Here is a 461,373-nt window from a genome sequence, read left to right as displayed (position 1 = left end):
GCGTCGGGTTGCCGGGTGGTGGCTGGGCGGGGTCCGGGACGCGGGGCGGCTGGTCGGGCGCCGGTGCCGGACCGGTTCGGGGGCCGGCGTGTTCGGTGCTCGCCCGGCCCCGGGAACGCCCGGGGTCCCGCCGGAGGGCGCGACCGGCGGTGCCGGCCGAGGGGGTGCGCCCCTCGCCGGTGGTACGGCGGCCGAGCGCGGCGCAGGTGGCTACCCCCCTATGGGTGCTGTCGGCGGTGCGGGCGGCGGATCCGGGACCGAGCACCGCAACCGCTACATCGTGCCCACCGACGAGGTGTTCGCCATCGATCTCGACGTGACCGACGGCGTCCTGGCCCCGGACGACGACGAGCGGCGCTGACCCGTGCCCGGCCGCCGGAATCCGCGCCGAGATGCACGGCAGCGGGCTCCGGGGATCGACGAACCCCTCTCAGCTGCATCTCGGCGCGGGTTCCGGCGTGCGGCGGGCTCCGGGACCCGGTCGGGCGCGGCGGATGACCGAGTAATCACCGATCGGGAAGGATTCCGGCCGGACATGGCCGGAATCCTTCCCGATCCGTGATCACGGCATCGGTGACGTGCCGGGTCCGGAGTCGGAGCGGTGATGCCGGGCCGGGGAGCGGGGCCGGTGAGCCGTCCCACGCGTCCGGACGGGCGGCAGCACACGCCGGTACCCGGCCCGTAGGGTTGAACGGTGCTGTCCGCCGTGCCGCGACCGGTCACCGCCCGGGTCCCCGCGAAGATCAACCTGCACCTCGCCGTGGGCGGGGTGCGGCCGGACGGCTTCCACGACCTCGTCACCGTGTTCCACGCGGTGAGCCTGTTCGACGAGGTCTCGGTCGCACCCGCCGACGCGCCCGCGCTGGAGGTGCACGGCGACGGCGTCGCCGAGGTCCCCCTCGACGCGACGAACCTGGCCTGGCGGGCCGTCGAGCTGCTCGCCCGGCGCGCCGACCGCGAGCCCGACGTGCGGGTCGTCCTGCGCAAGGGCATCCCCGTCGCCGGGGGCATGGCCGGTGGGTCCGCGGACGCGGCCGGGGCGCTGGTCGCGCTGTCCGCGCTGTGGCGGATGGAGCTGGGCCGCGACGAGCTGTCCGAGCTCGCCGCCGAACTCGGCTCGGACGTGACGTTCGCGCTGCACGGCGGCACCGCGCTCGGCACCGGCCGCGGCGAGCAGATCGTCCCCGTGCTGGCCCGGCACCGGCTGCACTGGGTGGTCGCGCTGGCCCGCGGCGGGCTGTCCACGCCGAAGGTGTTCGGCGAGCTCGACCGGCTCCGCGGCGACGGCCCGATCACCGAGCGCCCGGTCGAGCCGGTCCTCGAAGCCCTGTCGTCGGGTGACCCCCGCCGGCTCGCCCTGAACCTGGGCAACGACCTGCAGGTCGCCGCCGTCTCGATGGCGCCGGACCTGCGCCGCACGCTGCGCGCCGGCGTCAACGCCGGTGCGCTCGCCGGGCTGGTCTCCGGCTCCGGCCCGACCTGCGCCTTCCTCTGCGCCGACGCCGACGCCGCCGTGGAGGTCGCCACCGAGCTGGCCGGGATGGGTGTGTGCCGCACCGTCCGCGTCGCGCACGGGCCCGTCGCCGGGGCCCGGGTCGTCGACGACAGCGAACCCCCGCCCGAGCGTGGCGGTCCGTCGTCCTCCGGGGCGTGGCCCCCGGCGCGCGCCTGACCGCCCGGAGGAGATCGATGCCCGAGAACCTGCTCAACCTCGAGAACGTCACCGCGCACGTCCCCGGTGACGCGTCGCGCGTACTGCTCGACGCCGTCTCGCTCGGCGTGGAGCGCGGCGACCGGATCGGTGTCGTCGGCCTGAACGGCGGCGGCAAGACCACCCTGCTCGACGTCATCACCGGCGAACGTCCCGTCGAGGGCGGCCGGGTCAGCCGGGTCGGCGGGCTGCGGCTGGCGCACCTGGTGCAGCACGACCGCTTCCCGGCCGGGTCGACGGTGCGCGACATCGTGCTCGCCGGGTACGGCGCCGACCACGAGTGGGCGGCCGACCCGCAGGTGCGGGATGTCCTGGACGGGCTGGGGATCACCGACACCGAGCGGCCGACCGACGGGCTCTCCGGCGGCGAGAAGCGCCGGGTCGCGCTGGCCGCGGCGCTCGTCGGCGACCTCGATCTCGTCGTCCTCGACGAGCCGACCAACCATCTCGACGTCGAGGGCATCGGCTGGCTCGCCCGGCACCTGACCGACCGGCGGATCGCGCTCGTCGTCGTCACGCACGACCGGTGGTTCCTCGACAACGTCTGCACCCGCACCTGGGAGGTGGCAGGCGGACGCGTCGAGTCCTACCAGGGTGGCTACGCGGACTGGGTCTACGCCCGCGCCGAGCGCTCCCGCCAGGCCGACGCCGCCGAGCAGCGCCGCCGCAACCTCGCCCGCAAGGAACTGGCCTGGCTGCGGCGCGGCCCGCCCGCCCGGACGTCGAAGCCGCGCTACCGGATCGAGGCCGCCGAGGCGCTGATCGCCGACGTGCCGGCGCCGCGGGACACCGTGGAGCTCATGCAGTTCGCCACCAACCGGCTCGGGCGCACCGTGCTGGAGCTGGAGGACGCCCGCGTCGAGATCGCCGGGCGCGCGCTGCTGGACCGGGTGACCTGGCGGCTCGGGCCGGGCGACCGGGTCGGGATCGTCGGGATCAACGGCTCCGGCAAGACGACGCTGCTGCGCGCCCTGTCCGGCGAGCGCGAGCTCGACTCCGGCCGGCGGGTGCAGGGCAGCACCGTGAAGCTCGCGCAGCTGAGCCAGGAACTCGTCGACCTGCCCGCCGAGATGCGGGTGCTGGAGACGACCGAGGCCGTCGCGAAGTACGTGCGGTTCGGCAAGCAGGAGATGACGGCGTCCCAGGTTCTGGAGCGGCTCGGGTTCCCCGCGTCGCGGCAGTGGACGCCGGTCGGGCGGCTGTCCGGCGGCGAGCGCCGGCGGCTGCAGCTCACCCGGCTGCTCATGGCCGAGCCGAACGTGTTGCTGCTCGACGAGCCGACGAACGACCTCGACGTCGACACCCTCACCGGGCTGGAGGACCTGCTCGACGGCTGGCCGGGCACGCTGATCGTGGTCAGCCACGACCGGTACCTCACCGAGCGGGTCTGCGACCAGGTCGTCGCGTTGTTCGGCGACGGGCGGATCACCCACCTCCCCGGCGGGATCGGCGAGTACCTGACCCGGCGGGCCGCCGCCGGGGAGTCCCCCGCGCCCACGCCCGCCGCACCCGTCGCCGCCCCCGCGGCGAAGGTCGACGCCGCCGCCCAGCGCACCGCCCGCAAGGAGGCGCAGCGCCTCGAACGGCGGGTCGACCAGCTCACCAAGCGCGAGGAGAAGCTGCACGCGCAGCTGGCCGAGGCCGCGACCGACCCGCCCCGGCTGGCCGAGCTGGACCGGGCGCTGAAGGAGGTCGTCGCCGAACGGGAGTCGGCCGAGATCGAGTGGTTCGCCGCGGCGGAGCGGGCGGAGGGATGACGCCGTCTCCTACTTCGGTAGGAGAGGTCCGCCGCGGATATCGGTAGTTCGACCGATACCGGGGGCCCCGGACCGCGGCTACCGTGGGTATCACGTCACGGCGGGCTGGGGAGCAACGCCGGGACGACTGGGGGGTCGGGCCGGTCCCGTCGCCGTTCGTCGGGGGGCGGCGGCGGGACCCGCTCGCCGACCCCCGCGCGGTGGCCGCGCCCCGCGCCGACTCCCGTTCCGATCGGGCCCCATGGGTCCGTGCCGGCGCCGTGCCAGCGCCGTGCCAGGGCCGTGCGTGCCCCGGCGGCCAGGCTGGCCGCATGAACACTCCCGCGATCGAGGTCGACGACCTGGTCCGCACCTTCGGCGACGTCCGCGCCGTCGACGGCATCTCCTTCACCGCCCGCCCGGGCCAGGTCCTCGGCCTGCTCGGGCCGAACGGCTCCGGCAAGACGACGACCGTCCGGATGCTCGCGACTCTGCTCGCACCGACCGGCGGCCGGGCCGCCGTGCTCGGGCACGACGTCGTCTCCGACGCCCCCGCGGTCCGCCGCCGGATCGGCCTGACCGGCCAGTACGCCGCCGTCGACGACGCGCTCACCGGCCGGGACAACCTCGTCCTCATCGGACGCCTGCTCGACCTCCCCGCCCGCGTCGCCCGCGCCACGGCCGCCGACCTGATCGACCGCTTCGGACTCGCGGAGGCCGCGGGCCGCCGTGTCCGCACCTACTCCGGCGGCATGCGCCGGCGCCTCGACCTGGCCGCCAGCCTCGTCGGTGACCCCGAGGTGCTGTTCCTCGACGAGCCGACCACCGGCCTGGACCCGCGGCACCGCAACGAGGTGTGGGACACCGTCCGCCGGCTCGCCGCGGACGGGGTGACGGTCCTGCTCACCACCCAGTACCTGGAGGAGGCCGACCAGCTCGCGCACGACCTCGTCGTCCTCGACCGGGGCCGGGTCATCGCCGAGGGCACGGCGGCCGGGCTCAAGGCCCGGATCGGCGGCCGGCTGCTGCATGTACGGCCCGCCCTTCCGGCCGACGCTCCCCGGGTCGCCGCCGTCGTCGCGGCCGAGACCGGATCGGAGCCGTCGACGGCACCGTCCGGCGAGGTCAGCGCGTCCGCGGCGGACCCGCGGGCGCTGCGCCGCACCGAGGACCGGCTGACCGCCGACGGCGTCGCCATCGCCGAGATCGGCCTGCGGCTGCCCAGCCTCGACGACGTCTTCCTCACCCTCACCGGCCACGCCGTGGCCGCCGCCCCCACCGGAGGGACCTCGTGACCACCACCGCCACGCCCCCGTCCACCCGGACCGCTCCACCCGACCGCGAGACCCCGTTGCTGCCGCCGGTGCTGCGCCACAGTGCCGCGCTCGCCCGCCGCGGCATCGTCAAGACCGTCCACTCGCCGGAGGCGCTGCTCGACGTGACGCTGCAGCCGGTCATCTTCCTGCTGCTGTTCGTCTACGTCTTCGGTGGTGCGATCTCCGGCAACAGCGCCGAGTACCTGCAGTTCGCACTGCCCGGCGTGCTGTTGCAGACGGTCGTGTTCGCCTCCGCGGGCACCGGCGTCGGGCTGGCCGAGGACCTGAAGACCGGGATCTTCGACCGGTTCCGCAGCCTGCCGATCCCGCGGTCGGCCCCGCTGGTCGGTGCGATCGGCGCCGACCTCGTCCGCTACGTCGCGTCCGGGCTCATCATGCTCGGCTTCGGGTTCGTCCTCGGCTACCGGACGCCGGTCGGACCGCTCGCGATCGCCGGGGCGTTCGCCCTGGTCGTGGCGTTCGCGTTCGCGATGTGCTGGATCTTCACCACGCTCGGGGTGCTGGTCCGCGAGCCCCGGTCGGTGCAGGGCATCGGCGCCATGATCATGCTGCCGCTGACCTTCGCCTCCTCGGTCTTCGTACCGGTCGAGACGATGCCCGGCTGGCTGCAGACCTTCGTCGAGATCAACCCGGTGTCCCGGTGTGCCGACGCGGTGCGGGCGCTGCTCGGCGGGACCCCGGCCGGGGGTGCGGTCACCGCGTCCCTGCTGACCTCGGCCGTCGTCGTCGCGGTGTTCGCACCGATCGCGGTGGCGATCTACCGGCGCCGCACCTGAGCGGTCACCCCAGCCGGTCGACCACCTGCGCGAACTCGTCGAGGGCCCGCAGCGACTCGCTCTCCCCGGCGGTGGGCAGCAGGAACGTCACCCGCTCCACCCCGGCGTCGGCGTAACCGGAGATCGAGGCGGCGTCCGCGGGCGCGGCGAACAGCGTGGTCGGCACGTCCGGCCTGCCGCGGTCGGCGAGCTCGGCGCGGACCCGGCTGATCTCCTCGGGCGGGGTGCCACCGCGCGGCAGCCAGCCGTCGGCGTGACCGGCGAGCCGGTCCAGCGCCGCCCGGCTCTCCCCGCCGACGTAGATCGGCGGGTGCGGGGACCGGGCCGGCTTCGGCCAGCAGAAGGAGCGCTCCAGGTGCACGTGCTCGCCGTGGAACTCGGCCTCGTCCTCGGTCCACAGCAGCTTCAGGGCCTGCAGCTGCTCGTTCATCAGGCGGCCCCGGGTCGTCGGGTCGGCGCCGTGGTTGCGCATCTCCTCGCGGTTCCAGCCGGCGCCGACGCCCAGCATCAGCCGGCCGCCGGAGATCAGGTCGAGGCTGGCCGTCTGGGTGGCCGTGTGGATCACGTCTCGCTGCGGCATGAGGATGATCCCGGTGCCGAGCAGCAGGTCCGTCGTCACCTCGGCCATCGCCGCGAGCGTGACGAACGGGTCGAGCGTGCGGTAGTACTGCCGGGGCAGGTCGCCACCGCCGGGGTACGGCGACTCCCGGCTGGTCGGGATGTGCGAGTGCTCGGCCAGCCACACCGAGTCGAACCCGCGCTCCTCCAGGGCCCGCCCGAGCGGAGCGGGCCGGATGCCCTCGTCGGTCACGAACGTTGCGATGCCGAACTTCATACCGGCGGATACCCCACCCGGTACCCGGGCACTCCTACCGGCTGCGCGCCGCGGTGGCCGGGCGCGGGCGGGGTGCGACGTCGCGGGGGACCGCGCGCCCACGGGCCAGCGCGGCGTCGGTCCGCTCCGGGCCGAGCGCGGCGCGGACACCGTCGCGGGTGGCGACGACCTCGGGATCGCCGAGGTGCAGCGTGCCGCGCCGGTCGATCGCGATCCCGAGCAGCTCACCGGCCCGGTCCGGGTCGCCCTCGGCCAGCGCCCAGCGTGCCGCGGTCTCCGCGACCTGGCCGAGCACCGGCCCGTCCTCGCTGGCGAGGGCGGCGTCGGCGGCGTGATCGAGCAGCGGGCGGGCCCGCTGTGGCCGTCCGAGGTCCAGCTCGACGGCGGCGGCCATCATGTGCAGCACCGCGTCGCGCTGCAGCAGCCCGGGGCCGGGCGGCACCGGTTCCCACACCGTGTCCAGCAGTTCCAGGGCCCGGTGCGGGTTCCCGAGCCGGCGTTCGACGTCCGCGTGCCCCCAATCGAACCAGCCGGGCGTCTCCGGCTGCGGGCGGTCGCCGAGGTCGACGAGTGCCTGCCGCATCTGCTGCCGGGCCGTCGCCGCGTCCCCGTCGCGGGCCGTGACGTGGGCGAGCTGCATCCGGTACTGCGGCAGGTCGTCGAGGTTGCCCAGCTCGCTGGTCAGTGCGATCGCCTCCCGGTAGGCGGCGGCCGCGGCCGCCCGGTCCCCGGCGAAGTCCTCCAGCTCGCCGAGGGAGAGCACGACCACGCCGAGACCGAAGCGGTCGCCCACCTCGCCGAACAGCCGGTGCGCGATCCGCAGGTGGGTGCGCTGGACGTCCAGATCGCCCCGGTTCTCCGCCCCGAGCGCGACGATCTCGGCCGCCGCGGCCCGCAGCCACGGATCGCCGTCCCCGGCGGCCAGCGTGAGCAGATCGGACTCGTCGCCGTCGGTGAACGCCCGCGACACCGGCCCGGCGAGCGCGACGACCGGGTGCAGCGGCCGGGGCAGGTCGCCGATGGCGTCGAGCACGGCGTCGATGTCGGCCCGCACGGTCCCGGTGTCGCCGTGCCCGGCCAGCAGGAGCGCGTGCATCGTCCGGTTCAGCGCACCCGCCGGTCCGGTCCCGGCGGCCGGCAGCGCGGCGACCGTCGCGGACCGGTGCAGCAGCGTCGGCTGCTCGCCCCGGATCAGCCAGCCCCAGCTCAGCGCGGCCAGCAGCCGGTGTGCCCGGTCCGCACGACCGGCGTCGACGGCCCGGTCCAGCGCCCGCACCGCCTCCCCCTCGACGGACCGCACGACGCCGAGCCAGTCCAGCTGGGCACCGGTCCGCAACCGCGGCTCGCCCGGCTCCAGCACGCCGAGCACCCAGTCCCCGTGTGCCCCGGCGATCCACTGCTCCTCCGCGGACTCGGCGAGCCGGGCCAGCGAGTACTCGCGGACCGTCTCCAGCATCCGGTAGCGCGTCGGTGCCCCGTCCGTGCCCGCCACGGCCACGACCAGCGACTTCTCCACCAGCGCGGCGAGCAGGTCCCACGGGTCGCCGCCGGGGTCGGACGCACCGCACACCGCCCGGACCGCGGCGGCGTCGACGGCCCCGGCGAAGATCCCGAACCGGCGGGCGAGCGTGCGTTCGGGATCCTCGAGCAGGTCCCAGCTCCAGTCGACGACCGCGCGCAGCGTCCGGTGCCGGGGCAGCGCGGTGCGGGCGCCGCCCACCAGCAGCCGGAACCGGTCGTCGAGCCGCGCGAGGATCTCCCCGGTGCTCAGCGTGCGGACCCGCGCGGCCGCCAGCTCGATCGGCAGTGGCTGGCCGTCGAGCCGGCGGCAGAGCGCGGCGACGGTCCGGCCGTCACCCGGATCGAACCCGGGGACGACGGCGGCGGCGCGGTCGGTGAACAGCCGGGCGGCCTGCTCGTCGTCCAGAGCGCCGAGCGGGAGCAGGTGCTCGCCCGGGACACCCAGCGGCTCCCGGCTGGTCGCGAGCACCCGCAGCCCTCCGACGGCGGTGAGCAGGTCGTGCACGAGCTCCGCGACCCCGGCGACGAGGTGCTCGCAGTTGTCCAGGACGAGCAGCAGCTCGCGCCCGGCCAGCGTCGCCCGCAGCCGGGCCAGGGTGTCGGACCCGCCCCGGTCGGCGACGGCCAGGTCCGGCCCGCCGACCGCGTGCAGGACGGCCGCCGCGACCTGGTCGGTACCGGTGAGCGGGGCCAGCTCGGCGACGGCCGCCGCGCCGTCGGACCGGCGCAGCACCTCCTCGACGATCCGGGTCTTCCCGGTGCCGCCGGGGCCGGTCACGGTGACCAGACGGGCGGCACCGAGCAGCGCCTGCAACCGCGCGAGATCGTCCGCACGGCCGACGAACGAGGTCAGGGCCGGGCTGCGGTGCCGTGCCGCCGGACCGTCGCCGCGCCGTGGCCCGGCGTCCTCCGGGGTGTCCTGGGGCGCACCGGTCACCGCGGGTGCCGTGGGCCGGGTGTCAGGGGCGTCGTGCAGCAGCTCGGCGCGGGCGTGGCGGAGCTCGGGCCCCGGGTCGACGCCCAGCTCCGTGGCGAGCGCCGTGCGGGTCCGGTCCAGGACGTCGAGCGCGTCCGCCCGGCGGCCGGTCGCGTGCAGGCTGCGGGCCAGCGCGACGGCCGCGGACTCCCGCAGCGGGTGGTCGTCGAGGACGGCGGTCAGTGTGTCCAGCCCGGCACCGGGGGCCCCGTCGGCGAGCCCCCGCCCGGCCAGCTCCTCGGCCGCCGTCGCGCGGGCGTCGGCGAGCCGCACGGCGACCGGCCCGGCGAACGGCAGCTCACGCAGGTCCGCGAGCGGTGCCCCGGCCCACAGGGCCAGTGCCCCGGCCAGCAGTTCCCGGGCCCGCCGGGGATCCGCTTCGCCCGCGGCCCCGGCCCGCAGCTCGGCGAACCGCAGCGCGTCCACCCGGTCCGGGGCGACAGCGAGCCGGTAACCGCCCGCGGCACCGACGACCCGGTCCGGGCCCAGCACCCGCCGGAGCCGGGTGACCAGGGACTGCAGCGCGTTCGGGGTGGCGGGCGGGGTCTCGCCCCAGAGCGCGTCGACCAGGGTCGCGGTGTCGACCACCCGCCCGGCGTCGAGTGCCAGGCGGGCCAGCAGCCCGCGCAGCCGCAGCCCGGCGACGCGCAGCTCGGCGCCGTCCGTGCCCAGCACGGACACCGTGCCGAGCAGCCGGATCCACATCGGGCGTCATTCTGCACCGCTCCGGTGCCGGGGTGGGTGCCATTCCCGGGCGCGCACCCGCCCCTCCGGCGTCAGCCCTGCGCGGAGAGCCGCTGCAGGAACAGCGCCTCGGCCAGCACGCCCCGGCCGAACATCTGCAGGTGCAGGCTCTCGTCGATCCCGTGCCAGCGGCTCGCCGGGTCGCCGACGCCGGTGACCAGCACCGTCGCCCCCGGGAAGGTGCGGGCGAACTCCGCGATGAACGGGATCGAGCCGCCGATGCCGGTCTCCACCGCGGTGTTGCCGTAGGCGGTGGCGAAGGCGGCGCGCGCGTGGTCGTAGACCGCACCCGTCGCCGAGAGGCTGAACGGCTCGGCGACGCCGGACTCGGGGGTCACCGTCACGTGCGCGCCCCACGGGACGTTCGCCGTCAGGTGGTCGGCCAGTGCCTGCTGGGCCCGCAGCGCGTCCTCTCCCGGGGCGAGCCGCATGCTCACCATCGCCCTGGCCCGGGGGAGCAGCACGTTGGAGGACTCGGCGACGGCCGGGGCGTCGATGCCGAGCACGGCGACCGCCGGGGCCAGGTTGACCCGGTCTCCGACGCTGCCGGTGCCGAGCAGCTCGACGCCGTCGAGCAGGCCGACGTCGCTGCGGTAGGTCGCCTCGTCCGGGTCGGGGGCGTCGGAGCTGCTGCGGGCCAGGCCGGGAACGGCGACCTCACCCTTGTCGTCGTGCAGCGTCGCGAGCGTGCGGCAGAGCGCGGTGAGCGCGTCGCCGACCGGCCCGCCGTACACCCCGGAGTGCACCGGGCGCTCCAGCATCGACACCTCGACCACCACCGCGACGAGCCCGCGCAGGCTCGTGGTCAGGGCGGGCACGTCGACCGCCGGGTTCGCCGCGTCGGCGATCACGATCACGTCCGCGGAGAGCTTCGCGTGGTGCTCGGCCAGCAGGGCGCTCAGGGTCGGGGAGCCGGACTCCTCCTCGCCCTCGATGAACAGGGTCACGCCGACCGGGGGCGTCCCGCCGTAGGCGCGCAGGACCGCGAGATGGGTCATCACGCCGGCCTTGTCGTCGGCGGCGCCGCGGCCGTAGAGCCGCCCTTCCCGCTCGGTCGGCTCGAACGGCGGGCTGGTCCACTCGTCGTCACCACCGGTGGGCTGGACGTCGTGGTGGGCGTAGAGCATCACGGTCGGCATGCCCTCCGGGGCGGGCCAGTGTGCGACGACCGCGGGTGCGCCGCCGTCGGCGGCGACGATCTCCACCGTCGCCGCCCCGGCGTCCCGGGCCAGTGCCGCGACCGCGTCCGCGCTGCGCCGGGTGTCCTCGGCGTGCGCCGGATCGGCCCAGATGCTCGGGATCCGGACCAGCGCCTCCAGGTCGGAGCGGGCCCCCGGCAGCACGTCCTCGACGGCGGCGGAGAGTGCGGCGGACGGGATGGGCTGCTGCTCGGCCATGGGCCCGGATGCTACGCGTGGGTCACCTACCGGGCCGCCGGTCACCGATCGTGGCGGCGGCGGTGGGTGGTTCGTCGCTACTGTCGGCACCATGTCCCGATTCCTGGCGACGTTGCTGGAGTCCGCGACGGGTCCCGACGGGGACGCCCGCGGTATGACGACGGGTGAGCCGCGGGAACCGGCGCGGCAGTCCTGGGCGCAGGTGCACCGCACGGCGACGGCGAACGCGGACGCGCTGCGCCGGCCCGGCGAGGGGGAACCGGGGCTGCCGTTCGGCGGCGCCGTCGGGATCCTGGCCGGTGAGCCGGCGTCCATCGCCCCGGCCGCCCAGGCGGTGTGGCTGTGCGGCGGCAGCGTGACGATGCTGCACCAGCCGACACCGCGCACCGACCTCGCGGTGTGGGCGGCGGACACGGTGACGACGCTGCGGATGATCGGCGCCTCGATGGTGCTGCTGGGCCCGCCGTTCGACGCGCTCGCCCCGGTGCTGGCCGAGCAGGGTGTCCCGTTCCGGACGCTGGACTCGCTGACCGGCGACCCGATGGCGTTCACCCCCGCGGCCGACGTCGCCGACGAGGACGACACCGCGTTGCTGCAGCTCACCAGCGGTTCGACGGCGGCGCCCAAGGCCGTGCGGATCACCCACGCGAACCTGCACGCGAACATCGGCTCGATGGTGGCCGCGTCCGAACTGGACGTCCGCCGGGACCGGATGGTCTCGTGGCTGCCGCTGTTCCACGACATGGGGATGGTCGGGTTCCTGACCGTGCCGATGACGGTCGGGCTGGACCTGGTGACCGTCACCCCCGCGGACTTCCTGTGCCGGCCGCGGCTGTGGGCCGAGCTGATCTCCCGCTACGGCGGCACCGTCACCGCGGCCCCGAACTTCGCCTACGCGGTGCTGGCCCGCCAGCTCGGCCGGGTCGACGACGGCGAGCTGGACCTGTCGCCCCTGCGGATCGCGCTGAACGGTGCCGAGCCGGTCGACCCGGCTGCGGTCGAGGCGTTCACCGCCGCCGGGGCCCGGTTCGGCCTGCGCCCGGAGTCGGTGCTGTGCGCCTACGGGATGGCCGAGACCGCCCTCGGGGTCGCGTTCGCACCCGTCCACACCGGACTGAAGGTGGACCGGGTGGACGCCGAGTCGCTGGAGGCGCACCGGCGCGCGGAACCCGCCGGGTCCGGTCCGGCGCGTGGCTTCCCCGAGCTGGGGCCGCCGCTGCCGGGCATCGAGGTACGGGTCGTCGGCCCCGACGGCGCGGGCCGGGGGACGCGTGAGGTCGGGGTGCTGCAGCTGCGCGGTGAGGCGGTCACCCCCGGCTACCTGACCGTCGACGGCCCGCTGGCGACCCGGGACGCCGACGGCTGGTTCGACACCGGTGACGAGGGCTACCTGACCGACGACGGCGCGGTCGTCGTCTGCGGGCGGGTGAAGGACGTCATCATCATGGGCGGCCGCAACATCTATCCCACCGACATCGAGCGGGCCGCCGGCGAGGCGGACGGGGTGCGGGCGGGCAACGTCGTCGCGGTCCGGATGCCGGCCGGTGACGGGCGGCGCCGGGAGTCCTTCGCCGTCGTGCTGGAGGCGAAGGGCGTCGACGACGAGACGGCCGCGAAGAGCCTGCGCGACGACGTGATCCACCGGGTGTTCACCGCCGTCGGGGTCCGCCCCGCCGAGGTCGTGGTCCTGGGCCCCGGCACCCTGCCGAAGACCCCCTCCGGCAAGCTCCGCCGCGCCGCGACCGCCGACCTCCTGACGCCCACTCCCTGACCGCCCCGCCCCTGACCCACTCATGGAGCTTCAGCCTCGTCAGACGAGGCCGAAGCTCCATGAGTGCGAATCGGGGAGAGTGCGAATCGGGGAGGGGCGAGCGAGCCCGGGGAGGGGTGCGCGTGCGGGGGGTCAGCCCGAGAGGGGTGGAAGCGGTTCTGGGTCGGTTCCAGGCCCTCGGCGAGGAGGGACTCGGCGGCGTCGGCGGCCAGGTCCAGACCGAGGTCCAGCTCCTTGTTCTCGACGCCGGAGAACCGCTTCAGCACGTAGTCGGCCGGGTCCTGACGCCCGGGGGGCCGCCCGATCCCGAAGCGCACCCGCAGGTAGTCCTTCGTCCCGAGTGCCTTGCTGATCGAGCGCAGGCCGTTGTGCCCGCCCTCGCCGCCGCCCCGCTTGAGCCGGACGACGCCGAAGTCGAGATCCAGCTCGTCGTGGACCACGATCACCTCGGTCGGCGGGATCGAGAAGTACGCCACGAGCCCGGCGACCGGGCCGCCCGAGAGGTTCATGTAACTGCGCGGGACGGCCACGGTGACCGGCCGCCCGGCGAGCCGGCCCGACGCGACGTCGGAGTTCGACCGCTTGTGCGCGGAGAACCGGCCGGCGCCGGCCCGCGCCGCCAGCAGGGCGGCGACGCGGGTGCCGACGTTGTGCCGGGTCCCCTCGTACTCCGGGCCCGGATTCCCGAGCCCGACGACGAGCGCGGGCCCCGGCACGGGGCTCACTTCTCGGAGTCGCCCTCGGCAGCCTCGTCCGAGGCACCCTCGGCGGACTCCTCGGACGCCTCGGCCTGCTCCTCGTCCGACGGGTCCTCGACGACGCCGGCACCCTCGGTGTCGACCTCGGCCTCGAGGTCCTCCTCGGTCGGGGCCGGGACGACCTGCACGACCAGGTACTCCTCGTCGGTGCGCAGCTCGACGCCCCCCGGGAGCTTCAGGTCCTTGGCGTAGACCTGGGTGCCGATCGCGGCGTCCTCGACGGACACCTCGATGCTCTCCGGGATGTTCAGCGCGTCGGCCTCGACCAGGACGGTGTTCATGTCCTGGGTGACCAGCGAGCCCGGGGCGGCGTCGCCGGAGACGACGACGTTCAGCTCGACCTCGACCTTCTCGCCACGCTTGATGACGAGCAGGTCGACGTGCTCGACGTAGGGCCGCAGCGGGTGCACGACCACGGTCTTGGTGAGCGCGAGCTGCGGCGCGCTGCCGGCGACGTCCAGCTCCAGCACGGCGTTGCGGCCCTGCTCACGGACGACGGCCGCGAACTCCAGCGACGGCAGCGACAGGTGCACCGGGTCGGTGCCGTGGCCGTAGAGGACGGCGGGGATCTTGCCGGCGCGACGGGTGCGGCGGGCGGCGCCCTTGCCGAACTCGGTCCGGGTCTCGGCGGGGATGCGGGTCTGGGCCACGGAACTGCTCCTCGAAACTTCTGCGGTGGAAAGGCGCGCGGCGAGGAGCCGATGGGGATCGGCACACGTCGATCACGGCGGGTCAGCCAGCACCCGCCCTCGCCGCGGAGATGCCGGAAGTCTACGCGACTGCTCGCACTACACCCTCGGGGGCCCGCCCGCAACGACGAACGGCGCCCCACCCGTCTGTGGTGGGGCGCCGTCGGCGGAGTACGGGGACTCAGGCGTTGCCGTCGAACAGGCTGGTGACCGAGCCGTCCTCGAAGACCTGGTGGATCGCCTCGGCGAGCAGCGGTGCGATCGGCAGCACGGTCATGCTGTCGAACCGCTTCTCGTCCGGGATCGGCAGCGAGTCGGTGAAGATCACCTCGGAGGCGCCGCAGTTCGCCAGGCGCTCGGTGGCCGGGCCGGACAGCACGCCGTGGGTGGCGGCCACGATCACGTCCGAGGCGCCCTCCTTGAGCAGCACCTCGACCGCCTTCGCGACGGTGCCACCGGTGTCGATCATGTCGTCGATGACCACGCAGCAGCGGCCCTCGATCTCACCGACCACCCGGTTCGCGACGGCCTCGTTGGGCTTGAGCGGGTCGCGGGTCTTGTGGATGAAGGCCAGCGGGGTGCCGCCCAGGGTCTCGGCCCAGCGCTCGGCCAGGCGCACGCGGCCCGAGTCGGGGGAGACGACCGCGAAGTTCCCGTCCGGCCGGGTGTCCTTGATGTGCTGGGCCAGCACCGGCAGCGCGAAGAGGTGGTCGACCGGGCCGTCGAAGAAGCCCTGGATCTGCGAGGTGTGCAGGTCCAGGGTCAGGATCCGGTCGGCACCGGCGGTCTTGAACATGTCCGCCACGAGGCGGGCGGAGATGGGCTCGCGGCCGCGGTGCTTCTTGTCCTGGCGGGCGTAGCCCCAGAACGGCATGACCGCGGTGATCCGCTTGGCCGAGCCGCGCTTGAGCGCGTCCACCATGATCAGCTGCTCCATGATCGCGTCGTTGATCGGCGCGGAGTGCGCCTGGATCACGAACGCGTCGCTCCCGCGGACCGACTCCTCGAACCGGACGAAGATCTCCCCGTTGGCGAAGGAGTACGCCGACTGCGGGGTGACGGTGACGTCGAGCTCCTTGGCCACGTGCTCGGCCAGCTCCGGGTGCGCCCTCCCCGAGAAGAGCATCATGTTCTTCTTCGGCGTGCCTGCGATCGCGCTCACCGTGCGGTGCCTCCTCGGCTGAGGTCTCTGTTGTCCCCGGCGTCGTGCCGGGGGTCGTTCTCACCGGACGTGCCGGTCGCCGGCGGGCCGGAGCCCGCCCGCTCGGCCGCCTCGGCGGCCGGGGTGCCCGGTCGCTTGCGCGGCACCCAGTCCTCGATGGTGCGCTGTGGCCCACCCGACACCGCCAGCGCCCCCGGCGGGACGTCGGAACGGAGCACCGTCCCGGCGCCGGTGTAGGCCCCGTCCCCGACCGTGACCGGGGCGATGAACATGGTGTCCGACCCGGTCTTCACGTGGGACCCGATGACGGTGCGCTGCTTGCGCACGCCGTCGTAGTTCACGAAGACCGAGGACGCGCCGATGTTGCTCATCTCGCCGATCGTCGCGTCACCGACGTAGGTCAGGTGCGGCACCTTGGTACCGGCCCCGATGTCGGAGTTCTTCACCTCGACGAAGGTGCCGATCTTGCCGCCGGCCCCGAGCCGGGCCTGCGGGCGCAGGTAGGCGAACGGCCCGACCGAGGCGCCGTCGCCGATCGCCGAGTCCGAGCCGTGCGTACGGACGACCGTCGCGCCGGCGCCGACCGTGCAGGACGTCAGCGTGGTGTCCGGACCGATCTCGGCGCCCTCGGCGACGGCACAGGTCCCGTGCAGCTGGGTGCCGGGGTGCAGCACGACGTCGGTCCCCAGCCGCACCTGCACGTCCACCCAGGTCGTCGCGGGGTCGACGACGGTCACGCCGTCGACCATCCACCGGCGCAGCACCCGGCGGTTCAGCTCGGCGCGCAGCTCGGCCAGCTGCACCCGGTCGTTCACCCCGCGCAGCAGCCACTCGTCGGCGCAGCGGACGGCGTGCACCGTGCGGCCGCCGGTGACCGCGGCCCCGACCAGGTCGGTCAGGTAGAGCTCCTGCTGGGAGTTGTCCGTGGCGAGGCCGGCGATCCCGGAGCGGAGGAAGGCCGCGTCGAAGGCGTAGACGCCCGAGTTGATCTCGGTGATCGCCCGCTGCTCGGCGGTCGCGTCGGCGTGCTCGACGATCGCGGTGACCGCTCCGCCGGAGCGCACGATCCGGCCGTAGCCGGTGGGATCGGCGACGTCGCAGGTCAGCAGCGTCACCGCGGCCTCGGTGCGCTCGTGCTCGCCGACCAGGTCCAGCAGCGTGGCGGTGTCGAGCAGCGGCACGTCGCCGTAGGTGACGAGCACGGTGCCGGTCAGGTCGGCCGGCAGCGCGGACAGTCCGCAGCGCACGGCGTCACCGGTGCCGAGGCGTTCCTCCTGGACCGCGGTCGCGACGGTACGGCCGAGCTCGTCGGCGAACCCGGCGACCGCGGCGGATACCCGCTCGCGCTGGTGACCCACGACGACGACCAGCCGGTCGGTCCCGGTCCCCGCCGTGGCGTGCACCGCGTGCCCGAGCATCGGGCGTCCGCCCAGCGCGTGCAGCACCTTCGGCGTCGCCGAGCGCATCCGGGACCCGGCACCGGCGGCGAGGACGATGCCCGCGGCGACCGCCGTCCGACCGGGGTCCGGTCGTCGGTCGGCGGCACCCTGGTGGGGCTCGGGCATGTTCGGTTCCTCCTGGTGGGGTTCACCGCCGTCCGGGCGGCCCGTGCGCTCCGTGTTCGGCCCGGCGCGCACCCGGCCCGCCCTGCCGGTACGGCATCGTACGGGGGCCGGTCGCGGGCGCCGCCGCCCACCGCGTACGCCGCGGTGCCGCCCGTCCGGGTGGATCTTGGCGAAGATCAAACTTTCGAGTGGTAACCGGCGCGGGGAGGTTTCGTTCACCCCCCAGCGCGGTCGGTTCCGTGATCGCGTCCGGAGCGATGCGGGAGTGCGATGACGCGCGAGATCGGGGGCCGCCGGCGGCGGTCCCGTGCGGTGACGGTCCTGACCACGGTGCTGGTCCTGCTGTGCGGCGCGCTGGTCGCCGCCCTGGCCGGGACGGCGTCGGCCCAGCCGCCGGACGACCGCGACGGCGGCCGGGACCGGGAGTCCTCCGAGTCCTCCGAGCGGCGCGACGACGCCGAGGGCTCCGGTGCGCGCGCCGAGGGCCGTACCGAGGGGACCCCGTGCAGCCGTGAGGCCCGGGCCTGCGTCGACCGGGCCGGCCGGAAGGCGTGGCTGATCCGCGACGGCGTCATCGAGGCCGGGCCGGTTCCCGCGGCCCCCGGTGGCCCGGGGCAGGCGACCCCGCTCGGTGACTTCTCGGTCCAGTGGAAGCACCAGGACCACCGCAGCGCCGAGTTCAACAACGCGCCGATGCCGTTCGCGGTGTTCTTCGCCCCCGGCGGCATCGCCTTCCACGAGGGCAACGTGAACTCGCCGTCGGCCGGGTGCGTCCGGCTGGACCGGGCGAACGCCGAGCGCTGGTTCGGTGCGCTGCAGGTCGGGGACCGGGTCGAGGTGCGCGAGTAGCCGATCACTCCGCTCGCCGTTGCCCGGGGCCGTTTCGGCGTGGGGTACCGGGGGGAAGGGAGTGCACGAGGACCGGTAGATGTTGACCGGTCGCGATCCGACGACGTCCGACCCCCTGGAGGAACCATGCCCACTCGTAGCGCCCGCACCGCCTGGAACGGCGGCCTGGAGCAGGGGACCGGTCAGGTGGAGCTGTCCAGCTCCGGCGCCGGCACCTTCGAGGTCAGCTTTCCGAAGCGCGCCGCGGACGACGCGGGCGGCACCACCAGCCCGGAGGAGCTCATCGCGGCGGCGCACTCGGCCTGCTTCGCGATGCAGCTCTCGGCGAACGTCGCCGAGGCGGGTGGCACCCCGGAGTCCCTCGAGGTGTCCGCGGACGTGTCGCTCGGCCCGGACAAGGAGAACGGCGGCTTCAAGCTGACCGGGATCACCCTGAAGGTCCGCGGCGAGGTCTCCGGTCTGGACGCCGACGGGTTCTCCCGGGCTGCGCAGGCCGCCAAGGAGGGCTGCCCCGTCTCGAAGGCGCTGACCGGGGTCGAGATCACCCTGGACGCCGCGCTGGAGAGCTGAGCCCCGGCCGGTCCGGGCCCGGTGCACCGCACCGGGCCCGGCGGCCTCGGCCGGAAGGACGAACGGCCGCCCCGGGAATCGACCGGCGGGCCGAGGCGCCCGGGCCCTCGCGCGCCGCATCATCGTCGGCGTGACCGAACCCTCGCCGACCGCGCTCACCCGCCCCGTCCCCCGCGGTTCCGCCCGCATCGACGCGCTCGACGCCCTGCGCGGGTTCGCGTTGATCGGGATCCTGCTGGTCAACATCCCGCCGCTGGCCGACATGCCGCCCACGGTGGGGGACTGGCAGGGCAGCACCCAGCAGTGGCTCGACGTGCTCGTCCAGCAGCGGTTCTTCCCGCTGTTCTCCTTCCTGTTCGGGCTGAGCACCGCACTGTTCCTGGACCGGGCCGCCGCCCGGACGGACCGGCCGCGGCTGGTGCTGCTGCGGCGGCTGCTCGCGCTCGCCGTGATCGGCCTGGCGCACCAGATGCTGCACCCGGGGGAGGCGTTGCTGCCCTACGCGATCGTCGGGCTCGTGGTGCTGCTGCCGGCGACCTGGCTGCCGCGCCCGGTGATCGCACTCGGCGGAGTGGCGGCGACCGCGCTGGCAGTCACGCTGTTCAGCGGCGGGACCCTGCTCATCCCGGGGCTGTTCCTGCTCGGGCTGGCCGCGGCGCGCTACGGCCTGCCCGCCCAGCTCGCCCGCCCGGCCCGGTGGCGGTGGGCGGCGGTCCTCGTGGTCGCCGTGCTCGTGGCCGTGCCACTGGTCGGGCTGCAGATGGACGACATCGTCAACAGCGGGTTCAACCAGGTCTCGGCCGTGGCCGGGCTGGCGCTCGCGCTCGCCTACGCCGCGGCTCTCGTGCTGCTGCTCGCCGGCCCGGCCGGGCCCGCGCTGTCCGCCGTGCTCGCCCCGCTCGGTCGGCTGTCGCTGACGAACTACCTGTCCGCGACCCTGCTGGTGCTGGCGGCGGTCCCGCTGCTGGGGCTGTCGGGGAGCGACCGCTACGGGACGGCGATCGCGCTGGCCGCGGTGGTCGTGGCGGTGCAGATCGTCGTCAGCCGGTGGTGGCTCGGCCGGTTCCGCTACGGGCCCGCGGAGTGGGTGTGGCGCACGGTGACCTGGTGGGGACCGGCGCCGATGCGGCGGGAACGGTGGCAGCCCGGCGCCGGTACCGGGTGAGCCGGTCGATCGGCGCTCTCAGGGCGGCGGACCTGCCGAAACGTCTGTCGAACTTCAGTTCGACGTGTTACGGTCGTCGTGGACCCGCGAGGGGTCTGCCGGGGATCGCCAGCGGTGCTGCCACCGCTCTCCTTCAGTGGATCGGCCCCCGGAGGCCCCTCGCGGGTTCACTATCGCGTGCATCCTGCGCAGGGGAACCATGCGTTCCGGCGCACCAGGCTGCTGTCGGGCATCGACATCAGTCCGAGCGGGATGACGCAGTCGCCGCTGTTGCGGATCTGGTGCCAGACGCGGAGCAGGTAGGCGGGCTCGGTGTATCCGAACTGCCCCGAGGGCCACACGGCGGCCTTCAGGAACCCTCCGTACAGGTCGGCCGCCTGGCTCTCCAGGTAACGGTCCGCGGAGACCCAGCGCATGCCCTGTTCGAGATGGTCGGGAACCCGGCCGTCGCCGGCCGCCTCCGTCGTGATGTAGCCGGCGGTCGTGCGGTGATCGTGACGGCGGACGTGGCCGAAGCGGGTCCACACCCGCGCGCGGCCGCCCTTCCAGTTCCGGGCGGCCCAGAGCGTCGACTCGTAGGTCTTGTAGGCGACGTAGTTGTAGAAGCGTTCCGGGTGGCCGCGGTAGCTGCCGAGGTGGAGTTCGCTCTTGATTGCGTAGACGTAGCAGATTCGGAGGCCGGGGACGTCCCCCAGGACCTCGGCCGCGCGCTTGCGACGGTCGTGGTTCTTGGCGTCGGTCTTCCAGGACATGACCCGCGTGCCGGGGACTCCGAAGTCGTGCCGGAGCTGGTTGACCGCCAGGCGCAGGGCTGCGGCGGAACCGTCGTCGACCAGGACCGCGGCCATCCCGAAGACCGGGCTGGAGGTGGGTCCCGATCCGCGGTCGCCCGTCTCGTCGATGTAGGTGTAGACGTCGGAGATGGCCATCGTGAGTGGCGACGCTACCCAATGACGCCCCGACTTAGCGATGCCGGATCGGAAAGAAGTGCCGGGGCCGACGGGCCCACGGTGGCGGCCCGGCCCCGCGCCGTCCCTGCTCCACCGCCAGGATTCGAACCTGGACCATCAGAACCAAAATCTGAGGTGCTGCCGTTACACCACGGTGGATCGTGGGACCCATCGTGGCACGTCCGGCCCACCCGGACGCGGTCCGCCTCCCCGGCCGGCCGTCGTGCGACGGGGCGTCCCGGGGGCACACGCCCACCATCGGGCGATGTGACCCCGGGCGCGGTGCCCGCGCGTCGCATTGACAGACTGCCTTTCGTGCTGAATCCCGGGGTCGCCTGCCGGCTGTGCGGCGCAACGGACCTGCGCAGTTTCTGCGACCTGGGTGCCACACCGCCGTGCGAGCTGTTCCTGACCGCGGAGACGGCCGAGCAGCCGGAGACGAGCTACCCGCTGCACGTCCGGGTGTGCAACTCCTGCCTGCTCGCCCAGCTGCCCCCGGAGATCTCGCCGGAGGAGACGTTCGCCGAGTACGCCTACTTCTCCTCGTTCAGCTCGTCCTGGGTGGAGCACGCCCGCCGGTTCGTGGACTCCGCCGCCGTGCGGGCCGGGCTCGGCCCGGACTCGTTCGTCGTGGAGGTCGCCTCCAACGACGGCTACCTCCTGCAGCACGTGGTGGCCCGGGACGTCCGCTGCCTGGGCGTGGAGCCGAGCGTCAACGTGGGCGAGGCGGCGCGGGAGAAGGGCGTCCCGACGCTCACCGCGTTCCTCACCCCGGAGACCGGTGCCGCGGTCCGCGCCGAGCACGGCCCGGCGGACCTGGTGTGCGGCAACAACGTGTTCGCCCACATCCCGGACGTCGTCGGGTTCGCCAGGGGGCTGCGCGCCATGGTGGCCGACGACGGCTGGGTCTCGATCGAGGTCCAGCACCTGCTCACGCTCGTCGAACGCCGTCAGTTCGACACGATCTACCACGAGCACTTCCAGTACTACACGCTGCTGACCGGGCAGCGGGCGCTCGCGGCCGGTGGGCTGACCGTCGTCGACGTCGAACCGCTCGACACCCACGGCGGCTCGATCCGGATGTGGGCGCGCCCGAGCGAGACCGCGGGGGAGCCGTCGGACGCGGTGCGCGAGGTGCTCGCCACCGAGGAGGCCGCCGGCCTGCACACCCCGGAGGGGCACGACGGGTTCGCCGAGGCCGTCTCCACGATCCGCGACGACCTCGTCTCGTTCCTGATCGACGCGCGCCGCGCCGGGAAGCTGGTCGTCGGGTACGGCGCCCCGGGCAAGGGCAACACCCTGCTGAACCACTGCGGGATCCGGCCCGACCTGCTCGCCTACACGGTGGACCGGAACCCGTACAAGCACGGCCGGTTCACCCCGGGCGCCCGAATCCCGATTCACACACCGGACCGGATCGCCCAGGATCGTCCGGACTACGTGGTGGTCCTGCCCTGGAACCTGCGTGGCGAACTGACCGAGCAGCTGTCCTACGTGCACGGGTGGGGCGGCCGCCTGGTCTTCCCGATCCCGTCGCTCGAGGTGGTGTGACGCCGTGAAGGTCGTCCTGTTCTGCGGGGGTTACGGCATGCGGATGCGCGACGGCGCCTCCGACCTCCCGAAGCCGATGCACCCGGTGGGTCCGCGCCCGCTGATCTGGCACGTCATGCGCTACTACGCCCACTTCGGGTACACGGACTTCGTCCTGTGCCTCGGCTACGGCGCGCACCACATCAAGAACTACTTCCTCGACTACGACGAGACCGAGTCCAACGACTTCGTCCTGCACCGGGGCGAGGTCGTGCTGCTGGGCAGCGACGTCCAGGACTGGAACATCACGTTCGTCCACACCGGCCTGGACTCGCCGATCGGGGAACGGCTGCGCCGGGTGCGGGCCCTGCTGGCCGACGACGAGATGTTCCACGCGAACTACGCCGACGTCCTCACCGACGCCCCGCTGGACGCGATGGTCGAGCGGTTCGCCGGGACCGACGCCGTCGGGCAGCTGATGGCGGTCCCGCCGCAGTCGGCGTTCCACTGCGTCGACGTGACCGAGGACGGCCGGCTCGCCTCGATCACCACGCTGCAGGAGATGCCGCTGTGGGAGAACGGCGGCTACCTGATGTTCCGGCCGGAGGTCTTCGACCACCTGGGCCCAGGCTGCGACCTGATCGGCGACGTCTGCACCCCGCTGGCCGCGGCCGGCCGGATGTCGGCCTACCGGCACCGCGGGTTCTGGCAGCCGGCCGACACGGTGAAGGAGCGCAACGCGCTGGAGGCCGCCTACCAGGGCGGCTCCCGGCCGTGGATGCTGTGGGAGACCCACGAGACCGACCGCGACCCGCTGCAGGCGGCGATCGCGGAGCTGCACCACGACAGCCGCCGGAGCGACTGAACAACCGGCCGGGCGGCAGCCGTCGCCACGGCCAGAGTCCAGGGGGACCGAGAACGTGCTGAACCTGCTGCCCGAGCGGCTGGACCGGGTCCTGCTGCTGGGCGCGCACTGCGACGACATCCCGATCGGCGCCGGTGGCACCCTGCTGGAGCTGTGCCGCGCCTACCCGGGGGTGACGGTGACCGCGCTGGTCCTCACCGGTGCCGGGTCGCTGCGCGAGGAGGAGGAGCGGTCCGCGCTCGCCGCGTTCACCCCGGGGGCGAACCTGGAGGTCGTGGTGCTCGACCTGCCCGACGGGCGGGTCCCCCTGCACTGGGAGCGCGCCAAGATGGCGCTGGAGGACCTGCGTGCCCGGGGCGAGCCGGACCTGGTGATCGGCCCGTCGCCGCACGACGCGCACCAGGACCACCGGACGCTCGCGCGGATGGTGCCGACCGTGTTCCGGGACCACCTGATCCTCGGCTACGAGATCCTCAAGTGGGAGGGCGACCTGGCCCAGCCGTCGGCGTACCTCCCGCTGTCCGAGCCGGTGCTGGCGGAGAAGATCACCAAGCTGCACGAGCACTACGGCTCCCAGCGCGACCGCGCCTGGTTCGACGACGAGACGTTCCGCGGCATCGCCCGGGTGCGCGGCGTGCAGTGCCACGCCCGGTACGCCGAGGCGTTCCACGTCCAGAAGCTGACCCTGTCCGTCGCGCCGATCGCCGGCTCCGAGCCGGCGCCCGGTTTCGGCGACCGGTGACGCCGGGCGGCCACCGGCGCGGGACCATCGCACACCTGTCGAACCGTTCTACCGAAAGGACCACCATGCGGGTACTGCTCACCGGACATCAGGGCTACCTGGGCACGGTGATGGCACCGATCCTCGCCACCGCCGGCCACGACGTCACCGGCCTGGACTCGGGGCTGTTCGCCTCCTGCGTGCTGGGCGGGCTGGACACCCCCGACGTGGACGGGCTGAGCACCGACCTGCGGGACGTGACCGTCGAGCAGCTGCAGGGCTTCGACGCGGTGGTCCACATGGCGGCGCTGTCCAACGACCCGCTCGGCTCGCTGGCGCCGGAGATCACCTACGACATCAACCACCACGCGTCGACCCGGCTGGCCCGGCTGGCGAAGGAGGCCGGCGTCGGCCGGTTCGTCTACGCCTCGACCTGCTCGGTGTACGGCGCCCAGTCCGGCGACGACCTCGTCGACGAGGACGCCCCGCTCAAGCCGGTCACCCCGTACGCGATCTCCAAGGTCCGGGTCGAAGACGATCTGGCCGACCTGGCGTCCAGCGACTTCGTGCCGGTCTCGATGCGCAACGCGACCGCGTTCGGCTTCTCGCCGCGGCTGCGTGCCGACATCGTGCTGAACAACCTGGTCGGACGCGCGGTCCTCACGAACGAGGTGACCGTGCTGTCCGACGGCACGCCGTGGCGCCCGCTGGCGCACGCCGACGACATCGCCGGTGCCGTGGTCGCCGCGCTCGCCGCGCCGGCGGACGTCGTCCGGGCCCGTGCGTACAACGTCGGGACCGAGAAGAACAACCGGACTGTCGCCGAGATCGCCCAGGCCGTGATCGAGGCCGTCCCCGGCTCGACCCTGAACATCACCGGGGAGGCCGGCAACGACCCGCGTTCCTACCGGGTCGACTTCGCCAGGGCCCGCAAGGAGCTGGGCTTCGAGGCCGGCTGGACGATCCCGGCCGGTGCCGAGCAGCTCGCGACCGAGTACACCGCCCGCGGGCTGACCCAGGACGCGTTCGACAACTCCTTCACCCGGCTCGCCGTGCTCAACGCCCGGCAGAAGGCCGGGGAGCTGGACGGGTCGATGCACGTCATCGGCTGAGTCCGGACGAGTACGGGCCGCCCGCCGGATCGGTGGGCGGCCCGCCGGGCCTCAGCCGCGCGTCCAGAGCTCGATCTTGCTGCCCTTCGTGCGGCACTCGGCTTCGCGCCCGTCGAGCTGCGCGTTGGCGGCGTCCTTCGCGCAGCCGAGGCTGCCGTCGCGGTCGTTCGAGTACGACTTCACGTACGTCCACGCCGCTGCGGCGGTGACCTCGGCCGGGGCCGAGGCGAACGCGGTGCCGGTGGCGCCCACCGTCAGGGCGCCGAACCCGAGCACGACGGCGACGGCGGCGGTGCGGATCGCGTTCCTGTGACGCACGGTCATCTGTACCTCCGGAGATGGGGATGGGATCCGACGCTAACCGGGCGTGCCGGACCGGATCGATCATGACGTTCCGGGTGGCCGGTGACCGTGCCCGCCCGGGCGGACCCGGCGTCCGGGGCTTGCCCCGACCGGCCCGACGTGCGCGGTTCGGCATCCGGCCGGTTCCGCGCTACCGTCGCGGGACCGGCCGTGTCCGTCTCACCAGGGGGAACCATGTGTCGCAACATCCGGACGCTGCACAACTTCGAGCCGCCGGCCACCCCGGACGAGGTGGACGCCGCGGCGTTGCAGTACGTCCGCAAGATCTCCGGATCGGCGAAGCCGTCGCAGGCCAACGCCGAGGCGTTCGACCGGGCGGTGGCCGCCGTCGCCGCCGCGACCCGGGAGCTCCTCGCCGACCTGACCACGACCGCCCCACCGAAGGACCGCGAAATCGAGGCGGCGAAGGCCCGCGCCAGGGCCGAACTCCGCTACGCCCGCTGATCCGCCCCACCGGCCCCGGGCTCGTCCGGTGGGCGTGACGTTCGGGCGGTCCGGGCAGCCGCAGCGAACCACTCGCCGGGTATCAACCCGGTACCTCCAGGTCGATGACGATGCCGGTCTCGTGGCGGCCGGCTCCCGGTTGCACGGCTGCCCACCGAGGTTCCGGTGACCGGTCCGCCGGGCGCAGCGGGGTGTGGGCGACCCACTCCGAGCGGGCCGGTTCCGGCGTGACGGGAACCGGGTTCGGCGTGGCGAACCAGCGCGGGCTCCGGTCCACCTCCTCGGTCCGGAAGGTCCCCGGGACCCGGACCAGGCGCCCGTCCTCCGGGACGAACTCCTCGGACAGCACCCGGACCCGCCGGACCGGACCGGTCAGCGGGGCGAGGTCGGGCGGGACGACGTGCGCGGCACCGGACAGGTAACCGTGCAGACGGCGCAGCCCCGGTTCCGGGCGCCCGTCCCCGCCGCCACCCCAGGCCGCGGTGATCCCGTCCCGGGACAGCCGGGGCTCCGGGTCGTGCGCCAGCACCGACCACTCGTGCTCGGTGGCGAGGCGATGGTCCACGGACGGGACGAACAGCACCCGCCAGCTGCTCCGCTCACCCACCACCGGTGGCGGGGCACAGCACTCGATCTCCCAGGAGTCGACGACGATCTCCACCAGCTGATCAGCCACGTGACGAGCCCACGCACTCGACGAACCGGGGCGCGACGGCCCCGGGCGCGGGCACCCGGAACGGTACCGCGGCCATGTGCACGGTTCCGCCCTCCGAAGGGCGGAACCGTGCACGTCGATCCCGCTCAGGCGCCGGGGGCGGCCAGGGCGTCGATCTCCACCAGCATCTCGGGGTGGGGCAGGCCGACGAAGACGGTGGTGCGGGCCGGGAGGTTGCCGTCCGGGACGTGCCGGGACACGAACTCGCCGTAGGCCTCGTTCATCCCGGCGAACAGCGACTGGTCGGTGAGGTAGACGCGGAACATCAGGACGTCGGAGACCGACGCCCCGCCGGCCTCCAGAATCGCGCGGATGTTCTCCAGGGTGCGCAGCGTCTGGTTCTTCACGTCGTCGGGGGTGACGAACGTCGACGTCGCGGGGTCCATCGGGCCCTGGCCGGAGACCTGCAGCAGGCCGCCCTTGCGGATCGCCTGGCTGAAGGTGTGCGCCGGGGCGGGCGCGTCCGGGGTCGACACGACGGTGGTGCTCATGCTCGGTGATCCTCTCGGGTGGGTCGCCAGCCGTGGTCCCGCGAGATCTCCGCGGTGACGGCCAGCAGTGACGGGACCAGCTCGATCAGCTGGTCGTAGGTGGCGACGATGGTCGGTACGGACACCGACACCGCGGCCACCACGTTTCCGGCCGGCCCGCGGACCGGCGCCCCGATGCAGTTGATCGAGGGCTCGTTCTCCTCGCGGTCCCGGGCCCAGCCCTGCTCCCGGACCCGGGCGAGCTCGGTGAGGTAGGCGCCGGGATCGGTGATCGTGTTCGGGGTGCGCGCGGTGCGGTCACCGGCGTCGAGGATCCGGCGGACCTCGGCGGTGGCACGGTCGGCGAGCAGCACCTTCCCGGCGGCCGTCGAGTGCACCGGGCCGCGCAGCCCGATCCGGGACGCCATCCGGACGTGGTCGTGCGAGTCCAGCTTGTCGATGTAGACGATCTCGCCGCCGTCCAGTTCGGACAGGTGGACGGTGTGTCCGTGCTCCCGGTTGAACGCGAGCAGGTGCGGTGCGGCGATCGTCCGGACCTCGCGCTGGTCGAGGCCCCGCGAGGACAGCTCGAACAACCGCGAGCCGAGGTGGTAGCGGTACTGCGCGTCGCGGTGCACGAAGTGCTCGTCGGCCAGGGTGCGCAGCAGCCGCAGCACCGTCGTCTTGTGCACGTCGAGCCGGGTGGCCAGGTCGTCCAGCGACGCCGGGCCCTCGCCGAGCGTGGTGAGGATCCGCAGCGCCTTGCCGAGGCTGGCGCTCACCTGCCGACGCCCGCGGCCCCGACACGCAGCGCGGCCCACACGTCGTCGTCGAGATCCAGGAGGTGCTCGGGCAGCGGCGGCGCCGAGTCCCCCGCGACGACGAGCACGGCCGCGGCGCCCAGGTGCCCCCGGCGCAGGCAGCGGTCGACGTCCTCACCGCGGACCAGGCCGGTGAGCAGCCCGGCTGCGAACGCGTCGCCCGCCCCGACCGGCTCGACCACGTCGACGCCCAGGGCCGGGCGGGCGGTCGTCGTCCCGTCCGTGTGCACGGCGACGGCCCGGACGGCACCGTCCTTGATCACCAGCAGCTCCGGGTCCGGGAGCAGCGCACGGAGTGCGGCGGGATCGGCGGTGCCGAACACCCGGACGGCCTCGTCGGACCCGACCAGCACGACGTCGGCCCGCCCGGCGAGCCGGGCCACCAGCGCGGGGTCGCCGTCCGGCCACATCTGCTCGCGCCAGTTCACGTCGAACGACACCCGGTAGGTCCGGGGTCGTTGCAGCACGGCGGCCAGCGCAGCGGGGGACACCGCAGCGGTGATGCCGCCGACGTGCAGCCAGGACGCCACGGCGAGCCGGTCCCGCACGACGGGACGCCCCGGCAGGTCCGGCCCGGCGGCGGTCGCGGCGGAACCGGAGCGCCGGTAGTGCATCCGGGTCACCGGGCCGTCGGGTCCCGGCCCGGTGGACTTCGCGTAGCGGCCGGTCGGGCGCACCGGGTCGATCTCGATCCCGCCGGTGTCCACCCCGGCCGCGGTGAGGGTGCGGATCACCAGCTCCCCGTGCGGGTCGGCGCCGAGCCGGCCGATCCAGGCCACCGGGACGCCGGCGGCCGCGAGATCGAGGGCCACGTTCACCTCGGCCCCGGCCGCGCTCGCCGGCGCCTGCGGGTCGTCGAGGACGGCGGGGTCGGTCACCAGGGCGAGCGCCTCGCCGAAGCACACCACGCCACCCGGTCGACCTGCGGTTTCCACTGCGCGAACCTCATTCCACCGTTGACCGGGACGTCGGGCCGATGCTAGAACGACGCAACCAAAATACGCAACCAGCGCTGCGAGGTACGCAACGCTGCAGGTGGGAGGGCTCTCGATGGGCAGTGTGACGGACACCGGGCTCCGGCTGGAACCGCTCGGCGCCGAACGGCCCGGGCCGTTCGCGAAGTCCGTCCCGCCGCTGCCCGGCACCGTCGCCGAGTGGCTGGCGACCTCGCCCCGGCTCTCGGACCTGAGCACGCCGGTGCTGACCCTCGACTCCGCTGCGCTGCACGCGAACGCGGACCGGATGGCGGCGTGGTGCGACGACCGCGGCGTCGGCCTGGCCCCGCACGGCAAGACGACGATGGCCCCCGTCCTCTGGGACCTGCAGCTGCGCACCGGATCGCGCGGCATCACCGTCGCGACGCCGTGGCAGGCGCGGGTGGCGATCGGGTTCGGCGTCCGGTGGATCATGCTGGCGAACGCGCTCGTCGACCCGCCCGCGGTGCGTGCGGTGGCCGCCGCCCGGGACGCCGACCCGGACCTGGAGCTGCTGAGCTGGGCCGACTCGGTGGAGACCGTCGAGGCGATGACGGCCGCCGCCGGGTCCCCGCAGCGGCCGCTGACCGTCGTCGTCGAGCTGGGGGCGCCGGGTGGGCGGACCGGGGCCCGCTCGGTCGCCGAGGCGGAGCGGGTGGCCGCCGCCGTCGTCGCGAGCCCGGCGCTGGCGCTCGGCGGGGTCGGCGGGTACGAGGGCGCGCTCGCCCACGACCCCGCACCCGGGTCGCTGGAGACGGTGCGGGCCTACCTCGACGACCTGGCCGCGCTGCACCGCAGGCTGGCGCCGTCCTACGAGACCGCCCGGGGCGTCGTGACCGCCGGGGGCAGCGCCTACTTCGACCAGGTCGCGGACGCGCTGGCGGCGCTGGCCGACGACCGCACCGAGGTGCTGCTGCGCTCGGGCGCCTACCTGGTGCACGACGACGGCTTCTACCGCGGCATCTCCCCGCTGGCCAGGGAGGCCGGGCCACCGTTCCGGTCGGCGATGCACGTCTGGGCGCGGGCGGTCTCGAACCCGGAGCCCGGCCTGGTGCTGCTCGACGCGGGCAAGCGCGACGTCCCGTTCGACGAGGGACTGCCCGAACCGCAGCTGCTCGCGGACGACCTCGGCCGCCCGGCCCGGCCGCTGGACGGGACGGTGACCGCCGTCAACGACCAGCACGCGTTCCTGCGGACCGACGAGCCGGTACGGGTCGGGCAGGTGGTCCGCCTCGGCCTGTCGCACCCGTGCACGGCGTTCGACAAGTGGCGCTGGATACCGCTGCTGTCCGCTACGGACGACCCCGCCGGGGCCGACCCGCGGATCACCGACCTGGTCAGGACGTACTTCTGATGCGCATCCTGCTGCGCGGCGGCACCGTCGTCGACGGGACCGGCGGACCGCGCCACGAGGCCGACGTGCTGGTCGCCGACGGCCGGATCACCACCGTCGGGGACGGCCTGGGCGACACCACCGTCGGCGAGGCGGCCGACGCCCGTCCGGACCGGGTGATCGACGCGGCCGGGATGGTCGTCGCACCCGGGTTCGTCGACATGCACGCCCACTCCGACCTGCGGCTGCTCACCGAGCCCGCACACCTGGCGAAGGTGTCCCAGGGCGTGACGACCGAGGTGATCGGCCAGGACGGGCTGTCCTACGCCCCGGTGGACGACGACGTCCTCGCCGTCCTGCGTCGCAAGATCGCCGGCTGGAACGGCGACCCCGGCTAGGACTTCTTCACCTGGCGCGACGTCGCCGGGTACCTCGACCGTCTCGACGCCGGCATCGCGGGCAACGCCGCCTACCTGATCCCGCACGGCACGGTGCGCGCGCTGGTGTGCGGCTGGGACGACCGGCCCGCGACCGCCGACGAGATCGCCCGCATGTGCGACGTCGTCCGCACCGGGATGACCCAGGGCGCGGTCGGGCTCTCGGCCGGGCTCACCTACACCCCGGGCATGTACGCCGAGACCCGTGAGCTGGCCGAGCTGTGCCGGACGGTCGGGGAGCTGGGCGGGTTCTTCTCCCCGCACCACCGCAGCTACGGCGCGGGCGCGCTGGACGCCTACGCCGAGATGATCGACCTCGCCGACCGGACCGGCTGCGCGCTGCACCTCGCGCACGCGACGCTCAACTTCGGGCCGAACCGGGGCCGGGCCGGCGAGCTGATCGCGATGCTGGACGCGGCCGTCGCCCGCGGGACCGACATCTCCCTCGACACCTACCCGTACCTGCCCGGGGCGACGACGCTCTCGGCGATCCTGCCGAGCTGGGCGCAGTCCGGCGGGCACGAGACGACGCTGGACCGGCTGCGCGACCCCGCCGCCCTGGCCCGGATCCGCGAGGATCTGGAGGTGCACGGCTCGGACGGCTGCCACGGCGTCGTCGCGGAGTGGGACACCATCGAGATCAGCGGGGTCACGAACCCGGAGCTGGCCGGGTACGTCGGCCGGACGATCGCGGACATCGCGGGGGCCGGGGACCCGTTCGCGGTGTGCGTGGACATCCTGCTGCGCGACGACCTGGGGACCGGCATCCTGCAGCACGTCGGGCACGAGGAGAACGTGCGGGCGATCATGCGCCACCCGCGGCACACCGGCGGGAGCGACGGCCTGCTCGTCGGGGCGAAACCGCACCCGCGGGCGTGGGGCACCTTTCCGCGCTACCTCGGCCACTACTGCCGCGAGCTGGGGCTGTTCTCACTGGAGGAGTGCGTCGCGCACCTCACCGGCCGGGCCGCGGCGCGGTTGCGGCTGCCCGACCGCGGGCTCGTCCGGGCCGGGTACGCCGCGGACCTCGTGGTGTTCGACCCGGACACGGTGGCTGACACCGCCACCTTCGCCGACCCGGCGCAGCAACCGGCCGGGATCCCGTACGTGCTGGTGAACGGGGTCCCGGCGATCGACGAGGGCGTGCGGACCGACGCGCTCGCCGGGCGGGCCCTGCGCCGCCGCGCGGACGGGAGCACGGCGTGACCCGCCGCCCGTCCCGACCCACCCCGATGGTTCCGTCCCGACCAGGAGACCCCCGATGACGGCCTTCCTCGACTGGCTGCAGAACGACACGTCCGGCCTGCTCACGCTGGCCGCGCTGAGCGTGGTCCTGCTGCTGTTCCTGATCATGAAACTGCGGCTGGAGCCGTTCATCGCGCTGATCGTGTCCGGGGTGCTGGTCGCGCTGATCGCCGGCGTCTCGATCACCGACCTGGTCGGGACGCCGATCAAGGCCTCGGAGTCGCTGCTGGAGACCGGGTTCGCCGGCATCCTCGGGCACATCGCGCCGATCATCGGGCTGGGCACCGTGCTCGGGGCGATCATGGAGCGTTCCGGCGGTGCGGACGCACTGACCGAACGGCTGCTGCGGCTGTTCGGGCCGAAGGGCGCCCCGCTGGCGATGGGCGTCACCGGCCTGGTGCTGGGCATCCCGGTCTTCTTCGACATCGGGATCTTCGTGCTGGCGCCACTGGTCTACGTGGCGGCCCGGCGCGGCGGGCGCTCCCTGGTGCTCTACGCGATGCCGATGCTCGCCGGGCTGTCGATGACGCACGCGTTCCTGCCGCCGCACCCCGGCCCGGTCACCGCGGGCGGTCTGCTCGGCGTCGGCATGGGCTGGATCATCGCGATGGGCCTGCTCTGCGGCATCCCGGCCTGGCTGGTCAGCGGCGTGTGGTGGGGTTCCTACATCGGCCGCCGGGTGCTGGTCGACGTGCCGAGCGACGCCCCGGGTGCCCAGGGCCCGGACGTCGCGGTCAGCGGCGGCACCGAGCCCGACGGCGACGGCGCCACCCGCACCGTGGAGCGGCCCGCGACCGCGGTCGCACCGCCGCCGTCGGTCGCCCTGATCTCGCTGATCATCGCCGTGCCGATGCTGCTGATCCTCGGCGCCACCGCCGGCTCGGTCGTGCTGGCGGAGGGCACCGCGCTGCGCGACGTGCTGGTCTTCCTGGGCACCCCGACGATCGCGCTGACGATCAGCGTGCTGCTCGCGACCTACCTGCTGGGCGTCCGGCGCGGGACGTCGATGGCCGAGCTGGGCCGGATCTCCGGTGAGTCGCTGCGCCCGGTCGGGATGATCCTGCTGGTGGTCGGGGCCGGTGCGTTCTTCGGGAAGGTGCTGCAGGAGACCGGGGTCGGCGACGCGCTGGCCGGCTCGATGACGGCGATCGGCCTGCCGCTGATCGTCTCGGCGTACCTGATCAGCGCGGCGCTGCGGATCGCGCAGGGCTCGGCGACCGTCGCCATCGTGACCACGGCGGGCATCATCGGCCCGACGGTCGCCGCGGGCGGGTACTCCCAGCCGCAGATCGCGCTGATCGTCGTCGCGGTGTCGGCCGGGTCGATCATCGCCAGCCACGTGAACGACGGCGGGTTCTGGATCGTCGCGAAGTACTTCAACATGTCGGTGAAGCAGACCCTCGCCACCTGGACGGTGCTGGAGACGATCCTCTCGGTCGTCGGGTTCGCCGCGGCCGGGCTGGTGTGGCTGGTGGTGTGACGGCCGATCCGCGCCCGGCAGGTCCTGCGGATCGGTCCGGGGTGCGCGCGACCTGGACGGGGCCGCCGCACCCCGGCGCCCCTGCCGCGCACCCACCCGGCGTGCCGCGCCCCACGCGGAGGGTGCGGCACGCCGGTGCGGGGTGCCGGATCAGCGCGAGGGTGCGCGGCCGGACGGGATCGGGACCGGCGCGAGGGCGAGTGGCAGGAGGCGGCGGACGAACGCGGGCGGCGGGTCGCGCCCGGCGGATCAGGTGGTGAAGGTGAACTCGCCGTCGGCGGCGCCGGCGAGGAAGGCGGTCCACTCGCCGTCGTCGAAGTGCAGCTCGGTGCCGTCGGTGAGCGATCGGACGACGGTGCCGGTGCCGTTCCCGGTGATGGCGGCGACGCCGTTCGTGCCGGGGGTGTTGCCGTCGGCGGCGTCCTGGACGAAGGTCGCCCACGCGGGGTGCGGGAAGGCGATGGTCCCCGCGTCCGGATGCTTGCTGTGCCGGGCGAGCACCCCGTCGGCGGCCGGGGCGACCTCCACGCAGTTGCCGGTCGCGGTGCTGTAGCTGCTCGTGCGCCAGGAGGTCATTGCAGGTCCTTGATCACGTCGTGGATGAGACCCAGGGACTCGCGCGGGTTCAGCGCCTGGTTCTGCACCGACCCTAATGCGTGCAGGTAGCTGCGGACCACTCCGCTGCGTTCGTGCACGGTCCGGGACGTCACCCCGTCGACGTACACCGCTTCGGGATCCGCTTCGTCCGGCCACTGGATGATCACGAACGCATCGCCGAGTGCGGCGTGCGCGTCCGCGGTGAACGGGACGATCTGCACGGTGACGTCGTGCTCGGTGACCACCCGGGTGAGGTGACGGAGCTGCTCGCCCAGCACCGCCGCGCCGCCCACCTGCTGGCGGATGGCGGCCTCGCCGATGATCGCGGTGAGCCGTACCCCGTCGAGGATGCGCCTCTGGCGGCGGACCCGGAGTTCGAGGAAGCGGTCGATGTCGGCGACCCGGATGTGCGGCGAACCTGCTGTGATGACCCGCTCGGCGTACGCCGGGGTCTGGAGCAGGCCCGGGATGACCTCGCCCTCGTAGGTCCGGATCCAGGACGCGTCGGCCTCCAGCTCGATGAGCATCTGCACCGGTTCCGACAGGATGTCGCCGTAGTCCTGCCACCAGCCGGGCTCGTCCGCCTTGCGGCGCAACGTGTCCAGCGCGGCGACGGCGTCGGCCGGGATGTCCAGCACCTCGGCGGCCTTCGCGAGCACCGCGGCCGAGACCCGCGCCTTGCCGGACTCGATCTTCGACCAGGTGGCCTGGTGGATGCCGAGCCGGGTCGCCAGCTCGGTGCCGGACAGGTCGCGCCGGCGGCGGTAGGAGCCCAGTTTCCCGCCGAGGCGACGACTCCGCACGGTCGGTTGCATCTGTGGCTCCTCCTGCCTGCACCGTGCCGGACGTTCGCGACACCGTGACGATCTCACCCGTACGAACCACTGTTGGTTACAGCAACATGTCAGGCATTATGCCTAACATGGTGTCGGGTGACCGGCGCACGGTAGCCCTCGTAGCGGTCGTCCACCGTCGGACCCGCACGCTGATCGGCACGATCGGAGACGACGCATGACGACCGCAGCATCGACCGGTGACCATCGACCGGACGCCGGGGAGGGGGCCGAGCCGCTGCGGCCGCCGTTGTGCGGGGAGGCGGAGTTCGCCGCGCTCGTCGAGGGGATGGTCGCCGACGAGGCGCCCCGCCTGTTCGCGATCGTGCAGGAGTACCGGCGGCGCGTCGACGCACGGATCGCCGCCTGGGGTATCGCGTTCGCCGACCACGCCGAGGTCGTGGCGCAGGGGGTGCAGTGCCGGGTGGGTGCACCGGAGGACGCGGTGCGGCTGTTCACCCCCGACCACCGCATCGGGGCCCGCGTGGTGTGGTGCAACCCGGATGCGGCCACACCACGGACCGGCCGGGACGATGCCGGCTGACCGGTCGAGACCACCGCGGGATGCAGCGCGCGTCGTGTGCGGGACGCCCCGCGGAGCCCCTCCGTTCCCCGAGCGTCCGTGCCGAGATGCGCGTGAGCGGGCCCCGGGCGACGTCCCCGGCCCGCTGCACGGCATCTCGGCACGGCGAGCCGCGGGGCCGTCCGACGAGACGTCGCCGAAGCCCTGACACCGCACCCCGGCCCGCTTTCCGCGCCCGCGCCCGGCGTGGCGCCCCCCGCGCGACGGGTCCGGCACGCCGGGAGGAGGCGCACGGACCGGCCAGGGGTGCGACAGCGACCCGGGCGAGGCTGCGGTCCTTCCATCCGGGGCCGGGCTGCGGCGTCGGTGCCCGGCCACGACGAGCGGTAGGGGCCGGACCCGGCCCGGGCGTCGGTGCCGGGGCCCAGGCGTATCGTCGGGGACCGGTTCCGGACCCAGGCTCCGCCGCGTCCCGGGCCGAGGTCCGTCCTGCGTTCCGCGCATCGAAGTCCCACCCGAGGAGCCAGCGCCGTCGTGGCCATCCTGTCCGGTCTGCTCACCTCAGCCCTGTCCGACGCCGGCCTGCGGGCCGCCGTCGACGCGGCCCGCTCCGCCGACACCCGCACCACCGAGATCCCGGCGGTCGCCGTCGAGGGCCCGGCCGCGCTGCGCCCGCTGCTCACCGCCGGGCTCGCCGGGGACGGGTGCGTGCTCGCGGTCACGGCCACCGACCGGGAGGCCGAGGACCTCGCCGCCGCGGTCTCGGACCTGCTCGGGCACGGCACGGCGCTGGACGCGGCGGCGGACACCGTGCACGACAGCGCGGGCGCTCCGGTCGTCGTCCTGCCGTCGTGGGAGACGCTGCCGCACGAGAAGCTCTCGCCGCGCCCGGACACGGTCGCCCGCCGGCTGACGATCTTCCACCGGCTGGCCGACGCCGCGACCGCACCGCGGGTGGTCGTCACCGCCGCCCGGTCGCTGATCCAGCCGGTCGCCCCCGGGCTCGGCGCGCTCGCCCCGGTCACCCTGGCCCCCGGCGAGGAGCACGACTTCGAGGCGCTGCTCGTGCGCCTGGTCGAGCTGGCCTACACCCGGGCCGAGATGGTCACCACCCGCGGCGAGTTCGCCGTGCGCGGCGGCATCCTCGACGTCTTCCCGCCGACGGCCGAACACCCGGTGCGGGTCGAGTTCTGGGGCGACGAGGTCTCCGAGCTGCGCGCCTTCTCCGTGGCCGACCAGCGCTCGGTCGGTGACGTGGCGCGGGTCGTCGTGCCGGCCTGCCGGGAGCTGCTGCTCACCACGCCGGTGCGGGAGCGCGCCGCGGCGCTGGCCGCCGAGCAGCCGGAGAACTCCGGGCTGAACCGCAACCCGCTGCGCGAGCTGCTGGAGAAGCTGTCCGAGGGCATCCCCGGCGAGGGGATGGAGTCGCTGATCCCGGCGCTCGTGGCCGGTGAGATGCAGGTGCTCCCGGACCTGCTCCCCGCGGGCGCGCGGGTGCTGCTCGCCGACCCGGAGCGGATCCGCACCCGGTGCGCCGACCTGGTCCGGACCGGGCAGGAGTTCCTGGAGGCGTCCTGGCTGGCCACCGGTGCCGGCGGCGAGGCCCCGATCGACGTGTCCGGGTCGGCCTACCGGGACCTGACCGTCACGCTGGAGACCGCCACCGCGTCCGGGCGACCGGTGGTCTCGCTGTCGCCGCTGCTGTCGGGCTCCGACGCCGCGATCGTCCCCGCCGTGCACGAGATCGAGCCCTACCGCGGGGACACCGACCGGGCGATCACCGACCTGCGCGCGCACGTCGCCACCGGGGGAGCCGCGCTGCTCGTGCTCGCCGGCCACGGCACCGCGGACCGCTCGATCGAGCAGCTGCGCGAGGCCGAGGTCCCGGCGACGAAGGTCGACCAGTTGACCGACGTCCCGGAGAAGGGCCTGGTCACGGTGGCCTGCGGGCGCCTGCTGAACGGGTTCACCGCCCCCGAGGTGGGCCTGGTCCTGCTGTCGGAGGCCGACCTCACCGGCAGCCGTGCCGGGCTGGACGCGGCGCCGCGCAAGACCACCCCGCGCCGGCGCAACGCCGTCGATCTCGCGGTGCTGCAGCCCGGCGACCACGTCGTCCACAACCAGCACGGCATCGGGCGCTTCGTGGAGATGAAGGAGCGCACCGTCCAGGGCGCGACCCGCGAGTACCTGGTGCTGGAGTACGCCAGCCCCAAGCGCGGGCAGCCGGCCGACCGGCTGTTCGTCCCGACCGACGCGCTCGACGAGATCAGCCGCTACGTCGGTGGCGAGACCCCGGCCGTCAACAAGCTCGGTGGCGGGGACTGGGCGAAGACCAAGGGCCGGGCCCGCAAGGCGGTCAAGGACATCGCCGCCGGGCTGGTCCAGCTCTACGCCGCCCGGCAGGCGTCACCGGGGCACGCGTTCGGCGCCGACACCCCGTGGCAGCGCGAGCTGGAGGACGCCTTCCCCTACACCGAGACGCCCGACCAGCTCTCGGCGATCGACGAGGTCAAGAAGGACATGGAGCGGCCGGTCCCGATGGACCGGGTGATCTCCGGCGACGTCGGCTTCGGCAAGACCGAGATCGCCGTGCGGGCCGCGTTCAAGGCCGTCCAGGACGGCAAGCAGGTCGCCGTGCTCGTGCCGACGACGCTGCTGGCGACCCAGCACCTCAACACCTTCGCCGAGCGGATGCGGGCGTTCCCGGTCACCGTCCGCGGGCTCTCCCGGTTCACCGACCCGGCCGAGGCCAAGGAGACGATCGGAAAGCTGGCCGAGGGCACCGTCGACGTCGTGGTCGGCACGCACCGGCTGCTGCAGGGCGGGGTGCGCTGGAAGGACCTCGGCCTGGTCGTCGTCGACGAGGAGCAGCGCTTCGGCGTCGAGCACAAGGAGCACATCACGGCGCTGCGGGCGCACGTCGACGTGCTGACCCTGTCCGCGACGCCGATCCCGCGGACCCTGGAGATGAGCCTGGCCGGCATCCGGGAGATGTCGGCGATCACGACCCCGCCGGAGGACCGGCACCCGACCCTGACCTACGTCGGCGCCTACGACGACAAGCAGGTCGCCGCCGCCGTCCGGCGCGAGCTGCTGCGCGACGGCCAGGTGTTCTACGTGCACAACCGGGTCTCCTCGATCGACCGGGCGGCGAAGAACATCCAGGACCTCGTGCCCGAGGCCCGGATCGCCGTCGCACACGGCCAGATGAACGAGGAGCTGCTGGAGCGCACCGTCAACGCGTTCTGGCACCGCGAGTTCGACGTGCTCGTGTGCACCACGATCGTCGAGAACGGCCTGGACATCTCCAACGCCAACACACTGATCGTGGAACGGTCCGACACCCTCGGGCTGTCCCAGCTGCACCAGCTGCGCGGCCGGGTCGGCCGGGGCCGGGAGCGCGGCTACGCCTACTTCCTGTTCCCGCCGGAGCACCCGCTCACCGAGACCGCGCACGACCGGCTCGCCACCATCGCCCAGCACTCCGAGCTCGGCTCGGGTGCCGCCGTCGCGATGAAGGACCTGGAGATCCGCGGTGCGGGCAACATCCTCGGGGCCGAGCAGTCGGGGCACATCGCCGGCGTCGGGTTCGACCTCTACATCCGGCTGGTCGGCGAGGCGGTCGCGGCGTTCCGCACGCAGGCCGGCGGCGGGGGCTCCGGCGAGCCCGAGGAGCTGGTGGAGGTGCGGGTCGATCTGCCGGTCGACGCGCACGTGCCGCACGACTACATCGACGGCGAGCGGCTGCGCCTCGAGGTCTACCGCAAGATCGCCGAGTCCCCGGACGACGCGGCGCTCTCGGCGATCGTCGAGGAGCTGACCGACCGCTACGGCGAGCCGCCCACCCCGGTGCGCAACCTGCTGGAGGTCGCCCGGTTCCGGCAGATGTGCCGGCGTCTCGGCGTGCGTGAGGTCGCCTCGGCGGGGACCCAGCTGCGGATCGGCCCGGTGCAGCTGCCCGACTCGGCGCAGCTGCGGCTGCGGCGGCTCTACCCGAAGGCCCAGTACAAGGCGGCGGCGCAGGTGCTGACCGTGCCGAAGCCGGTGCAGGGCGGGCGGATCGGCGGGCAGCCGGTGCGCGACGTCGAGCTGCTCGGCTGGTGCGCGGAACTGCTGGTGCAGATCGTGCCGACGTCGGTCCCGGTGCACAGCTCGGGCTGAGCCGGGCCGGGGAGATCGGCCTCACACCACGTGAGAAGGTGGGTCCGTGCGGACTCGCAGGATCATGATGGCGCTGCTGGTGACCGGAATGCTGGTCACGGGATGTGGGGCCGGCCCGAGCCGGGTGGACTCGGCGGCCGTCGTCGGGGACACCTCGATCCCGCTCTCGACGGCCCAGTCGGCGATCACCTCGGTGCTCGCCCGGCCCGGTCTGCTCGACGGGCTGAAGGCCCAGGGCGCGTCGGAGCCCGCCATCGGCCGGGCGGTCGTCTCCCAGCTCGTGATCCGGGACCTGCTGGCCGACGCGGGCGCGGCCCGCGGCGTCGCCGTCTCCGAGCAGCAGGTGACCGAGCAGGTCGAGCGCGCGGGTGGCGAGGAGGCCGTCGCGGCCGGCTCGCTGGCCGTCGGCGGACCGCGCGAGTCGGCGCGCGACGATCTGGCGCTCGCCGCGTTCGCCCGCACCGAGATCGACCGGCTGTCGGTCACGGCCGACGTCGCGATCGCCCAGAGCCGCGAGGAGGCCGTCGGGCTGGCGCAGGAGATCGCCGCAGGTGGCGCCCGTGCCGAGGCGGCGCTCGCCGGCTCCGGGACGACCCAGCGGGGCCTGGTGATCCGGCCGGTGGAGACCCCGCAGGCGGCGCTGACCCCGCTGATCGGCATCCCGGCCGGCTGGGTCGCGGCGTTCGGTGCCGGGTCCGGGCAGGGCTGGCTGGTGGTCCGGGTGACCGACCGGACGCTGGGGCCACCGGCCCCGCCGGAGGCGCTCGCGCAGCTGGACCAGCGCACGCTCGCCGGGGCCGGCGTCCGGATGCTGACCCCGACCGCGCTGGACACCCCGGTGGAGCTGAACCCGCGCTACGGCGTGTGGGACCCGATCCGGATGAGCGCCGTCGAGTCGGCCGAGGAGGCGTCGGTCGTCCTGCGGGTCGCCGCGTCGCCCGCCGCGCCGTGACGGCGACCGTCGTCGTCTGCCCGCGCCGCGGTGCCGCCCTCCCGGCCGCCGCGCTGGGGGTCCTGCGGTCCGCGGAGCGGGTGCTCGGCGTCCCCGGGCTCGACGCCGGTGCGGCGGCCGGGGCCGGGGACTGGGACGGCACCGGACCGGCCGACCTGCCCGACGGGACCGTCCTGCTCGTCCCGGCCGGGCACCGGCTGGCCGGAGCCCCCGGCGCGGTACCGCCGCCGGTGGGCCACGGCACCCTCGACGCGATCGCCGTGATGGACCGGCTCCGCTCGCCGGGCGGCTGCCCGTGGGACGCCGAACAGACCCACGAGTCGCTGCTGCGCTACCTCGTCGAGGAGTGCTACGAGCTGTACCAGGCGGTCGAGGACGGTGACCGCACCGAGCTCCGCGAGGAGCTGGGCGACGTGCTGCTGCAGGTGCTGTTCCACGCCAGGGTCGCGACCGAGCACCCGGACACCCCGTTCGGGATCGACGAGGTCGCCACCGGGCTGGTGGACAAGCTGGTCGGACGGCACCCGCACGTGTTCGCCGCCGGGGAGCACGTCGCCACCGCCGCGGACCAGGACCGCCGCTGGGACGAGCTCAAGCGGGCCGAGAAGCAGCGCGGCTCCAGCCTCGACGGGGTCGCCGCGGCCCAGCCGGCCGTGGCACTGGCGGCCAAGCTGACGTCCCGGACGGCGCGTGCCGGACTGCCCGCCGACCTGCTGCCGGACGGCGAGGACACCGGCGAGCGCCTGTTCCGGCTGGCCGCGGCCGGCCAGCTCGCCGGTGCCGATCCCGAGGCCGCGCTGCGTACCGCGGCCCGGGCGTTCGACGACCGCGTCCGGACCGCCGAGAAGGCGGCCGTGGCCGACGGCCGGGACCCGCACGCGCTCACCGCGCAGGACTGGCGCCGGTACTGGCCGTCGGCCTGACCGGCGTCACTCGGTACCGTGGGCGGGGTGCGTACCCGCTCCGTGCTCGCGATCGTGGTGGGAGCGCTGTCCCTGGCGCTCGTGGCCGTCGTCGTGGTCGTGGTGGTCGCCGGGCAGGTCCTCGACCGGCCTGCGGAGCGCAGCATCCCGGTCGACCGGGACGCCCCGCCGCCACCCGTCGCGCCGCTGGAGCCCGGCACCGATCCCGCCGCGTGGGCCCGGTCGACCGCGGAGCGGGCCGAGATCCCCGAGCGCACCCTGAGCGCCTACGCGAACGCCGAGCTCCGCCAGCGGGACCGCACGCCGGAGTGCGGGCTGAGCTGGTCGACGCTGGCCGGGATCGGGCGGGTCGAGTCCGGGCACGCCCGGTTCGACGGCGCCGCCCCGGACGCGGACGGCCGGGTGACCCCGCCGATCATCGGCATCCCGCTGGACGGCACCAACGGGACCCGCCGCATCCCGGACACCGACGGCGGCCGGCTCGACGGCGACCCGGACCTCGACCGGGCCGTCGGCCCGATGCAGTTCCTGCCCGGCGCCTGGGAGCGCTACGGCGCCGACGGCGACGGCGACGGCACGGCCGACCCGCACCAGATCGACGACGCCGCGCTCGCCGCCGCCGGCCTGCTGTGCCGCCGCGACGGCGACCTCACCGACGGCGCGGACTGGTGGGACGCGGTGCTCGGCTACAACACCTCGTCCGCGTACGCCAGGGACGTGTGGAGCGCCGCCGCCCGGTACGCCCAGCGCACCGGTATCGCCGTGACCGGCTGAGCGGCCCGGCACAGCGGCCCGGCGCAGCGTCAGGGGCGGTCCCCGGTCAGCGCGATCCGGGCCCGCACCTCGCCGAGCGCCTCCTGGTACTCCGGCCGCGGGTCCATCGCGACGGCCATCTTCAGCTGCGTCTCGGCCTCGGTCAGCCGCCCCTGGCGCTGCAGGGTCTTGCCCAGCGCGAACCGGGCGTAGTGGTCGGCGGGCTCGATCTCGATCACCCGGGTGAACGCGGTCTCGGCCTTCCGCAGCTGCGCCGAGTCGAGGTAGGCCCGGCCGGCGAGCAGGTGCACCGACGCGTCGGCCGACTCGGCCGGATCGCCGGACCCCAGGGCGGTCCGCAGCGCGTCCAGCGCCTCCAGCGGGCGGCGCCGGGAGAGCAGTTCGTCGGCACGCCGGAACGCGGCGACCGGGTCCGGGGAGTTCGCGCGAGGACTGCTCATGGTCACCCCCACGTTAGGTGTGATCCAGGCGCAACGCGAGGCTTGACACGTCGGAGGGGTGACGGGCGTATCCCCCGCACGGTGGGTGGCGGTGACTACGCTGACCCCCCGGAGGAAGCCCCCCACGAGAACAGGAGACACGGTGGCGGTCATCGAGCAGGTCGGGGCACGCGAGATCCTCGATTCGCGGGGAAACCCGACGGTGGAGGTCGAGGTCGCGCTGGACGACGGGACGCTGGCGCGCGCCGCGGTCCCGTCCGGCGCCTCGACCGGTGAGCACGAGGCCGTCGAGCTGCGCGACGGGGACCCGAAGCGCTACGGCGGCAAGGGCGTGGAGAAGGCCGTGGCGGCGGTCCTCGACGAGATCGGGCCGGAGCTCGTCGGCGTCGAGGCGGTGGACCAGCGACTGGTCGACCAGCGCCTCGTCGACCTCGACGGCACCCCCGGCAAGTCGAAGTTCGGCGCGAACGCGCTGCTCGGCGTCTCGCTGGCGGTGGCCAAGGCCGGCGCCGAGTCGTCCGGGCTGGAGCTGTTCCGCTACGTCGGCGGCTCCAACGCGCACGTGCTGCCGGTGCCGATGATGAACATCCTCAACGGGGGTGCGCACGCCGACACGTCCGTCGACGTGCAGGAGTTCATGATCGCGCCGATCGGTGCGGAGACCTTCCGGGAGGCCCTGCGCTGGGGCACCGAGGTCTACCACGCGCTGAAGTCGGAGCTGAAGGACAAGGGCCTCTCGACCGGCCTGGGCGACGAGGGCGGCTTCGCCCCCGACGTCAAGGGCGGCACCCGCGGCGCGCTGGACCTCATCGCCGCCGCCGTGCAGCGGGCCGGGTACACCCTGGGCACCGACGTCGTACTGGCGCTCGACGTCGCGGCGACCGAGTTCCACAGCGACGGCAAGTACGCCTTCGAGGGCAAGCAGCTGGGCGCCGACCAGCTCGCCGAGGTCTGGCGCGAGCTCGTCGGTTCCTACCCGCTGGTCTCCATCGAGGACCCGCTGGACGAGAACGACTGGGACGGCTGGGTCGGCCTGACCGAGGCGATCGGGGACAAGGTCCAGCTCGTCGGGGACGACCTGTTCGTCACCAACCCGGAGCGTCTCGAGGACGGCATCGCCCGCGGCGCCGCGAACGCGCTGCTGGTCAAGGTGAACCAGATCGGCACGCTGTCGGAGACCCTCGATGCGGTGACGATGGCGCACAACGCGGGGTACCGCTGCATGATGAGCCACCGTTCCGGGGAGACCGAGGACGTCACCATCGCGGACCTCGCCGTCGCGACCGGCTGCGGCCAGATCAAGACGGGTGCGCCGGCGCGGTCCGAGCGGGTGGCGAAGTACAACCAGCTGCTGCGCATCGAGGAGCTCCTCGGCGACGCCGCCCGTTACAACGGCGAGCTCGCGTTCCCGCGGTACGAGGTTCCGGGTCAGGGCTGAGCCCCGCCCACGGATCCGGGTGCCGGGTCGGGGGACTCCTCGGCGCGGCACCCGGACCGACGCCCGATCGGGCGGCATGCTGTCCGGTGACGGACACGCAGCGGCACCACGGGCGGCACGACCGCCGGTGCCGGGACGGGGAGGGGAGCGCAATGGGTGACTCGCGAGCCCGGAACCGTGACGGGCGGGTGCGCGCGTCCGCGGGTGCCCGCGGGCGGTCGGCGACGTCGCGCACCCCGTCGTCGTCCTCGCCGTCGCGGTCCGGCGGCTCCCGGGCCCGGGGGCTCGCCGCCGGGTCCCGGCCGGCCGGGCCGCAGGCGGCCCCGCCGCGGCTGACCCGGGCCCGTTCCAAGGCGGGCGAGGTCGTCGCCCGGACGACCGGGCTGCTCGGCCTGTCCTCGACCAAGCGGGCGGCGATCCTCGCGATCGTCTTCTGCGCGCTGGCGCTGACGGTCGCGGTCCCCCTGCACAACTTCGTCTCCCAGCGCCAGGAGCTGGCCGCGGTCTCCGAGCAGCAGCAGGTGCTGGAGGCCGACGTCGCCCGGATGTCCGCGGACCGGACCCGGCTCTCGGACCCGGCCGAGGTGCAGGCCCAGGCCAGGACCCGGCTCGGGATGGTGGCGCCCGGCGAGATCCCCTACGTGGTGCAGTTTCCGCAAGCGCCCGCCCCGGAGGTCCAGGACGGCCAGGCGGTGCCCGGCGTGCCGTGGTTCCACACCCTGTGGGACGACGTCTCGGGCGAACAGCGACGATGACCGTTGTGAACGCCCCGCAGCGCCACCGTGCCCCCGGCCTGGAGTCCGTGCCCCCGGCCCCGGCCGATCTCGACGCCGTCGCCCACCAGCTCGGGCGCGCCCCGCGCGGGATCCTCGCCGTCGGGTACCGGTGCCCGTCCGGGCACCCGGCCGTGGTGCGGACCGCGCCGCGGCTGCCGGACGGCACCCCGTTCCCGACGCTGTACTACCTCACCTGCCCGCGGCTGGCGTCCCGGATCGGGACCCTGGAGGCCGACGGCCGGATGAAGGAGATGCAGGACCGGCTGGCCGTCGATGCCGATCTCGCCGCGGCGTACCGCCGTGCGCACGAGAGCTACCTCGCCGAGCGGGACGCGATCGAGCCGCTGTCCACCCACCCGGACGTCACCGCGGGGGGCATGCCGGACCGGGTGAAGTGCCTGCACGTCCACGTGGCGCACGCGCTCGCCGCGGGGTCCGGGGTGAACCCGTTCGGCGACGAGGCGCTCGTCGAGCTCGGGGCCTGGTGGGAGCCGGCCGGGGAGTGCTCGGCGCCGTAGCCCGGGCTCAGCGCCCGGGCGTGACCCGGTCGAGGACCTCCCCGGTCCCGGCGCCGGGCCGGGCGCCCGCGGTGCGCAGCGGACCGTCACCGCCGAGCCGGGTGGACAGGAAGACCTCGGCCACGGCGCCGGGGAAGTGCCGCACCAGCAGTGAGCCCTGCAGCGCCAGCGCGGCCAGCTCGGCGAGCCGGCGGGCCCGGCGTTCCTGCGGCGCTCCCAGCTCGGCGCGCAGCGCGGCCACGACGGCGTCGAGCCGCGGATCCCGCCCGGCGGCGAGATCGACCTCGGTGAGCAGGGCGTCGACGGCCTGCGGCGCGCGGGCGACGGCGCGCAGCGCGTCGAGGGCGGTGACGTTGCCCGAGCCCTCCCAGATCGAGTTGAGCGGCGCCTCCCGGTAGAGCCGCGGCAGGTCCGACTCCTCGACGTAGCCGTTGCCGCCCAGGCACTCCAGCGCCTCGGCGACCACCGCCGGGGTCCGCTTGCACACCAGGTACTTGGCCACCGGGAGGGCGAGGCGCAGCAACGCGGTCTCGCCGCGGTCCACGGCCCCGGCCAGGCGCAGGGCGAGCACCGTCGCGGCCTCGGTCTCGGCGGCCAGCTCGGCGACGACCTCGCGCATCAGCGGCGCGTCGGCGAGCCGGGCCCCGAACGCGGACCGGTGCGCGACGTGGTGCGCCGCCTCGACGACCGCGGCCCGCTGGGTGCCCGCCGCGCCCAGCACGCAGTCCAGCCGGGTCATGGAGACCATCTCGATGATCGTCGCGACGCCGCGGCCCTCGTCGCCGACCCGCAGGCCGACGGCTCCGGAGTACTCGATCTCGGCCGAGGCGTTCGACCGGTTGCCGAGCTTGTCCTTGAGCCGCTGCAGCCGGACGGCGTTGCGGGTGCCGTCGGGCAGGACGCGCGGGACCACCAGGCAGGTCAGGCCGTCGGGGGCCTGGGCGAGGGTGAGGAACAGGTCGTTCGTCGGGGCGCTGGTGAACCACTTGTGCCCGGTGAGCCGGTAGCTGCCGTCGGCCTGCACGACGGCGGCGGTCCGCCCGGAGCGGACGTCGGACCCGCCCTGCTTCTCGGTCATCGACATGCCCGCGAGCAGGCCGTCCTTGGTCGCGGGATCGGCGAGCCCCGGCCGGTACCGGCGCGCGGTCAGGCCGGGGAGGTAGGCGTCGGCCAGCTCGGGGGAGTGCCGCAGGGCGGGTACCGCCGCGTAGGTCATCGAGATCGGGCAGAGGTGTCCCTGCTCGATCTGGGAGTGCAGGTGGAACCCCGCGGCCCGGGTGACGTGCGCGCCGGTGCCGGGGGCCGCGGACCACGGCGCGCCGGCGAGCCCGTGTTCGACGCTCACCCGCATCAGCTCGTGCCAGGACGGGTGGAACGCGACCTCGTCGATCCGGTGCCCGGTGCGGTCGTGGGTGCGCAGCTCCGGCCCGCAGGCGTTCGCGGTGCGGGCGTGCTCCCGGTGCGCGGCGGTCCCGATCTCCGCGGCGAGCGACTCGAGCGCCGCCCGGTCGCCGCCCTCCCGCACCATCGCCTCGACGAGACCCGGGTCGGCGCCGAGCAGATCGCCGTCGGCCCGCGGTGGCACCTGGTTGGTGACCTCGTGGGTACCCAGGTCGGCCAGCGGGGCCGGGGCCCGGCGGGGGTGCGTCGTCGTCACTACCCGAGGGTAACTTCACCGGACGGCCGGGCTCCAGGGTTCCGCGTACGGTGAGCCCGACCGTTCGTCAACGCTGGGAGTGCCCATGTCGCGGGTGGCCGCCATCGACTGCGGGACCAACTCGGTCCGCCTGCTCGTCGCCGACGTCACCGAGTCCTTCGACGGTCGCAAGGACCTGCGGGACCTGCACCGCGAGATGCGGATCGTGCGACTCGGCAAGGGCGTCGACGCGACCGGCCGGCTCGATCCCGAGGCGCTGGAACGGACCAGGGCCGCGCTCGTCGACTACGCCGTGGCGGCCCGCCGCAAGGGCGCCGAGCGGGTCCGGATGGTGGCGACCTCGGCGACCCGGGACGCGTCGAACCGCGAGGACTTCTTCGCGATGGTGCGCGACACCCTCGGCGTCGAGGCCGAGATCATCACCGGTGACGAGGAGGCCGGGCTGTCCTTCGTCGGCGCGGTGGGCGACCTCGAACCCGACGACGGCCCGTTCGTCGTGACCGACGTCGGCGGCGGCTCCACCGAGGTCGTCGTCGGGGAGCTGCGCGACGGGGTCGCGCAGGTGACCGCGTCGCGGTCGGTCGACATGGGGTCGGTGCGGCTGACCGAGCGGTGCCTGCCGTCGGACCCGCCGTCGGAGGCCGAGATCGCCGACGCCCGCTCGGTGGCCGCCGGGGTGCTCGCCGACGCGTTCTCGTCGGTGCCCCTGGAGTCGGCGCGGACCTGGGTCGGCGTCGCCGGGACGATCACCTCGCTGTCCGCGATCGCCCAGGAGCTGCCCGCCTACGACCGCGAGCAGGTGCACGGCTCCACGCTGACCCGCGACGGTCTGCACCGGGTCGCGGACCTGCTGATCCACTCGTCGCACGCGGAGCGGGCCGGGCACGGTTCGCTGCACCCGGGCCGGGTGGACGTCATCGGCGCCGGTGCGCTGGTCGTGCAGGCGCTGGCCGACGAGCTGCACGCGCGTGCCGGGATCGACCGGGTCGTCGTCTCCGAGCAGGACATCCTGGACGGCATCGCGCGCTCGATCGCATGAGCCTGGCGCTGCTGGACCGGGAGATCGCGGAGTGCCGCGCCTGCCCGCGGCTGGTGCAGTGGCGGGAGCGGGTCGCCGTCGAGAAGCGGGCCGCGTTCCGCGACGAGACCTACTGGGGGCGCCCGGTGCCCGGTTTCGGCCCGCCGGACGCCCGGATGCTGATCGTCGGGCTGGCCCCCGCCGCGCACGGCGCCAACCGGACCGGCCGGATGTTCACCGGCGACCGCAGCGGTGACGTGCTCTACGCGGCACTGCACGCCGTCGGGCTCGCGTCGCAGCCGACGGCCACCCGGCCGGGCGACGGGCTCGAGCTCTACGGCGTCCGGATCACCGCGCCGGTGCACTGCGCGCCACCTGAGAACAAGCCGACCCCGGCCGAGCGCGACACCTGCCGCGGCTGGCTGGAACGCGAACTGGACCTGCTCGCCCCGACGGTCCGGTCGGTCATGGTGCTCGGCGGGTTCGGCTGGCAGGCGTTGCTGCCGGTGCTGGCCGGGGCGGGCTGGACGGTGCCGCGCCCGCGCCCGCGGTTCGGCCACGGGGCGTCGATCACCCTCCACCCGGACCGCACCGACCGGGAGCCGCTGGCGGTGCACGGCTGCTACCACGTGAGCCAGCAGAACACCTTCACCGGACGCCTGACCCCGGCGATGCTGGAACGGGTGCTGGCCGACACCGCACGGGCGGCCGGGCTGTCCCCTGCCGGACCGCCGATCAGCCCGTCGTGAAGCGGTGCACCCGCATGGAGTCCTGCATGGCGGGCAGGTGCCCGGCCGTGGCCAGCAACGGCCGCAGCCACAACCGGGGTTCGCGCAGCGCGACCTCGTCGAAGATCGAGACGTCGTCGCGCTCGCGCAGCCCGGGGTGGCGGTGGGCGAAGTCCGCCGGGTTCCACGACCACGCGAACTCCGTCCCGGCGGCCCGCAGGGCGGGGGTCCACCGCGACGCCGTCGCCGTCCACGGTGCGACGGCGTCGAACGCCAGCTCGGCCCGCCGGGTCCGCTGCACCACCCGGTCGACGAGATCGTGCACGCCGTCGGGCGGCAGGTAGGGGAACAGGCCCTCGGCGACGACCAGCGTCGGCCGGCCGGGGTCGACGGCGTCCCACCAGTCGTCGTCGGTCACCGACGCCGGGACCTGCACGACGTGCTCGGGGAACGCGTAGAGCCGGCGCCGGACGTCCATCACCCCGGACTGGTCGACGTCGATCCAGCGGGTCGAGGACGGCACGTCCACCCGCAGCGGGCGGCTGTCCAGCCCGCAGCCCAGGTGCAGCACCTGCCCGTGCGACTCGGTGGCCAGGAACTCGGTGGTCCAGCGGTCCAGGACGGCGGCCCGGCAGGCGATCGTCGAGACGTCCCCGGTGAACTGCCACAGCCCGTGCACGTCGTGGTCGATACGGGCATAGACGTTCTCGGCGTAGGGATCGCCGAGGATCGGCCTGCGGGATCGGGCGTCGATCTTTCGCATGTACAGCGTCATCAGCATGGTGGCCGCGGCACCGCGCAGGTCCACTCGTTCGATACCCGTCATGTGCGGCCTCCCGTCCTACTACGCTGAGCGAACGCCCCCGTAGCCCAAAGGCAGAGGCAAACCCCTTAAAAGGGTTACCGGTGTGGGTTCGAATCCCACCGGGGGCACCCGACACTACCCGTGTGAACAGCGGCTTCGCCTGTCGGCGCCGGGCTCCGTGGCCGTTGCGGGTAGTTGCGGCGCAGGTCATCCACGGATCGCCTCGACCGCACTCAGTACCGCCAGTACGGCGAGGATCGCGGCGGTCGCACGCGTCACCCAGTGCACCGGGACGAGTCGTCGTAGCCGGGCGCCGCCGTAGACCGCGAGCGCCGACACCGCCCACAACGCCAGTAGCGATCCGATTCCCACCGCGAGGGGCGCGGCATACCGCGCGGAAAGGGTCGCGATCACCCATTGGGTCGGATCGGCGAACTCGGAGAGGACCGTGGCCCCGAAACCGGTCAGTACGACTCCCCATCGGGTACGAGGTGTGTTTCCCGACGCCGTGTCGTCGGCACCGTCGGCGTCCTCTCCGCCCTCGCGGAGCACGACGACCGCGGCGATCACGAACACGACCGCGAGAACGGCGGCCAGCGGCCGCTGGGGCAGCAGCGCGACCAGGCTCCCGGCGGCGACCGCGACGACGACGTGCACGGCCATCCCGGCACAGACCCCGAGCAGCACCCAGCGCGGCGCGAACCTGGCCCCCAGCACGAGGGTCGCCAGGGCGCTGGTGTCCACGAGCTCGGCGAGGAAGACGAGCCCGAACGCGATCGCGGCGACGGTCACACCGCCCGCTCTACGCGCCCCGCGTCGTCACCACAACCGGAGACGGGCGAGGGCCAGTGAGTACGCGCGCAGCTCGAGCGGTCACCGGCAGGAGGCGACGGTGCCGTGCCCGCCGGTGTGGGACGCGTGGCTCACCACGTGGTCCGCTCAGGTGCGTACCGGCTCGATCCTTTCCAGGACCGGGCCCATGGTGTCGTGCAGCCGCTCGATCTCGTAGCGATCCTGGAGGTTCAACCAGAACAGGTCGGACGTGCCGAACAGGCGCGACAACCGGAGTGCCGTGTCGGCGCTGATCGCGCGCGTGCCACGGACGATCTGGCTGATCCGCATGGGGTCGACGCCGATCGCGGCCGCCACGGCGTTCTGGGAGAGCCCGTACGGCCTCATGTACTCCTCGACCAGGATCTCGCCGGGCGAGATCGGCTCCATCTCCGGCACGGACGACCTCCTACTCGTAGTGCTTCGTGAGCTCGACGTCCTCCGGGCCACCCGCAGTCCAGCGAAAGCAGATCCGGTACTGCTCGTTGACCCGGATGCTGTGCTGCCCCGCGCGATCGCCCTTCAGGAGTTCGAGGCGGTTCCCGGGCGGGCTGTCCGCATCGTCGAGTGTGGCAGCCGCGTCGAGAATCGCCAGCTTGCGGAGTGCCGTACGGGCGACGTCCGGGTGCAACCGGCGTACGTGCTCGCGCCGCCAGATCTGCTCGGTCGCCTTGTCCGCGAAACTCCGCAACACGGAACGAAGGATAGCGTAGCGCGCTATAGCGGCCAACGCTATAGCTGGTCCGGCGGTGCGGTCGGTACGTCGACCCGGGCGCTCCGTCTCCGTCAGCTCGGCTCGGAGTCCTCCGGCCCGTAGTCCCGCAGCACCTGCGCCACCCGCACCCGGTACTCGGAGTACCAGACGTCCCGCCCCCGGCGCTGTGCGACGAGATGGGCCGCGACCTGCTTCCACGCCCGCGCGGCGGCCTCGTCGCGCCAGTACGACACGGTGATCCCGACGTCCTCCCGGGCGGCCTCGACGCCCAGGAACCCGGGTTGCCGCGCGGCCAGGTCCAGCATCCGCGCCGACATCACGGCGTAGCCGTCGTCGCCGTCGGTCCGGACCGAACTGAAGATGACGGCCACGTAGGGCGGTGCCGGCGTCGACGCCAGCAGGGAGGGTGCCTCGCTCACCCCGGCAGGCTCGCACCCCGTGGGACGGCCGTGCGACGGGTTTGCGGCCGGGCGCCCTACTCGTCCCACTCGATGCCGACGGCGTCCAGACGCGGCCGGTCGAAGCCCCACAGGAACTCCAGGGTCTCCGCACCGGTGTCGTTGTGGATGCGGTGCGGGGTGGTGGCCGGGATCCAGAGTGCGGACCCGGGCTCACCCCGGATGACATCGTCACCGATGGTGAACTCGGCCGAGCCGCGGATGATGTAGTACCACTCGTCGGCGTGCGGGTGGTGGTGCAGCAGGTGGATCTCGCCCGGCCCGAGCCAGGCCAGGCCGACCATCAGCCGCTCGGAACCGACCAGCTGTTCCGAGATCAGCTCGACCAGGCGGCCGCGGTCCCGCGGATCCCCGCCGGCGGCCATCCAGGTCGCGTCGCCCGCGTCGCCCTGGTCGACGACGGGCTGGTCCTGGGCCCGGATGTGGAACCTGCTCCGGCTGGGGTCGTGGCGGGTCATCGACGTCTCCGATCCGTGCGGTCCGGTGTGGGCCCGGAGTCTCGGGGCCGGGGCCGCCGCCGTCCATCGAGGATTTTCGGACGTGACCGTGCGACGCCGGTACACGGTCCGGGCCGGCCGATGAGTCCGGCGCGATGGTCCGGTCGGTACTGCGGGGCCGACGGGGCTCCCGGACCAGGACAGGGGAGTGCGACGGCGATGAAGGTGGTTCTGCAGGAGTTCCTGTCGGCCGACGGTGTGTCGCAGGGACCCGGTGCACCGGACGAGGACACCAGCGACGGGTTCACCGCGGGCGGCTGGCTGGTGCCGCACCTGGATGCCGAGTTCGAGCGGATCACGACCGGCTGGCTGGCGGGGGCCGACGCGTTCCTGTTCGGCCGGCGCACCTACGAGAACTTCGCCCGGGACTGGCCGGGCATGACCGGCCACCCGAACGCGGCGATCCTCAACGGCCTGCCGAAGTACGTCGCATCGCAGAGCCTGACGCGGGCGGACTGGGGGCCGGTCACGATCCTCTCCGGGGACGTGCCGGCCCGGGTGGCCGATCTGCGTCGTGCACCCGGCCGGGAGCTGCAGATCCACGGCAGTTCCCGGCTCGGCCGGTCCCTGCTGGCGGCCGGGGTGGTGGACGAGCTGCGGCTCGCGGTGGCGCCGGTGGTCGTGGGCAGCGGGCGGCGGCTCTTCCCGGAGGACGGTGCTCCGGCCGGTCTGCGTCTGCGGCACAGCTCGGCGACACCGGCCGGAGTCGTGGTGCAGGTCTACGAGCTGACGGCGCCCGCGCGGTCCCGGACGTACTCCGAGGCGGACTGGGGAAGCGGCTCGCCCTGACCCCGCCCGTCCGGCGATACTCCGCCGGTGGACGGATCCGGGCGGGAGATCGAGCGTCGGCTGCGCGAGGACCGGGTCGTGTGGTTGTCGACCGTCCGTCCGGACGGGCGGCCGCACGTCACGCCGGTGTGGTTCGTGTTCGACGACGACGTCTGGTGGATCGGGTGCGCCCGGCACTCGGTGAAGGCACGCAACGTGGGTGCCTGCCCGCAGGTGGCGCTGGCGCTGGAGGGCGGCGACGCGCCGGTCGTCGCCGAGGGCCGGGCCGTCCTGTGGACCACCGGGTTCCCGGCCGCCGTCGTCGGCGCGTTCGCCCGCAAGTACGGCGGGTGGGACGTGGCGACCGACGACGGGACGGGCCCGCGCGTGCTCGTCGAGGTGCCCACCGAGCGGTGGCTGCTCCGCGGGGTCGCAGGCTAGGGCGTGTCTCCCAGATAGGCGGAGCGGGGTGCGCGATGCTTGATCGGTGCCGCGTACCGCTGTCCTGACTGATGTCCAGTGGGCCCGTCTGGCGCCGCTGTTGCCCTCCTCCGAGGGTCGTCGCGGGTGCCCGTTCCGCGATGACCGCCGGGTGATCGAGGGGATCATCTACCGGTATCGGTGCGGGCTTCCCTGGCGCGACGTCCCAGCCGAGTTCGGGCCGTGGCAGACGTTGTGGAAGCGGCACCGCCGCTACAGCGGCGACGGCACCTGGGACCACATCCTGGCTGCTCTTCTGGTCGAGGCCGACGCCGCCGAGGTGCTCGGGTGGGCGGTCAGCGTGGACTCCACGATCATCCGTGCCCACCAGCACGCCGCGACCCTCAAGCGCGACACAGGGGGCCGGATCGAACTACACGAATCTGCTCGCCGAACCAGCAGATCACGCGCTGGGACGGTCCCGCGGAGGGCTGTCGACGAAGATCCACCAGCTCGTTGACGGGCACGGCCGCCCGCTGGTGGTCCTCCTCGGCCCCGGCCAGGGCGGCGACTCGCCAATGTTTCCGCACCTGATGGCGCGCCTGAGCATCGCCCGACCGGGCCCGGGACGACCCCGGACCCGGCCTGAACGCGTGCGCGCGGACAAGGCCTACTCCTCACGCGCGATCCGCCGGCACCTGCGCGAGCGCCGGATCATCGCTGTCATTCCGGAGCCCTCTGACCAGCAGGGACACCGCAAACGACGGGGCTCACGCGGTGGCCGACCGCCCGCATTCGATCCGGTCGACTACCGAAACCGCAACGTCGTCGAGTGCGGGTTCTGCCACGTCAAGCAGTGGCGCGGGCTGGCCACCCGTTACGACAAGCTCGCCCTGACCTTCCGCGGCGGCGCCGTCCTGAAGGCGATCGTCACCTGGCTCCGCGCATTGGGAGACACACCCTAGCGCGAAACGCCTGTCGCGCCGCGGTCCGGCGTGTGACGATCCGGGCGTGACCGCGACCGACGCCCTGCAGCATGCCCTGCACACCGCCTGGTCGGCGGACACCTGCCATCCGGACGACCGGGCGTCCTGGTCGGCCGACCGAGCCGCCCGCGGCCAGTGCGGCACCACCGCGCTCGTTGTGCAGGACTACCTGGGCGGCGAGGTCGTCGTCGGGAAGGTCGTCCGGGACGGCGGAGTGCTCTGCGACCACTGGTGGAACCGGGTCGAGGGGACCGAGCTGGACCTGACCGCCTCCGGCATCCGTCCGGACGAGACGGTCGTGGACGCGACCGTCGTGCGGCGCGACCACCCGGCCGTCGCCGGTTTCGCCGACCAGTACGGCGCGCTGCGGGCCCGGGTCGAGGATCTCCTCGGGTCGCCGGTGCAGCTCCGCCCGGCGACCGCGGCCGACCGGCCCGGTCTCGTCCGGATCTGGCGCCGCGCGGTCGAGGCCACCCACGCGTTCCTGACCCCGGGCGAGGTCGACCGGATCGAGGCGCAGGTGCGCGCCGACGTGCTGCCGGCGCTGGCGGTCACCGTCGCCGTCCGGGACCACACGCCGGTCGGCTGGATCGGCGTGGACGGCGATCGGGTCGAGGCGTTGTTCGTCGATCCCGGTGCGCACCGCGGCGGCGTCGGGACGGCCCTGCTGGACTCCGTCGTGTCCGTGCGGCCGGTGGTGCTGCTCGACGTGAACGAGCAGAATCCCGGTGCGCTCGCGTTCTACCTGGCACGCGGGTTCGTGCGCACCGGCCGGTCGGAGCGCGACGCCGAGGGCCGCCCCTTCCCGGTGATCCACCTCCGGCGCGGCTGAGCCGCGGTTCAGGGGCGGTGCGCGGCGACCATCCGGGCGCCCGCCTCGTCACCGTCGGCCCGCAGCCCGGCGACGACGCCGTCGATGTCGGCCGCCGGCCGGTTCTGGCTCAGCTTGAACTTCGCCTCGATCCGCTCGATCCGGAACTCGACGCCGACGATCGCCCGCAGCTGTCCCCGCACGAACCGCTCCGGGGCGTCGTCCACCGTCCACGGCTCGTCCCGCCCGGACTCGTGCAGGTCGGTCAGCCGGCGGACGACGTCGGCCAGCCAGTCGCCGTCGTCGTGCACCGTGACCGTGCCGTGCAGGTGCGCGGTGACGTAGTTCCAGGTCGGGACGACGCGGCCGTGCTCGGCCTTCGACGCGTACCAGGACGGGCTGACGTAGGAGTCCGGCCCGCGCACGATGACCAGCCCCGGTCGGCCGTCGGCCCGCCGCCAGTGCTCGTTGGTGCGGGCGAAGTGCCCGAGCAGCGTGCCGGTGCCCGGGTCGTGGACGAACGGCAACAGCGTCGCGTCCAGGCCGTCCGGGCCGTGGGTGACGAGATCGGCGGCGCCCGGACGGGCGAGCAGCTGCTGCACGGCCGCGTCGTCGGGGGCGAAGGCGGACGGTACGTACACGGTGGTCTCCGGGCTCGGTGATCGGTCGGGTCCAGCCTCCGCCGCCGGGTGGCCGTGCGCGACGGCCACATCCGGACGATTCGGGAAGGCCACTGTGCGACGATCCGCCCTGGCCGACCCCGCACAGATGAGTTCCGGCGGCCACCGCGGTCGGCCGAGGGGCGGCGCACACCGGCGCCGCGGGGAGGACACGCATGGGACGCCTGCGCTACACCGTGATCATGTCGCTCGACGGCTACCTGACCGACGCCGACGGCCGCTACGACTGGGCGATGCCCGACGACGAGGTCGTCGCCCACGTCACCGCCCGGGAGAGCTCGGCCGACACGCACCTCTACGGGCGCCGGATGTACACCGAGATGCGCGGCTGGGAGGACGTCACCGACGGGCGTCCCGGTCCCGACCTGGACTTCGCCCGCGGCTGGCGGGCCGCGGACAAGATCGTGTACTCCACGTCGCTGCCCGGGGTGACCACCGCGCGCACGCGGCTGGAGCGCACGTTCGACCCGGTCGCGGTCCGCGCCCTCGTCGACGCCCTCCCGGGCGACGCGTCGATCTCCGGCCCGACCCTGGCCGCGGAGGCCCTGCGGCAGGGGATCGTCGACGACATCGAGCTCTACGTCGTGCCGGTGCTCGTCGGAGGCGGGCTGCGGGCCCTGCCGTACGGGGCGCGGTACGGGCTGGAGCCGGTCGAGCAGCACCGGTTCGGCAACGGGTTCGTGCTGCTGCACTACCGGCGCACGGGCTGAGGGGCCCGGGCGGCGTCAGGCCCGGCCGTAGACCGACACGTGCAGCTCGCTGCGAGCGGTGAACGGCTCGCCCGACCAGCCGCCGTGCCGCTCGCGCAGCTCCAGCCCGGCGAGCCGGGCCATCAGGTCCAGCTCGCTCGGCCACACGTACCGCAGTGCGAGCGGGTCCCGGGAGATCCCGTGGTCGCCGATCCGGACGTGCGTCTTGTCCACCCGCTGGGTCACCCGGTCGTAGCGGCCGACGTCGAGGTGCACCTGCTCCCCGGACAGCCCCGCGACGTGGGTGTACTGGTCGACCCCGGAACGCTGCTCCAGCCGGTACATCGGGTCCGGGCAGACCAGCTCGACGACGAGCACGCCGTCGCCGGTCAGGTGCCGGGCGGCGTTCTCGACGCAGCGGACCTGGCCGTCCTGGGTCACCAGGTTCATCAGGGAGTTGAACGCGACGAACACCAGCGGGTACCGGTCCGGCAGGGTCACCTCCGCCATGTCCCCGGCGGTGATCCCGATCTCCTCGCCACCGGGCCGGGCGCGCAGCTGCTCGATCATCGCCGCCGACTGCTCGACGCCGTCGACCCGCAGTCCGCGGCGGGCCAGCGGGAGGGCGAGCCGGCCGGTGCCGATCGCGAACTCCAGTACCGGCCCGTCGCCCGCGAGACCGGCGAGCCGGGCGACCGCCGCGTCCTCGTCGCCGCGCGGCACGTCGTCGTACCGGGCGGCGACGTCCGGGCCGAAGCTGCGCCACGGGTCGAAGTCCATCGGGGTGAAGGTCACCCGGGTGATGGTGTCCGGCCCCCGGACGTCCGTCCAGCGGTTTTCCGTCCGTGTCAATGCGATCGCATTGACACGGACCGGGGGCACTGTTTCAATGCGAGTGCATTGAAACGGAAGGGGTCATGATGAAGGCAGCGCAGAACGTCGTCGGGTTCGTCGGGGTGGTGCTGGGGCTGATCCCGCTGCTGCAGTACGTGTTCTTCGGCGGCAACGGGCTGTGGAGCTTCGTCGTGGGCGACGACCCGGCGCTGCCCTGGATCCATCCGCTGGCGGTGCTGGTGGCCGCCGTGGTCGGAGTGGTCGTCCTGGACCGGATGGAGCGGGCGCACCGCTGAGTCCGGTGCCGGTCCGGGTCACCCGGCCGCCCCGCCGGCGAACGGCGTCGCCCGCCAGGCGTCGACCGCCGGGGCGAGGTACCCCGCGAGCTCCGGTAGCTGGGGGACCAGCAGCAGCGTCGCGAGCGCGCGCAACCGGCCGACGGCGTCGGTGAACGCGAGCACGCCGGGATCCAGCGGGCGCATCCCGCGCTGCCGCGCGGCGTCGTCGTACGCCCGGCCGAACACCGGGCCGAGGGTGGCCATGTCCCACTCGACCGGGCCCAGGGTGACGAGCTCGAAGTCGGCGTACCGGTCGCCGTCGACACCGGCGAAGACGTTCGCGGCCGGTGCGTCGCCGTGCACCGGCTGCAGCGCGGCGCCTGGGAACCGCGTCTCGAAGGCCGCCTGGGAGCGCACCCACGGCCCCAGCGCCGTCCACTCCCGGCGGGCACGGTCGAGGTCGGCCGCCGGGAGCAGGTCCGGGCGGTCGCCGAGCCCGGCCAGTGCCCGGTCGACCCACCACGGCTCGGCCGAGGACAGGAACGTCAGCGGGCCCGGGTAGTCGCGCAGCGCGGCGTGCAGCCGGGGGATCGACGCCGCGTTGGCCACGTAGTCCGGCTCGTGCCCGGCGACCTCCTCGGCGTAGCGCCAGAAGGTCATCGACAGGCCGTCGCGCTGCACGGGTACCCGCGGGACGAGATCGCTCGGTTCGAGCACCGGCGTGCCGTGTCCGGCGAGCCACTGCGCCACGTCCAGCTCCGAGTGCTGCCGGGCCGCCAGCGCGTCGAGATCGACCGGGGACGGCAGCACCGTGGGCACCCGGACGACCACCGGCGCCGGATCGAGCCGGACGACCACCGAGAACAGGTCGTGCAGCACCTTCGCGCCGGTCACGGCGAGCCCGAGCTCGCGGGCGGCACCGACCGCCGCGTCGACCGCGGCCGCCCGGCGCCGGGCCCGGTCGGAGGGGGAGACGGACCCGGTCACCGGGACACCGTCCCGTGGCCGCTCGCCCCGGCGGCGCGGAGCAGGCGCAGCTGCCCCAGCTCGGCCACGTTCTTCATCAGCTCGGCGTGGGCCCAGGCGACGAGAGCCGCGACGGTCCGTCCCTCGGGCCAGGGGAAGCCGACCGGCTCGTCCCGGCGTGGTCCGGCCGCGCCGTCGAGCGCGTCCGACCAGGCGGCGGCGAGCGCGCGCAGCGCGGCACCCACGCCGTCGGCGGTGCGCGGGCAGACGACGTCGTCGCGCTCCCGGCGCGGCACACCGGTCAGCTCGTCGAGCGCGGTGCCCCACCACCACAGCAGGTGCCAGGCGATCCAGGCGACGGTCGGCGCCGGGACCGGGTCGGGCTCGGCGAGGTCGGTGGACAGGTCCGGCCGCAGCAGGCCGTCCGGGCCCTCGTGCACCGTCCAGTGCAGCGGGGCCGGTACCCACGTCAGGTCGTCGTCGGTCAGCCGGTCGAGGTGGTACTCGGCGAGCGACCAGGTCAGGTCGAACTGCTCGCGGACGGGATCGGTCACGGCCGATGATCCTGCGGTGCGGGCGCGCTGCGCGCCAGCGGGTTCAGCCGCCGGGGCGCCGGGCCCGGTCCGCGAGCATCGTCTCGGTGGCGGCGCGCACCTCGGGCTCGGGGATCTCCTCGGTCCCCGCCGTCGTGACCGTGACGATCGTCGGGAACAGCCCGCGGACCAGGTCGGGACCGGCGGTGGCGGTGTCGTCGTCCGCGGCGTCCCACAGGGCGTTCACCGCGAGCGAGACCGCACCGGCCCGGTCGACGTCGGGCCGGTGCCGCTTCTTCAGCGACGCCTCGGCGAAGGACGAGCCGGAGCCGATGCCGGTGTAACCGGACCGGTTGCGCGCGACGCTGCCCGAGGGGTCGAACGTGACGATCCGGGCCGGATCGGGGTCCGCGGGGTCGTAGCCGACGAACAGCGGCAGTGCGACGAAGCCCTGCATCGCCGCGGGCAGGTTCTCCCGGACGACGGTCGACAGCCGCCGGATCTTGCCGTCCTGGCTGATCGGGGCGCCCTCGACCTTCTCGTACTGCTCGACCTCGACGGCGAACAGCTGCAGCATGAGCAACGCGTGCCCGACCGACCCGGCGAACCCGGCGGCCGAGGTGCCGTCGATCGCCATGACCTTCACGAGGTCCTTCTGCGCGATGAGGTTGCCCGAGGTCGCCCGCCGGTCACCGGCGAGCAGCACGCCGTCGGCCCAGGTGAACGCGATGATGGTGGTGCCGTGCGGGGTGTGCAGCCCGGCACCGAGATCCGCCGGGACCCGCTGGCCGGGATCGCGCGGCAGGCTCGCGGGCAGTGCGCCGGGGGCGTGCAGCCGGAGCTGTTCCAGGAACGACGGACCGGTCATGGGCTCCTTCTCCTACGGTGGGCGGGGTCGATCCTTCCCTCCCCGGCGCCGCCGGTCCAGCCGGGTCCGGTGCACACTCCACGGCGTGGACGCGCGCGAACGGGCGAGGACCTTCGGCACCCGGTTCGGGATGTCGGTGCCGGTGCTGGAGGCGCCGATGGCGGGCGCGTGCCCGCCGGAACTGGCCGCCGCCGTCGCCGGGGCCGGTGGCATGGGCGCGGCCGGGGTCGTGAACGACTCCCCGGAGCGGATCGCGGAGTGGGTGCGTCGCTACCGCGAGCTGGCCGGACCGGCGCCGCTGCAGCTGAACCTGTGGGTCCCGGACCCGCCGGACGGGCGGTCCACGGACCCGGCCGAGGAGTTCCTGGCCGGTTTCGGCGGGACACCGGCGCCGCCGCCCGGCCCCGGCCCGGACGTCGCGGAGCAGTTCGCCGCGGTCCTCGCGGCCCGGCCGACCGCGGTGTCGACGATCATGGGCCTGCTGACCCCGGATGAGGTGGCGGCCGTGCACGACGCGGGCGTCGCCTGGTTCGCCACCGCGTCCACCCGGACCGACGCGCTCGCGGCCGAGGCGGCCGGGGCGGATGTCGTCGTCGCACAGGCCATGGAGGCCGGCGGACACCGCGGCACCGTCGACCCGGCGGCGGCCGAGCACACCGCGGTCGGGCTGTTCGCGCTGCTGCCGTGGATCGCCGATGCCGTGTCCGTGCCGGTCGTGGCCGCCGGAGCCGTCGCCGACGGCCGGGCACTCGCCGCCGCGCTGACCCTCGGCGCGAGCGCGGTGCAGGTCGGGACGGCGCTGCTGCGCACCCCCGAGGCCGGGATCGACGCCGGCTGGTCGGCGGCCCTCGACGGCCTCGCCCCCGAGGACACCGTCACCACCCGGGCGTACTCCGGCCGGCTCGCCCGCGGCGTCCCGACCGACTTCGTGCGGGCCTGGGCCCGGCCGGGGGCGCCGTCCCCGGCGCCCTACCCGCAGCAGCGGATGCTCGTCGGCCGGTACCGGGCCGGCGAACCCGGTGGCGTCGACCGGGTGAACCACTGGGCCGGGCAGGCGGCCGCCCGCGCGGGGACCGGGCCGGCCGGGGAGATCGTGGACCGGATGTGGCGGACGGCCGACCGGTTGCTGCCCGGCTGAGCGGTCAGTCCGTCCCGCCGACCATGTCGTCGAACTCGCCCTTCTTGGCGCCGTCGACGAACGCCGAGATCTCCGCCGGGGTGTAGACGAGCACCGGCCCCTCGGGGTCGGCCGAGTTGCGGACGGCGACCTGGCCGTCGTCCAGCACGGCGAACTCCACGCTCTCGCCGTCCGCGTGCGCCCCGGCGGGACGCCGCCAGGTGACGGGGCCGAGATCGGCGGCGCGGGTGCCGTTGGGGTGGCTCACGGGACCTCCAGGTGGGTCGGGGTGATCGGCCGGGACCGGTCCGGCGATCACTGTCTGATTGCGGAGTGTCACAGAACGAGTGTGCGTTCGCACTTGCATCCGCAATGGGCATCCCCGACCATGGAGGTGCCTACCGCGAAGGAGTCCCGAAGATGCGCCGGTCGACGCACCGATACGGGTCCGGACGGTCGTCCTCGTGACCGCCGGACAGAGTGCCGATGCGGACGTTCCCGACGTGTTCACCTTGACGTCGGTTCTCGACAATCGTGCACACAAAGTGATCGATTCGGAACTCTGCGCACCCCATGCGTGCGATATCGGGCGATACGAGGCACTCTGCGGTCACCTGGTGTCGCCGGCACCCCTGGTGGAGGAGGATGGCGCGCCCTGCGCGCGGTGCGCCGAGCTCGATCCCACCGCGACCGTCGAGCAACCCCGCCGGTCCCGCCGCCGCGGCTGGGGTCTGCGCCGGATGCTCACCGCCTGACCTGCGGTGATACCGCGCCGGTGATCGACCGGCCGGCCACACGTGACTCCGCGGCGACGGGCTCGTTGGACCGTGGAGGCAGGTTCCGGCACCCCCGGCCGGACACCTCGTCACGAGGAGGTTGACCCGTGTTGACACCGGGCTCCGGAGTCGTCCTGTTGCTCGTCGTGCTGCTGGCGGCCGGTGTGCTGCTCAGTCCCCCCGGCCGTCGGATGGTCGGTGCCGTCGGCCGTTCGGTGTGGCGCTGGCCCGGCCTGATCCGGTCCGAACTGCGTGGTGACGCCCCGCTCGACGCCGCGACCCCGGACGGCGGCGAGACACCCCAGGACCGGCACGACACGACGCCGGAGATCCCCGTGGTGCGCGACGAGCCGTTGCCGCAGACCCGTGGCCTGCCGCAGCTCGGACGCCCCACCCGCTGATCCCCGCACTCGTCGGGGGCGGTGGCTGTCGCGGTCCGCGCGGCAGGCGGTAAATTTTCTTTTACCGAGGGGGAACCCTCGGCGGGCTCCCCGCGTTGCACGGATGCGAGGGCTCGCCGAAGGCGGCCCCGCACGCGTCCGTCGAGGAGGATCCAGGTGCGCTCCACGAGCAACCCGGCGTTCCGCAACCTGCCCACCCAGCAGGGCGGCTACGCCACGTTCGACCGCTCCGGCGGCGGCATGATGGGCGGTGGAGCCGCGTTCGCCGGTGCCCAGTCGTCATCCGTCGACCCGAGCATGGCGACCCAGGAGACGGGTCGCCCGATCACGATCGACGACATCGTCCAGAAGACCGCGATCAGCGCCGGTCTGGCGCTGCTGACCGGCACCCTGACCATGCTGTCGGGTCTGGCGATCCTGGCGCTCCCGGCGTTCCTCGTCGGGCTCGTCGTGTCGCTGATCGTCATCTTCAAGCAGAAGCCCAGTGCGCCGCTGACGCTGACGTACTCCGGTGCGATGGGTGTCGCGCTCGGCGGCGTCTCCTCGATGTTCCCGGGGATCGCGCTGCAGGCCGTCATGGGCACCGCCGGGGTGTTCTTCGGCATGCTGGTCATCTACAAGACCGGCGCCGTGAAGGTCACGCCGAGGTTCACCAAGTGGATCATGGGCGCGATGATCGGTGTCGTCGTCCTGATGCTGGGCAACCTGGTCGCGAGCTTCTTCACCGACGGCGGGTTCGGCCTGCGCGACGGTGGCCCGTGGGCCATCCTGTTCAGCCTCGTCGTGATCGGTGTGGCGGCGTTCAGCCTGCTGCTCGACTTCGACGCGGCGGACAACGCGGTGCGCTCGGGCGTGCCGGCGAAGTACTCCTGGTACATCGCCTTCGGCCTGATGACCACGATCGTCTGGCTCTACATCGAGATCTTCCGCCTGCTGAGCTACTTCCAGGGCGACTGAGGTCGCAGCCGACGACCCGACCGACCGGTCGGGACGTGGGCCGGAAACGCCCCCTCCGGCCCGGCACGCCGCGGACACCGCTCCGGTGTCCGCGGCGTGCTCGTGTCCGGGGCCGTATTGCGCTGTCCGCCGACCGCGGGCGGGCGTAGGTTCGTCGGGTGCCCGGGAACGACCCGGTGCTCACCGGGGTCATCGTCTTCCTGGCGATCGCGTTGGGTCCCGCGGTACTGGTGTGGCTGGTGGGGCGGCTACCGGGCGTCGTGCGCCGGGCGCGCCGGGGCCGCGGCAGGGCGGCGCCCCCGGCCCCGGTCGGGCCGCCGCTCGAACGGCTCGTCGCCGACCTGCGCCGGCTGGAGCGGATGCGGCGCGACCCGCGGCCGACCACCTGGGTCCAGCGCGTCGCGCTGCTCGCCGCCTACGACGAGGTCCTGCTGGCGACCTGCCGTGCGGTCGGCGTCGAGGACCCGCCGCTGCGGGCCTTCGTGGCGGACGGCGGGGTCGCCGGTGCGCTCGACCGGGGACGGGCCCTCGCCCGGATCCGGACCGAGGCCGCACTGGAGGCGACCGGGGTCCGGATCGACCCGCCGGGCCCGGCCGTCGCGTGAGCCACGGCCCGGGCCCGGGAGGGGTCAGGACAGGCGCTCGAGCACCATCGCCATACCCTGCCCGCCGCCGACGCACATAGTCTCCAGCCCGTACCGGCCGCCGGTGCTGCGCAGGCCGTTGAGCAGGGTCGTCGTGATCCGGGCACCGGTCATGCCGAACGGGTGCCCCAGCGCGATCGCGCCGCCGTGCACGTTCAGCTTCGCCTCGTCGATGCCCAGGTCACGAGCGCTCGGGAGGACCTGCGCCGCGAACGCCTCGTTGATCTCGACCAGGTCGATGTCGTCCATCGTCAGCCCGGCCCGGTCCAGCGCCTGGATCGAGGCGGCCACCGGGCCGTAGCCCATGATCTCCGGGGAGAGCCCGGTGACACCGGTGGAGACGACCCGCGCCAGCGGGGTGATGCCCAGCTGCTCGGCCTTCATGTCCGACATGACCACCAGCGCGGCCGCACCGTCGTTGAGCGGGCAGGCGTTGCCCGCGGTGATCCGGCCGTCCGGGCGGAAGACCGGCTTGAGCTCGGCGAGCTTGTCGTAGGTGGTGCCGGCGCGCGGGCCGTCGTCGGTGCGGACGACCGTGCCGTCCGGCAGCGTGACCGGGGTGATCTCGCGCTCGAAGAAGCCGTCCGCGATGGCCTTCTCCGCCCGGTTCTGCGACTGCGCCGCGAACCGGTCCATCTCCTCCCGGGACACGTCCTTGGCCCGGGCCAGGTTCTCCGCGGTCTGGCCCATCGCGATGTAGGCGTCCGGCAGCAGGTCCTGCTCGCGCGGGTCGGTCCAGGACCCGGCGCCGGACTCGGCGGTCGCCCTGGTCCGGGCCTCGGCGTCGGCGAACAGTGGGTTGTGCGTGTCCGGCCAGGAGTCCGAGGTGCCGCGGGAGAACCGGGACACCGTCTCGACCCCGGCCGAGACGAACACGTCACCCTCCCCGGCCCGGATCGCGTGCAGCGCCATCCGGGTGGTCTGCAGCGACGACGAGCAGTACCGGGTGATCGTCGTGCCGGGGAGCGCGTCGTAGCCGAGCTGCACGGCGACGATCCGGGCCATGTTGTTGCCCTGCTCACCGCCGGGCAGGCCGCAGCCGAGCATCAGGTCGTCGATCTCGCCCGGGTCCAGGGCGGGGACCTGGTCGAGCGCGGCACGCACCATCTGCACGGTCAGGTCGTCCGGGCGCATCCCGGCCAGGGAACCCTTGTTCGCACGGCCGATCGGGGACCGGGCCGCGGCGACGATCACGGCTTCGGGCATCGACGTCCTCCTCCATCGCAGGGTGTGTCCGATTCCGAGGGTACTCAGCGGTAACCCGGCGGAGTGCGGGACGTGACGAAACTGTCGGAGGCGGCGGGCATGCTGCGCACATGACGTCGTGGGGAGAGTTCCGGGCCGCCGAGCCCGAGTTCGCGGGTCTGGCCGAGCGGATCCTGGGCCGCGGGGTGGCTCTGGTGATCGCGACCCTGCGGGCGGACGGGTCGCCGCGCGTCTCCGGCCTCGAGATCGTGCTCGACGGCGGCGAGCTCGCCTTCGGCTCGATGCCGGGCTCGCGCAAGGGGGCCGACCTGCGCCGCGATCCCCGGTTCGCGCTGCACGCCGCGCCGGCCGACCAGTCCGGCGGGGCCATGGGGGACGGCGACCTGAAGGTGTCCGGGCGCGCGGTCTGGACCGGCCCGCTGGCCGGCTCGATCCCCGGTGACGGGTTCCAGGCCGAGCTCGGCGAGGTCGTGTGGACGGGGGTGAACGAGGCCCGCAACCGCCTCGTCGTCCGGTGGTGGTCACCCGGGTCGGGGCTGCGGTCGGTCGAGCGGGAGTGAACGGTGCGAGGATGCGGGCATGCGCTACGTCGAACACGTCGTCGACCTGGTCGGGAACACACCGCTCGTCCGGCTGGGGGCGACGGCGGAGGGCATCGCCCCGCCGGTCCTCGCCAAGGTCGAGTACCTGAACCCCGGCGGCTCGGTGAAGGACCGGATCGCCCTGCGGATGGTGGAGGCCGCCGAGGCCTCCGGTGAGCTGCGTCCCGGCGGCACGATCGTCGAGCCGACGTCGGGCAACACCGGGGTCGGGCTGGCGATGGTCGCGCAGCGCAGGGGCTACCGGTGCGTGTTCGTCTGCCCGGACAAGGTCGGCGAGGACAAGCGCAACGTGCTCAAGGCCTACGGGGCCGAGGTCGTCGTCTGCCCGACGGCGGTGGCCCCCGACCACCCGGACTCCTACTACCGCACCTCCGACCGCCTGGTCTCCGAGATCGACGGCGCCTGGAAGCCGAACCAGTACGCCAACCCGGCGAACCCCGAGTCGCACTACCACTCGACCGGACCGGAGATCTGGGAGCAGACCGACGGGAAGATCACGCACTTCGTCGCGGGCATCGGCACCGGCGGCACCATCTCGGGCATCGGGCGCTACCTCAAGGAGGTCTCCGGCGGCGCCGTGCGGATCATCGGCGCGGACCCGGAGGGCTCGGTCTACTCCGGCGGCACCGGGCGTCCGTACCTGGTCGAGGGTGTCGGCGAGGACTTCTGGCCGACCACCTACGACCGCAGCGTCTGCGACGAGATCGTCGCCGTGTCCGACGGTGACTCGTTCCACATGACGCGGCGCCTCGCCCGGGAGGAGGCGCTGCTCGTCGGCGGCTCCTGCGGGATGGCGGCCGTGGCGGCGCTGCGGGTGGCCGCGACGCTGCCGGCGGACGCGGTGGTCGTCGTGCTGCTCCCGGACGGCGGTCGTGGCTACCTGGGCAAGGTGTTCAACGACAGCTGGATGGCGAGCTACGGCTTCCTGCCGCCGTCGCAGGGCGCCACCATCGGTGACGTGCTGCGCCGCAAGGACGGGTCGATGCCCGCTCTGGTGCACGCCCACCCGAACGAGACGGTCGCTGACGCGGCGCTCTACCTGCGCGAGTTCGGTGTGTCCCAGATGCCCGTGGTGAACGCCGAGCCGCCGGTGATGGCGGCCGAGGTGGCCGGCTCGGTCGTCGAGCGGGACCTGCTCGACGCGCTGTTCACCGGCCGGGCCGAGCTGGCCGACCGGCTGGAGGACCACATGTCACCGCCGCTGCCGACACTCGGGGCGGGGGAGTCGCTGCAGGATGCGATGGAGGCGTTCGCCAAGGCGGACGCGGCGCTGGTGCTCGAGGACGGCAAGCCGGCGGGCGTCGTCACCCGGTCCGACGTCATCGCCTTCCTCGGCAACGGGTGACCCGGAGCGCGGGAGTAGCCTCCGCGGGCATGCAGGGCTTCTCCACGCGCGCCATCCACGCCGGTCAGGAACCGGACCCGACAACGGGCGCCGTCACGACCTCCATCCACACGAGCTCGACCTACGCCCAGGACGGCGTCGGCGGGACCCGCGGCGGGTACGAGTACTCGCGCAGCGCCAACCCGACCCGGACCGTGTGGGAGGAATGCCTGGCCGCGCTGGAGGGCGGACGGCACGCCCGCGCGTTCGGCTCCGGCATGGGGGCGACGGACACCCTCCTGCGGATCCTGCTGCGGCCGGGGGACCACCTGGTCATCCCGCACGACGCCTACGGCGGCACCTTCCGCCTGGTGGACAAGGTGCTCTCCGGGTTCGGCGTCGAGCACACCCCGGTCGACCTGGGTGACCTCGACGCGACCCGGGCCGCGATCCGCCCGACGACGAAGGTGATCTGGTCGGAGACCCCGACCAACCCGCTGCTCGGCATCGCCGACATCGCGGGCCTGGCCGGAGTCGCCAGGGAGGCCGATGCCCGGCTGGTCGTGGACAACACGTTCGCCTCGCCGTACCTGCAGACTCCGCTGGCGCTGGGCGCCGACGTCGTCGTGCACTCGACGACGAAGTACGTCGGCGGGCACTCCGACGTCGTCGGCGGCGCCCTGGTCACCGACGACGACGAGCTCGCCGAGCGCATCTCGTTCACCCAGAACTCGGTCGGCTCGGTGCCCGGCCCGTTCGACGCCTGGCTGACGCTGCGCGGGGCGAAGACGCTGGCCGTGCGCATGGAGCGGCACTGCGACAACGCCGAGCGGGTCGTGGAGATGCTGCAGGCCCACCCGGCGGTGTCGCAGGTGCTCTACCCGGGCCTGCCCGAGCACCCCGGCCACGAGGCCGCCGCGAAGCAGATGCGCCGGTTCGGCGGGATGGTGTCCTTCCTCGCCGCCGGGGGCCGCGACGCCGCGCTGCGGATCTGCGCCGGGACGAGGCTGTTCACCCTCGCCGAGTCCCTCGGCGGGGTCGAGTCGCTGATCGAGCACCCGGGCCAGATGACGCACGCGTCCACCGCGGGTTCCATGCTGGAGGTCCCGGACAACCTGGTGCGCCTGTCCGTCGGCATCGAGGACGCCGAGGACCTCCTCGACGACCTGCGCACCGCCCTGGACACCGCCCGCTGACGCCCTCCCGCCGCACCACCTGCACCCGCCCCACGTTGCACTCATGGAGCTTCGGCCCGGTCACACGAGGCCGAAGCTCCATGAGTGCAACCGGGCGGGGGAGGGGCGGGGCCTAGGGTGTGTCTCCCAATGCGCGGAGCCAGGTGACGATTGCCTTCAGGACGGCGCCGCCGCGGAAGGTCAGGGCGAGCTTGTCGTAACGGGTGGCCAGCCCGCGCCACTGCTTGACGTGGCAGAACCCGCGCTCGACGACGTTGCGGTTTCGGTAGTCGACCGGATCGAATGCGGGCGGTCGGCCACCGCGTGAGCCCCGTCGTTTGCGGTGTCCCTGCTGGTCAGAGGGCTCCGGAATGACAGCGATGATCCGGCGCTCGCGCAGGTGCCGGCGGATCGCGCGTGAGGAGTAGGCCTTGTCCGCGCGCACGCGTTCAGGCCGGGTCCGGGGTCGTCCCGGGCCCGGTCGGGCGATGCTCAGGTGCGCCATCAGGTGCGGAAACATTGGCGAGTCGCCGCCCTGGCCGGGGCCGAGGAGGACCACCAGCGGGCGGCCGTGCCCGTCAACGAGCTGGTGGATCTTCGTCGACAGCCCTCCGCGGGACCGTCCCAGCGCGTGATCTGCTGGTTCGGCGAGCAGATTCGTGTAGTTCGATCCGGCCCCCTGTGTCGCGCTTGAGGGTCGCGGCGTGCTGGTGGGCACGGATGATCGTGGAGTCCACGCTGACCGCCCACCCGAGCACCTCGGCGGCGTCGGCCTCGACCAGAAGAGCAGCCAGGATGTGGTCCCAGGTGCCGTCGCCGCTGTAGCGGCGGTGCCGCTTCCACAACGTCTGCCACGGCCCGAACTCGGCTGGGACGTCGCGCCAGGGAAGCCCGCACCGATACCGGTAGATGATCCCCTCGATCACCCGGCGGTCATCGCGGAACGGGCGCCCGCGACGACCCTCGGAGGAGGGCAACAGCGGCGCCAGACGGGCCCACTGGGCATCAGTCAGGACAGCGGTACGCGGCACCGATCAAGCATCGCGCACCCCGGTCCGCCTATCTGGGAGACACGCCCTAGCTGCGGGACTGGTCCTGGTCGGGGACCGCGGGGGGCGGGAGGACCAGGTCGTCCGGGTCGACGCACCCGCCGACCAGTGACCAGGTGCCGTCGGTGCGGTGCTCGTAGTGCCCCGGGTCGTCGCAGCCGGCGTCGCGCACGGTCGCCACGGCCAGCGCAGTGAGGCCTGCGGCGAGCAGCAGGGGCGCGGTGGTGCGCAGCCGGGTCATGAGCGTGTCCCTCCCGACACCGGACGCGCAGCGACGGGGAAATCACGCCCGGTGAGACACCAACGAGGTTACCGGCGCAGGTGCGAGACTGCCCGCATGGTCGCCCCACCGGACGCCGCCGTCATCCCGCCGGTCACCGCCGCCGACGTGTACTCCGCCCGCGAGCTCCTGACCGGGGTGGTGCGCACCACCCCGGTCGTCGGGGCCAGGGCACTGTCCGCGCTCGCGGGTACCGATGTCCGCCTGAAGTGCGAGAACCTGCAGCGGACCGGCTCGTTCAAGATCCGCGGCGCCTACACCCGGATCGCCCGGCTGAGTGCCGGTGAGCGCGCCGCGGGCGTGATCGCCGCCTCTGCGGGCAATCATGCCCAGGGGGTCGCGCTCGCGGCCCGGTTGCTCGGGGTGCGAGCGACGGTCTTCATGCCGGAGCGTGCCGCGCTGCCCAAGGTCGACGCGACCCGCGGTTACGGGGCCGAGGTCGTCCTGGCCGGGGAGACGGTCGACGAGGCCGTCGGCCACGCGGTCGCGGCGGCGGAGCGGTCGGGTGCGGTGTTCGTGCACCCCTTCGACCACCCGGACATCATCGCGGGGCAGGGGACGGTCGGCTGCGAGATCCTCGAACAGGCACCCGAGGCCGGGACGGTGCTCGTCTCCGCGGGCGGCGGCGGACTGCTGGGCGGGATCGCCGCGGTGCTGCGAGAGCACCGGCCGGACACCCGGATCGTGGGGGTCCAGGCGGCGGGCGCGGCGGCGTGGCCGTCGTCGCTGGCGGCCGGGCGCCCGCTGCCGCTCGGTGGCATGCGGACGATGGCCGACGGCATCGCGGTGGGCCGCCCGGGGGACGTGACCTATCCGCAGGTGGCCGGCCTGATCGACGATCTCGTCACGGTCGGGGAGGACGCGCTGTCCGGCGCGCTGGTGCACTGCCTGGAACGGGCGAAGCTGGTCGTGGAACCGGCCGGGGCCGCTCCGGTCGCCGCGCTGATGGAGACGCCCGACCGCTTCCCGGGCCCGGTGGTCGCCGTGCTGTCCGGTGGCAACGTCGACCCGCTGGTGATGCTGCAGGTCATCCGGCACGGTCTGGTCGGCTCGTCGCGCTACCTGACCCTGCACGTGCAGATCCCGGACCGGCCCGGTGCGCTCGCGGAACTCCTGGCCCGGGTCGGGACGCTCGGCGGGAACGTGACCGACGTCGCGCACTCCCGGATCGGCGGCGCGCTCCCGGTGGGGGAGGTCGACGTCGAGCTGAGCCTGGAGACGCGCGGCCCGGAGCACCGGGACACGATCGTCGCGGCGCTGCGGGAGGCCGGGCACGCGGTGACCGCGCCGTCCTGACCCGCCACACGCGAGGGCGGACCCGGCCGATCGGCCGGGCCCGCCCTGGAACGTGTGGAGTCAGCTGGTGAAGGCCTCGATCTCGACGAGGCTGACCTTCATGCTCCCGCCGTCGGGCAGCTGGTACTCGCGGGTGTCGCCGGGCTTCGCGCCCAGCAGCGCCGCGCCCAGCGGGGAGTTCGGGGAGATCACCTGCAGGTCGCCGTGGCTGCCCTCCTCGCGGGAGCCGAGCAGCACCTTCTCGGTGTCGTCGTCGTCGTACTTGATGGTGAGGACGGTGCCCGGGGTCGCCTCGTCGGCGCTGCTCGGGGCGGTGCCGACCTGGGCGGTCCGCAGCAGCTCCTGGAGCTGGCGGATGCGGGCCTCCTGCTGGCCCTGCTCCTCACGGGCGGCGTGGTAGCCGCCGTTCTCCTTGAGGTCACCCTCCTCGCGCCGAGCGTTGATCTCGGCGGCGATGACGGGCCGGTTCTCGATCAACCCGTCCAGCTCGGACTTCAGCCGGTCGTAGGCGTCCTGGGTCAGCCAGGTGGCCTGGGTGTCCGTCACCGTCATCAACTCCTCCAGGAAAACAGGGCGTGGTGCCGCCGGACGCTCACGTCAGGCGGGGCACACGGGGGTGGCACTGGTCCAACGGCACGCCCCGAGTAAGGAAAAACACGACCCGCGGGCGGGCCGTGTGGAAATCAGCTTAGCACGGTGTGCACCGCTCGTCGCAGCCGTTCGATGAACGGACGACGGTGTGCCGGAGTTCCCGAGTGCGGCGTTTTCGCGGGTGAAAGGGCCTGCGGCAGGGTGTCGGAAGAGTAACGGAAGAACGCCGGAACCGTCCGTCGTGCTCCGGCGGGGCGTCGCGGGCGGGCGGGAACAGCGGGGCCCGCGACGGTGTTGGACCCCGCGTTGCAACCCGCTCGGAACGATTCCTGTCGGTGTCCTCTGCCAGGATCGTTCCCAGCACGATCTCGCCGCCCGCGCGCCCGGTGCGTGGGCCCCGAGCCCGGTGACCGTGGAGGAACACGACCCGATGAGCCACACCGAATCCGTACTCACTCCGGAAGAGCGTCCGCGGCTGATGACGGTGCACGCACACCCGGACGACGAGTCGTCCAAGGGCGCGGCCACCACGGCGCGGTACGCGGACGAGGGGCACGACGTCATGGTCGTGACCTGCACCGGCGGGGAGCGCGGCAGCATCCTCAACCCGGCCATGGACCGGCCGGACGTGCTGGAGAACATGACCGCCGTCCGCAACGCGGAGATGGCGCGTGCCGCGGAGATCCTCGGTGTGCAGCACGTGTGGCTCGGCTACGTCGACTCGGGGCTGCCCGAGGGGGACCCGAAGCCCCCGCTGCCCGAGGGCTGTTTCGCCACCGGCGACGTGGAGGAGCAGACCGAGGCGCTCGTCCGCGTGATCCGCTCGTTCCGTCCGCACGTCATCGTCACCTACGACGAGAACGGCGGGTACCCGCACCCCGACCACATCCGCACGCACGTGATCTCGATGGCGGCCTGGGAGGCCGCCGGGGACCCGGCCCGGTTCCCGGGTGCGGGGGCGCCGTGGCAGCCGTCGAAGCTGTACTACGGCCACGGCTTCTCGAAGGAGCGCCTGGAGGCCTTCCACCAGGCCATCCTCGAGACGGGTGAGGAGTCGCCGTACAGCGAGTGGCTGGCGAACTGGACGTCCGACCGGCCCGACCCGGGCACCCGGGTCACCACCAAGGTCCCCTGCGCGGACTGGTTCGGCCGCCGGGACGACGCGCTGCGCGCGCACGCCACGCAGATCGACCCGACCAGCCGGTTCTTCTTCACCCCGCTCGAGGTCCAGGCCCGGGTGTGGCCCACCGAGGACTACGAGCTGGTGCACTCCCTCGTCGAGACGACGACACCGGAGGACGACCTGTTCGCGGGGCTCGCCTTCGACCGCGGCGAGCGGGCCGACGCACAGCGGAAGGCCGGCTGATCCGGCGGTAACCTGTACCCGGGCCGTCCGGCGGCCCGGGTGTGCGGTCACGAGTTCGGAGGCGTTCGGCGGTGCTGATCTACCAGGCGACGGCGGTCGTGCAACAGGTGGCCACGGGTCTCCTGGTCCCGGCACAGGACCGCCCGCCGCCCGGGCAGCTCCCCGAGTGGGGCAACGCGGCTCCGGTGGGGCTCGCGATCGTCCTGGTGCTGCTGCTCGCCACCGTGCTGCTCGTCCGGAACATGAGCAAGCGGATCACCCGGCTCCCGGAGTCGTTCGAGGACTCCGGGCCGGCCGCCGCCGGTCCGGGTACCGGCGCGCCGGACGCCGCTGTGCCGGGCTCCGAGATGTCCGGAACCACGGTGCCGGAGTCCACGGTGCCGGGTTCCAGCGTGCCGGGTTCGTCAGTGCCGGGTTCCTCGGTGCCGGAGTCCACGGCGCCCGGTGCCGGCGCTGCCGGCACCGCTCCGGGCTCCGTGGCTGCGGACTCCGCGGCCCCCCGGACCGCTGCCCCGGGCGATGGCGCGGGTACGGGGAGCGGTTCCGCGCGCTCCTGACCTCTGCCCTCGGGTGACGGCACGCGTACCCGAGCCGACTCGGCGTTTCTGACGGCTGCCCGTCCGGTCGTCTCCCGCCGCGGGAGTCACGCACGTCTGCCTGTCCGTCCGTCCGGCGTCGCGGCGGGCGTCGTCCCGCCGGGCCGTGCCGTTCCGGGCGTGCTCGTGCCGGGTCGCCTCGGCCTGCGCCGGTCCGGGCCGTGCCCGTCACCCGGCGACCGGCAGCGCGGCGTGCCCGTCGGCCCGCTCCGCCCGACCGGCCTATGGCGAGTTCGTTGATTACGCTGTAATCATGTAATCAACCGACTCGGAGGTGCGTGATGATGATCGGACGAGGACGTGGCCGGGGTGGGCAGCAGGCCGACCCGCCCCCGGCGGACGACGCCGCGGCATGGTTCTCCGGCCGGCTGCCCGACGCCTGGTTCACCGGGGCGCCCGAGGTGACCGTCGACCGGGACGAGATCGTCGTCGTCGGGGAGCTCCCGCCGCTGGAGGAGACCCACGACGACACCGACGCCGGCCGGGCCGACGCGGCCGCGGCGGAGGCGGGGCGGATCTCCCGGTACCGGGAGGACACCCGCGAGCAGCGGATGGAGATCGCGCGGCAGGCCGAGGCGCGGTACGGCCGGAAGGTGGCGTGGGGTGTGCGCCTCGGTGGCACCCGGGAGATGTTCACGACGCTCTCGGTCCCGGTCATGACGCGGCTGCGCCAGCCCGAGCGTGCCGTGCTCGACACCCTGGTCGACGCCGGTGTCGCCCGTTCCCGGTCGGATGCACTGGCCTGGTCGGTGCGGCTGGTCGGCCGGCACGCCGACGACTGGCTGAGCGAACTCCGGTCCGCCCTCACCCGGGTCGAGGACCTGCGCTCCCAGGGCCCGGGCTGAGGCGCCGTCGTTCAGCGCAGCAGGACCAGCCAGATGGCGACGTGGTGGCAGGCCCAGGCGAGCACGGTCGCCGCGTGGAAGAACTCGTGGTAGCCGAACGTCGCAGGCCACGGGTCCGGACGGCGCAGCGCGTAGACGACGGCCCCCGCGGTGTAGAGCGCCCCACCGGCCAGCAGCAGGACGAGCGCCGCGACGCCACCGCCGTCGAGCAGGCCCGGCAGGACGAACACGGCCACCCAGCCCAGCGCGATGTAGATCGGGACGCCCACCCAGGCCGGCGCCGTCGGCCACGCCAGCTTCAGGGCGACGCCGGCGAGCGCACCGGCCCAGACCACGGTCAGCACCCAGGTCGCGGTCCCGGCCGGCAGTGCGAGCACCGAGACCGGGGTGTAGGTGCCCGCGATGAACAGGAAGATCATCGAGTGGTCGAGGCGCTTCATCAGGCGCCGGTGGGCCGGATCGGCCCAGGTGCGCCGGTGGTAGAGGGCGCTGACGCCGAACAGGCCGAAGGTGGTGGCGGTGTAGACGGCGGTCGCCGCGGCGGCGGGTGCGCCGACCAGGGCGGCGGCGAGGACGATCAGCGTCACGCAGGCGAACACGGAGCCGACCAGGCTCCAGAGGTGCAGCCATCCGCGCATCCGGGGCTTGACCGGCGCGGGATCGATGACGCTCGCCGTGGACATGACACGACGTTACGTCGTCCCGGGACCCGGGTGCGCGGAGGCGGACGAAGACCACAGGCACCGACCCGTTCGGTGCGGAACGTTCTCGGGCGGGGCACTAGGCTCCGTACGTGGCCGTTCGAGACCTGCTCTACACGGTGTACGAGCGCAGGATCCTGCGCCAGCTCGCCGGAGCGGAGAGTCCGAAGCACGTCGCCCTGATCCTCGACGGGAACCGTCGCTGGGCCCGGGAGGCCGGACTCGACGACCCGGCCGAGGGGCACCGTGCCGGTGGCGCGAAGATCGCCGAGATGCTCGGCTGGTGCTCCGAGGCCGGGGTCCAGGTGGTGACGGTGTTCCTGCTGTCCACCGACAACCTCGACACCCGCTCGCCGGACGAGCTCCGCGACCTGCTGGAGATCATCGGTGGTGTCGTTGACGACCTGTCCGGCCCGGAGTGCCCGTGGCGGCTGCGGGTGGTCGGTGCCATGGAGCTGCTGCCCAAGACGCTGGCGGACCGGCTGACGGCGGCCGTCGCACGTACCAGCGGCCGGGGCGGTCTGCAGCTGAACGTCGCCGTCGGCTACGGCGGGCGGCAGGAGATCGCGGACGCGGTCCGCAAGATGTTGCTGACCCAGGCCGAGGCCGGCCGGTCGATCGAGGAGATCGCCGAGACCCTCGACGTCGACCACATCGCCGCGCACCTCTACACGTCCGGCCAGCCGGACCCGGACCTCGTCATCCGGACGAGCGGGGAGCAGCGACTGTCGGGGTTCCTGCTCTGGCAGTCGGCGCACTCGGAGTTCTGGTTCTGCGAGGCCTACTGGCCGAAGTTCCGGCGCGTCGACTTTCTGCGAGCACTGCGCGATTTCGGCGCACGGCACCGACGTTACGGCGGCTGATCTGATTTCGACCGTAACCTTCGGGGCGCTCGCTCGTTAACGGCGTTTCCGAAGGTATCCGGAACAACGAAGAGGGCCCCGGGGGAGATCCCCCGGGGCCCTCTCGGTGTGCGCGAGGCGCAGGACTTACTTGTGGTCCTTGGCCTTCTGGCCGTCGGCGTCCTGCGACAGGTCGTCGCCGTTGTCCGAGGCGTTGGTGCAGTCAACGCTGTTGTCCGAGCCCGACTTGTGCGTGGCCTCGGTGTCCTCGGAGAACAGACCCAGGGCGCCACCGAGCAGGCTGTTGCCGTTGGCCGCCGGGCCACCGACGCAGGTCTGCGGCGAGACGTTGAGGTTGTTGCCCGAGATGTTCAGCAGGCCGTTGGCCGACTTGTCGGCGACGTTCTCGCCGTTGTGGCCCTTCTGCACGTCGTTGTAGCTGCCCGACGTCTTGTCGAGGTCGTACGAGGTCTTCGTCTCGTTGTAGCTGTTCTCCGCCTTCTCACCGGCGAACGCCAGCGGGCTCAGCGCGACGAGCGACGCGGCGCCAGCCGCAACCACGATTCCAGCCTTCTTCAGCACAGTCTGTCTCCTGTTGAGTCAGAGAGCTTGCACGGATCAGCCGCGCCACCCTCAGTACCTGTCGACGCTCGAACCGGGGAGCCCGCGTCGACTGAGCGTCAATCTAACGGAGGCCTACAGCCCCCGACAATCTGACCCTCCGTATTTTTTCTGCGGCCGCACCGATCCATTCGTGTACCTGCGGGAACGTCCCCGGAACGGGGGGCGACGCGAGGTGGCGTCCGGGCGTGTCGCCGTTGCGGGGCACGGCGCAACGCGGCTCGGTCGATCGGCGGTGGAGTGCCCGCCGCCCGGCTCCGGCCGGTGGGTGCGGTCCGCGCCGGAACCGGCGGCGCTCCCGGGCGCCGACGTGGTGGCCAGGGCCCGGATCCAGGGCGTCTGTCGAGCGATATCTGTTGGGGCACAACATCATTCGTCGCAACCAGGGCGATCGGCGGCGGCCCGCGGGGCACGGCCGGGGGCACCGGATCGACGCCCGTCCCGCCAGCCGCCGGTCCGGGTGCGGACCGCGCCGGTGCCGGACGGCGCACGGTCAACGACGGCTGCCCGACCGATGCCGCGTCCGGGCGGGCAGAGGTGTTGCCCTTCGCGACCGATGTTCGCTCGCCGCACGGATCTGCGGGGTCCGCACGTGTCCTGGACGGGTGCGGCTGCCGGTACGTGGTGCGGGCGCCACTGCTCGGTGCGGGAGGTGGTGCTCGGTGGGCGCCGCCACGGCCCACGGGATCCTCCGGTGCAGCCCGATCGGTGTCCCGCACCGTCCTCCGGCGCGCGGTGGCGCCGTTCCGGGACCGGTCCGACGGCGCTCGGACCGTCCGCGGTCCGCCCCCCGGCGCGCCCGGCTGGACGGCGGCACGGGTCGCGAGTGCGGCACGGGTCGCGAGTGCGGCACACCGGGCGGAGGTGCGCCGACCGGCCAGGGGCGCGCGGAGTCGTCGCGGGCCGCCACCGTGCGCCCCGGTGACCCGTCCCGCCGCACTTCGGCACGGATTCCCGCACACCCATCCCACGTGCGGCGTCCCGGCGGGCGAGACCGCCCGCGCTCACGAGACCGCTTCGCGCTCACCCGATTCCGTGAGCGTCTCCGTGATGCGTGAGCGTCCACGGGCCACGGGCCACGGGGCACGGGGCGAGTCGGTGCTGGTTCGCCGCTGCTGTCGCACTGCCGGGCGTGGGCGTGCCCCGCTGCGACGTGTCGCGCCCGGCGCGCCGGCGAGACACCGGGCTGGTGTGCGTCGTGGGTCCGGCAGCGGATGCGCGGGCGCGGCGCCTCGGGCGGGACTCGTCGCTCCGGTGCACGGACGGCTTCGCGGGGTCGGCCCGTAACTCCGGATCGGGCCCGGCCCGGCAGGGCGCCGGACGAGCCGGGACCGGTGCGCACGTCCCGGTGCCGTGGCCCGCTCGCGGTACGGGAACCCCACCGGACCGATCGGGCGCGGGCGCCGCCCGGAAGGGCGACCTCTCCGGAAGATGACTACGCTCAGTGCTCAAAATGGTGATACGGCGGCGGGCCGGACGATGCGGCGGAACTCGAACGGGTCCGAACGTCTCGAATCGGCTCCCGCCGCACACGATGCGTGGGCGACCGCAAACGCAAAAATGCCCCGGAGCGTGAGCTCCGGGGCATTTTCGGCGTTCAGGCGATGATCAGCCGATCGAGTCGCCGGCGCCGGCCTCCTGGCCGCAGGCGTCGGACTGGTCGGTGACCGAGTCGCCGGACTTGGCCTTGGCGTCGCCCAGGATGCCCAGGGCACCGGTGACACCGTTGAGGGCGGACGCGTCCTCGACCGGAACCTGCACACCCAGGACGTTGACCGGGATGTTGTTGTTGCAGGCCTGGACCGGCACGTTGACGTTGTTGCCGTTCAGGCCGGCGATGAGGCCCTTGGCGTCCTTGTCGATGGCGTTCTCGGCGCCGTGGTGGTGCCCACCCTTGTGGCCGTGGTCGTCACCCTTCTCGCCGGCGAAAGCGAGCGGGCTGACGGCAAGCAGGGACGCAGCCGACGCCGCAACCACGATTCCAGCCTTCTTCAGCACAGTTTTCTCCAGTTTAGTCTTTGAGCCCGTCGAGCGGGTCTCACGCCTGTCGACACGCTGACAAGTGGGGGAGCCCGTGTCGACTGAGGAAGAATCTATCGGTCCGAATCCACTCCCACAAATCCACCAACCCGATCGGGGGATCCTATTACTTTAGGTTCGGATACTCCCTCGATCGGTGAATTCCGGGAGCCGGGGACCCTGGTCGTACCCGGCGGTAGTGGTGACCGAGAGTGGTCGCCTACCTCCGAACGGACGCGTACCCGACGGCAGTGCACGTCGTTCCGGCCCGGCCCGCCTACGCTCCGGCCATGACCTCCGGACGGTTGCTGGCGGCGACGGCGGAGCTCGCCGTGCGGCTGGACCGGCTCCGTCCCGGGCTGCTCGACGGCCCCGTCCCGGACCGGGCGCTCGCCCGGCGGGTCGGGGCGGAACCCCTGGCGGACCCGCAGGACCTCGTCGCGGTGGCGACCCGGCTGGGCCGGGAGACGACCGGGTCCGGGCTCCCGCCGGCCCGGCGGCGCTACCTCGCCGCGCTGCAGGGCGCCCTGCTCCGGCAGGCCCGGACACTGGCCGGCGACCGGCCCGGCTACCTGGACGAGGTCCGGGAGACGTTCGGCGTCGTCCCGCGGCGGACCGGCACCGACGGGTACGCCGCCGTCCACGACCGGCTCCGCGAGCTGCTGCCCGGCCGCGGACCGCTGGCGGCGCGGATGCGCGCCTACCGGGAGGCCGACGTCGTCGCGCCCGACCGGCTCGGCCCGGCGGTGACGGCGGTGACGGCCGAGCTGCGCCGGCGGACCCGGGAGGTGATCGGACTGCCCCGCGACGAACACCTGGACGTGGAGATCGTCGGGGACCGTCCGTGGACGGCCTTCACCCGCTACCGGGGCGGGTTCCGCAGCCGGGTCGCCGTCTCCACCGCGGCCCGGGTCCGCGGTGGTGCGCTGCTGCCGCTCCTCGCGCACGAGACCTATCCGGGACACCACACCCAGTACTGCCGGGCCGAGGCGGCGGCGGACCGGGTGCCGGAACTGGGGCTGCGGCTCGTGCACAGTCCGCAGGGGGTGATCGCCGAGGGCGCGGCCGAGGCCGCGGTGTCGGTCGTCCCCGGTCCGGGCTGGGGGGCCGTGGCGCAGGAGGTGCTGGCCGGCGCGGGGGTCCGGATCGACGGGGAGCCGGCCGAGCGGATCGAGCGCGAACTGGACCTGCTCGGCCGGGTGCGTCAGGACGCCGCGCTGCTGCGCCACGTCGACGGTGCCGGTCCGGACGAGGTCGTCGCGTACCTGGGCCGGTGGTTGCTCGTGGGGGAGCACCGGGCGCGCCGGATGCTGGCGTTCCTCGACCATCCGCAGTGGCGCGGGTACCCGGTGACCTACGCCGAGGGTGCGCCACTGGTGCGCGACTGGCTGGCCGGTTATCCGCGCGGAGCGGTGACCGGGCTCGGCGTGCTGCTGGACGCGCCCGTGCTGCCCGCGGACCTCGTCACCGAGGGTGCCGGTGCGGAGCGCGGTCACGGGGATCCGGACCCGTCTCCGAGCGCGGAACTGCTCCGTTCGCCGTACTGACGTTCCGACGAATGGCGCGCAGCCGTTGGTGAACGCCGACCGCTCGCAACGGCGGACGGTAGCGACAGCACGATGAACGGCAGGTTACGACTCTTCCATCGGTGTTCTTCTCGACCGCTCACCGGAGAGTTGCTATTGACCGCACGAGGGTGACCACTAGTAGCGTTCGGTCTCGACGGGCCGTACCCGATGCGGCTCGTCCGGGAGGCCCTGAACGTGGTGTCGAACGCACCCGAGAGGGCCGGCACCCGGCCCTTGCGGGCGTGCCGGCCGGAGGACCGCCACGGTCCTCCGATGTCGTCGCGTCCCGCATCAGGACCGGCCGGCCCGACGCAGAGCAGGTGCGGTGCCGCGCCTGCGAGGGAGCACCCGTGACCGATCGTCGTCCCGCCCTCACCGACCCGTCCTCCTCCACGGGGACCGTCGGGGACGCTCCGGCAGGTACCACCCGCTGCTACGTGCTCGACACGTCCGTCCTGCTGTCCGACCCGTGGTCGTTGCTCCGCTTCGACGAGCACCAGGTCGTACTGCCGCTGGTCGTGATCTCCGAGCTGGAGGCGAAGCGTCACCACCCCGAACTCGGCTGGTTCGCCCGGACCGCGTTGCGTCAGCTCGACGAGATGCGGGTGCGCCACGGCAGGCTCGACGCCCCGATCCCGGTCGGGGAGAAGGGCGGGACCCTGCACGTCGAGCTGAACCACTCCGATCCGACGGTCCTCCCGGCCGGGTTCCGCACGGATTCCAACGACTCGCGGATCCTCGCGTGCGCGCTGAACCTGAAGGCCGATCCGGCGGCGCCGGACGAGGTCACGCTGGTCACCAAGGACATGCCGCTGCGGGTCAAGGCGGCCGCGGTCGGCCTGGACGCCGACGAGTACCACGGCCAGGACGTGCTGTTCTCCGGCTGGACGGGGATGACGGACCTGGAGGTCGCGCCGCAGGACGTCGACGCGCTGTTCCGCGACGGCGTCATCGACCACGACGCGGCGCGGGACCTGCCCTGCAACACCGGGTTGCGGCTGACCGGGGCGTCGAACGCGCTGGGCCGGGTGACCGCGGACAAGCGGATCAAGCTGGTCCGCGGCGACCGGGAGGTCTTCGGCCTGCACGGACGCTCGGCCGAGCAGCGGATCGCGCTCGACCTGCTGGGTGACAACGAGGTCGGGATCGTCTCGCTCGGCGGCCGGGCCGGCACCGGCAAGTCCGCGCTGGCGTTGTGCGCCGGGCTGGAGGCGGTGCTGGAACGCCGCCAGCACCGCAAGATCGTGGTGTTCCGGCCGCTCTACGCCGTCGGCGGGCAGGACCTCGGGTACCTGCCGGGCAGCGAGAGCGAGAAGATGCAGCCCTGGGCGCAGGCGGTCTTCGACACCCTGGGCGCCCTGGTCAGCCAGGACGTCATCGACGAGGTGATCGCCCGGGGCATGCTGGAGGTCCTGCCGCTGACCCACATTCGGGGCCGGTCGCTGCACGACACGTTCGTCATCGTCGACGAGGCGCAGTCACTGGAGCGCAACGTGCTGCTGACGGTGCTGTCCCGGCTGGGGACGGCGTCGCGCATCGTCCTGACCCACGACGTCGCGCAGCGCGACAACCTGCGGGTCGGGCGGCACGACGGCGTCAACGCGGTGATCGAGAAGCTGAAGGGGCACCCGTTGTTCGCGCACGTCACGCTGACCCGCAGCGAGCGGTCGCCGATCGCGGCCCTGGTCACCGAGATGCTGGAGGGCCCCTCCGCGTAGCCCGGGCTCGCCGGTGGCCCCGCACACCGCGGGGCCACCGGTGGGCGCTCAGCCGCCGTGCGGGGTGCCCTCGGTGAAGCCGGCCGTCGTCTGCACCCCGACCAGCGCGCGTTCGTGCAGCTCGGTGAGGGTGCGGGCGCCGGTGTAGGTGGCGGCAGACCGGACCCCGGAGCAGATCTCGTCGAGCAGGTCCTCGACCCCGGGACGCTCCGGGTCCAGGCGCTGCTTCGACGAGGAGATGCCCTCCTCGAACAGGGACTTGCGGGCCCGGTCGAAGGCGTTGTCGCCACGGGTCCGGGCGCCCACCGCGCGCTTGGACGCCATGCCGAACGACTCCTTGTAGGCGCGGCCCTGCTCGTCACGCAGCAGGTCGCCCGGCGACTCGTAGGTCCCGGCCAGCCAGGATCCGATCATCACCGAGGCCGCACCGGCCGCGGAGGGCGAGCGCGACGTCCCGGGGGTGGCGGACGCCGCCGTCCGCCCAGACCACGGCACCGCGTTCGTGCGCCGCGGCCGCGCACTCGGCGACCGCGGAGAACTGCGGGCGCCCGACGCCGGTCATCATCCGGGTCGTGCACATCGCGCCGGGCCCGACGCCGACCTTGACGATGTCGGCCCCCGCGTCCACCAGGTCCGCGACGCCGTCCGCCGTCACCACGTTGCCGGCGGCGATCGGCACGGCCGACCCGGACTCGGTCACCACCCGGCGGACCGCGGCGAGCGCGTCGAGCATCTTCTCCTGGTGCCCGTGTGCGGTGTCGACCACGAGGACGTCGACCCCGGCGTCGAGCAGGGCCTTCGCCTTCACCGCGACGTCACCGTTGATGCCGATCGCGGCGGCGGTGCGCAGGCGCCCGGCGGCGTCGAGCGCGGGGGAGTAGATCCCGGCCCGGATCGCGCCGAGCGGGGTGAGCAGGCCGGTCAACCGCCCGTGGGAGTCCAGGCCGAGTGCGACCCGGGCGCGGTGGGAGTCGAGCTGCTCGAACACCTCGCGCGGCGTGGTGTCCACCGGCAGCGTCAGCGGATCGGGATCGAGGACGTCGGAGAGCCGGGTGAACCGGTCCACCCCGGCGCAGCCGGCCTCGCTCACCGTGCCGACCGGGCGGCCGCCGTCGTCGACGACCACGACGGCGTCGTGCGCCCGCTTCGGCAGCAGGTTCAGCGCGTCCGCGACCGCGTCGGAGCCGGTGAGAACCAGCGGGGTGTCCCACACCGGGTGCCGGGACTTGAGCCAGGACACGATCCCGGCGACGGCGTCGGTGGCGACGTCCTGCGGCAGGACGGTCAGCCCGCCACGGCGGGCCAGCGTCTCGGCCATCCGGCGACCCGCGACGGCCGTCATGTTCGCCGCCACCACGGGGACCGTGGCACCGGTGCGGTCCGGGGTGGTGAGGTCGACGTCGAACCGGGAGGCGACCGGGGACCGGCGCGGGACGAGGAAGACGTCGTCGTAGGTGAGGTCGTGGTCCGGCGAGCGGTCGTCGAGGAAGCGCACGATGACGGGACTGTACCCGCTCGGGGCGTGATCGTGCTGCCGCCCAGGTCAGGGCAGCAGCGCGCGCACCGCGTCGAGGGTGTCGGCCTCCTCCGGCGTCTTGTCCGGGCGGTAGCGGAGCACCCGTGCGAAGCGCAGCGCGACCCCGCCCGGGTACCGGCTGCTGCGCTGCGCGCCGTCCACCGCGATCTCGACGACCAGCTCCGGGCGCAGGTGCACGACCCCCGGCTCCTCGGGACGCTCCGGATCGGCGTGCTGCGGGAAGGTCGCGGTCTGCCAGGCCAGCAGCTCGTCGGTCATGCCCTTGAACGTCTTGCCGATCATCACCGGGGCCCCGCCCTCGGGGTCGCGGGCACCGAGATGGATGTTGGACAGCGACCCGGTCCGCCGGCCGTACCCCCACTCGGCACCGAGGACCACGAGATCGAGGGTGTGCACCGGCTTCACCTTCTGCCAGGCCTTCCCGCGCCGACCCGCCGCGTACGGCGCGGCGAGATCCTTGACGACGACGCCCTCGTGGCCGATCCCGAGCGCCGTGTCGAGCACCGCTGCCGCCTCGGTCGCCGACGGCCGCCGCGCACCGGGCATCCGGACCGACGCGTGCCGGCCGGCGGCGAGCAGACCGGCGAGCACGTCGAGCCGGGTGGCGAGCGGCTCGTCGACGAGGTCGCGCCCGTCGAGGTGGAGCAGGTCGAAGAAGAACGGGCTGAGCAGCACCCCCGGGTCCTCGGTGTCGGAGCCGAAGCGGCTCATCGTGTCCTGGAACGGCCGGGGGCGGCCGTCGTCGTCGAGGGCGAGGGTCTCCCCGTCCAGCACCGCGGTCTCGCACGGCAGGTCCCGCGCCAGCTCGACCAGCTCCGGGACGCCGTCGGTGATCTCGCGCAGCGTGCGGGTCCACACCCGCACCTCGTCGCCCCGGCGGTGCACCTGGATCCGGGCGCCGTCGAGCTTGTGCTCGACCACGACGCCGGGGCCGAGCGCGGCGAGCGCCGCGTCGAGCGAGTCGCCGGGGGAGGCCAGCATCGGGCGCACCGGGCGCCCGACCTCCAGCCCGACACCGGCGAGCGCTTCCGCGCCGCCGCCGAGCGCGGTCGCCGCCGTCTCGGGCAGGCGCCCGGAGAGCATGAAGGCCCGGCGGACCGCGGCCTGGCCGGCCCCGGACGCGACGGCCACGGCGTCGACCATCAGGCCCTCCAGCGCCCCCTGCCGCAGCTCGCCGGTGAGCAGCCGGTGCAGGAACCGCTGCTCGTCGGCGGTGGCGGCGCCGTACAGCTCGGTGAGCAGGTCCCGCCGCCGCCCGGCCGAGCCCGCCCCGGCGGTGCCGGCCAGCTCGTCGAGCAGGGAGTCGACCCGGGCCACGTCGAGCCCCGGCTCCGCGGCGGCCGGTGCCCGCACCGCCGAGAGCGTCCGCCAGCCGGTGCCGATCCGGCCCTGCCGCGGCACCCCGGACAGCCAGGCGACCACCGGCACGACTTCGGCCGGCGCCGCGGCGCGCAGCAGCTCCGCCAGCGCGGTGGTCTTCTCCCCGCGGGCGCGGGTCGCACCCACCGCGGCGGAGGTGGCGACGACGTCGTGGAACAGCACGACGTCATGAAAGCAGCGGACCCCGACATCCCGCGCGCCGGCGAACCCTTGACGGTCGCGGCGTCGCACCGTTCACTGTCCACGACAGCGGAAGAAGCATTCCGTGATGCGAAATGAGGTCAGGAGCGCCGTGCCGAACTACTACCGCCCCGCCGGTGGCCTGCCGCCGCAGACGCAGCTGCTCACCGACCGCGCGATGTTCCGGACCGCGTACGCCGTCATCCCCCGCGGGACCAACTCCGACATCGTGACCAGCTCGCTCCCGTTCTGGGAGTCCACCCGGCTGTGGGTGCTGGCCCGGCCGCTGTCCGGGTTCGCCGAGACCTTCGCCCAGTACATGGTCGAGATCGCGCCGGGCGGCGGGAGCGACCGCCCGGAGAGCGATCCGCAGGCCCAGGCCGTGCTGTTCGTGACGGCGGGGACGCTGACCCTGCGCATCACCGGCGCCGAGCACCGGCTCACCGCCGGCGGCTACGCCTACCTGCCCCCGGGGCAGGAGTGGACGGTGCGCAACCCGGACGACACCGAGCCGGTGCACTTCCACTGGATCCGCAAGCGCTACGCCCGGATCGACGGCGTCGACGTGCCGGACGCGTTCGTCTCCAGCGACGCCGAGGTCGAGCCGGTCGCGATGCCGGGCACCGAGGGCCGCTGGAGCACCACCCGGTTCGTCGACCCGGCCGACCTGCGGCACGACATGCACGTCAACATCGTGACCTTCGAGCCCGGCGCCGCCATCCCGTTCGCCGAGACCCACGTGATGGAGCACGGGCTCTACATCCTGGAGGGCAAGGCGGTCTACCGGCTGAACGAGGACTGGGTCGAGGTGCAGGAGGGCGACTTCCTCTGGCTGCGCGCCTTCTGCCCGCAGGCCTGCTATGCGGGTGGCCCCGGCCGATTCCGGTACCTGCTCTACAAGGACGTCAACCGGCACGTGCCGCTGAGTCCGCCGCTGTAGCCGGCCGGTCCGCGGCCGGGCGCCGCGGACTGCCGGGCAGGATCGCCTGGCGCCACAGCTCGGCGACCGCCACCACCCCGCGGCAGGTCCCGTCCGGCGCGACGACGACGAGGTCGTCGTACCCGCGGGCGGGGTCGCCGGAGAGGCTCAGCTCCAGCGCCCGGGACAGCGGGGTCCGCTCGTCGACCGTGCGCGGCGGGTCGGCCAGCGACCGCACGGGCTTGTCCGCCCAGAGCGCGTGGCCGAACTTGCCGGTCAGGGCGAGCAGGAACCGGCTGCGGTCGAGGTAGCCGATCGGCCGGTGCATCCCGTCGAGCAGCACGATGCCCGCGGAGTCGGGCTGCTCGCGCAGGGCCTCCCTGGCGGTCTCCCCGGTCACGTCCGCCCCGACCGTCACGGCGGGGGTGGACAGCCCGCGCACCGGCGGACCGGCCGGGGCCCGCGGCGCCGGGGGCCCGGTGGGCGCCGGCGCCGCCGGGGCCGGGCCGCCACGCGGCGCGACCGGTGTCGCGCGCAGCAGGGACACCAGCTCGGGCATGGTGGCCGGGTCGGGTTCGGGCAGCGGACGGGCGCCGCCGAGCAGCGGGCCCTGGGCGAAGACGGCGCCGCACGCGTACAGCCCGGTGAGCCGGCCCGGATCGCGCACGCCGGTGACGGCGACCGGCACGCCCACCGAGCGCGCGACCTCCAGCACCGCGCGCACCGCGGCCCCGGTCCCGGTGTCGAGCAGCCCGTCGGCCAGGTCCGGTTCGAGCTTCACCACGTCCGGCCGGACGGCGGCCAGCACCTCGGGACCGAACCCGCGGGCGGCACCGTCCAGCCCGATCCGGAAGCCCCACCGGCGCAGCTCCGCCAGTGCGGGGACCAGGTGCTCGGGCGACACCGCCGCGGCGATCGGCGGACCGACCTCCAGCAGCGGCGCCACCGCGCCGCTGCCGTCGAGCAGGGACCGCAGCCGGTCCCTGGCGTACACCACGGTGTCCGCGGCGACGTCGACCTGGATCGGTACGACGCCGCCGCCGGACCGGGCGGAGACGACGGCGGACAGCGCCGTCCCCGCGTCCAGCTCGGCGATCTGGCGGAGGCCCCACCCACGGTCGCGTGCCTGCACCGCGACCGCCTCGTGCGCGTGCCGCGGCACGACCTCGACCCCGGCGAAGCGACCGCTGCGCAGGTCGTGCACCGGTTCGTAGGCGAAACGCTGGTCGGGCATGCGACGGGTCCATCCGGGGGCGCGATCGGAGAGTTGATCACACCGTGTCACATGAAGGGGGCCGTCCGGGTACCTGCAGGTGAACAGCGGATGGACTGACCGGCCGCGCCCGGACGGTGACCGACCGCTACGAGCGCTTCTCGCCGCGGGTCATCGCCAGCACGTCCAGCGCCCGGTCCAGCTGCTCCTCGGTGAGCGTCCCGTTCGCGACGTGCCCGCGCTCGATCACGACCTCGCGGATCGTCCGCCGCTCCTTCAGCGCCTGCTTCGCGATCGAGGCCGCCTCCTCGTACCCGATCGCCGAGTTCAGCGGGGTGACGATCGAGGGCGAGGACTCGGCGTACTCGCGGGTGCGCTCCAGGTCGGCCTCCATGCCGTCGACGACCTTGTCCGCCAGCAACCGGGAGGTGTTCGCGAGCAGCCGCGCGGACTCCAGCACGTTGCGCGCCATCACCGGCATCATCACGTTCAGCTCCAGGTTGCCCTGGCTGCCGGAGAACCCGACGCATGCGTCGTTGCCCATGACCTGCGCGCAGACCATCATCGTGGCCTCGCAGATCACCGGGTTGACCTTGCCCGGCATGATCGAGCTGCCCGGCTGCAGGTCCGGCAGGTGGATCTCGGCGAGCCCGGTGCGCGGGCCGGAGGACAGCCAGCGCAGGTCGTTCGCGATCTTGTAGAGGCTCACCGCGACGGTGCGGAGCGCGCCGGAGGCCTCGACCAGGCCGTCCCGGGAGCCCTGCGCCTCGATGTGGTCGGTCGCCTCGGCCAGCTGCTCGAGCCCGGTGGCCTCGCGCAGCTTCGCGACGACGGCGCCGCCGAACCCGTCCGGCGCGTTCAGCCCGGTCCCGACGGCCGTCCCGCCGATCGGCAGCACGGCCAGCCGGGGCAGCGCGTCCCGCACCCGGTCCGCGCCGTAGCCGGCCTGGCTGGCCCAGCCGCCGGCCTCCTGGCCCAGGGTGATCGGCACCGCGTCCATCAGGTGGGTGCGGCCGGCCTTCACGACCTCCGACCACTCCGCGGCGCGCCGCCGCAGTGCGGCCTCCAGGTGCTCCAGCGCCGGGACGACCTCGGTGGCCAGTGCCTCGGTGGCGGCCAGGTGGATGGTGGTCGGGAAGACGTCGTTCGACGACTGCGACGCGTTGACGTGGTCGTTCGGGTGGACCTCCACCCCGGCCGCCGCGGCCAGCGAGGCGATGACCTCGTTGGCGTTCATGTTCGAGGAGGTGCCCGAACCGGTCTGGAAGACGTCGACCGGGAAGTGCTCGTCGTGCGCACCGGCGGCCACCTCGTCGGCGGCGGCCGCGACGGCGGCGGCCCGGTCGGCGTCCAGCACGCCCAGCTCGCCGTTCACCCGGGCGGCGGCCGCCTTGACCAGGCCGAGCGCGCGGATCTGGGCGCGCTCCAGGCCCCGGCCGGAGATCGGGAAGTTCTCCACGGCCCGCTGGGTCTGGGCGCGCCACAGCGCGTCGGCGGGGACCCGGACCTCACCCATGGTGTCGTGCTCGATGCGGTAGTCGGCGCTCATACGCGCAGGTCTACTCCACCCCGGCGCCCCGTGCTGCGTTAGGTGAGGCTCACCTCATCACGGCAGCGGGGGAGCCTCGCCCTCGACACCGTCGAAGTCGACCGAGGAGAACTCGCGGAGCTTGGTGAGCCGGTGGTAGCCGTCGATCAGCCGGACGGTGCCGGACTTCGAGCGCATCACGATGGACTGGGTCGTGGCGCCGCCGCCGCGGTAGTGCACGCCGCGCAGCAGCGAGCCGTCGGTGATGCCGGTGGCGCAGAAGAACACGTTCTCGCCGCGGACCAGCTCCGCGGTGGTGAGGACGGTGTCGAGGTCGTGGCCGGCGTCGATCGCGCCGGCCCGCTCCTCGTCGTCCTTCGGCCAGAGCCGGCCCTGGATCTCGCCGCCCATGCACTTGAGCGCGGCCGCGGTGATGATCCCCTCCGGGGTGCCGCCGACGCCGTAGAGCATGTCGACGCCGGAGCTGGGACGGGCGGCGGCGATCGCGCCGGCCACGTCGCCGTCGGAGATGAAGGAGATGCGGGCTCCGGCCTCCCGGATCTCGGCCACGATCTGGTCGTGCCGGGGGCGGTCGAGCACGCAGACCGTGACGTCCGCGACGTCGATCTCCTTGGCCCGCGCCACCCGGCGGACGTTCTCCGCGACCGGGGCCGTGATGTCGATGGCGTCCGCGGCCTCCGGGCCGACCGCGATCTTCTCCATGTAGAAGACGGCCGACGGGTCGAACATGGCGCCCCGCTCGGCGACCGCGAGCACCGCCAGCGCGTTCGGCATGCCCTTGCTCATCAGCGTGGTGCCGTCGATTGGGTCGACGGCGACGTCGCAGAACGGGCCCTCGCCGTTCCCGACCTCCTCACCGTTGAACAGCATCGGCGCCTCGTCCTTCTCGCCCTCGCCGATGACGACCACGCCGCGCATCGACACCGACGAGATCAGCTGGCGCATGGCGTCGACGGCCGCCCCGTCGCCGCCGTTCTTGTCGCCCTTGCCGACCCAGCGGCCGGCCGCCATCGCGGCGGCCTCGGTGACCCGGACCAGCTCCATCGCCAGGTTGCGGTCGGGAGCCTCACGGCGACGGCTGGGCGACTGGGTGGGGTGGGTCACGGACGACTCCAATTCACGGGGCGTACAGCGGGGCCGGTCCGATCCTCGCACGTGAGAGCGTCGAAGAGGTGTGACGAGCGACCGACGCCATGCCTGGGGGACCATGTGCGGGTGAGCGCGCCATCGGATCCCGGCCCCGCCAAGGGCGACCCGTCTCCCCGTCCCGCACCCCGGGTGGGGCCGCGGGCGCTGCGCAAGCCGGAGCGCGGCGAGACGTCGGTCCGGGACCTGATCGGCGCCGTCCTCATCCTCATCCCGGTCGCCCTGCTCCTGTTCACCGTCGGCGGCTCGTGCTCGTTCGCGCCGACCGGCCCGGTCGAGGACCCGCAGTCCGGGCCGACGGTCGACGCCGGGGCCCGGCTCACCGAGTTCGCCCGCGGCTCCGCGTTCGCCCTGCGGGTGCCCGAGCCGGGTTTCCGGGCGAACTCCACGGACCGCGGCCCGGTCGAGGGTGGCGGCACCGCCGTCCGGATCGGGTACGTGACCCCGGGGGCGGACTACCTGAGCCTGGTCCAGACCGACGCGACGGCCGAGGCGATCCTGGCGACCGAGTCCGGCTCGGGCGGGCGCGGCGAGGGCCCGCCGCTGCGCCGGGGCACGATCGACGCCGGTGGTCTGACCTGGGAGGTCTACGAGTCCGACGGCGGCGAGCCGTTCCGGATCGCGACCCTGCCCGGTGCGCCGCAGGTGCGGGCGATGGTGACCGGGTCCGCCCCGGAGCAGGACTTCCGCACCCTGGCCGACGCGCTGGCCACGGCCCGGGTCGTGCCCGCCGGCGGCTGAGCGCGTAGCCGCTGACCCCGCGGTCAGTCGTCGCCGGACTCCGATCCGGCCTCGGCGAGCCGGTCCTCGATCCGGGTACGCGCACCGGCCAGCTGGTCGTCGCACCGGCGGGCCAGTGCCTCGCCCCGCTCCCACAGCGCGACCGACTCGTCCAGCCCGAGGCCCCCGACCTCCAGCGCCCGGACCACCTCCACGAGCTCGTCGCGGGCCCGTTCGTAGTCCAGGGTCTCGACGGCGGGTCGTTCGGTCATCCGGTCTCCTCCGCGGTGGGCGTGGTCGGGCCGCGATCGGGTGCGGCGGGCCCGGTGTCGTGGGTGCCGTCGGCGTCGTCGGTGGCTCCCGCGGCTCCCGTGCCGTCGGTGGCGGTGACCGTCGCGGCGACGGCCCCGTCGGCGACCCGGATCCGCAGCGTGGTGCCGGTCGGGGCGTCGGCCGCGGACCGCAGCAGCGGCGGGACGTCGTCACCGGTCCCGGAGAGCTGCACGATCGCGTACCCGCGGGCCAGCGTCGCGGTCGGTCCCAGCGCGGTGAGCCGGGCCGTCAGGTGCTCCAGCTCGGAGGTCGACCGGTCCAGCCGGCGCAGCACCGCCCGGTGCGCCGCCGACCGGGCGTCGGCGACCTCCCGTTCCCGGGCGGCGACGAGCAGCAGCGGATCCGCCAGCACCGGCCGGTGCCGCAGGTCCGACAGCCGGCGCTGCTCCCGGTCGACCCAGCCGTGCAGGGCGCGCCGGGCCCGGTCGCGCAGCCCGGCGATGCGCGCCGTCTCCTCGGCGAGGTCGGGCACCAGGCTGCGCCCGGCCGCGGTCGGGGTGGAGCAGCGGACGTCGGCGACGTGGTCGACCAGCGGGGTGTCGGGCTCGTGGCCGATCGCGGACACGACCGGGGTCCGGCACGCGGCCACCGCCCGGCACAGCGTCTCGTCGGAGAACGGGAGCAGGTCCTCCACGCTGCCGCCGCCGCGGGCGAGGACGACGACCTGCACGTCGGGGTCGCGGTCCAGGGCCCGCAGGGCACCGACGACCTGCTCGACGGCCTGCGTGCCCTGCACCGCGACGTTCTCGATCCGGAACCGGACGGCCGGCCAGCGGGCGGTGGCGTTCGTGACGACGTCGTGCTCGGCGGCCGAGTCCCGGCCGGTGACGAGGCCGATCGTGTGCGGGAGCAGCGGCGGCCGCCGTTTCAGGGCGGGATCGAAGAGCCCCTCGGCGGCGAGCAGGCGAGGCAGACGCTCGATCCGGGCCAGCAGCTCCCCGAGGCCGACGGCGCGGATCCGGTCCACGCGCAGGCTCAGGGTGCCCCGGCCCAGGTAGAACGACGGCTTGCCGTGCACGATCACCCGGCTGCCCTCGGTCACCGCGTCGCCGGCGTCGCGGACCAGCGCGGACGGGGCGGTGAGCTGCAGCGACACGTCGGCGGCCGGATCGCGCAGGGTGAGGAACGCGGTCCCGGACCGGGCGTTGACCTGCGCCAGCTGGCCCTCGACCCACACCGTCCCGAGGCGTTCGACCCACTCGCCGATCTTGCGGGCAACGGTCCGCACCGGCCACGGGCTCTCCGCCGTGTTGGCCCGGCCCGCGGCGCCGTCGGGGGCGGCCGGGGTGCTCACTTCTCCCGGGACAGCGTCGCGATCCGGTTCGTCAGCATCGTCACGTACGGCGGCCGGTTCTCGTGCGAGGTCTCCCAGGCAAGCAGATCGGACAGGTCGTCGATCCCGAGCGTGCGCAGCTTCCCGCGGAGCTGGGGGATGCTCAGCCCCGGGTACTCCGGGACGGCGTGCGGGCCGCCCGGCGCCGCCGGGCCACGGTCCGGTGCCGCCGGCGCCGGGCGGGCGGACCGGTCGATCGGGATCCCGGAGCGCGCCGGTCGCAGCGGCGACACGGCGCCGTTGCGCGATGCGGGGGCGGCGACCGGTTCCGGGTCGGGCAGCGCGGGCTCGGTGAGATCGTCGTCGAACGTCGCCCAGCTCGGCACGTCGTCCCCGGGTCGGAGCGCGCCGAGGGCCCGGTCGCCCTTGATGGCCAGCTCGGTGACCGTCTGCTGCAGGCGCATCGACACCTGCAGGGCCTGGCTGACCGCGGTCACCGGCAGCTCGACGGCGTGCCGGGGCAGTTCGCGGGCCTGCTCCACGGCCGTCACGACGAGGCCGGCGGCGATCCGCACGGGGAACGGCAGTGGCGACATGCAGCCCAGTGTCCCGCAGCCCGGTCCACGTGTCGCGGGGAGGACGATCTGCCCGTGTGGGGCAGCGCGTCGTCCCGGTCGGGCCGGTCACGTACGGCTGCCCGTGCCCGGTGTGGTCCGTAGGCTGGGGGCATGTCCGCTTCTGCGAAGCAGGTCCTGCTCGCCAAGCCGCGCGGTTACTGCGCGGGCGTCGACCGCGCCGTCGAGGCGGTGGAGCAGGCGCTCGACCAGTACGGCGCCCCCGTCTACGTCCGCAAGGAGATCGTGCACAACAAGCACGTCGTGGAGACGCTGCGCGACCGCGGTGCGATCTTCGTCGAGGAGGCCTCCGAGGTCCCCGAGGGTGCGCACGTGGTGTTCTCCGCGCACGGTGTCTCGCCCGCGGTGCGCGCGGAGGCGAAGGGGCGCGACCTGAAGACGATCGACGCGACCTGCCCCCTGGTGACCAAGGTGCACCAGGAGGCCAAGCGGTTCGCCCGCGAGGACTACGACATCCTGCTCGTCGGCCACGCCGGGCACGAGGAGGTCGAGGGCACCTCGGGCGAGGCGCCCGAGCACATCCAGCTCGTCGAGTCCGCCGCCGACGTCGACAAGGTCACGGTCCGGGACCCGGAACGGGTCGTGTGGCTGTCCCAGACCACGCTGAGCGTGGACGAGACGATGGAGACCGTGCGCGCGCTGCGGGAGAAGTTCCCCAAGCTGCAGAACCCGCCGTCGGACGACATCTGCTACGCCACCCAGAACCGCCAGGTCGCGGTGAAGACGATGGCCCCGCGCTGCGACCTGGTCCTCGTCGTCGGGTCGCGCAACTCGTCGAACTCGGTGCGCCTCGTCGAGGTCGCGCTCGGCGCGGGTGCCGGTGCCTCGTACCTGATCGACTACGCCAAGGAGATCGACGAGTCCTGGCTCGACGGCGTGCAGACGGTCGGCGTCACCAGCGGTGCGTCCGTGCCCGAGGTGCTGGTGCGCGGCGTCGTCGACCATCTCGCGGAGCGCGGCTTCGGCTCCGTCGAGGAGGTCGACACGGCGGAGGAGACGCTGGTGTTCTCGCTGCCCCGGGAGCTGCGCCCGCCGCGCCAGCCGGCCACCCGCTGACCCGGGCCACCACGCACGAGCGCCCCCGGACCGATCGGTCCGGGGGCGCTGTCGTGAGCGTCGGGATCAGGCCGGGGGCGCGTTCCGGGCCTCGGTGACCTGCTTGGCCGAGACGACCTGGACCTGGTCGCCGATCTGCAGGTAGTTGAACCACGCCATGGCGTTGTCCTTGGTCAGCCGGACGCAACCGGCAGACGGGGTGTCGGTGCGCCCCTCGTGGAAGGCGATCCCGCCGTCCTGGAAGAAGACCGACCAGGGCATCGGGGCGGGCTCACCGTTGGTGGCGGTGTACTCGTTGCTGCGGTGCAGCTCCTCCTTGCGGTACACCCGCAGGGAGTGGCCGATCGGGGTCTCCTTGCCGGGACCACCGGTCGCGACCGGGACCGGGCCGTTGACGATCTTGCCGGCGTCGAACAGCCAGGTCTGCTTGGAGTCGAGGTCGACGCAGGCCCGGGCGGTCACGGTGCACGGGGTGCCCGGGACCAGCGCCTGCTCCTGGAAGGACTGCGCGGCCGGGGTCGGGGTCGCGGCGAGAGCCGTTCCGACGCCGAGCAGGGCGACCGCCGCGGTCACGAGTGCGACGAGGACCGCGGGCCGCGGGGAACGGGTCGTGCGGGTGGTGGACATCGATCTCCAGTCGTGCGGCAGGCGTCGGGGAGCGTCGAGAACGCATCCGCCCTCGGTTCCTAGGACGCGCGGGTGGGACCGGGGTTGCCTTGATTCTGCGATGCGATCGCCCGTTCGGAGTGACCGGGGTACTCCGGACCGCTCACCAGGCACGACGCCGCCCGCCTCGGCGGGGCCGTACCGGGTGCGGACCCGGTTCCGCGCCGCTCACGGGGAACGGCGCCGCGACCGCGACGACGGATCCCGCGGCGACGACCCGGCGCGCCCGCCGCGGGGCTCGGCGGGACCCCGCACCCCCGGCGGCAGCCCGCCGGAACGGCTCGCCCCACCGGAACGCTCGGAGCCGTCCCCGGCACGCCCGGACCGGCTCCGGCCGGGAGCATCCGGACCCCGGGCACCGCGCCGCGGCTCCGGACCGCCGGTGCGCGCCCCGGAGGCTCCGGTGCGCCCTCCGGCCGGCTCCGGGCCACGCCCGCGGGACGACTCCGTGCCGGTGGGACGCGCGGTGGATCCCCGGCTGCCCCGGCGCGGGCCGTCCGGCTCGTGGCCGCCGGGATCACGGCCCAGCCGGACCCGGAGCCGCCCCATGGCGTCCCCGGGGCCGAGACGCTGGCGCCACAACCGCAGCGCGGCGACGAGCAGCACGGCGCCCGTGGTCACGGCCATCGCCGGGAAGGCGTTGATGAGCGGTGCCCCCGCCATGAGGACGCTCTGCGCCGTGCCCCCGCCGGACGGTGCCCCGACGAGCAGCGCCAGCAGCGGCACCACCACGGCGAGCAGCAGTGGCGGCTGCACGGCCGGCAGGAAGATTCCGCGCCGCCGCACCCAGCACACCGCGACCAGGCACCCGACCAGGTAGCCGATCTCGAAGATCACGCCGACGGTGCCGATCCGGAGCAGGTCGACGGCGACCCCCAGCGCGGTGGTGCCGACGGCGAGACCGATCGCGGCCACCGGGGGGATGCCCAGCACCGGCCGGATCACCGACCGCTCGCGGACCGGCCAGCCGCCCCGCGCGGGACGGGTGGGCTTCGCGGAGGACCCGCCGCCGGGCCGCCGGGCCGAGCTCGTGCGGGTCGTCACCCGGTCAGCCTAACTCCTCGCGCCGGGCCGATCCGGGCCCGTCGACCGGCGTGCGGCCGCCGTCGCCGGGCGGGACGTCAGCCGCGACCGGCGACGGTGCCCACTCGTGCTCGCCCCGCCCGCCGTCGGTCCGGACCGCCCACGACCGTGGCGACCGGTCCGCCTGCTCGCCACCGCGCCCGAGGTCCTCCAGCGACACCAGCGCCTCGCCGGCCGAGGCCACCAGCTCCGGCGCGGACACCCCGCGCGGGGTCCGGTCGACCGTGGACAGTGCGTCGAGCTCGGTGTCGGTGACCTGCAGCTCGGTGAACTTGCGGGCGGTCACGAGCACCCGCGCCTCCAGTGAGGACACCGTGCGGTTGTAGCTCTCGACCACCGAGTCCAGGCTGCGCCCGAGCCGGGCGACGTGGGTGCCCATGGTCGCGAGCCTGCCGTGCAGCTCCCGGCCGAGCCGGTGCACCTGCGCGGCGTTGCGGGCCAGTGCCTCCTGCCGCCAGCCGTAGGCGACCGTGCGCAGCAGCGCGACCAGCGTGGTGGGGGTGGCCAGCACGACGTTGCGGCCGAACGCGTGCTCCAGCAGGCCCGGATCGGCCTTCAGTGCCGCCTCCAGGAACGGATCGCCGGGGACGAACAGCACGACGAACTCCGGTGTCGGCTCGAACGCCTCCCAGTACGCCTTCGCCGACAGCTGGTCGACGTGCGCCCGCAGCTGCCGGGCGTGCGCCTCCAGCTTCGTGGCGTGCACGTCCGGATCGGTGGTCTCGACCGCCTCCAGGTAGGCCGCAAACGGGACCTTGGCGTCGACCACGACCTGCTTGCCCCCGGCGAGGCGCACCAGCATGTCCGGCCGGACCCCGCCCTCCTCACCCTCCGCGGACACCTGGGTGGAGAAGTCGCAGTGCTCCACCATCCCGGCCATCTCCGCGACCCGCTGCAGCTGCATCTCGCCCCAGCGGCCGCGGACCTGCGGCGCGCGCAGTGCGTTGACCAGCGCCTTCGTCTCGGAGCCCAGCTTCTCGGAGTTCGCGGCCATCGCCCGCACCTGCTCACGCAACCCGGCGTAGGCCGACTCGCGCTCCTTCTCCACCGTGCGCAGCTGGCCCTCCATCCGGCCCAGTGCCGTCGCCAGCGGGTCGAGCAGCTGCTCGACGGCCCTGGCCCGGGCCGTCTCGTCGCCCTGGGCCTTCGCCGACAGCTCGGCGGTCGCCTCCTTCAACCGGCGCTCGGCCAGCGCGACGAACGCCTCGTTGTTGCGGGCCAGCGCGTCCTGCGAGAGCGCGGCGAAGGAGTCCCGCAGCCCGGACTCGGCCGCCGTGCGTGCCTCCCGCTCCGCGTTCAGCGCCGCAGCGGCCCCCGCGGCGTCGGACTCGGCGCGCCGGGCCCTGGCCGTGGCGTCCTCCAGGGACTCGTGGAGCTCCTCGATCCGTTCCAGCAGGCCGGTGCGCTCGGCGCGCAGGCCCGCGGCATCGGCCCGGCCGGTCGCGGCCGTGTTGGCGGCGGACCTGGCCGCCTCCGCGGACTCGGCCCGGAACCGGGCGACGGCGATCAGCCAGGTGACGGCGGCGGCGATCACGGCACCGAGCAGGGTCCCGGCGAGCAGGCTGAGGGCATCCACGTCACGCAGCGTGCACCCCACCCCTGACAGAACCGGTGAATCGGCAGGTCGTGGGCGTGTTCGCCGGACGATGTTTGCCGGGCGACGTCGTCGGGGACGGTCGGCGGGCCCACGGGGTTGCCCCGGCGAGTCGAAGGACACGCCGGGCGAACCGTTTCGTGGTACGCCCGTCTCATCTCGTGACAGCGCGTTCCGGGAATCCCGGAGCCGCCATCGCGAGGATCGAGAGAGGTACACATCGTGAACACCCGACTCGCCCGCACCATGGGCCGCCTCACCGCGACCACCGCCGCGGCCGTCGCCGCCACCGCGGCCGTCCTGATCCCGGCCGGCGTGGCGCACGCCGACCCGGTGGACGACGGGGCGCCGAGCGCCTGCAACCCGGTGCACGTGAACGCCGTCGTGGAGCCGGCACCGGCCAGCTCCGGGCACCGGCACTACTCCGTCGTGCTCAGCGCGGCGCCCGGGACCGCCGACTGCACCGTCCAGGGATCGCCGTCGGACCTGGTGTTCAGCCTGAACGGCGCACCCCGGGCGATCGACGTGCAGCCCTACGGCGACCAGACCCGCCCGGTCGTGTTCGGCCCGGCGCACCCCGTGCGGTTCGACGTCCAGGTCCCGACGTCGGCCGGCCCGGCCCAGGCGAACGAGACCGCGTTCGCCCTGCACTCACCGCTGGGTGAGAGCTCCGGTGACTACGTCGCGCACGGCCCGATCGAGGTCGACGCCGGCACCCGGGTCGGGCCGTTCACCGAGCGGTGACCCGCTGCGCCGTCACGGCGCACCGAACCGCCGCGCCGACCGCGGCGCGGCGCGGGCCCCGTCCGGGAGCCCGCACCACATCCGGCCACGACCGGGGCGGGGGGACACCGCCCGGGCACGGCCGGCCGGACAGTCGTCCGGACCATCGAGGGGAATCACGCATGCGCACGATCACCCGTACCGTCGTCACGCTCGCCGCGGCCGCCACGGTGGCCCTCGCGCCGCTCGGCGTCGCGAACGCGGCCACCCCGGCCGGCCCGCCGCCGGCACCGACCGCGTGCGCGCCGGAGAACGTCCGCACGACCGTCACCCCGGGTGTCTCGCCCGGGGAGTACACCAGCTACACGTTCCGGATGACCGCGGCGCCCGGCACCGCGCCGTGCGCGCTGAACGGCTGGCCGCACCCGGTCACGGCCTCGCACCAGGGCGTTCCGGTCGAGGTGCCCTACGCCGGTCCGGCCGACGGCTCCGCGAGCCCGGTCGAGTTCGGGCCCGGCTCGCCGGTCGCGTTCGACGTCCGGGTCGAGCAGTCCGCCGAGCCGCTGGTCGCGGCGGACACGGTCGAGTTCACCGCGTCCAGCACGCTCGAGCAGATCCCCGGCCGTTTCGTGGCGACCGGTGACTTCGCCGTCGGCGAGAACATGTCGGTGACCGCGGTCTACGCGTCGCGGTGACACCCGCCTGACCGCCCACCCGACGGTGGCGCGCCGTGCGACGGGCACGGTGCGCCACCGTCGGCGTGTCCGGGCCGTTCAGGACAGCCGCAGGTCGGCCGACTCGTGGTCGAGCAGCCAGCGCTTGACCGGCAGGCCCCAGCGGAAGCCACCGAGCGAGCCGTCGGTGCGCAGCACCCGGTGGCACGGGACGAACAGGGCCGCGGCGTTGTGCGCGCACGCCCCGGCCGCGGCCCGCACGGCCGCCGGACGGCCGGTCTTCTCCGCGTAGCCGGTGTAGGTGACCGGGGCGCCGGCCGGGACGGTGCGGAGCACGTCCCAGGCGTGCTCGCGGTACTCCCCGGACCGCTGCCGGACCCGCACCGCGTCGATCGCGGACAGGTCGCCGGCGTGGTAGCGGTCGATCGCCTCGCCGACCGGGCCGAGATCGCCGTCCACCACCTCGGTGGGGGCCAGCGACTCGTGGATCAGCGGCAGCAGGTCCTCGGCCGAGGCGGTCCAGCCGGAGGCGAGTACGTACCCCTCGGCGTCGACGACGGCGGTGAACGGTCCGGCAGGGGTGTCCCTGGTGCCCCGGACGGCGGTGGCGGTGCCCATGTGTTCCTCCCGGTGACGGGTGCGGCGGGCGTCGCGGCCCGCCAGAGACGGGTGGCGACGTAGGACCGCCACGGGGCCCAGGCCCGGCCGCGCCCCGCGAGGGCGTCCGGGGTGTCGGGCAGGCCGAGCGCCGCGGTCCCGCGGCGGACGGCGAGATCGGACTCCAGCAGTTCGTCGGGGTCGCCGAGGACCCGCATGGCCAGGTAGCCGGCGCTCCACGGCCCGATCCCGGGCAGCGCCTGCAGCTCCGAGCGCAGTGCGCCGGGATCGCGCCCCGGGTCCAGCACGACCGCGCCGGACGCGAGCGCGGCGCACAGCGCGCGCAGCGACTCCGCCCGCCGGGCCGGACCGGGCGGGTGCACCCCGGCGAGCACGTCCGCGGTGGGGAAGAGCAGGTCGGGGGCGTCCTCCCGGTCGCCGCGCAGCGCCGGGGGCAGCACGGTCCCGTGCTCGGCGGCCAGCCGGGACGCCGCCGTGCGGGCCGCGGCCACCGAGACCTGCTGGCCGAGCACCGTGCGGACGGCGGTCTCCACCGGATCGGCCGACCCGGCCAGCCGGACCCCGGGCGTCGCCGCGACGAGCGGGGCGAGGACCGGGTCGGCGGCCAGCGCGGCGTCGACGGCCTGCGGGTCGGCGTCGAGGTCGAGCAGCCGGCGCAGCCGGGACACCGCCGGTCCGACGTCGCGCGGATCGGTCGTGCGCAGCGTCGCCAGCACCGCCCCCGGCCGCGCCGTCAGGTCCAGGACGACCGACGCCGGCCCGTGCGGCAGCAGCAGCGTGCGCCGGTAGGTCCCGCCGTCGACGAGCTCCACCCGGTCGATCGCGCGGGCCGCGAGATGGTCCAGCAGCCCCCGCGGGTCGAACGGCGTCCGGTACGGCAGCCGCAGGGTGATCGCGCCGGGGGTGCCGGGGGAGTACCCGCGCCGGCGGGTCGCCTCGGTGCGCAGCCGCGACGGCGGCACCCCGTACACCGACCGGACCGTGTCGTTGAACTGCCGCACGCTGCCGAACCCGGCGGCGAACGCGACGTCGGCGAGCCCCAGCGGCGTCGTCTCCACCAGGACGCGTGCGGTGCGCGCGCTGGGCCCTGGCGAGGGCCAGCGGACCGGCGCCGAGCTCGGCGGTGAGGATCCGGCCCAGCTGACGCGGTGAGTAGCCCAGCCGGGCGGCGAGGCCCGGAACACCCTCCCGCTCGACGACGCCGTCGGAGATCAGCCGCATCGCGCGCCCGGCCGCGTCGGCCCGCAGGTTCCACTCCGGGGACCCGGGGACGGCGTCGGGCAGGCAGCGCCGGCAGGCGCGGTAGCCGGCCGACTGGGCGGCCGCCGCGGTGCGCAGGAACTCGACGTTGCGGGCCCGGGGCGGGGGCACCGGGCAGGACGGCCGGCAGTAGATGCCGGTGGTGCGCACCGCCGTGACGAACTGGCCGTCGAACCGCGCGTCCTTGGCGGCGACGGCGCGGTAGCAGGTGTCGTGGTCGAGTAGCACGACACCGACTCTGCCACCGCCCGCGACCGCTGACTCGCGGGAATCGGTCGCGGGTCTCGGCGGTCGCGTGCGTCAGCCGTTGCTGCAGGCGTCCCCGGAGATCCAGCCGTTCTCGCAGGCGAAGTCGATCTGCTCCTGGCGCTCCTCCGGGCTGTCCGGGGCGCCGCGCGGCGGCATGCCGCCCTCGCCGTCGGGGTCGTTGTCGGAGTCGTCGTCCGGGGCCGGGGCGGGGGCCGGCGGCTCGACGGGCGCCGGGGCCGGCGCCTCGACCGGCGCCTCGTCCACCGCTTCCGGGGCGGTGCCGCCGGAGGAGCCGGTGCCGGCGGACCCGGACGACCCCGTGGCACCGGATCCCGCCGCGCCGCCCGGCTCCGGGTCGACGCTCGCGACGGGTGCCGGGGCCGGGAGCGGTGGCGGCGGGACCGCGGCGGGCGGCGGCGTGGAGGTGGCCGGTGCGGGGACCAGCGCGGGTGCCTGCTCGCCGGTGGCCGTCAGCGACACGGCGGAGACCGTCCCGGCGGTCGCGAGCACGGCCACCCCCACGGTCAGCACGGCGTGCATTCCCGGCAGGCGCATGAATCCCCCTCGTTCTCGACGGCCGCGGTTGTCACCCCACCGGGGGCGTCGGGCCCCCGGAGGACGATGTTCCGGCCGATCCGGCGAACGGTGGGTCACGGCCAGGTATGCGGCGCAGTGTCCCGTACGCCTCTCGGCCCAACGACGGCGACGTTCCGTAGTTATTCGCACTAGAGTGTCGCCAATGTGACGGGGTGGCGTACGGGATCATGGACGGCGCCGGAACGAACGAGGAGGCGATCATCGCGACGGATGCCGTCGAGACCGGTCCCGGTGGGCGCCGGGCCGGCCGGGCGACCCGGGTGCGCACCAGGATCGTCGGCTGGGTCCTGCTGCTCGTGCTCGCGTCGCTGAGCGTGGTCACGATCGTGACCTGGGTGCTGCTGATCAACGAGACGGACCGCCGGATCGACGAGGCGCTGGGCTCGGAGACCGCGGAGTTCGCCCGGGTGAGCGTGAGCGGGATCAACCCGACGACGGGGCGGCCGTACGGCTCGGTCGACGAGATCCTGCGGTCGGTGATCGCGGCGAACGTCGCGCGGCCCAACGAGAAGTTCATCGGCTACCTCAACGGCGAGTTCCGCTGGGAGACCCGCCGGACGAGCCCGCGGGTACTGCTGCGCGAGGATCCGGAGTTCCAGGCGCTGGTCGCCGACGTCCGGCGTCCGACGACCGGGTCCTACCTCAGTGACGCCGGTGAGGTCCGCTGGTCGGCGCTGCCGGTCGGGATGGCGGGTGACCCGGACACCGGCGTCATCATGATCGGCTACTTCACCGAGCAGGAGCACGAGTTCGCGCACGAGGCCCTGCGGCTGATGATGCTGGTGGGGCTCGGCACGGCGTTGCTCAGCGCGGTCGGGGCGTGGCTGGTCGCGGGCCGGATCCTGCGTCCGCTGCGCGACGTCGCGACCATCGCCCGGACGATCACCGGAACCGACATGTCCCGGCGGGTCCCGCACCGGGCCCCGGCCCGGGACGAGATCGCCGAGCTGGCCGGGACGCTGAACGCGATGCTCGACCGCGTGCAGTCGGGCGTGCAGGCCCAGCGCCGGTTCGTCGACGACGCCGGGCACGAGCTGCGGACCCCGATCACGATCGTGCGCGGGCATCTCGGCGTCGTCGACCCGGCGGACCCCGAGGACGTCACCGACACCGTCGCCCTGGTCGACGACGAGCTGGAACGGATGAACCGGCTGGTCTCGGAGATGCTCGCGCTGACCCGCGCCGAGCAGCCGTCACTGCTGCGCCCGGAGACGGTCGACGTCGCCGGGCTGACCAGGGACCTGTTCGACAAGCTGACCGGCCTCGGCGACCGGGACTGGCAGCTGCAGGCGGTCGCCGACGTCCGGGTCCGGATGGACCCGCACCGCATCACCCAGGCCGTCGTCGCGCTGGCGGACAACGCGACCCGCTTCACCGGCACCGGCGACCGGATCGCGCTCGGCTCGGCCGCGGTGGCCGGCCGGTTGCGGATCTGGGTCTCCGACGACGGGCCCGGCGTCGCACCGGAGGACCGGCACCGGGTGTTCCGCCGCTTCGCCAGGGGTGCGAACGCCCCCCGGTCCGACGGCGCGGGGCTGGGCCTGTCGATCGTCGAGGCCATCGCGACCACGCACGGCGGCCGGGTGCTGCTCGACAGCACGCCCGGCCGGGGCGCGACGTTCACCCTGGAACTGCCGAGGAGCGAGACGTGACCGACCGGATCCTGGTCGCCGAGGACGAACCGCGGATCGCCTCGTTCGTCAAGAAGGGGCTGAGCGGTGCCGGGTTCCACGTGACCGTCGTCCCGGACGGGCCAGGGGTCCGCGACCACGCGCTGACCGGCGGCTTCGACCTGCTCGTGCTCGACATCGGGCTGCCCGGCATGGACGGGTTCGACGTGCTCCGCAGGCTCCGTGCCTCCGGCAGCACCATCCCGGTGATCATCCTGACCGCGCGGGACAGCGTGCACGACACGGTCGCCGGGCTGACCGGCGGCGCCGACGACTACATGGCCAAGCCGTTCCAGTTCGAGGAGCTGCTCGCCAGGGTCCGGCTCCGGCTGGACCGCGCGCGCCCGTCGCCGTCGCCGGAGCTGCTGGCCCACCGGGGTCTCGAACTCGATCCCCGCACCCGGCACGTGACCCTCGACGGGCGCACCGTGGAGCTGTCGGCGCGGGAGTTCGCGCTGGCCGAGACGTTCCTGCGGCACCCGGGGCAGGTGCTGTCCCGGGAGCAGCTGCTGCGGCTGGTCTGGGGGCCGGACGCGGGGTCGTCGTCGAACGTCGTCGACGTCTACGTCCGGTACCTGCGCCGCAAGCTCGGGCCGGACCGGATCGCCACCGTCCGCGGGGCGGGCTACCGGCTCGAACCCGGCTGACCGGCGGCGACTACCGTGGTCGCCCGTGTCCCTCACCCTCGGCATCGTCGGGCTGCCCAACGTCGGCAAGTCGACCCTGTTCAACGCGCTGACCCGCAACGACGTGCTCGCGGCGAACTACCCGTTCGCGACGATCGAGCCGAACGTCGGCGTCGTGCCGCTGCCGGACCCCCGGCTGGACAAGCTGGCGGAGATCTTCTCCTCGGACAAGATCCTGCCGGCGACGGTGTCGTTCGTCGACATCGCCGGCATCGTCAAGGGCGCGTCCGAGGGCGCCGGCCTGGGCAACAAGTTCCTCGCCAACATCCGCGAGTCGGACGCGATCTGCCAGGTCGTGCGGGTGTTCGACGACCCGGACGTCATCCACGTCGACGGCCGGATCGACGCCGGGGGCGACATCGAGACGATCGCCACCGAGCTGGTGCTGGCCGACCTGCAGACGCTGGAGAAGGCGCTCCCGCGGCTGGAGAAGGAGGCCCGCACCCAGAAGGACCGGCGCCCGGTGCTCGACGCCGCCCAGGCCGCGATGGGGATCCTCAACGACGGCCGGACCCTGTTCCAGGCCGGTGCGGACACCACCCTGCTGCGCGAGCTGACCCTGCTCACGACCAAGCCGTTCCTCTACGTGTTCAACGCCGACGAGGGAGTCCTGGGTGACGACGCCCGCCGCAAGGAGCTGACCAACCTGGTCGCCCCGGCGCAGGCCGTGTTCCTGGACGCGAAGGTCGAGAGCGAACTGCTGGAGCTGGACGACGAGTCCGCCGCGGAGCTGCTGGAGTCGATCGGCCAGGACGAGCCGGGCCTGTCCCAGCTCGCCCGCGCCGGGTTCACCACCCTCGGCCTGCAGACCTACCTCACCGCGGGCCCGAAGGAGTCCCGGGCCTGGACGATCCCGCAGGGCGCGAGCGCGCCGCAGGCGGCCGGGGTCATCCACACCGACTTCGAGCGGGGCTTCATCAAGGCCGAGATCGTGTCCTACGATGACCTCGTCGCCGCCGGGACGATGAACGCGGCCAAGGCGGCCGGGAAGGTGCGGATGGAGGGAAAGGACTACGTCATGCAGGACGGGGACGTGGTCGAGTTCCGCTTCAACGTCTGATCGGTCCCGTTCCCCTGCCCGGCGCGTTACGGCTCCGGGGCACTCGTCACCGGTTCGTCAGCAGCGCGGCGTGGGCCGCTCCGCGTGGTCATCCGGCGAACGCCTGTCGGTGACCGCAGCTCGCCCGGGCCGGGGTGGTCGTACCAGGTGGTCGGATCCGGCCCTCGTACCCAGTCTTGATGAGCGGGCGGGCACGGATGAAACCGAACGCACATCGGACGCGAGACGGAGGGTGTGACCACCGCATCGCGCCACCTCCAGTCGAGCCGCCCCCTACGTGGCCTCTCCTCCGACGTTCTCCCCGGCCGCTGCACCGACCGCCGGGTGTGGTGCTGAGATGGGGAAGCGAGCCAACATCGCTCGGACCCGCTACGCCGCGGAGGCTTCGGAGCGGGAGCTGAGGAGACAGACCGAACTCGCGGAGCGGCTGGAGCGGACTCGGCGGCAGGGTCTCTCGGCGCAGGAGCGGGAGGCCGAGGACGCGGCGATGGCCGAGGCACAGGCGGTGAAGGCGGCTCAGGCCCAGCAGAGTGCCGTGACGATGTGGAAGCTGTTCGCGGCGATCCTCGGCACGGTCATCGCCGGGTCGATCGCCGGAGCCTGGGGGGTCCTGATCCTCTGGGCGCTGATGGTCGTCGGCCGGCTCCTGCGGAAGCGCCAGACGGAACGTGTCGCGGCCCAGCAGAGGGCCGAGGAACAGGCGGCCGAGGCGGCGAGGCTGCAGGACGAGGAAGCCAGGCGTGCTCAGCTGCAGCATCACGTCACGATGTTGTGCCGGGCCGACCCGACGTTCGTCGGCCTGATCGACGAGTGGAACCGGATTCCTCCGACTCGCGCCGCCGACAAGGCTCGCAACGAGTCGGCTCAGGCCGAGCGCCTCGTCATCATCGACCAGTTCGCGCAGCAGTTCGCCGAGTACGAGCGCACAGGCCGGCCGGTCCCCGATCATGGTACGACCATGCGTGAGCTCGTCGAGGCCGAGCGGGCATGGGACGCGCAGGGACGGCACCGCCCGCGGTAGGTGCGGATGGTCCCCGGGCAGGCCGACATGGTCGACGAGTCGACGGGCGTAGCGTCGACCCCCGGCTCGCAATGCCTGCATCATGGGTGATGCAGCTATGATGCCGGTGTGCGTACCACCGTCGACCTGCCCCCGGCCGTGCACCGGCAGGCCAAGGAGATCGCGCAGCGCCGTGGTCTGTCGCTCTCGGCCGTGGTCGCGGAGCTCGCAGCGCGGGGTCTGATCCAGCTCGGTGAACCGGCGACGATCGGTGTCGACGAGCGATCGGGCTTCCCCGTGGTCAGCGTGGGGCGCCGGGTCTCGGCGAAGGACGTTGCGACAGTGCTGGACGAGGAGTGACGACCTACCTCCTCGACGCGAACGTGCTGATCGCGCTCACCGTCGCCGAACACGAACACCATGACCGTGCCTCGTCGTGGGCGTCGGGGATCGAGCGCTTCGCGGTGTGCCCTGTGGTCGAGGGTGCACTGGTCCGATTCCTGGTCCGGACCGGTGAACCCCCGTCGGTCGCGACGGCCGTGCTGCGGGCGGTCCGTGCGCTCCCGGGGTGCGAGTTCTGGCCCGACTCGCTGTCCTACGTCGACGCCGGCCTCGACCACGTCCGTGGGCACCGGCAGGTGACCGACGCCTACCTCGCGAGTCTGGCGGGTAGCCGCCCCGGCTCGCTGCTGGCCACGCTCGACGAAGGACTGGCGCGGGAGGTGCCCGAGCTGACCGTGCTCGTGCCGTGCTCCCGGCCCGTGCCACCACAGCGGAGCTGACGTCGTCCGGCGGCTTTCCCCCGGGGGGCGGAACTCAGCCACCGAACTCCACGTCCTGCGCGAGCGCGACCCGGCCGGAGTAGTTGACCGTCGACGTCATCCGCCGCATGTAGCCCTTCCACGCGTCGGACCCGCACTCCCGGCCGCCGCCGGTCTCCTTCTCCCCACCGAAGGCCCCGCCGATCTCGGCGCCGGAGGTCCCCGCGTTCACGTTGACGATGCCGCAGTCGGCCCCCTCGGCGGACAGGAACCGCTCCGCCTCGGCCTGGTCGCGGGTGAAGATCCCCGAGGACAGCCCCTGGGGTACGTCGTTGTGCAGCGCGATCGCCTCGTCGAGATCGCGGTAGCGGAGCACGGTGAGCAGCGGTCCGAAGGTCTCCTCGCGGACGACCGCGGTCTGGGCCGGCATGGTCACGAGCGCCGGCTCCAGGTAGTGCGCGTCGGGGGCGGCGTCCTGCAGCCGCCGGGTCCCGCCGCTCACGAGCGTGCCGCCGTCGGCCAGGCTCCGCGCGATCGCGTCGTGCACCCGCTCCTCGCTCGTCCCGTCGATCAGCGGCCCGACCAGGGTGCCCTGGGCGAACGGGTCCCCGATCGGCAGCTGGGCGAAGCGTGCGGCGATGCCGTCGACGACCGCGTCGGCCACGTCCTCGTGCACGATCAGCCGGCGCAGCGTCGTGCACCGCTGGCCCGCGGTGCCGGCCGCGGCGAAGGTCGCGGCCTCGACCGCCAGGTCGAGATCGGCGGACGGGGTGACGACCGCCGCGTTGTTACCGCCCAGCTCGAGGATCGTGCGCCCGAAACGGGCCGCGACCCGCGGGGCGACGAGCCGCCCCATCGCGGTCGACCCGGTGGCGCTGACCAGGGGGATGCGCACGTCGTCCACCAGCGCTCGGCCGGTCTCCGCACCGCCGAGGACGACCTGGACCAGACCCGCCGGCGCACCGACGTCGTCCGCGGCGCGCGCGAGCAGGGCACAGGACGCGAGTGCGGTCAGCGGGGTGCGCTCGGACGGCTTCCAGACGACCGGGTCGCCGCAGACGAGGGCGAGCGCGGTGTTCCACGCCCACACCGCGACCGGGAAGTTGAACGCGGTGATCACGGCGACCGGGCCGAGCGGCTGCCAGGTCTCGCTGAGCCGGTGCCCGGGTCGCTCGGACGCCATCGTGCGGCCGTGCAGCTGCCGGGAGAGGCCGACGGCGAGGTCACAGACGTCGATCATCTCCTGGACCTCGCCGTCGGACTCCGACGGGATCTTCCCGGCCTCCAGGGTCACCAGCGCACCGAGATCGGCACGATGGGTGTTCAGCAGTTCACCGAGCCGCTTGACGAGCCGGCCGCGAACCGGCGCGGGCGTCGCGCGCCAGGTCGCGAACACCTCGGCCGCGTGGGTGACGGCCGGGCCGGGTGCGGGCAGCCGGGTGGCGTCGACCGTCGCGATCGCGCCGCCGGTGATCGGGGTGCGCACGGCGTGCCCGCCCCCCGGCGTCGTCCGCAGTGCCGCATCCACTCCGCAGGCGTCCAGCGCGGCTGCGGCCCGGGCGGCCAGATCGTCGGTCGTGGTGATGGTCGGGCTACTCATGTCGTCTCCTCCGACGTCGTGGTGGACGGTGCGGCTCCGCGACCGGCCCGGTAGCCGAGGACGTCCCCGGCGACGACCAGGGCGGTGAGCAGGAAGATCTCGGCGACCACCATCCAGAACAGCAGGGCGGCGTCCGGCGCCCACCGCCACATGACGGGCAGGCCGATGCCCACCAGCGCGGGCAGGCCGGCCAGCCCGGCGACCAGCACTCCGCCACCGAGCACGGTGCTCGTGCCGATGCGGACGCACGTCCCGGGCAGGCCGCGCGCCCGCGGCCCGCCGGCGAGCCTCAGCACCGCCAGCGTCACGGCGGCGACGAGTCCGAACACCAGCGTCAGCAGGGCCCCGAGCACGAGGTACCCGGTCGAGCGGCTGCCGGCCGGGAACCATCCGGGATCCGGCCGGTCGAGCACGTCGGCGAGGAGCCCGCGCCCGGCCTGGGCCAGTACGTCCGCCTCCAGCTCGCCGTAGCGGTTGACCAGGGCGACGACGGCGCTGCCGGTTCCCGGGACGAGCCCGAGGAACGTGTAGTAGCCCGGTACCGCACCGGAGTGCCACCAGACCACCTGGTCGCCGAACTCCTCCCGGTACAACCCCGGGCCGTACTCCTTGCCCTGGTCGGTGCGCACGGTGGCCGGGGCCCGTGCGGTGAGCTCGGTCAACAGCCCCCTGGCGTGGCCGCCGAGGTCGGAGATCGAGCCGGCCAGGTAGCCGTAGCCGAGCCCGGCACCGTCGAGGCGGAGCGCGATGGGCCGGGCGTCGCCGAAGAAGGGCACGAACCCGGGCGGAACGCGCCGATCGAACTCGCCCGGACCGGTGATCGCCGACCCGGCGTCCGCGGGGTCCAGCACCTCGCTGCGGAGGGTCTCCGCGTAGGGCCGCTCGGTGACGGTCTCGACGACCGCCTGCAGCACGAGGTAGTTGAAGCTCGCGTACTGGAAGGGGCCCGGTGCGGTGGCGTCGCCGGGCCGTTCCAGCGATCCGACGACCTCGGTCGCCGGTGCCGTCCGGCCCCACTCGTCGGTGCGGCTGACGTCGTGCGGCAGCCCGCTGGTGTGATGGACGAGATCGGTCACCGTCACCGGCTGTCCGCCCAGCAGCCCCGCCGAGCCGGGCACCAGTTCCTGCACGGTCGTGTCCCAGGCCAGCGCGCCGCGCCGGACGAGGTCCCCGGTGACCGCGGCGGCCGTCGACTTGGAGACCGAACCCCACACGAACGGCGTGTCGGCGGTGACGGCGGCGCCCCGGCCGTCGACGCCGGTGACCGCGGTCTGCGTCGTCCCGCCCGGGCCGATCACGCTGATCGCCGCACCCGGTGCGTCCACCGTGCGTGCCAGGTCGTCGACGGTCGCCTGCAGCCCCTCGGGGGGTTGCGCGCCGGCGACCGCTCCGATCGCGCCGATCCCGGCGGTCAGCACGACCGCGAGCAGCGCGGCGAGTGCCCGGCGGGCCGCCGTGCCCGCCGGGCGGTGCCGGACCCGGTGCCACGTCCCGCGACGGCCACGGCTCATCGCAGGACGCGCTCGCTCCCGGCCTGCGGGTCCTCGGCCCGCAGCCGGGGCCAGCCCCGTTCGCCGAGCAGCCGCAGGCCCGCGGGGAGCAACACCCCGCGGACCAGCGTGGCGTCCAGCGCGATCGCGACGGCGAGGCCCACTCCCAGCTGCTTCATCTCCGGCGTCGGCAGCAACGTGAACAACGCGAAGATGACCACCATGACCGCCGCCGCCGCGCTCACCGGCGGTGCGGAACGGACGACGCCGTGCCGGATCGCGTCGGCGATCCCGGCTCCGTCGACGAGTGCCTCCCGCACCCGGGTCAGGATGAACACGTGGTAGTCCATGGAGAGTCCGAACAGGATCGCCAGGATCATCACCGGTAGCAGCGTCACCACCGGACCGACGAACGCCTCGCCGAACAGCGGGCTGCCCCAGCCGAACTGGAACAGCAGGACGAGGACGCCGTAGGAGGCGAGCACCGACAGCAGGTTGAGCACCACCGACAGGACGGCGAGCGGTGCGCTGGCGAAGGCCACGAACATCAGCAGGAACGACACCACCACGACGATCCCCAGGACCACCCACAGATCCCCCGACATGGCCGCGGAGATGTCGGCGCTCACGGCGGTCTCGCCGGCGACCAGGACCCGGTCCCCGCCCGGGACGGCCGGAACGATCCGGTCCCGCAGCTCGGTCAGGCTGCCGACGGCCTCGTCGGAGTCGATCGAGGGTGCCTCGGTGCCGATCTCGACCCGGGCGACCGAGCCGTCCGCCGAGATCTCCACGTCCCTGACCTGGTCGTCGAAACCGGGGGACCGGGCGGCGTCGGCGGCGATGCGCTGCAGGGCCGCGACGCCGGCGCCCTGGTCCCCGTCCAGCGCGACGACCGCGGTGTGGCTGACGCCGTACAGGGGGTAGTCGGCGGCGATCCGGTCCAGCGTGATCAGCGTGTCGAACGTCCGGGGCATGCTGTCGGTCCCCGGCAGCTGCATCCGCATGACCGAGACCGGGGCGGCCAGCGCGCCGAGCACGACGAGACCGACGAGGAACGCCGGCAGCGGGCGCTGCACGACGGTCCGCGTCGACCGGGCCCAGAACCCGTCGTGCCCCGCGCCCGGCCGCTTGCCGAACAGCTGCTTCACGATCCGCTTCCCGCCGATCCGCAGCAGCGCGGGCAGCAGCGTGACCGACGCGAGCAGCGCGGCGACGACCACGAGGATGATGCCGAGGGCCAGCGAGTGGAAGATCGGCGACTCGGTCAGGAACACCGCCGCGACCGAGACGGCCGTGACCACACCGGCGACCACCACCGACCGCACGGTCGCCGACACGGCGGTCAGCGAGGCCGCCTCCACGTCGCCGGTGCGGTCGAACTCCTCACGGGTCCGGCGCACGAAGAACAGCGAGTAGTCCACCCCCAGCGCGAGTCCCATCAGCAGGATCACGCTGGGCTGGTTGGCCTCGGCCGCGACCGCGTACGACGTCGGCCCGCTCCACAGGAACGCCAGGATGACGACCATGAGGCCGGTCATCAGCGGGACCGCGGCCGCCACGACCCCGGCGAACACGATGAACAGCACGACCGCGGTGATCGGCAGGCTGAGGATCTCCAGGAGCAGCAGCCGCTCACCGTAGGAGGTGGTCACGTCGGCCTGCACGGAGATCGGGCCGGTCGCCGAGATCCCGGTCCCGGGGTTCGCCGCGGCGACCTCGGCCATGACCGCCTGCATCCCCTGCACCCGCTCGGCGGGGGAGGCCTGCTGCTCGGTCAGCAACACCTGCACGACCCGGGAACCGCCGGACTCCGCGGTCAACGTCTCCTCGACGCGCTCGACCGACGGCGCTCCGCCGAGCGCACCGGCCAGGCTCTGCGCGACCTGGGCCGACCGTTCACCCGAGCCTGCGTCGACCAGCACGCTCTCGGTCCGGGACCCGGCGAAGTCGGTCGTGGTCTCGATCTGCTCGGCCGCGCCGGACTCCCGGACGAATCCCTGTGCGGGATCCATCCCGTTGACCCCGCCGACGAGATACACCGTCGCCGAGAGCACCAGCGCCACCAGCCACGCCGCGATCACGGTGAGGCGATGTCGATAGCTCCACCGGGCGACGGCTGCCATGGCGTCCAGGACAGCGGTCATGTCGTTCCTCCAGTCCTGTTCGCGCCCGTCACCGACGGGCTCGTGCCGTCGAGGCGTTGGTCCACCCACTCCGAGAGCCGACGGACGGTCAGCCGGTCCATGACCTCGTGCAGCGCCGGCCGGACGCCGAACTCCCGGGAGATGCCGTTGATGAGCCGGGCGGCCAGCAGGGAGTGGCCGCCCAGCGCGAAGAAGTGATGGTCGATGCCGATGTCGTCCAGGCCGAGCAGGCGGCGCCAGAGCCCGTGCATCCGGGTCTCGGTCCCGGTCCGGGGGGCCACCGTCTCCGCCCCGTCGGTCGCGAAGTCCGAGGTCCTGGGGGCCGGTAGCCGTGCCGTGTCGAGCTTCTCGCCCTCCGAGACCGGGACCTCGGTGAGCTGGACGAGGGCAGCCGGTACGGCGTGCCGGGGCAGCCGCCCGTACAGCTCGACCCACACGGCACTCCGGTCCACGGGCTCGTCGCCACGGGTCGCGAAGTAGGCGATCAGCACATCGGAATCGGTACCGGACAGCGCCGCATGGCACCACCGGACCCGCCGGTCGGCGAGCACCGCGCGTTCGACCTCGCCCAGCTCCAGCCGGTACCCGCGCAGCTGCACCTGGCTGTCGGTCCGTCCGAGACAGGTCAGCCGGCCCCGGTCGTCGACCTCGACGAGGTCGCCGGTGCGGTAGGACCGCCGCCCGTCGCCGTCCGGGTCCGGGACGAACGCCGCCGCGGTCGCGCGGGCGTCGCCGAGATAGCCGTGCGCGAGCTGGTCGCCACCGACGTACAGCTCACCGGTCCCGGAGATCTCGACGGTGACCCCGGGCAGCGCCGGGCCGATGGACACGTCGGGGCGCCGCAGGTCCGCCTCGTCCAGCGGGCCGCCGGTGCAGGAGACCGTCGCCTCGGTGGGCCCGTACCAGTTGTCCAGCCGGCATCCGGCCAGCGACGGCGCGGCCATGGCGTCGGCGAGCCGCCGGCCGTCGGCGGCCTCACCGCCGACGAGGAGGCGCCTCAGGTGCAGCCCGCCGCCGACCGACGCGTCGTGCGCGGCGAGCTGGTACGCGGCGGACGGGGTCGTCGACAGGACCGTGGCCCGTGACCCGCGCAGCCGGTCGTGCAGCCGTGCGGGGTCCGCGGCGACGTCCTCCGGGATCAGCACCGAGCTCGCCCCGGCCAGCAGCGCGGCGTAGATCTCCCACACCGACAGGTCGAACGCCGCCGACGACCGGGCGGCCACCACGTCCCGCGGGGCGAGGTCGATCACGGCGGGTGCGGCGTCGAGGAAGGCCGCCACGGCCCGGTGACCGACCACGACGAACTTCGGGGTGCCCGAGGTGCCCGACGTCGCCAGCACGTAGGCGGGATCCAGCTCGTGCCGCGGCCCGCCGGCCGCGGGGGCGGCTCCGTCGAGCGCGGTGACCACGGGGACGTCCACACCCTCGGCGACCGCCTGTCCGGCCCGGCCCGCCGTCGCGGCCGGCGGGTCCACCCGCCAGGCGACCGCCGCCGCGGGACGCAGGACGTCGAGCATCCGGCGCTCGACCGGGTCCGGTGTGTTGAACGGGATCACCGCGTAGGCGCCGCCCGTGCGCAGGACCCCGAGCAGCACCGGCAGCAGCCACCCGTCGCGCCTGCCCTTCACCGCGACGGTGGTGCCGCGACCCACCCCGCAGGCTCGCAGCCGTTCGGCGACGGTCCCGCTCCGGTGCGTCAGCGTCGCCACGTCGAGGTCACCGTCGGCACAGTGCTGCACCGTGCGGTCGCCGAAGCGCGCGGCGAGCCCCTCCAGCAGCATCCCGTCGAGCGTGCGTGGCGCGTGGGCCCGTTCCCGGACGGGCACGGGGTGCACCGTCACGGCCGGCCCCCGGTGGCCCGCAGGGCGCTGTCCACCACGTCGAACGAGCGGGTCAGCTCCTCCTCGGTCACGAGCAGCGACGGCCGCCAGCGCAGCGAGCGGGTACCGCACGGCAGCAGCACGCAGCTCCCCTCGTCCAGCGCCCACGCCGCGACAGCGTCCCGCAGGGCGGGTGTGGCGACCGACACCGCCCCCCACAGGCCGCGGGACCGCGGGGCGGACAGGAGCCGGCCGGATCCCGCCACCAGCCGGTCCAGGCCCGCGCGCAGCACCGGGCCGGTGCGGTCCGCCCGTTCGACGAGCCCGTCGCGCTCGATCTCGCCGAAGAGCAACGAGAACCGCACCATGTCGACGAGGGATCCACCCCAGGTCGAGCTGATCCGGCTCGGCGTGACGAACGCGTTCGTCCGCAGCTCGCAGACCCGGCGTCCGCCCATCACCCCGCACACCTGCAGCCGCTTGCCGAACGCCACGAGGTCCGGTTGCAGGCCCAGCGCCTCGTGCGCCCACCGGCGCCCGACCAGCCCGCCGCCGGTCTGCACCTCGTCGGCGACCGTGAGCACCTCGTGCCGCACGCAGAGCGCCTCGACGGCACGCAGGAACCGGCCGCTGAGGTGCCGGTCCCCGCCCTCGCCCTGGATGGGTTCGTAGACGAAGCAGGCGATGCGGTGGCCGTCGGCGGCGAGGATCCGCGTCACCTCCTCCACGGCCGCGACCTCCTCGGCGGTCAGCTCGTCGCCGTCCGGGTCCGGGCCGCCGTCCTCCCCGCGGGCCGGCGCCGCCACCCGCGGCCAGTCGAAGACGGGATAGCCGCGGGTCTTGGCCGGATCCGTGTTCGTCAGCGACAGGGTGTAGCCGCTGCGGCCGTGGAACGCCCGACGCAGGTGCAGCACGGTCAGTTCGGCGGGATCGGTGACGTCGGCGACCTGCCCCTTCCAGTCGAAGGCCACCTTGAGCGCGTTCTCCACGGCCAGCGCGCCACCGTCGATCGCGAACAGGTGGGTCATCGCGTCCGGCATCATCACCCGCCGGAAGTCGGTGACGAACGTGTCGAGCACCGAGGTGGCGAAGTCCGGGTTGGACGGTTTCGTCCGTGCCGCCGCCCCGAGCGCGCGGTCGGCGGCCGGAGTGCGGACCGCGGCCGGGTTGTGGCCGATCGGGGCGGAGGAGAAGAACATGCCCATGTCGAGGACCGGGCCGCCCCGGACGTCGTCCCAGAGGTGCGAGCCCGAGGAACGCTCCAGGTCGACGAGCAGCGGGAGGAAGTCGCCGACGAGCCCGTTACGGACCCGGTCGATCGTCCCGGCGGGCCGCGGGCCCGAGTTCACGGCGGTCATGCCACCCCCAGCGCGCGGCGCAGGGAGAGCGGCCGGATGTCGGTCCAGACCTCGCCGATGTGGTCCAGGCAGTGGTCGCGGTCCCCGACGACGCCGATCTCGGTCCAGCCCTGCGGCGCCGGCCGGTCGGCCGGCCAGATCGAGTACTGCTCCTCCTCGTTGCGGACCACCGTCCACGACTCCGTCCCGGAACCGTTCTCCTGCTGTGCTGACATGCGTCCTGCCCCCTTGAACTCGGTCGATGTCGCGGCCCGCCGGTGCGGGCCGGCTCAGAGGTGCGCCGGCTCCGATGCCGGCACCCCCCGGGTCTCGGCTCCCCGCTCGAACTTCAGGACCTGGTCGCAGTGGGCGAAGTAGCGGTCGTCGTGGGTCACGACGATCACGATCCGCCGGTCGTCCCGGATCTGCGGGAGGATCTGCTCGTAGAACCTCCGGCGGGTGTGCGGGTCCTGCTCGGCGGCCCACTCGTCGAGGATCACGACGTCCCGGGGATCGGCGAGTGCCTCGACCAGGGCGAGTCGCTTGCGCTGCCCGGTGGACAGGTCGCCGCAGACCAGGCGGTCACCCTCCACCCGGACGATGTCGTCGAGGCCGAGCTCGCGCAGCCAGTGGTCCGCCCGTTCGAGCACGTCGGGTGCGGTGCTGCGCAGGCGCCGGAACACGTAGGAGTCGGCGAAACAGGCGCTCACCTGCTCCCGGAACGCCGCCGTCCCCGCCTCGTCCAGCGCCCGCCCGTCGACGGTCACCGTCCCCTCGTCGGGCCGGTAGAGGCCGGCGAGTATCCGGCCGAGCGTGCTCTTGCCGCTGCCGTTGCCCCCGACCAGGAAGCTCACGGTCCCGCGGCGGAACGTCGCCGTCACCGGTCCGAGGGTGAACGGCTCCCCGGTGTCGGGACCGGTGGAACCGCGGTAGGTGAAGACGACTCCGTCGACCCCGAGCTCACGGTCGATCGCGGGCGCCGGTCCCGGCTCCGGGCCCGCGCCGGTGGCACCGTCCGCCTCCCCGGCGCCGGTGTCCCGCAGCTCGGACACGCTCTCGATCCGGCGCAGCGCGACGACCGCCCGGTTGAGCTGCGGAGCGATGTTCAGCACCGTCACCAGCGGCGTGTTCAGGTAGAGCACCGCCAGCGCGACCCCGAACCGTTCCTGCTGGGCGATCCCGAGGACGTCCCCGCCGAACGCGACCGCGCCGACGCACGCGAGGAACAGCATCTGTCCCCAGTAGCCGGTCACCAGGCTCACCGTGGACCCGACCACGACGTGCCGGGCGTAGCGCCGCGACTGCGACCGCAGGTCGGTGTCCACCACCGCCCGGCGCAGCTGGCCGGACAGCTTCAGATCCTTGAACCCGTAGGTCAGGGCCTGGTAGGAGTCGTGCAGCTCGTCCTGGGCGTCGCGGGCCGCGGCCATGTGCCGGCCGGCGATCCGGTTGGTCCACGCGTAGGCGCCGCCACCGAGCAGGATCACGACCGCCAACACCCCGAGCGCGGCGAGCGAGAGCGTGCCGACGTAGACCAGTGCGCAGAGCACGATCACCGCGTTGACCAGCAACAGCGGGAGTGCCTGCACCGCCTGCCCGACGGCGGCGAGGTCGTCGGTCAGTACCGCCAGGACACGGGGCAGCCGGAACTCCTCGAACCGGCGCAGCGGCGCGCGCAACAGGTCCTCGACGAGGCGGGTGCGGAGCCGGTCGACCGAGCCCTGCGCGACCCGCACGAGCATGTTCGACGCGACCGCACCGGCGACGAGGACGGCGACGGCGGCCGCGGCGAAGAGCGCCACGTCGGCGAGGCCGGTCGGGCCGCCGACCGACGAGCTGATGGTCGCGATCATCGCGATCGTCGCGACGCCGGTGACGATCCCGCCACCGACCGCGAGCACGGCGAGACCGCGCCCGCCGCGCAGCAGGACACGAACGAGCTGGCTCATCGGTCGTCCTCTTCTCGTCCGGTGCCACCGGTCGTGCCGGCGGCCCACCGCAGTGCGGTCGCGTAGGCCTCCGCGAGCCGGTCCCGGCGGGCCTCGCTCACCCGGGCCTCGTCCACCACGAGCATGAGCGCCAGGCGGTGTTCGGGCGGGTGCACGGAGAACGTCGTCATCAACGCGAAGTCGGTGTCCTCCTGGGAGAAGTGCGCAGCGCCGGTGTCGAACCGGTGGGTGCGCTCGACACCGCGGAGGCGGTGGAAGCGGACGAAGTTGAAGCCGAAGTCGAACAGCGGCCCCCGCCCCGCCAGCCGGGTGATGTCGACGTTCGGGAGCCGCCGGTGCGGTGCCATGGCGGCCTCGATGCGGGCGCAGGCCCTGGCCTGCTCACCCGGGTCCGGATGGACCGGGAAGCGCAGCGGGACCATGTTCAGGAACATGCCGCGGACGTCGGTCCCGCCGGCCCGCTCCAGCCTGCCGTTGGCGGTGACCCCGGTGAGCACCTCGTCGGGGGGCGCGCCGGGGGCCCGAGGACGTCCCCGATCGCCCGGACCGCCACGGCCATCGCGAGGTGGCGCAGCGACACGCCCTCGGCGCGCGCCCGGTCGACCAGCCGGTCGGCGTCGTCGTCCGGGAGCGGGACCCGGATCCGGCGGACCCGCCTGCCGTCGGCGACCGTGTCGGCGACCGACCACGGGCGCACCCCGCGCAGGTGCTCGGTCCACGCCGCCGCCGCGGTGTCGTCGGTCCGGGCCCTGCGCTCGAGTGCGACGAAGTCGGCGAAGCGCACCCCCGGGTCCGGCGGCGCCGGGGCGTCGTAACCGGTGTCCCGCCGGACGAGCGCGTTGTGCCGGCTCACGATCTCGTCGAGGGTGGAGGTCCAGCTCCACCCGTCGAGGATGACATGGCTGTCGCTGATCACCAGGTGGTCCTCGCCCGGAGCCACCGGGACGAGCGTGATCCGGAACAGCGGGGCCCGTGCGAGGTCGAACGGGGTCGCCCGCTCCCGCGCGACGACGTCGTCGATGACCCGGCCGGCCGCGCCGTCCGGGGCCGGGACGACCGTGAACGGTGTCGGGACCTCTCGGTACACCAGCTGCAGCGGCTCGTCGTGGCGGACCTCGTCGATCGCCGTGCGCAGCACCTCGTGCCGCCGGACGGTGTCGGCGAGCGCGACGCGGAACGCGTCCGGGTCCAGCCCGCCGTGCAGCCGGATGCCGACGGTGTTGTGGTACACGCCGACGTCCGGGTCGAGCCGGATGTGGAAGAGCATGCCCTCCTGCGCCGCCGAGAGCGGGTACGCGTCGGAGACGTCGAACGGGAGCCCGTCGCGGACGTCGTCGGGAACCAGTGCGAAGCGCTCGATCGCGGGACCGCCGTCGTCGCCGGGGGCACCGAGCCGGGCGGCGGCGCACAGCGCGCGCACCGACGGGGCCTCGAGCACGTCGCCGACGGCGATCTCCAGGCCCGCCGAGCGCAGCTCACCCACCAGGTGCACGGCCGAGATCGAGTCGCCGCCGTTGGCGAGGAACGAGGCGTCGAGGTCCGACGGCCGCCCGCCCAGTGCCGCACCGACCGCGGCCAGTACCCGGGTCGACGTCCCGTCGTCGTCGGCCGGGGGCCCCGCGTCGGCGGTGGCGAGGCCGGCCGCGCCGGTGTCCTGCCACCGGACCGCGGCGAGCAGCCGGCCCGCGTCCCGGTCCAGCTTGCCGTTGACCGTCATCGGGAACGAGTCCAGCCCGTGGAAGCGGTCGGGGACCTCGTAGGCGGCGAGCCGGGAGACGGCGTGCGCCCGCAGCTCGGCCGCCGCCGTCGCGGGATCCGGCCCCGGGACGACGTCGAGGAAGGCGTGCAGGAGGTTCTCGTGCGCGACGACGCAGGCACGGAGCACCCGGGGGTGCTCGGCGAGCACCGCCTCGACACCGGCCGTCTCGATGCGGTGCCCCCGTACCTTGACCTGCCCGTCGAGCCGGCCCTCGCAGAGCAGGCCGCGCCCCGGGCCCAGCCACCGTCCGGCGTCGCCACTGAGGTACATCCGGGCCCCGGGGGCGGCGCCCGGGAACGGGTCGGGGACGAACCGGGCCGCGGTGAGCGCGCCCCGCCCGGTGTAGCCCAGCGCCACGCCGGTGCCGCGCACCGCGATCTCGCCGGTGACCCCGCGCGGGAGTGCCCGGCCGCGCGGATCGACGACGACCACGTCGAGGTGCTCCAGCGGACCACCGACCTGGACGGAGGCGTCGTGGAGATCGGCCGTGGACACGTCGACCCTGGTGGTGTGCACGGTCGTCTCGGTGGCGCCCAGCATGTTGACCACCTGAACCCGGGAGCCCAGGAGGTCCCACAGGCGCCGGACGTAGTCCGGCGCCACGCTCTCCCCGCCCAGCACCACCCGGTGCACGGACTCCGGGACGGCGGCACCGTCGTCGAGCGCGGTGAGCAGGCTCCCCAGCGCGGTGTTCGTCAGCGACAGCACGCCGACGCGGTCGGCGGTGAGCCGCTCGGCCAGCAGCCGGGGGTCCCGCACCACGGTGTCGTCGTAGAGCACCACCCGGGCACCCCGGGCCAGCGCGATCCAGACCTCCCACACGCTGAAGTCGAAGGCGAACGCGTGCACCGCGGAGACGACGTCGTCGGGCCCGAGGAGATCGGTCGTGGAGCCGAGCAGGGCCAGGAGGTCGGCGTGGGTGACCGGTACCCCCTTCGGACTGCCGGTCGTGCCCGAGGTGAAGATCGTGTAGGCGGGCAGGCGCCGGTCGGTGACGACGTCGGTGACCGGCGCGTGGCCGGGCCCGGCCGTCCCGAGGGGGATCGTCGTGATCCCGGGGAGCGGGACGTCGGACACGCCCAGCTCGGCGCCGGACTGCTCGGCCACGCTCGCCGACCGTGCGGCGCTCCGCGTCATGTCCACCGGTACGTAGGCGGCCCCGACCGCCATGATCGCGGCCGCCCACACCACGAACTCGCGGCTGCGCACACAGGCGATCAGCACGCTGTCCCCGGGGTGCACTCCGTGTTCCCGCAGTACCGCGGCCGCTCCGGAGACCCCGGCGGCCAGCTGCTCCCAGGTCAGCTCGCCGTCGGGGGCCGTGAGCGCCGTGCGCTTCGGGGTGCGGCCGGCGTGCTGCAGGATCTCGGCGACGACGGAACCGGTCTCCGCCGGCACCGTGGCGGGGGCACCGACGACGCCGATCGGCACGGCCCCGACCGGCCGGCCGGGCTCGCTGCGCAACCCGTGCAGCACGGCGGCGATCGTGTCCCGCAGCCCGGTGTGGGTGTCGGCGGTCCAGCCGGCCAGCGCGCTCTCGACGAGCACGTCGCCGTCGGCGGTGTTCACGCTGACGGTCAGCGCGCCCTTGACCGCTCCGGAGTGGACCCGCACCGGGCGCGCGGTCCCGCCCGCGAGCGGCATCTCCGCGTGCACGACGCTCTGCACGTTGACGAGCACGTTCATCGGGAGCCGGGTGCCGGGCCGGCCGATCCGGACGGCGCCGGCCACCGCGCGCAGGTCGGTCGCAGCGTGCTCGACCATGCCGGTGAGGTCCCGGTGCACGGCGTCGAGCAGCTCCGACAGCGGACGGCCGTCGTCGACCTCGACGAACAGCGGCAGCGTGTTGATCATCGGCTGCGGGTTCTCGAAGTCCTCCAGCTCCACCCGGTTCGCGAGCGGTACCGCGAGGCACTGCGCGGAGCGGCCGGTGATCCGGGCCAGGGCCACCGCGACCGCCGTCAGCCAGCGGGCGGCCGACCGGGTGCTCCCGGTGAGCCGGGGGTCCGGCACGTCCTCGACGACGCCCCCGGTGACCACGGCATGGGCCGGGTCGGGCGTGGGGTCCCACGCCGGCCACCCGGCGCGTTCCCGGAGCAGCCGGTCCCACCAGGCGTCCGCGGCCGGGCGCACCGGCGGCACGGGGCCGTGCCCGGCCGTGTGAGCCGGGTGGGTGCCGGGGCGTTCGGCCTCCGCGCGCAGGCCGGCGACGAACACCGACATCGCGGCGCCGTCCATGACCACGTGGTGGAAGACGATCGCCACCCGGTCCGGGCCCCCGGCCGTGTGGATGACGGCGACCCTGGTGAGCGGATCGGCGGCGGCGAACGGACGGGCCAGGAAGGCGGTCGCCGCGGCGTCCGGGTCGTCGGCGTCGATGTCCTCGATCACCGGTCCCGCCGTCCCGGGCACGAGCCTGAACCCGTCGCCCTCGGCCTCGACGACCCCGGTCAGCCTCGGGTCCGCGGTGACGACCGCCCGGACGGCGTCGCGCACCCGCGCGGTGTCCGCCCCGCCGACAAGGTCGAACACGCACGGTACGGAGTACGCCGCGTCGCCCGCGGCGAGGTGCGCCCGCCAGATCCTGTCCTCGTAGACGGTCAGCGAGGCGGGTTCGGGTGCCGGATCCGCATGCTGGGCCGGTGCCCCCGCCGTGAGCAGCCTGCCGAGGTCCGCCGCCGTCATCGGGCGGGCTCCTCGAGCAGGGCCGCGGCCTCGTCCAGCCGGGTACGACCGACCCGTTCCTCCAGCACCCGCTGGTGCTCGGCGATCCGGTCGGTCCCGGCGAAGTCGTCGAAGGAGACCTCGGCCCGCAGGATACGGCGGTACAGGGCCACGAGCCGGAGTTGCTTCATCGAGTCGACGCCGAGATCGGTCGCCGAGGAGGAGGCGTCGATCCGCTCGGTGCCGAAGACCGAGGACCAGATGACCTCGAGCACCCGGTGCGGCGCGGCCGGGACCGTCGTGCCGGCCGGCTCCCCGGCGCCCGGCGCCGGGACGGCCGCGGCGGGGTGCCGGGCGCACAGCGCGGCGAGATCGGCCTTCCCCGTCGAGGTGGCCGGGATCCGGTCCACGGGTTCCGCGCGCACCCCCCGCAGCTCGCGCCGCCACGCCCGGCGGATGTGGTCCTCGGCGGCCTCGTGGGTCGAACCCGGCGCCGGTTCGACGAACACCCGCAGCGCCCCGTCGGCCAGTCCGACCGCGGCCGCCCGGACCCCGGGCAGCGCGGCGAGGTCGGCACGCAGGCTCTCCGTGTCGATCCGGATGCCGTTGACCTTGACCTGCGCGTCGTCCCGGCCCAGGTACACCAGACCGGCGGAGGTGAACCGCACCCGGTCCCCCGTCTCGTACATCCGGGCCCCCGTGCTCGAACCGGGATCGGGGCGGAACGCGGCCGCGGTACGGCGCGGGTCGGAGTGGTACCCGCGGGCCACACACGCCCCGGCGACGTAGAGCCGGCCGACCCGGCCGGGCCCCACCGGAGCGAGCCGGGCGTCGAGCACGTGCACGTCGGTGCCCCGGATCGGCGATCCGACGGGTGTCCGGTCGCCGTCGGCACCTACGTCCGGTGCCCAGGTCGCGTTCGACGTGCACTCGGCGGGCCCGTACAGGTTCGCGATGCGGACCCGCGGCCACACCCGGCGCGTCCGTTCCACCAGCGCCGGATCCAGTGCCTCGCCGCCGAGCAGCAGGGCACCACCGGCGCCGACCGGGCGGTCGCCGTGCACGTCCAGGTACTGCGACCACACGGTCGGCACGGTGTTCACCACCGGTTCCGCCGGACCGCCGGGTGCCAGCGCCGCCTCGATCCCGGCGAGGACGTCGGTGGTGCCGGTGAAGGCGACGGTCCCGCCGCCGGCGAGCTGCCCGACGATCTGTTTGATCACGGCGTCGAACTCCGGGCTGCTCAGCACCGGCATGGTCACTCCGGGCCCGCAGATCCCCTCGGTGACCAGGAATCCGCAGTACGCGGCGAGCTGGTCGCGCTGCACGACGACGGCCTTGGGCCGGCCCGTGGTCCCGGAGGTGAACATGACGTAGGCGGCCACGGCGGAGACCGACGACACCGGCGCCGCGACCGCGGGTCCGGGATCGTCGGGCGACGGCTCGGGCGCCGAGCGGGTGGCACCCACCCAGGCCGCGACGTCGTCCTGGTGCTCGTCGCGGTCGTCGGCCCGCAGCAGGAAGGCGCGGCCCGAAGCCAGCACCCCGACCAGCGCGACCACCGTGCGCAGGTCGCGGCGGTAGGGCACGACGACGACGTCGGCGGCCCCGGCGGCGTCCAGCCGCGCGGCGTAGCGCCGGGAGCGCTCCGCGAGTTCGCCGTACCCCAGCTCGGTGTCCCCGGCGCGGACCGCGATCCGGCCGGGGTCGTGCCGGGCGTGGTGCAGCACCCGTTCGACGACGTCGATCGGCGTCACCGGGCCGCCCTCGATCCGGGCGGCGCCCGCGGGAACCGGACCGGGACCGCCGTCGAGCGTGGCGACGACCGCCTCGGCGATCCCGCCGGCCACCACCGGGTCCAGCAGCCGGCCGGCGTACCGGCCGTGCACCGTCACCCGGTCGGTGCCGACGCGGCACACGAGCCGACCGGCTCCCGGGCCGTCGTCGTCGATCCGGAGCACGGTGCCCCCGGTCGCGCCGGGCTCCCGCACGGGGCCGGGCGGGGGAACGGTGCCGTCCACCAGGAACCCGGCCAGGGCCGTGCGGAAGGCCGTGCGCGACCACTCGTCGTCCGCCGGGCCGGTGGCGGCGGGCCGCGGCACGGTCACGTCACCGCCGGCCCCGTCGTCCGCCGCGGTGCGTGTCCACGCCCCGGCGAGTCCGTCGGCGAACAGGCTGCTCGTCCCGTCCATGTCTCCCCTCACCGCCCGGCCCCGTGCGGGCCCGGCCATCCGTCGGTGCCGAACATGCAGACCCGGACCTCCCGGTCGCCGGTGAACGGCTCCCGGCCGTGGGCGTAGCGGCGGTTGTCGACGAGGAGCAGGTCCCCGGCCTCCCACGGGACGGTGGTGGTGGCGCCGCGGACGGCCGTCCGCACCGCGCCGACGTCCTCGGCGGTGAACGGGTCACCGGCACCGTCCAGGGTGTCCTTGGGGATGGCGTCCGGGCCGACGACCAGTTCGAGGTCCTCCCGGACCTCGTCGGGCAGCGTGCGGGCGTTGAACGCGACGAGCTGGTTGAACCAGACCTCGCGACCCCCGTGCGCGAGGTAGGCCGGGAGGTCGACGGTGGTCGCCACCAGATCGTCGTCGGCCCGGCTCACCGTCTCACCGCGCCGGGCACAGGCGCTGCGGAGCCCGTCGAGGTCGTCGACCCCGTAGGCGGTCCGCCAGTCGGTCCCGAGCACCGGATGGAAGGTGCGCCGGTACCGGACCCCGTGCCGGTGCAGCCGCTCGGCGAGCCGGGCCGGGATCCGGTCGGCGATCGCCGCGGTACCGGCGATCGGGGTGCCACCCCCGGTGCGCGGGGCCACGAGGCAGCTGAACGCCAGGTAGCGGGGCCAGGTGGGGGAGTAGGCGAGCTCGGAGTGGAGATCGATCGGATGGGTGGCCGGGAAGTCGGTGGAGGAGTACACGCGGCGTTCGAGCCGGGTCCGCGGAGTGGCCCCGCCGTGGTACTCCAGGGTGTCGAGCCCGGTGATCGCGGTGCCGATCGTGTCGAGTTCGCTCGCGAAGGCGCCGAGCCCGCGCAGGCGGAGCACCCCGGTCGCCGTCAGCTGCTCCCGCAGGTCCCCGGCGTTGCGCTCGATCCAGTCACGCGGGTGCCCGCCGGCCGGCAGCGTCCGTACCCGGGCTGCGGCCGGGTCGTGCCCGGCGGAGGTGGTCGTGTCGGTCGTGTCGGTCATCGCGATGTCCCGGTGGTCGGTGTGGGTGCACTGGCACGCCACAGGTCGGCGGCGATCGGGTCCCGGCGCCCCAGGCCGGTGAGGATCTCCGTGCAGCGGTCGAGGACAGCTCGCGCGGCCGTCGGGTCGGCCCGCGTCGTGTCGCAGTTGAGGGTGATCTCGATCCCGGAGGCGGGTCCGCCGTCGACGACGGACAGGGTCAGGGCCAGTCCGGTGCGTTCGCGGGACCAGCGGAGATCGAGCGGGTGCCCGAGGAACGTGGCCGCCGAACTCGCGCCCCGGGCGTCGTCGACGATCACCGCGGTCTCGTAGGGCGGACCCGCGGCGCCGGTCGCGCCGGTCCCGAGGACGGCCCGGAGGGCGGCGTGCACCTCGGTGAGCAGAGCGGAGAGCTCGGTCGCCGGGCGGACGTCGACGTCGACCGTGCGGTCCTCGATGTACATCCCCACGGCGTCGTCGTGGCCCGGCGGGCGCTGTTGCGCGATCGAGCCGAACCGCACCCGGTGCGGCCGGTCCGGGTCGCCGTCCGGTTCCGCCAGTACCAGGGCCCACGCCGTGTGCACGAGGGTGGACAGCGTCACCCCGTTGCCGGCCGCGGTCCGCCGGAGCGCGGTGGCCGCGTCCCGGCCGAGCAGCACGGTCAGGTCGACGTTGCCGTCGGCCGCCCCCTGCGACGGACCCGGCAGCCGGGCCGGGAGCACCGTCGCCGGTGCGCGCCGGTCCCGGGCCGCAGCGGCCGGACCCGGTTCCGCCGCCCGGACCACCATGTGCTCGACGGCGCGCAGGTCGACCGGGCTGCTGACGGTGCCGGGATCGCGGTAGGCGGCGTCGATCCGGTCCAGCAGCAACCGCATCGACCAGCCGTCGGCAGCCAGGTGGTGGACGGTGAGGACGAGCGCCGGATCGGCACCGCCGACGACGACCGCCCGCAGGAGTCCGGGCCCCGCAGCGACGGCGGCCACCTCCTCGGCCGCGAACCCGGTGAGCCCGTCCGGCCCGGCGTGTTCGGTGCGTACCGCCCGGCCGGGTGCCCGTGGGGTCACGACGACCGGCTCGTTGAGCCCGTGCCACACCACCGAGCCGCGCAGCAGCGGATCCCGTGCCACCGCGGCATCGACCGCGGACCGCAACCGTTCGGGATCGGTGCCCGTGGGCAGACCGAGCGCGATCTGCTCGATGTAGGCCGCGTTGCGGCCGTCGGCCTGCGACCGCAGGTACATCCCCTCCTGCACCCCGGTCAGTGGCGCCACGGCCTCGATCTCCCCGAACTCCGCCACCAGGTCCTGCAGGTCGTTGCCGCCCAGGTCGACCGGGACGTGGCCGGCCCGCACCGGCACCGTCCCCGATCGCGTGGCGTCCTCCAGGCAGCGCACGGCGGACGCCGCGATCCGCTCGGCGAGCTCCGGCACGCCGGCCTCCACCAGGAGCACGAACTCGTCGTCGTCGAACCAGGCGTCGATCTGCACCGCGACCGGGCGGGGGAGGCCGGGGCTCCGGAGTCCCTCGGAGAGGTGGGGCCGGGCGGTGGCGTCGGCCCGGGAACCGAGCCTGCCGACGTAGTTCACCCCGATGTCCGGCCGCGTTCCCGGTGCCGGGTCCGTGCCGGTGAGATGGCGCAACACCGCGACCGTCTGCCCGTCCCGGTCGAGGTAGGCCCGCCGTCCGCGGATCTCCGAGATCTGCACGGCCGGCGTGGCCCGGTGCACCGGCACCGGGACCAGCCCGGTCAGCCAGCCGACGGTCCGGGTCAGGTCGATACCGTCGGCGTGCAGGGCGCGACCGTGCGTCTCGATCTCCAGCACCGTCACGGCCGCGCCGGTCACCTCGGACCAGGCGGTCGCGGCCGCGGCCTGGAGGAGCTCCTCGGTCCCGGCGGTCAGGGCCGTGCACCCGTGGCGCACCGTCCCGGCGGGCACCGCGCGCCGGACGGTGACGGCCTCCCCCTCGGTCCCCGGCGCGATCACGGGCCGGTCGTCGCCGGCCCGGAACCCGCGGTAGGCGGCCCGGGCCCGTCGTGCCTCCTCACCGTCGCCGACCCTGGCCTGCAGCCAGGTCAGCCATTCGTGCACGCTGGTGTGCTCGGCCGGGAGCCGGAAGTCCGGCTCGCCCGTCCTGGCGAGTGCCTCGCGCAGGTCCGCGGCGACGATCTGGAGGGACACGACGTCGGTGACGAAGTGGTGCCCGACGACGAGGACGATCGTCCGGGAGCGGTCCGGTACCCGGACGACACCGAAGCCGATCGGGGTACCGGAGGTCATGGCGACCCGGGCCGTCAGGGTGTCGAAGACCCGGTCCAGGGCCTGCTCGACGTCCGGCTCGGTCGTGTCGGAGCAGGTGACGACCGGATCCGCCGGGCCGATCCGTAGTTCGGGCGCCGCCCCGGCCTGTTCCAGCCGAGCCCGCAGCATCGGGTGCACCCGGACCAGTTCGTGGGCCGCCCGCTGCACGTCCGCCTCGTGCAGGAGCTCGTCGAACTCGATGCGGACCGCCATGTTCCACGTGGGGGCCGGGCCGGAGGTGATCCGCTCGCGGAACCAGTGCACCGCGGGCGGCAGCAGGTCGCTGCGGTCCGGCTGGCGGCCGGTCGCCGCCGTCGCGGGATCCGGTACGGCGGTGGCGATCAGGTCCTCCGCGGTCCCGTCCGCGAGGGCGACCGCTGCGTCCAGCAGGACGCCGTCGCGGCGGGCGACGGCGCACAGCTCCAGCGCCCGCAGCGAGTCCCCGCCCGCGGAGAGGAAGCCGATGCCGGGCGACGCCGGACCCAGGACGCTGCGCAGCGCCGCGTGCACGATGCCGGCGACCCCGGACCCGTCCGCCGCGGACGCCCCGTCCGTCGTCCCCTCGCCGGGGCCGTCGGTCGTGCCCGAGATGCGCCGCCGCAGCGACTCGTCGTCGACCTTGCCCGACCTGGTCGACGGCAGCTCGTCGGTGACGTGCACCCGCGACGGGAGCAGCGCGGCCGGCAGGATCCCGGCCATCGTCGCGCGGACCCCGGCCTCGGTCGGTGCGGTGGTGGCGCCGGGATCGGGGACGACCACGCAGTCGAGCCTGCTCGCCGCGTCCTCCGACGGCGGGGGGACCAGCACGGCCCGCGCGTCCCGGACCCCGGGTGCCGCGGCCGCCGCCGCCTCGATCTCGACCGGGTCGACCCGGTACCCGCGGACCTTGACCTGCCGGTCGCGGCGCCCGACGAAGCGGATCGTCCCGTCCTCGGCCATCACCCCGAGGTCCCCGGAGTGGTACACGCGGTCCCCGGGTGCCGCGTCGTCGCCGGCGCCGGGATCGGGCCGGAAGGCGTCGGCGGTCGCTGCCGGATCACCGAGGTAACCGTCGGCGAGCAACCCGGCGAGGTGGATCTCGCCGACGACACCCCGCTCGACCGGCCGGCCCTGCGCGCCCACCACCAGCGCGCCACGCGGACCGGTGGGGGATCCCACCGGGACCGGCTCGTCGGTGGTGGTCCCACCGGCCGGGTGCGCCAGTGCGGTGACGACCGCCTCGGTCGGGCCGTAGGCGTTCCAGAACACCGGCTCACCCACGACGTTGCGGCCCGGCAGGACGTCCCCGCCGACGATCACCGCCCGGACCGATGCCGGTAGCTCGACGCCGGAGGCGACGAATCGGGACCAGTAGCCGGTGGGGGGTTGAACACGGTGACCCCCTCGGCGTGCAGCAGGCGTGCGAGCTCCGCCGGTTCCAGGGCCGACGCCGGCCGGATCACCGTCGTCGCCCCGACCAGGAGACCGCCGAAGAGCTGCTCGAGCGACGCGTCGAACCCGAGGGAACCGAAGACGAGAACGGTGTCCCCGGCGTGGTAGCCGAAGCGCCGGCAGACGGCGGACAGGTGGGCGTGGAAGGCCGCCTCGGACACCGCGATGCACTTCGGTGTGCCGGTCGTCCCCGAGGTGAAGATCAGGTAGGCGGTTCCGTCGCGGACGGCGCGTGCCCGCCCGCCTACGTCGGTGGCGGGCTCCTCCGGCCCGGCGCCGGGAACCCCCGCGATCCGGGGGTGTCCGCCGGGGTGCTCGACCGACCAGTTCGCGCCGCACCGGTCGAGCACCGTCGCCACCCGGTCCGCGGGAAGGTCCTCGTCGAGGACGGTCCAGACGGCCCCTGCGGACCGCACGGCGAGGAGCAACGGAGCCAGCGGGACGTCCCGGGCGGCCCGCACGGCGACGACGTCCCCCGGCCGGACCCCCGCCGAGCGCAGCGCCCCGGCCAGCTCGGCGCGGCGCTGCTCCAGCTCGCGGTAGGTCAGCCGCACCGCAGGCCCGACGACCGCGAGCGCGTCCGGACGGGTGCTCGCGTGTGCGGTGACGGCCTCGACGAGCCCGAGCCGTGGTGTACCGGTGCCGGGCGGGCCACCGGTACCGCGCACCTCCGAGACCGGATGGCCGGTGTCCACCCGCAGGACGTCGCCTACGACGTCCGCGGCCGGCAGGACCGCGAGCACCGCGGACAGCCGGTCCGCCAGCCGGCGGGCCAGCTCCGCCGGGACGCGGTCCGGGTCGACGTGCAGCAGGCAGTGCGTCCGCGGCCAGGTGCGGAGCTGGACCACGACGGGGAACTCCGTGCGCTCCACGAGATCGACCGCGGTCACCGAGACGGCCTCGCCGAAGGACAGGATCGCGGGATCGAGCGGGTAGTTCTCGACGACGACGACCGACTCGGGTGCCCAGGACGGGACGGCCGGGGCGTCCAGCGCTCCCGCCACGCTCCCGGCGACCCGGCGGGCCACCGCGGAGACGGGTTCCCCCTCGCTCCAGGACGTCCGGATCGGGTCGATGCGTACGAACATCCCCACGACCCGGTCCGCGCCGGGCGCGGTCACGTCCCGGCCGCTGCCGACCATGCCGTGCTCCACCTCGTCGGTGCCGAACGCACCGCCGAGGGTGAGCGCCCATGCGGTGTTGAGCGTCGCGGCCGCGGTGACCCGGAGGGCACCCGCGGCGGTGCCGAGACCGTCGGGGAGCGCCACCTCGACGGTGCGGACCGTGCCCCCGGGATCCGGACGGGGAACGCCGTCGAGCAGCGGCAGGAGCGGAGCGGACCCGCCGCCGTCGGGCGCCGCGGGCGCGGGGGTGGTGGGTTCGTGCTGCTGCGGCGACGGCAGCGGTTCCCCCCGGTACGCGGCGGCGAGCGCCTCGATGACGACCGGCAGCGACCACCCGTCCGCGACCGCGTGGTGGTGGGTCCAGACGCAGCGGACACCGGTGCCGCCGCGGGCGAGCGTGACGCGCGACAGCGGCGCGGTCTCGGAGCGGAACCCCAGGGTCCGGTCGGCGTCGCCCCACGTGTCCCAGGCCGGGCCGGTGAGATCCCGTTCGATCACCTCGATGGCGACCGCGTCGGCGTCGGCCGGGTGCAGCACGTCGTGGGGGGCGGGCCCGGGAACCGACGTGAGGATCGGGAACGCCGCGAACGTCGCGCGGAACGCGTCGCGCAGGCGTGCGACGTCGACGTCGCCGGCGAGGTCGAGCACGAACTGCTCGACGTACACACCGGATCCGGGCTCGCCGAAGGTCGTCATCAGCATGGCGCGTTGGGCCGGCGCGGCCGGGATCCCGGCCGGGGACCGGTCCGCGGCGGGCGCCCCGGGCTCCGGGGCGCTCTCCTCCTCCGCGTCGCCGGCGAGGTCGAGCAGGCTCTGGTCACCCAGTACGGCACCGGGGGTCAACCGGACGCCCCTGCGGTGCAGGTAGCCGACCACCCGCATGGCGGCGATCGAGTCGCCGCCGAGGTCGAGGAAGCTGCGCTCCGGGTCCACGTCGGCGGGTTCGGTCCCGAGGCCGTGGGCGACGGCGGCGACCACGGCGTCGGTCACCGATCCGATCGCCGGGACGGGGACCGGGGCCTCCGCCGGATCCCCCGCCGGGTCCTCGGGCCCGCTCCGATCGCCGGGCTCCGCGCGGTTCCCGGCGACCGGAGTGCTGCCGGCCCGGTGCGCGGCGAGGAGGGCCTCCACCGCCGGACGGTCGATCTTCCCGGTGACCGTCTGCGGCAGCGCCTCGACGAACTCGACGGTCCGCGGTACCAGGTAGGGCGGCAGGACGTGGCCGAGCTCCGTCCGCAGCTCAGCGGCGCCGATCTCGGCGGGCGCGCCGGCTGCGGGGCGCCGCTCGACCACCACGGCCAGCTCGTGGCGTCCGCCCGGCGCGGGGACCGCGAGCGCGACGCACCGGCCCGTGTGCCGGGCACGGACGGCCTCCTCCACCTCGGTCAGCTCCACGCGGTGCCCGGCGATCTTGACCTGCTGGTCGGTGCGGCCACGGAAGACGATCTCGCCGTCCGGCGCGAGCACCGCCAGGTCACCCGTCAGGTACATACGGCCGCCGTGCGCCGACCCGGGGTCGGGCCGGAACGCCGCAGCCGTCGCGCGCGGGTCACCGAGGTAACCGGCGGCGAGGGTGCCGGACAGCACCAGCTGGCCGACCGTTCCGGGCGGGACCGGTGCGCCCACGCCGTCCGCGGTGTCGAGGACGTCCGCCGTGATCCCGTCGACCGCCCGCCCGAGGGGCACGGGTGCGTCGACGTCCCCGTCGCCGCCCGGTGCGTGCCGGGGCTCGTGGAGCCCGCCGAGCCGGGCGGCGGTCGCCCACACGACCGCTTCGGACGGGCCGTACTCGTTGGTGAGCCGGGCCCACGGCAGGTTCTCCCGGTGCCGCCTGCGCAGCTCGCGGTGGCACTCCTCGCCGGCGACGACCACCTCGCGCAGCGAGCCCAGCTCGGCGCTCTCGTCGGTGAGCAGCGCCTCGTACAGGGACGGGATCGCCAGCAGGTGGGTGATCCGGCGCCGGTGGACGGCCGCGGCCAGCTCGGCCGTCGACGACGTCGTCGTCATGTCGGCCAGTACCAGCTCACCACCCGTGGCGAGGGTCCAGAACAGACCCGCGTAGGCACTGTCGAAGGAGAGTGACGACAGGTGCAGGAACCGGGTCACCGGCGCGCCGTAGTACGCGTCGCGGGCGCCGGTCGACCGGGCGAGCGCCGGTCTGCCGACCAGGACGCGCTTGGGCCGGCCGGTCGAGCCGGAGGTGAAGACGGCGTAGGCGCTCAGTAGCGCACCGGCCCCCCGGACATGCGGCTCGTCGGTGGCGTCCTCCTCGCCGGCGTCCGTCCCGGGGTGGGTCAGGACCGTCCCGGCGAAGTCGGCGGGTACCTCCGGCGGGTCGCAGGCGTCGCCGTCGACGACGACCCTGGACAGGCCGTGCAGCATGTGTGCGCGCCGCGGCGCCGGGTACGCGGGGTCGATCACTACGAACGGGTTCCCGGAGCGCAGGACCCCCAGGATCGCCGCGACGGCCGCGGGTCCCTTCGGCATCATGATCCCGACCAGTTCGCCGGTCGCGGCTCCGACGGTCCGGGCGACCCGTCCCGCCTCCCGCCACAGGTCCCCGTACCCGACCGGGTCGCCGGTGCCGATGGTGGAGACGGCGGGCCGGTCCGGGTGGCTGGCGACCGCGGTGGCGATCCGGTCCAGCACGTCGTCGGGGGTGGCCGGGCGGGTTCGGGCGGGGTGTCTCCAGCCGGAGCCCGCGGCGTCGGGCCGCACGAGTTCCACCGGTGCGTCCGGGGTGTGCCCGGCGCGCCGGACGACGGCCCGCAGCTCGTCGCGGAACGCGACGGCCACCTTCCGGGCGGCGTCCCCGAAGCCGTCGCCGAAGTGGACGGCACAGACGTACCGGCCGTGGACCAGACCGGCCTGCAGCCGCAGCGGGAACTGCCCCCGCTGGGACGGCAGCGGGTAGGCGAGGCCGTCGTAACCGCTCATGTCGAGCACGTACCGGTCGCCCAGGATGAACGCGGTGCCGAAGCCGAGATGGGACGGCTCGTAGAGGAAGGTCGTGCGGGTGACCGCCCCCGGGACCTCGGCGAACCGGGCGATCTCGCTCATCGGCAGGGTCCCGTGGCGCAGCGCCCCCGTCATGCCGTCCCGTACCGATGTCAGGTCGGTGTCGAAGTCACCGCCCACCCGGGCCCGGACCGCGGCGAGCTGGGTGAAGCTGCCGAGCGTGTACGTGTGCTGCTTGCGCCGGCGCAGGACCGGGAGCGCCACGGCGATGTCGGTCGTGGCACCGGGGTCCGCCGACGCCGTACGCAGTGCCCGCAGGTACGCCGTCAGCATGAGGGCGGACGAGGGCACCTGCCGCTGCTCGGCGTACTCACGGATGGCCTGCGCCGAGTCGGGTTCCGCCTCGATGCGGATCGAGGTGTCGGGGACGACGTCCGGTTCCGTCACGGGCACCCGGGTGCGCGACGTCCGCAGCCCCGAGAGCGGATCGCGGGCGAAACCGGCGAGATGGTCGCGCCAGTAGGTGCGATCGCGGCCGGCCGCCGGGGAGGCGAGGTAGCGGATCTCCCGTTCGACGTGATCGTCGAAGTCCGCGCTCGGCGGCAGTTCCGATCCCGACGTCCCGTACTCGAACCCGCGCAGGCACGCGTAGAACTCGTTGATCGCCATCCGGGCGCTGACGACGTCGACCAGCAGGTGGTGCGCCGACATCACCCCGATGACCCGGGTCCCGTCCCGCCGGGCGATCGCGTGCACCAGTGGACCGCCGAACAGATCGAACGGCCGCAGGACCCGGCGGGCGAGTTCGTCGCGGACGTCGGTGCGGGTGACGTCGGCGGTCGCCGCGACGTCCACCGACATCAGCCCGGGAACCGGTTCGATGGCGTACCCGGAGTCCGAGGGCACCACCCTCGAGGTCAGGACGGGGTGGCGGTCCAGTGCCCGGACCCACGCCGCACGCACATCGTCGGCGGAGGCGCGGCTGTGCACCAGGATCGAGGCGATCACGTTGTTGCCGGCGGTCGCCGGGGCCCCGATCTGTTCGAAGAGCATCGCCGACTGGGTCGCGGTGAGGCGCTTCATCGGGAGCGTCACCCCCGGTCCGTGTCGGTCCGTTCTGCGGTGTCACGTGGGCGGCCGGGGTCCGCGGGGCTGGGGCCGGGCTCGTGCCGGCGCCGGTCGGGGGACATCCGTCGGCGGTTCGAGAGCAGCACGGTCAGCACCGTGACGACCACGACCACGAGAACGGCGATGAAGGCCATCCAACCGATGGCAATCCATACGTAAGCCATGTCCATGACGAATGCCCCTCTTTGCGACCGTCATCATCGCCCGCGCAGTGGAGCGCAGACGGAAAATTCCATGCTTCAGCCTCGGTTCGTGACCGGGATGTCGTATCCCGGGACGCGAACCGAATTTGCTCCTGCAAACGACGCGATCTCTGCGCAGCGTGGAACCGTGCTATGGACCGGCGTTCCGGAAGCATTCCGGTGCGCCGGTCGCCGACCGTCCCACGAGTCGGTGACCGAGCCGCGACACCGACGTCGATCTTGCGAGTGCGCCAACCCATGCCCAGGTCGGCAGCAGACGCTGAGATCCCATGCCCGAGATCGATCGTGCGTCGGAGATCTGGCCCGGCACCGCGTACTCCGCAGTACCCGGTCACCCGGGAGCGGTGCCCCCGCCAGGGTTCAGAACAGCGAAGTGTGCAGACAGAGCGGTGTTCCGGTGTCCTGGCTCTCCATGGCCTCCCCCGTTCCGGTGACGTTCGCGATAATTCCTATCAGCCTGCTAAAACGGACGCAAGCTGTGACGGATATCGTTGACATCGCTAACGGTGCACGATGGCGGACCCCTTCCGGGCGGCGTCCTGAGCCGTCGGACCTGCGGTAACCGGCGGGCAGGAGAATATGATCTTGCCGTCTCGAAGTGATCTAGTAGATCGAGTCCACGATTACGGAGAGAGACGAAAAATGCTGTTCGCCTTCTGTTCTCGCACGGTTCGGCGATCGTTGAACTACCGAGAGTGACAGATCCGCTCCGTCCCCGGCGGTCGGGTCTACGTCCGGACGATGTGGACCGGCGGCGCGGTCGAGGCGCGCGCGTGCAGCACCGGCGGCGGGTCCGACAGCTCGATGCGCGTCCCCTCCCCGGGCGGGTCCAGCAGCGTGCGCACCGCCAGGGTCCCCACCTCCTGCAGCGGCAGGCTCACCGTCGTGAGCGACGGCACCAGGTGCTCGCTGAGCCAGGTGTCGTGCACCGCCGCGACGGAGACGTCGCCGGGGACCGACAGCCCGTGCGCCGCGGCCGCTCCCAGCATTCCGATCCCGATCAGCGAGTTCCCGGCGACGAGGGCCGTCGGCCGGTCCGGGCCGGGGTGCCGCGCGACCAGCTCGGCCAGTCCGCTGCGGCCGCCCTCGGCCGTCCACTCCGTGTGCACGCGGTCCTCGGCGCGCAGCGTGCGACCGGCACCGGTCAGCGCCGCCTCGACGCCCTCCACACGCGACCTGCTGGTCAACGAGTTCTCCGGACCGGAGACCAGCCCGATCCGCCGGTGGCCGAGCCCGATCAGGTGCTCGGTGAGCAGCCGGGTCGCGGCCCGCTCGTCCGGGAAGACCTGCACCACGGAGCTGCCCTCGGCCGCGGGCGCGTTGACGACCACGGTCGGCAGCGCCCCGGCGATGTCGGCGATCCGCCGGTCGAACTCGCCGTGCCCGCCCTGCACGACGAGCCCGTCCACCCGTCGCCCGCTGACCAGGATGGTGAACGCGGCCTCGTCGTCGAGCAGCTCGTCGACGTCGCCCAGCACCAGGAAGTAGTTGTGCCGCGACGCCTCCGCCCGCGCGCCGCGCATCAGGTCCAGGTAGATCGGGCTGGACAGGTCGTGCACGACGAGCCCGATCAGCCCGGTCCGGTTCACCCGCAGGCTCTGCGCCGCCACGTTGGGGACGTAGCCGAGCCGCTTCGCCGTCTCCAGGATCCGGGACCTGGTCTCCGGCGCGGCCCGGACCGCGGGGTCCCCGTTGAGCACCCGCGAGACCAGGGGGCGCGAGACGCCTGCGGCCGCGGCGACGTCGGCGAGCCGGACCGGCCCGGACGGTGCGGTCGGACGGCTGTCGCGCGGTGCCCGGCTCATACGATCGACTATGCCCGGCGGCGGCCGCCGCGCCGACCGCCGCCTCGGGTGAATCAGGACTCGATGCGTTGGCGCCCAGCGGTCTCCGCGCCGGTGGGCCGGGTCTCCGGCAGCAGGTACATGCCCAGCGCGGACAGGGCGAGCAGGACCGCGCAGTACAGCGACACCAGCCAGGACCCGCCGCCCGCCGAGGCCGTCAGCCAGGCGGCCACGAACGGCAGCGTCCCGCCGACGAGGGCCCCGGTGATCTCCCGGCTGAACGTGACGCCGGTGTAGCGGTAGCGCACCGGGAACAGCTCGGACATGAAACCGGACTGGGCGGCCAGCATCGCGTCGTTGCAGAACGTGAAGATCAGCACGAGGGCGGCCCAGACCAGCACCGGCGTGCCGGTGTCGAGCAGGAAGAAGAACGGGTAGATCAGGACGACGCCGCCGAGTGCGCCCGCGAGGAAGACCGGCCGGCGTCCCACCCGGTCGCTGATCAGACCGGCCACCGGGATCGTGACGAGCTTGATCAGGTTCCCGATGATGATCCCGGTCAGGCCGATCCAGGCCGGTGCGCCGACGCTGGTGCTGAGGTAGGTCAGCGCGTAGACCGACGGCAGGTAGCTGGCCACGTTCGGGCCGATGCTCGCCAGCATCGCCAGCGGGATCGTGCGCCCGGAGCTGCGGAACAGCTCGGCGATGGCGACCCGGGGGACCCGTCCGGCGGCCTTGGTCGCGGTGAACTCCGGGCTCTCCTCGACCCGCAGCCGGATGACGACGCCGGCGATGCTGACCGCGATGCTCAGCAGGAAGGCCACCCGCCAGCCCCAGGAGAGGAACGCCTCGTCCGACAGCGTGGTGTTGAGCAGGGTCAGGACGCCGGTGGCGAGCAGCGCGCCCGCCGCGTTCCCGGCGCCGGGGATGGCCGCGTTCATCCCGCGGGTGCTGCTGTGCGAGTGCTCGGCAGCCAGCAGGGTCGCGCCGGCGTACTCACCGCCGGCCCCGAACCCCTGCAGCACACGCAGGACCACCAGCAGGATCGGCGCGGCCACCCCGATGGCGGCGTAGCCGGGGATCACCCCGATCAGCGTCGAGGAGACGCCCATCAGCACGAGGGTGAGGAAGAGCATCTGCCGCCGGCCGTACCGGTCGCCCAGGGTGCCGATGATCAGGCCGCCGATCGGGCGGGCGAAGAAGCCGACCGCGAACGTCGCGAACGACGTCAGCGTGGCGACCAGCGGATCCTCGGTCGGGAAGAACACGGCCGGGAAGACGAGCGCGCTCGCCGTGCCGTAGAGGGAGAAGTCGTACCACTCCAGGGCGGTGCCCGCGGTGGCACCGACCGTCGCCCGGTTGATCCGCCTGGTCATGGGCTCAGCCTTTCAGTGCGAGACGGACGGAGACGGTCGCGCCGGTCTCGGACCCGTCGGCTCGGTGGGCCGCACCGACCAGGCGGAGGAACCCGCCGAAGTGGCCGACCCTGGTGAACGCGCTGGTGTTCGTCTCGATGACGCCGCCCTCGTCGAGCCAGCGGATGCCGTCGGCACTGAGCTGGGTACGCAGGACGAGCACGTCACCGGGCTCGGGATCGTGCAGGTCGACGAAGAAGATCGCCTCGTCGGCCCAGCCGCACTCGTAGGGATGGGTCTGGATCCGGCCGGGGAAGTGCGCCCGCAGCTCGACGACCGAGGTGTAGAACGTCTTCACGACCGCTGTCCTCCCGCTGCGGAGATCACGACCGAGTCCAGGAACAGCGAGACCCGCCGGTCGGTGTCGGCCTCGACGAAGAACACCGGGTTGAGGAGGCCCTCGATGTCGTCGTAGGCGGGTGCGAGGGTGGGGTGCGCGCCGTCGGGGAAGCGCAGGATCCGCGACCCCACCCGGAACTCCTCGTAGCGGCGGGTGGCGAGGTCGACTGTCAGCGACAGCGGCGTCCAGTTCAGCTTGTCGTCGGACTCGTTGTAGATCAGCCGCTGTCCGCCGTCGGGGAACCAGGTGGTGGCGGCGGTCGAGCCGTCGGCCCGCCGGGCGCCGAACCACTGCGGGTCGATGCCGGCCTTGTGCCAGCCGTCGGCGCCGTAGCTCCACTCCCGGTCGTCGGCGTCGGTCGGGCTGTAGAACTGCCAGCGGCGGACCGGCTCACCGCCGACCGCGTTGACGTAGCGGACGCCCGGCATGTAGCGGTGCTCGCTGTCCTGCAGGTCGACGAACATGCCGAAGGCCCGCAGGTCGTTCACGCCGAGTCCGGGCCGGTCCTGCTCGACCTTGTAGGCGAACAGGGTCTCGATGCGCAGCCGCCGGACCCGGGGCGGGACCGACAGCCGCTTGATCGCGAGCCCCATCGAGCCCGGTGCGGGCGGCTGGTCGGCCGGTGCGGCGGCGGCCCGGCTGGAGATCTTCAGCGAGTAGGTCCCGTTCGCGGAGCCGTGCGTCCCGCCGAAGGCGAACGTCGCCGAGCTGAGCATCGTCGGACCCCAGTGGATCAGGTCGATGTCGTCGGAGTGCTCGCGGAAGTCCGGGGCGACGAAGTTCGGGCGCAGGTCGAGCCAGCCGTTCATCCCGTCGTCGAAGTCGTCGGCGGTGAGGACGCGGGGAAGGGGATCGTAGAACCCGGCGGCGGTCAGGGGCATCTGGTTCTCGCGGTCCGATCTGTGGATGGAGCGGCATGAACAATCGATTTATCACTTGTAGACCTGCGGGCCGGGACTGTCAAGGCCGACCGACATGTCGCCCGTCCCGCTCGGGTCGTCCGGCTCCGGGGTGCTGACGACGTGCCGCCCGGACCGCACCGGTGGAACCACAACATCCACTACCACCGCCTGGTGCTCGACGCCGTCCCGGCGCACGCGCGCACCGCCCTGGACGTCGGGACCGGCAACGGCCTGCTCGCCGCCGAGCTGGCGCGCCGGGTCCCCGACGTCACCGGCATCGACGTCGACGCGCCGGTGCTGGACTCCGCCCGGCGCGAGGACGGCTCGGTCCGCTGGGTGCACGGCGACGTCCGCACCCACCCGTTCCCGCCGGCGTCGTTCGACGTCGTCGCCTCGATCGCGACGCTGCACCACCTGCCGGAGCCGGAGCAGGCGTTCGCGCGGCTCGCGGAGCTGACCGCGCCGGGCGGCGTGCTCGTGGTCGTCGGGCTCGCGCGGTCGACGACCCCGGCGGACGCGGTGTTCGTGCTGGCCGGGACCGTGCAGCACGCCGTGCTCAGCCGTCGGTACGGGTTCTGGGAGCACTCCGCGCCGGCGGTCTGGCCCCCGCCGCACAGCTACCGCGAGGTGCGTGCCGGGGCCGTCGCGGCGCTCCCCGGCTGCCGGTGGCGGCACCTGCCGCTGTGGCGGTACGCGGTGGTGTGGAACGCTCCGAGGGTGTGACCGGTGCCATGCCTCACCCCGTCGGCGTAATTTCTCGGCGCCGGGCGTTACTCCAGACGGGCCATGTCGTTGAGCAGGTCGACGAACGTCTCCGGAGAGCCGTCCTTTGCGATCATCACTCGCGACGCGCCGGGGGCGTGTTTCGTGGTGCCGCTCGACGATTGATATGCGGCGAGCGGTTCACCGGCACCGGGGGATCGGCTCAGTCCGGGCTGCTCCGGGTGGTGCATCCACGCAGGTCACCCGCCAAGGGTGACGGTGTCGCCCGGACCGCTGTCGCGGGCGTCCGGGCAGTAGGACGCCGCGCGGCGCCGCGCGTTGCCCCGATGTGATCTGCGCCTCGTCGGGCCGCGGCAAGATCACGAACGGCGACCGGCCGTCACTTATACGGAGAGTGGCTATCCGACAGATGGCGGACAGCACTGGGTGTAGTTGATCAACGTCGATCGGTCGCCGCGAAAGCCACAAAACGTACAAAATGGGTAACTCTGGAGGGGTGCACCGCTCGGACGAGTGAGAGATCCGTACGTTCTGTGGCACCTGGCCGTGACACTGCGTGCACTACCGGCGGTGACCCCGGCGGTCGGGCCAACAGAACAGAAGGAGTGCCATGAACGCCCCCGAGACGACGTCCCCCTCTCGCCGCACCCTGCGGCGCGTCGCCACCGTCGGCGCCCTGTCGGTCCCGCTCGCACTCGGCTCGGCCGGCCTCGCCTTCGCCGGTGACTACGGCGACGGCGGGCACGACAAGGACCGTGACTGCAGCCCGTCCTCCGCCTCGCAGAAGGGCGGCCTGCTGGGTCTCGACGCCGCCGTCGACCCGGCCCTGAACCTCGGCGGGATCGCCAACAGCGGCCCGGTCTCCCAGCACACCACCACCGTGGACCGCTCGAACTCGGGCATCGTCCAGTCCGGGTGCGGTGCCGGTGACGCCGTGCAGGTCGACGACCTGGTCGGCCTCGGCCTGGACGTCAGCCCGGCCGCCAACATCGGCGGCATCCTCAACTCGGGCTCCGTCGAGCAGTCGACGACCACCGTCGACGAGTCCAACAGCGGTGTCCTGCAGTCCGGCTCGGGCAAGCACGGCCACGGCGGCGGCTACGCCTCCCAGAAGGGCGGCCTGCTCGACATCGACGCCTCGATCAGCCCCACCCTGAACATCGGCGGGCTGCTGTCCGGTGGCCCGGTCTCGCAGTCCACCACCTCGGTGGACCAGAGCAACTCCGGGATCGTCCAGGGCTGAGTCCCTGGTGCGTGAGGCACGTGCCGCCCGGGCCGCTGGACCCGGCCCGGGCGGCACGGCCGAACGGAACCACCGAGCGCACTCAGAAGTCCCGCCGGACCAGCATCCGCCACGCCCACCCGGCAGCGACCTCCGGGGCGGGCAACGGATCGTGCTCCAGCCAGCTCGACGCCACCCCGAGCAGCGACCAGGCCATCCCGGCGGCGAAGACGTCCACCGGGATCCCCGCGTCGTCCTCGGTGAAACCCAGCCGGCGGGCGGTGTCGGCCACGAACTCCTGCATCCAGCGCCGCATCCCGGCGGCCGCGTCCGGGGCCGCCGCCCCGCCCAGTGCCTGCCGGTAGAGCGTCGCGTGGTCGGCCACGTGGGCGAACCAGCGCAGCAGGGCGGCCGGGGGGTCGGGCCCGACGTCGGTCGTCACCAGGTCGGACAGGTCGGCACCGGCGGCCCGGGCCTGCGCGCGCAGCGCGGCCGCGAGCAACGCCTCCTTGTCGCCGTAGTGCTGGTAGAAGCTGCTGCGGTTGACCCCGGCACGCTCCGCGACGTCCGCCACGGAGATCGACTCCAACGGGTGGTCCCTGGCGAGGGCGAGCAACGCGTCCTGCAGTCGCCTGCGCGTGCGTACCACCCTGGGATCCACCGCGGCATCCTCCCAAAGGGGACGGTGTCGTGTCGCTGCGTGTCGGCCGCGCACCCGGTCCCGGCGCACCGGCCGTCGGGCCGCTGCTAGGTTCGCCCTCCGGTCCCGACCCCGGAGGTGCGCGTGACGGATCCGTCGATCACCGTGCGGGAGTTGGGATCCGACGACTGGGCGACCTGGCGCGATCTCCGGCTGGCCGCGCTCGCCGAGGCTCCGCACGCGTTCCACAGCAGGCTCGAGGATTGGCTCGGGGCCGGTGCGGACGAGTGGCGCGCCCGGCTGGCCGCGCCCGGCCGGTACCTCGTCGCCGAGCTCGACGGCCGTCCGTGCGCCCAGGTCGTGGCCGTCCCGCCGGACGAGGACGGCATCGCGGACCTCATCGCGCTCTGGACCGCACCGCACGCCCGCGGGACCGGGGTCTCCGACGCCCTGATCGACGCGGTGCTCGACCGGGCGGCGCGCTGGGGCGCGGTGCGGCTGGCCCTGCACGTCGTGGTCGGCAACGAGCGGGCCGCCGCGCTCTACCGCAGGCACGGGTTCGTCGACCTCGGCCGGGTCGAGCGCCCCGACGGCATCACCGAGCACCGCATGGAGCGCGCCGTCCCCCGGGCCTCGCGGATCCGATCGACGACCTGCTGAACGGTCCCGGCGCGGCCGGAACTGTCGGTGGTCGGCCGTAGCGTCCGCGCCATGCCCGCCGCCCTGCACCCGGTCCTCCCGGCGCCCGCCCTGCCCGAGGTGGCGGCCGCGCTGCGGGCGTCCTGGGGGCGGGACACCTGCGACGAGGCCGATGCGGGCGACTGGGACCCCGCCGTCCCGGCCCGGGGCCAGTGCGGGGCGACCGCGCTCGTGCTGCACGACCTGTTCGGCGGCGAGCTCCTGCTCGCCGAGGTGTGGCTGGCCGACGGCCGGCTGCAGGGCTACCACTGGTGGAACCGGCTGCCCGGCGGCGCCGAGGTCGATCTCACCCGGGAGCAGTTCGCCCCGGGGGAGACGGTGCAGCCACCGCGGCCGGTGCCGCGCCCGCCGGGTCCGCCCCGGCGCTGCGCCGCGCAGTACGCGCTGCTGCGCCGGCGCGTGCGGGCCCGGCTGGGCGCGGGCGGGCGGGGGTGAGCGCCCCGCCCGGCGGCCCCGGCTCAGCGCCGCCCGCGGCGGACGGCGTCGGCCAGGGTGCCGAGCAGCTCGTCGGTCGTGTCCCACGACATGCAGGCGTCGGTCACGGACCGGCCGCGCACCATGTCCGGGCCGAGCTCCTGGCGGCCGGCCTCCAGGAAGCTCTCCATCATCAGCCCGTGCACGCCGCGCTCGCCGTCCGCGATCCGCTGCGCCAGCTCCCCGACGACGACGGCCTGCCGCTCGTGGTCCTTGCCGCTGTTGCCGTGGCTGGCGTCGACCACGACCCGCTCCGGCAGCCCGGCGCCACGCACGGCCGCCCCGGCCGCGGCGACGTCGGCGGCCGAGTAGTTGGGCCGGGTCCCGCCCCGCAGGATCACGTGGGTGTCCGGGTTGCCGGTGGTCGTCACCAGCCCGGCGAGCCCGTCGGCGTTGACCCCCATGAACACGTGCGACGCGGCGGCGGCCCGCATCCCGTCGATCGCGGCGCGGACGTCGCCGTCGGTGGCGTTCTTGATCCCGACCGGCATCGACAGCCCGCTCACCAGCTGCCGGTGCACCTGGCTCTCCGCGGTCCGGGCGCCGATCGAGCCCCAGGTCACCACGTCCGCGATGTACTGCGGGGTGATCGGGTCCAGGAACTCGCACCCGACCGGAAGGCCCAGCGCGGAGACGTCGAGCAGGAGCTGCCGCGCGGTCCGCAGGCCACGGTTCACGTCGAAGGTGCCGTCCAGGCCCGGGTCGTTGATCAGACCCTTCCAGCCGACCGTGGTGCGCGGCTTCTCGAAGTAGGTCCGCATGACGACGCACAGCTCACCGGAGAGTTCCCCGGCGCGCGCCGCGAGCCGCTGCGCGTAGTCGAGCGCGGCCTCGGGGTCGTGCACCGAGCACGGTCCGACGACCACCAGGAGCCGGTCGTCGGAGCCGTCGAGCACGCCGGTCACCGCGGCCCGGCCGTCGGTGACGGTCCGGGCGACCTCCGGTGTGGCCGGATGGTCGTGCCGCAGCAGGGCGGGGGAGATGAGCGGGCTGATCCGCTCGATGCGCCGGTCGTCCAGCGGGGCGTCGATCAGTGCAGCGGGGCGGTTGTTCATGGGGGACGGTCGTCCTCTCCCGGCGGACCGCCCAGGATCATCTCGCCCGAGCCGGTCCATGGTGCCGGCTCGTGGGGGTGGGGGTCAGCGCGCTACCGCGCCGGCCGACCCATCCCGGGCCGGCTGGCGAAACCAGTAGTAGTAGGCGCGCAGCACGATCCGACCGTACCCCACCGACCGGTCGCCGCACGATCACGTGCCCGCAGCCCGGGCGTGGTACCACCGGGACATGCGGATCGCCCTGGCCCAGATCGCGTCCACCACGGACCCGGAGGAGAACCTGGCCGAGGTCGGCCGGCGGGTGGCCGAGGCCGCCGCGGCCGGTGCGCGGGTGCTCGTGCTCCCCGAGGCGACGATGTGCCGGTTCGGGGTGGCGCTGGGCCCGGTCGCCGAGCCGTTCGACGGTCCGTGGGTGACCCGGGTGCGCGAGCTGGCCGACGCGTCGGGGATCACGGTGGTCGCCGGGATGTTCACGCCGTCCGGGGACGGCCGGGTGCACAACACGCTGCTGGTCACCGGGGCCGGGGTCGAGGCCCGCTACGACAAGGTCCACCTGTTCGACGCGTTCGGGTTCGCCGAGTCCGACACGGTGGCGCCCGGCACGGAGCCGGTCACCGTCGACGTCCCGGACCCGATCACCGGTGACCCGGTCCGGCTGGGCCTGTCCACCTGCTACGACGTCCGGTTCCCCGGGCTGTACCAGCGGCTGGCCGACGCCGGGGCCGCGGTGCTGCTCGTCCCGGCGTCCTGGGGCGCGGGGGAGGGCAAGCGCGAGCAGTGGGAGCTGCTGGTGCGGGCCCGTGCGCTCGACACCGGGTCCTTCGTGCTCGCCTGCGACCAGGCCGACCCCACGACGGTCGGGCGCGAGCACGGGAAGGCCCCGACCGGGATCGGGTTCAGCATGGTGGCGGGCCCGCTCGGCGAGGTCGTCGACACCCTCGGCGCGGAGCCGGGCCTGCTGGTGACCGACGTCGACCCCGCGGCCGCAGCCCACGTCCGCACCCGGATCCCCGTCCTGGCCAACCGCCGCTTCTGAGCCCCCGGGCCCCTCCCGCGCCGATTCCACCCATGGAGCCAGAGCCTCGTCTCACGAGGCCGAAGCTCCATGAGTGCGACGCCAGGGGTGGGGGCCGGCCCCGCCCCGGCTGCACTCATGGAGCATAAGCCCGGTGCCGCCGGGCCCAAGCTCCATGAGTGCGACCGGGGGCGGGTGTGGGAGTGCGGGCAGGGCCGGTGGCGGCGGCCCGGCGGCGCTCGGCGAGCAGGGTGCGGAGCACCCGGGCACCGTCGGCGAACGTACGCAGGTTGGTGTCGCCGAACATGCGCAGGCGCTCCACCGACGGCACCTCGGTGATGGTCAGCCCGGCGGCCGCGATCCGGGTGTTGATCACCGTCTCGATCTCGAACCCGTCGCCCCAGAGCATCCCGCCGGCCGGCGCCGGTGCCGCCACCGGCGGCAGGTCCAGGGTCGGCAGGATGAACCGTCCCGGCTTCTCTGCCGCTCCGTTGTGAGCAGGCTGAGAGGATGGGTGTCGTGCCCAAGAAGATCGACCCAGCGGTTCGGAGCCAGGCTGTGCGTCTGGTGACCGAGCATCGTTCGGCGTACTCGACCGAGCGTGCCGTGCATGTCCAGGTCGCTGAGTCACTCGGGGTGTCGCGTGAGTCCGTGCGTCGCTGGGTGTCCCAGCACGACGTCGACACCGGCGTCGTAGCGGGCGTGACCAGCGATGACCGCGAGGAGCTGCGGCGGTTGCGGGCGGAGAACAAGCGCCTGCGCGAGGTCAACGAGGTCCTCAAGTCGGCGACGATTTTCTTCGTGGGGGAGCTCGACCCCCGAAACCGCTGATCGTCGCGTTCGTCGATCAGATGCGGGCTGCTGGTCATGCCGTCGAGTCGATCCTTGCTGCCCTCAACACCCTGGGGCTCACGATCGCGGCACGAACCTTGCGGGCCTGGTGCGCTCGGACCGGCACCAGGAACGGCGCCGCCGGCCGGGTCGCGGCCCGGACCGTCACCGACGCCCTGGTCGAAGACGCCGTCCGTGCGGCGGCGTTCACCACCAACCGCGCCGGCGAACCGGTGCTGGCCCCAGAGGGACTTTATGGGCGTCGCAAGATGCTGGCCCTGATCCGTCGAACGGTGCTGCCCGAGGCTGGGTTCGGAGCGGTCGACCGGGCGATGCGCTCGGTGGGGCTGGCCGGAGTGGTCCGCGGGAAACGGCCGCGCACGACCATCCCGGACTCGACCGCCCAGCGGGCCGCTGATCTGCTCGACCGCAACTTCACCGCCTCAGCACCCGACAGCAAGTGGGTCACCGACTTCACCTACGTGCGCACGTATCAGTCGTTCACCTACGTGGCGTTCATCGTGGACTGCTTCTCGCAGAAGATCGTGGGCTGGCACGCCGCGCTCACTCGTGACGTCGAGCTGGTGGACGTGCCGTTACGGATGGCGCTGTGGCGACGTGCCCACGAGGGCAAAGCCGTGGCCCGGGACCAGCTGATCTGCCATTCCGATGCCGGGTCGCAATATACGAGTCTGCGGTTCACCGAGCACCTGCACCTCGAGGGCATACGGCCCTCGGTCGGCAGCGTCGGCGACGCCTACGACAACGCCCTGATGGAGACCATCAACGGCTTCTACAAGGCCGAATGCATCCGCACCCGAGTCTTCCACGACGGCCCCTACCGCACGATCGCCGACGTCGAGTACGCCACCGCCAGCTGGGTCGAGTGGTACAACAACCGCCGACTGCACTCAAGTCTGGGCATGATCAGCCCCACCGAGTTCGAGGCAGCCCACTACGCTGACACAGAACCATCGGCCAGATGATCACTGGCCACCAAACCACCGGCAGTAAAGCCACCGCAGGGCCCGGTGCTCGCGGGCCCGCGGCTCCGGCGACCCCGGGGCCAGGGTCGCGGTGCGGATGCGCAGCACCCGGCGGCCGATCGGCAGGTCCGTCCCGATCCGGTCCCCCGCGACGATCCGGGTGTCCAGCTCCTCCACGCACTCGCGGGCCAGTGCCTCCGGTTCCGTCTCCCCCGGCTCGACACCGCCGCCGGGGAGCTCCCACCGCCCGGCGAGCTCGGCCGGGTAGGAGCGCTGGGCCACGAGCAGCCGTCCGTCGCGGACGATCGCCGCGCCGACCACGACCGGCGCCCGGCCGAGCTCGGCGACCCGCCGGGCCACGGCGTCGCGGCGCGCGGCGAGCAGCCGGGCGGCGACGCGGCGCAGCAGCGGGTCGCTGATCCGCCCGGCCGCGCCGAGCGGCGGCGACCACACGAGCTCGTCCTGCATCAGGGTCCCGCCCGCGTCCCCCGGCGAGAGCCGCGTCGCGTGCCGCAGGACCCGCACCGGACCGGCGGCCCGCGCCGAGTGCAGCCCGCCCGTCCCGGCCACGGTGATCCGGGTGCGGATCGCCGGACCGCCGCGGGGCAGGCCGATCCGGACCTCGTCCCCGGCGACCAGCAGCCCGGCCGGCGCGGTGAGCCGCACCCCGATCCCGGCGACGGCACCGGCCGCCGTCGACGTCTCCCGGAGCACCCCGGCGACCAGGGCCTGCGGACCGTCCACGTGACTGTCGAGGCTCAGCACCGGCACCGGCCGATCCTCCCAAGCCGGGCGGCCGCCCGGCCCGACGGGCAGGATTTCGCACGGATATCGCCGAATCGCTGCGCTCGCGGCCACCGGCGGTCAGGCTGGTGCCGTGCAGCAGCAGACCCGGGGCGCCCCCGCGGCGCCGGGCCCGTCCGGCAGGCCGCCCGCCGTACGGGCCATCGGGCTGGGCCGCGACTTCGGTCACGTGCGGGCCGTGGACACCATCGACCTGGACGTGCCGATGGGCTCGGTGCTGGGCCTGCTCGGCCCGAACGGCGCCGGCAAGACGACGTTGATGCGGATGCTGCTGGGCCTGCTCAGCCCCAGCACCGGCGCGGTCGAGCTGCTCGGGAGGCAGCTGCCGTGGCGGGCGGCCGAGGTGCTCCCGCACGTCGGCGCGATGATCGAGGGGCCGGCGGCGCACCCGCACCGCACCGGACGGCAGAACCTCCTGCGGTACGCGGCGGCCGAACCGCTGCTGGACACCGCGCGGATCCCGGCGGCGGTCGGGGCCGTGCTCGCCCGGGTCGGGCTGTCCGACGTCGCCGACCGCAAGGTCCGCGAGTACTCACTGGGCATGCGGCAGCGGCTGGGTCTGGCGGTGCCGCTGCTGGCCCGGCGCCGGCTGGTGGTGCTGGACGAGCCGACCAACGGCCTCGACCCCGCCGGCACCCGCGACGTCCGGCGGCTGATCGCGGAGATGAACGCCGCGGGGGCGACGGTCATCGTGAGTTCGCACCTGCTCGCCGAGATCGAGGCGACCTGTACCCACGTCGCGGTGCTGCAGGCCGGCCGGCTCATCACCGCCGGCCCGCTGCGCGAGCTGCTCGACGCCGGCCCCGGACGGCTGGTCGTCACCACACCGGACCGGGAGCTGGCGGTGCGGGCCCTGCTCGACCGGGGCGTCGACGCCGAACCCGGTCCGGACGGGCGGGTGCACGTCGGCCCGGGGCCCGGCGCTCCGGACGTGGTCGCGCTGCTGGTGCACGCCGGCGTCGCGGTGCACGAGGTCACCCGGCCGACGGCCCGGCTGGAGGAGGTGTTCGCCCGCCTCACCGGCGCGGCCGGACCGGACCCGACGGGCACCGCGGTCGCCGGCTCGTCATGGGCCGACCGGTGAACGCGGGCCGACCGGGGCCGGGCGGTCCGGGCCGGGCCGCGCCCCGCCCGCGGCGCCGGACCGCCGCACCGCTGCCCCGGCTGCTGCGCTCGGAGCTGGACCTGGCCCTGGTGCGGCCGCGCACCGTCGTCGTGCTCGTCACCGCCGCGGTCGTGCCGGTGCTCGCCGTGCTGGCGCTCGCCGGGGCGGGCGAGCCGCTCGCACACGCGCTCGGGGTCCTGACGATCGCGATGTCCGAACCGGCTGCGTTCTCGCTCGCGATGCCGGTCGTGCTCGTCGCGGCGGACGCGTTCGCCACCGAGCGCGGTCGGGGCACGCTGGACGGGCTGCGGCTGTCCCCGGTCGGGCCGGGCAGGTTGCTGCTGCTCAAGGCGTCCGCCGTGCTCTGCACCGCCGTCGTCACCGCGCTCGTCGTCACCGGGATCTCGGTGCTCGTGGGGTCGGTGGTGCTGGGGACCGGGCCGTTCGGGGCCGGCGGCACGATCGGGCGGGCGCTGCTGCTCGCCGGGTGGATCGCGGTCCAGCTGACCGGTCTCGGGATGCTGCTGCTGGCCGTGTCCGCCGCGGTGCGGCGCTCGGTGGCCGTCGTCGCGATCGGGCTCGCCGCGGTGACCGTGGCCCCGCTGGCCGCGGTCGTCTGGCCGCCGGTGGCCCCGGTGCTGCCGTCGGGGCACTGGCACGAGGTGCTGGCGCAGGTCATGGACGCCGCCGTCGGCACCGGGGCACTGTGGGCGACGACCGCCCGGGCCGCCGGGTTCGCCGTCGCGGGCGCGGGCATCGTCGTGTACCTGCTGACCCGCCGCGACGGCTGAGCCGCTCCCCGGTGACCGGCCCACCGCGACGGCGGGCGTGCTCTGCGCCACCATGGGCCGATGGCCACCCCGCTGCTGACCGATGACGAGATCGCCGCCGCCCTGCAGAAGCTGCCCGGCTGGGAGCGCGACGGCGCCACGATCGTCCGCACCGCGACGTTGCCCGACTTCGTCGCCGCCGTGTCCGTCGTGGACCGGGTCGCGGAGGACGCCGAGGCCGCGGACCACCACCCGGACATCGACATCCGCTACGACACGGTGACCTTCCGGCTGTCCACCCACTCCGAGGGCGGCCTGACGGCGAAGGACACCGATCTCGCCGCGCAGATCTCGGACCGGATCAGCACCGGGGGCGGCGGGAGCTGACCGCCGTCACTGCGGCGCGGCCGCGCCCAGCACGCAGTCGACGGCCAGGTGGAGGGTGTCGTTCTCGGTCTGCAGGACGGACTCCCCGACCGGCAGCGCCCGCTCCATGCCGAGCCCGTTGAGGACGGTGAGCAGGAACGCCGCCCGGCGGGCGTTGTCGCCCTCGGGCAGCACGCCCTCCTTCGCGAGCACGGCCAGCCAGTACTCCACCCGGCCCTGCATCTGCTGCGCGATGGCCGTGTAGGCGGCCCGGACCTCCTCGGTCGGCTCGGGGGCGACGAACTCCTCGACGACCCGGAGCGTGGCCGCCCGGGCCTGCGCGCCCAGCCCGACCCCGACCAGCACCTGCCGGAGACAGCCGACCAGGCGGTCCCGGGCGGGTACCGAGCTGTCGTGGATCCCGTCGCCGGGCAGCGCGAGGTCGTAGACCCGGGTCAGCACCTCGTCCTGCAGCTCGCGCTGGGTCGGGAAGTGGTGGCGGAGCGATCCGGTGCTGATCCCGGCCCGGTTCGCGATCGCACGCACGCTCAGCCTGGCCGTCGGGTCCTCCCCGAACAGCTCCATTGCCGCCAGCAGGATCCGGTCCCGGCTGCCGAGCCTGCGCCGCGTCTCCTCGTCCACGACACCACCTCCCGCCGAGAAACTAACACGCTGTATTGGCGGTCCGGCGGGCGCGCGCCCGGCCCGGCGGGCGAGTGGTCCGCGTCACCATCCCTTGAGTGTGCCGCCGCGGCATGACCGCTACTGGAGCCCACGGACCAGGGTGGACGACCAGACGAGGACGGAACGACCATGCTCGACGCGCAGCACCACGCAGACTGAACCGTCCCGGATCGGGGTGCGGGAGATCGCCACGCTCGGCTGGCTGGACGCGGACCGGGCGGTCGTCCCGGAACTGGTCGCGCTGCTGCGAGGGTGACCGTCCGGTCCGCCTGTCAGGCCCGGCCGACGCGGTTCCCGGTGCCGGATCCACGATCGTTCGACATCGGGTGGAACCGGGCGGGCCCGGGCGTCGTCCAAGCCGCATGACTCGTGATCACATCGTCCCGTTCCCGCCGTGCGCCGCTCCGTCCGACGGGGTGGCCCACCGCGTTTCCGCGCCGCGTTCCGCCGGGTGCGGGCCCGCGTCGCGACGCCGCCCGGTACCTCTCGACGATCTGATCGTCGCCCAGGGCGGTCTCGTGACCAGGGCCCAGGCGGTCCGGCTCGGGTTGTCGTGCGACGCGATCGACCGCAGGCTCGCGGTCCGTCGCTGGGTGCCGACGCACCCCCGGGTGTACCGGGACGCCCGCTGGCCGCTCACGGAGGCGAGCCGGATGCGGGCCGCGGTGCTGTGGGCCGGTGCCGGCGCGGTGCTGAGCGGGGCCGCAGCCGCGTGGTGGTGGGGTCTGCTGGAGGTCGCTCCGGTCACCGTGGTCGTGACGGTGCCGCGGCGGCGGGCGCCGCGGAGCCGCCCGGGCGTGCAGGTGCGGCGCCGCGACGCGGACCCGGCCGACGTCACCGAGCACGCCGGGGTCGCCGTGGCGATCCCGGCCGCCGCCGTGCTGCAGGCCGTGCAGGAGCCCGGGATCGCGGGCGAGGAGCTGCTGACGGGCATGCTGTGCGGCGCGGCCGACGGCCCCGCACCCGGCCTGGACGCGCTGCTGCTCGCCCAGGCCCGTACCGGTGGCGCGCACGGCTCCGCCCGCACCGGCCGGCTGCTCGCGACGGCGGTGCACCGCGCGGTGGGCCACGGCCGGCACCGGCTCCGGGAACTCCTCGTCCGCCACCGGGTGCCGGGCTGGCGGACCGACCACGTGATCGCCGGCGTCGTCCTGCCGGTGGCGTTCCCTCGGGAACGGGTGGCCGTCGAGATCCGGGGCGGTGGCTCCGGCCCGGACGCCTGCGGTGCCGCGTGGCGGCGTGCGGTGCTGCGGCGCCACGGCTGGCACACGGTCACGCTGGATCCGTCGGACCCGATCCGGCGCCCGGTCGCCACGGTGCAGGCCATCGGCGCGGCCCTGGCCGGTCGCCCGCAGGACCCCGGCGGCGCCTCGGCCCGCGCGAGCAGCTGACCCCTGACGCCCGTCCTGGGGGTGCCGGACCTGCTCGTCGACGCCGCCGCGTGTCCGCACCCCGGCCCCGGGCGTTCCGGGATCCCGCACGGTGTTCCGGATCCCGCACGAGGCCCGGTCTCGTGCGGGATCCGGTTACCCGTGCGGACGCGCAGTTCGTCCGGGACGGGGGCGTGATCCGTGCCCGGTCCCGCCCGCGGGTCGTTCGGGGGTGGTACCTGCGCCCGCGGGACCATCCGATCGCCTGCTCCGCCGGTTGCAGGAGCCCGGACCCACCCCGCGTGCGCGGTGATCACGGATCGGGAAGCGGTGCGGCCAGATGTGGCCGGTTTCCTTCCCGACTCGTGATCACCGGCGGGTATGAGGTCGTCGCGGGCGGGGGACCACACCGACGCAGGACCAACCGCGAGAATCGCGACGGGACCACCCCCGCGTGCGCGGGGACCGCTGCGCGACGGCCCCGTACCGCTTGATCAACCGGGGACCACCCCCGCGTGTGCGGGGACCGCGCCACGCTGCGCGGGCTCGACCACTCGATCCTGGAATACCCCCGCGTATGCGGGGACCGCGTGCCGCTCCTCGTACACACGCTGTACGGGCGGGGACCACCCCCGCGTATGCGGGGACCGCCGCCCTGATCGGCAACGTCGGCCTGGCCGCGGGGGACCACCCCCGCGTGTGCGGGGACCGCACTTCCTGACCAGCGACGATGCAGGGTCCGCCGAGCATCCTGGCATGAACGTCGACCCGGCAGTACGTCGGACACGGGCCGCACAAGGTCCACGAGTGACAGCGCACCGAACCGGGAGCACGGGCCCGTTCCGCGGAACGTGGCACCGGGAGGTCGCCGCTCCCACATGAGGTCGATGGCCTCGCTCGAAACGCGAACCCCCGAGACCGGGAACCGGGTACGGCGACAGCCGAAGATCGGGCGTCCCGCACCGGGTACCGGGCTCCGCACGGACTCCGAGCCCTGGCTCGGGGCCCGGTCCCGTGAGGGTCCCTGAACACCGTGCGGATGCGGCCGGACCGTGCGGATGCCGGACCGTGCGGGAGCGTCCGGCGCCGGGCGATGATCGGCACCTGCCCGGCGTGGCGACGGCCCCGCGCGCATCGGTGACGTTCCCGGCCCGGGTACCACCGGCCCGCGGCACCACCCAGGAGGTGCCGCAGCAGCCCGGACCGGCCCCGGTGACCCACCCGACGATGTGATTCCGGCCATGCGCCGGGCACCAGAGGCGTCGCGGCTCCCGGCCTCCGCCCGGAGGCCCACCGGCGCCCCGTACGAGCCGGACGCCCGGCCGCCCACCGTGCCGCCAAGATCACCTACGGCGCGGGCACCACGCCCGCAAGACGACACGTCCGTGCAGCTCAGCGGGGTGGTGCCGGGTTCAGTAGATCCGGGCGACCTTCACCGCGCGCTGGTAGGCCTTGCCACTCAGATCGTCCGCCCCCACCTTGCTCAGGCGGAGGGCGACCACCGGGCACGACTTGCATCGTTTGGGCTTGGAACGGCAGCACTTCTTCTTGACCTTACCCATGATGAGGTCAGGCTAACCTGCACCACCGGCAGGGTACAGGGGTTGCTGGCGATACCGTGGTGATGTGACCATCCCTCGTTCCGCTTCGGCCCTCGACGTTGCCCCCGCCATCGGGAGCGACGCAGTGCCCGATGCCGCCTCCGACGCCACGGGGCGTCCCGAGCTGCGCAACGTGGCGATCGTCGCGCACGTCGACCACGGCAAGACCACGCTCGTCGACGCGATGCTCCGCCAGTCCGGTGCCTTCGGTGAGCGCGCCGAGCCGGTCGACCGGGTCATGGACTCCGGTGACCTGGAGCGCGAGAAGGGCATCACGATCCTCGCCAAGCACACCGCGGTGGCCTGGCACGGGTACACGGTCAACGTCGTCGACACCCCCGGCCACGCCGACTTCGGCGGTGAGGTCGAGCGCGGCCTGTCCATGGTGGACGGCGTGGTGCTGCTGGTCGACGCGTCCGAGGGCCCGCTGCCGCAGACCCGGTTCGTGCTCCGCAAGACCCTCGCCGCCGGGCTGCCGGTGATGCTGGTCGTCAACAAGACCGACCGCGGTGACGCCCGGATCTCCGAGGTCGTCGACGAGTCCCTCGAACTGCTGCTGGAGCTGGCCGACGAGCTCGACCTCGACGAGTCGGTCACCGCGCACCTGCTGGACCTGCCGGTCGTCTACGCCTCCGGGCGGGCCGGCAAGGCCTCGCGGCACCGCCCCGCCGACGGCGAGCTGCCCGACTCCGAGGACCTGACCCCGCTGTTCGAGACGCTGCTCGACGTCGTCCCGCCGCCGGCCGACGACCCGTCCGCGCCGCTGCAGATGCACGTCACCAACCTCGACGCGTCCAGCTTCCTGGGCCGGATCGCGCTCTGCCGGATCCGGGGCGGCGCGGTCCGTCGCGGCCAGTCCGTCGCCTGGTGCCGGGAGGACGGCAGCACCCCGCGGGTCCGGATCACCGAGCTGATGATGACCGAGGCCCTCACCCGCGTCCCGGCCGAGGAGGCCCGCGCCGGTGACCTGGTCGCCGTCGCCGGGATCGCCGACGTCACCATCGGCGACACCCTCGCCGACCCCGACGCCCCCGTGGCGCTGCCGCGGATCGCCGTCGACGAGCCCGCCATCTCGATGACGATCGGCACCAACACCTCGCCGCTGGCCGGCCGCGACCCGCTGCCCGGCAAGAAGCTGACCGCCCGGCTGGTGAAGAACCGGCTGGACTCCGAGCTGATCGGCAACGTGTCCATCCGGGTGCTGCCGACCGACCGTCCGGACGCCTGGGAGGTCCAGGGCCGTGGCGAGCTGGCCCTCGCCGTCCTGGTCGAGCAGATGCGCCGGGAGGGCTTCGAGCTCACCGTCGGTCGCCCGCAGGTCGTCACGAAGACCATCGACGGCAAGCTGCACGAGCCGTTCGAGCAGCTCTCGGTGGACGTCCCGGAGGACAGCCTCGGCGGTGTCACCCAGCTGCTCGCCGCCCGCAAGGGCGAGATGGGCGACATGGTGCACGGCGAGGGCCGGGTACGGATGGAGTTCCGGGTCCCGGCGCGCGGCCTGATCGGCTTCCGGACCGAGTTCCTCACGCTGACCCGCGGGGCCGGCATCGCCAGCCACGTCTTCGACAGCTACGGCCCGTGGGTCGGCGAGATCCGCACCCGCAACAAGGGCTCGCTGATCTCCGACCGCAGCGGCCCCGTCACCGGGCACGCCGTCGACCAGCTGTCCGACCGCGGCACCCTGTTCGTCGGCCCGACCACCCTGGTCTACGGCGGCATGGTCGTCGGCGAGTACACCCGCAACGAGGACCTCGAGGTCAACATCACCCGGGAGAAGAAGCTCTCGAACGTGCGGTCCTCGACGTCGGACGTGCTGGTCAAGCTGATCCCGCCGACGATCCTGAGCCTGGAGCAGTCGCTGGAGTTCTGCGCGCCCGACGAGTGCGTCGAGATCACCCCGCAGAACGTCCGGATCCGCAAGATCGAGCTGGACCCGAACCTGCGGGCCCGCGCCCGCTCGCGGGCGAAGGCGGCGGCGAACGCGGCGAAGTGAGCCGGGCGGACCCCGTCCGGCGGGGCCGGTGAACGGGACGGGGATACTGCGACCGTGAGAGCACGTCGAGGAATCCGGGCGCTCCCCGCCCTGCTGTTGGCGGGGCTGCTGGGGCTGACCGCGTGCTCCGCGGACCCGCAGCCGGCCCCGCCGCCGGACATCGACCAGCCGACCGAGCCGGTCACCGCCCCGAGCCGGGTGGTGGCCGGCATCGACGAGCTGGGTGCCGGGTTCAACCCGCACCTGCGCTCGGACCAGTCGACCGCGACCACGGCGATCGCCGCGCTCGCGCTGCCGTCGGTGTTCCGGCCGGACGCGCAGGGGAACCTGCAGCTCGACCGGACCGTCGCGACGTCGGCGACGGTCACCTCGCAGAGCCCGTTCACGGTCAGCTACGAGCTCAACGTCGAGGCGGGCTGGTCCACCGGCGCACCGATCGCCGCCGAGGACTTCGTCTACCTCGCCGACCAGATGCGCAGCCAGCCGAACACCATCGGCGCGGCCGGCTACCGCGAGATCACCGACGTACGGTCACGGGCCGCGGGCAAGGCCGTCGACGTCGTCTTCCGCGAGCCCTACCCGCACTGGCAGGAGCTGTTCGACAACCTGCTGCCCGCGCACCTGCTGAAGGACGCGCCGGGTGGCTGGACCGCGCCGTTCGCGAACGGGGTACCCGCCTCCGGCGGCCCGTTCCGGCTGATGCAGGTCGACCGGCTGCGCGGCGAGGTGCTGCTGGTCCGTAACGACCCGTACTGGGACACCTCGGCCGTCCTGGACGAGATGATCCTGCGGACCATCCCGGCGAACACGCTCCCGACGGCGCTGGAGAGCCAGGGCGTCGACCTCGCGCTGCCCGACGCCCGTCCGGAGATCACCCGGGCGCTCGACGTGCTCGCCGGCTCGGCGGAGCCCCCGAAGGTCCAGCGGGCACCACGGCCGTCGGTGCAGCAGCTGGCGTTCCGCACCCAGGACGGCCCGCTGGCCGACCCGCGGGTGCGTGAGGGCCTCGCGGCGGTGCTGGACCGCGCCGCCGTCCGGCAGCGGGTCAACCCGGACGCGGCGCAGGTCGACGCGTTCGGCCTCGCCCCGTCCGACGCGGGGTACACCCCGTCGGCCCCGCCGGGTGCCCCGGCGCGGCCGGATCCGGCGGCGGCGCAGCGGGCGTTCACCGAGGCCGGCTACGTCCGCGGTGCCGACGACCGGTGGACCCTCGGCGGCCGCCCGCTGTCGGTGGTGGTCGGCGCCGGATCCGAGCGGACCGAGGACGTGGAGATCGCCCGGGTCGTCGCCGAGCAGCTGCGGGCCGGCGGGATCGGCGCCACGATCGTCGCCCCCTCCGGACGGGAGCTGCTGACCAGCGCGAGCGTCGCACCGACGACGCCCACCCCGAGCGCGGTGCCCGGCGCACCGAGCACCACCCCCGCCCCCGGCGGCGCCCCGCCCGCGACCCCCGCACCGGCCGCCCCGACGTCCGGGACCCCCATGACGTCCGCGACGCCGACGAACGGCCCCGAGGACGGCTCGGCCGTGCCGGTCGACGTCCTGGTGGCGTCCCGTCCGGCGTACGGGGCGATCGGGCCCCGCCTGGGGTCGGACTACGGCTGCCCGCCCGAGGACGTGCCCGAGGACCTGCCGGGGATGTCGTGCTTCCCGACCCTGCAGCCGTTGCTCGACGAGCTGCTGACCGGGCCGGCCGACCCCGCCCGGGTGGCCGAGGCCGAGCGGGTGCTGTGGCGCCAGCTCCCGGCGCTGCCGCTGTACCAGCCCCAGGGGCTCGTCGTCAGCAGCCGGGAGACCGACGCCGCGACGCGGGTGACCCCCGGCCCGATCCGGACCGGCCCGATGAGCAGCGCCCGCACCTGGGCGGAGCCGGAGGGCTCGGCCGAGGAGAAGATCTCGAAGCAGCCGGGGGATCCCGGCAACTGAGCCCGCCCGGTGTGGTGGCCCCTCGCCCGGCCACCACACCGGAGTACGCGTGCGCTCAGCCGGGGAGCAGGTTCTCCGCGTGCGCGTGGTGACACGCGGACAGGTGGCCCCCGCCGCCGGAACGGACCTGCAGCAGCGGCTCCTCGGTGGAGCAGATCTCGGTCGCCTTCCAGCACCGCGTGCGGAACCGGCAGCCGCTGGGCGGGTCCACCGGGCTGGGGACGTCGCCGGTGAGCCGGATCCGGGCCCGTGCCTCCCGGGCACCGGGGTCCGGTACCGGGACCGCGGACAGCAGCGCCTGGGTGTACGGGTGCGCCGCCCGGGCGTAGATCTCGTCCTCGGTGCCGAGCTCCACCATCTTCCCCAGGTACATCACGCCGACCCGGTCCGACAGGTGCCGCACGACCGACAGGTCGTGGGCGATGAAGATGTAGGACAGGCCGAACTCGCGCTGCAGCGTCCCCAGCAGGTTCATCACCTGCGCCTGGATCGAGACGTCCAGTGCCGACACCGGCTCGTCACAGATGATCACCTCGGGGCGCAGCGCGAGCGCCCTGGCGATCCCGATCCGCTGGCGCTGACCGCCGGAGAACTGGTGCGGGTAGCGGTTGACGAAGTCGGGGTTGAGCCCGACGACGTCGAGCAGCTCCTGCACCTTGGCCTGCCGGTCGCCCTTCGGCGCCACCTCGGGGTGGATCTCGAAGGGCTCGCCGATGATGTCGGCGACCGTCATCCGCGGGTTGAGCGAGGTGTACGGGTCCTGCAGCACGATCTGCATCTGGCGGCGCAGCGCCTTCAACTCGGCCCCGCGCTTGCCGAAGATGTCCTCGCCGTGGAAGCGGACCGACCCGGCGGTCGGCGGCTCCAGCCGCATCAGGACCTGGGCCAGCGTCGACTTGCCGCAGCCGGACTCGCCGACGACGCCGAGCGTCTCGCCCTTGTTCAGGGTGAACGAGACCCCGTCCACGGCCTTGACGTGCCCGACGGTGCGCTTGACGACCGCACCGATCTTGACCGGGAAGTGCTTGACCAGGCCGTCGACCTCGAGGATCGGCTCCCCGGTGGGACGGGCGGCGGTGTCGTGGTGGGGTGTCGCGGTCGGTTCGGGGGTGCTCATCGTCCGGCCAGCTCCTCGGCGAACAGGCACGCCGAGGCACGCCCACCGGGCAGCGCCAGCAGCGGCGGGTCGATCTCCCGGCAGCTGTCCGCCGCGCGCGGGCAGCGCGGGTGGAACGGGCAGCCGCTCGGGATCCGGGTCAGTGTCGGCGGCAGGCCGCTGATCGCCCGCAGCTCGGTGCCCTTGGTGTCCAGCCGCGGGATCGAGGCCAGCAGCGCCTCGGTGTAGGGGTGGCAGGGCTTCGCGTACAGCTCGTGCACCCCGGCCTGCTCCACGATCCGGCCCGCGTACATCACCGCGATCCGGTCGGCGACCTCGGCGACGACGCCCAGGTCGTGGGTGATGAGGATCAGCCCCATCTCCCGCTCGCGCTGGATCTCCGAGAGCAGGTCCATGATCTGGGCCTGCACGGTGACGTCCAGGGCGGTGGTCGGCTCGTCGGCGATCAGCACGTCCGGGTCCAGCGCCAGCGACATCGCGATCATGACGCGCTGCCGCATCCCGCCGGAGAACTCGTGCGGGAAGCTGGTGATCCGCTGCTTGGCGCCGGGGATCCCGACCATGTCCAGCAGCTCGACGGCCCTGGCCCGGGCGTCGCGCTTGCTCATGCCCCGGCGGGTGCGCAGCTGCTCGGCGATCTGGAACCCGACGGTGAACACCGGGTTCAGCGCGGACAGCGCGTCCTGGAAGATCATCGCGATGTGCTCGCCGCGCAGGTCGCGGCGCCGCTCGTCGCTCGCGGTGAGCAGGTCCTCGCCGCGGTAGCGGATCGCGCCCGCGGTCACCTTCGCCGGTGGCACGGGCAGGATGCCCATCACCGTGTTCGCGGTGACCGACTTGCCGGAGCCGGACTCGCCCAGCACGGCGAGCGTCTCCCCGGCGCCGACGTGGTAGCTCACGCCGTTCAGCACGGTCGCCACCCCGTCGCGGGTGTGGAACTCGACGTGCAGGTCCTCGACCTCCAGCAGCGGCGGGGACGCGCCGTCCGGAACGGGGGTCGTGTGCGGCGCACTCTGCTGCGCGCTCATCAGCGTCCCTTCGGGTCGAAGGCGTCGCGCACCGCGTCACCGAGCAGCACGAACGCCAGCACGGTCACGACGAGGAACGCGCCGGGGAACAGGAGCAGGTGCGGTGAGGTGCGGATGAAGCTCTGCGCCTCGCTGATCATCACGCCCCAGGAGACGACGGGGTCGCGCAGGCCGATGCCGAGGTACGACAGCGTCGCCTCGACGCCGATGAACGCGCCCAGTGCGATCGTCGCGTACACCAGCACCGGGGCGATGGTGTTCGGCAGCATGTGCTTGACGATGATCCGCCACGGGCTCGCACCGAGCCCGCGTGCGGCCTTGACGTAGTCCTGGCTGCGCGCGGCGATGGCGGCCGAGCGCATGATCCGCATCGAGACCGGCCAGGACAGCAGCGCGATGGTCACGATGACGAGCGTGCTGATGCCGATCACGCCGCCGCCGACCGAGTTGCGGAAGGTCGACAGGACGATGATGCCGCCGAGCACGAACGGCACGCCGAAGAAGACGTCGGCGACCCGGGACAGCACCGTGTCGACCCAGCCGCCGGAGAAGCCGGCGATCAGGCCGATGATGGCGCCGAGCACGACGGTGAGCGTGGTGGCGAGCACGCCGACGATGATCGACACCCGGGTGCCGTAGATGGTGCGGGCGAAGACGTCGCGGCCGAGGTTGTCGTAGCCGAACCAGGCCTCGGCGGACGGGTCCTGGCGGGCCCGGGACAGGTCGCCGACCGTCGGGTCGACCGAGGTGAACAGCTGAGGGAAGGCCGCGAGCACCAGCAGGACGGCGATCAGGGACGCGGCGACGATGAAGACGGGCCGGCGCCGCAGTTCGTACCAGGCGTCGGCGGTGAGACTGCGGGTCGCTGTGGTGGTGGCGGCCGGGCCGACGGAGTCGCCTGCGCCGCTCGCGGCGACGGGCTGAGCCGTCGCGACGGTGTTCGGGTCAGTCAAGGCGGATCCTTGGATCGAGGAGGGCGTAGGCGACGTCCACGAGCAGGTTGACGAGCAGGTAGACCAGCACCAGCAGGACCACGACGCCGGTGACGATCACCCCCTCGACCGACTGGATGGCCTCGAAGACCAGCCCGCCGATGCCGCGGATGTTGAAGATGCCCTCGGTGACGATGGCCCCGGCCATCAGCGAGCCGAAGTCGGCGCCGAGGAACGTGACGACCGGGATCGCCGAGTTCCGCAGCAGGTGCACGCCGACCACGCGGCGCCGGCTCAGCCCCTTGGCGACCGCGGTGCGGACGTAGTCGGCCCGCATGTTCTCGGCGATCGAGGTCCGGGTCAGCCGGGCCACGTAGGCCATGGACAGGCTGCCCAGCACGTAGCCCGGGACGATCAGCTCACTCCAGCTCGCGCTGGAGGAGACCGTCGGCGAGATGATCCCCAGCCGCAGGCCGAGGACGGTCTGCAGCACGTAGCCGGTCACGAACACCGGGACCGCGACGAGGAACAGCGTCGAGGCGAGCACGACGTTGTCGACGTAGCCGCCCGGGCGCAGGCCGGAGAGCACCCCGGCGGTGAGCCCGATGACCGACTGGATGAGCAGGGCCATGATGGCCAGCCGGATCGTGACCGGGTAGGCGTCGGCGATCAGCTCGCTGACCGAGATGCCGGAGAACGTCTGGCCGAAGTCACCGGTCAGCAGGTTCCCGAGGTAGTTGAAGTACTGGATGATCACGGGCTGGTCGAGCCCGTACTCGGCCTCGACGGCCGCGACGTAGGACTCCGGGCACGCACGCGCGCCGCACTTGCCGGCCAGCGGGTCGCCGGGGACGGCCCAGACCAGCATGTAGATCAGGAACGTGGTGCCGAGGAAGACCGGCACCAGCTGCAGGAGTCGTCGCAGGACATACCGTCCCACGGTTCACCTCCGGGTCATCGGGTGCGGCCGGTGGGCCGCACCACGCACGGACCGGCGGCCGGGCTGGTGGCCCGGCCGCCGGTGTGAGTCGGGCGCCGACGGCGCGACCGGGCCTACTCGGTGACGGTCACCGTGCTGAGGTCCAGCTCGCGGCGGAAGCTGAGCTGCGCGTTCTGCAGCCGCTCGGACCAGCCGAACTGCGCGGACTGGTCGTTGATCGGCACCGACGGCATGTCCTTCACCAGCTGGCGCTCGGCCTCCTGCCAGGCCGCCTCGGCCTCGGGCAGCGTCGGGGCGGTGTCGCCGCGGGCCATCAGCTGCTCGAACTGCGGGCTGTTGTACTTGGCGTCGTTGGCGGCGCCGCCGACCCGGTAGATCGGGTTGAGGAAGTTCTCGATCGACGGGTAGTCCGCGATCCAGCCGGTCCGGAAGATGCCGGTCAGCTCTTCCTGGTCACGCTGGGTCAGGAACTCGGCGAACGTCGGCACCGGCACGAACCGGCACTCGGCGCCCAGCGCGTTGGTGATGCTGACGCAGGCGGCCTGCATCCACTCCTGGTTGATCGCGGAGTCGACGTTGGAGATCAGCTCGATCGGCCCGGTGAACCCGGACTCGGTGAACAGCTGCTTGGCCTTCTCGGGCTGGAAGGTGCAGAGCTCGCCGCACTGGTTCTCGGCGCGGCCCGGGACGTTGCGCGGGACGAAGCCGTCGGCCGGCTCGACCGAGCCGCTGTACACGGTGTCCGCGATCGCCTGGCGGTCGACGGCCATCGAGATGGCCTGGCGCAGCCGCACGTCGGAGTACCGCTGGTCGTAGAGCGGGAACGACATGGTGTTGATCGACTGGTACGGCTGGGAGCCGCTGCGCTCGGGCAGGTCGGTCTTGTACAGGTCGTCGACCAGGAAGGAGCCGGGGATCGTGTCGAGGAAGTCGAGGTTGCCGCTCACGACGTCCTGGTAGGCGGCCTGGCTGTCGCCGTAGATCCGGAACTCGACGCCGCCGATGCTGGGCTTCTGCGGCCCGGCGTACTGGTCGTAGCGGGTCAGCATCACGTTCTGGTTCGGCTGGCGGGACTCGTAGCGGAACGCGCCGTTGCCGATCGGGTTCTGCTCGAACGCGGCGCGGTCGGCGAAGAACGAGTCGGGCAGCGGGTAGAAGACCGTGTAGCCCAGCGTCGTCGGGAAGATCGCCGACGGGCCGGACAGCTCGACGGTGAACGTGCGGTCGTCGACGACCTTCAGCCCGGACATGGTCTGCGCCGTGGGCTGGGCGTTCTCGTCCGCCGGGTGCACGTCGGCGTAGCCGGCGACGTTGGCGAAGAAGCTCGCGTTCGCCAGGCCGTTCGGGCTGTAGGCGGTGTAGTTCCAGGCGTCGACGAAGTTCTTCGCCAGCACCGGGGTGCCGTCGTGGAACGTCCAGCCCTCGTTCAGCGTGATGGTGAACGTCTTCGAGTCGGTCGTCTCGATCGACTGCGCGACGAGGTTGGACACGGTGCCGTCGGCGGAGTAGTCGACCAGCCCGTCCCACATCGCGTCGACGATCTTGCCGCCGCCGGTCTCGTTGGTGTTGCCGGGGATCAGGGTGTTCTCCGGCTCGGTCCCGAAGACGGAGACCGTGGCGGCCCCGCCGTCCGCGGCCTCGCCACCTCCGCCCCCGCCACAGGCACTGAGCACGAGCGTGGTGGACAGGGAGAGCGCGAGGAGCGCCGCTACTCTGCGTGATCGCATCAGGTTCCACTTCGGTGGGGCCGCCGTGTGGGTGGGGACGGCCGGGGGACGAACACTGGTTTCCCGGACAGTAACCGTCCAGAAGTGGTACGGGTGTAACAGTTTAATTGCGCGGACGTCCAGAGGCTGCTGCACGTTATCGCGCACGTACGCACCGTGGCGATCATTGCGGGAATCGCGCGGGACGTCATCACGGGACCGGGAACTACCCTCGTCCGGAGGAGCGGCCGGGGGTGTCGTGTCCTCGACGGGGGTGACGACGCTGAGCGAGCATCTGCTCGAGGTCCGCGACCTGCACGTCCACTTCGGTGGCGGCTCGGACCCGGTCCGCGCGGTGAACGGCGTGAGCTGGCACGTGGACCGCGGGGAGACACTCGCGATCGTCGGCGAGTCCGGATCGGGCAAGTCGGTGTCGGCGCTGAGCCTGCTCGGGCTCGTCCCGCCCTCGGCGACCGTGGCCGGCGGGGAGGTCCTGCTCCAGGGACGCTCGCTGCTGACGCTGCCCGAGGCCCGCCGGCGCGAGGTGCGCGGGGCGGAGGTGGCGATGGTCGTCCAGGACCCGCTGACCGCGCTCAACCCGGTGTACACCGTCGGTGACCAGATCGCCGAGGCGATCCGGGCGCACGACCGCGGCACCGGCCGGGCGGCCGCCCGCCGCCGGGCCGTCGACCTGCTCGGTGAGGTCGGTATCGCCGATCCCGCGACCCGGTCGCGGCAGTACCCGCACGAGTTCTCCGGCGGCATGCGGCAACGCGTCCTGATCGCGACGGCGCTGGCCAACGACCCGAAGGTGCTCATCGCCGACGAACCGACGACGGCGCTCGACGTGACGGTCCAGGCCCAGATCATGGACCTGCTGGCGCGGCTGCAGGACCGGCGCGGCACCGCGATCGTCCTGATCACCCACGACCTCGGGCTGGTCGCCGCGCACGCCGACCGGATCGTCGTCATGTACGGCGGGCGGGTGGTCGAGACCGCGCCCTGCGAGGAGATCTTCGCCGAGCCCCGGCACGCCTACACCCACGGCCTGCTCGCCGCGCTGTCCCGGATCGACCGGGCCCGCCCGGCGAAGCTGGAGCCGATCCCCGGCCGGCCGCCGGACCCGGCGCACCTCCCGCCGGGCTGCGCGTTCCATCCGCGCTGCCGGTTCGCGACGGCGGAGTGCACGGACACGGTGCCCCCGCTCGTCGGGCCGGCCGGGCGCTCGGGGCACCGGCACGCCTGCCGGCACACCGACCGGGTGGCGGCCGCCGTCGCGACCCCGGTGGAACCGGCCCTGGAACAGTCCGTGCCGGGCGTCCGCGTGGCCGCCGTGGCCGCGGAAGCGGAGCCCGTGGTCGCGCCCGGCGCCGTCGCGGAGCGGGCCGTGCTCGAGGTCCGGGGCCTCACCAGGACCTTCCCGGTCCGCGGCGGGCGGGCGTTCCGGCGGCCGGCCGGCGTCGTACGGGCCGTCGACGGGATCGACCTGGAGATCGGCGCGGGGGAGACGCTGGCCCTCGTCGGCGAGTCCGGCTGCGGCAAGTCGACCACCGCGAGGGCGATCCTCCGGCTGCTGGAGCCGACGTCGGGCACCGTGCGCGTCGGCGACCGCGAGGTGACCGCACTGTCCCGGGACGAGCTGCGCCGGGCCCGGGCGGACATGCAGATCGTGTTCCAGGACCCGTCCGGATCGCTCAACCCGCGGATGACGGTCGGCGCGATCCTCGCCGAGAAGTACACCCTGCTCGGCGGCCAGCCGACCGCGTCGACGGTCCCGGACCTGCTGGAGACGGTCGGCCTCGCCGCCGAGCACGCCGGCCGGTACCCGCACGAGCTGTCCGGCGGGCAGTTGCAGCGGGTCGGCATCGCCAGGGCGATCGCGCTCGACCCGTCGTTCGTGGTGCTCGACGAGCCGGTCTCCGCGCTGGACGTCTCCGTCCGGGCCCAGGTGCTGAACCTGCTGGAGCAGCTGCAGCGCGACGCCGGCCTCGGCTACCTGTTCATCACCCACGACCTGTCCGTGGTGCGCCACGTCGCGGACCGGGTCGCGGTCATGTACCTCGGCGAGATCGTCGAGACGGCCGGCCGGGACGACCTGTTCGCCGACCCCCGCCACCCCTACACCCGCGCGCTGATCTCGGCGGCCCCGGTCCCGGACCCGCGCGCGGAACGGGAGCGGGAGCGGATCGTGCTCGGCGGGGACGTGCCCGACCCGGCCGATCCGCCGTCGGGCTGCCGGTTTCGGACCCGGTGCCAGAAGCTGCCGCAGCTGGACGGGACCGACCGGCGGCGGTGCGTGGAGGAGCGGCCGGTGCTGCGGGCCGGGACGGACGTGTCGCACCGGGTGGCGTGCCACTTCGCCGGGGTGTGAGCACCGCCCGGGCGGGCGTCCCGCGATGGTGGCTCCGGGCCCGGCAGCCGGGTGACCCGGCAGGACCCGGCACCGTGGCCGGCCGCCCCGCGGGACACGGCCCTGCGCTGCCGTTCCCGGCCGGTGGGACAATCCCCGGCGTGTCGCTGGTACTGGGGATCGAGACGTCGTGCGACGAGACCGGGGCCGGGCTCGTCCGGGACGGCGTGCTGCTCGGTGAGGGCCTCGCCTCGTCGGCGGACGAGCACACCCGCTTCGGCGGTGTCGTCCCGGAGATCGCGGCGCGGGCCCACGTCAGCGCCGTGACGCCGATGGTGCGCGCCGCCGTCGACGCCGCCGGGGTGTCGCTGGCCGACGTCGACGCGGTCGCCGTCACGGCCGGGCCCGGGCTGTCCCCGGCGCTGCACGTCGGGGTCGCGGCGGCCAAGGCCTACGCGGCGGCGCTGGACGTCCCGCTGTACGGGGTGCACCACCTCGCCGGGCACGCCGCCGTCGACGTGCTGGAGCACGGGCCGTTGCCGCCGCGGTGCGTCTGCCTGATCGTCTCCGGCGGGCACACCTCGCTGCTCGCGCTGGGTGATCTCGCGCGGGACCCGGTGGAGCACCTCGGCGACACCGTCGACGACGCGGCGGGGGAGGCCTTCGACAAGGTCGCTCGGCTGCTGGGGCTCCCGTATCCCGGCGGGCCGTCGGTCTCCCGGGCCGCGCTCGACGGCGACCCCGCGGCGATCGCCTTCCCGCGGCCGATGACCGGGCCACGGGACGCGGCGTTCGGCTTCTCCTTCTCCGGGCTGAAGACGGCCGTCGCCCGGCACGTCGAGTCGGCCCAGGACGCCGGCCGCGCGGTCGGGACCGCCGACGTCGCGGCGTCGTTCCAGATGGCCGTCGTGGACGTGCTGGTGCGCAAGGCGTTGCGGGCCTGCCGCGAACGCGGTGCCGACACGCTGCTGATGGTCGGCGGGGTGGCGGCGAACCGGGTGCTGCGCACGGAGATGGAGCGGGCCTGCGCCGGTGCCGGCATCACCCTGCGGGTCCCTGCGCCGCGGCTGTGCACCGACAACGGCGCGATGATCGCCGCGCTGGGGGACCTGCTCGTCCGCTCCGGGGCCGAGCCCGCCGGGCTGGCGTCGACGGCGGTGCCGACCGTCCCGCTGACCGGCGCGTCGGTCCCGGCCGCCCCGGCGACCGGCGAGGCCGCGGCGTTCGCCCTGCCGACCTCGGTCGCGGCCCGGCCGGCCACCGCCTCGTAAGCTCCTCCGGTGTCCCCCGCGCGCCGCCTGATGCTCGTACACGCCCACCCGGACGACGAGACCCTGACCAGCGGCGGCACGATCGCCCGCTACACCGCCGAGGCCGACACCGGCGTCACGGTCGTCACCTGCACGCTCGGCGAGGAGGGCGAGGTCATCCCGCCGGAGCTCGCCCAGCTCGCCCCGGACCGGGGCGACCAGCTCGGCGGCTACCGGACCCGCGAGCTGGACGCCGCGCTCGCCGCCCTCGGTGGCCCGGAGCACCACTACCTCGGCGGGACCGGACGCTGGCGCGACACCGGCATGGTGCTCGCCGGGCACGGCACCCGGGCCGCGCTGCCCGCGGAGCTGCACCCGCGGGCGTTCGCCCGGCCGGACGTCTTCGGCACCCAGCTGGCCCAGCTGCTCGACGTGATCGACGCCGTCCGCCCGCAGGTGCTCGTCTCCTACGCCGCCGACGGGACCTACGGGCACCCCGACCACGTCCGCGCGCACGAGCTGACCGCCGCCGCCGCGAAGGCGCGCCCGGACGTCGTCGCGAAGCTGTACTTCGCCGTCCGCTCGACCGAGCTGCTCGACGAGGGCCTCGCCGAGCTGCTCGACGCCTGCGGTGACGACCCCGGCCGGACCGGGCTGCGCTGGCCGGAGCCGGACGAGCACCCCGGACACGACGCCGGCGCCGTCACCACCCGGGTCGACGTCTCCGCCCACGACGACGAGCGGATCGCGGCGATGCGGGCGCACGCCACGCAGATCGACGTCCGCTGCGGCGGTGGCTGGACGGCGTTCGCGATGAGCAACGGCATCGTGCAGCCGCTGCTCGGTGTCGAGGAGTTCGTTCTGGACGGCGCGGAACCGGGTACCTCGGAGACGGACCTGTTCGAAGGGGTGGAGACGTGACCGATCCGACGCGGCTGCCGTTCGCCGCACTGCTCGTGGTGCTCTCGGTGCTGCTCGCGGCGTTCGAGCTGATGTTCCAGATGCTCTACATCGGACCCGTTCCGGTGCCGGTGGGGACGGTCGTCGTGCTGGTGTCGCTGCCCTGGCTGGTGCGCACCACGGTGACCGAGATCTCCCCGACGGCCCTCGGCGCCGCGGCCCCGGTGCTGCTGTGGTTCGTCTCGATCCTCGTGCTCGGCATGTTCGGCCCCGGCGGCGACATCCTGCTCCCGGCGAACTGGCAGTCGTTGCTGCTGCTCGTCGCGGGCGCCGGGGTCGGTGTCGTGTCGTTCCGGCGGGCCGTCGACGGCCTGGCCGGTGACCGGTCGCGGCGGGTGGTCTGAGTGCTCCAGGTCCCCGACGACGACCTGGTCCGCGTGCTGCGCCCGTTCGTCCGTGCGACCCGCCCGGTGCTGGCCGGGCTGCGCGAGGCGGACCCGTTCGGCCTGCGGTCGCGGGTGACGCCCGGCGCAGACACCCCGGACCAGGCGTCGCCGGAGGAGCGTTCGCTGGCCGACCGGATCCTCGACGCGCTCGCGTCGGTCCAGGTCCCCGGCACCGCGGCGTGGGCCCGGATGGACGTCGACGCCCGCACCCACTGGTGGGTCTACCGGGTCGGCCGGTTCACCACCCTGATCGCGGCGATCCCCGGCCTCGGCGGCGCGCTGGCCAGGACGCTGCCGGTGTCCGACGCCGTCGGCGCGGCGGGGGAGGGGCTGCTGCTGGTGGCGATCGCCGGTGAGCACGGCGTGACCGACGAGGACCGGCTCGTGGAGCTGCTGGCCTCGGTCCTCTTCGACCGCGAGCTGGCACTGGGCGAGCGGACGCTCACCGCCGAGGAGGACGCCGCGGCCGACGCCCGCGCCGCCGAGATCACCGGCGACCTGCGCGGCGGTGGTGCGCGCGCGGCCCTGCGCAAGGTCGGCACCGCGGTCTGGCGCCTCGGCCGGGCCCTGTGGTCGGTGGAGGAGGAGCTGGACAAGCGCCCGCACGGCCGCTTCTACCACCAGTGGCTCGGGCTGCTCCCGGTCGTCGGGGTGGTGGGGAAGTACCTGGGCGAGTGGTCCGGCCTGAAACGCGCCGCGAAACTCGGCCGGACCTGGCTGACGAGCAAGGGCCTGACCACCCCCCTGACCCCGCCCCCCGCCCCTCTCCTCTCCCCTCCCTTTCTCCATTCATGGAGCTTCAGCCTCGCCTCACGAGGCCGAAGCTCCATGAGTGCCGTCCGGTTCGGGGCGCGTGAGGCCACTGGGGCGAACGGCACGGGTGGGAACCGAACCGCTGCGACGAGGGGCGGGGCGAGGGAGCGCGGTCAACGGGGCGGGGCCAGGTAGTGGTAGCGGTGGTGCTCGGTCCAGCCGTCGTGGGCGTAGAGGGCCCTGGCGGGGGCGTTGTCCGCGGTCACGTCGAGGGTCGCGTGCCGGGCACCCCTGGTCCGGGCCCAGGCCAGGGCGTCGCGCATCAGTGTCGCGCCGATCCCGCGCCGCCGGTGGGACTCCCGCACCTGCAGGCGCGCGACGTAGACGTGATCGGCCACGATCGCCGCACTCACCGCGCCGGTCGTCCCACCGGTCTCGGAGACGGTCGTGCCGAACCCGAGCAGCGGGCCGCCGGGACCCGGTTCCGGGACGAGGACCGCCCGCGCCATCGACCCCGGCGCCGGGACCGGTTCGCCGAACACCGACCACCAGGCTGCCGGGGGTTCCGGCGGCAGGTCGGCCGCGGCGGTGCCGGGCGGCAGGACGTCGTCGATCGCCGCCACCAGGACCAGGCACTCACCCGGGTCCGCGCGGACGGCCCAGCCCTCCTCCAGTACCCGGTTCGACCACGGCGAACCGACGGGTGCCTGGACGAGCGGCTCGATGCCGTGCTCCTCGGCGAACCGGGTCACCGCGGCGAGGGCCCCGGCGACCGTGCTGCCGGGATCGGCCAGCGCCAGCGCCGAGTTCGCGCGCTTGGACCAGCCGCCGGCGGACCGGAGCAGCCAGCCGCCGTGCTCGCGGCGCACCGGCGCCGGCCAGGCCGCCGACCGCAACCGCTCCAGCCGGGCTACCGCGGCCCGCGACGCCCGGCGCGCCGGGGCCGGTGGCACCTCCCGCACGGCGACGACGGCGTCCCGGTCCACCCGGACGGGACCCGACCGGGTGTGCACGATCACACCGTCCGGCCCGTCCGGGGCGAGCTCGCCGACCGCGTCGGTGAACCGTGGCCCGGTCGAGCCGTCGGGTGCAATGCGGTACCGGAGTGCAACTCGTCTCCCGTGGGCTTTCTCCAGCATGGCGCCGACCACCTCACTCCTGCCCTCACCGGGGCCGCGGGTTAACCTGCGGGAGTCCCAGTTTGAGCGGGCACCCCACCACCACATGATCGTCGGGGGCTCGCGCCCCGAGTGGAGGACCACCGACAGTGACCTACGTGATCGCCGAGCCCTGCGTCGACCTGCTCGACAAGGCGTGCATCGAGGAATGCCCGGTGGACTGCATCTACGAGGGTGGCCGGATGCTCTACATCCACCCCGACGAGTGCGTCGACTGCGGTGCCTGCGAGCCGGTCTGCCCCGTGGAGGCCATCTACTACGAGGACGACGTGCCCGACCAGTGGGCCGCCTACACCAAGGCGAACGTCGACTTCTTCGACGAGCTCGGCTCGCCGGGCGGTGCCTCGAAGGTCGGCAAGGTCGACATGGACGTCGAGCCGGCGAAGAGCCTGCCGCCGCAGGAACACGACGAGTGAGCGGGCCGGCCCTCCCCGACTTCCCCTGGGACTCCCTCACCGGAGCGCGCGAGCGGGCGCAGGCCCACCCGGGCGGCCTCGTCGACCTGTCGGTCGGCACCCCGGTCGACCCGGTGCCGGAGCTGCTGCGCGCCGCCCTGTCCGGTCCGGCGGCGGGTGAGCCCGGCTACCCGACCGCGCACGGTCCTGCCTCGCTGCGCGAGGCCGTCGTGGCATCGATGGCCCGGCGGTTCGGGGTGCCCGGCATCGACCCGGCCGCGGTGCTGCCGACGATCGGCTCCAAGGAGCTCGTCGCCTGGCTGCCGACGCTGCTGGGACTCGGCGCCGGTGACACCGTGGTGATCCCGGAGCTGGCCTATCCGACCTACGAGGTGGGGGCCAGGTTGGCGGGGGCCGACCACGTCCGTTCCGACGGGCTGACCGCCGCCGGCCCGGCCCGGGTCCGCCTGGTCTGGCTGAACTCGCCGTCGAACCCCACCGGGCGGGTGCTGCCGCCCGAGCACCTGCGCAAGGTGGTGGCGTGGGCCCGGGAGCGGGGCGCGGTCGTCGCGTCCGACGAGTGCTACCTCGGGCTCCCCGGGGAGGCCGACCCGGCACCGCGCTCGGTGCTGCACCCGGAGATCAGCGACGGCGACCACACCGGCCTGATCGCGGTGCACTCGCTGTCGAAGATCTCGAACCTGGCCGGCTACCGCGCCGGGTTCGTCACCGGTGACCCCGAGCTGGTCTCCGGGCTGCTCGCGGTCCGCAAGCACGCCGGCATGATCGTCTCGCGCCCGGTGCAGGCCGCCGTCGAGGCCGCGGTCTCCGACGACGCGCACGTCGCCGAGCAGGCCGCCCGCTACGACGGCCGCCGGTCCCGCCTGCGGGCCGGCCTGCTCGAGGCGGGCCTGGAGATCGAGCACTCGCGGTCCGGGCTGTACCTGTGGGCGACCGGCGACGAGCCCTGCCGGGAGACCGTGGACCGGCTCGCCGGGCTCGGGATCCTGGTCACCCCGGGCGAGTTCTACGGCCCGGCGGGCGCCCGGCACGTCCGGGTCGCGCTGACCGCGTCGGACGAACGCATCGACGCCGCGGTGGAGCGCCTCGGCGCATCCTGAACCGGTCCGCCGGGGCGGAGTCGTTCCGGCGCGCGCAGATCGTTTCATCGAGCAACGCAGACGTGCGGCCGGCGCGGACCACACGGACCGTGAGCCGAACGAAGGAGTAGCGCCGATGGCGGTGCCGACACCCACGCCGCACGGCAGCGGTCCGGCCGGGCCCCGCCCGGCGCTCGTCCTGGCCGGGGTGCTCGCGCTCGCACTGAACCTGCGGGCCGGTCTCGCCGGATACCCGCCGCTGCTGGAGACCGCCCGGGCCGAGCTCGGCATCGGATCCGGTGCGGCGGGGTTCGTGCAGGCGGGTGCGGTGCTGATGATGTCGGCCGGCTCGTTCGGCGCCGCCACGGTGGCCGCCCGGGTCGGCCGGGAACGGCTGCTCGGCGTCGCGGTCGCGACGATCGGGCTGGGGAGCCTGGTCCGCGCCGTCGCGGCGGTCCCCGCACTGATCGCCGGGAGCGTGCTGGTCGGGCTGGGGATCGGCGTCGCCGGGGTGCTGCTGACCGGGGTGGTCAAGCAGTACCTCGCGGAGCGGGCCGGCGCGGTCACCGGTGCCTACGTCGTCTCGATGATGGTCGGGGCGACGGTCGCGTCGGCGGCCGCGGTGCCGCTGGCCGTGGCCCTGGGCGGCTGGTCGTTCTCGCTCGCGGTGTGGACGGTGCCCGCCGTGCTGGCCGTGGCGGTCTGGATCCCGGTCTCGGCCCGGCTGCGCGGACCGGTGCCCGCCGCGGAGCCGGCCCCGGAACCGGCGGGGGAGCGGTCCCGTCCGTGGCGGGACCCGCTCGCCCGCCGGATCGCCTGCTACATGGCCGGCTCCTCGACGATCTTCTACGGCTGGCTGACCTGGCTGCCGCCGTACTACGAGCAGCAGGGCTGGTCGCCGCAGGCCGCCGGGCTGCTGCTGGCGGTGTGGAGCGTCGCGCAGATCCCGGCCGCGCTGCTGTTCCCGGCGGCCGCCGAGCGGCGGCACCGGTGGCGGTTCTGGGCGGCGCTGACGGTCCTGAGCAGCGCCGCCGGGACGCTCGGCGCGCTGCTGCTGCCGGCGCCGGGCAGCGCGCTGCCGTGGCTGTGGGCGACGCTGGTCGGGATCGGCGTCGGCGCCGGGTTCCCGCTCGGGCTGACCGTGATCGCCTGGCGGACGCCGACACCGGCCCGCAGCGCCGCGGTCAGCGGGTTCGGGCTCGGTATCGGCTACTTCGCGGCCGGGGTCGGCCCGCTGCTCATGGGTCTGCTCATCGATCTCGGCGGTTACCCGCCGGCGATCCTGCTCCTCGTGGCCGCCGCGGCCCTGCAGGCGCTCGCCGTGTGGTGGATCGGCGACCGCAGGGAGTAGGCCCGCCGCTCAGAGCGCGCCGGAGCGCCGGTCGAGCTCCAGCCAGGCGTCCCACCACCGGGCGCGCAGCGCCTCGGCCCTGGTGCGCTCGCGCTCCACGAGCCGCCCGCCGACGAACACCTCGTGCGCGTCGGGGGTGTCGCCGAGCTCGTCGAGCAGGGCCCGGATGCGGTGCTCGGCGACGCAGGCGTCCTGGTGGTCGCCCAGCACCTCCTGCAGGCCCTCGGCCGCGCGCAGCATCTTCCGCACCCGCTTGGCCTCCGCGGTGCGCCGCCCCCGGTCGTCGCGCATCGCCGGCTCGACCAGCTCGCCGGTGTAGCGCAGCCGCTTGGTGCGGATCCGCAGGTCGTGCAGCGTCATGTCCGGCGGGTTCTCCCCGGCCCGGCGCACGGCCCTGGCGAGCTTGCGGGCCTCGGCACGGACGAGGTCGGCCAGCGCCGGGCGCGGCTCGTCCGCCGGGGGTTCCGGCAGCGGCGACGCGATCGCCTCGACCAGCCGGCGGCGCAGCGTCGCGTGCCGGTCGGCGTCGAGCTCGTCGAGCATCTGCGCGCGGGCCGCGACCCGGTCCGCGGCGAGCACCGCGACCAGCCGTTCCCCGGCGGCCTGCTCGGCGGCCGGCAGCGTCGCGACCTCGGTGCGCAGCCGCTCGATCATGACGTCGAGGTCCCGTACCGGGCCGAGCGCGCGGCCCAGCCGGCCCAGCTCGGCCCGCAGGTCGTCGGCCCAGGCCCGGTCGAGCAGCGGGCGGGCGGACCGCAGGGCGGCGCGCATCCGCCGCACGGCGACCCGCATCCGGTGCAGCTCCTCGATGTCGGCACCCACCCGGACACCCGGCTCGTGGTGCAGCATCGCCCGCAACCGCTTGTCCAGCAGCGCCCGCACGTGGTTCACGGCCGGTTCGCCGGGCCCGGCCGTGACCGGCGCGCCCAGGTCGGCGACGCCGTAGAGGTTCGCGGGCGGCTGCGGGGCCCCGTCCATGCTCACCGCGTCAGTTGGCGTGCAGCGCGGAGTTGAGGGCGATGCCGTCGCCGGTGCGGGCGAGCGCCTCGACCGCACCGGAGACGGAGTTGCGGCGCAGCAGCAGCCCGTCGGAGCCGGACAGCTCGCGGGCCGCGACCGTCGTCCCGTCCAGGAGCGTGACCTTGGTGCCCGCGGTGAGGTAGAGGCCGGCCTCGATGACGCAGTCGTCGCCGAGGGAGATCCCGAGCCCGGCGTTCGCGCCCAGCAGGCACCGGCGGCCGATCGAGATGACCTCCTTGCCGCCACCGGACAGCGTGCCCATGATCGACGCGCCGCCGCCGACGTCGGAGCCGTCGCCGACGACGACGCCGGCCGAGATCCGGCCCTCGACCATCGAGGCGCCGAGCGTCCCGGCGTTGAAGTTGACGAAGCCCTCGTGCATGACGGTCGTGCCCTCGGCGAGGTGCGCGCCGAGCCGGACCCGGTCGGCGTCACCGATCCGGACCCCGGACGGGACGACGTAGTCGACCAGCCGCGGGAACTTGTCCACGTGGGTCACGGTGACCGGGCCGCGGGCGCGCAGCCGGGCCCGGGTCAGCTCGAAGCCGGGGACCGGGCACGGGCCGTGGTTGGTCCAGACGACGTTGGCGAGCAGCCCGAACTGGCCCTCCAGGTTCACCTGGTGCGGCTGCACCAGGCGGTGGCTGAGCAGGTGCAGCCGCAGGTAGACGTCCGCCGCGTCGACGGGGGCGTCGGCCAGCGAGGCGATCTCGGTGCGGACGACCTCGGTGCGCACCCCGCGCAGCTCGTCGGCCCCGGCGAGCGCGGCCAGCTCCTCGGCCGGGTCGGTCGCACCGGTACCGGCGATCGCCGGCGCCGGGTACCAGACGTCCAGGACGACGCCGTCGGAGCCGTCGGTCGGGGTGGTGACGGTGGCCAGGCCGGTGCCGGAAGCGCCTTCGCGGCGGTACTCGGTACTCACGGGGGCCGAACCTACCGGTCCGTCGACGGGCGCGGACACGTCGCCGGGCGTGCGCCGGGCCACGTCCGTGCCGGGCGGGACGGCCCGGCGGCGGTGGGTACCGTCGCCCGGGTGACAGGCACGCACGCGACCCCGACCACGCTCGACCTGACCGCCGACCCGGTGACGCTGACCCGGGCGCTGGTCGACGTCGCGAGCGTCTCGCACCACGAGGACGAGCTCGCCGACGCGCTGGAGGCGGCCCTGCGCACCCAGGCGCCGCACCTGGAGGTGCTGCGCTCGGGCAACGCCGTGCTGGCCCGCACCCGGCTCGGCCGCCCGCACCGGATCGTGCTCGCCGGGCACATCGACACCGTGCCGATCGCCGACAACGTGCCCTCCACCAGCGCCGACGGCGTCATCCACGGCTGCGGAACCTCGGACATGAAGTCCGGCGACGCGATCTTCGCCCACCTCGCGGCGACCGTCCCCGAGCCGCGCCACGACCTGACCTTCGTGTTCTACGACTGCGAGGAGGTCGGCACCATCCACAACGGTCTCGGCCGGGTCGAGGCCGAGCACCGGGACTGGCTCGACGCGGACCTCGCGATCCTCGGCGAGCCGACCGACGGCACGCTGGAGGCCGGCTGCCAGGGCACGATGCGCGGCGAGCTGCGGACCGCGGGGCGCCGGTCGCACTCGGCCCGCTGGTGGCTCGGCGACAACGCGATCCACCGGGCCGGGGAGATCCTCGACCGGTTCGCCGGCTACACCGCGCGCGACGTCGAGATCGACGGCTGCGTCTACCGCGAGGGGCTGCAGGCGGTCGGGATCCGCGGCGGGGTGGCCGGCAACGTCGTCCCGGACGAGTGCGTCGTCTCGGTCAACTTCCGCTTCGCCCCGGACCGGACGGCGGAGCAGGCCGTCGCGCACGTCCGCGAGGTCTTCGACGGGTTCGAGCTGACCGTCACCGACATCTCGCCCGGTGCGCTCCCGGGCCTGTCCGCGCCGGCCGCGGCGGAGTTCGTGCGCTCGACCGGTGTCGTGCCCCGGGCGAAGTACGGCTGGACCGACGTCTCCCGGTTCGCCGCGCTCGGCATCCCGGCGGTCAACTACGGCCCCGGCGACCCGAACCTCGCGCACACCAGGGAGGAGCACGTCGCCGAGGCCGCGATCACCGCCTGCGCCGACGTGCTGCGGGGCTACCTGGCGCCCTGAGCCATCCCGGCGGCGGGCGGTACCGGCCGCGGAATACCGTGGCGCCCATGGCCGACGAGAACGCCGACCCGCGGGCGCTGCCGGAGAAGCAGCGCGGCCCGGTCGTGCTGCGCCGCAGCCGCAGCATCGAGCCCACCACGACCGACCAACGGCTGCTGGACTCCCGCGGCCCCGCGGACTGGGTGCACACCGACCCGTGGCGGGTGCTGCGGATCCAGGCCGAGTTCGTCGAGGGGTTCGGCATGCTCGCCGAGCTGCCCCGGGCGGCGACCGTGTTCGGTTCGGCCCGGACCGAACCCGGTTCCGCCGAGTACGAGCTGGGCCGCGAGCTCGGGGCCCGCCTGGCCGGGGCCGGGTTCGCCGTGATCACCGGCGGCGGGCCGGGTGCGATGGAGGCGGCCAACCGCGGCGCGTCCGAGGCCGGTGGCCTGTCCGTCGGCCTGGGCATCGAGCTGCCGTTCGAGCAGGGCCTGAACCCGTGGGTCGACCTCGGGATCAACTTCCGCTACTTCTTCGCGCGCAAGACCATGTTCGTGAAGTACTCGCAGGCCTTCGTCTGCCTGCCTGGCGGGTTCGGCACCCTCGACGAGCTGTTCGAGGCGCTGGTCCTGGTGCAGACGAAGAAGGTCACCAAGTTCCCGGTGGTCCTGCTCGGCACCGACTACTGGGGCGGGCTCTACGACTGGATCTCCAAGACCGTCCAGCGGGAGGGCAAGGTCTCGGCGAAGGACCTCGACCTGCTGCACCTCACCGACGACATCGACGACGCGGTCGACGTCGTGCAGGAGGCCTACCACGCCTGGGAGGAGACCCACTGATGTCCGCAGCGTCCGCAGCGCCGGGCGGGTTCGCCGTCTGCGTCTACTGCGCCAGCTCCGACGGGGTGCCGGCGCACTACCTGGACCTGGCGTCGGCCCTCGGCGGCGGGATCGCCGGCCGCGGCTGGACGCTGGTGTCCGGCGGCGGGCGCCGGTCGATGATGGGCGCGGTCGCGTCCGGTGCGCGCGCCGCGGGCGGGCGGACGGTCGGGATCATGCCGCAGTCGATGATCGACCGGGAGTGGGGCGACCACGACAGCGACGAGTTCGTCGTCACCGACAGCATGCGCGAGCGCAAGCGGCTGATGGAGGAGCGGGCGGACGCGTTCGTCGCCCTGCCCGGTGGCCTCGGCACCTGCGAGGAGCTGTTCGAGGTGTGGTCGTCCGGGGTGCTCGGGCTGCACGGCAAGCCGGTCGTGGTCGTCGACCCGGACGGGCACTGGGACGGCCTCCTGGACTGGGCCACCGGTCTCGTCGACCGGGGATTCGCGGGCCCGCGGATGATGGACCGGCTGCGGGTGGTCCGCCCCGGTGACCCGGGTGACCTGGTGAGCGCCGTCCTCGACGCGTGTGCCCGACCCCTGACGTGAGCCCGGACCGGCTCGTGGCCCGCAAGGCCGGGCGCCGGATCGCGGTCGTGCTGCCGGCCCTGGACGAGGAGCGCACGATCGGCCCGCTGGTGGCGGGCCTGGTCCGGTTCACCGAGGGTCCGCACCCGCTGGTGGACGAGCTCGTGGTCCTCGACTCGGGCAGCACCGACCGGACGGCCGAGCGGGCCGCCGCGGCCGGCGCCCGGGTGCTCGACCGGGCCGACGCCGTCCCGGGTGCCCCGGTGCTGCCGGGCAAGGGCGAGGCGATGTGGCGGGCCGTCGTCGCGCTCGGCACGTCCGACCTGGTCTGCTTCCTCGACGCCGATCTCGTCGACCCGCACCCGGACGTCGTCCCGCGGCTGCTGGCGCCGCTGCTGCTGCGGCCGGGCACGGCACTGGTGAAGGGCTACCACCGCCGCCCGCTCGACGGGTCGGCCGGCCACGAGGGCGGCCGGGTCACCGAGCTCATGGCCCGGCCGCTGCTGGCCGCGCTGCGCCCGGAGCTGCGGCACGTGCGCCAGCCGCTCGGCGGGGAGTACGCGGCCACCCGCGAGCTGCTGGACCTGCTGCCCTTCGCGACCGGGTACGGCGTCGACATCGGGTTGCTGCTCGACACGGCGGCGCTGCGCGGGACCGGGGCGATCGCCCAGGCCGACCTCGGGGTGCGACGGCACCGCAACCGCCCGGTGCACGAGCTGGCCCGGACCTCGCGGGAGGTGCTGGCGACCGCGCTGGACCGCTGCGGCGTCCCCGACTCCGGGGCCGGGATCATCGGCTTCCGGCCCGGGTCCGGCACCGGCGGACCGGGCGCCGACCCGGACGGGGAACGGCCCGGCGACGACCCGGGCTGGCGCAGCGACGTGCACCCGCTCCTGCAGGTGGACCGCCCGGCACCGGGCCCGGTCCGGTCCGGCGGCCCGGCCGGGCCGATCCCGCCCGGCGCGCGGGCGAGCGGGGTGACCGCCCTCGTCGCCGGATCATGATGAGATGGCGGCATGGGGACCGCGCTCGTGTACGTGCTCGTCCTCGCCGTCGTGGCGGCGCTCGTCTTCGTGCTGGCGGCCGCGGTCTTCGGCCGGGGCGAGGAGCTGGCACCGCTCGCACCGGACGCCACGCCGACCCGGCTGCCGGCCCGCGAGGTCTCCGGCACCGACGTCCGGGACCTGCGCTTCCAGCAGGTCCTGCGGGGCTACCGGATGGCCGAGGTCGACTGGGCGCTGGACCGGCTGGCCGGTGAGCTGGACCGGGTGCGTGCCGACCGGCACGAGCTGGCCGACCGGGTCGCCGTCCTGGAGACCACGATCGCTCGGATCCACGCCGGGGAGACCCCCGGCGACGAGGAGGACCGGCATGGCTGAGCAGCGGGCCGAACTGACCGTGCCGATCGACGTGGCGGTGCCGGCGGACGTGCTCTGGGCGGTCGTGTCCGACCTCGAGGGGCAGTCCGACTGGATGCTCGGCACGACCGTGCGGATCACCGCGGGTGACGGCCGGTCGGTCGGCACCGAGCTGCGCGCGGTCACCGGCGCCGGCCCGGTGGGGGTCGCCGACACCATGCGGGTCACCGAGTGGACCGAGCCGGCGGCGGGATCGGCGGGGGACCGGCGGATCGTCGTCGAGCACACCGGCGCCGTGATCCGCGGGGCCGGGGTGTTCACCGTGACCGAACTGGGCCCGAGCCGCTCCCGCTTCCTGTGGAGCGAGCTGCTGGACCTCCCGTTCGGCCCGGTGGGCCGGCTGGGCTGGCCCGTCGTCCGGCCGGCGATGCGGATCGGTGTGGCCCGGTCGCTGCGTGCGATGGCGACCCGTACCGAGCAGCGGCACCGCGACGGCGGCCTGTACCGGTGACGGCTCCCGCGGCCCCGGGGGCCGACGACCGGCGGCGCTGCGACTGGGCCGGCTCCGCCCCGGACTACCTGGCGTACCACGACGAGGAGTGGGGCCGCCCGGTGCACGGCACCGCGGCCTGGTTCGAGCGGATGACCCTGGAGGGTTTCCAGTCCGGCCTGTCCTGGATCGTCATCCTGCGCAAACGCCCGGCGTTCCGGGAGGTCTTCGCCGGTTTCGATCCGGAGCGGGTCGCCGCCTTCGGGCCCGCCGACGTCGACCGGCTGCTCACCGACGCCCGCATCGTCCGCAACCGCTCGAAGATCGAGTCCGCGGTCACCAACGCGCGGGCGGTGCTCGACCTGGAGGAGACGGGCCCCGGTCTCGGGGAGTTCCTGGCGTCGTTCGCGCCCGATCCGGCGCGGCACCCGCGGCCGGCCCGGATCACCGACGTCCCTGGCAGCACGCCGGAGTCCACGGCGCTGTCGAAGGCGCTCAAGAAGCGCGGTTTCCGGTTCGTGGGCCCCACGACGTGCTACGCGCTGATGCAGGCGACCGGGCTGGTCGACGACCACGTCGGGTACTGCTGGCTTGCCGCCCGGCGGTCCTGAACGGCCCCCGACCGACCACGTCGGACGGTCGTCACTGCGGTGCGCTGCGTGAACGCGGTGATCATCGCGGGGTGATCGCGGCCGACCCGTGATCGCCTCGGTTGCACCTCACCGTCGGTGATGGGGGACAATGGTGGTCCACGGACGGCGCGTGCCCCGAGCGCGTCCCCGCGGAGAAGACAGTTGCGGATGTTGACGGAGGACGACGAATGGCCGCGATGAAGCCCCGCACCGGCGACGGGCCCATGGAAGTCACCAAGGAGGGCCGGGGCATCGTGATGCGCGTCCCGCTCGAGGGCGGTGGGCGTCTGGTCGTCGAGATGACGCCGGACGAGGCCACCGACCTCAGCGAGGCGCTCAAGTCGACCGTCGGCTGACGCTCCCCGGACCGACCGCCGGCGGCGCCGACCACACGGCCCGCCGGCCGGTCAGATCCTGCCCTCAGACCACGCTCTCGTAGACCTCGACGGTCCGCCGGGCCATCTCGGCCCAGGCGAACTCGGCGATCGCGCGCTCCCGACCCCGCTCGCCCATCCGTGCCGCCCGCTCCGGGTCCGCCACCAGCGCGTCGACCCCCGCCGCCAGCGCCTTCTCGAAGGCCTCGGTGTCCCCGGGCTCGTAGTGCGCCAGCAACCCGGTCTCGCCGTCGACGACGACCTCCGGGATCCCGCCCACGTCCGAGGCGACGACGGCGGTGCCGCAGGCCATCGCCTCCAGGTTCACGATGCCCAGCGGCTCGTACACCGACGGGCACACGAACACCGTCGCCGCCGACAGCAGCTGGCGGACCTCGGTCGTCGCCAGCATCCGCCGGATCCACACCACGCCGCTGCGCGCCGCCGACAGCTCGGCCACCGCGGCCTCGGTCTCGGCGGCGATCTCCGCGGTGTCCGGGGCACCGGCGCACAGCACCACCTGCGCCGCCGGGTCGAACCGGTGCGCGGCGGCGACCAGGTGCCCGAGGCCCTTCTGCCGGGTGATCCGCCCGACGAACACGACGATCGGCCGGTCCGGGTCGATGCCGTTCTCCACCAGGACGTCGCGCCCCGGATCGGGCGCGTAGAAGCCGGTGTCGATCCCGTTGTGCACCACGTGCACCAGCTCCGGGTCGATCGCGGGGTAGGCGGCGAGCACGTCGCGGCGCATCCCGTGGGACACGGCGATCACCGCGTCCGCGGCCTCGTACGCGGTGCGCTCCACCCAGGACGAGAGCCGGTAGCCGCCGCCGAGCTGCTCGGCCTTCCAGGGGCGCAGCGGCTCCAGCGAGTGCGCGGTCACCACGTGCGGCCTGCCGTGCAGCAGCGCCCCGACGTGCCCGGCCATGTTGGCGTACCAGGTGTGGGAGTGGAGCACGTCACAACGCTCCAGCTCGGCCGCCATCGACAGGTCGACACCGAGCGTGGTCAGGGCCGCGTTCGCACCGTCCGGGAGCGGCGGGGCGGAGTGCGCGCGGGCGTCGGAGGGGGCGTCGATCCCGGGCTCGGCGAAGCAGTGGACGTCGACGTCGACCAGCTCGCGCAGTGCCGGGACGAGGTGTCCGACGTGGACTCCGGCACCTCCGTAGACGGCGGGTGGGTACTCACGGGTCAGCAGGCCGGCACGCACGTCGGGTGACGCTACTGGGTCCGGGGGGCGGTACGCGAGAGCCTGCCGCAGGCGTCGCGTTCCGCGCCGCCCGGCGTATGGCCCTGCCACCGTGCGCCTACTACTGTTCACGCCATGCGACCGACGGCGCCCGGACGTCTTCCCGGAAAGGTTCTCGGCATCGTGCTGGCCGGCGGGGAGGGGAAGCGGCTCTGGCCGCTGACGGCCGACCGGGCGAAGCCCGCGGTCCCGTTCGGCGGCAACTACCGGTTGATCGACTTCGTCCTCTCGAACCTGGTCAACTCCGGGATGGACCGGCTCTGCGTGCTGACCCAGTACAAGTCGCACTCGCTGGACCGGCACATCTCCACCACCTGGCGGCTGTCCAGCGTGCTGGACCAGTACATCACCACCGTCCCGGCCCAGCAGCGGCTCGGGCGCCGCTGGTACACCGGCAGTGCGGACGCGATCTACCAGAGCCTCAACCTGGTCTACGACGACCAGCCCGAGTACATCGCCGTCTTCGGCGCCGACCACGTGTACCGGATGGACCCGGCGCAGATGATCGCCCAGCACGCCGAGTCCGGCGCCGGGGTGACCGTCGCCGGGATCCGGGTACCGCGGGCCGAGGCGAAGGCGTTCGGCTGCATCGCCTCCGACGAGTCCGGCCGGATCACCGAGTTCCTGGAGAAGCCGTCGGACCCGCCGCACGTGCCCGGCGACCCGGACGTGACGTTCGCCTCCATGGGCAACTACGTGTTCACCACCGAGGCGCTCATCGAGGCGCTGAAGGCGGACGCGGCGAACGCCGACTCCGACCACGACATGGGCGGCGACATCATCCCGGCGCTGGTCGGCCGGGGCGACGCGCACGTCTACGACTTCGCCGACAACGTCGTCCCCGGCGCGACCGAGCGGGACGCCGGCTACTGGCGCGACGTCGGGACGATCGACGCGTACTACGACGCGCACACCGACCTCGTCTCGGTGCACCCGATCTTCAACCTCTACAACTCGCGCTGGCCGATCCGGACCGCGACCCCGGCCCTGCCGCCGGCGAAGTTCGTCGAGGGCGGCATCGCGCAGGACTCGATCGTCGGGGCCGGGACGATCATCTCCGGCGCGATCGTGCGCCGGTCGGTGATCAGCCCGAACGTCAGCGTGCAGGGTGGCGCCGAGGTGTCGGACTCGGTCGTCCTGCCGGGTGCGCGGGTCGGCCGCGGGGCCGTGGTGCGCCGGGCGATCCTGGACAAGAACGTCGTGGTGCCCGACGGCGCGCTGATCGGCGTCGACCTCGCGCTCGACCGCAGCCGCTACACCGTGTCGGCCGGGGGCGTGGTCGTGCTCGGCAAGGGCGTCACCGCGCAGTAGCGGCGGGTCGGTGACGGCAGGTCAGCGGCGGACGGCGCAGAGCATGCCGTCCGCCACCGGCAGCAGGGCGGAGAGCAGCCGCTCGTCGTCGCGGACCAGGGTGGCGGTGTCGCGCAGGGCGGCCGTTCCCGGGCCGTCGCCGGAGCCGTCGCCGGCGACCCGGCCGCCGTCGAGGACGCCCTCCAGGACCAGCACCCCGCCCGGCCGGAGCAGCCGGATCGCCTCGGCGAGGTAACCGGGGTACTCGCCGGGCACGGCGTCGGCCACGACGAGGTCGTACCCGCCGTCGGTCAGCCGGGGCAGCACGTCCAGCGCCATGCCGTTGATCAGGCGCAGCCGCCCGGGGCCGTACCCGGCGCCGACGAACGTGCGCCGGGCCGAGCGCTGCAGCTCGGGATCGACGTCGATCGTGGTGAGGACGCCGTCGGCGGCCATGCCGCGCAACAGGTACAGCCCGCTGACCCCGGCCCCGGTGCCGACCTCGACCACCGCACGGGCGGACACCGTCGCGGCCAGCACGGACAGCGCGGCGCCACCGGCGCACGAGATCGGGTGCGCGCCCGCCGCGGCGCCGAGCGCGCGGGCCGCGCCGAGTGCGTCGTCCTCGAGGAGGTACCCGTCGGCGTACGCGGCCGCCTCCGTGGGGGTGCTCATGGCGCAAGATTATCGGTGCCCGGTGCAGCGGGGGATTTCACAGACTTCTCTCAGATCCGTTTCACATGCTCCTCATCGTCGGCGGGCACTCTGTACTGCAACGAACCAGTACTCGCGGTCCACGGGTCACCACGACCGGCCGCGACCGACGGAGGTGCCCCGCCCCGATGCCCGCTCCTCGTACCGCCGACTCCCCGATCGGGGACGTCACTGCCGGCACCCGCCCCGGCGAGGGTGTCGACTGGACCCCGCCCAGCTGGGACGAGGTCGTCCGGGAGCACGCCGACCGGGTCTACCGGCTCGCCTACCGGCTGTCCGGCAACCAGTACGACGCCGAGGACCTCACCCAGGAGACGTTCATCCGGGTGTTCCGCTCGCTCGCCTCGTACCGGCCGGGCACGTTCGAGGGCTGGCTGCACCGCATCACCACGAACCTGTTCCTCGACATGGTCCGGCGCCGGGCGCGGCTCCGGATGGAGGGCCTGCCGGAGGACACCGACCGGCTGCCCGGCGGCGGCCCCGAGCCGGAGACCGTGTTCGCCATCAACCACCTCGACCCGCACCTGCAGGCGGCGCTGGACGAGCTGCCGCCGGACTTCCGGGTCGCGGTCGTGCTGTGCGACGTCGAGGGCCTGTCCTACGAGGAGATCGGCGCGACGCTCGGGGTGAAGCTGGGCACCGTGCGCAGCCGGATCCACCGCGGGCGGACGGCGCTGCGGGCCTCGCTCGAACGGCATCGGGCGGCCGCGGCGTACGAGGCGGTGGCAACCGACCGCGATCCGGTGGCAGAGTTGACGTCGTGACCGAGCGACGGCGTTTCCAGGTCGTCCCCCCGGACTGGGGGGAGGCCCACCTGACGCTCGAGGCGGTCGTCGCCTTCGTCGACGACGAGCTGGCCACCGGCCCGCACGACCGGGCCAGCCGGCACCTCGGGCACTGCCCGGACTGCGCGGCCGAGGTCGCCGAGCAGCGGCGGGCCCGCTCCGCGCTGCGCGGCGCCGACGCGCCGACCCTGCCCCCGTCGCTGATGACCGCGTTGCGGGCGATCCCGCAGGACACCGAACTGCCTCCGCCGCCGGCCGGGCTCTCGCTGACGGCGGAGGGCGAGCTCGTCGCGGTGCTGCGGCCCGCCGGTGCCGGGGGCGACCGCCGGTCCCGGCGGTCGCGCCGCACCCGGCTGGGCACCGGTGCCGCCGTGTCCGGCATCGCGCTCGGAGCGCTGGCGTTCGGCATGCCCGCCGCGAGCCCGGCCACCCCCGCCCCGGCGGGTCCCGGCGCCGCGGCGGTCGCCCGGTTCGCCGCGACCCCGACCCAGGCGCCGCGGCAGCGGTCGTCCTCGCCCACACCGGGTGCGTCGGCCACGCCCGGTGCGGGCAGCGCCCCGTCCGGCGGGCCGTTGCCGACGGTCCGCAACGCTGGCCTGCCCCCGGCCCGCTGAGCACCCCGGCCCGATACGGGGACTTCACCACCGGCCCGGCAGGCTGGCCGGGTGCTGTGGGATGACGGGGCGCCGTGCGTGACGAGCCGATGACCGAGACATCCACCCCTGCCGACGGCGCCACCCCGCCCCGGCTGGAGCCGCGCCCCCTGGAGCGCCCGGACACCGACCCGGCGCAGCGGGCCGCGTTCGGCCGTCCGGCCGGTGTCGGGACCTCGTTCGCGCCGGTCACCGGCGGTACCGCCCGGTCCGCCCCGGCGGTCGCCCCGCCGCCGACCGCCGCCGTGGCCAGGGCGTTCGGCCGCCCGGACCCGGGCACCGATGGCCTGCAGCGCCCGCAGGGGGCGGACGGGTCCGGCCCGCCGGACCCGGCGGGGACCGACCCGTTCTGGCCCGGTGGGTCGGCCGAGGACCCCTGGCGCAACCCCGGTGCACCGGTCGTCGCGGCGCCGCCGCCCGGTGACGCCGAGCCGGGAACGCCCGCCGCGCGCGCCGCCGGTCCCCGGCTCAGCGTGCGCGAGGTCCTCTTCGGGGACCGGGTGCAGCCCCGCGCGCTCGCGCTGCTCGGGGTGGTCGCGCTCGGCATCGGGGCGCTCGGCGGCCTCGTCGGGCACTGGACGGCCTCCGGTGCGAGCGCCCTGACCAGCCCCGGGGCCGTGCTCGCCAGCGCCGAGGAGGCGAAGGAGCGACCGCCGGGCTCGGTACCCGACGTCGCGGGGCGGGTGCTGCCGTCGGTGGTCTCGCTGGAGGTCGCGGTCGGGAACGAGGCGGGCAACGGCTCGGGCGTCCTCATCGATCCCGAGGGCTACGTCCTCACCAACGACCACGTCGTCGCGCCGGCCACCGGGCCGGGCCAGGGCACGATCGAGGCCGTGTTCTCCGACGGCTCGCGGCTGCCGGCCACCGTCGTCGGTGCCGATCCCATGACCGACCTCGCCGTGGTCAAGGTGCCGGTCGCGAACCCGACGGTCGCCGCGATCGGGCGCTCGGGCGAGCTCGCGGTCGGGGACGCGGTGATCGCGATCGGGTCGCCGTTCGGCCTGGCCGGGACGGTCACGACCGGGATCGTCTCCGCCGTGGACCGCCCGGTCCGGCTCGATCCCGAGGGCGGGGCCGGGGACGCGGTGATCGACGCCGTGCAGACCGACGCGGCGATCAACCCCGGCAACTCCGGCGGCCCGCTGGTCGACGGGACCGGGGCGGTCGTCGGGATCAACACCGCCATCCGCAGTGCCGGCTCGGCGGAGCCCGGTGCGCAGGGCGGCTCGATCGGGCTCGGGTTCGCCATCCCGATCGACGACGCCCGGCAGATCGCCCAGGAACTGATCCGGACCGGCCGGATCGCGCACGCCGACCTCGGGGTGAACGCCCGCTCGGTGACCGACGGCGCCACCGACGGTGCGCAGGTGCAGAACGTCGTCGCGGGCGGCCCGGCCGCGGCCGCGGGGATCGCCGACGGCGACGTCGTCGTGCGGGTCGGGGACCGGGCGATCGCGGGCGCGGACGAGCTGGTCGTCGCGGTGCGCGAGCACGCACCGGGGGAGCAGGTGCCGGTCGAGCTGGTGCGCCAGGGGCGTCCGCTCACCGTGACGGCGACGCTCGGGCAGCGCTGAGGATCCGGCGCCCCGGTCGCGTTGCGGTACCGATCCGGCACGCCGCCACCCTCCGGACGTACTCTGGCCGGGTGTTCGAGAACATCGGCATGCCGGAGATCCTCGTCCTGATCGTGGCGGGTCTGTTCATCCTGGGCCCGGAACGCCTGCCGGATGCCGCGCGCTGGCTCGGCAGCGCGATCCGTCAGGTCAAGGACTACGCCACCGGTGCCCAGAACCACCTGAAGAACGAACTGGGCCCGGAGTACGACCAGATCCGCCAGCCGCTGGACGACCTGCGCAGCCTGCGCTCGTTCAACCCGCGCCGGGCGATCACCCGGTCGCTGTTCTCCGACGACGAGCCGGTCAAACCGAACGGCCACGCACCCGGCGCCTCCGGAACGGCGGCCGCCACGGGGGCGGCCGCCGCCACCGGGGCCGCGGCCGCCGCGGTCACCCCGCCGGCCGCGCCACCGGCACCGAGCCCCCCGGCGCCGCCGCTGTCCTCCGGCGAGCGCCCGCCGGTCGACCCCGACGCGACCTGACCCGCCCCGCTCAGCCCAGCAGCGGCGGGCGGCGCAGGTGGTGCTCCGTCGCCCGCTGGTAGGCGTGCGCGGCGGCCAGCACCCGCGCGTCGGCGTGCCGCGGCCCCACGACCTGCAGCCCGACCGGGAGCCCGGCCGAGGTGAACCCGCACGGCACCGACGTCGCGGGCTGCTGGGTCATGTTGAACGGGTAGGTGAACGGCGTCCACGACGTCCAGCGCGGGTCGTGCCAGCCCTCGGGCACCTCCCGGCCACCGGGGAACGCGGTGATCGGCAGGGTCGGGGTCAGCAGCAGGTCGTAGGTCTCGTGGAAGGCACCCATCAGGGTGCCGAGCTCGTTGCGTACGGCCATCGCGCCCAGGTAGTCCAGCGCGGACACCGCGGCGCCCTGCTCGGCGATCTCGACCAGGGCCGGGTCCATCGCCTCCCGGGCCCGGGCACCGATCGGCTCCAGCGACTTCGCGGCCGCGGCGAACCACAGGGTGTGGAAGGGCTCCACCGGGTCGGCGAAGCCGGGATCGGCCGTCTCGACGGTGGCACCCAGCTCCCGGGCGAACACCGCGACCGCGTCCGCGACCAGCGCGGCGACCTCCGGGTCGACGTCGACGAAGCCGAGCGTCGGGGAGAACGCGATCCGCAGGCCCCGCGCCCCGCCGGCGAGCCGCTCGACGGCCGACTCCGCCGGGACGTCGAACACCCACGGGTCACGGACGTCGGGCTGGGCGACGACGTCGTGGAGCAGCGCGGCGTCGGCCACCGTGCGGGTCATCGGGCCGACGTGGGCGAGCGTGCCGAACGCTGATCCCGGGTAGTGCGCGATCCGGCCGTAGGTCGGCTTGTGCGCGACGGTGCCGGTGAACGCGGCCGGGATCCGGACCGAGCCGCCGGCGTCGGTGCCCAGCGACAGCGGGCCCATGCCGAGCCCGACCGCCGAGGCCGAGCCGCCGGAGGACCCGCCCGCCGTCAGCGCCGGGTCCCACGGGTTCGTGGTGACGCCGGTCAGCGGCGAGTCCGTGACCCCCTTCCAGGCCAGCTCCGGGGTGGTGTTCTTGCCGATGAGCACCGCACCCGCGGCGCGGACCCTGGCGACCGGCGGGCCGTCGACCTCGAACGGGCCGTCGGGTGAGGTCGTCGTCGAGCCGCGCCGCGTCGGCCAGCCGATCGTCAGGAGCATGTCCTTGATCGAGGTGGGCACCCCGTCCAGCGGCCCGATCGGCGTACCGGCCCGCCACCGGGCCTCGGACTCCGTGGCCGAGGCGAGCGCGGAGTCCGCGTCGACCAGGCAGAACGCGTTGACCGCGCCGTCGTGTTCGGTGATCCGGTCCAGCGCGTCCCGGGTGGCCCGGACCGGGGAGATCTCGCCGGTCCGGTAGCCGTCGAGCAGCTCGGTGGCGCTCAGGTCCGCGGTCGTCTCGCTCACGAGGTCCCTCCGGTGGCGGTGTTCGGGGTGCTGACGTACCCGCGTTCGGGGTCCACGACGTTGCGCAGGTCGCGGCCATCGGTGAAGCGGGCGAGGTTGTCGGCGAACAGGTCGACCAGCATGTCCTTCCAGCCGACCACGTCGCCGGACATGTGCGGGGAGAGCAGCACGTTCTCCATCGCCCACAGCGGCGAGTCCGCGGGCAGCGGCTCGACCTCGAACACGTCGAGCGCGGCCCCGGCGAGCCGCCCGGTGGCCAGCGCCCCGGTCAGGTCGTCCTGCACGACCAGCGGGCCGCGGCCGACGTTGATCACCCGGGCGCGTTCGGGCAGCAGCGCGATCGTCCCCCGGTGCAGCATGCCGCGGGTCGCGTCGGTCAGCGGCGCGGCGAGGACGAGGTGGTCGGTGTCCGGGAGCAGGCCGGGCAGCTCGTCGAACGCGTGCACGCCGTCCGCGGCGCGCCGCCCGACCAGCCGGACGGTCATCCCGACCGCACCGAGCAGGTCCGCGATGGCGTGCCCGATCGGGCCGCTGCCGACGACGGTCGCGACCGAGCCGGCGACCGTCTCGGTCTCCCGGTGCCGCCAGGTCCGCTCGCGCTGCAGGGCCAGCGAGCGCGCGGTGTCCTTGGCGAAGGCGAGCACCGCGCCCAGCACGAACTCCGCCATCGGCCGGTCGAAGACGCCGCGGGAGTTGGTCAGCGTCACCGGCGCGGCGAGCAGCTCGGGGAACGCGACCCGGTCGACACCGGCGCTCGCGGTGTGCACCCACCGCAGCGCGGTCGTGCCCTGCTCCGTCCAGACCTGCTTCACCGCGTCGGAAGTGAAGTCCCAGGTGAGCAGCGCGTCGCTGCCGGGCAGCGCGGCGGCCAGCTCGTCGGGCGTCGAGGCGAGGCGGAGACGCGTGTCACCGATCCGCGACGACAGCCCGGGCGGGGTCTCGCCGCCGTGCAGAACGGTGAGGGTGATGGGGTCCTGACCTGCGGAAACCGGCAACTGGAGATCCTGTCGGTGGGAAGCGCGGGTGGCGTTGACACGCTAGGAACCGCACCTAGGATTGTCAACAATCCGCCTATCCGGCGGAGTGTTCCCCACCCCACCGTCGTGACGAAGGGATCGTGAGATGGCCAAGCTGATCCGGATCGAGCTCGAGAAGCGCGGCGTCGCGTGCACCGCGGAACTGCTCGAGGAGCAGGCGCCCCGGACCGCGGCCGCCGTGTGGGACGCGCTCGCGGACGGACCGCTGGGCGGCGACGCGCAGCACGCCAAGTACGCGCGCAACGAGGTCTACACGATCGTCCCCCGGTTCGGCCCGCGGATCGGGCAGGAGAACCCGACCGTCACGCCGATCCCGGGCGACGTCTGCTACTTCGACTTCCACGGCGGCATGCTCGACTCGGCGTTCAAGGACGACCAGGGCATCGACGCCGAGCAGGGCGGGATCGACCTGGCGATCTTCTACGGCCGGAACAACCTGCTGCTCAACGGCGACGTGGGCTGGGTCCCGGGGAACGTCGTCGCGACGATCGTCGAGGGGCTGGAGGAGATGGCGGCGGCCTGCCACGACGTCTGGCGCTCCGGCAGCGTCGGCGAGCGGCTCGTCTACTCGCGGGTCGGCTGACCCCCTTGCGGCGACCCCGGTCTCTGTAGGATTGTCGACAACATGAGCACGGTCGGCATCCTGTACCCCGGATACTCCGCGGAGGACGACTACCCCCGCGCCGAGAGGCTCCTCGCCGACGGCAGCAGGCTCCCGCTGGTCCACTCGGAGATGAAGGTGGACGCGCACCGGGAGGACGCGCTGCTCGACATCGGTGGCGACGACGTCCTGGCCGAGGCGGCCGGGCGGGTCGCCGCCGCGGCCGGGCCGCTCGACGCGATCGTCTGGGCGTGCACCTCGGGCAGCTTCATCTTCGGTCCCGAGGGTGCGGCCCGGCAGGCGGCGGCGCTGGAGGAGGCGGCCGGGGTGCCCGCGTCGAGCACGTCGTTCGCCTTCGTGGACGCGTGCCGGCGGCTCGGCGTCACGACGGTCGCGGTGGGCGCCACCTACCCGCCGGACGTCGCGGCGGCCTTCGTCGACTTCCTGACCCACCACGGCATCACCGTGCTGACCGTCTCCGCGCGGGACATCATCACCGCCGCGGAGGTCGGGACCCTGCCGTCGTCGACGGTGCTGGAGTTCGCCGCCGCGGTCTCCTCCGACGCGCCGGGGGCCGACGCGGTGCTGCTGCCGGACACGGCGCTGCACACGGTGGAGGTGCTCGACGCGCTCGACGAGCGGGTGGGCAGGCCGGTGCTGACCGCCAACCAGGTGAGCATCTGGCAGGGACTGCGCCTGGCCGGCGCCGACATCGACCGCCCCGGGCTCGGGACGCTGTTCCGGAAGGGGTGAGGGCCGGGTGCGCCAGGGACTCGACGAGCCGGACGGCGGCGGGCTGGAACCGGTCAGCCGCCGGTCGACGGCGGAGATCGTCGCGGACCGGATCCGCTCCGCGATCATGCGCGGGACGTTCGCGCCGGGCACCCAGCTCGGCGAGGTGGACCTGGCCGGCCGGCTCGGGGTGAGCCGCGGGCCGCTGCGCGAGGCGATGCAGCGGCTGGTCGCCGAGGGACTGCTGCGCAGCGAGCGGCACCGCGGCCTGTTCGTGCGCGAGCTGGGGCCTGACGACGTCCGGGACGTCTACCTGGCCCGGACCGCGGTCGAGCGGGCCGCGGCACTGCAGGTGCTGGCGGGGGACCGGGTGGCCGCGGTCGCGGCGCTGGAGGTGCCGCTCGGTGCGATGACGGCGGCCGCCGCGGCGGGTGACGCCGTGGCCCTCGCCGATTCCGACCACGACTTCCACGCCGCGCTGGTCGCCGCGTCGGGCAGTCCGCGGCTGCGCCGGATGACCGACGGCCTGCTCGTCGAGACCCGGATGTGCCTGGCCGCCTTCCAGCAGACCGCGCCGCCGGCGCCGGCGTTGCTGGCCGAGCACGAGCGCCTGCGGGACGCGCTGCGCGACGGCCGGACCGAGCTGCTGCTGGACCGCCTGGCGGCGCACATGGACGACGCCGTCGCGCGGATCCTGGCCGCGATGCCCGGGGCCGCCTGAGCACCCGGCCGGTGTGAACCGGTGCGTTCCGCGGCCCGCACGGTCGTTCGCCTCCGTAACATCTGGGCACGTGACGGGCGTTCTCGAGGGTTTCCTGGTCATCGGGGTCGTCGTCGCCGTCGGGTACGTGCTGGGCCGGGGCGGGATGCTCGGCGAGTCCGGCTCGCGGGTGCTGGCCCGCACGGCGTTCTTCGTCGCCTCGCCCGCCCTGCTGTTCACCACGCTGTCCCGGGCCGACGTCGGTGCGGTCTTCTCCTCGGCACTGCTGGTCACCGCCGTGACCAGCGCCGTGGCCTGCGCGTTGTTCGTGCCGCTCGCGCTGGCGCGCCGCCGCCCGGCGGGGGAGACCGTCGTCGGGTCGATGGCGTCGGGCTACGTCAACGCCGGCAACCTCGGCATCCCGATCGCGACCTACGTGCTCGGCGATCCCGCGACCGTCGCCCCGGTCCTGCTGTTCCAGCTGGCGATCCTGACCCCGCTGTTCACCACGCTGCTCGACATCGTGCCCGGCGACGGCCGCGGCGAGCGGCCGGGCTGGGCCCGGGTGGTGTTCGCACCGCTGCGCAACCCGATCGCGATCGCGACGGCGGCCGGGCTGGTCGTCTCGGGCACCGGCGTCGTGCTGCCCGAGGCCGTGCTGGCCCCGGTCGAGCTGCTCGCCGACCTGGCGGTGCCGGCGATGCTGCTCGCGTTCGGCATCTCGCTGTACGGGGCCCGGCTCCCGGGCACCGGGGAGACCGCGGTGTCGGTGTGGTCGGCGGTGGCGATCAAGAACGTCGTGCACCCGCTGCTGGCCTGGGTGCTCGCCGGGTGGGTGCTGGGCCTGACCGGGCCGGCGTTGCTGGCCGCCGTCGTCCTGGCCGCCCTGCCGACCGCGCAGAACGTGTTCGGTTACGCGGTGCGCTACGACCGTGCGGTCGCGGTGGCCCGGGAGTCGGCGCTGGCGTCGACGATCGCCTCGGTCCCGGTGCTGCTGGTCATCGCGGCCGTGCTCGGCTGAGTCCCGCGAAGCCCCGCCGGGGGCCTTGCCCCGCGTCCGCCCGGCGTGCTTCCCTGAGATTGTCGACAACTCGACAACTCGGCCGGACCTTCGACGCACAGGAGCTTGAGAACCCATGGCACAGCTGTCCCCGCTGCTGAAGCAGGCCACCCCGGTCCAGGCCGCCCGTGGCGAAGGCGTCTACCTGTTCGACACCGAGGGCCGCCGCCACCTCGACTTCACCGCAGGCATCGGCGTCACCTCGACCGGGCACTGCCACCCGGCCGTGGTCCAGGCGGCCCAGGAGCAGGTCGCGACCCTGATCCACGGCCAGTACACGACGGTCATGCACCAGCCGCTGCTCACCCTCGTCGAGCGGATGGGGCAGGTGCTGCCCGAGGGCATCGACACGGTGTTCTTCACCAACTCCGGCTCCGAGGCCGTCGAGGCGTCGGTCCGGCTCGCCCGGCAGGCGACCGGCCGGCAGCTGATCGTCGCGTTCGACGGCGGCTTCCACGGCCGCACGATGGGCGCGGCCGCGCTCACCACCTCCGGCGCCAAGATCCGTGCGGGGATCGGCCCGATGATGGGCGGCGTCGCGTTCGCGCCGTTCCCCTACGCCTACCGCTACGGCTGGTCGGAGGAACAGGCCGTCGAGTTCGCGCTGACCGAGCTGGACCGCCAGCTCGCGAGCACCGCCCCGGCGGCGGACGTCGCGGCGTTCATCGTCGAGCCGGTGCTGGGCGAGGGCGGCTACGTGCCGACGCCGGCCGCGTTCCTGCAGGGCCTGCGCGAGCGGGCCGACCGGCACGGCATCCTGCTGATCGCCGACGAGGTGCAGACCGGCTACGGCCGCACCGGGAAGTTCTGGGGCCACCAGCACGCCGAGGGTGTCGTGCCGGACGTCATCGTGACGGCGAAGGGCCTCGCCTCCGGCTTCCCGCTGTCGGCGATCGCCGCCCCGAAGGCGCTGATGGAGAAGGCCTGGCCCGGCTCGCAGGGCGGGACCTACGGCGGCAACGCGGTGGCCTGCGCGGCCGCCGTCGCCACCCTGGACGTCGTGCTGGGGGAGAACCTGGTGGAGAACTCCCGGGTGCAGGGCGAGCGCCTGGTGGCCGGGGTCCGCGCCGCCGCGCAAGGGGTCGCCGCGATCGGCGACGTCCGCGGCCGGGGCCTCATGGTGGGCATCGAGTTCGTCGACGCCGAGGGCGAGCCGGACGGTGCCACCGCCGCGAAGGTGCACGCCGCCGCCGCGGAGCAGGGCCTGCTGCTGCTGACCTGCGGGGTGTACGGCAACGTCGTCCGGATGATCCCGCCGCTGGTCGTGACGGCCGAGCAGGTCGACGAGGGCCTCGCGCTCTGGTCCAAGGCGCTCGCCGGCGCGCTCGGCTGAGCACCCCTCGCCTCCGACCACTTTGTCATGACATAGTGACGACCGGTCGGAGGCGGGGAGGGCGGCGGCATGGCGCGCATCACGATCGGCTCGGCACCGGACTCGTGGGGTGTGTGGTTCCCGTCGGACCCGGAGCAGACCCCGGCCGGCCGCTTCCTCGCCGAGGTCGCGGCGGCGGGCTACGACTGGATCGAGCTGGGCCCCTACGGTTACCTGCCGACCGACCCGGCCGAGCTGTCCGACCGGCTCGACGAGCACGGCCTGCGGGTCTCGGCCGGCACCGTGTTCGAGCACCTGCACCGGCCGGACTCGTTCGCCGACGTCTGGGCCCAGGTCACCGACGTCGCCGCGCTGACCAGGGCGACCGGCGGCGAGCACCTCGTCGTGATCCCGGAGCCCTGGCGGGACCACCGGACCGGCGCCGCGCTGGAGAGCCCGGCGCTCGACCCCGGAGCGTGGCGGCGCCTCACCGGCGGGATGGACGAGCTGGGCCGCCGGGTGTCCGAGGAGTACGGCCTGCGCGTGCAGTTCCACAGCCACGCCGACTCCCACGTCGGCCACCAGCGCGACATCGAGCGGTTCCTCGCCGACACCGACCCGCGGTGGGTCGGGCTGTGCCTCGACACCGGGCACGTGGCGTACTACCGCGGTGACAACCTCGGCCTGATCCGCCGCCACCCCGACCGGATCGGTTACCTGCACCTCAAGCAGGTCGATCCGGACGTCCTCGACGAGGTCGAGAACGAGGACCTCACGTTCCCCGAGGCGGTCCGGCGCGGGGTGATGTGCGAGCCGCCGCGCGGCGTCCCGCCGCTCGGCCCGGTCCTCGACGCGGCGGCCGGTCTCGGCCGGGACCTGTTCGCGATCGTCGAGCAGGACATGTACCCGTGCCCGCCGGAGCGGCCGCTGCCGATCGCCCGGCGCACGCACACCTTCCTCGCGGGGTGCGGCGCCGGTGCGCTCGACCTGGGGCGCCCGCGCGGCTGAACCGCGCGGGCGGCTCAGCGCCCGACGGGCGAGATGTTCAGGCTCATCCCGGCCAGGCCGCGGGAGCGGACGGTGAGCTTCTCGGCGACCCCGTCCAGCGCCTGCGCCGCGGCGGACCCGGGCTGCCCGAGCACGATCGGGACGCCGGCGTCCCCGCCCTCGCGCAGCGCCACGTCCAGCGGGATCTGGCCGAGCAGCGGCACCGGTGCACCGAGGATCGTCGACAGCGAGTCGGCGACGGTCCGGCCACCACCGGAGCCGAACAGCTCGTTGCGCGAGCCGTCGGGCATCTCCAGCCACGACATGTTCTCCACGACGCCGGCCAGGCGCTGCCGGGTCTGGGTGGAGATCGCCCCGGCGCGCTCGGCGACCTCGGCCGCCGCCTGCTGCGGCGTCGTGACGACGAGCAGCTCGGCGTTCGGCACGAGCTGCGCGGTGGAGATGGCGACGTCACCGGTGCCCGGGGGCAGGTCCAGCAGCAGGATGTCCAGGTCGCCCCAGAACACGTCGGCCAGGAACTGCTGCAGCGCCCGGTGCAGCATCGGCCCGCGCCACACGACGGGGGTGTTCCCGTCGGTGAACATGCCGATCGAGATGACCTTCACGTCGTGCGACTGCGGCGGCATGATCATGTTGTCGACCTTGGTCGGCCGGTCCGCCGCGCCGATCATGCGGGGCACGGAGTGGCCGTAGATGTCGGCGTCGACCACGCCGACCTTCAGGCCGCGCCGGGCCATCGCCGCGGCCAGGTTCACGGTGACCGAGGACTTGCCGACCCCGCCCTTGCCGGAGGCCACGCAGTAGACCCGGGTCAGCGAGCCGGGCTGGGCGAACGGGATCACCGGCTCGTCGGAGTCGCCGCGCAGCGACCGGCGCAGCTCCGTGCGCTGCTCGTCGCTCATCACGTCGAGCTCGACCTCGACCCGCTCGACGCCGGGGACCTTCGACACCGCCTCGGTGACCCGGGAGGTGATGGTCTCCCGCATCGGGCAGCCCGCGACGGTCAGGTAGACGCCGACGTGGGCGAGGCCGGCGTCGGAGACGGTGACGCTCTTGACCATCCCCAGCTCGGTGATCGGTTTGTGGATCTCCGGGTCCTCGACGGTGCCGAGGGCGGCGCGCACGGCCTCGGTGACGGTGCTGGTGCTGCCGGTGACGGACATGGGCGCAACGACCTCTTTCCTCTCGGGACCACCCCATGCTACGTGCGGGAAGTCTGCACCCGGGTGTGCCTCCCGGCACCAGGGTGTCCGCCGTACGGGTACCGCCCCCTAGCATCGTCGCGGTGAGCGACACGGTCGGCGCCCCGGGGCGCGATTGCCCGGGTCGGCGGCCGGAGCTGCCCACCCACGACGAGATGGCGTCCTGGCGCACCTTCCTGCGTGCCCACGCCGGTGTCACGCGGATGCTGGAGAGCGAGCTGGAGGCCGAGCAGAAGCTCTCGCTGGCCGCCTACGACGTCCTCGTGCAGCTGTCCGAGGCGCCGGAGCACCGGCTGCGGATGACCGAGCTGGCGGAGGCGGTGCTGCTGTCGCGCTCCGGCGTCACCCGGTTGGTGGACCGGCTGGAGCGTTCGGGTCTGGTGCTGCGGGCGAAGGTCGCCGAGGACGGGCGCGGGGTGACCGCCACCCTGACCGACGCCGGGCAGGAGCGGCTGCGGATCGCCTCGACCACGCACCTGCGCGGGGTGCGGCGGCACTTCGCCGACCGCCTCGACCCGGCCGACCTCGCCGAGCTGGCGCGGATCAGCCGCAAGCTCATCCCCTGAGCCGGCGGGCGGCGGGATCGCCGCCCGGCGCGTCGGTGTGCCGGTCCTTGCGCCGTCCCTTCCGGCGGTCGCCGGGCTCGACCGCGGGGCCGGTGCCCGCCGCCGCCCTGGCCACCGCGTCGTCCAGCCGGTCGGTCAGCTTCTCCAGCTCGCCGCGCAGGTAGTCCCGGCTGGCGGTCTCCCCGACGGCGAGGCGCAGCGCCGCCAGCTCGCGGGCGAGGAACTCGGTGTCGGCCTTGGTCCGCTCCGCCCGGCGCCGGTCCTCGTCCAGCGCGATCCGGTCCCGGTCGTCCTGGCGGTTCTGGGCCAGCAGGATCAGCGGCGCCGCGTACGCGGCCTGGGTGGAGAACGCCAGGTTGAGCAGGATGAACGGGTACGGGTCCCACTGGATCCGCCAGGCGATCAGGTTCAGCGCGATCCAGACCACCACGATGACCGTCTGGATGGCGAGGAACCGCCCGGTGCCGAGGAACCGGGCGATCTTCTCGGAGAACCGGGCGAACCCGTCCGGGTCCATCTCGAAACGGCGCCGGGCGAGCCGCGGCTGGTCCAGCCGCCGTCCGGGAGCGGGCTCAGGCACCGCGCACCTCCGTGCCGGTCGCCGTGCCGGTCGCGCCGCCGTTCGCGGTGCCGGGGCCGACCTCGGACGGGCCCAGCTCCCGGTCCCGCCAGCCCTGCGGCAGCAGGTGGTCCAGTACGTCGTCCACGGTGACCGCGCCGAGCAGGTGGTCCTCGGCGTCGACGACCGGGCCGGCGACCAGGTTGTAGCTGGCGAACCACCGGGTCACCTCGCCGAGCCCCGCCTCTGGGCCGAGCTGGGCCAGGTCGGTGTCCACCATGCCCGCCACCAGCTCGAACGGTGCCGCCCGCAGCAGCTGCTGGACGTGCACGCAGCCGAGGTAGCGCCCGGTCGGCGTGGCGGTCGGCGGCCGGACCACGAACACCATCGAGGCCAGTGCGGGCGGGACCTCCGGGTGCCGGGCCCTGGCCAGTGCCTCGGCGACCGTCGCGTCGGGTGCCAGGGTGATCGGCTCGGGGGTCATGAGCCCGCCCGCGGTGTCCCACTCGTAGCGCATCAGCCGGCGCACCGGCTCGGACTCGTCGGGCTCCATCAGCTCGAGCAGCCGGCCGGCCTCGTCGTCGGGCAGCTCGCCCAGCAGGTCGGCCGCGTCGTCCGGGCTCATCGCCTCCAGCACGTCGGCGGCCCGGTCGTCGTCGAGGTAGGCCAGCAGCTCGCGCTGGTCGGACTCCGACAGCTCCTCGAACACGTCGGCCAGCCGCTCGTCGTCGAGGGCGTCGACGACCTGGCGCTGGCGCTCGTCGGGCAGCCGGGACAGCGCCGCGGCGACGTCGGCCGGGCGCATCGTGTCGAACACCGCGAGCAGCCGGTCGGCGCCCTGGGTGGCGGCGACGTCCAGCCCGGAGAGTGCCTCCCAGCCGTGCACCTCGACCCGGGCCCGCCGGGACAGCCGGGCCCGCCGGAACCGGACGGCGACCTTCGTGATCGCCCAGTCCCTGGTCCGGGTCGGCTCGATCGCGGCGTCCACGACGGCCCCGGACAGGCCGGAGTCCCGCACCGACACGGTGGAGTTCAGCAGCTCCCCGACGACCAGGGTCTCGTTCGGCCGCTGGTCGAAGCCGCGCAGGCTGACGGTGCCGCTGGCCAGCGTCACCGCGGTCGGCGCGATGTCGGAGACCCGCAGCATCGGCACGAAGATGCTCCGCCGGGCCGACAGGTCCACGACCAGGCCCAGCACCCGCGGCGGATGGCTGTCGACGCGCAGCGACACGACGACGTCGCGGACCTTCCCGATCCGCTCGCCGTCCGGGCCGAAGACGGCCAGTCCGGCCATCCGCGCGACGAACACCCGTGCCGAGGCCATGCGGGGGAGCCTAGAGCCGGTGCGGGCCCGGGGCCGGGCGGCGCGCAGTCCACGGACGATTAGGCTGCGCCCACGTGAGCGAGTCCAGCAGCGACGCCCCCGACGGCACGTCCGGTGCGACCGGGCACGTGCCGGGTCCCGACCCCCTCCGCTACGACGTCGTCGACGTCTTCACCGACCGCCCGTACGCGGGCAACCCGCTGGCCGTCGTGCACGGTGCCGAGGCGCTGTCCACCGCGCGGATGCAGGCCGTCGCGACCGAGTTCAACCTGTCCGAGACGGTCTTCCCGCTGCCCCCGACCGGGGACGGCGACGACGAGGCCGACTACCGCCTCCGGATCTTCACCCCGGCCCGCGAGCTGCCGTTCGCCGGGCACCCGAGCGTCGGTGCCGCCTGGGTGCTGGCCCGGGACGGCGTCATCGGCCACGGCGACCGGATCCAGGAGTGCGGCGCCGGGCTGCTGCCGGTGCGGGTCGACGGCACCGGCGCCCGGGTGCAGGGCAGGACCCCGTCCGTCGGCGCCGAGCTGGACGCGACCCGGCTGGCCGCCGCCGTCGGGCTCGGCCCGGACGACGTCGACGGCGCCGCGGCACCCGGCCTGGCCGGGGCCGGGGTGGACTACGCGATCCTGCTGGTCCACCCGGACGCGGTGGCCCGCACCGCACCGGACCCGGCGGCGCTGGCCGAGGTGACCGGGGATGCGTCCGGGCTGTTCGTCGCGTCCGTCGACGGCACCGCCGAGCGGGTGCACGCCCGGATGTTCGGCAACGGCATCGGTGTCTCGGAGGACCCGGCGACCGGGTCCGCCGCCGTCGCGCTCGGGGTGTTCCTGGCCGACCGCGGCCTGGTGTCCGACGACGGCGAGCACTCCTTCGTCGTCACCCAGGGGGTGGAGATGGGACGGCCGTCGACCCTGCACGCGGGCGTCCGCACCGAGGGGGGCCGGCCGGTCGCGACCTGGGTGGGCGGCACCGTCGTCCCGGTGGCCACCGGTTCCCTCGCCCCGCCGCCGGAACGGGAGTGACCCGCGGGTAACCCGACCTGACCACCGGCGGGTGAGAAACCAATCACCTGCGCGGGGCGTTCGGCCCGGCGGCGTGCCAGCATCGGAGCAGCCCGAGGACGACACTCGACGAGGAGCTGCGCCTGTGAGCACCACCCTCCGCCCCCGCCGGTCCTGCCTGGCGGTGCCCGGTTCGAGCCAGAAGTTCATCGACAAGGCCCGGACACTGGACTCCGACCAGGTGTTCCTCGACCTGGAGGACGCGTGCGCCCCGCTGGCGAAGCCGGGCGCGCGGACGACGATCGTCGAGGCGCTCAACGAGGGCGGCTGGGGCGAGAAGCTGCGTGTGGTCCGGGTCAACGACTGGACGACCGAGTGGACCTACCGCGACGTCGTCGAGGTGGTCGAGGGCGCCGGCGCGAACCTCGACGCGATCATGCTGCCGAAGGTGCAGACGCCCGAGCAGATCGTCGCGCTGGACCTGCTGCTGACCCAGATCGAGAAGGCCGTCGGGCACGAGGCCGGGAGGATCGGGATCGAGGCCCAGATCGAGAACGCGCTGGGCCTGACGAACGTGAACGCGATCGCCACCGCGTCCCCGCGGGTCGAGACGATCATCTTCGGCCCGGCCGACTTCATGGCCTCGATCAACATGAAGTCGCTGGTCGTCGGCGAGCAGCCGCCCGGCTACGACGTCGGCGACGCCTACCACCACATCCTCATGTCGATCCTGATGGCGGCCCGTGCGCACGACAAGCAGGCCATCGACGGCCCGTTCCTGCAGATCAAGGACGTCGACGCGTTCCGGCGGGTGGCCGGTCGCTCGGCCGCGCTCGGCTTCGACGGCAAGTGGGTGCTGCACCCCGGTCAGATCGAGGCCGCGAACGCGACGTTCTCCCCGGCGCAGGGCGACTACGACCACGCCGAGAACATCCTCGACGCCTACGAGTACTTCACGTCCGAGGCGGGCGGCAAGAAGGGCGCCGCGATGATCGGCGACGAGATGATCGACGAGGCGAGCCGCAAGATGGCACTGGTGATCTCCGGCAAGGGACGGGCCGCGGGCATGACCCGCACCGAGAAGTGGACCCCGCCGCAGGACTGAGCAGGGACCGGCACCGGCACTGACCAGAGACGCTCAGGAGGAACCCATGGCCCGGCTCGCCCGCACCGCAGGACTCACCGACGTGCAGACCGAGATCCTGTCGACGGTCCGCAGCTTCGTCGACAAGGAGATCATCCCGCACGCCACGGCGCTGGAGCACTCCGACGCCTACCCGGCCGACATCGTCGACGGGATGAAGGAGATGGGGCTGTTCGGCCTCATGATCCCGGAGGAGTACGGCGGTCTCGGCGAGTCGCTGCTGACCTACGCGCTCGTCGTCGAGGAGATCGCGCGCGGCTGGATGAGCGTCTCCGGCGTGATCAACACCCATTTCATCGTGGCCTACATGCTGCGCCAGCACGGCACGCAGGCGCAGAAGGAGCGCCACCTGCCGAAGATGGCCACCGGCGAGACCCGCGGCTCGTTCTCCATGTCCGAGCCCGACCTCGGCTCGGACGTCGCGGCCATCAAGACCAGGGCGGTCGAGTCGAGCGACGGCAGCGGTGACTATGTCATCGACGGCGCCAAGATGTGGCTGACCAACGGTGGCACGTCCAACCTGACCGCGGTGCTCGTCAGGACCGACGAGGGCGCGGAGAAGGCCCACCAGAACCTCACGACGTTCCTGGTCGAGAAGCCGGAGGGCTACGGCGAGGTCGCGCCCGGTCTCGTCATCCCCGGCAAGATCGACAAGATGGGCTACAAGGGCGTGGACACCACCGAGATGGTGTTCACGGGCCACAAGGTGTCCGGCGAGGCGATCCTCGGAGGGGAGCGCGGCAAGGGCTTCGCGCACATGATGGACGGCGTCGAGGTCGGCCGGGTCAACGTCGCCGCGCGTGCCTGCGGCATCGCGATCCGCGCCTTCGAGCTGGGCGTGGAGTACGCCCAGCAGCGCTCCACCTTCGGCAAGCCGATCGCGGGGCACCAGGCGATCAGCTTCAAGCTCGCCGAGATGGCCACCAAGGTCGAGGCCGCGCACCTGATGATGGTCAACGCCGCCCGCCTCAAGGACCGCGGCGAGCGCAACGACGTCGAGGCCGGGATGGCCAAGATGCTCGCCTCGGAGTACTGCAAGGAGGTCACCGAGGACTCGTTCCGGATCCACGGCGGCTACGGCTACTCCAAGGAGTACGAGATCGAGCGCCTCATGCGGGAGGCCCCGTTCCTGCTCATCGGCGAGGGCACCAGCGAGATCCAGAAGACGATCATCTCCCGGGGCCTGCTCCGGGACTACAAACTGCGCTGACGCCCCGCCCGTCACACCCGTCCCGAACCGGACAGCACTCATGGAGCTTCGGCCCGGCCACACCAGGCTGAAGCTCCATGAGTGCGACGGCGGGGTGGGTGGCGGCGGGACGGCGGGGGTGATGTTCCGGACGTCGCTATCCTCCCTGGGCACATCGGGTGCCCCTCGTGCGTTGAGGAGGGTGTCGGACGTTCGAGAAGGAGACAGCACGATGACCAATCCGTTCGGCGGCCAGGCGCGCCCGGCACCGGGCCTGCCGCAGCTGCCCACCCCGCCGACCGGCTGGCCGGTCGGCTCCTACGCGACGTACGAGGAGGCCCAGCGGGCCGTCGACCACCTCGCCGACTCCGACTTCCCGGTCCGGGACCTGACGATCGTCGGCGTCGACCTGATGCTGGTCGAGCGGGTCATCGGCCGGCTGACCTGGGGCCGGGTGCTCGCGTCCGGCGCGGCGTCCGGGGCCTGGTTCGGTCTGTTCGTCGGTCTGCTGCTCAGCCTGTTCTCCCCGGACGGCAGCTTCCTTCCGATCCTGGTCGGCCTGGCCTCCGGTGCGGTGTTCGGCATGGCCTTCGCCGCCGCCGGCTACGGGGCGAGCAAGGGCCGCCGGGACTTCCAGTCGGCGAGCCAGATGGTGGCCGGCCGGTACGACGTCCTGTGCGAGCCGCGCAACGCCGAGCAGGCCCGCGAGATGCTCGCCCGGCTCGCGATGGGCAGCCCCGGCGGGGGGTTCTGACCCACCGCGCGCAAGTCGGTGCCCAACCGGTACCGGCGACCCGTTCCCTTTCCCGCCGCGGCTCCTTACAGTGCGCGCGTCGGACATAGGCGGGAAGGGACACTCGATGACGCAGGTGTCACGGGCGGGAGAGGCGGGCCAGGGCCTGCCACCGGCAGCGGTCGACGAGGACGTGTTCCTCGCCGAGCGGCGGCGCTGGACCCCCGTCAAGATCGCGATCTGGTCGGCCATCGCGCTGCTGGGTGGCCTCGGCTGGGTCATGGTGGCCCTGGTCCGCGGCGAGACGGTGAACGCGATCTGGTTCGTGTTCGCCGCCGTCGCGACCTACCTGATCGGCTACCGCTTCTACTCGACCTACATCGAGGACAAGCTGCTCAAGCCGGACGACCGGCGGGCCACCCCGGCCGAGCACTCGGAGAACGGCCAGGACTTCCTGCCGACCGACCGCCGGGTCCTCTACGGCCACCACTTCGCCGCCATCGCCGGCGCCGGGCCGCTGGTCGGCCCGGTGCTCGCGGCGCAGATGGGCTACCTGCCCGGCACGATCTGGATCATCGTCGGCGTCATCATGGCCGGCGCGGTGCAGGACTACCTGGTGCTGTTCTTCTCGATGCGCCGCGGCGGCCGCTCGCTCGGCCAGATGGCCCGCGAGGAGCTGGGCCGGGTCGGCGGGATCGCGGCGCTCGTCGCGACCCTCGCCATCATGATCATCCTGATCGCGGTGCTCTCGCTGGTCGTGGTGAACGCCCTCGGCGAGAGCCCGTGGGGTGTGTTCTCGGTCGGCATGACCATCCCGATCGCCCTGTTCATGGGCGTCTACCTGCGGTTCCTGCGCCCGGGCAAGGTCTCCGAGGTCTCCTGGATCGGGTTCGCACTGCTGCTGGTCGCGATCATCTCCGGCGGCTGGGTGGCCGAGACCGAGTGGGGAGCCGCGCTCTTCACCCTGGACAAGGTTACCATCGCCTGGGGCGTGATCGTCTACGGCTTCGTCGCGGCGGTGCTGCCGGTGTGGCTGCTGCTCGCCCCGCGGGACTACCTGTCGACGTTCATGAAGATCGGCACGATCGTGCTGCTCGCGGTGGCGATCATCGTCGTGCGCCCGGAGCTGTCGGCGCCGGCGTTCTCCGAGTTCGCCGGCCGGGACGACGGCCCCATCGTCGCCGGGTCGCTGTTCCCGTTCCTGTTCATCACCATCGCGTGCGGTGCACTGTCCGGGTTCCACGCGCTGATCTCCTCGGGCACCACGCCCAAGCTGCTGGAGAAGGAGCGCCAGTCCCGGTTCATCGGCTACGGCGGCATGCTGATGGAGTCCTTCGTCGCGATCATGGCGCTGGTCGCGGCGCTGTCGATCGACCGCGGGCTCTACTTCGCGATGAACGTGCCCGCGTCGCTGACCGAGGGCACCGTCGAGGGCGCGGCGGCGTTCGTGAACTCGCTCGGGCTGATGAACGTCAACATCACCCCGGACCAGCTGGCGACGACGGCGGCGATGGTCGGCGAGGAGTCGATCGTCTCCCGCACCGGTGGTGCACCGACGCTGGCCGTCGGGCTCGCGAACATCATGCAGCAGTTCATCGGCGGTCCCGGCATGATGAGCTTCTGGTACCACTTCGCGATCATGTTCGAGGCGCTGTTCATCCTCACCGCGGTGGACGCGGGGACCCGGGTGGCCCGCTTCATGCTGCAGGACGCCATCGGCACCGTGGTCCCGCGCTTCCGGGACACCTCGTGGCGGGCCGGCGCCTGGATCTGCACCGCACTCATGGTCGGTGGCTGGGGCGCGATCCTGGTCATGGGCGTGACCGACCCGCTCGGCGGCATCAACACGCTGTTCCCGCTGTTCGGCATCGCCAACCAGCTGCTCGCGGCGATCGCGCTCGCGGTCTGCCTGGCGCTGGTCGCCCGGCGCGGCCAGGTCCGGTACCTGTGGATCATCATCGTGCCGCTGGCGTTCGCGGCGGTCGTGACGATCACCGCGTCGATGTACAAGATCTTCTCGCCGAAGCCGGCGATCGGGTACTGGGCGCAGCACTTCGCGTTCCGGGAGGCGATCGCGGCCGGTGAGACGAGCTTCGGCACGGCGGGGACGCCGGCGGCGATGGCGGCGGTCGTCCGCAACACCTTCATCCAGGGGACGCTGTCGATCCTGTTCGTGACGCTGGCGATCATCGTGATCGTCACGGCCGTCCTGGCCACCTGGAAGTCGGTCAGCATGGGTGGCCGGCCGGACAACGAGGAGCCGCCGGTGCCGTCGCGGCGCTACGCACCGGCCGGGATCATCGCCACCCCGGCGGAGAAGGAGCTGGAGAAGCAGTGGACGGAGACCGTGGGCGCCCCGGCCAGGCCGGGGCACTGAGGCCGGTCCTCGACGGGCTGCGCGGCCTGCACCGGTGGTGGCGCGGCGTGATCGGGGCGGACCTCTACGAGCGCTACCTCGACCACCACCGCCGGACCGGGCACGACCACCCGCCGATGACCGAGCGGGAGTACTGGCGGGCCCGGACCGACCACCAGGAGCGCAACCCGCAGGGCCGCTGCTGCTGATCCGTCCGGCCCCGGGGCCGGACGGCCCCACGATCGCGCCCGGCCGGGTCGCCCGGGCGCGTCGAGGTTGGATGTGGGGCGATCCGACGGGCAGGATCGCCGGTGTGAACGGTGCGGCGAGCCAGAGCGACGAGATCCGTCCCTCCACCGTGCACCGGGCCTACGGGCGCGGTGCCGGCGGATATGACGCGTTCGTCGGCATGATCCCCGGCTACCGCACCCATCTGCGGGTGTCGGCGTCCCGGATGGGTCTCGGCGACGGGCACGGCCTGCGGCTGCTCGACATCGGCTGTGGCACGGGCGTCTCCACCGAGGCGCTGCTCACCACGGTCCGCGGGGCCGAGGTGGTGGCCGTCGACGCGTCCGCCGAGATGCTGGCGGTGGCCCGCCGCAAGAACTGGTCCCCGCGGGTCTCCTTCGTGCACACCAAGCTGGAGACCCTGACCGAGGCCGGGGTCGACGGCCCGTTCGACGGGATCTTCGCCTCCTACCTGGTGTCGAACCTGCCCGACGCCGAGCACGGCCTGCGCCGGCTGCTGTCCCTGCTCCGCCCGGGCGCCCCGCTCGCGGTGCACGACTACGCGGTCGGCGGCACCCGTGGCCGCGCCCGCTGGATGACGGCCGGCTGGTCCTACCTGGTGCCGATGGCGGCGGCCCGCTGGGGCGTCGCCGACCTGGCCCGGTACCGGCTGCGGCGGGTGGCCGGGGCGGGTGGTCCGGAGCAGATGGTGCACCGGATGGAACGCGCCGGGTTCGACGACGTCCGGGTGCAGACCGTCGGTGGGACCCAGCAGCACCTGGTCCACACGTTCCTGGGCCGCCGGGCGGACGAGCCGGACGTGGTGGGGGAGCGGCACGCGCGCTCCTCGGCGCTGGCGGCGGCCGGGTGGCGCCCCGGCGGCGCACCGGCCCCGGAACCGGCGGCGGAACCGGTGGAGCAGGCCGAGCCGGTGGAGCCGGGCGGCCCGGAGGACCCGGGTTACGCCCGGGAGCTGCCCGAGGACGTGCACGAGGACCCGGCGGGCACCGAGCACGACGGCGACGCCGACACCGCAGCCGACCGTGCCGCCGGGTCGGGCACCGACACCGACACCGACGCCGACACCGACACCGGGTCCGGCACCGACCGGGACGGCGACACCGGCGGCGCGACCGGCGCCGACGACCCGGGCACCGACCACGCGACCGGCACCGATCGTCCGGCCGGTCCGGACGCCGCCGAGACGGACCGGCCCCGCGGCCACGGAGCGACCAGGGCCGGGCTCGCCGCGGCCGACGACGAGCCACCGACCCCGCCGACCGGCACCCCCAAGGTCTGAGCACCGCCGGGGCCCGGCTCCGGGGCCCCGGGCCGGGCCGCGCCGGTGCTCAGAGCCAGCCGTTGCGCCGCAGGTTGCGGTACAGCACCGTGCAGATGGTCGCGATGACCAGCAGCACCAGCGGGTAGCCGAAGTCCCAGTGCAGCTCCGGCATGTTGTCGAAGTTCATCCCGTAGACCCCGGCGATCATCGTCGGGACCGAGATCAGGCCCGCGTAGGCGGTGATCTTCCGCATGTCGTTGTTCTGCCGCATGCTGATCTTCGCGAGCACCGCGTCGACCAGCGTGGTCAGCAGCTCGTTGAACCCGGCGACCTGCTCGGCCACCCCGCCCAGGTGGTCGTCGACGTCGCGGAAGTAGGACCGGACGTCGTGCGGGACCAGCGAGCTGTAGCCCTCCGACAGCTTGCGCATCGGGCCGACCAGCGGCATCACGCAGCGGCGCAGGTCGAGGATCTCCCGCTTCATGACGTAGATCTGCTCGGGGTTCATCGTCGAGCCGGGCGAGAAGACCTCGGCCTCCACGGCGTCCAGGTCGCCCTCGATCTGGCGGACGACCTCGATGTAGGAGTCGACGACGTGGTCGGCGATCCCGTGCAGCACCGCGGCCGGTCCGAGCGCCAGCTGCTCCGGGTCCTCCTCCAGGCGGCGCCGCACCTGCTGCAGCCCGCTGTGCCGGCCGTGCCGGACGGTCACCACGAAGTCGCGGCCGAGGAACGCCATGACCTCGCCGGTCTCCACGATCTCGTTGGCCGTCGTCGGGTCGGCGTGCCCGACGTAGCGGACGGTCTTGAGCACCATGAACAGGGTGTCGTCGTAGCGCTCCAGCTTGGGCCGGTTGTGCGCGTGCACCGCGTCCTCGACGGCGAGTTCGTGCAGGCCGTAGGTCTCGGCGACGCCGGAGATCTGCTCGGCGTCGGGCTCGTGCAGGCCGATCCACACGAATCCCTCGCCGCGCTCGCGGACCTCGGCGATCGCGTCGTCGTGGGTCCAGCGGCCGGGCAGCCGCTCGCCGTCGACGTAGACGGCGCAGTCGACGACGTAGGCCGACAGCGGGACCCGCAGGCGGGTACCTGTCCGGTCGGTGGCGGCGCGGGCGGCGGCCCGCTCGGCGCGACGGGTGCGACCGGCGGACCGGATCGCAGGGCGGAGCTGGGACAGCGAGGGCATCACGGGACCTCCGGAGCGGCCGAGGGCGTACGGCCACCGTTCGGCGGCCGCCGGACACGCGACACGCCTCCCGCAGGTCAGCCCGGGAACGATCTCCGGGCCGGGAGCAGCGGGAGGCGGCACGTACTGCTCACCGGTGTCTGGGGTTCAGACGACACCGCGCTCACCTCCCTGCCTGCTCGTCGGGTCTCACCGGACCCATCGCCCGTGCTCCGTGAAATGTTCCGGGAGTGTGACATCCCCGACCGGGCAAGTCGGCGGCGGACCGCCCGGAGCCGGGCGGACCGGGGATACGTTACCCCCGCAACGAGTCGTCGGTGTGAGAGGAGCGTGAACGGTGCAGTTCGGGCGCTACTACGAGGAGTTCGAGGTCGGCGCGGTGTACAAGCACTGGCCCGGCAAGACGGTGACCGAGTACGACGACCACCTCTTCTGCCTCCTCACGATGAACCACCACCCGCTGCACCTGGATGCGCACTACGCGGGGGAGACCACCGACTTCGGGAAGAACGTGGTGGTCGGCAACTACGTCTACTCGCTGCTGCTGGGCATGTCGGTGCCCGACGTCTCGGGCAAGGCGATCGCGAACCTCGAGGTCGAGTCGCTGCGGCACACCAAGCCGACCTTCCACGGGGACACCATCTACGGCGAGACCGAGGTCCTGGACAAGACGGAGTCGCGGTCCAAGGACGACCGCGGCGTCGTGTACGTCGAGACCCGCGGCTACAAGCAGGACGGCACCGTCGTCTGCACCTTCCGGCGCAAGGTCATGGTGCCGAAGCGGTCCTACGGCGACGCCCGTGGCGGCGAGCAGCCCGGCCGCCCCACACCCATCGGCTGAGCGACGCCCCCGCCCCGCCCGTTGACCGGGCGGGGGCCCGCGTGCTCTCCTGTGGAACCGGTTCCATGGAACCGGTTCCACAGAGGAGTGCGATGACCACGATCCGCGACGTCGCGGCCCGCGCCGGGGTGTCACTCGGCACCGCGTCACGGGTGCTGGCCGGCAGCTCCGCGACGTCGGCCGAGGCCCGCGAGCGGGTGGCCGCCGCGGTGACCGAGCTGGGCTACCTGCCCAACGCCCGCGCCGGGTCGCTGCGCCGGGCCCGCACCGACACGGTCGGGATCCTCATCTCCGACGTCCGCAACCCCTTCTTCGCCGAGCTGGCGCACGCGGCCGAGCGGGAGGCGCTGCGCCGCGGCTCGGTCGTCATGCTCGCGAACGCCGACGAGGACGCCGGGCAGGAGCGGACCTACCTGCGGGCGTTCGGCACCCAGCGGGTGGACGGCGTGCTGCTGGCGCCGCAGTCGTCGGACCCCGCGCACTTCGCCCAGCTGCGCGCCTCCGGCGTCCCGGTGGTGTGCGTCGACCGGGTGGTCCCCGGGCTCGACGTGCCCTGCGTCGTGCCGGACAACGCCGGCGGCGTCCGGGCCGCGGTGGCCCTGCTCGTCGGCCGCGGCCACCACCGGGTCGGCTACGTCGGCGGCCCGGCGTCGGTGTCCACCGGGCGCGAGCGCGTCGAGGCGTTCCTGGCCGAGCGCGACGCCCGCGGCCTGCCCGCCGACCCGCGCCTGGTCGAGGAGGGCGACTTCCGGTCCGACAGCGGTGCGGTGGCCGTCGGGCGGATGCTCGACGCCGGTGCCGCCCCGACCGCGGTGCTCGTCGCCGACGGGCTGATGACCCTCGGGGCGCTGGCCGAGCTGCGCCGGCGCGGCCTGCGGCCGGCGGTCGAGCTGGTGTCCTTCGACGACTCCCCGTGGTTCGCCGAGGTGGAGCCGCCGGTGTCGGCGGTCGCGAACGACGCGACCCGGATGGGCCGCCGGGGGATGGAACTCCTGCTCGACGCCGTCGAACGGGCCCGCGACGGCGGCCCGGCGCCGGACCCGGCCACGGTCGTCGTCCCCACCCGGCTCGTCGACCGTTCCCGCACCGGCCCGCCCCCGCCCACACCCACCCCACGAGGAAGGACCCGCCCATGAAGGTCTCGCTCGGCGCCGACCACGCCGGCTACCCGCTCAAGGACACCGTCCGGGAGATCATCGAGCAGCTGGGCCACGAGGTGCTCGACCAGGGCACGCACGGCACGGACCCGGTCGACTTCCCGGACATCACGGCCGCGACCTGCCGTCCGGTGCTCGACGGCACCGCCGACCGCGCCGTGCTGGTCTGCGGTTCCGGGGCCGGCGCGATCATGGCGGCGAACAAGATCGACGGCATCCGCTGCGCGCTCGCGCACGAGCCCTACAGCGCGCACCAGGCCGTCGAGCACGACGACGCCAACGCGATCGCCATGGGCGCCTGGCTGGTGCCCCGCGCGCTGCTGCCGGAGATCGTCGGCCGCTTCCTCGACGCCCGGTTCGACGACACCCCCGAGACCCGCCGCCGGGTCGGCAAGCTGCACGACCTCGAGCGCGGCCGGTAGCCGCCCCCACATCGACGGAGATGTCCATGAGTACTCCCACCCCACGCGTCTCGGTGCGCGGCTCGGCCGACCGCCGACGGACCGCGGTCGCCGCGGCCGTGGGCACGAGCGTCGAGAACTACGACTTCGTCGCCTACGGCACCGCCTCGGCGCTGTACTTCGGGGCCGTGTTCTTCCCGGAGAACGACCCGTTCACCGGCACCCTGCTCGCCTTCGCCACGCTGGCGGTCGGGTTCGTGATGCGCCCGATCGGCGGTGCCGTCGGCGGGTACTTCGGCGACCGGTTCGGCCGCAAGCCGGTGCTCGTCACGGCGATGATCGTGATGGGCGGCGCGACCTTCCTGATCGGTGTCCTGCCGACCTACGCCCAGGTGGGGGTGCTCGCGCCGATCCTGCTCACGCTGATCCGGATGGTGCAGGGGCTGGCCTTCGGCGCGGAGTGGGGCGGCGCGGTGACGATGGCCTACGAGCACGCTCCCTGGCACCGCCGGGGGATGTTCGCGGCGATCCCGCAGGCCGGGAACCCGCTCGGGATCGCCCTGTCCAGCCTGATGTTCTTCCTCAGTGCCGGGCTGCCCGGCGACTGGCAGTGGCGGGTCCCGTTCCTGGTCAGCGCCGTGCTGGTGATCGCCGGGATCATCGTGCGCGCCAAGCTCGGCGAGTCCCCGGAGTTCGAGGAGGCGAAGGCGACCGGCCGGACCGAGCGCAACCCGCTGGGCACCGCGCTGCGCCGGGACCGGGGCGCGATCCTGCGGGTGATCGCGCTGCGGATCGTGGAGTCCTTCGCCTACTACTCGACGGCGACCTACCTGCTGGGCCACATCAGCGGCCGGCACCCGGACGTCCGGCCGACCGCGCTGGCCGCGGTGACGGTCGCGAGCGTGCTGGCGATCGGGGTCACCTTCGCGGCCGGTGTGCTGTCCGACCGGGTCGGCAGACGGCCGATCTACATCGCCGCCTGTGTGGTCGCCGCGCTGTTCGGGTTCCCGATGTACCTGCTCACCGAGGGCGGGAACCCGGTGCTGGTGGTGCTCGTCTTCGTGATCGGCATCGGGCTCGTGCACGCCTCGCTGACCGGGGTGCAGGGAGCGCTGCTGACCGAGCAGTTCCGGACGGCGACCCGGACCTCGGGGGCGTCGCTGGGGTACCAGCTGGCGGCGTCGCTCGGCGGGTTCGCCCCGCTGCTCGCCGCCCTGCTGGCCGGGGCCTTCGGCTGGCCGGGACCGGCGATGCTCTACGTCGCCGCGGCGCTGGTCGGGCTGGCCGGGATCCTGCTCACCACCGAGACCTGGGGACCGGCCCGCCGGGCCGAGGTCGCGGAGCTGGTCCGCGCCGAGGAACGGGCGACGGCCGGGGGCTGAGTCAGCTGCGGGGCAGCGCGTCCCAGCCCCGCAGCACCTCGGTCAGGCCGTCCACCAGCGGCAGCCGGGCGAACGCCGCGAGATCGACGAACCGGGCGTCGGCGGCGTCGTCCCCGGGGCGCGGGACCGCGATCGACGACGGCGCGAGCTCGCAGTGGTAGTCCGCGATGTGGAACGGCCCGCGGACGACGACGCCGGCGAGCGCACCGGGGCGGACGGTCAGTCCGGTCTCCTCGAACAGTTCCCGGACGACGGCCGTGTGGTCGTCCTCACCCGGTTCGACCCGGCCGCCGGGGACCGACCAGAGGCCGCGCCCCGGATCGTTGGCCCTGCGTACCAACAGCAATCGACCGACCGGGTCATACACGATTCCACCCACGCAGGCGACGTGTCGGCTACTGTCGGTCATCCACAACAACGGTACGCTGCTCGGGTGCCGGTACCGGAGTCCGTCGGACTCGGGTACCAATGATGAGGTTGTCCCAACGGGCCGGAACGGGTGACGGTTAACGTGCGCAAGCTTCTGATCTTGGTCGCGGTGGCGCTGGGGATATTCCTGGTCGTCACAGCGCCTGACGCGGCTGCCAACTCGGTCTCGAACGTCGGCACGATCCTCTACGACGCGGCCAGGTCGGTCTCCACCTTCGTGACCTCGCTGATCTGATCCGTGCTCGCGCCCCGGGAGATCGACGAGTACCTGCTCCCCACGGAGCGCCGGGTCATCCGCGTGCGTCAGCACTGGGCCGTCATGGCCAAGCACATCACGCAGACGGCGCTGTTCATCCTCGTCGTCGTCGGGATCGAGCAGCTGACCGACAACCGCGGGTTGGGGACGTCGTTCGACGTCGTGTTCGACAACCTGGCGTTCTACCTGGTGCTGGTGGCCGTCCTGCGGTTCACGGCGCTGACCATCCTGTGGTGGATCGAGCGGATCGTCATCACCGACAAGCGGGTGATGATCGCCCAGGGGATCATCGTCCACAACGTCGGCATGATGCCGCTGGGCAAGGTCACCGACCTGACGTTCCAGCGCTCGCTGTCCGGGCGCCTGCTCGGCTACGGGACGATGGTGGTCGAGTCGGCGGGCCAGATCCAGGCGCTCAACCGGATCGACTTCATGCCCCGTCCCGAGGAGATCTACGAGGCGCTCTCCGAGCTGGTGTTCGGGGAGAAGGGCAAGACCCGCTCGACCGGGATGCTCGCCAAGCCGCGCTGGCGCCGCTGAACCCGCGCCCGGCCGGTTAGGGTCGGTGGGTGGCCGTGATCGACCTGCACACCCACTCGACCGCCTCCGACGGCACCGACAGCCCTGCGGAGCTGATGGGTGCCGCGGCCGCGGCCGGGCTCGACGTCGTCGCGCTGACCGACCACGACACCACCGCGGGCTGGGACGACGCCGTCGCCGCACTGCCCGCCGGGTTGTCGCTGGTCCGCGGGGCGGAGTTCTCCTGCCTGAGCCCGACCGGGCGCCCCGGGGAGCCACGCTGCCCGGTGCACCTGCTCGGGTACCTGTTCGACCCGCGGCACGAAGCGATCGTCGCCGAGCAGTCGCGGCTGCGGGCGGAGCGGACCGAGCGGCTGCACACCATGGTCGGCCGGATGGCCGCCGACGGCTACCCGGTCGACGCCGACACGGTGTTCGCGCACCTGCCCGCCGGGGGCAGCGCCGGGCGTCCGCACCTGGCCAGGGCGCTGGTCGCCGCGGGCGTCGTCGGGTCGGTCGACGCGGCGTTCGCCGACCTGCTGCACGACGACAGCCCCTACTACGTGCCGCGGGCGGACACGACGGTGGAGACGGCCGTCGAGATGATCACCGCGGCCGGCGGGGTCGCGGTGTTCGCACACCCGCTGGCCCGGCGCCGGGGCCGGGTCGTCGAACCGGCGGTCCTGGTCGACCTGGTCGGCTACGGCCTCGGCGGGGTCGAGGTGGACCACCCGCACCACGCCGCGGCCGACCGTGAGCTGCTGCGCACGCTGACGGTCGCGCACGGGCTGCTCGCGACCGGCTCCAGCGACTACCACGGCACCAACAAGACGACCCCGCTGGCGGAGGAGACCACCGACCCGCAGGCGTACGACGCGCTCGTCGCGCGCGCGACCGGCGTGGGCGTCGTCACCGGAGCGGCCACCGCGTGACGAGGCCGCCGGCGGCCCCGCTGTACCGTTGAGGGATGGCCCGGTCCACCCCGCCCAGCACCGGGAACCCCGATGGTCAACTCGGCCTCGACCTGCTGGATCCCGACTTCGGGCCGCCCGCGCTGCACCGGGTGACCCCGGCCCGGCTGGACACCTGGGACGCCTGCCCCCGCCGGTACCGGATGCTGCACGTCGACCGGCCGGCCCCGCCCCGCGGCGGTGCCTTCGCGCACACCACGCTGGGCGCCGTCGTGCACCTGGCGCTGCGCTCGTTCGCCGAGCTGCCCGCGCGCCGGCGCACCCCGGCGGAGGCGATGGCCCTGGTCGGGCGGCACTGGTCGGACGAGGGGTTCGCCGACCCCGCACAGGCCGCCCGGTACCGCCACCGCGCGCAGGAGTGGCTGGCCGCGGTGGCCGACGGGCCGGTCGGCGACACCGATCCGGTCGCCGTCGAGCGCCGGGTGAGTGCGCCGGTGGGGGACCTGCTGGTGGAGGGCCGGGTCGACCGCCTCGACCGCACGCCGGACGGGGACGCGCTGGTCGTCGTCGACTTCAAGACCGGCCGGCACGTGCCCGCCGACACCGACGCCCGCGACTCCCGCCAGCTCGCGCTCTACGCCGTCGCGGTGGCGCAGGTGTTCCGGCGCCGGTGCCGGCGGGTGGAGCTGCACCACGTCCCGACCGGGACGGTCGCGGCCTGGGAGCACGACGAGGAGTCACTGGACAGGCACGTCCGGGCCGCCGGGGCCACCGCGTCCGCGGCGGTCGCCGCCGTCGAGGCCCACGCGGCGGGCGGTGACCCGGAGGCGCTGTTCCCGGCCCGTACCGGATCCCGCTGCGGCACCTGCCCGGTCCGGCGGAACTGCCCGGACGGCCGGGCCGCCACGCCCGAACCGCGCCCGTGGGACCTGCTGGCCCCGTGAACACCGACCCCCGGCGGCCCGACCTGCGCGGACGCCCCGATCCGTACCGGCAGCCCGGCCGCCACGGCGACGGTCGCGGGGCCGGCCCCGCCGGCGGGCAGCGACGGCCCCCCGAGCCCCCGACCCGGCCCGTGGGACACGGCGCACCGTTCGGCGGGACCGGCGGACCGGCCCGCCCCCCGCGCGCGGACCGGGCCGCCCCCGGTGTGCGCCCCCCGGCGCCGGGCCGGCCGGACCGCCGTCCCGCCGCGGGCTCGCGACGTGGTGCGCCGGCCGGAGCGGACCGGCGCGCCACGGAACCCCCGCCGCGGCGCCGGGACCGGCCCACCGGCGGCGGTACGGACGACCGGCACCGACCGCCGTCCGGGATCGGACGGCTGCTGCGCGGTCTGGGCGGTCTGTCCACCGGTGGCCTCGTCGTGCTCACGGCCGGGCTCTGCGTCGTCGCCTGGCTGTCCGGGCGGAACGGGGTCCCCGGTCCGGGGACCCCGGACCTGGTCGCGCACCTGGCCGCGACGGTGGTCGCGGTGGGCGGGCAGATCGTCGCCGACCGGCGGGGCGACCGGACCGGCACCCTCGTGGCGCTCGGGGTGATCGCGGTGGTGGGGTCGGTGCTGGGGTTCGGCTGGTTCCTCTGACGTGGTCTACCGGGCGGGGCCGAGCGCCACGGCATCGGTGCCGCGCATCTCCACCAGCAGCCCGCCCTGGGCCACCACCTGGACCGGGCCCGTCCACCCGTCCCGCTCGACGGGCACCGTGCGCGCCACCGCCCCGGTCGCCGGGTCGACGTCGGCCAGACCGGAGGGGACCGGGACCAGCAGCCGGTCGCCGTAGCGGGTGCCGGCGCCGAGCGTGCCCGGCACGGTCCAGCGGGGCTGCAGGGTCGCCGTGTCGAGCGCGACGGTGGCACCCCCGGTCCACCAGTAGCGGGTCCGGTCGTCGGCCCCCATGCGTGCGACGCCGTCGGCGGGGACGTTGATCCGGGCCCCCGCCGCGACGGGGAACTCGCCGACACCGCGGCCCGAGCGGTCGTAGAGGGCCAGCCGGGGGACACCGGGGAGCAGCAGCGCGGCGCGGTCGGCGGAGACCGCGATCAGCTGCGCGCCGTCGGTGCCGGTCTCGGCGGAGGAGTCGAAGGCGGGCCGGTCGCCCTCGGTCCCGCTGGGGCGGATCACCGAGAGCCGCTCGGACGCCTCGCCGGGGCAGCGTTCGAGCACGCCGGCGCGGTCGCCCGACGCCGCGAAGGACCGGAACGCGCATCCGCTGCGCGGCTGGTCGCCGGGCTCCTCCAGGGCACGGACGGTGCCGTACTCGGCGGTCCGGACCAGGTCGGAGCGGAACGTCTCGACGTAGTCCGGGCCGGTGGCGAGCACCGGGTCCTGGCCGATCAGCCGGACCCCCGGACGGGCGTCGAGGGTGCGGTTCGGGCCGCGCTCACCGGTGTCCGGCCCGAGCGTGGACAGCTCCGAGCAGTACTCGTCGTTGCGGTAGAGCGCGAGCACCCGGCCGTCGGCGATCCCGGCGGTGCACAGCGGACGATCGCGGGTGTAGCTCCAGCGCTCCCGGCCGGTGACCGCGTCCCGCCCGGAGACCGTCGACCCGTCCGCCACGACGACGCCGGCACCGGCGGCCAGCGGAACGGGCGTGTTCGGGCTGGGGGCCCGCCACAGCTCGGTGAACGCCGCCGGGACCGGCCCCACCGGCGGCGGCGGAGCCGCCGCCGTGGTGGCGGGGACCGAGCGGGTGTTCGCGGCCGGGCTCTGCAGGCCGTAGATCAGCGCGACCCCGGCCACGAGCACGACGAGAACCGCGGCGACCAGGCGGTCGCCGCGGTGTCGTCGTTCGGCGGGAACCCGGGGCCACGGCACTCGGCCGGGCCACGGACCCCGTGCGCGCAGCACGCTCTGCCGGCGGCCGTCAGCTCGCGGCGGCGTCGGCGGAGGAGTCCCCGCCGGAGCCGGACCGGTTCCGCGAACCGCCGCGGCGGCGCCTGCGGCGCGGCTTGGTCTCGCCGCCGTCCGCCGAGCCCGCGGGGCCGTTCTGCGGTGCGGGGGCCGAGCCGTCGGCACCGCCCGCGGACGCGCCCTGCTCCGCCCCGGACGCGTCGACGGCGACGCCGCCGCGGGTACGGGTGCGGGACCGGTTGCGCCGCGGCCGGCGGCTCTCGCCGTCGCCGCCGGAGTCACCGTCGCGACCGGGGCGGCCGCCGCGCTGCTTGCGCGAGCCCTGGTGGTCGCCCTCGGAGTCGATGTACTCGGCGTCCAGCCCGGCCCGGGTGCGCGCCGACAGCGGCAGCCGCCCGCTCGCGCCCGGTGCGATGCCCAGGTCGCTGAACAGGTGGTCGGACGTCGAGTAGGTCTCGACCGGCTCGGGGATGCCCAGGTTCAGGTCGTCCGAGATCATCTTCCAGCGGGGGATCTCGTCCCAGTCCACCAGGGTGACGGCGACGCCCTCGCGCCCGGCCCGGCCGGTGCGGCCGATCCGGTGCACGTAGGTCTTGGCGTCCTCCGGGCACTGGTAGTTGACCACGTGGGTCACGCCGGTGACGTCGATACCGCGGGCGGCGACGTCCGTCGCGACCAGCACGTCGACCTTCTCCGCGCGGAACGCGCGCAGCGCCTGCTCGCGGGCGCCCTGGCCGAGGTCGCCGTGCACGGCGGCGGCGGCGAAGCCGCGCTCGGCCAGGTCGTCGGCGACCCGCTGGGCGGTCCGCTTGGTCCGGGTGAAGATCATCGACAGGCCACGGTCCTTGGCCTGCAGCACCCGGGTGACCAGCTCGACCTTGTCCATCGCGTGCGCGCGATAGACGAGCTGCTTGGTGCGCTCGTGGATGGAGCCCTGGTCGGCCTCCTCCGCACGGATGTGCGTGGGCCGGGTGAGGAACGCCCGGGACAGCTGCACGATCGGCCCCGGCATCGTGGCCGAGAACAGCATGGTGTGGCGCTGCTCGGGCAGCATCCGCAGGATCCGCTCGACGTCGGGCAGGAAGCCCAGGTCGAGCATCTCGTCGGCCTCGTCGAGGACCAGCGCCTTGACCCGGCCGAGCACGAGGTGGCGCTGCTCGGCGAGGTCGAGCAGCCGGCCGGGGGTGCCGACGATGACGTCGACGCCCTTGCGCAGGGCCTCCAGCTGCGGCTCGTAGGCGCGGCCGCCGTAGATGGCGACGACGCGCACGCCCAGATGCTTGCCCGCGGCCGCGATGTCCCTGGCGACCTGCACGCACAGCTCGCGGGTGGGCACGACGACGAGCGCCTGCGGCACGTCCTTGCTGCGGTCGGCGGCCTCGCCCTCGGCGGTGGCGGCCGGCTGCTCACCGGGCGGGGTGATCCGCTGCAGCATCGGGACGCCGAAGCCGAGGGTCTTGCCGGTACCGGTGCGGGCCTGGCCGATGACGTCCTCACCGGCCAGCGCGAGCGGGAGGGTCAGCTCCTGGATCGCGAAGGTGCGGACGATGTCGTTCTCCGCGAGCGCGGAGACGATCTCGGGCCGGACGCCGAGCTCGGCGAACGTCGGGGGGAGCTTCTCGCCGCCGGGGTTGGTGACGCCCTCGGGCGCCTCGGTGGCGGTGATGCCGGTGGCCAGGAAGCCGGGATCGGCCTCGGGGCCGGCGGGGTCGGGGCTGTCTTCGGTGACGGACAGGGTGATCGCCTCTCTCCGCGCACAGGAGCCGTGGCGTGGCTCGTCGACCGGCACCGGGTCCGTTGCGGACCGGGCGGGAGAGCCGCCGAGGCGCTGCGCGCACCAGGTCAGGTGCGGGTTCCGGTGAGATGTGGCCGGCCGTTCGCGATGGCCGGTCGGTCATCGTCTCGGCCCGCCCGCCCCGTTTCCCGGATCCCGCGCGGTGGGCACGTGCACCGCAAACCGGCGACGCGCTGACCGCATCGTACCCGGAGTGGGCGCCCGGCACGATGTCGCGGGCCGCCGACGCGCGGTGAGATGGCTCGCGCCCGGCCCCGGCGGGGCCGTCCGCCACACCCGGTCGGCCCGATGCCTCCGGTTAGGGTGACGCCCATGACCATCGATGCCGGCGGACCCACCATGGCGACCGTCGAGCTGCTCGGCGTCCTCGCCTACGGCGAGCTCTCCGCGTTCGACCGGCTGGCCGAGGACGCCCGGGAGGCGCCCACGCTGGCGGGTCGCGCCCAGCTGTCCACGATGGCCGCCGCCGAGATCGGCCACTTCCGGCTGATCGAGGACCACCTCGGCGGGTCCGGCATCGCGATCGCCGACGCGATGGCCCCGTTCGTGGCGCTGATCGACAGCTACCACGCCTCCACCGCGCCACGGAGCTGGCTGGAGTCGCTGGTCAAGGCCTATCTCGGGGACGGCCTCGGCGCGGACTTCTACCGCGAGGTGGCCGGCTGGGTGGACCCGGGGACCGGCGAGCTGGTCCGGCGGGTGCTCGCCGACACCGGGCACTCCGCGTTCGCCGAGCGGGAGGTGCGTGCCGCCTGCGAGGCGAACCCACACCAGCGCGACCGGCTGGTCCTGTGGGGGCGCCGGTTGCTCGGTGAGGCCGTCACGCACGCCCAGCGGGTGGTCGCCGAGCGCGACGAGCTGGCCGAGTTCATCGTGCTGGGCTCGGGGGAGCAGGGCGGGGTGGCCGGCCTGATCAAGACGGTCCAGACGGCGCACGGCAGGCGGATGAGCCGCCTCGGGCTGTCCTGAGCGGGTTTCGACTAGCCTGGCGGACGCCAGAGGGTGGAAGTCGTGGATCGGGAGGTCCCACCGGTGAAGGTCAAGATCGGCATCGCGGAGACCCCGCGGGAGCTCGTGGTGTCCAGCGACCGCACGCCGGACGAGGTGGCCCAGCTGCTCAGCGGGGCGATGAAGTCCGACGACGGGCTGCTGGACCTGACCGACGACCAGGGCAACCGGTTCGTCGTGCCGGTCGCGCGGATCTCCTACGTGGAGATCGGCCCGGCCGAGGAGCGCAAGGTCGGGTTCGGCCTGGGCGGCTGAGCACGTGGTCGTCGGGCCCGGCCGCCGTCGAGGGGCCGGGCCCGACGCGTGTCAGCTGGAGGTCCCGGTGGGGGTGTGCGGGTCGGGCACCAGGCGCAGGATGTCGGCGTCCGTGGTCGGCCGGTCCAGCCCGGAGACCCCGCCGATCCCGCCCCACGCCAGTGCGGACAGGTAGTTCGTCAGGGCCTCGCGGCTCATCGTGCGCCGTTCGAGCCACCAGTCCCCGGCCGACTGGACCATGCCGATCAGGCCGTGCGCCCAGACCTCGGCGCCACCGGAGTCACGGCCCTCGGCACGCAGCCGCTCGCCGAACAGGATGGTGAGCACGGCGCCGATCCGGCCGCGGACGTCGTCGGCGACCTCGGCGCCCGCCGCAGGCTCGGCCGGGTTGGAGACGACGAACCGGTAGAGGTGCGGCTCCTGCTCGATCATCCCGAGGAAGGCGTCGATGACGGCGGCGACGTGCTCGATCGGCTCCGCGTCGATCGCGAGGACCGGGGAGATGCGCTCCATCAGCATCTCGGCGGCGTGCTCGCCGACCGCCCGCTGCAGGTCGGCCCGGTCGGCGAAGTGCCGGTACAGGACCGGCTTGGTGATGCCGGCGGCCGCCGCGATCTGGGCGACGGAGACGCCGGGCCCGTGTTCGCGGATCGCCTCGACGGCCGCCTCGACCATCTGGCCGCGGCGTTCCTCCCGGCGGCGGGCACGAGCGTCCGGCTTGACATCCCTCTCCACGTCCGGCACGTTACCAAAGGTTACTGTTACCAGCGGTAACGTTGAATCGCGCACGACCCGAGGAGACGCTCGATGACCAGGCGGGTGGTGACCCGGGACGGGACCGGGCTGCACGTGTGCGAGTCCGGCCCGGCGTCCGCGCCGGTGACCGTCGTCCTCGTGCACGGCTGGACCCTCGACGAGCGGTGCTGGGCCCCGGTCGCCGACGCACTCGCCGTCTCCGGCACGCCGGCCCGGGTCGTGCGCTACGACCACCGCGGGCACGGCCGCTCCGACGACACCCCCGACGAGCTCAAGACGATCGACCGGCTCGCCGACGACCTGGCCGAGGTGATCGGGCAGGTCGTGCCGTCCGGCCCGCTGGTGCTGGCCGGGCACTCGATGGGCGGGATGGCCGTGATGGCCCTCGCCGAGCGGTACCCGGACCTGGTGGCCGACCGGGTCGCCGGGGTGGCGCTGGTGGCGACGGCCGGCGGCGGGCTCGGCGCGGCCGCGACGCTCGGTCTGACCGGCCGCCCGGCCGCGTACTTCCTGGCGGGCAAGGACCGGCTGACCCTGAGCCCGTTCTGGACCGGCCGCCGTGCGCTGAGCACGCACCCGTCGCTGCTGCGGGCCGGCCTGCAGCCGCTGCTGCTGGGCCGGCGCCCGGACCGGCGTGCGGTCCGGGCGACCTGCGAGGCGATCGCCGGGTGCCGGCCCAGCACCATCTCCGGCTTCACCCCGACCCTCACCGAGCACGAGCGGGCCGAGGCGCTCGCCGCGTTCGCCGGGCTGCCGGTGGAGATCATGGCCGGCGGCCGGGACCGGCTCACCCCGGTCCGGTTCTCCCGCCGGATCCGGGACCGGCTCCCGCACGCCGGGATGACGGTGTTCCCCGACGCCGGGCACATGCTCCCGGTCGAGCGGGTCGGCGGGGTCGCGTCGCGGATCGCCGCCCTGGTCCGGACGGCGGGTGCCGTCCGGCCCGGGTGAGGCGGTTCAGGCGCCGTCGGTGCTCTGCTTGGGGAACCCGGCGATCCCCCGCCAGGCCAGCGAGGCCATCAGCGCGACGGCCTCGTCCCGCGGGACCCGCTGGTCGGAGTCCAGCCAGAACTGGGCACCGACCTGGCTGAGGCCGACCAGGCCGACGGCGAGCAGCCGGGCCCGGTCCTGGTCGAGGCCGGCGTCCTGGGTGACCGCACCGGCGACCGCGTCGATGCAGCGGGCCAGCGCGTTCTCCACGAGCGCCGCGGCCTCCGCGTCGCCCCGCAGGTCCGACTCGAACACCAGGCGGTAGGCCTTGCCCTCACCGGCCACGAAGTCGAAGTAGGCCTCGACGGCGGCCTGCACCCGCTCCTTGTTGTCGTCGGTGCGGTCGATGGCACCGGACACCCGCTCGACGAGCTCCTCGGCGTAGGTGGTCAGCAGCGCCTGGTAGAGCTCCAGCTTCCCGGGGAAGTGCTGGTAGAGGACCGGCTTGCTGACGCCGGCGCGCTCGGCGATGTCGTCCATGGCGGCGGCGTGGTAGCCCTGGTCGGCGAAGACGTCACGAGCGGCCAGCAACAGCTGGGCGCGGCGCGCTCCCCGGGACAACCGAGCGCCTCGTGGCGTCGCGGTTCCGGTCATGTCCCCCTACCTTTCACCCGGTCTGGGCTCACCCTACCCGCAGGTAACCGGGAATTCGAACGTTGCGTGCACGGTGTGGTGCCCCCAGGTCACCGGACGGGGCGAACACCCCGGAGACGGACCGCTGCCACCCCCAGCAGCGGTACCGCGACGGCCACCGGGGTCCCCGCGACGGCGGCGACCGCACCGAGCACGGTGCCGGTGGCCGCGAGCAGGAGCCCGGCCCGTGCGTGGGCACGGGCCCGCCGGGCCACCCCGAGGGCCGTGGCCACCTCGGTGGGGCCGCCCCGCACGACGATCCTCGCCGATCCGCCGACCGGCGCCGGGACCGGGTCCGGCCCGGTGCCCCAGGGGTACAGCTCGATCGCGAGGTCCGCGCCGTCGAGCGCACCGGGATCCGAGCGCGGGTCGGCGGCCACCGCGACCGTGTGCCCGCCCGCCCGCAGCCCCGCGACGACGGCGGCCCGCCCGGCGGGATCGGGGGCCGGGCGCACGGCGTCCGGCGCGGTGGGGTCGAGGCCGACCGCGGCCGCCAGCGCGCGGGTCGCGGCGTCGGTGTCCGGGGGGACGAGCACGGGGACGACCCCGGCGGCGCGCAGGGCGGCGACGCCGTCGCGGGCGTCGTGGTGCGGGTGCCGGGGCAGCGCGAGCACGGCGCGCGCCGCCCCGTCCCAGGCGACGGCGAGCACGGTGCCGTCCGGCACCGCGGACGGGCCGGGCGCCGCGCGGAGGTCCGCGGGCAGCACGATGCCGTGCTCGGAGAGCCAGCCGGCCGAGCCGAGCAGCACGGCGTGGGCCACGACCCGGGTCCCGGCGGGATCGGCCGTGTCCGGCGGCACGAGCTCGGCCACCAGCCCGGAGACCCCGGTCCCCGCGCGCTCGTCCGGCTCGGCGGCGTCGGGGACCTCGTCCGGTACGGCGGCGGCCAGCGCCCTGGCGACCGGGGCGAAGCCGGAACCGGGTCCGGCGCCCGCCGCGACCGACGCGGCCATCCGCAGCGCGGTCACCGGGTCGGCGCCGTCGGACGGGTGCACGGTCACCGGCCCGGCCACGGCCCCGGTGAGGACGTCCGGGCCGACGAGCGCGACCGTGTCGACCCGGAGGATCACCGGATCGTCGGCCCGGCCGGCGCCCCGGCCGCCGGCCGCACGGCCCGCCCCGGCGCGGGCCCGGCCGGTCGCGCCGCCGGCCCGGGCCGGGATCCACGACCGGCCCCACGGCGCGGTCCAGCCGACCGGATCGTGCAGGGTCGCGCCGGAGCCGCCGGAGCCGCCGGAGCCGCCGGAGCCGCCGGAGTCGCCGGAGCCGGCGGGCAGCGGGAGCCGTACGCCGGGGCCGGCGGCGCGGTCGGCGGCGCGCACCGCGGCCGGGACGGCCGCCACCAGTGCGACCGGGCAGGTGGCGAGCAGGACGGCGATCCCGGCCGGCACCGCCGTCGTCCAGGTGGCGCCGGTGCCGGCCCGGAACCCCGCCACGGCCACGGCGAGCAGCGCGGCGAGGGGCACCGAGCGGGCACTCCACCGGTCGGCGACCGTGCCGAGCCGGTCCGGGGGACCGGTGACCGGGTCCGGGGCCGCCCGGCCCGTCCGTCGGACCGCGACCGCGACCACCGTGAGGACCGCGGCCATCCCCGCCGGCGTGGGTGGCAGCGTCCCGTCCGTCGCGGACGCCGCGGGCCCCGCCCCGGTGACCGACGGGGCCGCGGCGAGCACCAGCACCGGGACCGACCAGGCCAGCGCGGTGACGGTGGCGAGGGAGATCCCGGTGTCCGCGGTGACGGTGGCCCGGCGCAGCGCGTGCACGGCGGCGCGGTGCCCGGCGCGCCCGGTCCCGGCGACGACCCCGAGCGCGAGCAGCGCGGCGGCCAGCGCCGGCACCGGGCCCGGCAGCAGCACCGGCAGCACGAGCGCCACGCCCGCGACGACGGCGTGGACCCCGAGCGGGACCCGGCGCACCCCTCAGCTCCCGGGGGAGGTCGGCAGCGAGAACTCGCAGGAGCGCAGGACGCCGCCCGAGCGGTAGTCGAGGAACAGCCGGTGGCCGCCGGCGTCGGGGACCGTGGCGGAGAAGGCGATGCCGGGCCCGGCCCGGTCCGCGCCGGACGCGCCGGTCACCTCCGGGCGGAGCTCGACCCGGGCGAGGTCGCCGCGGCGCACCGCGGTCAGCCGCCCGAACGAGCCGTCCGGCAGCGGTTCGAGGGCGGTGACCGGGGCGCCGTCCCGGCCGACGGTCGCGAACAGCCGGGACCGTCCACCCGGGACCAGTGCCCCGTCGAGCCGGACCTGCTCGTCGCTGCCGCCGCACAGCCCGGACCGGTCCTCGGCGGGGAACCGGAACGCGCCGTACGGGCCGGGGACGTGCACGTCCGTCCCCAGGTCGAGCCGTGGGCCCCCGGTCGGGGTGAACGCGGCGTAGAGCCGCCACACGCCCTCGCCGGGGAAGGTCACGGGTGCCCGCCACACGCCGTCCGGCCCCGGTACGGCCCGCAGCCGCAGGTACCCGGCGACGTCGCGGCGCAGCACCGCGACGTCCATCACCGGGGTGCCGTCGCCGGGGGTGTCGAAACGCAGCACCGGAGCCCCGTCGGACCCGGTGATGCGGAACGCCAGCTCGGCCGGCTCACCCCGGGTGAACAGCTGCTCGACGGGGGCGAGGGTGTAGCCGGCCGCGGTGCTGAGCACCCCGCCCGCGACCTGCTCGGGCGGCGGCCCGCTCCGGGCGGGGAGCGCGCGGTCGTCGATCACGGGGGCCGCCGCCGCCGACTCGTGCCGGGCGCTGCCCGCGGTCCACGCCGCGGTGAACACGAGGACCGACGCCGCACCGAACCCGACGATCCGGGCGGTGGCCGACGCGCGGCCCGGCCGATCGGCCGATCCGGTGGTCCGGCCCATGCGTCCTCCCGTGCTCGGCGTCCCCCGGGTACAACGCGCGGGCACCCGTGCCGTTGCGCTCCGTGGAGAGATGAACGCGTGGAGTGAGCAGGATCCCGCTGCGAACGAGACCGGCGTCACCCGGGACGGCGAGGTGCGGCACCGGCACGCCATCCTTGACCGATGGCCGCCGGTACGTCGCTCCCCGTTCATCAGCGCGTCACCGTGCCCGGGCCCCGCCCCGCGGACGGCCCGGTCCTCGCCGGCGGGCTCGGTGAGCTGGCGGCCGACCAGCCGCCGTGGCCCGGCCGCACGGTCACCGCGGGCGGGGTGTCACTGCACGTCCGGGAGACGCCGGGGGCCGACGGGGCCGAGGCGGTCTACGTGCACGGCCTGGCCGGCTCGGCGACGAACTGGACCGACCTCGCCGGGCTGCTCGGCACCCGGGCCGCCGGGCTGGCCGTGGACCTGCCCGGGTTCGGCCGGTCCGAGCCGACCGCGGCCCGCGACTTCACCCCGGACGGCATGACCGACGCACTGCTGTGCTGGCTCGCCGGGCGCGGCCGGCCGGTGCACCTGGTGGGGAACTCGCTCGGCGGGCTCGTCTGCATGGCCGTCGCGGCGCGCCGCCCCGAGCTCGTCCGGTCGCTCACGCTCGTCTCGCCGGCCATGCCGGACCTGCGGCCGGACCCGCGGCGGCTCTCGGACCCGCGGATGGCGCTGGCCATGGTGCCGGTGCTCGGCCGCGGCGCCCGCCGGGCGATGGCCGCCGAGCCGCTGCGCAGCCGGGCCGAGCGGGTCGTGCGGGTGTGTTTCGCCGATCCGCGGCGCGGGTCCGAGCGCCGGCTCGAGGAGCTGATCTCCGAGCACCGCTACCGGGCGACCCTGCCGTGGGCCGGTGAGGCGACCGACGGCGCCACCCGCGGGCTGCTGGCCCTCTGGACCGGCCGGACGGCGTGGCAGCTGGCGGCCCGGGTGCGGGTGCCCACGCTGGTGGTGTGGGGCGGCGCCGACCGGATCGTGTCCCCGCGGCTGGCCCGGCGGACCGCCACGGCGCTGCGGGCCGGGCTGCTGGTGCTGCCGGGCACCGGTCACGTCGCCCAGATCGAGCGCCCGCACGAGGTCGCCGCGGCCGTCGCCGGGTTGTGGGACTCCGCGGGGTCGGTCACCGGGACCGGTGTCCGGGAAGATGGCGCCGACCCGGTGCGTTGAGACGCACCGAGACCGCACGCGACACGCGAGGAGTGGACGAGATGGCGCTACCGCCGCTGGTGGAGCCGGCTGCCGAGCTCACGAAGGAAGAGATCGAGCGGTACAGCCGCCACCTCATCATCCCGGACGTCGGGATGGACGGGCAGAAGCGGCTGAAGAACGCCAAGGTCCTGGTCGTCGGCGCCGGTGGGCTGGGCTCGCCGGCCCTGCTGTACCTGGCCGCCGCGGGCGTCGGGACGCTGGGGATCGTCGAGTTCGACGTCGTCGACGAGTCGAACCTGCAGCGCCAGGTCATCCACGGGCAGTCCGACATCGACCGCCCGAAGGCCGAGTCGGCCCGCGACTCGATCCGCGAGGTCAACCCCTACGTCGAGGTCCGCCTGCACAACGAGCGGCTGACCAGCGAGAACGTCCTCGACGTCTTCCGGGACTACGACCTGATCCTGGACGGCACGGACAACTTCGCCACCCGCTACCTGGTGAACGACGCCGCGGTACTGCTGGGCAAGCCCTACGTCTGGGGCTCGATCTTCCGGTTCGAGGGCCAGGCCTCGGTGTTCTGGGAGGACGCCCCGAACGGGCAGGGCCTCAACTACCGCGACCTCTACCCGGAGCCCCCGCCGCCCGGGATGGTCCCGTCCTGCGCCGAGGGCGGCGTGCTGGGCGTGCTGTGCGCGTCGATCGGCTCGATCATGGTCAACGAGGCGATCAAGCTGCTGACCGGCATCGGTGAGCCGCTGCTCGGCCGTCTGGTGATCTACGACGCGCTGGAGACCACCTGGCGCCAGGTCAAGATCCGCAAGGACCCGGAGACGCCGAAGATCACCGAGCTGATCGACTACGAGGCGTTCTGCGGCACCGTCACCCAGGACGCGCAGGACGCGGCGGCCGGCAACACGATCACCGTCGGCGAGCTCAAGCAGATGATCGACGCCGGCAAGGACTTCCAGCTCATCGACGTCCGCGAGCCGCACGAGTACGAGATCGTGAAGATCCCCGGCTCGACGCTGATCCCGAAGGACCGGATCCTGTCCGGCGCCGCGCTGTCGGAGATCGCGCAGGACCGGCCCGTGGTGCTGCACTGCAAGTCCGGCGGCCGCTCCGCCGAGGCGCTCGCGGCGTTGCACAAGGCGGGCTTCTCCGACGCGGTGCACGTCGGCGGCGGGGTCCTGTCCTGGGTCAAGCAGATCGATCCGTCGCAGCCGACGTACTGAGGTTCGCGCCACGATTAGCGACACCCACACGGCCGTCGTTCCTTCGTTCGGGAGCGGCGGCCGTCGTCGTTTGTGACCTGTTGTCGACTACTCACCTGGCGATATGCCCGATTTTACTGCGCCATTAGGGTGATGATCGCCCGTTCGTCCCCAAAATCTTGCCGCACGACGAAACATATCGACCGATCACCGCGACATGACGGTGTGCGCCGGTGGCCGGTGCGCGGGTGGCGGAAGGACTCGGGGTGGAAGAACCGGTGCGCGTGTGCGCCCTGGACGGTTGCGCGGAGCCGATCGAGCCGGTGCAGGGCCGACCGCAACGGCTCTACTGCTCGGCTGCGCACCGGCTGGCCGCGCGACAGGCCCGGCGGGCCGCGGCCCAGGCGGTGGGTGACGACAAGGTCGTCGAGACGCTGCCGTGGCTGCGCGAGCCCGAGCCGGTCGCCGTGATCGCCGCGAGCGCTCCCGAACCGGCCACGGTCGCCGTGGCGGCCCGGCCGGCGCCGCCGCCGCGTACGGGTGCCGCCCCGGGGGCGGCGCGGGCGGTGCCGCCCCGGTTGCAGGTCCCCGCGACGCTGCTGCGCCACCGGCGGACGCTCGCGCTCGTGGGCGCGACGGCCGTGCTGATCGGCGGGTACTCGATGGTCGCGCCGCCCCGCACGCTCGTCGGCACGCCCGTCGCGCAGGAGCGCACCGCGGAGGAGTGGGCCGGCGAGGCCAAGGTCGCGCTCACCTCGCTGGAGGAGCAGCTCGACACCCTGGAGCGCACGGAGCAGGCCTGGAAGAACTCGCCGCACGAGCAGGGGCGGACCCCGGTGGCGGTGGCGGAGCTGCGCCAGCAGCGCGACACCCTGCGCCAGCAGCAGGCCGCGCTGAAGTCCCAGCTCGACGCGTTCACCTCCCGTCCGGAGGCGGCCGACGCGCTGGCCCTCGCCGACCAGGACCTCGCCGAGATGGACCGGATCGTCTCCGAGCTGCCCCCGCCGACCCGGCGTTCCGAGGGGCAGATGGCGGCGGCGACCTCGCTGGAGGAGCAGCGCGACCTGCGCGCGCGCCGGCGCGACGCGTTCGCCGAGCAGCTGCGGGCGATCGAGGAGAACGTCGACCAGGCGCGGAGCGCCCCGCTGCCGGACGACCGCCGCGGCACCGAGGAGGTGTCGGGTGACGTCATGGCGCTCTCCCGGGGCGAGAAGCCGCGCAAGCCGGAACCGTCCGCACCGAACCGGCCACAGGTTCTGGCCGGTGGCCGCGAGCACGACGGCGACCGTGAACGGGACGACACCAGCACCAGCGGCCCGCCGGACCCGCGCGGTCCCGTCGACGAGACCAAGCCCCGGGCCGAGGGGCCCGAGGGTGCGTCCGGTCGCGGCCCCGGCGAGGCCCGGGAGGCGCGCGGCGTGGCGGACCGGGGCGAGCGGCCGCAGCGGGCCGAGCGACCGGCGGACGACCGCCGCGACGACGCCGGCCCGGGCAGGAAGCTGGGCGGGGCCGTCTCGGACGCCGCGGACGGCGTGGCCACGCTGACCGGCAGCAAGCGCGACGGTGACAAGGCCGACGGTGACAAGGCCGAGGGCGCGGAGAAGAAGCAGGCCAAGCCCGTCGGCAAGGCGCAGCGGGACAACGAGCGGGCCGGCTCCGGGGCGGACCGCTCCGAGCGGACCTCGCCGGCCGGGCCCGTCGAGAAGGTCGGCAAGGGTGTCGGCGACACCGCCCGCGGTGTCGGTGACGCCGCGGAGGGCGTCGGCGGAGCGGTCGACGGCGTCACCGGCGGCCTGCTCGGTGGCGGCGGCTCTAACCCGGGGCTTTCATCGCGGTTCGCCGAGCGGGGCGTGTCAGAAGGCTGGAGGGTGCCACTGACCAGCAAGGATGGGGATTGCTGAGGTCCCGTATCCGCGCGAATCAGGAGCACCCTCCAGGTGAAGAAGGCTATCGGGTTCTACTCGTGCCCGGACATCGACACGGCCGCGACAGCGGTGGTGTCGCATGCCGGGACGAGGCTGCTGACCGAGACCATCGGCAAGGTCGGGCTCGACCACGCTCTGTCGCAGGCGTTGGAACCGTGGCGGCCGCGGTTGGCGGTGCACGACCCGGCGAAGGTCCTGCTCGATCTCGCGTTGACGCTGGCCGCCGGCGGGGACTGCCTGTCCGACATCGCGCTGTTGCGTGCGGAGCCCGCTCTGTTCGGTCCGGTGGCCTCAGAGCGTGTTTGAGAAGGGTCGGCGTGTCTGCGCTGGATGCGTCCGGGTGTGGTCCATCGTGGAGGAGTGGCTCGGCGTAGGCGGCGGTACCCCTCGGACACCAGCGATGAGCAGTGGGCGTTGATCGAGCCGCTGCTGCCAGCGGCGGGGGCGGGAGGCCGGCCGGAGAAGCACGCGCGCCGTGATGTGGTGGATGCGATCCTCTACGTCGTGCGCGCCGGGTGCGCGTGGCGGGCTCTACCAGTGGATTTCCCGCCGTGGCAGACGGTGTACTGGTACTTCAACCGGTGGGAGCAGCAGAGGGTCACCGAGCAGATCCTCCCGATCGTGCGCCGTCAGCTACGCGCTGATGAGGGCCGCGACCCCGAACCCAGCGCGGGGATCATCGACTCGCAGTCGGTGAGGGGCGCTGACACGGTCGGGCGGGACACCCGCGGCTATGACGCCGGGAAGAAGGTCAACGGTCGGAAGCGGTTCATCGTGACCGACACCCTCGGCCTGCTGCTGACCACGATGGTGTGCTCGGCGTCGGTGCAGGACCGCGATGGCGCCAAGTCGATCCTGCTCGACCTCTACCTGCGCACGAGGGTGCGGTTCGTCTACGCCGACGCCGGGTTCGCCGGGCGCCTGCTGGACTGGGCGACCACGATCCTGCACACCAGCGTCGAGATCGTGCGCAAACCGCCTGAGCAGCGCGGATTCGCCGTCCTCCCGCGGCGGTGGGTGGTCGAGCGGACCCTGGCCTGGGTCACCGCGCACCGCCGCCTGGCCCGGGACTACGAACGCCACCCCGCAGTGTCCGAGGCCATGATCCGCTGGGCGGCGATCAACACCATCACCCGCCGCATCGCCCGTGGCGAACCCGCCCGACGCCAGCAGAAGTACGTAGTCACACCCTCAACATGATCTTCTCAAACACTCTCTCAGACCCGACGGTCTCCCGCACGGTAGATCGCCTCGCCGCCGACTCGACCGCGGTGTTGGCGGCGATCGATGCCGCCCGCGCCACGGCTCGGGCGAAGGTGTGGGCGCTGGCCGGTTCCGCCGCTCCCGACCACCAGACGGACGCGGCGAACCCGCTGGTCATCGACGTGGATGCCACCCTGATCACCGCCCACTCGGACAAGCAGGGCGCCGCACCGACGTTCAAGAAGGGCTTCGGGCACCATCCGTTGTGGGCGTTCTGCGACCACGGCGCGGCCGGGACCGGTGAGCCTCTCGCGGCGCTGCTACGCCCCGGGAACGCCGGGTCGAACACCGCCACCGACCACGTCACCGTCATCCGGGCGGCGCTGCGCCAGCTCCCCGACCACCGCCCGGGCAACCGTCCCGGCCGCAAAGTTCTGATCCGGGTCGACGGCGCAGGTGCCTCGCATGAGCTCCTCGACTGGCTGGCCGGGCAGCGTCTGTCCTATTCAGTCGGCTTCGGGCTGTCCCAGGCTCTGGTCGACCAGCTCGCCGCGCTCCCGGCCACGGACTGGCAGACCGCGCTCGATGCCGACCGCGAGCCCCGTCCCGGAGCCTGGGTCATCGAGGCGACCGGCCTGATGAACTTGACCTCCTGGCCGAAAGGGATGCGGGTGATCGTCCGCCGCGAGCGCCCGCACCCCGGCGCGCAGCTACGGATCACCGACCCGGACGGGTTGCGCTACACCGCATTCGCCACCAACACACACCCCGGTGGAGCGGGCCGCCAACTCGCCGACCTCGAGCTACGACACCGCCGCCGGGCCCGCGCCGAGGACCGCATCCGGGCGGCGAAGGACACCGGGCTGACCAACCTGCCCTTGCACGAGCTCGACCAGAACCGGATCTGGCAGGCCGTTGTCGCGCTCGCCTGCGAGGTCACCGCCTGGGCGCAGATGCTCGCCTACACCGACCACCCGGCGCGGCGCTGGGAACCGAAACGACTCCGGCTGCGGCTGTTCTCCCAGCCCGCACAGCGAGCCCGGCACGCCCGCCGAACCGTCCTGCACCTGCCCGCCCACGCACCCTGGGCCAGGCTGCTCTGCGAAGGCCTCGCCCGGCTGCGCGCACTCGCCGTCCCCGGCTGAGCCCGACCCCGCCGTCACGACGACCCAGGACCCCGACCGGACCAGTGGAAACCGGCGCCCACCCGAGCGACCTCGGCTGAACTGTCACACCCGCCAGGCAGAATCAGCGCCACCACACCGACGAGCACCGGTGTCGATCAAGCCGGGACTGCCCGACGAAAGATCCGGGCTAAGGAGAAGTCCGATTCGGGCGGGTCCGACCGGTCGGAGACCCCGAAGCGCGATCGCTCCGCGGACACCACGAAGAAGTCCGGCTCCGGAAAGGTCCCGACGACGAAGGCCGCCAAGACGGCCAAGGAGTCGAAGGAGAAGGAGTCCGAGCCCGCCGCCTCGACGAAGAAGGCGGACACGGCGAAGAAGTCCGACACGGCGAAGAAGTCCGACACGTCGAGCAGGTCGGACGACTCCGGCTCCGCGGACCGCCGCAACGGCGGCGGGCGGATCCTGCCGGTGGGCTCCGGCGGGTCCGGCGGCTCGGGGGAGACCTCGCGCTCGGACGCGTCGTCCGGGAACGAGCGGTCCGGCGGATCGCGCAGCGAGCGCGGCGGCGGGTCGTCGGGCACCCGGTCCGGGACACCGCAGTCGTCGGGCATGGCCCGTGCGGCCGCCGAGCCCTGGGTCGAGATGGCCATGGGCAAGGAGGCCGCCGCGCCGGTGCTCGACGAGGTCGACCGGCAGGAGGCGGCGGAGATGTCGCGGCGCAGCGGTTCCGGTGGCTCGGGGTCGGGCGACTCCGACCGGGGATCGCGGTCGGGATCGAGCTCCAGCCGTGACTCGGACTCGGGTTCGCGCAGCTCCGGCTCGCGCGGCTCGGACTCGGACTCGGGCCGGTCGGGTTCTCGGGGTTCGGATGCGGACTCGGGCCGGTCGAGCTCGCGTGACTCCGGGTCGGACTCCGGCCGGTCGGGTTCGCGCGGGTCCGGCTCGGACTCGGGGTCGGGCTCGCGGGACTCGGATTCGGGCCGGTCGAGCTCGCGTGACTCCGGGTCGGACTCGGGGTCCGGTTCGCGTGGTTCCGGGTCGGACTCGGGCCGGTCGGGTTCGCGGGGTTCGGACGCGGGTGACTCGGGCTCGGGCGGCTCGTCCTCCCGTGGCGACGGCGGCGGAGACAGCAGCGGGCGGGACGCCTGACGGTCCGCGGCTCGATGGCGGCCACCACTCGATCGTGATATCGACGCGGCACGCCGCTGGCGCGCCGCAGTAGGGCGCGCGGGGTCACCCGGGTACCGTCCCCGTCGTGACCGCCGCCCGCCCGCTCGCCTCCGCGCCGGCCGCGAGCGCACTGCCCGAGCACGTGCGTGTCGCCTTCGGCGTCCGTGACACCAGCCCACGCCCCGTCGTGTGGGCGGGCCAGCGGGCCTGGCAGTGCGGCGACGTGCTGCTGCGGCCGGTCGCCGACCACGTCGTCGCCGCCTGGTCGGCGACGGTGCTGGAGAACCTCGAGGTCGACGGCGTCCGGCTCGCCCGCCCGGTCCGCTCCTCGGACGGGCGCTGGGTGGTCGGCGGCTGGGCGGCCTCCCGGCACGTCCCCGGGGCACCGGAGCCGCGGCACGACGAGGTCGTCGCCGCGTCCCTGCGCCTGCACGCCGCCACCTCCACGGTGCTGCGGCCGCGGCTGCTCGACGACCGCGACGACCTGCTCTCCCGGTCCGCCGCCGCCGCGTTCGGCGAGCGGAAGCTGGACCTGCACCCGGCCACCGGCGGCACGTTGTTCGCCGAGCTGGCCGCGCACCGGCGCACGATCCGGCTCACCCCGCAGGTGGTGCACGGCGAGCTGTTCGGCGCGATGCTGTTCGACCCGACCGGCCGGCCCGCGGTGCTCGACCTGGTGCCGTTCTGGCGGCCTGCCGAGTGGGCCGCCGCCGTCGTCGTCGTCGACGCGGTCGCCTGGGGCGGCGCGGACGACGAGCTGATCGAGCGCTGGTCGGAGCTGTCGGAGTGGCCGCAGTCGCTGCTGCGTGCGGTGCTCTACCGGCTCGCGCTGCACGCCCAGCACCCGGAGGCGACGAGCGAGTCGCTGTCCGGGATCGAGCGGGTCGCGGGGCTGGTCAGCCGCAGGCTCTGAGCCGGGCACTCCTCACAGCCGCGGGCAAGTGGTTGTGAGATAACCGTTGCGGTGCCGTCACGCGGCGCCACCCGTCGGAAACTGGGGCTCCCTACCGTCGTCGCGGACGTGCGACGACGGCGATCAGGAGAGCGATCCGTGACCACTCCCGCAACACCCCCTGCCCGCCGGCTCGGCGGCCGCTGGATCGAGCACTGGGATCCGGAGGACGAGGGTTTCTGGGCCCGCACCGGCCGGGCGGTCGCGAACCGCAACCTGTGGCAGTCGATCTTCTCCGAGCACATCGGGTTCTCGGTGTGGACGATGTGGTCGGTCCTGGTCCTGTTCATGGGGCCGGAGTACGGCATCGACGCGGCGCAGAAGTTCTTCCTGGTCGCGGTGCCCACCCTGGTCGGTTCGATCCTGCGGCTGCCGTACACGTTCGCGGTCGCGCGGTTCGGCGGCCGCAACTGGACGGTGTTCTCCGCGGCCCTGCTGATCGTCCCGCTGGTGCTGGCGCTGGTCGTCCTCCGGCCCGGGGTCTCCTACCCGACGCTGCTGGTCGTCGCCGCGTTCGCTGGTGTCGGTGGCGGCAACTTCGCCTCGTCGATGGCGAACATCAACGCGTTCTTCCCGGAGCGGAGCAAGGGCTGGGCGCTGGGGCTCAACGCCGGTGGCGGCAACCTCGGCGTCCCGGTGATCCAGCTGCTCGGGCTGCTGGTGATCGCGCTGCTGGGCGCCGGGCAGCCGCGGGTGCTGATCGCGGTCTACCTCCCGCTGGTCGTCGTCTCCGCCGCGCTCGCCTGGGTGCGGATGGACAACATCGCGGCGATGTCGAACGACACCGGAGCGTTCACCGAGGCGTGCCGGGACCCCCAGACCTGGATCATGTCGTTCCTCTACATCGGGACCTCCGGCTCCTTCATCGGCTACTCGTTCGCCTTCGGCCTGGTGCTGCAGAACCAGTTCGACCGCACCCCGTTGCAGGCCGCGACGGTCACCTTCGTCGGCCCGCTGATCGGGTCCCTGATCCGTCCCTACGGCGGCCGGCTGGCCGACCGCTTCGGCGGCGCGACCGTCACGCTGTGGAACTTCGTCGGCATGGCGGTGGCGACGGTGGTCATCATCGCCGCGTCCGGTGCGCAGTCGCTCGGCGTCTTCACGGCCGGTTTCATCCTGCTGTTCACGCTGTCCGGGATCGGGAACGGCTCGACCTACAAGATGATCCCGGCGATCTTCACCGGGCGGGCGCGGGTGGCGATCGCCGCGGGTGCGGACCGGGAGACCGAGCTCGGCACCGCGCGGCGGCTGTCCGGTGCGGTGATCGGCATCGCCGGGGCCGTCGGTGCGCTGGGCGGGCTGTTCATCAACCTGGCCTTCCGCGAGTCGTTCCTCTCCGTGCAGTCGGGCACCCCGGCGTTCTGGGCGTTCCTCGCCTTCTACGTGCTGTGCATCGGCGTCACCTGGGCGGTCTACCTGCGGCCGCGGCGGGCGTCCGTTCCCGGTGCCGCGGAGCTCGCCCGGGTCTGACCCGGAAATCCCGTTGCGGCTAACACTGTCAGGGTTACCCTGACAGCATGACCACGATCCCGGACCACGTCCTCACCGTCGACGTCACCCCGGCGGCGACCGCCGTCACCGCGGCCGCCGTCGCCGAGCTGGACCGGCACGCCGACGCGATCGCCGGCGTCCCGCCGCTGCCCGGCACCCCGGAGTGGGAGGCCGAGCAGGGCACCGACGTGCCCGCGCAGCGGGAGACCGCGTGGCGGCTCGTCGCGTTCCGGATCGGGCTGGCCGCCGGGCTCGACCCGTTGCCGCACCTGGTCGTGCTCCGGCACACCGGCGTCAGCTGGGACCTGATCGGCCGGGCGGCCGGGATCACCCGGCAGTCGGCGCACGAGCGCTGGGCGCCACGGGTGGCCGCGGTGACGGCGGGCCGCGACCCCGGCACCCGCCCGTGACGCCCCGCCCCACTCCGCCTGCCGATCCGGCCCGCCGGGCGTGGCACGGCACCGGGCCCCGCCGCCCTACCCCGCCGCCCGGCACGACCCGACTGCTCGGCACGGCGCGGCGCGGCACCCCGGCGCGCTCACCTGTTGCGGCGGTGCTCGCTCGATCGGGTGAGCACCGGCCGATCCCGTGAGCGTCCGGCGGGCAGTGCGGCAGTGCGGTGGGTGCGGTGGGCGGACGGCGGTGCGGTGGCCGGGGCGCTCACGGTGACCCGTCGGACGGGGTGAGCACCTCGTAACCCCCGTGCAATCGCGGGGCGCCCGGCCGTAATCCGCCGTTCCTACCGTCGGTCCCCAGTACCGCACCGGGGGAACGAGGGAGCCGAGCATGAGCCGTCTGGTCGTCGTCGGGAACGGCATGGTCGGGCACCGCCTGGTGTCGGCGATGCGCGACCGGGACACCGCGGGGGCCTGGGAGATCACCGTCCTCGGTGCGGAGACCCGGCGCGCGTACGACCGGGTGGCGCTCTCCTCCTACGTGGACGGGGCCTCCGAGGAGGAACTGCGTCTCGACGACGACGGGCTGCGCTGCGACCCGCTCGTCACGCACCGCCTCGGCGACCCGGTGCGCCACCTCGACCGGGACGCGCGCCGGGTCACCACCGCGTCCGGGGCCACCTTCGGCTACGACGCGCTGGTGCTCGCGACCGGCTCGGACCCGTTCGTCCCGCCGGTGCCCGGCCGGGACCTGCCGGGATGCTTCGTCTACCGGACCCTCGACGACCTCGACGCGATCTCCGGAGTCGCGGCCGCCGCGATGGCGACGACCGCGCCGGGGCGGCGCTCGGCCGTCGTCGTCGGGGGTGGGCTGCTCGGTCTGGAGGCCGCGCGGGCGATGCGCACGCTCGGCCTGTCGCCGCAGGTCGTCGAGATCGCGCCGCGGCTGATGCCGGTCCAGGTCGACGACGGCGGCGGGGCGCTGCTGCGCTCGCTGGTGGAGTCCCAGGGCATCGCGGTCCGCACCGGCGTCTCGGTGACCGGTGTCGGCTCCGACCGCGGCCGGCTGGTCGCGACGCTGTCCGACGGCGTCGAGCTGGACGCCGACGTCGTCGTCTTCTCCGCCGGGATCCGCGCCGCGGACCGTCTGGCCCGGGACAGCGGCCTGCCGGTCGGGGAGCGCGGCGGCGTCCTGGTCGACGACCGCTGCCGGACCGGCGACGACGCCGTCTGGGCGATCGGCGAGTGCGCCGCGCTCGACGGCCGGACCTACGGCCTCGTCGCCCCCGGCTACGCGATGGCCGAGGTCGTCGCGGACCGGTTGCTCGGCGGCCCGGCCCGGATGACGCCCGCGGAGCTGGACACGTCCACCCGGCTCAAGCTGCTCGGGGTCGACGTCGCCAGCTTCGGCGACGCGCACGCGTCCGCCGACGGCGCGCTGGAGATCGTCGTCGACGACCCGGTCGCGGGGACCTACGCCAAGCTCGTGGTCTCCGCCCCGGGCGACGCGGACACCGGTGCCGGCGCGCCGACGCTGCTGGGCGGGGTCCTGGTCGGCGACGCGTCGCGCTACGCCGCGCTGCGCCCGCTCGTCGGCACGCCGCTCCCGGACGACCCGGTCACGCTGATCTCCAGGGGCGGCGCCGCGCCGGACGCGTCCGCGCTCCCGGACTCGGCGCAGATCTGCTCCTGCAACGGCGTCAGCAAGGGCGCGCTGTGCGCGGCGATCTCCGGCGGGGCGCACGACGTCCCCGCGCTCAAGGCGTGCACCCGGGCCGGGACGACCTGCGGGTCCTGCGTCCCGGCGCTCACCCGGATCCTGGAGCAGCAGGGCGTCGAGCTGTCGACGGCGCTGTGCGAGCACTTCGACCACTCCCGCGCCGAGCTGTTCGAGATCGTCGCCGGGGCCGGGATCACCTCGTTCGACACCCTCGTCGCCGGGCACGGCCGCGGTGCGGGCTGCGCGGTCTGCAAACCGGCCGTCGCCTCGATCCTCGCCACCGTCCACAACGGGCACGTCCTCGACGCCGAGCGCGCCTCGCTGCAGGACACCAACGACCACTTCCTGGCGAACCTGCAGCGCAACGGCACCTACTCGGTGGTCCCGCGGATCGCCGGCGGCGAGGTGACGGCCGACGGCCTGATCGTCATCGGCGAGGTGGCCCGCGACTTCGGGCTCTACACCAAGATCACCGGCGGGCAGCGGATCGACATGTTCGGCGCCCGGGTGGAGGACCTGCCCGCGATCTGGCGCCGGCTGGTCGACGCCGGGTTCGAGTCCGGGCACGCCTACGGCAAGTCGCTGCGCACCGTGAAGTCCTGCGTCGGCACGACCTGGTGCCGGTTCGGGGTGCAGGACTCGGTGGGCCTGGCCGTCGAGCTGGAGCTGCGCTACCGGGGCCTGCGATCGCCGCACAAGCTCAAGTCCGGCGTCTCCGGCTGCGCGCGGGAGTGCGCGGAGGCCCGGTCCAAGGACTTCGGCGTGATCGCGACCGAGGACGGCTGGAACCTCTACGTCGGCGGCAACGGCGGGTTCACCCCGCGGCACGCCGAGCTGCTCGTGTCCGGCGTCGACACCGCGACGCTGGTCCGCACCATCGACCGGTTCCTCATGTTCTACGTCCGCACCGCCGACCGGCTGCAGCGCACCGCGCCGTGGATCGAGTCGATGGAGGGCGGGCTCGACCACCTGCGCTCGGTGGTCGTCGACGACTCGCTGGGCATCTGCGCGGACCTCGACGCGGCCATGGCGCGCCACGTGGACTCCTACGCCGACGAGTGGGCCGGTGTCCTCGCCGACCCGGAGAAGCTGTCCCGCTTCGTCTCCTTCGTCAACGCGCCCGAGGCGCCCGACCCGACGATCCGGTTCGTGCAGGAGCGCGGCCAGAACGTGCCCGCTCCGGGGCGCCCGGACGAGCCGGTGCTCGTCGGCATGCCGCAGGTCGCGGCCCGATGACCGCGCCCGTTCCCGCCCCGGTCGCCGGCGGGGCCTCGGCATGGCTCACGGTGTGCCCGCTGGAGCGCCTGTGGATCGACCGCGGCGCCGCCGCGCTGGTCGGCGACACCCAGGTCGCGCTGTTCCGCCGGGCCGGTGACGCCGTGTACGCCCTGGGCAACATCGACCCGTTCACCGGTGCCGCGGTCATGTCCCGCGGGCTGCTCGGCGACCGGGCCGGCGAGCCGACGGTCGCCACACCCGTCCACAAGCAGGTGTTCGCGCTGCGCGACGGCCGGTGCCTGGACGACGACGGTGTGAGCCTGCCCGCGTTCGCCGTCCGGGTCGTGGGCGGATCGGTGCAGGTCGGGCTACGGTGAACGATCCGACCGCAGCACCGCGCACGACGTCCCCACCGGCTGCCGCCGCCCGGCCGGGGGAACGGAGGATCCCCTGACCCGCTCCGCCACGACCTCGACGGACACCGTGCCCCCGCTGGCCGGGTTCACGGTCGGTATCACCGCGGCCCGGCGCGCCGAGGAACTCGCCACCATGCTGGAACGCCGGGGCGCGTCGGTCCAGCACGGCCCGGCCCTGCGGATCGTCGCCCTCGCCGACGACGCGGACCTGGAGGCCCGGACCCGCGAGCTCGTCGCGGCGCCGCCGGACATCACGATCGCGACCACCGGCATCGGCTACCGCGGCTGGATCTCCGCCGCGGAGGGCTGGGGGCTCGGCGACGAGCTGCTCGCCGCGCTGGGCCGCTCGGAGATGCTGGCCCGCGGCCCGAAGGCGCGCGGGGCGATCCGGGCGTCCGGCCTGGTGGACGCCTGGTCCCCGGAGTCGGAGTCCACCGCCGAGGTCCTGGAGCACCTGCTGGAACGCGGGGTCGACGGGCGCCGCATCGCGGTCCAGCTGCACGGGGAGCCGCTGCCCGACGTCGTCGAGGCACTGGAGGTGGCGGGGGCCGAGGTCGTCACCGTCCCGGTGTACCGGTGGGCGCCGCCGACCGACATCGGCCCGCTCGACCGGCTGATCGACGCGACCCTGGCCGGCGGGATCGACGTCCTGTCGTTCACCAGCGCGCCCGCCGCGGCCGGGATCCTGGCCCGGGCCGCCGAGCGCGGGGTGCGCGCCGCCCTGCTGGACGCGTTGCGCGGGCCGGTGCTGACCCTGTGCGTCGGCCCGGTGACGGCGGCCCCGCTGGAGGCGCTCGACGTGCCGACCGTGCAGCCGCAGCGGTCCCGGCTCGGCGCGATGGTGCGGACCTGCGAGTCGGTCGCCCCGGAGCGGGCGCGCCGGTTGCCGGTCGCCGGGCACCGGCTGGAGCTGCGCGGGCACGCCGTTCTCGTCGACGGCACGCTGTGCCCCCTCCCGCCGACGCCGATGGCGCTGCTGCGGGTCCTGGCCCGGCGGCCGGGCCGGGTGGTGTCCCGGGCCGAGCTGCTCGCCGCCCTGCCCGGCGGCGCCACCGACGAGCACGCCGTCGAGAACGTCATCGGGCGGCTGCGTGCCGCGCTCGGCGTCGGCGGGCTGGTGCAGACGGTGGTCCGCCGCGGGTACCGGCTGGCCCTGGAACCCGGTCACGACGGGCACTGCGCCGAGGGGGCCGGCGGGGCGGGGGAGCAACCGTGACCGCCGCCGGCCCGCCGCTGCTGCTCGTCGCGCACGGGTCGCGCTCGGACGCCGCGGACGCCGTCGTCCGGGCGCTCGCCGACGCCGTCGCCGCGCACGGGCCGCAGGTGCAGGTCTGCTACGTCGACGTCCGCGGGCCGACGGTGGTCGAGGCCGTGCGCGCGCTGCGGGACGGCGGGTGCGACGGCGCGGTCGTCGTCCCGGCCTTCCTGGCCTCGGGCTACCACGTCCGCGTCGACCTGCCGGCCCAGCTCGCCGAGGCCGGTGCCGGGCCCGGGCTGTTCCCGACGGCGCCGGCGATCGGCCCGGACCCGCTGCTCGCGGCGGCCGCGCTGTCCCGGCTGCGTGACGCCGGGTACCGCGACGGCGACGCCGTCGTGCTGGCGGCCGCCGGGTCGTCGGACCCGTCGGCCGTCGCGGAGGTCCGGGCGGCCGCCGGGATGCTCTCCGAACTCGTCGGCCGCCGGGTGCGCACCGGGTTCGCCGCGACCGGAGCGCCGACGGTGTCCGCGCTGGTCGACGGCCTGCACGCGGCGGGGGAGGAGCGGGTCGCGGTCGCCTCCTGGCTGCTGGCCCCCGGGGTGTTCCAGAACCGGCTGCTCGACAGCGGCGCCGACGTGGTGGCCGATCCGCTGGGTGTGCACGACGACGTCGTCCGCGCCGTGCTGGACCGGTACGCGGCCGGTTCCGCGGTCATCGCCCGCGCCGCGTGAGCGGTCCCGGCGATCTGGTCGCGCGCCTGCGGGCCGCCGGCTGCGTGTTCGCCGAGGACGAGGCGCGGCTGCTCACCGAGGCGGCCGGTGACCCGGTCCCCGAGGCGCTGGTCCGGCGCCGGGTGGCGGGCGAGCCGCTGGAGCACCTGCTCGGCTGGGCCGAGTTCGACGGGCGGCGGGTCGGCGTGGCGCCGGGGGTGTTCGTCCCGCGCCGCCGGACCGAGGCACTGGTGCACGCCGCCGTCGCCGAACTCGGCCCGGGCGCGGTGCTGGTCGACCTGTGCTGCGGCTGCGGCGCGGTGGGCGCGGCGGTCGCCCGCCGGGTACCGGTGGAGCTGCACGCCGCCGACGTCGACCCGGCCGCCACCGCGTGCGCCGCGGTCAACCTGCGCGGGCTGGGCACGGTGCACACCGGCGACCTGTTCGGCGCGCTCCCCCCGCGGCTGCGGGGCCGGGTGACGGTGCTCGTCGCGAACACCCCGTACGTCCCGGCCGGGGCGATCGCCGCGATGCCGCCGGAGGCCCGCGACCACGAACCCCGGATCGCGCTGGACGGCGGCGCGGACGGCCTCGACCCGGCCCGCCGGGTCGCCGCCGGTGCGGCTGCGTGGCTGGGGCCGTCGGGCGTCCTGCTGATCGAGACGGGTGCGGCGCAGGCGCCGGTGCTGGCCGCGGTGTTCACCGCCCACGGGCTCGACGCACGGATCGGGCACGACGACGACCGCGACGCGACCTGGGTGCTCGGGCGCCGCCCCGCACACTTCTGCCCGCCGTGACGCTCACGAGTTCGCCGGCCGCGCACGCGATCGGGTGCGCGACCGCGAGTTCCGTGAGCGCCGCAGCGGGGTACGGCGGCCGGCGGTGTCAGCTGGTCAGGGTTCCTGCTCGGTGCAGGTGTTCGAAGATCACCTGATCGACCGGTGAGACCCGGCTCCGGTCGGCGTACCCCAGCCACCGGATCTCGGCGATCTCGCTCGCGGCGGCCGGCTCGAGCGGACCGGTGCCGGTCACGACCGGCGCCGGTGCTCGCGGGGCAGCCGCCCGTCCACCATCAGGATGCCCTCGGTGCGCAGTCGCGCGGCCTGCTCGTCCGCGATGTGCGGGGCCGAGCGCCCGTCCGCCCGCAGCACCCGGTGCCAGGGCAGGTCGGCGCCGTCCTCGGCGAGGATCCGGCCGACCAGCCGGGCCGAGCGCAGCCCCGCCAGCTCGGCGACCTCCCCGTAGCTGAGCGTCTGCCCCGGCGGGATCGCCAGGACGACCGCCCGCACCCGTTCCACCGTCTCGTCGTCCACCCACCCGATCCTGCCCTGTCCCTCGCGTCACGCTGTCGGTGCCGCGTGGTCGAATCGGTGCATGAGCCGAGCGACCGCCGAGCAGCTGCCCCCGCGGCTGGTGCGGGCCGCGGCGGGCCCGGTCCCGGTCCGGGAGTGGAGCGGTGCGGCGGCGCGGGTGCTGGCGCACGACCGGGGTCCGTTGCGGGTGCTCGGCGGGCCCGGCACGGGGAAGACCAGCCTGCTGCTCGACGCGGTGGTCCGCCGGGTCCGCGAGGGTGCCGCCCCCGGGTCGGTGCTGCTGCTCGTCGGCAGCCGGCGGGCCGCCGAGGAGCTGCGCGGCCGGCTCACCACGCTGCTCACCGCGGGCGGCGGGGACCTCGCGGGCGACTTCGGGGCCCGGACCACCCGCGAGCTGCTGGTCCGCACGGTGCACTCGTACGCGTTCGGCGTGCTGCGCCTGCACGCCGCCCGGCACGAGGACCCGCCGCCGCGGCTGCTCGCCTCCGCCGAGCAGGACGTGGTGGTCCGCGAGCTGCTCGCCGGGGAGATCGAGAACTGGAACGGCAGCGTCCCGGGATCCGGCTGGCCGGAGCGGCTCGATCCGGCGCTCGGCCTGCCCGGGTTCGCCGCCGAGCTGCGGGAGCTGCTCCTGCGCGCCGCCGAACGGGGCCTCGGCCCGGACGAGCTGGCGAGCCTCGGGGCCGCCCACGACCGTGCCGAGTGGGTCGCCGCGGCCCGGTTCTTCCGCAGCTACGAGCAGGTCACCCTGCTCCGGGGGGCGGCGGGCCGGGGAGCCCCGCAGGCGACCGCGCCCGCGCTGGACTCGGCGGAGCTGGTCGCCGCGGCGCTCGACGTGCTGGCCGCGGACCCCGACCTGCACGACCAGGAGCGGCAGCGGATCCGGCACCTGCTGGTGGACGACGCGCAGGATCTGGACCCGCAGCAGATGGAGCTGGTCGCGACGCTGGCCGCGGGCGCCGGGTCGACCCTGCTCGCCGGGGACCCGGACCAGGCGGTACTCACCTTCCGGGGGGCCGACCCGAAGGGCATGGAGGCGATCGACGCACCGGCCGAGCTGCTGACGACCGACCACCGGCAGCTCCCGGAGGTCCGGTCCGCCGGGCTGCGGCTGGCCGGGAAGCTGCCCGGCGCCGGGCACACCCGGACCCGGCACGGGCCGGACGGCACCGCCCCGGAGGCGGCCGCCGGGACCGCCGGCGCGGGCTCGGCGGTGCAGGTCCGGGTGTTCGGGTCCCCGTCGGCCGAGGCCGGCTGGATCGCCGACCGGTTGCGCCGGGCGCACCTGGTCGACGGCGTGCCGTGGTCGGAGATGGCGGTGCTGTCCCGGTCGGCGCGGCGCACACTGCCTGCGCTGCGCCGGGCGCTGGCCGCCGCCGGGGTGCCGATCGCGGCCCCGCCGGACGAGGTGCCGCTGCCGCGGCAGGCCGCCGTCGTCCCGCTGCTGCTCGTGCTGCGCGCGGCGGCGCGGCCGTCGTCGGTGGACGCGGACCTCGCGACCGCGCTGCTCACCTCGCCGCTGGGCGGCGGTGACCCGCTCCGGATGCGCCGGCTGCGCCGCGGCCTGCTGCGGATGCACGCGGCGGCCGGTCACGACGTGCGGGCCGAGGACCAGCGGGAACCCGTCGAGGGTGAGATCGATCCGGCCGTCGCGAGCAGTGACCCGCTGCTGGTCGCGATGCTGCGCGACGCGGTCGCCGGCCGGCCGGACCCACTGCCGATGATGTCCCCGGCCGAGGCGGCCCCGATGCGCGACGTGGGGCGGCTGCTCGACACCGCGGCCCGGTCGATCGCCGCCGGCGACTCGGTCGAGGAGACCCTCTGGCTGGTGTGGCGGCGGACCGGCCTGGCCCGCCGGTGGAGCGAGGCCAGCGCCCGCGGCGGGCCCGGTGGTGCGGCCGCCGACCGCGATCTGGACGCCGTGCTGGCGCTGTTCGACGCGGCGGCCCGCTACACCGACCGGCTGCCCGGCTCGGGGGCGGCCGGGTTCCTCGACTACCTCGCCGACCAGCAGCTCCCCGGGGAGACGCTCGCCCCGCAGGCCCCGCGCGGCGGTTCGGTCGAGCTGCTGACCGCGCACGGCGCCCGCGGCCGGGAGTGGACGGTCGTCGCGGTGCCGGGCGTGCAGGAGGGCATGTGGCCCGATCTGCGGCTGCGCGGCAGCCTGCTCGGCAACGAGCAGCTCGTCGATCTCGTCGCCGGGATCGCCGAGCCCGGCGGCACCGTCTCCCGGTCGGCGCCGCTGCTCGCCGAGGAGCGCCGGTTGTTCTACGTGGCCTGCACCCGGGCCCGGTCGACGTTGCTGGTCAGCGCGGTGCAGGGGGAGGACGAGCAGCCCTCGCGCTTCCTCGACGAGCTCGACCCCCGCCCGGCCGACGCGGCCGAGGCCCGCCCGGTGCACCGCCCGGAGCGCTCGCTGGTGACCGCCGAGCTGGTCGGCGAGCTCCGGCGCGCGGTCACGAGCCCCGACCGCGGCGATCCCGAGCGGGCCGCCCGGCGGCGGCGGGCCGCGACCCAGCTGGCCCGGCTGGCCGCCGACGGGGTCCCCGGAGCACACCCCGACGAGTGGTACGGCACCGCCGAGCTGTCCGACCACGCGCCGCTGCGCGCGGACGGGGAGCTCGTGCCGATCTCGCCGTCGGACGTCGAGACGATCGCGGGCTGCCCGCTGCGCTGGGTGCTGTCCCGGCACGGCGGCGACGAGTCCGGCGCGCTGTCGGCCGTCACCGGGTCGCTGGTGCACGCACTGGTGCAGGCCCGCGCCGCCGGCGCCGCCCCGGCCGAGCTGGAGAAGGCGCTGCAGTCGGCCTGGCGGCGGCTCGACACCGGGGCGCCGTGGTTCGGCCGCCGCGAGCTCACCCGGGTCCGGGAGATGCTGACCGCGTTCGACGACTGGGTGCGCCGCAGCCGGGCCGAGGGACTGGAGCTGGTCGCGGTCGAGCAGCCGGTGCAGCTCGACCTGGAGGGTGACCTCCCGCCCGAGGACCCGGCGCAGCCGGCCCCGGACGAGCCGGAGCCGCTGGTCGACCCGACCGGCGAACCGGGGCGCGGGGGCGGCGCGGCGCGCGCCGCCCGGCGGGTCCGGCTGCGCGGCCGGGTGGACCGCCTGGAACGCGACGACCAGGGCCGCCCGGTGGTCGTCGACGTGAAGACGGGGAAGACGGCGGCGTCGGCGCGGTCCACCGCCGAGCACCACCAGCTGGCGGTCTACCAGCTGGCCGCGTCGCTCGGCGCCTTCTCCGAACTCGTCGGCTCCGGTCCGGGGCCGGGCGGGGGGCGGCTGCTGTTCCTCGCCGACCGCAAGGCGAGCGGGGACGCGAAGGAGCCGCGGCAGGACCCGCTGCGCCCCGAGGAGATGGGGCACTGGCGCGACGTGCTGATGACCTGCGCGTCCGACTCCGCCGGTGCGGTGTTCGTGGCCCGGGCCGGGCCGGACTGCGACCGCTGCCCGGTCCGGACCAGCTGCCCGGCGGTGGAGACCGGGCGCACCGTCGTCGACGGCTGAGCCGGCTGAGCGGCTGAGCCGGGTCAGCCGATCCCGAGCGCCGAGGCCAGCCGCCGCAGGTCCTCCTCCGGGGCGGCCATGCCCTCGGTGATCACCTGGGCGCAGACGTGGTCGGCCCCGGCGCCGAGGTGCTCGTCGAGGCGGGTGGCGACCCGCTCCGGCGTGCCGTGGGCGACGAGCGCGTCGATCAGGGCGTCGCTGCCGCCGTCGTCCATGTCGGTGCTCGACCAGCCGAGCCGGGCCAGGTTGTTGCGGTAGTTCGTCAGACCCAGGTACGGCTTCTGCACGGCGGGCCTGCCGAGTGCCCTGGCCGCCTGCGGGTCCGTGTCGAGGACGACCTTGTGCTCCGGTGCCAGCAGCGCGCCGCCGCCGAGGCGTTCCCGCGCCGAGCGGGTGTGGTCGGGCGTCGTCAGGTACGGGTGCGCCCCGGCGGAGCGTTCGCGGGACAGGTCGAGCACCTTCGGGCCCAGGGCGGCCAGTGCCCGGCCGTCGACCGGCACGTCGAGCGCGTCGAGCCGGTCCAGGTACTCGACGACGGTCGCGTACGGCCGGGTGTAGTCGCTCGTCGCCTCCGGGTGCCCGACACCGACGCCGAGCAGGAACCGGTCCGGGTGCCGCTGCGCGATCCGGTGGTAGGAGGGCGCGACCTCGTCGGCGGGCGTCGACCACATGTTGACGATCCCGGTCGCGACCACCAGGTTCCCGGTCGCGTCGAGCAGCTCCTCGGCGAGCCGGAGGTCTCCGGGCGGGGAGCCGCCGATCCACACCGTGCCGAACCCGAGTGACTCGATGTGCCGCGCGAGATCGGGGGACAGACCCGTCGCGTGCCGCCAGACGCCGTACCGGCCGAGGGAAACACTCATGCCCGGGACTACCACCGCGCGGGCCCGATCATTCCCGGTCCTACGATGTCAGCTCCCGAGCAGTGTGAACCCGAGAGGCTGGACGTGCAGTGATCGACCTCAAGGCGGCCCGACAGGACCCGGACACCTTCCGCACGGCGCTGTCCCGTCGCGGCGCGTCCGCGGACTTCGACGCCCTGATCGAGGTCGACGGCCGCTGGCGCGAGCTGACCGACCGCGTCGGCGGACTGCGGGCGGCGGCGAAGCAGCGCCCCAAGGGCAAGCCGACCCCCGAGCAGGTGCAGCAGTACGCGGCGGAGAAGGAGGAGCTGCGCGGCGCCGAGGAGGCGCTCGCCGGCACCGACGCCGAGCGCGCCGCGCTGCTCTCGCGGCTCCCGAACCTGCCCGACCCGACGTCTCCGGACGGCGCGGCCGACGAGGACGCGGTGACGGTCCGGACCTGGGGCGAGCTGCCGTCGTTCGACTTCGAGCCGCGGGACCACCTCGACCTGGGGTCGCCCACCGGATGGGTGGACATGGCCCGCGGTGCCCGGATGGCCGGGTCGCGGTTCGCCTACCGCTTCGGCGACGTCGCGCTGCTGGAGATCGCGCTGTTCCGCTTCGTCACCGACAAGCTCGTCGGCGATGGGTTCATGCCGGTCCTGGGCCCGGTGCTGTCCAACGAGCGGACGATGTACGGCACCGGGTTCCTCCCGACCGAGGCGTCGAACCTCTACCACCTGGAGCACGACGACCTGTACCTGACGGGCACCGCCGAGGTCGCGCTCGCCGGCATCCACGCCGACGAGATCATCGACCCGGGTGCGCTCCCGGCGAAGTACGTGGCGTTCTCCACGAACTTCCGGCGCGAGGCGGGCGCCGCGGGCAAGGACACCAAGGGCATGTTCCGGGTGCACCAGTTCGACAAGGTCGAGATGTACGTCTACTGCCTGCCCGAGCAGGCGCAAGAATTCCACGAGCAGCTCCTCGCGCACGAGGAGTCGATCGTGCAGGACCTCGGCCTGCCCTACCGGGTGCGCAACATCGCCGTCGGCGACCTCGGCAACCCGGCCGCGAAGAAGTACGACATCGAGGCGTGGTTCCCGGTGCAGCAGCGCTACCGGGAGATCACCTCCTGCTCGAACACCACGGACTACCAGGCCCGGCGGCTGAACGTCCGGTTCCGTCGCGAGGCCGGTGCGCCCACCGAGATCGTGCACACGCTCAACGGGACCGGTGCCACCGCCCGCGCGATGCTCGCGGTCATGGAGAACTTCCAGGACGCGAACGGCACCGTCGCCGTCCCCGAGGTGCTGCAGCGGCACGGGGCCCCGGCCACGGTGGGTGCGCCGCGCGGCTGATCGGGTGACCCCCGATCGAGGGTGAGCGCCACGACAGCGTGTGTGGCGCAACGGTTCCGTCAGACGGACGTCTGAATCGTCGTGGACGGAGCAGGGAGACCGACGACGGGCCGCCGGACGGACGGCGCCGGACCGGTGCCGCAGCAGCGGGCCGCAGCCGGCGCCCGGCACGCCCGCGCCGTTCCCGGACACGGACCCGCCGGCCCTACCTCCGTGCGCCCGGTGCCCGACCGGGACGTTGCGGAGGCCCCCGGCCGGAGCGCCGCTACCGGTGTCGCTGCCGAGATGCACGTGAGCGGGGAATCCCGGCCGGTCGAGCCCTCTCATCCGCATCTCGGCGCACATTCCGGTGTCGCGCCGGGCGACGTGGGGGTGGGCGACGCGCGCGCGGTACCGGCGCGGCGGTCCGGCCGGGGAAGAGCACCGGCACCGCGTCCGGCTGCGGGATGGCCCGACCAGGTCGCCCGGCGTGCCGCCCGCCACGGTGGGTCCGCACCGGGACGGCGGGCGCGTGCCGCGCGCCCGGCGCCGGGGACGCCGCACCACGCGCCGGGCCCCGCCGCGTCCGACCGCGGCCGCCGCACCCGATCGGCTCGCACCGAACCTGCTCGCGCTGTCGGCGCCGGATCCGCTTGGGCCGAACGTGCTCCCGCCGGGTCCGCCCGCCCCGGGCCGGACCGGTCCGGGGCCGCCGTGACCGGGACCGGTCGCCGCGTCCTGCACGGCACGATCGCGATGGTGCTGGCCGTCGTCGCGCTCGCCGGGCTGACCTGGACCGTCCTCGTCCCGCCGGACGGGCACGCCGGCGCCGCGTCGTCCGCACTGGACAACCAGCTGCCGCCCCCGCCGCCCCCACCCCCGCCGCAGCAGTGGCGCCAGGTCGGCGGCGACGAGTTCGACGGTCCCCGGCTCGACCGCTCGGTCTGGAGCGTCTACGACTCGCCCGGCGGCTTCGGGAAGGGCCTGCGCCGCCCGTCGGCACTCTCCACCGGCGACGGCCTGCTCACGGTCACCGCCCGGCCACGGGCCGCGGGGGGCGGCGTGTCCGGCGGCGCGGCGATGCGGTCGGGGCAGCTCTACGGGCGGTGGGAGTTCCGTGCCCGGACCGACGTCGGCACCGGGTACAGCCCGGCGATCCTGCTCTGGCCGGACTCCGAGCGGTTCCCGGCCGACGGCGAGCTGGACATGATGGAGATCCCGTACGGCGACCGGCACGCGGCGGGCGCCTTCGTCCACTACGGGGAGCAGAACCACGTGCTGTCGGCGGAGACGTCCGCCGACTTCACCGGATGGCACACGTTCGCGCTGGAGTGGCTGCCGGACCGGGTGACCTGGTACGTCGACGGCGTGCAGCGCTGGGAGGTCACCGACCCCCGGGCGATCCCGGCCACGCCGATGCACCTGTGCATCCAGCTCGACCAGGGGCCGGCCGAGAAGTGGATCCCCGGCCCGGACGCGAGCACCCCGGACGAGGTGCGGCTGCAGGTCGACTGGGCCCGCGTCTACGAACCCGTCGGGGGTACCGGGTAGAAACTCGACCGTGGACCCCACACCGGTCGAGCTCGCCACCGCACTCGGCCTGCACCCGCCCACGGCGGAGCAGGCCGCCGTGATCGGCGCCCCGGCGGGCCCGGCGCTGGTCGTCGCCGGTGCCGGAGCGGGCAAGACGGAGACGATGGCGGCCCGCGTCGTCTGGCTGGTCGCCACCGGCCGGGTCCTGCCGGAGCAGGTGCTCGGCCTCACCTTCACCCGCAAGGCCGCCCAGCAGCTCGGCACCCGCGTCCGGTCCCGGCTGCGCCGCCTCGCCGGGTCCCGGCTGCTCGACGACCTCGACCCCACCGGCGCCCGGAAGGCGGCGCTGCTGGCCGGGGAGCCGACCGTCTCGACCTACCACGCCTACGCCGGGCGTCTGGTCGGCGAGCACGCGCTGCGGCTGCCCGCCGAGCCCGCGAACCGGTTGCTCGGCCCGACCGCGACCTGGCAGCTGGCGCACCGGGTGGTGTCCACCTGGGCGGCCGACCTGGAGATCGACCGGGTCCCGGCGACCGTCACCGGTTACCTGCTGGCGCTGGCCGGGGAGCTGGGGGAGCACCTGGTGGAGCCGGCCGACGTCGAGCGGCTCACCGCCCGGATGCTGCCGGTGCTGGAGCACGCCCCGCCGGGCAAGCGGCAGCGGGCGGAGCCGTCCGCGGGGTACAAGGCCCGGATCGCCGGGCAGCGGATGCGGCTGGAGCTGCTGCCGCTGGTGGAGGAGTTCGCCCGCCGCAAGCAGGCCGAGCAGGCGATGGACTTCTCCGACCAGATGGCGCTCGCGGCCCGGATCGCCGAGACCGATCCCGAGGTGGGCCGGATCGAGCGCGGCCAGTACCGGGCCGTCCTGCTCGACGAGTACCAGGACACCGGGCACGCGCAGCGGGTGCTGCTGCGTGCGCTGTTCGGCGTCCCGCCGGGGCTCGCACCGGAGCCGGAGGAGCCGGAGCACCGCTCGGTCACCGCGGTCGGCGACCCCTGCCAGTCGATCTACGGCTGGCGCGGCGCGAGCGCCGGGAACCTCACCCGGTTCCGCACCGACTTCCCGACCCACCGCGGCGATCCGGCGCCGGTGCACGGGCTGCTCACCAGCTTCCGCAACCCGGCCGAGGTGCTGGTGCTGGCGAACCGGGTCTCCGAGCCGCTGCGGACGGCGCCCGGCAGCGTCCGGGTGGGGGAGCTGCGCCCGCTCGACGGCGCGGGGCCCGGCGAGGTCCGGGCCGGTCTGCTGCCCGACGTCGCGGCCGAGGTCGCCTGGGTCGCCGACGGCATCGCCACCCGCTGGCACGCCGGGGCCGAGTCCGGCGAGCCCCCGACCGCGGCGGTGCTCGTCCGGCGCCGGTCCGACATGGACGCGCTGGCCGCGGCGCTGCGGGACCGCAGGGTGCCGGTCGAGGTCGTCGGGCTCGGTGGGCTGCTGTCCACCCCGGAGGTGCGCGACCTCGTCTCGGCGTTGCGGGTGGTGGCCGATCCGCTCGCCGGGCCGTCGGCGGTGCGCCTGCTGACCGGGCCGCGCTGGCGGCTCGGCATCGCCGACCTCGCCGCGCTGTGGCAGCGGGCCCGCGAGCTCGTCCCGTCCCGGCCGTCGCGGCCCGGGCCGCTCGGGCCGGAGGAGCTGGCGCTGGGTGCGCTGCCCGGGGAGGAGGCCGAGCAGGCCGGCCTGGTCGACGCACTCGACGATCCCGGCGCCCCGGACCGCTACTCCGAGGCCGGGTTCGACCGGATCCGGCGGATCGGCCGCGAGCTGTCGCACCTGCGGATGCGGGCCGCGGCACCGCTGACCGACCTGGTCGCCGACGTGGAGCGGACCCTGCTGCTCGACGTCGAGACGATGGCCCGGCCCGGCCCGACCGGGCGGGCCCACCTCGACGCGTTCGCCGATGTCGTCGCGGACTTCTCGGCCGGTGCGCAGGTGCCGTCGCTGGCCGCGCTGCTCGACTACCTCGCCACGGCCGAGCAGGCCGAGGAGGGGCTCACGCCCGGTGAGGTCGAGGTCGCGCCGGACCGGGTGCAGATCCTCACGGTGCACGCGGCGAAGGGCCTGGAGTGGGCGGTGGTGGCCGTGCCGCACCTGGTGGCGCAGGTGTTCCCGGGCCGGAAGATGTCCGGGAGCTGGCTGAAGGACCCGTCGGACCTGCCGGTGCCGCTGCGCGGCGACGCCGACGACCTGCCCGGCCTGGACCTCCCGCCGCCCGGCGCGGACCGCAAGGAGGTGGAGAAGGCCCTCGACGACCACGACGCCGCGCTCGACGACCGCCGCCTCGCCGAGGAGCGCCGGTTGTTCTACGTCGCGCTCACCCGCGCCGAGCGCACCCTGCTGGTCTCCGGGCACCGCTGGCCCGCGGCCGGGGAGCGCCCCAAGGAGCCGTCGGTGTTCCTCACCGAGCTCGCCGAGATCCTGGAGGGTCCCGGGGGCGCCGAGGTCGGCGTGCTCGAGGTGTGGGCGCCCCCGCCGGAGGCGGACACCGGCAACCCGGCACTCGGTGTGGAGCGCACCGCGCAGTGGCCGCCGGACCCGTTCGGCGACCGGGCCGACGACGTCGTCTCCGGCGCCGCCCTGGTGCGCGCCGCCCTGCGGGCCCGGCGTCCGCGACCGGCCCGGCGGGACCGCCGCCGGTCGGCGGACCAGCTGGCGCTGGAGCTGCCCGAGCCGACGGCACCCGATCCCGAGGTCGCCGACGCCGAGGGCGACCCGGAGGGCTGGGCGGCCGACGTCGACGTGCTGCTCGCCGAGCGCGCCGCCGCGGTGGACCGGCCGACCGTCGCGCTACCCGGGCGGCTCTCGGTGAGCCGGCTCGTGGAACTGGCCGACGACCCGGACGCGCTGGCCGTCCGCCTGCGCCGCCCGGTTCCGGTCCCGCCGAACCCGCACGCACGCCGCGGCACGGCGTTCCACGCCTGGCTGGAGCAGCGGTTCGGGGCCGAGCGAATGCTCGACCTGGACGAGCTGCCCGGAGCCGCCGACGAGTCGGTCGCCTCCGAGGCCGACGCGGCGGAACTGGCGGAGCTGCAGACCGCGTTCGAGTCCTCGGAGTGGGCCGACCGCAAGCCGGTCGACGTCGAGGTCTCGTTCGAGACGGTGCTGGCCGGCGTCGCGGTGCGGGGCCGGATGGACGCCGTGTTCGCCGACCCCGACGGCGGCTGGACCGTCGTCGACTGGAAGACCGGTGCGGTGCCGGGCCCGGACCGCGAGCACGCCGTCGGGGTGCAGCTGGCCGCCTACCGGCTGGCCTGGGCGTCGTTGCAGGGGGTGGCGCCGGAACGGGTGCGGGCCGCGTTCCACTACGTCCGCGACGGGGTCACCCTGGCCCCGGCGGACCTGCTCGACGCGGACCGGCTGCACGCGCTGGTCACGGGGGTCCCCGCGGGCTGAGCGGAACACGGGCGAGCCCGCGCCCCGGGGAGCGGGGCGCGGGCTCGGACCTACCGCGACGGTAGGTGTCGCCGGGAGGGCGTCAGTGCGACTCGGCCTTCGCGATGTGCGCCCCGGTCAGCGACCGGACCTCCATCTCGGCGTACTTGCTGCCGTCGTGCTTGCGCTCGCCGATGTAGGTACCGACCACGCCCAGCAGGAACGACAGCGGGATCGACACCAGGCCCGGGTTGGACAGCGGGAAGAGCGCGAAGTCCGCCTCGGTGAAGATCGACGGGGTCGGGGCGTCCGCCCCCTTCCCGGACACGACCGGCGAGAAGATGATCAGGATCAGCGTGCTCGCCAGACCGCCGTAGATCGAGAACAGCGCGCCGGTGGTGTTGAACCGCTTCCAGAACAGCGAGTAGAGGATCGTCGGCAGGTTCGCCGACGCCGCCACCGCGAACGCCAGCGCCACCAGGAACGCGACGTTCTGGTTGCGGGCCAGGATGCCGCCGAGGATGGCGACCACACCGATGACGATCGCGGTCCGCCGGGCCACCCGGACCTGGGTGGCCTCGGAGTCCACGACGTCGCCGCGCTTGATCACGTTGATGTACACGTCGTGCGCGAAGGACGCCGACGCCGTGATCGTCAGACCGGCGACGACCGCCAGGATCGTCGCGAACGCGATGGCCGCGATGACGCCCAGCAGGATCGGGCCGCCCAGCTCGAAGGCCAGCAGCGGTGCCGCCGAGTTCACCTTGCCGGGGGCGTTCTGGATCGTCTCCGGGCCCACCAGCGCACCGGCGGCGTAGCCGATGACCAGCGTGAACAGGTAGAACAGGCCGATCAGCCAGATCGCCCACTCGACCGACTTGCGGGCCTCCTTGGCCGTCGGAACGGTGTAGAAGCGCATCAGCACGTGCGGCAGGCCCGCGGTGCCGAGCACCAGCGCGATGCCCAGCGAGATGAAGTCGATCTTCGAGGTCGTCGTGGCGCCGTACTGCTGGCCCGGGGCGAACAGCCCGGCACCCTTCTCCGACGCGTCGGCCGCACCCTGCAGCAGGGCGGAGAAGTTGAAACCGAACAGCGCGAGCGCCCAGATCGTCATGACCAGGGCGCCGATGATGAGCAGCACCGCCTTGATCATCTGCACCCAGGTGGTGCCACGCATGCCGCCGATCAGCACGTAGGCGATCATCACGACACCGACGACGGCGATCACGACGCCCTGCGCGAACGCCCCGGAGATGCCCAGCAGCAGCGACACCAGTGCGCCGGCACCGGCCATCTGGGCGAGCAGGTAGAAGAACGAGACGGCCAGCGTCGAGGTCGCCGCCGCCGCGCGGACCGGGCGCTGGCGCATCCGGAACGCGAGCACGTCGCCCATCGTGAACCGGCCGGTGTTCCGCAGCAGCTCCGCGACCAGCAGCAACGCCACCAGCCACGCGACCAGGAAGCCGATCGAGTAGAGGAAGCCGTCGTAGCCGTTGATCGCGATGGCCCCGGCGATCCCCAGGAACGACGCCGCGGACAGGTAGTCACCGGCGATCGCGAAGCCGTTCTGGGTGCCGGAGAAGCCGCCGCCGGCGGTGTAGAAGTCCGAGGCGGTCTTCTTCGCGTGCCGGCTGTTCACGTAGAAGACGATCCCCAGCGTGCCGATCACGAACACGAGGAAGATCGAGATGTTCAGGATGGGGCTCGCTCCCGCGACGCCCTGGGCCAGTACGGCGTTCACGCGCCGCTCCCTTCGACCTCGTCGCGGATCTTCGACGACAGCGGGTCGAGGGTGTTCCCCGCGAACCGCACGTAGGCGATGGTGATCGCGAACGTGGACACGAACTGGAGCAGGCCGAAGATCAGCCCCAGGTTGATGTTGCCGAGCACCGGCGTCGCCATGAAGTCGGAGGCGAAGCTGGCGAGCAGCACGTAGAGCAGGTACCAGGCGAGGAACGCCGCGGTGACGGGGAAGACGAAGCCGCGCAGCCGCTTGCGCAGCTGCTGGAAGTCACTGCTGGCCTGTACGGCGGCCCAGTCGGTCGTGCCGGGCGGCGGGCCGTCCGCACTGTTCTCGGACTCGGTGGTACTCAACGTATGCCTCCTTGCATCTCCCGGGCCTCGGACTCCGGGTGCGCCCAGGAAAGTTCCTCACGTGCGTGTGCGGAACCCCACACAGGGTCTCGATTCGGACAGTGAGGCGAATGGCCGACGATCGGCAGGCCGCACGCGTCAGGATTCGACCGACGGTCTTGACAACGACCGGAGGAGCCTCCTCGCTACTCGCGATCCGCCAGGTGGAGCCGGAGCATCGTAGCTTCCGCCCACGACGGAACGTGATCACCCAGCGACACCGCGATCATGATCGTGAAAGAGAGGGGGACTGTCCAGAGGGCCGGTTGGCTCAGCAGGATGCCCGCCGTCCCGCCCAGTCCCAGTGCGGCACCCAGTCCCATCGAGCCCGTCGAACAGACCAGTCCGGCGATCATCCCGGCGTACGCGCCGCGCGCCGTGAGGCCCTTCCACCACAGGCCGAGCACCAGCAGCGGGCAGAACGTCGAGGCCGCGACGGTGAACGCCGAGGTCACCGCGGCGCTGACGTCGACCCGGACCATGAGCAGCGCCGCCGGCACGACCGCCGCCGACGCCGCCAGCGCGGTGAGTCGCAACCGGCGCAGCCCGGACGGCATGAGGTCGTGCGCCAGTGCCCCGGACAGCGCGAGCAGCAGGCCGAGCGAGGTCGCGAGGAACGCCGCGAACGCACCGGCGGTGAGCAGCGTGGTGAGGACGCCCGCGGTCGCCCCGTCGGTGACCCGGCCGGGCAGCGTGACGATCGCGGTGTCGGTGCCCTGGGACAGGTGCAGCTCCGGGGTCAGCACCGTGCCGAGCAGCCCGTAGACGATCGTGGCCAGGTAGAACGTGCCGAGCAGCCCGACCGTGATCGCGGCGGTGCGGCGGGCGGCCCGTCCGTCCGGGCTGGTGTGGAACCGGACGATGATGTGCGGCAGGCCCATCGTCCCGAGCGCCGTCGCGACGAGTACCGACCAGGTCGCGAGCAGCGGCGCGGACGCCCCGCTGCCGAGCAGCGGCAGCGCCCAGTCGGTGCCGCCGGGGATCGGCAGCGACGCCCGGTCGCCGCCGAGCGCGGGCACCTGGGCACCGGCCGGGAACAGCCAGCTCTCGTCGGCCCGCGCGTGGTGCGCACCCGGCGCCAGCGTCGTCGGGATCCCGTCGACGACCACCTCCACCGGCGCCGCGACGACGAGGTCGGTGTCGAGCCGGAACTCCACCGGGGTGTCCTGGGTGAAGTGGGTGAACTCGGGCGGGGCGACGAGATCGCTGCGCAGCTGCGGGCCGGCGAGCAGCAGCAGCCAGATCGCCGGCCCGGCGAACAGCAGCAGCTTGAGTGCGAACTGGAAGGCCTGGACGTAGGTCGCGGCCCGCATCCCGCCGAGCGCCAGGGTGATCCCGACGGCCAGCCCGGACACCACGACGCCGACCCAGTAGTCCACACCGGACACCAGGGTGAGCAGCTGCCCGGCCGCGACGATCTGCGGCACCAGGTACAGCGTCGCGATCACGACGACGACCAGCGCACAGAACCGGCGCAGCGACCGCGAGCCGAGCCGGGCCTCGGCGAAGCCGGGGACGGTGAGCGCGCCGCTGCGCCGCATCGGCGCCGCCACCAGCGCCAGCATCAGCAGGTAACCGGCGGTGAAGCCGACCGGGTACCAGAGCGCCCCGGTGCCCTCCTTGATCACCAGCCCGGCCACACCGAGGAACGAGGCCGCGGACAGGTACTCCCCGGAGACCGCGGCGGCGTTCAGCATCGGCGAGGTCCGCCGGGACGCGACGAGGAAGTCCGACGTCGTGCGCATGGCCGCGACGCCGTGCGCCCCGATCAGCACCGTGACCAGGAGCAGGACGACGACGACGGCGCCGGTCACGGCGCGGGGCGGTGCGGGTCGGTCGCGGCCCGGGTCCGCTCGGTCCGCTCGGCCCGCCGCAGGTGCCACCACGCGAGCCCGGCCAGCAGCGGGTAGGGCAGCCAGGCCACCGCGATCCAGCCCAGCGGCAACCCGGTCCCGCGCCACTGGGTGAGCGCCGGTGCGGTGTACAGGAGCACGGGCAGCCCGAGCAGCAGGACCGCCCCGCCCGCCAGCGTGATCGCCGCCCACCGCAGCTGCGCCCGCCGGACCCGCCGGACGAGCGCGACCAGCGCCGGGTCCAGCGGCTCGGCGGCGGCGCGGACGGCGGCCGGGCGCCCGCCGTGCTCCGGCGGCGCGGTCACCGCCACCCGGCGCGGGCGGTTCACCGCGGTCCCCGTTCGCGCTCCCGATCGGGGTCGAGCGCGCCGGCGGTCGCCGCGGCCAGCAGCTGCTCGCGCAGCTCGCGGGCGTGCCGCCGGCTGACCGGGACGTCGCCGGCGTCGGTGTGCGCGAGCAGCCCGCCCCCGGCGTCGCTGCGGAGCTCCAGGACCGCCGGGAGGTGGAGCAGGAAGCTGCGGTGCACCCGGACGAAGCGGTAGGCGTCCCAGTGCTCCTCCAGCCGGGACAGCGGGATCCGCACCAGGTGCGAGCCGGACGGCGTGTGCAGCCGCACGTAGTCGCCGTGCGCCTCGACGAACCGGACGTCCTCGCGGCGCACGAAGCGGGTCCGCCCGGCCAGCTCCACCGGCAGGACGGCGAGCTCGTCCACCCGCGGGACCGGCGGGCCGGCGTCCGCGGGCGGGAGCGGGGCACCGGGGACGGTCCGCGGCCCGTTCACGGTGCGCCCCGCCCTGGCCCGCTGCACCCGGGCGACGGCCTCGGCGAGCCGGTCCGGCCCGACCGGTTTGAGCAGGTAGTCCACGGCGCCGAGGCCGTAGGCGGCGATGGCGTGCTCCTCGAACGCGGTCACGAACACGACCTCGGGCGGGGTCGCCATGGCGGCGAGGACGCCACCGAGCTCCAGGCCGTCCATGCCGGGCATCGTGATGTCGAGGAACACCGCGTCGAACCGCCCGGTGGGCAGGACCCGCAGCGCCTCGACCGCGTCCGCGGCCCGGGTGACCTCGCCGACGTCGGCCGCGTCGGCGAGCAGGGCGCAGATCTCGTCCAGGGCGGGCGCGACGTCGTCGACCGCCAGTACCCGCAGCGGGTCGTTCATGCGAGGACCCCCGGCTGGAAGCGCGGCACGCGCAGCACGATCCGGGTCCCCGCGCCCGGTGCGGTCTCGATGACCAGGCCGTGCTCCGGGCCGTAGACGGCGCGCAGCCGCCGGTCGACGTTCACCAGGGCGAGCCCGGCCCCCTCGGCGGTGCCGGCCAGCACCGCGCGGGCGTGCTCGGGGGCCATGCCCGGCCCGTCGTCCTCGACGGCGATCACGCAGACGTCCCCCTCGGCCTCGCCGCTCACCTGCACCAGCCCGCCGCCGGTGGACCGCTCCACGCCGTGCTGCACGGCGTTCTCCACCAGCGGTTGCAGCGCGAGGACCGGGATCGGCACCGGCAGCACCTCGGGCGCGACCCGGACCTGGACTCGCAGCCGCTCACCCAGCACCGCCCTGGCCAGCGTCAGGTACGCCTCGACCGAGCGGAACTCCCCGGCCAGCGACGTGTAGTCGCCGCGGGCGGCGAGCGAGTGCCGGATGAAGTCGGCGAAGGTCTCCAGCAGGTCGCGGGCCCGTGCCGGGTCCGAGCGCACGAACGAGGCGATCGTGGTGAGCGCGTTGTAGACGAAGTGCGGCGAGATCTGGGCGCGCAGCTCGCGCAGCCGGGCCGCCTCGGCCTCGGCGGCGCCGTCGGCCAGCGCGGCGCGCTCCAGCGCGTCGGTCACGAACCCGGCGATCCGGCGCACGACCGGTGCGGCGAGCCCGTCGCCGAGCACGAGCACCGCGGGATCCGGGCCCTCCCCGAGCGTGACGGCGGTCAGGCCGTCGGCGGAGACCCGGCGGGGCCCGGCCCGGCCGGCGAGCGCGAGCCCGTCGGAGCGGCGGGGGCCGAACCAGGTCTCGGGGTGCCCCGGCCGCAGCAGCCCCACCGAGTCGGCGCCGCAGAGCCCGGCCAGCCGGCGCAGCGCGTCGACCGCGGCGGGCGACCCGCCCGGTTCCCGCAGCCCGGCGGCGACGGCGACCCCGGTCTCCAGCACGGCCACCGGATCCGGACCGGGGGCGGCTGCGGTGCCGCCGCGGAACCGCCCGGAGAACCGGGGGCGCAGTGCCGCGGGCACGCGGGACCCGCGTTCGGACTCCCCGTCGGCCGGCACCCGATCAGGATAGGGCCCGCGGCCCCGGCCCGGCGCCGCGTGGGCGCTAGCCTACCCGGGTGATCGGCACCTCCCGCCTCAGCTCCCTCGATCCCCAGGTCGAGGGCGCGCTGCGGATGCCCGACACCCGGTCGGGCCCGGTCCGCTCGCTGCTGACCCGGCTGGTGATCGCGCTCGTCGCGCTCGCGGCGACCACGCTGATCGTGTTCTTCGGCCGGGACGGCTACCTCGACAACAACGGCGCCGGCGAGATCTCGCTGCTCGACGCGCTGTACTACGCGACGGTGTCGCTGTCGACGACCGGCTACGGCGACATCGTCCCGGTCAGCGAGCACGCCCGGCTGATCAACATCGCCGTGGTCACCCCGTTGCGGGTGCTGTTCCTGATCGTCCTCGTCGGGACGACGGTCGAGCTGCTCACCGAGCGCTCGCGCCAGTCGTTCCGGATCCAGCGCTGGAGGTCGCGCGTGCGCGAGCACACCGTCGTCGTCGGCTACGGCACCAAGGGCCGGGCCGCGGTGGAGACGCTGCTGGGCGACGGCGTCGAGCCGGAGAAGATCGTCGTCGTCGACACCGACCGGGCCCGCCTCGACGTCGCGTCCGGCCTCGGGCTGGTCACCGTGTCCGGGAACGCGACCCGGTCGGCGGTGCTGCGGATCGCCGGTGTGCAGCTGGCGACGACGCTGGTCGTCGCGCTGGACCGGGACGACACCGCCGTGCTGACCACCCTGACCGCCCGCGAGCTGTCCCGGTCGATCTCGATCGTGGCCGCGGTCCGCGAGGCGGAGAACGTGCACCTGCTGCGGCAGTCCGGGGCCAGCTCGGTGATCGTGTCCGACGAGACCGCGGGGCGGCTGCTGGGCGTGGCCACCCGGTCCCCGGCCGTCGTCGAGGTCGTCGAGGACCTGCTCACCCCGGACGCCGGGTTCGCCATCAGCCAGCGCCAGGTGGAGCCGGTCGAGGTCGGCGGCAGCCCGCGGCACCTGCCCGACATCGTCCTGGGCGTGGTCCGCGACGACCGCCTCTACCGCGTCGACTCGGCCGCGGTGGACGCCCTGGAACGCGGCGACCAGCTCCTCTACGTCCGCAAGGCCAGCCCGCCCGACGACGAGTAACCGCCGGACCTCGCAGACCGTGCGGCGACCACGCAGGCGCCACACCTGCTGCGAGGTCGACGCGATGCCTGCGACGTCCGGTCACGCGTGATGGTCGCCGAGGCGGGGTGTGCCGGGTTCGATGCGGACCCGGGTCTGGCGGTCGGGATCGGTGAGGTGCACGGAGCTGGTGCCCTCCGGTAGCGGGACGCGCTGTTCCGGGTCCAGGTGGAGGTTCCACTGCCGCAGGATGCGCCGATCCGCGGTCAATGCGGTCACCACGACCCGCCGCTCCCGCCGCGACCGTCTCACCGGGCCGCACCGGCTACGGCCCGCCCGCGCTGGTGCCCGGCCGGTGACGGGGAGTCGGACACCCGCCGCCGGTCGGTGCCCGGGACGGCCGCCCCGGAGGGGGAGGGGCCGGACAGGTGGGCCGGGGAGCCACCCAGCTGCCCGGCCGTGGCCTGCGGTGCGCCGGTCCGGCGGGTGTCGCCCTCGATCTCAGCGGCCATCGTCCCCTGCCTGTGTGTCTCGACCAACGCTGAGCAGGATGTTAGCGAGGCAATGACGCGTACTCAATACCTGAATGATGATTATCTGAGAACAGAGATCCGAAAAGGGCGATACCCGGACGAAGGTCCGGATACCGCCCGTCGTGGTCGGTGGGTCAGTAGCGGGTGGAGTCGAACTCCCCGCGGATGACGCCGTCGAGGAACGCCTCGATCTCGGCGGTCGAGAAGCTCAGCTCGGACGACGACCGGTCGTCGAGGCGCATGACGTGACCGTCACCCCGGTCGGCGATCCGGACGGGACCGGTGGAGCCGCCGGTCCGCCAGGCGTCCTGGGCGCGGTCGAACGCGTCGCCGGTGAGCAGGAGGCGGTGGTCGTCGTCGGCGCCGAAGTCGGTCTTGTCGTCGCGCAGCGCGACCCATCCCGCTCTGCGGGCCACCTGGACACAGTCGCCGTTCGGCTGGCTCGCGGTGGCTGTGCGGAAGTCGGCCTCGCCGAACTCGGGGGGAGTGAGCGCCGGCATGGTGAGCCTCCGGGGACGGAACGTGCAGTGCTCCCCGAGCCTACTCAGGCGCTGATGCGCTGAATGAACGTCCGCGTGTCGGCGAAACTCAGGGCTGCCGAGGAGAGCCGGGCCCATGCCGAGTCATGCGCGTCCAGGGCTTTCTGATCGTCCATGTACCGGATCTCGCCCGGGTTCTCGCTGGTCACGATCTCCAGCGGACCGGCAGCGCCCGGAGACTGCACGCGCAGCAGCGTGAACTGGGAGCCCAGCGGGGAGCGCCGTCCGGGCGGTGCGTCGAACGGGACGAGCTGGATCATGATGTTCGGCCGGTTGGACACCTCGACCAGGTGCGCGCGTTGCTCCGCCATGACCTCGGCGTCGCCCCACTGTCGACGCACGCACGACTCGGAAAGGATCGCGTGCAGCACGGGTGGATCGTCCCGGTCCAGGATGTGCTGGCGCGCCAGTCGCGCCTGCACCGTGTCCTCCATGGAGACGCCGTCGAGAGGCGGCTGGTCGGCGTGCTGGGACCGGATGTAGGACTCGGTCTGCAACAGGGCCGGGACCACCTCGACCTCGACTCTGCGCACGCGGTCGGCGTAGGTCTCCAGATCCACGAGCAGACGCAGGTCGTCGCGGTAGGCGCGGTTGTGGCCGGTGCTCCACGACCCGCGCTTGTGGTTGTCCCGGCGCAGCTCCCGCAGGGCCTCCAGGTAGCCGGGGTCGGTGAACCCGAGTCCCTGGGCCAGCATCGTGAGGTCGCCGGGGGAGATGACGCCCCCGCCGCTGATGAGCGTCGCGATCCGGGACTGGCTGGTCTCGATGATCCTCCCCGCCTCGCTCTGCGACACGCCGCTCGTGCGGATCATGTGCGCCAGCTCGCGGCCGAGCAGCAGCCGCTTCGCGGTCCGGATCACGACACGTCTCCCCTCGGACCCCGCCGGCCCGCCGACCCTGATGGCGAGACCCTATAACGCCCGGACCTCGGCCATCGAGCGCCGACGAGCGCCTGTGGACAACTCCTTGACCTGAAGTCGGGTTCATCAACGAGGGTCGGGGTATGACCACGACAGCGGAGGTCACCGGGCTGCTGACCCGGATGACCGGCGACGAGAAGCACGAGCCCGCCGCGACGTCGACCCTGGACGTCCTGCGGGTCCTCTACGACCGGATCCTGCGGGTCGATCCCGCGCGACCCGACGATCCGGACCGGGACCGGTTCCTGCTCTCCAAGGGACACGGACCGATGGCGCTCTACGCCGTGCTGGCCGCGAAGGGCTTCCTCGACCCGGCGGCCCTGGACGGGTTCGCCGGGTTCGGCTCGACGCTCGGCCAGCACCCGGACCGCACGCTCGTGCCGGGCGTCGAGATCTCCTCGGGCTCGCTCGGGCACGGCCTGGGCCTCGCCGTCGGGACCGCGCTCGGGCTGCGCCTGCAGGGCCGGTCGGCGCGCACCGTCGTCCTGGTGGGCGACGCCGAGCTGAACGAGGGCTCGAACATCGAGGCCGTGCAGTACGCCGGGCGGGTCGGGCTGGCCGGGCTGACCGCGGTCGTCATCGACAACCGCAGCGCCTCGCTCGGCTGGCCCGGCGGGATCGCCGCCCGGTTCGCCGCCGAGGGATGGACGGCCCTCGACGCCGACGGCCGCGACCACACCGACCTCGAACGGGCCTTCCGCACCCCGCACGACGATCGACCGCTCGCCGTCGTCGCCCACGTCGAACCGAAGGGGAACCACTGATGATCACCCAGACCGTTCTCGACCAGCGGGAACGCTTCTACCGGCTGCTCCCGCAGATGCTGGCCGACGACCCGCGCACGGTCGCCCTGCTCGCCGAGATCGGCGCCGGCTACCTCGACGTCCCGGACGCCGTCGCAGACCGGGTGATCAACGTCGGGATCCGGGAGCAGCTGCTCGTCTCCGCGGCCGGCGGGCTCGCGCTCACCGGGATGCGCCCGATCGTGCACACCTTCGCGCCGTTCCTCGTCGAGCGCCCCTACGAGCAGCTCAAGCTGGATCTCGGGCACCAGGGCACCGGCGCCCTGCTGGTCTCCTCCGGCGGGTCCTACGACATGGCGGCGGCCGGCGAGACGCACTTCGGCCCGCGCGACGTCGGGCTGCTCGACACCCTCGACGGGTGGACCGTGCACGTGCCCGGCCACGCCGACGAGGCCGAGGAGCAGCTCCGGCGCGCGCTGCCCGGCGACGACCGGGTCTACGTCCGGCTCGCCGGCACGTCGAACGCGGCCCCGTTCGGCTCCGGGCCCTCCATGACGGTCCTGCGCCGGGGCGGCCGGGGCACGGTCGTCACCGTCGGCCCGCTGGCGGACCGCACCCTCGCCGCGGTCGCGGACCTCGACGTGACCGTGCTCTACGCGCCGACCGTGCGGCCGTTCGACGGGGCGACGCTGCGGGCCACGCTGGGCGAGCCGGACGTCGTCCTGGTCGAGCCCTACCAGCGCGGCACGTCGGTCCGGTTCGTGTCCGAGGCGCTGGCCGGGGTGCGGCACCGGGTGCTCGGGCTCGGGGTCGGGCACGCCGAGCTGCGCCGCTACGGCGGCCCGGAGGAGCACGACGCCGCACACGGCCTCGACACCGACGGCATCCGCCGCTCGGTCCGGGAGTTCCTCTCGTAGGGTCTGCGGTCGTGCGTCTCGCCACATGGAACGTGAACTCGGCGAAGTCCCGGCTGCCCCGGCTGCTGCCCTGGCTGGACGAACGGGCACCGGACGTCGTCTGCCTGCAGGAGACCAAGCTGTCCGACGACGACTTCGCGGCCGTCTTCGGTGACGAGCTGGCCGGGCGCGGGTACGCGGTCGCGCACCACGGGCAGGGCCAGTGGAACGGCGTCGCGCTGCTGTCCCGGGTCGGGCTCGACGACGTCGTGCGCGGGCTACCCGGTGAGCCCGTCTTCGCCGAGGGCGGCCGGGACTCCGCGGACGCCCGCGCCGTGACCGCCACCTGCGGCGGACTGCGGGTGACCTCGGTCTACGTCCCGAACGGCCGGACCCCGGACGATCCGCACTACGCCTACAAGCTGCGCTGGCTCGCCGCCCTGCGCGACCAGGTGACGGCCGGTGACCCGGCGACGACGGTCGTGGCCGGCGACGTGAACATCGCCCCCGCCGACGACGACGTCTGGGACCGGTCGCAGTTCGACGGCGCCACCCACGTCACCCCGCAGGAGCGGGCCGCGCTGGCGGAGCTGACCGCCGCCGGGCTGCGCGACGTGCTGCGCGAGCGGTGGCCGGACGAACGGGTCTTCACCTACTGGGACTACCGCGCCGGCCGGTTCCACCGTGACCAGGGCATGCGCATCGACCTGGTGCTCGCGGGCGCGGACCCGGCCGGGCGCCGCGCCGCGGTCTGGGTGGACCGGAAGGCGCGCAAGGGGAAGGCGCCGAGCGACCACGCCCCGGTGGTGCTGGACCTCGACGAGGCCCCGGACTCCGACCTCGGCCCGGTCGTCCCGCCGCCGTCGGCGCCGGCACCGCTGGGCGGACGGGGCTAGCCGTTCGGCCGCCGGGCATCCTCCGACGGAGTGGCTCCGGTTGCGGCATTCGGAGTAACGCTGATAGCCCAGCGCAGGTGGACCGCTACCCCCGGGGGAAGAACGTGACTACTTCGCACTCGAAGCGCATCAGCCGCACCGTCGGCGCGTCCGTCGCCGCCGTCGCGCTCGTCGGGCTCTCGGCGTGCGGTGGCGAGACGCCGCAGATGCCCAACGTGCCGACCGAGATGCCGCAGATCCCCGGCGTCGGTGACCCGCGCCAGGCCTTCGGTGACGCGCACCAGAAGGCGCTCGGGCTCGCGGCGCTCGGTGGCGTCGGGCTGGAGCAGGGCGTCGGCGAGCAGGTCAAGCAGCTCGCGCCGCAGGTGCAGGGCGAGGGCCAGCAGCTCAACGACAAGCTGCGCGGGCTGGCGTCGTCGATCGGCGTCTCGCTGCCCGACCAGGTCTCCCCGGAGACCCAGGCCCAGATGGACGACCTCAAGGCGCGCACCGGCGAGCAGTTCGACCAGGGCTGGCTGCAGGCCGCGCAGACCCAGGTCGGCGAGCTGAACGACCAGGCCCAGGGCCTGCTGAACGTGCCGGGCCTCCCGCCCGAGCAGCTGGACCAGGCGCGGGCGCAGCTGACCAACCTCGGTGAGCTGAAGACCAAGCTGGACGAGGCCGCGACCGCGGCCGGCGCCGGTACCCCGGGCGGTGACGGCGCCGGTGACGGTGCCGGCCCGGGCGGCGACGGTGCCGGGAACGCCGACGGCGGGAACGGCGCGGGCGGGAACGGCGCCGGGAACGGTGCCGGCGGCAACGGTGCGGGTGACGGCGGCCAGGCCGCCGGCCCGGACGCGAGTGCCGGCGGCAACGGTTCCGGCGCGGGCGACGGTGCCGGCCGGGGCGGTGCACCGGCGGTCGACGCCGGCACCGGCGGCCAGGCCGCGTCGGCCTCCGACGCGGTGCTGCCGGTCACGGTCGGCGGTGCCGGCCTGCTGCTGCTGGGTGCCGGGCTCATCCGGCTGCGCCGCTCGCGCGCCTGAGCCGCCCGGACGCCGTGTGGGTTCCGGATGAGGAGCGCGTGAGGCGACCATGAGTCATCGGCACCGGCGTCCGCGCAGCGGCGCCCGGGGAGCGGCGGTCCTGCTGCTCTCCGGCGCCGCCCTGCTGGGCGCCGGTGTCGGCCTCGCCGCCGGGTCCGGGCCACAGGTGGTGGCCGAGGACCTGGGCGCGGTGCCCGCGTCGGCGCCGGACCGGGAACCCGTGCGCGCGGTCCCGGCGTCCGCCGTGCTCCCCGTACTGGCCCCGCCCGCCGGTGATCCGGCCGCGGCCGCTCCGTCACCCCTCGGACCGGCGGTACCCGGCCCGGTCCCCACCGGCCCGGGCGACCCGCCGGCCCTGCTCCCGCCCGGCCCCCGGCCGGGTCCCGGCGCTCCCGCCGGGCAGGACCCGCGCCCCGCAGGCCTTCTGCCCGGCCCCGGGGTCTCCGCCGCGGAGGCCCCGCGTCCGGCGGGCCCGCTCCCCGTCGCACCCCGGGAGCCGTGGACCGTCTCGCCGATCTACCCGCCGGCCCCCGTCCCCGCCGGGCCGCCCGCCCCGGTCGTCCCCGCGGCCTTGGAGCTGCCCGCCCGCGGGATCACCGCACCGGTCGACGCCGTCGGCACCGGCCCGGACGGCGGGATGGTGGTCCCCGAACGGGTCAGCACCGTCGGCTGGTGGGCGCCGGGCGCGCTGCCCGGCGGCCGGGCCGGGAGCGCGGTGCTCGCCGGGCACGTGGACTCCCGCACCCAGGGGGTCGGGGTGCTGGCCGTGCTCCCGCAGCTCGTCGAGGGGGAGCCGGTCGTCGTCCGCGGCGCCGACGGCCGGGCGGCGGAGTTCCGGGTCACCGCCCGCCGCGAGTACGGCAAGCACGACCTCCCGCGCGAGGTGTTCCGCCGCGACGGCGGCCCGCAGCTCGTGCTCATCACCTGCGGCGGGGTCTTCGACCCGGCGGCCGGGAGCTACGAGTCCAACATCGTCGTCTACGCCGTGCCCGTCGCGGACTGACGCACCCGCCGTACCCGTGCCGGTCGCCGTGGCCGGTTCCGCCTACGCTGGCCGGGTGAGCAGCATCGTCACCGAGACCGGGCAGGGCGGCCAGGACAGCCGGGACGGCGCCGAGGCGCCGGAGTACGCCGCCGTCCGCGCGGCCGCGCAGCGTGCGCGGGCCGCGGCTCCGGCCGTCCGCGCGGCCCGGCAGGGGATCATCGACGACGCGCTGTGCGCGGCCGCCGCCCGGATCCGCGACCAGGGCCCGGAGCTGCTCGAGATCAACGCCGCGGACGTCGAGGTCGCCGAGCGCAACGGCACGGCACCCGGGCTGCTCGACCGGCTCCGGCTCACCGAGGAGCGCCTGGCCGGCATCGCCACCCAGCTGGAGGTGCTCGCGGCGACCCCCGAGCCGCCGACCGAGTGGCCGCTGCGGACCCTGGAGACGGGCGAGCGCGTGTTCGAGCGGCGGATCCCGGTCGGGGTCATCGGCGCGGTGTACGAGGCCCGCCCGAACGTGACCGTGGACGTCGCGTCCCAGGTGCTCAAGGCGCGCAGTGCCGCCGTCCTGCGCACCGGGGCCGCCGCGCTGCGCAGCGCGACCGCCCTGGTCGAGATGGTGCTGTGGCCCGCCCTGCGGGAGGCGGGCCTGCCGGCCGAGGCCGTGCAGCTCGTCGAGCTCCCCGGGCACGCCGGGGCCGACGCGCTGGTCGGGCTGCCCGATCTGGTGCCGCTGGTCGTCGTCCGCGGCTCGGGCGAGGTCACCCGCAGGCTGTCGGTGCTCGGCGCGACCGCGGGCACCCGGGTCCTGTCGCACGCCGACGGCGGCGGGGTGCTCTACCTCGACTCCTCGGCGACGGAGGCGGAGGTGACCCGGCTGGTCACCGACTCCGTGGACCGGCTCGGCGTCTGCAACCGGCTGAACCTGCTGCTCGTCGACCGGCCGGTCTACGACAGCCTGCTGCCGGTGGCGCGCGCGGCGCTGCAGGCCCAGGGCGTCGCGCTGTCCGAGCCCCCGCACGCGCACCCGCTCGGCCACGAGTGGGCGCTGGACTCCGGCGCCGAGGCGCACGTGACGGTGGCCCCGGTCGACGGCCCGGACGACGCAGCGGACACCGCGGCCCGCGAGACGTCCGGCCTGGCCGCGACGATCTGCGCCGCGGACGAGGCGGTCGCGCAGCGGTTCATCGACCGCTACACCGGCACCGGGGTGTTCTGGAACGCGACCTCCCGGCTGCTCGACGGCTACAAGCTGCTCGGCCTGCCCGAGACCGGCATCAACGTCGACCGGACGCCGGGCCCGCGCGGCCCGGTGACCTACCGCGACCTCGGCCTGCGTCAGTTCGTGGTGCTCCCGCCCGCCTGACGGACGCGCCGGGGGATAACCTCGCGGACGTGTCCGTGATCGACGAGAAGTCCGCCCTCGCACTGCACCGGGCGACGCTGTCCAACGGGCTGCGCGTGCTCGTCGTGCCCGACCCGGCCACCCCGGTGGTGGGGGTGTCGGTGCACGTCGACGTCGGGTTCCGCTCCGAGCCGGAGGGCCGCACCGGCTTCGCGCACCTGTTCGAGCACCTGATGTTCCAGGGCAGCGAGAGCCTGGCCAAGCTGGAGCACTTCCGCCAGGTGCAGGCCGCGGGCGGGATCTTCAACGGCTCCACCCACCAGGACTACACCGACTACTTCGAGGTGCTGCCCGGCGCCGCGCTGGACCGGGCGCTGTTCCTGGAGGCCGACCGGCTGCGCGCCCCCACGCTGACCCAGGAGAACCTGCTCAACCAGGTCGACGTGGTGAAGGAGGAGATCCGGCTCAACGTCCACAACCGCCCCTACGGCGGGTTCCCGTGGATCCTGCTGCCGCCGGTCCTCTACGACACCTTCCCGAACGCGCACAACGGGTACGGCGACTTCTCCGAGCTGGAGCAGGCGAGCCTGGATGACGCGGCGGCCTTCTTCGACACCTTCTACGCCCCGGGCAACGCGCTCGTCACCGTGCACGGTGATCTCGGCACCCACGGGGTCGACGGCACGCTGGCCCTGGTCGAGCGGCACTTCGGCGACATCCCGGCCCGCGACGTGCCGCAGCGGCCGTCGTTCGCCGAACCGGCACCGGGTGCCGAGCGCCGCCGGTCGGTGACCGACGCGCACGCCCCGCTGCCCGCGCTCGCACTCGGCTACCGGGTGCCCGACCCCGCGGCCGATCCCGACGGCTACCTCGCGCACGCGATGCTGGCGTCCGTCCTGACCGACGGCGAGGCCGCCCGCCTGCAACGACGGCTGGTCCACACCGACGGCCTGGTCACCGACGTCTCCGCGGCGAACGGCCTGATGGGCGCCCCGTTCGACTCCCGCGACCCGGACACCTTCACGATCACCGCGGTGCACCCGGCCGAGATCGGGCCCGACCGGGTGACCGCCGCCGTCGACGAGGAGCTGGACCGCCTCGCCGAGCAGGGCCCGGACCAGGCCGAGCTGGACCGCCAGTCCGCCCGCTGGGCCGCCGCACTACACCGGGAGGACGACCGGGTCATGTACCGCATGCTCGGCCTCGGTGCGCGCGAGCTGCTCTACGGCCGGGCCGAGCTGACCCTGGAGCTGCCGGCCCGGCTCGCCGCCCTGACCACCACCGACGTCGCCGCCGCCGCGGCCCGGCTGCGTTCGGCCGGGCGGGCGGTGCTGACCGTCGAACCCGCGTCCGGCGCCGAGCCGGAGGGGAGTGCCGCGTGACCGCCACCCGAACCCACCGCAGCGCCGAGGAGATCGGCCGCACCGAGCGGGGCCCGCGCCCGCTGCCCGGCCTCGGGACGACCGCGCAGGTCCCGCTGCCCGAGGTCGTCACCGAGACGCTCCCGAACGGGCTGACCGTGCTGGCCGCGCGCCGGCCGGGCGTCCCGCTGGTGGAGACCGTGCTGCGGATCCCGGCGGCGTCGCCGGAGCCGGTCGCCGACGCCGCGCGGACGGCCGGGACCGAGGTGCTGGCCGAGACGATGCTGACCGGCACCGCGACCCGGGACCGGGTCGGTCTCGACGACGACCTGGCCGCCGTCGGGGCGGAGCTGGGCGTCGCCGTCGACCCGGAGTGGCTGCACGCAGGCGGGTCGGCGCTCGCGTCCGGCCTGCCGGTCGTGCTCGACGTCCTCGCCGACGTCCTCACCGGCGCGACCCACACCGACTCCGAGGTCGCCCGCGAACGCGAGCGGCTCGTCGAGCGGATCGCCGTCGCCCGCGCCCAGCCGCGGACGGTCGCCCGCGAGGCGTTGATGCGCAGGCGCTTCGGCGACCACCCGATCGTCTCCGAGCTCCCGACCGCGGAGGCGGTCGCGGCCGTCACCCCGGAACGGGTCCGCGCCCTGCACGCGGACACCGTCGTGCCCGACGGCGCCCGGCTGGTGCTCGTCGGCGACATCGACCCGGCCGCGGCGATCGCCGAGGTCGCCCGGCGCCTCGGGCACTGGTCCGGCGCCCACCCGGCGCGGCGGCTGTCCGCACCGCCGGTGCCGCGGGCCGGTGACCTCGAGCTGGTGCACCGGGCCGGGTCCGTGCAGTCGCAGCTGCGGCTCACCGCCCCCGGCGTCGACCGCACCGACGAGCGCTACGCCGCCTTCCAGATCGCGAACCTGGTGTTCGGCGGCTACTTCTCCTCGCGCTGGATGGAGAACGTCCGCGAGGACAAGGGCTACACCTACGGAGCGCACTCCGGCCAGGAGTTCGTGCCCGGTGGGGCGGTGCTCGGCCTCGACGTCGACGTCGCCACCGACGTCACCGCGGCCGCCCTGCTGGAGACCCGCTACGAGCTGGGCCGGATGGTGGCGGTCCCGCCGACCGAGCAGGAGGTCGAGTCGGCACGGCAGTACGCCATCGGCTCGCTGCTCGTGTCGCTCGACAGCCAGTCCGCGCTGGCCGGGACGCTGTCCGCGCTCGACGCGGTCGGACTCGACGCCGGCTGGCTGCGGGACCGGCCGCGCCGGCTCGCCGAGGTGACGGTCGAGCAGGTCACCGCCGCGGCGGCCGAGCTGTTCGCCCCGGCCCGGTTCACCGGCGTGATCGTGGGGGACGCCGAGGTCACCGGGCCCCGGCTGGAGGCACTCGGCGGGGTGGTGCGGGCGTGAGCCGGTCGGACTTCGTCCTGACCGAGCAGCCGGTCCTGTCCCGGAGTGCGCTGGACCGCGACGAGGACCGGCGCTCCGACCCGGACTGGCCGGCGGCCACCTGGGCGAAGGCCCGGGTCGTGGTGGTCGACGAGGCGGGCCGGACCCCGGTGGACTGGGAGACGGCCCCGGGGTCGGGCTTCCGGGAGGCGGACGCGGCGGCCTGGGACCGGGCCGCCGGGCGGAACGGGCACGTCCGCACCCGGGCCGGTGCCGATCTCGCCGACGCGCCGCCGGCCGAGGCCGTGCTGCTGGGCGAGCGCGACGGCGTCCCGTACTGGGCGGTCCGGGGTGGCCCGGCCCGGGTCGCGGCCGACGACCCGGGGGAGTGGGCCGACCTCCGTGCCGCCGGGGCCTTCCTGGACCCGCTCGGAGCCGGCCTGCTCACCGGCGCCGTGGCCACGCTGAACTGGCACGACCGGGCCCGCTTCTGCGCGGTCGACGGCACCCGCACCCGTCCGCAGAACGCCGGCTGGGCGCGGATCTGCGAGAACGGCCACGAGGAGTACCCGCGCACCGACCCGGCGATCATCTGCCTGGTGCACGACGGCGGTGACCGCGTCCTGCTCGGCCGGCAGCCGTCCTGGCCGGTGGGGCGGTACTCGGTGCTCGCCGGGTTCGTCGAGTCGGGCGAGTCGCTGGAGGCGTGCGTGCAGCGGGAGATCGCCGAGGAGGTGGGGATCGCCGTGACCGGCGTGACCTACCTGGGCAGCCAGGCGTGGCCGTTCCCGCGGTCGCTGATGGTCGGCTTCCACGCCGTCGGCGATCCCGACGCGCCGCTGCGGCTGCAGGACGGGGAGATCGCCGACGCGCTGTGGGTGAGCCGGTCCAGCCTGCGGACGGCCCTCGCCCGGGGCGACTGGGCGCAGCCCGAGCAGGGCCGGGAGGACGGGACCGACCCGGTCGTCATGCTGCCGGGGCGGGTGTCGATCGCCCGGACGATGCTGGAGTCCTGGGCCGCCGCGGGCGACTGACGGATCAGGCCCTGAGCCGCCGCGAGACCTCGGCGAAGCTCGGGTTGGTCGCCACCGACGAGTCCGGGAAGACGACGGTGGGGACCGTGCGGTTCCCGCCGTTGGCCTGCTCGACGAACGCCACCGCGTCCGGCTCGCGCTCGATGTCGATCTCGCGGTAGCCGATACCGGCCTCGTCGAGCTGCAGCTTCAACCGGCGGCAGAAGCCGCACCAGCTGGTCGTGTACATGGTCAGATCCGCCATGCCCGGTGCAACCACGCGGCACCCCCGGATCTTCCGCCGTCCCGGGCCCGGTCGGACCGGTCACCGTCGGGGGTGGGTGTCAGGATGGGTGCGTGCCGTCGCGAACCTCTGCTCCCCGTCCCGCCCCCGCGACCCGCGGCGCGGCGGCACCGCAGGGCGCGGCCGGTGCCGACGGGCTGGACCCGGAGCAGCGCGCGGCCGTCACGGCGCCGCGCGGCCCGGTCTGCGTGCTCGCCGGCGCCGGCACCGGCAAGACCCGCACGATCACCCGGCGGATCGCGCACCTGGTGAACAGCGGCCACGTCGTCGCCGGGCAGGTGCTCGCCGTCACCTTCACCGCCCGGGCCGCCGGCGAGCTGCGGACCCGGCTGCGCGGCCTCGACGTCGGGGGTGTCCAGGCCCGCACGTTCCACGCCGCCGCGATGCGCCAGCTGCGCTACTTCTGGCCGCAGGTGATCGGCGGGCAGCCGTGGCCGCTGGTCGACCACAAGCTGCGCCTGGTCGGGCAGGCCGCGGCCCGCGCCGGGGCCGGAACCGACTCCGACGCGCTGCGCGACCTCGCCGCCGAGATCGAGTGGGCCAAGTCGTCGCTGATCGCGCCGGTCGACTACGCGGCCGAGGCCGCGCGCCGGCGCCGGGACACCCCCGGCCCGGCGGACCAGGCGGCCCGGGCCTACGCCGCCTACGAGGAGCTGAAGAACGGGGCCGAGGTCCTCGACTTCGAGGACCTGCTGCTGCACACGGCGGTCGCGCTGGAGGAGCACGCCGGGGTGGCCGAGGAGTTCCGCTCGCGCTACCGCTGCTTCGTCGTCGACGAGTACCAGGACGTCACGCCGCTGCAGCAGCGCCTGCTCGACGCCTGGGTCGGCGACCGCGACGATCTCACCGTCGTCGGCGACGCCAACCAGACGATCTACACCTTCGCCGGGGCCTCGCCGCGCTACCTGCTGGAGTTCCCGCGCCGGTTCCCCGGCGCCGCCGTCGTCCGGCTGCAGCGCGACTACCGCTCGACCCCGCAGATCGTCGGCGCGGCGAACCAGCTGATCGGCGCGGCCCGGCACCGCCCGGCGGGCTCCCGGCTCTCGCTGGTGGGCCAGCTCCCGCCCGGCCCGGACCCCGACTTCTCCGAGCACGACGACGAGACGGGCGAGGCCGCCGCCGTCGCCGGCCGGATCCTCACGCTCCTCAAGGACGGCACCGAGCCGTGCGAGATCGCGGTGCTGTTCCGGATCAACGCCCAGTCCGAGGCCTACGAGCAGGCGCTGTCCGACGCCGGCGTGCCGTACCAGGTGCGCGGCGGTGACCGCTTCTTCGCCCGCCCGGAAATCCGCAGGGCGATGGTCGCGCTGCGGTCCGCGGCGCCGGACCAGCGGCCGGGCACCGACCTCGTCGACGTCACCCGGGCGGTGCTCGGGGCCAGGGCCGGACTCAGCGACGAGCCCCCGAAGGGCGCCACCCTGCGGGCCCAGTGGGAGTCGCTGCTGGCCCTGGTCGGGGTGGCCGAGGAGCTGGCGGCGATCGAGCCCGGGGCGGACCTCGCCCGGCTGTGCGCCGAGCTCGACGCCCGTGCCGACTCCGCGCAGGCACCGGTGGTGCAGGGGGTCACGCTGGCGTCGCTGCACGCGGCGAAGGGCCTGGAGTGGGACGCGGTCTTCCTCGTCGGGCTCGCCGACGGCACGCTGCCGATCGGGCACGCCGGGGACGACGAGCACGCCGTCGAGGAGGAGCGCAGGCTGTTCTACGTCGGGATCACCCGGGCCCGGCGGGTGCTGTCGATGTCGTGGTCGCTGTCGCGGGCGTCCGGCCGCGGGCCGAAGCGCCGCCGTTCCCGGTTCCTGTACGGGCTGATCCCGGACTCGCACCCGGCGTCGCGGATCGCCGGGGAGCGGCGCCCCGGCGGGGCCAGGCCCCGGTGCCGGGTCTGCGGGTCCCCGCTGTTCGGCAGCACCGCCACCAAGCTGATGCGGTGCGACGACTGCCCGTCCGACGTGGATCTCGAACTGCTCGACCGGTTGAAGCAGTGGCGGGCCGCCGAGGCCAAGCAGCAGGGTGTCCCGGCGTTCGTCGTGCTCACCGACGCCACGCTCACCGCGGTCGCCGAGCAGCGGCCGACCGCGCCGTCGTCGCTGGTCGGGATCCCCGGCATCGGCGCGGCCAAGCTCGACCGCTACGGCGACGACGTCCTGCGCCTGCTCGCCGAGCACTCGGACGAGTAGTTCGGTTCGAACTTCGGCGAAGAGTTCGAATAATCAGTTGCCCTGGTGTGCATCGCCCTCCTAATGTCGAGGGCACCGCGCGAACCGACCTGGATCGGGCGGACATGCGCCAGGCGGGAGACCGCTCAGGCGGAGCAACGGAGGAGGTGATCGACGTGGACAAGATCGTGAAGATGACCGGTGGAGTCGAGGTCGGTACCGCACTCCCGTGCGCTCCCACGACCGTCGTGCCGCACGAGGTCGCCCACCCGACCCTGACCGCCTCCCCGATGTCCGGCCTGCGCCGATGGGACGAGGCCCAGCTCATCGCGCCCGTCACGCTCGCCACCGGGGGAGACGTGTACCCGAAGGGCTGGGCCGCCGAGAAGGCAGTCCTGAACGTCGATGTCCACAAGTTCACAGGTGCGTTCGTTCCCGAACGCCGAGGGGGAACCTGACCCTCAGCGCTCGAGCCCAGATCATCGGGGCCGCGGAACCCACGCACACGGGTTTCGCGGCCCCGATTTTTTTGTCCGTCCATCCGTCCCGAGAGATGAGAACGCTGGAATCCCACGTCCTGTCCCGAAGCAGAGAAGAAGTTCGATCGAGGAGGTCGATCGTGTACGTGAGGTCAGCTCCGTGTGACGGCGGAGTGATCCGGACCATGACCGGCGGCGGTTGCGCCGGTCCCGACGACGCACGGTCCGAGACCGTGCCGAACACCCCGTCCGGTGCGCAGTGGTCGGCGCTGCCGTGCCGCAACGGGGACGCGGACCTGTGGTTCGCGGAGTCGCCCACCGAGCTGGAGCAGGCGAAGTCGCTGTGCACCGGCTGCCCGGTGCGGGACGCCTGCCTCGCCGGCGCCCTGGACCGCGGCGAGCCGTGGGGCGTGTGGGGTGGCGAGATCTTCGAGCGTGGCCGGGTCATCCCGCGCAAGCGCCCGAGGGGCCGCCCCCGCAAGGCCGACCTGGAGCGCGACCGGGCCTACGCCCTGGCCGCCGGCAGCTGATCCACCGACACCGTCCGCAGTCCGACACCGAGGAGACCGACATGAACCTGACGACCGCGCCGATGGCGCCGATCGAGCGACCGACCGTCCGCGGCGAACTCGCCGCCCACACCCACATCGTCAACCAGGAGAACGTCGTGACGCTCATCCAGGAAGCCCTGGCGAGATCCCATCAGCACGAGGCGCAACGGGCGGCGGCGGAGCACCGGCTGGCCCGGAGCATCGTCGCCGGTCGCCGCTGGGCCCGGCTCGCAGCGTGGGCGTCGGCCCGCGCGGAGCGGGCGCGCCACCGCACCGGCTGATCCCGCCCCTGCGACACGAGTGCCCCGTCCGGACCCGGTCCGGGCGGGGCACCGTCGTGTCCGGGCCCGATCACTCCCGGGCCGCACCGAAGGCCGCGGCGAACCCGGCGGACGGCGGGATCTCGGTGATCACGTCGACCAGCACCCCGTCGGGCCCGGCCACGATGAAGTGCCGCTGGCCGAAGTCCTCGTCGCGCAGGCCGAGTGCGACCGGCAGCCCGCCCTGCACGACGAGGCGCCGCCACTCGGCGTCGACGTCGTCGACCTCCAGGTTCACCAGGATCCCGCCGGCCGACCGGCCGCGGTGGGACTCCGGGATCGTCGGATGGTCGCGGTCCAGGATCGCGAGCTCGTGGTCGCCGTGACGGAGGCTGACGTACCAGTCGGTGTCGAACACGACGTCGAAGCCCATCGGCCCGGTCCAGAAGTCCCGGGCGGTGCGGACGTCACCGGTGGCGAGCACCGGGTAGCAGCTGCGGAGCACGGCTCCTCCTCATCGACATACCGACAGTATGTGAAAGGTATTGGCGTACTCTCGGTATGTCAACGGAGGTGGTCGTGGGGGTCCGGACCGAACAACGGGAACGCACGCGGACGGCGCTGCTCGATGCGGCGGAGCGGCTGTTCGCCGAGCAGGGGTACGCCGCGGTGGGGCTCCCCGCCGTCGTCGCCGCGGCGGGGGTGACGAAGGGCGCGCTCTACCACCAGTTCGACGGGAAGGCCGCGGTGTTCGCCGCCGTCCTCGAACGGGTGCAGGACCGGGTGGGTGAGCGGGTGGCCGAGGCGGCGGACGCGGAGCCGGGCCGATGGGAGCAGCTGCTCGCCGGCTGCCTCGCGTTCCTCGACGCCAGCACCGGCCCGGCGACCGCACGGATCATGCTCGTCGACGGACCCGCGGTGCTGGGCTGGCAGGCCTGGCGCGAGCTGGACGAGCGCGCCTCCGGGCGTCATCTCGCCGAGGCCCTCGCCGGTCTGATCGAGGTCGGTGAGCTGGCTCCGCAACCGGTCGAACCGCTGGCCCGGCTGCTGTCCGGGGCGATGAACGAGCTGGCCGTGTGGCTGGCCGGATCCGCCGACCGCACCGACTCCGCCGACTCCGCCGACCGTGCCGCCGCGCGGGCCGTCCTGGAACGCACGCTCGCCGGGCTGCGTACGTGAGCGGCCGCGCGCCGGGTCAGCCGGTCGGCGCGTCCGGGGCGAACATCTCCGGCTGCCACTCGGCCACGATCTCGCGCAGCCGCACCCGGGTGTCGAGCTGGCAGAGGATGCCGAGCGTCCCCATCGTCACCCGGTGCACGAGCAGGAACCTCGGCGGGAGGTTGAGCGCCCGGCCGATCGCCGCGTCCGGGCTGCGCAGGTCCCCGACCCGTTCGGCCTGCCGCTGGATCCAGCGACGGTTGAAGTGGAACTCCTCGGTGCCCAGCGGCTCGGTGAACGGGGCGAGGTAGGCGAGGATCTGCTCCTCCTCGACCCGGGCGCCCGGCCGGACGAAGCCGGCCGACCGCATCAGCGCCATCAGGTCGCCGCCCCGGCCGCCGAGCGCGTACTTCGTCATCGCGACGAGCTCGGGCGGCATGCCGTCGGGCATCCGGGCGACCGCGCCGAAGTCCAGGACGAGCAACCGGCCGTCGTCGAGGATCCCGAAGTTCCCCGGATGGGGGTCGGCGTGCAGCAGGTGCGCGCGGTCCGGTGCGGCGTAGTGGAAGCGGGCCAGCCGGTCACCGGCGTGATCGCGCTCGGCGGTCGTGCCGTCCCGGATGACCGACGACAGCGGGCGGCCCTGCACCCACTCGGTGATGACGGCCTTCGGGGCCGATCCCACCACCCGCGGGATCTTGACCTCCGGGTCGTCGGCGTAGATCTCGGCGAACTCCCGCTGGTAGGTCGCCTCGTCGCGGTAGTCGAGCTCCTCCTCCATCCGGCTGCGGAGCTCCTCGACCAGCGGCTTGATCTCCATGCCCGGCACGAGCGGCTGCAGGATCCGGCTCATCCGGCCGAGCTGGCGCAGGTCCGAGCGCAGCGCCTCCTCGGCGCCCGGATACTGCACCTTCACCGCGACGTCGCGCCCGTCCCGCTTCCACACCGCGCGGTGCACCTGGCCGATGCTGGCCGACGCGGCCGGGGTCTCGTCGAACTCCGCGAAGCGGGACCGCCAGGACCGGCCGAACTGGTTGGTCAGCATGTAGTCGACGTCGGCCATCGGCATCGGCGGTGCCGCCGTCTGGAGTTTGGTCAGCGCCTCGCGGTAGGGCTCGGCGTACTCGTCGGGGACGGCGGCCTCGAACACGGACAGTGCCTGCCCGAACTTCATCGCACCGCCCTTGAGCTCCCCGAGCACGGCGAACAGCTGCTCGGCGCTCTTCGCGGCGAGCTGGGCCGAGATCTCGTCGCGGTCGCCCCCGGTGAGCCGGCGTCCGAAGCCCGCGGCGGCGCGTCCGGCGACGCCGAGCGGGATGCCGGCGAGCTTCGCGGTCCGCGAGGCGGTACGGCGTGGAATGTCGCTCACACCGTGATTGTCCACCCCTGAGCGGTGGTCCCGCACGGCGCAGTCGGGACGGACGCCGTGCGGCACGGGCAGTCCGGGTGCCGGTGCACCCGACGGGCGGTGATCCTCGCGGTGTCCGGGTCGATCTCCAGCTGGGCCGCCCAGGACGCCGGTGGGTCCCCGCCGCGGACCGGCCCGTCGACGGCGGCGAGCACCTGCCCCACCGCCAGCGCGCCGGTCGCGGTGACGACGTGCGGTGCCGCCGTCCGCGGGCCGGGGTGCGGACCGTGCCCGGCCATCGCCGCGCACCGCAGGCAGGGACCGCGGCCCGGGAGCACCAGCGGCCCGACCACCCCGCGCCCGTTGCGGACCGTGACGACGAGATGGTCGACCGCTCCGGCCGGGCCCGGCGCGGGCGGCCCGGCGAGGACGACGAGGTCCGGCGGCACCCGGCCGGGGGCAGCGGCCCGGACCCCGGCGACGCCGAGCACCCTGGCCAGCCCGGCGGCCCGGTCGGTACCGGCCGGCTCGGCGAGCCCCGCCGCGACGTCGCCCGCGCCCGGTCACGCCGCCGACCACCGGGTGCACCTGCCCGATCCCCGCGCCGGCCAGCCCCACGACGACGGCGACCGCCAGCGCCGAGTCCCCGCGCACCTCGACCAGAGCCGTGGCGCGCCGCCGCTGCACCCGGTCCGCCGCGTCCGGATCGGTGAGCAGGCCGTCCCGCCAGAGCACCTGCAGCAGCGCGAGCGTGGCGTCCCGCTCCGGGCCCGGTGCACCCGGGAGATCACCGGGCGCACCCGGAGAGTCGGCGAGCCGGTCCAGCGCGGTGACCGCGGACGGCGACAGCTCCGCGAGGTCCCGGGCGCCGGGCCCGGTGCCGATCCGCCGGGCCCGGGGCCCGGTGACGAGCAGATCGTGGTGCGGGGCGAGCACCAGACGGTCGGGCAGCCGGGTCATGCCGACACGGTGCCCCGGCGGGCGTCGCCGGGGCGAGAGCCGGGGCCCGGACGGCACCGGTGACCGCGGTCCCGGCCGCCGGAGTGGCCCGCGAGGGACGACCCCGACCGGCGGCTCACCGCGGACGGGCCCGGCGGCATACCCTGGAGCCATGGCTAGCCCCGCGGTCGAGGTCCGTCGCAGTGCCCGCCGGAAGCGCATGGTGAGTGCCCGCCGTGAAGGTGATCGGATGGTGGTGTTCATCCCGGGCTGGATGTCGGACGAACAGGAACGCGACTGGGTCGCCAAGATGGTCCAGCGGATGGAGGCGAGCGAGGCCCGGCGCCGTTCCCCGGGGCGCACCGGCGACGAGGCGCTGCTGACGAGGGCGCAGGAGCTGTCCAGCCGCTGGCTGGAGGGCCGCACGGATCCGGCGTCGGTCCGCTGGGTCCCGACCATGCGGACCCGCTGGGCGTCGTGCACCCCGGTGGACCGCACGATCCGGATCAGCGAGCGGCTGCGGGACGCGCCCGGCTGGGTCGTCGACTACGTCCTGGTGCACGAGCTGGCGCACCTGCTCTCGGCCGCGCACGACGACGTGTTCTGGTCCTGGGTCTACCGCTACCCGCGGACCGAGCGGGCGATCGGTTACCTCGAGGGGCTCAACGCCGCCGCGTCCCTGGGCATCACCGGGGTGGACGGCGACCCGCCCACCGCCGAGCAGGACGCGGAGCTGCCGGACGACCGGATCGCCGCGACCGGCAGCTGAGCCCGCGGCTCAGGAGCCGCGCCGGTCCTCGCCCTGCTCGCCCTCGTCCTCGCCGTCCTCGGCCTTCTGCTGCTCGGCCTTCTGCTCGGCGTCGGCGGCCATCTGCCGCTCCAGCTCGGCGATCGGGTCGTCCGGCACACCGCCGCCCGACCCGCCGCGGACGAACGCCGCCGGGTCGTCCAGGTCGTCGGCCACCGGGATGAGGTCCGGGTGCGACCAGACGGCGTCCCGGCCCTCGATGCCCCGCTCCTGCTCCAGCAGCTGCCACAGCTCGGCGGCCGCCCGCAGCCGCCGCGGTCGCAGCTGCAGCCCGACGATCGTCGCGAACGCCTGCTCGGCCGGTCCGCCGGAGGCCCGGCGCCGGCGCATCGTCTCCCGCATCGCCGCGGACCCGGGCAGCCGCTCGGCGAGCGCCGCGTCGACCACGGTGTCCACCCAGCCCTCGATCAGCGCGAGCAGCGTCTCGAGCCGGGCCAGCGCGGCCTTCTGCTCCGGTGTGTCCTCCGGCTCGAACATGCCCGAGGACATGGCCTCCTGGATCGACTCCGGGTTCGACGGGTCGATGCCGCGGGCGAGCTCCTCGATCCGCGAGGTGTCCACGGTGATGCCGCGGGCGTAGTCCTCCACGGCGCCGAGCAGCCGCTCGCGCAGCCACTGCGCCCCGGCGAAGAGCCGCTGGTGGGCGGCCTCGCGGGCGGCCAGGTAGAGGGTGACCTCGCCGGCCGGGCGGTCCAGGCCCTCGGTGAACCGGGCGATCGCCTCGGGCAGCAGCGCCGCCGTGCGTTCCGGGCCGACCGGGATGCCGAGCTCGGTCGAGGTCAGCACCTCCTTGCCGAGCTGGGCGAGCCCCTGGCCGAGCTGGCTGCCGAAGGCCATCCCACCCATCTGGCCGAGCATGCCCAGCATCGGGCCGGCCTGCGCGCGGATCTCCTCGGGCAGGCCCTCGACCCAGGCCGCGGACAGCCGGTTCGCCACCGGGTCGCACAGCCGCTTCCAGGTCGGCATGCCGGCCCGCACCCAGTCGCTGGGCGTCCAGGCCTTCACCTCGCCACCGGCCGACGGGAACGAGGTGGCCGGGTCGAGCCACAGCTCGGCGAGCCGGACGGCCTCGGCGACGGCCGTGCGCTGCTCGTCGGTGAGCGACGACGTCGTCTGCGCGAGCTGCTGGGTGGCCAGCTGTGCGGCGAGGTCGTAGTTCACCGGGCCACCACCGGAACCGGGCCCCGCGTGGCTCAGCATCTGGCCGAGCTGGGAGAGCATCTGACCGAGCTGGCCCATGTCGAAGTTGCCGCCGGGACCGCCCGGCATGCCGGGCATCCCCGGCAGCCCGCCCATCCCGAACGCCGCGAACGGGTTCTGCTCCGCGCCGGACTGCCGGCCCGCCGGGTCGTCCGACGCCGGGTGCGACCCGAAGCCGAACGGGTCACGGGGCCCCTCGGGGTCCCGGCCCGACCCGCCCGAGCCGGACTCGCCGTCGCCCGGGCCGGACGAGTCGTCCTTGTCACGGTCGCGGTCGGCGGGGCCGAATCCGAACGGGGTGTCACTCATGGGCCCCACCGTACGCGGGTCGGTGTCCCCGGATGCGGTGGAGCGTCGCTGGTGACGGCGGAGTTCGCCACCGGCGTAGCGGGGAACTACGAGCAGGCCACCGGCGTTCCGCCGGCGTCCAGCGTCCGCAGCGCGGCGACGGCCTCGTCGAGCGTCCCGACCCGGGCCAGCTGCAGCCCGTCGGGGGCCTCGGCGGCGGCCTCGGTGCAGTTCTCGGCGGGCACCAGGAAGGTCTGCGCCCCGACCTCCTGCGCGCGCAGCATCTTGAACCGGATGCCGCTGATCGGTCCGACCCCGCCCTCCGCGTCGATCGTCCCGGTGCCCGCGATGAACCGGCCACCGGTGAGCGGGCCGGGGGTCAGCTTGTCCACCAGGGCCAGGCTGAACATCAGGCCGGCGGAGGGGCCGCCGACGTCGCCGAGGGTGATCGAGAGTCGCTGCCCGTCGGCCGGTGAGGTCGCCGGGGTGATCCCGAGGAACGCGCGGCCCGGGTCGGCGGGGTGCGGGGCCGGGACGACGGTGACGTCGGACGGTGCGGCACCGTCCCGGGACACGGCCAGTACCAGCGGCGTACCGGGCCGCGCGGTGCCGAGGGCGTCGAGCAGGCCCTGCACCGAGGAGATCGGGGTACCGGAGACGGCCCGGATCTCGTCCCCGGCGCGCAGCACGTCCGCCGACGGCGACCCGTCGGTCAGCGAGCCGACCGTGACCCGGGTCGGCAGCCCGAGATGGGTCAGGGCGGCGGCCTCGGCGTTGGCGATGGAGCCGTCGAACTCCTGCTGGTTCTGTGCGGTGACCTGCTCGGTGCTCTCGCCGGGCGGGTACAGCGTCGACCGCGGGGCCAGGCGGAAACTGCCCGACGCCCACATCCCGAGCGCACGCAGGCCGGAGATCCCGTCGGTGACACCGACCGTGGTCATGTTGAGGTGACCCTCGGTCGGATAGGTCGGGAGCCCCTCCGCGGAGACGACCGGGGTCCCGTCGACGTCGCCGAGGGTGTCGAAGGTCGGCCCCGGGCCGAGCGCGACGACCGGGGCGGGCACGACGGACCCGACGACGGCGAGGCCCACCAGCACCAGCAGGGCCGTCACCCACGCCGAAGATCGAACGCCCACGGCCGCACCTTACGGTCGGACGCGCGCGCGGGCGCGCCCGGGCCCACTACCCGCACCGTCGCCCGATATGTCTTTTCCGGGGAGAAATCGACCGACACGCCGGTCCTCAACCGCGAACTCACGCGTTCTCCGTAGAGTTGGGCGCGGAGAACCGCGCCGTCACTCCCCGCCGGCTCGTGTCTTGTCCAGAAGTACCCGAGCTGTGGAGCGTGCCCGTGTCGTCCATGCGGCCCCCCGTGGGAGCGCCGTCGCTGACCCGTCGAACCCGGATCCTGCTGGTCGCCGCGGGCGTCCTCGTAGTGCTTCTGCTCGGTGGCTCGCGGCTGCTGAACTTCTACGTCGACTACCTGTGGTTCGGCGAGGTCGGGTTCCGGAGCGTGCAGCTCACCCGGCTGTTCACCCAGATCGTGCTGTTCGGCGTCGTCGGCCTGGTGGTCGGCGGGCTCGTCGCGCTGGCGCTGTGGCTGGCCTACCGGTACCGGCCGGTGTTCGTGCCGGTCTCCGGTCCCGAGGACCCGGTCGCCCGCTACCGCACGACGATCATCCAGCGGCTGCGCGTGTTCGCCGTCGGTGTCCCGGTCGTCGTCGGCCTGGTGGCCGGGCTCGCCGCGCCGGTCCAGTGGCAGACGGTGCAGACCTTCCTGCACGGGACGCCGTTCGGCCAGGTCGACCCGGAGTTCGGCAACGACATCGCGTTCTACGCGTTCACCCTGCCCTTCCTGCGGATGGTGCTGAACTGGCTGTTCGTCGCCATCGCGATCTGCTTCGTGCTGAGCCTGATCACGCACTACGTCTTCGGCGGGATCCGGCTGTCCGGGCGCTCCGGCTTCGTCTCCACCGCCGCGCGGGCCCAGCTGGCCATCCTCGCCGGGGTGTTCGTGCTGCTCAAGGCCGTCGCCTACTGGTTCGACCGGTACGACCTGCTGTGGTCCAACCGCAACTCGCAGACGTTCTACGGCGCCACGTACACCGACCTCAACGCGGTGCTGCCGGCGAAGCTCATCCTGCTGATCATCGCGGTGGTGTGCGCGCTGGCGTTCTTCTTCGCCGCGTTCCGGCAGAACCTGCAGATCCCCGCGGTCGCCGTCGTGATGCTGGTGATCTCCTCGATCCTGGTCGGTACCGCGTTCCCGCTGGTGCTGCAGCAGTTCGTGGTCGCACCGAACGCGAACGAGCGCGAGGCACCGTCGATCGAACGCAACATCGCCGCGACCCGGGACGCGTTCGGGATCGGCCCGGACACGGTCGAGGTACAGCCCTACGCCGGGCAGTCCGAGGCCACCCCGGCCCAGGTGCGCGCGGACACCGACACGATCCCGAACATCCGGCTGCTCGACCCGGGCAAGCTGAACCGCACGTTCACCAACCTCCAGCAGCGCCGCAACTTCTACGGCTTCGCGCAGAACCTGGACATCGACCGCTACACGGTCGACGGCCAGACCCAGGACTACGTGGTCGCGCTGCGGGAGATCGACGTCAACGCACTGTTCGGCAACCAGCAGGACTGGATCAACCGCCACCTCGTCTACACCCACGGCAACGGTTTCGTGTCGGCCCCGGCGAACCAGGTCAACGAGGCGCTGGAGGACGCGGGCGGCCAGGGCGGCCTGCCGGTGTTCAACAACAGCGACACCCAGACCCGCGGTGACATCCCGGTGGACCAGCCGCGGATCTACTACGGCGAGCTGCTGGACAACCAGTACTCGATCGTCGGGGCCGAGGAGGGCACCCCGCCGCGGGAGTACGACTCGGACGAGGCGCAGTACACCTACACCGGCGCCGGCGGTGTGCCGGTCGGCGGGATCTTCGACCGGGCCGTCTTCGCGCTCGCCTACGGCGACCGGAACATCCTGTTCAACAGCTCGATCAACGACCAGTCGAAGATCATGTACGTCCGCAACCCGCGGGACCGGGTGCAGGCCGTCGCGCCGTGGCTGAAGCTCGACAACGACCCGTACCCGGCCGTCGTCGACGGGCGGATCCAGTGGATCATCGACGGCTACACCACGCTGCAGGACTACCCGTACGCCGAGCGCGTGCAGCTCGGTGACGCCACCGCGGACTCGCGGATCGGGCCGAACGGCCAGCAGCTGCCGAACGAGACCGTCAGCTACCTGCGCAACTCGGTCAAGGCCACGGTCGACGCCTACGACGGCACCGTCCGGATGTACGCCTTCGACGAGCAGGACCCGGTCCTCAAGACCTGGATGAACGCCTTCCCGGGCACGGTCGAGCCCCGCTCGGCCATCACCCCGGAGCTGCAGGCCCACCTGCGCTACCCGGAGGACCAGTTCAAGGTGCAGCGGGAGCTGCTCACCCGGTACCACGTCGACGACCCGGGCGAGTTCTTCTCGACGGTCGCGTTCTGGGACGTCCCGTCCGACCCGACGGTCCAGGGAGCGGGTGGTGGCGGCACCCAGGAGTCGCAGCCGCCCTACTACCTCTACGCCGGGCTGCCCGGCCAGGACGGCCCGTCGTTCCAGCTGACCAGCGCGCTGGTCAGCCTGCGCCGGCAGTTCCTCGCCTCCTACGTCTCGGCCAGCTCCGATCCCGAGACCTACGGCAAGATCACGGTCCTGGAACTGCCGAACGAGACCCAGACACTGGGCCCGCAGCAGGTGCAGGCGCAGTTCCTCGGCTCACCGGAGGTCTCCTCCGAGCTGAACCTGCTCCGGCAGAACCAGACCACGATCGACTACGGCAACCTGCTCACCCTCCCGGTGGCGGGCGGTCTGCTCTACATCGAGCCGGTCTACATCGAGCGGGCCGGGCAGGAGGTCTCCTACCCGCAGCTGGCCCGCGTGCTGGTCAGCTACGGCGGCCGGGTCGGCTACAACGCCAGCCTGTCCGCGGCGCTGGACGAGGTCTTCGGGGCCGGTGCGGGCGCCGCCGCGGGCGGTGCCGCGCCGTCGGCGGGCCAGCCCGCACCGGAGACGCCGCCGGCCGGCGGGCAGACGCCGGCGCCGGCCACGCCGGGCACGCCGAGCCCGGAGCAGGCGACCGCGGCGCAGGGCATCCGGACGGCGCTGAGCAACCTCAAGGCGGCCCAGCAGGCCGGTGACTTCGCCAAGCAGGGTGAGGCGCTGGCCGAGCTCGACCGCGCGGTCGCGGAGTTCCAGGGCACCGGCGGCTGACGCAGCGGTTCCGGCACCCCCCGTCGGGGGTGCCGGAAGCGCCGGTGTACGGTGGTGACACAACACAGACGGGATCGTTCACGGTCCCGGACGGCGCGGGGTGGAGCAGCTCGGTAGCTCGCTGGGCTCATAACCCAGAGGTCGTAGGTTCGAATCCTACCCCCGCTACCACCACGAAGGGCCCCGGATCTCATCCGGGGCCCTTCGTCCGTCTCAGGCCTCCCGCGGCGCGACCTCCAGCACCCGGTAGCCCTTCTCGGAGAGCAGCCGGGTCGTCGGGTAGCCCTGCTCGTCCTCCAGCCAGCGGTGCAGCGAGTCCGAGCCGAGGTTCTTCGCGACCACGAGGTACGCCCGACCGCCCGGGGCCATCCGGGGCAGCCAGCGCAGCATCAGCTCGTGCAGCGTGCCCTTGCCGGAACGGATCGGCGGGTTCGAGTAGATCCCGGCGAACGTCACGTCGGCGGGGACCTCGTCCGGCCGGCAGGCGGTGACGTTGCCCAGGCCCGCGGCCTCGGCGTTGGACCGGGTGAGGCCGAGCGCGCGCTCGTTCACGTCCACCGCCCACACCGGCAGCCGTCGCCGCCGGGACGCGACGGTGAGGGCGATCGGGCCGTAGCCGCAGCCGACGTCCAGCAGCGGGCCGCGGACCGGCGGCATGGGGGCGCTGTCGAGCAGCACCTTCGTCCCGCGGTCGATCCGGGAGCCGGAGAAGACCCCGGCGTCGGTCGCCAGCTCGAGATCGACACCGGACGTGTGCAGCCGGACCGAGCCGGGCCGGCTGGCGGCGGTCGGCGTGGCGCTGAAGTAGTGGTCACCCACGCCGGACGATGCTACGGCGCGCACAATGGCGCCATGACGACCCCGCAGGACGTGCCGATCCGCGAGGAGCCGATCCGGATCGGCCAGTTCCTCAAGCTCGCGAACCTCGCCGAGGACGGGGGCCACGCCAAGGAGCTCCTGGAGGCCGGGCTGGTGACGGTCAACGGCGAGCCCGAGCACCGCCGCGGCGCCCGGCTGAACCGGGGCGACGTCGTGAGCGTCGACGGCCGCCGGGCCCGGCCCGCCTGAGCCCGCCCCGGGTCACCAGCCGAGCTGGTGCTCGAAGTGCTCGGAGAACAGCGGCGCCATCGTCTCGGCGTAGGTGGCGGTCAGGTGGTTGTCGTCCATGTAGACCAGCACGTTGCCGACCTCCGCGGGGCAGAGTTCGGGATCGCAGATCGCCGGTGCGGTGTCGATGAACGACACGTCCGGCGGGACGTCCGGCAGCGCCGCGTACGGCGGGAGCATCGGGTAGACGTCGTGCCGGGACAGCCCGCACGCCTCGGCGTGCCTGCCCTCGGTGCCGACGCACTCCGGCACCGAGAACGGCGGCCGCGGGTTGTCCCGGACCGCGACGACCGGGATCCCGGCGTCCTGCATCCGCCACCAGGCGTCCACGAAACCCTGCGGGGTCACCTCGGTGAGGCCGGGCCGGACCTCCCGCGTGGCGAGCGTCAGCAGGGCGTCCGGCTGCAGGTCGATCACCTCGGCGGCCGCGGCCGCGTTGAAGGCGGTGCAGTCCTCGTCGGCCGGGTCGGTCTCCGACACCGTCGAGAAGGGGCAGGCGCCCCGGAACAGCGCGACGATCTCCCAGTGCCGCTGCGCGGCGACCGGCATGAGGGACGCGATGTACTGCTGGATGTGCGAGTCGCCGATGACGGCGATGGTGCGCTCCGGGGGACCGTCACCCGGCGGCGGGATCGTGCAGTGCTGCATCTCGACGCCGTCGCGCGGCACGGTCCCGCAGTCCCAGGTGCCGCGGTGGTAGCTCCAGTCGTCCGGCGCGCCCACCAGTGACGGCGTCAGCTCCGGCTCCGGGTCGGTCGCGGACAGGTCGGCGAACCCGACGTCCGCGGTGAGCGCTCCGGCGCCCGGGTGGCTCGCCGAGCCGGCGTCGGCCTGCACCGAGGCCCGCGCCGTGGCGACGCCGAACCAGCCTGCCGACCCGACGAGCACCACGAGCGCGAGCACCCCGCAGGTACGCAGCGCCCGCCGGACGTCCAGCCGGGCGATCGGCTGCTCGACGAACCGGTGGGTGAGCCAGGCCAGCACGAACGACGCGCCGATCACCAGGGTGCCCGCGGTGAGCGAGAGCCGGTCGGAGCCGGTGTGGACCAGCGTCAGCACCAGGATCGGCCAGTGCCACAGGTAGAGCGGGAACGAGAGGTCGCCGACGGTGCGCAGGACCGGGCCGCGGAGCAGCCGGTCGACGCCCATCTGGTGCCCGGAGTCGCCCGCCACGAGCACCGCGGCCGCGGCGAGCGTGGGCCAGAGGGCGGCCCAGCCCGGGAACGCACGGTCGACCTGGAGCAGCACCCCGCAGGACACCAGGGCCAGCACACCGAACCAGCCGAGACCGGCCCGCACCGCGGGCGTCAGCTCGGGGCGGTGCTCGATCCGGCCGATCCACAGGGCGAGCAGCCCGCCGAGCGCGAACTCCCAGACCCGGGTGAGGGAGTGGAAGTAGGCCAGCGGCTGGTTCACCACCGTGAGGTAGACCGAGAACGCCAGCGAGGACCCGCCGAGCACCAGCAGGGCGGTGCTCAGGCGGGCGTGCAGGTCGACCCGGCCCCGCAGCCCGGCGCGGTACAGCCCGCCGATGATCAGGAAGCCGGTGATCAGGAAGAAGACGTCGACGCCGCCGGAGACCCGGCCGACCCACACGTGGTACACGACGACCAGCACCACCGCGAGCGCACGCAGGCCCTGTAGCTCGGGCCGGAAGCGCGCCTGCCGGGCGGCTGCGGTGCGGATCGGGCCGGTACCACCGGTGGAGGTCACGAGCGGCGCGCTCCTCTCGAGTGCGGGTAAAGCAAATATTACGTTTGCTGACCCACAACGACGGCGGCGGCCGGCAGGGTCACCCTGCCGGCCGCCGCCGGGGTCGAGACGAGATCGGGCTCAGTACCCGATGTATCCGCCGTGCGATCCGGTGCGACCGCCCGCGTCGAGGGTCTCCAGACCGTACCGGTCGATCATGTAGCGCACGCCCGCGGTGATGTTCGCGACCGGGTCGGTGATCTCGCGGTCGGCGAAGTCGGGGTGCACGTAGGCATCGAAGGTCGAGGGGATGACCTGCATCAGGCCCTCGGACGGGTTGCCGGCCGCGGCGTTGGAGTCCCAGTCGTTGATGGCGTCCGGGTTGCCGTTGGACTCCTTCATGATGATGCGCTTGAGCCCGCTGGAGTACGACTGCGACAGACCCATGTGGTCCAGCGCCGAGGCGATCCAGCTGTCGACACCGCCCTTGGACTTGAGCGCCTCCAGCTCGGCGAGCTCGGCCTGGCGCTTCGACTCGGCCTCGGCGGCCTTGCGGTGCTCCTCGGCGATCTTCCCGGCGATCTCGTGCGCCTTGCCGAGCGAGGCCAGGTCGGCGTCCTGCGCCGGGGCGGCCGCCTGCAGGGCGCCGGTGGCGGCCCCGGAGTGCTCGAAGGAGACCGGGCTGAAGTAGCCCGAGGGGCTGCCGTCGGCGGTCTGAGCCGACGACGGGATGCCGGTCTCGAAGGCGGCCAGGGCGGTCGCCTGGGTGGTCTCCTCGGCGTCCGCCTGGGTCGCCGTGCCGTCCAGTGTGGTCGGGACGACCGCGGCGAAGGCGCCGGAGGCGAGCACGCCGAAGGTCGCGCCGGTCGCGGCGGTACGGGTACCGGCGCGGCGTGCGGCGGCGCCGCGGCTCATGGCGCGCGTGGCGTGCGACGTCGGCGCCGTGGGGGCGAGGGGTGCCGCGGTCATCGCGGCGGTCGGTGCAACGGGAGCGGTCGCCATGGGTCGGGGGAACGCACGACGACCACCGGGGGAGCGGTGTGCTGGCAAGGGGAGCAGCCTTTCGCGATCAACGGACGACACCGTACGAGCGGCCGGGTCGGGGGTCCCGGGTGAGCCGGTCGGGGAGTCCGGCTCCTGGCCCGCTCGTGATCGGGCCGTGATGACTTGCACAGAACCGTAGAGGGCTCCGTCGCCGAGGTCCAGCCCCGAGGGTGTCGGTCACCGCGCAGCACGCACCGCTCACCGAGAAATCGATCTTGTGTCGGGTGCCGGGGCAACCTGCGGGCGGCCCGTCGGCTCCGGCGGGCGGTCGATCGCGCAGGTGGCGCGCACGCGGTCGACGGCGTGATACTGAATCGAACTTCAGTGTTCGGTCGGCCGGAGGGGGCGTGGTGGAGTCAGGTGATCTGCTGACGATCGGCGAGATCGTCGAGCGCAGCGGGTTCCCGCACTCGGCGCTGCGGTACTACGAGCGCGAGGGGCTGGTGACCGCGAGCCGGACCTCCGGTGGCCAGCGCCGGTACCGGCGCAGCGTGCTGCGCCGGCTGGCGTTCATCCGGGCCGCCCGCTCGCTCGGGGTGGGCCTGGACGAGGTGCGGTCCGCACTGGACGCGCTGCCCGCGGAGCGGACGCCGACCAAGAACGACTGGTCGCGGCTGTCGAAGGCGTGGCGGGGGCGGCTGGACGAGCAGATCGAGGCGCTCACGGCCCTGCGCGACGGTCTGGACGGGTGCATCGGCTGCGGCTGCCTGTCCATGACGTCGTGCCGGTTGGTCAACCCCGAGGATGCCGCCGCGGTGCAGGGCGACGGCGCCCGCCGGCTCCCCGCCGCGTTGCGCAGACCACCCGCGCACGGCCGCTGAGCGGCCTAGGCTGGCAGCGTGACGGATCCGGTGACGGAACGCTGGTTGACCTTCGACGGCCTCTCGAACGCCCGTGATCTCGGCGGCCTCCCGCTCGCCGGGGGCGGCCGGGTCCGCCGGGGGGGGGGGTGTTCCGGACGGAGGAGCTGGAGGCGCTGAGCCCGGCCGACGTCGCCCGGCTGACCGGTGAGCTCGGCGTCGTGCAGGTCCTGGACCTGCGCAAGGACGAGGAGCTCGTCACCTACGGACGGGGTGCGCTCGCCGCGGCGGGGGTGACGGTGCACCGGCTCAGCTTCATCCCGGAGGACGCCCGCGAGCTGCCACCCGCCGACGACGAGTCCGATCCGCTGGTCGGGATCTACCTCGGCTACCTCGGCGACCGGGCGGCCAGCGTGGTCGACGGGGTGCGGCGGATCGCGGAGCGGGAGACCGGCGCGACCGTCGTGCACTGCGCGGCGGGCAAGGACCGGACCGGCGTCCTCGTGGCGCTGGTCGCCTCGGCGGCCGGCGTCGAGCGCGACGCGGTGGTGGCCGACTACGCGCTGTCGGCCGGCCCGATCGACGCGATGTTCCGCCGCTGGACGTCCAGCCACGGGTTGCCGATGCCCTCGGCGGCGGAGCTGGACCGGCACCGCCCGCGCGCCGAGGTGATGGACGCGTTCCTCCGGGCGCTCGACGAGCGCTACGGCGGCCCGGTCGAATGGCTGCGCACGCACGGCCTCACCGACGACGAGCTGGCCAACCTGCGTTCTCGTCTCCGTGACGAGGAGGCGGGCTGAGCCGGGCCTACGGCAGTTCCTCGATCGGGACCATCGGGTCCAGCTTGCGCAGTGTCCCCGGGTCGCCGGTGACGGCCGGCCAGCCACGCCGGCGGGCGGTCGTGACGACCTGCCCGACGACGATGTCGTCCAGACCCTGGGTGGCCAGCAGCAGCCCGGCCTCCTGGGCGCCCTCCGGCGACAGCTCGTGGATCACCGTGTTCGGCAGGCCGAGCAGCACCTGCAGGGCGGAGTGGTGTTCCGCGTCCACCATCGACCAGGCGCGGCCGAGTGCGGCGCTCGGCACCGCGAGCACGATGTTCTCCTCCACCGCGGCCCAGACCAGGGCCCGCATGTAGACCGGGCGGCCGGTGGCGAAGGCCGTCAGGGCCGAGGCGTCGAGTACGCGTCCACCGATCATCGTGCGGCTGCGCCGACGGCCACCGGCGGGGCCGGGCGCAGGGAGCGCCGTGCGGCGTCCAGCTCGTCGGGCGGCGGGGGGCCGCCGTAGAGATCGGCCAGCGTGGCCAGGGAACGGTCCCTGTCCTGCCGGTCCCGGACCGCTTCCGCCACGTAGGCGGACAGGCTCGCCGCCGATCCGCGGGACACCGCGTCCCGCGCCTCTGCCACCAGATCGGCCGGCAGCGTCACCGTGACTCGCTCGCTGCGCATACCGGGAGGCTACTCGCTGCATACCGGCCCGGCCAACGACACGCCGGAGTGGCAGGTTACCGATGGGTATGCAAGATTCGGGCAGTGAGACCGCGAGACCGCCGACTCACGCAGAACGGGTGCACGCATGGACCTGACCTTCACCCCGGCCGAGGAGGAGTTCCGCACCGAGCTGCGCTCCTGGCTCTCGGCCAACATCCCGCAGGACTGGGCCCGGCCCGGGTACTGGGACACGCTCTCCGACGACGAGAGCTTCCGGGTCCGCCGGGACTGGGAGCGGGACAAGGCGGACGCGGGCTTCGCCGGTATCCAGTGGCCCACCGAGTACGGCGGCCGCGGCGGCACCCCGGGCATGAAGGCCATCTACGACCAGGAGATGGTCCTGGCCCACGCCCCGCGCACGGTCAACCCGCTGGGCCTGACCTTCCTCGCCCCGACCGTCATGGCGATCGGCACCGACGCCCAGAAGAAGGCGATCATCGGTCCGCTGCTGCGCAACGAGGTCGTCTGGTGCCAGGGCTTCTCCGAGCCCGGTGCCGGGTCCGACCTCGCCGCACTGTCCACGAAGGGCGTCCGTGACGGCGACGACTTCGTGGTCAACGGGCAGAAGGTGTGGACGACCAACGCCGTGCACGGGGACCGGATCTTCGCGATGGTCCGCACCGAGCCCGGCACCGAGCGGCACCGCGGCATCAGCATGCTGATGATCGACATGAACCAGCCGGGCGTGACGGCCCGCCCGCTCAAGCAGATGAGCGGGGCGAGCGAGTTCGGCGAGGTCTTCTTCGACGACGCGCGCACCCCGGCGACCGAGTGCCTCGGCGAGATCGGCGACGGCTGGCGCACGGCGATGCTGCTGCTGTCCTTCGAGCGCGGTGCGTCCGGCATCTCCCAGTACACCGAGTTCCGCCGGCAGTACGACGAGATCGTCGCCGTCGCCCGGACGCTGGGCCGCGACACCGACCCCGTCGTCCGCAACGACCTGGCCCGGGTGCTCACCGAGCTGGAGTGCCTGCGGCTGCACTCGATGCACGTCCTCACCCAGGTCGAGCAGGGCCGTGACCTCGGCTTCGAGGCGTCGATGACCAAGCTGCAGTGGTCCGAGGCGTTCCAGGACCTCTGGGAGGTCTACGACCGGATCCTCGGTGAGCACGCCACGCTCGACGAGCTGCCCGACGGCACCGACCTGCGCCCGCTGCACGCCCAGGCGATGTGGTCGCGGTCGGTCACCATCTGGGGCGGCTCGTCCCAGGTCCAGCGCACCATCACCGCCGAGCGCGTGCTCGGCCTGCCGCGGTAGGGAGCCGAGAATGTTCTTCGCACTGACCGACGAACAGCAGGAGTTCGCCGACGCCGTCCGCGGTTACCTCGCGGAGCGGTTCGACACCGCCGCGGTCCGCACGGTCGTCGAGGCCGGTCCGGACGACGACGGGAACCCGGCCGCGCTGTGGCGCGCCGCCGGTGAGCAGGGCTGGCTCGCCGTCACGGTCCCGGAGGAGCACGAGGGCCTCGGGCTCGGCCTGGTCGAGGCGCAGGTCATCGCCCGCGCACTGGGCGCCGGTGTCGCACCGGGCCCGTGGCGCGGCACCGTGCTCGCCGCGGAGGCGATCCGGCTCGCCGGGTCCGACGAGCAGCGCGCGGCCTGGTTGCCCCGGCTCGCCGCCGGGACCGCGGTGGGCGCCTTCACCGTCGCCGGCGACGCGGCCTCCCGCCTGCCCGCCGTCGAGTACGGGGGGATCGCCGACGTCGTCGTCGCCCCGTCGGACGCCGGGCTGCCCGGCCTGTCCCTGGTCACCGGGGCGACCGCGACCGCGGTCGGGAGCTACGACCGGACGACCCGGCTGGCGTCGCTGTCCGGCGGGACCGCCGAGGCACTGCCCGGCGCGACCGTGGAGCTGCAGCGCGAGCTGACCGACCGGGCGACCGTGCTGGTCGCCGCCGATCTCGCCGGGATCGCCCGCGAGGCGCTGACCCGCACCGTGGCCTACGACCGTGAGCGCGAGCAGTTCGGCGTCCCGGTGGGGTCGTTCCAGGCGCTCAAGCACGCCCTGGCCGACCTGCACGTCGGGGTCACGATGGCCGAGCACGCCGTGCTCTACGCGGCGCACGCGGTCGGCACCGCGGCCGAGGGCGCCGCGCTGGCCGTCGCCGTCGCGAAGGCCAAGGCGAGCGAGGTCGCGGAGCAGGCGACCGGCGCGATGATCCAGTACCACGGCGGCATCGGCTACACCTGGGAGCACGAGGCGCACTTCTTCTACAAGCGCGCCCGGCGGCTCTCCGGCCAGTACGGCGACGTGGCGACCCACCGGGAGCGGATCGCCGCGCTCACCGTCTGAGCACGGCCGTGCCCAGCGCCGATGACCGGCGCCGATGTGTCCTGTGGACTCGCATTGGCGGCCCGGGCGTGGGACCGTCGGTCGATGGCTCCCGTCACACCGGTCAACGCCACCGCAGCCGCACTGCTCGGGCTCCTCCACGGAGGACCGATGACCGGCGGGCAGCTGGTCGCGGCCGCCGGTGAGCACTTCGGCCTGTTCTTCTCGGTCACCCGCAGCCAGGTGTACCGGGAGCTGCCCGCGCTGACCGAGGAGGGTCTGCTCCGGCTGGGCAGGCAGGGGCCGCGGGCCAGCCAGCAGTACGTCGTCACGGCGGCCGGCAAACGGTCGTTCAAGGCGTGGCTGGCCGCCGGCGGCGAGGCCGACGCGCTGCGCAGCCCGATGGTCCTCCGGCTGCTGCACGCCGGATCGCTGACCGCGCGGCAACGCACCGACCTGCTGCGATCGGCCAAGGAGGCCTACACCGAGCGGCTGGCCTCGGCGCGGGCCGTCGCGCGGGCCACCGACGACCCCTACGGCCGTCCGGTCGCCGACTTCGCCGTCGCGCACACCCGGGCGATGATCAAGCTGATCGACTCCGTCCCCGAGGACTGACCTGCGGCGACCGCCGCGTACCCTCGGTCGGCGTGAACCCCGACGTCCAGGCCGACCTGAAGGACCTCGACACCACGCTGTCCAGCATCGAGGCCGTCGCCGACGTGCCCCGGCTCCGGCAGGAGATCGAGGAGCTGTCCGAGCAGGCCGGCCGGCCGGACCTGTGGGACGACGTCGACGCCGCCCAGCAGATCACCAGCCGGCTCGCGCACGCCCAGGGCGAGCTGCGCAGGCTCGACGACCTGCGCCGCCGGCTGGACGACGTCCCGGTGCTCTACGAGCTCGCCGAGGACGAGGGCGACGCCGCCGCGACCGCCGACGCCGACGCCGAGCGGGCGAAGCTGCGCACCGAGATCGCCTCGCTGGAGGTCCGGACCCTGCTGTCGGGGGAGTACGACCAGCGCGAGGCGCTGGTGACCATCCGGGCCGAGGCCGGTGGCGTCGACGCCGCGGACTTCGCCGAGATGCTGCTGCGGATGTACCTGCGCTGGGCCGAGCGGCACGGCTACGGGACCGACGTCTTCGAGACGTCCTACGCCGAGGAGGCCGGCATCAAGTCGGCCACCTTCGCCGTCCACACGCCGTACGCGTTCGGCACCCTCTCGGTCGAGGCGGGCACCCACCGGCTGGTGCGGATCTCGCCCTTCGACAACCAGGGCCGGCGCCAGACGTCGTTCGCCGGGGTCGAGGTGGCGCCGGTCGTCGAGGTCTCCGACCACGTCGAGATCGACGAGAAGGACCTGCGGGTCGACGTGTTCCGGGCGTCCGGGCCGGGCGGCCAGGGCGTCAACACGACCGACTCCGCGGTCCGGCTGACCCACCTCCCGACCGGGATCGTGGTGGCCTGCCAGAACGAGCGCTCGCAGCTGCAGAACAAGGCGTCGGCGATGACGGTGCTGCAGGCCAAGCTGCTGGAGCGGCGCCGGCAGGAGGAGCGCGAGCTGCGTGACTCCTTCAAGGAGGCCGGCTCGTCCTGGGGCAACCAGATGCGCAACTACGTGCTGCACCCGTACCAGCAGGTCAAGGACCTGCGGAACGGGCACGAGGTGAACAACCCGTCGACCGTGCTGGACGGCGAGATCGACGAGTTCATCGAGGCCGGGATCCGCTGGCGCAAGCAGTCCGAGGCGTCGTGACCCGATCTGCGGCGCTGCTCGCGGCCGTGCTCGTGCTGGTGCTGACCGCCTGCACCGGCGGTGGCGAGCCCGCGGCCCCGCCGCCCGCCCCGGCCCCCGCGGCCGGTGCGGCGGCCGAGCCGGGTGCCGTCGGCGCCGCGGTGCGGAAGCTGGCCGACGCCGGGTCCGCCCGGCTGACCGTCGACCTCGTGGGCCCGACCGGGCCGATCCGGGCCACCGGTCCGGCCCGGTTCGACCCGTTCGCGACCGAGCTGTCGGTGACGCTGGGCAGCCGCGAGGCCCGGGTCCGCGCCGTCGGCCCGGACGCCTGGGTCCGCTTCGGCGACGCGACGGACTGGCAGCCGCTGGCGCCGGGACTGCTGCCGGTCGGCGCGGTGTCCGGGGCGTTGCAGGCGGCGTCCGGCCTGCGCGACGTGACCGAGCAGCCGGGCGCGGCCGACGTCGACGGCGTGCCCGCCGTCCGGCACACCGGCACCGTGGACCTGACCGCGGCCCGCGCCGCCGTCGACCCGGCCGCGGCGACCCGGCTCGACGAGCTGGCCGGGCTGGTCTCGCCGACCCCGCGGTTCACCGCGTGGCTCGGCGCCCGGACCGCGGAGCCCGCGGACCGGGACCGGCTGCTGCGCCTGATCCTGGAGCCGGTCGCGCCCGCCGAGGACACCCGCGACGCCGACGCCGCCGGGGTGGGGGCGCTGACCGTGACCTTCGCCGAGCCGGGCGTCGAGGTCCGGGTCGCGGCCCCCTGACCGCTCCGGATCCGCTCCGTGGGCGTGTCGTCACGGGCCGTGCACACCGACGGCGGTACCGTCCCGCTCCGTGATCGAGCTGCGGGACGTGACCAAGCGTTACCCGGCGTCCGGGCGCCCGGCGCTCGACCGGGTGTCCGCGACGGTCGGGCCCGGCGAGTTCGTGTTCCTCATCGGACCGTCCGGGTCGGGCAAGTCCACCCTGCTGCGGTTGCTGCTCCGCGAGGACCTCGCGACGTCCGGCACGATCCGGGTGGACGGGCTCGACCTGGCCCGGCTGCCCCGGCGCAGGGTCCCGAAGCTGCGCCAGCGGATCGGCTGCGTGTTCCAGGACTTCCGGCTGCTGCCCAAGCGGACCGTCGCCGGCAACGTCGCCTTCGCGCTGGAGGTGCTGGGCCGCAAGCGGTCCGAGATCGCCGTCGCGGTCCCCGAGCTGCTGGAGATGGTGGGCCTGCAGGGCAAGGCCGAACGGATGCCGCACGAGCTCTCCGGCGGTGAGCAGCAGCGGGTGGCGATCGCCAGGGCGTCGGTCAACCGGCCGCCGCTGCTGCTGGCCGACGAGCCGACCGGGAACCTCGATCCCGAGACGAGCCGGGAGATCATGCAGGTGCTGGAACGGATCAACCGCGGCGGGACCACGGTGCTGATGGCCACCCACGACGACTCCATCGTGGACGCGATGCGGCGCCGGGTGATCGAGCTGGCCGACGGCACCGTCCGCCGGGACGAGGCCCGCGCCGTGTACGGGGCGGGCCGGTAGATGCGGCCCGCACTGCTCACCCGGGAGGTCTCCTCCGGGCTGCGCCGCAACGTGACCATGACCCTCGCCATGGTGCTGACCACCGTGGTCACCCTGATGTCGGTGGGCGCGGGGCTGCTGGTGCTGCGCACGATCGACGACATCTCCGCCCTCTACACCGACCGGCTGGAGATCCAGGTCGCGCTGACCGCCGACGTCTCCGACACCGATCCCGACTGCAGCAGCCCCACCTGCGCGTCGCTGGGGGCCGCGCTCCGGTCCGCACCGGGGGTCGGCGAGGTGACCTTCGAGTCCCAGCAGCAGGCCTACGCGCGGTTCCGCGAGCTGTTCGCGGGGGAGTCGGTCGCCGACATCGCCCGCCCGCAGTCGCTCCCGGCCACGTTGCGGGTCTCGCTGACCGACCAGCAGGGCGGCGCCGCCGCGGCGGCCGCCGCCGTCGAGGGACGGCCGGGGGTGCGCGGGGTGATCGACCAGCGCGACGTCGTCGGCACCCTGTTCGACTTCCTGAACGGCGTGCGGAACGTGGCGTTCGCGCTGGCCGTCGTGCAGGCGATCGCCGCGGTGCTGCTCATCTCGAACACCGTGCAGCTCTCCGCGTTCACCCGGCGCACGGAGGTCGGGGTGATGCGGCTGGTCGGTGCCACCCGGTGGACCACCCAGCTCCCGTTCCTGGTCGAGGCGGCGATCGCCGGTGCGGTCGGCGGCGCGCTCGCCGGGATCGGCCTGATCGCGGCGAAGTACGCCGTCGTCGACGACCTGCTCGCGGCGATCGGCCAGGCCGGGGTGATCCCGCCGGTCCGGCTGGCCGACGTCGCGCTGGTCTCGGTGGCACTCGTCGGGGTGGGCGGGGTCGTCGCCGGGATCACCGGGTACGTGACCCTGCGGGCCTACGTGAAGGTCTGACCCCCGCGGCTCCGATTCCCGGTGGCGCGGCGCGGGTAGGCTGGCACCGTGAAGGAACAGGGCCGGAAGGTGATCGCACAGAACCGCCGTGCCCGGCACGACTACGCGATCCTGGAGGAGTTCGAGGCCGGGGTCGCGCTCAAGGGCACCGAGGTGAAGAGCCTCCGGCTCGGCCGGGCGTCGCTGGTGGACGCGTTCGCCACGATCGACGACGGGGAGATCTTCCTCCGCAACCTGCACATCCCCGAGTACGTGCGGGGCAGCTGGACCAACCACGAGCCGCGACGCACCCGCAAGCTGCTGCTGCACCGGGGCGAGATCGACCGGCTGATGGGCAAGACCCGCGAGGGCGGACTGACCCTGGTGCCGCTGTCGCTGTACTTCAACGACGGCAAGGTCAAGTGCGAGATCGCGCTCGCCAAGGGCAAGAAGGACTACGACAAGCGCCAGGACCTGGCCAAGAAGGACGCGCAGCGGGAGATGGCGCGCGCCGTCGGCCGTGCCGCGAAGGGGCGCGCCCGCGAGCTGCGCTGAGCCGCCCGGCCTAGGGTGGGGGCGTGGATCTCCCCGCGCCACCCCGGTCCGACGCCGACGTCCCGCGCTGGACCGCCGAGCTGGGCCTTCCCGGCCTGGTCGACGTGCACGTGCACTTCCTTCCCGAGCGGATGCTGGACAAGGTCTGGGCGTACTTCGACCGGGCCGCCGAGCACTACGGGATGGCCTGGCCGGTGCAGTACCGGCTGTCCGAGGCCGAGCGGTACGCGACGCTGGAGGAGCTCGGCGTGCTCCGCTTCGCGCCGCTGACCTACCCGCACAAGCCCGGCATGGCGCAGTGGCTGACCGGCTGGGCCGGTGAGTTCGCCGACGCCCACCCACGCGCCGTGCGGACCGCCACGCTGTACCCGGAGCCGTCGGTCGCCGGCTATCTCGGGCGTGCGGTCGAGGACGGCGCGCGGCTGGTGAAGGTGCACGTCCAGATCGGCGGCTTCGATCCCCGGGACCCGCTGCTGCGCGACGCCTGGGGGCTGCTCGCCGACGCCGGGATCCCGGCCGTCGTGCACTGCGGGGACGGGCCGATCCCCGGCGAGCACACCGGGCTCGGGATCTTCGCCGAGGTGCTCGCCGCGCACCCGGAACTGCCGGTCGTGCTCGCGCACGCCGGGATGCCGGACTTCCGCGGCGCGCTGGAGCTGCTGGACCGCTTCCCGAACCTGGTGCTGGACACGACGATGGTCGGCACCGCGTTCAGCGAGCGGTTCGCGCCGCTGCCGCCGGACTGGCCGGCCCGCCTCGCCGGGTACCCGGGCCGGATCGTGCTCGGGACCGACTTCCCGAACATCCCCTACCCCTACGCCGAGCAGCTGGCGGCGATCCACGGGTGGGCGGCGGCCGATGAGCGGCTGGGCCGGGACTTCCTGCGGTCGGTGCTGTACGAGGCCCCGGCCCGGGTGCTGGGCCTGGGCACCGGTCCGCTCGCCTGACCGGTCACCCCTCGGGCGGCACCGTCAGCCCGGCGATCAGGACGGCGACCGCACGGCGGGGGTCGTAGCGCTCGTCGTCGTGCCCGCCGATGCACAGGTTCCCGATCGAGCGCAGGAACTCGTACGCCGTGACGTCCGGGCGGGCGATCTCACCCGCCCCGGCGGCCGCGGCGAGCAGCCCGTCGCACACCGGGACCAGCCGGTCGAGGAAGTAGGCGTGCAGGGCGTCGCCCTGGCCGAGCGCGCTCGGCAGCCCGTGCTTGGTCGCCAGGAAGTCGACGAACCGGTCGGCCCAGCGCGTCAGGGCGACCAGCGGGCTCGGCTCCGCCGCGAGCAGGGCCGGGCCGGCCTCGGCGCAGGAGTCCACCTGGTGCCGGTAGACGGCCACGAGGAGGTCCGCCCGGCTCGGGAAGTGCCGGTAGACGGTGCCGACACCGACCCCGGCGCGGGCCGCGACGTCCCGCACCGGCGCGTCGACGCCGGACGCCGCGAACGCCGCGGCCGCCGCGTCCAGCAGCGCCTTCTCGTTGCGCCGCACGTCCGCGCGCCGGACGGGAGCGTCACCGTCACCCACTGCTGCGCCCACGTCCGCTCCTCGGCCGCCGTGTCCCCTACCCCCAGAGGGTCGCATCCCCGATGACGTCGTCGACGAGGCGGTGCACGACCCGGTCCGGCCACGGCGGCGGCAGGATCAGCACGATGTGGGTGAACCCGGCGTCGACGGCGGCCGCGACGGCCGAGCGGGTCGCGCCCGGGTCGGCGGGCGGGGCGGCGAGCGCGATCGAGCGGGTGATCTCCGCGGGATCGCGTCCGATCTCGGCGCAGTAGCGGTCGAGCAGGGCGCTCCGCCCGGCCGCGTCGGCGACGCCGTGGTCACCGGGGACGTTCCACAGGTCGGCGTGCTCGGCGGCGACCCGCAGCGTCCGGGACCCCCGCCCGCCGACGAGGATCGGCGGGTGCGGCCGCTGGACCGGCCGAGGCGATCCGACGGCGCCGCGGAGCCGGACGTGGTCGCCGTCGAAGTCGAACGGCTCGGTCGCCGTCCACAGGCGCCGGATCACGGTGCACGCCTCGGCCAGCGCGTCGACCGAGTCGCCGAAGTCGGCGTACGGCAGGCCGTGGCCGTCGTACTCGAGGCGGGCGAGCGGGTGGCTCGGCCGGGACCCGGCCCCGATCCCGAGATCGAGCCGCCCGCCGGAGACGACGTCGACGGTGGTGGCGATCTTGGCGAGCATCGCCGGTGGGCGGAACCGGTTGCTGGTGACCATGACCCCGAGCCGGAGCCGCTCGGTGAGCGCGGCCAGCGCGGAGAGCAGGGTCCAGCCCTCGAACGCCGGCCCGGCCGGGTCGCCGCCGATCGGCATGAGGTGGTCGAAGACCCAGGCGTGCTCGATCTGCCCGAGCGCGTCGGCCTCCCGCCACACCCGCAGGACATCGGCGTACTCGACGTGCATCGGCGGGGTCATCACCCCGAAGCTGACGGGTGCCATCGCGTCACCGCCGCCGCAGGGCGGGGTCGGTGAGCGCGGGGGCGACCGCGTTCTTCTCCGCCGCGGCCAGATCGGTCCCCGGCGCGACGATCGCGTCGATCGCGTCGAGGACGTCGTCGGTCAGGACGGTGCCTGCGGCCGCGAGCTGGGAGTCGAGGTGCTCGGGGGTGCGGGGCCCGATCAGCGCGCTCGTCACGCCGGGGTGCGCGGTGACGAACCCGAGCGCCAGCTGGATCATCGTGAACCCGGCCTGCCCGGCCAGCTCCGCCAGCTGCTCCACGGCCTCCTGCTTGGCCGCGTTGGCCGGGACGTCGGTGTCGAAGCGCTGCGGCATGAGCCCGGAGCGGCTGGTGGTCCGCTCGCGACCGGCGCGGACCGCGCCGGAGAGCCAGCCCGACGCGAGCGGGCTCCAGGTCAGGACGCCGAGCCCGTGCTGCTCGGCCACCGGCAGGACCGCGGCCTCGGCGCCGCGCTGCAGGATCGAGTAGTTCGGCTGCTCGCTGACGAACCGGCCCAGCCGGTGCTCGCGGGCCGCCCACTGCGCCTCGACGATGCGGTGGGCCGGGTACTCCGAGGTGCCGAAGTGACCGATCTTGCCGGCCCGCTGCAGGTCGGTCAGCGCGGCCAGGGTCTCCTCGTCGCTCGTGGCCGGGTCCCACCGGTGCACCTGGTAGAGGTCGATGTGGTCGACGCCGAGGCGGCGCAGGCTCGCCTCCACGGCGCGGGTCAGGTAGCGGCGCGAACCTCCCTTCGCGTTCGGGTCGTCGCCGGTCGGCAGGCCGGCCTTGCTCGCGAGGACGACGTCGTCGCGGCGCCCGGCGATCGCGGCGCCGAGCAGCTCCTCGGACTGGCCGCCGGAGTACACGTCCGCGGTGTCGATCAGGTTGATCCCGGCGGCGAGCGCGGTGTCGACCAGCGAGACGACCTCGTCCCGGCCGGTGCGCCCGAGCGCGCCGAAGTTCATCGTGCCCAGCCCCAGGGTGCTGACCTGCACCCCGGTGCGTCCCAGTGCGCGGTACCGCATCGGCCCGGCTCCTTCCCGTGACGTGACAGTGAAACGGAACAACGTTCCGCAGACGACTGTACGGAACCATGTTCCGGTTTCGCTACCGGGGTCCGCGCCCGTGCTCCGTCCGGACGGTCGCGCGGCCGGATCCCGGGTATGTTCCGGCCGTCCGGACCGGGCGCCGCCCGGTCGGCCGACGTGCGAGGAGGACCCGTGGCGCGACCCCGGAACGATCCGGACGGCCCGGTCGACATAGCCGTGCACGGCGCGACCGGTTTCGTGGGGGCGCTGACCGCGCACTACCTGGCCGAGCACGCCCCGACCGGGGTCCGGATCGCGCTGTCCGGCCGGTCCGAGGCCCGGCTGCTGGCGGCCCGTGCCGCGCTGCCGGCGAGCGCGCAGGACTGGCCGCTGATCGTCACCGACTCCGCGGACCCGGCGGCGACCGACCGGCTGGCGGCCGCCGCCCGCGTCGTCCTGAGCACGGTCGGGCCGTACGCCCGGTACGGCCGCGAGCTGGTCGCGTCCTGCGCCGGGGCGGGCACCCACTACGCGGACCTGAGCGGCGAGGTCCTGTTCGTCCGGGACGCGATCGACCGCTGCCACGGGATCGCCGAGTCGACCGGGGCCCGGATCGTGCACTCCTGCGGCTACGACTCGATCCCGTCGGACCTGGGGGTGTGGCTCGCCCACACCGCGGCCGAGGCCGACGACGCCGGCGGTCTCACCGAGGTCCGGACGGTCGCGACCATGCGCGGCGGGTTCTCCGGCGGCACGGTCGACTCGGTGCGCGGACAGCTCGACACCGTGCGCACGGACCGGGTGCAGCGCCGGCTGGCGGCCGACCCGCACGCGCTGAGCCCGGACCGCGTGACCGAACCGACGCCGTCGCAGCCGTCCGACGTGCCGGCGCCCACCCGGCTCGACGACGGCACCTGGACCGCGCCGTTCCTCATGGCGTCCTACAACACGCGGGTGGTGCGCCGCTCGAACGCGCTGCTCGGGCACGCCTACGGCCGCGGCCTGCGCTACGGCGAGCTGCAGGGCTGCGGCCGCGGCATCGCCGGAGCCGCGACGGCCGCCGGGGTCACCGGCGGGCTCGGGCTGCTCGTCGGTGCGCTCGCGCTGCCCCCGGTCCGCCCGCTGGCCGACCGGCTGCTCCCGGCGCCGGGGACCGGGCCGTCGGAACGCGCCCGGGCCCGCGGGTGGTTCCGGATGGACGTGCGGGCGACGACCGGGTCCGGCCGGCGCTACCGGGCGCGGGTCGGCGGTCCGGGTGATCCCGGGTACGCCGCCACCGCCGTGATGTTCGGCGAGAGCGGCCTCGCGCTGGCGCTGGGCGGACCGGAGCTGCCCGACCGCGCCGGGTGTCTCACCCCGGCGACGGCGCTGGGCGGGGTCCTCGTCGACCGGCTCCGGGCGGCGGGGCACACCTACGAGGTGGAACCGGAATGATCGGCGGCGGCTCGGGCGTTATGCTGGTGGTCCGCGCGGGTGACTGCCCGGGCGGAGCACAGGTGGATGCCTACCTGACCAGGGGGTGAACGGTTTCGACTCCGATCGTTGATCGAGGTGAAGCGTGCCGAGGAAGGCGACGATGATCTCGTTAACCATGCGTCGCAAAAAAATAAGTGCCGACAACAGTCGCACTGTCCCGGCTCAGGCTGCCAAGAGCGACTTCGCTCTCGCTGCCTGATCCAGTAAGGGACTGTCGGTCCGGAGGCGTTCCCGCTCCGGATCCCGGCATCATTTAGGGAACTCACCCTGCGGTTCGGCCGCGGAGACGCAGGGGACACCGAACAGCGGCTGGGATCGTCACACCGGCTCGTCCGCGTGACCGGTGGATCCGAGTAGAGACAGAGCGGACTGCGCACGGAGAAGCCCTCGTGAACCGACGGAGGACCCGGGTTCGATTCCCGGCACCTCCACCACCTCGGGAGAGCCCCGGCACCGACGGTGCCGGGGCTCTCCGCTGTCCGGGGGTCGTCGAGTCCTGAGCACCCGGCCGGGCCGCCGGCCTGCACGGCGTCCGGGTTCGGGTCCGCCCGCTCAGCCGACCACGGCGAAGGCCCGCACCGGGAAGGTCGCCAGACCCTGGATCGCGGGTGGGACCGCACTGAAGACGGCGCCGCGTCCGGGCAGCCCGGCCAGCGCCGTGAGGTGCTCGACGACGGGGATGTCGGCGGCGAGCAGAACACTGTGCGCGGGACGGGCCCCGCCCACGGTGTCGTCGATGTTGACCGAGTCGATCCCGACCAGGACGGCGCCGTGCCCGACCAGGTGGTGCGCGCCGGCCTCGGTGAGGTGGGGGTGACGCGGGTCGCCGTAGCGGTCGGTGCCCCAGTGCCGGTCCCAGCCGGTGTGCAGCAGCACCGCGCACCCCTCGACGTCGGCCGGCAGGTTCTCGGGCCCGATCTCGTGCCCGTCGGTCCCGGCGAGGCCGACGACGACGGCCGGGAGGCCGGCGCAGCGTTCGAGAGGGAGCCCGGACAGGTCGTGGCCGCCGCGGTAGCGGTGAGCCGGGGTGTCGAGATAGGTCCCGGTGTTGGCGACCATCGAGATGCGCCCGATCGCGAACTCGGTGTCCGGCGCGTAGCGATCCCGGGAGGCCTCGAAGCTGAGGTGATCCTCGATCCGGGGTCCCGGCAGGCCGGGGTAGGTCGTCATGCCGGCGACGATCGGATGGCTCAGGTCGATCAGGGTCACGCCGACGATCGTCGCCCACCTGCGGGCGTCAGCTCCCGGCGGGCTCTAGCAGGACCAGCGGGACCTCGCGGGCCCCGGCCGCGCGCTCGCGAAACCCCGCGAAGAACGGGTAGAGCTCGTCGGCGTAGGCGATCCAGTCCGCCCGCTCGTCGCCCTCGCTGACCCGGGCGGTCATCAGCGAGCGGACGGCGCCGTCCTGCACCTGCACCGTCGGATGGGCGAGCAGGTTGTGGAACCAGCCCGGGTTGCGGGCCCGGCCGCCGGCCGAGGCGCCGATGGCGTAGACCCCGTCGCGCTCGATGCGCATCAGGGCGACCTTGCGCAGCTTGCCCGAACGCGCCCCGCGCACGGTCAGCACGATCACCGGACCGTCGAGCATCGTCGCGCCCTCGCGGCCGTCGGTGCGCTCGTAGAGCGCGACCTGGTCCCGGGTGCCCGGGTCGGAGCTGGGGACGTACTCGCCGTCGAGCAGGTCGGGTGTCATGTGGAGGTTCCTTCCTCGGAGGGGACGGCGATCACGGTCTTGCCGACGGTCCGGCCGGTCTCGACGAGCGCGTGTGCGGCCCGCATGGTGTCGACGGTCAGCCCGTCGAGCGTGGTGGTGACGATCGGGCGCAGCCGTCCCGCGGCCGCGTCGATCGCCGACCGGGCGAGGATCTCCCCCTGGCGCCCGGCGTCGCCGCCGTCGACGATCCGGCTGAACACCATCTCGGCGTGCAGCGACAGCGACTTCCCGGCGAACGCGTCCAGGTCCAGCGGGCCGGGGGAGTCCACGAAGGCCAGGTGGCCGAAGGGGCGCAGCACCTCGACGATCGACGCGGCGTGTCCGCCGGTGCCCGCCGTCGAGAGCACCATGTCGACGGTGCCGATCCCGGCTGCGCGCAGCTGAGTGGCCAGGTCGCCGCGATGGTCGACGACGAGGTGGGCGCCCATCGCGGCGGTCCACTCCCGCGACTCGGGCCGTGAGGCGGTGCCGATCACGAACGCCGGCGTCCGCGTCCGGAGCAGCTGGATCGCCGCCGAGCCCACACCGCCCGCCCCGCCGAGGACCAGGACGGTCCCGACCCCGGCGGGCAGGGCGTCCTGGTCGCGGAAGAGCGCCTCGGTGGCGGTGAGGACCCCGATCGGCAGGGACGCGGCGTCGACGAACGTCAGCTCGTCGGGGATCGCGGCGACGACCCGGTGGTCCACCGCGACGCGCTCGGCCCAGCTGCCGTCGCGGGTGATGTCGCCGGTGCCCAGCACCCGGTCCCCGATCCCGAACCCGGTGGCCGCCGGTCCGGCCGCGACGACGACCCCGGCGAACTCCCAGCCCAGGACGAGCCGGCCGCCGGGTCCGGCGCTGCGGGTGCGCCGGATCGCGGCCTCACCGGGGTTGACGCCGATCGCGCGGACCTCGACCAGCAGGTCGCCGTCGCGCAGCACCGGCTCGTCGACGTCGACGAGGTCGACGGCGAAGGCGTCGAGGGTGTGCGCCGTCCGGTAGGCGAGCGCCCGCATCAGTCCTGCCTCAGGGCGTGCAGGGCCGAGAGCGGGCCGCCGATCTGCATCGCCCGGCCGCCCTCGCGCAGCGGACCGGCGTCCACCGCGGCGAAGCCGATGCTCTCGGCGAGACCGTGGAACGTGGCCTTGGCGCCGGTGTCGTCGCCGGCGTAGAAGAGCAGCTGCCTGCCGTCCGGGTGCCGGGGATCGGCCGCGATGTACTGCGCGTACAGGGTGTTGAACGCCTTGACCACGTGCGCGCCCGGTGCCCGGCTCGCGACGAACTCGCTCGGCGTCGTGATCCCGGGACCGGCGTCGAGCGGCGGCTCCGGTTCCCGGTTGGTCGTGTCGACGAGGATGCGGCCGTCCCACGGCGGCAGCCCGTCCAGCGCCTCGCCGACCCGCGGCCACGGCACGGTGAGGAACACCAGGTCGGCGGCCGCGGCCTCCTCGATCGTGACCGCGCGCGCCGACGGTCCCAGCCGGGTCACGACGTCGCGCAACGTGTCCGGGCCGCGGCTGTTGCTCAGGCGCACCGGGTGACCCGCTGCGACGAGGTGACCGGCGATGGCCTGCGCGACCACTCCGGCACCGATGATTCCGATCTCCACGGGGACTCCCGGATCCGATTGATGACGATTGACATCAAAAAACTCCGGCGGTCGGCGGGGCCTGTCAAGCGCCGGGATCGTCGCGAACGGGTACTTTGATGGTGGATATCATCGAAAATGGCTGGGCAGGGACCGGGGAAGGTGGTCGGTGTGCCGCGCATCACGCAGGAGCAGAAGCGGCTCAACCGCGAGCGGATCGTCGGCGCGGCGGGGGAGGGGTTCCGGCGCCGCGGCGTCGACGGCATCGGGATCGACGAGCTGATGAAGGCCGCCGGGATGACCCACGGGGGCTTCTACAACCACTTCGCGTCCAAGGACGACCTCGCCCTGGAGGTCCTGCACCAGGGCTTCACGGACTCGCTGGCCGAGCTCGACGCCATCCGCGCGGCGCACCCCGGTTCCGCCCGGGCGGCCCTGCACGACATGGTCGACCGGTACGTCGACGCCGGCCACCGTGACCGGCCCGAGCAGGGCTGTGCCTCGGCCGCCTTCGTCTCCGACACCGGCCGGCACGGGAGCGCGGCCCAGGCCGAGTACCGCCGGGGGCTCGACGGCTACCTGACCGCCATCGCGGACATGCTCACCGACCGCGAACGGGAGTCCGGCGGCGAGCTCGCCCCGGCCGAGGCCCGGGAACGGGCGGTGGCGCTGTTCAGCCAGATGGTCGGCGCGCTGCTGCTGTCCCGGGCCGTCGCCGATGCCGACCCGGACCTGTCGGACGAGGTGCTGGCGGCCAACCGCCGACGACTGACGGCCGGCTGAGGGCCGGCCGCGGACCGGAGGGCCGGGAACTGGGCGGCCTCCGTGTCCGGCCGGCCGGTCGGCCGTCCCGGCATCCGCAGCGGCGCGGTGGCCCGCCGGTCCTCGGGTCGGTCCTCAGTGGAGCCGCACCGCCCCGTGGCTGCTCGGTTGCCGGGCCGGCGTCCGTGCCGCCGTCAGGGCGGAGGGTGCGGCCCCGAGCCGCCACCGGGGATCGGCTGTGCCGTCGGTGGTCCGCCCGTCGCGGTGGACGAAGAACCGTTCGTCGCGCCCGGGGGTGTCGAACGTCCCGTCGAGCGCGCGGACGAGCCACTCCGCGCCGAAGGCGAACACCTCGGCGGCGGTGCCGCCGAGCGGGTGGAACTCGTCCTCGTAGACCCGCATCTCCTTGGGGGCGGTGATGCGTTCGTAGGTCGCCAGGGCGTCCTCGACCGGGGTCAGTTCGTCGAACTCCCCCAGGCCGAGCAGTACCGGCCGGGTGATCCGCGCGACCAGGTCGCCGAGCGGCATCCGCTGCGCGAGATCACGGTCGAACGCGGTCTCGTCGGTGTAGCCGGCCATGTACATGTAGTTGTTCTTGAAGCTCGGCTGGGCGCGCTCGAAGATCGTCTCGAAGTCGCCGGAGACGGCCTCGAACGCGGCCACGGCCCGCAGACTGTTGTCCGGCCGGGCCAGTGCGCGCAACGACCAGTAGCCGCTCATGCTGATCCCGAACATGCCGATCCGCTCGGCGTCGACCTCGTCGAGCCCGGCCAGGTGATCGGCGTAGGTCCCGATGGCGCGCTCGTAGTTGTCCAGCGTCACCGTGACGCCGCGAGCCCGTGTCTCGCCCTGGCCCGGCCCCTCGATCGACAGTGCCACCGCGCCCCGTGAGGTGTAGTACCGCTCGGCGGCGGCGATGTAGCCCTCCTTGATCATGTCCATGCCGGGCCCCAGGATGACCGCCGGGGCCCCGGTCACCGGAACGGCGGGAAGGTGCAGGAGGGCGAAGATCGTCCCGCCGTCGAAGGGCAGCTCGACCCTGCGGACCGTGTCGCCGCGCAGGCGTCCGACCCTGGCCACGCACTCGTCGCACCGCTCCCGGAGCGCGGTCTTGCGCGCGTCGCCCGGGTCCAGGACGGAGTACTGCGCCCGCCCGAACATGACGGCCGCACGCGCGTAGAGGTCCGAGGCCGTGCGCGCGTATCCGAGTCGCTCGTGGTGCTCGCCGCGCTCCTGGGCCTGTGCGGCGATGGTCGCCCACGCCTTGGGAAGCATCGCGCCGCTGCGGACGAGGGCGAAGACCTTGTCGAAATCGGCGGTGTCGTGGCCCAGCTGCTGCATCGTGCCCTTGGCCTCGGGGTGCAGTGCATCGAAGCCACCCTGGGCGAGCGCGATGTCCAGGGACCAGCTCTGCCCGGTCGACCGGATCGTCATGAGACCTCCTCTATTGATTAAGTACTTAGTCAATATAGCGCCGGTCGGACCCCCGAGCGCCGCGGCCGCATGAGACGTCGCCCACCCGAGCCGCCCCGTCACCGGGCGCTCTCGGGGAGGATGCGGTGGTGAGCGAACCGACCGGCGACCGGACCGACGACAGCCGTGCTGTCTCCGTCGCGGAGCTGACCCGAGCGGCCTACCGGCTCAGCGCGGCCGATGCGCGACTGCGCGGCCGGGCGACGAGGCGCGACGAGGCGCTCTCGCTCACGCACGCACGCACGCTGAAGGTGCTGGCCGAACACGGTCCGATGACGGTGGGCGAGCTGGCCGGCCATGTGGAGACCAGTGCCGCCGCCGTCACCCAGCTCGTGCACGGGCTCACCACCGCCGGTTTCGTCACCCGGGAGCGCACCGCCGCCGGCGACCGGCGTACGTCGATGGTCACGCTGACCGGAGCGGGTCTGCACCGCCACCGGGAACGCGAGACCGCACTCGCCGCCCGGCTGGGTGAGCTGCTCGCCGATCTCGACGGCGGGTCGATCGACGTGGCCGCCGCGGTCCTCACCCGGCTGGCCGCGCTCTACGACGAGCTCTGACCCCTCGCCGCCCGCCCCGGTCCACCGGGGCCCGCTCCCGGACCGGCCGCCCCGTCGTCACCCGTGCGACACCCCGTCGGTGGCATGCTGGTGTCATGCGCGTGACCGTGGACAAGGACCTCTGTATCGGCGCCGGGCAGTGCGTCGTGACCGCACCGGACGTCTTCGACCAGGACGACGACGGTCTGGTCGAGCTGCTGACCGACGCCCCCGCCGACACCGACCGGGAGGCGGTGAAGGAGGCCGAGCACGTGTGCCCGGCCCGGGTGATCAGCGTCGAGGGCTAGCCGGTCGGCGCGCGGCGCGGCCGCCCGGCCCCGACACTGGGCCGATGCCGCAGGACCGCAGCGCCCCGCTCTGGCTGTTCGCCGACCAGCTGGGACCGCACGTCTGGGACACCGACGAGTTCGCCGGCCGGGAGGTCGTGCTGGTCGAGTCCGAGCGTGCGCTGGCCCGCAAGCCGTTCCACCGGCAGAAGCTGCACCTGGTGCTGTCGGGCATGCGCCACCTCGCCGACGAGCTCGGTGACCGGGCCACCTACCTGCGGACCGGGACCTACCGGGAGGCGCTGGAGAAGGTCGGGCACCCGGTCGTCGTGCACCAGCCGACGTCGTTCCCGGCCTCGGACATGGTGCGGCGGTTCCGGTCCGACGGGCTGGTCTCCGAGATCCGCCCGACGCCGGCCTTCGCGCTCGGCAAGGACGAGTTCGACGAGTGGGCCGGGGACCGCGACACGTTCCGGATGGAGGACTTCTACCGGACCCAGCGGGAGCGCTTCGACGTCCTGATGGAGGGCACCGAGCCCGTCGGCGGGAAGTGGAACTACGACCACGACAACCGCGAGTCCCCGCCCAAGGGGGCAGGCACCCTCGACGTGAGGGCCCCGTGGCAGCCCCGCGAGGACGAGATCGACGACCGGGTCCGGGCCGATCTCGACCGCGCCGCGAAGGCCGGTACCCGGCCGACGGTCGGCGTCGACGGCCCGCGCCGGTTCGCGGTGACCCACGGCGAGGCGACGACGGCTCTGCGGCACTTCGTCCGGCACCGCCTGGACACCTTCGGCCCGTACGAGGACGCGGTGCTGGCGCAGGACTGGGCGATGGCGCACTCGCTGCTGTCGGTGCCGCTGAACCTCGGCGCGCTGCACCCGCTGGAGGCGGTCCGGGCCGCCGAGCGCGCCTACCACGACGGGACGGCCCGGCTGTCCAGCGTCGAGGGCTTCGTCCGGCAGGTGCTCGGCTGGCGCGAGTTCGTGTGGCAGCTGTACTGGCGGTTCGGCCGCGGCTACACCCGGCGCAACCACCTGCGGGCCCGCACCCCGCTGCCGGACTGGTGGTCGGACCTGGACGCCGACGCCGTCACCGCGCGGTGCCTGTCCTCGGCGCTGGCCGACGTCCGGGACCGCGGCTGGACCCACCACATCCCGCGGCTGATGATCCTCGGCAACCACGCCCTGCAGCGCGGCTACACCCCGGCCGAGGTGAACGCCTGGTTCGCGACGGCGTTCGTCGACGGGTTCGCCTGGGTCATGCCGCCGAACGTGATCGGGATGAGCCAGTACGCCGACGGCGGGGCGATGGTGACCAAGCCGTACTCCTCCGGCGGAGCCTACATCGACCGGATGACCGACTTCTGCTCCGGCTGCGCGTTCGACCCGAAGGTCCGGGTGGGCGAGAGGGCCTGCCCGTTCACCGCGGGGTACTGGCAGTTCGTGCACCGGCACCGGGAGCTGCACGCGTCGAACCACCGGACGGCGCGGGCGGTCGCGACGATGGACCGGTTGAGAGATCTGGACGCGCTGCTGGAGCAGGAGTCGGCGCGGGAGGAGTACTGAACCCCTCGCTAGGCTCTGCGGCCGTGACCACCGGCCGGCTGCTCGACCTCGTCGGCACCGTCGTGCGGCTCGGGCTCGCCGCGGTCTGGCTGGTCTCCGGGATCGGCAAGCTCGCCGACCCGCTGCAGGCGGCCGTCGCGGTGGACGCCTACCGGCTGCTGCCCCAGGCCGGGGTGAGCGCCGTCGCGACGATGCTGCCGCTGCTCGAACTCGCGCTGGGCGGGTTGCTGCTGCTCGGGATCGGGACCCGGCTGGCCGCGGTGGTGAGCGCGGTGCTGCTGCTCGCCTTCGTCGCCGGGCTGGTGCAGGCCTGGGCCAGGGGCCTGTCCATCGACTGCGGGTGCTTCGGTGGCGGCGGCCCGGTGCCGCCCGGCGAGGAGCAGTACCCGCTGACACTGCTGCGCGACGTCGGGTTCCTGGCGCTCGCGACGTGGCTGGTCATCCGGCCGCGCACGGTCGTCGCGGTCGACCGGGTGTGGGACGACGGATCGTAGGGGAGAGGAACGGACGATGGGACGCAGCGAACGGGAGCGGCACGGCGCCGCGCAGGCCCGGCTGCAGGCGGCCGGGATCACCCCGCCGAAGAAGTCGCGGGGCCGCCAGGGGCTGCTCATCGCCGGCGGGGTGCTGATCGCGGTGCTGCTCGGCGGCGGGTACACGGTCTGGCAGAACCACGTGTCGCAGCCAGCCGGGCCGCCGGAGCCCGCCTACGCGGTGGCGCGGGCCGGCGTCGTCGTCACCGCGGGGGAGCCGGCGGCGCCGGTCACCGTCGACGTCTACGAGGACTACCTCTGCCCGTTCTGCAAGCAGGCCGAGACCCAGTACGGCGACCGGATCACCGCCGCCCTGAACTCCGGCCGGGCGAAGGTGAACTACCACCACATCGCCATCCTCGACGACCGGACCACCCCGCCCGGGTACTCCACCCGCGCCGGCAACGCGGCACTCTGCGCCGTGGACGCCGGGATCTTCCCGGCCTACCACGCCCGGCTCTACGCCGAGCAGCCCGCGGAGGGCAGCACCGGCCGGACGGTCGAGGAACTGACCGCGATCGGTACCGAGCTCGGCGCGACGGGTGATTTCGGCGGCTGCGTGGCCCGGCAGGGCGACAGCCGCGCGATCGCCGACGCGACGACGGCGGCCGTGGACGACCCGGTCGTGGCTCCCGGCGGCCGGCTGGAGTTGCCGACCATCGTGCTGAACGGCCGCAAGGTCGACCTCGCGAACACGGGCTGGCTGGACGAGCTGGCCGGTTAGGACACCCGGACGGTGAGCCGGGGCAGGAACCACTGGATCAGCGGGCCCACCCCGACCGCGTAGAGCACCGTCACGACCCCGAAGGTGCCGCCGAGCAGCCATCCGGTGAGCACGACCGTCACCTCGATCGCGGTCCGCACCAGCCGTACGGACCAGCCGGTGCGGTCCGCGAGGCCGGTCATCAGGCCGTCCCGCGGGCCGGGGCCCAGCCCGACGCCGATGTAGGCCGCCGTCGCCACCGCGTTGAGCACGATCCCGGCCGCTGCCAGCCCGATCCGGGCCGGCAGCGACGCCACCTCCGGCACGACGGCCAGCGCGATGTCCACCGTCAGCCCGATGACGACGACGTTCGCCACGGTCCCGATCCCGGGGCGCTCGCGCAGCGGCAGCCACAGCAGCAGGACCACGACCGCGACCAGCATCGTCAGCACGCCGACGGACAGCCCGGTGTGCACGGCCAGGCCCTGGTGCAGCACGTCCCACGGCATCGAGCCGAGCCCGGCCCGCATCATCAGCGCCATCGAGAACGCGTAGGCGGTCAGCCCCAGCAGCAGCTGGGTGAGCCGGCGTCCGCGCCGTGGCATGCCCGCCACGGCCCACCGGCTGTGGCTCCTGTCGATCGTCACGTACTGGCATGCTTCTCCTTCGGGTGGCCGGCTGTCATCAGGCCAATCGAGCAGAAGTGGACCGGAAAATGGACGGTGTCGGGGCGGTCCGGCTGGCCGGGATGTGCGGCGACGTGCGGGCGGGCCGCGGCCCGGCGTACCGCGTGCTGGCCGACACGATCCGGGTGCTCGTCGGGGACGGCCGCCTCGCGTCGGGCACCCGGCTCCCGGCCGAGCGGGCCCTGGCCGGGCAGCTGCGGGTGAGCCGGGTGACGGTCACCCACGCCTACCGCGAGCTGCGCGACGCCGGGTGGGCGCAGGCCAGGCAGGGGGCGGGGACCTGGGTCCGGCTGCCGGACGGCGAGCTGCGCGTCGACGGCGTCTGGGCCCCCGGTCCGGTGCGGGGCGGCGCGATCGACCTCTCGCACGCCGCCCCGGCCGCCCCGTCGGTGCTGCCCGCGCTGGTCCGGCGGGCCGCCGACCGGCTCGACGACGAGCTGGGCCGGCACGGCTACGGCCCGGACGGGCTGGCCGCCCTGCGCGAGCGGATCGCCGCCCGGTTCACCGGCCGGGGCGTGCCGACCGGGCCGGACCAGATCGTCGTCACCGGTGGGGCGCTGCACGCGCTGCACCTCGCGGTCGCCGAGCTCACCGGGCCGGGTGACCGGGTGCTGGTCGAGCACCCCACGTACCCGGCGGCGCTGGACCTGCTCGCCGACGCCGGGGTGCGCCCGGTCCCGGTTGCCGTCGGCGACGACCCGGCCGAGTTCGCGCTGCCGCGGGCCGCGCGGCAGACGGCGGCCCGGGCCGCGTTCCTGATGGCGGACTTCCAGAACCCGACCGGCCGCCTGCTCGACGACGAGGCCCGCTCCCGGCTGCTGCACCGCCTCGCCCGGCACGGCACGGTCGCGATCGTCGACGAGACCTTCGTCGAGCTGGACCTGCGGGAACCCGGTGCGCCGGTCCCGCTGCCGTGCGCCGCGCACGCACCGCGGCCGGACGACGTCGTGACCGTCGGGAGCGCCAGCAAGATCGCCTGGGGCGGGCTGCGGATCGGCTGGATCCGGGCCGGTCGCGGCCCGGCCGCCCGGATGCGCCGCCGGCTGGCCCGGACCCAGATCGCGCCGCCGGTGCTGGAGCAGCTGGTCGCGGTGGAGGTGCACGACGCGCTGGGGACGATCCGGGAGGAACGGATCGGGCAGCTGCGGACCCGGCGGGACCGGCTGGTGTCCGAGCTGGCGGCGGCGCTGCCGCACTGGCGGTACGACGTGCCGGACGGCGGCCTGGCGCTCTGGTGCGATCTCGGGACGCCGTGCTCCACGGCGCTCACGGCGGTGGCGCCGCGGCACGGGCTCGTGCTCGCGCCGGGCCCGCGCTTCGGCGCCGGATCGGTGTTCGCCGACCGGCTGCGGCTGCCGTTCACCCACCCCGGGCCGGTGCTGGCCGACGCCGTGCGCCGGTTGCGCCGGGCGGCCGACGACGTCGCGGGCCGGGCGTCCGGTCTGGACACCTGGGCGGGGGAGCGGGCCGGGATCGTCGTCTGACGGGTTACCGGCGCACGGCGTCGGCGGCCGCCGCGACCAGCTCGCCGACCGGCCGGGCGACGTCCAGGACGACGCCGGCCTCGTCGGGACCGAGCGGTTCGAGCGTGGCGAACTGGGAGTCGAGCAGGGCCGCGGGCATGAAGTGGTCCGTGCGGGCGCCCATCCGGGCGGCCAGGACGTCGCGGGCCCCGGTCAGGTGCACGAACACCGTGTCCGGGGCGTGCCCGCGCAGCCGGTCCCGGTAGGACCGGCGCAGGGCCGAGCAGGCGACGACGACGCCGTGACCGGCGCCCTCGGCGAGCCGCGCACCGACGAGATCGAGCCAGGGCGCCCGGTCGGTGTCGGTGAGCGGGGTCCCGGCCCGCATCTTCGCGACGTTCGCCGCCGGGTGCAGGCCGTCGGCGTCGGTGAACGCGGCCCCGAGGCGTTCGGCGAGCGCGGTGCCCACCGTGGACTTGCCGGACCCGGACACCCCCATCACGACGACGGGTGGCGGTTGCTGCGGCACGGCATCGGCTCCTCGGTGCGTCGATCTCGGACACGCCTCCGCGCGGGCGCCGGTCCAGCCTGCGCGACGCACACCGCCGGTGTCGAACGGCCCCCGTCCGGCGGCGCGACGACGTGCACGTCGGGGTGACACCGGATCGGACGGGCGGTAACCCGTGAGGAACCGGATGGTCCGGACGTAAGATCCTCGGTTCGCACCCGGCGTCCGCGGGTGGCCGGGAGCGGCGACGTTCCGTCGAAAGGGTGAGATGATCTCGCAATGTCCGTGCAGCGAGTGATCGGCGAGCTGCAGCGTCTCGGCATGTCCGGTTACGAGGCGAAAGCGTACGTGACCCTCGTCGTGGCGGGAGAGCCGCTGAACGGCTACGAGGTCGCGAAGCGGTCGGGGGTCCCGCGGAGCACCGTCTACGAGACCCTCGGCAAGCTCGTCGGCCGCGGTGCGGCCTACGAGGTCCGTACCGACGACGACGGCGTCGGCTACGTCCCGTTGCCCGTGGCGTCGCTGCTGGAGCGGATGCGCCGTGACTTCGACCGGACGATCGACGTCCTCGAACGGGAGATGCCCCAGCTCAGCTCCCCGCTGCAGGCGCGCCTGGTGCACTCTCTCGACGAGAAGCGCATCCTGCTCGAACGTGCCGAGGACGTGGTCGCCGCAGCGTTCCACATGGTCGAGATCGCGGCCCGGGCGGAGGATCTCGTGGCGCTCAAGCCGGAGCTGCGCCGGGCCGAGCAGCGTGGCGTCGACATCCGGGTGGTGGTCTACGGGCACGACCCGGACCCGGTCGGCCGCACGATCGAGCACCGCTACGCCGGGAACGAGCGCATCCGTCAGTATCCCGGATGGCGGTTGCTCGTCGCGGTCGCCGACCGGACGCAGGCCGTCGTCGGCGGGCTGGACGGCAGCCGTACCCGCGGGCTCTACACCGACGACCCGGCCACCGTCCAGCTCGCCGTCGGGCACGTCCGCGGCGACATCGTGCTGCACGCCGTCGGCGAACGGTTCGCGGCCGAGGGGTTCGAGGAGTTCTGGCAGCACGACCCCGTGATGAAGGACCTCCGCGAGGAGCCGGCCGGCGAGCCGTCCTGAGCGGTCAGCCCGCCGGCACCTCGTCCGGCCGGGTACCACCGAGGTGCCGGCCGAAGAAGTCCAGGATGATCTGCGCGCGGTGCACCCGGTGCCGGGGCGAACCGGAGCGGGACAGCCCGTGGCTCTCGGCCGGGAACCGCCAGTACTCGACCGGCTTGCCGAGCAGGCGCAGCGCCACGAACAGCGCGTCGGCCTGCTCGACCGGGCAGCGCAGGTCCTCCTCGGAGTGCAGGATCAGCATCGGGACGTCGATCCCGGCCACATGGGTGAGCGGGGACATGTCCCGGTAGGGCTGCGGGTCCGTCCACGGTGAGGGACCGAACTCCCAGTGGAACCAGCCCGCGGCGTCGGAACTCCAGTCGAGCGACTCGAGGTTGTTCACCGCGCGCTCGCTGCACGCGGCGGCGAACCGGTCCGAGTGGTGCGCCGCCAGCCAGCTGGTGATGTACCCGCCGTAGGAACCGCCGAGCACGCCGACCCGGTCGCGGTCGAGCCGGTCGAACGCGGCCAGCGCGCCGTCCAGGGCGGCCAGGACGTCGTCGGCGTCGATGCCGCCCCAGCCGGTGCCCGGTGCCGTCACGGCCTGCGGTGCGCGGATCGCCCGGGTCCAGTCCTCGGTGTGGCCGGTCGAGCCGTGCGGGTTGCACCACACCACCGCGTAACCGGCCGCGGCCCAGAGCCGGAACTCGTCGAACCAGACCGAGGCGTACTGGGTGGCCGGTCCGCCGTGGACGGACAGCAGCACCGGCACCGGACCGTCGCCCCCGTCGGGCAGCAGCACCCAGGTGTCGACGTCGCCGTCGCCGGCCGGGGACGGTACGGCGAGCCGGACCGGGGAGGCACCGCCGAGCGCGGCGTGGAAGGCGTCGGTGAGGCCGGTGAGCCGGCGTACGGCGCCGCCCGGGTCCAGGACGTGCAGCTCCGGCAGGTGGTCCGGGTCGCCGAGGAGCACGGCCGTGGTGCCACCCGCGTGGTCGAACGCGGTGACGACCCGGTCCCCGGTCAGCAGCGGTCGCGCCGGTCCGGAGCCGTTCCCGCCGGTCCCCGCCCGGTAGAGGTGCACGCCGCCGTGGTCCTCGACGGCGAAGATCACCTCGTCGCCGTCGAAGACCGGGGCGCGGGCCGACGGGTACGGGCGGCACTGCCGGTCCAGCCCGGTGGTGAGCGCGCGCTCGGCGCCGGAGGCGACGTCGACCAGCGCCGGGTACCCGTGCGCCGGGACGGCGACGTGGTCGTCGGAGGCCAGCGTCGCGAGCGACGCGCCGTCCGGCGACCAGGCCGGGTGCGTGTGCATGGCGCCCGACACGGTGAGCCGGCGCGGCTCCGCGCCGCCCGCGGCGTCGACCAGGTAGATGTGCGTGATCTCCTGCAGGTCCCAGTCCGGCTCCCGGGCGGAGACGACGGCGAGCGTCCGGCCGTCCGGGGACCAGGCCGGGTTCGCGTGCTCGTAGGGCCCGCCGGCGACGACCACCGGTGCGCCGCCGTCGGCGTCGACCACGAAGACGCTCGACGGCCGGTCAACGATCCAGCCCTCGCCGTCGAGCCGGGTGAACAGCCGGTCGATCCGCCGGGGCTCGCGGGCCCGCTCGTCCTCGCCGGCGGCCCAGCGGGCCGAGCGCTCCCGGGACACGAACGCGATCCGCGAACCGTCCGGTGACCACGCCGGCTCGGTGATCGCCTCGGGCCGCTCGCACACCGTGACGGGTTCGCCGGGCACCCCGATCGGCAGCACCCGCAGGCTCGATCCGCCCTCCTCCCGCGTGGTGACGACCGCCAGCCGCGAGCCGTCCGGCGACCAGACGGGCGAGCCGTCCCCGAGCGCGGAGCCGGTCAACCGGCGCGGTGCGACGCCGCCGTCCGCGGCGGCGAGCAGGACCGAGGTGTCGTAGCGGTTGCGTTCCAGGTCGACCCGCCGCACCGTGACGGCGATCCAGGCGCCGTCCGGGGAGACCGCGGGTGAGCCGAGGGAGACGAGTCGTCCGATGTCGGAGGGCTGCACCCGTCGGAGGCTAGGTGGTCGGCGGGCGGAGGGCACCCCCCTTACGGGGGCGGTGAAAGGGGCGTGTACTGTCCTGCATGTCGCAAGGGGCTGTGGCGCAGCTGGTAGCGCACTTGACTGGCAGTCAAGGGGTCAGGGGTTCGAATCCCCTCAGCTCCACCCTTGTTAACAGGCGGTATTACCTACGGGTAGTGCCGCCTGTTCTGTGTTTGACCTGGGGCGATACCGGAGTTCATGATCAAACAGCGATGATCGCTGGCGATCATGGTTTCGTCCACTGTGGTCGCATCGTGGAGCAATCGTGGCGCATGCTGCGCCACGGTGCGGAAGGGGGTCAGGGTCCTGCTCCACGATCGTTGTGCCGTTCCGGTGAACCTGATGTCGACCGTTGCGGGGACCCGTCGCTGGCCGGACGGGAGTCGGAGCTGGTCAAGGCCGTCTTCAAGACCTTCGGCAAGAACGGCATCAAGCTGGAGGAACCGAAGAACCGTAAAGGGGAACCCGAGGAGTCGAACTACCTCATCTTCCTGAGAGCGTGTTTGAGAAGGGTTGGCGTGTCTGCGTGACCACAGGCCCGTGGTGATCCACTGTGGGTGGTGATGACTCGACGTCGTAGGCGGTACCCGTCGGACACCAGTGACGAGCAGTGGGCGGTGGTCGAGCTTTTGTTGCCCGCGCCGGAGACCGGAGGGCGCCCGGAGAAGCATCCGCGTCGTGACGTGGTGGATGCGATCCTCTACGTGGTCCGGGCCGGATGCGCGTGGCGGGCGCTACCGGCGGACTTCCCGCCCTGGCAGAGGGTGTACTGGTACTTCAACCGGTGGGAGCGGCAGCGGGTCACCGAGAAGATCCTGCCCATCGTGCGCGGGCAGGTCGGGTGGCCGAAGGGCGTGATCCCGAGCCGAGCGCGGGGATCATCGACTCCCAGAGCGTCAAAGGGTCCGACACCGTCGGCACCCAGTCGCGCGGCTACGATGCCGGGAAGAAGGTCAACGGCCGGAAGCGGTTCATCGTCACCGACACACTCGGGTTGCTGCTGACGGTGATGGTCTGCTCGGCCGGGCGCCAGGACCGTGACGGCGCGAAGACCGCGCTGCTCGGCGCCTACCTGGCCACCGCGGTGCGGTTCATCTTCGCCGACGCCGGCTTCGCCGGACGCCTGGTCGACTGGGCACAGACCTTCCTGCGCACAACGATCGAGATCGTGCGTAAACCCGCAGGCCAGCGAGGTTTCGTGGTCATCCCGCGCCGGTGGGCGGTCGAACGCAGCCTGGCGTGGCTGACCGCCCACCGCCGGCTGGCCCGCGACTACGAACGCCACCCGGCCACCTCCGAAGCCATGATCCGCTGGGCCGCGATCAACACCATGACCCGCCGCCTCGCCCGCGGCGGACCCGCCACGCGGCAGCAACGACGCAGGTTCACGCCTACAACCCGATCTTCTCAAACACGCTCTGAGTCCCGGCCAGATCCGCGGGTTGGCGGAGCTCGCGGTGGAAGCAGGCAGAACAGGTGACCCGGTGCGCAAGGACGAGGCCAAGCGCCGGGCGAAGACCGACAGCTCGATCGACGTCGCCCTGTTCGGACGGATGATCGCCGACGACGCCGACCTCAACGTCGATGCCGCAGCTCAGGTCGCGCACGCGATCTCGGTGCACGCCGTAACCAACGAGTACGACTACTTCACCGCCGTCGACGACCACAAGAACGCCGACGCCGAGGAGGACGCCGGGGCGGGGATGATCGGCACCGTCGAGTTCAACTCCGCCACGCTGTACCGCTACGCCGCCGTCGACGTCGACCGGCTGTACGACACCCTCGGTGACCCGGCCGCGACGCGACGGGCGGTGGAGGCGTTCGTCCGTGCGTTCGTCACCAGCATGCCGACCGGCAAGCAGAACACCTTCGCCAACCGGACGCTGCCCGACGCCGTCCTCGTCGTCGCCCGCGAGACCCAGCCGATCAACCTCGTCGGGGCGTTCGAGGAGGCCATCACCGACGAGCGGCGGATCCCGGCCGCACTGGACCGCCTGGCCACCCACGCCACCGAGCTGCACGACGCCTACGGCGAGACTCCGCTCGCGGCGTGGACGTTCGGTCCCGGTGATCGCCTGGCTCCCCTCGGACGTATCGCGGATCGCAGTGACCTCGACAGCACCGTGACCGCGATCGGTGACACCGTGTCGGCGCGGCTGTCGTGACCGTCCTGCTGCTGAGGCTGGCCGGGCCGCTGCAGTCGTGGGGTACCGGCAGTCGCTTCACCCGGCGCGCGACCGACCGGGTCCCGTCCAAGAGCGGCGTCGTCGGTCTGCTCGCCGCGGCCCAGGGCCGCCGACGCACGGATCCCCTGGAGGAACTGCTGTCGCTGCGCATGGGCGTGCGTATCGAGCAGGCCGGGCGCGTCGAACGTGACTTCCAGACCGCCGCCCGGCCCGGTGAGCGCACACCGGTGTCGGTGAGCACGCGGCACTACCTGGCCGACGCGGTGTTCCTCGCCGCCGTCGAGGGCGACCCCATCCTCCTCGACGCGCTGCACGACGCGCTGCGCCGGCCACACTTCCCGCTGTTCCTCGGCCGTCGTTCCTGCCCGCCGGCCGGTCCGATCGTCCAGGGCATGCGCGACGGCACCGCGGTCACCGCGTTGCAGGCCGAACCCTGGCGTGCGGCGCCGTGGTTCCAGAAAGCCCACCCGGACCCGAGCGTGCGGCTCGACCTCGTTGCCGACTGCGACCCGACCGACCCTGCCGCCGAACTCGTCCGCAACGAACCCGTCGAACAGGGCTTCGACCCGCGGCACCGCCAGTGGGAGTGGCGCCCGGTCAAGCGCCACGACCCCGTCACGGTCACCAATCCGCTGGTCACCCAACGAACCCACGACCCGATGGGGGTGCTCTGAGCGTGTACCTGACCCGATTCGAGATCAACCCCGCCCGCCGTGACGCGCGCCGGATGCTGGCGTCTCCCCATCGGATCCACGCGGGCGTCCTGGCCGGGTTCCCCGACTCGCTGGAGCCCGACGGGCCGGGGCGGGTGCTGTGGCGTCTCGATCCCGGCGCGCACGACGCCGTGCTCTACATCGTCAGCACCGCCAAGCCCGACCTCACCCACCTCGTCGAGCAGATCGGGCGCCCCACCTACGGCTGGCAGACCCGCGACTACGGCCCCTTCCTCGAACGACTGGCTCCGGGTGACCGGTGGTCGTTCCGGGTGCTCGCCAACCCCGTCCGCAACACCCGGCCCGAGGGCGGGGGCCGCGGCAAGCGTGTCGGGCACATCACCGCGGCCCAGCAGGGCGACTGGTTCGCCTGCCAGGCCGAACGCCACGGCATCGAGATCCCGCAGACCCACATCGGGTCCAACGATGTCGTCGTCCGCGACCGGCGGGTCCAGCGCTTCGACCGGCGCGGACGCACGGTCACCCTCAGCACCGCCGTGTTCGAGGGAAGCCTGGTCGTACGCGACGCCGACGCGCTGCGCTCCGCGTTGACCGGCGGGATCGGCCCGGGCAAGGGGTACGGCTGCGGGCTGCTGACCCTCGCCGCACCGTGATGAAGAAGATCCCCGGCGCCAAGCCGGTCCCGCTGGGTCAGCTGGTCCGAGCCCAGGACCGGCTGACCTTCGTCTATCTCGAACACTGAGCCTTTTTCAACCTGACCAGCGAGCTTCTGCGTCAGGAGATCGCGAAGGTTGCAGCGCAACTGCTCTGACCACAGCTGCACAGGTCACCGGCTCGCCAGCTCGGCGTCTGCACCCACACAACCAGGCCCCTGAGCTGCCGGAACGGCAGGTTGAAAAAGGCTCACTGCGTCGTGCACCGCGACGCGAACGCCATCACCGCCCGCGACGCCCGTGGCACCGTGCACGTCCCCGCCGCCGCGCTCGGAGCGCTGTTGCTCGGGCCCGGGACGACGGTCAGCCAGCAGGCGATGGTGCTGCTCGCCGAGAGCGGTTCGACGGCGCTCTGGGTCGGCGAGCAGGGAGTCCGCTACTACGCACACGGGCGGTCCCTCGCCCGCTCGTCCTTCTCCAGACCCAGGCCGCCCTCGTGTCCCACCAACGGTCCCGCCTGCGCGTCGCCCGCGAGATGTACGCGATGCGCTTTCCCGGCGAGGACGTCTCCGGCCAGAGCATGCAACAGCTCCGCGGACGCGAAGGTGCGCGCGTACGGCGCATCTACCGCGAGCACGCTGACCGCACCGGCGTCGAATGGACCCGCCGCGACTACGACAGCACCGACTTCGAGGCCGGGAGCGCCATCAACCAGGCACTCTCCGCCGCGAACACCAGCCTGTACGGCGTCGTGCACGCGGTCGTCGTCGCCCTCGGATGTGCACCCGGACTGGGGTTCGTCCACACCGGGCACTCGCTGTCGTTCGTGTTCGACGTCGCCGACCTGTACAAGGCCGAGATCGCCGTCCCGGTCGCCTTCGACATCGCAGCCGCCGACGTCGACGACATCGGCGGTGAGACCCGCCGCGCCGTCCGCGACCGCCTCAAGGGGAGCTCGTTCCTCGACACCTGCGTGCGCGACATCAAGACCCTGCTCACCGACCCCGACGACGCCACAGCCGATCCCGACCACGACGCCGACGTCGTCATGCTCTGGGACGGCAACGGGCGCGCCGTCGCCGCCGGAACGTCCTACACCGGCGGGGTCTACCTCGACCCGACCGACGAGTTCCCGCACCTCGACGACGGCACCACCCTGCGGGACGACGAATGATTGAGCCTTTGCCAACCTGGTCAGGTGTTGACGATCATGAGGGTCTGAACTGCGGCGATGAGCTGTCCGGCCCGGTTCGGGCTGGAGCGGATCTTGCGGAGGATCTTCCAGTTCTTCAGCTCGGCGTTGACCCGCTCACCGGGTCCGCGGCGGCGGGCGTGCGCGGCGTTGACCGCCTTCTGGTTGCTGGACAAGGGGCGGTAGTGGCCGGTGTCGGGATCAAGGCGCCGACGCCTCTGGGGGACCGTCACGGTCGGGCCTGCGCCCTGGTAGGCGGTATCGGCCGCGGCGGGGATGTCATGTTCGGTCAGGGCGTCGATGATGCCGTGCTCGCGGGCGGCGCCCATGTCGTGGCGGGCTCCGGGAAGCGGCGGGGAGATCCACACCAGCCGGCCGGCGGGGTCGGCGATGACCTGGACGTTGAGTCCGTGGCACTTGTGCTTGCCGGAGTAGAACCCGCGGTCATAGCCCGAGGCCATCCCGACGCGGTCGATGCGCAGCAGGGTGCCGTCGAGGATGACGAACGCTTTCCCGATGGCGACGTCGATCGCCTGCTCCAGGGTCGGGGCCATCGCCGCGAGCAGCTCGATCGCCTCGCGCAGGTAGCGGTAGACCGTCGAGGTCCCGACCCGGAAACCGCAGGCGAGGTCGGTGTAGGTCTCGCCCTTGCGCAGGTGGGCGACCACGAGCAGGGCCTGGCGGCCGCACGTCAGCTTCCGCCACCGGGTCGCCCGCTGGTTGCGGTGCGCGCGCAGCGCGTCAGAGAGTACGTGCAGGGCACGGCTGGACACGGTCATCCCGGACGGGTAGGACAGCACCTTGAAGCTCCTGGTCGGACGGTTTCGATCTCAGCAATCGCCCGTCTACCAGGAGCTTCACCCATCCGAGGGCACGCCACGCCGTAGCCGCCCTGACGAGCCCGAACACCAGGTTGGCAAAGGCTCAGTGAGGTGTTCTCAGTAGCGTGGTGATCATGTTGTGCGGTCGTATTCGGTGTGGAGTAACACGAGCGCGGCGGCGGTGATCGCGCCGGTGCGCCAGGGACAGAGGGTGACTCGCTGTAGCGTTGCGAAGGTGGTCTTGAGCAGGGCGTTTGCTCGTTCGGCGAGTGCTCGGGTGGCTGAGTGCAGGCTGTTGACGGTGCGCTGATCGACTGTTCGGCCGCCGGCGGGGATGGGTTTGATCGGCACGGTGAGTCGGTGGGCCTCACCTTCGTAGCCGAGATCGCCCAGCGCGGCGTGGTCATCATCGATCCAGTGATCGAGGTCTTCGAGCAGACCGGGGTGGGCTCGGGCACAGGTCACGTCGTGTTCGCGCCCGGGTCTTCCCGGGGATGTCCATAGCGGCCATCCATCCGGGGCGGACACGACCTGGACGTTCCCGCCGTGGCGGTGGTGTTTACCCGACCACCACAGGTCGACCCCCGCGGTGGGGCCGAGCGCGCGGCAGCGGTCGGTGGCGATCAGGGTGCCGTCCAGGTGAACGTGGGTGTGTCCGGCGAGGCGGGCGGCGAGCAGGGCACCGTGCAGCCCGGGTGCGGCGCTGGCGAGGACGTCGATGCCTTCGTGCAGGTAGCGATAGGTGGTCGCGGTACTGATCGCGTTGTCGCGGGCCAGGTGCCGGACCCGGGTGGCGTCGCAGAACCAGCGAATCACCAGCACTGCCTGGGCGAACGGGGTCAACGCCCGCCGCCGGGGGCGGGTACCGCGGCGACAGCGTTGAGCGGCCAGAAGCCGAGCCAGGTAGGCCACGGTGTGCTCCCCGATCGGGAGGACAGCGGTGTAGGTGACAGGATCGGACATGCGGGGCCTCGGAGAGTTCGTTGATCTTGGTCGACCAACTGCTCTACCGGGGCCCTGCCCCATGTCCTAGACATCTCCACTCCCTCGGCGTGTCGCAGCGGAACGACCACCACTACTGAGAACACCTCAGTGAGCCTTTCCCAGTAGGTGCTGGTTGATCATGTGGTTCGGTCGTGCTCGACGTGGAGGAGAACGAGCGCGGCGGCGGTGATCGCGCCGATCCGCCAGGGGCAGAAGCTGACCCGACGCAGCGCCTTGAAGGTGGTCTTGAGCAGGGAGTTCCCGCGTTCGGCCACAGCCCTGACGGCGGAGTGCAGCGTGTTGACGGTGCGCTTGTCCACCGACAGCCCACCGCCGGTGGGGGTCTTGAACGGGCAGGTCAGGCGGGTGTTCTCACCGTCGTAGCCGAGGTCGGCGAGCACGACGTGGGTGTCGTCGGTCCAGTCCTCGATCGCGTCGAGCAGGCCGGGGTGGCCGCGGGCGCAGGTGGTGTCGTGCTCGCGGCCCGGGCGCACCGGGGATGTCCACAACGGCCACCCGTCAGGCGCGGTGAGGACCTGAACGTTCCCGCCGTGGACGTGGTGCTTGCCCGACCACCACAGATCCACTCCCGGGGTCGGTCCGGGAGTGCGGGAGCGGTCAGTGTGGATCACGGTGCCGTCGAGGTGAACGTGGGTGTGCCCGGCGGTGCGGGCCGCGAGCAGCGCGCCGGGCAGTCCAGGCGCGGCGGCGGCCAGAACGTCGATGCCTTCGTGCAGGTAGCGGTAGGTACTCGACAGGCTCAGCTGGTTGTCGGCGGCGAGCTGGGCGACCCGGGTGGCGTCGAGGAACCAGCGCAGCACCAGCACCGCGTGGCGGTCACAGTCCAGCGCGCGGCGCCCGCGCCGGGTCCCGCGCCGGAGGCGTTCCTCGGCCAACAGTCGCGACAACATGGACGCGGTGGGCTCCCCGATCGGGAGCACGGCGGTGTAGGTGACAGGATCGGGCACGCGGGACCTCGGTGGTGAGTCGATCTTTGAGCGGACCGACCTCTTCTACCGGGGTCCCGCACCCTCGTTGAGCACCTCCACGCCCCCGGCGTGTCGCCGCCAGCCGCTCCCCACTACTGGGAAAGGCTCAGTGGGCGGGAATCTCCGACGCCGTCCACCACAGTTCGGGAGCGCGCCAGGGGCGGGAATCCTCCGGATTCCGCGGCGGCTTTACCGGCCGGATCCACGCTGGTGGCGGGGCCGTCCGGCGGACCGACGGCCCGTCCCGGCCCGCGTCGGCGGTGTGCAGATGAGCCCGTCCGCCCACGCCGTCCTGCGCAGCTTCGACGGTGACGACCTCGTCGTCGCCGCCGACTTCGGTGTCGCGGGGCGCCCGGCCGCCACCGTCACCGAGCTCGTCGCCGAGCTGAAGACCGAGTGCACCGTCTGGGAGACCCTGCCCCCGCCCTACGGCGACGAGACCGGGATGGGCGGGCGCCAGCACGTCGACCGGTGGGTGCGCGACGTCCGTGACGGCGGCCGGGCGGTGCGCGCGGTGCTCGGGTTCTGCCGCGGCAGCGTCTACGCCGGGGCGATGCACCGGGAGATCTCGCGGTGGCAGGACCCGCCGCTGCTCATCCTCCTCGACCCGGACCGGCCACACCGCAGGATGATCGTCGACTACTTCGGCGAGATGCTGGTGTCCCGGCTGGAACCGATGCTCTCGACCACCGAGATCGAGGAGGTGGTCCAGGCCGGGCGCGACGTCGACGGCAAGGCGGCGGACCCCCTGGAGCTGGCCGACGGCCTCGGCGCGCTCTGCCGCCAGATCCTGCCGCCGGCCTGCCAGCGGGCCGGGATGGTCGGGGAGCGCAGCACCGAGCTGGCCCGGATCCTCGCCAGCTACCTGCACTGGCTCGCCGCCGCGACGGAGTTCGACGTACGGCCGCTGTGGTCCTCGGCGATCGCGCTGAACTCCGGTTCCGAGGGATACGGCCTCGACGCCTTCGACGAGGCGGACCGCGCCGGCCTGGTGGCCGAGGTCATCCAGTGCGAGACGCCCTACGAGGACCTCATGCGCTCGGCCGAGGTGGCCCGGGTGATCGACGACCTGCTGCGTCGCTGACCCGATCCGTCCGGAGGGGCACGTCGCCCGCCGCCCGCGCCGCCGGTCAGGTCCGGGTCAGCGTCCGGTCGATCGCACGGCGGGCCCGGCCCGCGGCGGCCGGGTCGTGCTGCAGCTGTACGGCGGCGTTGAGCGCCAGCCCGGCGGCGAGGATCTCGAACAGCGCCTGCTCGACGTCGAACCCGGCCGGCAGCTCGTCGTTCCGCACCGCGGCGACGAGGTCGGTCCGCAGCCGGTCCCGCCAGCGTGCCCAGGCCTCGGCGACGGCGTCCCGGACCCGCCCGGGGCGGCCGTCGTACTCGGTCAGCGCCGCGGTCATCATGCAGCCGCCGGGGAGCAGCGGCTCGGCCAGGTAGTCCACGGAGTTCGCGCAGACCGCGCGCAGCCGGCGCAGGCCCGGCGGCAGCGCGGCCGCCGGTTCGACGACCCGGTCCCAGAACGCCGCGAACGCCGTGTCCAGCGTGGAGATCTGCAACGTCTCCTTGGTGCCGAAGTGCTTGTGCACCCCGGACTTGCTCATCGCCAGCTCCTCGGCGAGCCGGCCGATGGTGATGCCGTCGAGGCCCTCCTCGGAGGCGATCTCGGCGGCCCGGCCGAGGATCCGGCCCCGGGTGGCCTGCGTGTCGGCCACTGAGCGTCGAGGTGACATGTGACGAGGTTAGCGTACGTCCGTTCGCTATTGATTAAGCGAACGCCCGTACGCTAATTTCCCCCGGACGACCACCGGGACGAAGGAGTGCGAGATGCGGGTGCGACGACTGGGCTGGGCCGGGCTGGAACTCGAGGCGGGCGGTGCGCGGCTGGTGATCGACTACGTGCGGGACCTCTCGCCGCTGTTCACCGGGTGGCGGCCCGGCGAGGACCTGTCGGTGCCGGCCGGGCCGGTCGCCGCCGCGCTGCTCACCCACCTGCACCGGGACCACACCGACGCGGCCGCGCTCGCCGGCGTCCTGGAACAGGGTGCGCCGGTGCTGCGCCCGGCACCCGGTCACGGCGACGACGTGGACAACGTGACGACGCTGCCCGCGGAGGCCGAGCTGGTCCGGCACCGGCTGGCGACCGAGGTCGTCGACGCCTGGTCCGTCCGCGACCTCGGGCCGTTCCGCGTGACCGCGGTCCCGGCCGTCGACGGGCTGGGTGATCCGCAGCTGAACTGGGTGGTGCGGGCCGACGGGCAGCGGGTCCTGCACGGTGGCGACACGATGTTCCACGGCTACTGGTGGCTCGTCGCGCGCCGGTTCGCGCCGTTCGACGCGGTGGTCCTTCCCGCCAACGGCGCCGTGGTCGATGCGCCGCACCTGCAGCCGCCGAGCCCGTTCCCCGCCGCGATGGACCCGCGCCAGGCCGCCGCGGCCGCGGAGATCCTCGACGCCCGGCACGCGATTCCGATGCATTACGAGACCAGGCAGCCGGACAAGATCCCCGGTTACGTCGAGGCCGCTGATCCGGCGGTGCAGTTCCGTGCCCACGCCGGACCGCGGGCACGCGTACTGGCCGTCGGTGAATGGCTGGACCTCGCTGCAGGGTGACGCCGGTCCCGGATCGGGCGCGAACAGGGTTCCGCGCGTATCCGGTGCGCGGGCGATCGGATCGGGCGATCGTGCGGCGAATCGGCCCGCGTCCGGTCACGATCCGCCCGGTGACGCCGTTGCGGACAGGGAGGAATCGGCGGCCGCTCGCCCGATCCGATCGAACGGAACCGCGGACGCTTCGACGCCGGATCGGCCCCGTCCACCGGATACGGAAGAGCCGGGTGTGGCCGATCCCCGGCATTCGGCGCCGCCGGCGAACCTGTTCCCCGGCCGCGCCCGTTCTCGCGAACTCGTCGACAGCAGGGCTCGCACGACATCCGTGGCGGCCGATCCGGATCCACGAACCGTTCTTCCGGTCGTGCGCCGTCCTGTTCGACCGAGCGGCAGAGGCCCGGCATTCGCGCGGGCCCCGTCTTCGGGTGTTCCTGGTGTCCCGCCGCCGGATACGGGCCCGGTGAGTGAACGTCCGGAATCCACCGATCCCGCAGGGGACCGGTTCTGTGGTGTGGCACCTGTCGGGCCGCCGCGGCGCAGATTCCGGTCGCTGACCGCTGCCCGGGCGGGCTCGTGAGAGGACCGTCCCGGGCCATGTCCGGCTCCCCGATCGCACGGGTCGTGGCCTGCGGTGGGGGGCGATCGTTCAGGAGATCGTCGAAGGAAGCGTGACACGGCGGGTTCGCCGAACTACAGTCCTCGTCGATCGGACGTGCAGCGCTGGGTACTCGCGTCGCCCGTACGGTTCGCAGCCGAGGCCGGTGGTGCTCGTGGCCCGCCCGCTTCGTCTGTGGTGTGCGGCTCCCTGTGTCGTGGGGCCGGGTGCCTCTGCGTGATGTGACCGTGGCCGGTGCCGGCGCCGTGTAGGCGACAGTTTCCCAGGGGTCACCTTCCCCGGTACCGCCCGAAGTCCTGGTCGTTCGGCCGGTGTCTTCTCCGATGGGCCTGCACGCGCGGCCCGTTCGCTGGTTCCTCTTCTTCCGGTTGGAGTCTTCCGATGGTGCGCACGTTCACGATGGGCAGGGAGCGCCGTTGCGGCGTCGTCCTGTCGGTCGTGTTGCGTGCGGCGCTGGTCGCCTGTGTGGTTCTGGGTGGGGTCGCGACCGCCTGGTTCCTGTCGTCCGGGGCATCGTCTCGGGTGGTGGGTGTCGAGCTGGTGGCGTCGTCGGCTGATTCGTCCGACGGGGATTCCGGTGGCGATTCCTCCGGTGAGGATTCCGGTGGCGGGGATTCCGGTGGCGGGGACGGGAAGTCGGACGGCGGTAAGAAGTCCGGCGGCGGGGATGAGAAGTCCGGCGGCGGTAAGAAGTCCGGCGGCGATGAGAAGAACTCGGACGACGGTGAGAAGTCCGACCGTGGCGGTGAGAAGTCCGACGGCGGTGAGAAGGCCGACCGCGGCGATGGGAAGTCCCGCGGCGGTGAGAAGTCCGGTGGCGAGAAGTCCGATCGTGGTGGTGGGAGGTCCGGCGGCGCCAAGAGCTCCGGCAGCGGTGCGAAGAAGTCGGGCGGTGACACGGCGTCCGACCGCGGTGAGCGGAAGTCCGATCGTGACTCGGCGTCGTCGGGCGGTTCCCGGAAATCCGACGGTGGTGGGAAGTCGGGCGGGGAGAAGTCCGATCGCGTCCGGACGTCCGAGGGTGGTTCGAAGCGGGGCAAGGGTGAGCGGGCCGAGCGGTCCGGTTCCGGGGCGCAGCCGAAGCGTTCCGCGTCGTCGCGTTCCGGTGAGCGTTCCTCCGGTCGTGCGGGGTCCTCGGATCGGGTCGCGGAGAAGGCGGAGAAGGAGGCGGCCGCTGCGCGGAAGTCCGCGGAGAAGAAGGTCGCCGCCGCTGAGCGGGCTGTGGAGAAGAAGGTCGCCGCCGCGCAGGAGAAGGTCGCGCGGAAGGCCGGGAAGGCTGCCGAGAGGATTGCCGCGGCCACGATCGCGGCCACGACGGCTGGTGCTGACGCCGCTGGGAAGGCCGTGCCCGAGCAGATCTCCGCCGTGCACGAGCACGCCGCCCGGAAGACCGTGGAGAAGACCGCTGTCGAGAAGACGGCGGCCGCACGGAAGGTCGCCGACGAGGCCGCCGCGGCAGCAGAATCGGCCGGGGAGATCGCCCGGGCGAGGACCGCCGTCGCGCACGAGACGGCCGGCGCGATCACCGAGCGGGCGACCCGGCGGGCGGCCGGGTTGTCCACCGAGGCCGGCGGGGCCGATGCCCGGCGGGTCGTGGAGCGGGTAGGACGGGACGTGGCGCCGGTCCGTGCCGCGGCGGAGCGGCACGGGGTGCACGACTCCGACCCACAGCGGTCGGGGGCGGCGCTGCGGTCCGCGGAGCGGGCCATGGACCGTGTCGACCGGATCGCCGGTGAGGCGGGCGCGCAGACCCGGGACCGCGTGGAGCACGTACTGGCGGCGCATCGGGTGGGCGGCTCCGCGCAGCGGCCGGGTGAGGTCCCCGCGGACCAGGTGCGCGCCATGGTGCGACAGATCCTCGACCGGGCCCACGTCACCGGCGGAAGCGCACCGGCGATGGGGCGCGAGATCGCCGGCCACGCGGTGGAGCGGACCCGGTCGACCGTTGTGGACGTCCGGGAGCGTGTGCCGGGACGCGATGTGGAGCGGGCGGTCGATGCGGCGGGTGCAGCGACCGCGGAGGGCACCGCCGTGGATGGCGCGGTGTCGCAGCGGGGCGGGGACGTGTCCGGACGGTCGGTCGCGGAGCTCGAGCGTGCGCTCGTCGCGCAGCTGCGGCGCGGCGCCGGGGACACGGTCGGGTCGACGCAGGTGCTGGAGCGGGCGCGGCAGGTCACCGGGCAGGTGCTCGGGAGTGGCGGCGCGGTGGCGGAGCGGGTGGTGTCGGGCTCCGGGGTGCGGTCGGAGTTGCGGCGGGCGCTGGCGGGTGTGCGTGGTGTGACCGATGAGGCGTTCACCGCGGTCGGGGAGCAGGTCTCTGATCGGCAGCGGGACGGCTCGGTCGAGCGGGTCGTGGCCGGTTCCCGGCGGGCCGGGGTCGAGCCGGTGACCGGTCTGGCGACGGGGTTGGCGGGTGTGGTCGAGCGCGCGGTCCTCGACCGTGGCCGCAGCGTCGGGCGTGGGGCCGGGCCGGAGGGGATCCGGGCGGCGGTGGCGCAGGCACGCCGGACGGTGGGGGAGCAGGCGGGGACGGCCGGAACGCGGGTCCTGGACGTTCTGCGCCGGGCCGGGCTGGACGCGGACCGCTGGGAGCGGGCCGGTGACGGTCGGGAGTCGCTGCAGCGTCTGGTCGAGCGGGCTGTCGCGGGTGGTGCGGCCGGGCAGGTTCTGCAGGGTCGGGAGTCGTGGCGCCGGGTGGCCGAGCGCACGGGTGCGGATCTGGCCGGCGCCGACCGCGCCGACCGTGGCGGTCGGCTGGATCCGGTCGATCGGACGGGTCTCCACGGGGCCGAGTGGGCGGATCTGGCCGAGCGGGGCGGTGTCGAGCGGGCCGGTGTCGAGCGGGCCGGTGTCGAGCGGGGCGATCGGGCCGATCTGGTCGGGCGCGTCGAGGCGGACCGGGCCGAGTGGGCCGACCGGGCCCGGGATCTGGGCCGTGGGGCCCGGGACGGGTCTGGGGCGAGCGGATTGCGGTTCCCCCGAGATCGTGGAGGGTTCTTATGCCGCGTCTCGGGTGAGGGCGGCGTTCTCGTAGTTGATCGGTGAGAGCCCGGCGGCGGCACTGTGTCGCCGCCGGTGGTTGTAGAAGCCGTAACACCAGTCGATGACCGCCGCCCGCGCCCTACTGATGGTGTCGAAGTCGTTGCGGGACAGCACTTCCCACTCCAGGCTGGAGAAGAACGCCTCCGCCGCGGCATTGTCGAAACACGACCCGACCCGGCCCATCGACTGACGGATGTCGAGCCGCCGACACAGAGCGGTGAACGCGCCCGCGGTGTAGGTCGACCCGCGGTCGGTGTGGAAGATCACCCCGGCGATTCGGTCCGCCCCGCCGCGGGCCGCCACCGCCATCCGGATCGCCGCACACGCCAGCTCGGCGTTCGGGTGCAGCCCCGTGGCCGCGCCGAGCAGCCGCCGCGAGTACAGGTCGATCACCGTGGCCAGATACAACTTCCCGGCCGCGGTGGGGATCTCGGTCATGTCCCCGACCCATCTGCGGTTCGGCTCGGCCGCAGTGAAACCCCGACGAAGCAGGTCCGGGAACTTCGGCGCCGTGCGGTCCTGGCGGGTCAGCCCGTTGTGCCGCTTGATCCGGCGGGCGACCAGGCCCTGGCGGCGCATCGAGTCCGCCACGGTCTTCTCCGACACCCGCCATCCGGCCTCACACAGGTCGGCGTGCAGACGGGGTGAGCCGTGTAGCCGCTGGGCGTCGTCGAACGCCACGGCCACGGCGGCGTCCAACGCGCAGCGGCGCTTCTCGGTCGCGGTGGCACCACCGTCGGAACGCGCGGCGCGGTCGAGCCACTTGTACAACCAGGAGATCGACACCCCCAACAGGGCGCAGGCCAGCGTGTGCGGCACCCGGTGGAAGGTCCTCTGGTCGGCGATGAAACGGGCCACGCTCACTTCGTCGCCTCCTTGACCCACAGGACCACGGATCGCTTGAGGACATCACGCTCCATCCGCAGCTCGGCGTTCTCCGCGCGCAGCCGCTTGAGCTCCTCGACGCCGCCGCGAGACAGGCCCTCGGTGTCCTCGCGGGCCTCTCGTGCACGGGCCACCCAGTTGCCCAGCGTGCCCTCGTTGACCCCCAGGTCACGGGCGACCTGGGCGATCGGCTTGCCCGTCTCCTCCACGACCCGGACCGCTCCGTCACGGAACTCCCGGTCGTAGCGCTTCCGTACCTCTGGCATCGCTACCCCTTATAGCTGATGCCTCCCCGATCATGGGGGAACCGCAGATCGCTGCGCGAGGCCGTTCGGAACGCGGTCGAGGACGCCCGGAGCGAGGGCCGGTCGCTGGTGCTGGGTGAGGGTTCGGCCGAGCGGGTGGGTGGGGCCTCACCCGGGGGTCGGGGGCAGGCCCGTCAGGCTCTGGCGCAGGTGCGTGACGCGGCGGACGGGGCGTTCGAGCGGGCCGGATCCGGGGCCGGGCGCCACGGTGGTCCCGTGGTGGGTGCGGTGCTGGAGGTGGCTCGGGGCGCGGTCGATGCGGGGTTGCGGCTGGCCGAGCAGCTCCTGGCCGCGGCCGGCGACGGTGTTCCGCAGCACGCTCGGGAGTTCCCGGGCGAGCGCAGCCCGGAGGGTGTGCTCGTGCCGCGCTCGGGTGAGCGCGATCGGCTCTCCGCGGGATCGGCGGACGAGGACCGCGGTGGTGCCGGCCTGGACGGCCCGGCGACCGATCTGCTGGGCGAGACTCCGCAGGCCCGTCTCGGCCGTGGCTGCGACGGCCATGGCTGCTCCGACGGTGTCCGCGACGGTCGCGACGAGCTGACCGTCGAGGGCCGCGGCCCCCCGAGCGACGACGGTTATTGGTACTCCGACTCCTCTGACCCGAATCCGCGAGTTGCGCTGGTGGCCGGACTGGGGAGATGGCGATAGGTGCCCGCTGACCTGCGATGATCGTGTTTGCGACGACACGACATTGCGGGTTGAGAGGACACCTATCAGGTGCGAACAGTACGCAAGCGACGCCCGCGGTGTGCGCGGGTGCGTCTCGGCGCGCCGGACGCGGCGCTGACCAGGTTCTCCGGGCTGGCCGCGGTGACCGAGCTGATCGACCGGCTCGGGATCATCGACAAGCTCGACGCCGCGGTCGGGCCCATCAAGGACCGCGACCGCGGGTGCAGCGCCGGGCAGATGCTGGTCGGCATGTCGGCGGCGCAGCTGTGCGGGGAGGACTTCCTGGTCGGGCTGGACCGGCACCGCGCCGACACCGCCGGGCAGGCACTCACGCCGGTGCCGGGGTTGGCGTCCACGACCGCCGCCGGGCTCGCGCGCAAGTTCATCGAGGGGCAGTGGGCGGCGGTGGAGACCGGGCTCGGTGACGTGCACACCACCGCGCTGGACCTGCTCGCCCAGGTCGACCCGGACCGGGCCGAGCAGCTGACGGCGGACGTGACGATCGATCTGGACACCACCGATGTCGAGGTTTACGGCCGGCTCAAGCAGGGCGTGGCGTTCAACCACCAAGGCCAGCGGGTCGCCCGCCCGCACGTCGCGACCTGGGCCGACACCGCGGTGGTGCTGGCCGCTGACCTCGGTTCGGGCCGGGATGACCCCCGCGCCACCAGCGCCGAGCTGTTCCACCGGGCGCTGGCCGCGCTCCCCGCGCAGGCGCGGGCGGGGCGAGTCCGCGTGCGTGCGGACGCGGGCTACTTCGCCGGGCAGCTCGCCCGCGCAGCCCTGTTCGTCGGCGTGGAGTTCGCCATCGGCGCCCGACGCATCGCGCCGCTGTGGCGCATCCTCGACGGCGTCGCGGCCGACGGGTGGACCGACGCGATCGACATGACCGGCGCGCAGGTCGCGGTGGCCGACTATTGCCCGAACTGGTGGCCCGCAGCGACCCAGCTGCTGATCCGTCGGGTCCGGCTCGACCTGGACCACGGCCAGGTCTCCGGTGACCCGCGAGCGCGGCGCCGACGCACCCTGCACCCCGCCCAGCGGGCGCTCCCGCTCGACGACCTCGCTACGGTGGCCAAGGTCGACGGGGTGTTCGCCTACTCGTTCATCGTGACCAACCTCGACGTCTCCACACCTGCCGCAGCCGCGCAGGCCGAGTACTGGTACCGCCACCGCACGAAGGTGGAGAACCTGTTCCGCGACACCAAGCACGGCGCCGCGCTGCGCCACCTCCCCTCCGGACACCTCGCGGTGAACCGAGCCTGGATGTGGGGCGCACTCCTGGCCGCCACCACCAGCGGGTGGCTGCACCACCTCACCGCCCGCACCCGCGACGGGCGCCTGGTCGGGCACGGCGTCCGCGGCGGCCAGGCCATGATCGCCACCCTGCGCCGGCGGCTGATCACCATCCCCGCCCGCCTCGTGCGCCACGCCCGCGGCCTCACCCTGCGCCTACCACCCGGCGAGCACCTACTCGCCGAGGTCCTCGCCCGCGTCCGCGCCCTGCCCGCTCCGTCCTGACCCGGCCGCACCGGCCCCGACCAGCACAGGAACCCGCCACCCGAGGCGACACTCGGGCCGCCCGCTTGCCCACCACCCAACTCCCGACCCAAGCAACATCAACTTTGGCCGACCAAGATCAGCTCATAGCCTACTCGCGGATTCGAGTCTGAGCAGACCGACCGCGTCCTGCAGGGCAGGCTGGACGTCGAGCAGGGCCGCAAGGACCTGGCGGCGACGAAGAAGAAGGTCGCCTCCGGCGACGCCACGAAGGCCTCCTACACCGAGGCCGAGACCGAGCAGCGTGAACTGGAGCAGCGCGTCGACGACGACGCCGCAGCCCTGTCCCCCGAGCGCGCCGCGCTGGTCAACGACGTGGTGGACGGTCACCGCGACCTCACCGCCACCGACGAGAAGCTCGCCTCCCAGCGCAAGCAGGTCGAGGCGGGCACCCTGTCCCAGGCCCGTTACGACGAGGCCGAGGCCGCCCGCGACGACCGCGCCGCCGAGGTCTACGACGACACCGACCGGCTCGCCGCGGCGTCGGGTCACGACACCGGCGTCGATCTCGACGGTGACACCGCGGCCGGGTGCACCACCAGCGGGGCGTTCGGTTCCTGCGCCGCCCGCGCCCCCGGTGATCCCGCCGAGCCCGGCGCGGGGCGTGACGACCGTGTCCGCACCGCCGGGTACGACGGCGCCTTCGGTGACGACCGTGTGGCCGAGCGCCGGGACACCGAGGACTGCCGGGCGCTGGCCGGGGTGTCCTCCTGCGGCGTCACCGCGGGCGAGGGCAAGCAGAAGGCGTCCGCGTCGTGCACGCTGACCGGTTCCGACCCGCGCTGCGCCACCAGCACCACCGGCGAGCGCCCCACCACCGGTCCGGGCGGCGAGAGCGCGACGACCACCGCGAACGCCTCCTGCGACACCGCCGAGGGTGACTGCCGTCTGGGGTCCACGGTGGGCGAGCGGGGTGCCGGGGCGGACTGCACGGGCGCCGGTTGCACCGGGCAGGTCTCCGCCGAGCGTGCCGGCGCCGGGCCGGCCGCGGCGTCGGAGCCGGAGCGCACGGCGTCGGCGTCGGCGTCGTGCACCGCCGGTGCCGAGGGCTGCGGGCTGCGGCTCACCGCGTCCCCGGGCGACGAGTGGTCCCCGGCCCGGGCGAACGGCGCGGTCGAGTGCGCCGTGGAGCGCGGCTGCACCGGGCAGGCCTCGGTCGAGACCGGCGGTGAGGTCGAGACCTCCACCGCGACGTCCCCGAAGGCCGCGACGACCGGCACGACCCCGACGACCGGCACGACCCCGTCGACCGGCACGACCCCGGCGGCGGGCACGTCCGCGACCGGCGCGCAGGCCCCGGCCGGGGTGACGCCGGCGGAGGGCGACACCGCGGGTACCGCGCGTTGCGAGGTCACCGGTGGTGGCTGCCAGGCCCGCAGCGCGTCGGAGCCGGGCGGGCCGGCCTCCCGCGACCGGTCCGGGTTCGCCGGTGCCGACCGTGCGGGTCGTAGCCAGGCCGAGGCGGTCGTCGACTGTGCCGGTCGGGAGGGCTGCACCGGCACCGGCCGCAGCACCACGAAGGCCGCCGGCGAGCGCCCGGTCACCACCGAGGCCACGACGCCCGCGACCGCCGGCACCGGTGCCACCAGCGGGGCCGCGGGCACGAAGGCGATCACCGCCCCGGTCGTGCGGACGACGTCGGGTGCGGCGGACTGCACCGCCGAGGCCGGCCGGTGCACCGCGGGCAGCTCCTCGGACGCCTCGCCCCCGGACGGGGCTCCCGGCACCGGGTTCGCCGGTCTCGACACCGGTGACGCGGCTGATTCGGGTAGCCGGGCGTCGTCGAGGGTGGACTGCTCGGTGGGTACGACCGGCTGCACCGGCAAGGGCGCTTCGTCCACGAGCAGTGCCGGGTCCGGGGACCGGGTCACCGACCCGGCGACGGGGAAGGTCACCGCGGCCACGCTGAAGACCGCGACCGGTTCGGGGACCTGCACCACCACCGCCGGCACGTGCGAGAGCACCTCGACCGCGCAGACCGGAGCGCGCGCCGCCACCGGTGACGTCCCGGCCGGACTGTCCAGCACCTCGGACGTGACCGGCACCGCCGACTGCGCCGCCGGCGCCGAGAACTGCTCCGGGAAGGTCACCAGCACGGTCACCGGCGCCGACGCGGACGTCGACGGCGGCAGGGCGAAGACGAGCACCGGTGGCGCGACCTGCACCGTGACCGGCGGCGGTTGCCACGCCCAGACCCGTTCGCAGGGCTCGTCCGGTCCGGAACGGACGCTGCCCGGGGAGAAGCCGGGTACGGGGCCGTCGGCGATCTCGACGTCCTCGGCGCGGGTGGACTGTGCGGCCGGTGCGCAGTGCTCGGGTACGGCGACCAGTACCGCGACCAGCCACGATCCCGCCACCGGGAAGCCGAGGACCACCACCGGGTCGGCGTCGTGCACGGGCACCAGCGGCGGCTGCTCCCCGCAGACGACCTCGGTCGCCTCCACCGGCCCCGGTGCGGCCCGGACCCTGTCCGCCGACCCCGCCCAGACGCCGAAGGCGCAGCAGGCCGGGGCGTCCGCGGCGTCGGCGTCGGGGGCCGCGCTGGACTGCGCCGCCGGCGCGTCCTGTGACGGGACGGTGCGCAGCGCCGCGTCGGGTGACGACGGCGGTCAGGGTCGGGGTTCGCACGGGTCGGGGTCGTGTGAGGGTGCGGCCGACGGGTGCCGGGCGGTCAGCAACTCCGGCGGCTCGGCCGGTCCGGACGCCTCGGTGATCGCCGCCCTGGTCGAGGGCCACTCGAGCAGCAACGCCACGGTCTATCAGGGGCGCAGCGAGCAGGCTTCCGACCGGCAGCCGACCGGTCCGGGCGACGAGGCGCGGGATGAGGGCGAGCAGCCTCCGGCGACGTTGCCGGCCGGGTCGCCGGGCGCGGGTGCGAACGCCGCCCCGAGTGTGTCGGGTGCCTCGGCGTGGACGAACGCCTCCGCGGTCCTGGACTGCGCCGGCGGGGAGGGTCCCTGCCGGGGCACGGTGCGCAGCTCGGCCTCCGGTAGCGAGGACACCGGTCGTGAGGTCGGTGCCCGGGGTGCGCGCGGCCCCCCGGCCGATGCGAGTTCCTCGACCAGCACCTGCACCAGCACCGGCACCGCATGCCGGGGCACCACGAGCTCCACTGCGGGCAGTGGCCAGGTCGTTGCCGACGTCGTCGTCCTGCAGCGTCGCGCGGCCGCCGAGACCGCACGCACCGACGCCGACACCGCCACCGACGAGGCCGACCGGCTCCGCGAGACCGCGGACGCCGCCGCCGAGCACGCCGAGCGTGTCGAGGACGACCCGTTCGCCTCATCGGAGCAGCGCCGCGCCGCGACCGCCGAGCAGGCCGCCGCCGAGCAGGCCGCCACGGCCGCGGAGACGACGGCGACCACCGCGGAGAAGACCGCGACCGCCGCCGAGAAGAGCGCCCGCTCGAAGATCGAAGGCGCCTCCGCGGCGACGAGCGACTCCCAGGCCTCCGGCGAGTGCGCCGGGACCGGCTGCACCGCCACCGTCACCGGGCAGGCCCGCTCCACCACCCCGGCCGGGGACGCCGTCTCCGACTCCCGTTCCCGCGCCACCTGCACCGCCGGTGACAGCGGGTGCGCGGTACAGGCCGGGGCGTCGGCGGTCACCGACCCGACGATCGAGGGCACCCGCAGCGGCGCCACGAACGCCACCGCCGCCCTGGACTGCCCCGACGGCTCGTGCCGGGGTGCGGCGTCGGCCGACACCGTCTCGGCCACCGTCATCGACGGCGACGCCGACGCCGCGATCGCCGCCGCCCGCGCCGGCCGCGACCAGGCCACCGCGGACGAGGCCGTCCGCGCCGCCGACGAGGCCGCCCGCGCCGCCGAGCAGGCGGCCCGTGCCGCGGAGAAGACGGCCGAGTCCGCCCGTACTGACGCCGAGTCGGCCCGAGCGCGGGCCACCGACCCGGCCGATGCCGCCGGCGCGCCGGCGGGCGACCCGGCCGCCGAGCGGGCGGCCGACGCTGCCGCCGGACGGGCGGCCGCCGTGGCCGCTGGGCGGGCGGTGGCCGCCGAACGGGCCGCGACCGCCGCCACCGGGCGGGCCGAGGCCGCGGCCGCCGCTGCCCGGGCCCGGAACGCCCGCGAGGCCCTCGACGCGATCGAGGTCCCCCGCGTCGAGAGCCGGTCCGCGACCGTCGGTCTGGCCGGGTCGGCCACGAGCTGCGACGGCGACGGCCAGAGCTGCCGTGCCGTGGTCGGCACCGAGGGATCACTGACCCTGTCGGGCACCGGCGCGGACGCGACCGGGGCGAGCACCGCCGGCGCGTCCGGGACCTGCCGCTCCGGGAACTCCGACTGCCCGGTGCGCGGACGGAGCACCACGCTCAGCACCGACGACCCCACCACGATCGCCCCCGACCTGCGGGCCGGTTCGGTGGCCCCGCGCGACGGGCTCGCCCACGGCATCGCCACCGCGACCTGCGGCGGGCAGGGGGCCTGTGAGGTCGCCACCGGCGGCGCGACCGCGCGGGACAACGCCGAGCTGACCGCGCAGTGCACCGGTGAGGGGTGCCGCACCCGCACCCACGCGGTCGCCGACGCCGGCGGGAACGCCGCACGCTCGACGACGTCGTGCGTCGCCGGTGCCGACGGTGCCTGCCGCGGCGGCGGGCAGGCCGGGGCCACCACCGACGGGGCGCAGGTCTCCGCGGTGTGCGCGGCGACCGAGGGCTCGACCTGCCGGCACTCCTACTCCGCGGGCTCGACCGCGTCGGACCGGGCGCCGGGTAACCGGGCCGACGCCTCGGCCCGCTGCTCGGCCGCCGGCGGAGCGGGCAGCGGCTGGTGTGCCACCACCGCGTCCGCGCAGGCCCGCCCGGACGGGGCGATCGCCGCCGCGGCGTGTCAGGGCAGCGCCGGGTCGGGGTGTTCCTACCGCTACTCCGCGTCCAGTACGGCTACGGCCGGGGCGGCCGCGCAGGCCGATGCGGCCGGGTACGGGTCCGGTGGCCGGGGGTCGGGGTTCGTCCAGACCAGTGCGGCCGCGGCGGCCGGTGGTGGGGCGGCGCAGGCGTCGTCGTCGTGTGTCGGTAGTGCGGGTACCTCGTGCCGGCACTCCTACTCCGCGCAGGTCAGCGACTCGGCTACGGCTGGTGGGTCGACCGCGTCGGCGTCGGCGGCCGGGACCGGCGGGGGTGGCACGGGTGGTGGTGGGGTCGCGGTCACCGCGCAGGCCGTCGCGGGTCCCGGGCAGGCGTCGGCGTCGTGTTCGGGTGCGGCGAACTGCCGGCACTCCTACTCGGCGGCCTCGAGCGCGTCGGCGTCCGCTCCGGGGGCACAGGCCAGCGCGTCGGCGTCGGGGTCCGGTGGTGGTGGGCAGGGTGGCGGTGGGGTGTCGGTGTCGGTGTCGGTGTCGGCGAGCCCGGGGCAGGCGTCGGCGTCGGCGTCCTGCTCCGGCGCGGCGAACTGCTCGTCGAGCTACTCGGCACACGCCGAGGCCGACGACAGCGCCGAGACCGCACCCAGCTGGGACCAGCCGGGCCTGGCCTGGAAGGCGCACGGCGAGGGCACCTGCTCGGGCAGCGGCAACGGCGGCTGCGGGGTCTCCGCGTGGGCCGTGGCCGGTCCGGGTGGCGGCGGTGGCGCCACCTGCTCCGGGGACTGCGCGAACTTCACCCAGAGCGGCTCGAACACCGGCGTCGTCACCGCTCCCTCGCTGCGCGACCAGGCCGCCGCCCAGCAGCAGGAGGCCGAGGAGCTCGGGCCGGACGGCAAGCCGATCCCGATCGAGGAGATGGGTGAGAACGACCGCGGGATCGAGGGGAGGTTCGACGAGGACGGCAACCCCGTCCTGAGCGTCAAGTCCTCCGGCGACGACGAGGTCACCACCGAGACCTGCCGGGACGGCTGCGCGAATGGCGCCACCCTCACGACCGAGGACGGCGAGACCGTCCGCTACCGCCCGGGCGAGGGCTTCGACGGCTCGGTGCCGATCGAGCGGAAGGCCGAGGAGAAGGACACGGTGGCCGGCTCGCACGGCGTCGGGCTGCACCGCGACGCCGACGGCAACGGCTCGGGCTGGGTCCGCGGTACCGGCCGGATGCGCGACGGCCGCACCGGCGAGACCGTGCGCTACACCAACTCCGAGGGCCGCAAGCCGGCCGAGATGCAGAACTCGTTCCGGACGAGCAGCCCGAAGGGCTCGCCGGTGCACAGCACCTGCAACGGCGGTTGCGACTACCAGGGCCCCACCCAGGGGGGCGGCGTCCCGGAGAGCGGCGGCCGGGACCACCTGGAGGTCAAGGGCCCCTCGGGCGACATCACCGGCCGCGACGGCGCCGGTAACCCCGCGCGGATCACCTTCCAGGGCGAGGGGACCTTCACCTCGGCCGAGGGCGACGTCGTGCACTCCGACGGCGTCGCGTTCGACCCGAGCAGGAACGTCACCACCATCATCAGCCGCGACGGCGAGGGGAACCCGGGTCAGTACAGCCTCGGCGAGTCCGAGACCGGTCACATCGCGCTGCGTGAGGGCTACCGGATCGGCCAGGACCGGGGCCGGCAGGTCCACACGTTCACCGACGGCGAGCGCCTCGAGGCCGCAGCGGCAGGCGTGAACCTTCCCGAGCAGATCACCTCCGGGGGCAGCAACCGGATCCAGGTGACGACCCCGGACGCGAACGGCGACGGCGGCCGGATCAGCTGTGTCGGCGACTGCACCCTGACCCGGCCGGACTGGGCGCAGGTCCGCGAGCAGAACTGCCCGAACTGCCGGATCGTCGAGCCGATGGTCCGGGAGGGGCAGACGCCGTCGGAGACCGCGTCGGTCGTCTTCCTCGGCGACTCCGACGCCACCCAGACGTGGACCGACCCGTACGGCAACTCGACCAGCTGCAAGGCCGGTACCAGTGCCGACGGCTGCCAGGTCGGGATGAACTACGGGCCCGGCGGTGGTGCGGTCTGCCGTGGCGGGGACTGCAGGTCGACCACCGTCGCCGCCACTCGCTGGAGGGCGAGGGGTACCTGCTCTACCCGACGAAGGACGGCCGGGAGAACGTCGGCTTCGGCTGCCGCGCGGGCGCCGGCGAGTGCACCACCTCCCCGGACCTGCCCGAACTGGGCTGGATCGCCGACCCGGACGCGTCCTGGATGCCGGCCATCGACCCCACGTTCACCCGTCCCGCCCAGGACAGCGCGGTCGACCGTGAGCTGGCCGGCCACCTCGGGCTGAAGCCCGGCGACCCGCTCCCGCCGCTGAACCCGTCCGAGCTGAGCGCCATGGAGGAGGAGAACCCGGAGCTCTACGCGCGGTACCAGGAGGCGCTGCCGGAGCTGACCCCGGCACAGGAGGACGGCGCCGTCCTGAAGGTCGGCAGCGCGCTGAGCACGCTGCAGGTCCGCCGCACGGAGAACGGCCCCCGGGCCCGTGCCCTGGACGAGGCGTTGACCGCGCAGGAGCGGGCCAACCGCGACGGGGTGGCCGTCGCCCCGGAGCACCTGCGGGTCATCGACGACTTCGCGAAGGCCGACCCGGAGATCGCCCACGCCCGCGGCCTGGTCGACGCCGTCCGCGGCGTGGCCGGGCAGCGCCCGAACATCACCGGTGACCAGGCGGACGCGATCGGCGGCGCCACCACGATCCCCGGGCACCGGGAGGGGTTCGAGGGGATGGGTCGCGCCCCGGACGGCACACCCGCGGTCGAGCCGTCGCCCGCGGACCGGGCGAAGGCGAACGCCGCCCAGATCGCCGGGATGACCCTGGTGCCCCGCCAGTACGAGCTGAGCACGCGCCAGGCGACCTTCACCGACCGCCGGACCGCCCTGCAGAAGGACCCGAGCGCCACCCCCCGCGCAGTACGCGGCGCTCGAGGCCGAGCGGCTGAGCCTCAACGAGGAGATCGGGTCGGTCAACGGCGTACGGAACCGGATCGCGGCCACCGACGCGCACCTGAAGGAGGTCGGCGGCGCGGGCGTCGTCTTCTCCCCGGAGCGGCGTCGGCAGCTCGACATCGCCGCGGCCGAGGCGACCGGTGACACCGCGCTGGCCGCCGAGCTGCGGACGTGGGACTCCCTGCTGACCCGCAGCGAGCGGCTGGGCCGGGAGATGAAGGAGTCCGGCGACCCGCGGCAGGAGCAGCTCGCCGAGCGCTACGAGAAGCTCGGCTCCGCGGTCGCGCTGAACTACAACACCATCGCCCGCGACCAGGGATCCCGGACCCCGGGATCGACCCTGGGCGAGCTGCAGCTGCCCTCCAGCGGCCGGGCCGACGTCTTCTACGCGAAGAGGTCCGCGTTCAACCGGCCCTCGCTCGACGGCGTGACCGATCCGCTGGCCAAGCGGTACCTCGACGAGGGCCTCGCGGGCGAGCCGTCGCTGGGTGAGGACCCGCGGGACCGCCGGGCGGAACTGGCCGCCCGGGGCAACGCGGACGAGCTGTTCGGCGAGCTCCTGCGCGGCGAGGTGAAGGTCGAGGACATCGAGGAGCTGAGCGCCCGCCGCGAGGTGGCGAAGCGCGTCGGCGAGGGCGGTTCGGTCGCACGGCGGGGGATCCTGTTCGAGGACGAGGACGGAAACCTCGGGATGATCGACGTCTACCGGGCGGGCGACCGGTACGTCGACGCGAACGGGCACCACTACGGCGACCTCGAGGACTTCCGCAACAACAACGAGATCTTCGGTGAGGACACGAGGATCTCGACGCCGGGCGACTGGGGAGCCACCGGCGGACCGATCGACATGACCTCGACCAACGGACGGCACATCAGCGGCTGGGACAAGAGCAAGGGCTACGTCCTCGGCGGCGCCATGGTCGTCGGTGGTGCGCTGACCTGGTGGACCGGCGTCGGGACCGGAGTCGCGATGTCCGGCGGGGCGATCCTCGCCGGTGGCGCCGGTGGCGCCGGTGTCGTCCTGCTCGCCGGCGGGACCGTCTACACCACCATCGACGCCAAGAAGACCCTGGACAACCGTGAAGCCCACGGTCAGAGCACCAGCCTCTCCGATCCGACCGTCCGCAACGCCTACCTGACGTTCGGCGGCAACGCGCTGGCCGCCGTCACGTTCGGGCTCGGCGCCGGTGCCACCAGGCTGGCGACCCTGTCGTCGCGGGCGTTCACCGCGGGCAACCAGGCACGGGCCGCCACGCTGGCCCGATCGTCCCTGCATGCGAGCGACGCCGCGCGGTGGGCCAACCGGGCTGCGCTGGGCACGTTCGGGGCCACGGCCGTCGACCACACGGTGGCCTTCGTCAAGAGCGACACCAAGGGCGCCCGTGAGATCGGCGACCTCGCGCTGACCTGGGGGATGCTCGCCGCACCGATCGCGATGAGCAAGGTACGGCCACCGTCGTCGTCCCCGGCCGGGAAGCGGCTCGCGAACGGCGAGATGCGGAAAAACTACGTCCCGCCGGACGCGCTGGTCGCGCTGCGGGACGGCACCGAACCGCCCGCAGCGTGGATCGCGCGGGTCGACCCGGCGGGGGCGGCTGCCCCGGCGTCCCGGGTGACCGAGCCGCTCTCCGGGATCGAGGGCCCGCGCCCACCCCGCGTCCCGTCGGACGGGACGTCGCGGCCGTCGACGTCGCCGACGCGGTCGCCGGGGGAACGTGGCCAGACCACGCGACCCGGGACCGGGCGGAACGCATCCGGTCAGCGCTCCACGACGACCGGGTTGCGCGACCAGGCGCGCAACCTCCGGAACCAGGTGCGGGACCTGCGGAACCAGGCCCGGGATCTGCGGAACCAGGCACGGGGCCGGCAGAACCAGGCCCGGGGGCTGCGGGGCCAGGCACGGACGCTGCAGAACCAGGTGCGGGATCTGCGTGCCCAGGTGCGGGACCAGCAGGGCCGGGCGCGTGGTCTGCAGAGCCAGGCTCGGGTGCTGCGGGGCCAGGCGCGGACGCTGCAGAACCAGGCGCGCGGTCTGGACCGCCGAGCGCGGGAGCTGCAGAGCCGGGCGCGTGGTCAGCAGGGCCAGGTGCGTGAGGCGCAGGCGCAGGTGCGGGACCTGCAGGCCCGGGCGCGGGCTCTGCAGGAGCAGGCGCGGGAGCTGCAGAGCCGGGCGCGTGGTCAGCAGGGCCAGGCACGTGAGATGCAGGCGCAGGCGCGGACCCTGCAGAACCGGGCGCGGGACCTGCAGAACCTGGCCCGTGGCCAGAACGGGCAGGGCACCGGGGCGGTCCCCGGCACGGGGACCACGACCGGCTGGGGCGGCGGTACCTCGGGACGGGGCACCAGCCCGGACCGCACCGGTGTCACCGGTATCGGCCGGCCTCCTGCGCCGAGCGGCGACCGTGCCCCCGCCTCCGCAGGCGACTCGCGGATCCCCGCAGGCGACCCGCCGAAGCCGGGCCGCGAGCGTCCCACCGGACCCGCTGCGCCGCCCCGGCAGCAGCCGAACCGAACGAATGACGAGGTGGTCGCCGAACGCTCCACCGGCACCGGCGGCGACAAGCCGCCGCCCGGCACGCTGGACAGGTCGCCCGCCGACGGGCCCGTCCCGACCCGGGACGGTCCCGGCACGGACCCGACGGCGGCGAGCGGATCGACGCCGGGGACCCCGCGCAACCGTGGACCTCCGCCGGCCGGGACCGATCCCACCACCGCCCGCACCCCGGGCGAGGCCGGTGCGCCCCGCGCGCCGGAGCGCGCCACCGACGGTGGTGCCGATGCCCCGACGAACGCCCAGGACGGAACGAACGGGAACGGAGGCCGCGCGGGACAGGAGCCGGCAGGCCGGCAGCAGCACAACCGCGACGGAGGACGCAACGATGAGCTAGGGTGTGTCTCCCAATGCGCGGAGCCAGGTGACGATTGCCTTCAGGACGGCGCCGCCGCGGAAGGTCAGGGCGAGCTTGTCGTAACGGGTGGCCAGCCCGCGCCACTGCTTGACGTGGCAGAACCCGCGCTCGACGACGTTGCGGTTTCGGTAGTCGACCGGATCGAATGCGGGCGGTCGGCCGCCGCGTGAGCCCCGTCGTTTGCGGTGTCCCTGCTGGTCAGAGGGCTCCGGAATGACAGCGATGATCCGGCGCTCGCGCAGGTGCCGGCGGATCGCGCGTGAGGAGTAGGCCTTGTCCGCGCGCACGCGTTCAGGCCGGGTCCGGGGTCGTCCCGGGCCCGGTCGGGCGATGCTCAGGTGCGCCATCAGGTGCGGAAACATTGGCGAGTCGCCGCCCTGGCCGGGGCCGAGGAGGACCACCAGCGGGCGGCCGTGCCCGTCAACGAGCTGGTGGATCTTCGTCGACAGCCCTCCGCGGGACCGTCCCAGCGCGTGATCTGCTGGTTCGGCGAGCAGATTCGTGTAGTTCGATCCGGCCCCCTGTGTCGCGCTTGAGGGTCGCGGCGTGCTGGTGGGCACGGATGATCGTGGAGTCCACGCTGACCGCCCACCCGAGCACCTCGGCGGCGTCGGCCTCGATCAGAAGAGCAGCCAGGATGTGGTCCCAGGTGCCGTCGCCGCTGTAGCGGCGGTGCCGCTTCCACAACGTCTGCCACGGCCCGAACTCGGCTGGGACGTCGCGCCAGGGAAGCCCGCACCGATACCGGTAGATGATCCCCTCGATCACCCGGCGGTCATCGCGGAACGGGCGCCCGCGACGACCCTCGGAGGAGGGCAACAGCGGCGCCAGACGGGCCCACTGGGCATCAGTCAGGACAGCGGTACGCGGCACCGATCAAGCATCGCGCACCCCGGTCCGCCTATCTGGGAGACACGCCCTAGCCCAGGACGGTCGCCCGGAGACCCCGGGCGGCGGCACGGTGCGCGTCGTACGCGACGACGCACTCGATGCGCAGGCGAACCGCGTGCGCGAGACAGCAGAGCGGGTCCGCGACCTCGAGGCCCAGGCCGGACGAGGGACGCCGGACCCGGAGGACGCACGGGCGATGGACGCCCGGCGGGCACTGAACGAGGAGCTCGGGCGGGCCCGCCAGGGCCACGTCGACGCCGTGGCCCGGATGGACTGGATGCGCGGTCCCACCGCGCCCCCGAGGTTCTCGGCCGACGGCCCGACCGGTGTTCTCGTCGAGATGCCGACCGGGACGGGCTCGAACCGCGTCACCGGTCCCACCGGCCGGCCGGACCTCCCGGCCGGCGCCGCGCCGACGGGCACGGAGGCAGGGCCACCCACCGGTCACGCCGGGCCGCCGCAGGCCCCTCCCGCGGGACGTCCGTCCCCCGGCCGCTGGGCCGGCGCACGGCACCGGGCGATGACGTGGGCCACGGCCTTCGTGATGCTCACCGGCCACGTGTCCGCGGTGCCGCCGGGCAAGGCGGCCACCACCTCGACCGTCACGACCACCGCGACCCCGGCGCCCGCCAGGGCGGGAGTCACCGTGGAGCCCACGACCGCCCCGCCCCGTGCCGGTGCCACACCGGTCCGCGATGCCGGGCCCACCCGTCCGGACGTCGCCGGGCGGGGAACCGCCGGAACCGGGCCGGTGCGGGCGACGACCGACGCCCCCGCGGGAACGGCCCCGGAGCGGGTGACGGGCCCGGCCCTGGCCGGTACGGACCGGACGCCGGCGCCGGGACACGCCGTCGTGCAGGCTGATCTCCCGCCCACGGTGCAGGTGGGCGTGCCGCCGGTCCACCCGTCCCCGCCGGTCCCGCTGATGCCGTCGCGGGCCGTTCCGGTCTTCGACTACCGGCTGGCGTGGGAGTACATGTCCTTCCGGTCGCGGCTCGCGTACTCCGCGGAGCAGCGGGCGGTGCACCGGATGCAGACGGCGACGTTCGCCGGCATCCGGCCGTCCCACGTCTCCCGGGCCCGCTGGGCGCTGATGGAGCGGCTCACCCGCACCGAGCAGCAGAAGTTCCTGCCCTACGTCGTGAACGACCAGAGGCAGCCGACGTTCGTGCGGCCCGTCACCGCGTTCGGGACGACGGTCGCGCCGATGTCGGTGCAGACCTGGCAGCGGATCGTGCAGCAGGCCCCGCGCGGCGTCCGGTTCGCGAAGGGCACGAGCGCCGACCACCCGGCGGACGATGTGAAGCTCGGCTACTACGGCGGGTACGGCGTCGGCTGGATGGCCGGGCGGGTGCGTCGCGCCTGGGAGCTGGACCGGTCCACCGTCGGCTACGAGTCCCTGGCCCGCCGCAGCGCGGCGGAGCGCGCCGAGCTGGCCGACCGGCACGAGGCGGCGGCGCAGCGCGCCACCGAGCTGGAGCGTCTCGCCGATCGGGGGGCCCGGCAGACGGCGAACCTGATCGGCCGCGCGAACCGGCCGGCGTCGAAGGGGCCCGGGCGGAACCAGGAGGTGAGCCGGCGGGCCGACGTCGAGCGCGCCCAGGCGTCGATCGCGGGGCTGCGGGAGCAGGCACGCCACGCCAGGGCTGCGGCCGACGCGCTCGCCCGGGAGCTGGCCGCGAAGCCGGTCCTGCCCCGGCTGGTCGTGGCGAAGGGATACACCCAGTCGGTCCGGGTGCGGCGCACCCTGCTCGTGCTGAACGAGCTGTGGCGCGCGAACACCGACGACCGGACACGGCGCACCGTCGCGCAGCTGGCCGGCACCGTCGTCGCCGACGTCGGTTCCAGCCCGCTGGGGGTAGCCGGCCTGCCGCGGCTGTTCCGCGCCGCGTGGACGCCCGACCGCGCCTCGGCCACCGAGCAGGTGCGGGCGTGGGGCGAGCGGCACGGCACGGGCTGGGACGACGGGACCGTGACCGCTCTGGTCACCGTCCTCCGCGCGGTGCCGGGCGACACGGCCGCGCACATCGGCTCCCGGTACCGGTCCGGTCCGGACGGCGTCCGGGCGGCGACCCTGTCCCGAGACGCCGCGACGACCGCGGTGCTGACCGTCGTCGCGGCCGGTGGTGCTGCCGCCGCGGGCGTCCCGGCGCTGCTCGTGCGGCGGGCGGCCGCCGCGCACGCGCAGATGATGAGCTCGGGCGTCGGGAACCGGGGCCCGCCGGCCGGTCACCGGGCGATGCAGATGACCCGGGCCTGGGCCTGGGCGTTCACGACGACCACCGGCCTGATCTGGGTCGCCACCGTCGGGGGCCTCGGTGTGAGCGCCGCGGTCATGCTGACGGCGCCGCTGCCCGCGATCGCGGCGATGGTCGCCTTCCAGGTGCGCGGCACGCTGAACGCGGTTACGAACCTGCTGTCGTCGAACCGGTGGGTGCGGACGATCCGCACGGCCCTGGTCGTCGTCACGTTCACGGTGAACCTGCCGCTGCACGTGTTCGGCGTCCTCAACCCCGCCTCGACGTGGGAGTTCCGGGCCGGCGCCGCCGCGTTCCTGGTCGTCGACGTGACGGCGCTGCTGGCGCTGGTCCCGGCGATGCTGGGCACCTGGAAGCAGGACATGGTCCTGGACGGCCCGCGGGCGGTGAAGGTCTTCCGGGCCGCTGCGACGGCGGGCACCTGGGCGGTCGCGCTGTCCCTGGTTCCGCTGGTGATCGCGGTGTTCGGCCCGAACGCGGCGCTGGACCCGATCGTGTCGATGAACGCCACGGTGAAGTGGCTCGTCGTCGCGACGTTCGTCGGGTTCGGCGGGGAGGCGCTCTACACCCTGTGGACCGCGGCGCGCACCGCGCGCAACCCGGCCCACACGGCCCCGGCCCGGGCGACGACCGCCGTGTCGGTCGCCAGCGCGCTGGGGGTGGGCCTCTACGGGGCGCTGTACCAGCTGAACTCGCTGCCGGTGCTGATCGGGACGACGGCGTCGCTGGCCGTCGCCGGGGTGGCGTACCGGCTGCTGCACCGCTCCGGTGCGGTGCCACCGGCGCGGGACGACGGCACGCCGGGCGGTCCGGCTGCGGACGCGGGTACCCCGGCCCCGATGGCGGGGGAGGCGACCCCGAACGCGCCGCCGCGCAGCGTGGGCCGCCGGATCGGGCGGATGACCGCGCGGGTGCTGGTCACCGCCGCCGTCACCGCGACCCTGGTGCTCGGTCTCGCCGGGGACGCGTTCGGGACCTCGGGCGCCGGGAACCAGGTGTCGTACACGGTCCGCCCGGGTGACTCGCTGGAGCGGATCGCCCGCGAGCAGGACGTGCGCGGCGGCTGGACGGAGCTCTACGCGGCGAACCGCCGGACGATCGGCGCGAACCCCGACCTGATCCGGCCGGGCACGGTGCTGCGGATCCCGGGTGCCGAGCTGCGCCCGGCGCCGGGCGGGCCGCAGCGTCCGGAGCCGCCGCGGGCCGAGACCCCGGCCGAGCCGGTGTCCCCGGTCGCGCCGCAACCTCCGGCGCCGTCCGAGCCGGGACCGGCCCCGGCCCGGGGTCCGCCGTGGACGGTCGTGCTCGGCGCGGCGCTGACCGGTGCGCTGGCGGTGCTCGGCGCCGTCGGCCGGATCGGGTTCGCGCTGGGCCGGGCGGTCGCGGCGGGGCGCGACGCGGTCGGGGCGACGGCGGCCGTCGTCGGCGACGCCGCGGTCGTCGCCGGTGCCGCGGTCGGGTCCTGGCTGCGCTACTCGGTGCTGCCGCCGACCGCCCTGGTCCGGCTCGTGGCGCCGCCGCCGGTGGCGGCCGACGGCCCGACCCGGCTCTCGCGGGTCGCGGAGTCGCTGCGGCGCCTCGGCGGCGGGGTGCTCCGGGCCGGGCGGACGGTCCGTGACGGGATCGCCGACCTGGGCTGGCGGCGGGCGGTGCCGCCGGGGTCGTGGCGGACCCGGGTGACGGTGGCCGCGGCCGTCGGCACCGTCGCCGGGACGGTCGCGGCACTGGCCGGGTCGGGCGTCGTCGCGGCCGCGGGTGCGGTGCTGACGGTCGCGGCGATCACGATCGGGGCCCGCATGTGGACGCCGTTCGGGGTGGAGCACCGCTTCTACCCGACGTTCCTGAGCTACCCGCTGGTCTACCCGGTCGTCGCGCTGCCGCTGGTGCTGTCCGGGATGGCCCCGGCGGCGATCCTGTGGGCCGGGTTGTGGCTGCTCAACTGGCAGGGGCTGACCCAGCTGGTGCACCTGAAGCTGCGCAAGACCGGCGACGGGAGGCTCCCGCCGCTGTGGCAGCGCTGGCGGACGATGAAGTTCAACCGCGCCTTCACCGGGCTGCCGGTGATGTCTCCGCCGATCGGCCCGGAGTGGGGAGGCGTGTTCGGCGCCGGGCTGAAGGTCACGGCCGGCTCGCTGGGGTCGTTCACGGTGCTGGACGTCACCGAGGTCGGGCGGCCGCTGCAGACCACGACCAGCGACAACCGCAGCGTCGGGGCGGTCCCGTTCCTCCGCTACGGCCTGCAGATCTACCTCGGCCCGGTCCGGGTGGAGCTGTTCGCGCTGCACTTCGACGTGCCCGGCAACCAGGCGGTCAAGCGGTTCGACCCGCCGGCGCTGGCCGGGTGGCAGCGGTGGAACCCGTGGCTGCAGGTACGGAACTGGATCGGGGCCCGGGACCTGCGGCTGCTGAAGTGGACCGCCGGGCTGTCCCAGACCCAGTACGGCGTCGGCGTCGGCCCGCGGGAGGCGTTGCTGCCCAACATCGCGGAGTACCGGGCGGCGCTGACCAGGCAGACCTGGCAGCGCCGCGACCCGGTGGCCGGTGCGGTCTCGACGACCGAGTTCGACATGACGACGCAGGGCAGCGCGACGCTCGGCCGGTGGCTGGCCGCAGGGCCGGCCCGGATGGTCCCGCGCCGGGTGCGGACGGCGGCCGCCGCGCTGGTGCGGCGGCTGGTGCCCCGGGACATCTCCGAGCGCCACCGCGGCTACCTGGAGAGCCGGCGCCAGCGCGGCCTGGTGTATCTGGACCGGGCGATCGCGGCCCAGCAGGAGCTGACGCTGCGCCACCACGCCCGGATCGACGCGCTGTTCCGGTCGGGCGCTGCGTACTCGCCGCTCGGCGCGCTGCGGGTGGCCCGTCTCGTGCACGGCTGGGGCCGGGCCCGGGACGCGCTGGCGGTGAACCTGGGCCGGCGGGCCGCGATGCAGGAGGCCCCGGGCAGCAGGCTTGATCCGGTGGCGGTCACCTCGCCGACCACGCCGAGGTTGGTCGCGGCCGAGGAGCTGGCCGAGGGCGGCCGCCGGGCCGGGCCGCTGCCGGTCCGGGGCGGGACCGGCCGGGTCGGGTTCGACCTGGGCGCCATGGCCGGGCGCACCGACGCCGGGCACCCCGATCAGGCCACCAACCGCGACGCGATGGCCGGCGCGGTCCGGGCCTCGGACGGGCGCCGGTTCGCGGTGCTGTCCGACGAGCTGGGCGTCAGCCCGACGGCGGACACGGCGTCGGCGAGGGCGGTCGCGGTGGCGCTGGAGGCGTTGCTGGCCACCGACCCGCGGCTGCCGGTCGGGGACGCGGCGCGGACGGCGTTCGAGTCGGCCCGGGACCGGCTCCGCAAGCGGCCCGGCATGGTCACACTGCTGCTGGCCGTGGCCGACCCGGCCACCGGGCGGATCGGTGTCGCCTGGACCGGGGACACCCGTGGCTACCTGGTGCACGCCGACGGGCGGGTCGAGCAGATCACCACCGACCACACCTTCACCACGCTGGCCGCCCCGGACGGGACGACGCCGCACGAGGCCCGGATCGAGTACGTCGACCGGTGGGTCGGGCAGGGGACCCGGTTCGCGCCGTCCACGGTCACGGTCACCGCGGACGGGCCGGCGACGCTGCTGCTGAGCACCGACGAGCTGCACGACTTCTACCCCGACCGCGCCGAGCACCCGAACCGCGACGACCTCGCGACGGCCGCCGTCGGCGACCTCGGTGCGGCCGCGGACCGGATCATCGACCGGGTCCAGGGCCTGGGCAGCGGCAACAAGACGGTCGTCCTCGTCCGGGTCGGGCCGGGTACCGGGCAGGACGGGTCCCGGCCCGCGCCCGACGGTCCGGCGCGACCCGCGCCGGACGGCGCGGCACCGCAGGCGTCGCAGGCTCCGGCGCGCCCGGTGTCCGAGGGCCGGGCGGCGCCGTGGCTGCGTACCGCTGCGGCGGCCGTGCCGGTGGCCCTGCGGGCCGTCGCGGGCCGGGCCCGGGCGGCGCTGCCGCGTGCCGCCGCAGCCGTGGTGGTGCTCCTCGGCGTCGGCGCGGTCCCGGCACACGCCGGTCCGCTCGCGGTCCCGGTGCCGCCGGACCACGGACCGGGACCTCCGGCGTGGCTGGTCGGCGGGACGGTCGCCGTCCTGCTGCTGGTGTCCCACGGCCGGGTCCTGCTCCCGGGCCTGCGCGGTGCCGTGCGGGGCGTCCGGACGGCGCTGGCCGTCACGGTGCGCGGGATCGGCGACGCGGTCGCCGCGGCTGGTCGTCTCCGGTCCGGGTCCCCGGCCACCGGTGGGGCACCGCGGCTCCGTGGCGCCGTCGGCCTGCTGCTGCGTGACCTGCGGATCGGGATCCGGCTGTCGGTCGGGGCCGGGGCCCGGCTGCCGGGCGCAGTGGGCGACGCGTACTGGCTGGCCCGCTCGGCGCACCGGGTGACGCACGCCAGGACCGGGGACGACGCGGTGCGGGCGGCCGAGCGGCACCGGCGGCTGGTCGCGGCCGCCGGGATCCGGGCGGACGGTCACTGGCGGGGCCTGCTCGGCCGGGCCGCCGCGGGTGACGGCGCGACCCGGCGGGCCACCCGGGGCGCAGCGCTGCCCGGGCGGCCGGGATCGGGCCTGCGGGTCCTCGCCGGCGCGCCCGTCCTCGGCGGGATCGCGCTGGCGGGGCTCCCGGTCCTGGTGGGCGTCCTGAGCGGCTCGCTCTGGGCCGGCGCCGCGCTGGGTGCGGCGAGCGCGGCGACCCTGCGCGGCCTGGTGGCGTCGGCGCGGCGGGCCGCGGTGACGGCGCGGGTGGCGCAGCGGCACCGGACCCGGTGGCTGGCGGTGCCGCCGGCGGTCGCGGTCGCCGCGCCGGGGATCGACCCGGTGACGGTGTGGCGGCTGTTGTGGGGACTCTGGCTGCACGCACCGGCGCGCGGCCCGCTGCGCGCCGCGGACCTGGCCGGTCCGGCGGCTGCGGACGTCCCGGCCTGGTTGTCGGCGTTGTCGCCGGCCCGGGGCGCGGGACGGGAGAACGAGCTGGAGCGGGTGCTGGGCGAGCTGGCGGCGGCCGGTCTCCTGGTGGCCGACGGCGCGGGGTACCGGCCGGCGGAGCTGCTCGGTGTGACCCCGATGGACTACACCGGGGCGCTGCTGCGCAACCCGGGCGTCGTGCTCGGTTCGTCGGCCCCGGCTGAGTGGTCGGCGATGGAACTGGCCGACCTGGTCGGCGCCGGGATGCGGGACGCGGCCCGTGCGGTGGCCGTGCCCCGGGCGTGGCAGCGGCTGCCGCTGTGGCTGCGCGACGGGCACCGGCTGGCGATGCTGTTCGAGCCGTTCGGCACGGCCCGGGACACCTACCGGGCGGCGTCCGCCGAGCTCGACGGGCTGGCCGCCGGCGCGGCGCCGGAGGAGATCCGCGCCGCGCGGGAGCGGGCCGAGCGGGCCAGGTCGGCGATGGTCGCCGCCCACACCGCGGCGCAGAACGGCGCGCTGCTGGCCGGGTTCTCCGCGGCGGACACGGCCCGGGCGGTCGACGGGCGCCGCACCCCGGCTGAGCGGCTGCGCCAGGTCCGGGCCGACCGGGCCGAGCGGGCGGCGTTGCGGCGCGCGGTCGCCGATGCGGTCCTCGCCCGGGCCGACACCTGGCCCGGTGGCGCGGGGCGGGAGCAGACGGAGCGGGACCTGACCGCGGCGCTGGACGCCGCGCTGGACGCCGGGGTCGCACCGGCGCTGAGGGACGGCCTGGGCTGGGAGCGGGTACTCGCCGCGGGCCGCGACGCCGCTCTGGGGGAGGTGCTGGCGGCCGGGAAGCAGCTCGGTGTCGGTCGTCCGGTGTGGCGCCGCGGCGGTCTGGTCGCCGACGGTCCGGACGGGCTGCGGGTCCGGGTCACGGCGGCCGACCTGCGCGAGCAGGTGGCGGTGATCGACGGGCGGGTCGCGGCCGGTGCGCCGGCGGAGCAGGTGCGGGCCGAGGTCGTGGCCTGGTGGGGGGCGCACCTGGGCCTGGCCCGCGGGCAGGCGGCGGCCGGGGTGCTGGACGCGCTCGGCGTGCTGCACGTGCAGGGCGATGCCCGGGCAGCCGCGGCCGTCGCCGTCGCGGACCTGGTGCTGGCCGCCAACGGGGGCCTCGACGCGCTGACCGGAGTGGAGCTCACCGGCGCCGGGGCCGGGGTGGTGGGCGAGGTACTGGCGAGCGGCCCGGTCACCGGGGAGCTGCTGGGCCGGGCGGCCCTGCACCGCGATCTCGACGCGGTGGCCGGGGAGATCACGGACGCGGTGGACGGCGACCGGCCGGGCGCGGTCGCCGAGCTGACCCGCACGTTCACGGCGATGCACGATGAGCTCACCCACCGGGCCGGGGTGAAGCGGGACGCGGTCCGTGCGGTGGCGACCGAGATCGACGACCTGGTCGCCGCCGCCCGTACCGCGCGTGAGCGCACCGACCGCCACGCCGCCGAGCGTCGCCGCGCCGCCAGGGCCGGGGTGGTCGAGGCGGGCGAGCGGCGGGCCCGGCTGGAGCGGGCCGAGCGGGCCTACCGGGCCGCGGCCGAGAAGGCCGAGGATGCCCGGGCCGCGCTGGAGGCGCTCGGGATCGGCCTGCGGGCGGTGGAACCGACCCCGCCGCAGGCCGGCGACGCAGCGGCGCGGGCCGTGGCCGCGGTCCGGGCGCTGGACGTGGCGCTGGCCGACACCGTGCCGCGCTGCCGGCCGGGGTGCCCACCGACGCGTTGCCGGGGCTGGCCGGGTTGCGGGCCACGGTCGCGGATCTGCTGGCCGAGTCCGGTGCGGCGGTGCGGCTGTCCGGGCAGGATCTCGACGACCTGGTGACCGCGCGGTGGCGTTCGGCCGTCGGCGCGGAGGGCCTGGTGCTGGGTGTGGGCGGCGGTGTCGAGCTGTCGCTGCGGTGGGTGCCGGGGCGCAGCGTCGAGGTGGTCGAGGTGACCGAGCAGGCCTCGCAGCTGATACTGGGGGACCTGACCCAGGCCGGCGGGTCGGTGACCGCGACCGTCGCCCGCACCCTGTCCGGGAACGTCGGCGGCGCGGCCGGGGCGCTCGGGCTGGGTGCGACCGCGGGCCGCACCGAGTCGCTGGCCGGCGGCGCGGCCGGGTTCATGGTCGGTGGCGGCGTCGTCGACAACCGGGGCACGTCGGTGCTGGTGGAGACGAGCGGGCACTGGGAGGCGGCCGTACGGCGCGCGGACCGGGGTCCGGCGTGGTCGCAGGCCGTGCGGGTGGACACCGGTGGGGCGGTGGTGCGGTCCTGGATCCCGCACACCTACGAGGCCCGCGGCCCGCCGCAGCGGATCCGTGGCCCCCGCACGCAGGAGACGCTGCCGCTGGCGGCGCCGATCTGGGCCGACGGGCTGCAGGCGCTCACCGACCGGGTCGCCGAGCAGCTGGGCCGCCACGGCGGGATCGGGACCACCACCCGCGAGCAGCTGCGCACGCTGCTGGTCGGCGGCTCGCCGTCGCGGCTGCCGACGCTGCTCGACGCCCCGGAGGGCTGGCAGCCCGTGCTGTCCAACGACCGGGGCCGCCCGCTGGCCGTGCTGACGGTGCGCGCGACGCTGGGGTCGAGCCGGGCGTTCGGCACGCGCAGCACGAAGGAGCATCTCGAGGACCTGCACGTGGCGTTCTCGAAGGCGTCCGGGTCCTGGTCGTCCGGGCGCAGCCTGGGCGGGGAGGTCTCCGGCTGGGTGCCTGCCGCGCTGCGGTGGGTCATCGCGCGGCTCGGGGCCGAGGCGGGCGGCGTCCTGGGCGGATCCCGGTCGTGGTCGGTGGGGGCGAACGCCGGTGGCGACGCGATCCACCCGGGTGTGCACCGCTACTCCGGTTACACCCAGGCCCAGCTGCTCGGCCTGCGCTACAGCGTCGCGATCACCTGGCTGGACCGGACAGCCGCAACCCCGGACCCGGTCACCGGCGACGTCACGATGCTGGTCCGGATGCCGGAGGCGGCCGCCTTCCACCACGGCATGGAGGTCGACACCACGGCGGTGCGCCGGGACCGGGCCGGTGGGCCGGTGCTGCGCGAGCAGTTCGGCCGCAGTGCCCCGCCCGGACGGCGGGCCGTGCAGCCGTCGTTCATCGGGACCGGGATCGGGCAGGTCCGCGGGGTCGGGCACGGCCTGGTCCGGGACCTGACCGGGGCCGCGGAGCTGCGGGCCCGGGTGACCGCGCAGCTGCGTGCCGAGGGCCTGCTGCCCGCCGCGGCGCACAACCGGTGGACGGCCGACCGCGACGAGCTGGCCGTGCAGTGGGCGAATGCCACCGAGGTCGCCGAGCAGCTGACCGACGAGCGGATCGCGGGCAGCCTGGACCAGGCCGCCCAGCAGGGCATCGTCATCTCGTTGCGCCGCTACCGCCGGCTGCAGGGCCCCGAGCACGTCACGCTGCGGGTGCGGGTCGACGCCGACTGGGACCGGATGCGCTGGCTGGGCCACTCGACGCGGTGGACGCTGGTCGGGCTCGACATCGGGTCCAACACCTCGGGGCGTTCCCGCGGCGGGTCACGCTCGGCGCGGGTAGGCGTCTCGGCGTCGTGGAAGCTGAACGCGGGACGGCTGTCCGGGATCACCGTCGGCGCCGGGGGGTCACGGGGCCGCAGCTGGGGCATCTCGATCGCGGACACGGTCAACCAGGTCCCCCTGGTGGAGTCCACGACGACGACCGCGGCGTTCGCGCTGACCCACCGGGTCGTCGTCGAACGCCTCGGGCGGGGCGGCACCGCGACCCCGCTGGCGTCGGCCCCGGGGCGGGCCACGGTGTACCTGCCCAGCGACTGGCTGCCCGCCGCCGACCCGGCCGGTGGTGTGGCCGGCGGGGCCGCGCAGGCGGTGCCCGAGGTGGTGCGCCAGCGGATGACCCCGCTCGCGCTGGAGACCGGTGACCTCGACGCGGTCGCCGCCGCCACGCTGGGCCGCGCGCACGATCCGGACTCCCCGGCCGGGCAGCACCTGCGGGAGCTCCTCGGGGTCGAGGGCGTCCGTTCCCACCTCGGCCAGCTGCTCGAGGAGGACTACCGCACCGCGGTCGCGGTCCGCGAGCGCGGCTTGCGCCACCGCCGGACCTCGGTGCAGCTGTCCGCCGGGCTCGGCGGGGCCCGGTTCGCCGGGGTGTCCGCGCTGGTCACCGGCGACATCAACCTGACGCTGGCCAGCCGCGGCAGCCAAGGCCGCGACCTCGGGCTCCGGCTCGGTCAACGGCGGGCTCACCATCGGCCCGGCCGGCCCGAACGGGTCGCGCTCGGTCGACGGCGGCCGGAACCGGTCCTGGCTGAGCATCTGGGGCCGCGAGCGGCTCACCATCGAGACCGGGCTGCACTACCTCTACACCGCGCCGCTGGACATGGGCCTCGCCGTCGGCGGCGGCGCCCCCGCCGCGGTGCACGGCGCCCGGGTGGTGTTCGCGCTGCCCGAGCGCACCGCCATCGACCTCTACGGCCGCGGCGACTGGGACCTGCCCGCCGCGCAGGTCCACGACGTCGTCGTCCGGTTCGCCCACGGCGACCTCGCGATCGACGACGCCCTGGTGCACCGCCTGCTCGACCGCTACCTCCGAACGGGCGGCGGACTCGCCGCCGGGACCCGGGACGCGGTGAGCACCCGCCTGGGCGAACTCTCCGGCGACGCGCGGGCGCTGCCGCACCACGATCTGGACGGACGGATCCGGGCCGGTCTCGCCCGTGTCGCGCAGGAGGTCCGGGTGAGCCTCGCCGAGCCCTTCGCGACCCGGCTGGGCCAGTCGTCGATCGAGACCGCGACGCTACGCACCCCGGCCGGGGCCCCGGCCCGGCTGTTCGCCCAGGTCCGCGACGCCGTCGCCGCGCAGCTGCCGCCCGGCACCCTGGCCCACGACCCGCTGCTGTGGCAGCAGCTGTGGAAGAACCTGGCCGGCAAGCGCTGGTGGGGCAAGCTCGACGCCATGCTGGACCGCGACGGGTTCAGCCTGCAGGCCACGGTCCGGATCCCCGAGATCGGCCCGGGCGGCGTCGCGGTGCCGGGCGCGGACCGCCTCCGCCGCATCGAGGTGTGGATCACCGCCCGGCTCGTCGACGACGCCCGCCTGCTCGACTCGACCACCGCCGCCGGGCAGATCAACCAGGACTACGGCTACCTGCAGCACGACCGGAGCGGATCGTGGTCGCGCACCACGGGCGGCGGCACCACCGTGGATCTCGCGCCGGGGGACGGCGGCGCCGGGCTCGTCCCGTCGGTGTCCACCGACCACAGCCGGGGCGCCACCGGCGGAATCAGCACCCAGCGGACCCGCCTCGACGGCACCGCGTCGTTCGGCGGATCCGACCGGATCGCCCAGGGCGTGCGGATCACCGTCACCGCCCGGGCCGGTGGCGGGCTGCTCGACCGCGGCACCGCCGCCCCCACCCGCGTCGTGCTCGACGGCAGCCTGGTCCGCCTCGTCCCCGCCGGGATCGCCACACCCGTCCCCGCCGGTGACCGGGTCGCGGGCACGCAGGCCCGGTCCGACGGCGACGGCCCGGCCGACCCGCGCCCGCTGGTCCTGCCGCGCGTCTACAGCGCCGAGGCGGTCGAGGCCCCCGGCCTGGTCGACACCGTCGTCGACGCGCTCGCCGCCCGCGGCATGCTGGGCCGCACCCGCGCCGAGGACCACCGCGCCGACCTGGAGCACGTGTTCGCCGCGAACGCGCTCACCGCCTTCCTGCGCGACATGCTCACCGGAGAGGGACACCTGTTCCACCGGATCCCGGCCGGCGGGCGCACCGTGGTCGACGTCGTGGTGCGCGCCGACCTGTACGGCGCACAGCGGCTGCTCCGCGGCTGGGACCTCGACAAGCGCACCGTGCGCCGGTTCCAGGAGCAGACCACCACCGGCACCTCCGACGCCCGCATGGCCCCGGTCGGCCGCGGCGCGACGCTGGCCGGGGAACCCGGATCGATCGGGCTCTCCGGCGGTGACCAGTCCGGGCACCGGGGGGCCGCGGTCGCCGGGACCCGCGCCGAGACGACCCTGATCCTCGCCGGGAAGGGCGGCACCGCCCGCACGGAGCTGGGCCTGGTCGTCGAGCTCCGCCGCGGCACGCTCACCGGGTACCGCGACGAGCCGGCGGTGCGGCGCACCGTCACCGCCCGGGACCGGGGCACCGCGTACCTGACCCTGTTCGACGGCGACCTCACCGCAGCCCTCGCCGCCCAGGAGACCCCGGCCCGCGACGACGGCGGTTGGCGGCTGCGCACCGGCCACGGCCACGCCTCGCCGTTCGCCCCCCACCCCGCCGGCCCCGGCCCGGGCGCACCGGGCACGGCCGGGCAGCTCACCGACGCACGGCGGGCCGCGATCGGGTCCGGGCGCCCGGTCGTCGTCGAGCTGCCCGGGGGTGGCCGGGCGCGGGCCGGCCCCGACGGTGCCCTGCACGGCGTCCGCGACGGCGGGTACGCCGCAGCTCTGGCGAGCCTGCCCCCCGAACTGCTCGCCGCCGCCGCGCACCACCTTCCCGATCTGCGCCGGCTGCACGCGGCGGGCAGGGGGCCGTTCGCCGCGGTCGTCCGGGACGCGCTGGCCCGGCGCGGCCTACCGGTCGCTCTCGACCCGGCCGGTCCCGCCCCGGCACCGGCCGGCCCCGGCGACGGGCCGCCCGCGGTCGAGGCGAGCACCGGCTACTCCTCGGTCAGCAGCGGCCCGGTCTCGCTGCGCCCGTTGACCCGCGCGGAGCACGAGGTGCTGATCACCGGGCCGAGCGGACCCGGGACCTCGGACCCCCGATCGGCGCGGAGCTGCCCGGCGTCCCCGCCGGATCGATGACGGTCCTCCCCGCGGAGCAGCTGGTCGCCGCGGGCGTCCCGGCCGCGCTGCTCGACGAGGTCGTCGCGCACACCCACGACGGCCGGACCGTGCTGACCGCGCAGATGCTCACCGAGATCACCCGGCTGCTCCGCCGGCGGCGGCTCGACCCGTCGTGGCCGGGCCGGGTGCTCGGCCACGAGCACCGGTTCCACCGCCCGGCCGCGCCGCGCGGCCTCCCGCGCCCCCACGACGCCGCCGCGCACGACCGCGACGCCGCCGCACTGGCATCCGAACTGCTCGACGCCCGTACCCCCGTCTCGACCGGCCCGCCGTCCGCTCCCCGCTCACGGGTCCGGTCCGCGCTCACCCGATCCCGTGAGCGTGCCAGGATCCGGTGAGCGCGTACGGGGCGGCCGGACGGGCGCCGCGCCTGCCCGTCGACGCCGTCGCCGTCGCGGTGACCGTGTCCGTTTCCGGTACTGGTGTACGGTTGCACCCGCTGCATGTTTGACCCTGCAAAAATTGTGCACGGCGGAACCGGGAGGGCGGCGGTAGCGTTGTCGGCCAGTAGTACGGGCCCCGGCATCCCGGGCGCGGGCCGGTGACGGCGGACCCGGCGGCCGCCGGCGTCGCCCGCAGCCGTGCGTCCGCCGAACCCGTGGGAGGTCCAGTGACGGAGCTGGGGCGCCGGGAACGCAAGAAGCTGGCGACCCGCCAGGCCCTGATCGACGCCGCGGTGGACCTGTTCACCGAGCGGGGTTTCGACGGCACCACGGTCGCCCAGATCGCCGAGCGGGCCGATCTCAGCGCGCGCACGTTCTTCCTGCACTTCGCCACGAAGGAAGACGTCCTGATGGGCGGGAGCATCGACCGGGTCGACCTGGTGCTCGGCGTGCTGCACGCCGCGCAGCCCGGGGAACGGGCCGTCGACGTGCTCGCCCGCGCGCTGCACTCCATGATCGACGACTTCCCGCCCCGGGAGGCCGAGCTGACCTGGCTGCGGCTGCGCCTGGGTGCGGTGAACCCCACCTTCCAGGCCGGGGTGTTCCGGCGCCGCCACGAGGCCGAGGTCGAGTACACCCGGGCGCTGCTCGAACGCTTCGGCGACGAGTTCGACGAGCTGGGCGCCGCCGCCACCGTCTCCGCGGCCATGGGTGCGACCTACGCGGCTGCGGTGACCGCGATCCGCCGCAACGACGCTCCGGAGGGGGTGCGGGCCGCGATGCACCGCGCCGTCGACATCGCGCTGCACGGCACCGGCACCCTGCCGGCGCGGTGACCGCTCAGGCCCGGGGCACCTGCAGCCCGTAGAGGTCGAGCAGGGCGTTCCCGCGCGGGGTGCGTTGCACCCAGATCCGGCGGCCGTCCCGGCGGCGCCGGACCAGGCCCGCGGACTCCAGGGCGTTGACCTGGTGGGTCGCGGCCGCCGGCACGCTGTGCAGCAGCCCGGCGATGTCGGCCATCGACCGCTCGACGGCGACGGCGGCGAGCAGCCGCGCACGGGCCGGTGTCAGCAGGGCCTCCAGACCGCTGCGGTCGGTGCGGTCGGTGCTGTGGGTGGCGCTGTGGGCGGTGCTGTGGTGCATCGGCTCCTCCGATCCCGGGACCGGGAAAGTATGCAGTCACTGCAGTTATGCAGTAAATGTGGCGTACGCCTCGGAGTACCGTGCGGGGTGGCCCCGCCCGCCGCAGTGCGCACGTCCGGAGGAACCGTCATGGCCAAGCCGTTCGCCTCGTCCGCCGACACCGCGGCCAAGGAACAGACCCTCGAGGTGCTGGCCGACGGCGTGTACGCGCTGACCGCCGAGGGGGATCCGAACGTCGGCGCGATCAAGGGCGAGGACTTCCTGGTCTGCATCGAGGCGCTCGCGACGCCGGTCGCCGCCCGCCGCTGGCTCGAACGCCTGCGCCGGCACACCGACAAGCCGGTCCGCTACCTGGTGCTCTCGCACTACCACGCCGTCCGGGTGCTGGGGGCCGCCGCGTTCGACGCGCAGACCGTCGTCGCCCACGAGAACACCGCGGCGCTGATCGCCGAGCGCGGTGAGCAGGACTGGGCCTCGGAGTTCGCCCGGATGCCCCGCCTCGCCGAGGACGCCGCCTCCGTGCCCGGGCTGACCCGGCCCACACTGACCTTCGCCGACCGGATGACCATCGACCTCGGCGGCGACCGCGGCGAGCTGGTGCTGGCCCACCACGGCCGCGGGCACACCGAGGGCGACCTCACCGCCTGGCTGCCCCGGCAGCGGATCCTGTTCGCCGGCGACCTCGTCGAGGCCAGGGCCGCCCTCTACACCGGGGACGCGTTCCACCGCGAGTGGTCCACCAGCACCCTGGACGCGGTCGCCGCCCTCGGCGCGGAGCAGCTGGTCGGCGGCCGCGGCGCGGTCAGCCGGGGGCGGGCCGAGGTCGACGCCGCCATCGCCCAGACCCGGCACTTCCTGCACGTCATGCTGGAGGAGGTCGGGGCGGTGCACCGGCGCGGCGGCACCCTCGCCGAGGCCTTCGCCGCGACGCACGCCGCCCTGGTCGACGACTACGGCCACTGGCCGATCTTCGAGCACTGCCTGCCGTTCGACGTCTCCCGGCTCTTCGACGAGCTGTCCGGGATCGAGCGGCCGGTGATCTGGACCGCCGAACGGGACCGCGCGGTCTGGGACCAGCTGCAGGGATGAGCGAGCCGGTCATCGTCGTCGGGGCGGGCCCGGTCGGGCAGACGACCGCGCTGCTGCTGGCCCGCCGGGGCGTGCCGTCGGTGCTGCTCGACCGGCGCCCGCGCCGCGACGCCGCCGGGTCGAAGGCGATCTGCCAGCACCGCGACGTGCTCGACGTCTGGGCCGCGGTCGGCGCCGGGCACCGGATCGCCGGCGAGGGTGTCACCTGGACGACGGCGCGCACCTTCCACCGCGACGCCGAGCTGTTCGCCGAGACCCTCGACGAGCCCGGCCGGCCGGCGTTCCCGCCGTTCGTCAACATCTCCCAGAGCCGGACCGAGCAGATCCTCGACGAGTGTCTCGCCGAGACCCCGCTGGTCCGGGTGCGGTGGGGGCACGAGGTCACCGGGATCTCCCAGGACGACGCCGGGGTCACGGTGGCCGTCGCCGGCGGCGCCCCGGTCCGCGGCTCGTACCTGGTGCTGTGCTCCGGCGCCCGCAGCGAGGTGCTGCGCGCCGGGCTCGGGATCTCCTTCGGGGGCAGGTCCTTCGACGACCGCTTCCTGATCTGCGACGTCCGCGCCGACCTGCCCGGATGGGCCACCGAGCGCCGGTTCCACTTCGACCCGTCGTTCAACCCGGGCCGTCAGGTGCTGATCCACCCCTGCCCGGACTCGACCTACCGGATCGACTGGCAGGTCCCGGCGGACTACGACCTGGCCGCCGAGGCCGCGAGCGGTGCCCTGGAGCGGCGGATCCGGCAGGTTGTCGGCGACGTCGGCCACGAGCTCGTCTGGTCCTCGGTCTACCGGTTCCACTCCCGGCTCGCCGACCGGATGCGCCGCGGCCGGGTCCTGCTCGCCGGCGACGCCGCGCACCTGCTGTCGCCGTTCGGGGCCCGCGGGCTGAACTCCGGTGTCGCCGACGCGGAGAACGCCGCCTGGAAGATCGCCCTGGTCGCCGGCGGTCACGCCTCCGAGGCGCTGCTGGAGAGCTATCACGACGAGCGGCACGCCGCGGCCCGGGAGAACCTCGCCGTCACCACGGCGACGATGGACTTCCTGCTCCCCCCGGACGACGCCGCGGCCCGCACCCGGCACGAGATCCTGACCCGGGCCGCCGCCGACCCGGCCGCCCGTGCCCTGGTCGACTCGGGGCGGCTGAGCGAACCGTTCTGGTACGTCGACTCCCCGCTGACCACGCCGTGCCCGGACCGCCCCTTCGCCGGACGCCCGTCCCGCGGCCGGGTGCCGCCGCCCGGCCCGGGCATCCTGGTCCCGGACGCCCCGGTGCTCACCCCGGCCGGCCCCCGGCGGCTGCGCGAGCTGGCCCGCGACGGGTTCCTGCTGCTCGTCGCCGGGCCCGGCCCCGGCGCCCGGTCCGCCGCGGCGGCCGAGCCCGCCCCGGTGCGGGTGCTCGACCTCGGCCCCGCCGACCCCGACGGCACGCTCACCCGCACGCTCGGTGCGCGGCCCGGTGAGGTCTGGGTCGTCCGCCCGGACGCGCACGTCGCCGCGGTGCTGGACCGCCCCGGCCCGGCCGAGGTGACGGCCGCGCTCGCCCGCGCCGTCGCCCGCCCGGTCTGACCCGCCCCCGGCCGCGCCCCACCCGCGTCGCCGGACCTCGCAGACGCATCGTCGACGTCGCAGCCTCTGCGGTTGCTGCGACGTCGCCGCACGCGCTGCGAGGACACCGGGGCGGGGTTGTGCGGGGCGGGGCGGGAGGTGGTCCGCGGTCCGTGGTCAGTGCTGGCGTGGCACTGTGCGTGCCCGGCCCCAGAGGACGACGTCGACGGCCCGGCGCATCGCCTCCCGCACCTGTTCGGGCGGCTCGTTGCGGCGCAGGGTCAGGTGCGCGGCCGAGCGGATCGCCGCCATCACGGCCGCGACGGTCGCCCCGGCCCCGATCCGGTCGAACTCCTGCGGGAAGTGCTCGGTCAGGGTGGCGGCGTAGCGGGCCTCGGCGACGTTGTGCCGCTGGGCCATGCTGGTGCGGAACGCCGGGCTGGTCGCCGACAGGCGCAGCCGCATCAGGGCCAGCTGCACCTCCTGCGGCGGGTAGTCGTCGATCATCGTGTGCAGGGCGCGGGAGAAGACCTCGACGGCGTTCTCGCCCGGCTCGGGCGTGCGCAGGATGTGGGTCACCAGCTCGACCCGGGCGTCGTCCCCGCCGGTCAGCACGGCTTCCTTGGACGGGAAGTGCAGGAAGAACGTGCGCGTGCTGACGTCGGCCAGCTCGGCGATCCGGGCGATCGTCGCGTCCTCGAAGCCGTGCCGGGCGAACAGCTCCATGGCCGCGTCGAGCAGGGCCTGACGGGTCGCGAGCTTCCCGCGCTCACGCATGTCGGTGCTACGGGCGGCGGTGGGGTGCAGCGCGACCGTGTCGCGGCGGACGGGGGTCTCCACTACCGGGCCGGGAAGTCGTCCGAGACGCTCGCCGCGACGCGCAGGAACGCGTCCCGGGTCGGCTCGCGCATGGACTCGAGGTCGATCCGGCCCCCGGCGGCCAGGTGCGGGTCGGCGGGGATGGAGTGCACGGCGCGGCAGCGCTGGGCGAAGTGGTCGTGGATCCGGTCGATGTCGACCTCGTCGCTGACCCGGTCGTGGGACAGCACGACGACGGCGTTCTCGGCGTGCCGGCGGTAGCCGTGCGCGGCCATCCAGTCCAGGGTCTTCCCGGCGCGGCTGGCCCCGTCCACGGTCGGTGCCCCCACGACGACGATGCTGTCGGCCAGTTCGAGGGTCCCCTCCATCGCCGAGTGCACCAATCCGGTCCCGGAGTCGGTGAGCAGCAGGTTGCAGAACCGGGAGAGCACCGTGCAGATGCGGGTGTACTCGTCGCGGTTGAACGCCTCGCTCATCGCCGGGTCCTGGTCGCTGGCGAGCACCTGCAGCCGCCCGGCGAGGCTGGTGAACCGGCTCATCTCGGTGAGGGAGTCGATGTCGTCGATCTTCTCCAGCATCTGCCGCACGGTGATGCCGGTCTCGCCGGTCAGCCGGTCGGCCAGCGTCCCGGCGTCGGGGTTCGCGTCGAGCGCGACGACCCGGTCCCCGCGGTGCTCGGCCAGGGTCAGGCCCAGGCAGGCGGTGACGGTGGTCTTGCCGACGCCGCCCTTGATCGAGGTGACCGCGACCCGGTGCGCGCCGGGCAGCTGGCGGCGGATCCGGCGCAGCAGCGCGTTGTGCTCGGCCTCGTTCTCGCTGATCCCGGGGTTGTAGCGACCACCGGACATCTCGTAGACCCGGCGCCGCCAGCCCCGGCGGGGGCGTTCGGCCGTGCGCCGCATGAGCGCGTCGTGGGTGATCTCGTCGGCCGGGGTCGCCCCGGGGGCGTGCGGCGACGGTCGTCGGTCTGGAGCCGTCATCGGGCCCTCTCCGTTCCGGGTTCGCGATGGGGTGAGCAGGCTGGTACTCACGATGATGGCGGTGGAACCTGCTCGATGCCCACCCCCGGTAGGGGGTCCATCTCCGGAGTGGTCGTGAGAACCGAGGCGATCAGCGCCAGCACCACGACCACCAGCAGGGTCATCAGGATCCCGCGCCGGGCGGTGCGGGCGCCACCACCGGTGCCGCGCCCGGGCCGGGTGCGCGGTGCGGCGCCCCGTTTCGCCGGGCGGGCCGGCCCGCGACGGCGGCGGCTCATCCGGCCAGCTCCCCGGCGCCGCGGGTGCCCACGGTCGTCACGATCGAGGCGGCCAGCTCCAGGAACCGGGTCCGGGTGCGGTCCTGCAGCCGGTCGTAGGCGATCGGCCCGCCGGAGCGCAGGTGCGGGTCGTCGGGGAGGGTCAGCACGGACCGGGCGTGGTGCTCGAAGTGTGACCGGACGCGCCCCGGCGAGACGTCCGGGGCGTGCCGGTCGGCGGTGAGCACGACGTGTGCGGCGCGGGCCTGGGTGGAGAACCCCTCGGCGGTCAGCCAGCGCACGGTCGCCGCGGCCCGGCTGGCGTCGTCGATGGCGAAGGAGCCGACCACGACGACGACGTCGGCGGCGTCGACGACGGCCCGTGCGGCGCCGTGGCGCACCGCGGGCCCGCAGTCGGCGATGACGACGTCGAAGAACCGGGACAGGTGCGCGTCGACGCGGTGGTACTGGTCGGTGTCGAAGGCCGATCCGACCTCGGAGTCGGTGGTGGCCCCGACGACGGTGAGCCGCCCGGCCAGCCCGGACAGCGAGACGAGTTCGGCGAGGGTCTCCACCCGCTCGCGCCCGGCGAGCTGCTCGCGGGCACCGGCGCCGCCGGGTGCGAGGCGGTCGGCGAGGGTGCCGGGATCGGGGGAGACGTCGACGGCGGCGATCCTGTCGCCGCGGTGCTCGGACAGGGTGAGCCCGAGGCCCGCGGCCACGGTGGTCTTGCCCACCCCGCCCTTGAGCGACATCACCGCGACCCGGACCGGGCCGGTCAGCGGCGCGGCGACCTCGTCGAGCAGCGCGGTGTGGTGGCGCTCGGCCTCCAGCTGACGTTCCTTCTGCAGCCAGTCCCCGGGTGCCCGCGACGGCGGCGGGGTCCAGGACCGCGACCGCGGCGCCGACGGTCGCTTCACCAGGTTGTCGTGGTTGAGCTCCGGGCTGGTGCGGTCGGCCCGTTCCCCGGTCGTGGCGCTGCCGGTGCGGGTCCCGGCCGCACCGGTGGGATCGGTCGCGGCGCCCGGTCGCACCGGCCCGCGGACGCCGATCCGGCCGCCGGAGGGCTCGCGACGCCCACCCCCGCGCTCGGTCCCGGGATTCGCCCGGCCCGGCTCGGTGGTGACCCGAGCAGGCTCGGTGGTGGCGCGGCCCGGTTCGGTGCTGCGGCCCGGTTCGGTGGTGGCGCGGCCCGGTTCGGCGACGCGGCCCCGTTCGGTGCTGCGGCCCGGTTCGGTGCCGCGCCCGCGGGCGTGCTCGGCCCGCATCCGCCGGGCGTCGCGGCGGTGGGCCGCCGAGCAGTAGAGCCGGGCCGGCCGGTCGGCGAGCTGCTCGATCGACGTGCTGCACCCGGGAAGTGCGCAGGTCCGTGTCCGGATCTCCATGTAGTCCGCTTCCTCTGCTGCGACGGCCGCGCCGGGACCGTGCCCCGCCGAGCACGCGACCGTCCGGATGCGCCGCTCAGGCGGCGTGGCTCGGATACGGCCGGGAGCGGCCCCGCCCCGGTGGCCCGGGTCGGGGGACGAGCTCTGCCTGACGGTGCACGACGCGCACGACCCCCTCCGACCACGGCGCCGCCGCCGCCCCGGCGGTGGAACGCCTTCCCCCTGGTCTCCCGACCCGCCCGCCCGGTGGACCGGTGGCGAGCAGACCCAAATATACAGTCGCTGCATTAGTGCAGCAAGTGTTCTTCGGGTGCGTCCGGGAAGCCCCCGCCCGTCCGGACGTCGCAGAATGTACCGATCCGGGCGGTGCGTCTCCGCACGTTTCGATACATGCCGTAGTGACCGGCGTTCCCCCGTCGGGACCAGTCGCCGGCGACCGGGCGCAGCGCCGGTGTCACCCGTTCCGGGTGGCGCCGGGTCGCCCGTTCGCCGCAGGCCGCGGCCCGTCGGTGGACAGGATCCGGTGGACCGTGGCCATGCCCCTGGCCACGACCTCGGCACCCCGCGGGCGCAGGTCGTCCTCGAAGCGGCGCACGGCCTCGGTGAGGGTGCTGGTACCGGCGGCGACGAGATCGAGCTGCGCGGTCAGCGCGGCGGCGTCACGGATCGCCGCCCCGGCGCCCATCCCGGCGGTGGGCGGGGTCGCGTGCACGGCGTCGCCGAGCGCGGTGACCGGGCCGGGTGCCCAGGGTGCGAGATCGGCCGCGCGGGTGGCGGCGGCGTGGAACCGGAACGCGGCGACGGTCGCCGGGTCGGCCCGGGCGACCACCTCCAGGGTGTGCCCGGCCCAGCCGCGCTCGCGGAAGCCGTGCACCAGCGCGTCCTGCAGGTCGGCACCGTGCAGCCCGCGCAGGGCACCGGACGCGGTGGACTCTCCGAACATCGCGCCCCAGATGTGGGTGGGGCCGGTGGTCACCGACATCCGCAGCCGGGCGGCGTCCGGACCGTCGAGGGCGGCGTTGCCGACCGGGTCGAGGAACCCGACGTAGAGCGCCGCGCCGCGGGGCCCGACGGTCAGCCCCGACCGGCGGCCGAGCCGGGCCCGTTCCGCCGGGCCCAGGTCCTCGAACCGGGTGCGGCCGCAGAACCCGACGATGCCGGCCGGGGCGTTCGTCGGGCCGCCCGCCAGGTGCCGGGCGACGACCGAGTGCGTGCCGTCGGCCCCGACGACCAGGTCGGCCGGCAGCGGCGCGCCGTCGTCGAACAGCACCCGCGGCCGGTCGCCGTCCCGGCCGTGCTCGACGCCGGACACCCGCCGGCCCAGCTGCAGGTCGTCACCGACGGCCTCGGCCAGCAGCGTGCGCAGGGTGATCCGGTCGACGTCGACGCCCCGGTCGTCCGACAGGTCGGGGCCGTGGCCGAGCAGCCGGCCGTCGGGGTCCCAGAACGCGTCGCGCTCGCGCCGGCGCAACGCCGATCCCGAGGCCAGCAACCGGCGCAGGACCGCCGGGTCCACCAGCTCGGCCAGCGCCGACTGCGCCGCCCCGTCCAGGGTGATGTGGTACCCGCCGGTCGCCGTCACGTCGACGTCGCGGTCGAGCACCGTCACCGCACGGCCCCGGCGGCGCAGTCCCGCCCCGAGCGCGAGCCCACCGATCCCGCCACCGACCACCACGACGTGCATGTCCATCGTTCCTCTCCCACTGCCGGACCGGACGAGGCCACCGTGGCACCGGTGGCGGACACCGGATGTCCGCCATCGGCGGGAGGATGGGCCGGTGGCGAACACCTCGCGGCGCGCGTTGCAGCTGCTGTCCCTGCTCGGGTCCCGGCGGGAGCGGTCGGCGCCGATCACGCTGTCCGAGCTCGCCGAGCGGCTCGGGACCGGCACCCGCACCGTGCGGCGCGACGTCGAGACCCTGCGCGGGCTCGGGTACTCGATCCGCACGGTGCACGGTCCCGGCGGCGGCTACCGGCTCGGCGCCGGGAACACGCTGCCGCCGCTGCTGTTCGACCACGACCAGGCCCTCGCCGTCGCCGTGGCGTTGCAGACCGCGCCCAGCACGACGTTCGGGCTGGGCGACGACGCCGCCCGCGCACTGGCCACGATGCACCAGGTCATGCCGGCCGCGCTGCGGGCGGACATGGAGTCGCTGCACCTGACCCGGCTGCGGAACCACTGGGAGTTCCCGGCGCCGCCGATCGACCCGGCCGCGCTCGGCGCCGCCGGGTCCGCGGTGCGCGGGCGCCGGGTGCTGGTCGCGGAGACCCTGCGTCCCGACGGCTCCCGTCCCGCGCCCGGTGACGACGACTTCGCCCCGCCCCGGCGGATCGAGCCGCACCATCTCGTCGTCTGGGCCGGGCGCTGGTACCTGGTCTCCCGCGAACCCGCCCCCGGCCGTCCCGGCGACGCGTGGCGGGTGCACCGGGTCGACCGGCTGCTGCTGCGGCCCACGACCGAACGGTTCACCGCCCGCGAGCTGTCCGGCGGCGACCTCGCCGACCTGGTGATGGGCAGCCCCGACCGCGGGGACACCCCGGCCTCCTGGCAGTGCACCGGAAGCGCCCGGCTCGCCCTGCCCGCGCACGTCGTGGCCCGCTGGGCGCCGGGCGGGTCGGTCGTCGAGCACGTCGGCGCCGGTCACTGCCGGCTCACCCTCGGTGCCTGGTCCTGGGCCGGGATCGCCGGGATCCTCGCGACCTTCGACACCGGGCTCACCGAGGTCCGGCCGGCCGAGCTCGTCCGGGCCTGCCACCGCCTCGCCGGGCGATGGGCGGATATCGCCCTCGACGACGGCACCGGGCCGGTGGTGGGATCGGACCGGCGAGCACAGGGCCGAGGACAGGGGTGAGTGGCGATGCGCGCGTTCCGGTTCGGGGTGGTGGCTGCGGCCCAGGAGGGCGGCGCCCGGTGGCGGGAGACCGCCCGCCGGGCGGAGGAGCTCGGGTACTCGACGTTGCTGTCCCCGGACAACCTGCATCTGCCGACGCCGACGGCCGCGCTGGCGACGGCCGCGGCGGTCACCACCCGGCTGCGGGTCGGCTCGTTCGTGCTGGCCTCCCCGCTGCGGACGCCGCGCGCGACGGCCTGGGAGGCGCACAGCCTCTCGACCGTCACCGAGGGCCGGTTCGAGCTCGGCATCGGCACCGGGATCCCGGCCATGCGCGAGCAGGCCGCCGAGCTCGGGCTGCCCTACGGCACCGGCCGGGAGCGGCTCGACGCGGTCGCCGAGGCCATCGACCACCTGCGCCGGCTCGACGGCGACGACACCCGCACCCCGGTGCTGCTCGCCGCGGGCGGACCGCGGGCGCGGCGGCTCGCCGGGGCCAGGGCCGACATCGTGACGCTCGCCGAGGACGTGCTGGCCCCCCGCGAGCAGGTCGCCGCGCACGCCGAGGAGGTCCGGGCGGCGGCCGGCGGCCGGGACGTCGAGCTGTCCATGAACGTCTTCGTGGTCGGCGAGCAGGTCCCGCCGTGGATCCAGGGGTTCATCGGTGCCGACGCGGCGACCCTCGCCGAGCACGACTCGCTGACGATGCTGCGCGGCGGGGTGGACGACATGGCCGCGGAACTCGAACGCCGCCGCACCGAGCTGGGCGTCTCCTACGTCACCGTGAACAGCGCGTTCGTCGAGGAGTTCGCCCCGGTCGCGGCGCGGCTGTCCGGGACCTGACCCCGGCCGCACCCGGTCGGCCCGGTGCCGGAACGGGCACGATGTCCGCCCTCGATACTGCTACCCCCTAGGGGTATGGTGACGGGGCAGTCGTCTCCACCCGGACCGGGTCACGGGCGTGCGCTCCGGCGCCGCCGACGTCCACCCGCTCCGGGTCCGACCGGAGGAAACAACCATGAACACCGTCGCGAGACTCTCCGTCTTCGCCGCCGGCGTCCTGCTGCTGGGGGCCGGTGCCTTCGCGGTCGGGACGGTCGTCGACGCCGGCCCGGCCCCGGCCGTCGCGAACGCCGGCGGGCCGGCCCCGGGCCCGGCTCCCGCCACGGCGGACGCCCGGTCCGCGGGGCTCTCCTCGACCGCGTCCGGCTACACCCTGCTCCCGCTCACCCCGCGGCTGCCCGCGGACCGGCCGGCCGGGCTGGCCTTCCGGGTGACCGGACCGGACGGGCGCACCGTGACCGGGTTCGACGTCGCGCGGGAGAAGCGGATGCACCTGGTCGTCGTCCGCCGTGACACCGCCGGCTACCAGCACCTGTCCCCGGTGATGGAGCCCGACGGGACCTGGCGTGCCCCGACGACCCCGGCCGGTGGCGGCTCCTACCGGGTGATCGCCGACTTCGTGCCCACCGGCGGCCCACCGACCGTCCTCGGGGCCGACGTCTCCGTCGCCGGCGGGTTCAGCCCGGTCGCCCCGCTGCCGTCGCGCGTCGGTACCGCACCCGGGGGCTACGAGGTGCGGCTCGACGGCGACCTGGTCCCCGGGCGGTACGCCGAGGTCGCGCTCACCGTCGCCCGCGACGGCCGTCCCGTCACCGACCTGCAGCCCCATCTCGGCGCCTACGGCGATCTCGTCGCCCTGCGCGACGGCGACCTCGGCTACCTGCGTGCGCACGCGCAGGGCGGGCCCGGGGACGGCGTCACCCCGGCCGGGCCGCGGATGATCTTCCACGCCGAGGTCCCCACGGCCGGGGCCTACCGGCTGTTCCTGGACTTCCGGCACGCCGGTGCGGTCCACACCGTCCAGTTCACCGTCCCGGTGAGCGGACCGGCCGGCACACAGCCGGGCGGCCCGGCACCGGACGCCGGCCACGTCGAGGACGAGGGGACCCACCGATGAGCGCGCCGTCCGTGCCCCCGGCGCCCGCGGCCACGCCGGAGCGCCACGAGGTCGAGCTCGCCGTCGGCGGGATGACCTGCGCGTCCTGCGCGAACCGCATCGAGCGCAAGCTCAACCGGATCGACGGCGTCACCGCGGTCGTCAACTACGCCACCGAGCGGGCCAGCGTGTCCGCGCCCGCCGGGACCGGCACCGCCGAGCTCGTCGCGGCGATCGAGGCCGCCGGCTACACCGCCACCGCACCGGCCACCGGCCCGCGCGCCGGCGACACCGGCGGCGAAGGGGAGGAGGAGGGTGCCGGCACCGACGATCCGGTCCTGCAGGACCTGCGGCACCGCCTGCTGGTCGCCGCGCTCCTGTCGGTCCCGATCGTCGCCATGGCGATGGTCCCGGCGCTGCAGTTCGAGTACTGGCAGTGGGCCTCGCTGACCCTCGCCGTGCCGGTCTGGGCCTCGGCCGGCGCGGTCTTCCACCGGGCGGCCTGGGTCAACCTGCGCCACGGCGCGGCGACGATGGACACGCTGATCTCGCTGGGCACCACCGCGGCGATGGCCTGGTCGGTCTACGCCCTGTTCCTCGGCACCGCGGGCACGCCCGGGATGGTCCACCCGTTCAGCCTGACGATCGCCCCCGGCGACGGCGCCGGGAACATCTACCTCGAGGTCGTCGCCGCCGTCACCACGTTCGTCCTGGCCGGCCGCTACATCGAGCTGCGCTCGCGCCGCCGGGCCGGGGCCGCGCTGCGCGCGTTGCTCGAACTCGGCGCCAAGCACGTGAACGTGCTGCGCGAGGGCGTCGAGCACCGGATCCCGGTCGCCGAGCTCGCCGTCGACGACGAGTTCGTCGTCCGCCCGGGGGAGAAGGTCGCCACCGACGGCCGGGTCGTCGCCGGGCACTCGACCCTGGACGTCTCGCTGCTCACCGGCGAGTCCACCCCGGTCGAGGTCACCGTGGGCGACACCGTCGCCGGTGCCACGCTCAACGCTGGTGGCCGGCTCGTCGTGCGGGCCACCCGGGTCGGTGCCGACACCCAGCTCGCCCAGATGGCGCGCCTGGTCGAACGGGCCCAGACCGGCAAGGCCGCGGTCCAGCGCCTCGCCGACCGGGTGTCGGCGGTGTTCGTGCCCGTCGTGATCGCCCTCGCCGCGATCACCCTCGGGTTCTGGCTCGGCACCGGGGCGGGGGCCGCCGCCGCGTTCACCGCGGCGGTCGCCGTCCTGATCATCGCCTGCCCGTGCGCGCTCGGCCTGGCGACGCCGACGGCGCTGCTGGTCGGCACCGGGCGCGGCGCCCGGCTCGGCATCCTCATCAAGGGCCCGCAGGTCCTGGAGTCGACCCGGGCGATCGACACGGTCGTGCTGGACAAGACCGGCACCGTCACCACCGGCGTCATGACGCTGGTCGGCGTGCACACCGGCGGCGAGCCGGGCGACCCCGGTGACGACACGGCCGAGCGGACCGCGCTGCGCCTGGCCGGAGCCCTCGAACACGCCTCCGAGCATCCGGTCGCCGCCGCGATCGCCGCCGGTGCCGCCGCCCGCGTCGGCGACCTCCCGGCCGTCGAGGACTTCACCAACCACGAGGGTCTCGGCGTGCAGGGGATCGTCGAGGGGCGGGCCGTGCTCGTCGGGCGGCCCCGGCTGCTCGAACAGTGGGCGACCCCGCTGACCGGCGAGCTCGCCACGGTCGCCGGGACCGAGGCCGCGGCCGGGCGCACCGTCGTCGCCGTCGCCTGGGACGGGAGGGCCCGGGCGGTGCTCGTCGTCGCCGACACGGTCAAGGACACCTCCGCCGAGGCGATCGCACGGTTCCGCGAGCTCGGGCTGACCCCGGTGCTGCTGACCGGGGACAACGAGGCGGTGGCCGGGTCGGTCGCCGCCCAGGTCGGGATCGACGCCGACCGCGTCGTCGCCGACGTCCTGCCCGCCGGGAAGCTGGACGTGATCGCCCGGCTGCAGGAGCAGGGCCGGGTCGTGGCGATGGTGGGCGACGGCGTCAACGACGCTGCGGCGCTGGCCCGGGCCGACCTCGGGCTGGCCATGGGCACCGGCACCGACGTCGCCATCGAGGCCTCCGACATCACCCTGGTCCGCGGGGACCTGCGGGCCGCGGCCGACGCGATCGCACTGGCCCGCCGCACCCTGGGCACGATCAGGGGCAACCTGTTCTGGGCCTTCGCCTACAACACCGCGGCGCTGCCGCTGGCGGCGATGGGACTGCTGAACCCGATGCTCGCGGGGGCGGCGATGGCGTTCAGCTCGGTGTTCGTGGTCGGCAACAGCCTGCGGCTGCGGCGGTTCCGCGGGCACGCGGGCTGACCGGGTCCCGGCCCCGCCACCTCCGGGCGGGGCCGGCGCCGGACGCTCACGGCTCCGGCCCGTGCTCACCCGATCCCGCGAGCGTCGCCTCGATCGGTGAGCGCCGGCCGGAGCGGAGCGGATCGGCGCCGCAGGTGCCGGGCCAGCGCGACCAGCAGGGCGATCTCGGCGGCGATGACCACCGCGCCGACGATCGCGGCGGTGACCGAGCCGAGCATCATGAACGCGGTGTGGGACACGAGGATCCCGCCGAACAGCCAGACCCGGTTGCGGTCGTCCCAGTTGGTGGCCCGCCGCCAGCGCGCCACGAGCCAGGCGAACGGGACCGCGGTCATCGCGGCCGCGACCAGCCGGAAGAAGGGCGACATCGCCTCGCCGAACAGCAGGTCCGGGCCCAGGCCCAGGGGCAGCAGCGTGGTCAGGAACGCCATGGTCAGGTAGAAGGAGACGAACCCGACCACCAGGTGGTGCGGGGCCCGCCCCTTACGGGGGCCCTCCGGGCGACGGCGGCGGGGCAGTACTCCGAGCGCGACGACGGCGAGCACGACGATGGCGACTCCGAAGGCGACGGTCGCGCCGGTGGGTGTGCTGTAGCCGGGGTCCTCGCTGGCGGAGATGACGTAGCGCAGCCCGAGCACGCCGAGGACGGCGAGTGCCCCGGTGCCGATCAGCCCGCCGGTGCCGAGGTAGGGCCGCTCCTTCAGCTCGGGGAACAGCATCCCGGTCAGGGCGATCGGGACGAGCACGCTGAGCACGACGTGGACGCCGATCTGGCTCTCCCAGTAGGTCCAGTTGATGCCGAGGCCGCGCAGGCCCCAGTCGGCGGCGCCGTACATGTCGGGGCTGGTGAGGGCCTGCAGGCCGAGCCCGTCCTCGGCGAGCTGGTAGGCCAGCCCGAGCAGCACCAGGCTCGGCCAGCCGGCGCCGGCGCGTACGGCGGCCTCGCGGACGAGCAGGACCCCGGCGCCGTACATGACCATGAGCAGCGGCAGCAGCACCCAGGTGAACGGGACCGCGACGGCGGTGAAGGTCAGCTCCGCGCACACCGGTGCCAGCACGGCCAGCGTCCAGGCGGCGCGGATGCGCCGCCAGTCGCGTTCGCGTCCGGCCGGGACCGGTCCCGGCACGACCCGGTCGAACCGGGCGGTGGCGGCCGGGGCCGGCGGATCCGGCACGGACGGGCGCGGCGGCGTCGGGTTCCGGTTCACCTGCGGCCCCCCGTCCGGAGCGGGACGCTCGCGGCCGGGGCGGTGCGGCTCGTCATGGGGCCTCCTGCGGTAGCGCGGTCTCGCCGCGGGCTCCGACCCGTGTCGGTACGGCGTATCGTTCGCAAGGAACACCGTATCGACGGGAAGACCGCAGCTCTACCGCTCAGGAGGAAGAAGCGAACTAGGTCAAAAAGGAAAGCTGACTAGTACGGTTCTCACTCCTCGTGCACCCGGCCGCCGAGGTGCCGGCCGAGGAACCGCTCCGCGGAACGGAACATCGTCAGCAGGTTCTCCGGGTTGACGATGAAGTGGCCCTCGTCGTCGAACAGCAGGTACTCGACGTCCACGTCGCGTTCCCGCAGCGCCGCCACGATCCGGTCGGACTCGCTGCGCACCACCCGGGTGTCGTTCGCGCCCTGCACGACCATCAGCGGGGTGCGGATCTCCTCGACCCGGGTGATCGGCGAGCGGGCGAGCAGGTCGGCGGCCTGGGCCGGGTCGTCGGGGTCCCCGGCGTAGCGGAACCAGTTCATCCGCAGGCCGGGCCGGGCGAACTCGGGCAGGCTGCGCATGAACGTGGTCAGGTCCGAGATCCCGACGTACTCGACGGCGGCGGCGAACCGGTCCGGGGTGAACGTGACGCCGACCAGCGTCGCGTAGCCGCCGTAGGACCCACCGAAGATCCCGACCCGCTCGGGGTCGGCGTAGCCCTGCTCCACGGCCCAGTCGACGGCGTCGATCAGGTCGTCGTGCATGGCGCCGGCGAGCTCGCCGATGCCGGCCTGCATGTGTGCCTTGCCGAAGCCGGTCGAGCCGCGGAAGTTGACCTGCAGCACCGCGTAGCCGCGGTTGGCCCAGACCTGCACGGACCGGTCACCGGCCCAGGCGTCCCGGGTCCACGGGCCGCCGTGCACCAGCAGCACCAGCGGCAGCCGCGACGGCTCCACCCCGACCGGCAGCGTCAGGTACGACGGCAGCGGCCGGCCGTCCCGCGCGGTCACGGTCACCGGGGTGACCGGGGCCATCGCCGCGGGATCGAGGTGTCCGTGCGGCCGGAACAGCAGCCGGGACTCGCCGGTGGAGTGGTCGTGGAGCCAGGTGACGCCCGGGTCCCGGTCGTGGGTGAAGGAGACCACCCAGCGACGGCCGTCGCGGTCGGAGGAGACCGTGGCCAGGTCGCCGTCGGACAGCGCCTCCAGGTGCGGCAGGACCTCGGCGAAGTGCGGGTCGAGCGGATGGATCACCTGCCGCTCGCCGAGGTAGCGGACCCCGAGCAGCTCGCCGGTGTGCCGGTGCCGGATCAGCGGTGAGGGGAGGCCGCTGAAGACCAGGCCACGCACGTCCAGGTCGTGGACGGGGTGGCTGTCGATCTCGGTCTCCTCCCCGGTCCGCAGGTCGAGCCGGGCCAGCCGGGTGCGGTCGGTGCCGCGGTTGGAGCCGATCCACAGGCCGGACCCGTCCGGCGTGACCTCGAACGGGTAGACGCCGATCGGGTAGTCGTCGCCGTCGAAGGTCGTGATCGGGTGCGAACCGGAGCCGTCGACGCGCAGCAGCTCGATGTCACCGTCGGCGGTGTAGCGCTCGGCGAGCATCGTTGCGCCGTCGACGTGGTGCCAGCCCTTGACGTCGGACACGTCGCCGGTGCCGCCGGTGCCGCCGGTGCTGTCCTCGGCCGGCGTGAGCAGGGTCAGCTCGCCGGTCGCGACGGTCAGCTCGTGCAGCTCGACGGCGGCCGAGACGCGGCCGGTGAGCTGCAGCAGCGCGACGCCCGGCCGGGCCGGCGGGAGGACGACGTCGAGCACCCGGGCGCCCGGGAACGGGGTCAGGTCGACGGCGTCCGCGTCGGGGGAGTCGAGGTCGATCCGGTACAGGTGCCAGTTCTCGTCGCCGCCGTCGTCCTGCAGGTAGAGCATCCAGCGCGGGTCGTGGGTCCAGCGGTAGTCCTGGACGGTCCGGACCTCGTCGGCGGTGACGCAGCGCGGCTCGGTGTCGCCGTCGAGATCGGCGATCCAGACGTTGAGCCGGTTCTTCCACGGCGCGAGGTAGGCGAGCCGGGTGCCGTCCGGTGAGATCGAGGCCCCGGTGCGCTCGGGCGGACGCAGGAAGTCCTCGACGGCGATCGTGGCGGGGCGGGTCATGGTGATCTCCCTCGGGAATCGGTTGTCGGTCGGTCCGCGGCCCAGTAGAGGGTGTGCCGCAACGGCATGCTCAAGCCGTGGTGACCCCGGTCATGCGTGCGTCCCGCGGGCGGTGCGGCCGATCGATGGGCGAATCGTGAGGGATCACCCTCGGTGCGACGTTCGCGACCCCGTCACGGGCCCCGTTCGTGGCGCGCGACCCGACATGGTGACGGAGAGTGTCGACCTCGGAGCGGCACCGCCACGACGGAGGGACGCGCCGGATGCGGCCGACCGAACCAGTGACGAGCGGCCCGGACGCCGGGAGGCACGACCGGTGACGACGCGCGACGACGAGGTGCCCGGGCTCCGGCTCTGCACCGGCCCGGACGACCCCCGGCTGCACGACGTCGACACCGAGTTCCGGGAGCTGGTCGCCGCGTTCTCCGCGGTGACCGCGTCCGGACGGGAGACCCGCCGCAGGCTGTTCCACGGCCGGGCCGCGGTGCTGCGGGGCACCCTGCGGTTCGTCGACGCGCCCGGGGTGCCCGTCCACCCGTTCCTCGCCGCGGGCCGCAGCCACCCGGTGCTCGCCCGCTACAGCAGCGGCATGTCCCCCGACGATCTCGTCCCCGGCGTCCGCGGGGTCTCGCTGCGCTGGCTGGACCCCGAGGACCCCACGGAACCGGGCCGGTCCCCGTTCGCGCTGACGCTCAACACCGGGCCCCGGCTGTTCGTCCGCGACCCGGCGGCGTTCGTGGCCTTCGCGCTCACCGACGCGACGGGCCGCGCCGAGCTCGTCCGCACCCTGCCCGACGACACGGCCGCGCTGCTGTGGGAACAGGTCCGTGACGGCGCGCTCGGGCTGGACCGGCACCACTACCACTCCCAGGTGCCCCGGGTCCTCGTCGACGCGACCGGGCGCCCCTGGCTCGTGCGCTACCGGCTGGTCCCCGGTGCGGACGTGCCGGACACCGCGCACCCGGAGCCCGGGGGGCGGCCGTTGCCACCGGCCGGGCTGGAGCGCGATCCCGCCGATCCCCGCCCGCCGACGGCGTTGCGCGACGACCTGAGCCGGCGGGCGGAGCAGGGCGGGGTGCGGGCGCTGCTGCAGCTCCAGCTCCACCCGCTGGGTGCCGACGCGGACGCGAACCTGGCCGCGGTCGTCCCGACCCGGTCCTGGCCGGAGCCGGAGTACCCGTTCCGCACCGTCGGCGAGCTGGTGCTGGACGAGGTGGTCGACGAGGCCGTCGCGGAGCCTGCGCTCTTCGACCCGGCGGTGGCCCCCGAGGGCCTCGGGATCACGCTGGGCCGTTCACCGCGGGAGCCGGCTGCGGTCCACCACGCCCGGTCACTGATCTACCGGGCCGCGCACGCCGTCCGGACCGAGCACCTGGTGCCAGGTCACGGGTAGCGAGTGCACGCCGTAGAGCCGCATGTTCGTCCGCAGCGGCACCTCGGCGACGTCGACGGCGAGCCGCAGGTCCGGGAACCGCCGGAACAGTCCGGTGAACCCGGCGCGCATCTCGGTCCGGGCCAGTTGCTGGCCGAGGCACTGGTGCACGCCGTGCCCGAAGGACAGCTGGCCGCGGGCGTTGCGGCGGATGTCGAGGGTGTCCGGGTCGGTGAAGCGCAGCGGGTCGCGGTTGGCCGCCAGCAGGGACACGACGACGGTGGACCCGGCGGGGATCGTCTCCCCGCCGAGGTCGACGTCCTCGGTCGTGTAGCGGTAGAAGAGGTCGGCGATGGACAGGTAGCGCAGCAGCTCCTCGACGGCCCCGGGCATCAGCTCCGGGTCCGCGCGCAGGTCGGCCAGCTGGTCCGGGTGCTCGAGCAGGGCGAGCGTGCCGAGCCCCAGCATGTTGGCGGTCGTCTCGTGCCCGGCGAGCAGCAGCAGGAACGCGACGCCGGTCAGCTCCTCGATCTCGAGGTCGTCCTGGCGGGCGAGGTCGGACAGGATGTCGTCGGCCGGGTCGGCGCGCTTGCGGGTGACGAGCTCGCGCAGGTAGCCGGTGAGCGCCAGGTAGGACTCGATCTTCTCCTCGACCGTCAGGCCGGTGTCGAGGAAGCGCGCGGAGTGGGTCTGGAAGTGGTCCCGGTCGTCGTAGGGGACGCCGAGCAGCGCGCAGATGACCAGCGACGGCACCGGCAGGGCGAACTCGCCGACCAGGTCGACCGGCGGGACGAGCCGGGCCATCGCGTCCAGCCGGTCCTCGACGACGGCGTCGATCTGCTCGGTGAGCAGCCGCATCCGCCGCACGGTGAAGGCCCCGGTGAGCCGGCGCCGCAGCCGGGTGTGGTCCGGCGGGTCCATCGCGATGAACAGGCCGGGGACCTGCGGGGACGGTTCGGTGGCGACCGGCATCCCGGGGATCTCGATGGCCTCGTGCAGGGGGCCGATGTCCAGCCGCGAGCTGAACCGCCGGTCGGCCAGCAGCGAGCGGACGGCCTCGTGGCCGGTGACGACCCAGCCCTCGTGGCCGTCGGGGAACACGAGCGGGCTGACCGGTCGCGTCTCCCGCAGCCGGGTGATCGCCCGCGGCGGGTCGAACGGCCCGGCGTCGCGGTCGGTGGGCAGGCCGCGCAGATCGGTGGACGGGTGGCGCATCGGACGCTCCTGTGTGGTGGGACGGCGGTGGGTCACTGGCGCGGGACGGGGAGCCCCGCCGCGCGCAACCGGTCCTCGACCAGCTCGGTGAGCCGGGCGAGGGTCGGCATCAGGTCGGCCCGGTGGTTGTTGACCAGCCCGTAGCGGGTGACGGCGTCCGGGGTGGCGAAGACGGCGGCGTGCGCCTGGAGCAGCGCGCGGTCGGAGAGCAGGTTCTCCGCGAGCGCGTCGGCGAGCCCGGGCAGCCGCGGGTCCTCGGGTGCCCAGGCCATCGCGTCCCAGCTGCGTTGTTGCAGCTCGACGTAGGTGGGGTCGCCCAGCCGCTGCTCCAGCTGGGCCACGTGGGCGTCGAACAACACCGGTGCCAGGGCCCTGGCGAGCACGAGCGCCTCGCGCTGGGCGGCCACGTAGTCGGGCCGGAAGCCGAGCGCGGTGAACCGTTCGAGGACGGCGCAGGCCCGGTCGGGCAGCAGCGCCCGGTCGCCGTCGGCCAGCCGGTGCAGCAGCTCGCGGCGGGCCAGCAGAGCGGCGATCCGGTCGTCGAGCTGGCGTCCGACGTCGGCGACGGTGTCGGCGAACGCCTCGGGATCGGCGTCGAGCAGGTCCCCGATCTCGGCGAGTGCCACCCCGGCCTCGGCCAGCGTGCGGACCTGCACCAGCCGGTACAGGTCGGCGGAGGAGTAGCGGCGGTAGCCGGAGCGGTCGCGGCGCGGCTCGTCGAGCAGACCGGACCGGTGGTAGTGCCGGATGGTCTTGATCGTGACGCCGGCGAAGGCCGCGGCCTGCCCGATCGTGAGCCCGCCCCGGGTCGGTCCGGGCTCCGGCGAGGTGGTCATACCGGAACTGTCCGGGTTGACCTCGGGTCAAGGTCAAGCCCGCCGGCCCGCCGAACCGTCTGTGTCGTGGATCACTCCGGCCGATCGTTGAGTGTGCCGCAGCGGCCGAGTGTCTGGTGAACGGGTGATCACCGCGTCCGCGGTGACCCGGACGGAGGGGGACCACGATGTCGGACGGACGGGGGCGCCCCCGCGGGCGGTCCGTGACACTGGCGGTCGCGGCCGCCGCGGTGCTCGTCGTCGGCCTGCTCGCCGGCTGCGCCGCCACCCCGGCGGCCACCGGCGCGGTGGCCACGGCGACCGAGGGCGTCACGCACGCGCAGAACGACCGGGTGCCCGAGGGGGCCGTCTGGACCCAGCACTACTTCCCGTCGGCCGACGGCGTCGAGCTGCACGCCGACGTGCTGCTCCCGGAGGGGCTCGCCGAGGGGCAGAAGGTGCCGGCGATCCTCTCGGCCGGCGCCTACTTCGGGCACTCCGGGGAGATGACGGTGGAGGGCTTCGCGCACACCGGCCCGTCCGGGCGGTTCACCGACCTGGTCACCGAGGGCGGTCTGCTGGACCGGGGCTACGCACTCGTCCTGGTCGACACCCGCGGGTACGGCGGATCCGCCGGCTGCGCCGAGCTGCTCGCCGGCCCGGGGGAGCGGGCCGACGTGTCCGCGGCGATCGGCTGGGCGGCGGCGCAGCCGTGGTCGACCGGCTCGGTCGGCATGTACGGCAAGTCCCAGGACGCGGTGACGGCGCTGGTGGGGAGCACCCTGGACCACCCGGCGCTGAAGGGCGTCATCGCGATGGAGCCGATCTGGGACATCTACCGGAACATGCGCTCCGGCGGCGTCCCCCGCACGACGATCAGCTCGGTGTCCGAGGTCTACAACACGATCGCGACGCTGCCGCAGATGCCCGACGACGACCCGCGCTACCTGGCCAACGCCGGCTACGACGGCCCGACCGGGCCGCACCCGGAGTGCACGGTGGTCAACACCGCGACCTACATGGACCCGAACGAGGACTCCGAGACCTGGCGGGTGCGCGACCTGCCGGAGCGGGCGAAGGGCACGAGCACCCCGCTGTTCGTCACCCAGGGCTTCCTGGAGTGGAACACCGAGGCCGAGGGCATCGAGGAGTTCCTCGCCGGCCACGAGGGCCCGCAGCGCGCCTGGCTGGGGCAGTGGGACCACAAGCGGGGCAACGACCGCACCCCGGACGGGCGGCTGGAGACCGGCCGGGAGGGCTGGTTCGACGAGGCGCTGTCGTTCTACGACGAGCACCTGAAGGGCATCGCACCGCCGGTGGCGTACCCGCCGGTGGCGATCCAGGACAGCACCGGTGCCTGGCGTGCCCAGGACACCTGGCCGGTGTCCGACCGCACGGCGACGGTCGGCCTCGGCGGCGGCTCCTACGTCGACGACGGCCTGCCCGCCGGTCCGCGCAACGCGTTCGTCGCGCGGTCCGAGCCGGTGCCGGCCGCGACCCGGATCACCGGTACCCCGCGGGTGGCGCTGGACGCCCACGGCCACGGCAACGTCTTCGTCCGCCTGCACGACGTCGCGCCGGACGGGACGGCGGTCGTGTTCGACGAGCAGGTCTCGGCACTGCGGCCGGGCGCGACCGCGGTGGAGCTGCGCTCGACGGACTGGACGCTGCCGGCCGGGCACGTCCTGGCGGTGCAGATCGGCACCGTCGAGCCGGGCGTCCCGTACGCCAACGACTGGCTGGTGACGCCGTCGCGGGAGACGGTGACGGTGCGCGACGCGCGACTGACCCTCGCGCTCGACGACCCGTCCGACGACGCCGGGCTCCCGGGCGCCCCGGCCCCCTGGCTGCAGACCTACCGGCAGACGAACGCGTCGAAGCCGGCCGCGGCCGCGCCGTCGTTCACACTGCCCGGCCGTACCGGCTGAGTGCGGTCCGCGGTGCCCGGTCCCGGGGGAGGGGCCGGGCACCGCGACGGCCCTACGGTGGGCGGCGTACGCCGCCGGGCCGACGACACGACGGCCGGACGCGCCTAGGGTCGGGTCCCGTGACGGCATCGCGCCTCCGGTGGGCCCGCCCGGCCCTGCTGCCGGTCGGGCTGCTCGTCGTGCTGGTCGCCGGGTCGCTCGCGGCCCAGCAGCGGCAGGTGCCGCCGCAGCGTCCGCTGGACGTGCTCGGTCTCGCCCTGCTCGTCCTCGCCGTGGCGGCGGTCGCGGTCCGTGGACACCGGCCGCGGGCGGCGTTCGCGGTGACGGTCGGGATCGTCGCCGGGTACCTCGTGCTCGACTACGCCTACGGCCCGGTCTTCCTCGCCGTCTCGGTGACCGCGTTCGCCTTCGCCGGTGCGGTCGGGACCCGGGGCGTCCTGGCCGGGGTGGGCGGGGCCGCCGCGGCGTGGCTGCTCGCCGAGCTGCCGTCGGTGGTGTCGACGAACCGCTGGGAGTCGCTGCTCCCCCTGGCGGCGGGCTTCGCCGGCTGGCTGGTGGTCCCGGTCTGGCTGTCCGCCGTGCGGGCCCGGTCGCGGGCGGCGGCCACGGCCCGGGCCGAGACCCGCAGGCGGGAGCAGGGGGAGCAACGGCTGGAGCTGGCCCGCGAGGTGCACGACGTCGTTGCGCACAACCTCACCGTGATCGGTGTGCAGGCGGGGGCGGCGCTGACCGTGCTCGACCGGGATCCGGAGCACGCCAGGGAGTGCCTGACGGCGGTCGTCCGGACGAACCGCCAGGCGCTGTCCGAGCTGCGCGCCACCATCGACCTGCTCCGGACCGGTTCCGGTACCGGGGACCCGGAGACGTCACCGGACGTCGGCCGGCTGGTGGCGGAGGCGGAACTCGGCGGCACCCGGGTCGGGTTCCGGACGACCGGGCGGCGGCCGGTCGTGCCACCCGGCACCGAGCGCGCGGTGTACCGGATCGTGGCGGTGTACCGGATCGTGCAGGAGTCGCTGACCAACACGATGCGGCACGCGCCGGGTGCGTCGGCGGTGGTCGAGATCCGCTACGACGCCGGCTGCGTGCGTGTCCGGGTGTCCGACGACGGACCCGGTCCGGGAGCGCGTCCGGAGGGACGGGGGATCCTCGGGATGCGGGAACGTGCCGCGGCGGTCGGCGGGACGCTCGTCGTGGGCGGCGCGGACTCCGGCGGCATGCGCGTCGCGGCCGACCTGCCGGTGCCCGGGGCCGTGTCGTGACGCCGGTCCGGGTCCTGCTGGCCGACGACCAGCCGCTGATCCGGGCGGGGATCCGCACCGTCGTCGACTGTGCGGAGGACCTGACGGTCGTCGGGGAGGCCGCCGACGGCGCGGCGGCGGTGGAACTGGTCGGCGCACAGCGGCCGGACGTGGTGCTGATGGATATCCGGATGCCGGGCACCGACGGCCTCGCCGCGCTGCGCCGGATCACCGCCGACCCGGCGTCCGCGGGGGTCCGGGTGATCATGCTGACCACCTTCGCCCTAGGGCGTGTCTCCCATATGGGTGTCCGGACTGCCGGCAGGATGAGCCGGTGAGTTCGTCGAGGTTCGCGCTGCTCTCGGATGCTCAGTGGCAGTTGATCGGGCCGCTGCTGCCCTCCAACGCCGGGCGGCGTGGGCACCCGTTCGGCGAGGATCGCCGCGTGGTGGAGGGGATCATCTTCCGATACCGAACCGGGATCCCCTGGCGAGATCTGCCGCGGGAGCAGTTCGGGCCCTGGCAAACGGTGTGGAAGCGACACCGCCGCTACGCCGCTGACGGCACCTGGGACACCGTGCTGGCCGCACTGTTGGCCCAGGCCGACGCCAAGGGCGAGATCGACTGGACGGTGTTGACAGGTGTCGGTGGACGCCACGATCAACCGGGCGCACCAGCACGCCACGAACACCACCCGCCCCGAGCAGGACACAGGGGGCACGGTCGAACTACACGAAATCCCCTGACGGGTTCATGCCCAGCCCGCTCGGCGGACCGCGAGAACCCGCAGGTCACGGCATCGGCCGTTCCCGTGGCGGGCTGACGACGAAGATCCATGCCGCGGTCGACCGGCGGGGCCGGCCGCTGGCGGTGGTGGTGACCGGCGGGCAGCGCAACGACGGCGCCATGCTCGAGCAGGTCCTGGCCGACATCCGCGTCCCCCGCCTCGGCGCGGGACGGTCCCGCACCCGACCCGACGCCGTGGTGGCCGACCGGGCCTACTCATCCGGGGTCAACCGGCGCGCACTGGCCCGCCGCTCGATCACCACCGTCATCCCGCAGAAACGCGACGAGATCGCCGCCCGCAAACGCCGCGGCTCCCTCGGCGGCAGACCACCCGGACTCGACGTTGAGACCTACAAGGGCCGCAACGTCGTGGAACGCCACTTCGCCCTGACCAAGCAGTGGCGCGGGCTGGCCACCCGCTACGACAAACTCGCCATCACCTATCGCGCCGCCACCGTCCTCAGCGCCTGCATCACCTGGTCACGCCTATTGGGAGACATGCCCTAGTCGTCGCGCTGGCGTCGTTCGCCCCGTGGCGTACGGGATCGGGTACCTGTTGCAGCAGCTGGGCCTGCGACCGCTGGCGCTCGGCCTGCTGCTCGCCGCTCTGTCCAGCGTAGCGGGTGTCGCGGGCTTCGTCGTCGCGGTGTCGCTGCGGTTGCGTTCAGCCGCGGACTTCGGGGTCGTCCGCACCTCTGCACGCTGGATCCTGCTCGGCGTCGCAGGCGGCTTGCTCACCTTCGTGCTCAGCCGGGTGTTGGGTGTCGTGCTGTTCGCGCTTGGAATGGCGCCGGAGAACGTCCAGCAGCCCTTCACCGATGCCCGCGGCGCTGGGCTCTGGTCGGTCCTGCTGTCGCTGCTGTTCCTGGCCGTCCTCACGCCTCTCGGGAAGGAACTCGTCTTCCGCGGTGTGGTCGCCACCGTCCTGCTGCGCTACGGCGCACTCGTCGGTGTCCTGGGCAGCGCGGTGATCTTTGCCGTGATGCACGGAATCAACGCCGCGCTGGTCACGGCGCTGATCGTCGGCCTGGTTACCGGCGAGCTGCGTCGCCGCAGCGATTCGGTGTGGCCCGGCGTCGCCGTGCACCTGGTGAACAACGCTCTTGCCCAGGGCACAGCACTCGCACTCGCCGCGGGCTGTGACCGCTACCGGGGCCCGACACATCAGATGGTGCAGTGGGCCCCGGTCGGTGGGGTACGCAAGTCGATCAGATACGTGGCTACGGCGTCGTCGACGCACAGGTTCCCGGCCACGAACGCAACTCCGTGCTGGGCTCCCTCGACAGTCAGCAGACTCCCGCGGAGGCGCTCGGCCACGGTGATCCCGCCCTTGTGGGGCGTGCCAGGGTCGCCGGTGACGGAGACGGTGAGCGTCGGCGGCACCTCGGCGTTTCCGGTCAACCAGGGAAGCGGCCTGCTGACGGGCTCGGGCCACGCTGCACATTCGTAGTGGGTCGGCCGCGCGCTGCCACCGGGGTCGAGGAACGGGGCCGCAGCGTAGGCGCGGTCACGGAACTCGGCCTGCTCGCCGGCGCTGCGGCGCGGGTTGTCCATGCAACGGATCGCTAGGTTCGCTTCCATATGGATTGCACCGCCGTAACGGCCGTCCGGCCCTCGCCCGACGACGGCGTCGCGTAGGGCGAGCAGGGTGTCACCGCGCCCGGTCGCGAGTTCACGCAGGCCCTGCAGCAGCGCCTGGCGCGAGATCGGGGAGAACAAGGACAGCGACGTGGCCCGCACGGCGTCGGCGTAGCTCAGCCCCCGTCCGTCGGTGGTAGGCGCGGGTCGCTCCTGCAACGGGCGGACGAGTGTGTGGAAGGCATCGGTCGCCCGGACCGGGTCGGAGCCGAGCGGGCAGGCCGGCCCGCTCGCACAGGTCGCAGCGAGTTCGTCGAACGTCTGCTGCCACGCGGCGAGCTGGGACAGTCGGAACTCGGTCTCGGACAGTGAGCCTTTGCCAACCTGGTGTTCGGGCTCGTCAGGGCGGCTACGGCGTGGCGTGCCCTCGGATGGGTGAAGCTCCTGGTAGACGGGCGATTGCTGAGATCGAAACCGTCCGACCAGGAGCTTCAAGGTGCTGTCCTACCCGTCCGGGATGACCGTGTCCAGCCGTGCCCTGCACGTACTCTCTGACGCGCTGCGCGCGCACCGCAACCAGCGGGCGACCCGGTGGCGGAAGCTGACGTGCGGCCGCCAGGCCCTGCTCGTGGTCGCCCACCTGCGCAAGGGCGAGACCTACACCGACCTCGCCTGCGGTTTCCGGGTCGGGACCTCGACGGTCTACCGCTACCTGCGCGAGGCGATCGAGCTGCTCGCGGCGATGGCCCCGACCCTGGAGCAGGCGATCGACGTCGCCATCGGGAAAGCGTTCGTCATCCTCGACGGCACCCTGCTGCGCATCGACCGCGTCGGGATGGCCTCGGGCTATGACCGCGGGTTCTACTCCGGCAAGCACAAGTGCCACGGACTCAACGTCCAGGTCATCGCCGACCCCGCCGGCCGGCTGGTGTGGATCTCCCCGCCGCTTCCCGGAGCCCGCCACGACATAGGCGCCGCCCGCGAGCACGGCATCATCGACGCCCTGACCGAGCACCGGATCCGGGCGGCTGCCGACACCGCATATCAGGGCGCCGGCCCGACGGTCGCGGTCCCGCACCGGCGGCGACGCAAGGACCCCGACACCGGCCGGTTCCGCCCGCTGTCGCACAACCAGCGCGAGGTCAACGCCGCTCACTCACGCCGCCGCGGACCCGGTGAGCGGGTCAACGCCGAGCTGAAGAACTGGAAGATCCTGCGCAAGATCCGCTCCAGCCCGAACCGGGCCGGACAGCTCATCGCCGCAGTTCAGACCCTCATGATCGTCAACACCTGACCAGGTTGGCAAAGGCTCAGTGAGCCTTTTTCAACCTGACCAGCGAGCTTCTGCGTCAGGAGATCGCGAAGGTTGCAGCGCAACTGCTCTGACCACAGCTGCACAGGTCACCGGCTCGCCAGCTCGGCGTCTGCACCCACACAACCAGGCCCCTGAGCTGCCGGAACGGCAGGTTGAAAAGGGCTCAGTAACTTAGCGGGGTGTGTCGCTGCCCTGTAGGTCTCTGGCTGGTTGCCGGGTCGCCTGGTCACTGAGGTGTTCTCAGAGCGTGTTTGAGAAGATCAGGTTGTAGGCGTGAACCCAGGGTCCCGGCAAAGTCACGTGATCTTGTAGGTGTGCAGGGCCCGGGAGGCGTCGCGGGCGTGGTGGCGCAGTGCGGCGGCGATGTTGGTGACCCCGTCCAGGCGTAGCGCGGTGATGGCCAGGTTCCGCAGCGCGGCCATGGTCTGTGGCCCGGCGCCGGTACGCACTGCTGATCGGTCCTCGTCGAAGGAGACATCGCGGACCCAGTGCAGCCGGTTCTCGATGCCCCAGTGCCCGCGGATCCAGCCGGCGAGCAGCGCCGGATCAGCGTCCGCGCCGCCCAGGCTGGTGATCGCGTAGACGGTGACCACCCTCCAGCGCCCGCCGGGTCGCAGCGGGCGGCGCCGACGGATCACTCTGATCGCCTGAGCGGCGTGCGGGAAGAACTCGCCCCCGCCGTCCGGACACGGATCCAGGGCGACCACGCTGATCGTGCGGGTCTCGATCCGGCCGTGTCCACGAGCGCGTTGTTGCGTGCACGGTCCGACCGCCGACCACGGGATCCGGCGCAGCCGGGCGAGCAGACCGGGCTGGTTGGCCTTGACCGTCATGACGTAGTGCCCGCCACGTTCATACAGGTAATCGGCGTGCGTGCGCTGAGTGTGCAGGGCATCTGCGGTCACGACGACGCCATGCAGGTCCAGTCCGGACAGCACGGTCACGGCGGCAGTCAGCTCCGCAGCCTTGGCCGGGACCTGGGTCTGGGCCAGCACGACGCCGCTGGCCTGATCGATCACCGACACCAGATGTGGGAGTCCGTCGGGGGTACGGGCGCCGCGCACGGTCTTGCCGTCCAGTGCCCAGACCGGTCGCTGTTCTCGACGGGGCCGATCGACACCGGTCGGTCGTGTACCCAGCTGCGCGCTGGTCCAGGACCCCCGGGCTGCTTCCAGCGCGGCGGGATCGAGCTGCTGGAGCAGCCGGCGGATCGTCGACTCGTGTGGTACCACCAGCGCCGCGTGTTCCGGGTCGATGGCGAGCCGGTCGGCGAGTTCGACCAGCACGCCGGCGCCGACGTCACGGGCGTGTTCGGCGATCGCGGTGAACGAGCGGGCACCGGCCAGCACCGCGCACGCAGCCAGCACCAGCACCGGCAACAGGGCATGACGGACTCCGCGAGCTCGTCGCGGGTCGGGCACTGAGCCCTTTTCAACCTGCCGTTCCGGCAGCTCAGGGGCCTGGTTGTGTGGGTGCAGACGCCGAGCTGGCGAGCCGGTGACCTGTGCAGTGATGGCGCTAATTGAATCTCCCCAGTTCTGCTAGATCAACGTCCACAGGTTGAGCACGGGTCCCGGCGTGGCGTCGAGACCGAGTCAGGGCTTGCCGCTGAGCTGCCGGTGATGAGTGAGCACCGGCGGAGTGGTGGGAGGCCCGGGTGTTGTCCTGGGAGGCTGATGTGGAAGCGCACGCGCTTCGGGAGCAGGGCTGGACGATCTCAGCGATCGCCCGGCATCTGGGCCATGACCGCAAGACCATCCGCGCGTACTTGTCCGGCGCACGGGTCCCCGAGCGGCGGGTCCGCCGGGAACCGACCCTGACCGAGCCGTTCCTGGAGTACTGCCGGCTGCGGCTGGGTGAGGACCCACATCTGTGGGCGTCGACGCTGCACGACGAGCTGGTCGGACTCGGGTTCAACCGGGTCGTATCCGTCGTTGACCGCGGCTCACCTTCCACCGGGTGCCGCACACGCTGGCCTGCGCCCTGTTGGGGGTGTCGATCTCCTGGTTGTACAAGTGGCTCGACCGCGCCGCGCGTTCCGACGGTGGTGCCACCGCGACCGAGAAGCGCCGCTGCGCGTTGGACGCCGCCGTGGCCGTGGCGTTCGACGACGCCCAGCGGCTACACGGCTCACCCCGTCTGCACGCCGACCTGTGTGAGGCCGGATGGCGGGTGTCGGAGAAGACCGTGGCGGACTCGATGCGCCGCCAGGGCCTGGTCGCCCGCCGGATCAAGCGGCACAACGGGCTGACCCGCCAGGACCGCACGGCGCCGAAGTTCCCGGACCTGCTTCGTCGGGGTTTCACTGCGGCCGAGCCGAACCGCAGATGGGTCGGGGACATGACCGAGATCCCCACCGCGGCCGGGAAGTTGTATCTGGCCACGGTGATCGACCTGTACTCGCGGCGGCTGCTCGGCGCGGCCACGGGGCTGCACCCGAACGCCGAGCTGGCGTGTGCGGCGATCCGGATGGCGGTGGCGGCCCGCGGCGGGGCGGACCGAATCGCCGGGGTGATCTTCCACACCGACCGCGGGTCGACCTACACCGCGGGCGCGTTCACCGCTCTGTGTCGGCGGCTCGACATCCGTCAGTCGATGGGCCGGGTCGGGTCGTGTTTCGACAATGCCGCGGCGGAGGCGTTCTTCTCCAGCCTGGAGTGGGAAGTGCTGTCCCGCAACGACTTCGACACCATCAGTAGGGCGCGGGCGGCGGTCATCGACTGGTGTTACGGCTTCTACAACCACCGGCGGCGACACAGTGCCGCCGCCGGGCTCTCACCGATCAACTACGAGAACGCCGCCCTCACCCGAGACGCGGCATAAGAACCCTCCACGATCTCGGGGGAACCGCAGCCGCGGCGTTTGCGGGCGGCGATCTCGTCGCGTTTCTGCGGGATGACGGTGGTGATCGAGCGGCGGGCCAGTGCGCGCCGGTTGACCCCGGATGAGTAGGCCCGGTCGGCCACCACGGCGTCGGGTCGGGTGCGGGACCGTCCCGCGCCGAGGCGGGGGACGCGGATGTCGGCCAGGACCTGCTCGAGCATGGCGCCGTCGTTGCGCTGCCCGCCGGTCACCACCACCGCCAGCGGCCGGCCCCGCCGGTCGACCGCGGCATGGATCTTCGTCGTCAGCCCGCCACGGGAACGGCCGATGCCGTGACCTGCGGGTTCTCGCGGTCCGCCGAGCGGGCTGGGCATGAACCCGTCAGGGGATTTCGTGTAGTTCGACCGTGCCCCCTGTGTCCTGCTCGGGGCGGGTGGTGTTCGTGGCGTGCTGGTGCGCCCGGTTGATCGTGGCGTCCACCGACACCTGTCAACACCGTCCAGTCGATCTCGCCCTTGGCGTCGGCCTGGGCCAACAGTGCGGCCAGCACGGTGTCCCAGGTGCCGTCAGCGGCGTAGCGGCGGTGTCGCTTCCACACCGTTTGCCAGGGCCCGAACTGCTCCCGCGGCAGATCTCGCCAGGGGATCCCGGTTCGGTATCGGAAGATGATCCCCTCCACCACGCGGCGATCCTCGCCGAACGGGTGCCCACGCCGCCCGGCGTTGGAGGGCAGCAGCGGCCCGATCAACTGCCACTGAGCATCCGAGAGCAGCGCGAACCTCGACGAACTCACCGGCTCATCCTGCCGGCAGTCCGGACACCCATATGGGAGACACGCCCTAGTGCCTCGTCAGGCAATGTTGGGTAGGTAATCCGGCCTGCGGATCTTGGACTCGGGCGCGAAGTGTTTCTTGGGTCGGGCGTGGCGGTTGGCCCAGCGGATGTAGCCGGCGATCGCGGCTTCCTGGGCGGTGTGGGAGGGGTAGTCGCTGCCGTCGAGGGTGAAGTAGCGCAGCGCGGTGAACTCCGACTCGATCCAGTTCAGCCAGGACGCGTTCGTGGGGGTGAGCACCAGCTCGACGTCGTGGTCGTGGCACCAGTGCGCGACATCGGTGCGCAGGTGCGGGGAGAAGTTGTCGCAGACCACGTGCAGACCGCCGGTGGGGAAACGGCGGCGCAGCTGGCGGAGGAAGTCGAGGAACTCGCGGCCGCGTTTGCGGTCACGGAGCCGGTAGAACAGCTGCCCGGAGGCCAGGTCCAGACCGGCGAACATGTGCCGGACCCCGCTGTGACGGCTATAGGTGGCCCGTAGCCGGGCCGGGCGCCGGATCGGGAACCAGCCCCGACCGGGGCGGGGCAGCAGGTTCAGCGGCCCGAACTCATCGACACAGATCACCCGCGCACCCGGTTCGAGGCGACCGTCGGCGGCGCGGTCGTAGAGGTCGAGGATCCGGTTCATCTTCTCCACGAACCGCGGGTCCCGGCTGGCCTTCCAGGTCTTCGTGGCCTGCCAGCGGACCCCGGCGTCACGCAGGACCTGGCGGACGGTCTCGACGCTGATCACGACCCGGTGTGCGGCGGCGAGGTGTTCGACCAGCTTGGCCAGGCTCCAGGTGGTGAACGGCAACCCGACCTGCTGGGGCGGGGTGCGAGCGACCCGGCAGATCAGCTCACGGACGTGGGGACCGAACCTACGGGGTCGGCCCCCGCTCCATTTTGGGTCCAAAGCGGCGAAGCCCTGCTGGTTGAACGCGTGGATCACCTCCCGCGCGTACTGCGGCTTCGCCGCGAACATCATCGCGGCCTCGGTCGCGGTCCGGCCCTGCACCGAGGCCAGCACGATCCCCGCCCGCCGCAACCGGACCCGGTCCCGCGCCGTGCGCGTGATCCTGACCAATCGCTGGGCCTCGTCCGGGGTCAGTCCCCGGACGAACACCTCCGGCTGTCGCGCCACGGCCATCACCTCCGGCGCACAGCCTCCTGCGCCAGACCGGGACGGATCAAGCCGACACGATTACGTCCCCAACGTTCCCGGACGCGGCACTAGCTATGAGGGTGCCTGGTCAGCTTGCGCTGCTGCGGTCTTTCGCGAGGAGTTCGCGGCGGGCGCGGGTGCGGTAGGAGTCCCCGGACAGGGTCAACACTTCGGCGTGGTGGACCAGGCGGTCGATCAGCGCTGCGGCGACGACGTCGTCGGAGAACGTCTCGCCCCACCGCCCGAAGGGCAGGTTCGAGGTGACCATCACCGAGGCCTGCTCATAGCGGGAGGCGATGAGCTGGAAGAACAGGTTCGCCGCGTCCTGGTCGAACGGGATGTAACCGACCTCGTCGATGATGATCAGCCGGTAACGGCGGATCTTCTTCAGCTCGGCCTCGAGGGTGCCGGTGTGGTGGGCCGCGGCGAGGCGGGCGATCCAGTTGGAGGCGGTGTCGAACAGGACCGAGTGCCCGGCCTGGGCGGCTTTGACCCCGAGCCCGATCGCGAGGTGGGTCTTCCCGATCCCGGGTGGTCCGAGCAGGATCACGTTTTCCGCCTTCGACACGAACGTGCCCGTGGCCAGGTGAGCGAGCAGGTCGCGACGCAGGGAGGGCAGGTGGTCGAGGTTGAAGTCCTCCAACGTTTTGACCTGCGGGAAGTGCGCGGTCCGGATCCGCATCGTGGTCCCGGCGGCTTCGCGGTCGGCGACCTGGCGGGCCAGCAGCGCGGCGAGGAACTCCTCGTGGGACCAGTTCTGGTCCCGGGCCTGTTCGGCCATCTGCTCCCAGCAGGCCGCGATCGTGGGGACCTTCAACGCCCGGGTCAGGTAGGCCAGCTGAGCGCCCAACCCGTCCGAGCCGGTCGTCTTAGAGGTCGTTGCAGAAGTCGGGGCGTGTTGGTCCTATGTAGATGGACCTGGTCGGGTGATGCTCAGAGTTGATGGCAAGGGCATCGACGGTCGAACGACTGGTCACCGACGAGCTGTGGGAGCTGATTGAGCCGCTGCTTCCCCGTCCTCGGCCACGTCGGCGAGGCGCGCGGACCGGCCGGCCACCAGTACCGGACCGGGCCGCGCTGGCGGGGATCGTGTTCGTGCTGACCACGGGGATCGGCTGGAACGACCTGCCGCCCGAGTTGGGCTGTGGATCAGGGACCACCTGCTGGCGACGGCTACGCGACTGGCAGCGGGCGGGGGTCTGGGATGAGCTGCACCGAGTAGTGCTCGATCGGCTCGGCCAGGCCGGGGTTCTGGACTGGTCGCGAGCTGCGGTGGACTCGGTCAGCGTGCGCGCCAAGCGTCGCGGCGAACAGACGGGGCCCTCGCCGACCGATCGTGGGAAGGCCGGGTCGAAGTACCACGTGTTATGCGACCGCAACGGCCTGCCGCTGCACGCGGTCGTGACCGGCGCGAACACCCACGACAGCCGGATACTGGCCGAGCTGCTCGACACCAACCCCGGCGTCCGCGAACGGCGCGGCCAGGCCGGACGCCCGCGGCGGCGTCCCGGCAAGCTGCACGCCGACAAGGGCTACGACTATCCACGGTGTCGCCGCTACCTGACCGGGCGCGGGATCGGGGTGCGGATCGCTCGCCGCGGAGTCGAAGACTCCTCCCGGCTCGGCCGGGTCCGGTGGGTCGTGGAGCGCACGATGGCCTGGCTGCTGTCGTTCCGGCGGCTCGGGCTGCGCTACGAACGCTCCCGCACCAGCATCGAGGCCTTGCTGAAACTGGCGTGCGCGTTGATCTGTTTGCGCCGTCTGCCCTGAACGACCCCTCGCGGTGGATCAGGACCGCGCCGTCGCGCTCGCCCCGGCCAAACGCTCCAGCGCTCGGTCGGTGGCGACGAGGTCGAAGTGGTGTGGGTCGAACCGGTCCGAGCCCCACCACTCGACCCGCTCGGCGTGCTCAGCATGATCGGGATCGGCGAGCGCGTCGACGAACTCCGAGTAGCCGAACACCCCGCCCACATCCTCGGGCGGACACGCACCCTGACCCTCGACACAGCGTGGGTACCGCACCCCAGGCTCTGGGATGGTGACCGCGTCGACGACCAAAACGTGGTGCCAGTTGTCGCCGAAGTCGTAGACGTAGCCGGCGTCATCACCGGCAGCCAGCACCCGGAACAACTTCGTCTTGGCCTCGTCGAGCGTGCCGGTGTCCCAATCCGGATCAGGCAGCCCGTAGCGGACACCGTCGATCTCGAATTCGTGCAGGTGGGAGTTGGTCCAGCCCATCGCGTCCTGCACGACCTCGTGCAGGACCGCGAGGCTGGCCTCACCCGGAACCTCGACCACCCGTCGCACGGTCGGCTCGACATCGACCAACACGATCTCGATCCGGAAGATCTTCGTCTTCGTCGTCACCCGAGGCCTCGCCATGCTGCGATGCTCCCACCGCTCCTCGCACCCCCAGCACCCGCTCCCGGACTTCTGCAACGACCTCTTAGTCGCGGTGGTGCGGGTCCCATTCGTGCCGGCAGTAGCGCTGGTCGGGCTCATGACGGTGTCGCCTCCGCAGTGTCAGGATTCGGGTCGAGGTCGGGTGTGGGGTCGAAGTCGACGCCGAACAGGGCGTCGTAGTCCGGCAGCGCCCGCAGGACCACGGTGTGGCCGTCGGCATGCTGACGAGCCGCGCGGGCGCCGGCCTCGCGTCGGGCGGCGAACTCGCGCCGCAGCGCCTGCGCCGTGGCCAGATGGGCCGGGTCGTTGACTACCACCCGCTGTGCCCAGGACCGGCTGTGGCGGGCCACGATCTCCTCGTCGCAGACCACGGTCACCGTCGACAGGGAGGCGTAGGTGTCGACGAACCGGCCGATCACCCGCGGGTCCACCGAGTAGTCACAGGTGTCGACCCGGACGTAGTGATCACGTGCCAGCCGGGTCCGATGACGCAGGCCTGTCCCAGGATCGACCGGGGGCAGCACAGTCATCGCGGCGTGGTCGGCGGCCAACAACTCGGCGGGACGACCGGCGATCGAGCGGACCGTGCGCTGGTTCGCCCGGACCAACCACCCGTCGAGCTGAGCGGTGAAGTCCTCGGGCGAGGTGAACGAGCGCCCGGGCAGGAACGAGGTCTCCAGATAGCCGTTGGCGCGCTCGACGATGCCCTTGAACTCCGGGTCCCTCGGCGGGGCGAGCTGGATCCGGGTCGCCAAGGTGCCGACGAATCCGGCGACCGGGGCGTTGACCCGGCCCTTGATCGCGATCCCGGCCTCACGATCCCAGACCAGAGTCCTGGGAACCCGGCCGAGTCCGGTGATCAGTTGCCACATGCCCGAGAGCAGGTCCCCGGTCTGGCGTGAGGGCAGCACCGTGGCCGATAGGAACCGCGAGTAGCCCAGCGCCATCACCAGCACTGGCAGGATCCGCGCCTGCCCGGCGCCGACTGGGATCTTCGTTGCCGGGAACCACAGATCGCACTGCGCGAGCTCCCCCGGCCGATAGGAGGTGCGGCTGACCGGGTCGACCCCGACGTATTCAGGCCGGATCTTCGCCAGTCGCTTCTTCAACGGCCCCTCGGAGTAGGGCCAGTCGATCCGCTGGGCGATCACCGGGCCGGGCATCCGCGGCCACGTCGCCAGCAACGCCCGGATCGCCGGCTCGTAGGGATCGACGACCGAGCCCCGCGATGGCCGCTGATAGGTCGGCGGGCGATCGCTGCGCAACGCCGCCCGCACCGTGTTCCGGGCCAGGCCGAGCTGCCGGGCGATCTCCTTGATCGGTAATCCCTCGGCTCGGTGCAACCGCCGGATCTCTGCCCAGTCCTCCACCGTGATCACCTCCCGCAGCCTGGCGGGAGGGGGTCAAGATTCCCGATACCCGCGCGGGGTCAGGTTTCACGAACCGACGACAGAGCCAGTCGGCGAACGTCGTGGCCTCCCGGTCCGGGAGTAGATCGACCGGTCGGCCCGTGGTCATGTCGACCACGACGGTTCCGTAGACATGGCCGCGGCGGAGCGCGAAGTCGTCCACTCCGAGCACGGGCAACGCCACGGCCTGCGGGTCGTTCAGGCCGCGCAGTATCCGCAGCAGGCTGTCGCGACTGGTCGTGAACCCCAGGCGGGCCGCGAGCCGGACTCCGGCACGTCCTGCCAGCGCGACCGCGACCGCCGTCAGCGTCCGCGCCAGCAACGACGTCCGCCGTGCCCGTGCCATGGTGAGTTCGTCGGGTTGCTCGGCGAATGTCCGCGCCGCGCAGGCGGTGTTGTCGCAGAAGAACCGCCGGATCTGCAGGCGCAGCTCCACCGGCCGGCCCCCGATCGGCGTGTCGGACAGGCGCCGCTGGTACCGGCTGTGCACCCGTCTCGACGTGTTCTTGCACCTCGTGCACGCCGCTTCCTCGCTGCGGAGCCGAGCGTGCAGGACCACTCCGGCACCAATCTCGACCAAGCCCTCGATCGCCAGCGACGCGAGGTGCGGCAGCAGCCGACCAAGATCACATCCGAGTGATCTTGCTCCAAGGTCCGGTCAGAAGCACGGAGCCACGCCGCCCCTGATCACGCAAAGTGCGCCAGAACCCTGAAGTGGGCCAGTCTCGCTCTCTGAACTTCCCCAGTTGATGAGTCCGTGCGGCGCGTCGTTTGCGCTGCTCAGTGCCCTTTCAGGTCACGGTTCGGGTCTGTAACAGGAACGGTGGTTCCGGCGTTGTTGGTCAGTAGTGCTCGGCGGACGGCCAGCGGTCACTGAACGTGATCGCGAAGGCGTTGATCACCGGCTTCCATCGGATCGTCCACCGTGCGCGGCCTCGCCCGGTCGGGTCGAGGCTGCGGGTCACAAGGTACAGGCATTTCAACGCGGCCGCCTCGCTGGGGAAATGCCCTCGCGCCCGTACCGCTCGGCGGTAGCGGGCGTTGAGTGATTCGAAGCTCTCTTGTCAAGCAGCAGCTGCGGAGCTGGTCGGTGTGGTCGCCGTGGAGCGTCTTGCGTCGGTCCACATGTGTCTGACCCGAATCCGCGAGTTGCGCTGGTGGCCGGACTGGGGAGATGGCGATAGGTGCCCGCTGACCTGCGATGATCGTGTTTGCGACGACACGACATTGCGGGTTGAGAGGACACCTATCAGGTGCGAACAGTACGCAAGCGACGCCCGCGGTGTGCGCGGGTGCGTCTCGGCGCGCCGGACGCGGCGCTGACCAGGTTCTCCGGGCTGGCCGCGGTGACCGAGCTGATCGACCGGCTCGGGATCATCGACAAGCTCGACGCCGCGGTCGGGCCCATCAAGGACCGCGACCGCGGGTGCAGCGCCGGGCAGATGCTGGTCGGCATGTCGGCGGCGCAGCTGTGCGGGGAGGACTTCCTGGTCGGGCTGGACCGGCACCGCGCCGACACCGCCGGGCAGGCACTCACGCCGGTGCCGGGGTTGGCGTCCACGACCGCCGCCGGGCTCGCGCGCAAGTTCATCGAGGGGCAGTGGGCGGCGGTGGAGACCGGGGGCTCGGTGACGTGCACACCACCGCGCTGGACCTGCTCGCCCAGGTCGACCCGGACCGGGCCGAGCAGCTGACGGCGGACGTGACGATCGATCTGGACACCACCGATGTCGAGGTTTACGGCCGGCTCAAGCAGGGCGTGGCGTTCAACCACCAAGGCCAGCGGGTCGCCCGCCCGCACGTCGCGACCTGGGCCGACACCGCGGTGGTGCTGGCCGCTGACCTCGGTTCGGGCCGGGATGACCCCCGCGCCACCAGCGCCGAGCTGTTCCACCGGGCGCTGGCCGCGCTCCCCGCGCAGGCGCGGGCGGGGCGAGTCCGCGTGCGTGCGGACGCGGGCTACTTCGCCGGGCAGCTCGCCCGCGCAGCCCTGTTCGTCGGCGTGGAGTTCGCCATCGGCGCCCGACGCATCGCGCCGCTGTGGCGCATCCTCGACGGCGTCGCGGCCGACGGGTGGACCGACGCGATCGACATGACCGGCGCGCAGGTCGCGGTGGCCGACTATTGCCCGAACTGGTGGCCCGCAGCGACCCAGCTGCTGATCCGTCGGGTCCGGCTCGACCTGGACCACGGCCAGGTCTCCGGTGACCCGCGAGCGCGGCGCCGACGCACCCTGCACCCCGCCCAGCGGGCGCTCCCGCTCGACGACCTCGCTACGGTGGCCAAGGTCGACGGGGTGTTCGCCTACTCGTTCATCGTGACCAACCTCGACGTCTCCACACCTGCCGCAGCCGCGCAGGCCGAGTACTGGTACCGCCACCGCACGAAGGTGGAGAACCTGTTCCGCGACACCAAGCACGGCGCCGCGCTGCGCCACCTCCCCTCCGGACACCTCGCGGTGAACCGAGCCTGGATGTGGGGCGCACTCCTGGCCGCCACCACCAGCGGGTGGCTGCACCACCTCACCGCCCGCACCCGCGACGGGCGCCTGGTCGGGCACGGCGTCCGCGGCGGCCAGGCCATGATCGCCACCCTGCGCCGGCGGCTGATCACCATCCCCGCCCGCCTCGTGCGCCACGCCCGCGGCCTCACCCTGCGCCTACCACCCGGCGAGCACCTACTCGCCGAGGTCCTCGCCCGCGTCCGCGCCCTGCCCGCTCCGTCCTGACCCGGCCGCACCGGCCCCGACCAGCACAGGAACCCGCCACCCGAGGCGACACTCGGGCCGCCCGCTTGCCCACCACCCCACTCCCGACCCAAGCAACATCAACTTTGGCCGACCAAGATCAGCTCATAGCCTACTCGCGGATTCGAGTCTGATGATGATGTTCGCGAGCTGCCGCTTGTGGCTTCGCCGAGCCTCACGTTTTGTCTTGTTGTCGGTGACCCGTTTCGCCATGTACTCTTTCGCCGGCGGGTGGCATCGGACTTGCGTGACGTGCACGATGTGCAGAACAGAGTTGACAGCTCGATTGCCGCCGAGGTCGAGTCGGTGCCGACGGGCCGGCCCGTGACCTTCACCCGACGAGAGGGCGACGGGCGCGATTCCGCACCAGCGTGCAAACTGGGCCTCGGTCGTGAACCGGCACGGATCGCCGATCTCGACCAGAAGATCCATGGCTGTGACCACGCCGACACCGCGGACCTCTGTGAGGGTGCAGCCAAGGTCGCTGAGGAGGGCGGGAATCTGTCGGTCGAGTTCCTTGATCCGCGCCGTCAGGGTGATGATGTCGTTCAGGCTGGCCGCGAGCCGGTCGAGCTTGAGCCGCTCGGCTGGGCTGAGCAGATCGGGGTTCGCGACGCCGTCGACCAGGGACTGGAGCTGCGGGAGAACGCGGCTGGTCGAGGGCAACGTGGCGCGGATGGCGACGGGGAGCGTGACGAGTACTGCTTCGGACTCGGTGAGCAGCCGAACACGCTGCAGGACAAGAGATTCACGCCAGTCGCGGATCACCGTGAGCGTCTGCCATGTCGGGCTGGGCGCGGTGTGCTTCCCGGCCGGAGGCAGCTCGGGGTCGCTGAGGGCCTCTCGGGCGATGGCCTCCGCGTCCTCGGCGTCGGTCTTGGCCCGACGACGACGCTTACGCCGCTCCGCGGTGCGGTTGGCTTGGACTTCGCGCACGTCGTAACCCGCGGCCGCGAGCGCGAGGACCAGCGGCTGGCCGAGAAATCCCGATCCTTCGATGCCGATCCGGTCGATCGTCAGCTCGACACCGAGCAGGAACGTCAGCAGCTCATCGATACCGCCCTTGGTGATGGAGAAGGACTTGTTGTCGACCACGCCGCCTCGATGATCGAGGACTGCGATGGTAGCCGTATTCTTGTGAGGATCGATCCCCGCGACACCGTGTTCGTGCGTCAACACTTGTTCCCGTCTGCGTGGCCTATCGTGGACAGCGCAGGCCCGCGGTGTCGGCAGATCTGGGTTGAGTCAGGCAGGCTCTCTTCAAGCCAGGCACCGCGGGCCTGCGCTCACGCGGCCAGCCCGACACTTCGAATCGAAGACAGCCTCACGGCGTCAATAGCGTTCAGAGTCAGGGCTGGCCGCCTCGAGCATCGGCCGGGGAAGCAACGCCCTGACCGACTCCTTGATCTAAACACCCAGATCGCGTTCGTCGAACACAACACGGCACGGATCTCGGCATCGTAGTCGAGGAACGGAACGAACTCGGTCCAGGCGTTGCGCCACAACCGGATCATCGCCGGATAAGTGCGACCCCATTTCTCGTCGAGGTCATCGAGAGCAGCGAGAGCGGCGTCGGCGGTGGGGGCCGTGTAGATCGCCCGAATCCCTCGCTTGATCGCATCGGTGTCACGCCGCGACGTCAACCGGAACGAGTTCCTGATCAAGTGCACGATGCATGTCTGCACGATGGTCTGTGGCCACACGTTCTCCACCACCTCGGGCAGGCCTTTCAACCCGTCGCAGACCAGGAAGAACACGTCCCGCATGCCGCGGTTACGCAGGTCGGTCAGCACCCCCAGCCAGAACTTCGCGCCCTCACCACCGGAGCCGGCCCACAGGCCCAGCACGTCCTTGCGGCCGTCGACGGTGACCCCGATCGCCGCGTAGACGGGCCGGTTGGCGACCTGCCCGTCGCGGACCTTCACCATGATCGCGTCCACGAAGACCGCGACGTACACCGCATCGAGTGGCCGCGACACCCATTCCTGCATCTCGGCGATCACCGAGTCGGTGATCCGTGAGACGGTCTCCTTCGACACCGACGCCCCGTAGATCTCCGAGAAATGCGCCGAGATCTCCCCGGTCGTCAAACCCTTCGCGTACAGCGACAACACGATCTCATCGACATCCCCCAACCGCCGTTGCCGTTTCCGAACGATCTGGGGTTCGAACGTCGAGTCGCGGTCTCTCGGTACCTCGATCTCGACCTCCCCGACAGCATCGGAGATCACCGTCTTCGACCGGTGACCGTTCCGGTTGTTCGTCGATTCCCGGTCCGGGTCGGCCCGGTTCTTTGCATGCCCGAGGTGCTCGGTCATCTCCTCCCCGAGCGCAGTCTCCAGAACGTTCTTGGTGAACAGCTTCAACAGCCCATCCGGGCCGGTCAGCTCCAGGCCGCGTGCTCGCGCGTCGGCCACCATCGCCGCCGCGGCGGCCTGCTCGGGCGAGAGCTGACGCCCTGAACCCGTCTCATCCTTGGCTGAACCCACAAGGTCCGATGTCATCACTCACAGTGCCCATCCCACCGGACCCGAGCCCGGCGTGTCGGGCCGGAACCACCGTTCCTTGCACAGGCCCGACGTCGGGCGATGCACATCAGGGCGGCATTGTGCCGTTCTTCCAGGGCGCGTTGCAGTCGTAGTCGGCGTGGCTGGCAGGGCCTGGCCAATTGCCCAGAAGTGCGGGGCTGGTGACCGGATGTTTTTAGTCATTCGGACTGTCTTTCGTGTACACGAAAGTAGTAGCCCGACTGTGACGTTTGTGTGATGCGTCGCATCATGGAATGTTGCAAGGTGGCGAACGTGACGAAGCGTCGTCGACGGGGTGTTCACGTGGACTTGATGGGTGGGGCAACGATGTCCCGCTCGTCACAGTTGACGAAGACGCTTGCCGCAGCCCTGGTCGAGTCGCGGCCGGTGGTGCAGGCTGTGTCCCTGCTGCGATTTTTCACGGCCGTCGTGCTGGCCGGCACCGCGATCGGCGGGATCCGCGAGTTGCTGCCGGTCCTTACGTCTGCCACGGCGGTCTTTCTGTCGGCGTTCGCCGTCTACTTGGCCAACGGGGTGGCTGACGTCGTCGAAGACCGCGCCAACGGTTCGCGCCGCCCGATTGCGTCCGGCAGGCTCGATGAGCGCCACGCCGCGCTCCTGGCCGCGGCCGCCGGGGGACTCGCGGTGCCGTTCGCCCTGTCGGTCGGGCCGCCGGCGGTTGTCGCCGTGACCGCCTACCTCGCGGCCGGCATCGCCTACTCGTTCGGGCCGCTGCCGCTGAAGAACCGGGTTTCCACCTTCATGTCAGCTGTCGCCGTCCTCGGCGTGAGCACGTACGCGCTCGGAGTGGCGGCTGTTGGGGCCCTCCCGCTTGAGGTCGTGGTCCTAGCGTTGAGCATGTCGGGCTGGATGGCGTGCGGGGGGCTCAGCAAGGACTTGTCCGACGTGGTCGGCGATCGGGTCGCGGGCCGCCGGACCTGGCCGGTCGTGTTTGGGATGCGCGTCGCCCGGCGGGCAACGGCGGGGGCCACGGTCCTGGTGGCCATTGGCTTCGGCGTAGCCGCGGCGTTGGTTGCCCCGCTGCTCGTGCCCGCGGCGCTGGCTGCCGCGGCCGGCGCCACTGTGCTGGTGGCTGAGCTGCTGCTCCCGCAGGAGGGCGCGCGGCCCGCTCGTCGGCCCTACCAAGTCTTCATGTGGACCCAGTACGCCGTGCACCTGGTGGTGTTGGCCACCTGCCTGCTTGTCCTGTGAGCGGTGCTCAGCCGCGGCCGCCACGCTCACCGATCCCGTCGATCAGACCGGTCTCGGTGTGCGGTTCCCCCATGATCGGGGAGGCATCAGCTATAAGGGGTAGCGATGCCAGAGGTACGGAAGCGCTACGACCGGGAGTTCCGTGACGGAGCGGTCCGGGTCGTGGAGGAGACGGGCAAGCCGATCGCCCAGGTCGCCCGTGACCTGGGGGTCAACGAGGGCACGCTGGGCAACTGGGTGGCCCGTGCACGAGAGGCCCGCGAGGACACCGAGGGCCTGTCTCGCGGCGGCGTCGAGGAGCTCAAGCGGCTGCGCGCGGAGAACGCCGAGCTGCGGATGGAGCGTGATGTCCTCAAGCGATCCGTGGTCCTGTGGGTCAAGGAGGCGACGAAGTGAGCGTGGCCCGTTTCATCGCCGACCAGAGGACCTTCCACCGGGTGCCGCACACGCTGGCCTGCGCCCTGTTGGGGGTGTCGATCTCCTGGTTGTACAAGTGGCTCGACCGCGCCGCGCGTTCCGACGGTGGTGCCACCGCGACCGAGAAGCGCCGCTGCGCGTTGGACGCCGCCGTGGCCGTGGCGTTCGACGACGCCCAGCGGCTACACGGCTCACCCCGTCTGCACGCCGACCTGTGTGAGGCCGGATGGCGGGTGTCGGAGAAGACCGTGGCGGACTCGATGCGCCGCCAGGGCCTGGTCGCCCGCCGGATCAAGCGGCACAACGGGCTGACCCGCCAGGACCGCACGGCGCCGAAGTTCCCGGACCTGCTTCGTCGGGGTTTCACTGCGGCCGAGCCGAACCGCAGATGGGTCGGGGACATGACCGAGATCCCCACCGCGGCCGGGAAGTTGTATCTGGCCACGGTGATCGACCTGTACTCGCGGCGGCTGCTCGGCGCGGCCACGGGGCTGCACCCGAACGCCGAGCTGGCGTGTGCGGCGATCCGGATGGCGGTGGCGGCCCGCGGCGGGGCGGACCGAATCGCCGGGGTGATCTTCCACACCGACCGCGGGTCGACCTACACCGCGGGCGCGTTCACCGCTCTGTGTCGGCGGCTCGACATCCGTCAGTCGATGGGCCGGGTCGGGTCGTGTTTCGACAATGCCGCGGCGGAGGCGTTCTTCTCCAGCCTGGAGTGGGAAGTGCTGTCCCGCAACGACTTCGACACCATCAGTAGGGCGCGGGCGGCGGTCATCGACTGGTGTTACGGCTTCTACAACCACCGGCGGCGACACAGTGCCGCCGCCGGGCTCTCACCGATCAACTACGAGAACGCCGCCCTCACCCGAGACGCGGCATAAGAACCCTCCACGATCTCGGGGGAACCGCAGTGGCCTTCGTGATCGCGTTGATCCGCGAGACGGCGTCCAGCTTTCGGTAGATGTTGGTGAGGTGTCGCTTCACCGTGCCCTCGGTGATGCCGAGCCGTCGGGCGATCTGGTAGTTCGTCTGGCCGAAGGGGAGCAGGGCGAGGACCTCTAGGGCGTGTCTCCCAGATAGGCGGAGCGGGGTGCGCGATGCTTGATCGGTGCCGCGTACCGCTGTCCTGACTGATGTCCAGTGGGCCCGTCTGGCGCCGCTGTTGCCCTCCTCCGAGGGTCGTCGCGGGCGCCCGTTCCGCGATGACCGCCGGGTGATCGAGGGGATCATCTACCGGTATCGGTGCGGGCTTCCCTGGCGCGACGTCCCAGCCGAGTTCGGGCCGTGGCAGACGTTGTGGAAGCGGCACCGCCGCTACAGCGGCGACGGCACCTGGGACCACATCCTGGCTGCTCTTCTGGTCGAGGCCGACGCCGCCGAGGTGCTCGGGTGGGCGGTCAGCGTGGACTCCACGATCATCCGTGCCCACCAGCACGCCGCGACCCTCAAGCGCGACACAGGGGGCCGGATCGAACTACACGAATCTGCTCGCCGAACCAGCAGATCACGCGCTGGGACGGTCCCGCGGAGGGCTGTCGACGAAGATCCACCAGCTCGTTGACGGGCACGGCCGCCCGCTGGTGGTCCTCCTCGGCCCCGGCCAGGGCGGCGACTCGCCAATGTTTCCGCACCTGATGGCGCGCCTGAGCATCGCCCGACCGGGCCCGGGACGACCCCGGACCCGGCCTGAACGCGTGCGCGCGGACAAGGCCTACTCCTCACGCGCGATCCGCCGGCACCTGCGCGAGCGCCGGATCATCGCTGTCATTCCGGAGCCCTCTGACCAGCAGGGACACCGCAAACGACGGGGCTCACGCGGTGGCCGACCGCCCGCATTCGATCCGGTCGACTACCGAAACCGCAACGTCGTCGAGTGCGGGTTCTGCCACGTCAAGCAGTGGCGCGGGCTGGCCACCCGTTACGACAAGCTCGCCCTGACCTTCCGCGGCGGCGCCGTCCTGAAGGCGATCGTCACCTGGCTCCGCGCATTGGGAGACACACCCTAGCTCGGTGGCGAGGTCGACGGTGGTCACAGCCATGGAGATTGGCCTCCTGCTCGTATCGGACTACAAACTCTGCCCGACGTTAGGGCGCGCTCCCGGTGCGAGTCGAGATATAAGGCGCCATTGGCTGGGCGTTGTGGCGCCATCGGCCTCGCAGGCGTGTCCGCGCTGACGCGGCTTCCTGTCCTGGCGACGGGACACTGAGGTGTTCTCAGTAGCGTGGTGATCATGTTGTGCGGTCGTATTCGGTGTGGAGTAACACGAGCGCGGCGGCGGTGATCGCGCCGGTGCGCCAGGGACAGAGGGTGACTCGCTGTAGCGTTGCGAAGGTGGTCTTGAGCAGGGCGTTTGCTCGTTCGGCGAGTGCTCGGGTGGCTGAGTGCAGGCTGTTGACGGTGCGCTGATCGACTGTTCGGCCGCCGGCGGGGATGGGTTTGATCGGCACGGTGAGTCGGTGGGCCTCACCTTCGTAGCCGAGATCGCCCAGCGCGGCGTGGTCATCATCGATCCAGTGATCGAGGTCTTCGAGCAGACCGGGGTGGGCTCGGGCACAGGTCACGTCGTGTTCGCGCCCGGGTCTTCCCGGGGATGTCCATAGCGGCCATCCATCCGGGGCGGACACGACCTGGACGTTCCCGCCGTGGCGGTGGTGTTTACCCGACCACCACAGGTCGACCCCCGCGGTGGGGCCGAGCGCGCGGCAGCGGTCGGTGGCGATCAGGGTGCCGTCCAGGTGAACGTGGGTGTGTCCGGCGAGGCGGGCGGCGAGCAGGGCACCGTGCAGCCCGGGTGCGGCGCTGGCGAGGACGTCGATGCCTTCGTGCAGGTAGCGATAGGTGGTCGCGGTACTGATCGCGTTGTCGCGGGCCAGGTGCCGGACCCGGGTGGCGTCGCAGAACCAGCGGATCACCAGCACTGCCTGGGCGAACGGGGTCAACGCCCGCCGCCGGGGGCGGGTACCGCGGCGACAGCGTTGAGCGGCCAGAAGCCGAGCCAGGTAGGCCACGGTGTGCTCCCCGATCGGGAGGACAGCGGTGTAGGTGACAGGATCGGACATGCGGGGCCTCGGAGAGTTCGTTGATCTTGGTCGACCAACTGCTCTACCGGGGCCCTGCCCCATGTCCTAGACATCTCCACTCCCTCGGCGTGTCGCAGCGGAACGACCACCACTACTGAGAACACCTCACTGGGCTCGCGTCCGCTGGCGTCCGCCCGCCGAGCCAACGCGACCTGTCTTGTCGGAAACGGGCCGATACCGTCGGGAGCCGGCGGCGGCCCCGTTCCTCGATTCCTGGTGGCCAGTTACAGTGTTGTCCCCAGTGACTTTCGAAACAGTTTTTCCATGACGACGACGGAATCTTGGACGGTTTTCGACATCGAACTCGGTCGGCGTTACCTCATGTGCTCGCCGCTGCACTTCGACGTGTGCTGTTCGGCCAATTCCTAGATGGACGCCGTCCGTACCGGTCTTGGACGACGCGAGTGTGGAGGTGGCGCTCGCTCCGCGCCCCTGCCCCCCGCTGTGAGGTGCTGCGTCGACGTCCTCGCACCGAAGCCGGTGTCGTCGTCGTCCGCTCAGGGATCCTCGCGAGGTTCGGCTTCCGCGCTGATCCGCGCGCCCACGACGAGGTAGGTGACTCTCAAGCCGGTCCGTGCTCTGCTCGGAACTGGTCGACCGCGCTGCTGCTACTTCTTCCATGCCGCAGTGTGGGGGTGCTCGAAGACGAACGGGTCGTCTACTGCCTCGGCGTATTCTCCGACCGCAGTTTCGGGGCGCTGGAATTCGTCCTGAACCTCGTTCCTGACGATAAGAAGGCGCGACGGGCCTGGCGGCGCAGCTGGAAGCGATGGGGACTCGCCGGAGCTGCGCAAGCCCGGTGACAGCGACAAGTAGCTGCACCCTGGGAACTCTTAGAGAGTGTTTGAGAAGATCATGTTGAGGGTGTGACTACGTACTTCTGCTGGCGTCGGGCGGGTTCGCCACGGGCGATGCGGCGGGTGATGGTGTTGATCGCCGCCCAGCGGATCATGGCCTCGGACACTGCGGGGTGGCGTTCGTAGTCGCGGGCCAGGCGGCGGTGTGCGGTGACCCAGGCCAGGGTCCGCTCGACCACCCACCGCCGCGGGAGGACGGCGAATCCGCGCTGCTCAGGCGGTTTGCGCACGATCTCGACGCTGGTGTGCAGGATCGTGGTCGCCCAGTCCAGCAGGCGCCCGGCGAACCCGGCGTCGGCGTAGACGAACCGCACCCTCGTGCGCAGGTAGAGGTCGAGCAGGATCGACTTGGCGCCATCGCGGTCCTGCACCGACGCCGAGCACACCATCGTGGTCAGCAGCAGGCCGAGGGTGTCGGTCACGATGAACCGCTTCCGACCGTTGACCTTCTTCCCGGCGTCATAGCCGCGGGTGTCCCGCCCGACCGTGTCAGCGCCCCTCACCGACTGCGAGTCGATGATCCCCGCGCTGGGTTCGGGGTCGCGGCCCTCATCAGCGCGTAGCTGACGGCGCACGATCGGGAGGATCTGCTCGGTGACCCTCTGCTGCTCCCACCGGTTGAAGTACCAGTACACCGTCTGCCACGGCGGGAAATCCACTGGTAGAGCCCGCCACGCGCACCCGGCGCGCACGACGTAGAGGATCGCATCCACCACATCACGGCGCGCGTGCTTCTCCGGCCGGCCTCCCGCCCCCGCCGCTGGCAGCAGCGGCTCGATCAACGCCCACTGCTCATCGCTGGTGTCCGAGGGGTACCGCCGCCTACGCCGAGCCACTCCTCCACGATGGACCACACCCGGACGCATCCAGCGCAGACACGCCGACCCTTCTCAAACACGCTCTTAAACTGACCAAGGCGACGTTGTCACGGCGCCAAAGGTATGCCAAGATGGCGCCATGGATCTGGCGACCTACGTGAGCGCCCTGCGGCGGGACCTACTCGTCGCGGCGGCCGCAGGTGGCGACGACGCCCGTGAGCTGGCCGAACGGCTTACCGCACCTCTGGAGTCGGCGGTGCAGCTCATGCTGCTGAACGTCCTCTCCGCGGCCGCGAGTGAGATCACTCGGGAGATGGCTCCAGGGTCGGTCGACATGCGTTTGCAGGCGGGCGAGCCGAGCTTCGTGGTGAGCACGCCCGCGGGGGTCGCGTGGGAGGACGAGTGGGCTGCCCCGGCCCGTCCGGTGGCTCCCCCCGTTCCCGTCGGCATGTCCGCTGGTGAGGACGCTGCTCCCGCCCGGATCAACTTCCGCCCCCCCGAGTGGCTCAAGACCCAGATCGAGGAGGCAGCGGGCGGCGAGGGACTGTCGGTGAACGCCTGGCTGGTCCGGGCCGCCACCTCCGCGCTTGCAGGGTCCATCGACCCCGAGGTGGGCCGAGGTGCCTGGCACGACCGGGCCCCCCAGCGCGGCCAGCGGATGACAGGGTGGGTGCGGTGAGCGGCCCGGCCCGGACTTTCGCCACACCCGGCCCGGTGTCGGTCTTGTTGGAGCTGGCTGTCGGGGATGTCACGATCGTGGCCGGTCAGCGGGACGACACCGTCGTCGACCTGGTTCCCACCGACGAGACGTCGTCGCTGGACCGTCGGGCCGCCGAGCAGACCCGCGTGGACCTGCTCGGTGACCAGCTCCGGATCAAGGTGCCGAAGTGGCGCCAGTACAGCCCCTTCGACAACGGCGGGTCCGTCGACGTCCGTATCGAGCTCCCCGAACACTCGTCGATCACCGGTGAGGCCACCTCGGCCACGTTCCGGGCTACCGGCCCACTCTCCGACGTGCGCATCCGTACCGGCGTCGGCAGCATCCGGGTGTCCACGACGGTCGAGGCACACCTGCGCACGTCGACGGGGGAGATCACGATCGGCTCCATCTCAGGGCCGGCTAATCTCACCACCGGGCTCGGCCCGATCCGTGTGGAGAAGCTGTCCGGTGGCGTCGTCCGCAACTCCAGCGGTGACTGCTCGATTGGCGAGCTGTCCGGCGTGGTGCAAGTCAACGTAGCGAAGGGCGACATCGTCGTTCGCTCTGTCCGGGGTGAGCTCACCGCACGGACGGCCGCTGGGACGATTCGCATTGAGCAGCTGGTGGAGGGAACTGCCCGACTCGACACGGCTGTCGGTGACGTTGAGGTCGGTCTGCCGGACGGCACGGCGGCAGAGCTGGACGCCGTCACACGGCTGGGGTCGGTACGCAACCTGCTGACGCTGTCCGCACGCAGGCCCGAGGCCACCCGGGTCGCCACGGTCCGGGCCCGCACTTCACTGGGCACCATCACGGTCCGCCGGAGCTGACCGGCTGGCCTCGATGAGCATCACCAGGGGTCATCACGAACCCTGCACGGCGACCCGGAACCACCGGGCCGCGAATTCGTCGTGCGCTCCGATCGAGTGACGCGGCTCATGGAACATGGAAGGAGCGCGGAGATGGCTGAGGAAGTTGCCAGGAAGGGCACGGCCCTCCGGGGCCAAGACGTGACGGAGAAGGCGTCGCCGCGGGCCTGGTTCAGCCTGCTCGCCGTGGCACTGGGGATCATGGTCGTCCAGATCGATGGCACGGTGGTCGCAGCCGCCAATCCCGCGATCGCGACCGATCTCGCTGCCAGCCCGAGCCAGATCCAGTGGGTCACCACCGCCTACCTGCTGGTGCTCGCCGGGCTCCTGATCCCGGCGGGCAACCTTGCCGATCGGATCGGTCACAAGAGGGCGTTTCTGATCGGTGTCGGGGGGTTCTCGCTGGCCTCGTTGGTATGCGGCATCGCGCCGTCGGTCGAGGTGTTGATTGGCGGGCGGGTGCTCCAGGCACTGTTCGCGGCGCTGCTCGGACCGGCTGGTCTCGCTGTGCTGAAGGTGTCGTTCCCGGCGAACAAGCTGCCGATGGCGTTGGGTCTGTTCGGGTCGGTCACCGCGGTGGCGCTGGCCGGTGGCCCGATGCTCGGCGGTGCTCTGATCGAGTACGCGAGCTGGCCGTGGGTCTTTCTTGTCAACCTGCCGTTCGGCATGATCGGCGTGGTCGTCGGTCTGCTTGTGATCCCGGACAGCGGCTATCGGACGAAGGCACCGCTGGACCTGTGGGGTGCAGGTACCTTAACCGCGGCGATGGTAACCGTCGTGTGGGCCGTCACGAGTGTCCAGACCAGCGGCTGGTTCTCCGCCGCCGTGCTGATCCCGCTGTTCGTCGGGCTAGTGCTGCTCGCGGTGTTCATTATGATCGAACGCCGGGTGGAGTACCCGACGATGCCGCTGAGCCTTTTCGCCGACCGTTCCTTCGCGATCGGAACGGTCGTCATGGTTGCTACGATGTTTGCATTCTTCGCAATCATGTTCTACCTGATGTTTTTCCTGCAGGGCGTCCAAGGACGCAACGGTCTGCTGGCCGCGGTAGCGCTGCTGCCCCTGACCGCCGTCTTCACTGTCGCGGCACCGCTGGCGGGCTGGGCTACCAACCGGCTCGGGGTCCGTCCGACGTTGGTGCTCGGCGCTGCCTTCACCACCACGTCGCTGGGCCTGCTGGCCACGATCGGTGTCGACTCTAGCGTCCTGTCGCTGGCGCCCGCGCTCGTACTGGCTGGTTTCGGTGCTGGGTTCATGATGGTGGCGGCGATCCAGGCGATCCTGGGCAGCGCCCCGGCGGAGCTCGCCGGTGTCGCCTCCGGCGTCCAACAATCGATGCAGCAGCTAGGGCGTGTCTCCCAGATAGGCGGAGCGGGGTGCGCGATGCTTGATCGGTGCCGCGTACCGCTGTCCTGACTGATGTCCAGTGGGCCCGTCTGGCGCCGCTGTTGCCCTCCTCCGAGGGTCGTCGCGGGTGCCCGTTCCGCGATGACCGCCGGGTGATCGAGGGGATCATCTACCGGTATCGGTGCGGGCTTCCCTGGCGCGACGTCCCAGCCGAGTTCGGGCCGTGGCAGACGTTGTGGAAGCGGCACCGCCGCTACAGCGGCGACGGCACCTGGGACCACATCCTGGCTGCTCTTCTGGTCGAGGCCGACGCCGCCGAGGTGCTCGGGTGGGCGGTCAGCGTGGACTCCACGATCATCCGTGCCCACCAGCACGCCGCGACCCTCAAGCGCGACACAGGGGGCCGGATCGAACTACACGAATCTGCTCGCCGAACCAGCAGATCACGCGCTGGGACGGTCCCGCGGAGGGCTGTCGACGAAGATCCACCAGCTCGTTGACGGGCACGGCCGCCCGCTGGTGGTCCTCCTCGGCCCCGGCCAGGGCGGCGACTCGCCAATGTTTCCGCACCTGATGGCGCGCCTGAGCATCGCCCGACCGGGCCCGGGACGACCCCGGACCCGGCCTGAACGCGTGCGCGCGGACAAGGCCTACTCCTCACGCGCGATCCGCCGGCACCTGCGCGAGCGCCGGATCATCGCTGTCATTCCGGAGCCCTCTGACCAGCAGGGACACCGCAAACGACGGGGCTCACGCGGTGGCCGACCGCCCGCATTCGATCCGGTCGACTACCGAAACCGCAACGTCGTCGAGTGCGGGTTCTGCCACGTCAAGCAGTGGCGCGGGCTGGCCACCCGTTACGACAAGCTCGCCCTGACCTTCCGCGGCGGCGCCGTCCTGAAGGCGATCGTCACCTGGCTCCGCGCATTGGGAGACACACCCTAGGTCCCCTCGACTCGCCCGGATGGGTCGACGGTGGTCGGAAGACGTAGTGGTTCCCGGCTTCTCCACCTAGAGTTGTCATCAGCTCCCACGGGGAGACAGATAGCCGCGCGCAGTGGTGCCTACGACCACGAGAAGTTCCGTTGAGAGTTGGATCATGAGGCCGCCAGAGAACGGACCGGGCGAGATCGCGAAGAACAGAAGGCTGCCCGCGAGGCGTACCTGGCCTCGCGTCTCGAGGAAGCTGCCGAGCGGTTCGAGGCGTCGGCGACGGCACCCGGGGCACTGGATACTCTTCTTGCCCGATCGGTCGCGAAGCACGTCGGACCGCTAAATCTTGCGATACTCAGGAAGTCGAGCCTTTCTGTACTGTTGCACCTCGGCGCCGATGCTGAACCTGGTTCGACCCCTGGATGGGTCCGGTACCTATCAGCCGATCCAGGCCGGGTCGGAGGCCGTTGAGCAGCGCGAACGACGTGCCGCAAGCGAAGCCAAAACGGGGGAAAGTTCATCGAGGGTATCTGGCCCTATTCGGAGGGTGTCATCAACACGAGCGCAACCGGACGAAATAAATCAACTCATTACTGGGAAAGTCTCAGCAGGTCATGCCGTGGCCGGTGGTCTGCAGGCCCTCACTAGACTTGATCAAGAAGGTGACGGGGTAGGGCCGCGGTAGCGCCAGGTGTAAACGCCGAGCCGCCTCATACCTGCCGCCTGGCGATGAAGACGAACTCCTTGCCCGGGCGGTCGGGAGCATCACGGACTTCGGCAACCGTGAAGCCCTGCGCGGTCAGATCCGCCTTTACTTCCTCCTGCTCACGAAATCGCAGGGTCGACTCAGATGTCATGACCTGCCCTCCGGGCGCGAAGACGTACGTGCTTCGGAACGTCACCAGCGACAGTTCCACGCTGATCACCTCAGGCCAGCTCTCGACGACTCCTCCGCCGGGGATCCGCGTCATCGTGCGCGGGGCCGCACGGTTCCACCGCTGCCAGGCACGCATGGCTGGATTCCGAGTCTCGAAGATCAGATGCCCGCCTGGCCGCAGTGCCCGGTAGGCGGCACGCAGGGTCTGGCGCCACATCAGCGGATCCACGATGGCCTGAGCGACGTTGCCCGTCATCGTCGCTACGTCGACGGTGGCCAGGTCAGCCAGCGCTGTAGCATCGCCACTGATCCAGTGCACATGGTGGCCACCTGGTTTCGCTCGGGCGACATCAATGGATGCCTCGGCCGGATCGACACCGATGACCTCAAGGCCGCGTGCGGCCATCAGCAGTGCAAACACTCCTGTCCCGCAGCCGATGTCCAGCGCACGGCGCGCTCCCAACTCCCGCACCAAGCAGAGGTACGGCTCAAGATCATTGCGGTTGGGGTGGAGGACGTCGTAGATGCCAGCCAACTGCGGTGCACTAAAACACTCGTCCGACATATGCCTCCTTGGGCTCAGCGTACTGGCTAAGGTCGGATTGATCCCGCGAGTTGGCTTGGCTACTGACGTCCACCCTGCCCGACGCGACGGACACGTGGTCGCTCGTGGTCAGGCAGCAGAGTTCGTCTGACCACCTGCCGGAACGTGCGCTGCCGCATCACCCTCCAAGAGCCGCACGATCGCGGTAGTGAAGTTCTTCGACATGTCGTATTCCTCCTGGACCAGACGGACGCCGGCAGCCGCAATCTCGGCTTTTCGTGCTCGGGGTAGGTGCAAGATTTCCTGCATCGTTCTGGCCACTTCATTGACCTCCAGGTCTGTGATGAAGCCGTCCTGCCCGTCGCGGACCTGCCGAGGCAACCCGTCTCTGTTGGACACGAGGATGAGCGCCTTGCCGTACGAGCGAACCTCCATCGGCACAAAGGACTGGGCATCGACCCGCGATAGCACGGCCACCACCTCGGTCTTGTCCCATTGCATGAGCTGTCTCGGTAGTACGAAATCAAGGTCAAACAGTAGAGTGACGTTCGGACTCTGTAGCTTCTTCAGATCCGCCACGATTGGGTAATCAATTGACGGGACGGCAGCCTGGAGAACGAAGTGACAGTCCAGTTGGTCCAGTTCTCTTGCGGCTTGCAGGAAAATGTCAAAGCCTTTGTACTTCATTCCTCGACCGAAAGAGAAAATTATCTGCTTGTCTGTAGGGATTGATCTCCGCACGAGAGCCTCGCGAATCAGATCCTGCGAGTAAATAGACGCTCTATTTTCTGGTACACCGTTGATCACAGGTGTCAATTTTTCCGGCCGGACGCCGTAGTCGCGTTCGAGGTGATCGCGCATGTGTGGGCCAATGTATCCGACATGCAGCCCAGGGGTGGAGTTGATACCCCTGACTACGTTCAACTCGAAATTCAGCCTTGCGGTACTGTATCTGCCACGTTCCTCGATCAGAGTAGTAGAATGCGGTAGCCACAGTGCTTGAATATTGATATCGAAGTCAATGTGCTTCCTGAGGATGAGAGGTGTTTTCGCGAACGGAGTACATTCTGCGATGACAACAGCATCCGTGGCCTTGTATTCCTTGAGCGCCTGATAAGCTAGCAGTGCCGCCGTCGCTGAAGTGACGGCCCAGTTCCTGGCGTCACCGTACTGGTCGACGCCATCCGAGACGTGACAGCATTCAAGAACGTCACCTCCGGTCTCCTGGCAAATGCGGCGAACTTTCTGGAGCTGCGCTTGGCTGTATCCGGCGTTCGATTCAGAAATTCGTGGCGCTATGGCCCATACGCGGATTTCGTACTCTTCGTGGAGTTCGAACTGTATCCGATTGATGCTCTCGAAGTAGGCGTCGGTCGCTACGCCGACGCCTCCGTAAGTACTGGATATTCCGTCGTGCGCGCATACGATGATCCCGAGCTTCTTCATGCTTCCCCTGCTGAGTGATTGCGTCGCCATGTGCGGGCGGATGCGAGTACTCAGATTCATACCCACCACCCGGCGTCCCGTTCAAGCGTCTTAGGCCACAAGCCTGCTTCCGATGGATTGGGACAGCTCTCGCTGCCCTCACATCGCGGAAGCGAGATAACGGCGGAACGCTGTGATAGCCTGCTTTCGTCCCCTCCCCCAGTTGAGTAGTTCCAGCAGTTCCGGTGCCAGGCCGACCTCGCTGTCAAGCTCGTGGTATGTCGCCTCGGTCCTCTTGCGTACCTGCCCTTCCATTCCCTCGGTGATCCTCATCCAAGGAGCCAGGCGCGGTGAGTACTGATAGAATTGCGAAACGCAGTGCAGCACTATCTCGTCGACCGCCTGCTCCTGACTCAGGGTGCGCAACGGGGGCCGCAGTGGGGCGAACAGCTCGTGGCCGAGCACACCGGAACCACCGCGCACCAGGTCTGCCGCGTGGCGCGCGAGGACCGGCGCGCAATGGAAGCCGTCGCGGTAGGTGCCGGACAGCACCCAGACGTTGTCCTGCCAAAGCTGCCCTACGACGGGGTAGCCGTCCAAGGGGAGCGGTCGATTACCCGCATGCCATGCGGTGACCGAACTGCCGAACAGTCGCCGGTCGAATTGCTCCATCGCCCCGCTGGCCAGGAAGTGCGCCATTCCCAGGCTCGACCAGGCGCCAGGGTTGAGCAGCACGTCGTTCGTGGCGCCGATATACACCGTGTCGCCGCCTGGCACCAGGTGGAGCCCGCAGCCACCCGACCGGTTCGGCGTGCGTACAACGTGCCGCAGCCCCGATGAGGTTGCCTGACAGGTGACGGCCACCCCGACGCCGGAGAGGATGGGCATCAGCGGAGCCGCCGGATCCTTCAAGTCCTGGACAATCGCGGGGGTGAAAGCGCCAGCGGCGACCAGGAAGCTACCTGCACTGAGGGCCTCCCCGGACCTGAGCAGGACGCCCTGACCACGTCCGCGTTGCTGCTGCCAGCCGACGACGCTGTCATCGTGAATGGTGACGCCGTTCCGCCTGGCAACCTCGGTAGCGCGGTCGAGGACGGCACGGGCATCGATGGAGCCCTCCTCGGGGAGGTGCACGGCCTCCAACGGCCGGGCGTTCACCGCTGGGTCCAGGTTCGGGACCTCGCCCAGCGGGAGGATCTCGAACTTGCGGCCGTAGCCGCAGACCGCATCGACGATTGCTCGGTAGTTGAGGCTGTCGAGCCGGCCACCGTAGCTGTTCAACAAGACGTAGCTGCCTTCGCGGATTGCGAGTTCCCGCTCGTCCGGGAGTTCGTCGTTAAGTCCGTCGAGCCAGGCGGGCCACTCTTCGAGCGCTTGGAGCGACAGCTCCAACTTGACGCGGCCGGGCTCGCTCGCCAGCGTCCGGTGGGTGACCTCACCAAAGCAACTCAGCATCGCCCCGGCAGCCGCTGAGGCGCCGCCCGTACGATCTGACGGGCCGACGACCGCGACCCGCAGCGCCGGGTCGGCCCTGACGAGTTCGAGTGCGCTCGCGATGCCGAGAATGCCGTTGCCGACGATGACGATGTCGTAGGCCGCCGTCATCGGTGACCGCCCGTCGTCAGGTGGTTGGCGAAGCCTTTTTGTAGGGTCGACAACAACTCATCGATCTCTGCGTCTTCGTACACGAGGGCGGGGATCAATTGAAGGCAGTGCGGCCCGGGGTGCACGATGGCCCCGGCGTCACGAACCGCTCTGACCAGATCGGACACCTCCGCCTGTGCCATCGGCTCACTGCCGCCCGGTACGCTCAGGTGCAGCGCCCACATGCAGCCCCTGCCGGTGACCGAGGTGATGGCGGGCTGCTCGGCCGCCAACGCGGCCAGTTCGCTCCCGAGACGGCGGCCGGCCTTCTCGCTGAGCGAGGGGGTGTTTAGTCGGCGGAGTTCCGCCACCGTCGCGCTGATCGCCGCGCCCACCGCCGGTGTGCCGGCTTGTGTCTCGGCGTGGCCGAGCAGCACGTCGGGCGCCAGGAACGCTTCGGACATCTCGCGCGAGACGATGACTGCGGATGCTGCGAGCGTGCCGTTCGTCAGGGCTTTCGCGGTGACGAGTACGTCGGGAGGCTCGGGCCAGCGGTCACTGGCGAACACCGTGCCGCCGGTGCGGCCGAAGCCGGTGGACACCTCGTCGGCGACCAGCACGAACCCATGCTCCCTGCGCAGCCGCAGAATGTCGGCGACGAACTCATCGCTCAGCGGGATGGCTCCAGATCCGAGGACAGGTTCGACGAACAGCGCGGCGATCCGTCCCTCGTGGCGCTCCAGTGCCGCCTGGAGTCGGACCCCATTGTTAGCTGGCACGTGTCCGACTAGGCGGCGGTCCACCCCGTACATTTGCTGCCCGAGTTGTGCGTGAGTGAGTGCTGCCGCCCCGAATGTCAATCCGTGGAAGGCGTTGTTCAGCGCGAGGATCCCGCGCCGGTCAGCCTTGTCCCGCAGAACCTGGTACTGGCGCACCAGTTTGATCGCCAGGTCATTCGCCGCGCCGCCGGACGTGGAGAAAAGTACCCGGCCGTAATGGTCGGCGCCGGCGAGTCCGATCAGCTCGGCCGCGGCCTGACGCGCCTGGACGTTCTCTGCGTTCCAGGCGCTGAGGTAGGAAGCCTCGCGCAGTGCGTCGGCGACCGCATCGGCCACGGCCGGGTTGCCGTACCCGAGGTTGGAATTCCATAATCCGCTGGTGGCGCACAGCAGTTCGCGGCCGTCGGCCAGCGTCACCCGCACACGGTGAGCGGACTTCGCGCAGAGATCCTCGCGGCCCTGATGCTCGGGAGGCGTCAGCAGCGGCCACAGTGCCTGGTAGTTCATCACTTCGCCTCCTGTTCCGGGGCGTTCGCCCGGGCCGTCACACCAGCGACCCGGACGAGCCGCCATCCAACTTGCATAGCATTCCGTTGGCATCGCAGCCCAGACTCGCGATCGTCAGCACGTTTTTCACGCAGGACTCGTAGGACAAGAACGAGTCGATCACGTACGCCTGGTTCGACCTGGCCAGATACCGGCGCATGACCACGTCGAGTTCCGCCCCTGTGCGGTCGGCCACCTCCTGCAGCTTCTCGAAATTCGCCTCGTCGGCTAGGGGCCCGAGCAGCAGGGTGGCTGCGGCGGCATTATGGGAGTGGCAGGCGCTGGCCAGCGCTGCGGTCAGCACCCGCAAGGCCGCTTTGCTTGCGGCGTAGATTCCCGAATACTTGTTGGCATGGTAGATCGAGTCCGAGTTCGTGACCACATAGGTGCAGAAATTCGCTGACGACGCCTGGTTTACGTGGTTGAGGAGGAGGTGGTAAGGCACGAGCGCGTTTACCTTGAACGTCGCTTCCAGGTCCTCCAGCGGCGGCAGCCGGGCGTCGCGCGGGCCGTAGGAGACGGCGTTGTAGACGACCATCGTGGGGGTCTGTTCCCGAAGTTCCTCTTCCACAGATCGGTAGCCGTCCGCAGTCGCCAGGTCGGCTCGCAAGTAGCGCACCTCGCCGCTATCGGGGAGCTCTGCTTTCGCCCGCCGCCCCACCGCGGTGACCTCCCAGCCTTCCTCGGCGAGCCGACCAGCGAGATAGGCACCCCATCCATGACTGGCGCCGATGACGATGCCCTTCTTCTTGGTCACGAGTGAGTCACATCCATGGGCCCGTTCGCGACAGCGGTACGCAGAAACGTGAAGTACGGATCGATCTCGGGCCGCGGGCTGCGGAGAGCCGGCGCAAGCCACAGTCCGCTGAGCTCGTCCGGTGGCCCCGGCAGGGGAAGATCGTTAAGACGCACCTGCTGGTACCGCTGGAAGACTTTGGCACTGCTGGCAGCGCCCCAGAGGTAGAGGAACCCCGCGCCGGGAGCGGCCTGCCACGTCAGGTGGGTGAAGTAGCCGGGGAGATCACCGAAGGCACAGTGGTCGCCCAGTGAGAGCTCCCGACTGAGACGTTCGTAAGCCTCTCGATGCCCGTCCGTCGAGCTGGCGTGCACTTCCATGTCGACGGCGGCGGCGACGGCGCACTGAAGGGTGGTACTCCAGGTCTCCAGTGCTCTCACCTGGCGGGCAAGCGCCGGGGACTGGAGCGTTTCACCCTCCGGGCACAGCACATCGTCGGCGTCTGGGTGGTACAGCCAACGCTCCCACCAGGTGCTGGCGCATTCCAAGCGTTCCAGAGGCAGGTGACCGATGCCGGATTCGCTCGGCAGCCTGTGGGAGGGCAAGAGATGGCTGAGGGCATGGCCGAACTCGTGGAAGATCTCCTCCGCGGCAGTGAAGCTGACGCGGTTGCCGCTCGTGCCGATATCTGAGCCGGACTCAGGGTGCACCCGGCACAGCACGTGCGCCTTCGCTCCGATCGGCGCCAGATTTCCACTCCCGGCGGTCATCGAGTCAATGGGCGGGTGCGAGCTCAGGGAGCCGGGGCGCAGCAAGTCGAAGTCGATACTGCCCAGTTCCTCGCCTCCACGGTCCACTATGAAGACAAAGGCGTGTGCGGGCTGCTCGGGAACTGCGGTGAGCTGGACACCCATCACTCGCAAGGCCAGCGTGCTCAGCAGCTCCAAGCACGCCTCCAACCTGAACGTCGGCACGCCGCCACGTGGCACCCGCATCCTGAGAAAACGCCCGAAGTGGTCCATCGGTCGTTGGGTGCACCCCGTCGCCGATCGGATCACGGATTCCAGTTCGCTCTGTTGGTCCCGAGCCTGGATCACGAACTCCCGAAGGAAACACCTGGCTTCCTCGGGGCCAACGGAACACTCCTGGAAGGTCTGCGCCAATACTGTAGAGTCTTCATCCTGTTCTACGCTGACGGTGGCGCGGCGCACGTTAACAGCCTCGTCGAGTACCCGGGTCAGCTCGGCGGCGCCCGGCTCGGCGTGTCGCCGCCAAGCCGTGATGAGCTTGGTTCTGGTTCGGGAATCCCCGAGTCGGCTCGCCGCCTGAGCTAGCGCCACCGACGGGCCCGTGCTACCGGAGGTGATGCTCAGGCGCTTCAGGAACTCGACGTTGCGAGCGTCCATCCGCTTCAGGACCGCACGCATCTCCATCGCGGTCCTAGCGTGGCGCTGTCTGATCTGCTCCGAGGCTTGCCGCTGCTCGGCCAGCCATGCCAACCACCTCAGGCGCAACTCCTCGTCCTCCCGTCCGGTGAAGGGGCCGGCCGTTGCGAAGACCTTCTCAGCCGCGGCGGTCAGGTCCTGGTCGTGGAAGTAGGCCGCGTGCCAGTCCAGGAGGTGCGCGTAGTCGTCGTACCGCTGGTTGCCTTCCAAGTAGGTGAAGGTGGTGGAGGCATTGGAGTAGAGCAGGACGATCTCGTGCAGAGCGTCGACGCCCAGCTCCCGGCCGCCGCGTCCCGGCGAGGCGTCGCTCTGTCCCAGCAGCAGGTGCAGGCGGCGGAGGCCAGCAGCCAAATCCGCCGCGATGGTCGGCAGGTTGTCACGGTAGTTCGGCCGGCGGGTGGTGATCCTCGTCATGCGTACCTCCGTGCTGCGACTGTGGGACTAGGACGGGTCATCGCTCCTGCACGACCTTGCCGTTGAGGAAGTCGGCCCGTTCGACATCGACACCAGCTGTGAAGGCCATCGACACGTCGAGGGTCCCGAGGAAGGCGTCCAGTAGGTCGGCGCCACGCAGCGCGGTACGGACGCACGTTGAATTCCGCAGGTCGGCGTGTCGGAGATCGGCGCGACACAACGCGCTCTCGGTGAGGTCGGCTTCCTGCAGACTGGCGCTGAACAGGCAGGCCGTGGTCAAGTCGGCACCGGTCAGGTTCGCGTGGGAGAGGTCGGCCTTGGTCAGGTCAGCGCCGGTGAGGTCCGCTTCGGTCAGGTCGGCCGAGTCCAGTCGGGCACCCTGCAACGCAGCTCCCCGTAGCGGTGCGCCGCGCAGGTCCGCTCCTGTCGCACCGGCCCGCAGCAGGCGCCATCCGTCGACGATCCAGCTTCTAATCGGCCCGGTGTCCGACTGCTGGACCAGCACAAGCGTCTGAAGAGTGCCGGCGATACGGGCCGCGTCCGCCGCCGTGTGCGCAGTGCGACCGCTGTCCAGCGCCTCTCCCACCACGGCTGCTGCTCCGTGTACGGCCAAGTACACGGGATGGACGGGGATGAAGAAGAAGCCGGTTGTCTCAGCGGTCGAAACACAAGCATGTACGGCGAGGTCGATGACGTGTCTCGACGGCGGTACTGTGGACGCTGGCTCCGCCACCGGCGGTGACACGCTCATACCGCCGCCACCTCATGCGCGACTCTGCCCACCGGCGGCAGCTCGTTGACGAAGAACATGTGCGTCAGCCGCGCGGTCCCCGGGGTGTCCCCGAATCCACCCATCGGTGCGTGGTAATGCTCGCATCCCCTGAACAGAATGAGCCGGTTGTAGACCGGGCCAATCCCGGCTATCTGCTCCCACCGGGACGGGTCGGCTCTATCCGGACGGATGACCAGACTGTCGAACTCCCTGGCATCCGCGTAACCGAGAGCACGCGCCGCGCGATCCGTCGGCGGCGAGGACATGCCGGTCGGTCGGTGGCGGAAGAACGCGGTTCCCGTGCTCATCGGCGCGTTCGGTGTAAGGTAGACCATTCCCGCCCAGTCGACCGCCGTATCGGCATGCACGACCGCCGACTGTCCGGACTTCTCGGTGATGTATCGGAACCCGCCCCAGGTGAAGCGGCCTCGCTCCACTTTCAGCTCTACTCCGATGAGACTAGTGAAGACCTGCTCCAGCGAGCGCGACTCGATGACCAGCCGACTGACGAAGCCGGGGTATTCGGACGGCTCGATCCTGCCGAAACGCGAGCTGAGCGCTTTTGCCCTGACTGCGTCGGGTTTGGTATAGAAGTCGTCCACAACGATGACTTTGCTGGACACTGTTAACGCCTTCCGTCCGGCTCATCGAGAAGGAACATCTGGGTCGTTCGGTCGCCCTCCGGGCCGCGGTCGATGTCGCCGACCGAGTATCGGTGAGCCACCGCCCCGTGAAAAAGCACCATCCGGTTGAATGTCAGCGGCACATACGCGGTCTCCTCCCAGCACTCCGCGGGTGCGTTATCACTTGAGGCGACTGCGGGACGGTAGAACCTAATCACGCTGGGAAATCGGGCCTCCGGCAGCGCGAGACACACCAAAGCGGCCCACACGCTGTCATAGGTGTGCGGAGCTGCACCCGTCTCCCCGGGGGCAAGGACAAGGGGAAGTCGACCGGTAACCTCGGGGAGCGAGCCCTCCGCGCAGCCGAGCAACCCGGCCAGACGCGTTCGTGTCTCGACGTCGAGCCCCACGGATCCTTCGGATGCGGTCTTGCCCTGGGCGAGCAGCCGCTCGCGCCGGACGTGGGGATCACGGTAGAAGTCGTCGACGACCTCGATCGTCTTCCGCATATCAGCGCCCTCCAGGTCGGTGGCAGTTACCCTTTGCTGAGCTGGTCACCGAGTTTGTAACTGACCATTAAACCGTTGCCGGTGCCGATGAACGCCGACAGCAGCCTCGGGCTGTGGGCAGCGGACCGGTTATAGGCGTTGATGGAGCGGACCGCCCCCGCTCCGCCGTCGCCCGGGGACTCGCTGCTGAAGTCACCGTTGGGGAGCGCGTCGTCGGCCACCAGCAGTCCGCCCTGCCGCAGCAACGGAAAGCAGAGCTTGAGATACAGGGAGTAGGAAATCTTGTCCGCGTCGATGAACACCATGTCCAGGGTTTCCGGGGCCAACTCGCTGAGATAGTCCGCCGCGGGGCCGGTCACGACTTCCACGCTGTCGGCCACACCGACTTTCTTCAGGTTGTCCCTGGCGAGATTCGCCAGACGCGTGTCGGCCTCCAGGCTCACCAGGCGGCCACCGGGAGGCATACCGCGAGCAATGTGGATCGCCGAGTAGCCGATGTAGGTACCGATCTCGACGACCCGCTGTGGGTGGTGAAGCGTTGTCAAAAATTGGAGGACTCGGGCGGCGTCGTCGTTGATCTGCATTGGCCGCAGGCCGTTGGCCAGCAGAGAGTCACGAAGGATCTGGTCAAGCAGCTTCTCCCGGGGCGGAAACACCGCTCGGAGGTAACCCTCCGACGAAGGCATTACTCGTCCTCGCCTTTCTCTGCCGTCGCATGCGCTACTCTATAGGGCGATCGCTCCCCTTGTGGCGTTCGTTCTTCGTAGAACGCGAAAATCGCTGTGGTGTCCGGCTGAATGCTGACTTGGTCGAACTCGAAGCACGAGGAGAACGCGTCTCTGATGTCCTCAGGTTCGCCAGCGGACTCGACCGCGGTGCCGAGGAAGGGGACGAACAGTTGCGCGCTTGTGCCGGCTCCCCACAGATAGGCAAAGTTGGCACCCGGGTTGGCCTGGAACATTGGCCAGGTGAAGTATGGCGGGAAGTCGCCCAGGGTGCAATGCGCGCTGATGCCGTACTCCTCGTCGAGTCGCTGGAACGCTTCCTTGATCCCGTCGTTCTGGCTGCCATGCAGCCTGAAATCAAGAGCCGCGGTGACGGCGCGGTCCAGGTGTGAGCGGCGGTACTCCAACTGTTTGACTTCCCGGCAAAGCTGGAGGCCATCCCGCTCAGTCGGCGACAAATTCAGATGATCGGCGAACTGCGGGTGATACACCCACTTCTCGAACCACATGCTCAGATCTTCCAGTCGTTCCAGCGGCAGGTATTCCAGTCCTGACTGGGTAGGTAGCCGCTTGCGGATCAGCAAGTGATTCACTGCATGTCCGAATTCGTGGAATAGGCTGTGCACGTTCTGGAAGGTGATACGATTCGAACCGTCCTCGACTCGGCGAAAACGACAGGACACATAAGCGACCGGGCGTTGCACGATGGTTTTCCACTGCGTCCGGTTGCGAATTCCTGTCGTAGTATTGGTGGTGCGTCGCCGGGAGCCTGTTTCCCATAGGTCAAGATTGATTTGACCTATGGGACGTCCGTCGAGCGCAACGTCGAAGGCTCGTACCTGGGAGTTCGCCCGGGCAGGCGCTTCGGTAAGCGTCAGACCGAACAGGTGCAGGGCCACGTGTCGGATGAAGGACAGGCAGCCCTCTACCGGCAACAGCGGTACCTCCCGGCCCGCTTGGATTCCGCGCACGTAGTGACCGAAGTGGTCCATAGCCTGGTCCGAGGCGCCCGTCGCGCCCAGCACCTCGGAGTCGAGCCGCTGCTGGTGCTCCAGGGAGCCGATCAGATACTGCTCGATGAAGCGCCAGGCTGCCGCCTCCGAGATCTGGCACCGACGCAGCGTGACTGCCAGCACCGAGTCCGCGCCCTGGTCTCGGCTTTCCTGCCTCCGCGTATCGACCATGCGGTCCACTACCCGGACAAGTTCGTCTAGCCGACGGTCGCGTGAAGCATGCCATGCTCGGGCCAGCTTGGCCCGCGTCGTCGCGCTGTTGGTGGAGCTGGATAGCTTGTAGAAGGTGGCGTACGGGTTGGCGGTCCGGTTGGCGCTGCCTATGCGCTGCAGCAGACGTGCTAGGTCTTGCCGGGTTTCGTCGAGGATATCCTTGGCCTCCACGAGCAGTTGCTCGTGGAGGGCGTCGTTTTTGTGATCGAGCCCTGCCTTGAGTTTCGCCCGAAGACTGGCAATGTAGGAGGTGCGCGCCTCCTCGGCCTCCGGATCATCGCAACGTAGACTCAGTAGCCGGTCCAGTAAAGCCGCGGCTAGCTCGGCGTCGCGATGGAACGCGTCCCGCCAGGGCAGGAGTCGCTTGTAGTCGACGTGCGCCTCGTTCGACTCCAAATAGAGGAACAGGTAAGCGACGTTGTTGTAGATCGCGCAGATCTCGACGAAGGCATCCTGACTCAGATCGTCCGGATCCAGTAGGGCACGCAGCCGCGTCATCATCGCGTCCAGGGCCGCATCGGTCTGGCTGAGGCTCTCGCCCTCAGGAATGGCGGGCAGGTCTACAGGCATGGCTCACCACTCGCGTCGTAACTTACGTTGTAGAACCGGAACAAAGGGTCGAGCTCGGGCGTCTCGCTTGGGGCGTCCGGGTCGAAGCAGGAGTCAAGACTCCGGTCCGTCCATGCCGGAGCGCGGCCGCCCGGGCCGGTACGCATCCACGGGGCAAAGGCCTGGGCGCCGAATGCGGCGCCCCACAGATACGCGAAGCTCGCGCCGGGGTAAGCTCGACAGAGCGGCGACATCAGGAAGCCAGCGACTGAGCCGAGGCGGCACAGGCCGCCGAGCTGGAAGTCCCTCTCCAGCCGACGGAAGGAGTCGGCGTAACCGCCGGACTCCTGGCGGTGGACTTCGAAGTCGAGCGCGGCGACGACCGCCCGATCAAGGTCCGCGCTGCGAAATTCAAGCTTCTTGACGCGGGTACAGATTTCGAGTCCGGCCGTGTCTTTGGCGCTGAGCTGTAAATGTTCGGCGAGCCTCGGGTGGTAGGCCCACTTCTCGAACCACGAACTCAGGTCTTCTATACGCTCGATCGGCAAGTAGTCAAGTCCAGTATCACTGGGGGCGTGCCGCCCCAGGAGCCAGTGGTTCACGACGTGCCCGAACTCGTGCAGCATGCTGTGCAGGCTCGCGAAGGTGACGACTGGCCTGCCTTGGACGTCGTATTGGTAGCGGCACAGCACGCGCGCTTCAGGGAGCGTTACCGAGATTCCGGTCCGGTCGGCTCGGGCTGCGGCGTTGACGGGGCCGGCTCCCGGCATGACGCCGGAACCTGAGGGCGGTGTTCTTATCAGGTCGAACGAGGCGACGCCTATCACCCGTCCGCCGTTGGTTCCAAGGACGAGATGCTCGCACTGGCGGTCAGAAGCCAGCGGAGTCAGGTCGATGCCGAGGGACTCTTGGGTCACGACCGACAGATAGTCCAAGCAGCCGTCGAGTGGGAAAGTAGGAAGAGTGGCCTCGCCGACCACCGTGCGCGCGTAGGCGTTGAAGTGCGCGAGCGGGTGCTGCGCCGCGCCGACTGTCTCCCGGATGCGCGTCGCGAGACGTGCGGTGCCTTCCACTGCGCGTTCCAGGTACGCATCGATGAAAGCCGCGGCCTGCGCCTCGTCCACGGCTGACCGGACTAAGGTCTGTTCGACCACGCTACATGTTCCAGCCGTACGTGCCTGTTCACGGCGGATCCGCAGAACCTCATCGAGTTGCTCTAGCACCGGGCCGGTGTTCCGAGCCCGTACTGCCTCCCAGGCGTGCACTAACTTCTCGCGAGTGGAGGGCTCTGCCATCGTGCCCACCGCCTTGGAGAACACGGCGGCGGGTGCGGCCCCACGAGTGCGAAGTCCGATGCGCTCCAACAGGGCCGCTTGGGCCTCGTCGACGCAGTCGAGCGCATCTTGAGCCTGCCGGTACCCAGCAACGACCTGTGCGATCGTCGGCGTCTCCCGCGACCTGGCCCGCTCGCCTAGCCAGCTAAGTAACTCGCGTCGAGTCCGCTCAGCGGCGTCCTTGGTGCACATCGAGCTTTCCAGCAGGGCTAGTAGTGCCACGTCCGTTTCCGGGTCGGCAAACAACCGCTGCCAACTGGAGTGCAGTGGGCGGGAGGGTCCGAGGTGGCGCTGGTTTCCCTCGGTGTACGCGAGGAGATGTGCGGCATTGGCGAACAGCAACGCGATTTCCTCTACTTCGGCGTCTCGGAGCCGCCTCCGCGCCGCCAGCTGGCGGAACCGGGTCGCTGTGCGGACCAGGGCCGCTCCGACCGGGTCATTGTTCTCCATATGCGCGGTGACCGTCATTTCGAGTCCTGCCGTGGACGGAACCGGAAGCGGTAAGCCATTCCGGAGTAGGAGCCGCAGTACATGTTTCCGTCGGGTGCCACAATCGGGGTGACATCGAGCGCGGGGTCGTGATCGGCGAGGCCGAGGATCTGGCTGGTCTCCCACAAGAACCGGCCGTCGTCGCTGTTGAGGCCCAGGACGTTGCCTCGTGCCGTCGTCACCGCGAAGCTGCCGCCCGGGGTGACGGTGTACGAGGAGTGATCCCGCGGCGCGGCGCCAGGTACCTGCCAGCACACCTCGTGCGTACGCACGTCGACTCCGAAGCCAACACCGTCCTGGGTGCCGACGGCGAGGACGGAGCCGGCCAGCGCCGGGCTACCCACCACCTTACCGCCGAGCACCACGGAGCCGCGCTCTTCACCGGTACGGCTGTCGAGGAACGTACAGCGGCCATCCACAGTCGCCACCGCGACGGTACCGACGGAGTGGACGGCCACCAATGACGCCCGGACGGAGCTGCCCAGATCCCGACACCAGCGCTGCTCCCCGTCAGGGCTCAGACACACGACGTGCTCGGCGCATCCGACGGCCACATCTCCGGTGTCAAGTGTGACAGGGCTGGCGTACGGGTCCCGGTCGGCGGCCGAGCCGCCCCACTGGGCGTACCACGGTCGCGGTAGCTCCTGGGCGAACACCTTCGCACCCGTGTCGAGCCGCAGCCCGACGCAACTGCTCCCGAACATTGCGACCACGAGGACACCCGTCTCAGGCAGCAGCGTGGGGGTGGCGTACACCGAACCGCCTGCCTCGGCTGTCCAGCGCGGCCGGCCGCGCAAGTCGAACGACCGGACAAGGCCACCCGTGCTGGCGACAACAACAGCCCGCCGAGCCGGGTCAGCCACCGGGGAGGCGTACACCGCGTTGTCGAGCCGGCTCTCCCAGTACAACTTATCCAGGCTGCTGTCCCAGAGCCGGACGCGGCCATCGTAGGTGGCGAACACAGCACCGAGGCCAGCCACCGCCACCGGCGTGGCACAGACCGGTACGGCGATCTGCTGCCCGTCGGCGCGTAGATGCGTGAAACGGCGGTGACCACACACCACCGGCTCGTCGTTCCAGTGGAAAGCGCTGTCGGTGGGGCTGCCCAACACGAGCACGGCTTTGCGCGGGTCATGTCGAAAAGCGGGCGCATCAATCGGCGACATGGGTCTCGATCTCCTGTAAGCCACGCTTGAATACTGTCGACGAGGGATGCGAGAGACGGTGCGCCAAGGCGAGGCCCGCTGTCATAACCTGGCGGCTTCGTGGGGCGAGGCCCGCCAGCTTCTCGAAGTGCGCCATCGCACGTGAGAGGTCCCCGCACTGGTCACGGCAGGTCGCCGCTTTCAGGAGATGGTGCGCGACGTACGGCGGGCCGACCGTGACTGCCTTCTCGTACAACTGGGCAGCTTTCTCGACTTGTTTCGATCGCAAGTAGACCTCTGCCAGTTCTCCGTAGCTGACCGACCATGCAGGGTCTAATGCAATAAGCGACCGGCCTGCCTCCTTGGCCGCGTCCATGTCTCGCTGCACATAGACGTACTCCTTCATCGCAGATTCGTAGTAGGTCTTGATCATATTAGTCTCAGCAGCTCCTGCTTCACTGCCGGTGCACCTATCGGCCGCCTCTCGGGCCAGTTCCATGGAACGACGAGTGGCCACGGAGTCTCCGTTCGCTGCAGGGACCATGGCGATGCCGCGGTACCACGACGACAAGGATCCGGGTTCAATGTGGTCCGAACTCTGGGACAGCGAGGTGCCAAGCTTCAGCCATCGCTCGTATTCGGCAGGCGGCAATTCGCGGCGCTTAATATACCACACGACAGCCTGAGTGCAGGAATCTAGAACTCGACTGATCGGAATTTCGCGGGTGGTGACAGCCCGCCCCATTTTTTCAAAAGCTGCTGGAGAATTTACGCCACGTCCACAACGGTTGGAGATAAGGAATTCCAACCAGCCGATTTCGAAATCTTCCCTGGAGGTTGTCCGACGTTCAGAAAGGATTCTTAGCAGGCTCTGTGCAGGTTCAAACCGTGAGATGCTTATTAAAGCGGATGAAACGTTGACCAGCTCGATCACAGAAAGTTCGGAGGCCTGGTCGAACATCGCACCGAGGCTGGCTAGCGCCTCGGTTCTGCGGTCTTCCAGTCTGACGAGCGCCGAGAACCGAACTCCTTCTAGTAGGGCAAGCTCATAAAGTACGGCAGGCTCGAACACCTGAGTGAACTTATAACCGAACTGTGTCCAGTTGCATGATTCGAAGGACTCCACGCACGCCTTCGAAAATATATCGGCAGGGCGTTCCGGGCGGATCCGAAGGTTAAGACAAGTCATCGCTTCATGAAACGAGTTACACGTGAACTCCATGAAAAGCTATCCCACTCAAAGAGGAGGAAGAATGCCAGGAAGCGGGCCCAAACCCCCTTCCTGGCATCATTCTTATTCTGAGAGACTGGTCTGCAGCATTGCGTCGAGCTCAGAGTCGAGCTCGTCCCCGAAATCGAGCTCCTCGACGTCAGATTCAGCCTCGAAGAAAATCTCCGCGCTGACAAACGGGAAGAACGCAGGCTCTTTCTCGAGTAACCGATCGTCCATATCAGCTTTCCTTTCTCGGTGAGTGGAAAACTACCCTGACTCGCATTATGTTGGCATGCGTGTACGGATCCGTCAACCCTCTGTCCGTGCGAGCGCATGATCGTTCGGCGCATGGTGGAGTCTCCTGAAGGAGCTGTCGGCAACACGGTATGGCAATCGATTTACCCCGGGTGGGAACGCCGGGTAATCATCGGTGTTCGTGCGAGCTTGATCAGCTCGATCCCGTCCGCAGTGATTGGTCGTCATGACCCGTGGGGGCCAAGGAGTCAAGTGCGGACGTCCTTCCATCACCAGCGGTGGATCGTCTTGATCCACATGATCACGCGATGTCAGAGGAAGACCCGAGCGTCCGCAAGGTGTGCTTCGCGACCGCATGCCGGAAGTAGTTGGTCCAGCTGTGCACGATCTGATTAAGCCGGATCAGCGCGTCCCTGGCTTGGACTCAACCGGTCAGCGCAACACCGTGATAGATGATCATGGTGGAGGCGTTGACGTTGGCGAAGCTGGCGCGTCCGGGGATGTCGGACGGGGACAGGCGGGAGCTGTGGGTCCGGTGGGGGCGCGGGGAGTCGATCTCCGAGATCGGGCGGGCGATCGCGCGTCCACCCGGTTCGGTGTTCACCGTGCTCAAGGGCGCTGGCGGGTACGTGCCAGCCCCGCGGCGGCGTCGGGAGGGTTCACTCACCCTCGTTGAACGTGAGGAGGTCTCGCGGGGTCTGGCCCGGGAGGAGTCGATGCGCTCGATCGCTGCTCGTCTTGGTCGTTCCCCATCGACGATCGGCCGGGAGATCGGGCGGTACAAGGGCCCACGCCAGTACCGCGCCGTGGACGCCGACGACCGGGCATGGCGCCGCGCCCAGCGCCCGAAGCTCTGCCTGTTGGCCTGTGACGAGCGACTGCGACGGTTCGTCTCGGGTAAGCTCGGCGTGGACTCGTCTTCGGAGCAGATCGCCGGGTACCTGCGCAAACACCACGAGCCAGGGTCGGGGATGCGGGTGTCACGCGAAACTATCTACAAGTCGCTGTTCGTGCAGGCTCGCGGCGTGCTGGCCAAGAACTTGCAGAAGCACCTGCGGTCGGGCCGGCCGATCCGGCGCAACGTGCACAACACCGTGACCGGGCAGTGGCGTTTCCAGATCACCGACGCGGTCTCCATCCGGCACCGGCCCGCCGAGGTGGCCGACCGGGCCGTGCCCGGGCACTGGGAATCTCAATGATCTTGTCAAGTTGCCAGGCCGGGTTGTGGTGGTGCTGGCGTCCACGTCCGATTCTCACGCAGCAGCGCCCAGAGGACGTCGATTCGGCGGCGGGCCAGGGCGATGACGGCATGGCTGTGGGTGGCGCCGTGGGTTCGCTTCTTCAGGTAGTAGTCGCGGTTGGGTCCGGCGCGCATCATGCTGGTCTGGGCCGAGAGGTAGAACACGTGTCGCAGCGGGCGGCTGTAGCGCAACGGGCGGTGCAGGTTGCCGGTGCGGCGCCCGGAGTCGTTCGGGACCGGCACCAGTCCGGCGGCCGCGGCCAGGTGACCGGCGCTGGGGAATGCGCGCAGGTCCCCTGCGTGGACCAGCAGGCTGGCGCCGAGGAACGGCCCGAAGCCGGGCATGGACTGGATGCTCGCGGCCTGTGGGTGTTCGGCGAAAAGGTCCTCGATCTGGGTGTCGAGAGCCTTCACCCGCTCGTCGAGGGCGACGATGCTGGTCGCCAACTCGCTGATGATGCTCGCGGTCAGGTCCTGGCCGGGAAGCGTGATCGACTGGGTCTTCGCCGCGGTCACAGCTCGGGCGGCGACGCCGGCGGAGTTACGCACCTTGCGGGCTCGCAGCCACCCGGTCAGTCGGTTCTGCCCGGCGCGGCGGATCCGCTCCGGGCTGGCATAGCCGGTCAGCAGAACCAGCGCGCCCTTGCATGCCGAGTAGTCGAACTCTCGCTCCAAACTGGGGAACACGCTGGTCATGAGGTCACAGAGTCGATTGATCATCCGGACTCGATCGGCGATCAGGTCCGCCCGGTGCTCAACCGGGCGTTCCACACGATCGCCCTGACACGGCTCGGCCACGACCGACGCACCCGCGCCTACCGAGACCGCCGTGCCGTGCCGTGCCGTGCCGCAGAAGGTGCCACCCGACGCGAGATCGTCCGCATCCTCAAGCGCTACATCAGCCGCGAACTCTTCCGACTCCTTACAGCCGCCCAACCACGTGGGACGACCACATGACAGGTCATAGAAGCATCTCAGTGCCCGCTGCTCTCGTAGAACTGGGACTGCCGGACCCAGAACCTATACGCCGCATACATCAGCAGCACGCCCATAGCTGGCGCGCCCCAGCCGAGCCATATAGGAACCGCGAGCTCCTGCGCCCGGTTGAGCAGCATCGTCGTCGGCAGGTAGGCGACGAAGGCGAGCGGGAAGATGAAGGTCAGTCCGAAGCCGGCGACCGCCCCGAAGACCTTCAGGGGATAGTTCCCGAAGTCGTTGAAGATCGAGTCGATGGTGAGCCTGATCGACATGGTCTTCTTCATCCTGAACGCCAGCGCGCATGCAGCTAACTGCAGCGCCCCCTCCACCAGTGCCCCCCCGATAACTGCGAGTACCAGATAACCGACGGCCGCCGGCGACCAGTCGACCGGAGCCCGCGCCGACGCAAGGGACAGCAGGGTCACGCCCCCGATGAGGTCTCCGAACGCGGTTAGTCGCAGCCGGCGGGCCAGCAGTTGCACAAGCGGCGGGGCCGGCCGCACCAGATAGCGGTCGTACTCGCCCCCGACGATCACCTCGTCGACGTAGACGAGCTGGTTTCCCGGAGTGGCCCACAGCGAGTGGGCCACGAGGCGCATGCCGTAGAGGAAGGCGAGCTCGTCGAGCCCCCAGCCGCCGATCGTCCCGAAGCGTTCCAGGACGGCCCAGAGGAAGGCGAGCCCGACGCCCTGGTAGCATAATCCGCCCAGAATACTGATCAAGATGTTGCCTCGGTACTGGAATTCGGCCCTGAAGGCCGCGGCGACGAGCAGCCGATAGCTGCGAAACCAATGCATTGCCCGGCCTCAGCCGCCCTGCACCAGCACACGACGCCGCGCTCGAGACCAGACGCCCGCCGCGGTTACGCTCAGCGCTGCGGCCCAGAACAACTGAACCCCGAGAGCCCTGCCGACTTCGGCTCCCTCGATCCGGCCCAGGTAGACAGCCGCGGGGATATAGCTGGTGGCCTGGAAGGGCAAGGCCTGCGCCACGGCTCCGACCGGGCCCGGCATGAACCACAGCGGCACCAGAGCACCCGAGAAGAACTGGGCGACGAAGCGATAGACCATGCGCATGCCACTGATCTCCAACGTCCAGAAAGCGACCAGCCCCAGCAGCAGAAACAGCAACTGGCTCACCACCAGCGCCCCCCCCAGCGCCACCGGGTACGCAAGCGCGGCGACGACCGAGGCCGGGGCTTTGGCAGTCCCGATCAGTAAGGCGAACGGCAGCGCGATCAGCAGTGCTGGGATCGAGGCCGATGCCCAGCCAAGCTGGCCAGCCAGCATCTGAGACGGGAACCCGACCGGTCGCAGTAGATCCACCGCGACCTTACCGTCCCGCACGCGCTGCTCGATCGGCGACGGCTGCCACGGGCTGAACAGTGTGTACTGGACTGTCGCCAGCGTCGCGTACGCCGTCATCGTCTCGACCCCGACGCCGCCGACCTCCTCACGGCCGCCGTAGAGGGCTGTCCACACGACCCGCTGCAGATAGATCTGCAGCAACATCATCACAAACATCGACAGGTACGCCGAGCGGTACGCGAGCGAGACCTTGAACTCCATGCGGGCGAAGGCGAGACACCGCGCAAGGTGCCGCTTCATCCGCGGTCCTGATAGATCCGGTGGATGACGCTCTCCAACTCGGGCTCGACGATGGCCAGATCCGTCACCTCGCAGCGGGCCAGTACTGCGGCGATCAGCTCGGCCAGCTGGGTACGCGCTGGGTCGAACCGCAGCCACACCCGCCCTTCCTCACGTTTGACGACCTCGGCGTCGTTGACCTCGATCAACTTCGGCGTCTCGACGACCAGCTCCCGGTAGGGCGCGTACTTGGTCTTGAGCTCCGGAACGCCGCCGTCGTACACAACCTTGCCGTGGTCGATCATCACGATGCGATCGCAGAGCTGCTCGACGTCGTCGAGATCGTGCGTGGTGAGGATTACGGTTGTACCGGAGGTGTGGTTGAGCTCGGCAATGAAGCGGCGAACGCGCTCTTTGGCGACGACATCGAGACCGACGGTGGGCTCATCGAGATAGAGGATTTGTGGAGAGTAGAGTATCGCGGCGGCCAGATCACCGCGCATCCTCTGGCCGAGTGAGAGTTGACGCACGGGAGTATCTAAAAAGGGTCCGAGGTCCAGCAGTTCGGTGAATCGGCTCAGTTGAGCGGCGTAGTGGGCTCGCGGCATGTCGTAGAGCTTGCTGATCAGCACCAGTGACTCGCGCAGTGGAAGATCCCACCACAGTTGACTGCGCTGACCGAAGACCACACCGATCTGCTTGGCGTTGCGCTCTCGTGCCCGCCACGGCGTCACCCCGGCCACCGTCACTCGGCCCGAGGTCGGTACCAGGATTCCCGTGAGCATCTTGACGGTCGTGGACTTTCCTGCTCCGTTGGGCCCTAGGTAGCCGACCACCTCGCCGGGCTCGACACTGAAGCTGACACCGTCCACCGCCCGCCGCACCGTCTGCTGGCGTGTGAACAGGGCCCGCAAGCCCGAGAACGCCCCCTCAGGCACCGCCGGCCTGCGGAACTCCTTGACGAGATCCTCCACCTCGATACGAGCGTCGCGTGACAACGTAGCATTCTTCCCTTCGAGGTCCGTCGCTCCCGCTGAACGCGACGGTGCTTCGCGCTAACGGAACTGTCGAGTTAACGGTGTAACCGGTCGGTCGTGATCTACTTACGGCCGGCGGACAGGCGCCTGTCGCACGCGTTGAGGGCGGTTTCCAGCGGATCGCCCACCGTCTGCGGCCATGTCCGGTCAGATCTAGGTTCATGATCGCTATGTAGACGCACTTGAGTGCGGCGGCCTTGTTCGGAAAGTTCCTGCAGACCTTGCCCGCGCGCCGGATCCGGGCGTTTGCGCCCTCGATGGCGTTGTTGGTGCAAACGATTTTGCGGGTCTCGGCGTCGAAGCTCAGGAACGGCACGGACTCGACCCAGGCGTTCTCCCATAACTGGACGATCGCCGGGTAGCGCTCGCCCCAGGCCTCCGCGAACTCGAGAAACCGCCCGGTGGCCGCGGCCTCGGTGGGCGCGGTGTAGATCGGCCGCAGCGCCTTGGCGATGGCGGCGCAGTGCTGGCGGCCGGCGTAGCGGAAGCTGTTGCGCAGCAGGTGCACCACATACGTCTGCATGACCGTCTGTGGCCAGGTCACGCTCACGGCGTCGGGCGGCCCGCTCAGGCCGTCGCAGACCAACATCAGCACATCGTTCACGCCGCGGTTCTTGATCTCGTTGAGCCAGTACTTCGCGCCCTCACTGCCCGCGCTAGCGTCACCGGCCCACCAGCCCAGGATGTCACGATGTCCGTCGGTGTTGACCGTGAGCGCGAAGTAGATGGGGCGGTTGGCGACCTTCCCGCCCCGGATCTTGACGTTGATTGCGTCGATGAAGATCACCGGATCAACGGGGCGAAGTCCGGCGTCGAGGGGCCGGTTCTGCCACTCGGCCATGTCGTCGACGACCTTCTCGGTGATCTTGGAGACCGTCTTCCGCGACACCTTGGCGCCATAGATCTCGCCAAAGTGCGCTGCCACCTCGCCGGTGGTCAGTCCCTTCGCGCCCAGCGAGATCACCAGATCGTCGACACCGGACAGGCGCAGCTTGCGCTTGCCCACGATCTTCGGGGTGAACGAGCCGTCCCGGTCGCGCGGAACGTCGATCTCGACCGGTCCGACCTTGGTCGGCACCGTGTTCGACCGGTGCCCGTTGCGGGAGTTCCCGCCGCCGTGCTCGGCCGCGTCGTGACGGTCGTAGCCCAGATGGTCAGTGATCTCGCCGTCGAGTACGGACTCGATCAGGCGCTTGGTCAGCTTCGCGAGCACACCGCCGTCGTCGGTCAGCTTCAGCCCGCCTGCGTGGGCACGGCTGGCTAGGCGAGCGATCAACTGCTCGTTCACCGCGTCCAACCCACCCGCCCTGGCAGGCTCCTCGCTCCCGGCCCCGTCTAGGTCCACGACCTGCGCCTCGGGCGCCACATCAGTCATCAGGCGCTACCTCCATGATCGGAGTTACACCGTTGTTTCTTACAGTCCTCACCAACAGCAGGAGCGCACTAGTAGTCGGTTCGGGCAGGACGGCAACCTGGGCGTCTACCCAACCCTACGACAATGATGGCCTGCTGGGGCAGTGCAGCGGACGACAAAGGCGTAGCTCGGGGGCTGGCCTGCCGGTCGCGAGTTCGTCCGCGATGAGGCGTCCGGCCGTGGGCGCCAGGCTGATGGCGGAGTGCATGACGGCGACATAGACAGAACGGTCCTGTGTCGTATAGCCGATGACGGGACCGTACACGGGCATGGGGCGTTTACTGGTGCGGTAGATCAACAGGCGGAACTGGTCGCTTTCCCGGAAGGCGGATTTTAGCTGCTGGAACGCGTCTCGTACGGATCGCTCAAGCGCCGCTATGCCGTCCACGTGCGGTACGACCAGCAAGAGTTCGCCCTCCCGTACCTCTCTGACTTCGAATTCGTCACTGGCCACGATGGTCTTGACCAGGCCGGGCGGCGCGGTGATCCACGCGAGAGTGGCCGGGGACGTAGCAATGGCCAGGTTGCCCGCCAACGGCTCGCAGAGCTCGGGGATCCCTGTTCCGGCAGCAAGTACGACGGTTGAGGCAGCGTGGAGTCCGCTCGAGGTCAGCACGCCCTCGACGCGTCCGCCGACCACATGCAAGGAGGTGATCGTGGTGTTGTGGAGCACGGTCGCTCCGTGGGTGCGGGCGGCTGTCACGAGTGCGTGCGTCAGGGCCATTGGGTCGACGCCTGCGTCGCTCGGGGTGTAGACAGCCTGGGCGGGTGGGTGTCGGAGGTTAGGCTCCAAGGTTGCGATGTCACCGCGTCCGACACGGAACTGGCCCGGCCCCGGCCGTGAATCGGCAGTCGGTGCGTCGGCCAGGACCAGCGAGCCAGTCCGGCGAACAGTGATGTGCGGCAGTTCGTCCTTCAGGCGTCGGTAGTCCGCCAGGACGTACTCGCGGAGGTCTCGCGCTCCGCTGGGCCAGTGGCCCCCCGCACCTCGGACCCAGGCGAAGGATCCTCCGGTGACCCCTGTGGCCGGTGCTGGTCCTTGCTCGAGCAGGGTGACCGGGACGCCCCGCCGAGCCAGGTGGTAGGCGACTGACGAGCCGACTATCCCCGCACCGACAACTACAACGGCTGACATGAGGTCCTCTTCGCTGGATCAACGACCGTAAGGACACACGGTCGCACGATCTCTCACGGTTGCACGCAACTTTTGCGTCGGGTGGGAGCAATGAACGTCTTCCAACCTGGTGATCATGAGGTTGGTCGACCTGCGGCATGGTGCCGCTGAAGTAGGTGAAGCTCCTGGTAGATGAGCGATTGGCTAGATCAGCCCGTCTCAACCAGGAGCTTCAGGGTGCCTGTCTACCCGTCGTCGATGCCGGTGTTCAACCGCGCCCTGCAGACCCTCGCCGACGCGCTACGCCACCGCTGAACCGCAATACGGAGCCGATGATGCCGACTCTCACCGGGTGAGCAAGCGTTGCTGGTGCTGGCGCGCCTGAACAAGGGCGAGATCTACACCGCCCCGGCCACCGGTAACCGTATTCGGGGTCGGCACCACGACGGTGTTCCGCTTCGGATGCGAAGGCGTCGACGTCCTCGCCGCGCTTGCACCGGCCCTGGACGAAGTCCTGGAAGTGGCCCGCCGCAAGGCGTTCGTGATCCTCGACGGCACGCTGCTCGCGATCGACCGGGTCGGCATGGGGCCAGGATACGACCGAGCGTTCTACTCCGGCAAACACGAGTGCCACGGCGTGAATGTGCAGGTCATCGCCGACCCCGCCGGCAGGCTGATCTGGGCTCACCAGCCTTCCAGGCGCCCGCCACAGCGGGGACTGTCCGGAAGATCGTGTGTGGGCGGTGATCGTCTCTGTCAGTTCAGGGCGATTCGGTCGCCGTAGAATAGCGTCAACGCGTTGAGCGCAATCTTCCAGCCGGTGGTCCGGCCGGTCACGTTGGTCCGGTTTGCGATCGGGCTGCGGATGACCAGGTAGAGCACCTTGAGCGCAGCCTGGTCGTTCGGGAAGTGTCCCCGCCGACGGGTCGCTTGCCGGAACCGCGAGTTCAACGACTCCACCGCGTTCGTCGTGTAGATAATCCGCCGAACCTCCGGTGGGAAAGGCGTGTCACGCGAGCCGTGTAAGCCGCGGGTGGACCAAGATCGACCGCAGTGATCAACACGGCGGTCGGGAGGGACACCCACGTGAGCGAGAACCAACCCGATCCCGACGGTGAGACCGCGGCTGCCCGCCGGCTTGCCGAGGCGCTCGACCCGTCGGCGATCGACGCGCTGTTGGCCGATGCGAAGGCCGCCGGTACCCCGATCGACGGCGTCGACGGACTGCTCAACCAGATGACCAAGGCCGTGCTCGAACGGTCGCTGCAGACCGAGATGACCCACCACCTCGGCTATGACCGCGACGACCCCGCCGGACACGGTACCGGCAATTCGCGTAATGGCAGCGCTACCAAGAAGGTGTCGACCACGAACGGGCCGGTGACGATCAGCGTGCCGCGGGACCGGAATGGCGAGTTCGAGCCGCAGATCGTGCCGAAACGCGCCCGTCGGGTCGGCCAGATCGACGAGCTGGTGCTCTCCTGTTACGCCCGCGGAATGTCGACCCGCGACATCGAAGCGCACCTGCTCGAAGTGTACGGGGTGGAGGCGTCACGGGAACTGATCTCGAACATCACCGATGTGGTGACCGACGAGATCGAGATCTGGCGGAATCGGCCGGTCGACGAGGTCTACCCGATCGTCTATATCGACGGTATCCGAATCAAGATCCGGGACAAGGCCGCGGTCACGATCAAGAGCGCGCACCTGGTCATCGGCGTGGACGTCGAGGGCCGCAAGCACGCGCTGGGCTGCTGGATCGCCGAGACCGAGGGCGCGAAGTTCTGGCACGCGGTGCTCACCCAGCTGCGCAACCGCGGGCTGCGCGACATCCTGATCGCCTGCTGCGATGGCCTGAGTGGTCTTCCTGAAGCCATCACCAGCGTCTTCCCCGACGCCGTCGTCCAGACATGCGTGGTGCACGTGATCCGCAACGCGATGCGGTTCGTGTCCTACCAGGACCGGAAGAAGATCGTGAAGTCCATGAAGACGATCTACACCGCGCCCACCGTCGAGGCCGCCGAGCTCGCCCTGAAGGATCTTGACACCGAGTGGGGACGACAGTACCCGGGAGTGCTCGACGTCTGGCGTCGTGCGTGGAACGAGTTCATTCCGTTCCTCGACTACCCGCCCGAACTACGGCGGATCGTCTACACCACCAACACCATCGAATCCATCAACTTCCAACTCCGGAAAATCACAAAGACTCGCGGGCACTTCCCGTCGGACGAGGCGGCGATGAAGCTACTCTACCTCGGCCTGCGGAACATTCCGAGCAAGAGAGGAGGTGAGTCCGGAACCGGAACACATGGCTGGAAAACAGCCCTGAACACCCTGGTCGTCCTCTTCCCTGGACGACTTCCTCTGTGATAGCTTAACCACATCAGTCACCCGTGGCTTACACGGGAACCGTGACAGGCTCGGTGGGAAGGCCAGGAACGGGGTGAACTCCTCTCAGGCGCCTCGCCAGAGCCGGATAATCGCCGGGTAGCGCTCGCCCCAGTCTGTCTCGAACTCGGCGAAACGGGCCTCAGCTGCTCCGGCGGTCGGCGCGGTGTAGATCGTGCGCAACTGCTTGGTGATCGCCGACCAGTGCGCCTTGGAGGCGTAGCGCAGCGTGGCCCGCGCCAGGTGCACCACGCAGTGCTGCACGGTCGCCAGTGGCCAGACCTCGGCGATCGCCTCTGGCAACCCCTTGAGCCCGTCGCAGGCCACGATGCACACATCGGCGACACCGCGGTAGCGGACCTCGGCCAGTACACCCATCCAATGCTTCGCGCCCTCGCCGCCGGTGCCGACCCAGAGCCCGAGCACGTCACGCTCACCCTCGCAGTTGATACCCAGCACGACATAGATCGGCCGGTTGGCGACTTGTCCGTCACGGATCTTGACGTGCAGAGCGTCGACGAACACCACCGGATACACGCGGTCCAAAGGCCGGCTCTGCCAGCGGGTGAGTTCATCGACGATCTTGTCGGTGACCTTCGAAACCAGCTCCCGCGACACACTGGTGCCATAGACCTCGCCCAGGTGGGCGGCGATCTCACCGGTGGTCAGCCCTTTCGCGTACAGGCTGATGATCGCCTCGTCGAAGCCTTCCACCCGGCGGGCGTGCTTGGGCACGATCTGCGGGACGAACGTCCCCGCCCGGTCCCGTGGGACCGCGGGGCGGAGCGATCACCGGGCTCGTAGCCCAGGTGCTCGGTCATCTCGGTGTCCAGTGCGGCCTGCAGGACGGTGCGGGTCACCCCGGCCAACAAGCCGTCCGGGCCGACCAGCGAGACCCCGGACCTGCGGGCCTTGTCGATCAGTTCCTGAGCCAGCTGCGCGTCCAACCCCGCCGCCTGCGGCGAAGGGGCCTGCCCCTCGGCGGTGCTCTCCGCTGTCGTGTCGTTGTCGGTCAACGATGATCCTTCCCGGCCGAAGCTCCCGCTTCAGCATGCCGGATCACCGCCCCGCACACGATCTTCCTGACAGGCCCCAGTCTCCTGAGGTTTCAACGTCTGGCAGGGCGGTCCTAGCAGCCTGTTCTCTACTAAGAGGTCGTTGCAGAAGTCGGGGCGTGTTGGTCCTATGTAGATGGACCTGGTCGGGTGATGCTCAGAGTTGATGGCAAGGGCATCGACGGTCGAACGACTGGTCACCGACGAGCTGTGGGAGCTGATTGAGCCGCTGCTTCCCCGTCCTCGGCCACGTCGGCGAGGCGCGCGGACCGGCCGGCCACCAGTACCGGACCGGGCCGCGCTGGCGGGGATCGTGTTCGTGCTGACCACGGGGATCGGCTGGAACGACCTGCCGCCCGAGTTGGGCTGTGGATCAGGGACCACCTGCTGGCGACGGCTACGCGACTGGCAGCGGGCGGGGGTCTGGGATGAGCTGCACCGAGTAGTGCTCGATCGGCTCGGCCAGGCCGGGGTTCTGGACTGGTCGCGAGCTGCGGTGGACTCGGTCAGCGTGCGCGCCAAGCGCCGCGGCGAACAGACGGGGCCCTCGCCGAGAGCCTGTCACGGTTCCCGTGTAAGCCACGGGTGACTGATGTGGTTAAGCTATCACAGAGGAAGTCGTCCAGGGAAGAGGACGACCAGGGTGTTCAGGGCTGTTTTCCAGCCATGTGTTCCGGTTCCGGACTCACCTCCTCTCTTGCTCGGAATGTTCCGCAGGCCGAGGTAGAGTAGCTTCATCGCCGCCTCGTCCGACGGGAAGTGCCCGCGAGTCTTTGTGATTTTCCGGAGTTGGAAGTTGATGGATTCGATGGTGTTGGTGGTGTAGACGATCCGCCGTAGTTCGGGCGGGTAGTCGAGGAACGGAATGAACTCGTTCCACGCACGACGCCAGACGTCGAGCACTCCCGGGTACTGTCGTCCCCACTCGGTGTCAAGATCCTTCAGGGCGAGCTCGGCGGCCTCGACGGTGGGCGCGGTGTAGATCGTCTTCATGGACTTCACGATCTTCTTCCGGTCCTGGTAGGACACGAACCGCATCGCGTTGCGGATCACGTGCACCACGCATGTCTGGACGACGGCGTCGGGGAAGACGCTGGTGATGGCTTCAGGAAGACCACTCAGGCCATCGCAGCAGGCGATCAGGATGTCGCGCAGCCCGCGGTTGCGCAGCTGGGTGAGCACCGCGTGCCAGAACTTCGCGCCCTCGGTCTCGGCGATCCAGCAGCCCAGCGCGTGCTTGCGGCCCTCGACGTCCACGCCGATGACCAGGTGCGCGCTCTTGATCGTGACCGCGGCCTTGTCCCGGATCTTGATTCGGATACCGTCGATATAGACGATCGGGTAGACCTCGTCGACCGGCCGATTCCGCCAGATCTCGATCTCGTCGGTCACCACATCGGTGATGTTCGAGATCAGTTCCCGTGACGCCTCCACCCCGTACACTTCGAGCAGGTGCGCTTCGATGTCGCGGGTCGACATTCCGCGGGCGTAACAGGAGAGCACCAGCTCGTCGATCTGGCCGACCCGACGGGCGCGTTTCGGCACGATCTGCGGCTCGAACTCGCCATTCCGGTCCCGCGGCACGCTGATCGTCACCGGCCCGTTCGTGGTCGACACCTTCTTGGTAGCGCTGCCATTACGCGAATTGCCGGTACCGTGTCCGGCGGGGTCGTCGCGGTCATAGCCGAGGTGGTGGGTCATCTCGGTCTGCAGCGACCGTTCGAGCACGGCCTTGGTCATCTGGTTGAGCAGTCCGTCGACGCCGTCGATCGGGGTACCGGCGGCCTTCGCATCGGCCAACAGCGCGTCGATCGCCGACGGGTCGAGCGCCTCGGCAAGCCGGCGGGCAGCCGCGGTCTCACCGTCGGGATCGGGTTGGTTCTCGCTCACGTGGGTGTCCCTCCCGACCGCCGTGTTGATCACTGCGGTCGATCTTGGTCCACCCGCGGCTTACACGGCTCGCGTGACACGCCTCTCGCCGACCGATCGTGGGAAGGCCGGGTCGAAGTACCACGTGTTATGCGACCGCAACGGCCTGCCGCTGCACGCGGTCGTGACCGGCGCGAACACCCACGACAGCCGGATACTGGCCGAGCTGCTCGACACCAACCCCGGCGTCCGCGAACGGCGCGGCCAGGCCGGACGCCCGCGGCGGCGTCCCGGCAAGCTGCACGCCGACAAGGGCTACGACTATCCACGGTGTCGCCGCTACCTGACCGGGCGCGGGATCGGGGTGCGGATCGCTCGCCGCGGAGTCGAAGACTCCTCCCGGCTCGGCCGGGTCCGGTGGGTCGTGGAGCGCACGATGGCCTGGCTGCTGTCGTTCCGGCGGCTCGGGCTGCGCTACGAACGCTCCCGCACCAGCATCGAGGCCTTGCTGAAACTGGCGTGCGCGTTGATCTGTTTGCGCCGTCTGCCCTGAACGACCCCTCGCGGTGGATCAGGACCGCGCCGTCGCGCTCGCCCCGGCCAAACGCTCCAGCGCTCGGTCGGTGGCGACGAGGTCGAAGTGGTGTGGGTCGAACCGGTCCGAGCCCCACCACTCGACCCGCTCGGCGTGCTCAGCATGATCGGGATCGGCGAGCGCGTCGACGAACTCCGAGTAGCCGAACACCCCGCCCACATCCTCGGGCGGACACGCACCCTGACCCTCGACACAGCGTGGGTACCGCACCCCAGGCTCTGGGATGGTGACCGCGTCGACGACCAAAACGTGGTGCCAGTTGTCGCCGAAGTCGTAGACGTAGCCGGCGTCATCACCGGCAGCCAGCACCCGGAACAACTTCGTCTTGGCCTCGTCGAGCGTGCCGGTGTCCCAATCCGGATCAGGCAGCCCGTAGCGGACACCGTCGATCTCGAATTCGTGCAGGTGGGAGTTGGTCCAGCCCATCGCGTCCTGCACGACCTCGTGCAGGACCGCGAGGCTGGCCTCACCCGGAACCTCGACCACCCGTCGCACGGTCGGCTCGACATCGACCAACACGATCTCGATCCGGAAGATCTTCGTCTTCGTCGTCACCCGAGGCCTCGCCATGCTGCGATGCTCCCACCGCTCCTCGCACCCCCAGCACCCGCTCCCGGACTTCTGCAACGACCTCTAAGATGAGACGGTGTCGAGGGAGTTGCTGGTACTTGGCGGCAGCTGGTTCCTTGGTCGCTCGATCGTCCGGGCGGCCATGGACTTGGGTTGGTCAGTGACGACGTTCCGGCGAGGTCTGTCTGGGCAAGAGGTTGCGGGTGCTCGCTCAATTCGTGGTGACCGCACGTCGGCCGCGGACCTCGCGAGGTTGGCTCGGGCTGGTACCTGGGACCTTGTGGTCGATACTTCGGCGTTCGTCCCGGTCGAGGCAGGTGCGTTGGCGCGGGTATTGGAGCCGGTCAGTCGGCGCTATGTGGTGGTGTCCTCGGTCTCGGCGTACACTGGTTGGCCGACTGAGCCGCTCTGCGAGGCATCCGAGGTGCTCTACTGCCCGCCGGATGCAGGTCCGGGTTACGGCTACGACGCCGACCCGGGCCCCTCGGTCTACGGGTTCACCAAAGCGGGAGTCGAACGGGCGGTTACCGCGGTGTTCGGGCCGGAGCGGACGACGGTGCTGCGGCCTGGGGTGATCCTGGGCCCCGGTGAGTACGTGGGGCGCTTGCCGTGGTGGCTGAATCGGATGCGACGTGGGGGCCGCGTCCTGGCTCCTGGATCTCCGGCGAGGTCCATCCAGCCTGTTGATGTCCGTGACGTTGCCGAGTTCGCGCTGGATGGCGTAGCCGGAACGTTCAATCTGACGGGTCAGGACACGGAGATGGAACGGTTCCTGGGTTTGTGTCGCGAGGTTGTGGGAGGCGACGCGGTGCTTTCCTGGGTCACCGACGAGCAGTGGCTCGTTCAGCAAGGCGTGAAGCAGTGGACGGAGTTGCCGCTGTGGCGGACCTATCCGGGTACGTGGCGGGTGAACTCGTCGGCAGCCAAGGCGGTGGGGTTCACGCCGCGACCGCTCGCGCAGACCGTCGCCGACACATGGGTGTGGATGCGAAGCGGTGAGTCTGCGGTCGTGCACGAGCGTGCCGCCGAGCTGGGGATCGACCCGACGCTGGAGGCGGCGCTGTTGGGCATGTGGGACGCCCACGAGCGCGATCACTGCGGCTGACGAATCGCGAGCAGCCGTTAGGTCGCGCTGATCGCGGTACGGACCGTGGTTCGGAGGCTCGCGGCGTTGAAGGCTTCGATCTGGCCGCCGATGCGTTCGGCTTCTGCCGATCGGAGTCGTGGGCTTCCGACGATGCGCGCGAGGCCGGTCAATCTCTGTGAGACCGCTTCGGTTCGTCGTCCTGGTGCCAGGGCGAACACGGGGGTGAGCGCTTGCTCGGCACCGGCTAGGTCGGAGTTGAGCACGCGGCTGATGGCGAGATCGACGCTGGCGGCGACCTGGCCGGATCCCCATCGCTGCGCGGGGGGAAGCGCTGCGAACGCCGAGAGTGCCTCGGTCGCGGCGGTCTCGCCGCGAACACCGTCGGCCAGGGCGACCCAGGTGAACGATGCGCACAGCGAGGTTCGTGATCGGCCGAAGTCGAGTTCTCCGGCACGGTCGAAGAACTCGTCGTTGCCGGCCTGGTCGAGCTGATCGAGGGCAGCATCGAGGTCGGCCGCCGCTTCGTCCCGGGCCCCGATGAGGGCCAGGGCTCGTGCCCGGGTGGCGTGCAGGCGAACGGACGCGGTCCCGGCGGGTGCTTCTGCGAGTGCGGCATCGGCGAGGGTGACGGCCTTGCGTGGGCGGTCGTCCCATAGCGCGACGGTGACTTGAAGTGCGCGGGCCCACGCGCGCAACGAGGGGTGGTCGATGACGGAGCCGTAGGTGTGCGCTGCGCGGGCGAGGTCGTCGGCCACGACGGGTTGTCCGAGGTCGAAGGCGACGGAGGACAGAAGCCCGCTGACCTTGCCTGCTTGCAGGTACAGCTCGGCTTTCTGCAGCGGCTTGTGGGTGCGGTCGAGCTGGGTGTAGACGGCGTCTCGCAGCGCGATCAGGTCCGGGAGCAGGTCGAGCGAGGATCTGGTCAGGTAGTCGTGGGCGGCGGAGTCGGCGGAAGCCTGGAGGTGCTCCAGCGCGGACGGGTCCAGCGCGCTGGACGCTTCGACGGCGTGCTCGACGGCGCGTCGTCCGGCTTCGGTCACGATGCTCCCCTCGTCGAGTGGAGTTCGAGATACGTGGTGATCCGGGGTTTCCGGCGGACCGAGCAGTCGGACCACGGGCTCACCGAGCCAGCCTTCCAACACGCGGCACGCGATCTGGCGCGGAGTGGCCGCGGTGCCGGCGAGCCACCGCTTGAGTTGACGCTCGGAGACGTGCACCTCGCCTTCGCCCAGCCGCCGTGCGTGCTCGGCGAACTGACGGCGCGCATCGGCGTGCGACAGGTGCAGCTCTTGTAGGCGTTGTTCCAGCCGTGACCGTGGGGTCATCAGGTCACCGTAGACCGGGATCGGGATGCGGATAACCCGATCGTGCCTGCTGGCCCGGATAGGGCCCGTTATGGCCCCGTCATGACACCCCCACGCCGTGAGGCGGACGACATGGTTCATCGGTACCCGATCACAAAGCCGAACGTGCAGCTGTCACGAGTCAGGAGAGGCCACGATGAGCCCCACGCCATCGCAGGCAGCGCTGTCCTGCCCACAACAGAGGCCCCGGGCTGATCTGCTGCCGACGCCCGTCGTGACGCTCAATGAGCGGCCTCGGCTGCTCGTACGGAGCCGCGATCGTGTCGGCAGCGGCGGCGGTCCGGTGATGACCCCAGCTCGCCGGATCGCCGCATCCCATCGTCTCCGGGACTACGTATCCGGGTGCATCGGGACGTTCGATGACGGCGCCGTCCCCTTGGTGCGCGGTTGTCGTGTGTTCGATGGTGGTTCCGGTCGTCGCTCCCTAGCGGCCGGAACCACCGGCGGCAGACTCAGGCGCGCTGTCATGTCGGGGCAGCCAGAACACGCCGAGCTCGCGGTCACAGACCCTGTGCTCTTGACCTCGGCGGAGTTGGTGTCTGTCAGTTGCCCGGTCAACGGACGACAGCATCTCGTCCTCGATCGCGCGTACGCGGTCGCGACCGCCGCCAGCGCGGACGACGATGACTCGACGTTTCTCGCGCTATGTGGACGTCGGGTCGTAGCCGAGTCGCTGTTGGCTGGCCCTCGACCTGCGTGCCCTGAGTGTCACGCCGAGGCTGCTCCTTACCTTTCGTCGGCTGCGGCCGCCCGGAGTACCGCTGGATCTCCGGCTCGCCGGAACGCCGGTTGGTGGGGCGTGCTAGTGCCTCGTCAGGCAATGTTGGGTAGGTAATCCGGCCTGCGGATCTTGGACTCGGGCGCGAAGTGTTTCTTGGGTCGGGCGTGGCGGTTGGCCCAGCGGATGTAGCCGGCGATCGCGGCTTCCTGGGCGGTGTGGGAGGGGTAGTCGCTGCCGTCGAGGGTGAAGTAGCGCAGCGCGGTGAACTCCGACTCGATCCAGTTCAGCCAGGACGCGTTCGTGGGGGTGAGCACCAGCTCGACGTCGTGGTCGTGGCACCAGTGCGCGACATCGGTGCGCAGGTGCGGGGAGAAGTTGTCGCAGACCACGTGCAGACCGCCGGTGGGGAAACGGCGGCGCAGCTGGCGGAGGAAGTCGAGGAACTCGCGGCCGCGTTTGCGGTCACGGAGCCGGTAGAACAGCTGCCCGGAGGCCAGGTCCAGACCGGCGAACATGTGCCGGACCCCGCTGTGACGGCTATAGGTGGCCCGTAGCCGGGCCGGGCGCCGGATCGGGAACCAGCCCCGACCGGGGCGGGGCAGCAGGTTCAGCGGCCCGAACTCATCGACACAGATCACCCGCGCACCCGGTTCGAGGCGACCGTCGGCGGCGCGGTCGTAGAGGTCGAGGATCCGGTTCATCTTCTCCACGAACCGCGGGTCCCGGCTGGCCTTCCAGGTCTTCGTGGCCTGCCAGCGGACCCCGGCGTCACGCAGGACCTGGCGGACGGTCTCGACGCTGATCACGACCCGGTGTGCGGCGGCGAGGTGTTCGACCAGCTTGGCCAGGCTCCAGGTGGTGAACGGCAACCCGACCTGCTGGGGCGGGGTGCGAGCGACCCGGCAGATCAGCTCACGGACGTGGGGACCGAACCTACGGGGTCGGCCCCCGCTCCATTTTGGGTCCAAAGCGGCGAAGCCCTGCTGGTTGAACGCGTGGATCACCTCCCGCGCGTACTGCGGCTTCGCCGCGAACATCATCGCGGCCTCGGTCGCGGTCCGGCCCTGCACCGAGGCCAGCACGATCCCCGCCCGCCGCAACCGGACCCGGTCCCGCGCCGTGCGCGTGATCCTGACCAATCGCTGGGCCTCGTCCGGGGTCAGTCCCCGGACGAACACCTCCGGCTGTCGCGCCACGGCCATCACCTCCGGCGCACAGCCTCCTGCGCCAGACCGGGACGGATCAAGCCGACACGATTACGTCCCCAACGTTCCCGGACGCGGCACTAGCGGGGGCCGCGGAGTGACTCCCTACGCGCGGCGGCGTCTTGCCGCCGATGCACCGTCGGATGAGGGATGCGCTCATCGAGAGCGGGTGCGCCTTCTTGATCTCGTCCTGGCGATCGACGCGCCGACGGGGACCCTGACCCGCAGCTCGTGGACGGCAACGGCTGAACGCGAGCTCGCGGCGGCTGAGGAAGGGAATCGTCCGGCCCTGTTGATGATCACTGTGGACGACCTCGTGGTGGACCAACCCGGTAGTGCGGCGGGGGACCTCGTCTTGGCAGACGTGGTCGTGCGGGCGATTCGCCGACGGGGTGGATATTTGGACGTGGTCGGGCGCCACGACCGGCGGACGATGGCGGTACTGATGGTGGGGGCCGACCACGGTCCGGTGCAGGCGATGGAGATCGCGGGTCGTGTCCGTAGCGACGTCGAGGCCGTGACGGTGTCGCTACGGGCGCCGGTGGTATCGGTGGTGCGGTCTGGACGTGTGGAACCGCCGTCGACGCGGGTCGCCGTCTCGATCGGCGCGGCGACGATTGCGCGCGGGGAGCGTCCCGGTCTGGCGGAGTTGACGCGGGCGGCGGAGGCCGCGCTCCACGCCGCGAGGACCGCGGGACGGAACGCCATGTGGGTCGTGGAGACACAGCGGGTGGCAGCCGTTGCGCCGAAGCTGCGGTGCCGGTCGTGAGTGATGTTCACGAGGACTTCGACGGTGTCGAGCCGGGGCAGCTCGGTTCGTCCGACAAGAGTCACGATGACGCGGGGTGGAGCCGGTACGCGGCCCAGCTCCGGGCAACGTTGCAGTGCTGGGGCTACCTCGGCCAGCAGTGCTGGGCCGAAGCGGTCGCCGCAGTGCCGCGCCATCACCTGATGACGAGCCCGCTCGGCTCGGATCGGGCGGAGCGCGTGCGCGGCGGTGAGTTGGCCGCGCTGTACGACCCTCGCGTGTGGCCCGGGTTGGTCGGCCTGGCGTGGGTCCTGGAACTACTCGACACGGGAGTGCGCCCGATGCGTGTGCTGCACGTGGACGCGGACGCCTACGCGGTGGCGCTGCTGTGTCATGCCCTCGGGGACCGCCATGTGATGACCACCTCGGCTACGCCGGCACACGCCGAGACCGTCTCCGGCGCCCTCGCTGCGTGCGGCTGGTACCCGGAAGTCGTGGTCGGGGCACCGGGTCAGCAGACGGCCCTGAACGGCTCCTACACCGCGATCGTCATCCCGAGCGAGCTGCAGATCTCGCGCGCTTGCTTGGCCCAGCTTGCTCCCGGAGGCCGCGCCGTCGTCGGTCCCGTCACGAGCGCGACCTGGCAGTGGTGGTGCGCGGCCCTTCTCGAACGACAACCAGACGGCGCGGTGTTCGGTCGACGCGTTCATGACCGCAGGCCACGAGAGGTAGATGGGCGCACCGTCGCCTACCTCGTCGATCATCCCGACGTCCTCGCCGATCTTCGTCGCGCACACAGAGTCGATTCCTCCGGGCTGTGTGTGGGCTGTACGGAGGACGGCCCGCCCGCATTCGGGGATACCTGCCCTGTCCGGCCGTCACTGGAGATGGCATCACAACAACTCGGATGGAGGTAGAGATACTGCTGCATGCGTGAACATCACGCCAAGTCCCAATAGATGACGTAGGTGGACGAGTGCTGTCACTTCCGGCCGCATTATTTGAGTACTGCGATATCGGGCGCGCACGATGGCGCGCTAGAAATGTCCGCGCGGAGTATGTGTAAGTGTTGCGTTGTCCGCCGTGCGGTTCATGGTCTGTTGCCGAGCTGCGGGATAGTTCGGTTGCGACCGCGAATGTGGAGGTATTCATGAATCATGATGTGTCGAGTTTTTCTGGTGGTATCGGCGGCGAGTTCGATCTGGACATGAAGATCGTCGAGAGCGGTCCGGTCGCCGCCGCGCTGCTCGGCAACACCGATGACGGGTGCGACACCCGTAGGGACGGCGACTGCTGATCACGTGCGCTGTGGCCGCCCCCCGGCTGGTGGGGGCGGCCACAGCGCTCCGTCGCTGATGATCGATCTGGGACCTGGAGTCGATGTGTCGTATCGGGCTTACCGGCGGGTGGACGCCGCGCAGGTGCGCGCCAGCGCCCACCTCGGGGACGTCATCCCGGGGTGGTGGCCGGATTCGGCCGAACCGGGCGCCTCAGCCAGTGGTGGTCTCGAAGGGAAGTGGTCCGCGTGGTTGGTCGAAGCATGGTCGGTGGACAGGGTCGCTGAGGCTGTCGAGCTGGCGAGTCCGTCGTTGGCGGCCGAGATCGCCGCGGCGTGTACCCGCTCCGGGGTGGGCGCCCGTCAGGCTCGTCGGCTGGCGATGTCGCTGGCTCGATATGTGGTTCGGATGCGCGGGCGGGCGACTCCGTTCGGCTTGTTCGCCGGAGTCGCTCCGGTCCGGTTTAGCGCTACCCTCGACTACGAATGGTCCGATCGACATGTTCGCCGACAGCGCCCCGATGCCGGGCGGTGGGCAGAAAAGATCAGGCACGTCGAATCCGATCCTGAGTTCATCGAACGGCTCCTCGTTGTAGGCAATGAGCCTTTGCCAACCTGGTCAGGTGTTGACGATCATGAGGGTCTGAACTGCGGCGATGAGCTGTCCGGCCCGGTTCGGGCTGGAGCGGATCTTGCGCAGGATCTTCCAGTTCTTCAGCTCGGCGTTGACCCGCTCACCGGGTCCGCGGCGGCGTGAGTGAGCGGCGTTGACCTCGCGCTGGTTGTGCGACAGCGGGCGGAACCGGCCGGTGTCGGGGTCCTTGCGTCGCCGCCGGTGCGGGACCGCGACCGTCGGGCCGGCGCCCTGATATGCGGTGTCGGCAGCCGCCCGGATCCGGTGCTCGGTCAGGGCGTCGATGATGCCGTGCTCGCGGGCGGCGCCTATGTCGTGGCGGGCTCCGGGAAGCGGCGGGGAGATCCACACCAGCCGGCCGGCGGGGTCGGCGATGACCTGGACGTTGAGTCCGTGGCACTTGTGCTTGCCGGAGTAGAACCCGCGGTCATAGCCCGAGGCCATCCCGACGCGGTCGATGCGCAGCAGGGTGCCGTCGAGGATGACGAACGCTTTCCCGATGGCGACGTCGATCGCCTGCTCCAGGGTCGGGGCCATCGCCGCGAGCAGCTCGATCGCCTCGCGCAGGTAGCGGTAGACCGTCGAGGTCCCGACCCGGAAACCGCAGGCGAGGTCGGTGTAGGTCTCGCCCTTGCGCAGGTGGGCGACCACGAGCAGGGCCTGGCGGCCGCACGTCAGCTTCCGCCACCGGGTCGCCCGCTGGTTGCGGTGCGCGCGCAGCGCGTCAGAGAGTACGTGCAGGGCACGGCTGGACACGGTCATCCCGGACGGGTAGGACAGCACCTTGAAGCTCCTGGTTGGACGGTTTCGATCTCAGCAATCGCCCGTCTACCAGGAGCTTCACCCATTCGAGGGCACGCCACGCCGCACAGGCTCTGACCAGCCCCAACACCAGGTTGGCAAAGGCTCAATGACATGGTTGTCCGCGATGGAGCTCGGATCGCGGTGCACGGATCTATCGGTGGCGGCGGGGTGTCGGTTCGCCGTGGCCGCGCGGTAGAGCTGGTTCTGTCGCTCGCCGTCTCGCCGGTTCAGGTCTGTCGGATTGTCGAGGAGCTTGTGGCCGCGTTCCCGGGGAGTGACGCTCGGGCGGCTGGTCGCATGGTCACCGAACTGGTGAGCTGCGGCCTGCTGGTGAGCTGCCTGCACGCGCCCTCGACCGTCGTCGACCCGGTTCGCCACCTGCGCCGCACTCTCGACGAACGGGGAGCGCCGTCGTCCACCGTGGTCGAATCCGCGACGATAGAAACTCGTCTCGCCGGCACGGGCCCGTCGGAGCGATGGGCAGTCGATCTCGCGCTCGGCACTCACCTCACACTCCCGACACAGGTCGCCCAGGACGTCGAGACGGCGGCGGCGCTGTTAGCTCGGCTGGTTCCGTGGCGCCACGGCCATCCGGGCTGGCAGGCGTATCACGCTCAGTTCCTCGACCGGTTCGGCGCGGGCGCCGCGGTCGCTCTCGGCGACGTCGTCGACCCGGTCGCGGGTCTGGGCTATCCACGCCACTTCGTCACCGGTGCTGCCCGGGAGCCGATGACCGGGCGCGACGAGACGTTGCTGATGCTCGCGCAGAACGCGGCGCTGGCGGGGGACCACGAGGTGGTGCTGACCGACGCCGACGTCGACACGCTGGATCCGACCCCGGTCGCGGCGGGGCGCGCTGCGCCGCACCTGGACGTGTCGGTGGAGCTACGCGCCCGTTCCCGCGCCGCCGTGAACGACGGCGACTTCCTCGTTGTCGCGGTCGGTGTGGGCCGCTCGGGCATGGCGACGACCGGCCGCTTCCTGGACCTGCTGCCCGCGGCCGACCGTTCCCGCTCGATCGAGGCTCTTCGTGGGATTCCGGCATCGGTCACCGGGGCCGTCCCGGTGCAGCTGTCGTTCACTCCCGATCAGCCTCGTGTCGGCAACGTCGCTCGCGCGGTCCAGATGCTGCCCACGGTGCTGTCCGTGGGCGAGTACGGCCCGGCCGCCTCCACCACCGATGCCGCCGAGGAAGCCGATGTTCTCGGGGTGCGGGACCTGCTGGTGACCGCCGATCATGACGGGCTCTACCTGATCGACAAGAACCGCGGTGTCCTGGTCGAGCCGGTCGTAGCCTGCGCGGTCGCACGGCACGCGATGGCGCCGATGGTGCGGTTCCTGACCGAACTTCCCCGCGCGACCGGCTCGGCGCTGAGCCAGTTCACCTGGGGTGCCGCCGAGGTCCTGCCGTTCCGCCCGCGCCTGCGCTACGGGCGTTGCGTGCTGTCGGTGGCCCGCTGGCGGATCGACCCGGCGACCCTGCCCAGGGCCCACGCCAGTGGCGAGACGTGGCGGACCGAGTTCGCTCGGCTGCGGGAACGCCTCGGTCTGCCCGCGGTCGTCGCCGTCGGCACGGGAGACCGTCGGCTCCGTCTGGATCTGGACGCCGCGATGGACCAGGACCTGATGCGGGATCACCTGGACCGGGTCGGCGCACCGGTGACCGTCGCCGAGGCCGCGACGGAGCGGGACTGGTCCTGGTTCGGCGGGCGGGCGCACGAGATCGTCGTCCCGCTGGCCCTCGACGCCGGCCCCGCCCCGGCTCCGGTCGTCTCCGCTCGGCCGCGGGTCGTGATCGCCCCCGGCCACGACATTGTTCCGGGCTCGCGGTTGGTCTCGGCGCGGGTGGCTTGCGCGCCCGGAGCGATCGACACCGTGCTGGAGGCGCATCTTCCGGCCTTGCTCGAGGACATCGGCGAGGCGTGTCCGTGGTGGTTCGTCCGCACCTGGGCGCCGTTCCCGCAACTGAGGCTGCGGCTGCCGACAGAGCGCTACGGCGACGTCGCCGAACGGCTGGGCCGGTGGGTGGACACGCTGCGCAAGCGCGGTCTCGCCGGGGATCTTCTGCTCGACACCTACCGGCCCGAGCTGGCCCGCTACACCGAACGCGGGGACACCGACGCGATGTCTGCTGCCGAAGCGGTGTTCGCCGCCGACTCGGCCGCGGCCCGTGCACAGGTCGTCGTGACCACGCGCTCGACGTCGACGGGGGTCGACCGGTCCGCGCTGACGGCGGCGAGCCTGTTCGATCTGACCTGCGCGTTGACCGGGGGCCGTCACGCCGGAGCGCGGTGGCTCGCTCGCCGCGCCGACCTGACGGGCGCGACACCCGCCGTCGACCGGCGCGTACTCGGCCAGGTCCAGGCCCTGTGCTCTCCCGCAGGCCCGGCGACCGTGCTCGCTGACCGTGACGTCGAGGCCCTCACACAGGTGTGGCGGTCCCGGGCCCGCGCAGTCGCGGGCTACCGCCGAGCACTTGCCGCAGGCGGCGGGGGCTCGGTGCCCCGGGACCCGATCGTGGTGTCTCTGCTGCACCTGCATCATGTCCGTGCCTGCGGGCCGGACACCGACCGCGAAGCCGCCATCGTCAAGCTCGCCCGCAGCGCGGCGCTGACGGTCCTTGCCCGTGAACACGCACCGCAGGAGCAGCGATGACCGTCATCCCTCCCGAGCGAGAGCACACCCGCTCCGGCGACCCGAGATCGACGACCTCGACCAACCAGGTCGTCGATCTCGGGAGCGACAGTGCCGGCCGCGTCGCGACGTTGGCCGAGGATCTCGCCGCCGCGCTGGCGACTCCACCTGTGCGAACGGCCGATGGCGATGACGGTCCGCGTAGTCGGCGGTGGTGGGATCAATCGTTGTCCAAGGGCGCGGCCGGGGTGGTGGTCCTGCACGCTGCGCGGGGCCGCGCGGATCTGGCTCACGCGTGGTTGACGCGGGCGGTGTGTGAAGACGTCAGCGCAACCGGTGGGTGCGGACTGTGGTTCGGCGCTCCCGCGGTCGCGTTCGCGGTCCTGGCGGCAGGGGAGCACCGCTACCCGCGGCCAGCGCATCGGCTGCGTGAGGCGGTGACCGCACAGGTACGGCACCGGCTTGCGGCCGTGAACGCCAGAATCACCGCGGGCGACCGCCGCCCGGAGCGCTCGGAATACGACCTGGTCCGCGGGCTGTCCGGTCTCGGCGCCCTGCTGCTCCCGGACCCCGGCGCCGGGCCACCGAGCGAAGACACCGCGGCGGACGTCGAGTTGTTGCGCGCAGTCCTCGGCTACCTGGTCCGGTTGACCGACCCGGTCCCGGTCGCGGACGGGCTGGGCACAGCGGCGCCGGGGTGGTGGAGCACCGACGTCCCCTCCGGCCCGGGTGCGGAGGTCTTCGCCGGTGGCCACGCAGACCAGGGCGCCGCGCACGGCATCTGCGGACCGCTGTCGCTGTTGTGCCTGGCCTACCGAGCCGATATCCGCGTCCCCGGGCACCGCGAGGCGATCGAGCGGATCTGCGCCTGGCTGGATCGCTGGCGTCAGCATGACCGAGCGGGGGGCCCGTGGTGGCCCCAGCGCGTCACACGCCGCGAGCTACAGACCGGGCAGGTCGCCGAGCAGAGCGGGCCCGGTCGGCCGTCGTGGTGCTACGGGACGCCGGGGATCGCCCGCGCACAGCAACTTGCCGGGATCGCGCTGGGCGACCACGCCCGCCAAGACGCCGCCGAGGACGCCCTGACGCGTGCCGTTAACGATCCGGCGCAACTCGACCTCCTAGGCGACACCTCGGTGTGTCACGGCTGGGCAGGCGTCACCGCCACTCTGTGGCACGCCGCCCGCGACTCTCAGAGCCCGGCGGTATCGGCCGCGTTGGCGACTGTCGTGCCGCGGTTGACCGCCCTGGCCGCCCGCGACCCGGGCGCTCCGGTGGGACTCATCGACGGTGGCGCCGGAGTCGCGTTGACGCTGCGCACCATCTCCACGGGCAGGACGAACGGATGGTCCCGATGCCTCCTCATGGCCTGAACCAACAAGCGCACAGCCGCGCGATCGACTCGGCCGGGCACCACAGAGTCGAGCCGGGGCCCGAGTGGCAGCAGATCACCATGTGGTGTGCCGACGGCGACAGCGCCGAACACGTCGCGGTGACCACGCTGCATCCGGCGTTGACCACGGCGACGGACCTCGTCGCGTGGTGGTTCATCCGCAAAGGCCCGTCCTGGCGGATACGCCTGCACCCGGCCGGAAACCCCGCCCCCGTCGTCGAGGCACTCACCTCGGCCCTGATCGCTTCCGGCCAGGTCGTGCGCGTAAGGACGCCGATCTACGAGCCCGAGACCACCGCGTTCGGTGGCCCGGACGGCATGGACCTCGCGCACGAGCTGTTCGCCGCCGACAGCGCCCACCTGTTGACCCACCTCGCCCGGACCTCCTCCGCTGGCCGGAATCCGCATCGTCGAGAACTGGGCGTGCTGCTCGGAACCCGGCTCCTGCGCGCGGCCGGGCTGGACTTCTACGAACAGGGCGACGTCTGGCAGCGACTCGCCGCGCACCGAGCGCCCGCCGACCCCCACCAGGAACCCCCGGCAGCGACCGTGCGCGGGGTGACGACACTGCTGACCGCGGCAGGCGACACCCCGCAAAGCCCGCTGCACGACGCACCCACCTGGAGCGCCGCCTTCGACTGCGTCGGCCAACAGCTCGCCGACCACGCCCACACCGGGGAACTTCACCGGGGCCTGCGCGCGGTGCTGGCTCATCACCTGTTGTTCCTGTTCAACCGGCTCGGCGTCCCCGGCGCCGAGCAACACCGACTCGCCTCCGCAGCCGCACACACCATCTTCGGGAAGGACCACCACATGCCCACCGTCAGCGCCCCGGCCGAGCAGCCCGCCGACGCCGAGCACCTGCGCGCCGCACTGGTCGAACACATCCGAGGCCGTGGCGGCTTCACCACCGACACAGTGGAACGCGCCTTCAGCCGCGTACCCCGGCACGTGTTCCTGCCCGGCGTCGACCTCACCGAGGCCTACGCACCTCGCCCGGTCATCACCAAACGCGGCGCGAACGGCGCCGCGCTGTCCTCGGCGTCGAGCCCCAACCTCGTCGCCGAGATGCTCGAACTCCTCGCCGTCACCCCCGGCAACCGCATCCTGGAGATCGGCGCCGCGACCGGATTCAACGCCGCGCTGTTGGCCGAGCTCACCGGCAAGCACGGCCACGTGAGCACGGTGGAGATCGACCAGGACCTCACCGAGGGGGCTCGCCACGCCCTCGACACCGCCGGCTACCCCGAGGTGCAGGTCCACTGCGGAGACGGCGCTCTCGGCCATCCCGACACCGCCCCCTACGACCGGATCATCGTCACCGCCGGAGCCTGGGACATCTCGCAGGCGTGGTGGGACCAGCTCGCCCCCGGCGGACGCCTCGTCGTCCCCGTGCGACTGCACGGAAGCGGCCTGACCCGCGTCCTGCCCCTCGACCACGACCCGGACGCCACCAGCTCCACCGACGACGGCGCACCGGTGTTGGTGGCGCGATCGGCGCTGGTGTGCGGGTTCGTCCCGATGCGCGGCACCGACGAGCATCCCGAAGACGTCGTCCGCCTCGACACCGACGTCGTCATGGCCGTCGAACGCTCCGACCGCCCCGACCCCCACGCCCTCGGCCAGGCCCTGAGCCACGACCCTCTCACCCGGTGGACCGGCGTCACCGTCGGTCACGACGAACCGGCCGAACACCTCGACCTCTGGTTGGCGACCACCGCCGACCCGTCCACGACCCTATTCGGACGGTTGCGCGTCGGACCCGACGCCCGCCGGGCCGGGATCGTGACCCCGGCCCTGCGCTGGGCCGGTGCAACCCTCTACCGCGACGGATCGTTCGCCTACCTCACCACCCGCCAGCACGACGACACCGCCGACGAACTCGGCATCACCGCGCACGGGCCCGACGCGACCGCCGTGGCCGACGAGCTCGGACATCTCCTCGGCCGGTGGGCCTGCGAACGCCCCGCGCAACCCACGATCACCGCCCACCGCGAGCACACCCCGCGCCCTTCCCGTCCGGAACCCGATGACTCCGGACCCGGCATCGTGCGGGAGACGACCCACTTCACCATCACGTGGTGAGCCCTGCGACCAGAGGCGAGCCGACGGCCGTGGCCGCTCTGCGCCGGTTCCCGCTCGTCGCCCGGCCACGGCTGTCCTGCGCTCCACTGCACAGCAGGCTCGCCGAGATCGCGACCCTTGTTCGCGACGCCGAAACCGTCGCCGATCCCGTTCCGCTGCTCGCGGTCGCCCACAACAAGGCGGCGCTGCTGGCCAGCGACCAGCAGCATCCCGACCTCGCCCGCGAGCTGTGCTGGCAGCATCACCGCCGCTACCCGCTCGCGCCCCGATCCGAACGAGAAGCCAGGTTCGCCCTGGAGCCCCTCGTCAACCTCGCTCGCCTCGCGCTGCGCCACGACGACCCCGACCACGCCATCGGCATCCTGAGTAGTCTCCTGCGCGGCGCCACTCACGGCGACGATGTCATCGTTGACGACGAAAAGGTACGACTCGACCACTCGCAGATGACTACCGATGCGCATCACGCGGTCCGAACCTGGCTATGGATGAGTCTTCTCCGAGAAGGAATACGCGGATTAACCGCCGCTGGCCGATGGGCCGACGCGCGGGCTCACGCAGAGTCTCATCGCGGGATAGGTGATCGACTGCTCGACGGACGCCAAGTCGCGGTCATCGCTTACCTCAACGAGGGGGAGATCGACCGTGCCAGCGAACTAATCCATGGCTCGACCGTGACTGAGCCCTGGGAACGCGCTATCGTCGAAACCCTGAATGCCACCGTCTCGCGAGGCCAGTCAAAGCCGCACGACCAGATGATCGAATGCTATCGAGCGACTCATCTTGACGAGCGCCACGCCTTCTTCACTGCAAGCCTCGGGCTTGCCGTGATAGACGTCGCCGGAGGCCCTCAAAATCCGTTCAGCTGTACGGTGATTGAAAGAGTCTACCGGCAGGCAGTCGTGTCGAACGACGCTTACGTCGCTCGACTGCTCGACTGTCATGCGATCGCTGATTACCTCAATGATAGCGAGAGGCGTTCTTTGAAGTCTATGGTTAACCGGTCAGGACTCCTCGAATCGGCTTCGCAGGACATCGCGAATGAAATTCGTCGAATGGTGGCCTGACTTGTGTCCGCGACTATGCGAAAGGTCGTCGCCGACGAACTGCTCAGATTGGGTTGCCGCTGTGCTCAAACATCGCCGACGCTCTCGCCTTCGTGTGGGCCGGCCTGACCGAGGGTTGTCGCTGGTCTGGGTGCTCCGAGATCATCTGTCGCTCGCTTCCGCGCCGCCCACTTAAGAGTTTGCGGACGTGACGAGGCGGCGCGTGCTCGGCTCGGGTTCGGTGTCGATCGCGGCCAGTTCGACCCGGAGTTGCTCGTAGGTGGAGCGCGCGGCGTCGCGGTCGTTGTCGCGCAGGTGCAGGGTGATCATCGCGCGGGTGACCGTTTCGTTGAGCGGTTCTTGTTCGCGTGCCCGTTCGAGCAGGTCCAGTGCGGCGCGGTGTCGTCCGTCGGCGAGTTCGATGTTGACGAGCTCATGGAGGACCTCCAGGTACCGGCGTCGGACGGTCTCACGGGCGGAGTGCGCCCAGAGGCCGGACAGGTCGGAGGCGAACAACCCGGTGTAGGCGGTGACGACACGGCGCAGTGCGGCGCGTCGGGCCTGGGGATCGGCCTCGGTGTGGTTCCTGGTGGCCTGTAGGGCCCAGACGTCGACGGCGACGAGGGCGGGGTTGAGGGTCCAGAGTGGCCCGGTGATGACTACCTCGGTGTTGTTCCGGTCGCCGGTGGTCTCGGTCAGGCTGCGACGTAGCAGGCTCAACGCGGCGTGGAGGTTGCTGTCGCGGCGTCGTGCGGTGGTGTCCGGACACAGGGCGGTGAGCAGCTGATCGCGGGTCGCGCCTTCGGGGTGCACCGCCAGCCAGGCGAGTAGCTCGCGGGCCAGGCGCGGGATCGACCCGATCAGTTTCCCCGGGCGCTGGCCCTCGGTGCGCTGTTCGCCGTCGGGTTGGGGCTGTCGGTAGCGCAGCTCGACCGGTCCGAGCACGGAAAGTGCGAACGGCAGCACGGGGCCGGGGTCGATCTCGATCTCGGGCTCGTCGGGCTCGGTTGCGCCGGCGTCGGGCGAGACCGGGGCCAATGATGTTCGGGCGTGGGTGGTCGGTGCCGGGGTGGGGTCGAGTTGGTGGGCGAGGTCGGCGGCGCTGGTGGGGTGGAGCCGCCACCCGGTGAGGTTGACGCCGTTCTCGCAGCGTCGGTGCTCGTCTACGACGTGCTCGGCGTCGAGGTCGAGGCAGGTGCCGGGCCACAGTCCGAGGAGCAGGGCCGCGGCGGCGACAGGCCCGGTGACCGTAGCCAGAGCATCTCTGAGGTGGTTACGGCCGCTGGTACTGATCGGTGCGGGCACGACCAGCAGACACGGGCGGTCGTCGGTGTCGTCGCTGCGGACGTAGTCGATGACCTGTTGTAGGCCGGTGTAGGGGTCGGGGACGACGTGCACGCGCTCGTCGTCGGCGTCGTCGAAGCAGGCCGTGTCCAGCTGTGGTGTGCCGGTGTCGTCGGTGGTGAGCGTGTCGAGCGTGGCGCGGGGCACCACGAGGTGCGCGGGGGTGTGGGCGTGCAGCCAGCGCAGGGCGGTACGGGCGACGGCTGTCGCGCCGGGGCCGTGGAGGCCGACCGCGCGGTGCGCGACGAGGTCGACCCATGCCCCGGCCGGGGTGGCGGGGTCGAGGTTGACCACCAGCTGCGGGCGTGCGGGCCGGTCGGTGCGGCGCCGGGAGCGCCAGGGCATCACGGTGCCGTCGGGGCCTACGGGCGCCAAGGGGCCGAGGGAGTCACCCCGGCCCCCGCTGTAGGGACCGGCGGGCGTGGCCGGGGTGGCGCCGGTGGTGGGGTCGGGTCCGCGCCATCGGTGCGGAGCCGACAGCACGCCATCGGTACTGGGCGGGGTGTGACTCGGCGGGGCCGGCGTCGCCGAGACCGGCGGGATGGTGATCTCCCGGATGACGTGGTGAGCCATGCTGTCGCGGGCGAGCGCATGTGCCCCCGCGATCGCCGCGCTCGGCATGATCGGCGCCGCCGACGACAGCGCGGACGCCGTGTCAGGCCCGGTCGCCGCGGGCGGCGCCGCCGCGGTCGCCTCATCAGTACCGGCACCGGTACTCGACGACGTCGGGGTTCTCGGGACGCTCGGGGTACTGGGCTGGTGTGCGGGGTTCCCGGTCGAGTCCGGCAGCGGCATGCCACCGGCGAGCGTGCCGTGCACGGGCGCTACGTCCAGTGCGCGTCGCGGCGCCGGAACCCCGACGTCATCGCCCGGGGGCGGCGGGGCGGTGCTCGGCTGTCCGCTCGCCGGGCTCGTCGCAGCGCTGAACGTCGGCGGCTCGGTGACGGGAACGGCGGCGAGTTCACGGGGGGCGACGGATGCGAGCCCGGACGGCGGTGGTGTGTCGGGCAGGTCGATCCGTGGGGCGGGGCCCTCATCGGGCGGGGGGCTGTCGGGCGGCTCGTGGGCCGGTGGCGGTGCTGGCTGGTCGAGCAGTGCCCGGCTGACCGCTTCGGCGGCCGCGGCGAGGTCGCGCCACTGCTCGACGAGGTGACGCTCGGCCCAGGTGGTGAACGAGGTCGCGGCGGGCCCGGTCCAGCCGCCCAGGTCTTTGAGGGCGGTGCTCAGGGTGTCGGCGGTGTCGGCGGCGAGATCACGACGGCGCCGCCACGCCGTCGCCGCGGTGTCACAGTCCCCACCGATCCCCGAGCCCAGCTCCTCCAGGCCGGTGGGCACGAGACCCGCGCCCCCACCTGTCCGGGCAGGCCCGGCGTTCGTGGCGTCCCCGCGCGCGCAGGCGACGAGCGCTGCCTCCTGCGCCATGTAGTCCGACAGCGAGGCATCCAGCGCGGCCGACGCCTCGTCCTGCACCCGCAGAAGCCCCGTGTGGTGGGCCTGCCACCGCCGATCGAGACCCGCATGCCAGGACGGCAGCACCGCGGCCACGAGCTGCCCCACCGCGTGCAACGGCCGCACCACAGCCGCAGGTGCCGGGCCCCCGCTGGCCTCGCCATCGCGGGCCGCGAGGTGGGCCTCGGTCGCGGAGTTGAGCAGCATCCGCATACCGACGACGGCATCGACGCTGACCGCGAATCCTGCGTCACCCATTAGGTGACACCTCCTCATGTGTCTACGTGAGGCACCTCTCTGTACTCCGCAAGATCGGCTGACGTGGGCCGATCAGAGCAACGCTTTGCAATCGCGAATCGCCTCCGCGAACCGGGCCCCGCGGCGGGGCCGGACCTGTAGCGGACCGGAGGAGTCCGGCCGCTGGGCGTGCCATGATGCGACCCGGACCGCTTCCCCCGGGCCACGCCGTGCACCTGATGCCGTCACCTGAACCCGGGGAGCAACACCATGAACGAGCGCGATCGCCGCCGTATTGAGCAGCTGCGAGCCGACCGGATGGCCGTCCGCGACGCCGCCGGAGTCGTCCGCTCCGCCCCCGAGCTGCAGAGCTGGCCCGGCCTGCACACCGCACGCCGCGCCGAGGAGCTGGGCGACCTGCTCGACGGCCTCGCCGAACACCTGCACACCCTCGATGAGCAGATCCGCAGCCACGTCGTCCGAGTCTGCACAGAAACACTCGGCCGACCCATGGACAACCCCACCACTCGCCGAACCCGCCGCCGCTGAGACGACCCGAGAAACGACCCGATGCCCACGCGCCGGGGGCGACGAACCCGCCGCAATCGAGACTCCCCTGACGCTGAAACACGTCTTTGACGCTGCG

General features: G+C 73.2%; 413 protein-coding genes, 4 tRNA genes, 1 other RNA gene and 23 pseudogenes (1 of these 441 cut by a window edge). 242 read left to right on the top strand and 199 right to left on the bottom strand.

Annotated elements, in window-relative coordinates; genetic code table 11:
* The 5 genes from AFB00_RS33025 to AFB00_RS07060 all read left to right on the top strand — a co-directional run.
* On the top strand, positions 1–320 hold the 3' portion of the coding sequence (locus AFB00_RS33025; RefSeq protein WP_068796564.1) for a hypothetical protein. 1,045 nt of this gene lie to the left of the window's left edge; 320 of the gene's 1,365 nt are visible here — the last part of the coding sequence; its start codon lies beyond the left edge, outside the window; it ends in the stop codon at positions 318–320.
* A 374-nt stretch (positions 321–694) separates the two neighbouring features.
* The gene (locus AFB00_RS07075) at positions 695–1,672 is read left to right on the top strand and encodes a 4-(cytidine 5'-diphospho)-2-C-methyl-D-erythritol kinase (protein ID WP_068796563.1); all 978 of its coding nucleotides are present in this window, start codon (positions 695–697) and stop codon (positions 1,670–1,672) included.
* Positions 1,673–1,689: 17 nt separating this feature from the next.
* A complete protein-coding gene (locus AFB00_RS07070) occupies positions 1,690–3,468 on the top strand; it encodes an ABC-F family ATP-binding cassette domain-containing protein (RefSeq protein ID WP_068800082.1) in 1,779 nt (592 codons plus the stop codon).
* A gap of 311 nt (positions 3,469–3,779) precedes the next feature.
* Entirely contained in the window at positions 3,780–4,742 is a 963-nt protein-coding gene (locus tag AFB00_RS07065; RefSeq protein ID WP_068796562.1) for an ATP-binding cassette domain-containing protein, read from the top strand.
* Positions 4,739–5,560 carry an ABC transporter permease gene (locus AFB00_RS07060; RefSeq protein WP_068796561.1) on the top strand — a complete coding sequence of 274 codons (822 nt, stop codon included), beginning with the start codon at positions 4,739–4,741 and terminating at the stop codon, positions 5,558–5,560. The genes AFB00_RS07065 and AFB00_RS07060 overlap by 4 nt, the downstream gene beginning before the upstream one ends.
* A gap of 4 nt (positions 5,561–5,564) precedes the next feature.
* On the opposite strand, the gene AFB00_RS07055 is transcribed toward AFB00_RS07060, so the two are convergent.
* From AFB00_RS07055 to AFB00_RS07045, 3 genes are all read right to left on the bottom strand, one after another.
* A complete protein-coding gene (locus AFB00_RS07055) occupies positions 5,565–6,395 on the bottom strand; it encodes an LLM class F420-dependent oxidoreductase (RefSeq protein ID WP_068800081.1) in 831 nt (276 codons plus the stop codon).
* 34 nt (positions 6,396–6,429) lie between these two features.
* Positions 6,430–9,597, bottom strand: a complete 3,168-nt coding sequence (locus AFB00_RS07050; RefSeq protein ID WP_068796560.1) for an AfsR/SARP family transcriptional regulator — start codon at positions 9,595–9,597, stop codon at positions 6,430–6,432.
* A 71-nt stretch (positions 9,598–9,668) separates the two neighbouring features.
* The gene (locus tag AFB00_RS07045; protein ID WP_068796559.1) at positions 9,669–11,033 is read right to left on the bottom strand and encodes a dipeptidase; all 1,365 of its coding nucleotides are present in this window, start codon (positions 11,031–11,033) and stop codon (positions 9,669–9,671) included.
* Between the two features lie 91 nt (positions 11,034–11,124).
* On the opposite strand from AFB00_RS07045, the gene AFB00_RS07040 reads away from it, so the two are divergent.
* Entirely contained in the window at positions 11,125–12,804 is a 1,680-nt protein-coding gene (locus AFB00_RS07040; protein WP_068796558.1) for a fatty acyl-AMP ligase, read from the top strand.
* Between the two features lie 146 nt (positions 12,805–12,950).
* Here the strand turns inward: AFB00_RS07040 and pth are convergent.
* The 4 genes and pseudogenes from pth to glmU form a co-directional block, all read right to left on the bottom strand.
* Positions 12,951–13,529, bottom strand: a pseudogene (gene pth, locus AFB00_RS07035) (aminoacyl-tRNA hydrolase); the annotation flags it as partial.
* A complete protein-coding gene (locus AFB00_RS07030; RefSeq protein WP_068796557.1) occupies positions 13,526–14,212 on the bottom strand; it encodes a 50S ribosomal protein L25/general stress protein Ctc in 687 nt (228 codons plus the stop codon). The gene AFB00_RS07030 and the pseudogene pth, both read right to left, overlap by 4 nt.
* Before the next feature lie 220 nt (positions 14,213–14,432).
* Positions 14,433–15,380 (bottom strand): ribose-phosphate diphosphokinase, encoded by a 948-nt coding sequence (locus tag AFB00_RS07025; RefSeq protein WP_231974408.1) that lies wholly within the window; start codon positions 15,378–15,380, stop codon positions 14,433–14,435.
* Positions 15,381–15,409: 29 nt separating this feature from the next.
* Positions 15,410–16,978: a bifunctional UDP-N-acetylglucosamine diphosphorylase/glucosamine-1-phosphate N-acetyltransferase GlmU gene (gene glmU, locus AFB00_RS07020; protein ID WP_083275984.1), complete on the bottom strand. Its 1,569-nt coding sequence runs from the start codon at positions 16,976–16,978 to the stop codon at positions 15,410–15,412.
* 270 nt (positions 16,979–17,248) lie between these two features.
* Between glmU and AFB00_RS07015 the strand changes: the two genes are divergently transcribed.
* The 3 genes from AFB00_RS07015 to AFB00_RS07005 all read left to right on the top strand — a co-directional run bounded on the left by AFB00_RS07015 (position 17,249) and on the right by AFB00_RS07005 (position 19,562).
* Positions 17,249–17,827 (top strand): L,D-transpeptidase, encoded by a 579-nt coding sequence (locus AFB00_RS07015; protein WP_083275327.1) that lies wholly within the window; start codon positions 17,249–17,251, stop codon positions 17,825–17,827.
* Positions 17,828–17,953: 126 nt separating this feature from the next.
* Complete coding sequence (locus tag AFB00_RS07010) at positions 17,954–18,397, top strand: OsmC family peroxiredoxin (protein ID WP_068796555.1); 444 nt, start codon at positions 17,954–17,956, stop codon at positions 18,395–18,397.
* Between the two features lie 130 nt (positions 18,398–18,527).
* Positions 18,528–19,562 (top strand): DUF418 domain-containing protein, encoded by a 1,035-nt coding sequence (locus AFB00_RS07005; protein ID WP_068796554.1) that lies wholly within the window; start codon positions 18,528–18,530, stop codon positions 19,560–19,562.
* Positions 19,563–19,732: 170 nt separating this feature from the next.
* Here the strand turns inward: AFB00_RS07005 and AFB00_RS07000 are convergent, their stop codons facing one another.
* On the bottom strand, positions 19,733–20,491 hold the full coding sequence (locus tag AFB00_RS07000) for a DUF3800 domain-containing protein (protein ID WP_068796553.1): 759 nt from the start codon (positions 20,489–20,491) through the stop codon (positions 19,733–19,735).
* 109 nt (positions 20,492–20,600) lie between these two features.
* Positions 20,601–20,671: transfer RNA gene (locus AFB00_RS06995), tRNA-Gln, on the bottom strand.
* Between the two features lie 156 nt (positions 20,672–20,827).
* Between AFB00_RS06995 and AFB00_RS06990 the strand changes: the two genes are divergently transcribed.
* From AFB00_RS06990 to AFB00_RS06975, 4 genes are all read left to right on the top strand, one after another.
* Positions 20,828–22,063 carry a class I SAM-dependent methyltransferase gene (locus AFB00_RS06990; protein WP_231974265.1) on the top strand — a complete coding sequence of 412 codons (1,236 nt, stop codon included), beginning with the start codon at positions 20,828–20,830 and terminating at the stop codon, positions 22,061–22,063.
* A 4-nt stretch (positions 22,064–22,067) separates the two neighbouring features.
* Positions 22,068–22,907 carry a sugar phosphate nucleotidyltransferase gene (locus AFB00_RS06985; RefSeq protein WP_068796552.1) on the top strand — a complete coding sequence of 280 codons (840 nt, stop codon included), beginning with the start codon at positions 22,068–22,070 and terminating at the stop codon, positions 22,905–22,907.
* A 55-nt stretch (positions 22,908–22,962) separates the two neighbouring features.
* On the top strand, positions 22,963–23,649 hold the full coding sequence (locus AFB00_RS06980) for a PIG-L deacetylase family protein (protein WP_068796551.1): 687 nt from the start codon (positions 22,963–22,965) through the stop codon (positions 23,647–23,649).
* A gap of 65 nt (positions 23,650–23,714) precedes the next feature.
* Positions 23,715–24,740 (top strand): NAD-dependent epimerase/dehydratase family protein, encoded by a 1,026-nt coding sequence (locus tag AFB00_RS06975; protein ID WP_068796550.1) that lies wholly within the window; start codon positions 23,715–23,717, stop codon positions 24,738–24,740.
* A gap of 51 nt (positions 24,741–24,791) precedes the next feature.
* On the opposite strand, the gene AFB00_RS06970 is transcribed toward AFB00_RS06975, so the two are convergent.
* Positions 24,792–25,064 carry a hypothetical protein gene (locus tag AFB00_RS06970; protein WP_068796549.1) on the bottom strand — a complete coding sequence of 91 codons (273 nt, stop codon included), beginning with the start codon at positions 25,062–25,064 and terminating at the stop codon, positions 24,792–24,794.
* A 213-nt stretch (positions 25,065–25,277) separates the two neighbouring features.
* On the opposite strand from AFB00_RS06970, the gene AFB00_RS06965 reads away from it, so the two are divergent.
* The gene (locus tag AFB00_RS06965) at positions 25,278–25,547 is read left to right on the top strand and encodes a DUF2277 domain-containing protein (protein WP_068796548.1); all 270 of its coding nucleotides are present in this window, start codon (positions 25,278–25,280) and stop codon (positions 25,545–25,547) included.
* 82 nt (positions 25,548–25,629) lie between these two features.
* Here the strand turns inward: AFB00_RS06965 and AFB00_RS06960 are convergent, their stop codons facing one another.
* From AFB00_RS06960 to AFB00_RS06945, 4 genes are all read right to left on the bottom strand, one after another.
* Entirely contained in the window at positions 25,630–26,223 is a 594-nt protein-coding gene (locus AFB00_RS06960; RefSeq protein WP_156819421.1) for a DUF6578 domain-containing protein, read from the bottom strand.
* Positions 26,224–26,348: 125 nt separating this feature from the next.
* The gene (locus AFB00_RS06955) at positions 26,349–26,753 is read right to left on the bottom strand and encodes a RidA family protein (protein WP_068796546.1); all 405 of its coding nucleotides are present in this window, start codon (positions 26,751–26,753) and stop codon (positions 26,349–26,351) included.
* Complete coding sequence (locus AFB00_RS06950) at positions 26,750–27,514, bottom strand: IclR family transcriptional regulator (RefSeq protein WP_068800077.1); 765 nt, start codon at positions 27,512–27,514, stop codon at positions 26,750–26,752. The genes AFB00_RS06955 and AFB00_RS06950 overlap by 4 nt, the downstream gene beginning before the upstream one ends.
* Positions 27,511–28,488 (bottom strand): sugar kinase, encoded by a 978-nt coding sequence (locus AFB00_RS06945; protein WP_068796545.1) that lies wholly within the window; start codon positions 28,486–28,488, stop codon positions 27,511–27,513. Before AFB00_RS06945 ends, AFB00_RS06950 begins: the two co-directional genes overlap by 4 nt.
* A gap of 115 nt (positions 28,489–28,603) precedes the next feature.
* Here AFB00_RS06945 and AFB00_RS06940 point away from each other — a divergent pair, with 115 nt between their 5' ends.
* The 3 genes and pseudogenes from AFB00_RS06940 (at position 28,604) to AFB00_RS06930 (ending at position 33,022) form a co-directional block, all read left to right on the top strand.
* Complete coding sequence (locus AFB00_RS06940; protein WP_068796544.1) at positions 28,604–29,881, top strand: alanine racemase; 1,278 nt, start codon at positions 28,604–28,606, stop codon at positions 29,879–29,881.
* Positions 29,881–31,503 (top strand): annotated as a pseudogene (locus AFB00_RS06935) (N-acyl-D-amino-acid deacylase family protein). Before AFB00_RS06940 ends, AFB00_RS06935 begins: the two are co-directional and overlap by 1 nt.
* A 55-nt stretch (positions 31,504–31,558) precedes the next feature.
* Positions 31,559–33,022 (top strand): GntP family permease, encoded by a 1,464-nt coding sequence (locus AFB00_RS06930; protein ID WP_068796543.1) that lies wholly within the window; start codon positions 31,559–31,561, stop codon positions 33,020–33,022.
* Positions 33,023–33,271: 249 nt separating this feature from the next.
* Here the strand turns inward: AFB00_RS06930 and AFB00_RS06925 are convergent, their stop codons facing one another.
* Both AFB00_RS06925 and AFB00_RS06920 read right to left on the bottom strand, forming a co-directional pair.
* Positions 33,272–33,598, bottom strand: coding sequence for a DUF397 domain-containing protein (locus AFB00_RS06925; RefSeq protein ID WP_068796542.1), 327 nt, complete (start codon positions 33,596–33,598; stop codon positions 33,272–33,274).
* Positions 33,595–34,434 carry a helix-turn-helix domain-containing protein gene (locus tag AFB00_RS06920; RefSeq protein ID WP_068796541.1) on the bottom strand — a complete coding sequence of 280 codons (840 nt, stop codon included), beginning with the start codon at positions 34,432–34,434 and terminating at the stop codon, positions 33,595–33,597. Before AFB00_RS06920 ends, AFB00_RS06925 begins: the two co-directional genes overlap by 4 nt.
* Positions 34,435–34,630: 196 nt before the next feature.
* On the opposite strand from AFB00_RS06920, the gene AFB00_RS06915 reads away from it, so the two are divergent.
* From AFB00_RS06915 to AFB00_RS06895, 5 genes are all read left to right on the top strand, one after another.
* Positions 34,631–34,996, top strand: coding sequence for a hypothetical protein (locus AFB00_RS06915; RefSeq protein ID WP_231974264.1), 366 nt, complete (start codon positions 34,631–34,633; stop codon positions 34,994–34,996).
* Positions 34,997–35,509: 513 nt separating this feature from the next.
* The gene (gene mfd / locus AFB00_RS06910; protein ID WP_231974263.1) at positions 35,510–39,136 is read left to right on the top strand and encodes a transcription-repair coupling factor; all 3,627 of its coding nucleotides are present in this window, start codon (positions 35,510–35,512) and stop codon (positions 39,134–39,136) included.
* A gap of 46 nt (positions 39,137–39,182) precedes the next feature.
* Positions 39,183–40,088, top strand: coding sequence for a SurA N-terminal domain-containing protein (locus AFB00_RS06905; RefSeq protein WP_156819420.1), 906 nt, complete (start codon positions 39,183–39,185; stop codon positions 40,086–40,088).
* Positions 40,085–41,011 carry a MazG family protein gene (locus tag AFB00_RS06900; protein ID WP_068796539.1) on the top strand — a complete coding sequence of 309 codons (927 nt, stop codon included), beginning with the start codon at positions 40,085–40,087 and terminating at the stop codon, positions 41,009–41,011. The genes AFB00_RS06905 and AFB00_RS06900 overlap by 4 nt, the downstream gene beginning before the upstream one ends.
* 27 nt (positions 41,012–41,038) lie before the next feature.
* On the top strand, positions 41,039–41,785 hold the full coding sequence (locus AFB00_RS06895; RefSeq protein ID WP_231974262.1) for a lytic transglycosylase domain-containing protein: 747 nt from the start codon (positions 41,039–41,041) through the stop codon (positions 41,783–41,785).
* A gap of 29 nt (positions 41,786–41,814) precedes the next feature.
* Here AFB00_RS06895 and AFB00_RS06890 read toward each other — a convergent pair whose 3' ends face one another.
* Positions 41,815–42,225 (bottom strand): tetratricopeptide repeat protein, encoded by a 411-nt coding sequence (locus AFB00_RS06890; protein WP_068800073.1) that lies wholly within the window; start codon positions 42,223–42,225, stop codon positions 41,815–41,817.
* A gap of 142 nt (positions 42,226–42,367) precedes the next feature.
* Between AFB00_RS06890 and eno the strand changes: the two genes are divergently transcribed.
* The 3 genes from eno (at position 42,368) to AFB00_RS06875 (ending at position 44,957) form a co-directional block, all read left to right on the top strand.
* Positions 42,368–43,663 carry a phosphopyruvate hydratase gene (gene eno / locus AFB00_RS06885; RefSeq protein ID WP_068796538.1) on the top strand — a complete coding sequence of 432 codons (1,296 nt, stop codon included), beginning with the start codon at positions 42,368–42,370 and terminating at the stop codon, positions 43,661–43,663.
* 152 nt (positions 43,664–43,815) lie between these two features.
* The gene (locus AFB00_RS31495; protein WP_083275324.1) at positions 43,816–44,418 is read left to right on the top strand and encodes an FtsB family cell division protein; all 603 of its coding nucleotides are present in this window, start codon (positions 43,816–43,818) and stop codon (positions 44,416–44,418) included.
* A gap of 5 nt (positions 44,419–44,423) precedes the next feature.
* Positions 44,424–44,957 (top strand): DUF501 domain-containing protein, encoded by a 534-nt coding sequence (locus AFB00_RS06875; RefSeq protein WP_083275323.1) that lies wholly within the window; start codon positions 44,424–44,426, stop codon positions 44,955–44,957.
* A 7-nt stretch (positions 44,958–44,964) separates the two neighbouring features.
* On the opposite strand, the gene AFB00_RS06870 is transcribed toward AFB00_RS06875, so the two are convergent.
* Positions 44,965–46,614, bottom strand: coding sequence for an acyl-CoA dehydrogenase family protein (locus AFB00_RS06870; RefSeq protein ID WP_083275322.1), 1,650 nt, complete (start codon positions 46,612–46,614; stop codon positions 44,965–44,967).
* Positions 46,615–46,699: 85 nt separating this feature from the next.
* Here AFB00_RS06870 and AFB00_RS06865 point away from each other — a divergent pair, with 85 nt between their 5' ends.
* Both AFB00_RS06865 and AFB00_RS06860 read left to right on the top strand, forming a co-directional pair.
* Positions 46,700–47,653, top strand: a complete 954-nt coding sequence (locus AFB00_RS06865) for a Ppx/GppA phosphatase family protein (protein ID WP_068796536.1) — start codon at positions 46,700–46,702, stop codon at positions 47,651–47,653.
* The gene (locus AFB00_RS06860) at positions 47,650–48,381 is read left to right on the top strand and encodes a uracil-DNA glycosylase (RefSeq protein ID WP_068796535.1); all 732 of its coding nucleotides are present in this window, start codon (positions 47,650–47,652) and stop codon (positions 48,379–48,381) included. Before AFB00_RS06865 ends, AFB00_RS06860 begins: the two co-directional genes overlap by 4 nt.
* Here the strand turns inward: AFB00_RS06860 and AFB00_RS06855 are convergent.
* Positions 48,368–49,186, bottom strand: coding sequence for a class I SAM-dependent methyltransferase (locus tag AFB00_RS06855; protein WP_083275321.1), 819 nt, complete (start codon positions 49,184–49,186; stop codon positions 48,368–48,370). The two genes, AFB00_RS06860 and AFB00_RS06855, sit on opposite strands and share 14 nt — an antisense overlap.
* Before the next feature lie 33 nt (positions 49,187–49,219).
* Here AFB00_RS06855 and AFB00_RS06850 point away from each other — a divergent pair.
* A tRNA-Leu gene (locus AFB00_RS06850) sits at positions 49,220–49,293 on the top strand.
* 79 nt (positions 49,294–49,372) lie between these two features.
* Here AFB00_RS06850 and AFB00_RS06845 read toward each other — a convergent pair.
* The 5 genes from AFB00_RS06845 to AFB00_RS06825 form a co-directional block, all read right to left on the bottom strand.
* On the bottom strand, positions 49,373–49,957 hold the full coding sequence (locus AFB00_RS06845; protein ID WP_068796533.1) for a TMEM165/GDT1 family protein: 585 nt from the start codon (positions 49,955–49,957) through the stop codon (positions 49,373–49,375).
* A 147-nt stretch (positions 49,958–50,104) separates the two neighbouring features.
* Complete coding sequence (locus AFB00_RS06840; protein ID WP_068800070.1) at positions 50,105–50,386, bottom strand: HigA family addiction module antitoxin; 282 nt, start codon at positions 50,384–50,386, stop codon at positions 50,105–50,107.
* 19 nt (positions 50,387–50,405) lie between these two features.
* Positions 50,406–50,690, bottom strand: a complete 285-nt coding sequence (locus AFB00_RS06835; protein ID WP_068796532.1) for a type II toxin-antitoxin system RelE/ParE family toxin — start codon at positions 50,688–50,690, stop codon at positions 50,406–50,408.
* 92 nt (positions 50,691–50,782) lie between these two features.
* The gene (locus AFB00_RS06830) at positions 50,783–51,130 is read right to left on the bottom strand and encodes an antibiotic biosynthesis monooxygenase family protein (RefSeq protein WP_068796531.1); all 348 of its coding nucleotides are present in this window, start codon (positions 51,128–51,130) and stop codon (positions 50,783–50,785) included.
* Between the two features lie 56 nt (positions 51,131–51,186).
* A complete protein-coding gene (locus tag AFB00_RS06825; protein WP_068796530.1) occupies positions 51,187–51,627 on the bottom strand; it encodes a cupin domain-containing protein in 441 nt (146 codons plus the stop codon).
* A 198-nt stretch (positions 51,628–51,825) separates the two neighbouring features.
* Between AFB00_RS06825 and AFB00_RS06820 the strand changes: the two genes are divergently transcribed.
* Genes AFB00_RS06820 through AFB00_RS34640 form a run of 5 tightly spaced genes read left to right on the top strand, consistent with a single transcriptional unit; the run spans position 51,826 to position 54,672 of the window.
* A complete protein-coding gene (locus AFB00_RS06820; protein WP_068796529.1) occupies positions 51,826–52,455 on the top strand; it encodes a dihydrofolate reductase family protein in 630 nt (209 codons plus the stop codon).
* Positions 52,456–52,482: 27 nt separating this feature from the next.
* Positions 52,483–52,875 carry a pyridoxamine 5'-phosphate oxidase family protein gene (locus AFB00_RS06815; RefSeq protein ID WP_068796528.1) on the top strand — a complete coding sequence of 131 codons (393 nt, stop codon included), beginning with the start codon at positions 52,483–52,485 and terminating at the stop codon, positions 52,873–52,875.
* Between the two features lie 46 nt (positions 52,876–52,921).
* Complete coding sequence (locus tag AFB00_RS36065) at positions 52,922–53,374, top strand: IS5 family transposase (protein WP_442965844.1); 453 nt, start codon at positions 52,922–52,924, stop codon at positions 53,372–53,374.
* Positions 53,298–53,819, top strand: a complete 522-nt coding sequence (locus tag AFB00_RS36060; protein WP_442965863.1) for an IS5 family transposase — start codon at positions 53,298–53,300, stop codon at positions 53,817–53,819. The genes AFB00_RS36065 and AFB00_RS36060 overlap by 77 nt, the downstream gene beginning before the upstream one ends.
* 46 nt (positions 53,820–53,865) lie before the next feature.
* On the top strand, positions 53,866–54,672 hold the full coding sequence (locus AFB00_RS34640; protein WP_231974260.1) for a YunG family protein: 807 nt from the start codon (positions 53,866–53,868) through the stop codon (positions 54,670–54,672).
* Positions 54,673–54,680: 8 nt separating this feature from the next.
* Here the strand turns inward: AFB00_RS34640 and AFB00_RS06795 are convergent, their stop codons facing one another.
* Positions 54,681–55,292: an FMN-binding negative transcriptional regulator gene (locus tag AFB00_RS06795; protein WP_068800068.1), complete on the bottom strand. Its 612-nt coding sequence runs from the start codon at positions 55,290–55,292 to the stop codon at positions 54,681–54,683.
* Positions 55,293–55,486: 194 nt separating this feature from the next.
* Here AFB00_RS06795 and AFB00_RS06790 point away from each other — a divergent pair, with 194 nt between their 5' ends.
* Entirely contained in the window at positions 55,487–56,041 is a 555-nt protein-coding gene (locus tag AFB00_RS06790) for a dihydrofolate reductase family protein (RefSeq protein ID WP_068796527.1), read from the top strand.
* Positions 56,042–56,056: 15 nt separating this feature from the next.
* On the opposite strand, the gene AFB00_RS06785 is transcribed toward AFB00_RS06790, so the two are convergent.
* Positions 56,057–56,815 carry a class I SAM-dependent DNA methyltransferase gene (locus AFB00_RS06785; protein ID WP_197519772.1) on the bottom strand — a complete coding sequence of 253 codons (759 nt, stop codon included), beginning with the start codon at positions 56,813–56,815 and terminating at the stop codon, positions 56,057–56,059.
* A 122-nt stretch (positions 56,816–56,937) separates the two neighbouring features.
* On the opposite strand from AFB00_RS06785, the gene AFB00_RS06780 reads away from it, so the two are divergent.
* On the top strand, positions 56,938–57,150 hold the full coding sequence (locus tag AFB00_RS06780) for a hypothetical protein (RefSeq protein WP_068796526.1): 213 nt from the start codon (positions 56,938–56,940) through the stop codon (positions 57,148–57,150).
* An 18-nt stretch (positions 57,151–57,168) separates the two neighbouring features.
* Here AFB00_RS06780 and AFB00_RS06775 read toward each other — a convergent pair whose 3' ends face one another.
* Genes AFB00_RS06775 through prcB form a run of 3 tightly spaced genes read right to left on the bottom strand, consistent with a single transcriptional unit; the run spans position 57,169 to position 59,499 of the window.
* A complete protein-coding gene (locus AFB00_RS06775) occupies positions 57,169–58,119 on the bottom strand; it encodes a phosphotransferase (RefSeq protein ID WP_068796525.1) in 951 nt (316 codons plus the stop codon).
* Positions 58,116–58,652 (bottom strand): DinB family protein, encoded by a 537-nt coding sequence (locus AFB00_RS06770; RefSeq protein WP_068796524.1) that lies wholly within the window; start codon positions 58,650–58,652, stop codon positions 58,116–58,118. Before AFB00_RS06770 ends, AFB00_RS06775 begins: the two co-directional genes overlap by 4 nt.
* Positions 58,653–58,695: 43 nt before the next feature.
* Positions 58,696–59,499: a proteasome subunit beta gene (prcB, locus tag AFB00_RS06765; protein ID WP_068796523.1), complete on the bottom strand. Its 804-nt coding sequence runs from the start codon at positions 59,497–59,499 to the stop codon at positions 58,696–58,698.
* 85 nt (positions 59,500–59,584) lie between these two features.
* Between prcB and AFB00_RS06760 the strand changes: the two genes are divergently transcribed.
* Positions 59,585–60,637, top strand: a complete 1,053-nt coding sequence (locus AFB00_RS06760) for an NAD(P)H-dependent flavin oxidoreductase (RefSeq protein ID WP_231974258.1) — start codon at positions 59,585–59,587, stop codon at positions 60,635–60,637.
* A 4-nt stretch (positions 60,638–60,641) separates the two neighbouring features.
* On the opposite strand, the gene AFB00_RS06755 is transcribed toward AFB00_RS06760, so the two are convergent.
* Positions 60,642–60,884 carry a DUF397 domain-containing protein gene (locus AFB00_RS06755; RefSeq protein WP_068796522.1) on the bottom strand — a complete coding sequence of 81 codons (243 nt, stop codon included), beginning with the start codon at positions 60,882–60,884 and terminating at the stop codon, positions 60,642–60,644.
* A 196-nt stretch (positions 60,885–61,080) separates the two neighbouring features.
* Here AFB00_RS06755 and AFB00_RS33020 point away from each other — a divergent pair, with 196 nt between their 5' ends.
* The 4 genes from AFB00_RS33020 to AFB00_RS06740 all read left to right on the top strand — a co-directional run bounded on the left by AFB00_RS33020 (position 61,081) and on the right by AFB00_RS06740 (position 63,355).
* A complete protein-coding gene (locus AFB00_RS33020; RefSeq protein WP_156819419.1) occupies positions 61,081–61,371 on the top strand; it encodes a hypothetical protein in 291 nt (96 codons plus the stop codon).
* A gap of 128 nt (positions 61,372–61,499) precedes the next feature.
* Positions 61,500–61,793 (top strand): hypothetical protein, encoded by a 294-nt coding sequence (locus AFB00_RS06750; RefSeq protein WP_068796521.1) that lies wholly within the window; start codon positions 61,500–61,502, stop codon positions 61,791–61,793.
* A gap of 156 nt (positions 61,794–61,949) precedes the next feature.
* A complete protein-coding gene (locus AFB00_RS06745; protein WP_068796520.1) occupies positions 61,950–62,750 on the top strand; it encodes a Bax inhibitor-1/YccA family protein in 801 nt (266 codons plus the stop codon).
* Between the two features lie 158 nt (positions 62,751–62,908).
* Positions 62,909–63,355 carry a hypothetical protein gene (locus AFB00_RS06740; protein ID WP_068796519.1) on the top strand — a complete coding sequence of 149 codons (447 nt, stop codon included), beginning with the start codon at positions 62,909–62,911 and terminating at the stop codon, positions 63,353–63,355.
* A 24-nt stretch (positions 63,356–63,379) separates the two neighbouring features.
* Here AFB00_RS06740 and AFB00_RS06735 read toward each other — a convergent pair whose 3' ends face one another.
* Entirely contained in the window at positions 63,380–64,600 is a 1,221-nt protein-coding gene (locus AFB00_RS06735) for an acetyl-CoA C-acetyltransferase (protein WP_068796518.1), read from the bottom strand.
* Positions 64,601–64,710: 110 nt separating this feature from the next.
* On the opposite strand from AFB00_RS06735, the gene AFB00_RS06730 reads away from it, so the two are divergent.
* From AFB00_RS06730 to AFB00_RS06720, 3 genes are read left to right on the top strand one after another with little or no spacing between them, the layout of a single operon-like run.
* The gene (locus AFB00_RS06730) at positions 64,711–65,160 is read left to right on the top strand and encodes a pyridoxamine 5'-phosphate oxidase family protein (protein WP_068796517.1); all 450 of its coding nucleotides are present in this window, start codon (positions 64,711–64,713) and stop codon (positions 65,158–65,160) included.
* A 19-nt stretch (positions 65,161–65,179) separates the two neighbouring features.
* Positions 65,180–66,547, top strand: a complete 1,368-nt coding sequence (locus AFB00_RS06725) for a cystathionine beta-synthase (RefSeq protein WP_068796516.1) — start codon at positions 65,180–65,182, stop codon at positions 66,545–66,547.
* Between the two features lie 29 nt (positions 66,548–66,576).
* Entirely contained in the window at positions 66,577–67,722 is a 1,146-nt protein-coding gene (locus AFB00_RS06720; protein WP_068796515.1) for a cystathionine gamma-synthase, read from the top strand.
* A gap of 112 nt (positions 67,723–67,834) precedes the next feature.
* Here AFB00_RS06720 and AFB00_RS31485 read toward each other — a convergent pair.
* Both AFB00_RS31485 and AFB00_RS06705 read right to left on the bottom strand, forming a co-directional pair.
* Positions 67,835–68,732: pseudogene (locus tag AFB00_RS31485) on the bottom strand (IS5 family transposase).
* A gap of 46 nt (positions 68,733–68,778) precedes the next feature.
* Positions 68,779–68,991, bottom strand: a complete 213-nt coding sequence (locus AFB00_RS06705) for a hypothetical protein (protein ID WP_068796514.1) — start codon at positions 68,989–68,991, stop codon at positions 68,779–68,781.
* A gap of 96 nt (positions 68,992–69,087) precedes the next feature.
* On the opposite strand from AFB00_RS06705, the gene ilvA reads away from it, so the two are divergent.
* A complete protein-coding gene (gene ilvA / locus AFB00_RS06700) occupies positions 69,088–70,326 on the top strand; it encodes a threonine ammonia-lyase (RefSeq protein ID WP_068796513.1) in 1,239 nt (412 codons plus the stop codon).
* A gap of 60 nt (positions 70,327–70,386) precedes the next feature.
* On the opposite strand, the gene greA is transcribed toward ilvA, so the two are convergent.
* Complete coding sequence (greA, locus tag AFB00_RS06695; RefSeq protein WP_068800065.1) at positions 70,387–70,872, bottom strand: transcription elongation factor GreA; 486 nt, start codon at positions 70,870–70,872, stop codon at positions 70,387–70,389.
* Between the two features lie 523 nt (positions 70,873–71,395).
* On the opposite strand from greA, the gene mca reads away from it, so the two are divergent.
* The 3 genes from mca to AFB00_RS06680 all read left to right on the top strand — a co-directional run bounded on the left by mca (position 71,396) and on the right by AFB00_RS06680 (position 73,724).
* Positions 71,396–72,283: a mycothiol conjugate amidase Mca gene (gene mca / locus AFB00_RS06690; protein WP_231974256.1), complete on the top strand. Its 888-nt coding sequence runs from the start codon at positions 71,396–71,398 to the stop codon at positions 72,281–72,283.
* Positions 72,284–72,354: 71 nt separating this feature from the next.
* On the top strand, positions 72,355–72,840 hold the full coding sequence (locus tag AFB00_RS06685; protein ID WP_068796512.1) for a hypothetical protein: 486 nt from the start codon (positions 72,355–72,357) through the stop codon (positions 72,838–72,840).
* 326 nt (positions 72,841–73,166) lie between these two features.
* On the top strand, positions 73,167–73,724 hold the full coding sequence (locus tag AFB00_RS06680) for a hypothetical protein (RefSeq protein WP_068800063.1): 558 nt from the start codon (positions 73,167–73,169) through the stop codon (positions 73,722–73,724).
* An 11-nt stretch (positions 73,725–73,735) separates the two neighbouring features.
* On the opposite strand, the gene trhA is transcribed toward AFB00_RS06680, so the two are convergent.
* Positions 73,736–74,407, bottom strand: coding sequence for a PAQR family membrane homeostasis protein TrhA (gene trhA, locus AFB00_RS06675; protein WP_068796511.1), 672 nt, complete (start codon positions 74,405–74,407; stop codon positions 73,736–73,738).
* A 110-nt stretch (positions 74,408–74,517) separates the two neighbouring features.
* Here trhA and AFB00_RS06670 point away from each other — a divergent pair, with 110 nt between their 5' ends.
* Positions 74,518–75,288 (top strand): isoprenyl transferase, encoded by a 771-nt coding sequence (locus AFB00_RS06670; RefSeq protein WP_068796510.1) that lies wholly within the window; start codon positions 74,518–74,520, stop codon positions 75,286–75,288.
* 126 nt (positions 75,289–75,414) lie between these two features.
* Here the strand turns inward: AFB00_RS06670 and AFB00_RS06665 are convergent, their stop codons facing one another.
* Positions 75,415–75,828, bottom strand: coding sequence for a hypothetical protein (locus tag AFB00_RS06665; RefSeq protein ID WP_068796509.1), 414 nt, complete (start codon positions 75,826–75,828; stop codon positions 75,415–75,417).
* A gap of 1,668 nt (positions 75,829–77,496) precedes the next feature.
* Positions 77,497–77,886, bottom strand: a complete 390-nt coding sequence (locus AFB00_RS06660; RefSeq protein WP_068796508.1) for a hypothetical protein — start codon at positions 77,884–77,886, stop codon at positions 77,497–77,499.
* 311 nt (positions 77,887–78,197) lie between these two features.
* On the opposite strand from AFB00_RS06660, the gene AFB00_RS06655 reads away from it, so the two are divergent.
* Positions 78,198–79,454, top strand: a complete 1,257-nt coding sequence (locus AFB00_RS06655) for a DUF885 domain-containing protein (RefSeq protein WP_156819417.1) — start codon at positions 78,198–78,200, stop codon at positions 79,452–79,454.
* Positions 79,455–79,912: 458 nt separating this feature from the next.
* Positions 79,913–81,193: a PhoH family protein gene (locus AFB00_RS06650; protein WP_083275981.1), complete on the top strand. Its 1,281-nt coding sequence runs from the start codon at positions 79,913–79,915 to the stop codon at positions 81,191–81,193.
* Positions 81,194–81,241: 48 nt separating this feature from the next.
* Here AFB00_RS06650 and AFB00_RS06645 read toward each other — a convergent pair.
* Positions 81,242–82,688, bottom strand: a pseudogene (locus AFB00_RS06645) (GuaB1 family IMP dehydrogenase-related protein).
* Positions 82,689–82,736: 48 nt separating this feature from the next.
* Positions 82,737–84,272 (bottom strand): ATP-dependent DNA ligase, encoded by a 1,536-nt coding sequence (locus AFB00_RS06640; RefSeq protein ID WP_068796505.1) that lies wholly within the window; start codon positions 84,270–84,272, stop codon positions 82,737–82,739.
* On the opposite strand from AFB00_RS06640, the gene AFB00_RS35470 reads away from it, so the two are divergent.
* Both AFB00_RS35470 and AFB00_RS06635 read left to right on the top strand, forming a co-directional pair.
* A complete protein-coding gene (locus AFB00_RS35470) occupies positions 84,261–84,389 on the top strand; it encodes a hypothetical protein (RefSeq protein WP_257785250.1) in 129 nt (42 codons plus the stop codon). The genes AFB00_RS06640 and AFB00_RS35470 overlap by 12 nt on opposite strands.
* A gap of 13 nt (positions 84,390–84,402) precedes the next feature.
* Positions 84,403–85,230: a bifunctional allantoicase/(S)-ureidoglycine aminohydrolase gene (locus AFB00_RS06635; RefSeq protein ID WP_442965847.1), complete on the top strand. Its 828-nt coding sequence runs from the start codon at positions 84,403–84,405 to the stop codon at positions 85,228–85,230.
* On the opposite strand, the gene AFB00_RS06630 is transcribed toward AFB00_RS06635, so the two are convergent.
* The 3 genes from AFB00_RS06630 to glpX form a co-directional block, all read right to left on the bottom strand.
* Entirely contained in the window at positions 85,196–86,443 is a 1,248-nt protein-coding gene (locus tag AFB00_RS06630; RefSeq protein ID WP_068796503.1) for an EAL domain-containing protein, read from the bottom strand. The genes AFB00_RS06635 and AFB00_RS06630 overlap by 35 nt on opposite strands.
* Before the next feature lie 127 nt (positions 86,444–86,570).
* The gene (locus AFB00_RS06625; protein ID WP_068796502.1) at positions 86,571–87,971 is read right to left on the bottom strand and encodes a class II fumarate hydratase; all 1,401 of its coding nucleotides are present in this window, start codon (positions 87,969–87,971) and stop codon (positions 86,571–86,573) included.
* 57 nt (positions 87,972–88,028) lie between these two features.
* Positions 88,029–89,015: a class II fructose-bisphosphatase gene (gene glpX / locus AFB00_RS06620; protein ID WP_231974407.1), complete on the bottom strand. Its 987-nt coding sequence runs from the start codon at positions 89,013–89,015 to the stop codon at positions 88,029–88,031.
* Between the two features lie 171 nt (positions 89,016–89,186).
* On the opposite strand from glpX, the gene AFB00_RS06615 reads away from it, so the two are divergent.
* Positions 89,187–89,858, top strand: a complete 672-nt coding sequence (locus AFB00_RS06615; protein ID WP_197519770.1) for a DUF4245 domain-containing protein — start codon at positions 89,187–89,189, stop codon at positions 89,856–89,858.
* A 23-nt stretch (positions 89,859–89,881) separates the two neighbouring features.
* On the opposite strand, the gene AFB00_RS06610 is transcribed toward AFB00_RS06615, so the two are convergent.
* From AFB00_RS06610 to AFB00_RS06600, 3 genes are read right to left on the bottom strand one after another with little or no spacing between them, the layout of a single operon-like run.
* On the bottom strand, positions 89,882–90,109 hold the full coding sequence (locus AFB00_RS06610) for an exodeoxyribonuclease VII small subunit (RefSeq protein WP_068796500.1): 228 nt from the start codon (positions 90,107–90,109) through the stop codon (positions 89,882–89,884).
* Entirely contained in the window at positions 90,106–91,464 is a 1,359-nt protein-coding gene (gene xseA / locus AFB00_RS06605; RefSeq protein WP_231974255.1) for an exodeoxyribonuclease VII large subunit, read from the bottom strand. Before xseA ends, AFB00_RS06610 begins: the two co-directional genes overlap by 4 nt.
* Entirely contained in the window at positions 91,461–92,039 is a 579-nt protein-coding gene (locus AFB00_RS06600; RefSeq protein WP_068796499.1) for a lipid droplet-associated protein, read from the bottom strand. The genes xseA and AFB00_RS06600 overlap by 4 nt, the downstream gene beginning before the upstream one ends.
* Before the next feature lie 132 nt (positions 92,040–92,171).
* On the opposite strand from AFB00_RS06600, the gene AFB00_RS06595 reads away from it, so the two are divergent.
* A complete protein-coding gene (locus tag AFB00_RS06595) occupies positions 92,172–93,134 on the top strand; it encodes a 4-hydroxy-3-methylbut-2-enyl diphosphate reductase (protein ID WP_068796498.1) in 963 nt (320 codons plus the stop codon).
* Between the two features lie 66 nt (positions 93,135–93,200).
* On the opposite strand, the gene AFB00_RS06590 is transcribed toward AFB00_RS06595, so the two are convergent.
* The 3 genes from AFB00_RS06590 to AFB00_RS06580 all read right to left on the bottom strand — a co-directional run bounded on the left by AFB00_RS06590 (position 93,201) and on the right by AFB00_RS06580 (position 96,459).
* Entirely contained in the window at positions 93,201–93,761 is a 561-nt protein-coding gene (locus tag AFB00_RS06590; RefSeq protein WP_068796497.1) for a L,D-transpeptidase, read from the bottom strand.
* A 207-nt stretch (positions 93,762–93,968) separates the two neighbouring features.
* Positions 93,969–94,844: a DUF6542 domain-containing protein gene (locus tag AFB00_RS06585; protein WP_156819416.1), complete on the bottom strand. Its 876-nt coding sequence runs from the start codon at positions 94,842–94,844 to the stop codon at positions 93,969–93,971.
* A gap of 4 nt (positions 94,845–94,848) precedes the next feature.
* Positions 94,849–96,459 carry a DNA recombination protein RmuC gene (locus AFB00_RS06580; RefSeq protein ID WP_231974254.1) on the bottom strand — a complete coding sequence of 537 codons (1,611 nt, stop codon included), beginning with the start codon at positions 96,457–96,459 and terminating at the stop codon, positions 94,849–94,851.
* A gap of 240 nt (positions 96,460–96,699) precedes the next feature.
* Here AFB00_RS06580 and AFB00_RS06575 point away from each other — a divergent pair, with 240 nt between their 5' ends.
* Together AFB00_RS06575 and AFB00_RS06570 are read left to right on the top strand one after the other, a co-directional pair.
* Complete coding sequence (locus tag AFB00_RS06575; RefSeq protein ID WP_083275319.1) at positions 96,700–97,221, top strand: hypothetical protein; 522 nt, start codon at positions 96,700–96,702, stop codon at positions 97,219–97,221.
* 161 nt (positions 97,222–97,382) lie between these two features.
* Positions 97,383–97,895, top strand: coding sequence for a hypothetical protein (locus tag AFB00_RS06570; protein WP_068796494.1), 513 nt, complete (start codon positions 97,383–97,385; stop codon positions 97,893–97,895).
* A gap of 78 nt (positions 97,896–97,973) precedes the next feature.
* Here the strand turns inward: AFB00_RS06570 and AFB00_RS06565 are convergent, their stop codons facing one another.
* The 3 genes and pseudogenes from AFB00_RS06565 to AFB00_RS06560 all read right to left on the bottom strand — a co-directional run bounded on the left by AFB00_RS06565 (position 97,974) and on the right by AFB00_RS06560 (position 100,556).
* Positions 97,974–98,492 (bottom strand): methylated-DNA--[protein]-cysteine S-methyltransferase, encoded by a 519-nt coding sequence (locus tag AFB00_RS06565; RefSeq protein WP_068796493.1) that lies wholly within the window; start codon positions 98,490–98,492, stop codon positions 97,974–97,976.
* Between the two features lie 29 nt (positions 98,493–98,521).
* Positions 98,522–99,980: pseudogene (locus tag AFB00_RS31480) on the bottom strand (AlkA N-terminal domain-containing protein); the annotation flags it as partial.
* Between the two features lie 72 nt (positions 99,981–100,052).
* Positions 100,053–100,556, bottom strand: coding sequence for a hypothetical protein (locus tag AFB00_RS06560; RefSeq protein WP_156819415.1), 504 nt, complete (start codon positions 100,554–100,556; stop codon positions 100,053–100,055).
* Positions 100,557–100,750: 194 nt separating this feature from the next.
* On the opposite strand from AFB00_RS06560, the gene AFB00_RS06555 reads away from it, so the two are divergent.
* The 6 genes from AFB00_RS06555 to AFB00_RS06530 all read left to right on the top strand — a co-directional run bounded on the left by AFB00_RS06555 (position 100,751) and on the right by AFB00_RS06530 (position 105,796).
* Entirely contained in the window at positions 100,751–102,250 is a 1,500-nt protein-coding gene (locus AFB00_RS06555) for a sensor histidine kinase (protein ID WP_231974253.1), read from the top strand.
* On the top strand, positions 102,247–102,915 hold the full coding sequence (locus AFB00_RS06550; RefSeq protein ID WP_068796491.1) for a response regulator transcription factor: 669 nt from the start codon (positions 102,247–102,249) through the stop codon (positions 102,913–102,915). Before AFB00_RS06555 ends, AFB00_RS06550 begins: the two co-directional genes overlap by 4 nt.
* 25 nt (positions 102,916–102,940) lie before the next feature.
* On the top strand, positions 102,941–104,014 hold the full coding sequence (ychF, locus tag AFB00_RS06545; RefSeq protein ID WP_068796490.1) for a redox-regulated ATPase YchF: 1,074 nt from the start codon (positions 102,941–102,943) through the stop codon (positions 104,012–104,014).
* 337 nt (positions 104,015–104,351) lie between these two features.
* Entirely contained in the window at positions 104,352–105,035 is a 684-nt protein-coding gene (locus AFB00_RS06540; protein ID WP_068796489.1) for a hypothetical protein, read from the top strand.
* A gap of 108 nt (positions 105,036–105,143) precedes the next feature.
* Complete coding sequence (locus tag AFB00_RS06535; protein ID WP_068796488.1) at positions 105,144–105,374, top strand: hypothetical protein; 231 nt, start codon at positions 105,144–105,146, stop codon at positions 105,372–105,374.
* Complete coding sequence (locus AFB00_RS06530; RefSeq protein ID WP_068796487.1) at positions 105,371–105,796, top strand: TA system VapC family ribonuclease toxin; 426 nt, start codon at positions 105,371–105,373, stop codon at positions 105,794–105,796. The genes AFB00_RS06535 and AFB00_RS06530 overlap by 4 nt, the downstream gene beginning before the upstream one ends.
* Before the next feature lie 34 nt (positions 105,797–105,830).
* On the opposite strand, the gene amaB is transcribed toward AFB00_RS06530, so the two are convergent.
* The 18 genes from amaB to AFB00_RS06445 all read right to left on the bottom strand — a co-directional run bounded on the left by amaB (position 105,831) and on the right by AFB00_RS06445 (position 137,265).
* Positions 105,831–107,375, bottom strand: a complete 1,545-nt coding sequence (gene amaB / locus AFB00_RS06525; RefSeq protein WP_068796486.1) for an L-piperidine-6-carboxylate dehydrogenase — start codon at positions 107,373–107,375, stop codon at positions 105,831–105,833.
* Positions 107,372–108,886, bottom strand: coding sequence for a serine hydrolase domain-containing protein (locus tag AFB00_RS06520; RefSeq protein WP_068796485.1), 1,515 nt, complete (start codon positions 108,884–108,886; stop codon positions 107,372–107,374). Before AFB00_RS06520 ends, amaB begins: the two co-directional genes overlap by 4 nt.
* Entirely contained in the window at positions 108,883–111,009 is a 2,127-nt protein-coding gene (locus AFB00_RS06515) for an MMPL family transporter (RefSeq protein WP_068796484.1), read from the bottom strand. Before AFB00_RS06515 ends, AFB00_RS06520 begins: the two co-directional genes overlap by 4 nt.
* Complete coding sequence (locus AFB00_RS06510) at positions 111,006–112,835, bottom strand: non-ribosomal peptide synthetase (RefSeq protein ID WP_156819414.1); 1,830 nt, start codon at positions 112,833–112,835, stop codon at positions 111,006–111,008. The genes AFB00_RS06515 and AFB00_RS06510 overlap by 4 nt, the downstream gene beginning before the upstream one ends.
* 11 nt (positions 112,836–112,846) lie before the next feature.
* Positions 112,847–114,187: an aminotransferase class III-fold pyridoxal phosphate-dependent enzyme gene (locus tag AFB00_RS06505; RefSeq protein ID WP_068796482.1), complete on the bottom strand. Its 1,341-nt coding sequence runs from the start codon at positions 114,185–114,187 to the stop codon at positions 112,847–112,849.
* Entirely contained in the window at positions 114,184–114,402 is a 219-nt protein-coding gene (locus AFB00_RS06500; protein ID WP_068796481.1) for an MbtH family protein, read from the bottom strand. Before AFB00_RS06500 ends, AFB00_RS06505 begins: the two co-directional genes overlap by 4 nt.
* A 54-nt stretch (positions 114,403–114,456) precedes the next feature.
* Positions 114,457–116,115: a cyclic peptide export ABC transporter gene (locus tag AFB00_RS06495; protein ID WP_068796480.1), complete on the bottom strand. Its 1,659-nt coding sequence runs from the start codon at positions 116,113–116,115 to the stop codon at positions 114,457–114,459.
* Positions 116,112–116,612 (bottom strand): hypothetical protein, encoded by a 501-nt coding sequence (locus AFB00_RS06490; RefSeq protein WP_068796479.1) that lies wholly within the window; start codon positions 116,610–116,612, stop codon positions 116,112–116,114. The genes AFB00_RS06495 and AFB00_RS06490 overlap by 4 nt, the downstream gene beginning before the upstream one ends.
* A complete protein-coding gene (locus AFB00_RS06485; protein ID WP_068796478.1) occupies positions 116,540–120,559 on the bottom strand; it encodes an AMP-binding protein in 4,020 nt (1,339 codons plus the stop codon). The genes AFB00_RS06490 and AFB00_RS06485 overlap by 73 nt, the downstream gene beginning before the upstream one ends.
* Positions 120,556–122,730 (bottom strand): non-ribosomal peptide synthetase, encoded by a 2,175-nt coding sequence (locus AFB00_RS06480; RefSeq protein WP_197519769.1) that lies wholly within the window; start codon positions 122,728–122,730, stop codon positions 120,556–120,558. The genes AFB00_RS06485 and AFB00_RS06480 overlap by 4 nt, the downstream gene beginning before the upstream one ends.
* 8 nt (positions 122,731–122,738) lie before the next feature.
* Positions 122,739–123,722 carry a TauD/TfdA family dioxygenase gene (locus AFB00_RS06475; protein WP_156819413.1) on the bottom strand — a complete coding sequence of 328 codons (984 nt, stop codon included), beginning with the start codon at positions 123,720–123,722 and terminating at the stop codon, positions 122,739–122,741.
* On the bottom strand, positions 123,719–127,300 hold the full coding sequence (locus AFB00_RS35415; protein WP_068796475.1) for a condensation domain-containing protein: 3,582 nt from the start codon (positions 127,298–127,300) through the stop codon (positions 123,719–123,721). Before AFB00_RS35415 ends, AFB00_RS06475 begins: the two co-directional genes overlap by 4 nt.
* Entirely contained in the window at positions 127,297–132,609 is a 5,313-nt protein-coding gene (locus tag AFB00_RS06465) for an AMP-binding protein (RefSeq protein WP_068796474.1), read from the bottom strand. The genes AFB00_RS35415 and AFB00_RS06465 overlap by 4 nt, the downstream gene beginning before the upstream one ends.
* Positions 132,606–132,776 (bottom strand): hypothetical protein, encoded by a 171-nt coding sequence (locus AFB00_RS33015; RefSeq protein ID WP_156819412.1) that lies wholly within the window; start codon positions 132,774–132,776, stop codon positions 132,606–132,608. Before AFB00_RS33015 ends, AFB00_RS06465 begins: the two co-directional genes overlap by 4 nt.
* A gap of 797 nt (positions 132,777–133,573) precedes the next feature.
* Positions 133,574–134,650: a LacI family DNA-binding transcriptional regulator gene (locus AFB00_RS06460; protein WP_068796473.1), complete on the bottom strand. Its 1,077-nt coding sequence runs from the start codon at positions 134,648–134,650 to the stop codon at positions 133,574–133,576.
* Positions 134,651–134,703: 53 nt separating this feature from the next.
* A complete protein-coding gene (locus tag AFB00_RS06455; RefSeq protein ID WP_068796472.1) occupies positions 134,704–136,005 on the bottom strand; it encodes an MFS transporter in 1,302 nt (433 codons plus the stop codon).
* A gap of 4 nt (positions 136,006–136,009) precedes the next feature.
* A complete protein-coding gene (locus AFB00_RS06450) occupies positions 136,010–136,342 on the bottom strand; it encodes a hypothetical protein (protein WP_068796471.1) in 333 nt (110 codons plus the stop codon).
* On the bottom strand, positions 136,339–137,265 hold the full coding sequence (locus AFB00_RS06445; protein ID WP_068796470.1) for a DUF6772 family protein: 927 nt from the start codon (positions 137,263–137,265) through the stop codon (positions 136,339–136,341). Before AFB00_RS06445 ends, AFB00_RS06450 begins: the two co-directional genes overlap by 4 nt.
* 141 nt (positions 137,266–137,406) lie before the next feature.
* Here AFB00_RS06445 and AFB00_RS06440 point away from each other — a divergent pair, with 141 nt between their 5' ends.
* Both AFB00_RS06440 and AFB00_RS06435 read left to right on the top strand, forming a co-directional pair.
* Positions 137,407–138,009 (top strand): class I SAM-dependent methyltransferase, encoded by a 603-nt coding sequence (locus AFB00_RS06440; RefSeq protein WP_068796469.1) that lies wholly within the window; start codon positions 137,407–137,409, stop codon positions 138,007–138,009.
* 610 nt (positions 138,010–138,619) lie between these two features.
* Positions 138,620–139,252 carry a hypothetical protein gene (locus AFB00_RS06435; protein WP_068796468.1) on the top strand — a complete coding sequence of 211 codons (633 nt, stop codon included), beginning with the start codon at positions 138,620–138,622 and terminating at the stop codon, positions 139,250–139,252.
* Between the two features lie 82 nt (positions 139,253–139,334).
* Here the strand turns inward: AFB00_RS06435 and AFB00_RS33875 are convergent, their stop codons facing one another.
* Positions 139,335–139,892, bottom strand: a complete 558-nt coding sequence (locus AFB00_RS33875) for a TetR/AcrR family transcriptional regulator (RefSeq protein WP_068796467.1) — start codon at positions 139,890–139,892, stop codon at positions 139,335–139,337.
* Between the two features lie 123 nt (positions 139,893–140,015).
* Between AFB00_RS33875 and AFB00_RS06425 the strand changes: the two genes are divergently transcribed.
* Positions 140,016–140,531, top strand: coding sequence for a GNAT family N-acetyltransferase (locus AFB00_RS06425; RefSeq protein WP_197519768.1), 516 nt, complete (start codon positions 140,016–140,018; stop codon positions 140,529–140,531).
* Positions 140,532–140,582: 51 nt separating this feature from the next.
* Positions 140,583–141,005 carry a YunG family protein gene (locus tag AFB00_RS06420; RefSeq protein WP_068800058.1) on the top strand — a complete coding sequence of 141 codons (423 nt, stop codon included), beginning with the start codon at positions 140,583–140,585 and terminating at the stop codon, positions 141,003–141,005.
* Positions 141,006–141,028: 23 nt separating this feature from the next.
* Here the strand turns inward: AFB00_RS06420 and AFB00_RS06415 are convergent, their stop codons facing one another.
* Positions 141,029–142,099: a 3-deoxy-7-phosphoheptulonate synthase gene (locus AFB00_RS06415; RefSeq protein WP_068796466.1), complete on the bottom strand. Its 1,071-nt coding sequence runs from the start codon at positions 142,097–142,099 to the stop codon at positions 141,029–141,031.
* 229 nt (positions 142,100–142,328) lie between these two features.
* Between AFB00_RS06415 and AFB00_RS06410 the strand changes: the two genes are divergently transcribed.
* A complete protein-coding gene (locus AFB00_RS06410) occupies positions 142,329–143,135 on the top strand; it encodes a carbon-nitrogen hydrolase family protein (protein WP_068800057.1) in 807 nt (268 codons plus the stop codon).
* Positions 143,136–143,250: 115 nt separating this feature from the next.
* Here the strand turns inward: AFB00_RS06410 and AFB00_RS06405 are convergent, their stop codons facing one another.
* Positions 143,251–143,550 carry a hypothetical protein gene (locus AFB00_RS06405; RefSeq protein ID WP_068796465.1) on the bottom strand — a complete coding sequence of 100 codons (300 nt, stop codon included), beginning with the start codon at positions 143,548–143,550 and terminating at the stop codon, positions 143,251–143,253.
* 83 nt (positions 143,551–143,633) lie between these two features.
* On the opposite strand from AFB00_RS06405, the gene AFB00_RS06395 reads away from it, so the two are divergent.
* A protein-coding gene (locus AFB00_RS06395) for an IS3 family transposase (RefSeq protein WP_156819410.1) occupies positions 143,634–144,931 on the top strand; the annotation gives its coding sequence in 2 pieces (ribosomal slippage) (positions 143,634–143,907 and positions 143,907–144,931; 1,299 coding nt in all).
* Here AFB00_RS06395 and AFB00_RS34630 read toward each other — a convergent pair.
* A complete protein-coding gene (locus AFB00_RS34630; RefSeq protein WP_068796463.1) occupies positions 144,932–145,702 on the bottom strand; it encodes an NUDIX domain-containing protein in 771 nt (256 codons plus the stop codon).
* A gap of 106 nt (positions 145,703–145,808) precedes the next feature.
* On the opposite strand from AFB00_RS34630, the gene AFB00_RS06385 reads away from it, so the two are divergent.
* From AFB00_RS06385 to AFB00_RS06375, 3 genes are read left to right on the top strand one after another with little or no spacing between them, the layout of a single operon-like run.
* Positions 145,809–146,819 carry an ABC transporter ATP-binding protein gene (locus AFB00_RS06385; protein WP_068796462.1) on the top strand — a complete coding sequence of 337 codons (1,011 nt, stop codon included), beginning with the start codon at positions 145,809–145,811 and terminating at the stop codon, positions 146,817–146,819.
* Positions 146,816–147,631 carry an ABC transporter permease gene (locus AFB00_RS06380; protein WP_197519767.1) on the top strand — a complete coding sequence of 272 codons (816 nt, stop codon included), beginning with the start codon at positions 146,816–146,818 and terminating at the stop codon, positions 147,629–147,631. Before AFB00_RS06385 ends, AFB00_RS06380 begins: the two co-directional genes overlap by 4 nt.
* A 60-nt stretch (positions 147,632–147,691) precedes the next feature.
* Positions 147,692–147,997, top strand: coding sequence for a 4a-hydroxytetrahydrobiopterin dehydratase (locus tag AFB00_RS06375; protein ID WP_068796460.1), 306 nt, complete (start codon positions 147,692–147,694; stop codon positions 147,995–147,997).
* 6 nt (positions 147,998–148,003) lie between these two features.
* Here the strand turns inward: AFB00_RS06375 and AFB00_RS06370 are convergent, their stop codons facing one another.
* The gene (locus AFB00_RS06370; protein WP_231974252.1) at positions 148,004–148,618 is read right to left on the bottom strand and encodes a TetR/AcrR family transcriptional regulator; all 615 of its coding nucleotides are present in this window, start codon (positions 148,616–148,618) and stop codon (positions 148,004–148,006) included.
* 142 nt (positions 148,619–148,760) lie between these two features.
* Here AFB00_RS06370 and AFB00_RS33010 point away from each other — a divergent pair, with 142 nt between their 5' ends.
* From AFB00_RS33010 to AFB00_RS33005, 3 genes are all read left to right on the top strand, one after another.
* Complete coding sequence (locus AFB00_RS33010) at positions 148,761–148,916, top strand: hypothetical protein (protein WP_156819409.1); 156 nt, start codon at positions 148,761–148,763, stop codon at positions 148,914–148,916.
* Positions 148,917–149,178: 262 nt separating this feature from the next.
* The gene (locus tag AFB00_RS06365; RefSeq protein ID WP_068796459.1) at positions 149,179–150,051 is read left to right on the top strand and encodes a hypothetical protein; all 873 of its coding nucleotides are present in this window, start codon (positions 149,179–149,181) and stop codon (positions 150,049–150,051) included.
* Between the two features lie 1,047 nt (positions 150,052–151,098).
* Positions 151,099–151,263 (top strand): hypothetical protein, encoded by a 165-nt coding sequence (locus AFB00_RS33005; RefSeq protein ID WP_156819408.1) that lies wholly within the window; start codon positions 151,099–151,101, stop codon positions 151,261–151,263.
* A 179-nt stretch (positions 151,264–151,442) separates the two neighbouring features.
* Here the strand turns inward: AFB00_RS33005 and AFB00_RS33870 are convergent, their stop codons facing one another.
* A complete protein-coding gene (locus tag AFB00_RS33870) occupies positions 151,443–151,592 on the bottom strand; it encodes a hypothetical protein (protein ID WP_197519766.1) in 150 nt (49 codons plus the stop codon).
* A gap of 124 nt (positions 151,593–151,716) precedes the next feature.
* Between AFB00_RS33870 and typA the strand changes: the two genes are divergently transcribed.
* Positions 151,717–153,624 carry a translational GTPase TypA gene (gene typA / locus AFB00_RS06360; protein WP_068796458.1) on the top strand — a complete coding sequence of 636 codons (1,908 nt, stop codon included), beginning with the start codon at positions 151,717–151,719 and terminating at the stop codon, positions 153,622–153,624.
* A 54-nt stretch (positions 153,625–153,678) separates the two neighbouring features.
* Positions 153,679–155,550 carry an ABC transporter substrate-binding protein gene (locus AFB00_RS06355; protein ID WP_068796457.1) on the top strand — a complete coding sequence of 624 codons (1,872 nt, stop codon included), beginning with the start codon at positions 153,679–153,681 and terminating at the stop codon, positions 155,548–155,550.
* A 55-nt stretch (positions 155,551–155,605) separates the two neighbouring features.
* On the opposite strand, the gene AFB00_RS06350 is transcribed toward AFB00_RS06355, so the two are convergent.
* The 5 genes from AFB00_RS06350 to AFB00_RS06330 form a co-directional block, all read right to left on the bottom strand.
* The gene (locus AFB00_RS06350; RefSeq protein ID WP_068796456.1) at positions 155,606–156,667 is read right to left on the bottom strand and encodes an ABC transporter ATP-binding protein; all 1,062 of its coding nucleotides are present in this window, start codon (positions 156,665–156,667) and stop codon (positions 155,606–155,608) included.
* Positions 156,664–157,695, bottom strand: coding sequence for an ABC transporter ATP-binding protein (locus AFB00_RS06345; protein ID WP_068796455.1), 1,032 nt, complete (start codon positions 157,693–157,695; stop codon positions 156,664–156,666). The genes AFB00_RS06350 and AFB00_RS06345 overlap by 4 nt, the downstream gene beginning before the upstream one ends.
* Entirely contained in the window at positions 157,695–158,648 is a 954-nt protein-coding gene (locus tag AFB00_RS06340) for an ABC transporter permease (protein WP_068796454.1), read from the bottom strand. Before AFB00_RS06340 ends, AFB00_RS06345 begins: the two co-directional genes overlap by 1 nt.
* Positions 158,641–159,567: an ABC transporter permease gene (locus tag AFB00_RS06335; RefSeq protein WP_068796453.1), complete on the bottom strand. Its 927-nt coding sequence runs from the start codon at positions 159,565–159,567 to the stop codon at positions 158,641–158,643. The genes AFB00_RS06340 and AFB00_RS06335 overlap by 8 nt, the downstream gene beginning before the upstream one ends.
* Before the next feature lie 113 nt (positions 159,568–159,680).
* Positions 159,681–161,294 carry a peptide ABC transporter substrate-binding protein gene (locus AFB00_RS06330; RefSeq protein WP_083275315.1) on the bottom strand — a complete coding sequence of 538 codons (1,614 nt, stop codon included), beginning with the start codon at positions 161,292–161,294 and terminating at the stop codon, positions 159,681–159,683.
* Between the two features lie 238 nt (positions 161,295–161,532).
* Here AFB00_RS06330 and AFB00_RS06325 point away from each other — a divergent pair, with 238 nt between their 5' ends.
* The 5 genes from AFB00_RS06325 to AFB00_RS06305 all read left to right on the top strand — a co-directional run bounded on the left by AFB00_RS06325 (position 161,533) and on the right by AFB00_RS06305 (position 167,167).
* Positions 161,533–163,644, top strand: a complete 2,112-nt coding sequence (locus tag AFB00_RS06325) for an ABC transporter ATP-binding protein (RefSeq protein ID WP_068796451.1) — start codon at positions 161,533–161,535, stop codon at positions 163,642–163,644.
* Between the two features lie 140 nt (positions 163,645–163,784).
* Positions 163,785–164,894 (top strand): tRNA (adenosine(37)-N6)-threonylcarbamoyltransferase complex transferase subunit TsaD, encoded by a 1,110-nt coding sequence (tsaD, locus tag AFB00_RS06320; RefSeq protein WP_068800055.1) that lies wholly within the window; start codon positions 163,785–163,787, stop codon positions 164,892–164,894.
* A gap of 30 nt (positions 164,895–164,924) precedes the next feature.
* The gene (gene mshB / locus AFB00_RS06315) at positions 164,925–165,794 is read left to right on the top strand and encodes an N-acetyl-1-D-myo-inositol-2-amino-2-deoxy-alpha-D-glucopyranoside deacetylase (protein ID WP_068800054.1); all 870 of its coding nucleotides are present in this window, start codon (positions 164,925–164,927) and stop codon (positions 165,792–165,794) included.
* On the top strand, positions 165,791–166,177 hold the full coding sequence (locus AFB00_RS06310; RefSeq protein WP_068796450.1) for a hypothetical protein: 387 nt from the start codon (positions 165,791–165,793) through the stop codon (positions 166,175–166,177). The genes mshB and AFB00_RS06310 overlap by 4 nt, the downstream gene beginning before the upstream one ends.
* Entirely contained in the window at positions 166,178–167,167 is a 990-nt protein-coding gene (locus tag AFB00_RS06305) for a hypothetical protein (RefSeq protein ID WP_335726559.1), read from the top strand. It abuts the gene before it with no gap.
* Here AFB00_RS06305 and AFB00_RS06300 read toward each other — a convergent pair.
* Positions 167,146–168,111 carry a GNAT family N-acetyltransferase gene (locus tag AFB00_RS06300; RefSeq protein WP_197519765.1) on the bottom strand — a complete coding sequence of 322 codons (966 nt, stop codon included), beginning with the start codon at positions 168,109–168,111 and terminating at the stop codon, positions 167,146–167,148. The two genes, AFB00_RS06305 and AFB00_RS06300, sit on opposite strands and share 22 nt — an antisense overlap.
* Positions 168,112–168,239: 128 nt before the next feature.
* On the opposite strand from AFB00_RS06300, the gene fdxA reads away from it, so the two are divergent.
* The 3 genes from fdxA to AFB00_RS06285 all read left to right on the top strand — a co-directional run bounded on the left by fdxA (position 168,240) and on the right by AFB00_RS06285 (position 170,996).
* Positions 168,240–168,566: a ferredoxin gene (fdxA, locus tag AFB00_RS06295; RefSeq protein ID WP_010241582.1), complete on the top strand. Its 327-nt coding sequence runs from the start codon at positions 168,240–168,242 to the stop codon at positions 168,564–168,566.
* Positions 168,563–169,666, top strand: a complete 1,104-nt coding sequence (dapC, locus tag AFB00_RS06290; protein ID WP_068796449.1) for a succinyldiaminopimelate transaminase — start codon at positions 168,563–168,565, stop codon at positions 169,664–169,666. The genes fdxA and dapC overlap by 4 nt, the downstream gene beginning before the upstream one ends.
* 115 nt (positions 169,667–169,781) lie before the next feature.
* On the top strand, positions 169,782–170,996 hold the full coding sequence (locus AFB00_RS06285; RefSeq protein WP_068796448.1) for an MFS transporter: 1,215 nt from the start codon (positions 169,782–169,784) through the stop codon (positions 170,994–170,996).
* 9 nt (positions 170,997–171,005) lie between these two features.
* Here AFB00_RS06285 and AFB00_RS06280 read toward each other — a convergent pair whose 3' ends face one another.
* A complete protein-coding gene (locus tag AFB00_RS06280) occupies positions 171,006–171,974 on the bottom strand; it encodes a CHAD domain-containing protein (RefSeq protein WP_068796447.1) in 969 nt (322 codons plus the stop codon).
* 10 nt (positions 171,975–171,984) lie between these two features.
* A complete protein-coding gene (gene dapD / locus AFB00_RS06275; protein WP_156819406.1) occupies positions 171,985–172,938 on the bottom strand; it encodes a 2,3,4,5-tetrahydropyridine-2,6-dicarboxylate N-succinyltransferase in 954 nt (317 codons plus the stop codon).
* A 111-nt stretch (positions 172,939–173,049) separates the two neighbouring features.
* On the opposite strand from dapD, the gene dapE reads away from it, so the two are divergent.
* From dapE to AFB00_RS06235, 8 genes are all read left to right on the top strand, one after another.
* A complete protein-coding gene (dapE, locus tag AFB00_RS06270) occupies positions 173,050–174,135 on the top strand; it encodes a succinyl-diaminopimelate desuccinylase (RefSeq protein WP_083275975.1) in 1,086 nt (361 codons plus the stop codon).
* A 47-nt stretch (positions 174,136–174,182) separates the two neighbouring features.
* Positions 174,183–174,953, top strand: coding sequence for a TIGR00730 family Rossman fold protein (locus AFB00_RS06265; protein ID WP_068796445.1), 771 nt, complete (start codon positions 174,183–174,185; stop codon positions 174,951–174,953).
* Positions 174,953–175,543 carry a TIGR00730 family Rossman fold protein gene (locus AFB00_RS06260; protein WP_068796444.1) on the top strand — a complete coding sequence of 197 codons (591 nt, stop codon included), beginning with the start codon at positions 174,953–174,955 and terminating at the stop codon, positions 175,541–175,543. The genes AFB00_RS06265 and AFB00_RS06260 overlap by 1 nt, the downstream gene beginning before the upstream one ends.
* The gene (locus tag AFB00_RS06255; RefSeq protein WP_231974251.1) at positions 175,540–176,526 is read left to right on the top strand and encodes a glucosyl-3-phosphoglycerate synthase; all 987 of its coding nucleotides are present in this window, start codon (positions 175,540–175,542) and stop codon (positions 176,524–176,526) included. Before AFB00_RS06260 ends, AFB00_RS06255 begins: the two co-directional genes overlap by 4 nt.
* A 12-nt stretch (positions 176,527–176,538) precedes the next feature.
* The gene (locus tag AFB00_RS06250; RefSeq protein ID WP_068796442.1) at positions 176,539–176,901 is read left to right on the top strand and encodes a DivIVA domain-containing protein; all 363 of its coding nucleotides are present in this window, start codon (positions 176,539–176,541) and stop codon (positions 176,899–176,901) included.
* Complete coding sequence (locus AFB00_RS06245) at positions 176,894–177,391, top strand: SRPBCC family protein (RefSeq protein ID WP_068796441.1); 498 nt, start codon at positions 176,894–176,896, stop codon at positions 177,389–177,391. Before AFB00_RS06250 ends, AFB00_RS06245 begins: the two co-directional genes overlap by 8 nt.
* Positions 177,388–177,981: a DNA-3-methyladenine glycosylase I gene (locus AFB00_RS06240; RefSeq protein WP_068796440.1), complete on the top strand. Its 594-nt coding sequence runs from the start codon at positions 177,388–177,390 to the stop codon at positions 177,979–177,981. Before AFB00_RS06245 ends, AFB00_RS06240 begins: the two co-directional genes overlap by 4 nt.
* A gap of 209 nt (positions 177,982–178,190) precedes the next feature.
* Positions 178,191–178,358, top strand: a complete 168-nt coding sequence (locus tag AFB00_RS06235; RefSeq protein ID WP_010241564.1) for a DUF3117 domain-containing protein — start codon at positions 178,191–178,193, stop codon at positions 178,356–178,358.
* A 64-nt stretch (positions 178,359–178,422) separates the two neighbouring features.
* On the opposite strand, the gene glgA is transcribed toward AFB00_RS06235, so the two are convergent.
* The gene (glgA, locus tag AFB00_RS06230) at positions 178,423–179,586 is read right to left on the bottom strand and encodes a glycogen synthase (protein ID WP_068796439.1); all 1,164 of its coding nucleotides are present in this window, start codon (positions 179,584–179,586) and stop codon (positions 178,423–178,425) included.
* A 114-nt stretch (positions 179,587–179,700) separates the two neighbouring features.
* On the opposite strand from glgA, the gene glgC reads away from it, so the two are divergent.
* Positions 179,701–180,936 (top strand): glucose-1-phosphate adenylyltransferase, encoded by a 1,236-nt coding sequence (gene glgC, locus AFB00_RS06225; protein WP_068796438.1) that lies wholly within the window; start codon positions 179,701–179,703, stop codon positions 180,934–180,936.
* Positions 180,937–180,957: 21 nt separating this feature from the next.
* Here glgC and AFB00_RS06220 read toward each other — a convergent pair whose 3' ends face one another.
* Complete coding sequence (locus tag AFB00_RS06220) at positions 180,958–181,590, bottom strand: O-methyltransferase (RefSeq protein ID WP_068796437.1); 633 nt, start codon at positions 181,588–181,590, stop codon at positions 180,958–180,960.
* A gap of 167 nt (positions 181,591–181,757) precedes the next feature.
* Here AFB00_RS06220 and sigE point away from each other — a divergent pair, with 167 nt between their 5' ends.
* The 4 genes from sigE to tatB all read left to right on the top strand — a co-directional run bounded on the left by sigE (position 181,758) and on the right by tatB (position 185,165).
* Positions 181,758–182,393, top strand: a complete 636-nt coding sequence (gene sigE, locus AFB00_RS06215) for an RNA polymerase sigma factor SigE (protein WP_231974250.1) — start codon at positions 181,758–181,760, stop codon at positions 182,391–182,393.
* Positions 182,390–183,028: an anti-sigma factor family protein gene (locus tag AFB00_RS06210; RefSeq protein WP_068796436.1), complete on the top strand. Its 639-nt coding sequence runs from the start codon at positions 182,390–182,392 to the stop codon at positions 183,026–183,028. Before sigE ends, AFB00_RS06210 begins: the two co-directional genes overlap by 4 nt.
* An 89-nt stretch (positions 183,029–183,117) precedes the next feature.
* Entirely contained in the window at positions 183,118–184,641 is a 1,524-nt protein-coding gene (locus AFB00_RS06205) for a trypsin-like peptidase domain-containing protein (RefSeq protein WP_068800050.1), read from the top strand.
* A gap of 71 nt (positions 184,642–184,712) precedes the next feature.
* The gene (tatB, locus tag AFB00_RS06200; protein WP_068796435.1) at positions 184,713–185,165 is read left to right on the top strand and encodes a Sec-independent protein translocase protein TatB; all 453 of its coding nucleotides are present in this window, start codon (positions 184,713–184,715) and stop codon (positions 185,163–185,165) included.
* A 10-nt stretch (positions 185,166–185,175) separates the two neighbouring features.
* Here tatB and AFB00_RS06195 read toward each other — a convergent pair whose 3' ends face one another.
* Both AFB00_RS06195 and AFB00_RS06190 read right to left on the bottom strand, forming a co-directional pair.
* Positions 185,176–186,585: an amidase gene (locus tag AFB00_RS06195; RefSeq protein ID WP_068796434.1), complete on the bottom strand. Its 1,410-nt coding sequence runs from the start codon at positions 186,583–186,585 to the stop codon at positions 185,176–185,178.
* On the bottom strand, positions 186,582–187,580 hold the full coding sequence (locus tag AFB00_RS06190) for a D-2-hydroxyacid dehydrogenase (RefSeq protein ID WP_068796433.1): 999 nt from the start codon (positions 187,578–187,580) through the stop codon (positions 186,582–186,584). The genes AFB00_RS06195 and AFB00_RS06190 overlap by 4 nt, the downstream gene beginning before the upstream one ends.
* A gap of 127 nt (positions 187,581–187,707) precedes the next feature.
* Here AFB00_RS06190 and AFB00_RS06185 point away from each other — a divergent pair, with 127 nt between their 5' ends.
* The 6 genes from AFB00_RS06185 to AFB00_RS06160 all read left to right on the top strand — a co-directional run bounded on the left by AFB00_RS06185 (position 187,708) and on the right by AFB00_RS06160 (position 193,035).
* A complete protein-coding gene (locus AFB00_RS06185) occupies positions 187,708–188,205 on the top strand; it encodes a DUF3830 family protein (protein ID WP_068796432.1) in 498 nt (165 codons plus the stop codon).
* A 42-nt stretch (positions 188,206–188,247) separates the two neighbouring features.
* Positions 188,248–188,976, top strand: coding sequence for a maleate cis-trans isomerase family protein (locus AFB00_RS06180; RefSeq protein ID WP_068796431.1), 729 nt, complete (start codon positions 188,248–188,250; stop codon positions 188,974–188,976).
* Between the two features lie 7 nt (positions 188,977–188,983).
* Positions 188,984–189,676: a GntR family transcriptional regulator gene (locus tag AFB00_RS06175; protein ID WP_083275312.1), complete on the top strand. Its 693-nt coding sequence runs from the start codon at positions 188,984–188,986 to the stop codon at positions 189,674–189,676.
* 70 nt (positions 189,677–189,746) lie between these two features.
* Entirely contained in the window at positions 189,747–190,676 is a 930-nt protein-coding gene (locus AFB00_RS06170; protein WP_068796430.1) for an AEC family transporter, read from the top strand.
* Positions 190,677–190,791: 115 nt separating this feature from the next.
* Positions 190,792–192,048 (top strand): aspartate aminotransferase family protein, encoded by a 1,257-nt coding sequence (locus tag AFB00_RS06165; RefSeq protein WP_068796429.1) that lies wholly within the window; start codon positions 190,792–190,794, stop codon positions 192,046–192,048.
* 69 nt (positions 192,049–192,117) lie between these two features.
* Positions 192,118–193,035 (top strand): sugar phosphate isomerase/epimerase family protein, encoded by a 918-nt coding sequence (locus AFB00_RS06160; protein ID WP_068796428.1) that lies wholly within the window; start codon positions 192,118–192,120, stop codon positions 193,033–193,035.
* 14 nt (positions 193,036–193,049) lie between these two features.
* Here AFB00_RS06160 and AFB00_RS06155 read toward each other — a convergent pair whose 3' ends face one another.
* The gene (locus tag AFB00_RS06155; RefSeq protein ID WP_068796427.1) at positions 193,050–194,198 is read right to left on the bottom strand and encodes an Mrp/NBP35 family ATP-binding protein; all 1,149 of its coding nucleotides are present in this window, start codon (positions 194,196–194,198) and stop codon (positions 193,050–193,052) included.
* Positions 194,199–194,320: 122 nt separating this feature from the next.
* On the opposite strand from AFB00_RS06155, the gene AFB00_RS06150 reads away from it, so the two are divergent.
* Positions 194,321–194,803, top strand: coding sequence for a MarR family winged helix-turn-helix transcriptional regulator (locus AFB00_RS06150; RefSeq protein ID WP_068796426.1), 483 nt, complete (start codon positions 194,321–194,323; stop codon positions 194,801–194,803).
* Here the strand turns inward: AFB00_RS06150 and AFB00_RS06145 are convergent.
* Both AFB00_RS06145 and AFB00_RS06140 read right to left on the bottom strand, forming a co-directional pair.
* On the bottom strand, positions 194,793–195,383 hold the full coding sequence (locus AFB00_RS06145) for a DUF1003 domain-containing protein (RefSeq protein WP_068796425.1): 591 nt from the start codon (positions 195,381–195,383) through the stop codon (positions 194,793–194,795). The two genes, AFB00_RS06150 and AFB00_RS06145, sit on opposite strands and share 11 nt — an antisense overlap.
* Positions 195,376–196,686, bottom strand: coding sequence for a magnesium transporter MgtE N-terminal domain-containing protein (locus AFB00_RS06140; protein ID WP_068796424.1), 1,311 nt, complete (start codon positions 196,684–196,686; stop codon positions 195,376–195,378). Before AFB00_RS06140 ends, AFB00_RS06145 begins: the two co-directional genes overlap by 8 nt.
* Positions 196,687–196,760: 74 nt before the next feature.
* Between AFB00_RS06140 and AFB00_RS06135 the strand changes: the two genes are divergently transcribed.
* The 7 genes from AFB00_RS06135 to AFB00_RS34625 all read left to right on the top strand — a co-directional run bounded on the left by AFB00_RS06135 (position 196,761) and on the right by AFB00_RS34625 (position 204,640).
* On the top strand, positions 196,761–197,711 hold the full coding sequence (locus AFB00_RS06135) for a PhzF family phenazine biosynthesis protein (protein ID WP_231974249.1): 951 nt from the start codon (positions 196,761–196,763) through the stop codon (positions 197,709–197,711).
* Positions 197,712–197,835: 124 nt separating this feature from the next.
* Positions 197,836–198,795, top strand: coding sequence for an HpcH/HpaI aldolase/citrate lyase family protein (locus AFB00_RS06130; protein ID WP_068796423.1), 960 nt, complete (start codon positions 197,836–197,838; stop codon positions 198,793–198,795).
* Positions 198,796–198,841: 46 nt separating this feature from the next.
* Positions 198,842–200,044: an acyl-CoA dehydrogenase family protein gene (locus tag AFB00_RS06125; RefSeq protein WP_068796422.1), complete on the top strand. Its 1,203-nt coding sequence runs from the start codon at positions 198,842–198,844 to the stop codon at positions 200,042–200,044.
* Positions 200,045–200,255: 211 nt separating this feature from the next.
* Positions 200,256–200,777, top strand: a complete 522-nt coding sequence (locus tag AFB00_RS06120; protein WP_068796421.1) for a general stress protein — start codon at positions 200,256–200,258, stop codon at positions 200,775–200,777.
* 106 nt (positions 200,778–200,883) lie between these two features.
* Complete coding sequence (locus AFB00_RS06115) at positions 200,884–203,133, top strand: carbon starvation CstA family protein (RefSeq protein WP_068796420.1); 2,250 nt, start codon at positions 200,884–200,886, stop codon at positions 203,131–203,133.
* On the top strand, positions 203,091–203,321 hold the full coding sequence (locus tag AFB00_RS06110; RefSeq protein WP_083275310.1) for a YbdD/YjiX family protein: 231 nt from the start codon (positions 203,091–203,093) through the stop codon (positions 203,319–203,321). Before AFB00_RS06115 ends, AFB00_RS06110 begins: the two co-directional genes overlap by 43 nt.
* Positions 203,322–203,425: 104 nt before the next feature.
* Positions 203,426–204,640, top strand: a complete 1,215-nt coding sequence (locus tag AFB00_RS34625; RefSeq protein ID WP_068796419.1) for a class I SAM-dependent methyltransferase — start codon at positions 203,426–203,428, stop codon at positions 204,638–204,640.
* Positions 204,641–204,689: 49 nt separating this feature from the next.
* Here the strand turns inward: AFB00_RS34625 and corA are convergent, their stop codons facing one another.
* On the bottom strand, positions 204,690–205,808 hold the full coding sequence (gene corA / locus AFB00_RS06100) for a magnesium/cobalt transporter CorA (RefSeq protein WP_068796418.1): 1,119 nt from the start codon (positions 205,806–205,808) through the stop codon (positions 204,690–204,692).
* Between the two features lie 337 nt (positions 205,809–206,145).
* Between corA and AFB00_RS06095 the strand changes: the two genes are divergently transcribed.
* The 4 genes from AFB00_RS06095 to AFB00_RS06080 all read left to right on the top strand — a co-directional run bounded on the left by AFB00_RS06095 (position 206,146) and on the right by AFB00_RS06080 (position 209,589).
* Positions 206,146–206,649 (top strand): MaoC family dehydratase, encoded by a 504-nt coding sequence (locus tag AFB00_RS06095; RefSeq protein ID WP_068796417.1) that lies wholly within the window; start codon positions 206,146–206,148, stop codon positions 206,647–206,649.
* A 92-nt stretch (positions 206,650–206,741) separates the two neighbouring features.
* Positions 206,742–207,785: a LacI family DNA-binding transcriptional regulator gene (locus AFB00_RS06090; RefSeq protein ID WP_068796416.1), complete on the top strand. Its 1,044-nt coding sequence runs from the start codon at positions 206,742–206,744 to the stop codon at positions 207,783–207,785.
* Positions 207,782–208,228 (top strand): RpiB/LacA/LacB family sugar-phosphate isomerase, encoded by a 447-nt coding sequence (locus AFB00_RS06085; RefSeq protein WP_068796415.1) that lies wholly within the window; start codon positions 207,782–207,784, stop codon positions 208,226–208,228. Before AFB00_RS06090 ends, AFB00_RS06085 begins: the two co-directional genes overlap by 4 nt.
* Positions 208,229–208,254: 26 nt before the next feature.
* A complete protein-coding gene (locus tag AFB00_RS06080) occupies positions 208,255–209,589 on the top strand; it encodes an MFS transporter (protein ID WP_068796414.1) in 1,335 nt (444 codons plus the stop codon).
* A 1-nt stretch (position 209,590) separates the two neighbouring features.
* Here AFB00_RS06080 and AFB00_RS06075 read toward each other — a convergent pair whose 3' ends face one another.
* Entirely contained in the window at positions 209,591–209,998 is a 408-nt protein-coding gene (locus tag AFB00_RS06075; RefSeq protein WP_068796413.1) for an NUDIX hydrolase, read from the bottom strand.
* A gap of 102 nt (positions 209,999–210,100) precedes the next feature.
* On the opposite strand from AFB00_RS06075, the gene AFB00_RS33865 reads away from it, so the two are divergent.
* The 5 genes from AFB00_RS33865 to AFB00_RS31445 are packed head-to-tail and all read left to right on the top strand — an operon-like array spanning position 210,101 to position 213,286.
* Positions 210,101–210,253: a hypothetical protein gene (locus tag AFB00_RS33865; protein WP_197520015.1), complete on the top strand. Its 153-nt coding sequence runs from the start codon at positions 210,101–210,103 to the stop codon at positions 210,251–210,253.
* A 3-nt stretch (positions 210,254–210,256) separates the two neighbouring features.
* Complete coding sequence (locus AFB00_RS06070) at positions 210,257–210,814, top strand: PH domain-containing protein (protein ID WP_068796412.1); 558 nt, start codon at positions 210,257–210,259, stop codon at positions 210,812–210,814.
* A gap of 29 nt (positions 210,815–210,843) precedes the next feature.
* Entirely contained in the window at positions 210,844–211,725 is an 882-nt protein-coding gene (locus tag AFB00_RS06065; RefSeq protein WP_068796411.1) for a PHP domain-containing protein, read from the top strand.
* A 35-nt stretch (positions 211,726–211,760) separates the two neighbouring features.
* Positions 211,761–212,648, top strand: a complete 888-nt coding sequence (locus tag AFB00_RS06060) for a RecB family exonuclease (protein WP_068796410.1) — start codon at positions 211,761–211,763, stop codon at positions 212,646–212,648.
* Entirely contained in the window at positions 212,645–213,286 is a 642-nt protein-coding gene (locus AFB00_RS31445) for a hypothetical protein (protein WP_083275309.1), read from the top strand. The genes AFB00_RS06060 and AFB00_RS31445 overlap by 4 nt, the downstream gene beginning before the upstream one ends.
* A gap of 6 nt (positions 213,287–213,292) precedes the next feature.
* On the opposite strand, the gene AFB00_RS06050 is transcribed toward AFB00_RS31445, so the two are convergent.
* Entirely contained in the window at positions 213,293–214,447 is a 1,155-nt protein-coding gene (locus AFB00_RS06050) for an Rv3212 family protein (RefSeq protein ID WP_083275308.1), read from the bottom strand.
* A 118-nt stretch (positions 214,448–214,565) separates the two neighbouring features.
* Entirely contained in the window at positions 214,566–216,341 is a 1,776-nt protein-coding gene (locus AFB00_RS06045) for a DEAD/DEAH box helicase (protein WP_083275307.1), read from the bottom strand.
* 318 nt (positions 216,342–216,659) lie between these two features.
* Here AFB00_RS06045 and AFB00_RS06040 point away from each other — a divergent pair, with 318 nt between their 5' ends.
* Together AFB00_RS06040 and AFB00_RS06035 are read left to right on the top strand one after the other, a co-directional pair.
* Positions 216,660–217,316: a ferritin-like fold-containing protein gene (locus AFB00_RS06040; RefSeq protein ID WP_156819403.1), complete on the top strand. Its 657-nt coding sequence runs from the start codon at positions 216,660–216,662 to the stop codon at positions 217,314–217,316.
* 63 nt (positions 217,317–217,379) lie between these two features.
* Positions 217,380–217,610, top strand: coding sequence for a DUF3107 domain-containing protein (locus AFB00_RS06035; RefSeq protein ID WP_068796407.1), 231 nt, complete (start codon positions 217,380–217,382; stop codon positions 217,608–217,610).
* A 51-nt stretch (positions 217,611–217,661) separates the two neighbouring features.
* Here AFB00_RS06035 and AFB00_RS06030 read toward each other — a convergent pair whose 3' ends face one another.
* Entirely contained in the window at positions 217,662–218,345 is a 684-nt protein-coding gene (locus AFB00_RS06030) for a TetR/AcrR family transcriptional regulator (RefSeq protein ID WP_068800044.1), read from the bottom strand.
* Between the two features lie 72 nt (positions 218,346–218,417).
* Here AFB00_RS06030 and AFB00_RS06025 point away from each other — a divergent pair, with 72 nt between their 5' ends.
* Positions 218,418–219,317, top strand: a complete 900-nt coding sequence (locus AFB00_RS06025; protein ID WP_068796406.1) for an alpha/beta fold hydrolase — start codon at positions 218,418–218,420, stop codon at positions 219,315–219,317.
* 6 nt (positions 219,318–219,323) lie between these two features.
* Here AFB00_RS06025 and AFB00_RS06020 read toward each other — a convergent pair whose 3' ends face one another.
* The 3 genes from AFB00_RS06020 to AFB00_RS06010 form a co-directional block, all read right to left on the bottom strand.
* Positions 219,324–219,950 (bottom strand): TetR/AcrR family transcriptional regulator, encoded by a 627-nt coding sequence (locus tag AFB00_RS06020; protein WP_068796405.1) that lies wholly within the window; start codon positions 219,948–219,950, stop codon positions 219,324–219,326.
* A gap of 89 nt (positions 219,951–220,039) precedes the next feature.
* On the bottom strand, positions 220,040–221,905 hold the full coding sequence (locus AFB00_RS06015) for a hypothetical protein (protein WP_068796404.1): 1,866 nt from the start codon (positions 221,903–221,905) through the stop codon (positions 220,040–220,042).
* 3 nt (positions 221,906–221,908) lie between these two features.
* Entirely contained in the window at positions 221,909–222,841 is a 933-nt protein-coding gene (locus AFB00_RS06010; RefSeq protein WP_068796403.1) for a hypothetical protein, read from the bottom strand.
* 204 nt (positions 222,842–223,045) lie between these two features.
* On the opposite strand from AFB00_RS06010, the gene AFB00_RS06005 reads away from it, so the two are divergent.
* From AFB00_RS06005 to AFB00_RS05980, 6 genes and pseudogenes are all read left to right on the top strand, one after another.
* The gene (locus tag AFB00_RS06005) at positions 223,046–224,032 is read left to right on the top strand and encodes an alpha/beta fold hydrolase (RefSeq protein WP_231974248.1); all 987 of its coding nucleotides are present in this window, start codon (positions 223,046–223,048) and stop codon (positions 224,030–224,032) included.
* Positions 224,033–224,073: 41 nt separating this feature from the next.
* Complete coding sequence (gene moeZ / locus AFB00_RS06000) at positions 224,074–225,246, top strand: adenylyltransferase/sulfurtransferase MoeZ (RefSeq protein ID WP_068800043.1); 1,173 nt, start codon at positions 224,074–224,076, stop codon at positions 225,244–225,246.
* Positions 225,247–225,491: 245 nt separating this feature from the next.
* Complete coding sequence (locus AFB00_RS05995; RefSeq protein ID WP_156819402.1) at positions 225,492–227,126, top strand: hypothetical protein; 1,635 nt, start codon at positions 225,492–225,494, stop codon at positions 227,124–227,126.
* 48 nt (positions 227,127–227,174) lie between these two features.
* Positions 227,175–227,447 (top strand): annotated as a pseudogene (locus AFB00_RS05990) (transposase); the annotation flags it as partial.
* Between the two features lie 33 nt (positions 227,448–227,480).
* Positions 227,481–228,350 (top strand): IS5 family transposase, encoded by an 870-nt coding sequence (locus tag AFB00_RS05985; RefSeq protein ID WP_068795877.1) that lies wholly within the window; start codon positions 227,481–227,483, stop codon positions 228,348–228,350.
* Positions 228,350–229,498: pseudogene (locus AFB00_RS05980) on the top strand (IS1380 family transposase); the annotation flags it as partial. The gene AFB00_RS05985 and the pseudogene AFB00_RS05980, both read left to right, overlap by 1 nt.
* 137 nt (positions 229,499–229,635) lie before the next feature.
* On the opposite strand, the gene AFB00_RS33000 reads toward AFB00_RS05980, so the two are convergent.
* Positions 229,636–230,130: a hypothetical protein gene (locus tag AFB00_RS33000; protein ID WP_156819401.1), complete on the bottom strand. Its 495-nt coding sequence runs from the start codon at positions 230,128–230,130 to the stop codon at positions 229,636–229,638.
* A 605-nt stretch (positions 230,131–230,735) separates the two neighbouring features.
* On the opposite strand from AFB00_RS33000, the gene AFB00_RS05965 reads away from it, so the two are divergent.
* The 8 genes from AFB00_RS05965 (at position 230,736) to AFB00_RS05930 (ending at position 239,547) form a co-directional block, all read left to right on the top strand.
* Positions 230,736–231,563 (top strand): TIGR02569 family protein, encoded by an 828-nt coding sequence (locus AFB00_RS05965; RefSeq protein ID WP_156819400.1) that lies wholly within the window; start codon positions 230,736–230,738, stop codon positions 231,561–231,563.
* A 138-nt stretch (positions 231,564–231,701) separates the two neighbouring features.
* The gene (locus AFB00_RS05960; RefSeq protein WP_068796396.1) at positions 231,702–233,072 is read left to right on the top strand and encodes a nitrate/nitrite transporter; all 1,371 of its coding nucleotides are present in this window, start codon (positions 231,702–231,704) and stop codon (positions 233,070–233,072) included.
* 47 nt (positions 233,073–233,119) lie between these two features.
* Entirely contained in the window at positions 233,120–233,503 is a 384-nt protein-coding gene (locus AFB00_RS05955) for a hypothetical protein (protein ID WP_068796395.1), read from the top strand.
* A 376-nt stretch (positions 233,504–233,879) separates the two neighbouring features.
* Positions 233,880–236,444: a nitrite reductase large subunit NirB gene (gene nirB, locus AFB00_RS05950; protein WP_068796394.1), complete on the top strand. Its 2,565-nt coding sequence runs from the start codon at positions 233,880–233,882 to the stop codon at positions 236,442–236,444.
* Positions 236,441–236,803 (top strand): nitrite reductase small subunit NirD, encoded by a 363-nt coding sequence (gene nirD / locus AFB00_RS05945; protein ID WP_068796393.1) that lies wholly within the window; start codon positions 236,441–236,443, stop codon positions 236,801–236,803. The genes nirB and nirD overlap by 4 nt, the downstream gene beginning before the upstream one ends.
* Before the next feature lie 106 nt (positions 236,804–236,909).
* Positions 236,910–238,058 (top strand): uroporphyrinogen-III synthase, encoded by a 1,149-nt coding sequence (locus tag AFB00_RS05940; protein WP_068796392.1) that lies wholly within the window; start codon positions 236,910–236,912, stop codon positions 238,056–238,058.
* Positions 238,055–238,771, top strand: coding sequence for a sirohydrochlorin chelatase (locus AFB00_RS05935; protein WP_068796391.1), 717 nt, complete (start codon positions 238,055–238,057; stop codon positions 238,769–238,771). The genes AFB00_RS05940 and AFB00_RS05935 overlap by 4 nt, the downstream gene beginning before the upstream one ends.
* Positions 238,768–239,547 (top strand): putative protein N(5)-glutamine methyltransferase, encoded by a 780-nt coding sequence (locus tag AFB00_RS05930; protein WP_068796390.1) that lies wholly within the window; start codon positions 238,768–238,770, stop codon positions 239,545–239,547. Before AFB00_RS05935 ends, AFB00_RS05930 begins: the two co-directional genes overlap by 4 nt.
* 88 nt (positions 239,548–239,635) lie before the next feature.
* Here the strand turns inward: AFB00_RS05930 and AFB00_RS32995 are convergent, their stop codons facing one another.
* Positions 239,636–239,782: a hypothetical protein gene (locus AFB00_RS32995; protein WP_156819399.1), complete on the bottom strand. Its 147-nt coding sequence runs from the start codon at positions 239,780–239,782 to the stop codon at positions 239,636–239,638.
* The gene (locus AFB00_RS05925) at positions 239,779–240,063 is read right to left on the bottom strand and encodes an MGMT family protein (protein WP_068796389.1); all 285 of its coding nucleotides are present in this window, start codon (positions 240,061–240,063) and stop codon (positions 239,779–239,781) included. The genes AFB00_RS32995 and AFB00_RS05925 overlap by 4 nt, the downstream gene beginning before the upstream one ends.
* 61 nt (positions 240,064–240,124) lie before the next feature.
* On the opposite strand from AFB00_RS05925, the gene AFB00_RS05920 reads away from it, so the two are divergent.
* Positions 240,125–243,568: an ATP-dependent helicase gene (locus AFB00_RS05920; RefSeq protein WP_068796388.1), complete on the top strand. Its 3,444-nt coding sequence runs from the start codon at positions 240,125–240,127 to the stop codon at positions 243,566–243,568.
* A 23-nt stretch (positions 243,569–243,591) separates the two neighbouring features.
* On the opposite strand, the gene AFB00_RS05915 is transcribed toward AFB00_RS05920, so the two are convergent.
* On the bottom strand, positions 243,592–244,431 hold the full coding sequence (locus AFB00_RS05915; RefSeq protein ID WP_068796387.1) for an LLM class F420-dependent oxidoreductase: 840 nt from the start codon (positions 244,429–244,431) through the stop codon (positions 243,592–243,594).
* 89 nt (positions 244,432–244,520) lie between these two features.
* Between AFB00_RS05915 and serS the strand changes: the two genes are divergently transcribed.
* From serS to AFB00_RS05895, 3 genes are all read left to right on the top strand, one after another.
* Complete coding sequence (gene serS, locus AFB00_RS05910) at positions 244,521–245,771, top strand: serine--tRNA ligase (protein WP_068796386.1); 1,251 nt, start codon at positions 244,521–244,523, stop codon at positions 245,769–245,771.
* 693 nt (positions 245,772–246,464) lie between these two features.
* Positions 246,465–247,301 (top strand): glycoside hydrolase family 16 protein, encoded by an 837-nt coding sequence (locus AFB00_RS05900; protein ID WP_068796384.1) that lies wholly within the window; start codon positions 246,465–246,467, stop codon positions 247,299–247,301.
* A gap of 10 nt (positions 247,302–247,311) precedes the next feature.
* Positions 247,312–250,674 (top strand): ATP-dependent helicase, encoded by a 3,363-nt coding sequence (locus tag AFB00_RS05895; protein ID WP_068796383.1) that lies wholly within the window; start codon positions 247,312–247,314, stop codon positions 250,672–250,674.
* An 82-nt stretch (positions 250,675–250,756) separates the two neighbouring features.
* Here AFB00_RS05895 and AFB00_RS05890 read toward each other — a convergent pair whose 3' ends face one another.
* From AFB00_RS05890 to AFB00_RS05865, 6 genes are all read right to left on the bottom strand, one after another.
* Entirely contained in the window at positions 250,757–252,394 is a 1,638-nt protein-coding gene (locus AFB00_RS05890) for a solute symporter family protein (RefSeq protein WP_068796382.1), read from the bottom strand.
* On the bottom strand, positions 252,391–252,747 hold the full coding sequence (locus AFB00_RS05885) for a DUF485 domain-containing protein (RefSeq protein ID WP_068796381.1): 357 nt from the start codon (positions 252,745–252,747) through the stop codon (positions 252,391–252,393). The genes AFB00_RS05890 and AFB00_RS05885 overlap by 4 nt, the downstream gene beginning before the upstream one ends.
* 185 nt (positions 252,748–252,932) lie before the next feature.
* The gene (locus AFB00_RS05880; protein WP_068796380.1) at positions 252,933–254,600 is read right to left on the bottom strand and encodes a sodium/solute symporter; all 1,668 of its coding nucleotides are present in this window, start codon (positions 254,598–254,600) and stop codon (positions 252,933–252,935) included.
* Positions 254,597–254,968 (bottom strand): hypothetical protein, encoded by a 372-nt coding sequence (locus AFB00_RS05875; protein WP_068796379.1) that lies wholly within the window; start codon positions 254,966–254,968, stop codon positions 254,597–254,599. The genes AFB00_RS05880 and AFB00_RS05875 overlap by 4 nt, the downstream gene beginning before the upstream one ends.
* Positions 254,965–255,801, bottom strand: coding sequence for a LytR/AlgR family response regulator transcription factor (locus AFB00_RS05870; RefSeq protein ID WP_068796378.1), 837 nt, complete (start codon positions 255,799–255,801; stop codon positions 254,965–254,967). The genes AFB00_RS05875 and AFB00_RS05870 overlap by 4 nt, the downstream gene beginning before the upstream one ends.
* Entirely contained in the window at positions 255,798–256,898 is a 1,101-nt protein-coding gene (locus AFB00_RS05865; RefSeq protein WP_231974246.1) for a sensor histidine kinase, read from the bottom strand. The genes AFB00_RS05870 and AFB00_RS05865 overlap by 4 nt, the downstream gene beginning before the upstream one ends.
* Before the next feature lie 116 nt (positions 256,899–257,014).
* Between AFB00_RS05865 and AFB00_RS05860 the strand changes: the two genes are divergently transcribed.
* Complete coding sequence (locus AFB00_RS05860; RefSeq protein ID WP_231974401.1) at positions 257,015–258,013, top strand: potassium channel family protein; 999 nt, start codon at positions 257,015–257,017, stop codon at positions 258,011–258,013.
* A gap of 81 nt (positions 258,014–258,094) precedes the next feature.
* Here the strand turns inward: AFB00_RS05860 and AFB00_RS05855 are convergent, their stop codons facing one another.
* From AFB00_RS05855 to AFB00_RS05840, 4 genes are all read right to left on the bottom strand, one after another.
* Complete coding sequence (locus AFB00_RS05855) at positions 258,095–258,274, bottom strand: hypothetical protein (protein ID WP_068796376.1); 180 nt, start codon at positions 258,272–258,274, stop codon at positions 258,095–258,097.
* 26 nt (positions 258,275–258,300) lie between these two features.
* Complete coding sequence (locus tag AFB00_RS05850; protein WP_068796375.1) at positions 258,301–258,504, bottom strand: hypothetical protein; 204 nt, start codon at positions 258,502–258,504, stop codon at positions 258,301–258,303.
* Positions 258,505–258,659: 155 nt separating this feature from the next.
* Entirely contained in the window at positions 258,660–259,025 is a 366-nt protein-coding gene (locus tag AFB00_RS05845; protein WP_068796374.1) for a DUF397 domain-containing protein, read from the bottom strand.
* Between the two features lie 44 nt (positions 259,026–259,069).
* Positions 259,070–259,924 (bottom strand): helix-turn-helix domain-containing protein, encoded by an 855-nt coding sequence (locus AFB00_RS05840; protein WP_231974244.1) that lies wholly within the window; start codon positions 259,922–259,924, stop codon positions 259,070–259,072.
* 143 nt (positions 259,925–260,067) lie between these two features.
* Here AFB00_RS05840 and AFB00_RS05835 point away from each other — a divergent pair, with 143 nt between their 5' ends.
* From AFB00_RS05835 to nudC, 9 genes are all read left to right on the top strand, one after another.
* Positions 260,068–260,748: a transketolase gene (locus tag AFB00_RS05835; RefSeq protein WP_068796373.1), complete on the top strand. Its 681-nt coding sequence runs from the start codon at positions 260,068–260,070 to the stop codon at positions 260,746–260,748.
* Positions 260,748–261,644 carry a transketolase family protein gene (locus tag AFB00_RS05830; RefSeq protein WP_068796372.1) on the top strand — a complete coding sequence of 299 codons (897 nt, stop codon included), beginning with the start codon at positions 260,748–260,750 and terminating at the stop codon, positions 261,642–261,644. The genes AFB00_RS05835 and AFB00_RS05830 overlap by 1 nt, the downstream gene beginning before the upstream one ends.
* A gap of 11 nt (positions 261,645–261,655) precedes the next feature.
* Positions 261,656–262,519 carry an exodeoxyribonuclease III gene (locus tag AFB00_RS05825; protein WP_068796371.1) on the top strand — a complete coding sequence of 288 codons (864 nt, stop codon included), beginning with the start codon at positions 261,656–261,658 and terminating at the stop codon, positions 262,517–262,519.
* A 77-nt stretch (positions 262,520–262,596) separates the two neighbouring features.
* Complete coding sequence (locus tag AFB00_RS05820; protein WP_068796370.1) at positions 262,597–263,544, top strand: DUF4142 domain-containing protein; 948 nt, start codon at positions 262,597–262,599, stop codon at positions 263,542–263,544.
* 49 nt (positions 263,545–263,593) lie between these two features.
* Positions 263,594–264,547 (top strand): class F sortase, encoded by a 954-nt coding sequence (locus AFB00_RS05815; protein WP_068796369.1) that lies wholly within the window; start codon positions 263,594–263,596, stop codon positions 264,545–264,547.
* Positions 264,548–264,602: 55 nt separating this feature from the next.
* Positions 264,603–265,895, top strand: coding sequence for an aldehyde dehydrogenase family protein (locus AFB00_RS05810; protein WP_083275973.1), 1,293 nt, complete (start codon positions 264,603–264,605; stop codon positions 265,893–265,895).
* A gap of 29 nt (positions 265,896–265,924) precedes the next feature.
* A complete protein-coding gene (locus AFB00_RS05805) occupies positions 265,925–267,256 on the top strand; it encodes a M16 family metallopeptidase (RefSeq protein WP_197519764.1) in 1,332 nt (443 codons plus the stop codon).
* Entirely contained in the window at positions 267,253–268,638 is a 1,386-nt protein-coding gene (locus AFB00_RS05800; protein ID WP_068796368.1) for a M16 family metallopeptidase, read from the top strand. Before AFB00_RS05805 ends, AFB00_RS05800 begins: the two co-directional genes overlap by 4 nt.
* Positions 268,635–269,651, top strand: coding sequence for an NAD(+) diphosphatase (gene nudC / locus AFB00_RS05795; RefSeq protein WP_068796367.1), 1,017 nt, complete (start codon positions 268,635–268,637; stop codon positions 269,649–269,651). The genes AFB00_RS05800 and nudC overlap by 4 nt, the downstream gene beginning before the upstream one ends.
* A gap of 4 nt (positions 269,652–269,655) precedes the next feature.
* On the opposite strand, the gene AFB00_RS05790 is transcribed toward nudC, so the two are convergent.
* Entirely contained in the window at positions 269,656–269,880 is a 225-nt protein-coding gene (locus AFB00_RS05790; RefSeq protein WP_269466025.1) for a glutaredoxin domain-containing protein, read from the bottom strand.
* 191 nt (positions 269,881–270,071) lie between these two features.
* On the opposite strand from AFB00_RS05790, the gene AFB00_RS05785 reads away from it, so the two are divergent.
* The 4 genes from AFB00_RS05785 to AFB00_RS05770 all read left to right on the top strand — a co-directional run bounded on the left by AFB00_RS05785 (position 270,072) and on the right by AFB00_RS05770 (position 273,401).
* On the top strand, positions 270,072–272,111 hold the full coding sequence (locus AFB00_RS05785; protein ID WP_068800037.1) for an ATP-dependent DNA helicase UvrD2: 2,040 nt from the start codon (positions 270,072–270,074) through the stop codon (positions 272,109–272,111).
* A gap of 155 nt (positions 272,112–272,266) precedes the next feature.
* A complete protein-coding gene (locus AFB00_RS05780) occupies positions 272,267–272,548 on the top strand; it encodes a hypothetical protein (RefSeq protein ID WP_156819398.1) in 282 nt (93 codons plus the stop codon).
* Between the two features lie 194 nt (positions 272,549–272,742).
* On the top strand, positions 272,743–273,099 hold the full coding sequence (locus tag AFB00_RS05775) for a WhiB family transcriptional regulator (RefSeq protein ID WP_269466024.1): 357 nt from the start codon (positions 272,743–272,745) through the stop codon (positions 273,097–273,099).
* 41 nt (positions 273,100–273,140) lie between these two features.
* Positions 273,141–273,401, top strand: a complete 261-nt coding sequence (locus tag AFB00_RS05770; protein WP_068796364.1) for a hypothetical protein — start codon at positions 273,141–273,143, stop codon at positions 273,399–273,401.
* 70 nt (positions 273,402–273,471) lie between these two features.
* Here the strand turns inward: AFB00_RS05770 and AFB00_RS05765 are convergent, their stop codons facing one another.
* A complete protein-coding gene (locus tag AFB00_RS05765) occupies positions 273,472–273,885 on the bottom strand; it encodes a VOC family protein (RefSeq protein WP_068796363.1) in 414 nt (137 codons plus the stop codon).
* 74 nt (positions 273,886–273,959) lie between these two features.
* On the opposite strand from AFB00_RS05765, the gene AFB00_RS05760 reads away from it, so the two are divergent.
* Entirely contained in the window at positions 273,960–274,559 is a 600-nt protein-coding gene (locus tag AFB00_RS05760; protein WP_231974243.1) for a TetR/AcrR family transcriptional regulator, read from the top strand.
* Between the two features lie 16 nt (positions 274,560–274,575).
* Here the strand turns inward: AFB00_RS05760 and AFB00_RS05755 are convergent, their stop codons facing one another.
* Complete coding sequence (locus tag AFB00_RS05755) at positions 274,576–275,907, bottom strand: ABC1 kinase family protein (protein WP_068796361.1); 1,332 nt, start codon at positions 275,905–275,907, stop codon at positions 274,576–274,578.
* Positions 275,904–276,377 (bottom strand): hypothetical protein, encoded by a 474-nt coding sequence (locus AFB00_RS05750; protein ID WP_068796360.1) that lies wholly within the window; start codon positions 276,375–276,377, stop codon positions 275,904–275,906. The genes AFB00_RS05755 and AFB00_RS05750 overlap by 4 nt, the downstream gene beginning before the upstream one ends.
* A 91-nt stretch (positions 276,378–276,468) precedes the next feature.
* Between AFB00_RS05750 and AFB00_RS05745 the strand changes: the two genes are divergently transcribed.
* Both AFB00_RS05745 and AFB00_RS05740 read left to right on the top strand, forming a co-directional pair.
* Positions 276,469–276,909 carry a hypothetical protein gene (locus AFB00_RS05745; RefSeq protein WP_068796359.1) on the top strand — a complete coding sequence of 147 codons (441 nt, stop codon included), beginning with the start codon at positions 276,469–276,471 and terminating at the stop codon, positions 276,907–276,909.
* An 88-nt stretch (positions 276,910–276,997) separates the two neighbouring features.
* On the top strand, positions 276,998–277,594 hold the full coding sequence (locus AFB00_RS05740) for a M48 metallopeptidase family protein (RefSeq protein WP_083275303.1): 597 nt from the start codon (positions 276,998–277,000) through the stop codon (positions 277,592–277,594).
* 9 nt (positions 277,595–277,603) lie between these two features.
* On the opposite strand, the gene AFB00_RS05735 is transcribed toward AFB00_RS05740, so the two are convergent.
* Together AFB00_RS05735 and AFB00_RS05730 are read right to left on the bottom strand one after the other, a co-directional pair.
* Complete coding sequence (locus AFB00_RS05735; RefSeq protein ID WP_068796357.1) at positions 277,604–279,142, bottom strand: zinc-dependent metalloprotease; 1,539 nt, start codon at positions 279,140–279,142, stop codon at positions 277,604–277,606.
* A gap of 86 nt (positions 279,143–279,228) precedes the next feature.
* Positions 279,229–280,233: a YlbL family protein gene (locus AFB00_RS05730; RefSeq protein WP_068796356.1), complete on the bottom strand. Its 1,005-nt coding sequence runs from the start codon at positions 280,231–280,233 to the stop codon at positions 279,229–279,231.
* 248 nt (positions 280,234–280,481) lie between these two features.
* Between AFB00_RS05730 and AFB00_RS05725 the strand changes: the two genes are divergently transcribed.
* Together AFB00_RS05725 and AFB00_RS05720 are read left to right on the top strand one after the other, a co-directional pair.
* A complete protein-coding gene (locus AFB00_RS05725) occupies positions 280,482–283,391 on the top strand; it encodes a UPF0182 family protein (RefSeq protein ID WP_068796355.1) in 2,910 nt (969 codons plus the stop codon).
* Positions 283,392–283,485: 94 nt separating this feature from the next.
* Positions 283,486–283,562 (top strand) — tRNA-Met (locus tag AFB00_RS05720).
* A 42-nt stretch (positions 283,563–283,604) separates the two neighbouring features.
* On the opposite strand, the gene AFB00_RS05715 is transcribed toward AFB00_RS05720, so the two are convergent.
* Complete coding sequence (locus AFB00_RS05715) at positions 283,605–284,210, bottom strand: class I SAM-dependent methyltransferase (protein ID WP_068796354.1); 606 nt, start codon at positions 284,208–284,210, stop codon at positions 283,605–283,607.
* Positions 284,211–284,243: 33 nt separating this feature from the next.
* On the opposite strand from AFB00_RS05715, the gene AFB00_RS05710 reads away from it, so the two are divergent.
* A complete protein-coding gene (locus AFB00_RS05710; RefSeq protein ID WP_068796353.1) occupies positions 284,244–284,459 on the top strand; it encodes an RNA-binding S4 domain-containing protein in 216 nt (71 codons plus the stop codon).
* A 12-nt stretch (positions 284,460–284,471) separates the two neighbouring features.
* Here the strand turns inward: AFB00_RS05710 and AFB00_RS05705 are convergent, their stop codons facing one another.
* Together AFB00_RS05705 and AFB00_RS05700 are read right to left on the bottom strand one after the other, a co-directional pair.
* On the bottom strand, positions 284,472–286,211 hold the full coding sequence (locus tag AFB00_RS05705) for an acyltransferase family protein (RefSeq protein WP_068796352.1): 1,740 nt from the start codon (positions 286,209–286,211) through the stop codon (positions 284,472–284,474).
* Positions 286,212–286,331: 120 nt separating this feature from the next.
* Positions 286,332–287,159 (bottom strand): transglycosylase SLT domain-containing protein, encoded by an 828-nt coding sequence (locus tag AFB00_RS05700; RefSeq protein ID WP_231974241.1) that lies wholly within the window; start codon positions 287,157–287,159, stop codon positions 286,332–286,334.
* Between the two features lie 425 nt (positions 287,160–287,584).
* Here AFB00_RS05700 and soxR point away from each other — a divergent pair, with 425 nt between their 5' ends.
* Both soxR and AFB00_RS05690 read left to right on the top strand, forming a co-directional pair.
* Positions 287,585–288,055 (top strand): redox-sensitive transcriptional activator SoxR, encoded by a 471-nt coding sequence (gene soxR / locus AFB00_RS05695; protein WP_068800035.1) that lies wholly within the window; start codon positions 287,585–287,587, stop codon positions 288,053–288,055.
* Between the two features lie 128 nt (positions 288,056–288,183).
* Positions 288,184–288,834 (top strand): tyrosine-protein phosphatase, encoded by a 651-nt coding sequence (locus AFB00_RS05690; RefSeq protein ID WP_231974239.1) that lies wholly within the window; start codon positions 288,184–288,186, stop codon positions 288,832–288,834.
* A 7-nt stretch (positions 288,835–288,841) separates the two neighbouring features.
* Here AFB00_RS05690 and AFB00_RS05685 read toward each other — a convergent pair whose 3' ends face one another.
* Together AFB00_RS05685 and AFB00_RS05680 are read right to left on the bottom strand one after the other, a co-directional pair.
* Positions 288,842–289,234 carry a hypothetical protein gene (locus AFB00_RS05685; protein WP_068796350.1) on the bottom strand — a complete coding sequence of 131 codons (393 nt, stop codon included), beginning with the start codon at positions 289,232–289,234 and terminating at the stop codon, positions 288,842–288,844.
* Positions 289,231–289,485, bottom strand: coding sequence for a hypothetical protein (locus AFB00_RS05680; protein WP_068796349.1), 255 nt, complete (start codon positions 289,483–289,485; stop codon positions 289,231–289,233). The genes AFB00_RS05685 and AFB00_RS05680 overlap by 4 nt, the downstream gene beginning before the upstream one ends.
* A 127-nt stretch (positions 289,486–289,612) precedes the next feature.
* Here AFB00_RS05680 and AFB00_RS05675 point away from each other — a divergent pair, with 127 nt between their 5' ends.
* From AFB00_RS05675 to AFB00_RS05635, 9 genes are all read left to right on the top strand, one after another.
* Positions 289,613–290,785, top strand: a complete 1,173-nt coding sequence (locus AFB00_RS05675) for an acyl-CoA dehydrogenase family protein (RefSeq protein WP_068796348.1) — start codon at positions 289,613–289,615, stop codon at positions 290,783–290,785.
* A gap of 10 nt (positions 290,786–290,795) precedes the next feature.
* Positions 290,796–291,821, top strand: a complete 1,026-nt coding sequence (locus AFB00_RS05670; protein WP_068796347.1) for an acyl-CoA dehydrogenase family protein — start codon at positions 290,796–290,798, stop codon at positions 291,819–291,821.
* 84 nt (positions 291,822–291,905) lie between these two features.
* Positions 291,906–292,415, top strand: a complete 510-nt coding sequence (locus tag AFB00_RS05665) for a PadR family transcriptional regulator (protein WP_068796346.1) — start codon at positions 291,906–291,908, stop codon at positions 292,413–292,415.
* A 32-nt stretch (positions 292,416–292,447) separates the two neighbouring features.
* Complete coding sequence (gene prfB, locus AFB00_RS05660) at positions 292,448–293,551, top strand: peptide chain release factor 2 (RefSeq protein ID WP_068796345.1); 1,104 nt, start codon at positions 292,448–292,450, stop codon at positions 293,549–293,551.
* Entirely contained in the window at positions 293,548–294,297 is a 750-nt protein-coding gene (locus AFB00_RS05655; RefSeq protein ID WP_068796344.1) for a hypothetical protein, read from the top strand. The genes prfB and AFB00_RS05655 overlap by 4 nt, the downstream gene beginning before the upstream one ends.
* A 70-nt stretch (positions 294,298–294,367) precedes the next feature.
* Positions 294,368–295,057 (top strand): cell division ATP-binding protein FtsE, encoded by a 690-nt coding sequence (ftsE, locus tag AFB00_RS05650; RefSeq protein ID WP_068796343.1) that lies wholly within the window; start codon positions 294,368–294,370, stop codon positions 295,055–295,057.
* Positions 295,058–295,960 carry a permease-like cell division protein FtsX gene (ftsX, locus tag AFB00_RS05645; RefSeq protein ID WP_068796342.1) on the top strand — a complete coding sequence of 301 codons (903 nt, stop codon included), beginning with the start codon at positions 295,058–295,060 and terminating at the stop codon, positions 295,958–295,960. It abuts the gene before it with no gap.
* A gap of 48 nt (positions 295,961–296,008) precedes the next feature.
* Positions 296,009–296,494 carry an SsrA-binding protein SmpB gene (gene smpB / locus AFB00_RS05640; RefSeq protein WP_068796341.1) on the top strand — a complete coding sequence of 162 codons (486 nt, stop codon included), beginning with the start codon at positions 296,009–296,011 and terminating at the stop codon, positions 296,492–296,494.
* 23 nt (positions 296,495–296,517) lie between these two features.
* Positions 296,518–297,441, top strand: a complete 924-nt coding sequence (locus tag AFB00_RS05635; RefSeq protein ID WP_068796340.1) for an amidohydrolase family protein — start codon at positions 296,518–296,520, stop codon at positions 297,439–297,441.
* Between the two features lie 4 nt (positions 297,442–297,445).
* Here the strand turns inward: AFB00_RS05635 and AFB00_RS05630 are convergent, their stop codons facing one another.
* Genes AFB00_RS05630 through AFB00_RS05620 form a run of 3 tightly spaced genes read right to left on the bottom strand, consistent with a single transcriptional unit; the run spans position 297,446 to position 299,955 of the window.
* Positions 297,446–298,027, bottom strand: coding sequence for a TetR/AcrR family transcriptional regulator (locus tag AFB00_RS05630; protein WP_231974237.1), 582 nt, complete (start codon positions 298,025–298,027; stop codon positions 297,446–297,448).
* Between the two features lie 25 nt (positions 298,028–298,052).
* Positions 298,053–298,931 (bottom strand): LLM class flavin-dependent oxidoreductase, encoded by an 879-nt coding sequence (locus AFB00_RS05625; protein WP_068796338.1) that lies wholly within the window; start codon positions 298,929–298,931, stop codon positions 298,053–298,055.
* Positions 298,932–298,935: 4 nt separating this feature from the next.
* A complete protein-coding gene (locus AFB00_RS05620) occupies positions 298,936–299,955 on the bottom strand; it encodes an aldo/keto reductase (protein ID WP_068796337.1) in 1,020 nt (339 codons plus the stop codon).
* Positions 299,956–300,150: 195 nt separating this feature from the next.
* On the opposite strand from AFB00_RS05620, the gene AFB00_RS05615 reads away from it, so the two are divergent.
* Complete coding sequence (locus AFB00_RS05615; RefSeq protein ID WP_068800034.1) at positions 300,151–301,392, top strand: saccharopine dehydrogenase family protein; 1,242 nt, start codon at positions 300,151–300,153, stop codon at positions 301,390–301,392.
* An 81-nt stretch (positions 301,393–301,473) separates the two neighbouring features.
* Positions 301,474–301,868, top strand: a transfer-messenger RNA (tmRNA) gene (gene ssrA, locus AFB00_RS05610).
* Between the two features lie 118 nt (positions 301,869–301,986).
* On the opposite strand, the gene AFB00_RS05605 is transcribed toward ssrA, so the two are convergent.
* From AFB00_RS05605 to AFB00_RS05590, 4 genes are read right to left on the bottom strand one after another with little or no spacing between them, the layout of a single operon-like run.
* Entirely contained in the window at positions 301,987–302,643 is a 657-nt protein-coding gene (locus AFB00_RS05605) for a cyclase family protein (protein WP_083275300.1), read from the bottom strand.
* Between the two features lie 28 nt (positions 302,644–302,671).
* A complete protein-coding gene (locus AFB00_RS05600; protein ID WP_068796336.1) occupies positions 302,672–303,127 on the bottom strand; it encodes a nitroreductase/quinone reductase family protein in 456 nt (151 codons plus the stop codon).
* Positions 303,124–304,143, bottom strand: coding sequence for an alcohol dehydrogenase catalytic domain-containing protein (locus AFB00_RS05595; protein WP_068796335.1), 1,020 nt, complete (start codon positions 304,141–304,143; stop codon positions 303,124–303,126). The genes AFB00_RS05600 and AFB00_RS05595 overlap by 4 nt, the downstream gene beginning before the upstream one ends.
* Positions 304,143–304,736: an NADPH-dependent F420 reductase gene (locus AFB00_RS05590; RefSeq protein ID WP_068796334.1), complete on the bottom strand. Its 594-nt coding sequence runs from the start codon at positions 304,734–304,736 to the stop codon at positions 304,143–304,145. Before AFB00_RS05590 ends, AFB00_RS05595 begins: the two co-directional genes overlap by 1 nt.
* Before the next feature lie 150 nt (positions 304,737–304,886).
* Between AFB00_RS05590 and AFB00_RS05585 the strand changes: the two genes are divergently transcribed.
* The gene (locus AFB00_RS05585; protein ID WP_231974235.1) at positions 304,887–305,498 is read left to right on the top strand and encodes a TetR/AcrR family transcriptional regulator; all 612 of its coding nucleotides are present in this window, start codon (positions 304,887–304,889) and stop codon (positions 305,496–305,498) included.
* 114 nt (positions 305,499–305,612) lie between these two features.
* Here AFB00_RS05585 and AFB00_RS05580 read toward each other — a convergent pair whose 3' ends face one another.
* Positions 305,613–306,911, bottom strand: a complete 1,299-nt coding sequence (locus tag AFB00_RS05580; protein WP_068796332.1) for an alpha/beta hydrolase — start codon at positions 306,909–306,911, stop codon at positions 305,613–305,615.
* Between the two features lie 128 nt (positions 306,912–307,039).
* Here AFB00_RS05580 and AFB00_RS05575 point away from each other — a divergent pair, with 128 nt between their 5' ends.
* From AFB00_RS05575 to AFB00_RS05555, 5 genes are all read left to right on the top strand, one after another.
* Positions 307,040–307,510 (top strand): MarR family winged helix-turn-helix transcriptional regulator, encoded by a 471-nt coding sequence (locus tag AFB00_RS05575; RefSeq protein WP_156819397.1) that lies wholly within the window; start codon positions 307,040–307,042, stop codon positions 307,508–307,510.
* 95 nt (positions 307,511–307,605) lie between these two features.
* Positions 307,606–307,797 (top strand): ferredoxin, encoded by a 192-nt coding sequence (locus AFB00_RS05570; protein ID WP_068796330.1) that lies wholly within the window; start codon positions 307,606–307,608, stop codon positions 307,795–307,797.
* 44 nt (positions 307,798–307,841) lie between these two features.
* A complete protein-coding gene (locus AFB00_RS05565) occupies positions 307,842–309,344 on the top strand; it encodes a cryptochrome/photolyase family protein (RefSeq protein ID WP_068796329.1) in 1,503 nt (500 codons plus the stop codon).
* 23 nt (positions 309,345–309,367) lie between these two features.
* The gene (locus AFB00_RS05560) at positions 309,368–309,838 is read left to right on the top strand and encodes a MauE/DoxX family redox-associated membrane protein (RefSeq protein WP_068796328.1); all 471 of its coding nucleotides are present in this window, start codon (positions 309,368–309,370) and stop codon (positions 309,836–309,838) included.
* Positions 309,839–309,854: 16 nt separating this feature from the next.
* Positions 309,855–310,601 carry a DsbA family protein gene (locus AFB00_RS05555; protein ID WP_068796327.1) on the top strand — a complete coding sequence of 249 codons (747 nt, stop codon included), beginning with the start codon at positions 309,855–309,857 and terminating at the stop codon, positions 310,599–310,601.
* Here AFB00_RS05555 and yczE read toward each other — a convergent pair.
* Entirely contained in the window at positions 310,598–311,185 is a 588-nt protein-coding gene (gene yczE, locus AFB00_RS05550; RefSeq protein ID WP_197519886.1) for a membrane protein YczE, read from the bottom strand. The two genes, AFB00_RS05555 and yczE, sit on opposite strands and share 4 nt — an antisense overlap.
* A 110-nt stretch (positions 311,186–311,295) precedes the next feature.
* Here yczE and yczR point away from each other — a divergent pair, with 110 nt between their 5' ends.
* Positions 311,296–312,750 carry a MocR-like transcription factor YczR gene (yczR, locus tag AFB00_RS05545; RefSeq protein ID WP_068796325.1) on the top strand — a complete coding sequence of 485 codons (1,455 nt, stop codon included), beginning with the start codon at positions 311,296–311,298 and terminating at the stop codon, positions 312,748–312,750.
* A gap of 4 nt (positions 312,751–312,754) precedes the next feature.
* On the opposite strand, the gene AFB00_RS05540 is transcribed toward yczR, so the two are convergent.
* Positions 312,755–313,228, bottom strand: a complete 474-nt coding sequence (locus tag AFB00_RS05540; RefSeq protein WP_068796324.1) for a gluconokinase — start codon at positions 313,226–313,228, stop codon at positions 312,755–312,757.
* 288 nt (positions 313,229–313,516) lie between these two features.
* Here AFB00_RS05540 and AFB00_RS05535 point away from each other — a divergent pair, with 288 nt between their 5' ends.
* Positions 313,517–314,344 (top strand): TrmB family transcriptional regulator, encoded by an 828-nt coding sequence (locus AFB00_RS05535; protein ID WP_068796323.1) that lies wholly within the window; start codon positions 313,517–313,519, stop codon positions 314,342–314,344.
* 4 nt (positions 314,345–314,348) lie between these two features.
* Here AFB00_RS05535 and AFB00_RS05530 read toward each other — a convergent pair whose 3' ends face one another.
* Positions 314,349–316,343, bottom strand: a complete 1,995-nt coding sequence (locus AFB00_RS05530; protein ID WP_068796322.1) for a S9 family peptidase — start codon at positions 316,341–316,343, stop codon at positions 314,349–314,351.
* 86 nt (positions 316,344–316,429) lie between these two features.
* Between AFB00_RS05530 and AFB00_RS05525 the strand changes: the two genes are divergently transcribed.
* The 8 genes and pseudogenes from AFB00_RS05525 to cas1e all read left to right on the top strand — a co-directional run bounded on the left by AFB00_RS05525 (position 316,430) and on the right by cas1e (position 321,066).
* Positions 316,430–316,502: transfer RNA gene (locus AFB00_RS05525), tRNA-Ala, on the top strand.
* Positions 316,503–316,591: 89 nt separating this feature from the next.
* Complete coding sequence (locus AFB00_RS32990) at positions 316,592–316,909, top strand: hypothetical protein (protein WP_156819396.1); 318 nt, start codon at positions 316,592–316,594, stop codon at positions 316,907–316,909.
* A gap of 33 nt (positions 316,910–316,942) precedes the next feature.
* Positions 316,943–317,134, top strand: a pseudogene (locus AFB00_RS36055) (transposase); the annotation flags it as partial.
* Positions 317,135–317,220: 86 nt separating this feature from the next.
* Entirely contained in the window at positions 317,221–317,859 is a 639-nt protein-coding gene (locus AFB00_RS36050; RefSeq protein WP_442965846.1) for a transposase, read from the top strand.
* The gene (gene cas7e, locus AFB00_RS05515) at positions 317,837–318,544 is read left to right on the top strand and encodes a type I-E CRISPR-associated protein Cas7/Cse4/CasC (protein WP_231974233.1); all 708 of its coding nucleotides are present in this window, start codon (positions 317,837–317,839) and stop codon (positions 318,542–318,544) included. Before AFB00_RS36050 ends, cas7e begins: the two co-directional genes overlap by 23 nt.
* Positions 318,541–319,239 (top strand): type I-E CRISPR-associated protein Cas5/CasD, encoded by a 699-nt coding sequence (gene cas5e, locus AFB00_RS05510; protein WP_068796320.1) that lies wholly within the window; start codon positions 318,541–318,543, stop codon positions 319,237–319,239. Before cas7e ends, cas5e begins: the two co-directional genes overlap by 4 nt.
* Before the next feature lie 2 nt (positions 319,240–319,241).
* Positions 319,242–319,892: a type I-E CRISPR-associated protein Cas6/Cse3/CasE gene (gene cas6e, locus AFB00_RS05505; protein WP_068796319.1), complete on the top strand. Its 651-nt coding sequence runs from the start codon at positions 319,242–319,244 to the stop codon at positions 319,890–319,892.
* Between the two features lie 496 nt (positions 319,893–320,388).
* Positions 320,389–321,066, top strand: a complete 678-nt coding sequence (gene cas1e, locus AFB00_RS05500; protein ID WP_231974232.1) for a type I-E CRISPR-associated endonuclease Cas1e — start codon at positions 320,389–320,391, stop codon at positions 321,064–321,066.
* A gap of 20 nt (positions 321,067–321,086) precedes the next feature.
* Here cas1e and AFB00_RS05495 read toward each other — a convergent pair whose 3' ends face one another.
* The 3 genes from AFB00_RS05495 to AFB00_RS05485 form a co-directional block, all read right to left on the bottom strand.
* Entirely contained in the window at positions 321,087–321,884 is a 798-nt protein-coding gene (locus tag AFB00_RS05495; RefSeq protein ID WP_068796318.1) for a transposase family protein, read from the bottom strand.
* Positions 321,885–322,037: 153 nt separating this feature from the next.
* Positions 322,038–322,868 (bottom strand): HARBI1 family protein, encoded by an 831-nt coding sequence (locus AFB00_RS05490; protein WP_068796054.1) that lies wholly within the window; start codon positions 322,866–322,868, stop codon positions 322,038–322,040.
* Between the two features lie 158 nt (positions 322,869–323,026).
* A complete protein-coding gene (locus tag AFB00_RS05485; protein ID WP_060714430.1) occupies positions 323,027–323,800 on the bottom strand; it encodes an HARBI1 family protein in 774 nt (257 codons plus the stop codon).
* A 346-nt stretch (positions 323,801–324,146) separates the two neighbouring features.
* Here AFB00_RS05485 and AFB00_RS05480 point away from each other — a divergent pair, with 346 nt between their 5' ends.
* Complete coding sequence (locus tag AFB00_RS05480) at positions 324,147–324,962, top strand: hypothetical protein (RefSeq protein ID WP_156819395.1); 816 nt, start codon at positions 324,147–324,149, stop codon at positions 324,960–324,962.
* A gap of 46 nt (positions 324,963–325,008) precedes the next feature.
* On the opposite strand, the gene AFB00_RS05475 is transcribed toward AFB00_RS05480, so the two are convergent.
* On the bottom strand, positions 325,009–325,593 hold the full coding sequence (locus tag AFB00_RS05475) for a TetR/AcrR family transcriptional regulator (protein ID WP_231974231.1): 585 nt from the start codon (positions 325,591–325,593) through the stop codon (positions 325,009–325,011).
* Positions 325,594–325,705: 112 nt separating this feature from the next.
* On the opposite strand from AFB00_RS05475, the gene AFB00_RS05470 reads away from it, so the two are divergent.
* Both AFB00_RS05470 and AFB00_RS05465 read left to right on the top strand, forming a co-directional pair.
* Positions 325,706–326,491 carry an MBL fold metallo-hydrolase gene (locus AFB00_RS05470; RefSeq protein ID WP_068796315.1) on the top strand — a complete coding sequence of 262 codons (786 nt, stop codon included), beginning with the start codon at positions 325,706–325,708 and terminating at the stop codon, positions 326,489–326,491.
* 994 nt (positions 326,492–327,485) lie between these two features.
* A complete protein-coding gene (locus AFB00_RS05465) occupies positions 327,486–330,149 on the top strand; it encodes a hypothetical protein (protein WP_068796314.1) in 2,664 nt (887 codons plus the stop codon).
* Here the strand turns inward: AFB00_RS05465 and AFB00_RS05460 are convergent.
* The 3 genes from AFB00_RS05460 to AFB00_RS05450 form a co-directional block, all read right to left on the bottom strand.
* Complete coding sequence (locus AFB00_RS05460; RefSeq protein WP_060710839.1) at positions 330,102–331,010, bottom strand: IS3 family transposase; 909 nt, start codon at positions 331,008–331,010, stop codon at positions 330,102–330,104. The two genes, AFB00_RS05465 and AFB00_RS05460, sit on opposite strands and share 48 nt — an antisense overlap.
* Positions 331,007–331,297: a transposase gene (locus AFB00_RS05455; RefSeq protein ID WP_060710840.1), complete on the bottom strand. Its 291-nt coding sequence runs from the start codon at positions 331,295–331,297 to the stop codon at positions 331,007–331,009. The genes AFB00_RS05460 and AFB00_RS05455 overlap by 4 nt, the downstream gene beginning before the upstream one ends.
* Before the next feature lie 147 nt (positions 331,298–331,444).
* Positions 331,445–331,837 carry a hypothetical protein gene (locus tag AFB00_RS05450; RefSeq protein WP_068796313.1) on the bottom strand — a complete coding sequence of 131 codons (393 nt, stop codon included), beginning with the start codon at positions 331,835–331,837 and terminating at the stop codon, positions 331,445–331,447.
* Positions 331,838–332,092: 255 nt separating this feature from the next.
* Here AFB00_RS05450 and AFB00_RS05445 point away from each other — a divergent pair, with 255 nt between their 5' ends.
* Positions 332,093–333,526, top strand: coding sequence for an IS1380 family transposase (locus tag AFB00_RS05445; protein ID WP_068796312.1), 1,434 nt, complete (start codon positions 332,093–332,095; stop codon positions 333,524–333,526).
* A 123-nt stretch (positions 333,527–333,649) separates the two neighbouring features.
* Here the strand turns inward: AFB00_RS05445 and AFB00_RS05440 are convergent, their stop codons facing one another.
* Positions 333,650–333,895: a hypothetical protein gene (locus tag AFB00_RS05440; RefSeq protein WP_068796311.1), complete on the bottom strand. Its 246-nt coding sequence runs from the start codon at positions 333,893–333,895 to the stop codon at positions 333,650–333,652.
* Here AFB00_RS05440 and AFB00_RS05435 point away from each other — a divergent pair.
* A complete protein-coding gene (locus AFB00_RS05435; protein WP_068796310.1) occupies positions 333,884–340,741 on the top strand; it encodes a hypothetical protein in 6,858 nt (2,285 codons plus the stop codon). The genes AFB00_RS05440 and AFB00_RS05435 overlap by 12 nt on opposite strands.
* On the top strand, positions 340,660–341,544 hold the full coding sequence (locus AFB00_RS05430; RefSeq protein WP_068796309.1) for a hypothetical protein: 885 nt from the start codon (positions 340,660–340,662) through the stop codon (positions 341,542–341,544). Before AFB00_RS05435 ends, AFB00_RS05430 begins: the two co-directional genes overlap by 82 nt.
* A 2,740-nt stretch (positions 341,545–344,284) precedes the next feature.
* On the opposite strand, the pseudogene AFB00_RS31440 reads toward AFB00_RS05430, so the two are convergent.
* Positions 344,285–345,182: pseudogene (locus AFB00_RS31440) on the bottom strand (IS5 family transposase).
* 133 nt (positions 345,183–345,315) lie between these two features.
* Between AFB00_RS31440 and AFB00_RS35575 the strand changes: the two are divergent.
* On the top strand, positions 345,316–354,246 hold the full coding sequence (locus AFB00_RS35575; RefSeq protein WP_156819393.1) for a LysM peptidoglycan-binding domain-containing protein: 8,931 nt from the start codon (positions 345,316–345,318) through the stop codon (positions 354,244–354,246).
* 448 nt (positions 354,247–354,694) lie between these two features.
* On the opposite strand, the gene AFB00_RS05405 is transcribed toward AFB00_RS35575, so the two are convergent.
* The 3 genes from AFB00_RS05405 to AFB00_RS05395 form a co-directional block, all read right to left on the bottom strand.
* On the bottom strand, positions 354,695–355,141 hold the full coding sequence (locus AFB00_RS05405) for a hypothetical protein (RefSeq protein WP_068796304.1): 447 nt from the start codon (positions 355,139–355,141) through the stop codon (positions 354,695–354,697).
* 141 nt (positions 355,142–355,282) lie between these two features.
* Positions 355,283–355,507 carry a hypothetical protein gene (locus AFB00_RS32985; protein ID WP_156819392.1) on the bottom strand — a complete coding sequence of 75 codons (225 nt, stop codon included), beginning with the start codon at positions 355,505–355,507 and terminating at the stop codon, positions 355,283–355,285.
* A gap of 270 nt (positions 355,508–355,777) precedes the next feature.
* Positions 355,778–356,332, bottom strand: coding sequence for a hypothetical protein (locus tag AFB00_RS05395; RefSeq protein WP_068796302.1), 555 nt, complete (start codon positions 356,330–356,332; stop codon positions 355,778–355,780).
* A 434-nt stretch (positions 356,333–356,766) separates the two neighbouring features.
* On the opposite strand from AFB00_RS05395, the gene AFB00_RS05390 reads away from it, so the two are divergent.
* From AFB00_RS05390 to AFB00_RS33860, 3 genes are all read left to right on the top strand, one after another.
* Positions 356,767–359,199 (top strand): hypothetical protein, encoded by a 2,433-nt coding sequence (locus tag AFB00_RS05390; RefSeq protein WP_068796301.1) that lies wholly within the window; start codon positions 356,767–356,769, stop codon positions 359,197–359,199.
* The gene (locus tag AFB00_RS05385) at positions 359,196–359,579 is read left to right on the top strand and encodes a hypothetical protein (protein ID WP_068796300.1); all 384 of its coding nucleotides are present in this window, start codon (positions 359,196–359,198) and stop codon (positions 359,577–359,579) included. Before AFB00_RS05390 ends, AFB00_RS05385 begins: the two co-directional genes overlap by 4 nt.
* Positions 359,580–359,851: 272 nt before the next feature.
* On the top strand, positions 359,852–360,460 hold the full coding sequence (locus AFB00_RS33860) for a TetR/AcrR family transcriptional regulator (RefSeq protein ID WP_068796299.1): 609 nt from the start codon (positions 359,852–359,854) through the stop codon (positions 360,458–360,460).
* A gap of 4 nt (positions 360,461–360,464) precedes the next feature.
* On the opposite strand, the gene AFB00_RS05375 is transcribed toward AFB00_RS33860, so the two are convergent.
* On the bottom strand, positions 360,465–360,767 hold the full coding sequence (locus AFB00_RS05375) for a helix-turn-helix domain-containing protein (RefSeq protein ID WP_068796298.1): 303 nt from the start codon (positions 360,765–360,767) through the stop codon (positions 360,465–360,467).
* 129 nt (positions 360,768–360,896) lie between these two features.
* On the opposite strand from AFB00_RS05375, the gene AFB00_RS05370 reads away from it, so the two are divergent.
* Positions 360,897–361,856, top strand: coding sequence for an MBL fold metallo-hydrolase (locus AFB00_RS05370; protein WP_068796297.1), 960 nt, complete (start codon positions 360,897–360,899; stop codon positions 361,854–361,856).
* Positions 361,853–363,421: an FAD-dependent monooxygenase gene (locus tag AFB00_RS05365; protein WP_068796296.1), complete on the top strand. Its 1,569-nt coding sequence runs from the start codon at positions 361,853–361,855 to the stop codon at positions 363,419–363,421. Before AFB00_RS05370 ends, AFB00_RS05365 begins: the two co-directional genes overlap by 4 nt.
* Before the next feature lie 156 nt (positions 363,422–363,577).
* Here AFB00_RS05365 and AFB00_RS05360 read toward each other — a convergent pair whose 3' ends face one another.
* From AFB00_RS05360 to AFB00_RS05340, 5 genes are all read right to left on the bottom strand, one after another.
* Positions 363,578–364,240: a TetR/AcrR family transcriptional regulator gene (locus tag AFB00_RS05360; RefSeq protein ID WP_083275296.1), complete on the bottom strand. Its 663-nt coding sequence runs from the start codon at positions 364,238–364,240 to the stop codon at positions 363,578–363,580.
* Entirely contained in the window at positions 364,240–365,199 is a 960-nt protein-coding gene (locus AFB00_RS05355; protein ID WP_068796295.1) for a MinD/ParA family ATP-binding protein, read from the bottom strand. Before AFB00_RS05355 ends, AFB00_RS05360 begins: the two co-directional genes overlap by 1 nt.
* Before the next feature lie 47 nt (positions 365,200–365,246).
* Positions 365,247–365,477, bottom strand: coding sequence for a hypothetical protein (locus AFB00_RS05350; protein WP_068796294.1), 231 nt, complete (start codon positions 365,475–365,477; stop codon positions 365,247–365,249).
* Positions 365,474–366,841 (bottom strand): MinD/ParA family ATP-binding protein, encoded by a 1,368-nt coding sequence (locus AFB00_RS05345; protein WP_068796293.1) that lies wholly within the window; start codon positions 366,839–366,841, stop codon positions 365,474–365,476. The genes AFB00_RS05350 and AFB00_RS05345 overlap by 4 nt, the downstream gene beginning before the upstream one ends.
* A gap of 454 nt (positions 366,842–367,295) precedes the next feature.
* Complete coding sequence (locus tag AFB00_RS05340) at positions 367,296–368,531, bottom strand: FAD-dependent oxidoreductase (protein WP_068796292.1); 1,236 nt, start codon at positions 368,529–368,531, stop codon at positions 367,296–367,298.
* An 88-nt stretch (positions 368,532–368,619) separates the two neighbouring features.
* On the opposite strand from AFB00_RS05340, the gene AFB00_RS05335 reads away from it, so the two are divergent.
* The 4 genes from AFB00_RS05335 to AFB00_RS05320 all read left to right on the top strand — a co-directional run bounded on the left by AFB00_RS05335 (position 368,620) and on the right by AFB00_RS05320 (position 373,950).
* A complete protein-coding gene (locus AFB00_RS05335; protein ID WP_068796291.1) occupies positions 368,620–369,693 on the top strand; it encodes a helix-turn-helix transcriptional regulator in 1,074 nt (357 codons plus the stop codon).
* A gap of 6 nt (positions 369,694–369,699) precedes the next feature.
* Positions 369,700–370,515 carry an LLM class flavin-dependent oxidoreductase gene (locus tag AFB00_RS05330; protein ID WP_068800031.1) on the top strand — a complete coding sequence of 272 codons (816 nt, stop codon included), beginning with the start codon at positions 369,700–369,702 and terminating at the stop codon, positions 370,513–370,515.
* A 175-nt stretch (positions 370,516–370,690) separates the two neighbouring features.
* Positions 370,691–371,632, top strand: coding sequence for a hypothetical protein (locus AFB00_RS05325; RefSeq protein WP_068796290.1), 942 nt, complete (start codon positions 370,691–370,693; stop codon positions 371,630–371,632).
* Complete coding sequence (locus AFB00_RS05320) at positions 371,629–373,950, top strand: heavy metal translocating P-type ATPase (protein WP_068796289.1); 2,322 nt, start codon at positions 371,629–371,631, stop codon at positions 373,948–373,950. Before AFB00_RS05325 ends, AFB00_RS05320 begins: the two co-directional genes overlap by 4 nt.
* A 65-nt stretch (positions 373,951–374,015) precedes the next feature.
* On the opposite strand, the gene AFB00_RS05315 is transcribed toward AFB00_RS05320, so the two are convergent.
* Both AFB00_RS05315 and AFB00_RS05310 read right to left on the bottom strand, forming a co-directional pair.
* Positions 374,016–375,125 carry a hypothetical protein gene (locus AFB00_RS05315; protein ID WP_231974230.1) on the bottom strand — a complete coding sequence of 370 codons (1,110 nt, stop codon included), beginning with the start codon at positions 375,123–375,125 and terminating at the stop codon, positions 374,016–374,018.
* Between the two features lie 248 nt (positions 375,126–375,373).
* The gene (locus tag AFB00_RS05310; protein WP_068796288.1) at positions 375,374–377,296 is read right to left on the bottom strand and encodes a S9 family peptidase; all 1,923 of its coding nucleotides are present in this window, start codon (positions 377,294–377,296) and stop codon (positions 375,374–375,376) included.
* A 316-nt stretch (positions 377,297–377,612) separates the two neighbouring features.
* On the opposite strand from AFB00_RS05310, the gene AFB00_RS05305 reads away from it, so the two are divergent.
* Entirely contained in the window at positions 377,613–378,689 is a 1,077-nt protein-coding gene (locus AFB00_RS05305; protein ID WP_068796287.1) for a hypothetical protein, read from the top strand.
* Here AFB00_RS05305 and AFB00_RS05300 read toward each other — a convergent pair.
* Together AFB00_RS05300 and AFB00_RS05295 are read right to left on the bottom strand one after the other, a co-directional pair.
* On the bottom strand, positions 378,627–379,883 hold the full coding sequence (locus AFB00_RS05300; protein ID WP_068796286.1) for a cytochrome P450: 1,257 nt from the start codon (positions 379,881–379,883) through the stop codon (positions 378,627–378,629). The genes AFB00_RS05305 and AFB00_RS05300 overlap by 63 nt on opposite strands.
* Positions 379,884–379,915: 32 nt before the next feature.
* Positions 379,916–380,719: a MerR family transcriptional regulator gene (locus AFB00_RS05295; RefSeq protein ID WP_068796285.1), complete on the bottom strand. Its 804-nt coding sequence runs from the start codon at positions 380,717–380,719 to the stop codon at positions 379,916–379,918.
* Between the two features lie 203 nt (positions 380,720–380,922).
* Between AFB00_RS05295 and AFB00_RS05290 the strand changes: the two genes are divergently transcribed.
* The 5 genes and pseudogenes from AFB00_RS05290 to AFB00_RS36040 all read left to right on the top strand — a co-directional run.
* On the top strand, positions 380,923–382,626 hold the full coding sequence (locus AFB00_RS05290) for a CocE/NonD family hydrolase (RefSeq protein WP_231974229.1): 1,704 nt from the start codon (positions 380,923–380,925) through the stop codon (positions 382,624–382,626).
* A gap of 119 nt (positions 382,627–382,745) precedes the next feature.
* Complete coding sequence (locus AFB00_RS05285) at positions 382,746–383,888, top strand: sensor histidine kinase (protein WP_197519761.1); 1,143 nt, start codon at positions 382,746–382,748, stop codon at positions 383,886–383,888.
* On the top strand, positions 383,885–384,205 hold the full coding sequence (locus tag AFB00_RS05280) for a response regulator (protein WP_083275293.1): 321 nt from the start codon (positions 383,885–383,887) through the stop codon (positions 384,203–384,205). Before AFB00_RS05285 ends, AFB00_RS05280 begins: the two co-directional genes overlap by 4 nt.
* Positions 384,206–384,222: 17 nt before the next feature.
* A pseudogene (locus AFB00_RS36045) lies at positions 384,223–385,160 on the top strand (IS5 family transposase).
* Positions 385,161–385,437: 277 nt separating this feature from the next.
* A pseudogene (locus AFB00_RS36040) lies at positions 385,438–385,698 on the top strand (CPBP family glutamic-type intramembrane protease); the annotation flags it as partial.
* 119 nt (positions 385,699–385,817) lie between these two features.
* On the opposite strand, the gene AFB00_RS36035 reads toward AFB00_RS36040, so the two are convergent.
* On the bottom strand, positions 385,818–386,207 hold the full coding sequence (locus tag AFB00_RS36035) for an alpha/beta hydrolase (RefSeq protein ID WP_442965864.1): 390 nt from the start codon (positions 386,205–386,207) through the stop codon (positions 385,818–385,820).
* A 520-nt stretch (positions 386,208–386,727) separates the two neighbouring features.
* Between AFB00_RS36035 and AFB00_RS05265 the strand changes: the two genes are divergently transcribed.
* Entirely contained in the window at positions 386,728–387,525 is a 798-nt protein-coding gene (locus tag AFB00_RS05265) for a transposase family protein (RefSeq protein ID WP_068796246.1), read from the top strand.
* Positions 387,526–387,842: 317 nt separating this feature from the next.
* Here AFB00_RS05265 and AFB00_RS05260 read toward each other — a convergent pair whose 3' ends face one another.
* The gene (locus AFB00_RS05260) at positions 387,843–388,919 is read right to left on the bottom strand and encodes an ISAs1 family transposase (RefSeq protein ID WP_197519760.1); all 1,077 of its coding nucleotides are present in this window, start codon (positions 388,917–388,919) and stop codon (positions 387,843–387,845) included.
* 586 nt (positions 388,920–389,505) lie between these two features.
* Between AFB00_RS05260 and AFB00_RS05255 the strand changes: the two genes are divergently transcribed.
* Positions 389,506–390,369, top strand: a complete 864-nt coding sequence (locus AFB00_RS05255) for an IS3 family transposase (protein ID WP_068796281.1) — start codon at positions 389,506–389,508, stop codon at positions 390,367–390,369.
* A 29-nt stretch (positions 390,370–390,398) separates the two neighbouring features.
* Here AFB00_RS05255 and AFB00_RS33855 read toward each other — a convergent pair.
* The 4 genes and pseudogenes from AFB00_RS33855 to istB all read right to left on the bottom strand — a co-directional run.
* Positions 390,399–390,698: pseudogene (locus AFB00_RS33855) on the bottom strand (transposase); the annotation flags it as partial.
* A 278-nt stretch (positions 390,699–390,976) separates the two neighbouring features.
* Positions 390,977–391,162 (bottom strand): annotated as a pseudogene (locus tag AFB00_RS36030) (transposase); the annotation flags it as partial.
* 57 nt (positions 391,163–391,219) lie between these two features.
* Positions 391,220–392,329: an IS630 family transposase gene (locus AFB00_RS05245; protein ID WP_231974221.1), complete on the bottom strand. Its 1,110-nt coding sequence runs from the start codon at positions 392,327–392,329 to the stop codon at positions 391,220–391,222.
* 103 nt (positions 392,330–392,432) lie between these two features.
* Positions 392,433–393,194 (bottom strand): IS21-like element helper ATPase IstB, encoded by a 762-nt coding sequence (gene istB / locus AFB00_RS05240; RefSeq protein ID WP_068796279.1) that lies wholly within the window; start codon positions 393,192–393,194, stop codon positions 392,433–392,435.
* A gap of 92 nt (positions 393,195–393,286) precedes the next feature.
* On the opposite strand from istB, the gene AFB00_RS05235 reads away from it, so the two are divergent.
* Positions 393,287–394,114 (top strand): IS5 family transposase, encoded by an 828-nt coding sequence (locus AFB00_RS05235; protein WP_060713947.1) that lies wholly within the window; start codon positions 393,287–393,289, stop codon positions 394,112–394,114.
* Positions 394,115–394,132: 18 nt separating this feature from the next.
* Here the strand turns inward: AFB00_RS05235 and AFB00_RS05230 are convergent, their stop codons facing one another.
* The 3 genes and pseudogenes from AFB00_RS05230 to AFB00_RS32965 all read right to left on the bottom strand — a co-directional run.
* Complete coding sequence (locus AFB00_RS05230) at positions 394,133–394,726, bottom strand: plasmid pRiA4b ORF-3 family protein (protein WP_060713948.1); 594 nt, start codon at positions 394,724–394,726, stop codon at positions 394,133–394,135.
* Between the two features lie 116 nt (positions 394,727–394,842).
* Positions 394,843–396,126, bottom strand: coding sequence for an IS21 family transposase (gene istA / locus AFB00_RS34605; protein ID WP_156819389.1), 1,284 nt, complete (start codon positions 396,124–396,126; stop codon positions 394,843–394,845).
* 872 nt (positions 396,127–396,998) lie between these two features.
* A pseudogene (locus tag AFB00_RS32965) lies at positions 396,999–397,214 on the bottom strand (transposase); the annotation flags it as partial.
* Between the two features lie 234 nt (positions 397,215–397,448).
* Between AFB00_RS32965 and AFB00_RS33845 the strand changes: the two are divergent.
* Both AFB00_RS33845 and AFB00_RS05215 read left to right on the top strand, forming a co-directional pair.
* Complete coding sequence (locus AFB00_RS33845) at positions 397,449–397,850, top strand: hypothetical protein (RefSeq protein ID WP_068796277.1); 402 nt, start codon at positions 397,449–397,451, stop codon at positions 397,848–397,850.
* Positions 397,790–398,884, top strand: coding sequence for a transposase (locus AFB00_RS05215; protein WP_068796276.1), 1,095 nt, complete (start codon positions 397,790–397,792; stop codon positions 398,882–398,884). Before AFB00_RS33845 ends, AFB00_RS05215 begins: the two co-directional genes overlap by 61 nt.
* Positions 398,885–399,007: 123 nt before the next feature.
* On the opposite strand, the gene AFB00_RS05210 is transcribed toward AFB00_RS05215, so the two are convergent.
* Positions 399,008–400,081, bottom strand: coding sequence for an IS110 family transposase (locus AFB00_RS05210; RefSeq protein WP_083275289.1), 1,074 nt, complete (start codon positions 400,079–400,081; stop codon positions 399,008–399,010).
* 215 nt (positions 400,082–400,296) lie between these two features.
* Positions 400,297–401,406 (bottom strand): annotated as a pseudogene (locus AFB00_RS05205) (IS256 family transposase); the annotation flags it as partial.
* A 297-nt stretch (positions 401,407–401,703) separates the two neighbouring features.
* Here AFB00_RS05205 and AFB00_RS05200 point away from each other — a divergent pair.
* The 3 genes from AFB00_RS05200 (at position 401,704) to AFB00_RS05190 (ending at position 403,943) form a co-directional block, all read left to right on the top strand.
* The gene (locus tag AFB00_RS05200; RefSeq protein WP_197519758.1) at positions 401,704–402,642 is read left to right on the top strand and encodes a UbiA family prenyltransferase; all 939 of its coding nucleotides are present in this window, start codon (positions 401,704–401,706) and stop codon (positions 402,640–402,642) included.
* 105 nt (positions 402,643–402,747) lie between these two features.
* Positions 402,748–403,038: a transposase gene (locus tag AFB00_RS05195; RefSeq protein ID WP_060710840.1), complete on the top strand. Its 291-nt coding sequence runs from the start codon at positions 402,748–402,750 to the stop codon at positions 403,036–403,038.
* Positions 403,035–403,943, top strand: a complete 909-nt coding sequence (locus AFB00_RS05190; RefSeq protein WP_060710839.1) for an IS3 family transposase — start codon at positions 403,035–403,037, stop codon at positions 403,941–403,943. Before AFB00_RS05195 ends, AFB00_RS05190 begins: the two co-directional genes overlap by 4 nt.
* Here AFB00_RS05190 and AFB00_RS31410 read toward each other — a convergent pair.
* Positions 403,924–404,292 carry a helix-turn-helix domain-containing protein gene (locus AFB00_RS31410; RefSeq protein WP_231974227.1) on the bottom strand — a complete coding sequence of 123 codons (369 nt, stop codon included), beginning with the start codon at positions 404,290–404,292 and terminating at the stop codon, positions 403,924–403,926. The genes AFB00_RS05190 and AFB00_RS31410 overlap by 20 nt on opposite strands.
* Here AFB00_RS31410 and AFB00_RS36025 point away from each other — a divergent pair.
* Positions 404,225–404,623 carry a transposase gene (locus AFB00_RS36025; RefSeq protein WP_442965845.1) on the top strand — a complete coding sequence of 133 codons (399 nt, stop codon included), beginning with the start codon at positions 404,225–404,227 and terminating at the stop codon, positions 404,621–404,623. The genes AFB00_RS31410 and AFB00_RS36025 overlap by 68 nt on opposite strands.
* A complete protein-coding gene (locus AFB00_RS36020) occupies positions 404,547–405,068 on the top strand; it encodes an IS5 family transposase (RefSeq protein ID WP_442965863.1) in 522 nt (173 codons plus the stop codon). The genes AFB00_RS36025 and AFB00_RS36020 overlap by 77 nt, the downstream gene beginning before the upstream one ends.
* A 223-nt stretch (positions 405,069–405,291) precedes the next feature.
* On the opposite strand, the gene AFB00_RS05175 is transcribed toward AFB00_RS36020, so the two are convergent.
* Both AFB00_RS05175 and AFB00_RS05170 read right to left on the bottom strand, forming a co-directional pair.
* A complete protein-coding gene (locus tag AFB00_RS05175) occupies positions 405,292–406,122 on the bottom strand; it encodes an HARBI1 family protein (protein ID WP_068796054.1) in 831 nt (276 codons plus the stop codon).
* Positions 406,123–406,996: 874 nt separating this feature from the next.
* Positions 406,997–407,866, bottom strand: coding sequence for an IS5 family transposase (locus AFB00_RS05170; protein ID WP_068795877.1), 870 nt, complete (start codon positions 407,864–407,866; stop codon positions 406,997–406,999).
* A 91-nt stretch (positions 407,867–407,957) separates the two neighbouring features.
* Here AFB00_RS05170 and AFB00_RS05165 point away from each other — a divergent pair, with 91 nt between their 5' ends.
* From AFB00_RS05165 to AFB00_RS36010, 5 genes are all read left to right on the top strand, one after another.
* On the top strand, positions 407,958–408,497 hold the full coding sequence (locus tag AFB00_RS05165; RefSeq protein ID WP_068796274.1) for a hypothetical protein: 540 nt from the start codon (positions 407,958–407,960) through the stop codon (positions 408,495–408,497).
* Positions 408,494–409,348 carry a DUF4097 family beta strand repeat-containing protein gene (locus tag AFB00_RS05160; RefSeq protein WP_068800026.1) on the top strand — a complete coding sequence of 285 codons (855 nt, stop codon included), beginning with the start codon at positions 408,494–408,496 and terminating at the stop codon, positions 409,346–409,348. Before AFB00_RS05165 ends, AFB00_RS05160 begins: the two co-directional genes overlap by 4 nt.
* Positions 409,349–409,480: 132 nt before the next feature.
* Entirely contained in the window at positions 409,481–410,803 is a 1,323-nt protein-coding gene (locus tag AFB00_RS05155; protein WP_197519757.1) for a DHA2 family efflux MFS transporter permease subunit, read from the top strand.
* Positions 410,782–411,234: an IS5 family transposase gene (locus tag AFB00_RS36015; protein ID WP_442965844.1), complete on the top strand. Its 453-nt coding sequence runs from the start codon at positions 410,782–410,784 to the stop codon at positions 411,232–411,234. The genes AFB00_RS05155 and AFB00_RS36015 overlap by 22 nt, the downstream gene beginning before the upstream one ends.
* A complete protein-coding gene (locus AFB00_RS36010) occupies positions 411,158–411,679 on the top strand; it encodes an IS5 family transposase (RefSeq protein ID WP_442965863.1) in 522 nt (173 codons plus the stop codon). Before AFB00_RS36015 ends, AFB00_RS36010 begins: the two co-directional genes overlap by 77 nt.
* A gap of 698 nt (positions 411,680–412,377) precedes the next feature.
* Here AFB00_RS36010 and AFB00_RS05140 read toward each other — a convergent pair.
* The 15 genes from AFB00_RS05140 to AFB00_RS36005 all read right to left on the bottom strand — a co-directional run bounded on the left by AFB00_RS05140 (position 412,378) and on the right by AFB00_RS36005 (position 429,242).
* Positions 412,378–413,109, bottom strand: a complete 732-nt coding sequence (locus AFB00_RS05140) for a class I SAM-dependent methyltransferase (RefSeq protein WP_068796271.1) — start codon at positions 413,107–413,109, stop codon at positions 412,378–412,380.
* Between the two features lie 108 nt (positions 413,110–413,217).
* Entirely contained in the window at positions 413,218–414,534 is a 1,317-nt protein-coding gene (locus AFB00_RS31395; RefSeq protein WP_197519756.1) for a glycosyltransferase family 4 protein, read from the bottom strand.
* 138 nt (positions 414,535–414,672) lie between these two features.
* A complete protein-coding gene (locus AFB00_RS05130; protein WP_068796269.1) occupies positions 414,673–416,118 on the bottom strand; it encodes an NAD(P)/FAD-dependent oxidoreductase in 1,446 nt (481 codons plus the stop codon).
* A complete protein-coding gene (gene mpaD / locus AFB00_RS05125; protein WP_068800025.1) occupies positions 416,115–417,383 on the bottom strand; it encodes a daptide-type RiPP biosynthesis aminotransferase in 1,269 nt (422 codons plus the stop codon). The genes AFB00_RS05130 and mpaD overlap by 4 nt, the downstream gene beginning before the upstream one ends.
* A 37-nt stretch (positions 417,384–417,420) precedes the next feature.
* Positions 417,421–418,179, bottom strand: coding sequence for an SDR family NAD(P)-dependent oxidoreductase (locus AFB00_RS05120; protein ID WP_068796268.1), 759 nt, complete (start codon positions 418,177–418,179; stop codon positions 417,421–417,423).
* Positions 418,176–420,017 (bottom strand): M3 family metallopeptidase, encoded by a 1,842-nt coding sequence (locus AFB00_RS05115; RefSeq protein ID WP_068796267.1) that lies wholly within the window; start codon positions 420,015–420,017, stop codon positions 418,176–418,178. Before AFB00_RS05115 ends, AFB00_RS05120 begins: the two co-directional genes overlap by 4 nt.
* Positions 420,018–420,054: 37 nt before the next feature.
* A complete protein-coding gene (locus tag AFB00_RS05110) occupies positions 420,055–420,603 on the bottom strand; it encodes a pentapeptide repeat-containing protein (RefSeq protein WP_231974225.1) in 549 nt (182 codons plus the stop codon).
* A gap of 161 nt (positions 420,604–420,764) precedes the next feature.
* Entirely contained in the window at positions 420,765–421,412 is a 648-nt protein-coding gene (locus AFB00_RS05105; RefSeq protein ID WP_068796265.1) for a DUF6445 family protein, read from the bottom strand.
* Positions 421,413–421,414: 2 nt separating this feature from the next.
* Entirely contained in the window at positions 421,415–421,921 is a 507-nt protein-coding gene (locus AFB00_RS05100; protein WP_068796264.1) for a hypothetical protein, read from the bottom strand.
* A gap of 26 nt (positions 421,922–421,947) precedes the next feature.
* Complete coding sequence (locus AFB00_RS05095; RefSeq protein WP_197519754.1) at positions 421,948–422,577, bottom strand: O-methyltransferase; 630 nt, start codon at positions 422,575–422,577, stop codon at positions 421,948–421,950.
* Between the two features lie 29 nt (positions 422,578–422,606).
* A complete protein-coding gene (locus tag AFB00_RS05090) occupies positions 422,607–424,442 on the bottom strand; it encodes a M3 family metallopeptidase (protein WP_068796262.1) in 1,836 nt (611 codons plus the stop codon).
* On the bottom strand, positions 424,433–426,223 hold the full coding sequence (locus AFB00_RS05085) for a M3 family metallopeptidase (RefSeq protein WP_068796261.1): 1,791 nt from the start codon (positions 426,221–426,223) through the stop codon (positions 424,433–424,435). The genes AFB00_RS05090 and AFB00_RS05085 overlap by 10 nt, the downstream gene beginning before the upstream one ends.
* Entirely contained in the window at positions 426,220–427,410 is a 1,191-nt protein-coding gene (locus AFB00_RS05080; RefSeq protein WP_083275283.1) for an outer membrane protein assembly factor BamB family protein, read from the bottom strand. Before AFB00_RS05080 ends, AFB00_RS05085 begins: the two co-directional genes overlap by 4 nt.
* Entirely contained in the window at positions 427,397–428,515 is a 1,119-nt protein-coding gene (locus AFB00_RS32960; RefSeq protein WP_156819384.1) for a tetratricopeptide repeat protein, read from the bottom strand. The genes AFB00_RS05080 and AFB00_RS32960 overlap by 14 nt, the downstream gene beginning before the upstream one ends.
* Positions 428,516–429,158: 643 nt before the next feature.
* Positions 429,159–429,242: a hypothetical protein gene (locus AFB00_RS36005; protein ID WP_442965862.1), complete on the bottom strand. Its 84-nt coding sequence runs from the start codon at positions 429,240–429,242 to the stop codon at positions 429,159–429,161.
* A 91-nt stretch (positions 429,243–429,333) separates the two neighbouring features.
* Here AFB00_RS36005 and AFB00_RS05070 point away from each other — a divergent pair.
* Positions 429,334–430,047: pseudogene (locus AFB00_RS05070) on the top strand (transposase); the annotation flags it as partial.
* Between the two features lie 14 nt (positions 430,048–430,061).
* Here the strand turns inward: AFB00_RS05070 and AFB00_RS05065 are convergent.
* From AFB00_RS05065 to AFB00_RS05040, 6 genes and pseudogenes are all read right to left on the bottom strand, one after another.
* Positions 430,062–431,033 carry a transposase gene (locus AFB00_RS05065; RefSeq protein WP_197519752.1) on the bottom strand — a complete coding sequence of 324 codons (972 nt, stop codon included), beginning with the start codon at positions 431,031–431,033 and terminating at the stop codon, positions 430,062–430,064.
* A gap of 38 nt (positions 431,034–431,071) precedes the next feature.
* Positions 431,072–431,872, bottom strand: a complete 801-nt coding sequence (locus AFB00_RS05060) for an ABC transporter permease (protein WP_068796257.1) — start codon at positions 431,870–431,872, stop codon at positions 431,072–431,074.
* 9 nt (positions 431,873–431,881) lie between these two features.
* On the bottom strand, positions 431,882–432,682 hold the full coding sequence (locus AFB00_RS05055; protein WP_068796256.1) for an ABC transporter permease: 801 nt from the start codon (positions 432,680–432,682) through the stop codon (positions 431,882–431,884).
* A complete protein-coding gene (locus tag AFB00_RS05050; RefSeq protein ID WP_068796255.1) occupies positions 432,679–433,635 on the bottom strand; it encodes an ABC transporter ATP-binding protein in 957 nt (318 codons plus the stop codon). The genes AFB00_RS05055 and AFB00_RS05050 overlap by 4 nt, the downstream gene beginning before the upstream one ends.
* Positions 433,636–433,804: 169 nt before the next feature.
* Positions 433,805–435,073 (bottom strand): annotated as a pseudogene (locus tag AFB00_RS05045) (IS256 family transposase); the annotation flags it as partial.
* Between the two features lie 115 nt (positions 435,074–435,188).
* Positions 435,189–436,247: an NAD(P)/FAD-dependent oxidoreductase gene (locus AFB00_RS05040; protein WP_068796254.1), complete on the bottom strand. Its 1,059-nt coding sequence runs from the start codon at positions 436,245–436,247 to the stop codon at positions 435,189–435,191.
* Between the two features lie 318 nt (positions 436,248–436,565).
* Here AFB00_RS05040 and AFB00_RS05035 point away from each other — a divergent pair.
* A pseudogene (locus AFB00_RS05035) lies at positions 436,566–436,936 on the top strand (transposase family protein); the annotation flags it as partial.
* Between the two features lie 46 nt (positions 436,937–436,982).
* On the opposite strand, the pseudogene AFB00_RS32955 reads toward AFB00_RS05035, so the two are convergent.
* Positions 436,983–437,228, bottom strand: a pseudogene (locus AFB00_RS32955) (transposase); the annotation flags it as partial.
* 84 nt (positions 437,229–437,312) lie between these two features.
* On the opposite strand from AFB00_RS32955, the gene AFB00_RS05025 reads away from it, so the two are divergent.
* Positions 437,313–438,596, top strand: a complete 1,284-nt coding sequence (locus AFB00_RS05025) for an IS256 family transposase (protein WP_068796251.1) — start codon at positions 437,313–437,315, stop codon at positions 438,594–438,596.
* On the opposite strand, the pseudogene AFB00_RS05020 reads toward AFB00_RS05025, so the two are convergent.
* Positions 438,576–439,561: pseudogene (locus AFB00_RS05020) on the bottom strand (IS256 family transposase); the annotation flags it as partial. The gene AFB00_RS05025 and the pseudogene AFB00_RS05020 overlap by 21 nt on opposite strands.
* A gap of 274 nt (positions 439,562–439,835) precedes the next feature.
* On the opposite strand from AFB00_RS05020, the pseudogene AFB00_RS31380 reads away from it, so the two are divergent.
* Positions 439,836–440,222 (top strand): annotated as a pseudogene (locus tag AFB00_RS31380) (transposase); the annotation flags it as partial.
* Positions 440,223–440,275: 53 nt separating this feature from the next.
* Here AFB00_RS31380 and AFB00_RS05015 read toward each other — a convergent pair.
* Positions 440,276–441,559 (bottom strand): IS256 family transposase, encoded by a 1,284-nt coding sequence (locus AFB00_RS05015; RefSeq protein WP_068796251.1) that lies wholly within the window; start codon positions 441,557–441,559, stop codon positions 440,276–440,278.
* Positions 441,560–441,632: 73 nt separating this feature from the next.
* Between AFB00_RS05015 and AFB00_RS05010 the strand changes: the two are divergent.
* Positions 441,633–442,091 (top strand): annotated as a pseudogene (locus tag AFB00_RS05010) (IS5 family transposase); the annotation flags it as partial.
* 18 nt (positions 442,092–442,109) lie between these two features.
* Here the strand turns inward: AFB00_RS05010 and AFB00_RS05005 are convergent.
* A complete protein-coding gene (locus AFB00_RS05005; protein WP_060713948.1) occupies positions 442,110–442,703 on the bottom strand; it encodes a plasmid pRiA4b ORF-3 family protein in 594 nt (197 codons plus the stop codon).
* A 76-nt stretch (positions 442,704–442,779) separates the two neighbouring features.
* Here AFB00_RS05005 and AFB00_RS05000 point away from each other — a divergent pair, with 76 nt between their 5' ends.
* Entirely contained in the window at positions 442,780–443,808 is a 1,029-nt protein-coding gene (locus AFB00_RS05000; RefSeq protein WP_197519751.1) for an NAD-dependent epimerase/dehydratase family protein, read from the top strand.
* Positions 443,809–443,825: 17 nt separating this feature from the next.
* On the opposite strand, the gene AFB00_RS04995 is transcribed toward AFB00_RS05000, so the two are convergent.
* Entirely contained in the window at positions 443,826–445,115 is a 1,290-nt protein-coding gene (locus AFB00_RS04995) for a hypothetical protein (RefSeq protein WP_156819382.1), read from the bottom strand.
* 852 nt (positions 445,116–445,967) lie between these two features.
* Positions 445,968–447,077 carry an IS630 family transposase gene (locus AFB00_RS04985; protein ID WP_231974221.1) on the bottom strand — a complete coding sequence of 370 codons (1,110 nt, stop codon included), beginning with the start codon at positions 447,075–447,077 and terminating at the stop codon, positions 445,968–445,970.
* 100 nt (positions 447,078–447,177) lie between these two features.
* Between AFB00_RS04985 and AFB00_RS04980 the strand changes: the two genes are divergently transcribed.
* The 4 genes and pseudogenes from AFB00_RS04980 to AFB00_RS36000 form a co-directional block, all read left to right on the top strand.
* Positions 447,178–447,849: a diguanylate cyclase gene (locus AFB00_RS04980; RefSeq protein ID WP_197519750.1), complete on the top strand. Its 672-nt coding sequence runs from the start codon at positions 447,178–447,180 to the stop codon at positions 447,847–447,849.
* Positions 447,846–448,745, top strand: a complete 900-nt coding sequence (locus AFB00_RS04975) for a hypothetical protein (protein WP_156819380.1) — start codon at positions 447,846–447,848, stop codon at positions 448,743–448,745. The genes AFB00_RS04980 and AFB00_RS04975 overlap by 4 nt, the downstream gene beginning before the upstream one ends.
* Before the next feature lie 233 nt (positions 448,746–448,978).
* Entirely contained in the window at positions 448,979–449,125 is a 147-nt protein-coding gene (locus tag AFB00_RS31375; protein WP_083275966.1) for an FxLD family lanthipeptide, read from the top strand.
* Positions 449,088–449,696, top strand: a pseudogene (locus AFB00_RS36000) (lantibiotic dehydratase); the annotation flags it as partial. The gene AFB00_RS31375 and the pseudogene AFB00_RS36000, both read left to right, overlap by 38 nt.
* A gap of 27 nt (positions 449,697–449,723) precedes the next feature.
* Here the strand turns inward: AFB00_RS36000 and AFB00_RS04970 are convergent.
* Positions 449,724–450,521, bottom strand: coding sequence for a transposase family protein (locus AFB00_RS04970; protein WP_068796246.1), 798 nt, complete (start codon positions 450,519–450,521; stop codon positions 449,724–449,726).
* A 132-nt stretch (positions 450,522–450,653) separates the two neighbouring features.
* On the opposite strand from AFB00_RS04970, the gene AFB00_RS04965 reads away from it, so the two are divergent.
* From AFB00_RS04965 to AFB00_RS04950, 4 genes are all read left to right on the top strand, one after another.
* A complete protein-coding gene (locus AFB00_RS04965) occupies positions 450,654–453,197 on the top strand; it encodes a lantibiotic dehydratase (protein WP_083275278.1) in 2,544 nt (847 codons plus the stop codon).
* Positions 453,194–454,549, top strand: coding sequence for a lanthionine synthetase C family protein (locus AFB00_RS04960; RefSeq protein WP_083275277.1), 1,356 nt, complete (start codon positions 453,194–453,196; stop codon positions 454,547–454,549). Before AFB00_RS04965 ends, AFB00_RS04960 begins: the two co-directional genes overlap by 4 nt.
* Before the next feature lie 119 nt (positions 454,550–454,668).
* On the top strand, positions 454,669–456,654 hold the full coding sequence (gene fxlM / locus AFB00_RS31365; RefSeq protein ID WP_231974219.1) for a methyltransferase, FxLD system: 1,986 nt from the start codon (positions 454,669–454,671) through the stop codon (positions 456,652–456,654).
* A complete protein-coding gene (locus AFB00_RS04950; RefSeq protein WP_156819378.1) occupies positions 456,651–457,718 on the top strand; it encodes a hypothetical protein in 1,068 nt (355 codons plus the stop codon). The genes fxlM and AFB00_RS04950 overlap by 4 nt, the downstream gene beginning before the upstream one ends.
* A gap of 171 nt (positions 457,719–457,889) precedes the next feature.
* Here the strand turns inward: AFB00_RS04950 and AFB00_RS04945 are convergent, their stop codons facing one another.
* Positions 457,890–460,748 (bottom strand): AfsR/SARP family transcriptional regulator, encoded by a 2,859-nt coding sequence (locus tag AFB00_RS04945; protein ID WP_068796243.1) that lies wholly within the window; start codon positions 460,746–460,748, stop codon positions 457,890–457,892.
* A gap of 249 nt (positions 460,749–460,997) precedes the next feature.
* Here AFB00_RS04945 and AFB00_RS04940 point away from each other — a divergent pair, with 249 nt between their 5' ends.
* A complete protein-coding gene (locus tag AFB00_RS04940) occupies positions 460,998–461,276 on the top strand; it encodes a hypothetical protein (RefSeq protein WP_156819377.1) in 279 nt (92 codons plus the stop codon).
* The last annotated feature ends 97 nt before the right edge of the window (positions 461,277–461,373 follow it).

Origin of the sequence: Pseudonocardia sp. HH130630-07 (genome assembly GCF_001698125.1) — a bacterium.
Classification (GTDB): domain Bacteria; phylum Actinomycetota; class Actinomycetes; order Mycobacteriales; family Pseudonocardiaceae; genus Pseudonocardia.
The sequence above is the reverse complement of the archived record's forward strand: the minus strand, read 5'-3'. Positions and strand labels throughout refer to the sequence as shown.

Coding starts and splice junctions, on each gene's coding strand:
- AFB00_RS07025 (WP_231974408.1), bottom strand. CDS start 15,380: ATGATGCTCTTCTCGGGGAGGGCGCACCCGGAGCTGGCCGAGCACGTG.
- AFB00_RS05725 (WP_068796355.1), top strand. CDS start 280,482: ATGCGGCCCCCCGTGGGAGCGCCGTCGCTGACCCGTCGAACCCGGATC.
- AFB00_RS06840 (WP_068800070.1), bottom strand. CDS start 50,386: ATGGAGCCGATCTCGCCCGGCGAGATCCTGGTCGAGGAGTACATGAGG.
- AFB00_RS05370 (WP_068796297.1), top strand. CDS start 360,897: ATGGCCAAGCCGTTCGCCTCGTCCGCCGACACCGCGGCCAAGGAACAG.
- AFB00_RS06500 (WP_068796481.1), bottom strand. CDS start 114,402: ATGTCAGCACAGCAGGAGAACGGTTCCGGGACGGAGTCGTGGACGGTG.
- AFB00_RS05060 (WP_068796257.1), bottom strand. CDS start 431,872: ATGCATTGGTTTCGCAGCTATCGGCTGCTCGTCGCCGCGGCCTTCAGG.
- AFB00_RS06025 (WP_068796406.1), top strand. CDS start 218,418: ATGACCAGGCGGGTGGTGACCCGGGACGGGACCGGGCTGCACGTGTGC.
- AFB00_RS05455 (WP_060710840.1), bottom strand. CDS start 331,297: ATGCCAGAGGTACGGAAGCGCTACGACCGGGAGTTCCGTGACGGAGCG.
- AFB00_RS05365 (WP_068796296.1), top strand. CDS start 361,853: ATGAGCGAGCCGGTCATCGTCGTCGGGGCGGGCCCGGTCGGGCAGACG.
- AFB00_RS06915 (WP_231974264.1), top strand. CDS start 34,631: ATGACGACCGCAGCATCGACCGGTGACCATCGACCGGACGCCGGGGAG.
- AFB00_RS36035 (WP_442965864.1), bottom strand. CDS start 386,207: ATGGACAACCCGCGCCGCAGCGCCGGCGAGCAGGCCGAGTTCCGTGAC.
- AFB00_RS06220 (WP_068796437.1), bottom strand. CDS start 181,590: ATGAGCACCCCCACGGAGGCGGCCGCGTACGCCGACGGGTACCTCCTC.
- AFB00_RS05675 (WP_068796348.1), top strand. CDS start 289,613: ATGGACCTGACCTTCACCCCGGCCGAGGAGGAGTTCCGCACCGAGCTG.
- AFB00_RS06075 (WP_068796413.1), bottom strand. CDS start 209,998: ATGACCGACAGTAGCCGACACGTCGCCTGCGTGGGTGGAATCGTGTAT.
- AFB00_RS05620 (WP_068796337.1), bottom strand. CDS start 299,955: ATGCGGTACCGCGCACTGGGACGCACCGGGGTGCAGGTCAGCACCCTG.
- AFB00_RS05390 (WP_068796301.1), top strand. CDS start 356,767: ATGGGCCTCGCCGTCGGCGGCGGCGCCCCCGCCGCGGTGCACGGCGCC.
- AFB00_RS06415 (WP_068796466.1), bottom strand. CDS start 142,099: ATGAACAACCGCCCCGCTGCACTGATCGACGCCCCGCTGGACGACCGG.
- AFB00_RS06475 (WP_156819413.1), bottom strand. CDS start 123,722: ATGACCGACACGACCGACACGACCACCTCCGCCGGGCACGACCCGGCC.
- AFB00_RS06180 (WP_068796431.1), top strand. CDS start 188,248: ATGAGCACGGTCGGCATCCTGTACCCCGGATACTCCGCGGAGGACGAC.
- AFB00_RS04965 (WP_083275278.1), top strand. CDS start 450,654: ATGGTTGTCCGCGATGGAGCTCGGATCGCGGTGCACGGATCTATCGGT.
- AFB00_RS06010 (WP_068796403.1), bottom strand. CDS start 222,841: ATGGGCCGGACCACCGGATCGGCCGATCGGCCGGGCCGCGCGTCGGCC.
- AFB00_RS04985 (WP_231974221.1), bottom strand. CDS start 447,077: ATGGCCGTGGCGCGACAGCCGGAGGTGTTCGTCCGGGGACTGACCCCG.
- AFB00_RS06590 (WP_068796497.1), bottom strand. CDS start 93,761: ATGTCCACCACCCGCACGACCCGTTCCCCGCGGCCCGCGGTCCTCGTC.
- AFB00_RS06165 (WP_068796429.1), top strand. CDS start 190,792: ATGGCACAGCTGTCCCCGCTGCTGAAGCAGGCCACCCCGGTCCAGGCC.
- nirB (WP_068796394.1), top strand. CDS start 233,880: ATGAGCCGTCTGGTCGTCGTCGGGAACGGCATGGTCGGGCACCGCCTG.
- AFB00_RS06860 (WP_068796535.1), top strand. CDS start 47,650: ATGAGCCTGGCGCTGCTGGACCGGGAGATCGCGGAGTGCCGCGCCTGC.
- AFB00_RS07065 (WP_068796562.1), top strand. CDS start 3,780: ATGAACACTCCCGCGATCGAGGTCGACGACCTGGTCCGCACCTTCGGC.
- AFB00_RS06655 (WP_156819417.1), top strand. CDS start 78,198: ATGACCTCCGGACGGTTGCTGGCGGCGACGGCGGAGCTCGCCGTGCGG.
- AFB00_RS06975 (WP_068796550.1), top strand. CDS start 23,715: ATGCGGGTACTGCTCACCGGACATCAGGGCTACCTGGGCACGGTGATG.
- AFB00_RS05235 (WP_060713947.1), top strand. CDS start 393,287: ATGGCAAGGGCATCGACGGTCGAACGACTGGTCACCGACGAGCTGTGG.
- AFB00_RS05470 (WP_068796315.1), top strand. CDS start 325,706: ATGCGGGTGCGACGACTGGGCTGGGCCGGGCTGGAACTCGAGGCGGGC.
- AFB00_RS05555 (WP_068796327.1), top strand. CDS start 309,855: ATGGGACGCAGCGAACGGGAGCGGCACGGCGCCGCGCAGGCCCGGCTG.
- AFB00_RS05355 (WP_068796295.1), bottom strand. CDS start 365,199: ATGACGGCTCCAGACCGACGACCGTCGCCGCACGCCCCCGGGGCGACC.
- AFB00_RS05535 (WP_068796323.1), top strand. CDS start 313,517: ATGTCCGTGCAGCGAGTGATCGGCGAGCTGCAGCGTCTCGGCATGTCC.
- glgC (WP_068796438.1), top strand. CDS start 179,701: ATGCGACCGACGGCGCCCGGACGTCTTCCCGGAAAGGTTCTCGGCATC.
- AFB00_RS05325 (WP_068796290.1), top strand. CDS start 370,691: ATGAACACCGTCGCGAGACTCTCCGTCTTCGCCGCCGGCGTCCTGCTG.
- AFB00_RS06730 (WP_068796517.1), top strand. CDS start 64,711: ATGACGTCGTGGGGAGAGTTCCGGGCCGCCGAGCCCGAGTTCGCGGGT.
- AFB00_RS05430 (WP_068796309.1), top strand. CDS start 340,660: ATGCCGGCCATCGACCCCACGTTCACCCGTCCCGCCCAGGACAGCGCG.
- AFB00_RS06735 (WP_068796518.1), bottom strand. CDS start 64,600: ATGCCCGAAGCCGTGATCGTCGCCGCGGCCCGGTCCCCGATCGGCCGT.
- AFB00_RS05700 (WP_231974241.1), bottom strand. CDS start 287,159: ATGACCGCGGCACCCCTCGCCCCCACGGCGCCGACGTCGCACGCCACG.
- amaB (WP_068796486.1), bottom strand. CDS start 107,375: ATGAGTAGCCCGACCATCACCACGACCGACGATCTGGCCGCCCGGGCC.
- AFB00_RS06625 (WP_068796502.1), bottom strand. CDS start 87,971: ATGAGCGCCGACTACCGCATCGAGCACGACACCATGGGTGAGGTCCGG.
- AFB00_RS05085 (WP_068796261.1), bottom strand. CDS start 426,223: ATGACGGTCACCGCGCATATGGAGAACAATGACCCGGTCGGAGCGGCC.
- AFB00_RS07070 (WP_068800082.1), top strand. CDS start 1,690: ATGCCCGAGAACCTGCTCAACCTCGAGAACGTCACCGCGCACGTCCCC.
- AFB00_RS06085 (WP_068796415.1), top strand. CDS start 207,782: ATGAAGGTCTCGCTCGGCGCCGACCACGCCGGCTACCCGCTCAAGGAC.
- AFB00_RS06115 (WP_068796420.1), top strand. CDS start 200,884: ATGACGCAGGTGTCACGGGCGGGAGAGGCGGGCCAGGGCCTGCCACCG.
- AFB00_RS05490 (WP_068796054.1), bottom strand. CDS start 322,868: ATGTCCGATCCTGTCACCTACACCGCTGTCCTCCCGATCGGGGAGCAC.
- AFB00_RS06125 (WP_068796422.1), top strand. CDS start 198,842: ATGGCCCGGCTCGCCCGCACCGCAGGACTCACCGACGTGCAGACCGAG.
- AFB00_RS06925 (WP_068796542.1), bottom strand. CDS start 33,598: ATGACCTCCTGGCGCACGAGCAGCTACAGCACCGCGACCGGCAACTGC.
- AFB00_RS06855 (WP_083275321.1), bottom strand. CDS start 49,186: ATGACGGGTATCGAACGAGTGGACCTGCGCGGTGCCGCGGCCACCATG.
- AFB00_RS05670 (WP_068796347.1), top strand. CDS start 290,796: ATGTTCTTCGCACTGACCGACGAACAGCAGGAGTTCGCCGACGCCGTC.
- AFB00_RS05040 (WP_068796254.1), bottom strand. CDS start 436,247: ATGTCAGCCGTTGTAGTTGTCGGTGCGGGGATAGTCGGCTCGTCAGTC.
- AFB00_RS32985 (WP_156819392.1), bottom strand. CDS start 355,507: ATGAACGACGGCTGCACGGCCCGCCGTCCGGGCGGGGCACTGCGGCCG.
- prcB (WP_068796523.1), bottom strand. CDS start 59,499: ATGACCGGTCCGTCGTTCCTGGAACAGCTCCGGCTGCACGCCCCCGGC.
- AFB00_RS06120 (WP_068796421.1), top strand. CDS start 200,256: ATGACCAATCCGTTCGGCGGCCAGGCGCGCCCGGCACCGGGCCTGCCG.
- AFB00_RS31495 (WP_083275324.1), top strand. CDS start 43,816: ATGGGTGACTCGCGAGCCCGGAACCGTGACGGGCGGGTGCGCGCGTCC.
- AFB00_RS05385 (WP_068796300.1), top strand. CDS start 359,196: ATGACGGTCCTCCCCGCGGAGCAGCTGGTCGCCGCGGGCGTCCCGGCC.
- AFB00_RS06705 (WP_068796514.1), bottom strand. CDS start 68,991: ATGACCCGGCTGCGCACCACCGCGCCCCTGCTGCTCGCCGCAGGCCTC.
- AFB00_RS06330 (WP_083275315.1), bottom strand. CDS start 161,294: ATGCGATCACGCAGAGTAGCGGCGCTCCTCGCGCTCTCCCTGTCCACC.
- AFB00_RS06515 (WP_068796484.1), bottom strand. CDS start 111,009: ATGACCGCTGTCCTGGACGCCATGGCAGCCGTCGCCCGGTGGAGCTAT.
- AFB00_RS06595 (WP_068796498.1), top strand. CDS start 92,172: ATGTCCGCTTCTGCGAAGCAGGTCCTGCTCGCCAAGCCGCGCGGTTAC.
- AFB00_RS06410 (WP_068800057.1), top strand. CDS start 142,329: ATGCGGATCGCCCTGGCCCAGATCGCGTCCACCACGGACCCGGAGGAG.
- AFB00_RS05330 (WP_068800031.1), top strand. CDS start 369,700: ATGCGCGCGTTCCGGTTCGGGGTGGTGGCTGCGGCCCAGGAGGGCGGC.
- AFB00_RS05230 (WP_060713948.1), bottom strand. CDS start 394,726: ATGGCGAGGCCTCGGGTGACGACGAAGACGAAGATCTTCCGGATCGAG.
- AFB00_RS33870 (WP_197519766.1), bottom strand. CDS start 151,592: ATGGGTAAGGTCAAGAAGAAGTGCTGCCGTTCCAAGCCCAAACGATGC.
- AFB00_RS06780 (WP_068796526.1), top strand. CDS start 56,938: ATGATGAAGGCAGCGCAGAACGTCGTCGGGTTCGTCGGGGTGGTGCTG.
- AFB00_RS05595 (WP_068796335.1), bottom strand. CDS start 304,143: ATGCGGGCGCTCGCCTACCGGACGGCGCACACCCTCGACGCCTTCGCC.
- yczE (WP_197519886.1), bottom strand. CDS start 311,185: ATGCCACGGCGCGGACGCCGGCTCACCCAGCTGCTGCTGGGGCTGACC.
- trhA (WP_068796511.1), bottom strand. CDS start 74,407: ATGTCCACGGCGAGCGTCATCGATCCCGCGCCGGTCAAGCCCCGGATG.
- AFB00_RS06455 (WP_068796472.1), bottom strand. CDS start 136,005: ATGACCAGGCGGATCAACCGGGCGACGGTCGGTGCCACCGCGGGCACC.
- AFB00_RS06445 (WP_068796470.1), bottom strand. CDS start 137,265: ATGCCCCTGACCGCCGCCGGGTTCTACGATCCCCTTCCCCGCGTCCTC.
- AFB00_RS05350 (WP_068796294.1), bottom strand. CDS start 365,477: ATGAGCCGCCGCCGTCGCGGGCCGGCCCGCCCGGCGAAACGGGGCGCC.
- moeZ (WP_068800043.1), top strand. CDS start 224,074: ATGGCGCTACCGCCGCTGGTGGAGCCGGCTGCCGAGCTCACGAAGGAA.
- AFB00_RS06570 (WP_068796494.1), top strand. CDS start 97,383: ATGCGCACGATCACCCGTACCGTCGTCACGCTCGCCGCGGCCGCCACG.
- AFB00_RS06890 (WP_068800073.1), bottom strand. CDS start 42,225: ATGAGCAGTCCTCGCGCGAACTCCCCGGACCCGGTCGCCGCGTTCCGG.
- AFB00_RS05955 (WP_068796395.1), top strand. CDS start 233,120: ATGACCACGATCCCGGACCACGTCCTCACCGTCGACGTCACCCCGGCG.
- yczR (WP_068796325.1), top strand. CDS start 311,296: ATGGACGGTGTCGGGGCGGTCCGGCTGGCCGGGATGTGCGGCGACGTG.
- AFB00_RS31375 (WP_083275966.1), top strand. CDS start 448,979: ATGAATCATGATGTGTCGAGTTTTTCTGGTGGTATCGGCGGCGAGTTC.
- AFB00_RS06205 (WP_068800050.1), top strand. CDS start 183,118: ATGACCGAGACATCCACCCCTGCCGACGGCGCCACCCCGCCCCGGCTG.
- AFB00_RS31395 (WP_197519756.1), bottom strand. CDS start 414,534: ATGAAGAAGCTCGGGATCATCGTATGCGCGCACGACGGAATATCCAGT.
- AFB00_RS05580 (WP_068796332.1), bottom strand. CDS start 306,911: ATGACGATCCGGTCGACCGGGCAGAGCTGGTCCCTGGACATCGCGCTC.
- AFB00_RS06495 (WP_068796480.1), bottom strand. CDS start 116,115: ATGAGCCAGCTCGTTCGTGTCCTGCTGCGCGGCGGGCGCGGTCTCGCC.
- AFB00_RS06420 (WP_068800058.1), top strand. CDS start 140,583: ATGCCCGCCGCCCTGCACCCGGTCCTCCCGGCGCCCGCCCTGCCCGAG.
- AFB00_RS07015 (WP_083275327.1), top strand. CDS start 17,249: ATGACGCGCGAGATCGGGGGCCGCCGGCGGCGGTCCCGTGCGGTGACG.
- AFB00_RS05735 (WP_068796357.1), bottom strand. CDS start 279,142: ATGAGTGACACCCCGTTCGGATTCGGCCCCGCCGACCGCGACCGTGAC.
- AFB00_RS06245 (WP_068796441.1), top strand. CDS start 176,894: ATGGCTGAGCAGCGGGCCGAACTGACCGTGCCGATCGACGTGGCGGTG.
- AFB00_RS05835 (WP_068796373.1), top strand. CDS start 260,068: ATGACCACGACAGCGGAGGTCACCGGGCTGCTGACCCGGATGACCGGC.
- glpX (WP_231974407.1), bottom strand. CDS start 89,015: ATGGAGCTGGTCCGGGTCACCGAGGCCGCCGCGATGGCGGCCGGCCGC.
- ftsX (WP_068796342.1), top strand. CDS start 295,058: ATGCGGCCCGCACTGCTCACCCGGGAGGTCTCCTCCGGGCTGCGCCGC.
- AFB00_RS05140 (WP_068796271.1), bottom strand. CDS start 413,109: ATGTCGGACGAGTGTTTTAGTGCACCGCAGTTGGCTGGCATCTACGAC.
- AFB00_RS06300 (WP_197519765.1), bottom strand. CDS start 168,111: ATGCTGGAGAAAGCCCACGGGAGACGAGTTGCACTCCGGTACCGCATT.
- AFB00_RS05985 (WP_068795877.1), top strand. CDS start 227,481: ATGCGTCCGGGTGTGGTCCATCGTGGAGGAGTGGCTCGGCGTAGGCGG.
- sigE (WP_231974250.1), top strand. CDS start 181,758: ATGCCCGCTCCTCGTACCGCCGACTCCCCGATCGGGGACGTCACTGCC.
- AFB00_RS06155 (WP_068796427.1), bottom strand. CDS start 194,198: ATGTCCGTCACCGGCAGCACCAGCACCGTCACCGAGGCCGTGCGCGCC.
- AFB00_RS05665 (WP_068796346.1), top strand. CDS start 291,906: ATGGCTCCCGTCACACCGGTCAACGCCACCGCAGCCGCACTGCTCGGG.
- mca (WP_231974256.1), top strand. CDS start 71,396: ATGACGGTGCACGCACACCCGGACGACGAGTCGTCCAAGGGCGCGGCC.
- AFB00_RS06020 (WP_068796405.1), bottom strand. CDS start 219,950: ATGACCGGAACCGCGACGCCACGAGGCGCTCGGTTGTCCCGGGGAGCG.
- AFB00_RS04960 (WP_083275277.1), top strand. CDS start 453,194: ATGACCGTCATCCCTCCCGAGCGAGAGCACACCCGCTCCGGCGACCCG.
- AFB00_RS05870 (WP_068796378.1), bottom strand. CDS start 255,801: ATGAACGACCCGCTGCGGGTACTGGCGGTCGACGACGTCGCGCCCGCC.
- AFB00_RS05090 (WP_068796262.1), bottom strand. CDS start 424,442: ATGCCTGTAGACCTGCCCGCCATTCCTGAGGGCGAGAGCCTCAGCCAG.
- AFB00_RS05165 (WP_068796274.1), top strand. CDS start 407,958: ATGGATCTGGCGACCTACGTGAGCGCCCTGCGGCGGGACCTACTCGTC.
- AFB00_RS06040 (WP_156819403.1), top strand. CDS start 216,660: ATGACCATCGATGCCGGCGGACCCACCATGGCGACCGTCGAGCTGCTC.
- AFB00_RS07040 (WP_068796558.1), top strand. CDS start 11,125: ATGTCCCGATTCCTGGCGACGTTGCTGGAGTCCGCGACGGGTCCCGAC.
- AFB00_RS06435 (WP_068796468.1), top strand. CDS start 138,620: ATGAACGCCCCCGAGACGACGTCCCCCTCTCGCCGCACCCTGCGGCGC.
- AFB00_RS05055 (WP_068796256.1), bottom strand. CDS start 432,682: ATGAAGCGGCACCTTGCGCGGTGTCTCGCCTTCGCCCGCATGGAGTTC.
- AFB00_RS06485 (WP_068796478.1), bottom strand. CDS start 120,559: ATGACGGCGGCGGACCTCGGCAGGCTGCTCACGGCGGGGGCACCGGCC.
- AFB00_RS05625 (WP_068796338.1), bottom strand. CDS start 298,931: ATGGCACCCGTCAGCTTCGGGGTGATGACCCCGCCGATGCACGTCGAG.
- AFB00_RS05005 (WP_060713948.1), bottom strand. CDS start 442,703: ATGGCGAGGCCTCGGGTGACGACGAAGACGAAGATCTTCCGGATCGAG.
- AFB00_RS06610 (WP_068796500.1), bottom strand. CDS start 90,109: ATGACCGAACGACCCGCCGTCGAGACCCTGGACTACGAACGGGCCCGC.
- AFB00_RS06280 (WP_068796447.1), bottom strand. CDS start 171,974: ATGGACGGGGCCCCGCAGCCGCCCGCGAACCTCTACGGCGTCGCCGAC.
- AFB00_RS06375 (WP_068796460.1), top strand. CDS start 147,692: ATGGCCACCCCGCTGCTGACCGATGACGAGATCGCCGCCGCCCTGCAG.
- AFB00_RS05710 (WP_068796353.1), top strand. CDS start 284,244: ATGACGACCCCGCAGGACGTGCCGATCCGCGAGGAGCCGATCCGGATC.
- AFB00_RS06250 (WP_068796442.1), top strand. CDS start 176,539: ATGGGGACCGCGCTCGTGTACGTGCTCGTCCTCGCCGTCGTGGCGGCG.
- AFB00_RS06930 (WP_068796543.1), top strand. CDS start 31,559: ATGACGGCCTTCCTCGACTGGCTGCAGAACGACACGTCCGGCCTGCTC.
- AFB00_RS06820 (WP_068796529.1), top strand. CDS start 51,826: ATGAAGGTGGTTCTGCAGGAGTTCCTGTCGGCCGACGGTGTGTCGCAG.
- AFB00_RS05195 (WP_060710840.1), top strand. CDS start 402,748: ATGCCAGAGGTACGGAAGCGCTACGACCGGGAGTTCCGTGACGGAGCG.
- AFB00_RS06790 (WP_068796527.1), top strand. CDS start 55,487: ATGGGACGCCTGCGCTACACCGTGATCATGTCGCTCGACGGCTACCTG.
- AFB00_RS05485 (WP_060714430.1), bottom strand. CDS start 323,800: ATGTTGTCGCGACTGTTGGCCGAGGAACGCCTCCGGCGCGGGACCCGG.
- AFB00_RS06560 (WP_156819415.1), bottom strand. CDS start 100,556: ATGCGCCTGCCGGGAATGCACGCCGTGCTGACCGTGGGGGTGGCCGTG.
- AFB00_RS05340 (WP_068796292.1), bottom strand. CDS start 368,531: ATGGACATGCACGTCGTGGTGGTCGGTGGCGGGATCGGTGGGCTCGCG.
- glmU (WP_083275984.1), bottom strand. CDS start 16,978: ATGCCCGAGCCCCACCAGGGTGCCGCCGACCGACGACCGGACCCCGGT.
- AFB00_RS05170 (WP_068795877.1), bottom strand. CDS start 407,866: ATGCGTCCGGGTGTGGTCCATCGTGGAGGAGTGGCTCGGCGTAGGCGG.
- AFB00_RS32990 (WP_156819396.1), top strand. CDS start 316,592: ATGATCGCTGGCGATCATGGTTTCGTCCACTGTGGTCGCATCGTGGAG.
- AFB00_RS06345 (WP_068796455.1), bottom strand. CDS start 157,695: ATGAGCGCGCAGCAGAGTGCGCCGCACACGACCCCCGTTCCGGACGGC.
- AFB00_RS05770 (WP_068796364.1), top strand. CDS start 273,141: ATGAACCTGACGACCGCGCCGATGGCGCCGATCGAGCGACCGACCGTC.
- AFB00_RS07050 (WP_068796560.1), bottom strand. CDS start 9,597: ATGTGGATCCGGCTGCTCGGCACGGTGTCCGTGCTGGGCACGGACGGC.
- AFB00_RS05300 (WP_068796286.1), bottom strand. CDS start 379,883: ATGCGCCACCCGTCCACCGATCTGCGCGGCCTGCCCACCGACCGCGAC.
- AFB00_RS05080 (WP_083275283.1), bottom strand. CDS start 427,410: ATGTCGCCGATTGATGCGCCCGCTTTTCGACATGACCCGCGCAAAGCC.
- AFB00_RS06630 (WP_068796503.1), bottom strand. CDS start 86,443: ATGCCCGACCAGCGTTTCGCCTACGAACCGGTGCACGACCTGCGCAGC.
- AFB00_RS07000 (WP_068796553.1), bottom strand. CDS start 20,491: ATGGCCATCTCCGACGTCTACACCTACATCGACGAGACGGGCGACCGC.
- AFB00_RS05450 (WP_068796313.1), bottom strand. CDS start 331,837: ATGGCCGTCGCAGCCACGGCCGAGACGGGCCTGCGGAGTCTCGCCCAG.
- AFB00_RS06725 (WP_068796516.1), top strand. CDS start 65,180: ATGCGCTACGTCGAACACGTCGTCGACCTGGTCGGGAACACACCGCTC.
- AFB00_RS05540 (WP_068796324.1), bottom strand. CDS start 313,228: ATGGGGGTGTCCGGGTCCGGCAAGTCCACGGTGGGCACCGCGCTCGCC.
- AFB00_RS05465 (WP_068796314.1), top strand. CDS start 327,486: ATGGTGCGCACGTTCACGATGGGCAGGGAGCGCCGTTGCGGCGTCGTC.
- AFB00_RS06720 (WP_068796515.1), top strand. CDS start 66,577: ATGCAGGGCTTCTCCACGCGCGCCATCCACGCCGGTCAGGAACCGGAC.
- AFB00_RS06160 (WP_068796428.1), top strand. CDS start 192,118: ATGGCGCGCATCACGATCGGCTCGGCACCGGACTCGTGGGGTGTGTGG.
- AFB00_RS06825 (WP_068796530.1), bottom strand. CDS start 51,627: ATGACCCGCCACGACCCCAGCCGGAGCAGGTTCCACATCCGGGCCCAG.
- mpaD (WP_068800025.1), bottom strand. CDS start 417,383: ATGAACTACCAGGCACTGTGGCCGCTGCTGACGCCTCCCGAGCATCAG.
- AFB00_RS05830 (WP_068796372.1), top strand. CDS start 260,748: ATGATCACCCAGACCGTTCTCGACCAGCGGGAACGCTTCTACCGGCTG.
- AFB00_RS06970 (WP_068796549.1), bottom strand. CDS start 25,064: ATGACCGTGCGTCACAGGAACGCGATCCGCACCGCCGCCGTCGCCGTC.
- AFB00_RS05245 (WP_231974221.1), bottom strand. CDS start 392,329: ATGGCCGTGGCGCGACAGCCGGAGGTGTTCGTCCGGGGACTGACCCCG.
- AFB00_RS05680 (WP_068796349.1), bottom strand. CDS start 289,485: ATGCGCAGCGAGCGAGTCACGGTGACGCTGCCGGCCGATCTGGTGGCA.
- AFB00_RS06235 (WP_010241564.1), top strand. CDS start 178,191: ATGGCCGCGATGAAGCCCCGCACCGGCGACGGGCCCATGGAAGTCACC.
- AFB00_RS06955 (WP_068796546.1), bottom strand. CDS start 26,753: ATGAGCACCACCGTCGTGTCGACCCCGGACGCGCCCGCCCCGGCGCAC.
- corA (WP_068796418.1), bottom strand. CDS start 205,808: ATGCCCTCGCTGTCCCAGCTCCGCCCTGCGATCCGGTCCGCCGGTCGC.
- AFB00_RS05860 (WP_231974401.1), top strand. CDS start 257,015: ATGCCCGACACCCGGTCGGGCCCGGTCCGCTCGCTGCTGACCCGGCTG.
- AFB00_RS33000 (WP_156819401.1), bottom strand. CDS start 230,130: ATGGCCATCTCGACCCAGGGCTCGGCGGCCGCACGGGCCATGCCCGAC.
- AFB00_RS06940 (WP_068796544.1), top strand. CDS start 28,604: ATGGGCAGTGTGACGGACACCGGGCTCCGGCTGGAACCGCTCGGCGCC.
- AFB00_RS06865 (WP_068796536.1), top strand. CDS start 46,700: ATGTCGCGGGTGGCCGCCATCGACTGCGGGACCAACTCGGTCCGCCTG.
- AFB00_RS05915 (WP_068796387.1), bottom strand. CDS start 244,431: ATGAGTGTTTCCCTCGGCCGGTACGGCGTCTGGCGGCACGCGACGGGT.
- AFB00_RS05155 (WP_197519757.1), top strand. CDS start 409,481: ATGGCTGAGGAAGTTGCCAGGAAGGGCACGGCCCTCCGGGGCCAAGAC.
- AFB00_RS06285 (WP_068796448.1), top strand. CDS start 169,782: ATGGCGGTGCCGACACCCACGCCGCACGGCAGCGGTCCGGCCGGGCCC.
- AFB00_RS05115 (WP_068796267.1), bottom strand. CDS start 420,017: ATGACGAGGATCACCACCCGCCGGCCGAACTACCGTGACAACCTGCCG.
- AFB00_RS06920 (WP_068796541.1), bottom strand. CDS start 34,434: ATGCAACCGACCGTGCGGAGTCGTCGCCTCGGCGGGAAACTGGGCTCC.
- AFB00_RS04945 (WP_068796243.1), bottom strand. CDS start 460,748: ATGGGTGACGCAGGATTCGCGGTCAGCGTCGATGCCGTCGTCGGTATG.
- AFB00_RS05130 (WP_068796269.1), bottom strand. CDS start 416,118: ATGACGGCGGCCTACGACATCGTCATCGTCGGCAACGGCATTCTCGGC.
- AFB00_RS31410 (WP_231974227.1), bottom strand. CDS start 404,292: ATGATCCCCTCGATCACCCGGCGGTCATCGCGGAACGGGCGCCCGCGA.
- ilvA (WP_068796513.1), top strand. CDS start 69,088: ATGGTCGCCCCACCGGACGCCGCCGTCATCCCGCCGGTCACCGCCGCC.
- AFB00_RS05845 (WP_068796374.1), bottom strand. CDS start 259,025: ATGCCGGCGCTCACTCCCCCCGAGTTCGGCGAGGCCGACTTCCGCACA.
- AFB00_RS05375 (WP_068796298.1), bottom strand. CDS start 360,767: ATGCACCACAGCACCGCCCACAGCGCCACCCACAGCACCGACCGCACC.
- AFB00_RS07055 (WP_068800081.1), bottom strand. CDS start 6,395: ATGAAGTTCGGCATCGCAACGTTCGTGACCGACGAGGGCATCCGGCCC.
- AFB00_RS06965 (WP_068796548.1), top strand. CDS start 25,278: ATGTGTCGCAACATCCGGACGCTGCACAACTTCGAGCCGCCGGCCACC.
- AFB00_RS06600 (WP_068796499.1), bottom strand. CDS start 92,039: ATGTCGCCACTGCCGTTCCCCGTGCGGATCGCCGCCGGCCTCGTCGTG.
- AFB00_RS05100 (WP_068796264.1), bottom strand. CDS start 421,921: ATGCGGAAGACGATCGAGGTCGTCGACGACTTCTACCGTGATCCCCAC.
- AFB00_RS06140 (WP_068796424.1), bottom strand. CDS start 196,686: ATGGCCTCGGCACGGGTGTTCGTCGCGCGGATGGCCGGACTGGCCGTC.
- AFB00_RS05295 (WP_068796285.1), bottom strand. CDS start 380,719: ATGACCACCTCGCCGGAGCCCGGACCGACCCGGGGCGGGCTCACGATC.
- AFB00_RS05565 (WP_068796329.1), top strand. CDS start 307,842: ATGCCGCAGGACCGCAGCGCCCCGCTCTGGCTGTTCGCCGACCAGCTG.
- AFB00_RS05685 (WP_068796350.1), bottom strand. CDS start 289,234: ATGATCGGTGGACGCGTACTCGACGCCTCGGCCCTGACGGCCTTCGCC.
- AFB00_RS05790 (WP_269466025.1), bottom strand. CDS start 269,880: ATGTACACGACCAGCTGGTGCGGCTTCTGCCGCCGGTTGAAGCTGCAG.
- AFB00_RS06505 (WP_068796482.1), bottom strand. CDS start 114,187: ATGACCGCCGTGAACTCGGGCCCGCGGCCCGCCGGGACGATCGACCGG.
- AFB00_RS06460 (WP_068796473.1), bottom strand. CDS start 134,650: ATGAGCCGGGCACCGCGCGACAGCCGTCCGACCGCACCGTCCGGGCCG.
- AFB00_RS06480 (WP_197519769.1), bottom strand. CDS start 122,730: ATGGACGGGACGAGCAGCCTGTTCGCCGACGGACTCGCCGGGGCGTGG.
- AFB00_RS06185 (WP_068796432.1), top strand. CDS start 187,708: ATGGCCAAGCTGATCCGGATCGAGCTCGAGAAGCGCGGCGTCGCGTGC.
- mshB (WP_068800054.1), top strand. CDS start 164,925: ATGCTCGTACACGCCCACCCGGACGACGAGACCCTGACCAGCGGCGGC.
- AFB00_RS05850 (WP_068796375.1), bottom strand. CDS start 258,504: ATGGCCGCTGAGATCGAGGGCGACACCCGCCGGACCGGCGCACCGCAG.
- AFB00_RS06265 (WP_068796445.1), top strand. CDS start 174,183: ATGGCCGACGAGAACGCCGACCCGCGGGCGCTGCCGGAGAAGCAGCGC.
- AFB00_RS05740 (WP_083275303.1), top strand. CDS start 276,998: ATGGCTAGCCCCGCGGTCGAGGTCCGTCGCAGTGCCCGCCGGAAGCGC.
- AFB00_RS05310 (WP_068796288.1), bottom strand. CDS start 377,296: ATGACCCGCCCCGCCACGATCGCCGTCGAGGACTTCCTGCGTCCGCCC.
- AFB00_RS04995 (WP_156819382.1), bottom strand. CDS start 445,115: ATGACCCCACGGTCACGGCTGGAACAACGCCTACAAGAGCTGCACCTG.
- AFB00_RS06090 (WP_068796416.1), top strand. CDS start 206,742: ATGACCACGATCCGCGACGTCGCGGCCCGCGCCGGGGTGTCACTCGGC.
- AFB00_RS05600 (WP_068796336.1), bottom strand. CDS start 303,127: ATGACACCCGACCTGCTCGACGGCGAGTACGTCCCCAGCTCCGACCCG.
- AFB00_RS06260 (WP_068796444.1), top strand. CDS start 174,953: ATGTCCGCAGCGTCCGCAGCGCCGGGCGGGTTCGCCGTCTGCGTCTAC.
- AFB00_RS33015 (WP_156819412.1), bottom strand. CDS start 132,776: ATGGCCTTCATCGCCGTTCTCGTGGTCGTGGTCGTCACGGTGCTGACC.
- AFB00_RS05320 (WP_068796289.1), top strand. CDS start 371,629: ATGAGCGCGCCGTCCGTGCCCCCGGCGCCCGCGGCCACGCCGGAGCGC.
- AFB00_RS06520 (WP_068796485.1), bottom strand. CDS start 108,886: ATGAGCCGTGGCCGTCGCGGGACGTGGCACCGGGTCCGGCACCGCCCG.
- nirD (WP_068796393.1), top strand. CDS start 236,441: ATGACCGCGCCCGTTCCCGCCCCGGTCGCCGGCGGGGCCTCGGCATGG.
- AFB00_RS06540 (WP_068796489.1), top strand. CDS start 104,352: ATGGGGAAGCGAGCCAACATCGCTCGGACCCGCTACGCCGCGGAGGCT.
- AFB00_RS05815 (WP_068796369.1), top strand. CDS start 263,594: ATGAGTCATCGGCACCGGCGTCCGCGCAGCGGCGCCCGGGGAGCGGCG.
- AFB00_RS05175 (WP_068796054.1), bottom strand. CDS start 406,122: ATGTCCGATCCTGTCACCTACACCGCTGTCCTCCCGATCGGGGAGCAC.
- AFB00_RS06080 (WP_068796414.1), top strand. CDS start 208,255: ATGAGTACTCCCACCCCACGCGTCTCGGTGCGCGGCTCGGCCGACCGC.
- AFB00_RS06350 (WP_068796456.1), bottom strand. CDS start 156,667: ATGAGCACCCCCGAACCGACCGCGACACCCCACCACGACACCGCCGCC.
- AFB00_RS06060 (WP_068796410.1), top strand. CDS start 211,761: ATGGCCCGGTCCACCCCGCCCAGCACCGGGAACCCCGATGGTCAACTC.
- AFB00_RS07010 (WP_068796555.1), top strand. CDS start 17,954: ATGCCCACTCGTAGCGCCCGCACCGCCTGGAACGGCGGCCTGGAGCAG.
- AFB00_RS05570 (WP_068796330.1), top strand. CDS start 307,606: ATGCGCGTGACCGTGGACAAGGACCTCTGTATCGGCGCCGGGCAGTGC.
- AFB00_RS05920 (WP_068796388.1), top strand. CDS start 240,125: ATGAGCCGAGCGACCGCCGAGCAGCTGCCCCCGCGGCTGGTGCGGGCC.
- AFB00_RS06565 (WP_068796493.1), bottom strand. CDS start 98,492: ATGGGCACCGCCACCGCCGTCCGGGGCACCAGGGACACCCCTGCCGGA.
- AFB00_RS07045 (WP_068796559.1), bottom strand. CDS start 11,033: ATGGCCGAGCAGCAGCCCATCCCGTCCGCCGCACTCTCCGCCGCCGTC.
- AFB00_RS05480 (WP_156819395.1), top strand. CDS start 324,147: ATGAGCCCGTCCGCCCACGCCGTCCTGCGCAGCTTCGACGGTGACGAC.
- AFB00_RS04940 (WP_156819377.1), top strand. CDS start 460,998: ATGAACGAGCGCGATCGCCGCCGTATTGAGCAGCTGCGAGCCGACCGG.
- AFB00_RS05345 (WP_068796293.1), bottom strand. CDS start 366,841: ATGGAGATCCGGACACGGACCTGCGCACTTCCCGGGTGCAGCACGTCG.
- AFB00_RS05405 (WP_068796304.1), bottom strand. CDS start 355,141: ATGACCCACCGCAGCGCGGCAGGCACCCAGCCGGAGACCTCCCCGCCC.